We start from the raw sequence: 454,520 nt of genomic DNA, 5'->3' as shown, positions 1-454,520 counted from the left end.
GCGGCCCCCTCGGAATTCGTCGACCCTGTGATCGACACGCTGATCAGGAAGGGCATCCTCGCCGAGACCGCCGAGATTCCAGGCCGCATCCTGCCGGCGCGGGCACCCGAGTCGATGAGACTGTCCGAATTGTGGGCCACCCTGCGCAGCGGACATCCCGACACCTATCCATTGCGGACCAGCGGAACCCCCGCTATCCACCAGGCGGAGCAGGTATTGCGCCGTGTCGATGAAGCCGTCGATGCCCAACTCGACAACACGGATCTGCGCGCCTGGCTTCACGAGCCGGCCGGCAAAGGGTAGGCTGCGCGCCCGACACGGCGCTTCACTGCCGCCACCGCTGCCCCCGCTCAACAAGGAAGACGCTCGTCGTGGAAGCGATCTGGCTACCCCAATATCCGGAAGGCGTCCCTGCGCAGATCGATATTGCCCGCTATACCTCTCTGGTCGACATTCTGGAGCGCGCCATCGTCGCGCACCGGGATCGCATCGCCTTCGAGAACATCGGTGCCGCACTCAGCTATGGCGATGTCGACCGGCTCAGTCAGGATTTCGCTTCCTATCTGCAAAACCGCCTGGGACTCTCCAAGGGCGACCGCATCGCTCTGATGCTGCCCAATCTGCTGCAGTATCCGGTCGCCATGTTCGGTGCCTTGCGCGCGGGCATCGTCATCGTCAATCTGAACCCAATGGCCGCGGAGCGCGAGCTGCGTGAACAACTGGAGGACTCCGGCGCGCGCGTCGTCGTGGTGGCCGAGCCCTATGCGCATACCCTTTCGCGCGTGCTCGAGCACATTGACATCGAGCAGGTGATCACCACATCGATTGGCGACCTGCAGCCACTCGGCCGACGCATCATGGTCAACGCGCGGGTCCGCCATCTGATGCGCGCGGTGCCGGCGTGGCGCATCCGCGGCCATGTGCCCTTTCGAGTGGCGCTGGCAAGGGGCCACAGCCAACCCTTCAACCGCTGCGTACTGACCCATGCAGATCTCGCCTTCCTGCAATACACGGGCGGCACGACAGGCGCCCCGATGGGGGTGGAACTGAGCCACGGCAATATGGTGGCCAATGTCATGCAGGCGCGCGCCTGGATCGCACCCTGGGCCGAGGAAGGTCGGGAGCGCATCCTCACCGCCCTGCCCTTGCACCACATCTTCGCGCTCACGGCCAACTGCCTGGTGTTCTTCAGCCTCGGGGCGGAGAACGCGCTCATCGCCAATCCACGCGACCGCGCCGGTATGGTCAAGGAGATGGCACGACGGCGTTTCACCGCGATCACGGGTGTCAACACCCTGTTCAGCCGGCTGCTCAATACGCCGGGCTTTGGCGATATCGACTTCTCGGAACTGAAGTTCACGCTTGGCGGGGGCGCCGCGGTCCAAGCGGCCGTGGCCAACCAGTGGCAAAGCGTGACCGGCCGGGCCCTGACCGAAGCCTACGGACTGACCGAGGCCGCACCTGCAGTTGCCATGAACCCGCTCTCCGCTCCGGAGTACAACGGCAGCGTCGGCCTGCCATTGCCCTCGACGGAGGTGTCCATCCGTGAAGACAATGGCCGCGAAGTGGGCATCGACACGGCCGGCGAGCTGTGTGTGCGCGGACCGCAGGTCATGCGTGGCTATTGGCGACGCCCCGACGCCACGCGTGCCGCCTTCACCGAGGACGGATTCCTGCGCACTGGCGACATCGCAACCATCGATGCCGAGGGCTTCATCCGCATCATCGATCGCCTCAAGGACGTCATCATCGTTTCGGGGTTGAATGTCTATCCAAACGAGGTCGAGAGCGTGGTCATCCAGTGCGACGGGGTACGCGAGTGTGCCTGCGTCGGCGTCCCCCACGCCGATACCGACGAGGCAGTCAAGCTGTACGTGGTGCGCGCCGATGAAAGCCTGACGGCCGAGCGTATCCTGGCCTTCTGCGAGCAGCAGCTCAGCCGCTACAAGCTGCCGCGCAGCATCGTATTCGTGGAGGAACTGCCCAAATCCGACGTCGGCAAGGTTCTGCGCAAGCAGTTGCGCGAACACTGAGGCCGGAGGAACAAAGCCGTAGCCGCTGGACACGTCCTCAGGAGGAAGGGGCCTTATGTTATTGTGTAACGTTCATCGCTTGGCCTCCTCCCCGTGACCGCACCCAACGCCACCATGCCGCTGCGCAACGCTCCCATCGATCGGCTCGCCATCGCTCTGTCCGGAGTATGCGCGGTGCATTGCGTACTGGTGGTCGCCGCCATCACGGCGATCCCGATCTGGGGACTGGGCTGGCTGACGGCGCCGCATTTTCACGAGTGGTTTCTGGCAGCCGCGCTGGCACCCAGCGCCATTGCGCTGCTATCGGGTTATCGACGCCACCGCAGTGCGGTGGTGGTGGCGATGGGTGTCTTGGCATTGGCATTGATGGCACTGGCCATCGCGCTCAGCACCCTGGAGGCGGTGTCGCCCCGGGGAGAAAGCGTGGTCACGCTGAGCGGCGCCGGCCTGCTGGCTTTGGCCCATTGGCGCAACCTGCGACTCGGCCGCTGCGGACACGCGGCGCACTGACCGCAGCGACGCGAATGGCGGTCAGGAACCGCTTCCCGCCTTGCTGACCGACCCGCCGCGCTCTTCTTCCGGCAACGCGATATTCATCTCGAGCAGATCAACGCCCTGATCGTGCTGCACACGCACGTGCACGGCGTCGTCCGCCACCTCGGTGTAGCGCCGCACGACTGCCAGCAGATCCTCGCGCAGGCGTGGCAGCCAGTCAGGACCGGCGCCCCGTCCCTCGCGCTGGTGCATGACGACCAGTTTGAGCCGGTCGCGCGCCACATTGGCGCTGTTCTTGCGCTCGTTTCGAAACAGCTTCATCCAATCCATGCGCGACCTCAGGTTCCGAACAGACGGCCGAGAAAGCCCTTCTTCTCGACCTCCACGAAGCGGTGCGCGCGCTCTTCACCGAGGAAACGCGCCACCATGTCGGCATAGGCCGAGCCGGCGTCGGTGGCGGTATCCGCCACCACTGGCACGCCCTGGTTCGAGGAGTTCAGCACCGCCTGCGATTCGGGAATGATCCCGAGCAGCGGAATGGCAAGAATATCGGTGACATCCTCCACCGACAGCATCTCGCCCTTGGCCACGCGCGCCGGGTTGTAGCGCGTCAACACTAGGTGCTCGCGGACCGTACCGTTGCCCTGCTCCGCCTTGCGCGTCTTGGAGGACAGCAGGCCAAGCACCCGGTCGGAGTCCCGCACCGAGGACACTTCCGGATTGGTGACCACCAAAGCCTCGTCGGCAAAGTACATGGCGGCATAGGCGCCATGCTCGATGCCGGCGGGAGAATCACACACCACGTAATCGAATTCCTTGGCCAATTCTTCGAGCACGCGCTGCACGCCATCGATGGTCAAGGCTTCCTTGTCGCGGGTCTGGCTGGCGGCGAGGATGGCGAGATTGTCGTAACGCTTGTCGCGGATAAGCGCCTGGCGGAGGGTGGCCTCGCCCTGGATGACGTTGACGAAATCGAAGACCACGCGCCGCTCGACCCCCATGATGAGGTCGAGATTGCGCAAGCCGACATCGAAATCCACGACGGCCGTCTTGTAGCCGCGTACCGCAAGGCCGGTCGCGAAAGAGGCGCTGGTCGTGGTCTTGCCGACGCCCCCTTTCCCCGAGGTCACGACGATGATCTTTGCCAAGGCTGAGAGCCCCCCGAACGTGATGAGATGATGACGCGCCATGATAGCGGTGTCGCATCGGTCATGTGTGCAGCGCGGCATGCGCATTGGCGCGGCGTCCACGGGGGCCTGACGGGCGCGTCGCGTTGCCCCTCCGCGCCGAAGCCAGTAGCCTGAACCTGAAAGGCGCACTGCGCATCACTAATCGGGGACAGAACAGCTATGAACGCCAGGCACTCACTGTGGGCCGCGGCATTGATCGGCCTTTCCAGCGCGGCCCATTCCGCGGGCAACTACGCCGAAGTCGACCTCAACGTCACGACCTCGGACAACGATTTCGGGAACGGCGTGGAAGACCACTCGCAGGGCATGGGGGTGGCGGCGCGCGGCCGCGTCTTCATCGAGGGCGACTACTTTGTGCAGGGCGATGCCGAAGGGCACTTTACGGAGGGCTCGACCGGCGGCTCCAATTACGACCTCGACAGCCAGCTGTACCGCCTTGGGCTGGGCGCTCAGGACTATGCCGGCTCGCGCGACCTGCTGGCGGCCTTCTGGGTCGAAGTGGTCTACAGCCGTATCGACGTTGCCACGTCCGGGGGCAACGCGGACACGGACAATGTGGGCGGTGCCCTGCAGCTGCGTTTCGACCGTGCCTCGCGCGAGGGCCGCTTCCTGCCCTACCTGCAGCTGGGCTACGTCAGCACCGATGACTTCGACGGCGCCGAGGCGCGACTGGGCAGCCGGCTCAATCTCTTACCGGTCCAGCCCTATGCCGAAGTCCGCTACTTGGATCGCGACGGCGACGGCGGCGGTTTCGAACAGGTGTCCTTTGCCGCCGGAGCCCGCTTGGCCTTCTGAGTGAGGTCGCGGCAGTCGGCGCTCGCTAGTCCAGGCTGCTGAACTGCAGATCGTCACCGTCCAGCCACACCTGCACCGGTTTGCCGCTGAGCTCGCCGCGCATGCGCTCGGCAACATTATAGACGCCGGCACAGGCCACCAGTTCGGGCTCGAAACGCCGACAGAAAATGCGCGCCGTGGCATCGCCGCGGGCACCGGCGATGGCGCGGCCACGCAACGCGCCGTAGATGTGGATATGGCCATCGGCGATAACTTCCGCGCCCGGGCTGACCGTTCCGAGCACGATCAGGTCACCGCCCTCGGCATAGATCTGTTGCCCGGACCGCACCGGGCTCTGGACGACCCGTGACCGCCCTCCGGCCGTGACAGCAGCGGCAACCGCCTTGTCCTGCGCTTCTTGGACGGGGCGCTCCGCGTGGCTCGTGGTACGCGCACGGGTCGGCATAAGCGCATCCTCGGGCAGCACAGCCAGCCCGCATGCCGGGGCGGTGGGAGCAAGCTTGCCGTCGGCCACGCCGAGCACGCGCAGACCGTATTCCCGCGCCACTTCAAGCAGGCTGCTACAGGCGGTGTGATGGGCCGCATCCAGGATGATGGGCATGCTGCGCATGGCTTCGGGCAGTGCCTCCGCCCATGCACGGAACTCGGCCACCGTATCGGAGGCGCCACGGGCGCTCATGCGCACCCGCGTGATGGGCAGCATGACTCCCTTGACCTCGGTTGCAGGCGTACTGGCAGTTTCGTTCACAACGATTCGGCGTCGGACATAAGGGTGCGCATTATTGCGCATGCAGCCGAAAGGCTCTTTGTGGCCACGCCAGCTCGGAATGGCCCGCCTTTTGCAATGCCTTTCACGCCTCCCTCCTTCTCGAAGTGGTCCATGCCCTGTCGCGAACTGCCGTTGCCGCATTGCCTGCTCGACCATGCCTCCGCGCATGGCCTGAGCCGGCCAAGCACGGGAAAGCGGCCACGCGGATGGCCGCGACTGCAACCCTGCGGTGGCGGTGATCTCCCGCACGAATTGGTACTCCATCGCCATTCCCGCTTACAGTACGGTCTGGGCATCCGTTGTCCGAACGGCCTGCCTCCCACACCATCTGATCCGAGTCGTATTTCATGACGGAGCTCACCAATTGGGCACGCTATCGATCCAGCACCTATGACGAGTTGATCGGCCCGGACGGGAAACCCCGTCCGGCCGCACGTGCCCTCACGGCGTATCTGAGCGGCCTGACGGCGGCCGAACTGGCTGACCGTCGCCTTGCCGCCGAACTCGCCATCAAGTCGCTGGGGATCACCTTCACGGTGTACAGCGAGGGCCGCAACGTCGATCGCGCCTTCCCCTTCGATGTCATCCCGCGCACCATCGAGCGCAGCGAGTGGGATCGCACAGAGGCGGGCTTGAAGCAAAGGGTCACTGCCCTGAACTGCTTTATCGCCGACATCTACGGCAAACAGCACATCGTGCGCGACGGCATCTTCCCGGGGGAGCTGCTCGAGAAATCGGTCAATTTCCGACCGCAGTGTGTGGGCGTGCGACCGGCCGGGGACATCTGGGCGCACATCTGCGGCTCGGATCTGGTGCGCGACAGCGACGGCACGATCTATGTGCTGGAAGACAATCTGCGGGTGCCCTCCGGCGTGTCCTACATGCTGGAAAACCGCATGGTGAACAAGCGCGTCTTTCCGGAGATTTTCGAGTCGAGCACCATTCTCCCGGTTGACGCCTACCCAGCTGAGCTGTACGACATGCTCGCCAACCTGTCCCCCCGGCCGGCCGACCAGCCGGTCATCGGCCTGCTGACGCCGGGCATTTTCAACAGCGCCTATTTCGAGCACTGCTATCTCGCCCTGCAGATGGGGGTCGAGCTGGTCGAAGGACCGGATCTCTTCGTCGGCGACGACGACTGCTGCTACATGCGCACCATCTACGGCCCGCAGCGCGTGGATGTGCTCTATCGCCGCATCGACGACCTCTTCATCGACCCCGAAGTCTTTCATCCGGACTCCGTGCTGGGCGTGCCGGGTCTGATGCGCGCCTGGCGCGCCGGCAACGTGGCGCTGGCCAATGCGCCGGGTGCTGGCGTGGCCGACGACAAGGTGGTCTACGCCTACGTGCCAGAGATGATCCGCTACTACCTGCAACAGGACGCCATCCTCCCCAATGTGCCGAGCTATCTGTGCATGCGCGAGGACGACCGCCGCTACGTGCTAGATCACATCGACGAGTTGGTGATCAAGCCGGCCAATGAATCCGGCGGCTACGGCATGTTGATCGGCCCGCGCGCGACCAAAGCAGAGCGTGCGGCCTTCGCCGAACGCCTGCGCGCCGATCCGCGTAACTACATGGCCCAGCCGACGCTGGCCATTTCCACCGCCCCGACGCTGACCGATGACGGAATCGAACCCCGACACCTTGATCTGCGTCCCTTCATCCTGGCGCGAGAAGAGCCCTACGTCACCACGGGCGGCCTGACGCGGGTGGCCATGACCAAGGATTCGCTGGTGGTCAACTCTTCGCAGGGAGGAGGCGCGAAGGACACCTGGGTGGTCGATCTCGACGACGGAGGCAACTGATCATGCTGTCGCGTACCGCGGAAAACATCTATTGGTTCGGACGGCACCTGCAGCGCATCGAAAATACGGCCCGGCTGGTCAACGTCCATGCCTACCTGTCGTTGGATCTGCCGCGCCATGTTCCCCTTTCATGGGGCTCGCTGGTCGAGATTCTTGGTGCCTGGTCGCAGTTCTCAACGCGCTACAACCAGGGCAGCGAGGCAGAGGTCGCACATTTTCTGATTGCCGACGAGCAGTTCCCCGGCTCGCTGCGCTGCACGCTGTCGCTGGCGCGGGAAAACCTCCGCGCCACGCGCGAGACCATGCCGAACGATATCTGGGAGCGGGTCAACGAACTCTACGCGCTGGTCAGTGCGCGCGGCGAGTCGGTGACCTATCGCCGCATTCGCACGGATCTGCTTCGCGAAGTCATTGATCAATGCCTGACGACAGTGGGCATGCTGGTCAGCAACATGAGTCGCGGCGTGCCTTTCCAGTTTCTGCGGCTGGGATTGGCGCTGGAGCAGGCCGACATGACCACGCGCATCATTGATGTACGCTCTTCCGGCGCCGTCGGCGACGGTCAGCGCGATGAGTTGACGCCTTTTCGCACCATCCAGTGGATGAGCGTGCTCAAGAGTCTGCATGCCTACCAGATGTACCGGCGCCAACAGCGCACCCGCGTCAGCGCGCCACGCGTGCTCGCCTTCCTGCTGCACGACCGCAACTTCCCGCGCAGCGTGGCCTGTTGCCTGGGAGCAATGCAACAGACTCTGCCGCGGTTGCCCGAGGGACACCGCGTCACCGAGGCGGTGATGGCAGTCGACGCGCTTCTGGAGCGCAGCGACGTGGCCGGACTACTGGCCGACGAGGACAACACCGCGCTGGGTCAGCTCCTGGATGACATCCAGCTTGCGCTGGGCCAGGTGCACAACCGCATCGACCAGCATTTCTTCCAGCCGGACTGACCGCGGACAGGGGGCTCAGGATCCCAGCGTGTGAACCGTGGCGCTGGAGGACTGAGCCTGGGCGCCCACATCCGGGTGATTGCTGCCGAGCGGGCTGCCGGTTTCCCAGTCAAAGCGTGGCAGCTCGGCGAAGACCGCTTCCAGCTTCTTTTCCCAGCCTTCCTTGAGTTGTCGGTAATAGGGCGTGTCGGTATCCAGCCGCATCTGATGGCTGATGTTGAGTTGGCCTTCCGGCACCAGCGCAAGATCCACCGGGGGCCCCACCGACAGATTTGAACGCATGGTGGAATCCAGCGACACCAATGCGCAGCGCGCGGCATCCTCAAGCCGGACACCGGGACGGATGATGCGATCCAGGATCGGCTTGCCGTACTTGTGCTCGCCGATCTGCAGAAAGGGCGACTCCGGCGAGGCCGAGATGTAGTTGCCGAGCGGGTAGATCAGATACAACTGCGGCGCCTCGCCGGCGATCTGCCCGCCGAGAATGAAGGTGGTCTCGACAGTGGTCGTCGACGAGGGTGCGTCGCCTGCCACCTGCTTCTGGGCGCGCTGCGACAGACCGCCAATGTACTCGGCCACATCGAACATCGTGGGCAGATTGCGCAGAGAGGGCCCGGCCACATCGGTCTCGCAACCCCGCTTGATGGCGGTCAGCACGGTTTGTGTGGTGGCCAGGTTGCCCGCCGACATCAGCACGAAGACACGATCGCCCGGGAAGGCGAAGGTGTGCATCTTGTTGTAGGTCCGGACGTCGTCGACCCCCGCACTGGTGCGGGTGTCGGAGGCGAAGACCAGGCCTTCGTCCACTTTGATGGCTATGCAGTAGGTCATGGATGCGGCGACAAGGTCACCAGACAGTGCGGGCACCCATTGTACGGCCGCAGCATGAGCGCGCGGCAAAAAGCGCGCATGGCATGATGGCGCGGCCTCAACAAGACCCATCGCGCCATGCACCCCATTGAATTCTTTTTCGATCCCGTCAGTCCCTACAGCTATCTCGCTGCCACTCAACTGGACAGCCTGGCGGCGCGCTGCGGAACAACGGTGGTCTACAAGCCGATGCTGCTCGGTGCCGTGTTCAAGGCCACAGGCAATCGCATGCCGGCTGCGGTACCCGCCAAGGGCCGATACATGCTGACCGACCTGCAGCGGTGGGCCGCATTCCATCAGGTGCCCTTCCAGTTCCCCGCTGTCTTCCCCACCGACAGCAAGCTGGCCCAGCGCATTGCCTGCACGCTGCCCGAAGCCGAGCGGCCGCGCTGGACGCTTGCCGTGATGCGCGCCTACTGGGTCGATGGCCACGACATCGGTACCGAAGCCGGCGTACGCCATGCACTCGAGACCCTCAGCATGGACGCTCCTGCTGCCATTGAAGCTGCGCAGGGCGAAGACGCCAAGGCGGCCTTGAAGCAACTGACCGACGAAGCTGTGTCTCGCGGCGTCTTCGGCGCGCCCAGCTTCTTCTTTGGCGACGCCCTCTTCTGGGGATTCGATCGCCTGCCGCTGCTGGAGCACCACATCAAGCATTCAGCAGCTGCGTGAACACACACAACCGGAAGGTGCACTGCCGTGGCCTGGATTTTCAGGTTGCACACTGGGGGGAGGACGCGCCACCACGGCTCGTACTGCTGCACGGCTGGGGCGACTGTGGCGCCACCTTCGCGCCGTTGTGCGCGCATTGGGCGCGGCGCGCACCGGTGGCGGCACCGGATATGCGGGGATTCGGGCAAAGCGCGCACGCAGGGCCGCACTATTGGTTCGCCGATTATCTCGCCGACCTCGATGCCATCCTGGATGCGCTCAGCCCGACGCAGCCGCTGGCACTGATCGGTCACAGCATGGGGGCACAGATTGCGAGTCTCTACGCGGGGATTCGCCCCGAGCGGATCGCGCAGCTGGTCATTCTTGACGGGCTGTTCCTTCCCGACACGCCCAGCGATCAGGCGCCCAAACGCTATCGCGGTTGGCTACACCAGCTACAGGAACCCCCGCAGACGCGCGTCTATCCCGATTTTCACAGCCTCGCCACTCGCATCCAGAAGCAACACCCCAGACTGAGCGCAGAGCGCGCTCTGGACGTGGCACAGGCATGGGCCCGGGAAGTGGACGGGGGTGTACAACTGCGCATGGACCCGCGCCACCGCATGCGCGGTCCACTACTGTTTCGCGCCGCCGAGTCCAAGGCAGTGTGGCAACAGATCACGGCGCCGACCCTGTTCCTGGATGGCGCTCAGTCCGCCTTTGCACAGGCTATTGATGCATGCGAGCGCGATGACCGCCGCGCCTGTTTTCGACATCGTGACGAAAAGGTACTGGAGGAGGCGGGTCACATGCTCCATTTCGACGCCCCGGAGCAGACCGCAGCCTGTATCGATGGGTGGCTCGTCGCACAGGGATGGCCGGGTGGCGATATCCAGGACGCCACCACCCGGCCAAACGAACCCGCCTAGTTGCGTGCGATCAGCCAGTCACTGATCGCCGGCGACACCAGCTTCTGCGACTTGCCGCTAACGTAGATACCGATATGCCCACCGGGAAACTCGAGTTCCTGGTAGTCCTTGGTACCGACCTTGCTTGCCAGGGCCTTGGAGGCCGCGGGCGGCACCAGATGGTCATCGCGCGCGTAGATGTTGAGCACCGGCATAGTCAGACGATCCAGCCGGATCTGGACGCCGTCGATGGACAGCGCATCCTTGACCAGCTCGTTGTCCTGATGGAACTTGCGTACGAACTCGCCATAGCAGGCACCTGCCTGATCCGGACTGTCAAAGATCCACTGCTCCATGCGCATGAAGCTGCGTACCGCCTCCGGATCGTCGCCGATGTCGAGCAGCGCCAGATACTTCTGCACGTTGAGCTGGAAGGGCTTGAGTGACACGTAGGACACATTCAGCACATCGCCCGGGATATTGCCGAAGGCCTGCACGGCCTGGCCAACATCGGCGTGCATCGCCCACTTGGTGAGCAGATTATCCGGCGTCTGGAAATCCACCGGCGTCACCATCACCGTGAGATTGGCGACCTTGTCCGGGTTGGCGGCGGCGTAGCACAGGCTGAAGCAGCCACCTTGGCAGACACCCAGCAGATTGACGGCATCACTGCGCGTCAAACGACGCACTTCGTCGACGCAATCGTCGATATAGCCGAAGATGAAGTCCCCTAGAGACAGCACGCGATCGGCCGGATCCGGATAGCCCCAGTCGATCAGATAGATGTCATGACCGCGCTTGGTCAGCGAGCGGATCAAAGATTTCTCCGCTTCGATGTCCATCATGTGCGGCCGGTTGACGAGGGCGTAGCAGATCAGAATCGGCGGCGCCTTGCGGTTGCCTTCACCGGCGTAGCGGTACAGCCGCACCTTGTCCTGCTGGTAGACGCATTCGCGCGCCGTGGCACCGTTGGTTTCGTCCTGCAGGCCGCGCAGATTGGCCTGCAATGCGCCGAACTTCATCTGCCAGTTGGCCATTTCCTGCATGGCCTTCTGAGGGTCGATCGCCACGGGCATATTGGGCATGGAGAAGCCGGTCATGATTAATCCTCGTGTTGGGTATTGGTCGCGGCGTTCTTGCGGGCCGCGGAAGCACGCTTGCTGCTGGCCTTGCGTGCGCTCTTCTTGGTTGCAGCCTTCTTGGCCGCCGGAGCCGCTGGCGTGGCTCCACTGTGCGCTGCCGTCTCTTGCTGCCCCTCGACCAGCGCACGCAGCGCCGCAACTTCCCGCTTGAGGGCACGAATGTCCCGGCGTGCCTGCTGCAGACGCTCGTGGCTGGTCTGCATTTCGGCGCGCGTCGGCAGGCCAATGGTTTCGAGCTGGCTGTCAAGCCACTTGGAGCGTGCGATCTTGGCGCGCGACATTGCATCCGTGAAGCCGCCGAAGGCGCGGCTGAATGCGTCACTGTGCGCAATTTCGGCGAAAGCAAGCTCGCCTGCTTCGATCCACAGATCGATCATGCCGCGCAGCGAGGTCACAGGCTGCCCCGAGTGCGTGCGCTGCTCGATCAGCTGGGCCAGCGCCTTCTGGAACTGCTCGGGAAAGCCGGAAAGAGCCTCCTGCAGCTTGGCGATGGCCGGCCCCATCTGCGCGTGCACATCGGCCAGCTCCTGCATCTGCCGGGTTACTTCGCGCGACAGCCCCAGCGGGGCCATTTGCTCATCGAGCAGATTCTGTATGCCGGAATGCATGGCACCGCTGCCACGAGTGGCGCCAGCGGCGTTGCCGAACAGCTCGCTCCAACGTTCCCACTGTGTCGTCATCGAGTCGGACAGCGCGGTGGCAGCCTTCTGCCACTCGGCCGTTGCAGCGTCCTTGCCGTCGGGCATGGCCTGACGAATCTGCGCAAAGAACTGCTGCATCCAGGCCGTCGGGTCTTGTGCACTTGTTGCACCCCCCGTTTGCCAAGCCGACCAATCGAAGGGATTCTTGAGCGGACTGGACACGTTGGAGAAAAAGGGATTGTTGGCTGCGGCGCTAAAGGGCCAGCTCCAGTTGGGGTTCTGCATAACTACTCCTCAGGTTGCGGCGGGCCCAGCCCGTCAGGTTTTTGCACTGCAGAGATTACGCCCTTAGGAAAAGGAGCGCAAATCCAGGACCGCAAAGCTGCAACATTAAAAAACAGTGGGTTATATGTAATTGTAGGGTTTACACTTACTACTAATCGCCAGCGCAATTATTTTGCATTGCAAAAACTCTGGTGCTATAGTGGCCTCGCCATCCAGGCAAGACCCCTACAGGAGCTAACGATGAACTACCCCTTCAATGACATCACCGACGCCTTCGGTCGCATGGGCAAGGCCGCCCTCGAACCGGCCACCCTCGCCGGCGAGAAGCTGATCTCCACGACCGAAGCCATGGCCAAGGCCAACCAGGCGCAGGCGGTCGGTGCGATGCGCGCCGCCCACGACGCGGTTCCGGCCTTTGTCAACGCCGATTCCCCGAAGGCCGCCTACGAAGTCTTCGAACAGCTGGGCGAGAAGATGAACACCCTGGGTCAGAGCTACCTCGACGAGCTCACCCAGCTTGGTAACCAGCAATTCGGCGCCGCTGCTGCCGTTGCCGAGCAAGCCATGACGGCCGGCTCGACGATCTTCAGCGAAGGCCTCGACCTGGTCGTCGGTCTGACCGAGACCGTGCTGTCCACGGTGAGTGGCAAGGTTGCCGAAGCTCAGCAAGCCGCTGCATGAGGCGGTCCTAGTGGCCACTGTGGCGCATTCGCCGCAGTGGCCTTTTCTATTGATCACATGGGAGGAGACATTCAATGGAATGTGTAATCACCGCCGCGGCACGCACGCCGGTCGGCAGTTTCGGGGGCGGACTGGCATCGCTGCAGGCCACCACGCTGGGAACACAACTGGTCCGGGCTCTGCTGGCGCGCGCCGCCATTGACCCCGCCTCGATTGATGAAACCATTCTTGGCCAGGTCCTGGCAGCGGGCTGCGGGCAGAACCCGGCGCGCCAGACCGCCATCCATTCCGGCATTCCGCAAGAAGTGCCGGCAATGACGATCAACAAAGTGTGCGGCAGCGGCTTGAAAGCCGTGGCGCTGGCCGCGCAGAGCATCCGCGCCGGCGACGCGCACACGGTACTGGCTGGCGGTCAGGAAAGCATGTCCAATGCGCCGCACGTGCTCGATGGATCACGCGACGGCAAGCGTCTTGGCCATTGGAATCTGCGTGACAGCATGATCGTTGACGGGCTGTGGGACGCCTTCAATGACTTCCATATGGGCGAGACCGCCGAACGCCTCGCGGACAAGTACGCGATTTCCCGCGCCGAGCAGGACGCTTTCGCGGCAGAGTCCCACGCCAAGGCCGCCGCTGCCTGGGACAGTGGTGCCTTCGATGACGAAGTCGTTCCGGTGGAAGTGCCGCAGCGCAAAGGTCCGCCAAAAATGGTGGAACGTGACGAGGGCATCCGTGCCGACACCACGGCCGAAGGTCTGGCCAAGCTGCGCCCGGCATTCCGCGGCGAAGGCTCGGTAACCGCCGGTAACGCCTCCAGCCTGAACGATGGCGCCGCTGCTCTACTGGTGATGTCGGCCGAGCGCGCCCGCTCGCTGGGACTGGAGCCCCTGGTCACGATCCGCGCCGCAGGCAGTGCCGGTGTCGACCCCGCCACCATGGGCATCGGCCCGGTGCCCGCTACCCAACGCTGCCTGGAGCGCGCGGGCTGGACGATCAAGGATCTCGACCTGATCGAAGCCAACGAGGCTTTTGCTGCCCAGGCGCTGAGCGTCGGGCGCGAACTGCAGTGGGATCCCGCGCGCGTCAACGTCAACGGCGGAGCGATCGCCATTGGCCATCCGATCGGCGCATCGGGAGCCCGCGTGCTGGTCACTCTGATTCATGCCCTGCGTCGGCGGGGTGGCGGTCGCGGCCTCGCGACCCTGTGCATCGGTGGCGGTCAGGGCGTGGCCCTCGCCGTCGAAACCCCCTAAAGCGTCACCCCATAACAACGAAAGGAGTACCCCTCATGCAAGTCGATCTGAAAAACCGCGTCGCCCTCGTCACTGGCGGCAGCGGTGCCATTGGGCGCATCATCTGCGTCTACCTTGCCCGTGCCGGCGCGCGCGTGGTGGCGAGCTGCTCGCACATGGACGCACCCAGCGCCAAGGCGCTGCAGAAGGACGCACACGACAACGGCTGGAATATCGCGCTGCAACCCTTCGACGTGGCCAGCTTCAAGGAAACCCAGGAGGCGGTGGAGGCAATCACGGCGGAGCACGGTCCCATCAGCTTTCTGGTCAACGGCGCCGGCATCACGCGCGACGCCCCGCTCAAGCGCATGACGGAAGAGCAGTGGGATCTGGTCATGCGGGTCAATCTCGATAGCGTCTTCAACACCTGCCGCACGATTGCCCCGAGCATGGCGGAGAACGGATTCGGCCGCATCGTCAATCTGTCCTCCATCAACGGGCAGAAGGGCCAGTTCGGACAGTGCAATTACTCGGCGGCGAAGGCAGGCATGCACGGCTTCACGATGGCGCTGGCGCAGGAAGTGGCTGCCAAGGGAGTGACCGTCAACACCATCTCCCCCGGCTACATCGACAGCCCGATGATTCAAGCCGTACCCGAGGAGATCCGCGAAACCATCAAAAAGGACATCCCGGCCAAGCGCTTCGGTCAGCCCCGTGATATCGCCGCGGCAGTGACCTACCTCTGCTCGGAACAGGCCTCCTTCGTCACGGGTGCCAATCTGCCGGTCAACGGCGGTCACTTCATCCATTAGGGCCCCTTGTGGCCGGGCGGTGCAGGACAGCATCGACCGGCCACACGGCGTATCATCGTCGCATGACTGCCGCGCGCCTCATACGCAAGTATCCCAACCGTAGGCTCTACGACACCGCGCAGGCACGGTTCATCAACCTCGATGATCTCCGCCAGATGGTGGTGGACGGCGAGGAATTCGTCGTTCAGGACAAAACCAGCGGCCGGGACATCACGCGCAGCATGCTGCTGCAGATCATCGTCGAGGCCGAGGAATCGGGAGAGCCGCTGCTCAGTACGCGCATGCTGCGCAACATGATCCGCTTCTACGGCCACATCATGCAGTCTGCGTTCGGCCAGTATATCGAGGCAGCCACCGAACAATTCATGCAACAGCAGGATACGGTCGAACGGCAGTTCAAGCAGTTGATGAGCGGCGGCCCGATGGCTGCCATGAACGATCTGCTGCGTGCACAGATGGGCTTTTTCGGCAAGAAGGACAGCGGTTCCGGCGACAACAAGAAGTAACCACCTGTCATCGGCTAAGCTAGCGCCCCATTCGCAAGCATCGCTGAAGCCGCAAACATGAAAGTGCTGGTCATCGGGGGCGGCGGTCGTGAGCACGCCCTGGCGTGGAAACTGTCGCAATCGCCACGGGTGGACGAAGTCATCGTGGCACCGGGCAATGCCGGAACGGCGCGCGAGGCGGGCTGTCGCAATGCCGAGGTCGCGGCCGAGGACGTCGACGGTCTGCTGCGCTTGGCGCATGACGAGGCGGTGGATTTCACGGTGGTTGGACCCGAGGCACCGCTGGTGCAGGGGGTCGTCGACGCCTTTCAGGCGGCCGGCTTGGCCTGCTTCGGCCCGAACCGTTCGGCGGCGCGACTGGAAGCCTCGAAGGCCTACACCAAGGCCTTTCTCGAGCGACACGGGATCCCGACCGGCGCCTACGCAAGCTTCACCGACGCAGAGGAGGCCTGCGACTGGATTCGCGCACACGGTGCACCCATCGTCATCAAGGCCGATGGCCTGGCGGCCGGCAAGGGCGTCGTGGTCGCGCTGGATGAAGCCACGGCACTCAATGCGGTACACGACATGCTGGCGCTCGGTGATACGGACGCCCAGGTCGTGGTCGAGGAATTTCTGGAAGGCGAGGAAGCCAGTTACATCGTGGTGGCCGACGGTGAAGACTTCGTCGCCTTCCCCGCTTCGCAGGACCACAAGCGTGTCGGCGACGGCGATGCCGGCCCCAACACGGGTGGCATGGGCGCCTACTCACCGGCCCCCGTGGTCACCCCCGATGTGGCACAACGCGTCGAGGAAACGGTCATCCGCCCGACCCTGCGCGGCCTGGTCGCCGACGGCGTGCACTTCACCGGTTTCCTCTATGCCGGCCTGATGATCGGCCCGGACGGCGAAGCGCGTGTGTTGGAGTTCAATGTACGCATGGGGGACCCGGAGACGCAGCCGCTGCTCATGCGCCTTTCATCGGACCTGCTTGAACTGCTGGAAGCCGCCGTGGAGCACCGCCTCGACAAGGTGCAACCGAGCTGGGACCCGCGCGCGGCGTTGGGCGTCGTGCTCGCGGCCCAGGGCTACCCGGCCAGCACGCGCAAGGGTGACGTCATCCACGGCCTCGACCTGCCCTTCGGTTCGAACGTCAAGGTCTTCCACGCTGGCACCAGGCTGGGTGAGGACGGCGCGGTACAAACCCATGGCGGTCGCGTCCTATGTGTCTGCGCGCTCGGCGAGAGCACGGCGTCGGCGCAGACTGCCGCCTACGCGGCGGTGCGCCAAATCCGCTGGGAAGGCATGCACTTCCGCAGCGACATTGGGTGGCGCGCAATCAGCTGACCGCGGGCGCCCCAAGCATAGCGGCGGCAATGGTGAAATAGATCACCACCCCGGTGACGTCGGCGATCGACGCCACCAGGGGCGCGCTCGCGGTGGCCGGATCGACCTTGAGCCGCGACATGGCAAAGGGCAGCGACATGCCGATCAAGCTGCCGACCACGACGACAATAATCATCGTCATCGCCACCACCCAGGCGATATCGACCCCACCCCGCCAGGCCCCGATACCGGAAATGGCCACGGCCATGGTCAAACCAAGCAGGCTGGCCACCAGAAATTCGCGGCCGAGCATGCGGCCCCAGTCGCGCATCAGCACATCGCCGGTGGCCAGAGCGCGCACCATCAGGGTCGAGGCCTGCGAACCGGCATTGCCCGCACTGGCGATGAGCAGGGGCAGGAAGAACAGCAGCGACAGGTGGGTGGAGATCGTTTCCTCGAAGTGCGCGATACCGGCGCCGGAAAAGATATTGCCGAAGACAAGCACCACCAACCAGAACACGCGGCTGCGGTACAGGCTGGTAATGCTGGCGTCACGAATGCTGCCACCGAGGGCACCCGAGGAACCACCGGCCTTGTGAAAGCCCGTGGTTGCCGCCTCTTCCGCCACGTCCATGGCGTCGTCGTAGGTCACGATACCAATCAGCCGCTCCTCCGCGTCCACCACTGGGAGCGCGATAAGGTCGTACTTGGAAATCATGTGCGCCGCTTCGCGCTGCTCCTCGTCGGCGCGACAGTGAATCGGGTCGTGCTTCATGAATTGCTCGACTCGTGCATGCGGCGGCGCGATGATCAGATCACGGAGCGAAACGGTTCCGATCAACCGGCGCAGCTCATCGACCACGTAGGCCTGGTAGATCGTCTCCTTGTCGGGGGCGACGCGGCGGAGTTGCTCGACAGCCTGTCGCGCGGTCAGTTCCGGCGTCAGCGTGGCGTACTCGGAGGTCATGACCGAGCCCACCGTGCCTTCTTCATAGGCAGCAAGCTTGCGGATGTCCTCGCGTTCCACCTGCGCCAGCGCCGGCAGCAGCGTTTCCTGTGCATCCTGCGGCAGCTCGTTGTAGAGGTCCGCGCGCTCGTCGGAGGACATTTCCACGAACAGAGCCACCAGCTCCGGCCGGGTCATCAGCTGCACCACCTCGAGCTGGAACTCGGGTGGGAGGTAGCCAAAGATTTCGGCACGCTCGGTCGCCGCCACCTGCGCGATCAGTCGCCTGACCTGGATGGGCTCGAACTCCGCGAGCATCGCCGCCATGTCCGCCGGGTGCGTCTGTCGCACCAGCGTCGGCACAATCGTGTCGTCACCGTTCAGCGCGGCGCGCAAAGAAAACAGCATGTCTTCGCGTTCCATGGGCCACCTCAGGTTACGCGAGGCGACCGGATACCTGAACTAGTGTGCCGTCGGGTTCCAGCCGCCCTGCACGGGCTGTTGGGATGCGTTGGAGCGGAATATGGAAGCGATGATTTCCATGCGCTCAATGCGGAGTAAAGAGGCTGCGCCGAAGGCGAGCCTTGGGCACGCGGGCATCATAGACGCACGCCGGTCGATGTCAACCGCGCTTGGCGCCGGCACCCTCGATATGGGTGGCACCATCCCGCCAGGCCATCCAGGCCGACAGAGCGTGCTGCGCATAGTCGATACGCAGCTCCGTGGCCTTCGCATCCACCGACCTTTCCGGCGCACGCTGCACGGCGCCCTCATGCAGTCCACCGACCACACGCGCCCGAAGACTGTAGGCCACAGCGGCGGGCAGCATGCGCTCCAGGCTTCGCGTCACGGCATGCCCTGGCGGCAACAGTGAACGCACTGCCAGCAAGCCTTCGAGACGGGTGGTTGTGGGCGTGGTGCGTCCGCAGCGACTGAGCGCACCGCTGGACTGCCCCTCCGCCAGCATGGTCTCGACAATCATTACGGCATGTTCGAGGAGTGCTTTGCGCTCCATGGCAAAGGGCCACAGCGCCTCGGTGGCAAGCAAGGCCCAGTGATCCGGCTCACAGCGTCCGCTGGCGCGGCGCTTGCGCGCCAGATACAGCAGCGCGCGCTCCGCGGCATCGAGCCAATCCGGGTTCTCGTCCACCGCATACAGGCGCGTCAGCCCAAGTGCCGCCTCGCCAGGGTAGTAGAGGGATTCCCACTGCGTCATGCCTCCCTTGGAGGCGTGATACTTAGAGATGAAATGGCCATGCTCATCCTGCAGGCTGGCAATGAAGGCCCCAATGCCGGACAGGACCTTCACCGGAGGGCGCCAGACCTGGTTGGCATCCATGCCACACCACGCTGCCAAGGCCAGACCGGCGGCGCCCAACTTCGCCTCCAGCGGACGCCCCTCAGGGTCCCCCCACAAGGCAAAGCAGTCGGCCTGACCAGGCACCGTCCGGATGCAGGCAGTGGCCAGATAGCGCGATGCGGCATCGATGGTCGGGTCGACCGCAATGGTTGACGGTCGCTCACCGAACTGGGCCAGGGCGTACAACGCACCGGCGTGGCGGGCCACGTTGTAGCGTTGCATTGGCACGCCACGCGCGTCGTAGCCGTATTCGAAGCGCCCCGCGAAGCGACACTGCCGGATCAGCCATTGTGCCGCCCCATCGATGGCGACATTGAGGGCAGCGAGTTCGGGGGCGTATGCAGCGTCCGTGGTCACTACCGCACCTCAGAGACGATGCACACGCCCTTGCCTTCCCGATCCTGCGTGATCAGTTGCGCTTCATGGCATCGAAGAACTGCGAATTAGTCTTGGTCTGCTTCATGCGATCCAGGAGCAATTCCATGGCCGACATCTCGTCCATGTCGTGCAGCGCCTTGCGCAACAGCCAGATCTTCTGGAGATCACCGGGGTCGATCATCAACTCTTCGCGACGCGTGCCGGATCGATTGATGTTGACCGCCGGATAGACGCGCTTCTCGGCGAGGCGACGCTCCAGGTGGATCTCCATGTTGCCCGTGCCCTTGAACTCCTCGTAGATGACTTCGTCCATCTTCGAGCCGGTCTCGATGAGCGCGGTGGCCAGAATGGTGAGGCTGCCGCCTTCCTCGACGTTGCGGGCGGCACCGAAGAAGCGCTTCGGCTTCTGCAGTGCGTTGGCGTCCACACCACCGGTGAGCACCTTGCCGGAGCTTGGCGCCACCGTGTTGTAGGCGCGCGCCAGACGCGTGATGGAATCCAGCAGGATGACCACATCGCGCTTGTGTTCGACCAGGCGCTTGGCCTTCTCGATCACCATCTCCGCAACCTGGGTGTGACGCGAAGCGGCCTCATCGAAGGTGGAAGCAACCACTTCGCCGCGCACAGTGCGCTGCATGTCGGTGACTTCCTCGGGGCGCTCGTCGATCAGCAGCACGATGAGATAGACATCCGGGTAGTTCGCCATGATCGACTGCGCGACGTTCTGCAGCAGCATGGTCTTGCCCGCCTTTGGCGGCGAGACGATCAGCCCGCGCTGCCCCTTGCCGCATGGCGCGATGAGATCGAGGATGCGCGCCGTGATGTCTTCCGTGGTGCCGTTGCCGCGCTCCATGGTGAGACGCTCTTCCGGGAACAGCGGCGTCAGGTTCTCGAAGTTGACCTTGCGACGCGTCTTCTCCGGCGCTTCGTAGTTCAGCTCATTGATCTTGAGCAGCGCGAAGTAGCGTTCGTTCTCCTTGGGTGCGCGCACGCGGCCGGTGATGGTGTCACCGGTGCGCAGACCGAAGCGCTTGACCTGACTGGCAGAGACATAGACGTCATCCGGCCCGGCAAGGTAGGACGCATCCGGCGACCGCAGGAAGCCATAGCCTTGATCCACCAGCTCCAGCACGCCGGTATCGAAGATCTGCTCCCCGCGATCGGCGGCGGCATTGAGCAGGGCCGTGATGAGCTCGGGCTTCTTGCTGCGCGAGACGTTCTCCACCCCCTGCGCCGACGCCAGCTCCATGAGCGCGGTCGCGGTCATGGATTTCAACTCGGCGATGTTGACGCTGGAACTGCCTTCACCATCGGCATCGGGCTCATTGGCCGCCGCGGCGATATCGGCTTCGAGTTCCTCGTCGGAGGGGAGACCGGCGACCGAGGGGCCGCCACTGTTCGGATTCTTGTTGCGGGGCCGACGACGCGGGCGCGAGCGCTTCGGCCCCGGCTGGTTAGATGTGTTGCTCAACGAAGGCTGCCAGTTGTGCTTTGCCTACGGCGCCGGTCTGCGTTGCAGCCGCGTCGCCATTCTTGAAAAGGATGAGCGTCGGGATACCGCGCACCGAAAATCGCTGCGCAACGTCCTGATTCTCGTCGACGTTGAGCTTGACGACCTTCAGTTCGCCCTGTTTCTCATCGGCGACCTGCTCCAGTACCGGAGCGATCATGCGGCAGGGACCGCACCACTCCGCCCAGAAATCAACCAGGACGGGCTTGTCGGATTGCAAGACCTCGGCATCAAAATTGTCCGACGAAACGGACGTGACGTTGTCACTCATGGCTCGATGGGCTCCTCGTGGGAACGAAATGAAATGAGCATGCTCGCCGCACTGCGGATGCGCACCTCAGGCAGGTGCTGCAGTGGTAAATGCGCGCGGCGGGGAATCGGTTTCCATGCAATCAACAGCGCCGAAAGCGCCGTGTCGGAAACCGCTACCTGCATTGAATCTGAGGCGGGCCAAATTTGCAAGCCCTATTGGCGTTTTCGTTCGCAATTCCGGCATCTACGGTAGCGCAGGCGTATCCTTGGCATAGACAAAGACGATCAAGCAACCGAACACACGCACCGGGCGCGAGGCGCCCACGATATGACCGATACCGACTCCAAGACCGCGCTCGCCTTCAACGCGCTTCCCCTCGCCAAGACCCTGCAGGACAACCTGCGCCAGATCGGCTTTAGCCACTGCACCCCGATTCAGGCCAAGACCCTGCCGCTGGCACTCGACGGCAAGGATATTGCCGGCCAGGCACAGACCGGCACGGGCAAGACCATCGCCTTTCTGCTCGCCACGCTCGACCACCTCATCCGCACGGAGCCGAGCGGGCCCGACGGCCAGCCACGCGCGGTCATCCTGGCGCCCACACGCGAACTCGTCATCCAGATTCACAAGGACGCCGAGCCACTGGCGCGCGACACCGGCATCCGGCTGGGACTGGTCTATGGCGGCACCGGCTACGAAGCACAGCGCGAGCAGATCGCTCAGGGCGTGGATGTGTTGATCGGGACGCCGGGCCGACTGATCGACTATTTCAAGCAGAAGGTCTTCACGCTCAAGCACGCCCAGGTGGCCGTGCTCGACGAAGCCGACCGGATGTTCGACCTCGGCTTCATCAGTGACATCCGTTACATCCTGCGGCATTGCAAGCCGGCCGATCAGCGCCGCAACTACCTGTTCTCCGCCACACTGTCGCATCGCGTGCTCGAGCTGGCCTACGAGCACATGAACAACCCGACGCGGGTGGAGATCGAGCCCGAGCAGGTCACCGCCGATCGCGTCCGGCAATCTTTGGTACATGTCGCCAACGATGAGAAGCTGCCCATGCTGGTGGGTGTGCTGCGCCACACCGGCGCGACGCGGACCATGATTTTCGTGAACACCAAGCGCGCAGCCGACGTGGTCGAACGCACCCTGCGCGGAAACGACATCGAGGCGAGAACGCTATCCGGCGACGTACCGCAGAAAAAGCGCGAGCAATTGCTCGAAAGCTTCCGCAGCGGCGCCCTTGGGGTGCTGGTTGCCACCGATGTGGCGGCGCGTGGTCTGCACATCGATGGCGTGACGCACGTCATCAACTACGACCTGCCGCAGGACGCGCAGGACTATGTGCACCGCATTGGCCGTACCGCCCGCGCGGGGGCAGAAGGTGATGCTATCTCTCTGTGTTGCGAGGAATGGGTCTACTCCCTGCCCGAGATCGAGGCCTACACCGGCATGAAAATCCCGAACCTGCCAGATGCCGGTAGCTGGATGGCCACGGAGCTCAAGGCCGCCCTGCCCAAGCCCCCACGCAGTGCCGCAAAGAAAGGCTCAGGGGGCCACCGTCAACGTCGCGGCGGTGGCGGTGGCTCACGCGATCGGCGCGGGAACCGCGGTGGGCCCAAGGGCTGAGCGACGCTCCGGCTTAAAGGCGAACCAGCTGAAGTGCGCCGCCTTCTGGTGCCTGGCGTAGCGCACTTTCCGCCGCCGTTGCCCATTGCATGGCATCCACGGCGGCGCTTTCCACCACGGCAGCGGCCATCTTCGGCAGCCTCAGCCCGGCATCCTGCAGCGAGCCAATCAGACGCTGACAGAAGGCCTGCGCTGCCGCGCCGTCGGTGGCTGGCATGAGAAGGGCAACACGGCCAGCGGCATAGTGCGCCGGTGTGTCGGACTGCAAGCGGATGGTTGCCAGCAAGCGGTCGGCATAGGGCCGCACGCGATCGGCCTCCGAGAAGCCACCGCGGCCCTCGTCGACGTCGATCATCAAGAGCGTGGCGGGACTCTGCTGGCGCCGGCCGCGCCGTAACTCGCGGTGTAGGCGCTGCTGAAGGAAAGCCGCGCGGAACAGCCCAGTATCGGGATCGACGCGACGGGCTGGATGCTCGTCGGCAGTGGCATCGGCCCAACCGCCGCGCCCCCAGAGACCGACAGCCAGTGCCACAGCGAAGAGTGCGATCCAGGCCAGACCAAAAAGCAGGCCCTCGGGGGCGAAAGCGGTCGCCAGCGCACCCTCCGGGTGGATGATTGCGGCCTGGGCCATCGCGGCGACGAGCAGGTAGCCCGTGGCCATGTACACCGCAAAGCCCCAACCAGCCGGGCCAGGCAGCAGTACGAGCATCGCCACGATGCTCACCACCGGTAACGCACCCAGTGCCCCCGAGAAGGCACCGGCGATATGGAACAGGAAGAACAGATGCAGACCGAGCCAGATAAGGACCAGATATAACAGCCAGGCCACGCGATGCTCGGCATTTCGGGGCACACGTTCGAACCAGTCACGCTGTACCAGAAGTGCGGTCAGCACCAGAGTATTGACTGCGAAAACCGCCAGCAGCGTGTTGTAGGTCGTAGAGAAGCCGGCGACTTCCGGCCAATCCGCTTGAGGGTGCATGCGCAGTGCGGCTTCCACCCCCACGAAAACGACCAGCAAACCCCACGCGAACAGCACCAGAGCGCGGAGCAGATGGAGCCGATCCTCAAGCAGGATCGATGGGAGCTCGGCAAGCTTGGCCGTCATGATTTCAGCTCCCGTGGCTTCAGCGTCGCAGTCACACCCATGGCGAGGCCCTTCTCAATCATCATCCGAACACCCGGCGCTGCCACGTCCACGCCCGAAGAGCCAACCCAGACCGCGTCCAATGCCCCCCTCGCAGTCCGCGTCGTTGTCTGGACCTTTATCGTTGCCAGGCCCGTTGTCCGAACTGCGTCCATTGTTGTCACCGCCACCGCGGCCGTTGCCGTTGCCGTTTCCGCTCCCTGACGCGCCGGATCCGCTCGCGCTACCGCCAGCACCCTGACCAGAACCTTTGCCTGCGCCGGCACCAGCACTGGAACCCGCGCCTGAGCCGGAGCCAGAGCCAGAACCGGAACCGGAACCAGAACCTGACCCGGAGCCAGCGCCAGTGCCGGAGCCCAAGCCCGCCCCGGAACCCGAACCGCTGGCGCTGCCCCCACTGCCTTGACCGGCGCCACCGGAAGAACTGCCTCCGCCGCTACCGCTACCACTGCCACTGCCACCGCTCCCGGCCGAGCCAGAACCGCCGGATCCGCTCCCCGAACCGGCACCGCTACTGCTGCTGCCGCCTCCGCCTCCGCCACCGGAACTGCCACCGGATGCGCCACTGCCACCGCCGCCGGAACCACCAGCACTGCCCCCGCTCTTGCCGCCGCCACTGCTGCCGCTGCCAGACCCCGCCCCAGACCCACTGCCCGAGCCACCCGACCCAGCGCCGCCGGACCCGCTGCCGCCAGTGCCGCTGCCGTTACCGCTGCCATTGCCGCCACCGTTACCGCCACCGAGCGCCTGCACGCTACAGGCCTCCTCGGAATCGGTACAGCTGCGCGGGAGATAGTTGCGAGGGAGACTAGAGCGGCAGCACCAACGCACGCCTTGGCCACCCGAGACATTGGGAATCAGCGTCAGTGTTTCCCCAGCAATCGGTTGAGCACTGAAGGTTGCCTCGATGGCACCGCCGTCTCGGATTGCGACCGAACGCACATAGCGGCCCCGCAAGTCGGTCGGCGCAGGCAATCCGACCTCGGCGTTGCTGCTCGGAAATTGCCCAGATACGAGGAAGCCTTCGGCCACCACGGTCTTGGCGCTGGAAGCCAGCGAAAAGGCTTCCGCGACCTTGGAGCGGACCAGATAGTCCTGGTAGGTGGGTATGGCCACCGCGGCGAGGATGCCAATGACGGTGACCGCAATCATCAACTCCAACAGGGTAAAGCCAGCCGCCTTTCGATGGCGGCCGGCAGCGCCCTGAACCCCTGTCGACGCTGGCTGCATGCCGCACAACATACACAAGCGCACCGGTCATGCCCACGCCGGACCGATAATCGGTCTCGCGGCGCATTGCCTGCGGCCTAGAAGCGCCAGTCGATCCCGACCTGCGCGCTCAGCGGTTTGCCAGGCCGCGCGCCAAAGGGTCGGCGGGCGACGACATAGTCACGATCCAGCAAGTTATCGATCCGCGCCGTCAGCGCCACTGTGGATGTCAGATCGTAGCGCCCTGCCAGGTCCAGAACCGTGAAGCTGTCGCTGCCGGAGGCAGCCGGAATGGGACCACGGCCGGCGGTGTCCCGCATCTCGGACTGATACTGCAGCGAGGCAACAACCTCCCACTGCAACCCTGCCAACCCGCTCTGCACATTGAGTCGGTGCTCAGGAACATAAGGCAGCTCGAAGCCCGGCTCGACATCGCCGAATTGCGGATTGGAGGATTCAAAGGCCTCACGGAACTCACCCTGCGTGAAGGTGTAGGACACCTCCACCGGCACGAACAGCGTCTGCCCCACCGCGATGCGATGCCGGTAGGCCGTCTCCAGACCGTAGACGCGCACGCGACCGGCGTTGGTCTGCTCCCCGATCTGGGTATCGTCGCAGCCCGCCGAGAAGGTGCACTGCGCGGTGAGATTGCTGTAACGGCTGTAGAAGCCAATCGCCTCCATCCGTCCGACCGGGCTGCGCCAGCGCAGGCCGAATTCGGCATTGACGGCATCTTCCTCTTCGACACCGCTGTCGAGACTCGGCGATGGCGGCGAGAAGCCGCGGTGCACACCCGCCAGCCAAGCCAGCCGCTCCGTCTGCGCGAAATGCAGCCCGATGCCGGGCAGCACCACCAGAAAGTCTTCGCTGTTCGACTGCCCCACCAGACGATTGTCGAATTCCGTGCGGATAGCTTCCACGCGCAAGCCCGGAGTCAGCGTCAACCGCCCCCAGGCCATCTCGTCACGCGCATAGACCGCCAGCGCGGTGGCGCGACCGGTATTGTCGGCAGTGATGGCTGTCGGTACGTCGTTGCGCACCAGCGCGCCATCGCGCACATCGAAGGCATTCTCGTCGTGATCGCGGTGGATGCGATCCGAATGCAGCAGAAAACCGGTAGTGACACGGTGACTCAGCCGATCACTGTCGAAGCTGCGCGAGAAGCGGCCCTGCAGCCCGGAAGAGCGCATGCTGCGGTCATTGGTCCCGATCAGCAGATCATCGCCCGCAAAGTCCGGATTGGAATCAATGTCCCCGCGCACGACCTGCAGACGCTCGCGATTGCGCGGTGTGTCCGGGTTGCGAAGGATGTTGCGGATGTCCGTGTCGCGGACATTGTTGAACTTCAGCCAGGCGCGCTCGAAGTCATGGCTGTAGGCCGTCAGGCGCGCTTCCCCGCCCCACAGCGGGTGCTCGATATCCGCCCGGATGCCGTACCAGTCCCAGGTCATCTCATCGAGGCGGCTAGCCAGATAACGGCGGTCCGGCTGGGCGCGAAAATCCGATTCGGTCAGCCCGAGATAGGTCTCGTCGGAGGTCTCGTTGGCATAGCCCAGACGCAGTTCCGCGCGCCCCTGACCAAGGCGTCGGCCGATCTTGACCATCGCTTCGGTCTGATCAAAGCCCGTGTCACCGCCGCCATCGAGTTCCTTGAAGCCATCACTGCGGCGGTGCACCAGCTCGCCCTGCGCGCTCCAATCCGCGTTGATCGGTCCGCCGTAGCGCGTATGCAGGCGCCCGAAACCGTCACTGCCCGCCGCCATGCTGAGCAGTCCGCCCGCTTCATCGGCGATGGGTGCCGACAGCAGGTTGATGGCGCCACCAATGGTCTGTGGCCCGTACTGGATAGCGGCCGGCCCCTTGAACACCTCGACGCCCACCATGCGCAGCGTCTGTGGAAAGTAGTACGCCGCCGGTGCCGCGTAGGGCGCCGGCCCGAACAGCACGCCATCTTCCATCAGCGTGACCTTCTGACTGCGGTCCGAATTGGCGCCGCGCAGTCCAATGTTCGGACGCAAGCCGAAGCCGTCTTCCTCGCGGATGTAGAGCCCGGGAACCTCCTGCAGTACGCGATTGAGATCCCCGTAATGGAATTGCTCCAGGTCGCTCTCGTCGACCAGATGGGCCGACCCCACCGTGCGCACGAGCTCATCCGGGGTCCCGATGATTGTCACCGGCGCCATTTGCGTGGATTCGGGTGTACCGCTTGCATCGGTTTCAGGCGCCTGCGCGCGCAAAGCAGCGTGTGGGGCGATGGCGGTGCAGACAATGAGCGCGAGGGCGCCGCGAAGAGATGGCATCACTGAGAAACCTGATGGATGGTCGGGTCGCGCGACTGGCTCAGTCGTCGCAAAGATCATGGAGCAGAAAGCGCTGCCGCACTTCAGGCTGCAGCACGCTGCAATGAGGATCGGCACCGAACAGGCGGTACCGCCAGCGTCCGAACAGGCGATAGCCCGCATCGCGTACTGGCACCGGAATCCAGCGCAGCAGCATCAGCAGGCGCGGCCACCCTTGCAGATAGCGGCCCAGACGCCACAGTGCCGTGGAATGACTACTGAGCCGATCCCCTTCAAGCAGAAACATAGTATCGCGCACTTCCGGATCGATTCCCCGCGCTTGCAACAGCGCACGCGCTGGCTCTGACTGCAGCGCCGCGAAGCGCAGTCGGGGCGTGGCCTCATGGCGCAGCACGAAGGTAACCCAGCGGTTGCAGAAGCGACAGGCGCCGTCGAAGAGGAGGATGGGTGCGCGCGGCTCGCTCACGGGTGACGCGCAATCTCAAGCGGCCGATGCAGCGGCGGCACGGTCTCCGGTGGCGCAGTGATCCAATTGGCTCGGCCGATACCGTCCCGAACTTTCGCGAGGTCCACCTCGGGGTCGATCAGCGGACGCGCCCTGCGGCCGTTCAGCGCCACCATGGCATCGGCATAGACGGCCACCGGCCCGACCCCTTGCGCATTGAAGGAATCGCGGATGTGATGCGCGAGCTGCAGGATCAGATCGGGCTGGCCGACCATCTCCCGGTATTGCGCCTCGGTCAGATAATCATGCGGCGATACCTGCCGCCGGCGGCCATCGGCGGTGACTACGTGATAGGTGAGTGCGCCGGACTTCTCGCGCAGCATGACGCGCCATGAGAAGCGCATGCCCTGCTCGTTCCACAGCACCGTACCGGGGTAGGCCCAATGCCGCAGCGGCAGCAGGAATTGCACGCTGCAGAACACCAGCACCGCCACAGTGAACAGGGTCGTCAACGGCCGCCAGCGTGCCATCGGCGTAGAGGGGGTAGCGATCGGCGCGCTGAAGCGCGGTGGATGCGGTAGACGCCGCAGCAGCTTGCGCGGCCAGTCTGCATCGAAAAAGACCAGCACCGACAGCACCATGATGAAGGGGAACAGCCCGATGTTGAAGAACAGATGCGTCATCACGTGGAAGACAAGGATGACGGCAAAGGCATAGGGCCGTGACCAGCGCATCAGCATGAAGCCAATGATGGTGACGTCGAAGACAAAGGCAAACCACGAGAAGGCGTAGTGCACCCAGATATCGTCAAGCAGACCGCCGATGAGAGGCATGCCGGTGTGCGGCGGCAGCCAGATGTTCAGCGGCTGGGCGTGCAGCAGCCAGTCGGTCTCGAACTTGGCCCAGCCTGCGTAGAAATAGAGCAGACCGACCTGGAAGCGCAGCCACCAGGTTTGCCAGGTGGGCAGCGTCTCGGCGCGCAGCGAAGGCTTGCGCCACGCATCCACCGACCAGGCGCGATGCGGCGACAGGAAGCACAGGATGAGGGCCAGCAGGCTGACGAAGTAATAGTGGTTGAGGTAGGTCACCACATCCATCAGCTCGGCGTAGGTAAACAGACACCAGAAGCTGATGATCGCCACGCGATAGAAGGCGCCCAGCGCGACCATGGCCGCCGTGATGGCGATTCCGCTGTAGAGCGCGTACAGGCCCCACTCGGGCGGTACCGTCACCCACGAGAATCCCCAGTACTTGAAATGAAACTCAGGGGCGACGAAGAGCCGCTCGATCCAGCCATTCGCCATGAAGCGCAGCGCCCCCGCGCACATCAACAGCCCGAAGGCCATGCGGAACACGGCCAGGGCTGCGATGTCGCGGGGCTGCTGCAGCCAGTTCAGAAAGCGCTGCCGAGGGGCAGTCGCCTCCGTCGCGCGAGAACCCACGGCAAACACTTAGTCGTTGTCTCCAGCTGCCGCCTGCGGCGTGGCGAGGCTGAGTGCGTTGACAATGTCGGCACGGAAGATCGTCGTCACCGTCTTGACGCGACCCTGCAGGGCACAGGCGAGCGGCGCGGTCGCCGCCTGCGCCGGATCTTCCGCGGCGCCCGCCGCGCTGCTGCAGGCGTCGCTGCTGCCGATGGCTTCCACTGCGGCTTCGAATCCGCCCAACTCGTTCTCGACGCGATCGATTAGATCCAGCGCGGCCGTGAGTGCCGTGTTGAGATCCTGCACGAGGTCTTCGCGGCCGATGCTTTCGAGCAGGGTATTGATACCCATGTCGCCATCAACGCCCTGGAAGACATCGCGGAAGGTTTCGTAATTCGCGCGCAGCGCGTCGCCCGATGCCCGTGCGTTGGGGTACTCCACCCTCGACACGTCGGGGCCGGGGCAAGACAGGCCGCTGGCACCGATACCGGTCGGACAGGCGATCTTGCGGTCCTTGCTTTGCTTCTCGACATAGAACAGTGCCAGGGACAGTGCGTCGAGGGCGTCCTGTGGCCGGTTGTAGGTCATGCTGCCGTCGCCGGCATTGGCGAAAGTACCGCGGAAGTCGTCACCCGACGGCTCCCATTCCTGGCGCAGGAGGCTTGCCTGGTCCGCCGTGAACCGGGCGACCTTGGCCGCGTAGCTGGCGCGTGACGCCGCCAGATCCACGCCATCCGGTGGCGGGCAATCCGTGTTTTCCCCCTCGAAGAAGAGCAGGTATTCGAGTGCATCCATGCCCTTGGCACTCAAGCGCGTGCTGGCATCCACGTCTTCGTCCGCGAAGGCGGAGTTGTCGACGATGCAGTCATTGCTATCCGGGTAGGAATAGATCTGATCGCGAATATCCATGGCGCCGGGCTGCGGATCGCCGGTGCCGGACGTCGCCGCCGGACCGAGTTGCAGCACCTCGGCACGCTGCAGGCTGTCGGATGCTTCCAGCCAGGCGTTGCGTGCCGCCGTCAATGCCGCGTCGTCGGCGCCATCGGCACTAGCGTGCGCGTCCACCGCGGTAGCAAGGGCCGCCGCGTCGGCATCCAGATCACGCAGGGTGGGCAGGATGACGTTGTCGGCGATATCAGCCAGGACCATGCGCCGGGCGTCGTCACCCAGCGCCGGTCCGCCGCCATTGCCACCGCTACCGCCACCACCCCCACCCCCGCCGCCACATGCGGCGAGGGCGAGCGCGGCAGCAGCCGTCCAGGCTGCTGTCGTCTTTTGCATTACCAAACCTCCAGGTTGGCCTGGGCAAAGCCGTAGGCTTCACCCATGAGGGCACGGGCTTCCAGCAGATCGTCGCGATAGGCCTGCTCATTGGTGCAGATGCCGGCCTGGCACGGCGGGTTGTCGCGCAACAGCGTGTGCAGACGCTGGAAGCGGCTTTCGTCGCTGCCTTCCATAACGGGCTGCAGCAACGGCGAGTTTCGGTGGAACTGGAAGCCCAGCGCGAAGGCCTTCATCTCCGAGAAATGCTTGGCCAGATCGGAGAAGGAGAACTCGCGACTCGGGTCGTCGATGGCTGCCAGGTCGTTCAAGGTGTCATTGATGTAATGCACCACGGTGGCGGCGTAGGCGCCTTCCCATGCCGCAACGGCAGCGTCGCGCGCGGCCAGCAGCGCCTGCTGCTGCTCCGTCGTCATCTCGTTGAAGCCAACACCCGCGTCCGTAATAATCGCGCGACCGGTCTTGAAGGCTTCGAAGCCGGCGGTGGTGAAGTCGGTCGGCGCTTCGTCCGAGGCTCCGACGTCGCGCTTGGCAGCGTTGGTGGACGCACCGAAGTTGTGTTCGGCGTTGATGTCCATGACGCCATCACCGTTGTCGTCAACCACGCCTGTGCGATTGACCTCGTCACTGCGCTCTGCAAAGGCCCGCGCCGCGCCGAAGTAACCGTAACCCTCATCCCACTGGTGCTCGACGGCACTGTAGGGGGCGTCGCCGTCGCGCTCCGGCGAGGCCAGCAGGCCCTTGCCCGCAACATCATCGTCGAGATAGTCGTCCATGCCCTGCGACAAGGCGACGGCCCCGAGCAGGAATTTCTGCACGAACTGCGCAAGGTCGCGGCCGTCCGGCGTCACATAGGTGGGCTGACCAGCCGGGTTGGTTCCGGTGGCCGCCTGTTCGGAAGCTTCGCGGATGAGGGCACGGGCATAGTCCTCGGCATTGTTGAATCCGCTCACGCCTTCAAATTCGGTATTCCAGTCGCGGTGGTCCGTAACGGTGTCGTTGCCCGCCAGCTTCTCCACCAGATGCTTGGTGCCGCACAGGTCACCCAAGGTGGCCACGTCGGCAGGTACCGGCAGGTCGAGGTCGAGGATCTGCGCGGTATCCTGGTCGGCGATGGCGCCGACGATGGTGTCATCGAAATACGGCACGGATTGGCCGCGATATTCCTGACCACTGATCTCAGCGGCGTCGCGAACGGCATTGGTCAGCGCGGTGATCAGCACATGACGACAAATCTGGCCTTGATAGGCCACCGAACTCACGCCCGCCACAAAGTTGCTTTCGAAGGCGTAGCGGGCCGGTACCTCCACGCCCCCGTTGCCGCCACCGCTAACGACGTTATCTGACGCCCCATCACATGCCGCAAGGGCCACGGTTCCGATAAGGACCGCGCCGTGCATCCATTTCCGCATTGCTTTCCCCAGTTGATTTTCAAATGATGCGGGCTCGGTGCCCGCCGAAGCAAACGTGCATGCTAGGGCAGATAGGAATCATTCGCAAGTACGATCGCAATCTCTGTGCGGGCGATGCTGCGCGCGAGGCTACGCGCGAGCACTGCCCCAGGGTCTAGCCGTCGAGCAGCTCGGTGAGCACGCGCACCGCCGGAAAAGCCGTGTCCCGGCGCATGGGGCGCCCGCGGTCCGGCCAGGCGGCCGTCACGATATGACCCAGCCCGAAGGCATGACCCGCCTTCAAGACGGCCTCGGAGTCGTCGACCAATACCGCGCGTTGCGGGTCGAAGGGGTGGCGGGCGCTCAAGCCCTCCCAGAAACCGGGATGCTCCTTGGGTGCCGCCAGTTCATGCGAACTGACGATGCGATCGAAGTAGTGCGCAATCGGCGCGCGTTCGAGCTTGATGGCCAGCGTTTCAGGATGGGCGTTGGTGACCAGCCACAGGCGCTTATCACGCTGCTTGAGGCCATCGAGAAAGGCCGTGGTCTCGGGTAGCAGCCGGACATCCTTGGCGACTTCCCGTTTCAGGGCACCAACATCGACACCGGTCTGCCGATGCCAGAAGTCGATGCAATACCAGTCCAGTGTCCCCAGCGTGCGCTCGAAGTGTGGCGCCAATGCCTTGCGCGCGGCATCTTCGGTCACGCCATGGCGCTGCGCGTAGCGCTGCGGCAACAGGCGCTGCCAGAAGTGGTTGTCGAAGGCCAGATCGAGCAGGGTGCCGTCCATGTCGAGCAGCACGTCGTCGATGTCTGGCCACGGCAGACGAATGGACATGCCCCTATCATACGGCCTGTTTTGCTAGAGATTCGGAATGATCAGCGCAGCGCTACTGGATTCGGTGCTGGCCATCGCACAAGACGCCGGCCGCGCCATCCTGACCGTCTACAACACCGATTTCGCGGTGGACACCAAGGCGGATGATTCTCCCCTCACCCAGGCTGACCTGGCCGCGCACCAGATCATCATGGAGGGCCTGCGCACGCTCGACGACAGCATCCCGGTGCTGTCGGAGGAAGGCAGCGATGCCGAGCACCAGGACCGGCGTTCCTGGTCGCGCTTCTGGCTGGTCGACCCGCTCGACGGCACCAAGGAGTTCGTCAATCGCAACGGCGAATTCACGGTCAACATCGCCCTGATCGAGGACGGCGTACCAACCCTGGGTGTGGTGCACGCCCCTGCGCTCGGGACCAGTTATCTGGCCGCGAAGGGCATTGGCGCCTTCCGCGAGGATGCCGGCCAGCGCCATGCGATTCATACCCGCACTGCTCCGGAGCGCCCGGCCTTTGTGGTGAGTCGTTCGCATCGCGACGAGGCGCTGGCCGACCTGCTGCAGCGGCTGCCGCCGCACGAAGCCGTTAGCACCGGAAGCTCGCTCAAGTTCTGCCTGGTGGCCGAGGGCGCGGCGGATCTCTATCCGCGTACCGGGCCCACCAGCGAATGGGACACGGGTGCCGGCCAATGCGTTGCCGAAATTGCGGGTGCCCGCGTGGCCACACTGCCCGATCTGCAGCCCATGCGCTACAACGCGCGCGACACCCTGCTCAATCCCGGCTTTGTCGTCATCGGCGACCCTAACGCGCATTGGGTGGCAGCACTCCAGCAATGACGGCCGGCGGCGACGCACGCCCGGTTGGCATCTTCGATTCGGGCATCGGCGGGCTCTCCGTGTGGCACGCCCTTGTCGAGCAACTTCCCCTTGAGTCCACGGTCTATGTCGCCGACCAGGCGCACGTGCCCTACGGCCCGCGCCCGCCGGGCGAGATTCTTTCGTTGGCGCTGCGGGTCACGGCCTTCCTAACCGACGTCCACGACTGCAAGCTGATCGTGGTGGCATGCAATTCAGCTTCCGCCGCCGCGCTGCAGCATCTGCGCCGTGCCTACCCCGGAGTTCCCTTCGTCGGCATGGAGCCCGCCATCAAACCTGCGGCGGCCATGTCGCTCCGTCGCGTCGCCGGGGTCCTCGCCACGCCAGCCACGCTGTCGGGCGAACTGTACCGCGGCACCGTAGCCCGCCACGCGCAGGACATGCGCATCATTGCGGAAGGCTGCCCGGGTCTGGTCGACGCCATCGAAAGCTGTGCGGACACCGACACGCTGAATGCCATGCTCGAAAGCTTCGTTGCGCCCTCGCGCGCGGCCGGGGCCGACGTCATGGTGATGGCCTGCACGCACTATCCGTTGATCAAGTCGCTGATCGCCCCGCTGTGCGGCGCTCATATGCGTCTGATCGATCCCGCGCCGGCGGTAGCGCGTCAGACCGCGCGGTTGCTCGCGCAGCACGCCCTGGAAGCCCCCGCAGAGTGCCAGCCGCGGCACCAGTTCTTTACCACTGCGACCTCCGTCGACCGCTTCGAGACACCTGCTACGCATTGGCTGGGGCGCTCGATCCCCGCGCGCCAACTGACACTGGCGGCCGAGTCGATGACTACGCGCTGAGCTGAAACCGGGCGTCGACCGCCGCGAAATCTTCGGCTTGCGGATGGGCGACGGCACGCTCCACGGCTGCGTCGCGCACCAGTTGGCAGGTCTGCAGTCCGACTGCTGCCGCGGCGTCCAGCTCTGCGCCCACATCGGACAGGAAGAGGATATCGGCCGCCGGACAACCCACGGCATCCACGATGCACTGGTAGGAAGCGGACTCCTTCTTGCCACCGATCGTGGTGTCGAAATAGCCCGAGAACAGCGGGCACAGATCTCCGGCCAGCGAATGCCCGAAGATCAGTTTCTGCGCCGCTACCGAGCCGGAGGAATAGACGTAGAGCGCAAGCCCGGCCCGCGCCCAACGCCGCAGATACTCCGGCGTGTCGGGATAGACGTGACCGTGCAGGCTGCCATCGGCATAACCTTCGGCCCAAATGTTGCCCTGCAAGGCCTTCAGCGGTGTGGCCTTGCGATCCGCATCCATCCAGCGCAGCAGTTCTGCGCCCACGGCTTCGGGCGTGTCTGCACAGGCAGCCTCCCTGACCACTTCCTCCACGTGGACGCGTACTGCCGCATCGTGCCAATGCCCGCGCAGATACTCGACCATGCGCTCCCGCGCATAGGGGAACAGCGTGTCGTGCACGAAGGCGATCGAGCTGGTTGTGCCTTCGATGTCCGTCACGATGGCTTGCATGATAGTGCTCCCAAAGCCGTCCATGGCTGGCGGTCCCGGCCCGGCCTCCATGGCCGGGCGTTCGCGGGGTTCAGTGTCCGCCGGACACTGAACACATCCGGCTCACCCTTCGATGTCAGTCACAACGGCTCGGATCATGGCGCGTGCGCTCTTCGTCGGATGACCGCCTGGCCCGCAGCGATTCGACTCAGGCCGCGGATTCGATCTTGTCGAGACGCGGAAAGCGGTCGGCGATAGTGCTGCCCGTGAAGTTGGCCACCCAACCTTCCGGCGTGGTGAACAGGCGGATCGCCTTGAGGCAGGGCTCCGGCCCCATATCGAACCAGTGTGTCATGCCGGCCGGCACGGACAGCAGGTCACCGGCGCGGCAGAGCACGGCATAGATACGACCGTTGGCGTGCAGATAGAACAGCCCTTCGCCTTCGACGAAGAAGCGTACTTCGTGATCGTCGTGGGTGTGCTCATGCAGGAACTTGTCGCGCAGTGCGTCCTTTTGCGGGTGGTCCGCGGTCAGTGAGATCACATCCACTGAGCGGAAGCCGTGCTCCTTCATCAGGCGGTCGATCTGCTCGCGATAGGCCTCGATGATTTCGTCCTGCGACGCGTCCGCATCCAACGGCTGGGACGCGTCCCACTGCTCGTAAAGCACGCCAATGCGGTCCAGTTCGCGTGCCACGCTCGCGCGGTCGTAGACGGCGCGTTCGGCCTTGTGCGGATTGTGTTCGGAAAAGATTCGTAAGCTCGTCATTATTGTCTTGCCTCCCCCAGTTGCGACTGCCATTCGCAGTCAAACAGGAACTCAAGCGCCTCCACCCGGTAGCGGGCTTCGGCCACGCTGCTGCCCCAGGCGTAGAGACCGTGTCCACGGATCAAAAAACCGTGGCGCCCCCTGCCCTGATGCATGGCGTCCTCTATGACCGTCGAAAGACGTGTCATGTTCTGATCATTGTCGAAAATCGGGATTTCAACGCTGACCTCATGTGTGGAGATTCCGTCTAGAATCTTCAACAGCTCGTAGTCCCGGAGCATTACCCCGGCTTCAAGAGCGCGGGATAATACCGTGGCCGGCACAGAATGGGTATGCAGGACCGCTGCCGCCGTCGGGTCGACACGATAGATCGCGCAGTGCAGCAGCGTCTCGGCGGAGGCCCGCCGCGTTTCACCCTGCCCAGGCTGGCCCTGGTCATCCACCACCAGGAAATCCGAGGCGGACAGTTCGCCCTTGTGGCAACCGCTGGAGGTCATCAGCAGTTGGTTGGGGGCGAGCCGGGCCGAGAAGTTGCCGCCGCTGGCCGGAACCCAGCCACGCCGGTGCAGCAGGTGCCCGGCGCTGATCAGCTGGTCGGTGATGGCGGCAATATTCACGGTCGGCACGATATCGATGGATGATGGATTCGGGCGCGGAGCGTAGGCCGCTCGTGTTGCGCCTTCAAGACGCTGGCATCCGTGCCGACGGTTCCCGGCGGAGCCGTCGGCGTACCCACCCGAGACGCTATACAGGGCACGGCGGCCGACGCACGCTGGCCCGAGGAGTGCTCGCTGACGGCTGATAGGATCCCGCGAGCGCGGTCCGCCGAAAGCGTTGGGAGCAGGTCATGCGACGCGGTCAACTGTGACTTGGTGCAGCCAAGGCCCACCGTGTGGGTTGGACCTGCGCGACCCGGCATGACGAAAAAGCAACAATCAATATTCGGAGCAGCCGCGACGCGGCCTGGCGGCCAGTGGTGGCGGTACCCGACGGCCGCCGAGCGGCCTACTTGATCTTGGCTTCCTTGAACGCGACGTGCTTGCGCACGACCGGGTCGTACTTGCGGAACTCGAACTTGTCCGGCGTGTTCTTCTTGTTCTTGGTCGTCGTGTAGAAGAAGCCGGTGCCGGCGGTGGAGACGAGACGGATCTTCTCGCGATCCTTTTTGACCTTTCCTGCCATGGTTTACACCTTCATTCCGCGCGAGCGCATATCGCTCAGCACGCTTTCAATACCGTTTTTGTCGATGATGCGCATGCCCTTGCTGGACACACGCAGCTTGACGAAGCGCTTCTCGCTGTCGACCCAGAAACGGTGCGTGTGCAGATTGGGCAGGAAGCGCCTGCGCGTCTTGTTGTTGGCGTGCGACACATTGTTGCCCACCGACGGGCGCTTGCCGGTCACTTGGCAGACTCGGGACATGACGAACCTCGGATCAGGGCGGGCAAGCGAGGCCCGCTGGCGAAAGAGCGCGGCTTTATATCAAAAGCCCTCCACTTTGGCAAGACGACATGCGCCTAGAGCAGGCCGCGCTCGGCAAAGCTGACGCAGTGCTCGCCGACGATGACGTGGTCCAGGACACGGATGTCGACCGTGCGCAGTGCCGTGATCAGACGGTCGGTGAGTTCACGGTCAGCGGCGGAGGGTTCGGCGACCCCGCTCGGATGGTTATGCGCGAAGATCACCGCTGCTGCATTGCGACGCAGCGCCGCCTTGACGACCTCGCGCGGATAGACCGCCGCCGCATTGATGGTGCCCATGGCCAGAACCTCGAAGGCGAGCACCTGGTGCTGGTTGTCGAGCAGCAGCATGCCGAACAGCTCCCGGGCTTCGTCGCGCAGGCGTGCCTGCAGGAAGCGCCGGGTACTGCCGGGATCACGCAACACGCCCTCTCGACGCAGCTCCTCCGCCAGATGGCGGCGGGACAACTCGAGCACGGCCTGCAACTGGGCAAACTTGGCGCGACCCAGACCCTTGGCCGCACAGAAGCGCTCCACGTCGGCACTCAGCAGACTGCGCAAGCCACCGAAGGTGGACAGCAGTTCCCGCGCCAGATCGACGGCACTCAGCCCGGCGACCCCGGTTCGCAGAAAGACGGCCAGCAACTCGGCATCGCTGAGCGCGGCAGCCCCCCGGGCCAGCAGCTTTTCACGCGGTCGTTCGGTCTCGGGCCAGTCGCGGATGCTCATTTCATTTCCCCTGAGTAACTCAAAGGTAGCGACTCCCGCCGCCGGCGCCAAGCGGCCGGCCTTGCACGCCCTTGCGCTACCATGCGCGCATGCCTGACATCAGCCTCAGCCAACACCGCATTCTGCTCGGGGTGACCGGCGGCATTGCCGCCTACAAGTCCGCTGAGCTGGTCCGCCTGCTGCGCAAGGCCGGAGCCGAAGTGCAGGTTGTACTGACCGCGGGCGGCGCCCGCTTCATCACCCCCGTCACGCTGCAGGCCCTGTCCGGTCATCCGGTGCGCCAGAGCCTGTGGGATGAAGACGCCGAAGCCGCCATGGGCCATATCGAGCTGGCGCGCTGGCCGGATTGCGTCGTGGTCGCGCCAGCATCGGCCAATGCCATGGCGCGACTGGCCGCGGGCATGACCAGCGACCTGCTCTCCACACTGTGCCTGGCCTCGGATCGCCCGCTGCTGCTGGCACCCGCCATGAATCGGCTGATGTGGGCGCATCCCGCCACCCGCGACAACGTCGAGCGACTGCGTGCGCGCGGTGCACAGATCATCGGGCCGGCGGCTGGCGATCAGGCCTGTGGCGAGGTCGGCGACGGGCGCATGGTGGAGCCCTCGGAGTTGCTGTCCGCCATCGCACGGCAGCTCGGCGCCCTCGATCAGCCGCTGCAGGGACGCCGGGCGGTGATCACCGCTGGCCCGACGCGGGAGGCCATCGATCCCGTGCGGGTACTGTCCAATCGCTCTTCGGGGCGCATGGGCTTTGCGCTGGCCGATGCGCTGGCGCGCGCCGGGGCGCAGGTGACCCTGGTCGCCGGACCGGTGCATCTGGATACGCCGGACGGCGTGCAGCGCATTGATGTCGAGTCCGCCGCCGACATGGCCGAAGCGGCCAGCCGGCACGCGGCAGAGGCAGATCTGTTCATCGGCTGCGCCGCCGTGGCCGACTACCGGCCGGCACAGGCGGAATCGCAGAAGATCAAGAAGGACAACGCCACCCTGTCCATCGCCCTCGAACGCACGCAGGACATCCTGCAGCGCGTCCGCGGCGAGCAGCCCGATCTCTATATGGTGGGCTTTGCCGCCGAAACCGAGAACCTGGCCGAGAACGCCCGCGGCAAGCTGCAACGCAAGGGCCTGCAGCTCGTCGCCGGCAACCTGGTGGGCGACGGTCGCGCTTTCGATCAGGAAGACAATCACCTGATCCTGTTCTCGGCACAGGGCGAAACCGACCTCGGCAAGGGCAGCAAGCGCGACCTGGCCCGGCGCATGGTGGCGCACATCGCCCACAACCTCACCACACCCCCTACGGCATGACCGACATCGAACTGCGCGTCCTTGACCCACGCGCCACCCTGCCCGCACACGCCACCGAGGGATCGGCGGGCTGCGACCTGCGCGCCCTGCTCGACGAGGCACTGACGCTGCAGCCCGGCCAGACCGAGCTGCTGCGCACGGGCCTCGCGGTCCACATCGCCGACCCGGGTTTGGCCGCCTTGATCCTTCCGCGTTCGGGGCTCGGCCACAAGCACGGCATCGTGCTTGGAAACCTGGTGGGCCTGATCGACTCCGATTACCAGGGTGAGCTGATGATTTCCTGCTGGAATCGCGGCAACGCCGCGTTCACCATCGAGCCCTTCGAACGCGTGGCGCAGCTCGTCATCGTTCCTGTCGTGCAGGCGCGCTTCCGGACCGTCGACCAGTTTGGCGACAGCCTGCGCGGCGACGGCGGCTTTGGTTCCTCGGGGAGACAGTAATGGCACTGACACCGGACGCGGCCATGCAGGTCGCCCGCGTATTGACGGAAGCGCTGCCCTACATCCGGCGCTTTGCCGGCAAGACCGTGGTCGTCAAATATGGCGGCAACGCCATGGAGAACCCGGCCCAGGCCACCAGCTTTGCGCGCGACATCACGCTGATGAAGCTGGTCGGCATCCACCCGGTCGTGGTGCACGGCGGCGGTCCGCAGATCGGCCAGCACCTCGAACGCCTCGGCATTGCCTCGCGTTTCGTCAACGGTCTGCGCGTGACCGATGCCGAGACCATGGATGTGGTCGAGATGATGCTCGGTGGACGCGTCAACAAGGCCTTGGTGTCGGCCATCAACCAGCAAGGCGGCCGCGCCGTGGGCCTGACCGGCAAGGATGGCGGCCTGATCCGCGCCCGCAAGCTGGACTCCGACGGCGAAGACATCGGCCAGGTCGGCGAAGTCGCCTCCATCGATCCCGAGGTCATCACGCACCTGGAAGCTGGTGGCTTCATCCCCGTCATTGCTCCGGTGGGCGTAGGTGAGGACGGCGCGGCCTACAACATCAATGCCGACACCGTCGCCGGCAAGATCGCCAGCGTGCTCAAGGCCGAGAAGCTGATGTTGCTGTCCAATATCCGCGGTGTCCTCGACGCCGAGGGCAACCTGCTGACCGGGCTGGACACGCACGAAGTCGACGGCCTGATCAGCGACGGCACCATCCACGGCGGCATGCTGCCCAAGATCGGCTGCGCGCTCGACGCGGTGCGCAGTGGCGTGCGGGCTGTGCACATCGTCGACGGTCGCGTCGAGCACGCGGTCTTGCTCGAACTGTTCACCGACGAAGGCGTGGGAACGCTAATACGGGGGTGAGGCGCGACCGAAGTGCCAGTGGCACTTCGCAGCGCGCCGAACGCTCGGGCCAAGGAGGGCCCGAGCCGGGTCACTTGACGAGGACAGGATGTCCGAGTGTAGTGACTGCGGCGCCCGATGACGCAGGTAGCCTCAGTGCACCCGCCGCAAGCCGCTCACGCGGCTCCACCCTCATCCCACCCCTTCTCCCGCCAGCGGGAGAAGGGCTTCGTCTTTGCTTAGTGACTGCGGGTCCGCTGTCACCGAAGTGCCAGTGGCACTTCGCAGCGCGCCGAACGCTCGGGCCAAGGAGGGCCCGAGCCGGAGTCACTTGACGAAGACAGGATGTCCGAGTGTAGTGACTGCGGCAGCCAACGACGCAAGTAGCCTCAGGGCACCCGCCGCAAGCCGTTCACGCGGCTCCACCCTCATCCCAACCCTTCTCCCGCCAGCGGGAGAAGGGTTTCGTCTTTGCTTAGTGACTGCGGGTCCGCTGTCACCGAAGTGCCAGTGGCACTTCGCAGCGCGCCGAACGCTCGGGCCAAGGAGGGCCCGAGCCGGAGTCACTTGACGAAGACAGGATGTCCGAGTGTAGTGACTGCGGCGCCCGACGACGCAAGTAGCCTCGGTACCCCCGCCACAAGCCGCTTACGCGACTCCACCCTCATCCCAACCCTTCTCCCGCCAGCGGGAGAAGGGCTTCGTCTTTGCTTAGTGACTGCGGGTCCGCTGTCACCGAAGTGCCAGTGGCACTTCGCAGCGCGCCGAACGCTCGGGCCAAGGAGGGCCCGAGCCGGAGTCACTTGACGAAGACAGGATGTCCGAGTGTAGTGACTGCGGCGCCCGACGACGCAAGTAGCCTCGGTACCCCCGCCACAAGCCGCTTACGCGACTCCACCCTCATCCCAACCCTTCTCCCGCCAGCGGGAGAAGGGCTTCGTCTTTGCTTAGTGACTGCGACAGCCCCCGCTAGTATCCCGCCCCCTTTTGCGGCTTCTCTGCGAGATAGCCATCGATGGTGTCACGCACGAAAGCGGCATTCGCTTCCGAAGCGTAGTCCGCGCCATCGGCGATCTCGCTAGCGCGCCGGAACAGCGGCAGAAACAGCGATGCCTGGTCGGACTGCGCCTTCAGGTGCAGTGACTCGTTATCGGCCAGCAGGCGATCCCAATAGTCACGCACCTGCCCCCAGAAGGCGGCGGTCGCCTCCAGGTAGGCGTCACCCTCGGAAAAGTCGTAGTCCTTGATGCGGTCATAGCGCGCAATGCCGTACTCCGTGGCGAGGCGTTGCGTGATGCGATCGAGCGACGGCACCACCACTTTCTCGTTGCGCTGTTCGTGCACCCAGCCCGTCGGAAGGATGGTCTGGCGGTTGATCCCGACCAGGGCATCGTAGTCGTCACGTACCGAGTACTCACGCCGCGGCAGCGGGCGCCAGGTCTGTCCACCTTGCCAGGTGGAGTATTCGTCTTCGTGCTGCCATGCGCCCCAGGCCGCATAGCGCGGTGAGTCATCCACCTGCCAGACGGTCTGCAGCCATTGCCCGGCTCGCGCCTTCTTGCTGCGCTGTGTGCGCTGCCAGGTATTTGCACCGCGATAGGTATGGGCCTCAGGAGCCTCAAAGTGCCAGTCCTGGCGCCAGTGCTTGTTGATGAAGGGGCCGCGCACCTCGCCCTCGTCATCGATGATTGACATTACCAGCAGATGCTGCAGCGAGATGAAGTCGCCTTCGTCCGCAATCACGTAGACGTATTCCGTTCCCCAGCTCTGGTATGGCGCGGTCGGCGTGTAGTCTGCCGGATAGCCCACGACTTCCAGGAAGTCGAAACTGGCCCGGTAGCCCCCGGCCATGGCAAGGATGGCGCGCCGATCGCGCTCGAACTTGGACAGGTCTTCGGCCTGCAGCCGCTGGAAGGCCTCCGTCGTTTCGGTGACCCGCGTCACGGGCGGCCCTTGGGTAGTGCCGCCGCGCGGCTTGAGTGCATCCTCCGCCGCGTAGGGCCATGAGAAGGTATAGCGACCGCCATTGGCTTCCTCGGACGCCATCTGGGCTGACACGTTGCCGTGCACTGCGGCCAGTCCAATCAAGACGGCAAGAAGGCTGTGTTGCGCCACGCGCACCGCACGACACGATGTCATGGATCACCTGTTTGTTTACTGGGACTCAGGCTCGGAGAGTGGCGCCAAGGCAGGGTGTGCTGCAACTGCGTTCGCCCGCGTCAAGCCATTGCAGCTAAGCGCGGGGAATCACATACAGCAACACCGCAAAGTAGTGCAGCACGCTGCCTGCCAGGACGAACAGATGCCAGATCGCATGGTGATAGCGCAGCCGCTTCATGGCATAGAACACCACACCGCCGGTATAGGCCAGCCCGCCCGCCAGCAGCAGCCATAAGCCGGGCAGAGGCAATGCCTCGAGCATTGGCTGCGCGGCGACCACACCGCACCACCCCATGGCGACATAAATGATCAGCGACAGCGCCTCGAAGCGCCCGGTGTAGAACAGCTTGAAGGCCACACCCAGGGCGGCAAGCCCCCATACGATGCCGAACAGGGACCAGCCCCAAGGCCCGGCCAGGGTGATCAGGGTGAAGGGCGTATAGGTTCCGGCGATGAGCAGATAGATCGACGCATGATCGATCACGCGCAGCACGGACTTGGTCTGCGGCAAGGGGATGCTGTGATACAGCGTGGAGGCGGTGTACAGAAGAATCAGCGTGCTGCCGAAGACGGCCGCGGCCACGATTTCGGTCGGACCGCCGTGCAGGGCAGCAAAGGCCACCAGCACGCAGAGACCGACGATGGACGCCACCACCCCCAGGCCGTGCGTCACGCTGTGGGCAATCTCCTCGCCCAGGCTGTAGAGGCCGTGGTGGGAGTGCTCGGATCGGGAAGGCGAAGGCTCGTTCATGGCTCCATCATGCAGCACGCAGCCGCTGCACCGTCGCGACGTCCACGATCAGATGCCGTAGCGCGCCTGGTAATCGCGCATCTGCGCGAGTGCTTCGGGGGCGATGCCAGCATCACGCAGATGCGCCATGACCTCGTTGACGGTGACCAGCGGCACCACGCGCAGGCCGAGTTCCTGCTCGGCTTCCTGCACCGCCGAGGCAGCACCTGCCCCGCGCTCCTGGCGATCCAGCGCGATCATCGCGGCCACCGGCTCGGCGCCCTCGCTGCGCAGCAATTCCACCGACTGGCGCAGTGCCGTGCCCGCCGTCAGCACGTCATCCACGATGACCACCCGCTGGCCGCGCGGTGCCGCCCCCACCAACTGCCCCCCCTCGCCGTGGTCCTTCACTTCCTTGCGGTTGTAGGCGAACTGCAGATCCACGCCCTGCCCCGCCAGCGCGGTGGCCACGGTGGCCGCCAACGGAATGCCCTTGTAGGCCGGACCGAACAGCAGATCCGCCTCCAGGGCGGCGTCGCGATAGGCGGCGGCATAGGCTTCGGCCAGCCGCGCCAGTGCGCCGCCCGAGGCAATGGCACCGAGATTGAAGAAATAGGGGCTGATGCGCCCCGATTTCAGTGCAAATTCCCCGAAACGCAGGACCTCGGCGTCGAGCGCGAGGCGGATGAAATCGGTCTGGTAGGGCTTCATGCGGCCTTCCTGGCTGAGAGTGGATACACTGCCGGGCCGCATTTTCGCTAAAAAGTGCCGTGCGCATCGTCACCCTCAACTGCAACGGATTGCGCGCGAGTGCGCGCAAAGGTCTCTTCGACTGGCTGCCGGAATCCGGCACCGATGTTCTCTGCCTGCAGGAAACCCGCATCACGCAGGAACAGTTCGACGCCCAGCCCGAATTCCGCCCCGACGGCTGGCACATTGCGCTCAACCCGGCCAGCCGCGCCGGCTACAGCGGCGTCGGGCTGTACATGCGCAGCGCGCCGGACCAGGTCCTCGACCAACTGGGAGACGCCACCTTCGATGACGAGGGCCGCTACCTGGAAGCGCGCTACGGCAATCTGTCCGTGGTCAGCCTGTATCTGCCCTCCGGCTCCTCCAAGCAGGAACGGCAGGACGAGAAATACCGTGTGCTCGACTGGCTCACCCCCATCCTGCGCGACTGGCACGCCTCGGGGCGGGACTACATCGTCTGCGGCGACGTCAACATTGCCCACCGCGAGATCGATCTGAAGAACTGGCGCAGCAACCGCAAGAATTCCGGCTTTCTACCGGAGGAGCGCGCCTGGCTGGATACGGTCTTCGATGAATTGGGCTGGGTGGACGCCTTCCGCAGCCTCTATCCGGACGAGGCCGACGAGGGCTACACCTGGTGGTCACAGCGCGGTCGGGCACGCGAGAACAACGTCGGATGGCGCATCGACTACCAGATCTGCACCCCGGGCATCGCGGGTCTACTGCAGGCGATGCGGGTGTACAAGGACCAGAAGCTGTCCGACCACGCGCCACTGATCGGCGACTACGCGGCACCGGCGCTGCGGAGCGCTGCTTGAGGCAGCCCGGGACGGCAGGCTGGCGCGCAGCGCTCTCCGTCTATGCGCATCCGCGCGTCATCGGCATGGCCCTGCTGGGCTTTTCCGCAGGACTCCCGCTGCTACTGGTGGGCGGCACATTCTCCGCCTGGCTGAGCGATCTTGGCGTCTCGCGAACCGATATCGGCTTTCTGTCCTGGGTCGGACTCGCGCACAGCCTGAAGATCTTCTGGGCACCGCTGGTCGACCGTCTTCCTATCCCGCTGTTCACCCGTCTGCTGGGCAAGCGCCGCGGCTGGATGCTGCTCACCCAACTCGGTATCGCGGGCGCGTTGCTGGGCATGAGCCTGGTCGATCCGAGCAATGCGCTGGCGCTGGTGGCGGCACTGGCGGTACTGACCGCCTTTGCTTCGGCCACGCAGGACATCGCCATCGACGCCTACCGCATCGAGGCGGTGCCGGACACCATGCAGGGCGCGATGGCCTCGACCTATGTCTTCGGCTACCGCGTCGCGCTGCTGGCCGCAGGGGCCGGCGCCCTGCACCTGGCCGAGATCGGCGATTGGTCCCTCGCCTACGGCGGCATGGCGGCGCTCATGCTGGTCGGCATCGGCTGCACGCTGATCGTGCGCGAGCCCGAGGTCGCGCGCGACGCCAACAGCGAAGCGCTGGAGCAGCGGGTGGTCGACTTTCTCGACCGCACCCACCACACCGGCTGGCAACGCGATCTGCGCGCCTGGTTCATCGGCGCCGTGGTCTGCCCCTTTGCCGAGTTCTTTGCACGCTATCGCTGGCATGCCGCCGCCATCCTGGTGCTGATCGGGACCTTCCGTATCAGCGACATCTTCATGGGCGTCATGGCCAACCCCTTCTACCTCGACCTGGGCTTCAGCAAGGGGGAGATCGCCAATATCGCCGCCGCCTTCGGGCTGGCGGTCACGCTCAGCGGCGCCGCCATGGGGGGACTGCTGGTGGCCCGCTTCGGCATTCCGCGCGTTTTGCTCGGAGCTGCGGTGATGGCGCCGGTGACCAACTTGGTCTTCGTCTGGCTGGCCGGCCTTGGCCCCGAGCGCTATGGATTGATCGCGACCATCGTCGCCGACAACCTCACCGGCGGGGTGGCCATCGCCGTGTTCATTGCCTTCCTGTCATCCCTGACGCGGGTGGGTTACACCGCCACGCAGTACGCGCTGTTCAGTTCGTTGATGACCCTGCCGGGCCAGGTGGCGGGCGGCTTCAGCGGCGCGCTGGTCGACAGCATCGGCTACGCCGGGATGTTTCTGTGCTCCGCCGCCCTTGGACTGCCTGCGGTCGCCCTGGCTGCCTGGTACTGGCGACGCGAGCGGCAGGCTGTGGGCTAGTTCAATCGCTGATCGAGAATGTCGAGCGCGCTGTCCCAGCGCCCGGCGCGCGGCACATCCGATACGCCGTCGTCGACCTCCTCGCGGGTGCACCCCATGGCACCGGTCCAGTCCTCGGGCGGGGCGATCGGCTGCGCGCGCAGTTCCATCCAGGCGTCGAAGTCGAATTCCTCGAGCTCTCCGTCGAAGTGCTGCACCAGCACGACCTCGTTGTCGACATCGATTCCGATGACCTCAACCGGGCCCTGGCCCATCTCGTACCACTGACCAACCGCGAGATCGCGCATCCAGTCCGCCATACGTACCTCCACTCGACACGGCGAGAAGAGCGTGTCGATTTCTGTCGGTCTTTCCGTTATAGACCCGAGCTGGGCATGGCGCAACCGGGCTGCAGCAGAATGCAGACAAACGGCTGAATCCGCCGGGATTAGAGCCAGCGCGGCCCCGATACCCGGTTCACCCAGGCGTCACGGAGCCCCAAAACGCGGCGCGCCGTGCTCATGGACAGGGGTTCGGATAACGCTGATGAATGGCTTCGATACCCTTCAGTACCTTGGCGTCCAGCGACAGCTTGTGGCTGTCGATGTTGCGCTTGAGCTGCTCCATCGTGGTCGCGCCGATGATGTTGGAGGCGACGAAGCCACGCGAGTTGACGAAGGCCAGCGCCATCTGCGCCGGGTCCAGCCGATGCGCCTGCGCCAGTTCGACGTAGGCACGGGTGGCGGCCTCGGCGATCTCGCCGTTGTAGCGCGAAAACCGCTCGAACAGCGTGATGCGCGCCCCTTCCGGTCGCTGGCCGTCCAGGTACTTGCCAGACAGCACGCCAAAGGCCAGCGGGGAATAGGCGAGCAGGCCGACACCCTCGCGATAGGAGAACTCGGACAGGCCGATCTCGTAGCTGCGATTGAGCAGGTTGTACGGATTCTGGATCGACACCACGCGCGGCCAGCCGTGGATCTCCGCCAGCCGCAGGTATTCGGCCAGCCCCCAAGGGGTCTCATTGGAAATACCGATGTAGCGCACCTTGCCGGCCTCGACCAGCTCGGCCAGGGTGCCCAGCGTTTCGCTGATCTCGGCGACGTCTTCTTCCTCGCGGTGCTGATAGCCGAGCTTGCCGAAGAAGTTGGTGGCGCGATCGGGCCAGTGCACCTGATACAGGTCGAGATAGTCGGTCTGCAGGCGCTGCAGGCTGTCTTCGCAGGCTTCCACGATCTGCTGCCGGGTCAGGCGTGGGCCGCCGCGAATCCAGTGCATCTGGCTGCGCCCGGTGACCTTGCTCGCCAGCACGATATCCTCGCGCCCGCCGCGGCGTGCCAGCCAATTGCCGATGATGCTTTCCGTCGCGCCCTGGGTCTCGTCGCGCGGCGCCACCGGATACATCTCAGCGGTATCGATGAAGTTGATGCCCCTATCCAGCGCATAGTCAAGCTGCTCGAAGGCCTCGGCCTCGGTGTTCTGTTCGCCCCAGGTCATCGTACCGAGGCAGATATGGCTGACTTCCAGATCGCTATGTGCTAGCTGACGGTATTCCACGCGATGCTCCTAAGGCTTGTGCGCGGCGCGCGGCGAGCTGCTCCACCGCCGGCCGCAGGATGAGTTCGATGGCCAATGGCTGCTGGGGCCCCGGCACCACAATGGTGTCCGAGCGGGTGGCGAAGGCACCCGGAATGCGCGCAAGCCATTCGGCGAAGTCGGGCCGTGTACGACTGCCCTCGGCAAAGCGGACCACCACCACGCTTTCCTCGGCACTCGGAATATCGGCACGCATGAAGGGATTGGCCACATCCACCAGCGGTACCCGCTGGAAATTGATGTCGGTACGCGAGAACTGGGGGGAAATGTAGTTCACGTAATCCGGCATGCGGCGCAGGATCGTGCGCGTGACTTCCTCCGGGTCGTGCCCCCGCTCGCCGGTATCGCGGCGGATCTTCTGGATCCACTCAAGATTGACGATGGGCGCCACGCCGATCAGCAGGTCGACGTGCTGGGCAATGTTCAGCTCGTTGGTCACCACGCCGCCGTGCAGGCCCTCATAGACCAGCATGTCGCTGTCCGGCGGCAGCGGCTCCCAGGGCGTGAAGGTACCCACCGGCTGCCCGGCTTCAATGGCTTCCGCCTCGGTGTGCAGATAGCGGCGCGTCTTGCCGGTGCCGTTGCGGCCGTAGTTGGCGAACAGCGCCTCCAGCTTGTCGAGCAGGTTTGCCTGTGGCCCGAAGTGCGAGAAATTTTCACCACGAATGCGTGCCCGCGACACCGCCGCCTGCATGTGTTCGCGGTCATACGCGTGGAAGGCATCGCCTTCGACGAAGGCGATGTGCAGATCCAGCTGATGCGCGACGCGTTCGAACACCTGCATGAAGGTGCTCGTCCCGGCACCGCTCGACCCGGTGACGGCGATGACAGGATGGCGTTCAGACACGGCGATAGGCCAGATCGAAGACGCTGTGACCGCGCCGGAGGCCGCGTTCCTCGAAGCGCGTCGGCGGGCGCATGGCCGAGCGCGGCGCGTAGCCGCGTCCCGCCGGCGCCGCATTGCGCAACGCCGGAACCGCCTCAAGCACCTCAAGCATATGCTCGGCGTAGTCGGCCCAGTCGGTGGCCAGCAGCAGGTTGCCGCCAGGGGCGATGCGCTCGACCAGGGTGGCCACAAAGGCCGGCTGCACGAGACGGCGCTTGTGGTGACGCTTCTTGGGCCACGGGTCGGGGAACTCGATGATCGCGGTCTCGATGCTGGCCGACGGCATGGCCTCGATGAACTCGACCGCGTCGGTACAGGCCACGCGCAGATTGTCGATGCCGGCCTGCGCGGCACGCAGCATCAGACCGCCGACCCCGGGGCGATGGACTTCAATGCCCAGCACGTTACGCGCCGGATCCTGTTGCGCGCGCCACAGCGTCGCCTCGCCGCTACCGAAACCGATCTCCAGCGTCAGCGGTGCCGGCTGCACAAAGCGCGCCTGCACCTGCCCCGCGTCGCTCAGCTTTACACCGTAGCGCGGCCACAGACGCTCTAGCGCATCGGCCTGCGCGGGCGTCATGCGGCCCTCGCGCCTCACGAAGCTGCGCACGCGACGTAGCGGTGCCACGGCGTCCGGACGCTCCATGGTGTCGCCGGTAGCGGTGGTCACCGCACGACACCTTCGATGGGTGAAGACGCCGATGCAAAGCGCCGGCGTGGCATGCGGCCGGCGAGAAAGGCGGCGCGGCCAGCCTGCACACCCAGCTTCATGGCATGTGCCATGCCCAGCGGGTCCTTGGCCTCGGCGATGGCGGTATTCATCAGCACGCCGTCGCAGCCGAGTTCCATGGCCACCGCGGCATCGGAGGCCGTCCCGACGCCAGCGTCCACCAGAATCGGTACGTTGGCCTGTTCCAGGATAGTCATCAGGTTGTAGTGGTTCTGGATGCCAAGACCGGAACCGATGGGTGCCGCCAGCGGCATCACCGCCACGCAGCCTGCCTCTTCCAGCCGTCGGCACATGACCGGATCGTCACTGGTGTAGGCCATGACCTCGAAGCCCTCTGCTACCAGCGTTTCGGCCGCAGCCAGCGTCGCCGGTACGTCCGGATACAGCGTGGTCGGATCCCCGATCACCTCGAGCTTGACCAGGGTGTGCCCGTCCAGCAATTCGCGCGCCAGTCGACAGACCCGGACGGCCTCGTCGGCGGTATAGCACCCTGCCGTGTTGGGCAGGATGGTGAATTCGCTGGGCGGCACAGCGTCGAGCAGATTGGGCGCGTCGGCATCCTGACCAATGTTGGTCCGACGCAGTGCGACAGTCACGATCTCGGCGCCGGAGGCGTCGATGGCGGCTCGGGTCTGTGTCAGGTCCCGGTACTTGCCGGTGCCCACCAACAGACGTGATCCGAAGCTGCGGCCGGCCACGGTCCAGCGGTCCGCGCTCGCGGCCTCTTCGCCGCCGCCGATCGCGCGCACGACTTCGACGGTGTCGCCCGCCTGCAGTTGAACCTGTTGATAGGCGGTCCGCGCGACGATATCGCCGTTGTGTTCGACCACTACGCGCTGGGCACCCAAGCCGAGATCATCGAGCAGGGCAGCGATCGATTGGCCTTCGCGCACCTCGCGCGAATCGCCATTGAGGACTATTGCGACCATTGGCACGAAATCACTTGGTTTCCGGAAGACAGCGGCGCATCATAACTGAGCACCAGACGCTGCCCGCATGCCGTTGACGACGCAATGGTCATCAGGCACACGGTAGAATGCACAGCTGGTGACCGCGATTGGCGGGTGTAGTTCAATGGTAGAACCTCAGCTTCCCAAGCTGATGACGTGGGTTCGATTCCCATCACCCGCTCCAGCGCGCGCCAAGGTCTGGCGCCCCGCTATCCTGATCAGCAGCACACGCTCAACGTCGCGCGCGCCCCGACGGCTGCTTGTCGTCTCCACCCGTGGCACCCCCTTTTTCATAGAAGCGTCATTGGCGCTGGGCAGCATATTGACAATGCCCGGCGGTTATCCCTCCGAGCACGGGATCAGCTACGATGACCGCAGGAGAAAGGCAAGGCCATGGCGATACCGGCGATCCTCAAACTTGATGCCGGCGGTTTGCCGGTCGGTTGGATCAACTGGCAGACCGCCGCAACCTTGTACGCCCGCGAACGCGTTTGCTGGGAGGCGGGGCAGGAGCGTTTTGCCATCCGCGGCGGTGTCAACGCACTGGGCGTGCGTTCCTGCTTTGAGATCGGCTCCATCATTGCGGTTGCGGACCGCTCCCGGCGGTTCGAGAAAGGCGTGCCATTGCTCAACAACCGCACGCTCTTCCAGCGCGACGAAAATCTTTGTCTCTACTGCGGCAACCAGTTTCCTACCACGCAACTGACCCGCGACCACGTGGTGCCAGTGTCGCGCGGTGGCGCCAATGTCTGGGAGAACTGCGTCACAGCCTGTCGGAGATGTAATCAGGCAAAGGATGACCGTACACCCGAGCAGGCCGGCATGAAACTGCTCGCGATCCCGTTCACGCCCAATCTGGCGGAATATCTGATTCTGCAGAATCGCCGCATCCTGGCCGACCAGATGGAGTTCCTGCGCAGCTTCGCGCAGAGCGGCCAGCGCGAGCGGGCCTCGCGCCGGCCGTCCTGACCACGGCGCGTCAGTCGCGCACGCGGCGCAGTGATTCCAGATCGCGGTCGAAGGAGACCAGATCCTTCGGAATGATGGCGCCAATCTGATCCAGCGAGCGGCGATAGCCGTCCACCGCGGCGCCGCCCGCGAAGACCGGCGTTCCAGGCGCGAGCTGCGAGCGCAGCCGCAGCAGCTGTGCCGGCAGGCGCGGGTCATCCGCCGGATAACTGATCGACAGCGCCACCGCGCGAGCCCGCGTCACATCCGCGGCGAAGGCAATCTCGTCGGCCGGAAGGCTAGGCCCCAGAAACATGACGCGCCATCCCGCGCGGGCGGCGGTCACCGCCACCATCATGGCGCCGATTTCATGCGTCTGATGCGAGGGCGTGGTGACCAGCAGCACGGGCCCATCGCTCACCGTCATCGCCTGCGACAGCACATCGCCCAGGAAGGACCGCAGATGGGCCGACACAAAGTGCTCATGACAGGCCCGCATGCGCCCCATGCGCCAGCGATCTCCGATGGCCACCATCAATGGCTTGATGACTTCTTCCATGACCACGGGCGTGGAGTGCAGCGCCGTGGCGCGCTCCATGATCTGCACGAACTGCACACCGTCGAGCCGGGCGGTGGCATCCAGCGCCAGCTTCACCAGCGCCTCGGGAGTAGGTGCTTCCAGCTCGGGCGGCTGCACCACCGGCCGCGAAGTCGGAATGCCTTCATCCTTGAGCAGCTGGCTCAGTTTGTCGTCTTCAAGTCCTGCCACGTCACTGATCCGCCAGCCCGCCTCGGTAACTCGCCGCAGCAGACTGAGACGATTGACCTCTTCATCGGAATACAGCCGACGCGCCGTGCCCGAACGTTTCGGCGCCACCGCCTGATAGCGCTTTTCCCAGGCCCGGATGACGTGGGTGGACAGGCCGCTGCGACGGGCCGCCACCTGAATGGGGTGCTGAGACAAAACCTGATCCGTCTGATTCATTGCTGCCTCTTCATCGTTTATCTGCGTTCTAGTGCGGTAAATGTAGAGAGTTCGTGTTAGACATGTCGCACTTGTCTCAGCCTGTCTCAGTTTGTCTTATGACACAAGCAGAATACGCACGCGGGCAGGGGCGGACCTCTAGACTGTGCATCCCTCCAAGCGTCCTATACGTGTATGCGCCTTGTCTGGATTCTCGGCCTTGCAGGACTGATTCCCATGGCTGCGGGTGCCTTCGCCCCAGCGCTGCCTCCAGCCATGGCGGTCCCGCTTCAGGCAGCCGCGCTGAGCTACGGAGCGATCATTGCCGCCTTCATGGCCGGTACGCATTGGGGGCTGGCGCTGTATGCCCCCGGCGACGCCGCACCCGACGGACGTCTCCTGCTCGCCATTGTCGCGGCACTGGCGGCGTGGGGCATCACCTTCCTGTCCAAGACACCGGCGGGACTGGCGCTCACCGCCCTCTTCGCCGCCCTCTTTTGCATGGATGCCTGGATGGCACGCCGCGGACTGCACGCCATCGACTATTGGCGGCTGCGCCAGATCCTGAGTGCCGGGGCCGCGCTCAGCTACTTTGGAATCGCGGTGTCGCCCTGAGGAAAGCGGCCGGTGGTGGTGAGTACGGCCGCCGCCACCGCCTCGGCAGAACGAAAGGCGCATTCCACACCGTCGCCCAGGCAATAGTCACCGGCGAAGAAAATTGGCGCCTGTGGGCTGGCGAGATAGCCGGGACCTTCTAGCGGACGCGTGACACGCGCGTAGCGCCACCGGTGCGTGGCTACATGCATGGCATCGCGATGCCCCATTCCGACTATGCCCTGGAACGCGTCCCACAGGATGGACTGCACCCAGTCCGCCGACGCCTCAAGGTGGGCTGTACTCCACGCCGAATCGGCGTGCGCCACCCAGCACTCCCCGGTGTGCCCGCGACCCGGCTTGGTGGTTTCACGAATGACCTGAGCCAGTGGCTGCGGCACCGCCCCCACGGCCTTCGGCGGCCGGCGCAGACCGACCATCAGGGTCCAGCAGGGGGCATAGTGCACCTGGCGCAGTGACGCGATGCAGTCGGGTGCGGCTCTGTCTGCCAATTCCGCCGCCTGCGGCGCAGGCGCCGTGATCACCACGCGGTCGAAATGCCCCAGCGACTGATGCTGAGCATCCCACAGCTCGCCCTCGGAGGACACGGCAGCCACATGCGTGGCGCGACGCACCTCAAGCGGACGCGCCAGCCAGCGACCGATGGCCGACATGCCGCCCACGCCGGTCCAGTGCTGGATCCCGCCAAGCTCCACCGGCGCGCATACGTCACATTGATGCCATCGCGCCAGAGTGGCATTCCAGCCCGCATCATTCATTCGGAAGCCCGGCACGCCATGATCGAAGCAACCCGACGCATGCCGACGCGTGGCCATGCGCCCCCCGAAGCCACGCCCCTTGTCGAACAACACGACCGGCTCGCCCGCAGCCTGCAACAAGCGGCCGGCAACCAGGCCGCAGGGCCCGGCGCCAATGATTGCCGTGCTCATCGGGCTACATCATCCAGTGAATGAAGGGCACAGAGGCCAGCGACAGCACGATTCCATAACCCACCACGCGATTGGCAAGCACGGGGGCGAGGCCATACTGCTGCGCCAGAATGCCGGCCGTGATCATGGGTGCCATACCCGCCTGCATGACGGTGACCGCGGCCACTGTGGCATCGGGGGCGATCCAAAGGGTCACCGCGAGCACCATGAGCGGTGCCAGCACAAGCTTCCAGGCCAGCCCCCCGGCAACGCGCGAAGCATCCTCGCGACGCATGCGCAACTGCAGTTGCAGCCCCACCGAAAACAACGCCAGCGGCGTCAGCGTATCCCCGAGGCGACCAAGCACCCCGCGCACGGTTTCGCTGAGCTCGATGCCGCCGGCAACCAACAGGCCCGCGACGACGAGGGCGATAAAGGCGGGAAAGGTCACGACTCGACGCAGCATCTGACGCGGCGCCACGTGCGTTCCCGCGTACCACGCCGCAGCGAACAGCCCAAGCGTGGACAGCAGCAGGAAACTCCCCAGCTGATCGGCCACCACGGCGATACCGAGGCCCGTCTCGCCGCGCAAGGCCTCGATCAAGGGATAGCCGATGAAGGAGGTATTGCCGAGACCACAGGTGAGCACCAGCGCACCAATCTCCCCACGCTGCCAGCCCGCCACGCGCCCAAGGAGCGCGACGTACAGCCACGCGCCGCCAAAAACCAGCCACATGGCCACGGCAGGCCACAGCAGGCTTGCCGACCACTGCAACTGCGTGATCTGCACCAGCACCAGCGCCGGGAGTGCGATGTTCAGCACCCACCAGTTGAAAGCGGCAACCAGTCCCGCTGGATGGGGCAGGCGCGCCACCAGCACGCCCGCCGCCAGGCAGGCGGCAACCAGCAGCAGAGCACTCACCGTGCCGCGTCCAGCCAGGGGCCGAAAATGCGGTGCGCAGCGTGCTCCAGCGCCGCACCGTGTTGCGCGGTCTGCGCGCGCAGCTCGGCCGGCGACAGTCCCATGTGTCCGAGCTGGCTGCGATGGCCAATGAGCCATTGCTCCATTGCCCGCGGCGTGATTTCCAGATGGAACTGCAAGCCGAGAATGGCGTGATCGGCCATCGAAAAGGCCTGGTTGGGAACCTGTGGCGTTGCTGCCAGTCGTCGGGCATTGCGCGGCACATCAAAGGTATCGCCGTGCCAGTGCAATACCGGCAGATTCTGGAGCGGAGCCAGCGGCGCATCCGCGGCGATGCCCTCGAGCGCCCACCAGCCAACGTGCTGACGCCCGGTGGCGCGCACCTGCGCGCCCAGCGCGGCGGCCATGAGCTGCGCGCCGAGACAGATACCCAGCGTGGGCAGACCGTGCGACAGCCGACGGCGCAGGCCCGCAAGCTCCTCATTGATACAGGGATAGTCCGCCGCATCGTTGACCCCGATCGGCCCGCCAAGCACGACCACGGGGTCCACAGTGTCCCAGGCGAAGCCGTCTCTGGGCAGGTCGACGGCCTCGGTGTACTGCGCGTTGAAGCCGCGCGCATGCGCGAGTGCTTCGAGACTGCCGAGGTCCTCGAAGGCGACATGGCGGATGGCGTGCAGGCAGCGGGTCATGCGTCCTCGAAATCGGGTGGCAAAGAACAAAGCGGCATTTCAAAAGTCAGATGACGTACCGAAAGCGCGCGCCATGATAGCGACGCGCGGCCGTGCAGGCCCCACGGCGACTCGGCTTCAGGCTCGCATATCTGGCAAGGGTGCGCGATGCGACGCCACGACCTCGTCTAGACGGGGGATTGAATTGCGATCCATTCCCATACAATATAAGACTTAAGCATTACGCCGAAAATTATCCAATGAATAAGTTCTTAAACGCAGAAGTACTCGACGTCCGTCACTGGAACGACGGCCTGTTCAGTTTCACCACCACGCGTGATCCGAGCCTGCGTTTCGAAAACGGGCAATTTCTGATGGTCGGCCTGCCAGTCGACGGCAAGCCGCTGATGCGCGCCTACTCCGTCGCCAGCGCCAACTGGGAGGACACCCTGGAGTTCTTCAGCATCAAGGTGCCTGACGGCCCTCTGACCTCACGCCTGCAGCACCTGGAGCCCGGCGACGAAATCCTGCTCAGCAAAAAGCCCACCGGCACTCTGCTGATCGACGATCTGCACCCGGGTGAGAATCTGTATCTGCTTGCCACCGGTACCGGGCTCGCCCCCTTCCTGTCGATCATCAAGGACCCGCGCACCTACGAACGCTTCAACCATGTGGTGCTCTGCCATGGCGTGCGCCACGTCGCCGACCTGGCCTATCGCGACTACCTGGAGCACGACCTGCGCGAGCATGAGTTGCTGGGCGACATCATCCGCGAGCAGTTCCACTACTTCCCCACCGTGACCCGCGAAGCCTTCAAGCACGAAGGCCGCCTCACCCAGCATCTGACCGACGGGACCATTCAGCGCGAGTTGGGCCTATCGCCACTGGATCCGGAGAACGACCGCGCCATGATCTGCGGCGGCCCAAGCATGCTCGCCGAGTTCCGCGACATCCTGGACGAGCGCGGCTTCCAGCAGTCCAAGCACATCGGCGACGTCGGTCAGTACGTCTTCGAACGCGCTTTCGTGGAGCACTAGCTCCCAGCAAAAAGAAGACGCGGCAGCACGCGACCCGCAGCCAAAACTGCGGGTCTCTTTTTGCGCTTTGTTTGCATATGCGAACGATTCGCATTACTGTTCCGAGACCACCCAGGAACAGGTACCCCATGCATTTCCTCTGCCCCACGCACCGCAATGCATTGTTGAGCGAACCGGCCGAAACCATCACCGCCACCTGGTTCGACTGGATGGCCAGCGCCGGATCCCACTATGAACTCCGTCGCTGGCGCGAGGCCATTCCCTACGTGGGATGCGCCTTCGATCTGCTGGCGGCGGCGCTGCGCGAGGGCATCGTCGATCCGCGACTCGGTGTCACCAAGGTCACCCTCTCCGGCATCTATCTCGCGGAAAGCTTCACGCAGTACGGCGAGCACGAGAAGGCGCGCTTCGCGCTGGGCTGCACCGTCCGCCGGCTCGCCCCCGCCATGGACGGCCCGGCTGCGCAATGGGCGCAGCAGTGCCTGCAAACTCTGGTCGACACCCGGCAACACGGCGCCTTCTTTCGCCGCTTCATGAATCTGCCCTTCGACGAGCCACCCCTGCAGCGCGCCGTCCTCCACTAGCGCGTCGCGGCCTAGACATCTCGACTACGCCGTTGGGGCATGTCAGGCTAGCGCGGTGACGGCACGGCGCCGTCGCCACCGGCGGAGTCGCTGATGCAGTGTCCCTCCTGCGACCAGAACAATGCGGAAGACGCGCGCTACTGCCTGCAATGCGGCGGCGCTCTGCAAGCTGCCTGCCCGCAGTGCGGACACCACAACCCGCCGCAGGCGCGTTTCTGCAACCAGTGCGGCAACCGCCTGCAGACCACATCGGCCGACAAGGCGCACAGGGACTACACGCCGCGCCATCTGGCCGAACAGGTGCTGACCTCGCGCAGCGCGCTGGAGGGGGAACGCAAGACCGTTACCGTACTGTTTGCCGACCTGCGCGGCTCCACCGCCGCGGCGGAAGCGGTGGACGACGAGCAATGGCATCACATCCTCGACCGCTGCTTCGAACTGCTCGGCAGCGCGGTGCATCGCTACGAGGGCACGGTCAACCAATACACCGGCGACGGCATCATGGCGCTGTTCGGCGCACCCATCGCGCACGAGGACCATGCCCTGCGCGCCTGCCGCGCCGCCCTCGACATCCAGGCCGCCTTCCGCCGCTTTGCGGACGGTCTGCGCCTGTCCAGCGGCCTCAATCTCGGCCTGCGCATGGGCATGCATTCCGGCGCAGTGGTGGTCGGCAAGATTGGCGACGATCTGCGCATGGACTACACCGCCAAGGGGCAGACCGTGCACCTGGCCGCGCGCATGGAGCAGATTGCCGAGTCCGGTCGCATCTATCTGACCCGCGACACCGCACAGCAGGTCGAGGGCTATGTCCGGCTGCGCGATCTCGGCGCCATGACGGTCAAGGGGCTGAGTACACCCGTCGGCGTCTACGAGCTCGAAGGTCTGGGGCGGCTGCATTCCCGGCTGGAACGGGCGCGCCAGCGCGGCCTGTCGCGCTTCATTGGACGCCAGGCGGAGCGCCAACGCCTGGAACAGGCCTTGACCGACGCCCAGCGCGGCGATGGCGGCGTCGTTGCGGTCACCGGAGAAGCGGGCATTGGCAAGAGCCGACTCTGCTGGGAGCTTCAGGAAGATGCCGCCGCGCGCGACATCCCGGTCTACACCAGCGCCTGCGTGCCCTACGCCGCGGCCCTGCCGATGTACCCGGTGCTGGCCTTGCTGAGAAGCCTGTTCGGCATCGATGACAGCGACAGTCCGGCGGAGCAGCGGCGCAAGATCGCCGGCACCTACGCCATGCATGGGCACCAGTGCCGCGAGAGCATGCGCCTTCTGTTCGAACTGCTCGACGTCGCCGAGCGCGACGCCGCGCCCTCGACCATCCCGCCCGAACGCCGCCAGGAACACCTGCTGGCGCTGGCGCGTGCGCTGCTCACCGAAGGGACACAGACGCGCCTGCTGGTGGTCGAGGATGTGCACTGGGCCGATCGCGCCAGCCAGCAGTTCTTTGCGGAATTGGCGCAGGCCATCCCCAACAGCCCGACGCTGATGCTGCTCAACTACCGCGCCGGCGAAGGCGTCGACTGGCTCCCCTTCCCGCCGCGCGCGCAGCTTCATCTCGAGGCCCTGTCGGCGGAGGAAATGCACGCGCTGACCACTGAACTGCTGGGCGACACCGCCGAGCTGACCCCCATCGCCCAGCGCCTGGCCCAGCAGGCGGCGGGCAATCCTCTGTTTGTAGAAGAGGCGGCGCGCAGCCTCGTCGAGCAGGGCTATCTGGAGGGCGAGGCCGGTGCGTACCACCTGCGTGAAGCGGCCCCGGAAATCGTGATTCCGGATACCGTCCAGGCGTTGCTGGCGGCGCGCATCGACCGCCTGCCCGACACGGACAAGACCCTGCTTTCACACGCAGCCGTCATCGGCAAGGATTTCTGCAAGGAGCAGCTCGCCGAGTTGCTGGACTGGCCCGAAACGGCCATCGACCGTGCCATGGACCGTCTCGAGCAAGGCGGCTTCATGCGCGCCGGCAACGCGGACGACGAATGGCATTTCCGGCACCCCCTTACCCAGGAAGTGGCCTATCGCGCCCAGCTGCGCGAAAAGCGCAGCGCCATCCACGCGCGTCTGGCCAGTCTCATCGAAGCCAAAGTGGCGCCCGAGGGCATGGACGAACGCAGCCTGCTGCTGGCGCATCACTGGCACTGTGCCGAAGCGCCTCTGAAGGCGCTGCACTGGCAGATTCAAGCGGCGGTCTACGAGGGCACGGTGCGTGCCTCCAGCGACGCCATGACCCGCTATCGCAGGGCCGCAGAACAGGCCGACGCCATTGCGCCTGGAGCAGAACGCGACCGCCTTGCCGCCATCGCCCGCGCCGGTATCGTGCGCACGGCCTCCCTGCTGCGCATCCCGCCCGGCGAGAGTGCCAAGGCCTACGAGGAAGGCCTGGCACTGGCACGTCGTCACGACGATCAACCGGTACTCGCGGAGCTGCTGATTGCCGGCGCCAGCCTCGAACTGCAACAGGGCGATGCCGACGTCGCCGTGGCGCAGGCGCGACAGGCGCTGGAGATCGCCTTCCGCATGCAGCGAGCGGATCTGGTCGCTCGCTTTCGCATTCCGATCCTGCTGGCCTTCTTTGCGGCCGGGCGTCTGGAAGAAGCCATCAGCGTGCTCAACGAACCGGGCAAGCCACCTTGGTATGAGGGCCCCGTCCACGAGGGCAATTTCCTCTCGCGGGCCTTTCGGGCGCTCATCCTCATCAATCAAGGTGCGCTGGACGAAGCACAACGTGAACTACGGCAGGCCATTGCCGTCGAGGGTGAGACCGGGCATACCGTCAGCTGGATGCACGGCACCCTGGTTGAGATCGCGCGCATTACCGAACAGCCCGCAATGGCGATGCGCGAAGCACGCATCGCTGTGGAGCGCGCCGAACGCTTTGGCAGCCCCTTCTTCCTGGCCTTCGCCTACCGGGCATTGGGCGTGGCACTTGGCCTGCAGGGACAGTGGCAGGAGGCAGCCCAAACTCTTGAAGCGCATCGCGACAAGGTGGCTTCTGGCGAGGCTGCCCACCAGTTCGAGGCCCTGCATCTGGCCGATCTTGCCCAAGCCTATCTGCACCTTGAACGCGTGGAGGATGCACGTGCCACTGCCGAACAGGCGCTGTCTTCCGCGCAGCAGACGCACACGCGCACCTGGGAGTGTCGTGTACGCTGGATCTACGCGAAAATCCTGCTCGCCGTCGACGATCATGCCGGTGCGCAGCACCAACTGGATGCCCTCGACGCCCTCGTGGAGACGACCGGCGCCACGCTCTTCGTGCCGCTCAGCCAGTGCCTGCGCGCACAGTTGCCGGATGTGGACCCCACACAGCGCCACGCGTTGCTGCGCAGTGCGGTGGCGCAATTCCGTGCCTTTGGCGCAGAAGACCATGCCAACGTGCTGCAACGCGAGCTGGAGGACGTAGCGTCTCCGCTCGTCTCCTAGACACCCGCCGCCACACGGCGACGTGCCTCCTCAACCAGCCACCAGCGGTCCTGACCCCAGGTGACCAGCGGGCCATAGCGGAAACTGGGCACCCCCCAGAGGCCCGCCGCGAACAGCGCCTGCCGGTTCGCTTCCGCCTGCGTCAGGTCCATGCCGTCGTCGAGCTTGGCGCGTACTGTCGCCCAGTCCATGCCGGACGCCTCGCTCACCGCACGCAGACCGGCGTCGGTCGCCACATCCACCCCCTGCGACCAGATGGCCCGCGATGCCGACACCAGCAGCGCCAACTGCTGCGTGGTGCCGCCGGCCAGGGTGAAGCTGGTCAGGCAGCGCTCCGCCCCCGCCCCTACCGGGTCGGCCACCAGACCGAAGGGCAGGCCGCGGCGCTGCGCCTCGCGGTACGTGTCGCGCACGATGTACATCCGTTTGCGCGCGGGCACCTTGAGGCCCCGCATCACCATTGGCAGCACCGGCCGCACATGCATCGGCCCCGGCCAATCCGCCTGCGCCCGCTGCACATCCACCGCTGCCAGGTAGGAATAGGGACTGCGGAAGCTGTAGAAGAACTCCAGCGGTGCCTGTGCCGACAGGCCTTCCGGAAGGCGCGCGGCTTCCGGCTGGCAACGCAGCAGTGGGCTCTCGCCCTGCAGCAGGCCGGCTTCGCGCAACGCCGCCTCCAGATGCGCCATGCGGTCCACACCCCAGTACCAGACCCCATTGAACTGCCACATGCCAGGCAGGTAGTGCCCCAGGCGCGCGCGGCGACGGCCATTCTCCGCCAGTCGCTGGGCCACCGCGTCCGCATCCGGACTGGGATCCGGCACTGCGATGGCCTCGCCACGAAACAGCGCCTGCGCGATGCCGGGCTCCACCTCGGCGAAGCGGCCGGCCTCGGCGGCCTGCAGCAGCGTCGCTGCCGCTCTCTGACGCGAGGGTGCATCCGGCAGTACCGCCTGAGCCGGGAAGGACAACCCGTAGGCCGGCGCCACCATGCCAGCGTCGTCCAGCGCGCACTGCCGCTGCTTGTCGGCCTCGGGATAAAGCGCCTCCTCGGGCGCACCCACCACGCGAATCACCACCGGGCAGCGCAGCCGCTCGCCGAGCGCCGGCAACAATTGCGCGGCAAGATGGCTGTGCGGGTCACCTGGCTCATAGTAGAGCTCCAAGGTCGGCGGGCGCCCGCGCAGCGCGTCGAGACCGAAGCCGCGCGCACGCAGCCGGTGGATAGAATTCTGGTGGCGGATCAGCCAGTGCGCGACATGCGCCTTCAGCGGCGGCCGGGGTTGCTGGGCACTCATGCCGCACTCCCCTCGGCCAGCATGGGCAGGCAGCCCGTGGCCTCCAGCACCGGCGACCAATGCACCCGATCGGGTTCGGAGAGAGCGGCAAAGCCGGCACGCAGGCTGCGCAGGCATTTCACCTGATAGCCGAAGGGAGCCTGCTCGAATTGGCCACCGCGAATCGGTACCGTCACCGTCTCGCTGCCCTGTGCCATGGCGGCGTCATTGGCCACGAGAAAGGGCAGATAGTCGGTACCGACAAGCTCCAGCAGGCCGCGCAGCACGGCACTGGGCGCGTCTCCGGTGGGGTGCCATTGGCCCTCTACGCCAGAGGCGTCGTCCATCATCCGCAGCCAGACATCCAGTCGCGGCGCGCGCTGGCGCACGATGGCCTGCGGCGTTGGATCGGTGGCGAGCATCTTGAGCTGCCCGTAGAGCGCGAAATCGGCGAGCGAGGGCCGCGAGCCGAAGAGATAGGCCGCGCCGTGCAGTTGGCCTTCGAGCACGTCGAGCAAGGCCGCGAAGCTGGCTTCCAGCAGCGGGGCGTTATTTTCGGTGCAACCCACCATCGCCATGCGCCCGACCTGGCGCTGGCGGATGTATTCCATGGCCTGTGCGCGGCGCGTGTCACTGGCACCGGGTTGATGCTCGTCAACGATCCAGGCCTGTGCGAAATCGGCGTCCGCCGCGTAGAACCAGCGGTAGTGGAACATGATCTTGGTCAGCCATTCATCCGCGAAATCCTCGATGAGCTGGCAGACGAAGGCGTCGCCGGGATCGTCGGGGATGACCGATCGCGCGCTGTGTCGCGCCTCCAGGGCGTAGGCCAGCGGCGTCGAGTCGACCCGATACTCGGCACTGTCCGGAAAGCGCAGCATGGGCACGAGCTGCGGCTTGACGTGGGCGATCTCGGATTCGATGGCCGCAGTGCGCGGCACCCAGTCGTGCGGGATGCGGCGATAGCGCATCAGCGCACGCAGCTTGTTGGAGTACGGGGAGGGCGTGCTCCCGATCAGGCGATAGCGATTCTGCGTGGACATGGCGTGCCCCTCAGCGCGACGGTTGCAGATAGATCGGTGACGACCAGGCACGCTCGCGTGCCGGTGCCGTGCAATCGTCCTCGGCCGGCGTGCGCGTATCGCCGTAGCAGGGGTCCACCGCCTCGCAGGCGCCATCGGGCCCGTAGCGGCAACGCAGGCCACCGGCATTGATGGTGGCAGTGGGTGCCTGCAGCGCGCGCACGTAGTAGATCGTCTCGCGCCCCTCGGCCGCAAAGTCCGGGTCGGTGAACTGCACCGTGCATCCGCTGCCGCCAGCCGGACAGGGCAGGACTTTCCACGGATCCTCGATCAAGGTGTCGATGGCTTCGTCGGCCGCGATCTGGGGCCGGATACGGACCACCTCGATGCGCTCGACTGCTTTGCGCTGATCGGATGGGTGATAGCACTCGCCGCCGGAAAGCTGCTGCAGCCGGTCCGCGCCAAGCGCATCGATGGCCGACTGCGGACAGCCGTCGCGCTGCTCGAAGGCGCCCAATGCGCGCACTTCGAAGGTGGGCGACTGTGCGCTTTCAACGATGCTGCCCATGGGCACGCGTGCGCCGGCGTCGAGCAGGTCGAACCAGAGCAGCATGCGCTCGCCCGAGGTGGCGTAGACCTCGCGCCGTTCGATGGCGTCCCAGATCGCGCGCCGATCACGCCCCTGGCTGTGCACCGCCATCAGGCCGCCGGTGTAGAAGAAGGACGCCTGGCGCTCCGACTCGTTCACCTGCAGGAAGTTGTACGGACTGGCCCCGAGTTCGAAGGGCTCGGCACGGGCCGCATCGCCGTCGCGCTTGGCGGCGTCCGCGAAGAAGCGCTGCGCGAAACCACTCTGCGCGCCATAGACATCGGCAATGGCGCTGCGGTCGCGCTCCTTGAAGCCGTTGCCGGGGCGCGCGTTGTGGTTGTCACTGGAGCCGATGAAGCCGAAGCGCAGGCCGAAGGGCGCACCGTCGTCATCCGTCGCCTCGAAGTTGCGCTTGGCCAGAATGTACTGCACGGCCCCGCCCGGCCGGTGGTTCAACGGCGGCAGATAGCAATCGCGGCACTGCCCGGCGTCCAGCCAGTCTGCCACCTCGGCCCCCGGCACTACCAGATGCCCGGCCCGGCCGGCGGCGAGATAGGCCTGCTGTGCCTCGCGCACGCGCTGGTCGCAGTCGGCGCTGTCAGGATCGGCGCAGCGCGCCCGGATCAGCTCACCTGCCCGGTGGCAGCCCGGCAGGTAATCGGGCGTGGGCGGCGGGCACACCGGCGCGCCATCGGCATCACGCCGCATGGCGCGCCACGAGCGATAGGGCTCGGCATTGCCGTGCCCGGAAAAGACCTCGATCAGCCGTTGGTGCTGGGCGTCGGCCTGCTCCGGTACCACCTGCTTGTCCCAGTCCGCACCCGGCGGCGTATAGAAGCCCCACGTGGTCCCGTGCGGTACCGCCATGGCGGGATAGCCCCAGTCGCGCAGCTTGTCGAAGAGCTCGGCGGGTGTGGCAGCCAGTTCGATGCAGTCCGCCGGCAATTCGCGCACGGGCACCCCCGCCTCGCAGATTGGCACGCTGCGCAGCTCGGCCTGCTTGTGCTGCTGATCGAACTGGCGCTGACGTGAAGAGAAATCGGCCAGATAGGGCCCGACATACTTCTCGAAGGGATTCAGCGGATCGTTGCGCATGGCGCGGAAGGCCACGCTGTCGGAGGCAATGGGCCGCACCGGCGTACGCGCCGGATCGTCGTGCAGCAGAAAGACGTTGCGATGGCCGTAGTGGGTCTCCGCGGTATTGCCCATCTGGGTCCATTCCCAGCCGACGAAGGTCACCATATCGGGGTTGGTGGGGTCGCCCGCCGCCGCATTGCAGGCCCGCACGGTGTCAGTGATCATCTGCCAGTGGCGCGGCGTCAGGCTTTCGGCGTGATCGGTCAGCGCCCAGAAATCGAGATTGGCCACAAAGCGGGCGTAGTCGCAGGCATCGGCAGGCGGGTGCAGCCCGCTCCCCCCGAGCAAGGGAATACTCCACGCAAAGGCGTCCATCGAGAAGGTGGTGTGCGCATGCACATCGCCGAACAGGATCTGCTTGGGCGCTGCCACGCCCAGCGTCTGCGCCGCCTTGCGCTGGGTCAACTGGTCGTAGAGCACGCCTTCGCGTTGCGCCTGCGTAATGTTGCCGGCGCTCTCCGGCATACCCTGGCGATCGATGATCACGACCCCGATGATCAGCGCGACCAGTGCGAGCACCACCAGTACCTTTCGAAGCATCCGGCGCATGTCCCCTCCCGCTTTTTTACATTTTGTCTAATTGTAGACTAGCAACTACCGTGTTCCCTTCCTAGTCACGAGGCCTTCGCTTGCACGCACCGCATGCTTTTACTCCCTGGCTCATCGCGGGCCTGCTGATCGGTCTCGCGTTGGCCATGATGGGCCTGGTCGAGGTCCAGGCGCCAGCCCTGCAGTCTCAGCCCTCGCTGGTCGCCACCGTGGGCGAGGAAGGCATCACCCAAGACGAATACCGCGAGGCCCTGCAGGCCGTGGCCGCGGATCGTCGCGCACCGCTGGACGCGGCAACGCGTGCACACGTGCTCGACCAGCTCATCAACGAGCGGCTGCTCGCGCAATACGGCAAGGCGCTGGATCTGCCGCTGCGCGCCCCGCGTCTGCGTGATGCCCTGGTCGACGAAGTGCTTGCGATGATTCGCATGGAGGCCGAATCCGAGGCGCTGAATCCGGACGCGCTGCAGGCCTATCTCGACGCCCATGCGGAACGCTTCCGCGGCCCGGACCTGTTGCATGTGCGCGCCTGGTACGCCGCCGACGCCCAAGCGGCCCAGACCCTGGCCGAGACCCTGCGCGCGCCATCGGCACAGCCACCCACCGCGGACCGCGCCCCCCTGCCCGATGGCCTGGTGCCGACCGATACCCTGCGCGACTACCTCGGACCCGAGGCGGTGGCCGCCGTCGCAACGCTGGAAGCCGGCGAAGTCGCTGCGCCACTGGCAGCCGGTGGCCGCTTTCTTGTGCTGCGCTTGGAGACGCGCGAGCACGCCCGGACGCCGGCGCTGGCGCAGGTGGAGAACGCCGTGCGCAACGCGCTGCAGCGGGAACGCGCCGAAGCGCTGCTGGCACAGCGACTGGACGCATTGCGTGCGCGCTACGGCGTCGAGGTCAGTGATGCGCAGCCGTAGCCTCGGCTGGAGCGGCGCACTGATCGTGCTGCTGGCCTGGTGGAGTGCAGCCAGCGAAGCCCATACACGGAGCAGCTCGCACAGCTTCTGGCAATCCAGCGACGCCGGGGCCGTCGTGCGCATGGTGATTCCCCAGCAGGAGCTGACCCGACTGGGTCTGCATCCCTCCCACGCGGACTATCGCAGCGAAGCGGCGGCCCTGCTGCAGCGCGGCCTTCGCCTGCACGATGCGCAAGGGCCCTGCCGCGCCGAGGCGGCGCTGCTGCCAGAACTGCGCGCCGGCGACCTCATCCACCGCTGGCAGCTGCATTGCCGCGGCACGCCCAGCCATGTGGAGCTTCGCCTGTTCGCCGACAGCGACGTCGCGCACAGCCATGTCGCCAGCCTGCAGCGCGACGCCGACGCCCCGGATACTGCGGTACTCACGCGGGATGCCCACAGCTGGCATTGGCGTGCCGATCAGCGTGCCGATAGCGGCAACGCCCCCGAAGGCGTTTCCGCCTTCTTCGCGCTGGGCGTGATCCACATCCTCACCGGCTGGGATCATCTGGTCTTCCTGCTCGCCTTGATCGTGGCTGCGCGCCGCCTGCGCGAAGTGGTCATCCTCGCCACCGGTTTCACCGTCGGTCACAGCCTGACCCTGGCGCTGGCGGTTCTGGACATCGCCCGGCCCGACAGTGGCGCGGTGGAAGCCTTCATCGCGCTGTCCATCGTGCTGGTCGCACTCGACAGCGCGGTGCGTCAGGATGCTGGCGCGCGCCGCCTCGCGGTGCCCCTGGCTGCGGCATTGCTGCTGCTCGCGGCGCTGTCACCGGTGATGCCCTGGCTGGTGGTGGCGGGCATCGTGCTCGCCACGATCAGCTACATGGGCCTGGCGACACGCGATGCCGCCCAAGGCGCTGCGCTGCGGCTGACCCTGACTGCTGCCTTCGGCCTGTTCCATGGCTTCGGCTTCGCCGGCATTCTCAACGACATGGCGCTTCCGCCGGAGTCGCGCGTGCTGGCGCTGCTGGGCTTCAATCTCGGGGTGGAAACCGGGCAGCTTTTGCTGCTTGCCATCGCCTGGCCGCTGCTACGCGCAGCAAACCGCGTCCGGTTGCCACTGGCGCCGGCAATGACCGCCTCGGCTGCCGGCATGGGCGTCTACTGGTACGCCATGCGGCTGTTCGGCTGAGCGGTGCCGGCATCCGCTGCATCACGCCAACCCCTTGGCGATCAGCAGCAGCCCCGAGAATCCAAGACAGAGCATGACACCGCGCTGAAAAGTGGCCTCATCCAGCACCGCCTGGATGCGATGCCCGGCAAGAATGCCGGCCACCGCCACCGGCAATAGCACGGCACTGAGCAGCAGCGCGTCCAGCTCCCACAGGTCGACCGCCTGATAGGCGAAGACCTTGACGACATTGATGCTGGCAAAGAAGGCCGCCGCAGTGGACAGCCAGACCGCCCGTGCCAGTTGCCGGGTGGCCAGATACATGTTCAGCGGCGGACCGCCGGCGTGGATCAGCGTGCTGGTGACACCGGCGATGACCCCCATCACGGCACCCAGCCCGCGGCGCGCGGCGAGACGCGGCCGCCGCCACTGCACGGCGGCAAAGGCGATGCACATGCCGCCCAGCAGCAGCTGCAGCGGCGCCTCGGGCAGCGCGGTCAGCAGATAGCTGCCCAGCGCAATGCCGACGAGGGCAGCCGGCAGCAAGGCACGCAGTTCGCCGGGGCACAGGGTGCGGCGGTGATGCGTGATGATCTGCGCATCCATGACCAGCAAGAGCGGCAGCATCAGGGTGACGGCCAGGGCCGGTGAGACCACCAGCGCCAGCAAGGGCACCGCCACCACGCCGGCGCCACCGGCAAAGCCGCTCTTGGAGATGCCGGTCAGGAAGACGCCCACCACCGCCAAGAGCCAGAACAGGGCATCCCCCCAGAGCAGGTGGGTCATGGGGTGGCGCTCCCGCCGGCAGGCAGCAGCTGGGCCTCAGTCATCGTCGAGGGCCGCGAAGGCGCTGACGAGGTCGTCGATGAGGGTGCGCACGGAAGGCAGCAACCCCCGCCGGGCGGGAAACACGGCATGGATGATCTCCGCCTGTGGCGCCCACTCGGGCAGGACGCGCACCAGCGCGCCTTCGGCAAGCTCCTGACGCATCATCATCGTGGGCAGCTGCGCCACCCCCACGCCGGCCACGGCGGCGCGGCGCACGGCGAACATGTCGCGCGTCATCAGACGCGGCTGGTGTTCCACCAGTGCCTCGGCACCCTCCGGCCCGAGCAGACGCCAGCGGCATTCCGGAAGGGTGGTGCCCAGCCCGATGCTCGGCAGGCGATCGAGTTCCCCGGGGTGCGTCACGGTGGCATGCGCCGCGAGCAGCGCAGGGCTGGCCACCAGACACTGCCGACGCTCGCCCAGGACGCGCAACACCAGTTCGCTGTCCTCCAGCGGCGGCGGCCGGACCCGGATGGCGACATCCACGCCTTCGGCCAGTACGTCCACCCGACGGTTGGTGGCATCAAGCTGCATCGCCACCCGCGGATTGCGCGCCAGGTAGTCGGCGAGCATCGCGCCGATATTCATGTCGAGCATGGCCACCGGGCAGGTAATCCGCACCAGACCACAGGGCTCCGAACGGCTCTGTTCGATCAGCTCCTGTGCCGCTTCGGCCTCGATCAGCATGGCGCGGCAGCGCTGGTAGTAACTCTTGCCGAGTTCCGTGACCGTCACCCGGCGCGTGGAGCGGTGCAGCAGGCGCACCCCAAGCGCCGTTTCCAGTCGGGCGATGCGCCGACTCAGGGTGGATTTGGGCATGCCCAGGGCGGCGGCCGCCGGCGCGAAACCGCCGTGATCCACCACATGCACGAAGTAGGAGAGGTCGTTCAGATCCTGCACAGCTATTGTTCCATTATTGCAACGGTTAGTTGCATTTACCCCATCTAGCGCTTTCCGCGTTCCAAAAATAGCATGTTCTGCTGTCGCGGGCATGGGGCACGCGACGCAACCGGAGATCGATATGAAATCAATCATTGGCGTCTACAACGCGCCCGCACCGCACTGGGTGGGCGATGGTTTTCCGGTGCGGTCTCTGTTCACCTACGACACGCGCAGCGTGCCGGTGAGCCCCTTCCTCATGCTGGATTACGCCGGCCCGACCCATTTCGAGCCGAACACCGGCGAGCCCCGCGGCGTGGGGGCGCATCCGCATCGCGGCTTCGAGACGGTGACCATCGTCTACGCTGGCGAAGTGGCGCACCACGACTCCAGCGGCGGCGGTGGTGTCATCGGCCCCGGCGATGTGCAGTGGATGACGGCCGGCGACGGCATCGTGCACGAGGAATACCACTCGGAGGCCTACAGCGCCTCGGGCGGGCCCTTCGAGATGGTGCAGCTCTGGGTGAATCTGCCTGCGGCGCACAAGCGCGCCCCGGCGGCTTACCAGGCCCTGCGGGCGGCCGACATCCCGGTGGTCAAGCTTGCCGAGGACGCCGGTGAAATCCGCGTCATTGCCGGTGAGGTGGACGGCCAGCGCGGTGCCGCCCGCACCTTCTCGCCGGTCGACGTCTGGGATCTGCGCCTGAAGCGGGATCGGCGAGCGGCGCTGCAGGTTCCGGAGGTTCACACCCTGCTCATCGTGGCCCTGGACGGCACGCTGCAGGTCAATGACGACGCCATCGTGCGCGCGGGACAGATGGCCGCGCTGACTCAGGCCGGGCAGGACTTCACGCTGGAAGCCAATGCCGACGCCAAGGTGCTCGTGCTGAGCGGACAGCCACTCGATGAGCCCGTGGTCGGCTACGGCCCCTTCGTCATGAACAGTCAGGCCGAGATCCGCGAAGCCATCCACGACTTCAACAGCGGGCGTCTGGGACGGCCGCGTTGAAGCCTCCGGCGGCCGGCGGTACCGCCCGAAGCGGCGAACCGCCGGCACGCCGGTCTTTCACACCACCACAAAGGGGAAACATGAGCTACAAGCGATTGAACAAGGAAGATGCCGCAGTCCTGCTGGTTGACCATCAGGCCGGCCTGCTGTCACTGGTGCGCGATATCCAGCCGGACACCTTCAAGAACAACGTGCTCGCGCTGGCCGATCTGGCCAAGTACTTCCGGCTGCCCACCATTCTGACCACCAGCTTCGAGGACGGCCCGAACGGCCCCATTGTGCCGGAGCTCAAGGCGGCCTACCCGGATGCGCCCTTCATCGCCCGTCCTGGCCAGATCAACGCCTGGGACAACGAGGACTTCGTGCGGGCGGTGAAGGCCACCGGCAAGAAGCAGCTGATCATTGCCGGCGTGGTGACCGAAGTCTGCGTCGCCTTCCCCACCCTGTCCGCGCTGCAGGAAGGCTATGACGTCTTCATCGTCACCGACGCCTCCGGCACCTTCAATGCAATGACCCGCGATGCAGCTTGGAACCGCATGGCCGAGGCCGGCGCGCAGCTGATGACCTGGTTTGGCGTCGCCTGCGAACTGCACCGCGACTGGCGCAACGATGTCGAGGGCCTGGGCGCGCTGTTCTCGAACCACATCCCGGACTACCGCAACCTGATCACCTCCTACAGCAAGCTGACTGCCTAAGGTGATGCAGTAACCGATTGGGGCCGGCCATCCGGCCCCAATCTTCCTATCCAGGGCATGCTATGCGCCATGCCATCACCATGAGGGAATCCACGTGAGCAACGCCACCAAAGAACTGGAGCTGGAATGTGAGGTCGCGCAGGGCTGCGGCGCCATCGAGCGCATCATCCAGCCACGCGACAAGGATCTCGGCGGTTTCTCGGTGCGACGCGTGCTACCGACCGTGGGCCGCAAGCAGGTGGGGCCCTGGGTCTTCTTCGACCACATGGGCCCGGCCGACCTGCCCGCCGGCGCCGGCATCAATGTACGGCCGCATCCGCACGTCAATCTCGCAACGGTGACCTATCTGTTCGAGGGTGAAATGCTGCATCGCGACTCCCTCGGCAGCGAGCAGGTCATCCGCCCGGGCGACCTCAACCTCATGGTGGCCGGCCGCGGCATCGTACATTCCGAGCGTCAACGCCCGGAGGTCACGGCGCATCCGCAGCGCATCCACGGCCTGCAGCTGTGGCTGGCGCTACCGGAAGCCATGGAAGAGTGTGAGCCCGCCTTTCTGCACTATCCCTCCGAGGCGCTCCCGCGCACCGAGATCGACGGCGTCGCCCTGCGCGTCATGATGGGCGCCGCCTACGGGCTGCGTTCGCCGGTACGCGCCGATGCCGACACGCTCTACGTGGAGGCCGACCTGCAACCGGGCCAGCGTCTGCTGCTGCCCGAAGCCGAAGAGCGCGCCCTCTACGTTGCCAGCGGCCAGCTGAAGGCGCGGGACTCCATCCTGCCCGCCCACGCCATGGCCATCTTCGAAGCCCAGGCAGGCATCGAAGTGGAAGCCCTGGAGGCCAGCCGCATCGCCATCATCGGCGGCGAACGACTGGGTCCGCGCCATATGGAATGGAATTTTGTCTCCAGCCGGCGCGAACGCATCGAGCAGGCCAAGGCCGACTGGAAGGCGGGCCGATTCCCCAAGGTGCCGGGCGACGAGGCGGAGTTCATCCCGCTGCCGGAATAATCCGCCACGGCAAGCCGATGCGCGCTATTCAGTGGGCATGATTTCGCGCAGCGCGCGCCAGCCGCCATCGACATTGACCACGTGGGTGTAGCCCATCTGCTGCAGCGCGTCGGCGGCCAGCGCGGAGCGGTAGCCGCCGCCGCAATACAGATACAGGGGCTGGGTCTTGTCGGGGTGCTTGGCGACGATGTCGCGCTCGATGACGCCCTTGCCGATGTGCTCGGCGCCTTGTACATGGCCGGCGGCGTACTCGCTTTCCTCGCGCACGTCGATCAGTGCCGCGTCTGGCGCATCGGTCAGCCGCACAGCCAGTTCGCTGGCGTCGATTTCACGGATGCGCGCCCGTGCGGCATCGACCAGGGCGAGGAATTCCGGGCTGTGTTCCATTGATTCATCTTCTCCGTGAGCGCTGCCCGCCTGTGCCGGATGCTTATTCCGGCGGCATGAAGAGTCGCATGAAGCGTGCAAAGGCCACGCGCCCTCCGTCGCGGTACTCGAAGTCCTTGGCAATGGTCACCGCCGGATTGCGCTGCTGGGCGAGCATCTGCTTGAACACGAGGGAGTCCACGGCGACGTGGATGTCGAGGTCCTCCATCAGCGTGTCGCGCACCTCGGCGACGCCGCGCCGGACCCAGATGGTGAAGGTCTCGTCGGAGTCCGTGAAGCTGAAACCCACTTTCTGGTCGAGCTCCAGCGCTGCCGCGGCATCAAGATTGACCGGAATGGCGGCAAAAAAGCGCGACAGCGGGAAGCGGGCCAGCATCTCGTCGCCAGCGTTGCTGAGTACCGGAATCTCCAGGCCGCGCAGCTCCAGTGCACTCGTCAGATAGTAGTGGCGCGCATTGGGGTTGGCGGACTGTTCCCCGAGATGGGTCAGCGCGTCGATGCGGGCCTGCGTGATTGCACTGTCGTCGGGGTAGAGCCGCAGCGCGTGGTCCGACAGCTGTAGCACCCACTGGTGATCGCCGGCCTCGGCGGATGCCAGGACCTGGTCGCGCAGGGCGGCCTTGCCGCCGGCCAGGTCGGCCATGCGGGCGGCATGATCTCCGGGTGACAGCGGCTGGAGCTGCGATGGGTTGCCATCGAACCAGCCGAGATTGCCGGCGAAGACCGAACGCGCCGACCATTCCACTGTGCCGTAGAACTCTTGCAGATAGGGGGACTCGGCGAGATGCGGCGGCAGGGTCAGCTGTTCGGCGATCTCGTCGGGGGTGGCGCCCTGGTTCATCAGCCGCACGGTCTGGTCGTAGACGAAGCGGATGCCGTCGCGGTAGTCGGTCAGAGTCTGGTGAATCTGCTCCTTGCCGGACAGTGGCCGCGTATGGCTTGGCACCAAGTGCTCGATCGGCAGCGCGCGCATCTTGTCGATGCTCTCCGCCCAACCCTTGAGCGAGCGATACGGCGTGCCGCGGATGGTGTAGAGATTGGGGAAGGTCTTGTACAGATTATCCCCGGGTGCCAGCACGCCCAGATCGGGGAACCAGACGAAGAGCTGATCGTTGGTCTCGCCGGGGGCGTGGACGAGTTCGAAGCGCACACCCGCCACTTCCGCGCTCATGCGGTCCTCGAAGGTCTGCGTGGGCGGAAGGATGCCGAGCTCGCTGTCCGGGCCGATGCCCAGGAAGGGGCCGATGCCGTTGTTGATCACGACCCCGTCGTCGAGGTAATTGCCGAACATGCGCATCGAGCGTCGGGTGACGATGGGCCGGAACTCGGTGATGATCCGGTAGACGTAGTCCATGGTGTCGGCATGGGCGAAGACCTCGGGGGTCACGCCCTCGTCGACAAAGGCCTGGGCCCCGAAGACGTGGTCGGTGTGGTTATGCGTGTAAATGATGGCGCGCACCGGCTTGTCCACCACCGTGCGGAAGGCCTCGCGCACCTCGCGCCCCTCTTCCAGGGTTTCCATGGTGTCGATGATGATCACCCCATCGTCGCCCTCCACCATGATGGAGTTGGCCAGCCCGTAGCCGATGGCCATGTGCACGCCCTCGGTGACCTGCACCACGCCCTTCTCGAATTCGGTGCTGTGCGCGCGCAGCGACTCCACGCTCTGCACCGGCTCGGTAAAGCTCGGCGGCTCGCTGCCGCAGGCCGCTAGCAGTGCGGCCAGCACTACCGCCGCGCCCCGTGTGCCCATCCGCTTCATTGTTGTCGTCATAGTGGTCTCCCCGTGGTCTGTTATGCGCTCGCCCGGCGGTCTCAGCGGACCGCCTGGGCGGCGTGTTCGGCAATCAAGTCGGCAAAGCGCGGCATGAGGGCCGGAGGGAGATCGTGCCCCATGCCGTCGAAAGTCTCCAACCGCGCCTTGGGAATGCAGCGCGCGGTGTGGCGGCCGTGGGTCACGGGCACCAGCGGATCGTGCTCGCCGTGCAGCACCAAGGTGGGCGTACGCAGGCGTCGCAGCAGATCCACCCGACTGCCGGAGGCGAGGATGGCAAGCAGCTGCCGGGCCGTGCCAGCGGGATAGTAGGCACGCTCAGCGGCACGCTTGAGCTCGGCGTAGCGCTGGGCATCGTCCATGGCCAGATGCGGCTTGCTGCCGATGATGCGCATGGTCTCGGTCATGTGACGGGCGATGGTCTCCGGGTCCTGCGCCGGCGGGGGCTGCGACAGGCGCAGCGTGGCGCGCGGATCGCCGGGACGCAGCCAACGGTGGCCGCTAGAGGACATGATCGAGGTCAGGCTTGCCACACGATCGGCATGGCTGCCGGCCAGCGTCTGACCAATCATCGCCCCCATGGAGGCACCCACCACATGGGCGCGCTCGATCTGCAGCGCATCAAGCAGGCCCAGCGTGTCCTGCGCCATATCCTGCAGACGGTAAGGCGCCTGCACCGGCAGGCCAATCAGGGACTTGGAATAGGCGCGGCGGATATCTTCCGTGGGCTTGGCCCCTGACAAGCGGGTGGACAGACCAACATCGCGGTTGTCGAAGCGCACCACGCGGAAGCCGCGTTCCAGCAACTCGGCGATCAGTGGTTCCGGCCAGCCCAGCAGCTGGGTGCCCAGCCCCATGATCATCACCACCGTCGGGGCGGTGGCATCGCCGTAGTCTTCAAAGGCCAGTTCCAACCCGTTGGCGGGTGCGTGCCCGCTGCGCGGGGAAGGCAGTAACGACATGGTGTTCTCGTCTTGGTCGTAATTGGCGCGGCGCATTCGCTAAGTCAGCGCCACGGTGTGTGTTGATGATTTGGCCGCTGTCTGCGACGAAGGGCCATGCGCCTGCCGGGATCGGGTCGGAGGCGCGCTGCCGCAGCATGGGTGCAATCGACAGGCCGTCGTCCGCCCATTACCCTTGCCGCGATGAAGACCCCCAAGCACAGCGCCGAGGCCCGTGACAGCGCCTCCTCCGCTCAAGGCAAGCGGCAGTATCTGAGCCACGATAACCGGCGCGACATGCTGCTCGGGGTCGCCGCCGATCTGGTGGAGCACGACGGCTGGGCCGCCCTGTCGATGAGTGCGCTGGCCGAACGCGCGGGCACCAGCCGCCAGCTGGTCTATCACCATTTCTCGAATCTCGAGGCTCTGGTGGCGCAGACCGCATGGCACATCTTCAACGATGTCATGGAGGGGACGCGCGCCTCCATCGCCGCGCATCCGGACGGGTTGCAGGCGGCTGTGGTCAGCGCCGAGTCGGTCACCCTCGACATGCCGCCGGGGCGCGGCGACGCGCTTTGGGAATTGATGGCGGGCACGGCCGGCGATTCGCCGGAGCTGGACCGCATCCGCCGCAATATCCGCACGATGATCAGCAATGTCTGGATGGAGCCGACGCAGCAGCGACTGGACCTGGATACCGAAAGTGCGCGCGTGTTCAGCTGGATCATCGTCATGGGCTTCTGGGGCATGCGCCAGCTGGTGCGCGACGGCGCCATTTCGCGTGATCGCGGCGTGGCCGTGTTCAACGACATGATCCGCCGCATCGAGGCCGGTTCGCCGCCCCAAGACAAAGCCTGAACGCATTGGATGGCCTAGTCGCGCGGCTGACCCATCAGGGCAACGCGTAGCGATGGCCGGTAGTCACCGGCCGCCTTGGGCAAGGTGAAGTGCTCCCCCATGCCAGCGTCGATCACGCCGTCAGCGTGCAAGGCCCGCAGGCCGCCATGCGCCGCGAACAGGGCCTCCACCCGTGCTTGAGCGCCGGCATCCAAGGCAGCAAAGCGGCGCTGCAATTCCTGCCGGCACCATACCCGGTAGCGATGGGTGACCGTGCCCTTGAGCGCAAAGGCGGCACAGGCGACATCAAAGCGCTTCCTGCCGTCGCGATAGGCGCAGGCGTTGGCGTGCAGATAGGGTAGGTAGTCTTGGGCAATCCGCTGCCATAATCCGGCCCAATGCTGCGCTTCCGGCCACTGCCAGGCGGGCTCGTCGGCAAAGCGCTGCGGGGAACCGTTCCAGAGACGGGCAAGCCACTCATAGACCGCAGGCGCCCGGCGACGCATGTGCTCGGCCGGATCGGGGTCGTTGCCGAAGTGCCGGAACATCGAGGCGAAGTAGCCAAAATCCGCCGCGCACGGCCGCGCGCCAAGAAGATAGGCCTGCTGCGATAGCACCGCCTGCAGGGTGTCGAGTTCGTGCAGGTAGACCGCGCGCACCGCCTCAGCATTGCTTGCGTCCACACCGTCGTCCCACAACCAGGTCTGGCGCTGCCGATGCGCGAAGTAGCGCGCGAAGACGCCCTTGTGCACGGCGGGCAGATTCACGGTCTGGGCAATGCGCCAGCCGAGAGCGAGGCGCGTGGGAACCGGCTCCCAGCGCCACCACATTGCCGGGCGCCAGAGCCACTCGTCGGCATAGTCCTCGATCAGCGCTGCGACGAAGGCCAGCGCCGGATCGGCCGGTGCCAGCGCGGGCTCCGGATGCTGTTGCTCGAACCAGTCCAGCATGGGCGTGGTATCGAACAGCCAGCGGCCGTCCGCCATCTGCACCGCCGGCACCTTCTTGGCGCCGGTTGCGCGATGGATGCGATCCAGGGTGCGCGCATCCGCGTCCTGCGCGGCATAGGCGATGCCCTTGTTGCGCAGGTAGGCCTCCAGCTTGCCGCTGAAGTAGGAGATATCCATCTTGTAGACGGTATAGCGCGGCGCGGTCTCGTCCATGCGGGGCCTGGTGAGGGAAGCGGCCGTCAGCGGCGCTTGGGGCGCATCTGGTAGATCGCGCGGCTGAGTGCGACCACCTCGCCCTGGGCATCCTTCAGCTCGCCGCGCACCTCGAATTCTGACTTGCCTTCGGCCAGGGTCTCGGCCTCGATGCGCTCGGCCTCTTCCGCGCTCAGCGTTAGCTCGACGGAGACATCGCTCTTGGCGGCGCGTACGAACTGCATGTCGAGAGCGGTCACGATGGGAATGAAGCGGCGCATGCCGAAGGTGGCCAACATCAGCGGCCCGCCGGGGAATTCGGCCAGCGTGAACAGGGCACCGGCGTACATCGTGCCGATGTGATTGACGTTGCCGCGCAGCGGCATGCGGCACGCGACGCGCCCCGGCTCCAATGCCACCACCCGCGCGCCGGAGCGACGCACGAAGGGAATCACGAAACGCGACAGGTGCTTGACCAGCAAGGGCTGCAGGCGCTGATCGACGACGCGCTCCAGCTCCTCCACCGGTACGCCCCATTGCTGGGCGCGCGTCACGGCGGCGTGGGAGGCGGATTCGAAACGTTGCTTCAGGGACATGCGATCTTCCGGTGACAAAGGCCGTAGCCTAACGGCTGCGCGCGCTGCCGGTTGGCTCCGCCAGGCGTACGCGCAGGCCCGTGCGCTGCAGCGGCGGCCCCATGTCCGCCGCCAGCGCCTCGGCGGCTGCACCGCCGCCGATCGCGGTGCACAGCGTAGTGCGCTGTGCCTCGTCGAGCGCCAGATAGCCGCGCTGCACGCCCTGCATCATCCACAGCGTGTAGGGCATGGCCAGACGGTGGAAGCGGCCGTCGGCCATGGGAAAATCAATGGACTCGAGCGCGCGCGGCAGACGCGGCTTCTGCCCCGTACCGCCTTCCGCGTACCGTAGCACCGCATCGCGAATGCCAAGCACCATGGGCAGAAATTCGTCGCGTAGCGCGCGCAGGATCGGCTGCAGGGTCGGCGGCAGCGCAGCAATGTCGAACAGCGCCCCATCACCCTGCGCACCGGCATGGGTGCGCGCCACCCAGGCCTGCAGATGCGGACGCGGCGCGATCAGGGCACGTTGCGGCCAGGGGTCCCGGGCCAGATGCGCATAGAGCGGGCCGATGAGGGCGAAATCGGCCACGCAGGGGCGCCCGCCAAGCAGGAAATCGTGGCTGGCGAAATGCTGGTCGAGGGCGTCGAGCATGGCCTCGGTCCAGGCTTCCATCAGCGCAAACTGCTCGGGGACGACCCCGACGCCGGGCAGATAGCTCTTCAGCATGGTGGCCGGCCGGCGCGCCAGCCGACGCTGCACAAAGCCGGGTGCAAAGGGCAGCAATGCGCGCCCGGCCTCCTTCAGAAACAGCGCCTCGTTTTCGGGATATGACCATCGGTAGTGCATCGCGGGGGGAATCCACCACTCGTCCGCCCAGACTTCCAGCAACTGCGCGAGCACGCGCAGGGCCGCGGACTCGTGATAGACGGAAGGCGCGGGAAAGCGACCTTCCAGCGTCTCGATGATATGGGTGGTGTCCTGCAGCCATTCCCCCTCCGGCGTGACCACCACCGGCATGACCGGACTGCTCCCGGTCTTGCGCGGAATCCGCCGCATCAGGGTGTAGCCATCCACCACCCGCTCGCGGAAGGGAATCTGCTTGTAGCGCAGATAGGCGCGCGCCTTGCCGCTGAAATAGGACAGTTGCCAGCCGTACAGCAGATAGGGCTTGGTCATCGGGGTCTCAAAGAAATCGAATGGCAGGTGCTACCAGCGTAGGAGTTGCTCGATGTCGATGGCTGTGCTGTCGGCCGGCATGGACACCCACAGACCGTCCTCGCCCACCGTGACCGGACCCTCGAAGACGGCGTCCACCCCTTTCAGAAACTGCCGTTCGAGCAATACCACCGGCAATTGCGGAACGATGTGGGTGTAGAGCAGGTGCCCGACTTCGGCCTGCGCCGCGATGCGCGCCGCCTCCACCGGGCTGGTGTGGTAGTCGAGGATATCGCGCGTGATGGTCGCCAACTCCGTCTCGCCGGCCACCTCGGCGGCCTCGGTCAGGATGCCGACGAGATTCGAGGCCAGCGCCTCGTGCACCAGCAGATCCACGCCCTGGGCGTGGCGACGCACTACGTCCGAGGCCTTGGTGTCGCCGCTGATCACCGCGCTGCGTCCCTGGTAGTCGAAGCGGTAGCCCACCGACGGCTCCACTGGCGCGTGATCGACCGGGAAGGCGGTGACGGTCAGTCCTTCCTGCTGCAGCACCACGCGACCTTCCGCCGGCGGCAGCGCAAAGGGACGCGCACTGGCACCGGCGCCGCTGGGCGGCACAACCGCCTCTCCGTGGTGTGCAATGCGGTAACCGATATCGGTGCGGTAAGCCTGATTGAAGCCCTCGACGATGGGGGTGACCCCTGCGGGCGCGATCACCGGCAGTGGCGTGGAGTGGCTGCCTCCGGCCCAGCGCTGCAGCATCAGCTCTCCGATGCCATCGATATGGTCGGAATGGAAATGGGTGAGCAGCAAGGCATCCACCCGCCCGGGTGGAATGCCCATGGGGCCGAGATTGCGCATGCTGCCCGATCCGACGTCGACCATCAGCACCTGCTCGCCTGCGATCACCAATGCGCAGGGGCCGGCGCGGGTCGGGTCCGGCAGCGGCGAGCCGGAGCCGCAGAGCACCACGTGCAAGCCGTTGTCCATGCCTTCGAGATTGTCGGCCTGGATGCTCGCCAACGCCTGCTGAAAGACGATGCGTCGGACGATGCGGTCCTCGAAGCTCAGGAACAGCCCGACCAGCACGGCCAGCACCACCGCGACCACGACAAGCCCTTTCTTCCACATGCGGTTCTCCCCGCTCAGGCGGTGGCCGAGGCGCCACCGGCACGGCGCAGCACCATGCGCAGAATCCCGGGTGCAACTCGCTTGGTCCAGTAGCCGGAGGCTGCATCCTTGCCCACCACCACCAGGGCACGATCGCGCCGCACCGCGGCCAGGGTGGCTGCGGCGACGCGCTCGGGCGAGAGGTCATTGCGCTGGAACCACTGCCCGATCATCTTGCGCGTGCGCGGTGTATCCATACGCCCGAACAGCGTGATCTTGTCGGCGATCGGCGTCTGCACAAAGCCAGGGCAAACCGCCGTGACCCCAATGCCAAGGCCGGACAGCTCGGCGCGCAGGCTTTCGCTCAAGCCGGCCACCGCCGCCTTGGTCGCACCGTAGGCGGCCATGCCCGGAAAGCCCACCAGCCCCGCCGCCGAGGCGATGTTGACGATATGCCCGCCGCCACCCCCCGCCTTGGCACGGGCGCGCATCGCGGGCAGCAGGGCCTGCAACACCGCGACCAATCCGATGACATTGACATCATGCAGTCGACGCCACTCTTCCAGCGGAACATCCTCGAACAGCCCGGCACTGACCACACCGGCGCTGGTGATAATCAGATCGGCGGCCTTGCCCATGTCCGACACGGCCTGGGCGACACGGGCGAGGTCTTCCGTTCTGGTCACGTCAGCACTGCAGACCTGGACCTCCGCCGCACCCAGCTCGCGCAGACAGGAGGCCGCCTGCTCCAGCGCCGCCTGCTGACGGGCGACCAGCAGCAGCCGGGCGCCGTCGCGCGCCAGCGCCTCGGCCACGCTGTAGCCGATGCCGCTCGAGCCTCCGGTGATGACGCAGATCTTGTTATGGAATGTCTTCAGCATCTCCCCCAACTCCTCTTGGGCCGTGACTGTTCGCCCAGCGCTCCGCGGGCATCTCCCCCGGTGCGAGTGCCCTTGACGACGACATGCTGCGCGATTTATTTACAGGCTGTCAAATAATCACCTGCAGCCATCACCTCGATCCGCTGCCCCTCTGACGATCGAGATCGAGGCGTCTTTACAGGTCGTAAAATTTTCGGGATATTACGGACGCATAAGGCCGCCCGAAGAGGCTCGGCCAGCCATGCCCACAGGGCAGGAAAAGAGGAGACCAAGCGCATGGGGGAGAGTCGTAGCAGGGGTGGGTGGCAGTGGATGGCGGTTTTCGCAGCCTGCCTGGCACTGGGTACAACGCAGGGGCAGGCCGCGGACTTCCGTCTGGGTGAGGTCGATATCCGCATCAACCAGCGGGCCGCCGTGGGTGCCAGCTGGCGCCTGGAGGACCGCAACAACGCCTTGCTGGCCAAGCTCAACGTGCCCGGCCAGGAACGCCTGTGCGTGGAGGACGACTGCATGTCGCTGATGGGGGATCCCGCCCCGAATCAGCGCCTGGTGGACGCCCGCGGCGGCTACAACGTCAATGGCGACGACGGCAATCTCAACTACGCCCAGGGCGACATCGTCTACGCCACGGCGCAGTACCAGCCCGAGATCAGTGTGTTCTGGGGCGAGCTCAGTGCGAAGTTCACCGGCCTTGCCTACTACGACCCCTTCAACAGCGACTTTCTGACCTTTAACGAAAACACACTGTTCCAGCCTGAACGCGTCCCGCGCCGACCGGATCTGGAAGCGGACCTCGGCCGCCAGGCGCGGCTGCTGGAAGCCTTCGTCAGTGCACCCGTGCCGGGTTTCGATGGCCGGCTCCGATTGTCGGTGGGACAACAGATCCTGCGCTGGGGCGAATCCACCTTTCTGGTGTTCAGCAGCCTGAACCAGATCAATCCGCTCAGTGCGCGCCTGCTGCGCCAGCCCGGCGCACGCCTGAAGAATGCCTTCCTCCCGGTAGGGATGATCATTGCCGACTACGAGTTCTCGGCCAATGTCTCGGTCAACGCCTTCTACCAGTACGACTGGGCGCCCACCGAACCCGATGTGGCGGGCTCCTTCCTGTCGACCGCGGATATCGGCGCGGCCGGCGACGGCCCGACCAATCTGACCATCGGCATCGGCCAGTTTCCGGAAGACCCCAATCGCCAGTTCCAGCCGTCGGGTCTGTCCAGCCTGCTCAGTAGTGCCACGCGCACGGCCTATCTGCTCGACGAGCGCTTCGGCGAACCCCGCGACGAGGGCCAGTTCGGCCTGCGGCTGAACTACTACGCCGAATGGCTCAACGGTGGCTCGGAACTGAGCTTCTACGGCATGAACTACCACAGCCGGCTGCCATATCTGAGCGTGTTCGCCGCCGAACGCAGCTGTCTGCGCGATCGCGAGCAGATCGCCGCTGGGGACCTCGGCGCCGTACTTCCGCTGCTGCTGGATGCGCTGCCCGACCTGGGGGGTGCGCTCGACCCGGTCACGCAGCAGACCGCCTTTGCGCAGGCCCTGCTCGCCTGTGGCGGCTTCGCGGGGGATGCCAACATCATCAACGATACCGTGCTCGACACCATCGCCGCACAGATTCCCGGCGTCCCCGAAGTCGGGCAGGAGGCCCTGCCGGTGGACACCATCCGGCCCTTCCTGGATTACCCGGAAGACATCCAGCTCTACGGCTTCAGCGGCACCACCAATATCGGGGCTTGGTCCTTCGCCGGCGAGATCGCCTACAGCCCCAACCAGCCCGTCCAGGTCGCCACGCGCGACGTGCTGTTCGCCTCGCTGCAACCCGCGTTTCCCGACGAGGATGTCGGTATTCCCACGGGGGCGGAGAGCATCTTCACCGTGCCCGGGGCGCGTTCGGCGGCGCCGGACTTCCTGCAGACGCGCTTCCGGCGCGACCCGGTCTCCGCCGGCGAGCGCGTCACCGGCTACGAGCGGCTGTCCATCGGGCAGGCCAGCTTCACCGCGATTCGCGCGCTGTCGGCGAGCAACTGGATCGGCGCCGATCAGATTCTGGTGGCGGTAGAGGTCGGCGCGACCCAGATTTTCGACCTGCCAGCGCTGGAGCGGCTGCAGATCGAAGGCTCCGGCGCCACCAACACCCACTTCAGCCCGGGCGCGGACGGCAGCGGCAGCGGCGGCGAACCGGATACGCGCCGCGTCAATCCGGAGCAGGCGGACCCGGACATCTTTGCCGATGATTTCGCCTGGGGCTATCGCATCCTGCTGTTGCCGACCTATCACAACGCCGTGTTCGGCATGACCGTCATTCCGCGCGCCCTGTTCGAGCACGACGTGCAGGGCACCTCCGCCTTCCCTATCCAGAATTTCGTCGAAGGGCAGATCAAGCTCACGGCCGGCTTTCAGATGCGTCTGACGCGCAATCTCACCACCACCGTCGACTACACGATGTTCACCGGCGCCGGCGACCGCAATCTGCGCTCGGACCGCGACCACATCACCGCATCGCTGGCCTATGCCTTCTAGCGCGTCCCTTGGGCCACGCTGGCTGCGCGAGCCCCTGGTTGTCTTCGCACTGATCGGTGGCGCGCTGTTTGCCCTCGACCATGGACTCAGCGACGGCGATGCGGCGCGCGAGATCGTGGTCAGCGCGCAGCGCGTCGACGCCCTTCGTGCGGATTTCCAGACGCGCGAGCATCGCCCGCCCACGGCCGAGGAACTCGACCGCATGATCGCGCACTGGGTCGACAACGAGGCACTGTTCCGCCAGGCGCGCGCCCTCGGGCTGGACGAGGACGATCAGATCATCCGTCGTCAGCTCATCCGCAAGATGCGCTTCCTGCTGGAGGACACCCACCCACTGCCCGAGCCGACGCGGGAGGCGCTGCAGGCGCACCTGCAGGCGCACCCGGAGCGCTATGGCCAGCCGATGCGTATCAGCTTCGAGCACGTCTTCCTCACCCGCGGCGCACAGGCTCCCCAACGCGCCGAGGCGCTGCTGCACGAGCTGCGAGCAGCCGGGTCCGGCGCCGCGCTGCCGCCGGGCGACCCTTTCCCGGGCCCGGCGCAGATCAAGGCCGCCGATGCCACGGCAGTGCACAAGCGATTCGGCCGTGACTTCTTCGACGCCTTGCAGACCTTCCCGCTGCAGCAGTGGTCGGGGCCGATTGCCTCGCCAGCAGGGCTGCACCTGGTGCGCGTGCAGGCGGTCATCCCCTTCGTGCCGGCCACGGTGGACTCCGCCGGCGAGGCCCTGGTCAATGAAGTGCGCCATCTGCAGCGTGAACGGAAGAATGCCGACCTGCTCGAGCAGCTTCGCGCCCAATTCGTGGTGCGCCGCGCGCCCTCCACGTGATGAAGATCGCCGTCATTGCATGCGCATGCATCTGGGCGTGCCTGTTGGCCACGCCGGCAGCCGCGCACGAGCAACCCATGGCCTATATCGGTATCGAGGCCACGGGGCCGCAGACACTGCAGGTGCTCACCAAGGATGCGCGCCGCGGTGAACGCACGCTGCCGCCCCTGCAACTGTCATTGCAGCCAGAATGCGCGCCGCACGGACAGGCCGAAGTCACCGTCACTGAAGAAGCACTGATCCGTCGCTGGCAGCTGCAATGCAGCGCCGCCATGGAGGCGCATCGGCTGCACGTCGGCGGGATGAACAGCATTCGGCCGGAAGCGCTGGTGCATATTCGCATGGGCAACGATGCGCGCTATCAGCGCGCCAGCCGCGATGCGCCCGAGGTCGCACTGACTCTGACCGACAGCCGCGCACAGCCATCGGTGGCGACCTACTTCCTGCTCGGCGTGGAACACATCCTGGCCGGCCCGGATCATCTGCTCTTCGTGCTGGGTCTGGTGCTGGTGCTGTGGCGTGCCGGCCGCGGTGTCGGCGCGTGGATCGGCACCGTTACCGCCTTCACGCTGGCGCACAGCATCACGCTGTCATTGGCCACACTGGGTGAGCTGCGCCTGCCTTCCGCGCCGGTGGAAGCCGTGATTGCGCTGTCGATCCTACTGCTGGCGGTGGAACTCGCCCGTGCCGGTCCACCGGGAGCCGGCCGCGCGATGCCGCCCAGCTGGACCTTCCGCTTCCCCTGGGCGGTTGCCTTCGGATTCGGCTTGCTGCACGGCTTCGGCTTTGCCGGCGCGCTCGCGGATATCGGTCTGCCGCCGGCCGCCGAGGCCTGGGCGCTGGCCAGCTTCAATCTCGGGGTGGAAGCAGGGCAACTGCTGTTCATCGCCGCCCTGCTGTTGCTGCGTCCTCTGGGCCGCTGGCTGCCGGCCGCGCCGAGCGCGCAGCTCGCCACCCATGCCTTGGGCGGCATCGCCTGTTACTGGCTGCTGGGGCGCATCACCGCCCTTGGCGCCGCCTAGCATTGGAGCCTGCCATGGTCCGACCGCTTCAGATTCCCGCGCTGCTCTGTCTTGCCCTTTGGCTGGGCGGCTGTGGTACCAGCACAGCCCCGTCCAACGGCACAACCCCCGACGACGGTGGTGGCGACATCGGCGCCGGTCCCAGCGCACCCTGCGCGGACTTCCAACCCGGCTTTCACAACGCCTACTTCGGCGACCTGCACACCCATACCAATTTCTCGATCGACGCCTATTTCTTCCAGAGCATGAACGGGCCGCGCGAGGCGCTGCGCTTTGCCCAGGGCGACCCGGTCGGGCTGCCGGCCGGCGACGAGGACCCGCATACCCCGCGGCGCACGGTGCAGCTCGATCGCCCGCTGGACTTCGCAGCCATCACCGACCACGCCGAATCCATCGGCAACTTCCGCAATGTGTGCGAGGCGCGCGGCAACCTGGAACCGGGCACCAACCCGGCGTGCAATCTGCTGGGCCAGCAGATCCGCAACGATGTGCGCAGCTTCGTGGCGGGCGACACCTCCCCGGCCCTCGCCTTTCTTCAGGGCATCACCGGCGAACTGCCCACGACGCGGATCGCCTGGCAGGAGACCCAGCGCATCAACAACGAGGAATACAAGCCCTGCCGTTTCACGACGATGCACGCCTATGAGTACACGCCCAATGCCTTCGGCCAATCCGTGCATCGCAACATCTTCTTCCGCAATGACACGGTGCCTGCCGACACCTTTGGGGCCGTCGGCGCGCTGAGCGCGGCCCAGCCCGACAACACCAATATCGAATGGGAACTCTTCGACCATCTGCAGCAGGCCTGCGTGGAGATCGAGGGCTGCGATGTCTTCACCATCGCGCACAGCGCCAACACCGCCAATGGTCGCTTCTTCCGGCCGATCGATCCCGCCACCGGTCTGCCGCCGGCGCGCGACGACCAGCCGCTGACGGCGGTTGACGCCCGCCTGCGCGCGGAACTGGAACGCGGCTTCGAGATTAGTCAGCACAAGGGCCAATCCGAATGCGCCGTCGGACTCGGCGGCGGCCTGCTGCAGGGCGAGGAATCGAACTGCGATTTCGAGCTGTTCAAGCACGTCTGCACCGGCGACGCCGATGACCCGGCCGAATGCGCCGAGTACTGCACCGGCAGCGCCACCGACCCCGCTTTCTGCCAGCACCGCGACCCGCTCTATGCGGTCGATGTGTGCGACACCGTCACCACCAGTGGTTCGACGCCCGACGGCTGCACCGCACCGCAGGATTTCGTACGTGACGCCCTCACCCAAGGCCTGGCGATCCAGGATCGACTCGACGGCATCAACCCGTACCGCATGGGTATTTCGGCTTCCACCGACAACCACAACGGTACGCCCGGCAATGTGCGCGAGGCCGGCTTTTCCGGCCACGGCGGCGTGCTCGACGATGAGCCCGCCGAGCAGCTCGGAGAGTGGCAGTGCATCGAGGCGGGCGACTTCGACAACCCGGATCCCTCCGACCCTGACAATTGCCCTGGCCGGCTGTTCGCCGATGTGGCGCGTCCCTTCAATCCTGGCGGCCTGGCGGGCGTGTGGGCAGCGGAAAACAGGCGCGAGGCGATCTGGCAGGCGGTGCGCCGCGGCGAGACCTGGGGCACCTCCGGGCCACGCCTGCGCATGCGCATGCTGGCGAGCTGGCAGCCCTTTCCCGAGGATGTCATGCAGCGCCTCGCCGATGGCGAAGACCCGATGGCTGCCGCCGCACTCCCCGGTGTGGCGATGGGCGCCGACCTGCCGCCGCGCAGCGGTGACGCACCGTACATCGCGGCCTGGGTCATGCAGGACTCGGACGGTCATCCGCTGCAGGCGCTGCAGATCATCAAGGGTTGGGTGGATGCCGCTGGCGAGCGTCACATCCGCGTGTACACGGTGGCGCAGACCGACGACACACCGCGGCTACCCGCGCGCGACAGCTGTGCCGTCTACACTGGCCTGCATCCCTCGCAGCTGGGTACTGTCTGGCAGGACCCGGATTTCAACGCCAATCAGCACGCCTTCTACTACGTGCGCGCGCTGGAAGTGCCGAGCTGCCGCTACAACACGCATCTCTGCCTGACCAAGGATGTCGACTGCGCGCGCCTCGATCCGGCAAATGGCATCTTTCCGGAATCCACCGGCCTGCAGGGTTTCGAGGGCTGCTGCGCCATCCAGGAGACCGCCACCGCCGACGGCCCCCGCTTCAGCGGCACGCCGGTCTTCCAGACCATCGAGGAACGCGGCTGGACCTCCCCCGTCTGGTACACCGCCCCGCGCTAGTCGGGCTCAGGCTGGCGGCGCCAGGGCGTCAGCGATTTCGTCGAGCAGCGGAATCTGCTGCGGCGCGGCCGGGCCTTCCTCCGGCTCTGCCAGCGGACCATCCTCGCGCGGTGCGCAGTCGGCCGGTTGGCGGCGTGCGGCGGTGAGAATGCCGCCCAGCAGGTGCTGGCGAAAGTCGCCGTCGTCGTAAAGCCCGATGCTGTGACCGATGGCGCTATACCAGGCCATGCCACCGAGATTGTCGTGGCACCAGCTCATCGGATGGTCGTTCATCTGCCCGGTCTCCCCCAGCGGGAAGCCATCGCGACCCGGAAGATTGCTGGTATTCGGGTCCTGGTCGTAGCTGTCCTCGTCGATGTTCATCAGCACGCGCACCACACCGCGCGGATTGCTTTGGAAGGCGTAGAACTCATCCTCAAGCGTCCATTGCTCGGGCAGATGCGCGGTCGAAGGGTGCTCGGCTGCCTCGCGTCGCAGCACGCCCTGCTGCACGCCCGGGCCTTCCTCGGCGGTGACGGGGAACACCGGGTGATTCTTGAAATAGGCGCCCACCAGTTGGCCGTAAAAGGGCCAGTCGAACTCGGTATCCGAGGCGGAATGTACGCCGACATAGCCGCCACCGGCCGCGATGTAGTCCTCGAAGGCGCGCTGCTGCCCCTCGTCCAGGACATCGCCGGTGGTGTTGAGCCACATCACGGCGGCGAAACGCGCCAGATTCTCGGCATTGAATGCCGCGGGGTCCTCGGTATGTTCGACCTCGAAGCCGTGCATCACGCCGAGCTGCTCGACAGTTTCCACGCCGGTGGGAATGGAGGCATGGCGAAAACCTTCCGTGCGGGTGAAGACAAGCAGGCGGAAGCCGCCGTTTTCGATCGCCGTTTCGCCGGTGCTGTGCCCGCCGCCGCAGCCGGATAGCGGCACGACGAGGGCGAAAAGGATCGCCAGGCAGACAGATTTGCGGATCATGCGCGGGGTCTCCTATGCGCGCCCTTCGCCGATGGCCCGTGCGATGCGCAACGAGCTGGCGAGGACCGTCAGCGTCGGGTTGTAGCCGGGAAAGGTAGGGAACAGCGAACCGTCCACCACGTGGACATTCTCCACCTCGTGCAGCTTGCCCCAGGGATCGCAGACGCTGGTGGCGGGGTCGTCACCGAAACGCGCCGTGCCGGCATGGTGCGCGGTGATCGAAGGCTGATCGGACAGCAGCGGCTCCGGCAGCACCACGGCACCGGTGGCCCCCGGCGTCGCCTGCAGCATGGCCAGCAGGCGGGGCGCGGTGAGGGTGGCTGCGGCCCGGTCGTGGGCATGCGGTGCGTAGGTCACACGCGGCGCGGGCAGGCCGCGCCAGTCCTTGACGTCCGGATCAAGGTCGACACGATTGCGCGCCTGCGGCAGATCCTCGCCGACGAACTGAATGCCTGCCAGACGCCGCCGCACCAGACCGGTCTGCATCAAGGTCTTGTGCGCTGTGCCGAAGGGCGCACCAAGGCCGGCGTAAAGATTGGCCTCCTGCAGCAGCGGCAGCGAGCTGCCCACCTGAATCAGGCCACCCTTGATGTAGGGCAGACCGAAGGCCCTTGCCTCGGCGCCGGTGAAGGGACCGGTGAGATCGTCCACCTGCACTGTCGTGCTCTGCGCGCGCAGCGACTGGATGTCGCGCGCGAAAAGAGCGCCGCCGATGGTGAAGAAGTGAAACATGACATTGCGGCCAACCTGGTCCGAACCATTGCCCAGGCCCAGCGGATGGGCGCTGCTGGCGGACATCAGCAACAACCGGGCGGTCTGCACCGGGCTGGCGGCCAGCAGCACCTTGTCGGCGCTGATGCGCTTGGGCGCTCCGTCCGCATCGAAATAATGCACATCGCTGGCGCGCCGACCGTCCGGCGTGGTGGCAATGCGATGGACCAGGGCGCGCTCGATGACGCGCACGCGCCCACTGCGCACCGCCGGGTTGAGGTAGCTGACCATGGCGTCGCCACGGGCGTTGATCGGACAGCCGAAGGAAGAACACAGCCCGCAGGAGTTGCAGGCCGGACGGCCATCGAAAGGCACCGAATTGACTGCGGCCGGATAGGGATAGGGTTCCCAGCCGACATTGAGTGCGCCGCGCGCGAGCAGCCGGGCGGCGTAGCCCGTCGGGTTCGGCGGCATGATGAAGGGGCCGCTGCGCGGTGACTGTTCCAGCGTGCGTGCTGGCATCAGGCTGACATCGCCCTGCACGCCGATGGTGCGCTCAACCTCGTCGTAATAGGGGGCGAGGTCGTCGTAGCTGATCGGCCAGTCCGCGACCTGTGCCCCGTCGATGGGGCCCAGCTCGGACAGTTGCTTGAAGTCGCGCTTCCAGAAGCGCGGAAACTTGGCGTTGTAATGCAGCGATGTGCCACCCACGGCGGCACCGAGCGAGACGTGCGTGCCCTGCACGCTGCGGCGCGTGCCCTCACCGGCCTCGCCCCGCGTGCGGCCGGTGATCGGTTCGAGCAGCGGATGCGGGTAGCCGAAGCCACGGTTGGTCTTGATCTCGTCGCTGCTGTAGAGCGTGCCCAGATCACCGCTGTCGACTTCGCCGAAGCCGGGCCGCAGATTGCGGCCGCGCTCCAGCACGGTCACCGACCAGCCTTGCTGGGCAAGCTCATGGGCCGCAATGGCACCGGCCGGGCCCGATCCGATGACGATGGCCTCAGGCATGGTCGGCGCTCCAGGTCCAGATTGCGTCGGCCGGCGGCGTCGTCCAGGGCGCCAGGCAACGTTTCAGCGCGGTCAGCGAGCCACCGGCATCCAGAATGATGGCGGCCAGGCTTTCACTGGGCGCGACGACCAGTGGCAGCGTCACGACGTCCGCCACGCCAGTGTGGGACGCGCCCGCCCTGGCCGTTGCCGCTGTGCCCTCGGCACCGCGTCCGTAGGAAGGTGGCAGCAGGCTGTCGAAGGGTCCGGGTTGATCGGCATTGACCACGGCATCGTCGCTGTAGCCGCGTGGCTGCACATCGCCGTCGAAATCGGCGAGCGTCCAGCCGACCAGATCACGATTGCCGCCATATTCGGGCGGCCCATAGGTCCCGGCCAGGGTGTCGGGAAAGGCGACATCGACCAGCGCCTGCACGGTCGCGTCACTCGGGTCGAACAGGATCAGGTCGCGCAGCGGTGCAGGGAGATCGGCAAAGCCCTCATTGCCGGCAAGGGCGTCAACCTGTGCCAGCACCGTGTCCAGGCCAATGTCGGCGAGCTGCGCCGCGACGATGTCGCCCAGCGCGGCGGGCAGGATGCCGGTAGCGAGCTGCTGCGCGCGCACGTCCAGCCGCGCCAAGCCTTCGCGGTAGATCTGCTGCAATCCCTTGATAGGGCCATTGAACTCGCGCTCAGGCAGACCTTGCGAGCCTTCGATGACCAGGCGCCAGGCCAGAGCCTCGTAAGCATCGAGGGGAATGAAGCGTTCGAAATCGTTGTCGGCGGCACCGGCGCGGTCCGAGAAGGGGCCACCGGCATAGATCAGGGGCGGATCGGTGAGGAAGGCGGCAAGAAAGGCGTCGATGGCGTTTTCGGCCTCTGCCACCGCCGCACCCGGTGTGAGGTCCGCGGGAATCAAGCGGTCGACCAGCGCGCGCAAGGTGGCGCGCTCGGATGCGGTCAGGAAGCGCGCGAAGGGCGTCGCCTTTTCCGGTCCGCGCAATGCCGACCCACTGGCGGCGGCGGGTGCGGTCGAGGTGCCGCAGCCCGCCATCGGCAGCAGCCAGGCCTGCAGGCACACCACGCCGCCGCACTGCAATACGACGCGACGGGAAAGGCTGCGCGGTGTTTCGTCCCCAGGCGCGCCCGATTCGGGGTCTGTGCCCATGCTGTCTCCTCCTGTTGGCTTCGCTCTGTTTGCGCGTGATCTGCGCTTTTTCGTGGCGAATCCGTGCATCTTCGCGCAACGCTGCGCGTGACGCCAGCCGGCAGGAGCATGGCCGCTGGGTGATGACGCCCAGCGCGAGGGCTCAGAGCAGGCGCCAGAGGCGATCCTGCAGGGCCGTGTCGGAGGCGAAATCCCCCGTGAAATGACTGGTGACGGTGGACACGCCCACATCGCGTACCCCGCGCGTCGTCATGCATTGATGCGCGGCGTCAATCAGCACGCCCACACCGCGCGGCGCAAGAGCCTCATCGAGCACCTGCGCAATCTGCGCAGTCAGCGTCTCCTGCGTCTGCAGACGGCGCGCCAGGACGTGCACCACGCGCACCAGCTTGCTGATGCCGACAACGCGGCGATCCGGGAGATAGGCCACGTGGGCGGTGCCGATGATCGGCACGATGTGGTGCTCGCAATGCGATTCCAGGCGGATGTCGCGCAGCAGCACGATGCCCTGATAGTCGGCGACCTCTTCAAAGGTGCGTGACAGGGGCTGCCGCGGGTTTTCGCCGTAACCGCTGAAGAATTCCTCGTAGGCGCGCACGACGCGTTGGGGCGTATCGCGCAGGCCTTCACGCGATGGATCATCCCCGGCCCATCGAATGAGGGTGTCGACGGCGGCTTCGGCGGCCCCCCGCGTCGGCCGATGGCGCTCTGCGCCCTGCCGGGCTTCCGTGGTCAGTGCCCGCTCATCATCCATGGCGTGCATCTCCTGCATCGTGGGTTGGAAAGGCAGCGGCTCCTCGCCGATACAGCGGCGCCGCCGGGGCATTGCCAGCCCATGGCCGCAATGCGATCATTAGCAATGTTATAACATTTGGTGATTCGCATGACGCTACCGGTCACGGTGCTCTCGGGTTTTCTCGGAGCGGGCAAGACAACCACGCTCAATCACATTCTCAATAACCGGGATGGGCGGCGCGTAGCGGTCATCGTCAACGACATGTCGGACGTGAATATTGACGCCGACCTCGTCAGCCGCGACGTCCAGCTCCATCGCGCCGACGAGCGCCTGGTGGAGATGTCGAACGGCTGCATCTGCTGCACCTTGCGCGAGGATCTTCTGATCGAGGTGGCGAAGCTGGCGCGTGAAGACCGCTTCGACGCACTGGTGATCGAGTCCACCGGCATCTCGGAACCGCTCCCTGTGGCCGAGACCTTCACCTTTCGCGATGAGCACGGCAAGAGCCTGTCCGATCTGGCGCGCCTCGACACCATGGTGACCGTGGTCGACGCGGTCCATATCGCCGTCGACCTCGAACAGGCTGACGAACTCGACGAACGCGGCCAAAGCCTCGGCGAGGATGACAACCGCACCGTCGCCGATCTTCTGGTCGACCAGGTGGAATTCGCGGACATTCTCATCCTCAACAAGATCGAGCTGATCAGTCAGGCAGAGCGCGAACGGCTCACCGCGCTGCTCCTGCAGCTGAATCGCCACGCCGAGATCATCCCCGCCACCTTCGGTCAGCTTCCCCTCGACAAGCTGCTCAACACCGGGCGCTTCTCCTTCGAGCGCGCCGCCGCCGCGCCAGGCTGGCTGCAGGAACTGCGCGGCACGCATATTCCGGAAACCGAGGAGCACGGCATCGCGAGCATGGTTTACCGCGCCGATCGTCCGTTCCACCCGCAGCGCTTCTGGGACACGATCACCAAGCCGCAGTGGTCCGGCACCTTGCTGCGCTCCAAGGGCTTCTTCTGGCTGGCGACCCGCTTCGATATTGCCGGGCAGTGGTCACAGGCCGGCGGCATCATGCGCCACGGACCGGCGGGTAACTGGTGGGCCGCGGTGCCCGCGTCGCAATGGCCGGAGGATTCGGCCTGGCGCGAGCAGATGGCACAGCGAAGCAGCGAGGCCTTCGGCGACCGCCGACAGGAGCTGATCTTCATCGGCCAGGGCCTGGATCAGGCCGCCATTCGTAGCCAGCTCAATGCGGCACTGCTCAGCGATGAAGAGCTGGCTGGCGGGCCGCAAGCCTGGGCCCGCCTGCCGGACCCGTTCCCCGACTGGACCCAAGAGGAGGAAGCCGCCTGATGGAAACCCTCAGCCCCGCGCACGCGATGACCCAGTACGCCGGTGGCCCGAACGCTGCCGTACTCGCGGAGATCTACCAGCCCGGCGTCAATCTGGCGGTCTGGGAAGGGGGTCTCGATTGGCAGGCGCGGCTTGGCGCCGAAACGCTATGCCGGGCGCGACCGGGCTTTCTGTGCAACAGCCACGGCACGGCAGCAGCGGTCGATGCCGATGTGCGCCGTCGCTGGCCCACCGACCCCGCACTGAACCCACTGCTGGTGGCAGTAACTGACTGCGCCCGCATGTTCGCGGAACTGTTCGAGCCTCCCGCCATTGGGCTGCGCATCACGGCGCTGGACCGCGCGATGTGTCCCCGCTTCCACGTCGACCGCATTCCGGTACGCATGATCGCGACCTTCTGCGGCCCCGGCACCGAATGGCTACCCAAGCATGTCGTGGACCGCGACCACCTGGGTGCATCAGGCACTGCATCCAGTGCGCAGGCGGAACCGCAGCAACTGCGCGCCGGCGACGTCGCGCTGATGAAGGGAGAACACTGGCTGGGTAACGAAGGCAACGGCCTTGTGCACCGCTCACCGGCGGTCGACGGGCATACTGCGCGTCTGATCGCAACCATCGATTGGCTCGACTGAGACCGTACCCGCCCCCCTTTTTCCTTGGCGACGCACCCGACCATGGCTTCACGTCCACTTTCGATATCCGCATGGCTGCTGGCACTCGCCACCCTGCTGGCGGCCTGCTCCGGATCACGCACGGTGTCCATCGAAGATGGCTGGGTGGAAAGACCGTCGGAGGATGCACCCGCCGAGTTGCATCTGCGTCTTCGCAACGGCCTGCAGCAGAGCGTGCGGCTGGTGGGGGCGTCGGTGGCGGGCAGCGACAATGCGCGCCTGCTGAGCACCGCGCCGGAACAGCAGCTACCCGCCATTGCCCTCAGTGCCGGACAGACCCTGCGCATCCCCGATGATGGCTATCGCATTCTGATCGACGCCGCGCCGGTGCAGTGGGCGGAAGTCAAGAGCGTCAATCTGCAACTGGCGCTGGAACAGGCGGACGGCCAGTTGCTCACGCTGTCCTATGACCTACATGTGCACGACCACGGCGAGGATCACTATCACGATCACTGAGTCGCCGCGCCCCGTCGGCACCGGAGGTTGAGCCCATGCGCGCCCGCCACCAGGGCTACGCCGACGGTCAGCTGCAGCGGTTCAGGCCCTTCGCCCAGGAAACCCTTGTTGAGATACAGGCCGAAGCCAGCCAGCATCAGCAACAGCGGCAGGGCCTTGCGGTGATGCACGCAGACACCATGCCCAATGGCGAGAACGGCAATGGCCATGGACGCCATCAGGGCCCACTGCTCGACACGCGGGTCGGCAAGCAAGGCCATGCCCAGTAGCGGCCACACGGGCACTAGCAGACAATGCACGGCACACATCGACGTCAGCGATATGCCGCAGGCATCCAGCCAGGCGGTCCGGTGAGGAAGCTCTGTTTTCATATGTTATATCGTAACACTTCATGCCCCCACTGATCGAGGCGCAGCAGCTCCGCCATGGATTCGGGGGTCAAACCGTGCTGGCGCTCGATCGTCTGCATCTGGATGCCGGGCAGGCCCATTTGCTGCTGGGACCGTCCGGATGCGGCAAGACCACGCTGCTGCATATTCTCGCCGGCCTGCTGCTGCCCGATGCCGGATCGCTGCGCATTGCGGGACAGGATCTGCGCGCGCTGGGCCCGGCGGCGCGCGATCGCTTCCGCGGGCAGCACATCGGCCTGATCTTTCAGCGGCTCCATCTGGTGGGCGCCGTCAACGTGCTGCAGAACTTGATGCTTGCCCAGCACTTCGGGCGGCGGCCGGCGGACCGCCCGCGGGCGCTGGCGCTGCTCGACCAACTTGGCCTCGCACATCGCGCCCATGCCATGCCGGAGACCCTGTCGCAGGGAGAAGCACAGCGCGTGGCCATTGCGCGCGCGCTGATCAACCAACCCGCGATCCTGCTCGCAGATGAACCGACGTCCAGCCTCGATGACGACAATGCCCAGGAAGTCATCGCACTGCTGCGCGATGCCAGCGAACGCGAAGGCGCGGCCCTGCTTGTGGTGACCCACGATCAGCGACTGCGCGCGCATTTTCCGGACGCCACCCTGCTGACACGGCCGGAGCCCAGCGCATGACCCTGCTCTCTCTGGCATGGGCCAATCTGCTGCGCGACAAGCTCGCGGCCGCCCTCAACACGGCACTGATGGCCATCGGCATCGCCACCATCGTGCTGCTGCTGTTGTTCGGCCACCATCTGCAAGAGCGCATGCGCGGCGATGCGGCCGGCATCGATCTGGTGATCGGCGCCAAGGGCAGCCCGAGTCAATTGGTGCTGTCGGCGATCTACCACGCCGATATCCCTACCGGGAACATCCCACTGGCCGAAGCCCAGCGCTGGGCCGAGCACCCCATGGTGCGGACCGCCGTTCCCCAGGCCCTGGGCGATTCCTGGCGCGGCTTCCGCATTGTCGGCACCACCGCCGCCTACCCGGCGCTCTACGCCGCCGATGTGCGCGAAGGCCGGCTGTGGCAGGAACCCGGCGAAGCCACCATCGGCGCCGCAGTGGCCGCGAGTGGCCTGACCCTGGATGATCATTTCTCCGGCGTGCACGGCTTCTCGCCTGAGGGCCACGTGCACGGCGACAGCCGCTATCGCGTTGTCGGCGTGCTGGAGGCCACCGGCACCGTCATCGACCGCCTGATCCTGACCAGCGTGGAAAGCGTATGGGCCGTACACGGCACCGCCGACCCCACTGACCCGGAAATCACCACGCTGCTGATCGACTACGCCACCCCCTTTGCCGCCACCACCCTACCGCGGCTGGTCAACAGCCAGTCCCAGCTGCAGGCCGCGGCGCCAGCCGTGCAGACCAACCGCATGCTGCAGCTGCTCGGCGTGGGCATCGACGGCGTGCGCGCCTTCGCCTGGCTGCTCGTGGTCAGCGCGGGCCTGGGCGTGTTCATCGCGCTGTATCACGCACTGGAGGCGCGTCGCTACGAACTGGCGCTGCTGCGTTGCCTGGGCGCCACGCGTTGGGAGGTGCTGGTCAGCCTCGTAGTTGAGGGCGTGCTGTTGAGCCTCGCGGGGACGCTATTCGGCATCTTCGTCGGCCACCTCGTCGCTGAACTGGCTGGCCAGTGGCTGGGCTTCGCCGCCACCGAGGGCTTGACCGGCTGGCAATGGCTGCCGGCGGAGACCGCCTTGCTGCTGTATGGCACCGCCATAGGCGCATTGGCTGCGCTGGTCCCCGCCATCCGTGCCTATCGTCGCGACGTAACGACCGTGCTGAAGTCCGCATGAGCATCGCAGCGCGCATCGCACTGGCGTGCGGTCTTTGCGTACCTGCCCTGGCTTGCGCGCAGCACGGCAGTGGCACGGGCAATGGCGAACGCGCCGCCACGCCGTCGTCACCGCCGCCCGCCATCCGCGCCGAGCAGGCGGCAGCCCCATCCGGAGCGCGACTGCATCTGTACAGTGATGCCGCCTACCAGGTGGGCAAGGACCAATGGATGATCGACGTGGTCGTCCGCACCCCCACCTTCATCACAGCCCAGCTCACCGACACCACCGGTGCGCCGCTGCCGGATGTGACGGTCTCCGCCGCCACCCGCGACGGCAGCGCCCTGATCACCGCCCAGGCCACCAGAACCGACGCGCAGGGGGAGGCAAGCTTCGGCGTACGACCTTTCGAAGCCGGAGAAGAGGCGGTGACGGTGCGCGGCCGAGGACAGTCCGCGACAATGCTGCTCAACGTGATCGACGACGCCGCGCTGGACTGGGAAGGCCTGGACGACGCTGACGGCATCACCGCCTGGGAAACCCTGCTTTCCAGCCAGGTGCGCTATCGCGAGGACTACACCCTCGACGTCCGCTATTCCGAGCCGGCGCGCGCGCTGGATGGGGCGCAGATCACGCTGGTGGGATTCATGCTGCCTCTGGAGCCCAGCGACCGGCAGTCCCATTTTCTGCTGGTCTCGACACCGCCCTCCTGTTTTTTCCACGTGCCCGGCGGGCCTGCCGGCGCGGTCGAAGTGCACGCGGACACCGCCATTGCGGTGCGATGGGACCCCATCGTGCTGGCGGGCACCTTCCAGTTGATCGATGATCCCGAGGCCGGATTGATCTACCGCCTTGAGCATGCGCAACTCAAGAAGGTTCCTTCCCCATAGGGGGTAAACATCGCCCTCGCACACCCTCCTCATGCGTCTGTAGAGAATTCATGAAGCAACGTCTGCCCGCCCTCGTCTTGTTCTGCTGCCTCACCGCCTGCGGCTCCGCACCGGACAACGGCGAGACCCCATCGCCTTCCGTGCAGCCTGCGCCGGAGCGCACCCCCGCCACGCCGCAGACCGCGACCGCTCCGGGGAATGCGCTGACCGAGGCTGAAATGAACGCCATGGCACCGCCTGCCGACGCCCCCAATGCGGTGCGGTCGGTACCCGCGCCGGACGGGCCGATACTGACGCTGTACAACGAATCCGCCTACCAGACTGACGCCGACACCTGGATGGTGGATGTCCTCGCCGGCACCCCCGCCTACATCACGGCGCAGTTGCTCGACGCGGCCGGCGAACCAGTGGTGGGCAAGACCGTGTCGATCACCACGTCACGCGACAGCCCACTGATGACACTGGCCTCCTCCGAAACCGACGAGATCGGCGAAGTCACCTTTGGCGTGCGGCCCGACCAGGACGGCGAGGAGATCGTCACCGTCCGTGCCGGCGAGGAACAAGCCCAGATCACGCTCAATGTGATTGCCGACCGCGCCCGCCAGTGGCAGGGCCTGGACGCCATCGACGGCGTCGTGCGCTGGGAAACCCTGCTCGAGAGCCGGGTGCGCTACCGTCAGGACTACACCCTGGACGTGCAATTCTCCGACACCGTGCAGGGGCTGGAAGGCGAGGCCGTACAACTCGTAGGCTTCATGCTGCCGCTGGAGGCCACCGACGAGCAGTCACATTTCCTGCTGGTGTCGACGCCACCCTCCTGCTTCTTCCATGTGCCCGGCGGCCCGGCCGGCGCCGTCGAGGTCTTCGCCGAACGCGGCATCGAAGTGCAATGGGAGCCAATCATGCTCAGCGGTCGGTTCCAGCTGGTGCGGGAGGAAGGTGCCGGGCTGATCTATCGGCTGGAAGAGGCTGAGCTCCAGGCGCTGCAACTGCCCTAGCCATCTCCAGAGACCGAACGGCGGACCTATTCAAGCGCTTCGACCGCCGGCTTCTCGATTTGCGGAGGGTTCGAGCATCGGCAGGCAGGTCGCCCGCGCAACCCCTTGATCCCGGAGACAGCGCCAGGCCAGCGTTCCGTTTTCAGCCGGCGTGCGGGTCGACAACAACCACGCGGAAGCGATCGGGTTTGACGTCTGTCGGATTCGGGCCGATCTTCCTTCGGATGCGGGACTCCGTGACGTAGACGGTGTGGTCCGGCCCCACGGTCAGATTGACCGGCGATTCCAGCCGCCCGCGCAGAACCTCGATGGCACGCTGACCCGGTTCGGCCGGATCGGCAATGCGCAACAATCGTCCATCGCCGCTCAGAACGGCTCCTTCCGCCACCAGGAGTGCACCATCCTCGACAAGAACGAGACCATCGGGATTCTCCAGAGTCCGCGGCAATTCGACCGCGCGTAGCACGTCCTCGTCGAGGACAAGCACCTCCCCGGTTTCAAAATTGGTGACATAGATGCGGCCCTGTTGATCGACCGTCACCCCGGCCGCCCCGACGCGGCTCAGCGGTCTGAGGCGTTCGTCTTCGACCAGGGTCGCAAACTCGTCACGCATCCAATCGTATGCCAGAACGCGGCCATTCACGCTGTCGGTCACCAGCAGGCGGCCATCCGGCGCAATCTCGGTGTCATTGGCAAAGCCGTCGTCGGGCAACCGAAGAAAACGCACCACCTGCAACCGCTCATCATCCAGCGCGTACAGCCCGTGCTGCTGGTCGGCGTCCGCTTCGAGAAAGGCGGGTGAGGTCCCCCAGACCAGATTTCGCGCGGAGTCATGGGTCAGGCTTGTCACGGAAAAGATGCCCGGAGCCGCAATATCCATAATGCGCCAGCGCCCCGCCTCAAAGCGCGCAACGAGCGGTGCTGTGATGGCCCCCACCAGCAACCGGCCCTGGCCGTCGAATGCAACACCGTTCGGCCAGTCGAGGGAAGGCGGAAGCGCGAGGCTGCCCGCTTCGTCGATCCAGGGACGCCGGAGTGTTTCCGCGGCCGAACAGTGCATTGTCGGCCCTTTCGCATCTCTTTTGGATGGCACCTGCGCGACGATTGCGCCGGGCAGGAGCGCAGCAATCATCAGAGCCGCCACGAGTTGCCAACGTACGGGCCAGGAGGGCCAGCGCGGTTGTTCGCCGACCGCGAATCTCAGGTGACGCACCAGGATCTCCTCTCGTGTGGTTGGCGGCGACCAGACTAAAAAGATGCTGTTGATGAAATAAAGGTGCAAAATGGCATCATTCATTGCACTGTAAGCATCAATGGAGCCGTCCCTTTCGACGCACGCGCTGAGGGAATTTTGCGCTGTAGCGGCCAAACTAAATTTCGCGCGCGCTGCGGAGGGGCTACAGGTGCATCCATCCATCCTCAGCCGCCACATCAAGGCGCTCGAAGCATCGCTGGGCACGCCGCTGTTTCACCGACATACCCGGTCGGTCACATTGACCGAGGCGGGCGCGGCCTTGCTTCCGCTTGCGCAGGATCTGCTGTCACGGCTGAGCGACGCCGAAGCCATGGTGTCGCAGTTCTCCAGCGAGCCAACAGGCGTATTGCGGCTGTCTCTGCCCACATCCTTCGGACAGATCGCGATTGGCCCGTTGCTTGCAGCCTTCAGGCGCGCTCATCCCGGGATCGAACTCGAGATGCGCGTTTCCGACGACTATGTTGATCTCATCGGAGACCGTTTCGACGCCGCCGTCCGCATCGGGGAGCACGCGAGCGGGACGGGGCTCAGGACCCGGCGGCTTGCCGAAACCAACCGATATCTGTGCGCTGCGCCCACCTACCTGGCCGGAGCGCCCGAAATCCGAGGTCCACAGGACCTTACAGCGCACGCCCTGCTTCACTTCAGCCCGTTGGCCAACGGTCCGGTCTGGCGACTGACCGGGCCGTCCGGCGAGATCGTCGTGCCGGTCCGTCCGACGCTCGCCGCCGACAATGCCCTGATGCTGCGGCAGGCAGCGATCGACGGCGCGGGTATTGCACTCCTCGCAGGCTTCCTCGTCGACGACGCGCTGGCGCGCGGCGAGCTTGTCGAGGTGTTGCCGGAGCATCGGCCGCAACCGGCCATGATTTCGGTCGTCTTTCCGGACCGGCCGATCATGGCGCGCAAGACGCGCGTCTTCATCGACTTCCTCGTGGAACGCTGGGAGTATCGCCCGCTCTGGTACCAGACCGGGTGAACCGTCGGACATACGGGTTCAGTCAAGCGTGGCCGTCGGGGGCCTGTGCCCCAGGCCTCTTACGAGCGGGGGTGGGGAGACGCTGTGAGACGGCAGCCCGATTGTGCGTCCAAGTGGCACTGAGGCCATCAACCGATACGGTCGAACAGCGCTCCAATCAGACGTGCGCAGGAAACAACCCCGGCGTCGGCTGCCCTTGCTCGCACACACCCCGGACTGAAGCGATTCGACGGGTCGCGTGGGCTCGCACCGGAGCATCCGCAGCCTGCAGAGCGTGCCCGCCTGATCCCCAATGATTCGTGACCTGGTGGCCCAACATCCGCAACCGGACGGACGACACCGTGCGCCCAAAGCGCGTGGTACTGCCGGCTACTCGCTCGGCGGCCTGGCGCCGTTCAGTGCGCGTACGGCGCGAAAGCCGACGAAATCGCTGCGCGTGACGGGCGACACCCGGTAGCGGTTGGCGGCGCGGATATGGTCGACCAGATTGCGCCAGGCGCCACCACGCGCGACACGGCGCGGGCACGGTTCCGTTATCCGCACACTGCCATCGGCGGGCATGCCAGCCAGCGTATCGATGTAGCAGTCGCCCGTGTATTCCCAGACATTGCCCAGCATTTCGTGCAATCCAAAGGCATTGGGCCGGTAGCTTCCGATGGGTGCCGTGCGCGCGGCACCGTCGTCGCAATTGGCCCCACGCGTGGCCTTTGGCCAATCCCAACTGCGGGCGTAGGCATCGTCGGCGTGGTTGGCGTGGGCACAGATGCCTTCGAGCTCATCGCCGAAATAGAAGGCGCCCTCGCTACCCGCGCGCGCCGCGTATTCCCACTCGGCTTCGGTTGGCAGTCGGTAGTTGGCGTCGGTCTTGTCACTCAGCCACTCCAGATATTCGATGGCGTCAAACCAGCTGACGCAGACCACCGGATGCTGGGCGCTCTGCTCGAAGCCCGGATTGCGCCAGTTGACACCGGCCTCGTACTCCCAGGTGATCCGCTGCCCGCGCGCACCCACCGCACGCGCGCTCAGGCAGCCTTCGGCACCACCCAGATTGCGCTCGGCATCGGTTTCATAGCCGGTCGCGTCGACGAAGGCCGCGAACTGACCAACAGTGACCTCGTGGCGGCCAAAGGCCAGGGGTTGTGCAATGCTTACGCTTTGGCGCGGCCCTTCATCCGGATCCCTGCCGGCTTCCGACTCGGGGCTCCCCAGCCGCGCCTCTCCGGACGGGATCAACACCATCTCCGGACACTGCGGGCAGTCACGAAAGCCGGAAAACGCGGCAGCCGCGCCATTAGAATCCGCGCCTGTATGGGCGCCCTGCCCGTCTTCGGCGGCCAGGCCAGGGAAAGAGGCGACGGCCATGCCGGCGGCACAGACCAGGAGAAGCATCTTCATCGTGACAGGCTCGTGGGCCTCAGGGTGCGTGCTGCGAAGCATGTCCTCGTTCGCAGCGAAGGTGGCCAAAATGGTACGCCACCTTCGCCGCGTAGCGCCCGCTTCCGGTGGCGCGGGCCCGGCCGCCGACACCATGCGCTAGCCGAAGACCACCATGCACTGGGTGCCTCGCGCCACGGCATAGCCGTCCGGCGCGAACAGGGTCACCGTCTGCTGGGTATAGCCGTCGTGGGCGGCGTCGAGCTTGACGTCGATCAGCCAGTTGTCCAGCGACTGGTCATCGAAGGCATGGCCGGTGAAGTTGAGCATCCAGGTCATGGTGCTGGCAGGTGTGAAGGTGGACAGCCAGCTCAGCCCCACCGGAGGCGGAAAGTCGGACATGGTGAGCAGCTGGGCCAGACCGGTGTGCTCGGCGCTGTCGCGCAAGCTGATGCGATAGAGGTGTTCGGTGTCCGGCTTGCCGGCGCCCGGGAAATGGCCGCGCAGCAGGCGCGCCCGGAACTGCTGCAGGAAGTCCGGCATCATGCCCTTGATGAAGGGCATGTCGGTGCCCTTGGCTTCGTCAAAGGCTGGCGCCACGAAGTCGTGCGCCACCACCGATTCGCGCGCCTTGCCGAAGATGCCGACGAAGAGCGCAAGCACCTGGTCGCCCTCGATGATGCGCGCCTCGATCTGGCGAGTGCTGCCGCCCACGCGCAGCACGCGCGCGTGGATGGCGACCGGGCCAGCCGGAACCGGCGCACACAGGGTAGCCTGCAGCGTGCGGATGGGCAGTCCCTCGGCGAAAGGCCGCATGGCCTCGACGGCAAGCGCCGCCTGCACGCCGCCATAGAGGCTGCGGCCCTGCATCCAGGCGCTGCTCGGCTCGGCGCGCAGCCAGCCGTCCTCACTGCGGGTGCAGCCGGCAATCAGTGCGCTGATGTTCTGTAGTGCAGCCTCGCTGGCTGCCGTGGATGGCGTGTGGTCCTTCATCCTTTCATGTCCTCGGTGGCAGGCCGTGCACCAGCGTGATGAATTCTAGTTCGGTGCCGGCGCGGCGGTGCTCGGACAGCGCCTGATAGTCGGGATCGGCATACCAATCCTTTGCCGCTTGCTCGGAGGGAAACTGGAACATCACCACACGCCCCTGCCGCGGCTTGGGGCCTTCCAGCGTCTCGGTAGCGTCGTCATACGTTATGAAGCTGCCGCCGTACTTCTTCAGCAGTGGGAAGAAGCCCTTTTCGTAGAGGCGATAGGTGGCGGCATCGTGCACCTTGAAATTGGCAATGATGTAGACGGGAATATCGGACACGCGAGCTCCTTGCGGGATTTCAGAGGGTGGTGAGCCAGTCGCGGATGGCGCGACCGATCTCCTGGGGGGAATCTTCCTGGATGAAGTGCAGGCCGGGCACGGTGACCTCACGCTGATTCGGCCAGCTGCGACAGAAGTCGCGCGGGCGCCCGGTCAGAATGCTGCCTGGCTCGGCATTGATGAACAGCTTGGGCATGGGACTTTGCGCCATGAAGCGGCCGTAGTCCTCCACCAGACGCACCATGTGCTCCGGTTCGCCGTCGATGGGAATCTGACGGGGCCAGTTGAGCGTGGGCTGACGATCCTGTGGCGTGCGGAAGGGACGGCGGTACGCCTCCATCTCTTCCGCGCTCAGCGTGCGCATGATCGAACTCGGCAGCACGCCTTCGACGAACATGTTGCGCTCCAGGATCAGCGACTCGCCCTTGTCGGATCGGAAGCCCTTGAAGATGCCAACGGCATCCTCCGGCCAATCCGACCAGGACACCGGCATGACGATGGCCTCCATATAGGCAATGGCTTGGACCGCTTCGGGATGCTGCGCGGCCCAATGGAAACCCAGGCCACTGCCCCAGTCGTGCAGCACCAGGGTCACCTTGCGATCGGCGCCGAGATGGCGCAGCAGGCCATCGAGATAGTGATAGGCCACGTCGAAGCTGTAGCGATCCGGGCCTTCCTCAGCGGGCAGCTTCTCCGAATCGCCCTGGCCGATGAGGTCGGGCACGATGACGCGGCCCAGGCCGTCCAGCTCCGGCCACACATTGCGCCAGAGGTAGGAAGAGGTCGGGTTGCCGTGTAGTAGCACGATGGGGTCGCCACTGCCACGCTCGACATAGGCGATCTGGCGTCCGTCGACGGTGGCGTAGCGCTTCTCGATGGGTGGCGCGGTGGGCGCTTCAGTGGGCATGTGATGGGTCTCCCTGTGGTTGTGGTGGTGCAAGACCGATGAGGCCCAGACTGGTGGTCAGGATCTCCCACAGCGCCTCGCGCGGCATGCCTTGACGGCTGCGCACACGCAGGCCCTGATTGACAGTCATGACGTAGCGCGCCAGCGCAACGGCATCCAGCGGCGCCTTGAGTGTGCCCGCTGCCTCCGCCGCTTCGAAGGCCTGAGCAAAGCGCCTTTCGATGCACTCCAACTGCGCCGAGGCCCGCGCGCGCAAGGCCGGCTCACTGTCCGCGAGTTCGAGCGTGCTGTTGACCAGCAAGCAACCCTTGCGCAACTGCTCTTGCGGTACCTGCCGCAGGGTGGCGTGGAAGAAGCCCCAGATGATGTCGGTCGCGGGCGCCCCCGGCGGTGCATCCGCCAGACGTGCCGTCTGCTGGCCGAAGAGATCCAGGCACTCGATGAACAGATGCCGCTTGTCGCCGAAGCTGGCGTAGAGGCTGCTGCGGGCGATACCCATCTGCTCGAGCAAGGCCGGCATCGCCGTGGCGTGATATCCGCGCGTCCAGAACAGGCGCGTGGCGCTGCGCAGCGCACGGTCACGGTCAAAGGCCAAAGGTCGCGCCATGGGAAGTTCTTTATGGAACGTTCGGTCCACAATAATCCATCCAGCCCGACCGTGCCAGCGCGACGCGCTCCGCGGCACGAATGCGCTAGGCTCATGCGGCACTGTCATATCAACGAAACAAAGCGCTCGAACGAAGCGCGAAGGAGCAAGCAATGATGGGGAGACGGACATTCCGTATGGCGGCGGCTGCGCTGCTGACAACCACCATGATCGGTTGCGGCGGCAATGGTGGGTCCGCCAGCGATGACGGTTTCGATGCCACCGTGCGCACCACGACGGGAGGCATCCCGCACATCAAGGCCGCGGACTACGGCAGCCTGGGCTACGGCATCGGCTATGTGCAGGCACGCGACAACCTCTGCGTGCTGGCCGAGGAGTTCCTGACCATCAAGGGGCAGCGCGCCGAGTTTCTGGGACGCGACGGCAGCTACACCATCCATGCCAATGGCGCCACGGCAGGCAACGTGGATTCCGATTTCTTCTGGCGCTTTCTGATCAGCGATGAGCGCCTGCAGGAGCTGGCCGATGCCGCCCTTCCCGAGGCGGAGGCGGCGAGCCGCGGCTATGCCGCCGGCTTCTCGCGCTATGTGAAGGAGATCAAACGGGGCCAGCACGCCGGCCGCCACCAGAGCTGCCGCAACGCCGCCTGGGTCCGACCCATCGATCTGAGCGACATGTATCGGCGCTACATCCGCCTGGGCGTGCTGGCAAGCAGTTCGGTGTTCCCCACGGAAATCGCCAATGCGGCGCCCCCTGCCACGGGAACAGGGGGCGGCGCGCCGGACCCGCAGGATCTGCTCGACGCCCTTCCCGCGGACGCGCTGCCTTTCGAGCTGCCGGAGAACCTGGGCAGCAATATGTACGGCTTCGGCGCGGATGCCACCCAGAACGGGCAGTCGATGCTGTTCGGCAACCCGCATTTTCCATGGCGCGGAACCGAGCGTCTGTATCAGATGCAGCTCACGCTGACCGGCGATACGTCGGCCAACATCTTCGGCTCCTCGCTCTACGGCGTTCCGGCGGTCCTCATCGGCTTCAATGAGCATCTGGCCTGGAGCCACACGGTCTCCACCGCCTTCCGCTTCAGTTTCTATGAACTCAAGCTCAACCCCGCCGACCCCACGCAGTACCTCTTCGACGGCGAGTTCGTCGACATGGAAAGCGAGGACATCCGCATTCAGATCCAGGAAACAGATGGCTCGCTGACCGAGTCGACCCGCACGCTGTACCGCTCGCGCTTCGGCCCGATGCTGGAACTCTCGGTATCCGGGGTGCCGGTACTGTCCTGGAACGGCGTCACCGCCTATACGCTGCGCGATGCGAATCTGGAGAACACCCGGCTCATCGAGCAGTTCTTCCGCTGGAACCGCGCCGACAGCCTGGAGGAATTCATCGACTTGCACGGCGACGTGCTCGGTATTCCTTGGGTCAACACGGTGGCAGTCGGCCCGGGACAGGACCCGTACTACGGCGATGTGAGCGTGGTGCCCAATGTGCCCGACAGCAAGGTCCAGACCTGCCCTTCGCTGCTGACCCCCGTCTTTGCTCAGCTTCTGCCTGGTCTTCCTGTGCTCGACGGCTCGCGCTCTGAATGCGATTGGGACAGCGACGATGACGCCCCGGCAGACGGCATTTTCGGCCCATCGAACCTGCCCACGCAGCGGCGCAGCGACTATGTCACCAACTGCAATGACAGCTACTGGCTGACCAATCCGGCCGAACCGATCACCGGCTTCGCGCGCATCATCGGCGCCGAGGAGACCGAGCGCAGTCTGCGCACCCGCTTGTGCATCCTGCACGCCGAAGAGCGCATCGATGGCAGCGATGCGCAGACCATCGGCAACGTCGTCGACGGCCTGGAGGGCAACACCGGCTTCACCCTGGAACAGCTGCAGGACATTGCCCTGTCCAGCCATCTCTACTCGGCCCGGCTGGCGCGTGACACCGTGGTCGACCAGCTCTGCAATCCCACGGGTACCGTGTTGTCGTCGAATGGTCCGGTGGATGCCACCACAGCCTGTCAGACCCTGGCCGACTGGGATCTGGCGACCAATCTGGATTCCCGCGGCGGGCATCTGTGGCGCGAATTCTTCACCCGCGCCCAGCAGGCCAGTGTTCCGATCTGGCTGACACCCTTCGACGCCAATGACCCCGTCAACACACCGCGGGATCTGAACGTGCTGAACCCGCAGGTCCAGCTGGCCTTCGGCGATGCCATCAATGCCATCAATGCGGCGGGCTTCGCGCCGGATACGCCCATGGGCGATATCCAGTATTCCGGTATCCATCCGGATGAACGGATTCCGATCTTCGGCGGCCTGGGCAACCCGACTGGCTCCTTCACCGTGGTCGGCGATGCACCGCTGGACGAGACCGGGTACCCGGTGAAATTCGGCAACAGCTACATCCAGACCGTGACCTGGGAGCCGGGCTGCAGCAATGACTGCACCCCGATTGCGGAGGGTTTCGTGACCTACTCGCAGTCCACCGATCCGGCCAACCCGCACTACAAGGACCAGACCCGACGCTACTCGGCGAAGGACTGGGTGCGCTTTCCCTTCACGGAAGCGGAGATCGCGGCCGACCCGAACCTCACCGTCGAGCGGCTGAGCGAATAAGCCCACTCGCCCGTCTGGCGGCATCCCGCCGCCAGACGGACCAGAGGGGGCGGCCCGGGCCTACTCGAAACCGATGGCCTGATTCCAGGAGCCGCGATCCTGGTGCGGCATGGTCAGGCAGGGGCCGATGATGCCGCCGGTGAGAGAACACACCTCGTCGCGATGATGCACGCGGGTGTAACGCGCGATATCGGTCGTTTCGAATTGCGCCTGCAGGCGCTGATCGGCGGCGTCGATGGCAGCGATGAGGGTGGCTTCCGTGCCCTGACCGTTGGTGAAATCGAAGCGGGTGTTCAACGTCGACTGCGCCGGGTCCAGGATGCGGATGGCCAGGTTCAACAGAGGCGGCGCGTCATACTCGTGATTGCCCACCGCCGTCATGCGGGCCATCAGACTTTCCGGGAGGTCATCGGCGAAGAGTGCGTCGATGAGGGCACGGACCAGGGTGTCGAAGACCGTCGCGCCGGGGGTATCGGTGGCGTCTTCATCCTCGATGTCGATGTCTTCCCGATAGTGATTGCGGTCCCAAGCCAGTACGGTGTCGATCAGCGCGGTCTGACGGTCACTCAGCGTGGCGTCGGCGCGCAGGGCCTGCAGGATGGGGAGCACGGCTTCGGCGCGCGGGTCGCGAATGCCGGCCTCCTTGTCGAAGGCGAGGATGTCCTCGAAGCTGATCTGCCCGTCCGCCGCCGCCTGCTGCGTCCAGTTGGTGACGCGGTGTGCCGGTCCGGCGGGCAGTGACTGGGCATTGCCGCCCACGCCCTCACCCCAGCTAAAGGCCGGTTTCTCGTTCCAGTTGGCGATGTAGCCCTGCTTGGGATCGACCACGCGCGGCAGTTGTTCAAAAGCCATGAAGCCGTCGTGGTCGAAAGCCCCCGTGCCGGGCAGCGGGAAGCGCTGGTCACCTTCCGGTGCACGCAGCGGATGCAGGCCCGGGTGGTAATAGGCGACCTTGCCATCGGCATCGACGTACATGGTGTTCTCGTTCCAGGTCACTTCGCGCATGGCGGCATCGAATGCCTCAAAGGTATCGACCATGCCCCACTTCATGACGCCGTTGATGGTGTCGACCTCGCGATTCCACATGGCGTAGTTCAGCGTGCGCGCGAAGCGTCCATCTTCAGAGCGTGCCACCACCGGGCCGTGCACGGTGCGACAGACTTCCACCTCCACCGCGAAGAGGTCGGGACCAAGCGGCACCCCCTGCTGCGCCTGGCGGTAACGCACGGTCTCCATGCGGCAGGCCATGTCCTTGAACTCCCCGTTGTGCAGGTACTGCTTGGGGTTGTCCTCGGCCAAGGTCTCGATGAAGGAGTCGATGGTCTTGGAGTTGCCGGTGGTGACGCCGAAGGCCGTACGTTCGCCGTAGCCGATACCCACCACGGGAAGCAGCGGCGCCGTGGCGCCGCGCGCATCAATGCCTGCGCCGTGCACCTCGATCTCCATGAGCTGGCTCGGATAGGAGTAGCCGAGCTGAGGACCGTTGAACAGCAGTGGCCGGCCATTGGCACTGCGCTCGGGGGTGACCGCCAGCATGTAGGAGGCACCGCCGGATACATCGAACATCTGGCGAACGCGGCGCGCCAGCACCGTGCCGAGGCCATCGGGGCTCAGGTCGCCAACGGCATCGGGCAGTGCAGGCACCGGCGCGGCGCCGGTCCCCGGCCCTTCGGCGAGATCATCGGGCAGACCGAGCGCGAAATCCGCCATGGCGTTGAAGACGGTTTCGCGCTGATCGGTCGGCGTCGTGACGTTGCTGAAAGTGCCCTCTTCCAGCGGAACGGTGACGGCCGCCTTGCGATCGTCGAACCACAACACGTCGCGGAAAATGGCGCTCGCGGTCTCTGCACCGTGCTGCGCCGTGAGCGCCTTCAGTGCGCGCACATTGTCGAATTCATTGCCCCCCGCGGAGGCCACCGAACGGGTGATGAGTACGCCCGCGGCCATCACGTCGGTGACTGTCACCGGCTCGGGCAGCGTCTGCAGCAAGGCATATTCGGCCGGCAGCAACGTGGGATTGGCCCGTGCCTCGGCGATCCAGGCATTGGTGCCATCCACGAAGCCCTGCACCAGGGTGCGCACCGCTTCGCTCTGACGGTCGAACATGGCCTGGTATTCGGCCTCGGAGTAGGTCAGCACGCGGGTCTGGATGTCGTTGGGCACATCGCCGTTGCCGGTGAGTTCGGCCAGCGTGCCGCGCGCCAGGCGGCGGCCGGCGTCCTGCAGAAAGAGCCGATCCTGGGCCAGCGCATAGCCGGTGCCGAAGCCCACGTTCGCCATGCCGTCGGCATAGACGATGGGGATGCCGAACGCGTCACGGTAGATACGCACGCCCTCACGCGGCTGTTCGGGCGTCAACTCGGAAATATCTGCAAAACCGCCCGGCTTGAGCTGGAAGCTCCAGTACATCAGGCGCTGATCGTCGAGATGGGCACCGTAGTCTCCCGGCTGACCGCTTGCGGCACCCTGGACCTGGCCGGTCAGCGAAACGAAACCACTCTGGCCGGGCGGCAAGGCGTTGCGTACGCGCATGGGCTGACGCGGGACCACATCGCCGGTCTCTTCGTTGACCAGCCGATCCGGTGCGCTTTGGTTATCCGGCGCATCGGGAGCCTCAGAACGCCCGCAGGCGGACATTCCAAGAACAAGGACGGCGGCGATTGCCGCAGACAGGAAACGGGGCATGGGTAATCTCCTCCAGACGATAGCCGTGTGCGACGCGGTCTGTGGCCGGCTGCGACACGGGCACCGACCTTAGCGCACTTTTGGACGCCGCCCCGAGGGCGCGCGGCCCTACTCCACCGTGACGGACTTCGCCAGATTGCGCGGCTGGTCCACGTCCGTGCCCTTGAGCACGGCGACGTGATAGGCCAGGAGCTGCAGCGGGACGGTGTAGACCAGCGGATGGGCCAGCGGACCGGAAGCCGGGATGCTCAGCACGGAGGTGGTGTCGTCCTCGGAGAAGCCCGCCTGGATGTCGCCGAAGACGAACAACCGCCCGCCGCGGGCGCGGACTTCCTGCAGGTTGGAACGCAGCTTCTCCAGGAGCCCGGTGTCCGGCGCCACGGCGATGACCGGCATGTCTTCGTCGACCAATGCCAGCGGGCCGTGCTTGAGCTCGCCAGCGGCGTAGGCCTCGGCGTGGATGTAGGAGATTTCCTTGAGCTTCAGCGCGCCTTCCAGCGCCACCGGGAACATCGTGTTGCGCCCCAGGAACAGGGCGTGGTGCTTGTCGACCAGGCGCTCGGCCAATGCCCGCACTTCACTGTCGAGTTCCAGGACCTCCTCAATGATCCGTGGCACGGCGACCAACTGCGCCACATAGTCGGCCTCGACCTCTGCCGCCATGCCGAAGCGGCGCGCCATCAGCAGCATGACCAGAGCCAGGGCGGTGAGCTGCGTCGTAAAGGCCTTGGTGCTTGCCACCGAGCGTTCCGGGCCGGCATGCGTCATCAGCACCAGATCGGATTCCCGCACCAGGCTGGACTCCGGGGCATTGCAGATCGCGAGTGCGCCGGCCAGCGGGTACTGGCGCGCATGGCGCAGCGCTTCCAGCGTGTCGGCGGTTTCGCCCGATTGAGAGATCGTGATGATCAGAGTGCCGTCCTCGATCAGCGGCTCGCGATAACGGAATTCGCTGGCCAGCTCGACGCGGCAGGGCATGCGCGCGATCTGCTCGAACCAGTAGGCAGCCACCTGGCCCGCGTGGGCGGAGGTGCCGCAGGCGACGATATGGATGCGTTGCACCTTGGCCAGCACCCGGGCGGTATCGGGCCCGAGGATCGCATCGAGCACGCGGCCGTCGCCGATGCGGCCTTCGAGCGTCTGCGCGATGGCGGTGGGTTGCTCGTGGATCTCCTTGAGCATGAAGTGGCGATAGGCGCCCTTCTCCACCGCGGCGGCGGATTGGGTGGACTGCTGCACAGGGCGTTCCACCGCTACGCCACCGTTGAGCACGCGGTAGCTCTCCGGGCGCAGCTCGGCAATATCGCCTTCTTCGAGATAGACGAAGCGGCTGGTCACCGGCAGCAGCGCCAGTGCATCGGAGGCACAGAAATGCTCGCCGATACCCACGCCGATGGTCAGCGGTGAGCCCTTGCGGGCCACCGCCAGCGTGTCCGGATGCCGGGCACAGGTGACGGCCAGGGCGTAGGCCCCCTCCAGTTGCGCAACGACTGTCTGCAAACCCTCAATGAGCGTCGTCCCGTGCTCAAGCGCACGGTGCAACAGGTGCGCAACGACTTCGGTATCTGTATCGGAGACGAAGCGGTAGCCATCGGCCTCCAGCGCCGCCCGCAGCGCGGCGTGGTTCTCGATGATGCCGTTGTGCACCACCGCGACATCGCCCGAGATATGGGGGTGCGCGTTGTGTTCGGCGGGCACGCCGTGGGTGGCCCAGCGCGTATGGGCTATGCCGAAGTGGCCATCGTGGCCAACCGCTTCGGCGGCCTCCGCCAGCGCGGTCACCTTGCCCTGGGCACGGACCAGACGCAGGCTCCCTTCGCCATCCACCACCGCGAAGCCGGCGGAATCGTAGCCGCGGTACTCCAGGCGGCGAAGGCCCTCGATCAGGATGTCACGAACGTTGCGTTGGGCGCTTGCCCCGACAATGCCACACATGCTGTTCTCTCTCGTCCTGTCGCCGGTTTGCTCAGCGACCGCCTTGCGGCCCCTCGCTCGGGTCATTGGCAGACCGCTTCTGCGGGCGCTTCCAGCCACTCAATGACTTCTGCTCGCGGGCACGCGCCAGGGTCAGCGCGTCGGCCGGTGCATTCCTGGTGATCGTGGAGCCGGCCGCGATGGTGGCGCGATCGCCGATTTCCACCGGTGCCACCAGGGCGGTATTACTGCCGATGAAAGCGGCCTCACCAATGCGTGTGCGATGCTTGTTGGCCCCGTCGTAGTTGCAGGTGATGGTGCCCGCGCCGATATTGGCGCGCGCGCCGACACTGGCGTCGCCGAGATAGCTCAGATGGTTGGCCTTGGCGCCGGGCCCGAGGGAAGCGTTCTTGATCTCGACGAAGTTGCCGACCCGGGCGCCGTCCGCGCACTCCGTCCCCGGCCGCAGCCGTGCAAAGGGACCAATATCGCAATCGGCCCCCACCACAGCGGATTCCAGCACGCTGTGCGAATGGATGCGGCTGCCCGCACCGACTTCGACATTGCGCAGATGCACGAAGGGACCCACCTGCACGCCATCGGCGAGCACCACATGGCCCTCGATGATCACACCGGCATCGATGACCACGTCGCGGCCCGCTTCCAGCGTGCCGCGCAGATCAAAGCGCGCCGGATCGCGCAGACTGACGCCCGCGCGCATCACCGCCTCGGCCTGACGCGCCTGGAAACGGCGCTCGGCGCGCGCCAGTTGCACACGGTCGTTGACGCCTTCGACATCGGCGGCCTCCGCGGCCGTGGCAACCGCCAGCGGTGCTCCCTCTCCCGCGGCCAGGGCCACGAGATCGGTCAGGTAGTACTCGCCCTTGGCGTTGTCGTTATCGATGCGGGCCAGCCAATCGCGCAGCTTGCGCGCAGGGGCGCAGACGAAGCCGGTGTTGATCTCTCGGACCTGGCGCTGCTCGGCGGTCGCGTCCTTGTCCTCGACGACGGCCGCGAGTCGGCCGTCGACGGTGCGCAGCAAGCGGCCGTAGCCGCTGGGGTCTGCGAGTTCGGTGGCGAGCAGGGCGCCGGTGGTATCGCCCGCCTCCAGCAGTTGCGCCAGCGTCTCGGGCTGGACCAGCGGCACATCGCCGTACATGACGAGCACCTGTGCCGCATCGGGCACCGCCGGTATGGCCTGCGCCACGGCGTGGGCCGTACCGAGCTGCTCGTGCTGTTCGGCCCAGCACAGCGCCAGGCCTTCGGGCGGCTGGATTTCACGCTGCACGATGTCACCACCGTGGCCGATCACGACATGACAGGCCGCCGCCTTCAGGCGTGCGACAGTCGTCAGTACGTGCGCGAGCATGGGGCGTCCGGCGACGGGATGCAGCACCTTGGGCAATGCGCTTTGCATGCGCGTGCCCTGGCCCGCCGCAAGGACGATGACGTGTAGGGGGTTGCGACTATCCATGACCCGCCAGTGTAGGGGAGCGCGGGCTGAGGCGCCGCCAGCAGATGCTGGCGGCCTCGGGATTACTTGTGGGTGCTGCCCTTGAGCTTGCGTACGAACTCAAGTCGCGCGGCCGCGGCGGCCAGTTCGGCCTGGGCGCGTTCGAGATCGGATTCCGACTCCGCGCCTTCCATGGAGGCCTCGGCGGCCTTCTTAGCTTCGGCCGCGGCGGCTTCATCGGCATCTTCGCTGCGCAGCGCGGTGTCGGCGAGCACCGACACGCGATCCGGCTGCACCTCGAGGATGCCACCACCGACAAAGAAGGTCAGACGCTGGCCGTCAGTGGTCTCCACCCGCATTTCGCCCGGCTTGAGGGAGGTCAGCAGGGGGGCGTGGCGCGGCGCGATACCGACCTCACCCTGTGCCGCCGGTGCGACCACCATGACCGCCTTGCCGGAATGGATCTCGCCTTCGTTGGCGACGATGTCGAGCTGGAGTTCTGCCATGAGCTAATCGTCCGCGGATCAGGCCGCCTGGCCTTCGAGCTTCTTCGCCTTCTCGATCGCTTCGTCGATAGTGCCGACCATGTAGAAGGCCTGCTCGGGCAGGTGGTCGTATTCGCCGTCGACGATGCCACGGAAAGCGCGGATGGTTTCGGCGAGCGAGACGTACACGCCCGGCGAACCGGTGAAGACTTCGGCGACGTGGAAGGGCTGCGACAGGAAGCGCTGGATCTTACGAGCGCGCGACACAGCCAGCTTGTCGTCTTCGGACAGTTCGTCCATGCCGAGAATGGCGATGATGTCCTTCAGCTCCTTGTAGCGCTGCAGCACACCCTGCACGTCGCGGGTGCAGTTGTAGTGCTCCTCGCCGATGACATTCGGGTCGAGCTGGCGCGAGGTCGAGTCGAGCGGGTCCACCGCCGGGTAGATACCCAGGGAGGCGATGTCACGCGACAGCACGACGGTGGCGTCCAAGTGCGCGAAGGTCGTGGCCGGCGACGGGTCGGTGAGGTCGTCCGCGGGCACATACACGGCCTGGATGGAGGTGATGGAACCGGTCTTGGTGGAGGTGATGCGCTCCTGCAGAACGCCCATTTCCTCGGCCAGGGTCGGCTGGTAGCCCACCGCCGACGGCATACGGCCGAGCAGCGCGGACACCTCGGTACCGGCCAGCGTGTAGCGATAGATGTTGTCGATGAAGAGCAGCACGTCGCGGCCTTCGTCGCGGAAGTACTCGGCCATGGTCAGGCCGGTCAGTGCCACGCGCAGACGGTTGCCGGGCGGCTCGTTCATCTGGCCGTAGACCATCGCCACCTTGTCGATGACCTTCGACTCCTGCATTTCGTGATAGAAGTCGTTGCCTTCACGGGTACGCTCACCCACGCCGGCGAACACGGACAGACCCGAGTGCGCCTTGGCGATGTTGTTGATGAGCTCCATCATGTTCACGGTCTTGCCCACACCGGCACCGCCGAAGAGGCCGACCTTGCCGCCCTTGGCGAAGGGACAGAGCAGATCGATGACCTTGATGCCGGTTTCGAGCAGTTCGGTGGAACCGGACTGGTCTTCGTAGCTCGGCGGCGCGCGGTGGATGCCCCAGGTCTGCTCGGAACCGACATCGCCGGCTTCGTCGATGGGCTCGCCCAGCACGTTCATGATGCGGCCGAGGGTCTTCTCGCCGACCGGAACCGAGATGGCGCGGCCGGTGTTGCTGACAGCCAGACCCCGCTTAATGCCTTCACTGACGCCGAGCGCAATGGTGCGCACGATGCCGTCGCCAAGCTGCTGCTGGACCTCAAGGGTGAGGCCATTCTCGTCGACGACCAATGCGTCGAAGATGTTCGGGATAGCGTCTCGCGGAAATTCAACGTCGATAACCGCGCCGATGACCTGTACGACCTTTCCAGAGCTCATCTTGATTCGTCCTGTACGTAAAGTATTGCTATTTGGGTGTACGCGACCGAAGACTTATTCGATCGCCGCGGCGCCGCCGACGATCTCGGCGAGCTCCTTCGTGATGTTGGCCTGACGCGCCTTGTTGTAGGCGAGCTGCAGGTCGTCGATGATCTTGCCGGCGTTGTCCGAGGCGGCCTTCATCGCCACCATTCGGGCGGACTGTTCGCAGGCTGCGTTCTCGACCACCGCGGTGTAGACCAGCGACTCGACATAGCGCTGGACCACGGTATCCATCAGCTCGGGTGCCGAGGGCTCGTAGATGTAGTCCCAACCGAAGCCGCCTTCGGTGGTCATCTCGGCTTCCGGTGCCTTGGCCGGCAGCAGCTGCGCGATTTCCGCCTTTTGCGTCATGGTGTTCACGAACTTCGAGGACACCAGATAGACGCGGTCGGTCTCGCCCTGTTCGTAGGAGGTGGTGACCGCATTGATCACGCCCAGCATGTCCTGCATGGTCGGCTTGTCACCGAGACCGGTGGCCGACGCCAGCACCTTGCCGCCGAGCCGCCTGAAGTAGGCGAGGCCCTTGCTGCCGAGCAGCGCGAACTGTACCTCGACGCCTTCGTCGCGGTGTCGCTTCATCTCGGCCAACACCTTGCGGAAGATGTTGATGTTGAGGCCGCCACACAGACCGCGATCGGTGGTCACGAGCAGGTAGGTCACCCGCTTGACCGGACGCTCTGCCATCAGCGGATGGGTGTAGTCCGAGCTGGCCGCCGCGACGCGCTGCATGACTTCCGTCATCTTGTGCGCATAGGGGCGTGCCTGGGCCATGCGTTCCTGCGCCTTGCGCATTTTCGACATGGCCACTTTTTCCATCGCACGCGTGATCTTCTGCGTGTTCTGGACGCTCTTGATCTTGCCGCGGATTTCCTTGGCTGCTGACACTTAGCGGTCCTCCATTGGGCGGGGAAGCAACATCTCGATCCGGATCAGACCGCAGCCTGCTTGACGTAGGCGTCCATGGCGTCGGTCAGACGCTTCTTGAGATCGTCGTTCCAGTCACCCTTGTTCAGCTCGTCGACCAGGGCACCGTGTTCGCTGGACAGGAACTGGTGCAGACCGGCCTCCCAGGCCTGAATCTTCTCGACCGCGACCTTGTCCAGGTAGCCTTCTTCAATGGCGAACAGCGAGCTGGCCATCAGGCCCACGGACAGCGGTGAGTATTCCTTCTGCTTCATCAGCTCAGTGACGCGCTGACCGCGGTCGAGCTGGGCACGGGTCGCCGGATCGAGATCCGAGGCGAACTGCGCAAAGGCCGCGAGTTCGCGGTACTGCGCCAGGGCCAGACGGACACCGCCGCCGAGCTTCTTGATGATCTTGGTCTGCGCCGCACCACCCACGCGCGATACCGAGATACCGGCGTTCATGGCCGGGCGGATACCGGCGTTGAACAGGTCGGTCTCAAGGAAGATCTGACCGTCGGTAATGGAAATCACGTTGGTCGGAACGAAGGCGGAAACGTCACCGGCCTGGGTTTCGATGATCGGCAGCGCGGTCAGCGAGCCGGTCTGGCCCTTGACGCGGCCGTCGGTGATCTTCTCGACGTATTCCGCCGACACGCGCGCGGCGCGCTCAAGCAGACGGGAGTGCAGATAGAAGACGTCGCCCGGGAAGGCTTCACGGCCCGGCGGACGACGCAGCAGCAGGGAGACCTGACGATAGGCGACGGCCTGCTTGGAGAGGTCGTCGTAGATGATCAGGGCGTCCTGCCCGTTGTCCATGAAGTACTCGCCCATGGAGCAGCCGGCATAGGGCGCGATGAACTGCAGCGCCGGCGATTCGGCGGCGGCAGCCGAGACCACGATGGTGTGGTCCATGGCGCCGTGCTCTTCGAGCTTGCGTACCACGTTGGCAATCGTGCTGTTCTTCTGGCCGATGGCCACGTAGATGCACTTAATGCCCGAGTTCTTCTGGTTGATGATGGTGTCGACGGCCAGCGCGGTCTTGCCGGTCTGACGGTCACCAATGATCAGCTCGCGCTGACCGCGACCCACCGGGACCATGGAGTCGACGGCCTTGTAACCGGTCTGCACCGGCTGGTCGACCGACTTACGCCAGATCACGCCCGGCGCCACCTTCTCGACCGGCGCAGTCTGTTCGGCGTTGATCGGGCCCTTGCCGTCAATGGGGCGACCCAGCGCGTCGACAACGCGGCCGAGCAGCGCCTCACCCACCGGCACTTCCAGAATGCGCTGGGTGGCCTTGACGGTATCGCCTTCCTTGAGGTGCTTGTAGTCGCCCATGACCACGGCGCCCACCGAGTCCCGCTCGAGGTTCAGCGCCAGACCATAGGTGGATTCACCGTCGACGCCGGGGAACTCGAGCATTTCGCCGAGCAGGGCTTCGGACAGGCCGTGGATGCGAACAATGCCGTCCTGCAACGAAACGATCGTGCCGGTATTGCGCGCTTCCGCCGAGGCGTCGAAGTTCTCGATGCGCGACTTGATGAGGTCGCTGATCTCGGAAGGGTTGAGTTGCATGGTCTAAATATCCTCGGGTAAATGCAGTGGCAGCTTGCTTAGACAGTCACGGCGTCGCGGAGCTGTTCCAGCGCACCAGCGGCACTCGCATCGATTACATGGTCGCCCGCACGGATTCGTGCGCCGGCAATGAGCGCTTCGTCCACCGCCCAGTGCAACTCGGTCTTGCGACCGAAGTGCTTTTCAATGGCGGTGCGGAGGGCATCGCGCTGCGCGTCCTCCACCGCCGCGGCGGTGGTGATCGTCACATCGACGACATCCTCAGCCTCACGGCGTAAAGCGTCGAAGGTCGAGCGAATGGCCGGCAGGAGTGCCAGACGGCGATTCTCGGCAAGCAGGCGGATGAAGTTCTGCGCACTGCTGTCGTCGGCCTGCGCGGCCTCGGCCAGCACACTGGCCAGGCGCGTCTTGTCGACACCCGGCTGCGCGATCAGCTTCTGAACCTCTGCCATTTCTGACAGTACATCCAGCCGTGCCAGGAATTCCGCCCAGGCCTCGACACGCTCCGTCTGACGCGCAAGGTCAAAGGCAGCGCGGGCGTAGGGGCGGGCGGCAGTCGTCGTCTGGCTCATATCGACTCCTAGAGCTGCGCCGCGACGTCAGACAGGACTTCCGCGTGCTTGGACGCGTCGATCTCGCGCTTGACGATGCGCGCAGCGCCGAGGACGGCGAGGTCACCGACCTGCTTGCGCAGCGCTTCCTTGGCCTTCTCGATCTCGCGCTCGGCTTCCTGATGCGCTTCCGAACGGATGCGCTCCGCCTCGCTCTGCGCCTTCGCCTGCGCCTGCTCGACCACCTGGGCGGCCTGGCGGTTGGCGTTGGTCAGGATGTCCTGCGCCTGACTGCGGGCTTCCTGAAGCGTGCGTGCCTTCTCGGCCTCCGCTTCCTCGAGCGACTTATTGCCTTTGTCGGCGGCGGCCAGGCCATCGGCAATACGCGCTTCGCGCTCGCGCATGGCTTGCATGATCGGCGGCCACACGAACTTCATGGTGAACCAGACAAACACCGCAAAGGTGATGACCTGGACAATAAGGGTCGCGTTTACTCCCACGGCCTAAGCCTCCGTTTTGCTTGAATCAAAGTACGGCGTGCTTCCGCTAAAGGGTCTTATCCGCCGAGCTGGCCAAGCAGAGGGTTGGCAAACAGCATGAGGAGCGCCATGGCCACACCGATAATCGCAACCGCGTCGAGCAGACCGGCGATAATGAACATGCGCGTCTGCAGCATGCCGGCCATTTCCGGCTGACGGGCCGCGCCCTCGAGAAACTTGCCGCCGAGAAGGCCGAAGCCGATACCGGTACCGAGCGCCGCGAGGCCGAAGATGATGCCGATGGCGAGCGCGGTGTTGCCGATGATGAGTTCCATGAAAGCTCTCCAGAAGGGTTATGACGAAGTGGAACAAAAAGAAACAGGGGGGAGGAACGCTGCCTCCTAGTGATCCTCGTGACTCTCGTAGGCCATCCCCAGGTAGACGATGGTGAGGGTCATGAAGATGAACGCCTGCAACGGAATGACCAGGATGTGGAAAACCGCCCAGGCAAATTGGAGGAGCGCCTGTCCAAGGATGGACGCCCAACCACTCACGCTGGTCAGCGCCTCGGTCAACGAGGTGCCCAGCGTAAATAGCGCAATGAGGATGAAGATCAACTCGCCGGCATAGAGGTTGCCGAAGAGTCGCAGCGCCAGAGACAGCGGCTTGGCGAGCAGCTCCACCACATTGAGGATGATGTTGAACGGCATCAGCACCGGGCCGAAGGGGTGCGTCAGGAACTCCTTGATGAAGCCGCCCACACCCTTGCCCAGCACGCTGTAGACAAGGATCAGGACGAAGACACTGATCGACAGCGCGAAGGTCGCGCTCATATCCGCCGAAGGCACGACCTTGAGGTACTCCACCCCGAAGGCATAGAAGATCGTCGGCAGCAGATCGATGGGCACGATGTCCATGATGTTCCACAGCAACACCCAGACGAAGATGGTCAGCGCCAATGGCGCGATCAGCTTGGACTGTCCGTGGAAGGACTCCTTCACTGCCCCGTCCACGAAATTGACCAGCAACTCACAGAAGGAAAGCAGCCCGCTCGGCGTGTCGGTGGTGGCACGCAACGCCGCCTTGCGGAAGAAATAGAGGAAACCGACGCCAAGGACGATGGAGAAGAAGATCGTGTCCAGATTCAGCGTCCAAAAACCCTCGCCCACCGTCAAATGCGTGAGGTGGTGCGTGATGTATTCGGCTGAAGTTGGCGCATCTGATTTGGCTGCCATCGCTTGCGTCAAGCTCCCTGGTCCGTTTTTCGATTCGACTCGCTCCAGAGGAGCGCCCATAAATGCGCGAGTTGCAGCACGAAGAAGCTCGTGATGACCGGTACCACTCTCCCCGGCAACGCCGTCATCGCCATGGCGAGGAGAGCGACGACCAGCGCGATTTTCAGCACCTCCGCAGCCATGAAGCTGCGCAGCATGCCGCCCGGCTCCTGCGCCGGCCGCAAGAAGAGCCGCAACGCAAAGAAACCGTTACCCGCCGCCGCGATGGCAGCCCCGATCAGTGCCGCAACGCCGTCCTCGATTCCCCGCGCCAGCATCCAGCCGACAGCGATCACCATTCCGAGACCGAGTTGCACAGTGACCAGGCGCACCGGGATGGGCCATTGGCCCCATCGAGTTAAAGACATCATGTGTTCCGGCGCGGGCAAATCACGTAGTGCCGCGAAAACGCGGTGCGGAGTCTAAGGGTCGGCCGGGATCGGGTCAAGCAAAATGGTTTTGCACCGCAACAGTGCGCACAAAACTCAGGAATTTTTCGTGAACAGGGCCATAAGTGCGTCAAACTCGCTCTGATCGCGAAAAGCGATGGTGACCTGCCCGCGCCCCGACTCCTTGGCCTTGATGCTCACTGGCAAGCCCACGCCTTCGGACAGCGCGTTCTCGGCCCAGCGGTAGGAGGGCGCCGCAGGGCGCGGCGCAGGGGCCGGCGATTCAGGCGTCCCCGCCTTGCGCGCCAGGGCCTCGGTCTGGCGTACGGTCAGGCCCTGTGCCGCCACCCGCTGCGCCAAGGCCAACTGGGCCGCATCGGGGGCCTGCAACAGCGCTCTGGCGTGTCCGAAGCTGATCTGGCCTTCGCGCACCATCTGCTGGACTTCCCGCGGCAGATCGAAGAGCCGTAGCAGATTGCTGATGGCGGCGCGCGAGCGACCTACCGCCTCGGCCGCCTTGGCATGGGTCAGGCCGCACTCTTCGATGAGGCGATGAATCGCGTCGGCCTCTTCCAGCGGATTGAGGTCCGCGCGCTGGATATTCTCGACCAGCGCCACCGCCATCGCGCTCTGTTCGTCGATCTCGCGCACGATGACCGGCAGCTCGGGCAGCCCGGCCAGCTTGGCGGCGCGCCAGCGGCGCTCGCCGGCGATGATCTCGAAGCGCTTGCCACCAGCCGGCCGCACCAACAGGGGCTGGATGACACCCTGGCTGCGGATGGACTCCGCCAACGCCTGCAGCGCCTCTTCGTCGAAATACTGGCGCGGTTGATGCGGTCCCGGCTGGAGGCGGTCGACGGATACGGCCTGCAATGCGGCGCGTGCATCTTCCGACAGGGCATCGCTATCCTGATGGCCTTCCGGGGCACTGCCCAGCAGTGCATCCAGTCCGCGGCCGAGTCCGCGCTTCTTCGTGCTCATCGTTGCTGTGTGTTCCTGCTTAGGCCGCGCTGCGGCCCTGGCCGTGGCGGCGTACCAATTCACCGGCAAGCGCGAGGTAGGCGCGGGCGCCGGAGGACTGCGCATCGTAGACCATTGCCGGCAAACCGTGACTGGGCGCCTCGGCGAGTCGGACATTGCGCGGCACGATGGTGCGATAGACGCGGTCGCCAAAATGCTGAGTGAGCTGCGCCGACACATCGTTGGCCAGATTGTTGCGCGGATCGAACATCGTCCGCAGCAAGCCGTCGATGCCGAGCGACGGATTGATCACCTTGCGAATGCGCTCGATCGTGTCGAGCAGTGCCGTCAGGCCTTCCAGGGCGTAGTATTCGCACTGCATCGGCACCAGCACCCCATCCGCAGCCACCAGGGCGTTGACGGTGAGCTTGGAGAGCGCTGGCGGACAGTCGAGAAAGATATAGTCGTAGTCATCCTGCAGCTCGCTCAGGGCCGACTTCAAAGCGAAATCCCCCACCGCCTGGTCGCGCAGTCGGACTTCCGCCTCGGTGAGATCCCCGTTGGCGGGCAACAGATCCATGTTCAGGCGATCGAGATGCACGACCGCGCGCTTGGGCGGACAGGCCTCGAGCAGCACATCCCGGACGGTGACGGCGCAGTCGTCCTTGTCCACCCCGACCCCCATGGTGGCGTTGCCCTGGGCATCCAGATCCACGAGCAGCACGCGCCGCTTGGCCGAGGCCAGCGACGCCGCCACATTCACGGCGGTCGTGGTCTTGCCCACCCCCCCCTTCTGATTGGCGACGGCGAGGATGCGGGTCATGCCGACTCCGCGCGGGCCACGGGGGCGGCGCGTTCGATCACGACGAGGTGGCGGTCTTCCCGGAGACCGGGGACATGTAGGGCGTCAGCGCGGCTCACCTTGAAGCCCTCCGGTAGTTGCGCAAGCTCGGAATCCACTAGCTTACCCTTCATGGCCAGCCAACGACCATCACCGCCGGCCAGATGCGCGGTCATCTCGATAAAATCGTGCAACGACGCGAAGGCGCGACAGACCACCACATCGAAGGGTTCCGTCCCATCGAAAGCTTCGGCACGGACCTGATGCGCTTCGGCGTTGTCGAGGGACAGCGTTCGGATGGCGTGGCGCATGAAGCGCACCTTCTTGCCCACACTGTCGATCAGCGTGACGTGAATGTCGGGACGTGCCAGCGCCCACGGAATGCCGGGCAGACCGGCGCCCGCGCCGACATCGCAGACCCTCGCGCCTTGCGGCAGATCCCGCTCGCCCGGCAGCGCGGCCAGGGAATCCAGCACATGTCGCGTCACCATCTCGGCGGGATCGCGCACTGCCGTAAGGTTGTAGGCACGATTCCAGCGCAGCAATTCCTGCAGATAGGCCATCAGCGGGTCGGCCAACGCATCGTCGCCGAGCACCTCACGGAGCCCACTTTCGAGGCGCGGTCGAACAGAGGCCTGCTTGCGCGCCTCCCCCGGCGGAGCCTGTCTGCTCATGCGCCCCTCAAGCATCGCCGTGCCACGGCATCGCGCGGCGCCTCGGAGATCCACCCGATGCGCGACGGCAAGGCGACGCGGAAGCGAACGGCCTTTTCTTCCACCACGATGCGCTCTCCTTCGAAGATGACGGGAACGTCGCTGGATGGCGTCAGGCCACGCGTGAACCACCGCGATAGCCTCCCCGAACCCTGCCCCAACACTGGATGCGGCCCGACTGCCTAGGCGCAGCGTTGGGCGCCAGAGCAAAGGACACGTATCCCCCAGCCCGGAATTGTAGACCGATGGTCCTGCGATGTACCGGAAGCCGAGCCACGCTCGAGCGGCCGGTAGAGCCGGCGGTCATGCGGTGACAAAGCGCATCCGCAAGCCATTGAATCGAGGTTGGAAAGGAAATCACGCCCCTAAGGCGCTGCCTCGGGGATATACCCGTGGTGGGCAAAGAACTGCCGGTCTCCCGGGTGGAGCGGCCCGGAAGGCAGGCCGGCTGGCTGCAGGCCATCGGCCCATGCCTGCAGATCGGTGCGCAGGCGGTCGACTACGTCCGCATGTTCCGTTGCCAGATTCTCCCGCTCCAGCAACGGCGCACGCATGTCGAAGAGCAGCTCGGTGCCATCGCTGAGGACAATCAGCTTCCAGTCCGCTTCCCGCACCGCACTCTGGGTGAGGAAGCGCCAATACAGCCGTTCATGCACGGGCGTGGGGGGCGTCGATTGCAGCGCCGGGAGCAGATTCTTGCCATCCAGCCCCGGTGCCGGATCGGCCGATGCCGCAGCCCGCATGGTGGGCAACAGGTCCAAGGTGCTGACCATATGCGGGTAGCGCGCGCCCTCGGGCAGCGTGCCCGGCCAACTGAGGATGAAGGGCACGCGAATCCCGCCCTCGGTCAACATGCCCTTCTCTCCCGCGAGGGGCGTATTCACCGAGCCATTGGCCAGGTGATCGATGGTGGGGGCGCCGTTGTCGCCGGCGTAGATAATCAACGTGCGATCCGTCAGTTCGAGCCCCTCGAGCGTGTCCCGGATGGCCCCAACCCCGCGGTCCATGGCGTGGATCATCGCCAGTGCGGTGCGTCGCTTCTCCTCGGAGACACCCGCGAAAACATCGAGATCCTCTGCCGGCGCTTCCAGCGGAACATGGGGTGCGAAGTACGGAACGTAGAGGAAGAACGGTTGTTCGTGGTGCCGACGGATGAAGGCCTGACTCCACGCCGTCGCCAACTCGATGCGGTCCCGCTGGTCCTGGATGGGGTGTTCCGGATGCGGAACGACCTCTCCTTCCGCGGTATGACTCGCAATCCAGGTGTGGCGACGCCCTTCGAAGAATTCATCGAAACCGCGCGCGCCCGGCCTGTACAGACCTTCATCCGTGGAATCGGGAAGGTTCTGGCGGTTGTTCTGGTCCACGTCCAGATGCCATTTGCCAGCCATGCCCGTGCGATAGCCCAGCGCGCGCATGTGATCCGCCATCGTCTGCAGCTCCAGCGGCAATGGCCCCTGGCGATTGTTGTCCATGCCAAAGCGTGCCTGGAACACCCCCGTCATCAAACCCGCACGCGACGGCGAACACTGCGGCGCGGTGACATAGCCCTGCTCGAACAGCACGCCTTCCCGCGCCAACTGGTCCGTGTGGGGGGTCTGTACATCGGCCTCCTGGCCATGTATCCCCAGATCGGCAAAGCCATGGTCATCCGTGAAGAAGAGAATGACGTTGGGCGGGGTAGGCTGTGAAGGCGGCAGGGTCGCGCCGGGCTCCACATCAATAGAACCTTCGTTCCCTGGTATCGATGGATTGCCCGATGTGCGTGGACCGGCGTCCTCGCATCCCAGAAGCATGGCAACAGTCACCACGCAGATGACCACTTGTGCATAGAAGCTCATGTAGTTCGGCGGCGCGTCGGTCCGGCTTAGGGACGATCGCACACTAGCGTTCGGCCGGATTCTTGCTTCTTTGGCCGGATAGGTCATCGCATTTCACTCTCGGTTCTAGATGCAGAACACCTCTCGATCTGCACGCGAGGCCTGCTTGCCTCGATGATTCCTGAATGGCACGCGAAAAGCCACAGCGTAGGGGTCTAGCTTTGATTCCATTGACGATGAGGAAAACAGGCGTCAAGGACACACACCTCGCGCCCGCTAATTGTGCTGCAGGGCACAAATCATCTCGTCGCCGTTGGCGCGTAACACGATACGAACCTCCAGCATCGCGCGAGAACCTAGTCAGTGGACCGCTGCGTGGAGAGAAGTGGAAGCGAACTTGCGGCGTTTCGCGCTAGGGGTCTAAGCCCGTCAATCGGGCGACGGAAACCGAGCGCCTCCTTTCCAAGACCTTTATCAGTAGCAATAGGACACTGCCCCGCCTTCGCTCAGGGCATCGAATGACCTTAGCAACGTGCAGTGCGAAACAGGCGACGTGCAGCGCGATATCGCACCCCAAGAACCGCTGCCAGCGCCAGAAGCCAGATGCTGCCACCGCCGCCGCTCTCCGTACCGGCAACACCCGCGTTGCCTGAGGCGACCCCACCGCGACTGCGGCTGCAGGGCGCATCGCCAATGCGATCGACTCCGCCGGGACAGCCTTCCAGCCCGTATACGTGCGCTGCCGCGATATAGACCTCGGCGCCGGACCAGATGTGCGGAAAGCCCACCGAATGACGGTAGCTGCGCTCTCCGTCGCGGAAGATGCGCTCGCCGTAGTGCAGGACACCGGGTTCGGCGACGTCGTGCGTCAGCCACTTGATCCAGCCATCGAGCCGTGCGGCGCGACGCGGATTCTTCCAGTCCAGCCCCAGTGCCATGATCGACTCCATCGGGTACTGGAAGAAGCCACCGACCTCGGGTGCCTGAAAGCCGCTGCGGCGATCGAGTTGCTCAGCGAACTGCTGATAATGGCGCTGCAGCAATTCCGCCGTATCCGGGTTGTCCGCTTCGAGCACTTCCGAGGGCCAGGCGAGATAGATGCCGCCGCGGCCGCCCTGGCAGCCATCATCGTCGCAAAGATTGTCCAGCACGGCCGCCTTGAGCTCGTCGGCACGCGCCTGCCATTGGGGGTTGGGTGCACGCCCTAGCGCCTCGGCGGCACGGATCGCGGTCTGGTAGCCGAGATGGACCGCCGCCGCGCCCTGGGCGCCCTGGCTTGGCACGAGCACATCGTCCTCCGGTGCCGTGCATTGCAGGCCGTTGCGCGGGTCGTAGCACCGCAGCAGCGCGTTTGCGGTGTCTTCCATCGCGGGATAGACGGCTTCCAGATAGGCAATGTCACGCTCGCCGATGGCATAGGGCAGCCACAGGCTCCAGATCACCAGGCCCTGCGCGTCGATTTCGTAGGGGAAGACCGCGCCTGCTTCGGCGCCATCGGGGTAGTAGAAGGTATCCCAGGTGCCGTCAAGAATCGGTAGATCGCGGTAGATGCCGGTCAGAAATCGGCTGTTTGCCTTCGGTATATCGCTGTAGCCTGCAATCAGCAGCGCGTACTTGAAGAAGGCGCCGTCGCGCACCCAGTCCTGACGATAGGGCGTCTGCGGCGTGGTGGCGGCGAGAATCGCGCCGGTTTCGCGGTCGGCAGCGGTGCGGATGGTGATGAGGGCGCGCTTGGAGACGTCACGGGTGCGCTGATCCTGCGTCGCCGGCAGCCGGGCGCGGCTGATCCAATGCCTCCAATCCGCCTCGGAGGCCGCACGCATGGCCGTAAAGCCTTGCTGTCGCGCTTCGCGGATCAATCGCAAGGCGTCATTGGGCCGGTCGCTCGCCGCGATATACACGGTGTAGGAGCCGTCGGCATCCGGCGCCAGCCCTGCAAGGCCGCCCGCGGTCTTGCCCACGGCCATGGGTGCGCCGGAGAGTTGGCCGTCCTCGATATCGTAGAAGGGATCGATCAGCGGCGTGCCTTCGACTTCGCTGCGCAGCAGACCCAAGGTGTCGGTACCCGCCTGGAAGCTGCTCGGCATGCTCTGCCCGGCCACCGCAACGTAGACGCCGCGACCGAAGCTACCGGCGACGGCGTCCAGCGCATTTTCGGTATTAAGCTGCGAGGTTGCGATCCGCGTCAGCGACGTCGGATCGACCTGGAAGGGCCGAAAGTGCAATAGCGCACCGTCGGAGGCCGTGTAGACGGTGGCAAAGTCGGTTGCCGGATCGAGGAAGGCATCGGTCACCGACGGGACGCGCGGGATGCGCGACGTGGTCGGGTTCATATTGGCGTAGTAGTGGAAGCCTTGTTGCGGCGGCCGTGAGAAGGTGAAGTTGCGCGCCATCAGGTCCTTTTCGGGGTGCACGATGTCGGTGATCGTCACGCGCAGTCCGCTCTCGATGTTTTCCAGCTTCGTGATTAGCGTTTGGGTATTGCTGTTGGCGTAGCGTTGGTCGATGACCTCCCAGCCGTCGCTTCCGATCAGCCATTCGCCATCCACACCACCGAAGGAACCCGCATTGCGGAAGGCGCCCTTGTTGGGCAGTCCCTGCGAAAGATTCAGGTAGTTGATGTGGTCGTACAGGCCCGGCCCGGGCCAGCCAAGGCTGGTCAGCCGGCCGTCCCGGTTGATGCCGGCAGTGAGACCGCCCGTCCCCAGCGAGGCGTTGGCCGCGCGCGGGCCATAGGTTTCGTTTTCAGTCAGCTCGAAACCCTCTGGTGAGAGCAGCAGCGAGTCCCCCATAGGCGGGTTAGTCAGTTCCAAGCCGCCGGTGCCCAGGCGCACGCAGTTATCCAGCCCCAGCGATCCCAAGTCACCCAGCAGACACAACTCCAGACCACCGTCGCTTGCGTTGGGCTGCAGCACCAGATCGATACGCCCATCAGGAACCTCGATCGGCAAGGCTTGCGCGGATACCAGGCTGGCCTTCCCCACGCACAGTGCCGCGCCGATGCCGGCCAGGCCCCAGAAAATTGCTCGCATTTGTCTCCTCCGCGGTTTCTACCGCTTCATTCAACCTCAGAATTTACAGTGTAAATTACAAGGTGCGCTCTTTCCATGACAAAGCGCTTATGCAGAAACTCCATGGGAATGCACGATCAGGAGAGCGGCCACGCGGGGTGCAAGGTGCGGATAGCGCCACTCGAGAAAGCTGGCGCGCAGCGAAGCCATGCACGTCAGTGCCTGTCGATGACAGCCGCCGCGCTGATAGGCAGGCGCACAATGGAAGACAGGACACGGTCAGGGTCATCGCACTTCCCTGTCACCACGAGACACGGAGCAAGTGTCAGGCCACGGTGAGAAGGCCCTGTTCACAGATAGACGCGATAGGTCCCAGAAGCGTCGCCAAATAATGCTGCACGCACTCTTATTGGATAACGTGACTCTGTTGGCAGCCAAGAGGGCGCACCGAACTAGAATGTGAAGAGCTAACGACCCGACCGGCCTCTGCTGCATTGCCCAGCCCTGTCCCGCCCACTGTTCTGCTTGGACCTCGCAGCCTTATCTATGTGGGCCCCCTGGGGCGCGGGCTGCCGCATACCCATGCCGCCAACGTGGCACTGGTGGCCCTGGATCGGCCATTGCTGTTGCGGCTTTCCGGTGGTGACTGGATGGAGCACGGCAGTGCGTTGATTCCGGCCGGTACTCGGCACGAGCTGGACCCGCAGCAGGCACGCTGTGCCGTGATGTACGCAGACATCCATGCGCCCTGCTGGCAGGCCATGCAGCCAGGCCAGAATCCATTGTCCGAACTGCCGCTTGACGCCGCACTACGAAGCTCCCTGATCGAGGTCGCCGAGTGCGCGACCTGGACACCCGAGCTGGAGCACCAGCTCGGAACGCGCCTGATAGCGTCGCTGGGCACCCCGTCGACGGCGCGCAGTCGGCTGCAGATCGCGCTGGACGACTATCTGCAGCAGTCTCCCGACCTCACGCTCGATGGCTTGGCCGCCCGCATGCAGCTGTCCACCAGTCGAGTGCAGCACCTCTTCCTGAAGGAGCTGGGCGTGAGCTACAAGCGGGTGCAGCACTGGGTCCGATTTCGCGGTGCAATACAGGCCATGGGCCAATGGGGCACGCTCACCGACGCCGCCCTTGAGGGCGGATTCAGCGACTCCTCCCATTTCAGCAACGCCTTTCGCAGCATGTTCGGGGTAAGTGCGCGCGGAGCCGGCATCCTCCAGGGCAGCTTCCGGCTCTGGACCACGCCCTGGTAGCGCCGCAACAGATTTCTGCAAGTCGGCCATGAAGGGCTGCGGCAGTCTTGCCGCCGAACCCTCATGGAACCCATCGATGCTCCCGGACACCGTATTGCTGATTCTGTGCCTGTATGCCCTGCTCACCGCAGCTCTGGTGGCGGTGGTCTTTGCATACCGCAGCACACAGGTGATGTTCAGACGCACCCCGGCCAATGTCTGGCCGCGCAGCCAGCCCGCTGCTGAGCCGGCGCTGGTGCAGCGCGCCCACGACGCACACAAGAATTGCGTGGAGAGCTTTCCGCTCTGGCTGGTTGCGCTCCTGGTGCTGAGCCATGACCCGACCAGCCTGGAAGCCTGGGGCTGGCTTCTGCCCTGGCTCTTCGCCCTGCGGCTGGCGCAATCGCTGACCCACCTGCTGGGCACGCCGCCGGCCCTGGTATTCCTCCGCGGTCTGTTCTTCGCCGGGCAGCTGTTGGGGCTGGGTGCAATCATCGCGCTGGCGGTGTGGGCATGAGCATCAAAGCTGCCGCCATTGCGCTCGAAACCCGCGTCGGCGATGTGGCGCACAACCTGGCGCTGGTGGAGACGATGGTGGTGGAAGCGGCCGCCAAGGGTGCACGCATCGTGGCCCTGCCCGAATTCTTCACCAGCGCCATCACACCGGACGAGCGCTCCTACGCGGCTGTGCTGGGGGAAGACAATCGTGCGGTGAGGCTGCTGCAACACCTGGCGCACAAGCACAAAATCTGGATTGGCGGCTCTCTACTGCAGCAGGCGCAGGACCAGATCGTGAACCGCTATGTACTGGTGGAGCCCAGCCAGGCCACGCATTGCCACGACAAGGACCTTCCCACCATGTGGGAAAACGCCTTCTACGCCGGCGGGCACGACGACGGGGTATGGGAAACCGAGCTGGGCACGGCCGGCGCCGCCATGTGCTGGGAGCTGATCCGGCAGCAGAGCCTGCGCCGCATGGCCGGTCGGGTGCAGTGGGTGATCACCGGCACGCACTGGTGGACACTGCCGCACAACTGGCCCGGACTGGGCCCCGACAGCCTGCTGCTGCGCAGACTGGCCCGCCGGAACGCCCAGCTCAGCGAGTCGGCGCCGGCCGTCTTTGCGCGCCATCTGCAGGTACCGGTGATCCAGGCCAGCCATTGCGGCTACTTCGAAGGCCGCTTTCGACTGCTGGCCGGCCGCGATATTGCTCTGCGCTACCGCAGCCACTTTGTCGGCGCCACGCAAATCGTGAATGCCCAGGGTGAGGTGCTCGCCCTGCGCAGAACGCAGCAAGGCTCGGGCATCGTCTATGCCGATATCGACATTCCACGCGCCGCTCCCGTCCCGGCCGGGGTCGGGAGCGGGTTCTGGATTCCCCGGCTGCCCAAACTGATGCGCCTGTACTGGCACCAGCAGAACTGGGCCAATCGCCCCGTCTACCAACGTCGCGGTCGTCGACTCGGTCTGGAGGGCGCGGCCTGCCATGCCGCCCTGGATAGCCACCCCGCCGCGCAACCCAAGAGAACCTCCACATGAATCATCTTCCCAGCGCCGATCACTTCGCCCTGGTGTCAGCCGGTGTCTTTCTGCTCGTTGGCATGCTCACCGGCATCTGGAAGTACCGCCACATGATGCGCAGCGAGGACGCCCAAGCGCCGGTCTATGTGGATATCTGCCATCGCACCGCGCTGATGTATGCCTTTGCCTGCCTCGTGCTCCAGCAGCTCGCCCTGCATAGCCGCTGGTCCGCGGCCGTGAATCTGGCCGCCGTGGCGATTCCCATCCTGTGGTTTGCCACCGCCGTCTTTGCCTACGCGGTACACGGCTGGCTACAGGACACCGACAACCAATTGCGCCGTCCGCACAAGCTGGGCTCCATGACCGTTTCCGGCGCCCTTCTGGCCGTCTACATGACCCTGCTCATCGTGGGTGAAATTGGCGGGACGTTGGTTCTACTGCTGGGCGTTCTCTGAGGCGCCGCCCGCTTGCCGGTCGGCGCTGGCCTTGCTTGCGTTGCGGCGTCATGCGCACAGCGGCAATGTCTGTCTGCTGGCCGACTGGCAGCTGCTTCATCTGCGGACCGTGTCGGTCGATGCACTTGTTTCGGAATACCCCACGGCTCCCGAGCGACCGACGCACAAAAGAAAACCCGCCCGGTTGGCTCCGGGCGGGTTTCCATTTCAATCTGGCAGGCGAGCCGCCAGCGGAACTGCGATCAGTAAATCCCGCGCGTGTCCGGGGCGTCCAGCTTGCCTGCGTCCACGATCAGGTTGACCGTGGCCAGCTCGTCACCCTTGAGGCTGTCCATGCCGTTGACGGCCTCGATGAAACGGGCACGCTCGGCGTCGCTGACGAGCCCCTGGGTGTAGTCGGCCAGCTTGGCCTCGTAGTCCGGGCGCTGCCAGGGGGTGTCGCCGCCCGGGTGGGCATTGGCGCGGGTCTTCTCGTCCGCCACCTCTGAGCCATCGGCCAGGGTCACGATCATGCGGCCGCCATAGGCCTGCACGTTCGGGTCCTGGTCGTGGTAGAGGTCTTCCCAACGCTGATCGAACTGGGTTTCGATGCGCGCCATCAGCGTGCGCAGCTCATCCTTTTCGGCCTGGGTCATCTGATAGGCGCGATCCTTGTGGAACTCGCCGGTCTGGATGCAGCGCGCAATGGCGAACATGATGCTGTGGTCCAGCGTGCCACGCGGGGAATCGGGGTCGATCTTCTGCGGGTCCTTGGCGTCGGTGCCGATGACATGGTGCGTGTGATGGCTGGTTTCCAGCACGATCTTCTTGATCTGGTCCAGATCCACGCCGTCGCCCTTCTTCGGCAGCTTTTCACGCAGTTGCAGCGCGAGGTCGATGATCGCCTGGCCCTGATACTCGAAGGCGTGCTGCTTGGGGTAGGTCTTCAGGATGTTGCGGAGCGGATCGGCGCCCGGCGCCACCAGCGCCACCTTGTAGACGGCTTTTTCGTCATCGCGGCCATTGAGGAAGCGGCGGATGATGCTGTCGACGCCTTCGTAGACCGGGTTCGGCCCCTTGAGGCCGTGCATGGCGTGGTGCACGGCCTTGATGGAAATCTCCGCCGAGAAGCCCGGCACGAATTCCTTCTGCGCGCCAATGTCGCCCTTGCGCGACTGGCGCGAGGAAATGGCGTTGTGCACGGCAAAGTTGATGGCGTGATAGGCCTGCTCGGTGCTCAGGCCCAGCATGGAGGACAGACCCGCCGCCGTGCCCGCGGCGATGTGCGTCATGTGGTCGACCTTGTGCTTATGCAGGCAGATACCGGTGCCATCCCCCGTACCAACCAGCGCCACATGGACTTCGTAGGCCACGACGATGCCGCGCAGGATGTCGGCGCCGCTGACGCCCAGATGCTGACCGACGGCGATGATCGGCGAAATGTTGTCGTCCGGGTGGGAATACTCGGCCGCCAGGTAGCAATCGTCGTTGTCGAGGAAGCGCACGGCCACCGCATTGGCGAAGGCAGCCGGTACCGGCGCGAAGTGCTCCTTCAGACCCCAGATCGTGGCCTTGCCCGTGCCCTTGGATGCGAGTGCATCGGCGCGCGCCACCTTGACGGCGGTTTCGTTCGCGGCGCCCAGTGCAATGGCTGCGTTGTCGATGATCCGGTTCTTGGCCATCGCGATGGCGTCGGCATCCTGGGGGGCGTCCTTCGCGCGGGTGGCAAGCTCAGCCAGCTTCCAGGCCAGTTGCTGTTCGCGTGCCAGGTCTCCGCTGGTCTTTTCCGCCTGAACGGTGTGTATCGTTACGCTCATTCCAAGGTTTCCTTTCTCGTGATCTGGCTACCCGCCGGGGGGCGGCGCTTGTGTGGGGTTGTGGATTCTAAACGCTGCAGCGCTCTTACCAAGCCTAGCGCGCGCGCTGGCGCCTGCGATGCGCCAAAAGCAGTAGGCCCTCTGCGCAACAGAGGGCCTAGGGAGACAGCTGGATGGGGAGATGCAGTCGCATCTCCCCGGCACCACTCAGAAGCGATACTGCAGGTTGACCGACGCCATATCGACATCGGCATCGTCCAGCGCGAAGCGGTCGTACTCGACGCGCATCTGCAGCCCCGGCCCTTCGCCGAAGCGAATGCCGACGCCGTAGAAGGTGTCGTTGCCGTCCTCGCTGCTGCGCGACACGGTGGTCTCGCCACCGCCCAGAAAGCCGCTACTGGTGGTGGTGGCCCTGCGCTCGACATCCCACCAGAGCTGGCCGACCTTGCCGTAGGGGGCAACGCCATTGGCCAGCGGCAGGTGCACCAGGGCCGCGACGAAGCTGCCGTCGGCATCCAGCTCGAGCGAACCGTCCTCAACTTCACCAAAGTCGGTATAGCCACCCTCGACGCTGAACACGGGATTGAATTGGATACCGGCCTGGCCGCGCCAGGACCAGCGGTTGTCCTTCAATTCGTCCTCGCTGTCGGGAAAGTCCTCGTCGTTGATGCGGAAATAACCAACACCACCGCCGAGGTAGGCCCCAACTTCTTCGTTCTGGGCCAGCACAGTGCTCGGAATGGCGGTCAAGCCACCCGCAAGCGCCAAGCCGGAAAGATAGGTCGTGAACGTCTTCATTGATTCTCTCCATTGCAAATGAGTCATCGTCGCGACGGAGAGGAGGCTATGCATGCGCCATGAGTGAAGCCTGAACAGGCGTTCGGTTGCGGTGCCTGTGAAACGCGCATCGGGCATTCCTTCGAGCCGCCGCCGTGCATGCCGTCGCACTGTCGCACCTGCAACAGGAATTCGCGCCTGCCCCATACGAGCCTTCCTCTTGGACCTTTGCGAAGTCCTTCACCGGGCATCTGATGCGGCACAATCCAGCAATGGAATCCGCCCTCTCATTCGACACTCTCGGCGCGCTCGTTGGTGGTCTTGGGCTTTTCCTGCTCGCCGTTGGCATGATCTCGGATGGCCTCCGACTCGCTGCCGGCGACGCATTGAAGGAGCTGCTGGGCCGGTGGACCAGCACGCCACTGCGCGGCATTGCTTCGGGGGCGCTGATTACCGGGGTCGTGCAATCATCCAGCGCGGTCACCGTTGCCACGATCGGCTTCGTCAATGCCAATCTGCTCACCCTACATCAGGCATTGGGCGTGGTGTACGGCGCCAACATCGGCACGACGATGACAGGTTGGCTGGTGGCCGCCGTCGGATTCAAGATCAAGGTAGAAGCCTTCGCGCTGCCCTTGATCGGCATTGGCATGGCGCTGCGCCTGAGCGGCTCTCGATCGCGTCGCGGTGCCTTGGGCGAAGCGCTGGCCGGCTTCGGCCTGTTCTTCATCGGTATCGACTTCTTGCGCGGCGCCTTCGAAGGATTGGCACAGGTCGTTGATCTGAGTGCCATCCCGTCGGGCTCTGTGGTCGGTCTGCTGCTTTTCGTGGGGATCGGCTTCTTCATGACGCTGGTCACGCAATCCTCAAGTGCCGCCATTGCGATCACGTTGACGGCTGCCACGGGCGGGCTTGTCGATCTCGCGGCGGCGGCTGCGATGGTCATTGGCGCGAACGTGGGCACCACGTCAACGGCCGTACTGGCCACGTTGGGCGCCACGGCCAACGCGCGTCGCGTGGCAAGCGCACACGTCGTCTTCAATGTTCTCACCGGCGCCGTGGCCCTGGCGCTGTTGCCGATCATGCTGTGGCTGGTCAGCCAGACCAGCCGCCTCCTCGCTCTGGATGCCGCGCCTGCGGTTGCGCTGGCCGTCTTCCACACACTGTTCAACGTTCTCGGCGTTCTGCTGCTCTGGCCACTCACGGGGCGGCTCTCGCAGTGGTTGGGGCAACGCTTCGCCACCGCCGAAGAGCTACTGGGCAAGCCGCGTTATCTGGACGCCACAACAGCCGGGACGCCGGCCCTCGCGCTTGAGGCCATGCGACTGGAACTGCGAAGGATGATCGGGATGACCCGGGACGCCGCACTGCTGACGATGCAGAAGGAGGTGGACCGGGCTCGACTGGAGCGTCTGCAAGGGTCAATAGCGACCCTGCTGGACTGTGTGGAGACCGCGGTCTCCAAGCTCGAACTGCAGCGGCTGACGGCAGCGCTCGCGGTCGAATTGACCGATGTTCTGCGCGCCGCCCATGAACTGCGGGATGCCCTCGCACATACGCGTTCTGCGGCTCTCGTCACCTTGGCAGGCGACGATGGCTCCGTCGGCGCGTTTCAGCGCGCCAGCATCCAGGTACTGAGCGGGGTGAAATCAATGCCCGCCGCCCCAGACACGGAAATTGATTTGAAACCCTTGGCCCGACTGGCCCGCGAGGCACTGTTACAGGCGGCGGTCGCAGGTCGCATCACTACGGGCGAAGTCCACGCGAGGCTTGAACAGGTACGCGCCACTCGACAGATGATCGAACACCTGCGCAAGGCTGCCGACCGACTGGGCGAACGCACCCAAGCGGATGCTTTGGGCGCCACTGCCTGATCCGGACCGGCGTCGCGGCTAGGCAGCAGGCCCGGTCGCGGCCCCGTCGGCCCGATACGGCCGCTCGCGAAACCAGAGATTCGCGATCCACTTCTCCCCCGCCTCCAGCGGTTCGGAGGCGTGCAGCGACAGGGGATGCACCCGCCGCGAACCGGCTTCGCAGCTGTCGAACACCAGGACGTTGCCCAACTCGGGACGAATGGCGAGATCAAGGCGCGGGAAGCGCGTCCTGCCGCCGGCGTCCACGTTGTTGAGATAGAGGATGGCGGTACACAGACGCTGACCGCCGCGCGCGGTGTAGCGCTGACCGCGCTCGGTGCTGACATCGTAGGCGTCATAGTGGGCGCGATACTCGCCGCCCGGCGCGTAGTACACCACCTGCAGGGATTCTGCGTGGGCCAGCGGATGGCCCGCCAGCTCAGCCAACCGCTCGCACAGGGCGTGGACTACCGCGTCATGGTCGTGCTGAATCCAGGCATTCCAGGCCGTGCGCCCACTGCTCTTGCCAATGCCGCTGTCGAGACTGACGCCGGCTTCGCCGAGATCGTCGCGCGCCAACGCAATGACGTGGGCTGCTTCGTCGGGCGACAGGAAGTACTGCGCCATTTCGATGCGCGGATCGTCGCAAAGCTGACTGCGCGCTTCCGACCGTGCCATTGCGCCTGATGCCTCCGTGGTGACGGTTGCGGCAAGGCTAACGCCGTGCGCGAACCGTGTCAGTGGCTGTGACCTTACACTGCGCGCCATGCATCGTCTCGCCGAAGCCGAACAGGTCCTCACCACCCTGGGCTATGCCGGGTTCCGCCCCGGACAGCAAAAGGCCATCGACACCCTGCTGGAGCACGGACGCACCTTGCTGGTCGCGCCCACCGGTGGCGGTAAATCCCTCTGCTATCAGGTGCCCGCGCTGATGATGCCGGGTACGACCGTGGTCGTGTCACCGCTGGTGGCTCTGATGGCCGACCAGGTGGCGGCGCTGCAGGCGCGCGGCGTCGCCGCCACCTATCTCGCCGCCACCTTGTCGCCGGACGAACTGCAGCGCCGGCTGGAAGGCCTGTGGTCCGGCGCCTTCCGGCTGGTCTACATCGCCCCCGAGCGGCTGGCGGCGCCCGGTTTTCGCAACCGACTGGCACAGATCGACTGCCCGTTGATTGCCGTGGACGAGGCGCACTGCATCAGTGAATGGGGGCACGATTTCCGTCCCGAATACATGCAGATCGGCGATCTGGTCCGCGAACTCGCGCCGCCGCACGTGCTTGCCTGCACTGCCACCGCCACACCCGTGGTGCGCGACGAAATCGTCAACCGCCTCGGACTGGGAGCCGACACACCACAGCTCATCCATGGCTTCGCCCGCCCCAATCTGGCGCTGCGCGCCACCGAGGTGAACGGCCAGCGCGAGCGCCAGCGGGTGGTGGATGCCGCCCTCAAGGAGGCGCTGGGTGCGCCCGGGGGCAAGCGCGGCCTGGCCATTGTCTATACGCCGACACGCAAGCTGGCCGAGAGCGAAGCCGGCCGGCTTGCCGGCCTGGGTTGGCGCACCCGCAGCTACCATGCGGGGCTGCCAGCCGAGGACCGCCAGCTCGCGCAGGAGGATTTCGCCCAAGGGCACATCGACTTGATCTGCGCCACCAACGCCTTTGGCATGGGCATTGACCGCGCCGATGTCCGCGCCGTGGTGCACTTCGCGCCGCCTGGCTCCATCGAGGCCTACTATCAGGAAGTCGGTCGTGCTGGCCGCGACGGCAAGGATGCCATCGGCGTGCTGTGCTGGGCGCAATCCGATCTGCCACAGCGGCGACGCCTGCTCGAATCCCCCGGCGGTGAGCAGGCCTCAGACCAGGGCGAGATCGTCGAGCACAAATGGAATCTCTTTCTCGAGCTGATCCGCTGGGCCGAGGGCGGCTCCTGCCGCCACGACGCCATCCTTCGCTATTTCGGCGATGAAGCCGAAACCCTTGCCGGCTGCGGTCGCTGCGACGTCTGCCTGACGCTGGACGACGGCGGCACGGACGAAGACGCCACGCTGCTGGCGCAGCAGCTTCTGTCGGCCGTAGCGCGCGTCCATGGCCGGCTCGGCATGAAGATGGCCGTCGCCCTGCTGCGCGGTGAGCACGACGCCAAACTTGAGCGCATGGGGCTGACCCAGGTGCGCACTTATGGTCTGCTCGCCGAGCGCCCACGGGAGTGGATCCAGCGTGCGCTGGGGCGCTGCGTCACCGCCGGGTGGATCAGCTTCAGCGGTGACGACTATCCGGTCCTGCGCCTGACCGAGGAGGGCGGTGCCGTGATGCGTGGCGCCCAGCCCGCACGCTGGCTGCCACCAGCACAAGGCACGCCTTCACAGCGCCGCGCGCCCGGCGGGCGGCGTGCCCCTGCCGCCGCGGAAGCCAGCCTGGACGCCGCCAGCCAGGCGGCCTTCGACGCCCTGCGCGCAGCGCGGCTGGCCATCGCCCAGCAGGAAGGCGTGCCCGCCTACGTGGTGGCGCACGATCGCACGCTGCGCGCCATCGCCGAGCGACGACCGGACAGCCTTGACGCTCTGCGCGAGGTTCCTGGTCTGGGTGCTGCCAAGATCGCGCGCTACGGCGAGGCACTGCTCGATGCCCTCTCCGGTCATTGAAGTGCCGATCGCACCGCCGTCGCTGCCACCGCAACAGCGCTACCCTAACGCCCTCGTCCACCGCTCGACCGTCTCGACCATGACCGCCACGCCCGAAGGTTTTACGCGCATGTACTGCATCCCGCGCATCCTCGAAGATGAGGAGATGGACGGGCTGATCGCACTGGCGCGCAGTGAAGGATTGACCGCAGGGACGACCTCCGGTGGTGGCAATGACCCGCGCATCCGCCGTTCACAGGTGATGTGGCTGCGGCGCGCCGACGGCCATGGCTGGCTCTACGAGCGCATCTGGGCACAGATCGAGAAGATGAACCGCGAGGTATTCGGCTTCGATATCACCGATTTCAACGGCGCCATCCAATTGGCCCGCTATGACGCCAGCGATGAAGGCTTCTACAACTGGCATATGGACAACGGCGATAAGAATAGCGGTCGCAAGATCAGTTTCTCGGTGCAGCTCAGTCATGCAGATGACTACGAAGGCGGCAACCTGGAACTCTGGTACAAGATGCGCGGCATCGCCGCCTCGCGCGAACGCGGCGCCATCGTGGCCTTCCCGAGCTTCGTCATGCACCGCGTCACCCCAGTCACCCGGGGCGAACGCTTCAGTCTGGTGGCCTGGATCATCGGCCCGCGCTGGCGATAGCTCCCGGCGATGAGCGATTCCCGGAATCGGCGGCATCAGGCGCGCTTTCACAACCGTTACAGCCGCGCCCACCACGGCCCGAGCTGGGCCCTGCTCAAGTTTGTGGCCGAACTGGCCTTGCGCCCCTTCGAGCCGCCCGATGTCGCGCGCGTCACCCCCGAGGTCGATGCGCTGCGCCGCAACCGGAGCACAAGCACCGCGACCTGGATCGGCCACGCCAGCTTCCTGCTGCAGCAGGGCGGATACAACATCCTGACTGACCCGGTGCTCAGCGAGCGCGCCTCCCCCTTTGGCTTTGCCGGCCCCAAGCGGCTGCAGGCGCCGGGTCTGACGCTGGAGACGCTGCCGCCGATTGATCTGGTACTGCTGTCGCACGACCACTACGACCACTGCGATCTGCCCACACTGAAGGCGCTGCGCCAGCGCGACGATCCGCTCATCGTCGCGCCGTTGCGTCTGGGGCAGTGGCTTGGCCGGCGCGGTTTCGATCACTGGGTCGAACTCGACTGGTGGGAGCAGCACCGCCATCAGACGCTGCACATCCACGCCGTGCCGGTACAGCATTTCTCAGGGCGCGCCGCGCTGGATCGCAACCAGCGGCTGTGGGCCGGCTTCATCATCGAGAGCCCCGGATGGCGCTGCTTCTTCGCCGGTGACAGCGGCTATTCGCGCGACTTCGCGGATATCGGCTCGCGTTTCGCACCCATTGATCTGGCGCTCCTTCCCATCGGCGCCTACGAACCGCGTGCCTTCATGGCGCCGGTGCACGCCAACCCCGAGGAAGCCGTACGCATGCACCAGGAACTGGGGGCGCGGCGTTCGATCGGCATGCACTGGGGCACCTTCCGGCTGACCACGGAGCCCATGAACGAGCCACCTCAGCGACTGCGGCGCGCGGTGGCGGCCGCCGGGGTGCCGGAAGAAGCCTTCACCACCGTGGCCCTGGGCGAGACGCTGCGCCTCGACCAAGCGCCGACGGACACATCCTCTACAGCCCAAAGCGCCTGAGTTCCCGAAGGCGCGCTTCAGCGCGGCGCGCGAGCGCCAGGCTGCTGTGCCGCCAATTGCTCCAGCCGGTTCCGACGTTCGTCCCGGGGTGCGTCGGCCAGTGCTTCCACCGCGTCGTGGAATGCCGACCAGTCCTCCCCCATCTCCGCGAACAAGGCGGCAAAGGCCGGCACCCATTGGTGATAGAGACCAATGGTCAGCAGCTTGGCGTTGTTGATGGGTGCATCGAACCAATGGTCATAGCCACCCCAGCCGTCCCATTGCACATCGCGCAGCCTGCGATAGCGCGCGCGCATCGCGTCGATGATCTCGGTCTTGCGTGCTCGCATGGCTTCGGTGGACAGAGGCTGGCTATACAGTGATTCCAGCTGCCTACGGGTGTCTTCCACCAGGGCGACAAAGCCGCTGCGCCGCTGCCGCTGCACGCTGGCAGACGGCGGCGGCAGGCCACGCGACGCAGCCCACTGGCGCAGTCCCTCCTCGCCGACGAAGCTGGCGTAGGACTCGTTGAAGGCGGTGTCGCCCTTCACGAACAGGCGCTCGTGCGCCAGTTCGTGAAACAGGGTTTCGAGCAAGGTGTCGTCGTCCCAGTACATCATCGACCACAGCAATGGGTCGTCGAACCATCCCAGCGTTGAATAGGCCGGCACCCCGCCGATATGCGTGTCCATGCCTTGCGCCTCAAGCCGCTCGGCCTCGCGCTGTGCCGGTGCCTCGCGGTAATAGCCGCGGTAGGCAAAGCACCCATAGAGCCAGTTGCACCACCGATAGGCCTGCATCGAGAACTCGGGCGCGGCGAAGACATTCCACAGTACGTAGCGGCGGTCGAGTTCGACGTAGCTGCGATAGCTGCCGCTTTCCGGCAGCGCAAGCTGCGCCACGGCAAAACCGCGCGCCTGATCAACGCGCTGCAGTCGCCTGCGCAGGGTCTCGTCCGTGTCCGGGTCGGCAACGACCTCGGCAATCGGCGTGCGCGCCGCCAGCACTTCGGTCTGTCCCTTGATCAGATGCCCGTAGTAGGCCATCGAAGCGCAGCCGCTCAGCCAGAGGCCAAGGCCGGCGACAAGCAGTACGCGCACGCCCGGCAGACGCTCTATGCGGCCTCGCGGTCGAGCCACACTTCCAGCCCCTGGGCATTCAGCTCGATGTCGTGGGCCAGCAGCTCGCGTACCGTCTGTTCGCTGAGCGGTGCCGCATGGCGCTGCGCCGCGCCCACCGCGTGCGCCAAAAGGGCGTCGACGATGGCGTCGTGGCGGTGATGGCTGTCCTTGAGCGAGCGGGCGATGGTGACGTAGTCATCGATGGCGGTGCGCAGGTCATCCGCCAGGCGCTGCACATCCTCCACGCGACAGTAATGCGTCAGGTACATGCAGGCCGGATCGCGCGCCAGATAGGCATCCAGCGTGGTCTTCCAGGCGTCCGGGTCAAACTGCACCGGCGTCGTCGTGGGAATCACGAAGGCGCCATATTCGCTGTCGAATTCACGGTAGGACAGCCCGAAGGTATCTCCGGTGAACCAGCCACGCGTGGCGGCGTCCCACAGGCTGAAGTGGTGCCGCGCATGACCGGGACTGTCGAGGACTTCCAGAACACGGCTACCTATCGCAATCTGCTCACCGCTGTCGGCAATGCGCACCCGCTCTTCGGGCACCGGAACCAGCGCGCCATACATGCGTTCAGCCTCGTCGTCGCCATAGACCGCACATACCCCTTTCCACAACGCGCTGGGGTCCACCATGTGTCGCGCACCGCGCGGATGCATCACCAGCGTGGCTTCGGGCAGCTCCTGCATCAGCAGCCCGGCGCCGCCGGCGTGATCCAGGTGCACGTGGGTGGGGATAACGTAGCGCACCTGCGCACGCTGGATGCCGAGATGATCGAGCAGCGCCAGCAACTGCGGCACGCTGTGATTGGTGCCGCATTCGATGAAGGCATAGTGCGTGCCGTCGCCCACCAGATAGCAGGCGGCCAGCTGTTCGCGCAGCTGCTGGGTATCGATGCACCACAGGTGGTCGGACAGGGTGCGGTAGGGGGCGGGCTCGACCGGGGTCATCACAACATCATCCTTCTGGCGTCCATTTGAACAGGCTAGCACCAAGCACCAGCAGCGCGATGCTCATTGCGGCCAGCGTCAGCAGCGCCCCGCGAAGCTCCCACAAGCCCGCACCGTCGAGCATGATGGCGCGCGCGGCATCGAGGATATGCGTCAGGGGCAGCCATTGCGCGAGGCCCTGCAGCCATTGTGGCGCCTCGTCGATGGAATAGAAAACGCCCGAAAGGACCAGCATCGGCCACGAGAAGATGTTGAGCATGCCGCTGGCGAGCTCTTCGCTGGTCACCCGCGCTGCGATGATCAGCCCGAGCGCGATCATGACCACGCTACCCAGCACGGCCACCACCAGCAGATCCAGCGCGCTTCCGGCCATGCGGAATCCGATCAGCCACTGGCAGCCGAGGAACATGATGGAGGTCATCAGTAAGACCAGCCCCAGGCGGGAGACCAGCTGTGCGCAGATGAATTCCAGCGCCGTCAGCGGCGTCGCATTCAGCCGCTTGAGATAGCCGTTCTTGCGATAGCGCACGATGCCGTAGCCAACGCCCCACAGGGAGGAGAACATCACGTTCATGGCCAGGATGCCGGGCAGCACCCAATCGACATAGCGGATGGGATCGCCCGCCACCACGACGCGCTGCGGCGGCTCCGCGGTCAGGGTGGCGCGCAGCAGATGCTCGAGCAGCGCACCGGACTGTGCGTTGGGGTTGATCCAGTAGCGCACCGGCTGCGCCTCGACATCGAGCAGCATGTCGATGCGCTGGCGCGACACCCGCTGGATGGCCGTGTCCTGGGCCTGCACCTGCTCGGTGGCGACACCGGGCGTTTCCAGAAAGCCAGCCGTAGCCGGCGTGGGCTCGCCCATCACCGCGACGCGGAACAAAGGCTCCGGTTCGCCCGAGAAGATCATGGCGAAGCCGCCGACGAGCACGATCGGGAACAGCAGATTCCAGCTCAGCGCCGAGCGGTCACGCAGGAATTCGAGGGTGCGCGCGCGTGTGGTGGCGGTGAAGCGCTGCAGCGAGGCGGTCAGGCGATTCATGCGCGCAACGCCTTTCCGGTCAGGTGCAGGAACAGATCCTCCAGCGTACGCGGCCGCACCGACAGCTGCGCCAGCGGCACGCCCGCCTGCATGAGATGAGACAGCGTGGCGTTGACGTCATCGGTGACGACTTCCGCCCACTCGCCTTTGACGGTATGGGCGATGGCCTCGCCGGTACCGTTGAGTGCGCCGGCGGGCAATTCCAGCACCACCTCGCCAAAGTGCTGATCGAGCAGTGCGCGTGGGCTGCCTTCGGCAATGACGCGGCCGTGGTCCATGATGGCGAGGTGATCGCACAGGCGCTCCGCCTCGTCCATGTAGTGCGTGGTCAGCACCACCGTCTTGCCGGCGGCAATGACATCATCGATCAGCGACCAGAAATTGCGTCGCGCCTGTGGATCAAGGCCGGTGGTCGGTTCATCGAGAAACAGGATCTCGGGGTCGTTCACCAATGCAATGCCGAGCAGCACACGCTGCCGCTGACCACCCGACAGCCGTCGCGTGTCGCGGTCGAGGAAGGCGCCGAGATGACAGCGCTCGACCACGCTGTCGAGCGCGGCGCGGTGCCGGTACAGGCGCGAGAAGAAGCGCAGATTCTCGCGCACGGTGAGATTTTCCTGCAGCGCCGTGGCCTGGAACTGGATGCCGACCCGTTCGCGATAGCGCGCATCCAGCGGCGCACCGCGGTAGTGGATGCTGCCGCCACTCGGCCGCGAGATGCCTTCCAGCATTTCGATGGTGGTGGACTTGCCGGCGCCATTGGGCCCCAGCAATCCGAAGCAGCTGCCGCTGCGTACGCGCAGGCTGACGCCATCGACGGCGCGCACCTCGCCACCCCGGCTGGGGAAGGACTTGATCAGATTGTCGGCGCGCAGAATCTCCATAGCCGGCGCAGCCTACACCGCCGGCCGCAGCCCTGCGGCCAGCACGCCGCCTTGTTGAAGTCCGCCGCCGCGCCTACAGCGTCGACGCCCACCAGCCGAAGAGCACTAGGCCCAGCACCACACGGTAGTAGACGAAGGGCATGAAGCTGGCCCGCCGCACGAAGCGCATCAGCCAGAAGATGGCCAGATAGGCGGACAGCATGGCCAGCCCGGCCGCAGTGGCGGCATCCGCGGGATCGGCGTCGAAGCCCTCGGTCCCGCGCAGCAGCTCGATGGTACCCAGCAAGGTGGCGGCGGCCGTGGTGGGGATGGCCAGCAACAACGCAAAGCGCGCTGCCTCGGGTCGGGCCAGGCCGACCAGCAGAGCCGCGGTAATGGTGATGCCGGAGCGCGAGACACCGGGAATCAGCGCCAGCGTCTGCGCCAGACCGATGAGCAGGGCCATGGTCAGCGTCAGCGTGACCTCGGGCGCGTTGCCGCGCCCGCGCCAGTCGGCGTAGCCGAGCAGCAGACCGAAGACCAGCGTGGTGGTCGCGATCACTGGCAGGGCCCGCAGATCCTGGGCAATGAACTCGCGCAGCAGCAGCCCCGCAAATACCACCGGCAGTGTGGCCACCGCGACCTGCAACGCCAATGTCCGCTCGGCGCTCTGCCGCCCCGGCTGCAGCAGCTGCACCCCGCCGCGGAAAAGCTGGCCGGTCTCGTTGCGGAAATAGGCCATCACCGCCACCAGCGTGCCGGCGTGCAACGCGAGGTCAATTCCCAGACCCTGATCCTCGACCCCCAGCAGCATCGGAAAGAGCACCAGATGCGCCGAGGAACTGATCGGCAAGAACTCGGTGATGCCCTGAATCAGGGCGAGCAGAACGAGCAGCAACAGATCCACACTATCTCCCCATAGCGGCGCGGGCGGCGCCTCAATCCCCCGCGGGCGGCCTTCAGCCCGCCGCGTTCAGGCGCTGTTGAATCGTGTCGAGCAGGGCGTCGAAGGGCTGCACGAATTTGTCGATGCCTTCCGCTTCGAGTTGATCAGCCAGCACGTCGGTGTCGATATCGAGATCGGCCAGACGCTGCAGGATGTCGTGCGCGTCGTCGGCGCTCTCCCCGAGGGTATGTGCGCAATGGCCGTGATCGCGGAAGGCCGTCACGGTCTCCGGCGGCAGCGTGGTGACCGTGTCGGGCCCGATCAGCGGCTCGACGTATTTCACGTCCGAATAGGCCGGATCCTTGGCGCTGGTCGAGGCCCAAAGCAGGCGTTGCGGCCTGGCGCCGGCCTCGGCCAGCGCCTCCCAGCGCGCGCTGCGCCGCTGCGAGCAGAAGTGCGCATAGGCCAGGCGCGCGCAGGCGATGGCCGCCTGCCCGCGCAGGGCCTGCGCCGGCTCGGTGCCATAACGGTCAAGCCGGGCGTCGACCAGCGAGTCAATGCGCGACAGGAAGAAGCTCGCCACCGACGTCACCTTATCGATGGGCTTGCCTTTGGCGCGCCGCTGTTCCAGGCCCCGCATGAAGGCATCCAGCACCTCGGCATAGCGCGACACCGAGAACAGCAAGGTCACATTGACGCTGATGCCTTCGGCAATCAGCGTTTCGATGGCCGGTACGCCCTCCGGGGTACCGGGCACCTTGATCATGATGTTGGCCCGGTCCAGCCGCGACCAGAGCCGGCGTGCCTCGGCGAGGGTACCTTCGGTATTGCGCGCCAGGTGCGGCGAGACTTCGATGCTGACGCAGCCGTCGATACCGCCACTGGCGGAATGCACCGGAGCGAGCACATCGGCGGCACGCGCGATGTCCTGGAGCACCAGGGCCTCATAGGCCGTATCGCGATCTGCCCCCGCGCGCGCCAGTGTGCGCAGCTGCTCGTCATAGTCATCCGAACCGGCGATGGCTTTTTCGAAGATGGCCGGATTCGAGGTCATGCCACGCAGGCCGTCGTCGTCGATCAGGCGCTGCAGGGCGCCGTCGTGCAGCATCTGACGACGGATGTAGTCGAGCCAGAAGCTCTGGCCGTGGGCATGCAGGCGTGCCAGCGGATTCGGGACGGTTTCGGAGGGCATGGTTGGGTCGGTGACAGGAAGCATTCAGGGGTCGCGGCTTACCGCGCCGTTCAATGATGGCACAGGGACTGCACGGATCATGCCGACGCATGGACGCGACGCCGCATCCCTCTGGGTTTGGCGTCGACCAGGCCGGCGACGCGGTAAAGACTCACCGATAGAAGGCCGGTGCGCCTTCCGGTCGTCTGCGGAAGCGCTTGTAGCTCCACCAGTATTGCTCCGGACGCAGCCGCACGCAGCGCTCCAGACCCTCGTTCACCGCTGCGGTGGCGGTCTCGACATCCGCGCTGTAGACCCCCTCTGGGGCCGGCAGATAGTGCGCGACATAGCCGCGCGCCCAGGACAGCCGTTCCCCCACCAGTAACAACACTGGAGCACCGGATTCCTGCGCCATGCGCGCGATCAGCGTCGGCGTGTGCGCCGGCACGCCCATGAAGGGAACGAAGATGCCGCGCCCGGCGGGCGGGTCATGATCCGGCATGTAGTACACGCCATAGCCCTCCGCCAACAGTGGCAGGGAGGCGCGGCGCACGCCGGCTTCGGCGATCTGCATACGGCCGCCGAAGCGCTTGCGCCCCTTCAGCGAGAGTGCGTTGATCACGCCCTTCTGCGGCTTGTACAGGCCGTAGAAGGGGTAGCGCGCGGACATGGGAATGGCCACCGCCTCGAAGGCGCCCATATGCAGCGTCAGCAGGATCACGCCCCTACCGTGGGCGAAAGCCTCGTCCAGCAAGTGAAGATTCCGCCAGGCGCGCACGGAGCGCTTGACCGACGTCGCCGGTCCGAGCCAGTAGCGCGCCGTTTCGACATAGGTCATGAACTCGTGACGCAGCGAGATCCGCGCGATGCGCGCCTGTTCGCGCGCCGACAGCTCCGGCATGCAGGCAGCGATGTTGGCCAGCGCGACCCGCCGTCGCGAGGAACGGCCCAACCAGAGCAGCGCACCCACACTGCTGCCCAGGAGTTGCAGGACCGGCAATGGCAACCAGGCCAAGCCGTAGAAGAGTATGCGCATTGCCGCCGTCCTCGTGGAGCAGATGCGACGCGGTGCAGCCCAGAGGCGGTCAGCGCCGGCATCCAAAGCGCGCCACGCTAGCATCCTGCGGCGGCGCAGGTGCGCCGCAGGTGCTCGCCGTGCTGCGCTAACCCGGAATCGCGCGAAGCCGTCTGGCAATGGCGCCCGTCACGCCCGCCATCAGCGCCAGCAACAGACTCCACGGCGATACCGCGCCACCACCGTCGGTGGCATTCGTCGCAGCCACTCCGGCCGCCTGAGCGGCTTCGTTGCTGCACCCCGCCGCCACGTCCTCGCAGCGGGCCGGAGCCCCTCCCCGAGTCGGAAAGTCGCGCGCGGAGCGATAGTAGAAGCTGAACCGGTCGGCCCATTGCGCATCGTCGAGCAAGCGCGCGTCGGCGTCGGTGTGGCCGGGCTCTCCGGGGCGCTTCAGCCAGCGATCCAGCCAGGCCAGCGAGTAGTGCTCGGCCATGGGCAAACCCCATCCACCACTGCAACGGCCGCTGGCCGCATCCGGGCACCAGGAGGTCGATGGAAAGGTGGGGATATTCGACCATTCGAAGTGGGTGCTACCGCGAATAGTGAACTGCGATACGGGCACCCCGGCGGCCCGCCACCCCTCGAAACCGCCCTTGTGGCTTTCCGGGTCGGGCGGCTCGGTGTGGGGACCGCCGAAGATGCCGTACTCACTGGTCTGCCCCATGGCGGGGACGCGCGGCACCACTGCCGGCCGGCCCTCGCTGGCCGGCGCCGGCGTCGGCAGACCATCCCAGGCCACCACGGCATCCACCGGATTGCTGGCATCCAGCACGCCCGGCCATGGCTCGGCGCCCGGCGCGCCGTAGGATTGCACCACAGCCACGCCGGTCGCTCCCAACGAATGGCCGGCCAGACCCAGGCGATCGCGATCCTGGACCGCGAAATAGGGGTTGTGCGGCGTGGTCGGCGTCGGGTAGGTGCCCGCGCAGGCTTCGTTATGCGGATAGGGCCGCTGCGGCGTGGAGCGGAAGAAGTCGATGGCGTCCACCAGCCCGTTCCAAAACACGGTGCTGTTGGCATTGCTGCCCTGTTCGAAGTCCGGTGTCTGCTGATCGGAACGGCCCTGGCCGCGAGGATCAAAAGTCATGACGGTGTAGCCAGCGCGGACCAGACGTTGCGCAAACCACCAGTAGAGCGGCTCCGGCGCCTGGATCGAGCCGTTCTCGATCACCACGCTGGGCAGCCGCCCGGCCGTCTCCACCGGCTGCCAGACATGGCCGCTGATGCGCGCGCAGCCGCGGTCGTAGAACACCACGGGCTCGCGCAGGCCTTCGCTGCCGTAGAAGGCATCCACCCCGGGGTAGCGGAAGGGATCCCCGGCGCACTGCAGGGCGTAGCTGGCGCACAGGGGCGTGATTGGCGTATTCAGCGAGAACTGCGCCGCTGCAGCCGGATCCTCGGCGAGGGTCCGCAGCAGCGCATCCAACTCGGCCAGCGCCACCTGCGGCGCGTCCAGCTGGTTGAGCAGGTTTCGTACCGCCTCCGAACTGGCCAGCAGCCAGCTTGGGTCGGCGGCGGCGCGCGCGCTGAAATCCGCAATATTGGCCAGGCTCTGCTGCGTCAGCCGCGTCACGAAGGCCGACTGGCCGACCTGTTCAGTGGGGCCTTCCAGCGTGCGCGCGTAATTGTCCGCTTCGCGCTCGAACCATGCCTGCGAGGGGTATTCGGGTGAAGTGGGCGCCTGCTGCGCTCCGGCCAGGCCGCCCGCGCAGAGCGCGACGGCACCCAACCACCATGGGGCCATGCTTGTCATTGTGGGTCTCCTTCCTCAGACCCTCAGCATAGCGGCCCGGCTGCGTGGCCATGCATCGCAAATTTGAAGGAGGTCGGCAGAACGCACCCGCCCTTGGCAGGCGCATGCTCTGCACCGTCTGCGCCGCTGGCCGTCCCGCGTGGACTGCGGATCTTCAGGCGGCAAGATCCGCGCCCGCGGCCTCCATTTCCGCGCGCGCGGCTGCCCCGCCGGAATGGCTGACCGGCCGCGTGGCGTCGTTGATCAGATGGACATCGAAGCCGGCCGCACGGCCATCCAGCACGGTGGCACGCACGCAGACGTCCTCGGCCAGACCACCGACCCACAAGCGCTCCACGGCGCGCGCGAGCAGTTCCTGTGCCAGTCCGGTCTGCTCGAAGGCGGAATTCTGGTCCTGGTCGAAACGCGTGCCCTTGGTGACCTTGACGGTGCTCGCCGGCAGCTGCAGCTCCGGATGAAAGGCGGCGCCTTCCGTGTCCTGCACACAATGCGGCGGCCAGGGTCCGCCGCGCGTCTGAAAGCTGACGTGCTCCTGCGGATGCCAGTCGCGCGAAGCGAAGATCGGCACGCCACGCGCCTCGGCCGCCGCCATCCACGCGTTGAGCACGGGGACGACGCGATCGCCTTGTTCGATGGGCAGCGCCCCACCGGGACAGAAATCGTTCTGCACATCGACCACGATGAGGGCGTCGCCCTGTTGCAGCACCTTGGTGGGATCGGTCATGACAGACCTCCTGCTGCGGTGACTTTCCTACCGAATGGGACACCGCTGCCTAGGCGATGTTTCCTGCAATATCGCGACGGTAGGCCGCGAGTGCGGCGCTGACATGCACGGGATAAGGCGCTTCGGGCGGGGACAGCCCCCGCAGTGCGGAAGGCAGACGCGCCAGCGCCGCCTGCGTGTGCGTGCGCACGGTGTCCAGCGTCGGTGCCTCACCGAGCCGCCGGCCATCGTCCATGACGGTCGCGAGCAGGGGCCGTCCCGGCAAGGATTCGTGCGCGCGCGCAATGGTGTCGTGCGTGTCGCGGCCGCCCGAATCGGACCGGAAGATCTGCTTCGGACCCGGCAGCACCGTCTTGCCCGTGGACAGCTTCATGCGCCCCACCCCGGCGTAGGCGCACAGCTTGTAGACGATATCCAGATGCGGGGCATCCTCCGACACGCCCATGGATGTGCCGACGCCAAAGCCATCCAGAGCGGCCCCGGCACCCAGCAGGCGCGCGATCTCGTGCTCGTCCAGTCCACCGCTGGCCATGAGCTGGACGCTGTTCAGGCCCGCCGCATCGAGCCGATGCCGCACGCGTTGCGATTCCGCCACCAGATCGCCCGAGTCCAGACGCAGGGCGCGCACGCGGAAGTCGGTACCCATCGTGTGAGCGAGGTCGATGATGCAGTCGACGGCCGCATGAGTATCGTAGGTATCGACCAGCAGGACAGTCTCGGGGTAGGTCGCCAGAAAGGCTTCGAAGGCCGCACGCTCGCTGGCGTGGGCCTGCACATAGCTGTGCGCCATGGTGCCGGCCACGGGGATGCCGTAACGCTGACCGGCGCGCAGATTCGAGGTGGCGTCCACGCCTCCGACGTAAAAGGCGCGTGCGCCCTGCACCGCAGCGTCGATGCCATGCATGCGCCGTGCCGCAAAGTCCAGCACGCGTCGGCCCTGCGCGGCACGGACCACCCGCTCCGCCTTGGTGGCCAGCACGGTCTGCAACTGGATCTGGTTCATCACCAGGGTCTCCACCAGCTGGGCATCGGGCAGTGGTGCCTCGATCTCGAGGATCGGTTCATGGGCAAACACCGGTGTGCCCTCGGGTACGGCGCGGACGCGACCGCGGAAACGGAAATGGTGCAGCCAGTCCAGAAACGATTCCGAAAAGTGTCCAAGGCTGCGCAGATAAGCGATATCCGCATCGCCGAAGCGCAGCCGCTGCAGATGCTCCAGTACGGTATCCAGGCCGCAGGCGATCAGATAGTTGCGCTGTGGCGGGAGCTGGCGCACCGACAAGCTGAAGACCGCCTCCTGATTCATGCCCTCGGCGTGATAGGCCTGCAGCATGCTGAGTTCGTACAGGTCCGTGAACAGCCCGTCTCCGACCCACACCGCGCTGCTGTGTTCACCCTTCCTGCTGTCGGTTTCCGTCACCATGACTGGCTGGGGCTCCTTGCAGGCAACGACGGCAGCCATGCCCGCGCACGTGCAGTGTCTGCCCTACTGTGCGGTGCTCTGCAGGGCGCTTTCAAAGGCCGCAAGATCATCGGCGCCAAAAAGCACGAAGCGCAGCCGCTGCACCGAAGGCGCATCGCCGAGGCACTCGATCACCGCCCGCATCGCGATCTCGGCAGCCTCCGCAACGGGGTAGCCGAAGGCACCCGTGGACAAGGCCGGGAAAGCCACCGATTCCAGTGCCTTTTCCGCGGCGAGGGCCAGCGCGCGCCGATGGCATTCGGCCAGCAATGTGTCGGCCGGATAATCGCGTCCGTAAACCGGCCCGAGGCAATGGATCACAAAGCGGTTGGGCAGCGCAAAGGCCTCGGTGATCACCGCCTGACCGGGGGCGATTGGAGCGTAGGCACGGCAGGCGGCATCCAGATCGGGCCCGGCGGCGCGGTGGATGGCACCGGCCACACCACCCCCAGGACGCAGCTCGGCATTGGCCGCGTTGACCACCGCGTCCATGTCTGGCTGTTGGGTGATATCGCCGCGCACACATTCGATCGCGGCCCGCGCTGCTTGATGCTGCATGCCGGTGCTCCTCTGCTGATCGACCCTGACATGGTGCGAGTCGCACCTTCGGGACGCAAACCGCAGGCTCCCTCCGTTGCCATCGCGCTCAGCCGGACGCTGCGGTGGCCGCCTCCAGTGCGTCCATGACATGCGGCGCATAGCCCTCGGCACCCCATAGCTGGCGCCCTGAACTCTGTGAATGAATCGTCACGAAGTGCGCCGCGGGGTCCTGCGTCAGTGCGCGCACCTCGCGGCCTACGGCCTCCGGATCGGCGGCATCGAAGAGATAGCGGATCAGCGCGTCACTGCGCCATTCCACGGCATCGGTAGGCATGTGCCGCTTGAGAAAGAGGCGGTAGGTTGCAAACTCGGACCAACGCCGTACGGGCTGTGCGAGCAGCACCTGCCACCAGGGCTGGTCATAGCGCTTTTCCAACCAGCGCATCAGCGCGCGCAGACTCTCCGTATGCAGAACGAATGGGGTCTCGAAGGAAGTATCGAAGTAGTTCTGAGGATCGTAGGGCACGTCGAGCAGCGCATGCGCCTGACGATTCCAGTTGCCTCGCTTGCCGCCAAAGGCGCTCGCCGGCTGATCCGCCTGGTAGCAGAGCGCGCGCGCGTTCTCGGAAACAAAGTCGCTCGTGCTGGCGTGCGGCAGCACCACCACGTCGGAATCCATCACCACCACGGTATCGAAATCGCTCTGCGCGGCGAAGGCGAGTTTGGTGATCTGCTGGGTGTGCCATCCGGTGTAGTGCACCCACGACGGCCATCCCCCCGTGCGCAGCGCCAGGCTTCCGCTCAGGCGTGTGCCCGCGCGGCCCAGCGCCGATGCCCAGCGACGCGCCTGTTGGCGGCGTCTGTCCACGCCGCTGGGCAGAATGTCGCTGGAGGGCACCAGCCGCGTGGATGGCCCACCTGACCCCGCAAAGGCGTCCATGTCTTCGCTCTGTACCACCGCAAAATGCGGAAGCTCGGCGAGGGCGGACCGCGCCAGCGAGGCGCTGAGCACATCAAAATGCTGGCGATCTCCCGACCAGGTCGGCGTCAGCAGGCAGAGCGAGGGTGTGGAGGCCATGGCGTGCGGCGGCAGGAGGCATCAGATCAGGCCGGAGCCTGCCAGATTTCGTCGCGCACAGTCGGGTCCGACCGAACAACGCAGCCGCCAGGGTGGACCTTGCTGCCAACGTCGAGGTCGCTTTGCATCAAGCCCTACGGCGCAGCGCGCAGGCATCGCGCCCTTCAGGCTTGATGGATCCAAGCCTTCGTCACCGCCTCAGGGCTGGGCCTCTGCGTCCTCATTGACGCGCAGCGCATTGTGTACGGCGATGACGCCTTCGACGTCTGCCGCGACGCGCTCCGCCAGCTTGCGCTCGGCCTTGCTGCCTACGTCGCCGGTCAACGTGACCACGCCACGGGTGGATTCAACGCCGACGCGGAAGGGGCCGAGCGCCGATTCGGTGGTCAAGGCGGCTTTCACGCGCGCGGTCAGCGCGGTGTCGGACAGATAGTCGGCGGCCCGTTCGGCCGCGCCTTCCACCGACTGCTTGAAGCTGCCCTGCTCGGCCTCGCTCTGTTCCTGTTGCGCAAAGGCGGCGCCACCCATGCCCATCGCGCCGACCAGGATCATTACCGCTGCACGTTGTGCTCGCATTGTTCACCTCTCGTATGTCGTTGGTTCGAGGATAGGTGAGCACGGCGGCGATGAACACTGCGTGAAAGGCTACTGGTCGTCCCGGATGCGCGACAGCGCGCTGGCGATGACGCCGGTGAAGCCGGCCACCACCCCCAGGCCGATGATCATGATGAAGCCGGTAAAAATCCGGCCCATGGGGGTGATCGGATAGACATCCCCGTAGCCCACTGTGGTCAGGGTGACGATGGCCCACCAAAGGCTTTCCGGGATCGACCCGAAAGCCTCGGGCTGTGCCTCGTGCTCGAACTGGTAGATGCCCGCCGCGGCGATGAACAGCATGATCACCGCGGTGGTGCCGAAGACAATGAGCTCATGTTTGGAGGCGCGGAATGCCGCGGCAAAGCGGCCCAGCGAGCGGTTGAAGCGCAGCAACCGGAAAATGCGCAGAAAGCGCAAGGCGCGCACCCACTGCGATTCATTGAAGATGTAGTAAGGGAACACCGCCAGAAAGTCGACCACACCCCAGAAGCTCAAGATGTAGCGATGGGCGCTGGGTGCGCTTGCCACCCGCAGTAGATACTCGACGGTGAAAATCCCCATCGTCACCACCTCGATGACGAACAGCAGCTGCACGGCCCAGCCTGCCAGCCCCTGCAGTGATGCAATTGTTAGCGCCGTCAACGACAGCAGGATCAACACCTGCAGCACACTGTCGAAAATGCGCCCGGGGCGCGACTCGGGCTCGTGCAGCAGGCGCCTCAGCGCCAGTCGCGTGCGCTCCAGTCGCGAAGCTGTCATGGGTACCTCCCGGCCTTCTCGCCCCTTGCCATCATGCCTGCCGCCACCCCCGTGGCCTGCCGTTTACAAGCTTCCACAGTAGGCCATCTGCCCCTGTGGGGCCAGACGTGCGCAGCCTACGCCGAGGCTCAGCCCAGGCCAATCGATGGCAGAGGAAGGCCAGCCGATCGATGCAACCGGACTCAGGCAGCCGCTGCCCAGGCCGAAAGCCCGTGCCCGGCTTCGGAGACAGCGGCAGCAAAGCGCGCGCGCAGGCGACGAAAATGCGGGTCTTCCGGTGCTTTATGGCTCCCGGGAATCACATACGCATTGGCCAGCCAATGCAGAAAGGGTTGCCGCAGTGGCGCCGCAGGCGGCCGGCCCAGTGCCAGCGCATGCAGCCACTCCCGGACCCGCTCCGGGCTGCGCGAGCGCTCGGCCACGCCAGGGATTGCGTAACAGGCATCGCCCAGGCACAGCACGGGGCAGTCCAGCAGCAGCGCCTCGATGCCGACGCTGGAATTCAGCGTGACCACGCCTTCGGCGCCGCGAATCAGGTCTTCGGAGCTGTGGTTGTCAACAATGTGCAAGCGGGGGTGTGATGCCGCGTGGCGCCGCAGTTCGTTGTGCGCCTGCTTGCAGCTGGGATGGGGCTTGCATACCAGATGTAGCGGCTCGGGCACTTCGCGCAGACAGTTCTCCATCACCCAGTAGAACTGCGCCATGCTGCGAATCCAGGGGGAGTACAACAGCACCTGGCTGTCGAGCGCGACCTGAAAGGGCATGAAGACATAGCGCGCCGGCAACGGCTCCGCTTCCCCCTGCGGTGCCCGGCGTGGCACAAAGTGCCGTGGAAGCTCGGCGGGGGCTGTGTAGCGGGCATAGAACTGCGGGTCGCGCGGTACCGAGTTCTCGAAGTTGACGCCGCGCGTATCGGCGGTGGTGGTCGAAGGCAGCAATCCGGTCTCGAACAGCATGCAAGGGATGCCGAGCGCAGCGGCCGCCCTACGGACCGCGCGCGTGTCCACTCCTTGGCCACCCCACACCCCGACCACGTCGGGGCGCATGAGGCGCATGCGTTGGTGGACGGCGCCGTAGTGCCAGCGCGCAAACCGTCGCAGAACCTGCGTGTACTGGCGGAGGCGCGCCTCGGACAGATCGGGGCGAGCGGCCTTGCGCGCCGTACTGTAGGCCGTCATCCAGGCCAGTTCCGCTTCCGGCAGCGCGGGGGCACTAGACAGTCCGATGGGCGCCAGCGCCACCGTGTCCTCGTTCAGGCCATCGCGTATCGCACGAAAATAGCGTCTTGCCTTGGGGCTGTTATAGAAGAGCTGGATGCGCATGCCGGCAGTATGGAACGCGCGCGTGACGGCTTTTTCTCACCCCCATGACGTCCGGGTGAAGGCATCAGGAGACCGCCTGGTGCCGATCCTGCCAGCGACTGCGCCACCGGCGCAGCTGTGCCCGTAGTGGCCGGCGCCGACCGGCATCACGCCCTTTGTCCGCATGGCGGACCCGAAAGACGGGCGGCAGCTCAACGGCTTCCCCTGGGCTGCCCAACTGCCAACGAAAGGCGCGATCCTCATGGGCCTTGCACCACGACCGCGCTGGCTGCTGAAACGCCGCCAGGCTGGCGCAATAGCCCAGCGCGCGGGCGACCTCTCCGCGAGTGATCTGCATGGGGCCGGTGGCCCGTGTCAGCGAACGGCGGATACAGGCCACCGGAGTCAGCGGCTCCCGCGTTCGATCGCCCTCGATGGCGTGCAGCGCCGCCTGGTCGAGTACCGGCGTGACATATTCGGTGGCCGGATACACCAGGGCGGCGCAGCGGCCCTCGACCGCTGTCGCCAGGGCATCCAGCGCGCCCGGTCCGAACAGGACATCGCAGTCGGTGAACCAGATCCAGTCCGCTTGCGTGGCGCGCCCCGCCAGATTGCGCCCGATGCTGCGCCGGAACAGCTGACTGGGCGCCAGAGGCCAGGGCCGCAGTGACACATTGGGAATGGACTGGCGGCACCAGGCGGCGAGCAGCTCTGCAGTGGCGCCATCCTCTTCGGCATAGAACACCGTCATGGTGAGATGGAGCCGCTGCGGCGGATGGTTGGCCAGTGACGCGAGCTGACAGGCCAGCAGGCGGTGATAACGCCAACAATGACTGACGATCTCAAGCTGCTGGGCCACCGGCGCCGGCTTCAGGCGCGGTGGTGGCGTGCCGAACCATCGTGCCGGCACGGTTCCACTGGCGGCCAGACGATAGCCCTGCACAGCGGCCATCTGACGCAAACGGGCGAGCCCCTGCGGCGGCGCCATGGGAAGTCGGTCGTGCGCAACGGCGCGGGTCATGCGGTGGTCTCGCGGCGCCGTGTCAAACGGCAGTACGTGGCTTATAGCGCAGCGGGTTGACGCGCCGATGACGGCATCAGGCATCTCCGCGCGGCGGCAGTACCTCCCATTCCGGATCCTCGAATTCGCCGATCAGCGTGATGTCGCAGGTCCGCGCATGGCGCTCGAGGATTTCGCGGACGCGGGCATCGCGTCGATCGTCCTTGGCGTCGCGCGCGGCCTTGGAGTCCCAGTGCGCGATGGCAAGCACGGTATCCGGCTCGCCAATCTTGCGATGCAGATAGGTGCCGCGCGCCCCCGGGGTCTGCTGGATGATGCGACTGGCTTCCATCCAGGCATCGGCATACTGCTCGACGCTGTAACCGGGCTTGACGCGCACTTCGAAGATGAACTTCATGGCGGCTCCGCCGGGTGCGCTACGTGGCTGTCAGATGCCCATGCGGGAGAGGGTATCGATGAGCTGTCGCACAAAGCCCTCCGCAACCGGGTGACGATTGGCGAATTCGACTTCGGCAGCGCGCGCCCGTTCCATGATTGACTGCGCGTCCGGTGCATCCGAGTGCTCCGCCAGCAGCGCCTGAATGTCGGCCTCCAGCGCGCGTATGCGCTCGCGCGTTTCCGCGTCGGCACCGCGCTCGGAATCCTCGAGTTCCTCTCGCAGCTGACGCAGCAATTCCTGAACGCGATCCTGACTCATGCGGTGTTCTTCTCCGGCAATGGACAATCAGCGCGCAGCCACTCCGGCGCGCGCCAGTTCGGCTTCGATGGTGTAGAGGTCGGGAATCACTGCAACGGTATTTCCGAGCCGGACGCGACTGAGCACGAGATCGTCGCGATCGCCGCTGGCCAGTGGCTCGGGCCTAAGGGCAGCGGCTTCGACGTCGACCAGATGAGGATGACCGCGGCAGAGCAGCGCGATGACGGGGTTCTGCAGCAGCCGGCCGTAGGTCTGCACGAAGACCGGGCGGGCGCGCCTTGCCTCCGAGGACCCGCCGGCATTGAGCTGCTCGAAATCCAGCGCCGGCACTGCGATGCCGTCGTGATCGATGGTGCCGCGCAGCCAACGCGCGGGCTCTTCCCCCGCCGGTGCGTGATAGATGTTGCCCACCTCCAGCACTGCCACATTGGGAAGCAGCAGGTGGTCACCGTTCTCCTGGGTGAGCAGCACGGCGAAGATGCTCTGCGGCGTACCGCCACTGTCTCGCTGCGCGCTCATGCCTCGGCCTCGGCGCGAACCGCGCGGATTTCATTGAGCAAATCCGCCTCCTGGTAGGGCTTGATGAGGTAGCGCTGAACGCCGAAGGCTTTGGCGCGCTCACGGTGCTTATCGCCCGAGCGCGAGGTGATCATGATGATGGGTACCGCGCGCAGCGCGTCGGAGTTGCGCATATAGCTGGCCACCTCGAAGCCGTCGGCGCGCGGCATCTCGATATCAAGCAGCACGACCTGCGGCCGCGCCGTGGCGAGCTGTGCCATGGCATCCACGCCGTCGCGCGCGAGTTGCACCTCGTACCCATTGCGCAACAACAGGCGCTCGGCGACACGACGCATGGTGATCGAGTCGTCCACCACCATGACCAACGGTGTCGTGGACTGCGCCTCCGCCGTGTCGACCGGCGCCTCGCGGATGCGCTCCCGTCGGATGCGATCCTGGACCAGCGTCAGCAGATCCAGCAGCAGCACGATGCGGCCATCCGGCAGGACCGTGGCGCCGGTCATGCCCGGCAGCGCAGCCACGACGGGCCCAATGGTCTTCGACACCACTTCCCGGTTGCCGATGATGTGATCCATCACCAGGGCGAGGTGGTGCGAGCCATCGGTCACGCCCTCCGGCAGCCGCAGCAGTACTACCGGCAGCGCGCGTGCATCGCTGTCATTGGTACGAGGCAAGCCCAGGAAGTCGGCGGCGAAGCCAATGCGGTATTCGGCATCGCCGTACTGCATGACGCCTTCGCTGCCATCGGCAGGCATGGCCTGCGACCGGCTGACGCGTGCAATGCCCTCGATATTGGTCAGCGGCACGGCAAAGGTCTCGCCCCCCGCCTCGAACATCAGCGCCTGGGTCAGCCCGAGCGTGATCGGCAGGCGGATGATGAAGCGGGTCCCCTGCTCGGGCTCGGATTCGATTTCCAGCGAGCCACCCAGCTGGCGCACCTCGGCGGCGACTACATCCATGCCGACGCCGCGACCGGCGCTTTGCGTCAGCTTGGGAGCCGTCGAGAAACCAGGCTCAAGAATGAAAAGCGCGAGCTGCCGCTGGGTGAGCTGGGCATGGTCGTGCATCAGGCCGCGATCCACCGCCGCGCGCCGGATGGCCTCGAAGTCCAGGCCACCGCCATCGTCAGCCACCTCAAGACGCAACTGTTGGCCTTCGCGCGACAGCGTGACCGAAACCGTTCCCGTCGACGGCTTGCCGCGCTGCGTGCGCAGCGCCGGTGCCTCGATGCCATGCACCACGGCGTTGCGCAGGGTGTGCTCCAGCGGCGCCGTCATGCGCTCCAGCACATTGCGGTCGACCTCGATGGCTTCGCCTTCGAAATGCGCGCGGACCTCCTTGTCGCTTTCCTGCGCGGTCTGCCGGACCACACGCTGCAGGCGCTGCGTCTGGCGCGCGAAGGGCACCATCAGGGTGCCCATCAGGCCCTGCTGCAGATCGCTGTTGATGCGCTGCTGCTGCAGCAGGAGTGCTTCCGTCTCGCCGGAGTTGGCGCGCATCGACTCCTGCAGGACATCGATGTCGCCCACGGTCTCGGCCAGCGCACGCGACAGCTCCTGCATGCGCGAGTAACGGTCCATTTCCAGCGGATCGAAATCCTTGCCGTAGCGGTCGGGGACGGCCTCGCTGGCGCTGCCCTGCAGGCCACGGGCCTCGATCTGCGCTTCGGTCTCGCCATCGAGCTGACGCAGCTGGTCGCGCAGTCGGTTGACGGTTTCGACCACTTCCTCGAGCTGATGGGCGATGCCGGCGTTCTGCTCGTCGAGACGGGCGCGGAGCACGGAAATCTCCCCCGCCTTGTTGAGCAGGCTTTCCAGGTCGGGTACCGGCACTCGCGCGACTTCGCGCTTCAGGCCCAGCCGGTTCTCGTCTTCCTGGGGCGGCTGCCACAGCACGCGCGGATCCCAGCCGCTCTCTCCGTCGCCACCCGGCGCCGTGGGCTGCGCGCCGGAGATAGACGGCGCAGCATCTGCCATCGGCGCCAGGGACGCGTCGTCGGGGGCCGAGGAGGGCACGTCCGCGACCGCCGTCCACGTCTCTACCGTCTCGGGCACAGGCCCAGTCTCGTCCGGCTCGGGCGGCGCCCAGGGCTGCTGCAGTTGCGCGATGTCGGCGTCGTCGTAATAGGTGCTGTCGTCGGCAGTCTCGCCGCTCGACACCGGCTGCGTGCCGTCGTGGATAGCCTGCAGCTGATCGAGCCGCGTCTGCAGCTGCATGACGGTGCCGCTGTCGGCATCGAGATCGCCCTGGACGACCTCCTCGACCAGCGACTCCATTTCGTGCGCGGCCGCGCCCATTGCATTGGCACCGACAAGATAGGCGCTGCCCTTGAGCGTATGCAGCGCGCGGCGGAGGTCGATGACCGCTCCCGCTTCCGAGGCCGGAACGCCGGCGGCGATATCGCCTGACCAGCGCGACAGAGCCTGCGCAATCGTATCGAGCAGGTCCGTGGCCTCTTCGCGGAAGATGTCCTGCGATTCTTCATCGACGCCCTCGTCGGAGACCGCGTGCTCAGCGGCATCCGGCCCCGGCGGAAGTCGTTCGAAGGTCTCACCCGACCAGGCTGGCCACTGCGGCAGTGTCTGCAAGGCCTCCGACGATGGCGCCGGCGGCGCGTCGGCATCCTCCTCAGCGGTGACCTGGTCCGTTAATTCGGGGGCCGTGTCCTGCAGCGCGGGGTGGTCGGACACGGCGGCAGCAATGTCATCGAGGCTGCCTTCGGCCGCCTGTCCTGGTAGCGCATCGGCCTCGGAAGCGGTCGCTGCGTCCTCCGCAGGCGCTGGCGCGGTTCCCGCTGGCGCATCCCCCTCCAGATCCTCCAGCAGCGTGTGCAGGTCCGGTGTTCCACCCGCGCGCAGCGTCTCCACCGCCCGGTAGAGACCATCGCAGACATTGTGCAGCCGTGACCGCGTGCTGGTGTCGAGTTGCCCACCGTCGCTCTCGAGGCGGCTGGTCAGCGTCTCGCAGCGATGCGCGACGTCACCGAAGGCCTCGAAGCCGGCCATGCGGGCACTGCCCTTGAGCGTGTGCAGGGAACGCGCCAGATCACGCAGCGGCTCGATCGCATCCGGCTGGCGGTCCAGCTGATCGAGATCACTGTCGATGGCTTCGATCAGTTCCTGGGCTTCGCCGATAAAGAGTTCGCGCAGTTCGGCGGCATCCTCATCAGCATGGTTGTCGACCTGGATGTTGTCCGCTTCCGGCAATGCCTCGGCCGACACGGCCGATGCGGCACCGCCATCCCATCGCAGCGCGTTGATCTGCTCGGCCAGAGCGCTGCCATCGACATTGCCGCCCTGCTCACGGAAGGCATCGAGCAATTGAAAGAAGGCTTCCACGCGCGCATCGAGGGCATCGAAGACCGCCGCATCCGGCACGATGCCATCAGCTTCGGCCTGGGCCAGCTGCCGCTCGAAGGCCCGCGCCGGCGCGACGAGTGCCACGCTGCCCGCATTGGCCGCCGTGGCGGCGAGATTCCGCCAGCCATCGCGTAGCGCTGGCACGTGCTGACCTTCCGGATCATTTCGCCAGGCGCGCGTTCGGGAGTCGATGGCCTGCAGCGCATCCAGGGCTTCCATGCAGAAGGCATCGCTGATGGCCTGGTCTTCGGCCGCGGCCCGATCCTCTGCGGGCAGCGTGTCGTGCAGTTCCCGCAGCGCCTGCAGCCAGGCCTCTGTCTGCTCGGCATCGGGTTCGGCATTGCGCGCATCCACCCCTGCTCGCAGCGCATCAATGATCTCGGACAGGACGCGCTGTGCCTCACTGGGGAGCACGGCGCTGCCACGCTGCAGCGCATTGACGTACTGTTCAGCGGTGCCAGTGATACGACTGAAGCGCTCATGCCCGACCGCGGCTGCGGAACCGCGTAGTGTGTGGAAGGCGCGCGCGGCGTCGGCTTCCACAGGTTGACCACCTTCTGGCGACGCGCGCAGCCAACGGCTCAACAGGCCGAGCTGGGCCGCGGCGTCCTCATGGAAGGTGGCGAGCAGATCCTCCCGCTCGGCATCGGTGACGCCTCCGAGCCGCAGGCGCTCGGTGCGCTCGATGAGCGCGTCATGCGTGGCCTGATCGGCAATCGGACGTGATTCGGCAAAGGCTGCCACCATTTCCGGGACGAAGGCGATGGCCTCGCCGATGCAGGCCACGATGTCCGGCGAGACCGCGATTTCGCCATCGCGACAGGCGTTCAGAAGGCGTTCGCAGGCCCAGGCGAATTCACCCAGTGCAGTGGCCTCCACCATGCGACCGCTGCCCTTCAGGGTATGGAAACCGCGGCGGACTTCGAGCATGGCCTCGCTGTCGTCCGGGTTTCGCTGCCAGCGGGCGAAGGCGGCCTCGATGGTCTCCTGGACTTCGCGCGCCTCTTCAAGGAAGACCTCACGGATATCCGGATCCACCTCGTCGGCAGCCGGCACGTCGACGGTCACCCGCTCCTGCGAAGGCGGCGTCTCAGCATCCAGGACCGCTTCTTCAGCCTCATCGAATCCGGCGAGCAGGCCGCTGAGGGCATCGAGCAGATGCTGCCCAGGAGCGCTGCGCTCCATCAGGCGTTCGATGTAGAAATCCACGACCGCCACGGCGTCGGCGAAACGGTCCGCGCCTTCTTCACTGGCGCACAGTGTCTGCAATCCGCGCTCGCGGGCGATCTCGGCGAGGCGTGCGATACGCTCGGCAATGGCTTCGTGCTGGACCACCCGCAGGGCGGCTGCGACCTGCGCGATCTGCTGCGGCGCCTCATCGAGGCCCTCGGTACTGCCCTTGCGAATCAGCCCGTCAACCGCCGTCTTCACCCGCGACAGATTGACCTGCGCCTCGCGCAGCAGCGCCTGTGCGCTGTCCTGCAGGTCAGCAGCATTGGGAATCTCTTCGCCGAGGGCCACTGCATCTTCGCTGTCCGCCGCACGATTGATCTGTCGGAACAGTGCCTCGTCCAGACTGACCTCGATACGCAGCAGGGCGCTGGCGATGTCGATCCAGCCTTCATGGGTGGCGTCAGCATCTTCGGCAAGCAGCGTGGACAGCAGCGACATCTGATTGCGTGCCACGCGCGAAAGGGCGGGTAGGCCGAGCATGGACAGCGTATGAGCGATCTGGTCGAGCAGTGCGCGGGCGGCTTCCATATCCCCAGCGCCAGCGCGCACCCGTAGATCGATGTGGTCTTTGACCTTGCCCAGATCGCTACGCAGCTCCTTCGACAGCTGTTCGATCAGCGCCGTGTTGGTACCCCGCAAACGACTCTGGATGCGCGCGCTTTCCTGGCTCGTGGGCAGCTGCTCGCGGAGACCGAGGGCCTCATCGAGATCGCGCGCGCGGCTCCCGCCTGCAGAGGCGCGGGCAACGTAGAGCAGCAGCGAACGCGCCAGGCTCAGGGCTTCCGCAAAGGCTTGTCCGCCGCTGAGCGCGCGCACGCCGGCCGCGGTGCGGCCGAGCAGACGCTTGAGATCGATCGAGTCATCCAGACCACCAGCGAGTCCGCATTCGGCGACCGCAGCGACAGTGCGCCACAGCGCGTGCTGTTCGGCGTCACGGGTGCCACGGGCGAAGGCCTCGCTGAGCTTGCCGATGCGCGCCATGCCCTCGCGGGCATCGTGCCGCAGCCATTGCGCCAGCGCCTGCTGAAACACGGCTTCGTATTTCTGTGCGATGGCCTGCGCCGGAGGCGCACTGGCGTCGGGTTCGACCCATTCGGGCTGCAGACCCCGCGTCTCGAGCTGGCGCGCGAAGATCTCCGCTTCGGTCAGCACCGGCTGACCACGCGCGACGCGCAGCTCGTTGAGCAGCGGATGCAACACCAGCGGATGGTCGGGCAGGCCGCTGATCACCGCATCGGCATAGTCGTCAAGCTGCATGATCGCACTCATGACGGCGGTGCCGCAGGCTGAAATATCCTCGACATCACCGCGGCTGAGCGCATCCAGGGCGTCGGCTACCTCAGCGGCGGCGATGCTGATGCCAGCGCACTGCACGACGCGCGCGGAACTGCCCACTTCCTGCAGGGCGTGCACCGCTTCGCGCAGCGTCACGGCGTTGGTGCGCTCTTCGACGTACTGCTCGACCAGATGGCGCGCGCGGGTCAGATTCTGGCCGAACTGCGGGCGCACCCAGTGCATGCCGGCCACGAGATTGGGGCGCGCGTAGACCATGGTTACGCTGCCACCTGGGTCAGCAATTCGGCCGCCGCGAGGCGATGCAGACTGAGCACCCGCCACGACACGCCGTCCCGCACGAAAGCGCCCAGCAGCCAATCCCGCAGCGGCGGGTCGGTCGCGTCGGCCAGACCATGCTTCTGATCAGCCGGCACGAATTGCCGATGACCGAACACGGCGTCCACCACAAAGCCCATCGCCGCATCGGGCTGGTTGAACACGATGACCCGGGTCTCACGTGCGGGCGGTGTGGGCGGGTAGCCCGCCAGCCGGCGCAGATCGCATACCGTCAGCAGGTCGCCGCGCACATTGGCCACGCCCAGCAACCAGTCGGATGCACCGGGCACACGGGTCATGGTGGGCAGGGCGAGCACTTCGCCGGCTTCGCTGCGCGGAATGACAAAGGCGTCGTCTCCCAGGCGGAAGGCCAAGCCCGTCCAGAACTGTCCTTCGCCCGCCTCGAAGCGCGCCGCGCGCATCTGCTGGTCGAGCTGCGCGAGCAACGCAAAGGGTTGGTTCCGCAGTGCGCGCAGCGCGTCACTCACGCGCCACCTTCCTGTACCAGGTGTGCCTGCACGGCTGCCATCAACTCGTCCTTGGTGAAGGGCTTGGTGAGGTATTGGTCGGACCCCACAATGCGCCCCCGCGCACGGTCAAACAAACCGTCCTTCGACGACAGCATGATGACCGGCGTCCTGGAGAAGGAGGGGTTGCCCTTGATCAGCGCACAGGCCTGATAGCCATCCAGGCGCGGCATCATGATATCGATGAAGATCAGGTCGGGCGTGTGGTCGGCAATCTTTGCCAGCGCTTCAAAGCCATCCTGAGCCGTGATCACTTCATAACCGGCCCGCGACAGCAGCGTCTCGGCGGTGCGCCGGATCGTCTGACTGTCGTCAATGACCATTATCTTGCCTGTCACCGTCTGTCCCCCGACGCGGTTTTCGCTGCATTTGGTGTTGTCTTGGTTGTAGCACAAACGCGTTCGGTCGCATACCGCACTGCGCTACCATGCATCCCTTCCTGATAGCCGCAGGTCCGCATGACACGTGCCGTCCCCAATCTTGCCGTGGCCGCAGGGCCGGTCCTTGCGCTCGAATCGCGCTTCCTCGAGTCGCAAGCTGCCATCGAAAGCTGGCTGCGCCGACAGTGGGCGGACACCACTGCGCCCTTCTATTGCTCAGTCGATCTGCGCAATGCGGGCTTCAAGCTGGCACCGGTGGATACCAATCTGTTCCCGGCAGGCTTCAACAACCTGAGTGACGGCTTCGACAGCCTCTGCATTCAGGCGCTGCAGACCGCAGTTGAGCGCACCTGTCCCACCGCCGCCAATCTGGTGCTGGTGCCGGAAAACCACACGCGCAATCGCTTCTACATGGAGTCGGTGGCACGACTGAAGCGCCTGCTCGAACGCGCCGGCTTCATGGTGCGCATCGGCTCGGTCTCTCCCGAGGTGACCGCACCCACTCGCATCGAGCTCGACTCCGGCGGCGAATTGCTGCTCGAACCGCTGGAGCGCAACGGCGATCGGCTGCATATCGGCGGCTTTTCGCCATGCGCCGTGGTGCTCAACAACGATCTATCATCGGGTGTGCCCGAGATCCTGCGTGGCACCGCCCAGCCGCTGCTGCCGCCAGCCGAGGTGAGCTGGGCACAGCGCCTGAAATCGCAACACTTCGCGCACTATCGCGAAGTCACGCGTGAATTCGCCGACATGCTCGGCATCGACCCCTGGCTGATCACGCCGGCCTTCCGCAACTGCGGCAACATCAATTTCCTCAAGCGCGAGGGCGAAGACTGCCTGGCCGCCAATGTCGATGGCCTGCTGCAGGAGATTCGGAAGAAGTACGCCGAGTACGGGATCGAGCACGAACCCTTTGTGGTGGTCAAGGCGGATGCCGGCACCTACGGCATGGGCGTGATGACGGCCAAGCACCCTGATGAACTGCGCCAGCTCAACCGCAACATGCGCAAGAAGATGGCCTCGGCCAAGGGCGGCGGCGAAGTCACCGGTGCCATCATCCAGGAGGGCATCTACACCTTTGAAACCATCGGCGAGCCGCCCGCGGTCGCCGAGCCAGTGGTTTACATGATCGATCACTACGTCGTGGGCGGTTTCTACCGCGTCCACGCCGAACGTGGCATCGACGAAAACCTGAATGCCCCCGGCGCGCGCTTTCATCAACTGGCCTTCGAAGATGCCGGCGTGGCACCGGATAATCGGTGTGGCCCGGACGAAACGCCCAACCGCTTCTACGCCTACGGCGTGGTCGCGCGGCTGGCGATGCTGGCCGCCGCGCGCGAGATCCAGAGCACCCGCCAAGAGGCCGCCGCATGAGTCAGACCATCGCGGCGCGTACGCTGCTGGTGGTGATGGACCCGATCCAAGGCATCAAACCGGTCAAGGACACCACCCTCGCGCTGATGCTGGCCGCGCAGGAGGCCGGATGGCAGCTGGCCTGCGCCGATACCGACGCGCTGTCTGTGCGCGACGGCCAAGCGCGGGTGCGTGCTCGAAGCGTTGCGGTATGCGACAGCACCACCGACTGGTACCAACTGGGCGAAGCCTTCGAAACCGTGCTGACCGCTTTTCCCTTGATCCTGATGCGCAAGGATCCGCCCTTCGACCAGGAATATATCTACGCCACCTACTGGCTCGAATTGGCTGAAGTCGCCGGCGTGCGCGTGGTCAACGCGCCGCGCGCACTGCGCGATTGCAATGAAAAGGGCTTCATCACCCGCTTTCCCGAATGGATCGCCCCCACCCTGATCAGTCGGGATGCCAAAGCCCTGCGCGCCTTCCACGCCGAGCAGGGAGAGATCGTGCTCAAGCCACTGGATGGCATGGGCGGTCAGGGCGTTTTCGCCATTGGCGCCGACGGGCGCAACCTGGGCGCGGTCATCGATACCCTCAGCGACATGGGGCGACGCAGCATCATGGCGCAGCGCTATTTGCCCGCCATCCGCGACGGCGACAAGCGCATCCTGATGATCGACGGCGAGCCGGTGGACCACGTCCTGGCGCGCATCCCCGCCGAGGGCGAGACGCGCGGCAATCTGGCCGCTGGCGGCCGTGGCGTGGTGCAACCGTTGAATGCCCGCGACCGGACCATTGCGGAAGCCGTCGGCCCTCATCTGCGCGCGCGCGGCGTTCTGTTCGCCGGCCTGGACGTGATCGGCGACTGCCTCACCGAGATCAACATCACCAGCCCCACCTGCCTGCGCGAGATTCAGCGCGAAACGGGTCAGGATATCGCCGCGCGTGCCTTCGCCTGCATGAGCCAGGGGCTGTAGTCGTGCTGTTGCGGCGCATCCTGTTCGGCGGCGTGGCGCTGGTGCTGCTGACCTATCTGCTGTTCCGCCCGCCGCCACCTGGGGGAGAGGACCAGCAGCTCGTGCAGGAGCAGTTTGCTGCCATGGGGACCTGGTTCACGGTCTCCATCTGGCTGGACACGCCGGAGCAGCGCCCGGCGGCGCAGGAAGCCGTGCGCGGCGTCGAGCGCGCGCTCCACGCCTACACCCGGCGCTGGCAACCCGAGGGCGAGGGTGCCCTGGGCGCACTCAACGCACAGCTGGCTGAGGGTGCGGTCATTGACGTGCCTGAGGATATGCAACCGCTGTTCGCGCAGGCCGCCCAGTGGCGGGCGCGCAGCGGCGGTGCCTTCGACGCGCGCGTTGGTGCGCTGGTGGAGCTCTGGGGCTTCCACCTGGAAGAAGCCTTCCGCGACACGCCGCCGCCCGATGCCGCGATCCGCCGCATCCGCCAGCAACTGGCCGAGGCGCCTGTCTACGACGGACCACGCTACGGGCCGGCGCCCGGCGTGATCTGGAATTTCGGCGCTATCGCCAAGGGCGATGCGGTAGCCCAGGCCAGCGACCGCCTGAAGGCGGCCGGATTTGGCAATCACATCGTCAATGCCGGCGGCGACCTGGTGGTGCGCGGCAGCCGCAGCGACCGCGCCTGGCGTATCGCCGTACGCCACCCCCGGCCCAGCGCCACCCAGCAATTGCTGGCGGCGATCGAGGTCGAGGATGAGGCGGTGTTCACCAGCGGCGATTACGAACGCTGGTTCACGCATGAAGGCACGCGCTATCACCACATCCTGGACCCGGCCACCGGACAGCCGGCACGCGGCCTGCAATCGGTCACCGTTGTCACCGACTCCGGCGTGGATGCCGACGCCGCCAGCACCGCGCTGTTCGTTGCCGGCGACGAATGGCGGCAGATGGCACGCCAGCTCGGCATGGACACCGTCGTGGTGGTCTATGACGACGGAACCCTGGGCATGACCGAGGCGGCGCGTGCACGCTTCAACCGCATCGCCGACGCCGAGTTGCGCCCAGCGCCATGACGCGCGCCGACGGGGTCGTCATCCTGCTGCTGGCCGTGATCGTCGGCTGGGTCGCCATGGCGCAGTGGCAGGGCCGCACCACCGCCACTGCCGTCGCCATCTATCGCGGCGGCGAGCGCATCGCCGTTCACGATGTGCAACAGCGCCAGCGGGTGGCGGTGGAAGGCCGTATTGGGACCGCACATATCCACATCGAGGACGGACGCGCGCGCTTCGTGCACAGCCCCTGTCAACGCAAGGTCTGCATTCATATGGGCTGGCAGCAGTACGGCGGCGCCGTCGCCGCCTGCGTGCCCAACGGCCTGTCGCTGCAGATGCTGGGTGGCTCGGCCACCTTCGACGGCATTGCCAGCTGATACGCCCTACCGACCGGACGCCATGGACCGGCAGGTTGCCGGCCTGGCGGCCGTGGCCATCGCCATTCATGTGCTGGAGGCCGGCTTTCCGAGCCCAATCCCCGGCATCAAGCCCGGTCTGGCCAATGTGGTGACCCTGGTCGCCCTGCTGCGCCACGGGGTGGCCTGCGCCGCCTGGGTGGCGGGGCTGCGCGTGCTGGTCGGCTCGCTGCTGGTGGGCAGTTTCCTGACCCCGACCTTCTGGCTGTCCGCCACCGGTGCGGTCGCGGCCTTCGTGGTGCTGGCGGCCACCTATGCCGTGGGACGCGTGCTGCCAGCCCTGCGCCTGTCGGCCGTGGGCTTGTCCGTGCTGGCGGCCATGGCGCATATGACGGGTCAATTCATGGTCGCCTGGACCGTCTTTCTGCCGCACGCCGGCCTGACCGTGCTGCTGCCGGTGCTGCTCGCCGCCGCGCTGGTCTTCGGCCTGGTTTCGGGACTGGTGGCACTGCGCGTGTTGGACAGAATGCGACGGCTTGAGCATCCCCCCGAAGCGGGCGGATACTGAAGCCGTTCTGGGACGTACTCGCTATGGAGGCCACAATGGACGCGGAACACGACACCGCCGGCAACATGGGCTACTTGCGTAATCAGTTCCTCATCGCCATGCCCGGCCTGGGTGACGATGACCACTTCGGACAGACCGTCACCCTGCTGTGCGAGCACAACGACGAGGGGGCCCTGGGGCTGGTCGTGAATCGCCCGACTGACCTCAAGGTGACGGACATGCTGGCGCACCTGGGGCTTGATGCCTCCGAGCTGGGCGATCGCGACTCACCCGTGTTCTGGGGTGGCCCGGTGCAGCCGGAACGCGGTTTCGTTGTGCACGTCGAGTGCGGTGACTGGGAGTCGACCATGGCCATCGACGATGCCCTGTTCGTCACCACCTCGCGCGATATCCTCGACGCCATCGCCGCCGGCGAGGGCCCACGCCAGTACCTGGTCCTGCTCGGCTACGCGGGTTGGGATGCCGGCCAGCTCGAGAGTGAAATCCTGCACAACGCCTGGCTCAACACTCCGGTCGATCAGCAGATTCTGTTCCGTACCCCCACCACCGAGCGCTGGCGGGAAGCGACCCGGCTGCTTGGCGTCGACAGCACGCAACTGTCGGCCACGGCGGGGCATGCCTGACACCGTGGCCTCTTGAGCACCCTCCTGGGCTTCGACTTCGGCACCGAAAAGGTCGGCGTCGCGGTGGGCCAGCGCGTGACCTGCTCGGCGCGTCCGCTGACGCGCATCGGCCCGCGCGACTGGGAGGCGCTCGACGCGCTGATTGCCGAGTGGCAACCCGAAGCGCTGGTTGTGGGGCTGCCGCTGGCCGAAGACGGCTCCGAGCAGCCGCTGACCCGGCGCGTGCAGCGCTATGCGCGGGCGCTGGCGCAGCGCAGCCGCCTGCCCGTATACACTTGCGATGAGCGCTACTCATCCCTCGCGGCCGACAGCGCACTGAGTGGACGCCCCAAACCCAACGATAACGACGCCGAGGCGGCGCGCATCATCCTCGAACAATGGCTGAGTCAGGAAGCAACGACCGCGACCCAGACACCACCGCACGGCTGATCGCCGGCATGGCGCAGGCCATTGCCGCCGAGCTGCCCGCGCCGCCCACCAACTGCGTGCTGGTCGGCATCGAGCGGGGTGGGGTCGCCGTGGCCGAGGCGCTGCGCGCACAGCTGCCGGCACATGTCGGCTTCGGTACCGTGGATGTCAGCTTTCATCGCGACGACTATGCCCGCCGCGGGCTGCGCACGGCGCGCCCCTCCGATCTGCCGCACTCGCTGGAAGACGCCGTGGTGGTGCTGGTGGACGATGTCCTGCAGACCGGGCGCACCGCCCGCGCCGCCATGGAGGTGCTGTTCGAGCGCGGTCGGCCGGCGCGGGTACTGCTGGCCGCACTGGCCACACGCCCTGGCCGCCAGCTGCCGATCCAGCCTGATGTGGTGGGCGTGGCCTTGACCGTGCGCGGCGATACGCATGTCGCCGTGGAGGAATATCCGCTGCGCATCCGCATCGAGGAAGGGCCGCGATGAAGACCTCGGCCGAACTGCAACTCGACGACGATGGCCGCCTGCGCCACCTCCTCACCACCGAGGGCATGTCGCGCGAGCTGCTCACCGAGATTCTGGATACCGCCGCGCAATTCGCGCCGGTGGCGGGCGCGCCGGTCAAAAAGGTGCCGTTGCTGCGCGGGCGCACGGTGCTCAACCTCTTCTTCGAGGCATCGACACGCACGCGCACCACCTTCGAACTGGCGGCCACGCGACTGTCCGCCGACGTGCTCAACATCGACGCGCAGACCTCGAGCACGTCCAAGGGCGAGACCCTGTTCGACATGCAGCGCACCCTGGAAGCGATGCAGGTGGACATGTTCGTGATCCGTCACGGCTCCAGCGGCGCGGCGCACTTCTTTGCGCAGCATGCGGCTCCGGGCGTCTCCGTGCTCAATGCCGGGGACGGGCGTCACGCCCACCCGACGCAGGCCCTGCTCGACATGTACACCCTGCGCTGCCATCGGCCGGATATCTCGCAGCTATCCGTGGCCATCGTCGGCGATCTGATGCACTCGCGCGTGGCGCGCTCCGATATCCACGCCCTGCGTGCGCTCGGTGCGCGCGAAATCCGCGTCATCGCCCCGCGCACGCTGATGCCTTCAGGCATCGAGTCGCTGGGTGTCACCCCCTACACCGACATGGATCGGGGCCTGGATGGGGTCGATGTCGTCATGCTGCTGCGCCTGCAGCGCGAACGCATGCGCGGCTCCCTGCTCGCCTCGCCGGGAGAGTTCCATCGCGCCTTCGGACTCACCGCACGACGCTTGGAACAACTCGGCAGCGATGCGCTGGTCATGCATCCGGGTCCGATCAACCGCGGCGTGGAGCTGTCCGGCGACATCGCCTACAGCCCGCAGTCGCTGATTCTGCAACAGGTGGAGCACGGCATTGCCATCCGCATGGCAGTGATGGCCATGATCATCGGCCGGGGACCCGCGGCATGAGCGCAAGCATCCGCATCACCCATGCCCGCGCCATCGACGCCGAGGGCGAATACGAGCGCCTGAGCCTCGGTATCCGCGACGGGCGGATCGTGCATGCCGACGCCACACCCCCGGATGGGCTCTGGGACATCGACATCGACGCCGAGGGCCTGTTGCTGGCGCCTGCCTGGATCGAGTTGGCCGCGCGGCTGCGCGAGCCGGGTGCCACGCACAAGGCCGACATCACCTCGGAGCTGCGCGCTGCCGCCCGCTGCGGAATAGCCGCGGTGACCCTGCCGCCCGACACGCGGCCAGTGGTTGACCGCCCCGCTGTGGTGGACTGGATCCGCACGCGGGTCCACGGCACCGGCTCGCCAGTGAGGGTGCACGTACTGGGTGCGGCCACCGTCAATCTCGCCGGGACCGACATCAGCGAGATGGGTGCTCTCGCCAACGCTGGCTGCGCCGGCATCGCCCAATGCGGCGAAGCCCTGCGCGACACGGCAGTGATGCGGCGTGTGCTGGAATACGCCGCCAGCTTCGGTCTGACCTTGCACGTGCAGCCAGTGGACGCAGCGCTCGCCGGCGAAGGCTGCGCGCACGAAGGCGCCATGGCGACGCGCATGGGACTGCCGCCGGTGCCGGTGGCTGCCGAAACCTGCGCCGTGGGGCAATGGCTGTCCTTGGTCGAGGCCACCGGCGCGCGCGTGCATTTCGGACGCCTGTCGAGCGCGCGCGGCGCTGAGATGGTGGCGCAGGCGCGTGCTGCCGGACTGCCGGTCAGCGCCGATGTCGCCCTGCACCAGTTGCTGCTGACCGATACCGCACTGCGCGGCTTCGACACCGCCGCCCACGTGCAGCCACCGCTGCGCAGCGAGACCGACCGCGCCACGCTCTGCAGCCTGCTCGCGCAGGAGGGCATTGCCGCCCTTTGCTGCGACCACCAACCGCACGAATTTGACGCCAAGAATGCGCCCTTCGATCTGTCGGAGGCGGGCGCTTCCGGGCTGGATACGGCCTGGAGCATGGCGCTCAGCCTGATCGATGCATCGATCATCGATGGCCCGCAGTTGATCCGCGCCTGCCACAGCCAGCCGCTGGATATCCTCGGCCAGCCGGCGCAGGGGTTCGCCGTCGGGGCGCGCGCGGACGTGGTGCTTCTTGACCGGACGCAGCGCGCCACAGTCGAGCCACAGCACTTTGTCAGCCGCGGCAGGAACACACCATTGACCGGCCTGCCCACAGGGGGCAGCGTAGCCCTGAGTTGTGTGGCCGGGGTGATTGAGCAGGAGTCGCTGGACGCCCATCGCCTGCACCGTTAGGCTCGGGATTGGATCGGGGTTGTACTAGGGGAGAAAAATCAATGGCGCGTGTACTGGTAGTCGACGACTCGCCGACAGACCTTGCTGCGATCCGCAAGATGCTCGAGTCCGATGGGCATGAGGTGGTGGAACTTACCGAGGGCGGCAGCGCACTCGAAACCGTACGCAGCACCCAACCCGACTGCGTGTTGATGGATGTCGTGATGCCAGGCATGAACGGTTTCCAGGCCACCCGGGCCATCTCCAAGGACACCGCAACGCAGAACATCCCGATCATCGTGATCAGCAGCAAGAGCCAGGACACTGATCGGCTCTGGGCGCTGCGCCAGGGGGCCCGCGAGTACATCGTGAAGCCGATCAAGCAAGCGGATCTGCTCGCCAAGATCCGCGCCGTGCTGGAAGGCTGAGGCGCCCGTGGCCACTTCGACCGCACAACGCACCCTGCCCCGGCTTCAGGTCGGGCTGATCATCGTCGCCGCCGTGCTTATCGCCGGCGCCATCGCCAACTTCCTCTACGTTCAGCAGAGCGCGGAGCGCAACGCCGCGCTCGAATCGCTCGCCTTCGACCTGCGCAGCTTCTACGAAAACGTCACGCAGAGCGCGCGCGAGTCCTCGCAGGGTTTGGAGCCCGACCGCGCTGCACTGTTTGCCATGCAGGCCAACTACGAGAGTCTGTACGCCACCCTGACCGAAGGCGATCCGGTGCGCGGCATACCGGCCCTGCCCGGACGCTACGACGGGGCCATCGCCGATCTCGACCGTGCCTGGCAACAGCTGGCGCCGGTCATCGACAACATTCTCGCCGGACTGCCGGTCGCACAATCGGCCAAGGCCAATGCCGCTGCCATCAACGCCACGGTGGACGGTCTGCGTGAGGCCGCCGACAGCCTGGTTGCGGATGCGCCATCCAATGCACGCGCCTCTGCCGCACTCTTTCGGGCGCGCCTGGAACAGCTTCGCAGCGTCGCCAATCGCATGGTCTCGCTCAACGCCATCGCCACGCGCGAGGCGGAAGCGCTGGCCGACGTGATCGTTCAGCTCGAGGAGGAATTCGGGCGCGTGCAGCGTCTTGCCGGTGCCGCACTCAGCGGCCCGCTACAGGCGATAGGCGAAGCCCTCGGCCCAATGCGCGACAACGCTGAGGCGCTGGTCGAGGCCGCGCCGGCCTTGGATGCCTTCAACGACGCCAGCATCGATTTCTATCGCAGCGCTACCAGCATCGAAACCGCTGCGGGCGCCATCGAGAACATGCTGCTGCAGGACATCCGTGGCAATCGGCCGTCACCGCTGCCCAGCTATGCCATGGGTGCCGCCGCCCTGCTGGCACTGCTGGCCTTCACCGGGCTGTTCATCTTCCAGTTGCGTCGCGAGGCTCGCGCCGCGCAGGAACGCGACCGGCGCCAGCAGGACGCCATCCTGACCCTGCTCGACGACATCACCAATCTCGCTGATGGTGACCTGACCGTGGGCGTCACGGTGACCGAGGATTTCACCGGCGCCATCGCCGACTCGATCAACTTCACCGTGGAGAACATGCGCGGTCTGGTCGGCCAGATCAATGCCGCGTCTGCACAGATCGCCCAGGCGGCACAGAAGACGCAGACCTCCGTGCAGGAGATGAGCCGCTCCTCCGAGGAGCAGGCGCAGCAGACCGCCGACGCCACCAACACCATCACCAGCGTCTCGAAGTCCCTCGAAGAAACCGCGGAACGCGCAACCATGGCTTCGCGTCAGGCCGAAGAATCCGTGCGGGTGGCGCATACCGGCGCCGAAACGGTGGACCGCACCATCACCGGCATGAACACGCTGCGCGAACAGATTCAGGACACGTCGAAGCGGATGAAGCGCCTCGGCGAATCCTCGCAGGAGATCGGCAACATCACCGAATTGATCAACGATATCGCCGAGCAGACCAACACCCTGGCACTCAATGCCTCGATCCAGGCCGCCATGGCGGGCGAGGCGGGGCGCGGCTTCGCCGTCGTCGCCGACGAAGTGCAGCGACTGGCCGAGCGCGCCACCAACGCCACGCGCCAGATCGAGAATCTGGTCAAGACCATTCAGGCCGACACCAACGAGGCCATTGTCTCGATGGAGCGCTCGACCTCGAACGTGGTCTCGGGCGCGAGCACGGCCGAAGAGGCCGGCCAGGCGCTGTCGCAAATCGAGCAGGCGTCCACCCAGCTAGCCCAGCTCATTGACGAGATCGCCACCTCGGTCCGCAGCCGCGCCGGTGAAGGCACGGAGGTGGCCGGTACGATGCAGAAGATCCGCGAGGTTGCGGTCAAGACCGCCGGTTCGTCGCGTCAGACGGCACAGGATGTGGGCAAGCTGAACGAACTCAGTGCACGTCTGCGCGAGTCCGTCGCGGGCTTCACGCTGCCGACGGAGGAGGCCATCGCGGCTGATGATGAAGGTGCTGTAGAGGTCCAGCAGCAAAGCGCCTGAGCACGATACGGGGCTGTTCGCGCGAGTCCGTATAATGTGCGGCTCACTTGCAACCGGACCGGAGTATTGTCTCGATGAGTCTTGTGGCTGATCTCAATACCCTCCTCGGCCTGGACAGTGTCAGCTACAAGGTTGATCTCTCCAAGGAAGAGCTGTTTCACGAAGCCATCGCCAACGACCGCGGCCGTGTCACGCACGGCGGCCCCTCGGACGCGCAGAAGGCCTTTCCCACCAGCCTCGGCGTCAACGGCCCGCTGGTGTACTACACCGACCCTGACTGCACGGGCCGCCGCACCAAGGACACCTTCGCCGTGCAGTGGCCGGAAGTCGAGGACGAGATCTGGTTCAAGGCGGACCTGAGCCCCTACAAGCCGGACGACTACGAAGGACTGTTGAAGCGCGTGGTCGCGCACCTCAACGAAAAGAAGGCCGAACTCTACGTCAAGAACGTGTTCATGGGTTCGGACCCGGAATTCGCGGTGCCCTACCGCTTCGTGGGCGAATACGCCACGCATGCGATGTTCGTGCACAACATGTTCCCGAAGGACCTGCAGGGCGTGGCCGATGTGGACGCACGCCGCTGGACGATGCTCAACGTGCCGAGCTTCGAATGCGTTCCGGAACGCGATGGCAGCCGCTCGGAGGCCGCGGTCATCATTGATACCCGCAACCGCATCTGCCTGGTGGCGGGCCGTGCCGACTACTGCGGCGTCAACAAGAAGACCATCTTCACCGTCGGCAACTATCTGCTGCCGAAGGAAGGCCGACTGTCGATGCACTGCTCGGCCAATGTCGGCCCCAAGGACGACGCCGCCATCCTGTTCGGCCTGTCCGGCACGGGCAAGACCACGCTGTCGGCGGACCCGAATCGCCGCCTGATCGGTGACGACGAGACGATCTGGTCGGGCAACGGCCTATGCAATCTCGAGGATGGCTGCTATGCCAAGCTGATCGATCTCGACAAGCAGGCTGAGCCGGTCATCGCCGGGGCGCTGTCCAAGCCCGGGACGATCATCGAGAACGTGCCGCCGCTACCGGGCAAGACGATGGCGGAATGCCATCCCGACGAGCTGGATCTGAGCGACCGCTCGATCGCGGAGAACACCCGCTTCTCCTACCCGCTGTCGGCCAATCCCAACGTCATGCCCAATGGCCAGGGCCCGCACCCGCAGACCATCGTGCTGCTCACCGCCGATGCCTTCGGCGTGCTGCCGCCGATTTCCATGCTGGAGCCGGAAGACGTGATGTATCACTTCGTGTCCGGCTTCACTTCGCGCGTTGCCGGCACCGAGGTGGGCGTGACCGAGCCGCAGCCGACGTTCTCGGCATGCTTCGGCGGCCCCTTCATGGCGCAGAAGCCCAATGTCTACGCCAAGCTGCTCGCGGAGAAGATGCAGCAGAACAAGGCGCGCTGCGTGCTGCTCAACACCGGCTGGACCGGCGGTCCTTACGGGGTGGGTCAGCGCATCAGCATCAAGCTGACGCGCGCCCTGCTCAATGCTGCGCTGGAAGGCAAGCTCGACGACGTGCCTACCGAGACCCACGAGGTGCTCAAGCTGCGCATGCCCACGGAATGCCCCGGCGTTCCGAGCGAAATGCTCAACCCGCGCCAGACCTGGGACGACAAGGACGCCTACGACCGCGCCGCCATCAAGCTGCGCGACATGTTCCGCCAGAATTTCGAATCCAAGGGCTTTGCCGCCTTCGGCATCGAAGCGCGTATCTAGGCCGACCGGTCGACCGCACGCGGTACTCGAAAGCCCGGCCTTGCGCCGGGCTTTTTTGATCTTGCAGCCGAACCGTGCGCCGCGCACACTGGCGTTTCGACGGAATGCCGCGTCAGCCGCGGCTGCGCTGCCATGAAGGACGCCCCGTGAACCCCAGCACCATCCTCAAGACCTTTCTCAGTGGCCTGGCCATCTCGCTGCCCATCGTGGTGACCATCGCGGTCATCGTCTGGCTGTTTGTGGCCGCGGAGTCGGTCATGGGATCGGCACTGCAATTGCTGCTGCCGCAGGGGGCCTACGTCACCGGCATGGGTCTGGTCACGGGACTGGCGGTGATCTTCGGCGTCGGTCTGGCCACGCGCGTGCTGCTGTTCCAGTCGCTGGTCGATGCCTTCGAGAAACTGCTCAACCGCATCCCGCTGGTGAAGACGCTCTATGGCGCGGCACGTGACCTGATGGACCTGTTCTCGCGCCAGGGGCAGGACGCCAAATTCTCGAAGATGGTGGCCGTAGCCTGGCCGGGCGTGCCGCTGCGCCTGTTCGGCTTCATCACGGTGGAGGACTTCTCACGCCTCGATCTCGAGGTGGCCGAAGGCGAGGTCGCGGTCTATCTGCCGCTCAGCTATCAAATCGGAGGCTACATGGCGCTGATCCCCCGCCAGTATCTGGAGCCGGTGGATATGTCCCTGGAGGAAGGCATGCGCTTCGTGGTCACTGCCGGCATGTCCCGCCCGCAGGCGCACGGCGGCGCCAAAGCCGAGGATTCCGCCTCGTGACAGCGGCACCGCGCATCTTCTGCATCGGACGCAATTACGCCGCCCACATCGCAGAACTAGGCCACGTCGACGACGGTGAGTGTCTGGTGTTCATGAAGCCGGCCAGCTGCATCACGCCGGTGGGTAGCCCGATCATGCTGCCGCGTAACCGCGGCGAAGTGCACTTCGAGGCGGAGATGACAGTACGCCTCGGTCGGGACACCGAGGGTGGTCTGGACCCCGACGACGCCCTGGCCCACATTGACGCTATCGGGCTGGGGCTCGATCTGACGCTGCGCGAACTCCAGAACACGCTGCGCGCACGGGGCGCCCCCTGGGAATTGTGCAAGGCCTTTGACGGGGCGGCGCCACTCGGTCCGTGGCAGCCCTTCGAGGGCCAGGATCTGCAGGCCCTGCAGTTCACCTGCACGGTCAACGGCGAGCCTCGCCAGCACGCGGACACCGCGCAGATGCTGTTCCCAGTGACACGGCTGCTGCACATCCTGGCGCAGACCTGGACGCTGCGCGCCGGCGACATCGTCTATACCGGCACGCCCGCGGGCGTCGGTGCCCTGCAGCCCGGTGACACCATCACGATGTCAGGCGAATCCCTGGGCGAGGCGAGCTGGACCTGCTGCTAGCCGGTGCGTCGTGAATTTCCTTGCCCACCTGTATATCGCCGAGCAGCGCGCCGCCGATCCGGCCGGTGCGGTGCTGGGCGATGTCGTACGTGGCCGCGATCTCAGCCACCTGCCCGAAGCGGTGGCGCATTCGATCCGCCTGCATCGCCGTATTGATGCCGTCTGCGACCGCCATCCCAGCACGCGCCAGGCTCTGCAGCAGTTTCCGGTGGGGCCACGCCGCTATGCCGGGATCGTGCTCGATCTCTGTGCCGATCACCTGCTGGCGCGCGACTGGGCACAGTGGCATCGCGATCCTCTGACCGACTTCTGCCAGGCTCAGGCACAGGCCATTGCCGCAAACAGCGCAGCCTTTGCCGCTATCGGCCGTCCGCCACCACAACCGGAGCGCTTTGCCGCGATACTGGCCGACTGCGCGGCGCTTGAGGGGATTGACCGTGCCCTGCAGCGCATCAGCCAGCGCGCCCGCGACCCGAAACGCCTGCTTGCCGCCACGCGCCACTGGCGTCGCCATCTGGGCGCCCTGGAGGATGGCTTTGCGGCCCTGCTGCGCGACTGCATCGCCGCCTGAGCTCGGCCTGCCCTCGCCCCTCAGTAGCGGTAGCGCGGCGTGACATCAAGCTGCACGGGGCGGCCCACCGCCTCGGCGACATGGCCGCGCAGATCGCGCAAGGTCTCCGGCCCGGGCCACTGCGCAGCGTAGACGTCGGCACGCACGTGCAGGGTGCCGTCGATGTAGCGTACCTGCGTCGCCTCCAGCCGTACCGGACCCGATTCCAGCATAAAGGCCTGATCGCGCAAAGTATTCTCGGCCTGCCACACCACGTGCATGCGCATAAAGGACAGCGCCAGCGGGATCGCCACCACCACCGCCGCCAGCGTGGGGTAGATCAGGCCGTGTTTGGCACTGCGCACCGGCCCGTAGCCCAGCACCATGAAGGTGAACGCACCGGCGAGCGCGATGCCCACAAGGTTGGTCGCAAACAGCAGCGAGGCACCCAGCATGATGCGCGGATCCCACCAGCCGATGCCGATGCCGATCACCGCCAGCGGCGGCACCAGGGCCACGGCGATGGCGACGCCGGGCAGACTCCGCATGACGCTTTCGCGGGCATAGGCGTAGGCACCGGCCACGCCGGAGAAGACGGCCACGCCCAGATCCAGCAGGCTGGGTTCGAGCCGCGCCTCGATCTCCGGATTGACCATGCGCATCGGGATCAGGATCGCCACCAGGGCGGCAAAGGCCATGGACAGGCCCACCCCCGCGCCGATGGCCACCAGGGCCGGCTTGAGCAACTGCACGTCGCGGCGCAGTGCCGCCATCGACACACAGATGATAGGCGCCATCAGTGGCGCCAGCACCATCGCCCCGATGATCACGGCCGCGCTGTCCAGCAGCAGGCCGAGGGTACCGATCAGCGCCGAGAGAATGCTGAGCGTGAAATAGTCCGGCCCGATGCGTGCGCTGTCCTTGAGCAACAGGAAGAGATCTTTGAAATCCTCCTCCAGGGCATGGGTGAACAGGGGCAGCCGGTGACGGATCAGCGCCAGCCGTGCCTCGTTCTCGGGCAGGTTGCCGAGCTTGAGCGTGTCCTTCCCCGTCTCGTCCGGACCGGCCATGCCGTCGAAGCGCGCGCCCGCGTTGAGCCGCAACCCTTGAGGATTGACCGTGACTTCGATGCGCTTGCCTCGCCGGCGTGTACCGTCAATGCGGTACTCCAGTTCGCGATCCGATTCGATGACCAGCCGCTCGGTCTTCACATAGCTGAGCGCACCAGGCAGGCGCCCATTGCTCTTCCGGGCGAAGACGGTGGCCAGCAGGAAGCCGAGATAGCGCACGATGGAGGTCGGCGCCACCAGCAAGGCGGTGAGCCTGCCGTCGCGCGCGGAGAGCCCTTCGCCCACCAGTCGCCCGGCGACGTTTTCCACGTCGTTCTCCAACAGCACGATGCCGGTGACCGCACAGCGGCGCGGGTTGTCTTCCCGGTTGAGATGCAGGCGCACCATGCTGGGCGCGATCTGGAATACCCGCCGCGCCGCCGTCCAGAACAGCCGCGCCGCGATCGCCCAGCGGCGCCAGAGGCGGTCCTGCGCATGCACCACGGCGTGGCCCCGCCGATCGAGAAAGGGTACATCGCCAATGGCGGCCTGCCCCTGCACCAGCTCGCCGTTGCAGCGCAGGACATCGATGCCGGATGCAGGTGCGCGAAAGGCGAGCGCCAGGGCAGAGGCGGTGTCGCCAGGCAGATCGTAGAAGGACTGGCAGCGGGTCGGACGCCCCACCGGCACCAAGCCCAGACCGGCCTCATGGGCTTCGGCCGCGTCAATGGCCTTCAGCATAACGGCGTCGTCGCCGATGACCACCCAGTGGGTGGCGGTATTCAGGAAGCCCGGCACGTCGTCGAGCAGCGTCTCCAGTGCCACTTCCTGCACGTGGATGCCGTGCGCTTCGGCGAACTCCCAGGCACCTTCGCAGGCCTGGGCCACCGCGCTGTCACGTTCGCCTTCGGCCGAGGCGGTGACCAGCAGCGCGCATTCCACCAGCGGCGGTGGGGCGGCTTCCTGGGCGCCGCTCTTGGCCACTGGATCACTCTTCTTCTCGGGCATGCGCTGCGCCTTTCTTGAGGGGCGGAATCAGGGGTTACGCCACCGCCTAGATGGCGACGCCGGCGATCACATCGCGTGCCATCGCATCCGCCACCGCCGCGGGACCACGCGCCTGTGCATCGGCACTGTCCAGAATGCGCAACAGCACCTCGGGGATGCGCGCCAGATGCGCCTGCATGGCGTCGGGGTCATAGCGCGACTGTCGCTGGTAGTGAATGTCGATGATGCCGCCGGCGTTGACCACGTAATCCGGCGCATAGACCACACCGGCGGCGCGCAGGCGGTCGTCATCTTCGGCCGTCGCCAACTGGTTGTTGGCGGCGCCCACCACCAGGCGGGCGCGCAGCCGCGGGATCGTGGCCGCATTCAGCACGGCACCCAGTGCGCAGGGCGCGAAGATGTCGGCTGGCACGTCATAGATCGCCTCTGGTGCGACAATCTCGGCGCCGGTGGCCGCCGCGCAGGCCTCGGCGGTGGGCGCATGCGCGTCGCAAATCCAGACCCGCGCCCCCGCGTCGACCAGATACTGCACCAGCCGCGCCCCGACCTTGCCGCAGCCCTGCACCGCTACGCCCACATCGCGCAACGCGGCGCCACCGGTGCCGCCTTCGCTGCCCGCGAGCCGTTGCCACGCGGCGCGCAGGGCCATCCACACCCCGCGCGCCGTCGCCGGCGAGGGATCGCCGTCGACCGGCGAACCAGGCACAGGGACACCGGCGACGTGGCGCGTGGTCTCGGACATGCGCATGACATCTGCCACGCTGATGCCCGAATCCTCGGCGACGATATAGCAGCCGGCGGCGCGCTCGACCAGCCGGCCCATGGCGCGCATCAATGCATCGCTCTTGTGGGCACGCGGATCGCCGATGATCACGCTCTTGCCGCCGCCCTGGGGGAGGCCGGCCAGCGCCGCCTTGTAGCTCATACCCCGGCTGAGGCGCAGGGCATCGGTCAGCGCGGCATCGTCATCCGGGTAGGGAAACATGCGGCAACCGCCGAGCGACGGCCCCAGGCGCGTGCTGTGCACGGCGATCAAGGCGCGCAGACCGCTGTCCGCATCAAAGCCGAACAGCACGCTTTCGTGTTGGTCAAATTCCGGGTGGTCAAATAACGACATCGGTGGTGACCGCAGCCCTCTAGCAACGTTGTGCGAATCCTATTGTAGGCGTCAGCGCCGCCGGACCGGCTGGGCGATAATCGGCGCCTCCATTGTTCCGTCTTGCGCTTTCTTTACGAGGTCCCTCATGAGCAGCAGTGATCCCATCGTTATCGTCTCCGCCGCGCGCACGCCCATCGGCGGCATGCTCGGCGAACTCACCGCCATGGCCGGCCATCAGCTGGGTGCGGCTGCGGTGCGGGCTGCCGTCGAGCGCGCGGGCGTCGACGGGGCGGACATCGATGAGGCCATCCTCGGCTGCTGCCTGATCGCCGGCCAGGGGCAGGCGCCGGCGCGCCAGGCCGTGCGCGGCGCCCAACTGCCTGATAGCGTGGGCGCGACCCAGCTCAGCAAGATGTGTGGCTCCGGCCTGAAGGCCGTCATGCTGGCCGAGACCATGCTTACGGCCGGCACTGCCAAGGTGATGGTGGCGGGCGGCATGGAAAGCATGTCCAACGCGCCCTTCCTGCTCAGCAAGGCGCGCAGCGGCTATCGCTACGGCAACGACCGCATCTACGACCACATGGCACTCGATGGCCTGAATGACGCCTACGAGGCTGATCTGCCGATGGGCGTTTTCGCCGAGCGTACGGTCGAGGCCTACCAGTTCACGCGCGAAGCACAGGACGCCTTCGCCATTGAATCCCTGTCGCGTGCCAAGCGCGCCAACGAGGACGGCAGCTTTGCGGACGAGATCGCGCCGCTGGAAATTCCGGTACGCGGCGGCACGCAGACCATCGACAAGGACGAGCAACCCTTCAAGGGCCGCCCCGACAAGATTCCGCAACTCAAGCCCGCCTTCAAGAAGGACGGCACGGTGACCGCGGCCAATGCCAGTTCGATTTCGGACGGCGCCGCCGCGCTGGTGCTGATGCGCGCCTCCGAAGCCGAGCGCCGAGGCCTGCAGCCGGTTGCACGCATCGTCGGCCAGGCCAGCCACGCGCGCCTGCCGGCGGAGTTCACTGTCGCCCCGGTACATGCCATCAGCAAGCTGCTCGACGGCTGCGGCTGGAAAGCCGCCGATGTCGGCCTGTGGGAAATCAACGAGGCCTTCGCCTGCGTCACGATGGCGGCCATGCAGGAGCACAAGCTCGACCACGCGCGTGTCAACGTCAACGGCGGCGCCTGCGCCCTTGGCCACCCCATCGGTGCCTCCGGCGCCCGCATCCTGGTGACCCTGCTGCATGCCATGCATCGGCGCGGCGAACAGCGCGGTGTGGCCAGCCTGTGCATCGGCGGCGGCGAAGCCGTCGCGGTGGCGGTGGAGCGCGTCTAGGCGCTCCGCAGCGGCAGCGCGGCGCGGGGGGCAAGCATGAAGCGACCAGGAGCACCAACCCTGGTGGCCATTGCCGCCGCCGCGCTGCCGTTGATCAGCGTGCACGTGGCCTGGCTGTTGTCACTGCACTATCAGCTGATTCCCGCCTGCAACCCGTACTGGGAGGGCTGTACCTCGATCAGCGGCGCCTGCCGGCAGGAACCCGTCATTTTCTGGTTCCGCTTCACCATGCAGCCCTATGGCTGGCTGCTGATCGCCTTCTGGGCCTTCGCGGCCGTGTGGTGTGCGCACATCCATCCGGCAGCGCGCATCCGGCGCTGGGCGTTGCTTGGTTGTGGCGCCGTTGGCGCGGTGTTCTACACGCTGTACGCCACCTATCTGGGGGAATCCGGCGAGATTCCCTCTCTGCTGCGTCGCTACGGCATCAATCTCTATTTTTCGATGACCGTGCTGGCGCAGATGCTGCTGATTTCGGTTGCCGCCTCGGCGCGGGTACTGGGGGCGCGCATGCGTCAGGGCTTCGTCACCATCCTCGCGCTGCTGCTGCTGCTGGGACTGGCGTCTCTGCCGCTGCAGTTCATGGACATCACCGAAGCCGAGCAGGACGCCTGGCTCAACGTGCTGGAGTGGTGGTACGCCCTGCTGATGGTCGCCCTCTACCCGCTGACCGCCCTGGCCTTCGAGCGCACCGGCTTCCGGCTGCACAGCGTGTGGCAGCCGCGCTGAGCCCTCGCGAAGAGCGGCCTGCAGCCGCCAGCTAGTTGCCGGCCACCGTCATGCGGCCGATCAGCACGCTGCCGGTGCGTACGCCACCGCTGACGTCGACGTCCACGCCCACGGCCTGTACCTGATCGAGCATGTCGAGCATATTGCCCGCGACGGTGATTTCATCCACCGGCTCGGCGATCTCGCCGCCCCGCACCAGATAACCCGCCGCGCCGCGCGAGTAGTCACCGGTCACCGTATTGACGCCCTGGCCCATCAGCTCGGTGACCAGCAGGCCTTCGCCCATTTCGCGGGCAAGCCCGTCCAGACCGTGCTCGGTAGTCGGGCGGGCAACGAGGTTGAACACGCCACCGGCGTTGCCGGTGCTGCGCAGCCCTAGCCGACGCGCACTGTAGGTGGATAGCAAATAGCCCTGCAGTACACCTTCGTCGACCAATACGCGCTCCTGGGTGGCCACCCCTTCCTCGTCGAAGGCGGCACTGGCGATGGCCTGCCGGATGAAAGGCTGCTGCTCCAGATGCACGATGGGTGCGGCGATGCGGGTGCCGGCGCGGTCAAGCAGGAAGCTGGCGCGACGGTACAGGGCGCCACCACTGATGGCGCCGAGCAAAGAGCCCCACAGCCCGCGTGCCAACTCCGGCGGGAACAGCACCGGACATTGCCGGGTACTGATCTTGCTGGCCCCAAGGCGCGCCGCGGCACGCTCACCGGCGCGCCGCCCGACGACCTCGGCCGCCAGCAGGCCGGAGGGGACGCGGCCTGCGGTATACCAGTAGTCCCGCTGCATGTCGTCACCGCTGCGTGCAATCACGGCGCAGGACAGGCTGTGTCGGGTGCCGGCGCTGATGCCGAGAAAACCGTGGGTATTGCCCAGCACGGTGACACCACCGCCGGTATCCAGGGTGGCGCCCTCGCTTTGCACAATGCGCGCGTCCGCATCCAGCCCGGCCTGCTCGCAGGCGCGCGCCTGTTCCACGGCGCTGTCGGCGTCGACCATCCAGGGGTGGAACAGGTCCAGATCCGGCATTGCCGTTGCCATATCCGCGGCGTCCGGGAGTCCGTTGCAGCGGTCTTCACCACTGGCACGGGCGATGGCCACCGCGGCTTCCGCCGCGGCGCGGAGGCCATCGTCTGACCAATCGGCCGTGGTGGCGCTGCCCATGCGCTGGCCGCAATAGACCGTCAGGGCGAGGTCACGGTCGCGCTGGAACTGCAGCGACTCCACCTCATGATTGCGCACCGTGACGGTAAGCGCCCGCGACAGACTGGCCCCCGCTTCGGCCGTGTCGGCGCCCGCCGCGCGCGCAGCGTCAAGCGCACGCTGGACCATGGACTGCGCGGTCTGGGTATCCGCGACGCGCTCCTCGGCGGCGTCATGCACGACGGTTTCCTGTGTCATGCCGCGCAGTCTACGCAATGCCGGGCGGAGGCCGCCGCTGCTGTGGCAGTCATGCCTTGGCCTGCAGCGCGTCGAGCAGGCGCTGGTGGATACCACCGAAATCACCGTTGCTCATCACCAGCACGGCATCACCGCTCCGGGCCTCGGCCACAACCGCCTCGACCAGTGCATCCAGCTCCGTGGCCACGGTCAGACGGGCACCCAGTGACGCGAGTGCCTGACTGGCATCCCAGCCCAGGCCAGGCGGCGCGTAGACGAAACTGTGCGTCGCGGCCTGCAGCGAGGCTGCCAAGGCCTGCGCGTGGGTCCCCATGCGCATGGTGTTGGACCGCGGCTCGAGCACGGCGAGTACGCGGCCGGCATCGAGATCGCGTGCCGCATCGAGGGTCGCCTGAATGGCGGTGGGGTGATGCGCGAAGTCGTCGAAGACCTGCACGCCCGCGACGGTACCGCGCAACTCCATGCGGCGACGCACCCCGCGGAAGGTGGCCAGCGCCGCCAGCGCGTCCTCCGGGTCCACGCCAACATCCGTGGCCGCCGCCACCGCCGCCACCGCATTGCTGCGGTTGTGCGCGCCCGGTTGGGCCAGCGTCAGCGGCCCAATGCAGCGGGCCGCCTGCCAGAGCTGGCCGTCGTCATCGACGCGCCAGGGCTGGTCATCGCCAAAGGCAATGGTGGGTGTCCAGCAGCCGGCGGCAAGGACGCGGGCCAGATTGTCATCCGCCCCATTGACGATGATCTGGCCGTGCGCCGGCACCGTGCGCAGCAGGTGCTGGAACTGGCGCTCGATGGCGCGTAGATCGTCGAAGATATCGGCGTGATCGAATTCGAGATTGTTCAGCACCAGGGTCCGCGGCCGGTAGTGCACGAACTTGGAGCGCTTGTCGAAAAAGGCTGTGTCGTATTCATCCGCTTCGATCACGAAGCAGGGACCGCTGCCGAGGGCCGCCGACACGCCCAGATCGGCCGCGAATCCGCCCACCAGCCAGCCCGGATCCTGGCCCGTGGCGCGCAGGATATGGGTCAGCATGGCGGAGGTGGTGGTCTTGCCGTGGGTGCCGGCCACGGCCAGCACATGGCGGCCACGCAGAACATGCTCCGCCAGCCATTGTGGGCCCGATACCAGCGGCGCGTCGGTGGCCAGCAGATGCTCGACGAGGATGTTGCCCCGCGTCATGACGTTGCCGCAGATGATGGCGTCCGGCGCCGGCTCCAGGTGTTCGGGCGCGTAGCCGCGCATCACCTCGATGCCGAGTTGTTCGAGCTGGGTGGACATCGGCGGCCAGGCGTTGGCATCCGATCCGGTAACGCGATGACCGGCCTCGCGCGCAATGGCGGCGATGCCGGCCATGAAGGTGCCGCAGATGCCCAGAATATGGACGTGCACCGGCTAGCTGCCCTGCGGGACCAGCATGGTGCCGACGCCGCCGGCAATGATGTACACCACCGCCGCCATGCCGACGGCGGCCAGGATGGCCAAGCCACTGCGCGACTCCAGCGCGTTGCGGTAGATCCAGATGGACACCGCCAGGCTCCACAGCGACAGGCCGAGGGTCCCGATCAGCGACAGCGCCGGTACATCGATCTGGGCATCGGGGTTCTGCGCCGCCTGTTCCATGGCGGGCAGCATCGGGATCAGAAAGGGCACCAGCAACAGCGAGAAGATGGCATTAGTGACGAGCAGCGCGCTGACCGTCTGCGGCACCCGTTCCGGCTTCTTGCGCATCGTCAGCACCGCCGTGGTGAAGGACCACATCACCAGCACGGCCACGATGGCCTGCACGATGGCCGCAAACACCGGCAGCGACAACTGGAACTGCACGACGTGGACCGCCAGCGCCAGCATGATGGCGTGGGCCACAGCCTGGTTCGATGCGGGGTAGTCCTGGGGCCCGGCGCGGAACAGACAGATACGCCAGGAAGTAGCGATGACGGAGAAGAACATGGCGCCGGAGCAAGATGAACGATGCGAGTATTCTACGCACCATGACGCCCACGCTTATCGCTAATGACGCGGCATTACCGGCATTGCTCGATCGCCTGGCGCCCGCGCCCTGGGTTGCGGTCGATACCGAATTCGTGCGCGAGCGCACCTACTATGCCCAGCTCTGTCTGGTGCAGATCGGCGATGCCAATGAAGTGGCCTGCATCGATGCACTGGCGGTCGACCTCGCCCCGCTCTGGCAATTCCTGCTCGACCCGGCTCGCATCAAGGTGTTGCACTCGGCCTCGCAGGACATGGAAATCTTCGTCGAACACGCCGGCGACTGCCCTCGACCGCTGTTCGACACGCAGGTAGCCGCCGCCCTGCTGGGGCTGGGGGACCAGATCAGCTATGCCGCGCTGGTGGAGGCCCGGCTGGGTATCCACATCGACAAGTCCCAGTCACGTACCGACTGGTCCAAGCGCCCGCTGAGCGCGTCCCAGTTGAGCTATGCCGTCGACGATGTACGCCATCTGGCCGCCTTGTTCCCGGCATTACGCGAGGCCCTGGAGGCTGCGGAACGCGAGGATTGGCTGCGCGAGGACTGCGCGGCCATCACGCAGGCGGATCGCTACCGGCCCGATCCGGAACAGGCCTGGCAGCGACTCAAGGGACTGGGGCGACTCGACGCCGACGCCCAGCACGCCGCTGCCGCGCTGGCACGCTGGCGCGAGGAGCGCGCGCTGGCCAGCAACCGCCCGCGGCGCTGGATTCTGGCCGACGAGGTCCTGCTCGCCATCGCGGAACGGCGACCGCAGTCACTGGCGGAACTGGCCGAGTATGCCGATATTCCGGCGCGCAATCTGGAGCGGGACGGCAAGACCTGGATTGCCTGCATGCAGCAGGCGCCGACGGGCGCCCCGGCGCTGGTCGACGATTTTCGTCCGGACCCGGCGCATCGCGCCCTGGTCAAGCGGCTGGGCAACACCGTGCGCAGTCGGGCCGACAGTCTTGGCGTTCCGCCAAGCCTGCTGGCTGCCCGCGCCAGCCTGGAAATGCTGGCCCGGTTCGGCGCTAGTGCGGAGAACCCAGCGCTGCGCGGCTGGCGGCGTCCCGCTGTCGGGGAAGCCCTGCTGGCCGCCCTCGACAGCGAGTGACGAGGACGCTTCAGGCGTCGAGCGCCTCGACGATGCTGCTGTAGATCGCTTCGAGGTCACCGCTGCCCTTCACCGTGACCAGCAGGCCGCGCTCGCTGTAGTACTCGAGCAGCGGGTGCGTCTGGTCGCGGAAGACCTTCATGCGGTTGCGGATGGTGTCCTCGGTGTCGTCCGAGCGGCCGCGTTCAAGCAAGCGCTTGACGATCTCCTCCTCATCCACATCCAGATGCACTACCCGGTCGAGGGGCTTGCCGAGGTCGACCAACAGACTGTCGAGCGCCTCCGCCTGGGCACGGGTACGCGGGAAGCCATCGAGGATGTAGCCATTGGCCGTATCCGCTTCGTTGAGTCGCTCGCGGATCATGCCGATGACAACCTCGTCGGCCACCAGCTCGCCGGCATCCATGGCGGCCTTTGCCTTGAGGCCGAGGTCCGAGCCCGCCGCAACGGCCGCACGGAGCAGATCGCCCGTGGAAATCTGCGGAATGCCGCGGCGTTCCATCAGCATCTGGCCTTGCGTGCCCTTGCCGGAGCCGGGCGCACCCAGCAGAACGATTCGTTTGCTCATAGTTAATAAGGTCTGGGATTCAGGCGGGCGGCTGCCCTGAGAGACGACGTGGTCAAAGCCCCACCAGGTCGCGCGGCGCAACCGTAATGCGGCGTTGTGCGCAGGTCAATGTTGCACTGCGTTAGTGGGAGAAACTTTCTAGTACCATATCCGCGCCGCAATTTCAGTTCCATTTCGCCAAAAAGTTTTCGCATGCCCCAGCCACGTAACGCTTTTTACGCTCAATCCGGAGGCGTCACTGCCGTCATCAATGCTTCGGCAGCGGGTGTCATCGAAGCGGCGCGCGCGCATCCCGAGGCCATCGGCACGTTGTATGCCGGCTCCAACGGCATTCTCGGCGCGCTGCACGAGGAGCTGATCGATACCAGCCAGATGAGCGACGCCGACGTGGCGGCGCTGCGCCACACCCCGGCCGGGGTCTTCGGCTCCTGCCGCTACAAGCTCAAGGGCTTCGACCGCAATCAGGCCGAATACGAGCGTCTCATCGAAGTCTTCAAGGCCTTCGATATCGGCTACTTCTTTTATAACGGTGGCGGAGATTCGGCCGATACCTGCCTGAAGATCAGCCAGCTGGGCAGCCGCATGGGCTATCCCATCCAGGCCGTCCACGTACCGAAGACGATGGACAACGATCTGCCGCTGACCGACACCTGCCCCGGCTTCGGCTCGGTGGCCAAGTACACGGCCGTGTCAATTGCCGAGGCCAGCCTGGATATTGCCTCGATGGCGCGCAGCTCCACCAAGGTCTTCATCCTGGAAGTCATGGGACGCCATGCCGGCTGGACCGCCGCCGCCGGTGGACTCGCCGCGCAGCAACCAGGCGACGGGCCGCAGATCCTGCTCTTCCCCGAAGTCACCTTCGACCCCGAACGCTTCCTCGCCAAGGTCGAGGACACGGTAAAACGTTACGGCTGGTGCACCGTGGTGGCCTCCGAAGGCATCACCAATGCCGACGGCACCCTCTTCGCCGAGGCTGGGGGCACCGACGCCTTCGGCCACAAGCAGCTCGGGGGCGTGGCGGCGAGGCTGGCGGCGCTGGTGAAGGAGCGGCTGGGATACAAACACCATTTCGCGGTGGCGGATTACCTGATGCGCGCCGCGCGCCATATTGCCTCTGCCACGGACCTCGAACAGAGCTATGCCGTGGGTCGTGCTGCAGTGGAAAAGGCGGTGGCCGGCGCCAGTGGCATCATGGTGACCGTGCAGCGTGACAGTGACAGCCCTTACGCTTGGTCCGTGGGTGAGGCGCCTCTGGAGAAGGTCGCCAATACGGAACGCATGATGCCCCGGGAATTCATCAGCGACGATGGTTTCCACATCACCGAGGCCTGCCGTCGGTACATGCTGCCGCTGATTCAGGGCGAGGCGCCGCCGCCTTTCGAAAATGGGCTGCCGCGCTACCTGCGTTTCCGCCCGACGCTTGTTGCACCCAGAACTGAACGCATCTTCGAAGTCGCCTGATACCAGTCGCGAACGCACAGCACCCCAACCAGTCAGACCAGGGAGAACATCACATGAGCTTCAAGGACGTCGGTCCGGGCAAGAAGGCCCCGGACGAATTTCTCGTCATCATCGAAATTGCCGCCAACGCCGGACCGGTGAAGTACGAGGTGGACAAGGACACCGGCCTGCTCATCGTGGATCGCTTCATGAATGTGGCCATGCACTATCCGGCCAACTACGGCTATGTACCCGGCACGCTGTATGACGACGGCGATCCGGTTGACGTGCTGGTGCTGACGCCGCACGACATCGTGCCTGGGAGCGCCATCAAGTGCCGCGCCGTGGCCGTGCTAGATACCGAGGACGAATCCGGCCTGGACGCCAAGATTCTGGCCGTGCCCACGGACAAGGTGTCCACCAACTACTACCGCGACGTCAAGGATCTCTCCGATGTTCCGGAACGTCTGCAGAACGAGATCCGTCACTTCTTCGAGCGCTACAAGGATCTCGAGGAAGGCAAGTGGGTGAAGGTGTCCGGCTGGCGCGACGCCGCCGCCGCCCGCGCCGAGATCAGCAAGTCGATCGAGGCCTTCAACAAGGGTTAATCCCACCCACGGCAGGCTGCGGGGCGTTGTGTCTCGTCACAATAACCGGGAGTTCCCATGACCGAGATCAGTACGAGCGACCACCCGCAGCCGGCCGGCGGCCCCTACTACGGCGATTACGGCACCGAGAGCGAACGTAACGTCGTCATCGCCGCCTACATTCTGCATGCCCTAGGTGTGCTCACCGCCGGGGTCATCGCGGTCATCGCCGTCATCGTCGGCCACCTCAAGGTCAACGACACCCAGAGCGTCTTCATCCGCGAGCACCATCGCTGGCTGCTGCGCACCTTCTGGTGGGGCCTGTTCTGGTGGCTGGTGTGTGCCGCGCTCACCGTCATCTTCATCGGCCTGATCGGCTACGGCATCCTCGCCATCTGGTGGATCTACCGCATCGTCCGCGGCCTGCTCGCTTTCAGCGAGCGCAAGCCGCTCCCGCTGCCGAGATAGGCGTCCATGCGCGCGGTGACCGCGGGCTACCTGCTGGCCGGGGCGGCCGCGGCTGCGACGCTGTTCAGTCTTGGTTGGCTGATCCTGCTGTGCATTCCCCTGCTGTTGCTCTGGCATGGCCTGCGCTGTCTGACGGACCGCGATGCCCTCAGCCACTCGCACGAGGTCTTCCTGCTGAAGAACTACCTCTGGCACGGAAGTTTGTTGCTGCTGCTCTACGCGCTGCCGCTGGTGTGGCTGTTCTCGGCACTGGACCCGCAGTCCGAACTGGCCGCCGTGCTGGGTACGCGTGACCCGGAGGCCATCGTACTCTGGTTCAAGCTGTGGGCCGCCGATCAGCTGCGTGATCCGTCGCCGGTGTTCGCCGCCAATGTCGCGGGCGGCTTTCTCTGGCTGGCGACCCACGCCATCATCAGCGCGCTCATTGGCATCCTCATTCTGCTGCGGCTGATCCGTCGCTTCCTTCGCTGGAGCGAGCGCCAGCCGGCGCGATCTCCCGCATAAGCGCTTCAACCTGCGCGCGTTGCTCTGCCAGCGGTAGACGGCCGTCAACCACCAGGGTTTCGGCATCCACCGGCGCAAAACGCGACGCCACCTGGCGCACCAGGCGCGGCGTGCGCTCCTTGGAGGGGTGCACCCCTTGCGCCCGGATACGCGCCATGGCCTCGCGCACGCTGACGCGTACCTCGACGGGCATCCACGCTGCGCCAAAGGCATGTGCCAGACCGCGTGCGGTATTGCGGTCGGCCCGGTGGGCAAAGGTCATGCCATCGATGATCACCCCCTGTCCGCTCTCCAGCATGGCGCGCACTGCCAGCCACAGCGCAGCGGTTGCCGCGGGCTTCTCCTGCACGCCCATGACGTAGGGCGGGAACATGCCCGCACGGATGGCATCGCGATCGATGACAGCCAGCCCGGCATCCTGCGACAGGGCACGGGCCAGCGTGGACTTGCCGCAACCCGGCAAGCCGATCAGCGCCAGCACGACGAAGGGGGATTGACAGGTCGTCATCCCCGACTGCCACCCAGTGGCCACAGCCAGGCCGCACCGCGTACGCCGGAGGCGTCACCGTGCCGGGCGCGCACCAGCCGCGTCTCCACCGCGTCGGAGAAGACCCAGTCGCGCCAACGCAGCGGCACCTGCTCATAGACGCTGTCGATCTGCGACAGTCCGCCGCCCAGCACGATGACATCAGGATCCAGCACATTGATGATGGCGGCGAGGCTGCGCGCCAGACGATCCTCCCAACGTTCCAGCGTGGCCTGCGCCACGACATCGCCCGCGGCGGCCTGTCGGCAGATCGCCTGCACATCCTGCGCCTCGCCGCCGGCGCGACGATGGTCGAGCACCATGCCGGGACCGCAGCACCAGGTCTCAATGGAGCCATGGCGGCCATCCCAGCCCTTGGGCCCTGGCACCTCATCCCATTCCGGGCGCGGCCAGGGCAACGGGTTGTGCCCCCATTCGCCCGCAATGCCGTTCGGGCCGGCAAGCAGCCTCTGCCCGACCACCACCCCGCCGCCGACACCGGTCCCAAGGATGACGCCGAATACCGTGCCTGCGCCCGCGGCCGCCCCATCCATCGCTTCCGACAGCGCGAAGCAGTCGGCGTCGTTGGCAATGCGGACCTCGCGGCCGAGAGCTTGAGACAAGTCTTCACGCAGCGCCTCGCCGTTGAGACACAGGGAATTGGAATTCTTCATGCGTCCGGTCAACCGCGACACAGCGCCCGGCGTACCGGCGCCCACAGGCAATCCGCTGACATCCTGTTCGGCTTCGACGGCACGCACCATTTCCGCAACCTGCCGCACGATGGCGGGGTAGTCGCCCGCGGGAGTGGCCTCGCGGCGACGGCAACGAATGCTCCCACCACCATCCAGCAAGGCCACTTCGATCTTGGTTCCCCCGAGATCCACGCCGATGCGCAGATCCGTGGGCTTGGTCGCTTGCATACCCATGCACAAAGGATACCGGCATGCGCATCTCGCACGGCGCCGCGTGAAGGCATGGCCACTTGCGCAGGCCGTCGACACCGCTCGACCGCTACAGGCGTCGCACAGGCCGCACTGCCGCCTAGCATCGAGACAAACCCACAGCGCAGCCTTGGCTGTAAGGCGGTAGCGCATGATGCAGGCGGGCTTGCCAGCGCAACCTGTTGCATGGTCTTGCAAAGGGCGGTGTTTCCGTGCCGTCCACCACGCGCGGGCGTACGCAACGCGCTCCATGGAAATGTCCTCGTGAGCCGCCTGCGCGGTGGCTTTCGGATTCCGCGCCCTCGCGCCGGGCACCGGCCACGGCTGGACTACCAGCGCAACTTCCACCGCACACTCTATGCCCATCTGGCGTGGCCGATGCTGTGCGTCGTGCTTCTCTCTGCGTTGGGCCTTGTGCTGACCAGCGCGCCGCTGCACGCACTCTGGATCGGTGCCTGCCTGCTGGCGTTGAGTGGTGCCTTTCTATCGCCGTGGGCCGCATTCTCAGTGGGCGTGGGCGGAGCGCTCGCGCTGCTGCCAGTGGTGCTCCATATCCACGGCCTTGGTCTTGGCAGTTTCTGGGTCTACGGCGGCTACGCGCTATTGCCGCTGTGCCCTCTGGGACTGGCGATGACCCGCCTCTATCAGATGCGGGCCACGCGCCTGCATATCCTGCTGCAGTTGCCCCAGGTGCAGTCGGCCATGGATGTGTCCGACTGGAGCCTGCTGCCGACACCGCGCGCCATCGATCGCCGCATCCAGCAGCATCTGGCAGAACACCACCTCACCGGCCGCAAGGAACCGGCACTGGTCTACACCATTGCAATCTGCGCCCTGGTCGAAGGCGATACTGCACACGACACCAGCACCCTACAGAAGGCCGTGCTCGACCTCGCCAATGGCTTGCGCAAGACTCTGCGCACGGGCGACATGATCGGCGAAGACATGCGCGGTCACGGTCATCTCTACATTCTTGCCTTCCCGAACCCCTCGCACTCCGACAGCGAGCAGACCATCGCCCGGCGCCTCCGCCCGCTGCTAGATACCAGCCGGATTGGGCGCTGGCGCATGGCAGTTGCACGCGTGCCCGAAGACGGCTCCCAGTTGCAGCGGCTGCATTGGCACCCACTGGAGGCGCGACAGGCAGACGCCTAGTCCGCGGATGCAAGCAACAAGTGCGCGCGTCCGCTCGCTGTGAGGTGTTCGCGGTTGTCCTGCCAGGCATCGACGCGCACGGCGACCACGCGTCGCCCCTGGCGCAGTACCTGACATGCGGCGTACAGCGGTGCGGCGCGGGCCGAACGCAGATAGTCGAGCGAAAAGTCGATGGGCTTGGGCAGCCGCGATTGCGCTTCATCGACAAGGGTAACCACCAGCGCGGCGGCCTCTATCAGCGCGGCCACCGCACCGCCGTGGATGGCCGGCAGTCGCGGATTGCCCACCAGATCCTGCCGAAAGGGGAGCACGAACAGCGGCCCGACACCCTCGCCTGCTTCCACCCGGATACCGAGATGGGCGGTATAGGGAATGCGGTCGATCACCCCCTGATAGTCGCGCTGCTCGCGCAGGGCAGCCAGCGTGGTGGCCGACGCGCTCATCGGGCAGCGCCCGGCCGGGTCGCGCGGCGCATGAAGCTGGCCGTGACGCGCGCAGCATGTGCCCCTGCGTCTTCAGCGTGGATATCGCATTGCACGAAGCCCACATCCCCCGAGCAGCGATAGCAGTGCGCATCCACTACCAATGCCTCGGCCACCGAGACCGGGCGCAGATAGTCGATGCGTAGATCCAGGGTGGCGACGGACACCATCTCGTTGAGTGCCGAAACGAAGGCCACGCCACTGGCAGCGTCCGCCAAGGTGAGCAGCACGCTGGGAAAATACAGGCCGCGCTCGGGATCGCCTTGCAAGGCGGGTTTGCCAGGAAGGCGGCAGCGGGCGCGTCCACGCTGAAGATCCACCAGTGCGATGCCCAGGGCCTGATTGTGCGGAATGGCCTCAAGAAAGCGTTGCGCCATCGTCTGATAGGGGTTGTCTGTCATGCCGTGGCCGGAAGGCGCCCGAAAGCCCCATTATCGCAGGTCGAGCCGGCCACTTTGAGCGGCCACAGCCTGGCCGAGGCCCCTTGATGGGCCCGCTCCACCGCTTGCAAATGACCGGTAAGAAGCGTATGCAGGCCCTATGTTCCGGTGACATAGGAGATCGCCATGAATGCCACGACAACCGCGCATCGCAGCCAAGGCGGTACTGGCGTCGGACACGTATCGCCCATGCAACCGCTACGCTGGATTGCCCGCGCCTGGGACGATCTGACAGCCATGCCGGGCGCCAGTCTGCGCTATGGGGTGGTGGTCACCCTTGGCGGCTGGTTGATCTTCGCCTTCGGCGACCACCCCTTCTTCGTTGCCGCTGCGGTGACTGTCTTCCTGCTGGTCGGACCGATTCTATCCACCGGCCTGTGCGAACTCTCTCGACGCCGCTCGCAGGATGCCTACGCGGATTTTGAATCCTCGCTGGAGGCCCTTGGTCGCAATCGCGATGGCTTGCTGCACTTCGCCGGCACCCTGCTCGCCATCGGTGCGGTTTGGACGGTGCTGTCGACGCTGATGCTGGCGACCATGCTGGGCAATGCTGCGCCCTCGGTAGAGCTCGCCATGTGGCAGGACGTCTTCGCCATGCTGAGTGCTGAGCAATTACAGGCCTATACCCTCGTCGGCGGCGCCCTGGCGATGCTGGTCTTCGCCCTTTCCGTGGTCACCGTACCCATGCTGGTGGATCGCGGCGACATGACCGCGAAGACGGCAATGCGGCAGAGCGTGCGGGTGTTCTTCGCCAATCTGCCGTCCATGGTGGTATGGGCAGCCAGCATCGCGCTGCTCACCGCCATTGGATTCGCAACCATGCTGGTGGCCATGATCCTGATCTTCCCGCTGCTTGGCCACGCCAGCTGGCACGCCTATCAGGATCTCGCGGCTTCGCGCTGACTCAGCGCGCGGGCAACAGCCAAAAAAAACCGGCGGCAAATGCCGCCGGCAAGACCCCCAACGCGGACGTGCTACTGCGGTGCCTGTTGCTCCGCAGCAGCCTTGACTTGTACGACCTGCTGGAAAGTGGGCCGGTTGGTCCAGTGGATGGGATCCACCGGCAGGAAGGTCAGCGGCACATGTTCGACCGCGTCGCAATCCTCCACGACCCCGCAGCCGGAACCCTTGGCGTAGCTGTCGAGCTGTGAGCCATCCCAGTTGGCCTGGTTGGCAATACCACCCAGATCCGTGAGTGCCTGATCCAGCGCCGTCAGCACGGCGTTGCGACACGCCGACGCATCGTTGCTGCCCGCACACTGCAGGGCGCGATAAGGCGTATGCCCCGGCGCATCCAGTGCGGTCTGCAGCAGGCGCTTCATGTGCTCGTACCAGCCAGCCTGGAAGGCGGAGCCCTGCGCCCTGGGCGCGTCATAGCGGCCCTGCAGCACGGTCGGCAGGCCTTCGAACTGGGGCAGCATGGTCGGGATGAGGCGCTCGAACCAGGCATCCATCAGCACCACCGCGGCGCGGTGGTCGTAGACGCCGTCATTGTCCCGGTCGCGGCGATAGGCACCGAGGCCGTCACCTCCGTCGATCCAGCGGCGTGAACCTTCGGCCTGCCAATCGCGCATCAGGCTGATGACCTGCTGCTGTGCATCGCTGAGCGCGCCGGTTTCCATCAGTTGGAGCAGCAAGGGCAGCACGGTCTGGCCACGCAGGTCGGTGAAAGCGGCATCGGCCAGAATCTCGGTCATCGTGCCGATATCGTGCTTGCGGCCAGCGGCGCGGAAGGCATCCAGACGCTCGACCAGCATGTCGACGCGGTGGGTGGGGCCATAGCTGCCATTGGCATCCGAAGCCCACCATCCCTTGGCCGGCGCATTGTTCCATTGCGCGATATAGGGCTGGTTCTTGACCTGCGGGTGCTCCTCCATCGTCAGATAGCCGTCGAACTCGAAGAAGCCGTCGCGCAGGGGATCGTTCTGGGCGACGGGCGTGGCCGGGTTCGGGAAGCTGACGGCGCCGTTCGCCGCATCGCCGCCATAGGTGTCGAAGAAGCCGCCGTTGAAGGGCACGCTGGCGCTCTTGATCTGGCCTTCCCATTCAAAACGGCCGTCGCCCCAGGCGGGCAGTTCGGGGTGCTGTTCCGGGTGGCGCTTGGGGTAGAGGCCGCTGTGGAAGACGGCGGCGTCTTCGGCGTCCACGTACATCCAGTTGAAGGAGCCACTGACACTGTTGAATAGCTTCCGGAAGCTGTCGAAGTCCTCGACGATATTGGTGGTTGCCAGCGCGAAGGGCGGCGCCGTTTCCAGTTCGCCGAAGAAGGTCGAGCGCTGCAGCGACAAGCCGACCGGCGCGCCACGGACGGTAGCGGTCGCGAACATGGGGCCGTAATGGGTGCGCACGATGGACCGCTTGACACGCTGCGGCTGTGGCGGACCGCCCAGGGCCACCGAGGCCACCGTCGGCAGCGCGGTCCATTCGTCCTGGCGTCGATACAGGGCGCGACACTGCATGCCCTGACCGTCGCCGGCATCGACCAGATAGCCGTCGGCCATCAGATTGCCCTCGGCGTCGGTGTCGCGCGAGGCCGGGCTGCCGTCGAGATTGCAGAGCTTGGAGACGCGGACGTCGACCAGGTCGGAGTTGCCCGAGGTCGCGCTCCAGGCGTAGTCATCTCCGCGACCGATGTTGATGTAGGGCAGATCGCCGAAGACCACGCCGCGACCGTTGAAGTCCAGCGGCCCAGGGTTGTCGCCACCCGATCGGATGGCCACCTCCCACAGCAACTGCGGCGCGAAATAGCTGGTCTGCGGACCGAAGACCGCGATGGGAGCGCCATCACTGGTTTCCGAAGCCGGCACCACCACCCCATTCGACATGGTGCGTGGCAGCGGCAGGCCCGCCGCCGCCAGATGCTGGCGCGCCCCCTCGCCCGGATCGACCGCCGCGCGAAGTTGCTGGGGCGCGCGCCGCGAGGCGCCAGCGCGCAACGGCGGCGTGGTCGCCTGACGCCACATATCCTGTGTCGGTTGCAGGCGGGCCGTCGGGTTCAGCCCGAGCAGGCAGGCATCCAGCGCCGTGCTGTTGTCGATCAGGCAATCCAGCAGCGGACTCACGGTGGGCAGGTTGGGCAACAACGGCAGCGAACTGACGGCATCGCCGGTCAGCCCGCCCAGGACGTTTCCGGTAATGGTGCCGAGGGTCTCTCCGCCGCTGGCGTCGCCCACGAGGAAGGTGGGCCGCGTCTCGAAGCTCCCAGGGTCGAAGATGGCGGCGCCCTGCGGCAGCGCCTGCGGGCAGGCCTCGCTCACCGAGCCCGGGGACTGGGTCTCGAAACGCTCGGCATTAATGCTGTAGTGCGTGTCCGGATCGGTGGCGTGACGCAGGTCGCGCCAGAGCTTGCAGGCGGCCTCCGGAACCGCGGCGCTGTCGGGGCCAAAGCTGGCATCCAGCGCCTGAATCAATCGCAGGTTCTGGTGCTCGCCACCGCCACCGATGGCGAAGATCGACTGAATCAGCGTGGCCGACGCCACGATGTCGGTGCGCGTCCAATCCCGCGGCGGAAAGACGGGCGGTAGCGTCGGCAAGTCGCCGACCTGCAACGCCAGGCTCGCGTACTCGGGCGGAATCTCGTTGATGGCCGTGCTGTTCAGCGTGTCGAGATAGGCATTGATGCCATCGACCATGGCATCCACATCCTGGATGACAAGATCGCCCAGGGTGCCGTATTTGGCACGCGCGGACTCGACCATCGCTTCAAGCTCTTCCTCGTTGTAGCCGGCAAAGGCGGCCAGATCGGCATCGAAACCGAGCGTATCCGGCGCGGCACCGAGGAATTCGCTGAAACGCCCGCGACCGATGGCGCGCAGCGCATCATGCAGCCAGAGCCGATCCTGGGCGGAGGCAAAGCCAAAGCCATACATGGCATCGCGCCGGGTATCGCCATCGATGAAGGGAACGCCCCAGCCATCGCGTTCGATCGTCACATTGCCGCCGAAGGGCGTGGTCAGCGTCACGGTCTCGGTGACAGTGTCCGGCTCCAGCCCGGCAGGCTTGTAGTAGTTGCAGGCCTCGTCGGAACGCGTTTCGTGCGCGCTGATATCGAAGGGCGGCGTACAGGGCGCCGCCTTCAAGTTCTCCTCGGCGTAGGCGAGATTGCCGTAGAGCGCCAACTGGTCATTGAAATTGTCGGGATAGCTGACCACCGGACCGACCGGTGCGCCCACACCACCGGCGGAGTTGCCGTTGTTGCCCGGCGGCACAGCGTTGAGGAAGATGCTCCTGCCCGGTGTTTCCCGCTCGCCGGCAGACCCACCGCTCCCGGCCCCAGGATCGGTATCGGCCACATTCGGGGCGTCACTGGTTCCGCAGGCTGCCAACAGCAACAGGGCAGCCGCAGCGGGCAGGCTGCGGGCAAATCTGGGGATCATCGGTGCTCCTCTCTATGTTCTGTGTGCAACGCCCCGAGGGGCATCGGACAATATGACGCGCCTGTGACGCCGTGACCATCGTGAAAATGCACCAAGTGACCTGCCTGGCAGATCTCTCCGAAGCCGATGTGGTTGCCCTGTTGGCGACGCTGGGCGTCCGTTTGCAACGCATCGGCGACGACGAAGTCATCCCGGCGAGCTACTGGGGAGCGCCGGAAGCCGGTGTGATCGGCGACTGCCTGTATGCCCGCGGCGACACACCGGTGCATTCCATCCTGCACACGGCCTGTCATGTGCTGTGCATGTCCGAAGAAAGACGCGCCCGGCTGCACACCGACTGTGGCGGCACGGACCTGGAAGAAGCTGCCGTGTGCTACCTGCAGTGTCTGCTGGCCGATGCCATCCCGGGCTACGACCGGAATCGGCTGTTTGCCGACATGGACGCCTGGGGCTACAGCTTCCGGCTGGGCAGCGCCCAAGCATGGTTCAAGTACGACGCCGAGGACGCCAGGGCCCACCTCGCCGGACTGCAGCTCTCACCGGCGCTGCGCGCCCTCGTGAATCAAACCCGATCGGATTTGTTGACGGCGGCCGACTGATTCACGGCCACCGCGTTGACCTGCTCCAGGTAGTGTCGCGCATCGTTGCGCGTGCCGGACTTGAGCATGTAGAGCGCAGCGTCAGCCTCTTCGATCAGCAGTCCGGTGGAGGTCCATGCATCTTTGGCCGCATCAAAGGTGGTGACGCCGATGCTGACCGTCAGGCAGCCCAGCGGGGACCGCGCATGAGGAACAGCGCGCCCATGCAATTGCTTGCAGATGCGTCGCGCAACCTGCAATCCACCATGCGCCGGGGTGTTCTGGAGCAGCAGGGCGAACTCTTCACCCCCCAGCCGGGCTGCGACGTCGATATCACGATGAACCCCGTCCGCCAGCACCTGCGCAGCGTGCTTCAGGGCTTCATCGCCAGCCGAGTGCCCGTAATGATCGTTGTAGGACTTGAAGTGATCGATATCGGCGATGAGTAGCGACAGCGGCTGTTTCTCGCGTTGGGCCCGGCGCAGCTCATGTTCGAAGTGCTGCATGAAGAAGCGCCGATTACGCAGTCCGGTGAGCGGGTCGTGGTAGGCCAAATACTCGAGCTGCGCATGACTTTCTGCCAGTTCCTGCTGCGCGCGTACCCGCTCGTCGACATCCTCGATGGCGCCCACCACGCTATGCACCGTGCCATCCGGCGCGCGCTCCGCGTGACCGCGGACGTTAAACCACCGGTAGCGCCCGTTGGCGAGTTGCAGCCGTCCAGTTGCATCGAAGCGGTCGCCCTTTTGCAGATCCTGCGCGATCTTGGTGCCGTAGACTTCGCGTTCGTCGGGATGCACGAGCTCGATGAATTCTAGATCAAGCCCTTCACGATCAGGCGGGTAACCGAGCAGTTCGCGGAACCGAGGGGACGTCCAGCGAGTGACGACCCCATCCTCGAATCGCCAGCCCCAGGCACCGGCCTGGATGCTATAGAGCACGAGCTGCAGGGTCTGTTCGCTCATGCGCAGCATCTCGGCCTCGGCCGCATTGTGGCTGGAGCGCCTCGCTATGCGGCCATAGTCGGAGATGGTTCGCAACAGCAACAGGAAGAAGGCGTTGCCAAAGACGAGCCAGAGCAGCAGAGCCATCATCCCGTCGCGCGACAGATCGAAGCCGGTATGCCAGGCCACACCTGCCAACACCAGCACGGCCTGAACCGCAAAGACAAGCCAGCAACGACGCAGACCGACCTGAGTACGCAACAGCACCAGCCCGACGTAGACGAAGGGCGTGAAGCCATAGATGGGGCGGAACACACTCAGGCCGGGATCCTGTATCGGCGCGCCCCAGGAACTGAATACAACCGGGACGGCATAGCCCACGACCATTCCGGCCGACAAGCCATCGGAAAGCCACTCGCGATGGGCCGCCTGGACCGGGCGGAGCGCGGCCAGAAAAGCCGCAATGAAAGGTATGGTCATCGCGAACATCAGGAAGGCGGCCAGGCGCGCTTCCGGCCCATAGCTGGCCAGTACCAACACTCCCGAAATGGCACTGACGAGCATGAACAGGCTCGCCAATATCTGCACACGGCGCTGGACGCTTCCTGCCTCCGCCTCCGCAATCACCTTGCCATCCGACAATTCGGACATTGCTGCGCTCCATGCAACGTTTGGCTGGCAAGCGAGCGGATCACACTCGCCATTTGCTGCCACGAAGCCGATGGTACCGCTTGTGCGCGCACATCTCGCGCCGTTGCGGTACACAGTGGAACGATATGGCCCTGCCGGACGTGTAAGAGCTAGATTTCGACAGGAGCGCATTCATGTCAACCCGCCACAGCCCCACCCTTCTTGCCCTCGCACTCGGCAGCGTCGCGACCCTTGGCCTTGTCGGCTGCAGTGATAGCGGCGGCGGCTCGGGGAGCAACAGCACCGAGACACGCCGCGTGCAGCTGGAAGTCACCGACGCGCCGGTGGACGACCTCTCCGCGGTGACCGTGCAGTTCACCGGCGTGGTCTTCAACCCGGCTGACGACCTGGATGGTACCGACGACGACGCCACTGAAGAGGACAACGGGCCGCCGGAGAATGCCGGCAATGGCAACGGTGGCAATGCAGGCGCCGTGGACGACGATGATGACGACGCCGGCGAAGGCGACAACGACTTCATCCGCTTCACCTTCGATACGCCGCGTCAGATCGACTTACTGGCGCTCACCGGCGGCCGAACCGATATCCTGATTGACGAAGCCATCCCGACCGGCCGCTATGAATGGATCCGGCTCGAGGTGGACGCTGAGCGCGGCATGCTGGATTCCTTCGTGACGCGCAAGGACGGCGGCCAGGTCTCGCTGTTCATCCCCAGCGGTGCGCAGCGTGGCTTGCAGCTGAACGGCCCCTTCGAGATCAGCGCCAATCAGGGCGCGCGCTATGTCGTGGACTTCGACCTGCGCAAGTCCATCAAGAACCCCCAGGGCTTTTCGGACTACCTGATGCGGCCAACCCTGCGCATCGTGGAAGTCTCTGAGGCAGGCAGCATTGCCGGCAGCGTCGACAGCAGCCGTCTTGCCGCTGAGGAATGCACGGCCGATCCGGCGACCGGTGACGGCGCGGCGATCTATGTCTACGACGACACCAGCGCCGCGCCGGACGACCTGGGCTCGGCGAATGCACCGATGAGCACCGCGACGCTGACGCTGAACGAGTCCACGGGTGTCTTCGAATACACCGCGGCCTTCCTTGCGCCCGAGCGTTACCGGGCCGCATTCACCTGCCAGGCCGCCGGTGATGACAATGAAGCCGATGACGCCATTGTCTTCTCGGAACCCCAGAACGTTGCGGTCACGGCGGGTGCAACCGCGACAGCCGATTTCGGGCCCATCGCGTCGGAAGACGACGGCCAGGACACCGCTGAACCAACGGAAAGCGCTTCCACCAACTGATCGCGACACCGCCTGAATGGCAGCGAGCCCCGCAGCGCCTGGATGGGCTGCGGGGCTTTTTTCTTGCTTTCGGGTCGGGCGCGCGATGGCCGCGCGCAGTCGCTTACTTGCTGCCAGCCGTGGCCTGTGCAGCGACGGCGGCGGCGGCCTTCTTCGCGGCCTCCGGATCACCCAGATAGCGGTAGTCCTTCACCTCGAGCGCCGCATCCAGCTCGAACAGCAGCGGGATGCCGGTGGGGATGTTGACCTCGGTGATCTCGTCTTCGGGCACATCGAGCAGATACTTGTACAGGGCGCGCAGCGAGTTGCCATGCGCCGTGACCAGTACCGTCCTGCCGCTGGCGAGCTGGGGCGCGATATGGTCGTGCCAGTAGGGCAGCACGCGCTCCAGGGTGGTGGCCAGGGACTCGGTGGCGGGCAATACGCGTGCATCCAGGCCGTGGTAGCGCCGGTCGAAGCGCGGGTGCCCGGCGTCATCGTCGGCCATGGGCGGCGGCGGAATGTCGTAGCTGCGACGCCACACCTTGACCTGGTCCTCGCCGTGCTTGGCCGTGGTTTCGGCCTTGTCCAGCCCCTGCAGCGCGCCATAGTGGCGCTCGTTCAGACGCCAGCTCTTGTGAACCGGCAGCCATTGCTGCCCCATGGCATCCAGCGCGGTGTTGAGGGTGCGAATGGCGCGCAGCAGCAGGGAGGTATGCGCGACGTCGAACTGGAAGCCTTCCTGCGTCATGAGACGGCCAGCCTCTGCGGCCTCCTCGCGCCCCTTGTCGGTCAGGTCGACATCCACCCAGCCGGTAAAGCGGTTTTCCAGATTCCACTGGCTCTGCCCGTGGCGCAGTAGTACGAGTTGATGCGTCATTGTGGTGCCCTCGATATGTCCGGGATGTAGCCCAGGCCGAAGCCCAAAGCGGTCTCAACGTCCGCGTGCCGGCCTTGTCGGGGCGCAAGGATACTTGGCGCGGCCGCCCTTGTGGCCTTCAACCAGTCGACGTGCAGCGCCGTGGTGCGCTCAGCCTTCGCTGTGGCGGCGCTTGAGCCGCACATAATGCGCGGCTGAGTAGCGCAGGGATTCGCGCTCGGTATCGCTGATGGCGCGTACGGGCTGCGCCGGTGCGCCGCGATAGAGCCAGCCCGATGCCAACCGCTTTCCGGGCGGAACGAGGCTGCCTGCCGCCAGAAAGACTTCGTCTTCCAGCACCGCCTGGTCGAGCACCAGTGCGCCCATGCCAATGAGGCAGCGATCCCCGATCGTGCAGGCGTGCAGCGTCACGCCATGCCCCACTGTCACATCCTCGCCGATGACCAGCGGCACGCCGCCGGGGGTATAGGGCCCGTCATGGGTGACGTGCAGGGTGCTGTTGTCCTGGATGTTGCTGCGCGCGCCGATGGTGATGCTGTTGACGTCGCCACGCACGACGGCCATGGGCCAGATCGATACATCCGCTCCGAGTGTGACCTGGCCCAGTACCAGCGCCTGCGGGTCGACCCAGGCGCCCTCGCCGAGTTGCGGCCGGTGGCCCTCGAAGTCCCGGATCATTCCTTCAGCTCGACGTTGTCGTCACCAAGCGCGCGCGGCGCACTGCGCTCCATGGGAGCAGGCGTGCTCGGCGTCTGTTCCGGTGTACCCGTCTGTGTTTCCACGAATCGGGCGATCTGATCAAGGAGATCAATGGTGGTGCGGAAAGGACGCGCCAGCACCGCCACGGTACAGGCGTGACTACTCACCCCGGGGCTGCAGTTGATGGTCTCGTAGAACACCGTGGTCACCGGTGCCCCCTTGCCACGCAGCGCCTGCGCCAGGCTGTTGGCGTTGTTGATGGCGGTGGTGACGTCATCCTTGCTGTGAATGAGCAGGGTCGGCGGCGCCTCGGCATTGGCGAAGTTCACGGGTTGCGACATCGGATAGCGCGACGCCGGGCCGAAGATGTCCTGCAGGTCGGCGGCACGAATCGGCAGGAAATCATAGGCGCCGGCAAGACCGATGAAGCCGGCCAACGGCGCACGCATGCCGGCGCTGTCGAGGTAGCGGTCATCCAGTGCCAGCAGGGCCGCCATATGGGCGCCGGAGGAATGGCCCATCACGAAGAGCTGCTGCGGATTGCCGCCATAGCTGCTGATGTTGTCGTGCACCCAGGCGACCGCCTTGGCGGCATCGTCCATGAAACCGGCCATGCGCACATCAGGATACTTCCGGTAGTCCGCCACCACCGCGACGATGCCGCGTGAGCTGAGCGCCTCGCCGACGAACTTGTATTCGTCTTTGCTGCCCTGACTCCAGCGCCCGCCGTGAAAAAAGACCACCACCGGCGCGCGCTGATCGAGGTTCTTCGGGGCATAGATGTCCAGACGGCGCCCCTCGCCCGAGGCGTAGGCAATATTCGCGGCCGCTTCGTAACCGCGATCCGGTGTCACGGCATTGAGCAGCGACAGGCCGGAGCAGCCCGCGATCAGGGCGCTCAGCAGCAGGACGGTGAATAGGCGCATAGGAGGTCCGTGCACGGGAGGTGGGAAAACGCCAGAATCATACCTTCTGCAGCCGGGGGCGCGGGCGCATCGACCCGCTCGAAGATGCTGCGTTGTGATGGGGAACCGCGATGATCGGATGGATTGTCTTTGGCGTGGTGGCGGTGGTCCTGCTGGGCTACACGATCATCATCTACAACGGGCTGGTTCGGCTGAAGCACGCCGTGGCGCAGGCCTGGTCCAACATTGATGTGCTGCTGCGCCAGCGCCACGATGAGCTGCCCAAGCTGGTGGAAACCTGCCGCCAGTACATGCAGTTCGAGAAAGAGACCTTGCAGAAGGTCACCGAAGCCCGTGCCGCAGCCGACACGGCCCGCCAGCAGGGGGACGTCAAGGGTGTTGGCGGCGCCGAGACCATGCTGCGCGCCGGCCTGGGCAAAATCATGGCGACGGTCGAGGCCTATCCCGAACTCAAGGCCAACGAAAGCTTCAACAACCTGCTCAGTCGCATCAGCAATCTGGAAGACACCATTGCCGACCGCCGCGAGTTCTACAACGCGGCCGTGAACGCCAACAACGTCCGCATCGAGCAGTTCCCGGATGTGCTGGTGGCGCGCATGCTGGGCTTCGGCGCCAAGGATCTGCTGGTCTTCTCCGAAGAGGAGACCGCCGACGTCGACGTGCGCGGCCTCTTCAGCGGCTGATCGCGTCGTGGGTGGCCCTCTGACCGCGCTTGAGCAGTGGGCGCTGAGCGCGCCGGATGACACCTTCTGGTGGAGCATCGCACTGATCGCCGTGGTGGTCCTGATCGGCGGCATCACCGGCTTCGCCCATCTGCGGCGGGCGCGCATGATCGAGGACACCCCGACCCAGCGCATCCGTTCGGCAGCCCAGGGCTATGTCGAATTGGAGGGCAAGGCGCGCTGGATTCCGGGGCCGCAGATTCACTCGCCCCTGTCGCGCCAGCCCTGCGTCTGGTGGCGCTACAGCATCGAACGCCGGCAGGGCAGCGGGCGCGATGCGCGCTGGCACCGCATTGAATCCGGCACCAGCGACGACCTTTTTGCCCTTGATGACGGTACCGGCGTGTGCGTCATCGACCCGGAGGCGGCCCGCGTCTACGCCGATGTCCGGCGGAGCTGGCGCGGTGCCACCGAGCGCCCGATGCGCGTCCCGCAACCGCAACAGCATTGGTTTGATGTCATTGGCTTTTCCTTTGGCCGCTATCGCTACCGCGAGCAGCTCATCAGCCTGAATGCGCCACTGCACGCCATGGGGCGCTTCGACACGGCCCGTGCCATTCGCGAAGAAGACGACGAGCAGGATGTGCGCGAGCTGCTGGTCGCCTGGAAGCAGGATCGCGCCGCGCTGATGGCGCGCTTCGACGCAAACGGTGACGGCGAGATCGACATGCAGGAATGGGCGCGTGCACGCGAGGCCGCCCGCGCGCAGATTCGCCGCGAGCGTGCGCAGGAGCCGCCGCCGCAGGACGTCCACGTACTGCGCCGGCCAGCGGACCGTCGCCCCTTCGTGCTGTCCACCTGGCCACAGGCCAAGCTCGCGCGCTACAAGCGGATGATTGCCTTCCCGCTGCTCGTACTCTGTGCAGCGGCCTCGGTCCTGCTGATCCTGTCGCTGGTATTGCGTCTGAGCGCATGATGAGGTGCAGCGGCGGGTGGCCTATTGCGACCATCGCTTCCCGCAATCATGCAGCGTCCTACAATGCAGGCATGACAACCAACAACCCCCTGCTCGACCTCGCCGAAGGCCGCTGCGACCTCCCCGATTTCAGCGCCATCCGCCCCGAACACGCCGAAACGGCGCTGGATGCCATCCTGGCCGAGAACCGGGCGCGCATCGACGCGCTCATCGCCAGCAACGCCACCCATTGGCATGAACTCGCGGAGCCGCTGGAGGCCCTGGACGAGCGTGTACATCGCGTCTTCGGCCCGGTGGGTCATCTGTTCTCGGTCTGTTCCACCGAGGCCTGGCGCGCCGCCTACAACGCCTGCCTGCCCAAGCTCACCGACTACTCGCTGGAACTGTCGCAGTCCCGTCCGCTGTTCGAGGCCTGGCAGCGCCTGCGCAACAGCGAAGCCTTTGACGCCCTCACCGAGGCGCAGCAGGCGGCCGTCGAACATCATCTACGCGATTACCGGCTTGCGGGCGTCGCGCTGGACGAGCAGCCGCGGCAGCGCTATCGCGCCCTGGCCATGCAGCTGTCCGAATGGGGGACGCGCTTTGAGGAGCATCTGCTCGACACCAGCCAGGCCTGGTCACTGACCCTGCCCGACGCGCAGCGACTGAGTGGCATGAGCGAAGGCGCCATTGCCGCCGCCCGCCAGCGCGCCGAAGCCAAGGGCGAGGCCGGCTATCGACTGACGCTTGATTTCCCCAGCTTCAATACGGTCATCAGTCATGCCGATGATCGCGCGCTGCGCGAATGCCTGTACGAGGCGTGGAGCACGCGCGCCTCCGATGCCGGTCCGCACGACGCCCGCTTCGACAACAGCCCGCTGATGGAGCAGATTCTCGGCGCGCGCCACGAACAGGCGCAGTTGCTTGGCTACCCGAATTACGCCGCCCTTTCGCTGGCGCCCAAGATGGCCGATGACGCCGACACCGTGGAGCGCTTCCTGCTCGACCTGGCGCATCGGGCACGGCCACGCGCAGAACAGGAACTGGCCGAGCTCACCGCCTTTGCCCGCGAGCGCAACGGCATCGAACACCTGCAGCCCTGGGATCTTCCGTACTACAGCGAAAAACTGCGCGAGCAGCAGCTGGGCCTCTCGGACGAGATCCTCAAGCCCTACTTTCCACTCGACGCGGTGATTGCCGGACTGTTCGACCTGATCGAGACCCTGTACGGCGTGCGCGCCGAAGCCATTGACGACGTCAGGGTATGGCACGACAGCGTGACGGTCTATCGGCTGTTCGACGCCGATGGCGAGACCATCGGTCTGTTCTATCTGGATCCCTACGCGCGCGAACACAAGCGCGGTGGCGCCTGGATGAACGACGGCCGCTCGCGTCGCCGCAGCCCCGAGGGCCTGCAGACGCCGGTGGCCTATCTCGTCGGCAACTTCACACCGCCCCTGGCCGGACAGGCGCCGCAGCTCACCCATCAGGAAGTGCTCACCCTGTTCCACGAGGCCGGCCACGGCCTGCACCATCTGCTGACGCAGATCGATGTGGCGGCTGTCTCCGGCATCAACAACGTGGCCTGGGACGCCGTCGAGCTGCCCAGCCAGTTCATGGAGAACTTCTGCTACGACCGCCGCTTTGTGCAGCGCATGAGCCGACACGTCGACAGCGGCAAGCCCTTGCCGGACCACCTGCTCGAGAAGCTGCAGGCCGATCGCCAGTTCGGCGCCGGGCTGGCAACCTTGCGCCAGGTGGAGTTCGCGCTCTTCGACCTGCGCCTGCACCGCGACTTCGACCCCGCCCGCGGCGGCCGGGTGCTGGAGACACTGCAGGCAGTGCGCGACGAAGTCGCGGTGATCCAGCCGCCGACCTATAACCGCTTTCCAAACAGCTTCTCGCACATCTTTGCGGGCGGCTATGCCGCCGGCTACTACAGCTACAAGTGGGCCGAGGTGCTGTCAGCGGATGCCTTCGCTGCCTTCGAAGAGGCCGGCGTGCTCGATCCGGAGACCGGGCATCGCTTCCGCGACTGCATCCTCGCCCGCGGCGGTACCCGCGATGCCGGCAGCCTGTTCCGCGCCTTCCGCGGCCGCGACCCCGAGATCGACGCCCTGCTGCGTCAGGACGGTCTGCTCGACGCTGCCTGAGGAGGCCTGACAGCCTACCGACATAGAGAATCGCGAAGCGTTACCATTCGCGCCCTATTTCGCGTTGATGAATCGCCTGTGAAGCACGCCGCGTCCCCGCAGAGCCCCTCACCGCGACGGGAGGCGACAGTGCGCAGCCTGGCCGCACTGCCACTGGCGTGGCTCGCCGCCACCCTGAGCACGGCGGGGCTGACGAGCGTGCTGGTTGCCGGCGGCTTGCCGCGGGCGGAGACCACTGTCTGGCTGATGCTCGCAGGCCTGTTGCTCTGGCTCGCGCTGGCAATCCATGCAGTGGCGGCCCGCCGGCTGCTTCAGGCTTGGCTGCTCCCGACCAGCCTGGCGGCAGTTGGTGCGCTTTTGGTCTGGCAATTCGATGCAGGCGGCGCGCTATGACCCGTTCGCTGCGTCAGTCGCTCAATGTGCTGCACACCTGGGGCGGCCTCGTGGCTGGCTCGCTGATCTTCTTCGTTTTCTTCACCGGCTCACTGGTCGTCTTCGAGCAGAGCATCGACCGCTGGATGATGCCGGACACGCGGACCATCGCCAGCGGCGAGGATGTCGGCTTCGAGGGCGCCTTCCAGGCGCTGCAGTCGGCCCATGAACTAGGCCCTCACGGCGTATTTCTCTACCCACCGACACCCCGCCGGCCGGTCTATGCCGCCCATTATCACGATGCCGCCGGCGCCGACCAGCACGCCTTCATTAGCCGGGATGGTCAACCCATTGCCGACCCCGGCACCTTCGGCGCCAGCGAGTTCTTCTTTCCGCTGCACTATTCCCTGCACTTCGGTGCCTTTGGCATGGCCACTCTGGGCTACTGGCTGGTAGGTCTGGCCGGCATGATGGTGCTGGCCATGGTGGTTAGCGGGATCGTGGTCCATCGCCGCCTGCTGCGCGACTTCTTCAGCCTGCGACTGGAGCGCGCGCGCGGTCGGGCACTACTCGACGTACACAACATCAGCGGGGTCATGAGCCTGCCTTTTCTGGTGTTCATGGCCTTCAGCGGGGTGGCCATCTTCGTCTATACCTATATGCCGGTGAATGTGCTGGCGAGCTACTCCAACAGCGAGGACTTCTTCCACGACGTGTTGCCGCACGTCGACCGTAATGCGGCCGACATGCCCGCCGAGCGCGTATCCCTCGACCACATTGCGGCGCAGGCCCGCAGCATCTGGCAGGGCGGGGAGGTCATGGTGCTGGGTATTCACCTCGCGGGTGATGCCCATGCCTACGTGGCCGCCTATCGGGACACGCCCCGCGAGATCGCCTATCGCTACGAACAGCTTGATTTCGACGCCACCGATGGCACGTTGCTGCATCAGCAGCGCCTTGGCCCCGCCATGCAGACCTATCAGTTCCTGACCGGGCTGCATATCGTGGTGGCTGACAGTTGGGCGGTGCGCTGGCTGTACTTCCTGATGGGGGTTGCCGGCTGTGTGGTCATCGCTTCCGGCTTCCTGGTCTGGCTTGAGAAGCGTGCGCAGCGCACTGGACAGCGCGCATTTCGTTGCGCGCAAGCCATGGCAGGGGCCTCCACCGTCGGCCTGCTCATGGCCACCCTGGCCATGCTGGCCGCCAATCGCCTGCTGCCCGCTGGCCCGGCCGCGCGTGCCGAGTTCGAAGTAGGCATCTTCTTTACCGCCTGGATCGCCAGCCTGCTGCATGCCTGGCTACAACCTGGCCTTACTGGTCTTGGGCGACAACTGCTGGCCGTGGCCGCGCTGGCGTTGTCATTGCCTGTACTGAACGCCATCACTACTGGGGACGCGCTCCCCCTGACCATTGCGCGAGGCCAATGGCAGATTGCCGGCGTGGACCTGGTCATGCTGCTCACGGCCGTGACGGCGCTGTATGCAGTCCATGGCCTCCGCCGCGCCGAGCGGCGCCAGCGGGCAACATATCGCACCGTGGCGGCCTGACATGCTGCTGCTCAGCACCTTCCTTCTGCTGCTTTGCATGGCGCTGCTGGTGAGCACCGATCCCCGGCAGCGCCGACGCCGCCATCGAGCGGTCTTGCCTGTGGCTCAGCGTCGTCTGCGCCGTGGCCTGGGCCTGCTCTGTGGCAGCGCAGCCCTGCCGTTGGCCTTTGCCGGCCTTTCACCCGGCTACGCCACTCTCTTCTGGCTGTTGGGCATTGGGCTGGCCGGCATGGCCGTTGCGGTGCTCCATGGCCTGCACGTTGGCAGCAATGCCGCACCGTAGCGCCTTCTGCGCGCGGACAGCGCAGCTCCATCCACCCCGCTAAAATATGAGAATCGTACGCATTAGCGTTACGGTTCTTATAAGGCTCAACGAGCCACACAGACTGGGGATTCGACATGACCTTTCACAATCGCTGCCCGCGTACCGGGCTGTTCGCGGCTGTCTGCATGACCGCCACCGCCTGGACGCCGGCCATGGCGCAGGAAGCGCCGGCAGACGAAGCCACATTCGATCCGGTGGTCGTTTCGGCCACCCGCACCGAAAGCACGGTGTCGCAGACCGCGCGTTCGGTCACCATCATCGATGCCGAAACGATCCAGAGGCAGGCGAGCCTGGATCGCAACCTGAGCACGATCCTGGCGTCCGAGGTCCCCGGCCTTGGGCCCAGCACCCAAGCGGCAACGAATTTCGGCCAGACACTGCGTGGCCGCAACTTTCTGGTATTGATTGACGGCATTCCACAGTCCACGCCTCTGCGAGACGCCTCGCGCGACCTCAACACCATCTCCCCCGCTTCGATCGAACGCGTGGAAGTCGTACGCGGCGGTACGGCGGCTTACGGTTTCGGCGCAACCGGGGGACTGATCAACATCATCACCAAGAAGTCGGAAGACGCTCCCACCGCGGGCTACTCGGCGGTTGGCGTGCGCTACTCCACGGAAGAATTCGACGATTCCGGCATCTTTGAAACCGAACATGGCGTTTCCGGCACACGTGGCGCCTGGGACTATCTCTTCTCCGGCTCTCTTGTGGAGCGACAGGGGCTGTTCGATGCCGAAGGCCGCCGCATTCCGCCCGACCCGCTTGGCTCGCAGGGTGGCTTTGCCGACAGCACCGAATACAGTCTGCTCGGCAAGGTGGGCTACGCCATCGACGACCTGCAGCGTGTCCAGTTCATGGTCAACCACCTGGACAACGAGCAGGAATCTGACTTCACCTTCGACACCGAGTTGCGCGACGGAAGAACGCCGGCCATTCCGCTCAGCGAAGCGCCCGATGATGCGCGCTTCGTGAGATCGCCAGGTACGCGCAACACCGTCGCCAACATCAGCTACTCGCATGCCAATCTGGCGGGCAGCACGCTTCGGCTCAACAGCTACTACGGTGATCAGGAAATCGTCTTTGGCAAGTTCCCCGGCTTCTCGCAGGGCGGAATCGCCTCCGAGAAATTCGGTAGCCGGACTACCATCGATACACCACTGACGTTGCTTCCCGGCGCGCTTCATCTGATCTGGGGTGCGGACTACCTACGCGATGAAACCGACCCGGTGAGCTTCCAGGCTCCGGACGCAGTGCCGGCTATGGAACAGGACGCCTTTGCTGGATTCGCGGAAGTAGAGATTCCCCTAGGGGACGCCGGCCTGATTCGTGGCGGTCTTCGTCATGAAGTCATCTCGGTGGATACGGCAACGGTGGACAGCAACCGCAGCGGCAACCGCGTGGAAGCGGGCACCCTCGACTATGACGAAACCCTGTTCAACCTCGGCGGGGTACTCTATCTCAGCCCGCAGTTCGACCTGTTCGCCAGCTTCTCGCAGGGCTTCTCGCTGGCCGATATCGGGCGTGTGCTGGCCGATGCCGGCCCCTTCGAGGAACGCGTGACTTTCCAGGCCGAGGACTTCGAGTCGGAAGCACAAAAAACCGACAACTATGAGCTGGGGCTGCGCTGGTCTGATGGGCGCCTATCCACCTCGCTGGCCGTGTTCTACAGCCGGTCGGACAACGGCACAACCTTTGATGACGATGCGCAGATTCGCAAGTTTGCCGAAGACATTCACGGTGCCGAACTGACCTTTGACTACACGGTCAGCGACATGACCACCTTCGGCGGGACGGTGAGCCGCGCCAAGGGTGAACGGGAAAGCGCCGACGGCACCGAGGTCAAGCTCGATGGCACACGCATCGCACCGCTCAAGGTCACGGCCTACTTCAGCCACTCCCCACTGCCGGGCTGGGACAACCGCCTACAACTGACGCATATCGGTGACCGCGACGAATTCCCCAATGCGGACGGGCCTGAGAGCTTTGCCGGCTTCGGCGAGGGTGAAATCGACGGCTACACGCTGGTCGACCTGGTCAGCAGCTTCGCGGTCGGACCCGGCACGCTGCAGCTATCGGTCAGCAATCTGCTGAACAAGGACTACGTGCCGATGATCAATCAGGCCTTCAACATTCCGAGCGCCTTCTCCAGCGGTCCCGGACGCATGGTGGGCCTCAACTACCGCCTCGACTGGTGATGCACTGCCGTGGCGGCTGGCACCCTGGCAAGGGCGCCGCCGCCACGGCATCTTGCTTCAAAGCGACAGGCCGATGGCACCACGCAGGCGATGCGTCGCCAGCGAGCGCGGGGCCACCGCCTCGAGGTGCGCCAATATCGTAGCGGGAGGCAAAGGATCCCTACGCAGGCGCCACAGTGCCGGTAGCCGCGCCGCGTGGAACAGGCTTGCAGTCAGCGTCAGCCCCGCCACCACGATGGTCAGTGCCGGCAAAGCGCCGGGATCCTGCTCCAAACTCCGTAGCTGCGGCCACAGACTGGCCAGCAGGCCAAGCGACAATGCTGCCCAAGCCACAACGCGGGCGACCACAGCAACGGTCACCGTGCGCCACGCGCCGCCGGCTATACGCACCAGTTCGGCGGGGGAAAAGCTGTCCAACCGCCAGGCTGTGGCCTCGTCCACCGCTCGACGCGACGGTGGCGGCAGCAACGCGCCCGTGATCGGATCGACCACGGTTTCACCCCGGCTATGGGCGGCCACCGCGCGCTGCACGGCCGCGTGTCGCGCCTCGGACAGCGGATACCACCACATCAGGCCCAGCCCGATGGCATTGAGCACTGCAGGGACGAGGGCATGCAGCGTCTTGATGGCGAACACCACCTCGGGGCTCTGCGTGGCGGCATCCGGGACGTACCCCACACTGCCGAGTACGGCCAGCGGAAGGGCGGCGCCGGGAATCAGCGCGAACTTGGGGATGATGCTCCACAGTGCGGCGAACTGGGCTTCGCGGCGTTTGCCGGTCAGCAACTCGTCGTAGTCGACGACATCGGCGTGCATGGCCCCGCCGACGAACAGCCATACTGCGGATTGCAGGCCCACCATCATGTGAATGAACAGCACCAGACGTTCGTCGCCCGGCCCGGCAAAGAACAACGCGCTGCCGCCGACGACGGCAATGGCGCCGGCCGACAGCCAGACCACCCGCTTGCCCTGAGCATGCGCAACGATCAGCCAGATGGGGAGCGCTAGAAGGCCCGACAGCAGATAGGCCAGCAGGAAATAGCCCACCCACACGCCCTCCGCTTGCAGCACATGCTCGGTGTAGAAGGGCAGCATGGTTGCCGGAATGGCAAAGGGGATGGCCGTGATGATGTGCGAGGCGAAGGTGATGCGAAAGGCCGGATTGCGCAGCGCGCGGCGCACGCCCGGGACCAGGGGCACGCGGCCGCGTACTGCATCGACGCGGGGCTCGCGGATGACCAGCAGAAAGAGGAGATTGGCGGCGAGATAGGCGCCGCCGTACATCATTGACTGCCAGAACATCTGCTCGCGGCCGTCCTCAATGCCCATGCCAGACAGCACATTGGGCATGACCGCACCCACGATGGTGCCGATGGCTACGAAGCCGGCGATGGCGGCGAACAAGTCCTGTCGCTGCCCCTGATCCTGGGTCAGTTCCATGGCCAGGGCCTGCCGCGGCACCGCCGAGATGGTGAGGAAGAGAAAGGACAGCAGCAGCGCTGCCACCGCCCAGCCCGCCAGGCCGACCTCGGGGAGCGCCTCGGGCGGATTCAGCAGCAGAACGAACATGGCGGTGTTGCCCAGCACGCCGATGGCGATATAGGGCATGCGCCGGCCAAAGCGACTACGGGTGCGGTCCGACAGCCACCCCATCAAGGGGTCGGTGATGGCGTCGAAGGCGCGACCGGCGGCAATGGCCAGGGCCATCACGCCCGCTGGCAGGGCCACCACATCGACGTAGAACTTGGTGAGATAGACCGCTAGCAGCAAGGCCATGGCCGCGCTGACCGCCCCCTGCAGGCTGAAGGCAAAGCGGGTGGGGTCGGTCATGGCCGCGATGCCCCCATCATCGGCGCCAGGTCAGTCGCCAGCGGCCGGCGTTGCCTCGGGCGCGATGCGCGCCAGCAAGACCGCCCGGAAGTCCCGCAGCTTGTCGCGCACGGCTCGCGAGGCCTCGGGACCCAGGCGCAGCAGGATCTTCTGCCCGGAGGACAGCGCCTCCAGATCCGGGTCGGCAAATGCGTAGAGCACTTCCGGCTGCACCAGCAGATAGCGTTCCCGCGCGGGTGGTGCGGCCAGCAGGTGATCGATGATTGCGATCAGCCGGTCGTTGAAGTAGTCCTCCTCCTCGCCCAGGGCAGCGAAGGCCCGCTGCAGCAGCGGGTAGTAGCGCAGGTAGAGGTCCACCATGGTGTCGGTGTCCGGCGCAGTGAAAGCACGCACGTAGGGCGCGTAGCGTTGGGCGTTGGCGGGCAGCCATTCGAAGCGGTTATTGCCAACCGCCTCCACCAGCGGCCGGCCCGGCACGTGCTGCACCGGCCATTTGGTCACCGGCACGATCTGGCCGTCCAGGCTGTTGACCCAGACCACGAATCTCTGCACCAGCCGGCGCGGCACCAGGCGGCCTTCGATCGGGATGTCTCCGGTGAGTGCGCGCAGATCGGCGCGTACGGCCTCGTCGCTCTCATCCAGGGGCGGCAGGGATGAAGACTGGGCATCCGTGGCTTCCGCGCCGGCGGGTGCATCGCTCTCGGCGGCGCCGGCGTCTGCGCTTTCCGCGGCAGTGTCGCCTACCGGGTATTGGGGCGGCTCCGGCTCGGCGGCGGCTTTCTCGGTCTGCGCCGGGTCGCGATAGTCCACGGCGGTTTCCGGGCTGTCGCCGACGCCGTCCTCAGACTGACTCCACCACCAATAGCCGCCGGCCGCGGCAACGGCGATCAGCAACAGCGCTACGACAACGGAACGGTTCATGTGGAATCACCCTGTTGAAAGGCGCTTAGGCAGCGCGCTCGGCCTCTGGGTTTGCCAGAAGACGGTCGATGAGCTGGTCCTTGTCGGCCCAGATCTCACTCACCCAGGCGTGCACGCGTTGCCGGAAGGCGGCGTCGCCCGCGTAGTCGCCGTGATAGAAGTCCTTGGGTACCGGGATTTCGCGCACCCGCACGATGACCTTGCGCATCTTGCCGCCGAAAAAGGCCATGAATCCACAGGCGCCGTCGGGATAGACGATGGTGACATCGAGGATGGACGAGAGCTTCTCGCCCATGGCCTGCAGCGCGAAGATCAGGCCACCCGCCTTCGGGCGCAGCAGATGGCGATAGGAGGACGCCTGCCGACTGTGCTTCTCGGCGGTGAAGCGCGTGCCTTCCAGAAAGTTGAGAATCATGACCGGCTGGCCCTGGTAGCGGTCGCAGGCGCGCCGGGTCGCCTCGAAATCCTGGCTGGCGAGGGCAGGGTTGGCCTTGATGGCCTCGCGCGAGTGCCGCTTCATGAAGGGGTAGTCGAGTGCCCACCAGACCGGCCCCAATACCGGCACCCAGATGAGCTGCTGCTTGAGAAAGAACTTGAAGAAGGGCGCATTGCGGCCGAAGGCCTTCATCAGCACGTAGATGTCATTCCAGGTCTGATGATTGGAGGTCACCAGGTACTGCCCTTTCAGGTCGAGGCGCGAGACGCCCTCAATGTCCCACTCGGTTCCCAGCAGATGATCCCCGAGCCAGACGTTGCTGGCGGCCCAGCCCTGCGCGAAGTTCGCCATCGTGCGCGTCGACCACCGACTCCAGCTGCCCCAGGTCAGGAGCTTGACCAGAATCATGGTGTAGACCGGGATCGCCCACAGCAGCAGGTTGAGCACAAACAGCAGAAACATGATGGCCGCGCTCAGGGGACTCGGCAGAAATCGCAGCATGAGTGGGTTCGACTCCTTGTTGAAGTAATGGCCGGACAGGCCAGATTGACGGCAGTGGCCTCAGGGTTGACTAGCGGCGATGCGCTGGCCGCCGGCGTCATAGACGGCAACGGTATGGCTGGCGTCAATGCCCGGCGGCAGCGCCACCACCACACAGGGTGCCGTCGCCGCGTCACCCTGGAAAAGGCTCGCTTCCAGGCGCACGCGCTTGCCAATACGCTCCGCCTGACTGCGCACGGCAATGCCGCTGCCAAGACTCGATGCGGTCCCCAGTTCGATCACGACATAGGGTCGACCGGGACGGACATCGCGTACCAGACGGTCGCGCTGGCGTGATGCCGCCCAGGCGCGGGCGGCTTCGCCGCTCTCGAAGAGCTGGACCCGCGCACCCTCCTGGGGCGAGGCGCAATCGCGCAGCGCACCCACCTGGCGCACCTGCATCGCTTGCGGCTCGGGGTCTGACCAGAGCACCGGCACGCCGGAACATGCACTGAGCATAATGGGCAGTGCCAAGGCTGCCGATACGCGATGGCTGAATCCTTTGATGTTCCCTCTCCCGTCATCCAAGCACTTCATGATGCCAAAAGCCGCCGCCCGACTCCTAGCAGGTCGCGGCAATGGCGCCCCGTCAACCGATCGTTCAGCCGGATGAGGGCATCGATGTCGTGAACCGCCACAATGCGCGCCGCCGTTCTCAAACCCGCGTCATCTTTCGCCCATGCACATCGCCACCTGGAATCTGAACTCGCTTCGCGTACGGCTGCCGCACGTACTTGAATGGCTGGAAGGCCAGAGCGACACCGTCGTCGGCCTGCAGGAACTGAAGCTGGCGGACGAGGACTTTCCTTTCGAGGCACTGCGTGAGGCCGGCTGGTACGCCGTCTGCAACGGCCAGAAGACTTACAACGGTGTGGCGATTCTGGCGCGCAGCGAGCCCACGGCCCTGCAGCGTGACATGCCGGAGGTCGAGGATCCGCAGAAGCGGGTCATTGCCGCGACGGTCGACGGCATTCGCATCATCTGCGCCTATGTGCCCAATGGGCAGTCAGTCGATTCACAGAAATACCACTACAAGATCGAGTGGCTACAGCAGTTCCGCGACTTCGTCGCCGCCGAGGCGCGCGCCCACCCGGAAGTGGCGGTGGTCGGGGATTTCAATATCGCGCCCACGCCGGAAGACACCCATGACCCCGAGTCCTGGGAAGGCCGCATCCTGTGTTCCGGCCCGGAGCGCGCCGGTTTCGAGGCCCTGCTCGAACTCGGACTGACCGACAGCTTCACCAAGGTCCCCACGCCGGAGCAGCGCTACACCTGGTGGGACTACCGCGCCGCCGGCTTTCGCCGCAATCTTGGCCTGCGCATTGACCACGTCCTGCTCAGCCAGCCGCTGGCCGAGCGCGTGACCGGATGGGAGGTCGACCTCGCGCCGCGCCGGCTGGAGCGGCCTTCCGATCACGCGCCGGTGATTGCGCGCCTCGACTAGGGCCTGTGAACACGCAGTCAGTCGTGGCGAATCCGAAGGACGCGGCCCGTATGCGCGCCGTGATCGACCGAATGTGAAAAGGCCCTAGTCCTTGCGTGTCGCGCGCACGTTGGCGCTGCCGATGCCGCGCGGGTCGGAGGCGGCCTCTACGGTGTCGTAGCGGATATTCCAGTGAATCGCCTGCATATCGCCATAGCGCCGCGACGAGCTGTGCAATTCGTGGCCGCGCGCCTGCAGCGCCGCCTGCTGCGCTTCGGTGAGCGCCGCCGCTTCGAAATAGACCGCATCCGGCAGGAACTGGTGGTGAAAGCGCGGGGCCGTGACGGCCTGCTGCGCATTCAGCCCGTTCATGTGCGCCAGTGAGGACAGCAGCACCATCGTGATGATGCGGCTGCCACCCGGCGTGCCGGTAATGAAGACGCCGCGCGGCCCTTCCACGAAGGTGGGGCTCATGCTCGACAGCGGTCGCTTGTGCGGCTGGACCGCATTGGCCTCGGTGTGCACCAGCCCGTAGGCATTGGGCACCAGTGGCGCGGTCGCGAAATCGTCCATCTCATTGTTGAACAGCACGCCGGTGCCCGGTGCCATGTAACCGGAGCCGAACCAGGTATTGATCGACAGCGTCGCGGACACGCGGTTGCCGTCGCGGTCGAGGACCGAGAAATGCGTGGTGTTCTCGCCGCGCGCCCGCGCCGCCTGCAGCGAAGGCACTTCGAGATCGTCGCTGTCCAACGCCTTGGGACCGATGCGTGCGGCCAATTCCTGGGCATAGGCGTCGCTGGTCAGCCGCTCCACCGGTACGTCGACGAAGTCTGGATCACCCAGATAGATGGCACGGTCGCGGTAGGCCAGACGCATGGCCTCGATTAACTCGTGACGGGCCGCGATATCCCCCGCCGGCGGCCAGTCTCGCGCTTCGAGGATATTGAAGACCTGCGACAGCGTGACGCCGCCGGCGGACGGCAACGACGCCGTGGTGATCTCGTAGCCGCGGTACTGGATCTTGGTCGGCTCGCGTTCCTTGATGCGGTAACCCGCAAGGTCCTCAAGCGACCAGATGCCACCATCGCGATAGGCGCCCTGCTGCAGCTTCTTGGCCACCGGCCCTTCATAGAAGCCGGCGCGCCCCTTGCGCGCAATCTGCTCCAGCGTCTGCGCCAGATCTTCCTGCTTGAGCTGATCCCCCACCGAGGGCAGCGTGCCCCCCGGCAGGAACACGGCCTCGGCGGCCGGTGAGAAGCGATGCGCGGAGGCGGTGATGCGGCCGGCAAGCTTCTCATTGACCGGGAAACCCTCGCGTGCTGCCCGAATCGCCGGTGCCAGATTCTGCTCGATGCTGCGCACACCGAAGGATTTGGTGATGTGGTCGAGCGCGGCCGGAATGCCGGGAATGCCCGCCGCCAGTGGCCCGTCGCGCGACAGATCCTCCACCGGCTTGCCATCCGCATCCAGATACATGTCACCGGTGGCGGCCCCCGGCGCGGTCTCGCGGGCGTCGATCATCACGTCCAGGTCCGCGCCATTGCGATGCAGCAGGAAGAAGCCGCCGCCGCCAATGCCGGAGCCGTAGGGCTCCACCACCGCCAGGGTCGCCGCCACGGCGACCGCGGCGTCAAAGGCGTTGCCGCCGGCGGCGAGTACGTCCAGTCCGGCCTGGGTGGCAATCGGGTGGGCCGTGGCCACGGCTTCCGCAGGCGGGCGGTAGACCTCCACCGTGCGGGCCAGAACGGTCTGCGTGCTCAGGCAAAGGACAAGGGCAAAGGTGGCGCGCGCAATCACGGCTCGCATGAAGACTCCAGGAGATACATGGTGCGTTGGACTGGGGATCGCCGATACGGACATCGACGAGGGCTAGTTGCTGCTGTCCTGCGTGAGACGCCGGTACTTTGCCATGAGCTGGTCCTGCGTCTCCGGATGGTCCGGGTCAAGCGGGATGCAATCCACCGGGCAGAGCTGCTGACACTGCGGCTCATCGAAATGACCGACGCACTCGGTGCACAGCGCCGGGTCGATTTCATAGATTTCCTCGCCCTGATAGATCGCGCCGTTCGGGCACACGGGCTCGCAGACATCGCAATTGATGCAGGCGTCGGTGATCTTCAGTGCCATAGGTTCAGCTTTGCCGGCCGAAACGGGCGAGCAGCTCCGGCAGGACCGGCTTGGGAACGAATTTCTCCACCGGCGCGCCGAGGCCGGTCAGCTCGCGCACCAGCGACGAGGACAGATGCGCGTATTCCGGAGACGGCGCCAGCATGACGGTATCGAGTTGCGGGAAGAGATCGCGATTCATGATCGCCATTTGCTTCTCGTAGTCGACATCCGTGACCGTGCGCACGCCGCGCACCAGCACACTGACATTGTTCTCGCGGGCAAAGTCCACGATCAGACCATCGAAGGGCTTCACCGACACGTTGTGTAGACCCGCTTCCTCGACCGTGGCCTCGATCAGCGCCACGCGCTCGTCGATGGAAAAACGTGGATTCTTCGACGGGTTCAGGCCCACGGCCACGATCAGACGCTCGAACATGACCGCGGCGCGCGCGATGATGTCGGTGTGACCGAAAGTCACCGGATCGAATGTCCCGCTATAGGCTGCCGTCACTCCGGGCATGCCGTTCCTCCTTCCACGTCGGGATGGGTGCCGTCCGAAAAGCTTGCGAGGCCGTAGCTTACCGCAGCCGCCCTGGATGTCCGGTGCCACTGCAGCGCGACGCCGAAATCCGGCGTCTGCGCGCGCGGCCACTCGATGTAGAGGCGATGGTCCGCTGCAATGCAGCCGGCCAGCGGCGGCAACAGCCGCGACCACAGGTCGGCCGCATAGGGCGGGTCGACAAAGGCGATATCGAAGTGCTTCTGCCCAGATGCACCTTGTAGCCACTGCAGTGCATCCTGCTGCACGACGCGCGCACCCGCGCCGGCCTGCAGCAGGTCGAGGGCGGCCTGGATGGCCGCGATCTGGGCGCGCCCTGCGTCCACGAAGACCGCCTCGGCGGCGCCGCGCGACAGGGCTTCCAAGCCCATCGCGCCGCTGCCGGCGCAGAGATCGAGCACGCGCGCGCCGCGAATGCGCGGCGCCAGCCAGTCGAAGGTGGTCTGGCGCACACGGTCGGGCGTCGGGCGCACGGTGCTGTCGGCGAAACGGACGCGCCGCGAGCGCCAGGTACCGCCGATGATGCGCAGTTCGCCGCGCGGACGCCGCTGGGCCACGCCTTAGTCCGTCTGCGTACCACCGACAGTCAGGCCGCCGATGCGCAGCGTGGGCTGCCCCACCCCCACCGGCACGCCCTGGCCTTCCTTGCCGCAGACGCCGATGCCAGGATCCAGCATCAGATCATTGCCGAGCATGTCGACCTGGGACAGCGCATCCGGTCCATTGCCGATGAGGGTCGCGCCCTTGACCGGACGGGTCACCTTGCCGTTCTCGATGAGATAGGCCTCGGAGGTCGAGAACACGAAATTGCCGGAGGTGATGTCGACCTGTCCGCCGTTGAAGTTGACCGCATAGAGACCACGATCGACGGACGCGATAATCTCTTGCGGATCATGCGGCCCGGGCATGAGATAGGTGTTGGTCATGCGCGGCATGGGCAGATGCGCATAGGACTCCCGGCGCCCATTGCCGGTGGACTCCGCGCCCATCAGACGCGCGTTGATGGTGTCCTGCATGTAGCCGCGCAGCACGCCGTTCTCGATCAGGACGTTGCGTGCCGACGGTGTGCCTTCGTCATCCACGGTGAGCGAGCCACGCCGATGCGGAATGCAGCCCTCATCCACCACCGTGCACAGATCGGAGGCCACCTTCTGCCCCACCTTGCCGCTGTACACCGAACTGCCCTTGCGGTTGAAGTCGCCCTCCAGCCCATGACCCACGGCCTCGTGCAGCAGGATGCCGGGCCAGCCGGCACCGAGCACCACCGGCATGGTGCCAGCCGGTGCCGCATCGGCCTCCAGCAGCACACAGGCGATACGTACGGCTTCGCGGGCATAGGCCTCCGGCTTGTCGCCGTCCAGGAAGAAGGCGTAGCCGCTGCGGCCGCCGCCGCCGGCCGAGGCCTGCTCCCGCCGTCCCTGGTGCTCGACCGTGACATTGACATTGAGGCGCACCATCGGCCGGACATCGCTGGCGACCAGGCCGTCGCTGCGCGCGATCAGGACGGTCTTGCGGGCCCCGGTCAACGAGACCTGGACCTGCGCCACGCGCGGGTCGGCGGCACGTGCAGCCGCGTCGGCGCGCCGCAGCAGTTCCAGCTTGTCCTCGGTGGGCAGACTCTCGAGCGGGCTGTCGGCAGTGTAGATGGGGCGGACGCGGCGCGGCGCCAGAGCCGCCACGCGCCCGGCCTGGCCGTGATCGACGATGGCGCGCGCCTGGCCGGCGGCATTCATCAGCATGGGCGCGGTGATCTCGTCGCTGTAGGCGAGCCCTGCCTTCTCGCCGGCAATGGCGCGCACACCAACCCCGCGCTCGCTGCCATGGGTGCCGCGACGCACGATGCCGTCCTCGAACAGCCAGCTCTCGCTCTGGCCTTCCGAGAAATAGAGATCGGCGGCGTCCACCCCCGGCTTCATCAGTGCGCCCAGCGCACGCTCGATATCGACCATGCCAAGGCTGGCCGGTTCGAGAAGGCGGGATTCGGCGAATTGCAGGGGCTCTTGCATCATCAACTCTGTCGTGAGGCCGCCGGGTAGACAAGGCAGGCGGCAGAAGGTGCCATCAAGTGTAAATGCGACGATGCGCCAGTACCGGGAAACGTCGACGCTGCTCGGCCTGGGCGCCGAGGTCGAGTTCGGCAATGGCGAGTCCGGGCTGTTCCTCGCAGGCGGCCAGCCAGCGGCCCCAGGGGTCGATGATGGCGCTGTGGCCCCAGGTGCTGCGGCCGTCAGCGTGCGTACCGCACTGATTCGGCGCCAGCACGAAGCACTGATTCTCGATGGCGCGGGCGGTCAGCAGCGGCGCCCAGTGGGCCTGTCCAGTGGCATGGGTGAAGGCTGAGGGCACCGTCAGCCAGCAGGCCCCCTCCTGCGCGTGGCGGCGATACAGCTCGGGGAAGCGCAGGTCGTAGCACACCGACAAGCCGCCGCGCGCCGCTGCCGGGCCGTCGCTGACTACTGCGACGGGGGCGCCCGGCGCGATGGTTGCCGATTCGCGGTAGCTGCCTTCCGGCAGCGTGACGTCAAAGAGGTGCGCCTTGTCGTAGCGCGCGCGCACCCGGCCCTCCGCGTCGTAGACGATGGAGGCCGCGATGATGCGCTGCGGCTCGGCCGGCGCGCGCAGCGCAATGGTGCCAGCCACGATCCACAGGCGGTGATGCTGCGCCAACTGGGCGCAGCACCGCTGAATCGGCCCTTCGCCGGGGGCTTCGGCGATGGCCAGCTTGTCGCGTGCATGAGCGCCCATGAAGGCGAAATTTTCCGGCAGTACGAGCAGTCGCACGCCAGCGGCGGCGGCTTCCGCTGCCGCGCCGCGCACCGTCGCCAGGTTGGCGTCGACATCCGCGGCGCTGTTCATCTGCAGCACGGCAGCGGTCAGGCGGCTCATGGGCGGTTGTCCTCTTCGTTCGCAGTGGCAATGGCTTCGGGGACAATCTGGGGATCATCCCAGGGTCCGACAAGGCGGTAACTGATCCGCGTGACCTCGTCGATCGGTGTCTCGAAGACTTCGCGCGCCAGCAGCGCCAGACCGACGCCGAGCGGCCCGCCCAGCACCGCGCCGCCAATGGTCATGCCCCCCGAGATGTCGGGATAGATGCGGATACGCTGGTCGTAGTCCTGCGCGGCCAGCCCGATGCGGCCGTCGACTTCGACGCGCAGCGACGGGCCATCAACGATGAGGTCATCGGTGACGGCATTGCCGCCGCCCAGAGCGAAGCTGCCGGACAGCGTATCGAAGGCGAGCCCCGTGGCCGTGACATCACGGAAGTCGAGCCCGAAACGGCGCGGCAGGGCGAAGAAATTGAACAGGCCGAGGACTCGCCCGGCGCCGGGCTCAACGGCAGCGATGCTGCCGTTGGCGGCCCGCACGCGCAGCGTGCCCTCGGCCTTGGCGAGGCGCGCCATGCCATCCAACCGGTCCCATTGCAGTTCGGCATCGGCCCGAAACTGCTCGGCGCGCAGCGTGCGCGCATAGCCCAGCGCGGTGAGCAAAGGGTCAATGGCGCGCGTCTGCACTTCGGCGTCGAGGCGCATGCCGCGTGCCATTTCCCCCGACGCCGCTGCTTCGGCACCGTACCAATGCCCAGTGGCGCTCACGTTCAACCCGCCTTCGCTGAGGCGCAGCTTGGTCAGCGCCACGCCCTCCGGGCGCGGTTCCAGACGCAGGTCGAGGGCGCCAAGCTGAAAATCCTCGAACAGGATGTCGCCCACCAGCAGATCGAGCCCTGGCAGCCGCTCAGGACGCCAGACCGGAGCGGCCGCGGATGCAGCGACCTGAGGTTCTGCCGCCGAAGCGTCGGATGGCGTGGCGGCACGCGTGTCGATGCTGGCACGCGCCAGCTTGAGTCGTTCCATGCGCGCCTCGATCTGACCGCGGCCGCTGTCCTGGAAGAGCAAGGTTCCGCGGCTGCTGCCGTCCACATTCAGACGCCGCCGGTTGTCGTCCATTCCCAAGCGGAAGGCCAGATCGGGCAGGACGAAGGGGCCGACGCCCAGACGCGACACGGTCAGTCGCACCGAGGCCAATCCCCCGTCCTGTGCCTCCTGGGCAGATTCCTGCGCCTGCGCGGATGGCGTGCGCATAGCCTGGACCGGCGCAAACCATTCGAGCAGCGCCAGCTGCTGGGCATGACCGCTCAGATGCAGGCCCGGCGCATCGGCGGGCGGCGCACTACCCGGTCCTAGATGAACGCGGATCTGCTGTGGGTCGCGAGCAACGGTGAGTTTGCCCGGCCAGCGCAAAACCAGGGATTCCACCGCTCCCTGGGCGAGCTGCGCATCGATGCGAATGGCCTCACGGGCCTTTTCCGGCTGCATGGCCAGCGGCGGAGGCAATCGGGACCGCAGTGCCTCGCTACCGAGGCGCAGGCTGAGGGCATTCTGCCCATCGATGGCACGCAGGTTCAGGCGCACATCCAGGGGCAGTACACCCTCCAGATAAGGCTGCAACCAATCCGGCAGGAAGCGGGCCAGACCGTTGGGATCGCCGATATCGACCTGCGTCTGCGCCGACAGGCGCTGAATGCCTTCGTCGGTGTCCAGGCCGACGCGGACGGTACGACCATGCAGGCGCGCCTGCATGGCGTCGGCCGCGACGGCATGGTTGGCGAAGAACAGCGTGCCGCGGATGTCGCGCACGGTGGCATCGATGGCGTCGACGAAGAGATGGGCGCCGTCCAATGTCACCTCGCCGCGCGCGACTGCCGAATCGGGTTCGCGCAACGGAATGCTGAGATCAAGCTTCAGCCGCGCGCGCCCTTCCGGTTGGGTTTCTTCGAGCAGGCCGCGCAGATTGCCCGCGAGCGGCGTCGCGCGCAGCAGGGCATACCAGGCCGGGAGGCTGGCTTCGTGGGTGACGGCGGCCGTCAGTTCACCATCCCGGAAGCGCTCGATGGCGACCTGTGCGTCCCGCACGCGCATGCCTTCGATGCTGGCACGCTGGGCGTCGATGCGAAGCCCATCGCGCGCGATGGCAATCTCCGCCTGAATGTCCGACAGCACCGGCCAACGCCGCTGAAAGCGCATGCGCGCCGCCTCGACGCTCAGATTGATCGCGAATCGGGTGTCATCCGCCTTCCAGAAACCGTCTGCCAGCTGCGCCTCGAACTGCAGCCGTCCGGAGCGCACCGTACCGGCTTCGATGGCGCGCGCCAGGTAATCACGCAGAGCGGGCCGCCAGACCTGTGGCATGAAGGGCTTGGCGTCATTGACATCCTCTGCCGCCAGTCCGATATCCAGCACGAGTTCGGGAGACGCCCCCGCAGGCAGGCGCAGGCGCCCTCCGCCGTCGGCCTGCAGACTGCCCATTTGCAGGCGGAGGTCATCCAATGCGACCTGCCAGCCCGTGGCCTCATCCATCAGCGGCTGCCAATGCACGCTGCCGCTCGCCTGATCGAAGCGCAGCGGGGTGTAGAGGTGCTCGGGCAAGCGGATGGTCAGCGCGCCCGGGTCAACATCCAGGCGGCCACCATCGGCGTCCGCCTGCAGCTGCCCTTGAAGCCCTTCGAGGGCGTAGCCATCGCCCACGGCACCCAGGCCATGCACCTGTGCGCTGGCACTGGACAGTGCCCAGGAAGCAGCCTCGGCAGCACGCTCCAGCCGAAGACGAAAGCCGGACAGTTCACCGCTGAGACGCGGCGCGCTGCCTTGCGTCCATGCCCGCAGCCACGGCGAGATCAGGCGCCCCTGCAGCCGCTGCGCACTGACATTGAGACGTTGCCCGGCGTCGCTGAGGGCCACTTGCAGCTGCGCGGCCTGCTGCTGGCCGTTGCTTTCGATGGAAGGCACGCTCAGTTCGAGACCTTCGGCATGCACGCGCAGGTTGCCGTCCAGGCGCACATCGTCGAGCGGCTGGCCATGCGCCACTCGCAGATGGCGGCTGCGCCCCTGCATGTCGATCAGCCAGGGACCATCGCTCCGGCGGCCCTGACGTTGCACGTCCAGCCGCAACTGGGCGCCCACGAGCTCGGGCAAGCCCCGCAGGTCGGGCAGCACGCCACCGACCGAGGCGGCAAAGTCGTGGCTACCGGAGAAGGTGAGCTGCCAACTGTGCCGCCATTGCGCCGGCGCCTGCGCTGTGCCTCGCACGAAACCGTCCACCGTCAGGCGCCCGCTTCGGGCGCCGTCCAGCGCTTCTGCATGGACCCGCCAGCCACCGCGTTCGGTGCCCAACGTGGCCTGCTGCACGAAGACCGGCACGGCCTGGCTGCTGTCGAAGGCACGCAGCTGCACCTGGATCGCTTCGAGCTCAATCTGCTCGAAGCGAGCGATGAAGCGCAGAACGGTGTCCAGCTCGGGACGCACGCGCCGCTCGCGCAGACCGATGCGCCAGTGTCCGTCGGCATCCTCATTGATGCGGATGGACAGCCCCCGCACCTTCAGATTGCGCGGCACGATCTCGCCGCGCAGCAAGGGCATCCAGTCGACACCCAGTCGCATGCCGCCGATACGCAGCGGCGCAGTCCCGGACTCGACCATCAGCAGGCGGGCGTCGTGCAACTCCAGAGTGGGTTCCAAGCCCTCCCAGACCAGGCGCACGCTGCCAATGCGCGCCGGCGCACGCGTGGCTTCCGCAAGCAGTTTCTCGAGTGCGGGACGTTCGCTGGCCACCCAGGCGCTGGCACCAAAGTGCAGGGCCATCGAGGCGCCGGCACCAAACAGAATGGCGAGCAGCGCCGCCGTTCCGGTGTGTCCCCGCTGCCAGCGCCTTGGGCTCCAGCTACTGCGCTGCGTCATATGGGAACGACGTCGAAGCTTTCCTGCAGATACTGGGGCTCGGGCTGCAGGCGTACCGGCCGGGAGAGCTGTTCCTCCAGCTCCGCCAGCCCCACCGAAAGATCATCGCGCAGGCGTTCGATGACCGGCACCGCCGCCAGCACCAGAAAGGCCTGCGCCTCGAACTGGCGGGCCGAGCGCTGTACTTCCCGGAAGATCTCGTAGCACACCGTTTCCACGGTCTTGAGGTAACCGCGTCCTTCGCATGCGGGGCAGGGCTCACACAGGATGTGCCCCAGCGATTCGCGTGTGCGCTTGCGCGTCATCTCCACCAACCCCAGCGGCGACAGCGGGCAGACCACGCTGCGTGCCGGGTCGCGCGCCAGGCAGCGTTCGAGCAGGCGCGTGATCTGCTCGCGATGCTGCGGGTCGTGCATGTCGATGAAGTCGATGATGATGATGCCGCCCAGATTGCGCAGCCGTAGCTGGCGTGCAATTGCCTGCGCGGCTTCCAGATTGGTCTTGAGCGCGGTTTCCTCGAGGTTGCGGTGTCCAGTGTAGGCGCCGGTATTGACGTCGACCGTGGTCATCGCCTCGGTCTGGTCGATGACCAGGTGGCCACCGGATTTCAACGGCACACGGCGATCCAGGGCGCGATTGAGGTCGTCCTCGACGCCGAACAGGTCGAAGATGGGGGCGGCGCCGTCGTAGTGTTCGATGATGTCGACCGCATCCGGGATGAAGGTGCGCGCGAAGGTGCGCAGTCGCCCCCACTCCTCGGCACTGTCGACCCGCACTCTATCGACATCCACCCCGAGCAGATCACGCAGGATGCGCATCGACAGCGGCAGATCGCCATGCACCAGGCTACGCGACGGTGCCTCGTTGCCGGCGGCCTGAATGGACGTCCACAGGCGCTGCAGAAAGCGCAGATCGTTGCGCAGGGCCTCTTCCGTGGCGCCCTCGCCCGCGGTGCGCACGATCACGCCGAGATCTGGCGTCATCTCCGCCACCAGCGCGGTGACCACCTTGCGCAGACGCTCGCGCTCGGCGTCATCCTCGATCCGGGCCGAGACGCCGACATGCTGATCGTAGGGCAGCAGCACCAGATAGCGCGAAGGAATGGACGGCAGCGTCGTCAGGCGCGCGCCCTTGCTGCCCAGTGGATCCTTGAGCACCTGGACGAGAACGCGCTGCCCCTCGTGCAGCAGGCTGGAGATCAGCGGCAGGGCGCCATCGGCTGCTTCGTTGAGGCGCACCATGTCGGAGGCGTGCAGGAAGCCTGTGCGCTCCAGACCGATGTCCACGAAGGCGGCCTGCATGCCGGGCAGCACGCGCTGCACCTGGCCCACGTAGAGATTCCCGACCAGGCCATGGCGCAGCGCGCGCTGAACGTAGGCCTCCTGCACGACCCCGCTCTCCACCAGCGCGACGCGGGTTTCCTGCGGCGCGATGTTGACCAGGATCTCCGTGCTCACGCCGCAGCCACCGGCTGTGGCGTGACGCCGAAGCGGCGCAGCAGCTCCACCGTCTCGACCATCGGCAGCCCGATGACACCACTGATGCTGCCGTCAATGCGGCGTACCCAGCGCGCAGCGAAGCCCTGGATGGCGTATCCACCCGCCTTGTCGGCAGGTTCACCGCTGGCCCAATAGGCCTCGGCTTCCGCCGGCGCAATTTCGCCCATGTCGACCTGGGTCGTGGTCTGAATCACTTCCATCACCGTTTCATGCATCACTGCCACGGCACTGTGCACATGGTGGCTGCGTCCCGAGAGCGAGCGCAGCATGTCGAGGCCGTGTGCGCGGTCGCGCGGCTTGCCGAGGATGACGCCGTCGAGGGTGACATCGGTATCCGCTGCCAGCACCGTCATTCCAGGCCGCGCCAATGTGCGGGCCTTGGTCTCGGCCATGCGGCGCGCGAAGTCGGCGCCGGATTCCTGTGGCTGCGGCGTCTCGTCGATATCCGCGGCCGCCGTCTCGAAGGCGAAGCCGAGCTCTGCCAGCATGGCGCGACGGCGCGGCGACTGGGAGGCAAGCAACAGGGCGGGAGCGGCAGTGGACAACGCAGGCGGCCAGTGATCCAAGGGGCCTGCATTGTCACACCGCCGGGTCGGCCTGTCAGGTCTGCCCCATCAGCCGGCGTCTGCGGGCAGCTTGCCGGCTTCGTCACCCCACAGCTTCTTGAGACGCGCGTCCCGGCCACAGTTGAAGCGGTAGGCCTGATAGCGCAGCGGATTCTTGTCGGCGTAATCCTGGTGATAATCCTCGGCCGGGTAGAAGGTGGTGGCCTTCTCGACCTCGGTATGGACCGTGTCGAAGCGTTGCTGCATCGTCTCCAGGCTGTCGCGGGCAATGCGTTCCTGGGCGTCATTAAGGTAGTAGATGCCGCTGCGATACTGGCTGCCGCGGTCGCAGAACTGCCGATTGGCCACGGTGGGGTCGATATTGCGCCAATGAAATGCCACTAGGGCGCGGTAGCTGATCACGTCCGGGTCGTAGTGCACGCGCACAGCTTCGGTGTGCCCGGTATTGCCGCGACTGACCTCCTTGTAGCTCGGTGAGGCGACCTCGCCCCCCATGTACCCGGAGACCGCTTCAGCCACACCGTCCAGCTTTTCGAAATCGGCCTCGGTGCACCAGAAGCAGCCGCCCGCAAAATAGGCCGTCTCCAATTCGGCCTTGGCCGAGGGCACAAGGGCCTTGTCGTCCGCCTGCGCGCAGGCGGTGCCGAGCATCGTCACCAGCACCAGCCCCAGGACGCTACGCGGGCTCAACTGGAGGCCCCTTCAGGCAGTCGCGCCTCCGGCAGCGCCTCTTCCTCGGGCACGAAGCGCAGCGCCAGGCCGTTGTTGCAGTAGCGCAGGCCGGTGGGCTCCGGCCCGTCTTCGAAGACGTGGCCCTGATGGCCACCGCAGCGGGCGCAGTGATACTCCGTGCGCGGCAGGATCAGCTTGAAGTCGCGCTTCGTGTCGACAGCGTCGGGCAGCGTATCGAAGAAGCTGGGCCAACCGGTACCGCTGTCGTACTTCTGCGTGTGCTTGAACAGCGGCAGATAGCAGGCCGCGCAGACGAAGGTGCCCGCGCGCTTTTCATGGTTCAGTGGCGAGGTGCCTGCGCGCTCGGTGCCTTCCTCGAACAGGATGTGGTAGGCGTCCGCTTCCAGCACCTGCTTCCAGTAGTCCTTATGGGATGGCTTGTTCGCTCCGAGTCGCATGGAGATCGCTCCTAGTGGGATGGTGGACGCGACCGCGAGGCCGCCAAGAAGTGTGCGTCGTTGCATCGGCTGCTCCTGTTCGATACGACCCCCGCAGCGCATAGACCGGTGACCGCAGGCAGGGTTCCCGGATCAGAGCCGCGCCACGTGCACGATGAGGCACAGCCAACCGACCATCAGAGCGAGTCCGCCGATGGGCGTGACCGCGCCCCAGGCGCGGACACCCGACAGCGCCAGGATGTAGAGGCTGCCGGAGAAGACGGCCACGCCGAAGGCAAAGCCGATACCGGAGGCACTGAGCCAGGGGCCCGGTGCCTGGCGCGCCAACAGGCCCACCGCCAGCAGGGCTGCCACGTGATAGAACTGGTATTCCACCGCAGTGCGGAACACGGCCATCAGCTCCTCGCTCAGCCTGCCGCGCAGTGCATGCGCACCGAAGGCGCCAGCGGCTACGCCAAGTAACCCGAAGGCAGCGCCCAGACCCAGCCACAGCCCTGCCATCAGCTGCTGCTCCGCAGGAACAAGAGCGCCAGGCCGGCGCCAACCCATTCAATGGCGATGAAGATCAGCGCGAAGGTCGGCGGCATGCCATCCAGAAAGACCGAGAGCGTGCGTCCGATGGCCAGCCCTCCGAGGAAGACCAGTTGCACGGCAAGGGCATTGCGCCGCCAGGCGTGATGCAGCGCGCCCAGCGTGGTCAACACGCCGATACCGATATGCATGCCGCCGTAGTTGGCGCGGATTTCCCCGATCCAGCCGGGTGTCTGGTAATCCAGGCCATAGGGTGCAAGGTGCCCGAGCGGGTTGAGCAAGCCGTTGAGGCCCAGCGCGATGAAGCCGAGCCCCATGACAATCAAGAAAGCGCGCGAAGCCGTGATCATTTGGATTCCACCAGCGAGAATCGAATACCGATGGCATCCAGCCGCTGACGCAACGCGTCACCCATGGCGATGGCCGGCGTCGTCTGCCCGGCAACGTCGGGCAGATCGTCAAAGGCCATGCACAACACCGATTCTCCCAGCATGCGCGCGGTCTCGCCGTATCCTGGATCGCCTCCGGTGACATCGACGATGACCGAACGGCCGCCCCCTTCACCGAAGAAGCGCACGCGGAACCAGCCACGTCGGCGCTGCTCGTCGCTGGGGCCCTGGCCGGCGGGCTTGCGCCCCATCAGCCAGCGCCGTGCCGGCGGCAGCTGCGCCGCGGCCATCAGTGTGCTGACCCCGGCAAGCAGCTTGGCGACGTTGTACCACTCGCGAATCTGCACGTAGTGGCCGTAACGGAAGGTGGGGCCATAGACGGGAAGGGCGCGCGCCGAACGCATGACGATCTGCGGATCGACGCTGGGAAAGGGCAGCACCCAGGTATCCAGACGCTTGTCGAAGCGGGGTCGCATGACCTCGCCGCGCACGCTGCGTGCGGTCGTCACGGTTTCACGCCGCGCGCGCTCGCGATGCGCGGCGGCCGTCGCACGCAGTCGGGAAAAGGCCAGCAGTGCCGAATGGAAGGTACCCCCGGAAAAGGTACCTCCGGCACGCACGTAGCCTTCGATGCGCTTGGGCGCCTCGGCCGGCAACTGCTGGGCAGTGAACAGGGCACCGAGATCGTGCGGAATGCTGTCGAAGCCGCAGCAGTGCACGATCTTGGCGCCGCTCTGCTGGGCGGTCTTGTGGTGGCGCAGCCACATGGTATCGACGAACTCCGGCTCCCCGGTGAGGTCGAGGTAGTGCGTGCCTTCCGCCGCACAGGCCGCCACGACCGGCTCCCCGTGCAGCACGTAGGGCCCGACGGTGGTGGCCAGCACGCGGGTATCGCGCGCCAGCTGGCGCAAAGCCGCACTGTCCTTGATATCGACTGCCACGCAATCCACCGCCTCAGCCGTGGGGTTCACCCGCTCCAGGTGCGCACGCACGTCCTCCAGCTTGCGCATATCGCGTCCGGCGATGGCCCAGCGCGCCCCCTGCGGAGCGCGCTCGGCGAGATACTCCGCAGTGAGCCCACCGGTGTAGCCCGTCGCTCCGAGCAGCACGAAGTCATAGCGGCGGCGGCCGGTTGCGCGGGATGAGGCGGCAGCGCCTTTGCGGGCGGCTCGGCCACCGCTCGTCTTCTTGGCAGTCTTCTTCTTGGCCGCTGCCTTGGAGGCAGTGCGCTTCTTGGCCGCCGCACGCGCGCGGCCCGCGGCCTTCTTGCTCGCCTTGGTGGTCGCAGCCGCGGGCTGCGCCGGAGCGGATTCAGAGGGGTCGTTGTCCTGCATGGATATCGGTGTTGTTGAGGTTTCGAGGCCTGCAGTCTAGTCGCATCGCCCCACTACTGGCTGCTACCGCCCTGGGCACCGATGGGCGCTTCCACATCCACCGCGAGGGCTTCGCGCAGACGCTCCACGCGTTCCCTGTTGACGTCGAAGTCGTAGTAGCCGATGCGGCTCGAAGAGCGCACCTCGACCTTGCCCGGCTCGTTGCAGAACCAGAGCTCGACGTCGTCGGTGTACCCCATGACGGCGCTGGTGTAGGTGGCGTGCACATAGCAGGCGCTATTGGTGACGATCTCGGTTCGCGGCTGAGCGGTGATATGCGCTACCAACGTCTCTCGCGCCGCTGCCGCGCTGCCCGCGTAACGTAGTGGCTTCACCTTGCGTTCCGCGTCCGCGGCCTGTGACGAGACACAGCGTGGCGGGCCGGAACAATCGCCGAGTTCGCCGTGCTGCTGCATGAGGCGGCCACTGCCGGCGCTGCAGCCGGCGAGAACCAGAACAGCGAGCAGACTAAGTGCCGGGCCCGTGCGTGCGAATGAAAGTGACGATGGCGTTATCAAGCGTGATCTCCCGCGTGTGGGCCCGAGGGCCGAATGGATAGTGCCAGCGTTCCCGGTATACGAGTCGTTGTCCAGTGCGCGCTGGCGCCTTGATCGAATCGGGAGGCGGTGGTGCGGCAATATGACCGATCACTGTCCGCGTCTGGGGTGCACCACACGCCACCAGCAGACGGTAGGCCGACCACCCCGGCATGGGCTCTCCCGGTCGGCAGTTGCTGCGCCCCCCACCAGCCCCGAAGCCGTAGCCATCGCTGTCGATACGCACGAGCCGCTGTGCGCGGAAGCGCAGCACCCGCAGCAGGCGCGAGGCGCCGCGATCATAGAACCAGACCGCGCCCGGCATCGCCGGGGGCTCGCCCTGCCACGCTTCGACATGATCCGGCGGGCCACAAAGATTGCGCACCTGGGATGCGCTATCGCCTTCTTCGACAATGCCGCCGCTGCAGCGCAGGGTGGCAGTCGCCGGCGTGCTGACGACCAGGAGACAGAGGGCACTCAGGCACACTATGGACATCCGCCGGATGCCCCGTCGGAACTTGTCAAGCACCCTTGCGGTCGTTAGCCCCACGCCCGTGTCCATCACGGACCCGCCTCCAGATACCGTCTATGCGTTCAGTCTACCGCCTGATTCTGGCTCTGGCCTGCCTTCTCGTCGTGCCATTGGCGGCTGCGGAACCGGTGCGGACGCATCATGCGGAGGCCGATCTCCACGCCTACCGCAGCCATGCCGTGCCGGGCGAATCCCTCCCGCTTGCACTGCGGCTGCTGCCCGAGCCGGGATGGCATACCTACTGGCGCAACCCGGGCGACTCGGGATTGCCCACCACGCTGGACTGGGAGGCGCCGGAAGGCATCCGCTTCAGCGCGATCCGCTGGCCGCGGCCGGAAACCTACCGGCTCGCCAATATCGTCAACTATGGCTACGGCCAGGAAACCCTGCATATCGTGGATATGGAGGTCCCGGCCGACTGGCCCGTGGGCACGCCGATTCAACTGTCCGCCACGGCGAATTGGCTGATCTGCAGCGATATCTGCGTGCCCGAGTCCGCCACGCTGTCACTGACCGTGCCGACGGCCAGCGCGGCAGCATCTGTCGACGGCATCTGGTCGGACGCCTTCGACGCGGCCTTCGAGGCCATTCCGGTGGCGGCCGACTGGCCGAGCCGGGTCGAACACCGCGACGGTCGCGTCCATCTTCAGGTGCAACTGCCCGACGCGGTCACGGATGGGCGCTTCACGATCTTTCCGATCGAACGCGAGGTGGTCCACCACTCACGCGCACAGCGCATCGTCCGCATGGGCAATACGCTGTGGCTGGAGCAGCCCGAGCATCCCTTCTTCGAGCAACTGCCGCCTCAGTCGCAATGGGTCATCGTCGGAAATGGAGGCACGACCGACGGCAAGGCCTGGCGCATCACCGCCGAACAGGGCGCCGTGCCGGAGGCGCCGGAAACCGCGGTATCTGCCGCGTCGGGCAACTACAACGCCCCTTCTGCAGAGAATCCCGAAACAACGCCCGCAGCCGCTTCGACAGCGGGCCAGCAGCTATTGCTCGTACTGGCGGCCGCCTTCCTCGGCGGGCTCATCCTCAACCTCATGCCTTGTGTCTTCCCGGTCCTCGCCATCAAGGCGCTCGGGGTGATGCATGCCGCCGGCGAGACGCGTCGCCATCAGCGTGCCCATGGCCTTGTCTACACCGCGGGCGTGGTGGTCAGCTGTCTGGCGGCAGCCGGCCTGCTGCTGGCGCTGCGCGCCACCGGCGAAGCCCTTGGCTGGGGCTTTCAGCTGCAGTCTCCGGTCTTCGTGGGCGCACTTGCCTACCTGTTCTTTGCCTTCGGCCTGTCCCTGTCTGGCGTATTCACGGTCGGTACACGCATCATGGGGATCGGGCAATCGCTCACCGAGCGTCAGGGGCTCGGCGGCTCCTTCGCCACGGGCGTGCTGGCCGTGGTCGTCGCCAGTCCGTGCACGGCCCCGTTCATGGGCAGCGCCCTCGGCTACGCCGTCACGCAACCTCCGCTGGTCGCACTGGCCATCTTTGCCGCCCTCGGTCTGGGTCTGGCCAGCCCCTTCCTGATCATCGGCTTCGTTCCACAGTTGGCGCAGCGACTGCCGCGCCCGGGACCGTGGATGGAGCACTTCAAGCAGGCCATGGCCTTCCCGCTCTATCTGTCGGTGGTCTGGCTGCTCTGGGTACTCGCCCGACAGGCTGGCACCGAGGCATTGCTGCTGGTCATGATCGGCATGGTGCTGGTGGCCTTCGCTGCCTGGCTATGGCACCGGCAGCACCTCGTGCCACGCCTGCTGCGCATCGTCGCACTACTCATCGCCGTGGCCCTGCTGGCGGCTCCCAACATGCGCAGCGCTCCGGACGCCGTGGCGACCGATGATTCGGAGCAGACATGGTCACCCGAGCGGGTGTCCGAACTGCGCGCGCAGGGTCAGACGGTCTTCGTCAACTTCACCGCGGACTGGTGCATCACCTGCCTGGCCAACGAGCGCACAACGCTGGCCTCGCAGGCGGTGCGCGCGGCGCTGGCACGTGAGGAGGTGCACTATCTGAAAGCGGACTGGACGCGCAGCGACCCCCGCATCACGCGGGCCCTGGCCGAATTCGGACGCAATGGCGTCCCGCTGTACGTGGTGTACCGCCCTGGCAGCGCACCGGAAGTGCTGCCGCAGTTGCTGACCGTGGACCGCGTGCTGAAGGCGCTCGATGCGTCAGACAGCGAGACCTAGCGCAGCCGCAGCGGCTGGATCGCTTCCGGCAGCCCCTTGAGCGACAAGGGCGTATTGACGTGCTCGTAGTGCCGATCACCCTCACGCGCCACCCCATCAACCATATCCGGCGCAATCAGCGCCTCGCCGTCAGCGGCCTGCGCGCAGAGGCGGGCCGCCAGATTGACTGCCGTACCGACCGCCGTGTACTCGCGCCGCGCACCTTCCCCGATGACGCCGACGGTGACGGTACCGCTGGCCGCGCCTACACCAACGCCCAGGTCGAGCCCGCGCGCCCGCCACTCTGCGCTGAGCGCATCGCCCAGTGAACGAAGCGCGCGCGCCATGTCGATGGCATGGCGCCGGTGCTCCGGATCGGCAACCGGCGCACCCACCAGGATGAGCACGCCGTCTCCCGCCTGATCCTTGATCGTGCCGCCGTAGCGCGCGGCGACCTGCCCGACCGCGGCGTAGTACCGCCGCAGGACGGCGAGCACCGTTTCGGAATCGGTTTCCGCGGTCACGCTGGTGAATCCACGCAGATCGATGCAGACGGCGCTGATCTCCATCTTGGCGGCGGCCGTAGCGCCCTGCAGGCCGTGTCGACGCACCAGATCTGCAACCTGGGGCGACAGGAACTGGGCCATGAATTCGCCGCGTCTACCCTGCTCGACGTGGTAGCGCATGGCGCCGATCAGAAAGACGATCGCGCCCAGCAAGAGGGAGATCGGCGCCCATTGCGGAGAGAGTGCAAAGCTCGCGCCCAACAGGGGGATGGCCAGCAGCATGGCGAACACGCGCAACTGCTCCAGGGCATCTGGCCGCCGGTTCAACAGCAGCAGCAGGGACAGTGTGCCGGTGCTGCTGGTGACGATGACCGGTGTCGCAAAAGCCCAGAACCAGAGATTGTGCGCCGAGCCCTCCTGCGCCAGGGCGTTCAGGAAATGGGCATCGCGGGCCGCCGGCGCCAGCATGCCGAGCAGACCGTAGACCACCGCCGCGGCCTGCCCGAGACGGACCAGCACATCGCCGGTGCGGGTCCGCAGTTCGGCCGAAGGCAGAGTGGCGCGCACGCAGAAGATCCATTGCAGCAAGGCGATCATGGCCACGCTGTCCACTGCCACAAAACTGCGGAAGAGCCACATCGGCACCGCCACCCGCTGGGGCAGAACCGTATGGAGCAACAAGGTCAGCCCGATGGACGCAAAGGCCAGTGCGAGGGCGCGACTGCTTGGCGTTCTGCGATCGGCGATGAAGAAGGCAATGCCCATACCGGAACACACCAGTGCCACCAACAAATACGCCTGGAGATTGCCCTCGACCACCGCCGTCCTCCCGATTTGCGGTCACTATACGCCAGCGCCCGGTCGCTCCCGGGCAGTGCCAGGGTCCGACATCGACAGTGCGTTGTTCATCTGATTTTCATGAAACAGATAGGCCCTTTTCAGGCCCATGGTCGGAAAGTGCGATGTTCAAACACGTGTGAATAGGGAGCGACCATGCCTGACCGTACAACACTGGCCCGCTGTACCCTCGGCCTCGCCCTGCTGTTTCCGATCGCCGCTGCAGCGGAGGTGTGCAGCGGTTTCGGCCCGCAATCCCCCCGCGACATCGCCTCGCCCACCGGCGAGAACCCCCTCATCTTCGGTGAGGCACCCGCGCCCGCGGAACTGCATCTCTGCAATATCCACCTGCACGAGAATGCCGAGCACCGCGCGCCCGACTACGCCATTCTCAAGACCACCGACCGCGACGACGGCGTCGGGGCCGGCTATCAGTGCGGAATGGCCACCACCCTCACCAAAGCGGAACTCAAGGCCCCGAAGGTCAACCACTGCACCGACCTGCAGCCTGGCGATACGGTCGAGGTGCACTGGGTGTTCAGTTCCTGCCCCGCCACCCCCGGCAAGGGTCTCGGCGCCTGCCTGACCGAAAACTGCGTCAACCCAACCCTGCGCGTGGAAGCCCAGGTCTACACGCTTGTCAACGACCCGAATGCGCTGAACTTCATGGAAGCGGCTTATCAGGGGCACACGGTCAACGGCAAGCCGCAACCCAAATCACTGCCCATCGGAACGGGCACGCCCGTGGAATACCTCGGTTCGACGACTGGCCCGAGCTATGACGAGGCGACCTGTTCCCCGCTGCAGGTGCATTGGAGTGTCCGCCCGCAGTGCGCCAAGCTCGACATCAACAGCCTGAGTGCGTGGTGCAAGGACAACGTCTTCGAGGAGAAGGCGCCGCATGGCGTGCGCGAACTGGTCACCGAAGCCTCGTTGCTGTCCGAGATTCGCTAGGGCCTGTTCACACGCGGCCGGTCGTGGCGTTGGCCCCGGACATCGCGCCAGGCAAGGCGCTCGCCGCGATCAACTGAGTGTTAAAAGGCCCGAGACACACACCGTAGACAGCGCCGTTGTGCAACCGGGGCCGAGTTGGCCCCGGTTTTTTTGGTGACGGCGCGGGCTCAGCGATCCCGCTGAGCGGCAGCGCGCAGGCGCAACGCATTCAGCCGGATGAAACCTTCAGCGTCCTTCTGGTTGTAAGCCCCTTCATCGTCCTCGAAGGTGGACAGCTTGGCGTCGAACAGCGACGCGCTCGAGCTGCGCCCTTCGATGATGACATTGCCCTTGTACAGCTTGACGCGTACCCGCCCGCGCACATTGCGCTGCGAGGCATCGATGGCGGCCTGCAACATCTCGCGCTCCGGACTCCACCAGTAGCCGTTGTAGATCAGCTCGGCGTAGCGCGGCATCAGCTCATCCTTGAGATGGGCGGCTTCGCGGTCGAGTGTCAGCGATTCAATGGCGCGGTGCGCGCGCAGCAGGATGGTGCCGCCGGGCGTCTCATAGCAGCCGCGTGACTTGATGCCGACATAACGGTTCTCGACCAGATCCTGACGCCCGATGCCATGACGGCCACCCAGCGCGTTCAGCGCATCGAGTAGAGCGTAGGGGCTGAGGGTCTGCCCGTTCAGAGCCACCGGATCGCCACCTTCGAAGTCGATGGTGATGATTTCCGCGGCATCCGGGGCTGCCTCGGGCGACACGGTCCAGCGCCACATGTCCTCTTCGGGCGTCCAATCCGGATCCTCGAGGCCGCCCCCTTCGTAGGAAATGTGCAGTGCATTGGCATCCATCGAGTAGGGCGAGCCACCGCCCTTCTTCTTCTCGATCTCGATGCCGTGCTCAGCAGCGTAGGCCAGCAGGCGCTCGCGCGAATTCAGATCCCATTCGCGCCACGGCGCAATGATGCGCACATCCGGCGTCAGCGCGGCCACACCCAGCTCGAAACGCACCTGGTCGTTGCCCTTGCCGGTTGCGCCGTGGGCAATGGCCTCGCAGCCGGTCTCGCGCGCAATATCGGCCAGCCGCTTGGCGATGAGCGGACGCGCAATCGAGGTACCGAGCAGATATTCGCCCTCATAGATGGCATTGGCGCGAAACATCGGAAACACGTAGTCGCGCACGAACTCCTCGCGCAGATCGTCCACGTAGATTTCGCGCACACCCAGTGATTCCGCCTTGCCGCGTATATGCGACAGGTCTTCCTTCTGGCCGAGGTCCGCCGTAAAGGTCACGACCTCGCAGTGGTAGGTATCCGCCAGCCACTTGAGAATGACCGAGGTGTCCAGGCCGCCAGAGTAGGCCAGCGCAACCTTTGTGATGCCGCTCATGAGGATTCCGGGAATGCTGAGGAATCGGGAATTATAGGACGGGTGCTAGAGTCTCACTGTCCACCGCGTCCGTCCCCGCCCCATGCCGTCCAATGAAAACCGTGTGATCGCCAACCGCTTCCGCGGCTTTCTGCCGGTGGTGGTCGACGTCGAGACCGGTGGCTTCAACAAGGACACCGACGCGCTGCTGGAGATCGGGGCGGTCATCCTTGGCGTGGAGCAGGATGGGCGGGTAGTCCCGCGCGAGAGCCTCGCCACGCATGTCCAGCCCTTCGCCGGCGCAAATATCGAGCAGGCCGCGCTGGAAGTGAACGGCATCAAGGTCGACAACCCGCTGCGCATGGCCTTGGCCGAACGCGAAGCCCTCGACCGCATTTTCCGCCCGATTCGGCGCGCGGTCTCGGAGTGCGGCTGCCGGCGCGCGATTCTTGTCGGCCACAACGCGCACTTCGATCTCGGCTTCATGAATGCCGCCATCGCTCGCACCAACTACAAGCGCAGCCCCTTCCACCCCTTCTCGGTGTTCGACACCGTCACATTGGCCGGTGCCGCCTTGGGGCAGACCGTACTGGCACGGGCGCTGGAAGCCGCCGACCTGCCCTATGACGCCAATGAGGCGCACTCGGCCCTGTACGATGCCGAGCGCACAGCCGACCTGTTCTGCCTGCTGGTGAACCGCTTCAGCGCGGCCTTCGGTAGCAAGCAGGACGAGGATTAACCAACGCCCTGTGGCGCTGACTGGCGCGTCGATACTGCCCAGCTGACCGCGCAGTAAGCGTCACGCAATCTTCATGATCGCGTCACGTTGAAGCAACCAGGGGTTCATAGAGTGCGCACCATTCTCTTTAAGGTTGTGCGCTATGTCCGTGACCTGCTTCGCCCCGGACGCTTCGGGTTCCCGCTTTCACGTCGCGCTCGCGCGCGATGTCGACGACGTCACCGAAAGTCAGCAGTTGCGCTATCGCGTCTTCGCCGGTGAACTCGGCGCCGACATCGACGATGGCGGCAGCATGCTGGACCGGGACCGCTACGACGATTTCTGCCGCCACCTGCTGGTACGCGATACCCAGACCGGAGCGGTCGTCGCCAGTACGCGCTTGCTCAGCGATGAGCAGGCTGCGCGCGCCGGCGGCTTCTATTCCGCCAGCGAATTCGATCTGGAGATGATCCACAGCCTGCCAGGTCGCGTGCTCGAACTCGGCCGCACCTGTGTCGACGCGGACTACCGCAACGGCACGGTCATAGCGGCGCTGTGGCAGGGCGTGGCGCGCATCATCACGGGCGAAGGCTTCGACTATCTGTTCGGCTGCGCCAGCATTGGCCTCGACGATGGAGGCGCGCGCGCGCACTCGATGCTCGACACCATTCGTCGCCGCCACATGGCGGAAGCACGCCACCATGTGCGCCCATACCAGCCGCTACCCCGCGCCGATCAGCCGAAAAGCGATGTCGATGCCCTCAAGGTGCGCATGCCGCCCTTGCTCAAGGCCTACCTCAGCCTGGGCGCGAAGGCCTGCGGAGAGCCCTACTGGGATCGCGACTTCCAGTGTGCCGACGTCTTCATGCTGCTCAACGTCAGCGAGTTGAACCCCCGCTATGCGCGCCATTTCCTCAAGCGCGCCGAGGCCAGCAACGCGAAGCGCCTGGCCGCCTGACGCGTGAACGATACGGCACGCATTTCTGCGCCCCGGCGCTGGTGGCGGGGTGCGCGGGTCGTCCTGCTGCTGCTGCTTGCCTTCCTTCTTGCGCTCTTGGTCGGCCTCAGCTTCCGGCGTATCCGCCCTGAGCCTTTGGCGCAATGGTGGTATCGGCGGCTGCTCGGTGTGCTGCAGATCCATGTGCAATGGAAGGGCGAACGCGACCCTAGCGCTCGTCTGGTGGTGGCAAATCACGTCTCCTGGCTGGACATTGTCGTCATCGGGGCGCAGGTACCGGCACGCTTCATCGCCAAACGCGAGGTGCGTGACTGGCCCGTCATCGGTTGGCTGGCGCAGGCTGCTGGCGCCTTCTTCATCCGTCGGGGCAGCGGAAGCTCCAAGGCGCTGGTCGAACGGCTGCAGCCCCATATGCAGTCGGGCGGATCGGTGGTCCTGTTCCCCGAAGGAACCACCACGGACGGCTCCACGGTCCGCGTCTTCCATGCGCGCATTTTCGACGCGGCAGTGGCAAGCCAGTCTCCGGCGCAGCCACTGGCCTTGCGGTACGGCCGGGCGCCGGATGGAACCGCTGTCGCCCCCTTCATTGGGGACGATGATTTCTTCCCGCATCTGCTGCGCATTCTTGCCACCCCGGCACTGCAGGTGGAGGCGACGTTGCTGCCCGCAGTCGCCTGCGAAGGCGGGCGTGCTCCGATGAGCCGCCAGGCCCGGCAGGCGGTGCTGGCCGCGCTCGATCTGCGCGACGAAGCCGTGCAGGCGCGTACGGAAAGCATCCGGCGAAAGGCGACAGCGACAGTCCCAAGCCCCCTACAACATTCGGACACGGCGGCGGAAGACCTGCGGCAGGCGGGCCAGTCGCGGTAAACTCTGCGGTCCACGCACGATTGCGAGGCCTGCCGTGAGCTCCGCCGTAGACACCCCGCGTACACGCCGCCCCTCGATGGCGCCGGGTACCAAGATGGATGCCGCCGAAAAGATGGCGCGCATCCCCGTAAAGATCGAAGCGACCCAGCAGCGCGAGCGCAAGCCCTCCTGGATTCGTTCGCGCATGGGCAATGCCGCCGAAGTGGCGCGCATCAAATCGTTGCTGCGCGAGCAGAAACTGCACTCAGTGTGTGAAGAAGCCTCCTGCCCCAATCTGGGCGAATGCTTTTCGAAGGGCACGGCCACCTTCATGATCATGGGCGACATCTGCACGCGGCGCTGCCCCTTCTGCGATGTCTCGCATGGCCGACCCGATGCACTCGACCCCGACGAGCCGGCCCATCTGGCCGACACCATCGCCCGTCTGGGACTGAACTATGTGGTGATCACCAGCGTGGATCGCGACGATCTGCGCGATGGCGGGGCCGGGCACTTCGCCGCCTGCATCGACGAGATCCGGGCGCGTTCCCCCCAGGTGCGCATCGAAGTGCTGGTTCCGGACTTCCGCGGCCGCATGGACCCGGCGATGGCCATCTTCAACGACCATCCACCCGATGTCTTCAACCACAACCTCGAAACCGTGCCGCGACTCTATCGTCAGGCGCGACCCGGTTCCGATTACGAGTGGTCCCTCGACCTGCTCGAGCGCTTCAAGGCCGTGCATCCGGAAGTACCCACCAAATCCGGATTGATGCTGGGGCTGGGGGAAACCAACGAGGAAGTGGAGGCCGTCATGCGCGACCTGCGCGCCCACGGCGTGGACATGCTGACACTCGGGCAGTATCTGCAGCCGACCAAGCACCACCACCCGGTGGAGCGCTATGTGCACCCGGACGAATTCGCGCAGCTGAAAGCGACCGGAGAAGCGATGGGCTTCGCGCATGTCGCCAGCGGGCCCATGGTGCGCAGCTCCTATCACGCCGACGAGCAAGCCGAACCGTTGCTCGCCCAACGGGCGGCAGTCTAGGGCGCGGTCAGCGCGGCTTCCAGCGCGGCGCGGCGCTCCGGCGTGCCGACGTCGCACCACTTGCCGGGCAACATGGCCGCGGAGGCGCGGTCTGCATCCGCAGCCCGGCGCAGCCAGGGCGCGAGCGGAAAACTTCCTGCCGGCGCCGCTGCGAGCAGCGCGGGACGCAACTGCGCGATCCCGCTGTAAGTGTTGCGGCTGCCGGTGTTGCGCAGGCGGCCGCCCTCGAGCGCAAAGTCGCCCTCGACGTGATTCTCCGGATTGTCCACCAGCCACAGGTGGGCATCATCGTCGTCCACGAGTGCCTTCTGCAGCAGCAGTCGGTAATCCGCATCCGTCCAGACATCGCCATTGACCAGCAGGAAGGGTGCGTCGCCCAGCAAGGGCAGGGCGTGATGGATGCCACCCCCTGTCTCGAGGGCGGGCCATCCCTCCGGCGAATAGCGGATACGCAATCCCCATGCGGCGCCATCACCCAGGACGGCGGGAAGCTGCTCCCCGAGCCAACCGGTATTGATCACCACTTCGCGGCAGCCGGCCTGCGCCAGCTTGCGCAGGTGATGTGCAATCAAGGGCTCGCCCGCCACGGGCAGCAGCGGCTTGGGCGTATGGTCGGTTTCGGGGCGCAGACGATGGCCGCGCCCGGCGGCGAGGATCATCGCCTTCATGGCATCCGCGGCAGCACGTGGCGCTCCACGATCCGCGCCAGCGGAACAAGCTCCGGATAGGCCGGCGCCACGGCCATGACATAGCGCACGAAGCGCGGCGTATCGGCAAGATATTTCGGTTTGCCGTCGCGCAGCGTCAGCCGCGCAAAGATGCCGAGCACTTTGAGATGACGCTGCAGCCCCATCCAGTCGCAGTCGGTGATGAAGGCCTCGCGCGTCGACGGCACGGGCAGCGCCATATGGCATGCGGCCTCGTAGTAGCGCGTCAGCCCGTCCTGTACTGTCTCCTCCGGCCAGCTGGCGAAGGCGTCGCGATAGAGCGAAATGACGTCATAGCTCACCGGCCCGACGACCGCATCCTGGAAGTCGAGCACCCCCGCTACCTCGTCGTCTGTATCCATCAGATTGCGAGGCATGAAGTCGCGGTGCACGAAGACCTGCCCTTGCGCCAGTGCACGCTCTACCAGTGCATGCTCGACCTGCTGCAGGGCTTCCGCTTCCTCCGCATCCAGCCGCACCTGCAGGTGGCGCCCCAGATACCACTCGCCGAACAACGCAAGCTCGCGTGCGAGCAGCACACGGCTGTAGGCCGGCAGTGCGCCGCGTCTAGTTGCCTGCTGCCACGACAGCAAGGCCGACTGAGCACGTGCGAAATAGTCCTCGGCATTGTCCAGCGTCATCACGTCGAGGAAGGTGCGGGTCCCCAGATCACTGAGCAGCAGGAAACCTTGCGCCAGATCGGCTGCGTAAATCACGGGAACGCGCAGCCCGGCCTGACGCATCAGTTCCGCCACCTGCAGGAAGGGCGTGCTGTCCTCCTGCGCGGGCGGTGCATCCATGACGATGCGCGACTCGGCTGCCGTGTGCACCCGGAAATAGCGTCGGAAACTGGCGTCCGCCGATGCGGTTGCGACCGCGTTCACGGGGGCATCCATGCGCGTCGCGGCCCACTGCACAGCGGCACGCGCACGATCATCCGGCAGCGTATCCAGACCGGCTGGAGAGATGTCAGCTTGGCTCATGTGGCGAGCAAGCCTATGCGCACGCGGCCTCGCGCGCAATTGCCGCCGCCGTGGCGTGCGATACTCCGCGGCTCCGCTTTCCGAGCATCGACAGGGGTGCAATGCTGGGGTTACGACCACCCTTTCTGGCGGCAGCCTGCTGCCTCTGCTGGTCAGCTCAGGCCGTGGCCGCGGCGGGGCAGTGCGAACAGCCGCTGCCGGACGATGCGCCGGCTCTGGCAAGCAGCACGGAAGGCATTCAGCTCGATGCCGACTCGGCAGAGCTCATCCGCGACGGGCTTTCCACCCTGCGCGGTGATGTGCGTGTCACCGATGGGCGTCGCGCCTTCCAGGCGGAGCGACTGCGTTTCGACACCAGCCGGAAACTGGTGGAGATCGACAGCCGCAGCCAATTCCGCGAGGAGGATCTGTATGTCAGCAGTGAGGGCATGCGCTTCGACATTGAAGGCGGCACTGGCACCTTCGATCAGACCCAGATCATTCTGAGCGATTCGCGGGCGCGCGCCGGCGCGGCACGCATGACCCTGTCGGAGACAGGCACGGCCACGCTTTCGGGGGTGCGCTATACCACCTGCGCACCGGACAGCCAGGCCTGGTCCCTGCAGGCCGCGGAGATCGAGTTGGACCGCGCCTCGGGCCTGGGTACCGCCACCCACGCGCGCCTGCGCATCTTCGATGTACCCGTGCTGTACCTCCCCTGGCTGCAGTTCCCGCTGGACAATGCGCGCCGCACCGGCTGGCTCTATCCGAGCATCGGCACCTCCTCGCGCAACGGGGTGGACGTGACCTGGCCGCTCTACGTCAATCTGGCCCCCAACTACGATCTGCAGATTGATCCGCGCTGGCTGACCCGCAGGGGTCTGCAGATGGGCTCGACCTTCCGCTATCTGGGCAGCCAGCGAACGGCGTCGCTGGAATACGAATACCTGGGCAACGACAGCCGCACCGACGAGGATCGCGCCTATGGGCGACTCCGCCACCGCGGTCTCATCAACGACCGCCTGTCGCTGGATATCGACTATGCCGAGGTCAGCGATTCGGCCTACTTCGACGACCTCGGTTCCGAATTGAACGAAAGCGCCCTGACCTTTTTGCCGCGCGAGCTGCGCATGGTCTACAACGCGCCGGCCGAGTACACCGCGATGATGCGGATCTCGGACTACCAGACGCTCGACCCCAGCCTTGCGCGCCAGGAGCGCCCCTATCGACGACTGCCGCAGCTGCGCTTCACCGCGGTCACCCCCGGACGCCTGCTATATACCCGCGCCGGCCTCGACGCGCGCTATGTCAACTTCGATGCCGACGGACTGGTGGAGGGGCAGCGCTACCACCTCAACCCCTATCTGCGGACTTTCATCGATCGCAACGGCTGGTTTGCCGGCACGCGCGTGGAATGGCGCTACACCGACTACAACCTGCGCGACACAGAGCCCGGCCAGCCGGACCACATCACCCGCAGTCTGCCCAGCATCAGCGCCGAAACCGGATTGCGCTTCGATCGCCGCACCAAAGGGGGTAGTCGCCAGACACTGGAACCGCAGCTGTTCTATCTCTACACACCCTTTCGCGAGCAGGACCGCATTCCGGTCTTCGACAGCGGCGAAACTGACTTCGACATCATCCAGATCTTTGCCAACAACCGCTTCAGCGGCATCGACCGTATCGCCGACGCGAACCAGATGGCGGCCTCCGTCACGAGCCGCCTGCTCGATGCCGAGAGCGGCGACGTCCGCTGGAGCGCGACGGTGGGGCAGCTGGTCCGCTTCGAGCGATCGCGCGTCACCCTGGACGGCATCGGCGCAGCGCCCAGCGGCGTGACCGACGTGATCACCGCCTTCGATTACCGGCTGTCGCGACGCTTCTCGGCGGAAGTACTCTCGCTGTGGTCACCAGAGGACACGGCATTCAACCGCACCCTGTCGCGCCTGCGCTTCGACGATGGCGGTCGGCGCGCCAGCATTGCCTATCGCTACCGGCGGGATCAGCTTGAGCAGGCCGATCTGCAGGCGCGCTGGCCATTGGCCGCCGGTTTCGCGGTGACCGGTCGTTGGCGGACCTCGCTGCGCTTCGAGCAAAGCCTGGAAACGCTGGCCGGCATTGCCTACGAAAGCTGCTGCTGGAGTGCGCAACTCACCTATCGTCGCCATATCGCCACCAACGACGGCGAATTCGATAGTGGCGTCCTGCTGCAGTTCCAACTCAAGGGGCTGGGCGGCTTCGGCAGCGGCAATGGAGGGCGCAACAGCTACAGTGGATTCTAGGAGGAAGGGGCGAGGCCCATGCTATCGTTGCGGGTTCAGCCTCTTGCCCCTGCATTTCCATGCCATTGCGCCCTTTCCTGCTGGCCCTGTTCCCCGTTTTGATGGCTTTACAGGCTCATGCCGCCACCCCGATCGACCGCATTATTGTCGTGGTCAACGACGGCGTGATCCTGAAGAGCGAACTCGAATCCGCAATGGCGGATGCCCGCGACCAGCTCCGGCAGCGCGGCGTGCAGACCATCCCGCGCGCCGAACTGCGCGACCAGGTGCTAGAACGCCTGGTGCTCACCCGCATCCAGACCCAGCGCGCACGCGAGGCAGGCATCCGGGTCGATGACCGTGAGCTCAATGATGTCATCAGCGGCATCGCCCAACGCAATGGCATGACGCAGGCGGAGTTTGCGCGTCAGTTGCGCCAGGAAGGGCGCGACTATCTGGAGGTCCGCGAACGCATCCGCGACGAAATCATCACCCAGCGCCTGCGCCAGCGCGAGCTGCAGGCGCGCATCAATATCAGCGAGGACGATGTCGATGCCTATCTTGCCCAGGAAGACGATGTCGGCGATAGCGAAGTCCGCCTGTCGCACATCCTCATCTCGGTAGGGGACGGCGCCAGCCCGGAGGAACGCCAGGCCGCGCGCGACAAGGCCGAAGCCATTCGCAACCAGCTGCAGGAAGGCGCCGACTTCGCGGCACTTGCCGCCGCCCAGTCGGATGGCCAGCAGGCCCTCGAGGGCGGCGACCTCGGCTGGCGACGGCTGGCTGAATTACCGCCCGCCTTTGCCCGCGCCATCAGCTCCGTCGATATCGGTGGGCTCGCGCCCATCGTGGAAGCCACCAGCGGCTATCACATCCTTCGCGTCGAGGAACGTCGCGGCAACAGTGATCGCCAGATGGTGACTGAAACACGGGCGCGCCACATCCTCATTCAACCCGACGAGCTGATGGACGAGGAGGCGGCGCGCGAGCGCGCCTTCGAACTCAGTGAGCGGCTGAACGAAGGGGCCGATTTCGCGGAGCTGGCCCGTGAATTCTCCGACGACCCCGGTTCGAAGAACGACGGCGGCGATCTCGGCTGGCAGGCCCCCGGGCAGATGGTCGATGCCTTCCAGCGTCAGATCGATGCACTGGAGCCGGGTGAGCGCTCCCGTCCCTTCCGCAGCGAATTCGGCTGGCATATCGCCGAGGTCGTGGATCGTCGCGAGCGGGACGCCACCGAGGAGCTGCGCCGCCAACGCGCGCGCCAGGTCATTGGCGAACGACGCATGCAGGAGGAATACGAGATCTGGCTGCGTCGCCTGCGCGACGAGGCCTACATCGAGTATCGCCTGGGTGAAGACGAGGCCTGATTCCCGCGCGCCGCTGCTCGTCGTCACCCCCGGCGAGCCGGCCGGTATCGGCCCCGATCTGGTCATTGCCAGCGCACTCGCGCGGACCGGTCAGGAGCGGGCGCGGCTGGTGATTGCGAGCGACCCCGCCCTGCTGCAGACACGCGCCCGTCAGCTTGGCGTAGACATCACGGTGCGTTCTGTGCCCGCGGGTCAGGTGCCCAGCGCAGAGGATCTCGACCAAGCTCTCTGCGTCTGGCCGGTACCGGGTTATCAGCCAGTGCAGCCGGGCCGGCCCGCGGCCGGTAACGCGCGGCACGTGCTCGCGACACTGGATCTTGCGGTTGCCGCCTGCCGCGACGGAACCGCTGAGGCCATGGTGACAGGGCCGATTCAGAAATCCGCGATCATCGAGGGCGGCTATGCCGACTTCAGCGGCCATACCGAATACCTTGCTCACGTCACCGGCGCCCCCCTCCCTGTGATGATGCTGGTCGCCCCCCATGCACAGCCCGGACCGCTGCGCGTGGCACTGGTGACCACGCATCTTCCGCTACGCGCCGTACCCGAGGCGCTCACGCCGGCGCTGCTGAAACAGTCGCTGCAGGTTCTCCTCCACGATTTGCAAGCGAGCTTTGGCATCGCGCAGCCACGCGTGGCGGTGACCGGCCTCAATCCGCACGCCGGCGAGTCCGGCCATCTTGGCCGCGAGGAGATCGATTGCATTGCCCCGGTGATCCACGCGCTGCGCGCTGAGGGCGCGCAGGTCGAGGGTCCGCTGCCAGCAGATACGCTGTTCACGCCGCGGCACCTTCAGGCCTTCGACGCCGTACTGACCATGTACCACGACCAGGGCCTCCCGGTGCTGAAGTACGCCGGCTTCGGCACGGCCGTCAATCTCACACTGGGCTTGCCGATCCTGCGCGCGTCGGTGGACCACGGCACAGCGCTGGATCTGGCAGGCACAGGCACAGCCGATGGCGGGAGCTTTTCGGCGGCCATCGCCATGGCTGCCGAACTCTGCCACCGGCGCCGCGCATGATGACCATCGAGCGCGCGCGCGCCGACAAGCGCTTCGGCCAGAACTACCTGCACGATCGCCGCGTCGTAGATCGCATCATTCGCGCGATCGCACCTCGCGAAGGCGACTGCATCGTCGAGATCGGTCCAGGTGAGGGCGCCCTCACCGGCGCCCTCATCGATTCGGGCGCCACCGTCACGGCCATCGAGCTCGATGAGCGCCTGCTACTCGGGCTGCAGGCGCGCTTCGCAGATCGCTTCACCTTGCTGCATCAGGACGCGCTCCGCGTCGATCTGGATGCCTTGGCCCGCAACGGTGACCGGATTCGCCTGGTGGGCAACCTGCCGTACAACATTTCCACGCCCCTGCTCTTCCATGTGCTGCGGTTTGCCCACCGCATCGACGACATGCACTTCATGCTGCAGAAGGAAGTCGTTGACCGCATGGGGGCAGACGTAGGCTCCAAGCAGTACGGCCGCCTGACGGTCGCGCTTGCCGCCCACACCGCGGTGGAACCCTTGTTTGATGTGGCACCGGGTTCCTTCCGCCCCGCGCCGAAGGTCACCTCGACCGTGGTGCGCTTGCGCCCCAGACCGCCGAAGCCGCGGCTACTGGCACCGCAAGCCCTCGACCGTTTGCTGCGTGCCGGCTTCTCGCAACGGCGCAAGACCCTGGCCAATGCGCTCTCCGGGGTATGCCCCAAAACGCTGCTGAGTGACTGTGGTATCGATCCGCGGGCCCGTGCGGAGACGGTGACGCCTGCAGCCTGGATCGGCCTCGCCAATGCGCTGGGCACGCCGGCAGCCAGCGAGGACTTGGAGCGCCCGGCCACATCCGGCACTATCGGGAAGTCCTAAGCCGAGGAAGTCCCCATGGATGCCTATCGCCACGTACTGGCTGCCGTCGAAGCCCAGGAAACGGATGGCCCTCGCGTCTTGCACCATGCCTGGGATATCGCGCGCCGATTCGAAGCGCAGTTGTCGGTGGTCCACGTTGTGGAGTACATCCCGATCGACCCCGCCGGCGACGCCCTGCTTGCCACGCCCCTGGATCTGACGCAGGAGCGGCGAGAGCAAGCCGAAGCACGTCTGAAGCAGTGGTGCACGGACGCCAAGATCGTCACCGCCCATACCTGGGTGACCGTGGGCAGCACGACACAGGAAATCATCCGCGCACGCGAGGCGGTGGAGGCGGACCTGATTGTCATCGGGCACCGCTCCCGCCGTGGCTTGGCTGCGCTGTTCAGCTCGACCGACGATGGCGTGCTGCATCATGCGCACTGCGACGTCCTGGCCATGCATCTCGATTAGCCCGTGCGTCGCGGCCGCCCTCAGTTGGCCTGGCGATTTTCCCGTTGAGCAGGACCCTGACCACTGTCTGCACCGAAGTAGACGTGCACACGGTCACGGCCGGCCTTCTTGGCCAGATACATGGCGCGATCGGCCTGCGATAGCAAATCACCGGCTTCCACCGGATCTTCGGTGTCGCCCCGGAAGACGGCCACACCGAAGCTGGCAGTAATGCGGATCGAGCGGTCGCCCACGGAGAAGGGCTCGGACATGGCCTCTCTCACTCGCTCGACGAAGGCCTCGACCTGTGCGCGATCCCCCGCCTGTGGCCGTAGCACGACGAACTCATCCCCGGACAGGCGTGCCACGGTGACCCCTTCTCCACGCATGCCTTCGAGTCGCTGACCAATCGCGCGCAGCAAGGCATCGCCAGTCTCGTGACCATAGCGGTCATTGACGCGCTTGAAATGGTCGATATCCAGGAACAGCAGGGCCAAGTGGTCACCGGCCTGCACTGCTTCGCGCAGGGCGTCGCGCAGGGCATGCATGACCGCCGCGCGGTTGGCGAGACCCGTGAGTTCGTCCTGCCGCGCCTGGCGCGCAAGACGCGACTCGGCCGCCTCCTGCTCGCTGCAGTCGGTGGCCATGGCCATGAAGACGGGGGGCTCCTCGGAGCGGGAATAGCTCAGCCGGACCTCGACCGGATAGCTTGTGCCATCGCCGCGTCGATGGCGCGCGCGGTAGCGCACGTGCTCGGTCTGTCCGCTGCGCAGGTGGACGTAGTAGTCCTGCAGCGTGTCTGCATCGACGCCCTCGGTGATCATGACCGGCGTCATGCGCGCGAGTTGCTCGTCCTCCAGTCCGAGGTTGCGCTGGGCGGCGCGGTTCACCTCGGTGAAGTACAGCGATTGCGCATCGAAGACGTAGATTTCCTCCGCCGCGTAGTCGAACAGCCGGCCCATGCGCAGCGACAGATTGTCCTTGCGCAGCTGCTGGGTGAGATCGCGCAGCACCAGCACGAGATGCCCGTCGGATTCCTCTCCCAGAGGCTGTGCGAGCAGCTCCACCGGGAAGGTGGTGGCGTCCTGACGCCAGCCGACCACACGAGGCAGACGCGCTCCCGCCTGATTGTCGCTGTAGTCGCGGACATGGACTTCGGGCATGTTGAGAAAAGGCACTGGCATCAGCTTGGTGACCGTCGCCCCGATCAGCGCGCCGCGCTTGTAGCCGAACATGCGGGCAGCGCGCGCATTGGCAAAATTGATGACGCCCGCTGCGTCGGTGGTCAGCACACCCTCGTCCAGGTGGTCAACGATGTCCTGTGTGCGACGGGCGTCTGCGCGCAGGCGATCAACGTTTTCGCGACGGTCGCTGATATCGTGGAAGAACAGCACCGCACCATCAGACTTGCCGCCACCGCCTTCCAGCGCCGCAGCCTGCATTTCAATGGCGTGAATGGCGCCATCCCGTGCGCGCAGCCGGCATTCCTCGGCAAAGGTCTCGCAGTTCTCCCGCACGGCCGTTTCCGCCGGCGTGGTCAGGGGTTGATCGTCTTCCGCCAGGGGATGGAAGACGGAATACACCAGACGGCCGATGGCGTCTTCTCGCGACCAGCCGGTAAGCTGCTCCGCGACCTTGTTGATCTCGCGGATCCGGATATCGGCGTCCACGATGATGACGCCGCGCTGCAGGCGATTCAGTGCCTGTGCGGCACGGCCATCGAAGGATTGCTCTGGCGGTGGCCGGTCGGTGCGAGGGCTTTCTGCAGTCGCCGAACCGCCGCGCGCACGCTCGGCCAGGTGCGCGGCAGGTAACCGCACCGGACGCAGATACAGGGTGACACCCGAACCCAGCAGCACCATGCCACCGAGCAGGAGCATCCATCCCTGCCAGTAGAGTTGGGTAATGGCATCCGCGCGAGCGATGGCCACCCTATCGGGAGCGCTTACGTATTCCACGGAGGCGACGCTGCGACCATCGCGGCGTATATCGAAGCGGCGGCGCTCGCCCGACTGGTCCAGCATGAAGCTCCGCAGGCGGTCGATATAGAGCGGCGAGATCATGGGAATGGAGAAGCCTTCATAGGCGCTGGCCTCCGCCACGGTGGTACCGCCTGGCACCGAAATCGACAGATATCGCATCCCGATCGTGCCGCGATTCACCAGCGTGCGCACGAAACCCTGGAGATCTTCCGACCCTCTTTCGGCCAGTCGCGTTTCAATCGCCGCGCGCAGTTGCCGCTCGCTTTCATCGGCACCAATGCTGTCGCTCAGACGGCCGGACTGCAGCAATGCCACCACCCCTGCCACGATCAGCACCACCGCCACCGCCATCCATGCCAGCAGGGCACCGCGCCCCAGCGAAGCGGGCCGCGTGGACTGGGACAGGACGCTGAATGGCGAACGGCTCATGATGGCAGTGTAGCCCTCGAGAGCGCCGTGCGATAGTTCGTGCGCGCCGCCAGCTAGCGCGCCGCCGAGAAGATCTTCGGTCGCTGCACCGTCATCTCGGTCACGGTGACATCGGCACCGGCCAGGGAAACGCCCAGGCCTTCCAGTGCAGGGGTGAGTACCTCATCCACGGTATCGACAAGGGCCGTCACAAGGGTGCTCTGCAGCACCGGCCTTGCGGCGGCCAGCACGCTGTTGAGCACGGTCCCGGCGAGACCGACCGGAGGCGTGCCGGCGACCGAGAGTTCGATCTCTATGGCCTGATCCAGCAACTGCGACAGCGTGGCCGTCATCGGGGCCGCCACGCTGAAGGATTTTGGGAAGGGCTCTTGCACCCAGAACTCCTCGTCCGCGCCCGGCAAGGTGACCGGCGCTGCCAGCGCGATCCGGATCTCAATGACGGGATTGTCCTGAAGCAGATCGCACAGCGCGTTCTGCTGCGGGGAGAGAAGCCCCAGCAACCCGCAACTGAGGCCGGTGAGCTGCTGCAGCACGCCCGCCAGCGGGGCGGCGGAGTCCTCCAGCGAGGCCTGGAGCTGGGCCAGTGAGAGTGTGACCGTGATCGGTTCCAATCCGATGCTGGTGACGCTGGTGCGCGTGCGAATGCGTGCCTCCCGCAGGGGATTGCCAGCACTGGGGCAGCGCACACCAGTCACCGCTGCACGCGCGCTGGCCGCCTCTGCGAAGAGCTCAATGCTGGTCCCGGTGGGCAACAAGCCGGTCAGCGGCACCTGTGTGCTCACCCGCGCCTGCGCCGTACGGGCCTCGGTCAGTTCCTCGCCGTCCTCTCGAAATCCTGGGGGACCTTCCACCACCTGCGCCGCTTCGCGCAGGCGGACGGCGACCTCGCGGCCACCGCCGAGCTGGATCAAGGCTTCGAAGAAGCCATCGATCAGCACGGACTGGATGGCGGCTTCGACCAACGCGCCCGCGGACACCGTCACGCCATTGATCGCAGGCGCGATCTGACCCTCGAGATTGACGAGCTCGGCAGGGATCAGCGTCTGATTCAAGCCTTGCGCTGCCGCAGCGAGGGCACTCGTCACACTGGCGGCAACCAGTTCGTTGGCCGCCAAAAGGGCATCGCTGATGCCATCAAGAAAGGCCGGGAGCGTCGTTTCCTCCGCCAGCACTTCCGTGATCTCGGACAGCGAACCGGGCTCGAGCACATCAAGCAGATTGATCTCGGCATCGACCAAGGCGGCGTAATCCAGAGCCGTGATGCTGAGATTTCCGGGCAGGGCCTGCAACAGGGTGCCGGGAGCCTGCGGATTGATGCGCGCGCCGTAGCTGCCCAGGGACAAGGCCACATCGTTGCGGACCGAGGCGCTGGCGTCCGCAAACAACCGCCGCTCATCGGGCGCTTGCTGGGCCGCATCCGTATCCGTCTGGGGTGAACTCTCGACAAAAAGGGGTAGCAGTCGCGGCGGTGCCGGGCGCTGCAGGCCGACCTGCACGGCGAAGCTGCGGTTGTCCGCATCCGGATCGAAGAAGCGAAGCGCATCCGGTGTGCGATTGATGCCGCCCACGCGCACGGTGGTGAGGTTGCCCGCATCGAAGCCATTTCTTATCAGGCTATCGATGGCGACGGTGTTGGCGGTCGCGAGCGGGCTGTCCTGGATAGGGCCATAGCAACCGCTGGCCTTGCGACTGGCGTCAAGGGCCGCAAGATTGGCGGCGTTCTGCAGATCGCGCTGGGCGAAATAGAGCCGCCCGATATCGACCGTCAGCGCCATGGCCGCAAGCAGCGCGGTCAGCGCGATGGCCGCGAATACCGCTGCCGCGCCCCGTTGTCGATGCCGGTGCATCGTGAAAAGGTGCGCTAGCGCTGGCCTTCGGCGAAGCTCTGCCGCTCGAAGGACTCAGGAATTTCATTGTCGAAGCTCTTGCTGTAGCGCTTCCAGACACGGTCTGCGATTTCCGCACTGAAGCCCTCGGGCGGCCCGTCGGCCGCATCACCGCTGACCTGCAGCTGGACCCAGTCCCGGGTGTGCTGGCCAAAGCGCGCGGATTCTTCCTCGTCCTGTGTAACCGGCTGGGCGAAAAGTGGAGCGCTGATCGCGATCACAGCGCTCGCTGCAGTAAGACGAAGCCATGGTGTAGACAAACAGGGCATCTTTAACCTCCGGTTGATGGAAGGATGGTGGCACGCAGGCGTTCGGCCTGATCGCGCATTTGCGCCAATTCCCGATCGGTCATGCCCACCGATTCGGCCAACTGGCGCGCCGACTGCTCATCCCCCCGGATCAGCATCAGCAGCATGAGGTTGGTTCGCGCGCGCTGATTGCTCGGCTCCAGTTCCAGCGCCGTCGACAATTGCAGGCGGGCATCTTCGGGGCGCCCGGCGCGCAACAGTGCAAAGCCAAGATCGTTGCGCATCGCGACATTGGTCGGCCGTGCGCGCACGGCGAGGATGAAGTGCTCGATGGCCTTCTCGAGTTCGGCATCGCGGGCATCGATCAGCCCCAGCCCATGATGGGCTTCGGCGTCGTAGCGCGTACCGCGCAGGTTCAGGAAGATGGCCTTCGCCTGCCCATCCAGGCGCAGGCCATAGAGCGCTCGGGCCTCGTACAGCGAAAGGCGTGGGTCGTCGTCGCCCACGCTGCGCTGATGTTCCTCGATGTGCGCAAGGGCCGCGTAGTACTTCTCCTGCTGCAGAAGCTGGGCAATGAGATCGCGATAGACCGCGTCTTCCGCATCGGCGGGGCTGCGCAACTCGGTTTCGCGCTCCACTTCCCGGACAAAGCCGCTGCCACTGCAGGCGGCAAGCAATGCCGCCATCGCGACACAAATCGCGCTTCTACACACCGGACTAGCCCGCCACATTGCCAAGCGCCTTGATCACCGACACGAATGCCGGACCGGCGACGAAGATCAGCAGTGCCGGAAAGAAGAACAGCACCATGACCACTGTCATTCGGCCCGAGGTGGCATTGACCTTCTCGCGCATATCCATCGTGCGTCGCTCTTCGAGATTGGCCAGCGTTTCCATGAGTGGCTCGCGCACTTCACCACCATAGCGATCCACCTGGCGCAGCACGCCCAGCACATTGCCCAGATCCGAAACCTGAAGCGCCTGTTCAAGGTTGCGAAGAACCTCGGTCGAATCGCCACCGGCATCGAGTTGTCGCGTCACCACCGCGAATTCGCGGTTCAGCTCCGGGAGCGTTCCCCGTCCCTCACGCACCAGACTGGAAAGAGCCTGCCGGGTCGACAGGCCTGCTTCGAACAGCAGGACAAGCAGGTGGATGAACAGCGGGACTTCGCTCGCTATGCGCTCGCGTCGCGCCTCGGCGCGGCGGCGCAGATAAAAGCGCGGGGCGAGCAGGCCGATGATCACTGCCAGCAGAAAATACATCAAATAGTTCAGATGCGGTGCCTCGGCCGGCTTACCCAGCCAGAAAATGCCCGCAATCAGCGCCGCGCATACCGGTACCAGCAACTGCGCAAGATAGTAGAGGCTCTGTTGCTTGCTCTGACGCCAACCGGCCTGAACCAAGAGCCGCGGTGTCTCGTTGTCCGTGTCGACCAGCTTCTCGATGGCCCGCCCGCTGTCGGCCAGCTCGCTCAGAAAGCCCTCGGAGCGTGGATCCACATCACCGTGGCTCGGCTCATCGGCCACCAGTCGCCGGCGCAGGCGGCGTTCCTGGCGCGCCCGCAGGAGCAATAGCACTGTCAATCCGACGGCCAGAATGGCGATGAACAATGCAGCCGCGACAAGAACGGGGAGCAGGGCGGGGTTCATGCGTCACCCTCCTGCACCTTGGCCAGCATGCGCCAGATGACGAATACGCCCGCCGCCTGCAAGAGCGCCGAGCCAATCAGCATGTAGCGGCCACCGGTATCGGCCCACATGGTGGTGTAGTACTCGGGGTTGCGCGCCAGGATGTACAGCATCAGGCCCACGGGGATGACCGCGAGCACTACCGCCGAGAAGCGTGTTTCGGCGGTCAAGGCGCGCAACTCGCGCGCGGCCATATCGCGCGAACGGATCGCCTGCACCAGGCTGCGGAAGATCTCGCGCAGACTGCCGCCATACTTGCGGTTGATCGACGCCGCCATGGCCATGACGCGCAGGTCGCGGATGCGATGGATGTCGGCCATGTCGGTGAGTACGACTTCCACCGACGCCCCCAGTCGCACCTGTCGCCCGACGCTGACAAAGAGACCGCGCAGCGGGTCGTTGGACTCCTGGGCAGCGGAGATCAGTGCTTCCTCCAGGGAGTTGCCCGCCGACAGCACGCGCGAAACGCTCTCCAGGAAGTCCGGAAGCTGTTCGATGATGCGTGCCCGCTGACGGGCAGCCTGTCTGGAGAGTACGGCCCAGGTCACCACCAGAACGATCACGATGGCGACCAGACCAGCCAGAACCCCCATCAAGACCAGCGCGATCGGCACCAGGAGGGCGAAGGCGATCATCCAGCGGGCCACCATGGAGGGCTCGGTCTCGGCACCGGTGCGCCACACCAGATGACAGGCCCAACGCAGCACCGGATTGGAAATGGCCTCGTCTTCGCCGAATCCGCTGGAGGCAATCAGGGCATCGTCGCCGGCGCGAAGACGCATCAACACGTCTTCCTGCCGTTCGCGCGTGCGTGCCCGCGTCCAGAGCAGCATGGCGCCGAAAACGGCCACGACCGCCGCCAGGAAAAGGCCGATGGAGGCGAGCTGGCTCATGGCTGTTCCCGTAGATCGATAATGGCATCCGCTTCCTGATCGAAGCGGAACAGGTAACGCAACTGCACGTCGCCACCGCGCAGGCCCTGCACTTCGGCAATCGCCATCAGCTTGCGTGCCCCATGCGGCAGGCGGCTGACATGCACCAGCAACTCGACGCCGGAAACGATCTGCCCGCGCAGCGTGACCTCGCTACCCGAGTAACCTGCAAAGCCCGCGAGCATTTCCAGCCGGTGGATGGCGTCGTCGATGCCATTGGCGTGAATGGTCGTCATCGACCCGTCGTGCCCCGTGTTCATGGCCTGCAGCATGTCGAGCACCTCATCGCCGCGCACCTCGCCGACAATGATCCGATCCGGTCGCATGCGCAACGCGTTGCGTACCAGATCGCGGGCGGTGACGGCGCGGCTTCCCTCGAGGTTGGGGGGCCGCGTCTCGAGACGCACGACGTGCGGATGTTCGAGGCGCAGTTCGGCCGCATCCTCGACGGTCACGATACGTTCGACCTCGGGAATCCACTGTGACAGCAGATTGAGGAAGGTGGTCTTGCCCGAACCGGTACCGCCCAGAATGAGGGTGTTGGTGCGATGGCGTACCCGCTCGCTCAGATAGTCGACAACGGCGCGCGAGACGGTTCCGTACTCGATAAGGTCTTCGGCAGTGAGGGCGTTCTTGCGGAACTTGCGAATCGACAGGCAGGGACCATCAAGCGCAATGGGCGGAATGATGGCGTTGACACGGGAGCCGTCCGACAGGCGCGCATCCACCATCGGCGTCGATTCGTCCACGCGTCGTCCGAGTGGAGACAGAATCCGCTGGATCACGCGTAGCACGTGGGCGTCATTGGCAAAGCGAATTGCCACCGATTCCAGCACGCCATTGCGCTCGACAAAAACACGATTCGGGCCGTTGACGACGATATCGTTGATGGAATCGTCATCCACCAACTCCTGCAGAGGACCGAAACCCACCAATTCATCGCGCGCATCCCGGGCCAGCCATTCGGTCTCGCGCGCATTGACCGGCAGACGCTGATCGACCACATACCGCCGCACCTGGTCGGTGACGAAACGTTCCACGCGCTCCGACGACCAACTGTCGAAATCGAGATCCCGCTCCTCGATCAGCTGGATCAAATGGCGGTGCAGATTGCCCTTTAGCTCCTGGTACTGATCCGAGAGCCGGAAGTGGTCGGACCGGGCGCCTTCCTGCTTCATACCTTACCGAGCCAGCGCGCGAACAAGCCTCCCCTGCCTTCCGATGCGCTCATGCCACCGCCACCCCACAGCAGGTCGGCAAGCTCTTCAATCTCGCGGAGATAAGGGTCCTTGGGCGCAACCACGGACAAGGGCTCCCCGGAATTCATCGCCTGGACGCGGTTCAAGGGTTGGCCACTGAGGGTGCCGGCCAGCGGCAACTCCAGCAACTGCGCCAGATTCTCCCCCTCCAGCCCGAAGCGCCGCTGGTAGTTGTCCACCACCAGCCGCGTATGATTCAGCGCGCCATCGTGCATCCGCAATTCGCGCAGCAGATACTTGCTGTGGCGCGACTTGAGAATGGATTGATCGGTGATGAGCAGACTGCTCTCGCTCATGCCCAGAATGTCGCCAATGGTGTCCGTACCGATATGGCCATCCATGGACACCACGATGAAACCGAACAGGGTGCGCAGGACCTCCAGCAGCTTGACCAGTTCTTCGCCTTCCAGCCGCGGATAGCCGATGCGTTCCTCCGGCAGGGTCAGCACATACAGGCCGCTGCCGTGACGCGCGAAGGCAGTGTCCACGAGTGTCTGATCGCAGCGATAGACGTCCTGTACCGCATCCAGCAAGGTGTAGGAGGGGTGCAGATTGAGAAACACGGACGCCGCGCCGGGAGGTGCCGAAAGATCCACAAGCAGGCCGCGCTCTCCGTCAAGCTTGCGTTCGAGAAAGCGCAGGGCGAGGTGCTCGGCCGCAAAGGCTGTTCCTTCGTAGGCGGCCGCGGAAAACACGGTCACCACCTTGCCTTGCGCACCGTGCTGCGGCCTCGGTCCGCTGCCGAGCGAGCGTCGCAATACCTTGGAAAGCAGATTGGGCAGATACTCGTCATCGCGCTGAAGCACGAAGAAGTCCCGCGCGCCGCTACGCATGGCGGAGAGCACGATGTCCTGCGCACCGTCTGCCCCCATGCCGACCACCGGCACATCGGGGAAACGGTCAATAAAGGCTTCCACCAGCCGTGCCCGGGTGTCCTGATTGGCCGCGGAGAACTCGAAGCAGGCCACGTCGATGCGACCGATATTGCTGACCCGTTCGATCAGGTCCTCGGTGGTGCCTGCGCGCACCAATGTGAACTCCGCCGCGCTGCCCACCCCGTTCTGCAGCCAGTTGACGAAGACCGGATCATCCGCAATCACCACCCCCTGCGTCTTCATCGTCGCGCGCCTGTCAGCGTGAGAAGCCGAAGCTGGACTGGTCGAATTCCCCGGTTTCCTGGAAGAACAGCTGATCGAAGCGCGGGTCGTAACGATCCTCCTCGCTGCCCGGCAGTCTCGGCACCTGTGCATTGGCACCCAATGGGCGCACCAGATGCGGGGTCACGACCATGATGAGCTCGCGCTCTTCCTTGCGGCGCTCCGCAGACTTGAAGAAGCTGCCGAGGATGGGAACGTCGCCGAGCCAGGGCACCTTGTCGAGATCGTTGACCTGCGTCGAGCTGACCAAACCGGAAATCACGAAGCTCTCGCCGTCACCGAGTTCCACCGAGGTATCGGTGCGCCGCGTCACCAATGCCGGAACACTGGTCCCGCTGATCTGTATGCCGGCAGTGAAGTCGAGTTCGCTGACCTCGGGCGCTACTTTCAGCGCGATGCGATCCTTGGACAGTACGGTGGGCGTCAGATTGAGTCGTACGCCGAACTCCTTGAATTCCACGGTGATGCCGCCTGCCGTGGCACCGCCTTGAGAGACCGGTACCGGGAACTCTCCGCCAGCGAGAAAACTGGCGGTCTGCCCGCTGGTTGCCGTCAGGCTGGGCTCTGCCAATGTCCGCGCCATGCCCTTGGACTCCAGCACACTGAGCACGCCCAGCACATTGTTGGCGGCATCGCCCAACACCAGGTTGAAGGCATTCGACAGCGGAACGAACCCGGAATCGAGCGCAAATCCGTTCTGTGTGCTCGCCACCCCATTGAGGCCCCCAGGGGTCACCACGGAGGCCGTGGTATCGCCGATGCTGCGCGAGAAATTGAAGCCATAGCGCTGCGCCGTGCGGCGGCTGACTTCGGCGATCCGGATTTCGGTCAGCACCTGGGTTTCCAGTGTGACCTGACTGGTGTCATTCAGGGCTTCGTCGTCCGCCCCCTGGCCTGCCTGTGCACGTGCTCGCCGATGCGCAAGTACATTCGGTAACGGCCCCGAAAGGCCGACGCCGGGCCGGATTTCAGCAGCCGCCAGCGCTTCGTCGGGTGCGGTCCGCGCGGATGCGATGGGCACCACACGGAGCAACAGACGCTCAGGCTCGCGGCTGCCTTCCGACCAGATCAGCAGGCTGGTCTCTCCCAGCTTGCGGCCGGTCACGAGCAGCTCCTTGCGATTGATCACGTTGACCGCAGCGATTTCGGGATTCCCGACGGCCACGCGTACGACGGCGCGTTCTCGCCGGAGCAACTCATGGGTTCCGTTTTCGACTTCGAAGCCACTGCGTTGCGGCGGATCGCCGGCTGCCCATGTCGTCGCTGACAACAGCAACAGCAGCGTGGCGAAGAAAAGGTGCGCGGACGAAAGTCGGGTCATCATGCTCGTGCTCTTTGCGTGCACCGGCGGTTCCTGGCTGAACTGGCGCGTCATCAATCGTAAACCGTCTCGACATCGGCGCCGCGATAGACGTAGATGCGATGCCTTGGCTCACGCGATTGCTGGGCCTGCTGCTTTTTCTTGGGCACTTCCACGCTCGAGAGCTGTGCCGCTGTCAGCGGCTGGTCGCTGTTGTCCTCCGCATCCGCCCTTTCCACTGCGGTTTGCGCGGCGTCACTGCCAGACGAGGCTGCGCCTTCGCCAGCCTCCAGAAGGGCCTCGTCGGACAGCGCATCGAGTTGGGCGACTTCTGGCACCTGGCCGTGCATCGCAAGGCGGATCTCGCCCAGGTTGGAACCCAGCATCAGGCGGGTTGTCTTGTCATCCGGAACGGCCAGCACCACCGTGCGCTGCCGGCGACGTCGATCCTCTTCCTTGTCGTCCTCGACCCCCTCCGGGCGGTCGACGATGCGATCCTCCAGCGCGAGGACGCGAATTTCGCGTAGCAGGATTCGCGCCTGCACGGCTTCGATATCCGAGCCACCGCGCAGATAGACCAGGATGTCGACAATATCGCCGGGGCGCAGGAAGCCGCCCACCGCGATCACGTCGTTGACTTCCAGCGACATGGCCTTGTGGCCTTCGGGCACGATGCGCGCGAGTTCGTTGGCATCCTTGAAATGCCTTCCGGTCACGGGTGCGCCCGCATCGACATCCACCAGAGGAATCCGGTTGACGACGTCCTCAATGCTGTCGAACTGCCCCTCGGTTTTCACCGCCACAGGCGCGATGCGCACCTGCTCCGCCTGAATCGGCTGATAGGCCGCGAGCGGCGCCACCGCCACCACGGCTTCGGGGAAGCTTTCCTTCTCTTTCGCGGCCGCCGCGTCACCGGTTTCCGCACCGGCTGCTGGGGCGGTCGGCGCGGCCGTGTAGCTGCGCGTCATCTGGAAGGCGACCACAGCCAGGATGATGGCCAGCAAGACGGTCACCACCGCTGCGATTTTAAGCGCCGTACTGCTCATGCTTCCCCCTTGTGCCTGATGCGGCGAATACTAGAGTAACGCCACTGCCGACGCTTGCATGCGCGCTGGCAGGGGTGGCACATCGCCGACGAGTGGCAGGCTGATGACCGGAAAAATGGCGGGCGAAGTCGCGCTGACATCGAAATCGAGCACGACCCGAACGATGGGATTGCCATCGAGTTCCTCGATGGTCACGGTACCGAAGAGATCATCCTCCTGGTCTGCAAAGCGGGCCCTCTGGGACACCGGCATCCATGCCAGGGTGTTGCTGGCAGCATTGCGTGCCGTGGTCCGCACCAGGGTTTCGTAATCCGCCGCCTGAGGGTCCACGCGCACCGCGGACTCAGCCGCCGTCTTCGCGGCATAGTGGATGGACTCGTTGATTACGAAGACATAGCTGTAGACGATGGCGCCGTAGATCAGCAGAAACAGGATGGGGAACACAAAGGCGAACTCAACCACCGAAGCGCCCGACTGCCCCCGAAGGCTGGCAGCGCGCGGGGAGCGCCGCCTGCTGCTCACAGCATGCATACGCAGGTTCATGGCACGGCCATCGCAACGACTGCAGCGTGCCCGACAAGGATGCTGGGCGCCACCGGCTGTCGGGTACGTCTGCGTACACACCATGCCACGCCGCACCAGATAGCAAAGGCGATGGCCCACAGCAGGACCAGAGCGAACGCGCCGGGCCATGCCAGGGCCCATCCGATGGAGGCGAGCAGCTTCACATCACCCGCCCCCATCGCGCCCGACCAGTACCCCGGCAAGGTCGCCGCCGCCGCAATGCCCAAGCCTGCGACAGACTGCAGTGTGCTGGACAGGAGGCTATCGCTTCCTCCAGACCGAAGCAGCAGTGCAACGCTGCCACCTGCGATCAGCAAGAGCGGCAGAAGGTTTGGGATTCGCCGTTGCTGCCAATCACGCAAGGCGGCGATGGCCGTCACCGCAACGAGCAGGCATGCCAAGGCATATTCGACCGTCATGCGCGTACCCGCGTGAATGGCTGGACCGCTAGCCTGCGCTACCAATCGAGGTTGCTGCGCTCTGGAAGAGCGAATTGAGACCAGTACCGATCTGACCGAGCGCAATAATCAGGACAATGGCAATCAGACCCAGAATCAGCCCGTATTCAATAGCACTCGCACCTTCTTCATCAGAAAGGAAGGAACGGATCCAAGCGGAAAGGAAATCCAACATTTTCGGCCTCCAGGGCGACGTGAACGCGGCTAGGCCGCGGATGCAACAAACATTAGGCGCAGGGCGGTTCGGGTGTCAAAGCCGTATGTCCCGGCATTTTCTACCGCTTATCCTGATTCATCGTTTCGCCATGAAGGGAATCCAGCCGGTGACGTGTCACTTTACCGGCAATCCACCAGATGGGAAGCATGATGAGCCCGGCGGCATAGCCATCGACGGCGTAGTGCCAGCCGAGATGCACGCTCCCGACCAGGATGCAGAACAGGAAGAACGTGGCACACACAACAGCCCGCCGACTGCCAAGTCGACAAGCCAGCAGCACGAGCAGGACACACGTGCCGACATGCATGCTTGGCATCGCCGAGATGCCGCTGGTCATGCCGTTGGCGCCGCGCACATGATTCGCCCAGAGCAGTTCCTGGACGCCAAGCGCCCAGACGGGATATCGCAGCTGCTGCAGCTCTAGGCGCTGCATCAGGTCCGCATAGGGCGAGGCCAATCCGGTAACCCGTTCGAAATAACAGGGGCCGGCAGAAGAAAACGCAATGGCCAGGATCGTGCCGACGATGATCCAAGCCAGAAAGAAGCTCAGCAAATATTGCAGACGAAGTTGCGAATGCCCTCTGGAGACCGCAACCCAGATGACACTGAAGTGGATCACGACAAACCACAGGTGATAGATCAGATTGATGATCGAAGTGGCCAGCGCACTGGAAAAGACAGCGTGTGTATATCGCCACGGATGCGTCCCACCGTGCAGCCAACGATCCATCTGAGAGAAAGCTGGATCCCATGCAAAGGGCTGAAGCTGCGGAATCATCGCCTTCCAGGCCGAAAAGAAGGCCGTAAAGAACACCATCAGCAGCAACAGCCAAGCGATGGGCAATGATCGCTGCGGGTTCGCAATCACAAAGGCGATGTCCCGGCGCAGCGTGGCAAAAGGAGAGGCGGGACGCCGCACTGCAACAAGACACACCAAATAAAAGAGCACCGCGCCGCCCAGCACCGTGACTGCGGCCGTTGGCAGAGTGTTCAGGGCGGTCCATCGGAGGGCCTCACCCGGGCTATGCCCGGCAAGGGCCAGCAAGACAACCAGGCTGATCCCATAACTGCCGACCACCAGCAGCAAGAGGCGATCCCCTGCCACGGGGTCGCGCCGGATCATCCATCGCGCCTGGCTGGCTTTGGCAACCAGTACCGTCCAGGGATTCAGGCGCGGCATTGGCGGAGGCTGCCTGTACGCGATGAACGTGGCGTGCTCGGCCCCATCATCACGACCCGCTCTCGGCCCTGCCGACCGGCGTGACACCCTGAGCTGCGTCCACAGTGCCGCGATGCACTCTGCGTGCAATGACACCCGAAGCCTTCCAGATCAGCAGCGTCAACACCAGTGCAAGATACCCATCGATGGCGTAGTGCCAGGCGAGGTGGACGGAACCGATCAGGACGAAGAACAGGAAGATACCGGCGCACCACTTCGCCAGCCGGCCGTAGTGACGGGCGAGAAGAAAGACGAGCGCAGAAGTCGCCACGTGCAGGCTCGGCATTGCCGAGATCCCGCGCCCGACCGCCAGCGCGCCGGCTTCGTAGTCCCTCCACAGCATGCTCTGTACCTCAAGTGCCCAAACCGGCAAATGCGTATCGGCCCATCGCAGGTACTCCATCAAGGGTGCGTAGGGGTCAGGCTGGCCGACGATCAAGCCGTAGTAGCAGGGCCCTGCCGACGACAGCCCAGTGGCGAGCACATTCCCCAGCACCATCCACAGCAACACGAAGCACACCATGAACTGCGTCCGCAGCACCGGCTGCTGCAGGCTGAAGGCCTGCCAGATAAAGGCAAAGTAGATGACGAACAGCCACAGGTGGTACACGGCGTTGATGGCACTGGTCACCAGCGGCGTGCCGACCAGCGGCTGCAGCCAATGCCACGGCGGGCGGCCACCATGAAGGGCGGTGTCCCATTGGTGGAAGAGTGCGTCCCAGGAAAAGGGGGAAAGGGCCGGAATCATCACCTTCCATGACGAATACACACTGATCAGCACTGCCAGCAGCACCAGCGAAGGCAGTCCTGCGGCAAGCCGAGCGCGGAAGTGGAAGTGGCGCGCCTCGTACAAGGCAAAGGCCAACGGACGCTGGGGGCGCACGACCAGCGCAATCCGCAGCAACCAGGCGACGACAAAGCCTGTGGCGGCTGCCAACACCATCAGCACCATGCCTTCGCCGTACAGACTGATGCGTATCGCGCCTTCAAGTCCATGGAGCGCGGCCACGCCGAAGGCCACGGCGGCGTGTAGGGCGATGATCGCCGCCAAAAAGAGGTGTTCGCGCGACGCAGCGGTCAAGCGAAGGCGCACGGGCGAATGTGCCGGGGTCGTGGTCGGCGCTGACACCAGCAGGTGGTCATGAGATGGCGGCATGGGGTGGGAAAGCCAAGAATACGCGACCACAACGGCAAGTCTCGTTCCACACTTGCTGTTACATGGTGGCGACCGGTACATAAGGTCGAGGCCCCATGATCAGCGGCAATTGATAGGCTTGGGCGATGACGACGTGGATCATCGGCGACCTGCAAGGGTGCTACGACAGCTTGATGCGCTTGCTCGACCAGATTGCCTTCGAATCGCGCAGCGACGAACTCATTTTCGTGGGCGATCTGGTTAACCGCGGCCCTGGTTCCGAGGCCTGCCTGCGCTGGGTACAAGAGCAGTGCGAGCGCGGTTCGGCGCAGTGCGTACTTGGTAACCATGATCTCCATCTGCTCGCCGTGGCGGCTGGCAAGCGCAAGGCCAATGACGGCGATACCTTGGACGATATTCTGCGCGCACGAGACCGCACAAGCCTGCTCGACTGGCTCGCTCGCCAGCCTTTGCTTCTGAGGCGCGGCGATGACTGCATCGTCCACGCGGGCCTGCACCCGGACTGGGACCTGGACACCGCCACGCTTTGCGCACGGGAAGTGGAAGCCGAGCTGGCTGGCACGCAGCGCACGGCCTTTTTTGCCCGCATGTACGGCAATGAACCTTCCCGCTGGCGCGACTGCACTTCGGCGGAGGCGCGGCAGCGCTTTGCGGTCAACAGCTTCACGCGCATGCGCTTTGTCCATCGCAAGCAGCATGCGCTCATGCTGAAGGCCAAAGGCAGCGCCGAGTCCCCACCGGAGGGGTGCATTCCCTGGTTCGCCGCACCTCATCATCGCCCGGCACAGAGTCGGGTGTTCTTTGGCCATTGGTCGACACTGGGAACAGTGAAGTGGCCGCAGTACCGCGTGCTCGGCCTGGATACCGGCTGCGTCTGGGGCAATCGGCTCACCGCCTGCGATCTGCACTCGGAAAGCCTGCACTCGGTGCCGACGGCTCCCGGCGAGGGCCGCACACCGGAAGGCTAGCTTTTTTCTGCACCCCCTTCGACGCGCGGACGCCCGTTTGTCGGGCCGCTCTTCCGGCTCGTCCGGCGCGCATTGTGCTGAGGTGACGCACGGTTCAGGATGCAGGCTACCAATCTGGAATCACCGGAGAGTTCCGTGTTCGCGCGTAAGCAACGTCCGGCCATTGACGCCGGTGCAGGACCACAGCAAGGCAATTTTCTGATCGCGGTCGACGATGGCAGGCACGCGACGGCCGAGGATCAACGTGCGCTGCAGGCGGTATTGCCTGAGAACGCGCGCTGCACTTTGCGAGATAGCGCCGCCATCAAGGGGCGCGACCTCGCCAACGCGCAGTTCGTCCTTGCCTTGTTTGCCGACGCGCAAGCAATGGACCGGCTTGCCGATGCCGTGCAGCAGGTACGCGAGGGCGGCGGCACCACGACGCTGATCCTCGTGGTGCAACCCTCGGCATTGGCCGCGCTCGGGCGCTGGCTCAGCCAACGCGCCGAAAGCGAGCGGCTCGTGGGGACGCGCCTCATGGTCGCAAGCACGATCATTGAGGTCATCGAGCAGTTGCCGCGGCGCCTGATTCCCGTGCAGGAATGCAACGTCATCCGCATGCCGCAAAGTACCGAAATCGAGAACGCGCCGAAGAGCAGCTTCTTCACCTTCAGCCCGCAGATTCAGGATTTGATCCGACGCATCCGTGCCTTTGCCGACAACGGCATCACGCGCGCCTATCTTCTGGGCGGCCCCGGCAGCGGCAAGACTTCACTCGCTTACTACTATTACCTGAGCCGCCGCAAGGGACGCTTCGTATCCGTCAACCTGCTCGCCGAGGACACCGGCGACAAGTCCGCGGTCAAGTCCCTGCTCTGCGGACATGTGCCGGGCGCCTTTCCGGGCGCTGGCGCACGCGCGGGTGCCTTCGACATCGCGCAGGACGGCGTCTGCTTTCTTGACGAAAGCCACGGCGTGATGGGCGCAGTGATGGAAACGCTGATGGAGGCCCTCGACAACGGGCAGTACATGCCCTACGGCGCGGCGGCCAAGCGCCCCCTCAAGTGCGCCCTCATCTTTGCCACTAACCGAAGCTGGGAGCATCTGCTCAGTTCTGTGAACATCGACGAGTTCACGCGGCTGGGGGCGGCCACGCTGCAGGTTCCGGAGTTGTGCGAGCGCGAAGAGGACCTCATCGCGGTGACAGCCACCACGCTTGCCCGCCTGGCGTCTCCCTGCACCACCTGGGATCCGCCCACGGGCGTCGATCCGGCTGCTTGGCAGCGCATCCGTGATTGCCGCTGGCATGGCAACGTCCGCGCCCTCATCCGCACGCTGGAAGCGGCCTTTGTGGAAACCGCCACGGGGGCGACATCGCGCAACGATCTCATCGACGATGTGGCGATTGGCCGCGGCATCGCCCTATGGGAGCCGGCGGAACACCATAGCCACGCCATTTACGCCTCCAGCGTAGACGCGCCGCGATCAACTGAACGTTAACAGGCCTACACGGCGCCCCAAAGCAAAGGGCCATCGCACTGCGATGGCCCTTTGTGCATCAAGCCTGGACGATCGGTCTAGACAAGCCGTCCGCCCGACTCCTTGTCGGCGCGTTCGGCCTCCGCGTTCAGCGGCAGGACAAAACGGCATAGTGCCGGGCAGAGCAGCACCGCGCCCAGCATATTCGCCGAGAACATGAAGACGAGCAGCAGGCCCATGTCGCGCTGGAACTGCAGGTCCGAGAACAACCAGGTCGCGACACCGCCGGACAAGCAGACGCCGGTGAAGACAACGGCCTTGCCGGTCTGACGCAGTGTGTCCAGATAGGCCTGCCGCAGACTCTTGCCGTTCTGCTTCACCTCACGTTCGATGACGTCATAGATGTAGATGCCGTAGTCCACACCGATACCGACCGCCAGAGCGACCACGGGCAAGGTCGCCGTCTTCAGGCCGATTTCGAAAATCGCCATCAGCGCATTGGCCAGGAAGGTGACCATCAGTAGTGGCGTGACGACGGCCACCACGGCTGCCACCGTCTGATAGGACAGCAGCAGGAAGATGGTGATGGTGACGTAGACCCAGAAGATGGTCGCGAATTCCTTCTCGTGTACCACTTCATTGGTGGCGCCCATGACGCCGACGTTGCCTGACGCCAAGGCGAAATTGACCGGGCAGGTCTTGTTGTATTCGGCGTGTGCCTTTTCTGCCTGCTCGATCTGCTGGGTCAGCGCAGTGAAGCGGTCGGTCGCCTCGATGTCGACATCGCTCAGGCCCTGGGCGTGCATCTTGCTGCGGTATTGACGCAGCTCCTGCTGACGGCGACCGATTTCACGCCGCGCCTCGGTGCGCGCGTCGCAGTAAGCCATGTCGACATCGTGCTCCGCCACCTTGAAGTAGGTCTCCGCATTCTCCTGATCAAAGCGTTCCACCGCGTTAAGGACGCGTTCGATGGTTTCCGCCTTGTGATCCTCGGTGAAGATCAGCACTGCCATCGCGGAACAGTCCGGGTTGAGCAGACCGGAGGAGGTCGGCACCGGCGTAATGGCCTGCACCATGGTGTAGCGATTGCGCGGCAGCACGCTGTACATCGGATTGGCCTCGGAGAAGGCCGCATTCACCTGGCGCGCCACCTGCGGCAGCGAGACCGTGGACTGCACACCATCGACGTTGCGCATATGCCAGCCGAAGCGATCGATCTGCTCCATCACGTCGTACTGGATGCAGGCTTCGGGATCGGTTTCAGCCACCACGCGCAGGATGTCGGTTCCCATCTCGAAATTACGGGCAATGGCGCGGGAATCCTGGTTATAGCGCGAATCCGGACGCAGCTCGGGCACGCCCGCATCGGCGTCGCCGATGATGCGGTTCTGCTGCAGATAGATCGAGGCGCCCAGCACGACCGTCGCCAGAACCAGCAGGCCACCGGCCACCGGCGTGGTCGTGATGATGGTCATCGGGCGCCAGATCTTGTCGCTGGCCTCCATCTTGCGCTGGCGCTGGGCTGCGAAGCCTTCCTGATCCTTGATCGTCAGATAGGACAACCAGATCGGGAGCAACACCTTATTGGTGATGATTACCGCCATCATGCCGAAGGCGGCGTTCCACGACATCTCGCGCACGATGTCGATGGGCACGAACTGGATCGTGAGGAAGCCCGTCATGTCGGTGATCAGCGCGATCGTTCCGGGAATCGCAAGTCGGCGGAAGGTCTCCACCGAGGCGTCGTAGCCGTTCATCCCCTTAAGTACCTGGTCGGCCCAGGTATTGGTGTACTGCACGCCGTGCGAGGTACTGACCGCGAGGATGAGGAAGGGCACCAGGATGGCGAAAGGATCCAGCCCGAAACCGAAACTGTGCAGCAGGCCAAACTCCCAGATCACCGCGATGATCGATGACACCAGGGAGATTGTGGCCAGCATGGCGCTGCCGGTGTACCACCACAGCGCCAGCGCGGTACCGATCAGCGCGATCAGGAAGAAGCCGGCCACTTCCAGGGTCGCGTCAGTGACATTGCCGACGACCTTGGCGAAGCCAATGATGTGGACCTTGATTTCGTCGTCTTCGTACTTCTCGCGGATCTGCTCGAGGCTGTCGGCAACCTGCGAATAATTCAGCTTCTCGCCGGTGACCGGGTCGGTCTCGACCAGCTCGGCGTAGATCATCGCGCCAGTCTGATCCTTGGTCGTATAACGCCCGACGATGCCGGCACGTGCGACGTTGTTGCGCACGGTCTCGAACATCTCTTCAGTGGGCTGATAGTCAGCCGGAATGACGTTGCCGCCCTGGAAGCCGCCCTCCACCACTTCGAGGTAGCGCACATCGGGCGTGAACAGGGAGGACACGCGAGAGCGGTCGACGCCTTCGAGGAAGAAGACTTCGTCGGTCACTTCCTTCAGCCGACCGAGGAACTTCTCGTTATAGATGTCCTCGTCATTCTGCTGGATGAGCGCGACCAGAACCTGGTTGGCGCCACCGAACTGCTTCTCGTACTGCTTGTACACCTCCATGTAGGGGTGCTCGAGCGGAATCGACTTGTCGAAACCCGCATCCGGTCGAACCTGGGCCGTCTGATAGCCAAAGAATACGGTCAGGCCGATCAGCACCAGCAACAGCAGAAGGCGCTTGCCGTAGATCAGAGGGACCAGGAAGTCCAGAATTTTTTCGGTCGTCGGCGAACTCGGTTTTTCTGCGGCCATCGTTGAGGGTTCCCGTATCGTCGTTTAATTGCCTGCAGTGCGCGAAGCGCGACTCAGGGCAGCTGGGCGCTTTCGATCCCGCCTTCCCCGACGAGAATCAGCTCGCTATTGGGGCCGAGCTGCGCTGCTGACAGCGGCGACTCGGACTCGGTATTCTTGCGGGCCTTCACCGTCAGTTCGGGGGACAGGCGCAGTATTTCGCCATTCAAGCCCACAAGGACGTAGCCGCCGTCGGGGATATCCACGCCTCCAAACATCGAATTCGTCGTACCAGTCTCGATCTCGGTCCAACCCTTGCCAATCAGCGACTCGCCACCGCCGAGCACCGGATCGAAATCCGGATCGATATCGGGCACTTCCGACAGGTCGCGGGAGATATAGGCGGTGCCGCGCAGTCCATAGACCAGTACGCCACCGTCCTTCAGCGCCATGCCGCCAAAGAAGGAGCTGTCGTAGGGCGGTTGCAGACGGCGCCATTCGCCGTCCCAGCCATCGGCCACGGCGAGCATGCCGTACTCGCCCACGGCGAAGAGGCGGCCATCGCTGAGCGGGAAGATGCGATTGATGTGGAACTCGTCGTCACGAATAGCGGGCGCTTCGTAGTCTTCCCAGGTCTCACCACCATCTTCGGTCTTGAAGGCGAGGCCATAGGCGCCTACCGCAAGACCGCGTTCACGATCCAGGAAGAAGACATCGTGCAGCGGTTCCTCGAGGCCAGGTTCGAACTGCTGCAGCTCCCAATTCCGGCCGCCATCGGTCGTGTGCAGAATGACGGCATCGTGCCCCACGGCCCAGCCGTGGTCCTCGTCGACAAAGTAGAGCGAGGTCAATGCCGCCCGTGTAGGCATGGGGATCTGTACCCAATCCTTGCCGTCCGAGGAAACGAGCACATGGCCGCGATCGCCAACGGCGATATAGCGCGAGCCCGTCCAGGTGACATCCAGGGCAAGATCCTCATCCGCTCGCGGCATGATTTCCGCGTCGTAGGTCTGCGGTGGGAGGGCGTCAAAGTCCACTTTGCCCCCCATCTGCGCTGCGGCAGTGAGCGGTAGCGCACACGCGAAAACCACCCCAACAGCCGGTCGGAAGACCGGCTTCCAGAAATTGCTCGTCATATCTCGCACCCTGACGCAACGTCGCGCGTTGCGCATTGTTGTTCCAGTAACGACGATCAGAACTCGTAGCCGAGGAAGAACTGAACGTTATCGCGATCCCGCTGAAGATCTCGGCTACCACCACCGGTAAACCAAGTGTAGCGTACGTTCGCTTCGAACGCGTTCAGATAGTCGAAGGACAGACCAGCAATCACCTGCTGACGACCTTCAATGAAATTGCCGCCAATACCCGGGGTCGTACCTTCCACATCATGGAAAAAGGCCAGCAACGGGCTCACGTTCATCCCCAGGAAGAGGTTGTCATAACGCGGCAGGATGACGGCGCGATAGCCGTAGGAGACATCCGTGCCGAAGGTATCCAGATCCGCGATGGCGGTCGGGTTTTGGCGGCCGCGGCGCTCGAAGTTGTCCGGGTTGTTGGGATCACCTGGATCCTGCGGACGCTGATCGGCAGGCTGAATGCCTCGGCTGCCATCGGCACCGTGCGAGATGTGCGTGTCAGCCTGACCGCCGTTGAACTGGAGTTCATCCAGCTTCGGCATATCGATGACGTGCTGCAGCCCGACCTCCAGCAACAGGGTGACCTGGGTCGCGCCGATGGGGTTGCCGCTACCACCCACGAAGCGGATGAAGTTCAGGTTGAGCTGTCCGGTCTTCAGGTACTCGAAACCACGAACATATTGGTTGGCTTCGATCGGCTCGCCGCGGAACTGCGAGATGAAGTCCGGGACTGCGGTCCGCCGCCCAGGCAGGGTCGCAATGCCGAGATCGAGATCCTGTTCGGGGAAGGCGGGCTGCAGCGCAGCAAAGACCAGGTCGGTGGAATGGATCTGGGTCGGCAGGCGTGGACGGTAGGCGTACTCACCCGAGAAAGCGGTGCCGAAGATATTGGTGTTGAAGGAGATGCCGTAGAGCTTGATGTCCTCCGGGTATTCCAGGAAGACGCGGGCCGAGTCCAAAGGCAAGGCTTCCTGATCGGCTGGAGCAAAGGAGCCCAGGCCCTGCGAGGCGGCGAGGTTGTTGGCAATAGCCACCTCGTCGCAATCGGCCAGCAGCTGCACAAGGTTGGTCGCCGGATTGGCCGGCAATGAACCCACCACCGTATCCACCAGGCCTTGCAATGGGTCGGGCAGCTGCACACCACCAACCGACCCCCCGCTGCCAATACAGGTTGCATCTGCGGCCGTTGCGCTCACCACGGGGAAGCGGTTGTGATAGTTCGCAAAGTACAAGCCGATCTCGGTCCCGCCAATCAGGTCCGGGAAGAACTGACGGAGAGCGAAGCCGTACTGGCCGGTATCGCTGGGTTCGCGACGGTTTTCCTCAGCGTAGTCGCGCGGCACAAAGCGGGAGGAGGTGGAGCCGAGAATCGCCGCTGGATCCTCCGGGTTGCGGTAGGGCTCGTAGAGCTGCAGCGGATCCTCGGGTGACTTACCAAAGGCCAGCATCGCACCTCGGCCACCGTCACCCACAATGTCGCTTTGCGAGAAGAAGCTGCCTACTGGATCGACCACGACTGGGCGGAACTCATACTGATAGAAGGCCTCCAGCGACACATCGCCGAACAGCCGGGTCTGCACCTGTACCATGCCCTGCGGCCGCAACAGTTCCGCGATATCGAATCCGGGCACGCGCAACAAGGCCTGATTCGGCGGGTTGATGAAGTTCAGGCTGTTGGAGACCAGGAAGGCCGACTCGCCCCAGTTGATGACCTGGCGACCCACCTTCATTGTGAGATAGCGGTCTCCGATGAAGGGCAGGTCGAAAGAAACGAAGCCGTCCAGCAACTGTGTGCTGGCGCCTAAACGGCTTTTACCGGCATTGGCAAACGGGGTTCGGCGTGGAAGGTGAGTCGTATCGAAATTGGTCTCGTCGAGATCGACGTAGGTGTCATCGAAGAGCACCAGGGTGCGCGCGAAAAAGTCGAAATCGATACCCGCAACGGGCAGGGTAAAGCGGATGTCGGTCTGCAGCTTGGCGGCTGCGTTGACAATGTCGCCCTTATCGAAGTTGGTGTTGCCGTTATCCGCGTTGGGGCCAAAACTGCCGGGCTGTGCCAGGTAGCGCTGGTTGGCGTCGCCAAACTCCGGATCATCGATGGTCGCGCTACAGGTGTCGCCCATGAACATGCGGTCCGGGCTGTCGAAGTCGCCCTGGGTGCGGAACACACAGATCCCTGGGTTCAGGGTCGACTTGCTGACCAGCGACGGGTCACGACCCTGCGTACGCCAGCGCGCACCGACCGTGAAGAGATTGGACAGCGAGATTTCGGTGTAGTCGCCAATCGGCATTTCGATAGCCGCGGCCGGAGCGCTGACGCCAGCGGCCAGTGCTATCACACCCAGACGACAGAATACCGCGCGAACACCCTTGACTGATGCAGACATGCAATGTCTCCCCCGAGAACCTTGAACGGTGCCCAACATCCGTGTCGAGCATGGCCGCCATCCGTGCGTTGGCGGCACTTCATAGAATGTTCAAGGTTTTAGCAGAAGCCTCTGCACCACCGCAATAAGTTTCGCCTCGTGATTATTCATGAGGCGACACACGGCAGGATGCAGCACCTCAATGCGCACGCCAGATAAGGGCAGCCATGCGCCCGCATTTGCCATCGCGCCGATGTGAGAAGTAATGCTCCGGATCACTTGCCGTGCAGAGGCCGCTGTCATACACCGCCACGCCCTGCGCGCGCAGGCGGAGCGCGGCAAGCCGGCCCAGATCCGCCCGCCATTGGCCCCCGGCAAGTGCTTCGAAAGCCGCCTCGTCGTTCTGCCCCTGGAAGGCGGCACGGACGTCCTCGCGCACGACAAAGGCCTGTGGGCCGATGCGCGCGCCCAGCCAGGCGATGTAATCACGAGCATTGCCAGGCAATGCGGCCAACCCCGCCTCCAGCACGCCGGCAGCAAGGCCGCGCCAGCCCGCGTGCACGGCAGCCACCGCCGTGCCGTCGCGATGCGCCAGCAGCACAGGAAGACAGTCCGCCGCCATCACGACACAGGGAACTTGCGCCCGATCGGTCCAGGTGCCATCGGCTTCGGGTGTCGCTCCGGCGTCGAGGGTATGGGCCGCTTCGACATGGGTGCCGTGGACCTGCTTCAGCCACCGGGGCTCCGTGGGAACGGCCGCCGCATGCATCAGCCGCTTCCGGTTCTCCTGCACGCGGGTCGGGGCGTCCCCGCTGTGCAGCCCCAGGTTCAGGCTGGCGTAGGCCCCCTCGCTGACGCCGCCCAGTCGCGTTGACATGCAGGCGCGGACATTGCCGGGCGCCGGCCAGGCCGGCCAGAGCAGCAATGGATCATCAGCCATCATCAGGCTCAGGCGCCGCGATCCGGGGCGTGCTGCGCCAGGGCCTCGACGAGGACGCGGAAGTCCGCGGGAATGGGGGCAGCGAGATCAATCGGCGTCCCGTGTACGGGATGGGCAAATTGCAGACGCCGGGCATGCAGTGCCTGCCGCGGAAAAGTCTCGAGATGATCCCGCAACACCTGGGGAATGCCCTTGCCATGGCCACGGCGCCCACCGTAAGCGTCATCGCCGACGATGGGATGGTGGATATGACGCATATGGACGCGGATCTGGTGTGTGCGACCCGTTTCGAGCTGGACATCCAGCAGTGTGTGCCAGGCGAAGCGCTGCTGGATACGGTAGTGCGTCACGGCATTGCGCCCGGATTCATTCACTGCCATGCGGGTCCGCGAGCGCGGATCGCGGCCGATGGGGGCGTCCACCGTACCGCCGGAGACCAGGCGCCCCCAGACGATGGCCTCGTACCCGCGATGAATGTCCCGCGTCTGCATCATGCGCACCAGATGGGTGTGGGCGCGCAGACTGCGTGCCACCACCATGATGCCGCTGGTGTGTTTGTCGAGCCGGTGAATGATGCCGGCGCGCGGCAGGTCGACCGACTCCGGATAACGGTAGAGCAAGGCATTCTGCAGCGTACCGTCGGCGATGCCCGCCCCCGGATGAACCGTGAGCCCCGCGGGCTTGTTGATCACCGCCAGATCCGCATCCTCGTACAGCACGTCGAGAGCGATCGCCTGGGCGCGCTCACCATCCGACTCGTCGGCTAGAGGTTCCGGGTCGAGGTCGAGCCGATCCCCGGCTGCCACCGCGACGCGCGGCCGCGAGGCGACAGCACCATTGACGCGCAGCCGTCCGACCTGTATCCAGGCCTGCAGCCGAGCGCGGGAATAGTCTGGAAACAGCTGCGCGGCAACCGCGTCCAGGCGCTTGCCGGCTAGCGTTTCAGGCACTTCGGCTGCCTCCGATATACTGCCCGATTGCTCCACTAGAGCCTCTTCACTATGACCGTTGCGCGCTTGATATCGCACGCCAGACGCACGATCGCCGTATTGTGCACCAGCACCCTGCTCGCCGCCTGCGCGAGCGACGGGACGCCGCCGCCCATCGTCGACAACCCCTTCAGTGATTCCAACCGGCTCAGCCAGCGGGAACTACGGCTGGAGGCGGATGAACTCTATCGATCCGCGCGCGGCCGCCTCGACAGCGGCGACTATCTGGGTGCGCTGGAACAGTACGAGCAGTTGCGGGCCCGCTACCCCTTCTCCGACTTTGCCACGCAGGCACAGCTGGAAAGCGTGTTCGCGCACTACCGCAGCTTCCAACCGGAACAGGCCATCGCCGAAGCGGATCGCTTTCTGCGCGAGCACCCCCGCGACGACGCCGTGCCCTACATGCTCTATCTGCGCGGGATGATCAATTTCGAGCGCAACAAGAGTTTCTTCGACGGTTCGGATCTGGTCGACACCACCAAGCGCGATGTCGCCTCCCTGCGGCGCGCATTCGATGACTTTTCCCAGCTCATCGGCCGCTATCCCGACAGCCCCTTTGTGGCAGACGCACGCCAGCGCATGATCTACCTGCGCAACCGCATCGCCAGCAACGAAATGCACGTGGTGCGCTACTACTTCGACCGCGGTGCCTGGCTGGCCGCCGCCCGGCGCGCTGAGGACGTCATCGCCGAGTACCCCGGGGCGCCCGCCACCCTCGATGCAGTGGAGATGCTGGCGCGCTCCTATGGCGAATTGGGGCTGCGCGAACAGGCCGAGCAGGCGCGCAAGCTGCTGGCGCAAGTCGAGCCGGAACGCGCCAAGCGCGTGCCGGTGGAGCCAGAACAGCCCTGGTGGAAAATGCTGTGGCCATTCGGCGGCAAGACCCAGGCCTCCGGCGCCCCCGCGCCCGAGGCCATGCCGGCAGGCTGAAGCCTGCCTAGAGTGCGTCGTAGCGAGCCGTGATCGGAAAGCGCCGGTCACGGCCGAAAGCCACCGGCGTGACCTTGGGCCCTGGCGGCGCCTGCCGCCGCTTGTATTCGGCGCGACGCACCAGAGCGGTGATCTGCTCCACAACCTCGGGGTCAAAGCCGCGCGCAACGATATCGGCCGCGGCGCACTGCTCTTCGACATAGAGGCGCAGCACTTCGTCAAGCACGCTGTAAGGCGGGAGTGAGTCCTCGTCGGTCTGGTCGGCGCGGAGTTCGGCACTGGGCGGACGGTCGATCACGCGCTGCGGGATCACCTCCTGCTCGCGATTGCGCCAACGCGCCAGACGCCAGACATCCCCCTTGTAGACATCCTTGAGAGGCGCAAAGCCGCCACACATATCGCCGTAGAGCGTGGCGTATCCCACGGCCATTTCGGACTTGTTGCCGGTGGTCAACACCACGTTGCCGAACTTGTTAGAGAGTGCCATCAGCAAGGTGCCGCGAATGCGCGACTGCAGATTCTCCTCGGTGACATCCGCAGTGCGTCCGGCAAAGGACTCGGCCAGCATGTCGCTGTAAGCCGTGAATGCGGGCTCCACCGGGATGACCGAATGCCGCGTGCCGAGCCGGCGCGCCTGTTCGGCGGCGTCGTCGTTCGACATATCCGCGGTATAGCGCGAGGGCATGGCAACGGTGCGCACCCGTTCGGGCCCGAGCGCATCGCTGGCCAGCGCAGCCACCAGTGCCGAGTCGATCCCGCCGGACAACCCCACAATGGCACCAGGAAAGCCATTGCGGTCGACATAGTCGCGCACCGCGCGCACCAACCCCTGATAGAGCACGCCCAGCGACTCCTCGCCCTCGCAGATCGGCCCCTGGAGTTGACCTTCGGAGAAGTGAAGGGTGTAGAGCCCATCGGCGAAGGAGGGCGCCACGAAGCAGCTGTTGCCATGGGCGTCGATGGCCTGCGAGGCGCCGTCGAACAGCAGGTCATCCTGGCCACCCACCAGATTCGCGTAGACGATGGGCAGCCGTGTTTCCCGTCCGCGGCTGCGGATGATCTCCGCACGCTGCTGCGCCTTGCCGCGCGTATAGGGCGAGGCGTTGATGCTGATCAGCAGCTCGGCACCGTCAGCGAGCGCCTGCGCGCTCGGCTCCGGCACCCACAGGTCTTCGCACACCAGCAGGCCGATGCGGACCCCCTTGCAGTCGAAGCATAGCGAGCGGTCGCCCGCCGAGAAATGCCGCTTTTCGTCGAAGACACCGTAGTTCGGCAGCGCCTGCTTGTGCGTGGTCGCACACTGCACGCCGCCCTGCACCACACTGGCGCTGTTGCGGCAGACACCCTCTTCGTAGCTGGGGTGGCCGTAGACCACGGTGACCTCGCCAGGAACTGAGGCGGCGATGCGCGCCTGCGCATCGCGCACGGCGTCAGGGAGACCGGTACGCAACAGGAGGTCATCCGGTGGATAACCCACCAATGCGAGTTCGGGAAAGACCACGACGTCCGCCGCGTGCTCGGTACGTGCACGCGCAGCGTCGGCAATGATCGCATCGGCGTTGCCCGAAACGTCCCCAACACAGAAGGGGCGCTGGACAACGACGATGCGCAGACTGTTCGGCATCTGGCCGGGAATCCAGCGACGTCGCTAGGCGCCGAGCTCCTTGGCGATGGCGGCACCCAGATCGGCCGGCGAGCGCACCGTAGTGACACCCGCCGCTTCGAGGGCCGCAAACTTGTCGTCGGCTGTGCCCTTGCCACCAGACACAATGGCACCGGCGTGCCCCATGCGCTTGCCCGGCGGGGCCGTCACACCGGCGATGTAGGCAACCACCGGCTTGCTGATATGCGCCTTGATGTACTCGGCGGCTTCTTCCTCAGAGGTGCCACCAATCTCACCGACCATGATCACGGCCTCGGTCTGCGGATCCTCCTCGAAGAGCTTGATGCAATCGATGAATCCCATGCCGCGAACCGGGTCGCCGCCGATACCGACGCAGGTGGACTGCCCCAGACCATTCTGTGTGGTCTGCCAGACGGCTTCGTAGGTCAGCGTGCCGGAACGCGAGACGATACCGACCCGACCCGCCTTGTGGATGTGGCCCGGCATGATGCCGATCTTGCAGCTGTCCGGCGTGATGATGCCCGGGCAGTTGGGACCGATGAGGATGGCGTCCGGATAATTCTTGAGCGCGGCCTTGACGCGCACCATGTCGAGGACCGGAATGCCTTCGGTGATGCAGACGATCACCTTCACTCCGGCGTCTGCGGCCTCAAGGATGGCGTCGGCTGCACCGGCGGCCGGCACGTAGATCATCGACGCCTCGGCGCCGGTCTCGCGCACGGCGTCGTGGCAGGTGTTGAACACCGGCTTGTCGAGATGCTTGGTGCCGCCCTTGCCGGGGCTGACGCCGCCCACCAGATTGGTGCCGTAACTCAGGGACTGCTCGGCGTGAAAGGTGCCCTGCTTGCCAGTGAAACCCTGGCAGATCACGCGCGTCTTGCTATCTACGAGAATGCTCACGATTCAGCCTTCCTTGCGGGCAAGTGCAACGACCGTCTCGGCCGCTTCGGTGAGGTCATCGACCGGGGTGATCTTGAGTCCGCTGTTGCGCAGCAGCTCCTGCCCCTTTTCCATATTCGTACCCTGCAGGCGGGCGACCACCGGAACCTTGAGGCCGACCTGCTTGACGGCTTCGATGATGCCCTCGGCGATCAGGTCGCAGCGCACGATGCCGCCGAAGATATTGACCAGAATGGCCTTGACGTCGGAGGAGCTGGTGATCAGCTTGAAGGCGTTGGTGACGCGCTCGGCGGTAGCACCACCGCCCACGTCGAGGAAGTTGGCCGGCGCGCCGCCGTGCAACTGGATGATGTCCATCGTCGCCATGGCCAGACCGGCGCCGTTGACCATGCAGCCGATATTGCCGTCGAGAGGCACGTAGTTCAGATCGTGCTGCAGCGCGATACGCTCGCGCTCGTCTTCCTGGCTGAGATCGCGCATGGCGGCGATCTCCTTGTGGCGGAATAGCGCGTTATCGTCAAAATTCAGCTTCGCATCGAGGGCGCGCAGGTCACCCGTGCCGGTCACGATCAGCGGATTGATCTCGACCAGGCTGGCATCCAGCTCGGTGAACAGACGATAGAGACCATCGAGAATGCGCGTGAACTGGCCCACTTGCTCCTTGTTCAGATCCAGGAAGAAGCCCAGCTCGCGCGCCTGAAAGGCCTGCAGACCCGCCGCGGGATCCACGTACACCGAACGAATCCGCTCCGGCGTCTTGGCGGCCACTTCCTCGATGTCCATGCCGCCGTCAGGCGAGGCCATGAACACGATGCGCTCCGAGCCACGATCCACCAGGGCCGAGAGGTACAGCTCGCGCGCAATTTCGGAAGGCTCTTCCACCCAGACGCTACCGATTGGCAGGCCACCGGGCCCGGTCTGATGCGTGACCAGCCGCTCGCCGAGCATGGCGTTGGCTGCATCCGAGGCCGCATCCGGGTCGTCCACCAGCTTCACGCCGCCCGCCTTGCCACGGCCGCCGGCATGAACCTGTGCCTTGACGACAACGCGGCCACCAAGTTCCTTGGCAGCCTGGCGCACGGCATTCGGCTGATCGGCGAGCTTGCCCTTCGGAACAGGAATGCCGTAGCGCTCAAAGAGCTCCTTGGCCTGGTATTCGTGCAGATTCATGCAGTCTCCCTGCTGAGTGATCCCGATCGATCGCGCGCCCGAAGTTCCAGAGGATTGGCGCAGCGCGCACAATACCGGAATTCTCTGACCGCGTTCGTTCCATGCTACGTCTACTGCTACTGCTCGTCCTCGGCTATTTGGTGTACCGCGGGCTGCGTTCTCTGTTTCCGCCCGCGCGTCCCACCAACCCGGACGAGCGACCCCCCGAAGTATCGGACCTCAGGGCCTGTCGTGACTGCGGTACTTTCGTCGAATACAGCCAGCTCGATCCGCAATCGCGATGCCCGGCCTGCCATGCCTCCGGGCAGGATGACTGAGCACTCCGACGAAGAGTGGCGCGTACTGCGCGCGCTCTGCGTACACCGACTGATCATGGCGCCGATTCTGGCGGCCGTCTTCTTCAGCGGGCAGGCGCCGGATTTCCTGAGCATCGGCCGTCCTGGCCTGTTTCAGGCCATGACCTACGCCTGGTTCGCGGCCGGCAGTCTGTTGATGATCGCGCTGGTGAGCCGCACGCCGCCCTTCGAGCATCAGATCGTGCTGCACGGCATCAGCGATCTGACCGCCGTCAGTGGCCTGCTCTTCGCCAGCTCCGGCATCGGCAGCGGCCTCGGGATGCTGCTTCTGATCCCGGTGCTGGGCCTTGGCATGGTGCTACCGCCCCGTCTGGCCACGCTGGCGGCGGCCATCGGGACCGTGGCTCTGTTCGCGGTCGAACTCAGCCGCCAGTACCCCAACAACTGGACGGCCGGGCCGCTGACCGAGGCGGGTGTCCTCGGCGCGGCCATGTTCGTGATCGCGATCTCGGCCAGCACCGTGGCCGTGCGGGCCCGGCGCAGCGAGGCGCGTGCCGCGCAGGCCGGCAGTGCGCTCAGCGACCTGTCGCGCATCAACGACACCATCGTGGCCACCATGCGCTCGGGTGTCATGGTCGTGGACGAGGCGCTGCGCGTACGCACCCTGAACGAGGCGGCGCGCGATCTGCTGCGCACCCACGGCGGGGTCACCGGACAATCACTCGATCAGTTCGCCCCCGATATCGCCCAGGACATCGAACGCTGGCGCCAAGGCATGACCAGCGCCTCGGTGCGCATGGGCACACGCGACCTGGTTCTGCGCTATACGGCCCTGGGCCCGGGTGCGCAGTCGCCCGTACTGGTGCTCCTCGAGGATGCCCAACGCGCTCGCGACGAAGCGCAGAGGCTCAAGCTCGCCGCACTGGGTCGGCTGTCTGCCTCGATTGCCCATGAAATCCGCAATCCGCTGTCCGCCATCACACAGGCGGCCGAACTGCTGGATTCCGCCAAGGACGCCCAGGAAGCCGACGCCCTGCGCCGCGTCATTCGTCGCCACGCGAAGCGCATCGACGGCATCGTGCAGGATGTCAGCGACATCAGCCGCGGCCGCCCACCCGAACCGGACCACCGCCCCCTGGCCGAGCTTCTGGGCCTCGCCTACCGCCAATTTCAGGAGGGTGATCAGGCCAGTGCGCAGCAACTCACCCTGCATCTGGACACGGACGCGGTCAGCAGTCAGACCATCGTGCACTTCGACAGCGACCACTTCTGCCGCATCCTGCACAATCTGTGGCGCAACAGCGTAGAGCACGGTGCGCGCAGCGTCCGCATGCGCGCATTGCCCGCCACCGCGCGTATCCTTCTGCACATCCGCGACGATGGCAAAGGCATCGAGCCGGGCATGAGCGAAACGATCTTCGAGCCCTTCTACACCACCAGCACCAAGGGCACCGGCCTTGGCCTGTATCTGGCGCGCACCCTGTGCGAGGCCAACGGCGCACTGCTCTTCCTGCAGCCGCACGACGGCCCGGGTGCCCATTTCGTGCTGCAAATGCCCGCTTCCACCCGCGGCGTGGCGGCATGAGTCGCGCCCGCGTCCTGGTGGTGGACGACGAGCAGGACATCCGCGATCTGCTCGGCGTTGCACTGACACGCATGGGCCTCGAAGCGGTCCCCGCGGAAACCGTTGATCAGGCCCGGCGCCTGCTCGGTCAACACAATTTCCGCCTCTGTCTGACCGACATGCGGCTGCCCGATGGCAACGGCATCCAGCTGGTGGAAACCATCCAGCAACACCATCCGGGCTTGCCAGTGGCCGTCATCACCGCCTACGGCAACGCCCAGGCCGCAGTCGACAGCCTCAAGGCAGGCGCCTTCGATTTCGTCAGCAAGCCACTGCAACTAGACGATCTGCGTCGCCTGGTCGATGACGCCCTCAAGCTGCCCGGTGCGGGCAGCCCCGAGGCCAGCGACGACGGCGATTGCCTGATCGGGGATGCACCGGTCATGCAGCAGCTGCGCGGCCTCATCGGCCGCGTCGCGCGCAGTCAGGCGCCCTTGCACATCAGTGGCGAGTCCGGGACCGGCAAGGAGCGCGTCGCGCGCCTGGTCCACCAGCGCAGCGCGCGCAAGGATGGCCCCTTTGTACCGGTCAACTGCGGCGCCATTCCCTCGGAGCTGATGGAAAGCGAGCTCTTCGGCCATATCAAGGGGGCCTTTACCGGTGCCTTGCAGGACAACGAAGGGCTGTTTCGCGCCGCCGAGGGGGGCACCCTGTTTCTGGACGAGGTGGCGGAGCTACCGCTACCCATGCAGGTGAAACTGCTGCGCGCCATCCAGGAGCGCGTAGTCCGTCCGGTCGGTGCACGCGACGAGCAGCCGGTCAACGTGCGCATCATCTCGGCCACCAATCTCGATCTTGCCCAGTGCGTCAGCGACGGACGTTTCCGGCAGGATCTCTACTACCGGCTCAATGTCGTGGGCGTGCGCACGCCGCCCTTGCGGCAGCACCCGGAAGATATCCCGCAGCTGGCCGACTACATCCTCGAGCAGATCGCGCACCGGCATCAGCGCAGCGAGGTGCCTCTGCTGTCCGAATGCGCGTTGCGCCGGCTGGTGGCGCACCCGTTTCCGGGCAATGTCCGCGAACTCGAGAACATCCTGGAACGCGCCGTCACCTTGTGCGAAGACAGCACCATCACCGAGGAGGCGCTGCAACTCGAAGCGGTCGAAGCCGCCGGGGGAGGCGTGCCGACCTCGGCCAGCCCAGCGCCTGCCACCTCGCAACCGCCCGCAGCCCAGCCAACGACTGAAAGCACCACAGAACACGGGGACAGCCTCGAATCGCGGCTGCAGAGCGTGGAGCGCCAAGCCATCATCGAGGCACTGGAGGCCACCCGCTGGAACCGCACCCGTGCCGCCGAGAAGCTCGGTCTCACTTTCCGCCAGCTGCGCTACAAGATCCGCAAGCTCGGCATCGAGTAGTCCGTGGATCAGGTGGCAGCCAGCATGCGCTTCTGCTGCGGTCTCGCCATTCGAAGCGCGCTCCAGGCGAGCGCAAGATGCGCCGGACCCCAGAACAGCGCATGGTGCAGATTGTGCTGCCACAGCGGCGCGAGCAGCCCCACTGCGGCCACTGCCGGCAGCATCCACAACAGGGTGCGGTGACCGCGACCGAGCTCACGCCCGCGCGCAGCGGCCCAGACCGCGGGCAGCGCCAGCCATGCCAGCGGGTTGTAGAAGGCGGCACTGAGGTTGTACCAGCCCGCCCAATGCGCCGTGGCGGCCGTGATGAAGACCATGATCAGCCCGGCGGCCCCCGCGATCAGCAGTTGCAGACTGGCAAGACCGGCCCACGCCACCCGGCTGTAGCGCCGCGCCAACAGCAGAAGGCCGACCCATAGCAGCCCGGCGCCGAGGAACCAGCCTGCCAAGGGCGGAGGATCCTCGGGTGGCAGCACGGCACCGCGCCCCGGGTCGCGTGCCACCAGAATGCGCTCGCTCTTCACAATGGAGCGCGGCGCCAGCGCCTCGGTGGCGGGCAGTTGCACACTGCGCAGCGCCTGTTCGAGCACTTCCGGGACAAAACTTTCCTCCCACAGGCTGCGCGGGGCGTCAGCAGCGGGTCCGAGAATGAGGTCAAGACCCAGCATCAGCAGCGGGTCGGGCGCGGTCAGCCGCAGCACCTGCTCGCGCAGGGTCAGACGCGCCGGGACCTGCTGCAAGGGCTGCAACGCGCCACCGGTGATGCGGTCGAGGGCGTCGCGGATGCGCGTGGAGCAGGCTTCCAGGAAGTAGTCGTAGCGATAGTCCGCGTTCTCCGGTCGCGCGTTCCAGCGCAGAAAGGCTTCCAGCGCGCGTGCCTGTGCGGGGGAGAGGTCGAGAAGCTGCTCGCGCACCTCGCGCCCTTCGTAGTGATACTGGGAGAGGGTCTGGTCGAGCCGGCCGGTAGCCAGACGGTACTGCATGCGCCCGAAGATGAAATTCTGGAAGAAGTTCTCCTGCGCAAAGTCGAAATAGCCGTAGTTGTAGACCGTTCCGCCATACCCGCTGCGGTCACGCACCAGCAAGGCGTTATGCCCGAAACGCTGCCAGTAGATCGAGCCCGGCCCGAAGGTCAGCAGACTGATGCGCGGTGCGGATGCCGCGGCATCCTGCGCCCGCACCGCCGTACTGCCGACCGCCAGCAGCAGACCCAGTGCGATGCACGCGCCGAGCCAGCCGGCGCCCGGCCGGCGGCTCATTCGTCGTGGCTCAGCGTGACCTGCAGCACGTGCACGCGACGGGAATCGGCGCGCTGGACATTGAAGACGAACTTCTGGATGCGAAGACTCTCGCCGCGACGCGGCATGTGCCCGAAGTGATGCGCTACCAGCCCGCCCACGGTATCGAATTCCTCGTCCGAGAAATCAGCCTGAAAGTAGCCGTTGAAATCCTCGATGGGGGTCAGCCCCTGCACCAGAAAACGACGTTCGTCTTGCTTGAGAATCATCGCCCCCTCGGCCTCATCGTACTCATCGTCGATCTCGCCGACGATCTGCTCGATGACGTCCTCAATGGTGACGATGCCCGCTACCCCGCCATATTCGTCGACGACGATGGCCATGTGGTTCCGGCCGGATCGGAATTCCTGGAGCATGACGTTGACGCGCTTGGATTCCGGCACAAAGACGGCGGGCCGCAGCAACTGCGCGACCTCGAAACCCGGGGCGTCCGAGCGCGAAAAGCGCAACAGATCCTTCGCCAGCAGGATGCCGGTGATCTCGTCACGCGAATGCCCCACGACCGGAAAGCGGGAGTGGCCGGACTCGACCACGGCTTCCAGCACCTGGTCGAGATCCCAGTCGTCCTCGAGCACTACCATCTGCGCACGCGGAATCATGATGTCGCGCGCCTGCAGGTCGGCCGTTTCGAGCACGCCCTCGATCATGGGCAGGGCATCGACGTCGAGCAGCCCCTCGTTGGAAGCCTCACCGAGGAATTCGAGGATGTCCCCTCGATTGCGCGGTCCGCCGGCGATGGATTTACCGAGTCGGCGGAACCAGCCCGCCGATTCGTTCTGACGTTCGGCCGTCTGGCCGTTGGTACTGTCTGCTTCGTCGTTCATTGTTCGTGTTGGTCACGGCAATGCCGCGGCATGGGCAAGTCAGTATGGATCAGCAAAACCGAGTTTGGCGAGGATGCCCCGCTCCAGCGCCTCCATCGCCTCGGCCTCGTCGCTGTTCTGGTGATCGTATCCGCGCAGATGCAGCACGCCGTGTACCACCATGTGCGCCCAGTGGGCGCGCGGCGCCTTGCCCTGCACTTCGGCCTCGAGCTGTATCACCGGTGCGCACAGCACGATATCGCCCAGCTGCGGGAGCTCGGGCAGCGGCGATGCCGCCGGAAAGGAGAGCACGTTGGTCGGCTTGTCGCGCCCTCGGAATTGATGGTTGAGGGCACGCGACTCCTCGGCGTCGACCACGCGCAGACAGAGGGCACCGCGGGCGCCTGCGGCTTCGGCGAAGCAACGCAGACTGCGGGCGGAGGGAATGCCGCGTGGCGGCACCGCCCGCTGTACCGCGATGGCGTTCACGAGCCGGGCGAGGCTCCACGGTCATCGCCCTCCTCCTCATGCGCTTCATAGGCCTGGACGATGGCTTGCACCAGCGGATGGCGGACCACATCGGCGCGCCCGAAGAAGGTCATGCCGATGCCGGGTACGCCGTCGAGCACGCGCAGGGCGTGACGCAAGCCGGATTCCATATTGCGCGGCAGATCGATCTGAGTGACGTCACCAGTAACCACCGCCACCGACGAAAAGCCGATGCGCGTGAGGAACATCTTCATCTGCTCGCGGGTCGTGTTCTGCGCCTCGTCCAGAATGACGTAGGACTCGTTGAGCGTTCGCCCGCGCATGAAGGCCAGCGGCGCGATCTCGATGACCTGCTTGTCGATCAGGCGCGCCACGCGCTCGAAGCCCAGCATCTCGTAGAGGGCGTCGTAGAGTGGACGCAGGTAGGGATCGACCTTCTGCGACAGATCGCCGGGCAGAAAGCCAAGCTTCTCACCGGCTTCCACCGCCGGGCGGGTGAGCACGATGCGGCGCACGCGGTCGCGTTCCAGTGCATGCACCGCACTCGCCACCGCCAGATAGGTCTTGCCGGTGCCGGCGGGACCAATGCCGAAATTCACATCGTTGGTGGCGATGGCAGAGAGGTATTCACGCTGGCGCGCGGTGCGCCCGCGCACGATGCCCCGCCGCGTACGAATGACGACTTCACTGCCCGCCGGCTGCGCAGCCTCGGCGGCCTCGTCCTCGTCCTCGGCGTCGTCGCTGTCGACGAAGGCCGCATCGGCATCCGGTGCAGGACGCTGCGGCGCCTCAAGCGGCTTGGCATCGGCATCGAGCGCCTCGGCCAGCGCGAGATGGACGTTTTCGGTGGTCAGCGTCTGCGACTCGGTCTGGGCATACAACCGGCGCAGCACATCCTCGGCACGGGCAATGCCGTCATCCGGCCCAAGCAGGCGAAAGCGGCTGCCTCGGTTGCGGATCTCCACGCCCAGGCGCAATTCCACCTGCCGGATATGGGCATCGAAGGGGCCGCTGAGGCTTGCCAGTCGCTGCGCATCGTCCGGCGCCAATTCGATATCGAGACTGCGAAGGGGCGTGTTCAAGCCGGAGAAGCTGCCTCCGCCAGACGCCCGCGCAGGGAGTTATTGAGCGATTCGGTCACGGTCACGTCGACAAAGGTGCCCACCAGATGTTCCGGCGCGTCGAAGTTCACCCAACGGTTGTTGGACAGTCGCCCGGCCATCTGGCCATTGCCGCGGCGGCTGGGACGCTCGACCAGCACCTTGTGGGTCTGCCCGACCAGCGCGCGGCAGTACGCGTCCGAGAGCTGCTTGATGCGGCCCTGCAGGATGCGCAGACGCGCCTGCTTGACTTCCGTGGCCACGCCATCGCGCAGGTTGGAAGCCGGCGTGCCGGGCCGCGGGCTGTAGATGAAGGAGAAGGCGCTGTCGAAGCCTACTTCGGCGATCAGATTCATGGTGGCCTCGAAGTCCTCGTCGGTTTCGCTGGGAAAGCCGACGATGAAATCGGAGGACAGCGCGATATCCGGTCGCACCATGCGCAGGCGGCGGATCTTGTCGACATAGCCATCGATGGTGTGCGGCCGCTTCATGAGCTTGAGGATGCGCTCCGAACCCGATTGCACCGGTAGATGGAGATAGTTCGCCAGCTTCGGCTCGTCCGCGAAGGCTTCAATCAGACCGTCGTCGAATTCCATCGGATGCGAGGTGGTGAAGCGGATGCGTTCCACCCCTTCCAGACGGGCCACGTAGTGGATCAGCAGCGCCAGATCGCAGCTCCCGCCGTCGCGCAGGGCGCCACGATAGCCATTCACATTCTGTCCGAGCAGGGTGATTTCGCGCACGCCACGGTCGGCGAGCTGGGCGCATTCGACCAGCACATCATCGACCGGTCGCGAGACTTCTTCGCCGCGTGTGTAGGGCACCACGCAGAAGCTGCAGTACTTGCTGCAGCCCTCCATGATCGAGACGAAGGCCGTCGGGCCATCGGCCTGCGGTTCGGGCAGGCGGTCGAACTTCTCGATCTCCGGAAAGCTCACATCCACCGACGGTCTGCCCGTGGCCCTGGTCTGCTCCAGCAGCGAAGGCAGGCGGTGCAGGGTCTGCGGACCGAAGACCACATCCACCAGCGACTCGCGCGTGGCGATGGCCTCGCCCTCCTGGGAGGCGACGCAGCCGCCCACGGCAACCTGGCGCTCGGGCCGTGCAGCCTTCCATTCCCGCCAGCGGCCCAGCTCCGAAAACACCTTCTCCTGCGCCTTTTCGCGCACCGAGCAGGTGTTGAGCAGCAGCAGATCGGCCTCGTCGGGTTCCGTGGTGCGCACATAGCCGTCGGAGGCGGCGAGCACGTCGGCCATCTTGCGCGAGTCGTACTCGTTCATCTGGCAGCCGAAGGTCTTGATAAAGAGCTTCGGTGCCGGCTTCCCGGCCTGTGGGGGCGTGCGGTGCGAGTCGGTGTCAGGCGTCGTCGGGGTGGACATCGATGCGGGCGCGGGCCCGGATCCGTTAAGTGGCCAAAAATTGTACAGCAGAGCCGGCGGGCGCAACCAGCCGGGGGCTCAGATCCGGGCCAGCCAGTCGTCCACGCCCTGCTCGATCAATTCCAGCGCGTGCTCGAAGGCCTGGCGCGGCTGGCGGTAAGGATCCGGTACATCGGCTTCGCCGCGCCAGTGCAGCAGGCGAAAGCTGCGCCCGCGCATCTGCGGATGTTGATGGTGGATCCATGACAGATGACTGCCATCGAGTACCAGCAGCAGATCGGCGCGCTGCAGCACGCCGCCGGTCGCCTGCTGCGCACGGTGCGAGCCGATGTCCAGACCGCGTGCCTGCATCAGCTCCACTGCCATCGGGTCGGCCGGATGACCGATCAAAGCCCCCGTACCGGCGGAATAGACCTCGCTCAGGCGGTCGCCGGCGCGCTCGCGCAGCAGCACCTCTCCCATGGGACTGCGGCAGATATTGCCGGTACAGATGATACAGACGCGGGAGAACATCAGGGCAACAGGGCCACCTTGCCGGTCACGCGCCGGGCACGCATATCGGCCAATGCCTGGGCAGCGTCCTCCAGCGGGTAGGTCTTGGAAATGTGCGGACGCAGCTTGCCTTCGCTGAACCACTCGAAGAGCTGCTCAAAGTTCTCGAAATTGACCTTCGGCTCACGCGCCACGAAGGCGCCCCAGAACACACCCACGGCCGACGCCCCCTTGAGCAGCAGACGATTGGCCGCGATGTGCGGAATGTCGCCGGCAGCAAAGCCGATGACGAGATAGCGGCCGCGCCAGTTGATGCAGGACAGGCATTCCTGCCCGAGATCGCCGCCCACCGGGTCGAAGATGACATCGGCGCCCTGGCCATTGGTCAGCTTCTTGACGTTGTCCTTGAAGGAGCCATAGGAATAGTTGATGGCCTCGTCCGCACCGTAGTGCTTGGCCAGCGACAGCTTTTCCTGCGTGCCGGCCGCGGCGATCACCTTCGCGCCCATGATCTTGCCGAGCTGCACGGCGGCCAGACCCACACCACCGCCGGCGCCGAGTACCAGCAGGGTCTCGCCCGCCTGCAGCGCACCGCGTTGCCGCAGCGCATGCATGACCGTGCCGTAGACCAGCGGAAAGGCCGAGGCCTGGGTGTAGTTCATCTCGTTCGGAATCGGCATCACGGCTTCGCCGGCGGCGCAGGCCTGATCCGCAAAACCGCCCACCTGCACGAGCGCAGTGACGCGATCCCCCGGGCGCACATGGCGCACCTTCTCGCCAACCGAGAGTACTTCGCCGGCAACCTCGGCCCCCGGAATGAAGGGCGGCTCGGGACGCAGCTGATACTTGCCCTCGACAATCAGCGTATCGGGAAAGTTGACCCCGCAGGCGTGCACCTTGATACAGACCTCGTTGGCCTTGGGGGTGAGATCGTCCTTTTCTTCCACTACCAGGTTGTCGGGTGGTCCCAACGATTTACAGACGACGGCGCGCATCAGCCCTCCTCAAAGCCGCGCGGATGTGGGTGCGAGTGTAGCCGAGCGGCCACGGCGCCGCAGTGCAGGCACAACGCTACAATGCGAACCGTTTTTTGGCGCCGGATTCTCCCTTGGCTCACTACCCGCTGCACTTCCATATTCGACTGGCGGACCCCAAGGCCCATCGCCTGCGGGTGCAGTGCCGGATCGACGCACCGCAAGCAACGGGACAGATCCTGCGCCTGGCTTCGTGGACGCGCGGCAGCTACCTGATCCGCGATTTCTCACGCCACATCACCTGGATTCGCGCCGACTGCCGCGGCGCGCCGATCTGCTGGGAGCGGCTGGACAAGCGCAGCATCCGCTGCGAGCCCTGTGACGGTCCGCTGCGCATTGAATATGAGATCCATGCCTTCGACCCGAGCGTGCGCAAGGCCTACCTGGACGAGCGCCGCGCCTTCATCAACGGCACCTCCGTGTTCTGGCACGCCGAGCAACAGGACGGCCCCTGTGGGGTGACGCTGGAGGCCACGCCACTGGAGGACTGGTGCGTGGCCACGACCCTGCCGGCGGTCGACACCGACCGACGCGGCTTTGGCGATTACCGGGCCGAAGACTGGGAACAGCTGATCGACCACCCGATCACGGTCGGCCCGCTGCGTCACGTCCGCTTTGGCGTCGACGGCATCGACCATGAATTGGTGTTCACCGGCGACCCTCCCGCCGACCTAGACGAAAACCGACTGCGCGAAGACCTGACGCGCATCTGCGAGGCGCAGCGCGCCCTCTTCGGCAACGAGCCCGCCCTCAGTGGGTACCAGTTCCAGGCCGCGGTGACCGCCGACAGCTACGGCGGCCTCGAACATCGCGACTCCTGCGCCCTGGTCTGCGCGCGCGACGACCTGCCGCTACGCGACAGCGGTGAGCGCAGTACCCGCTACTGTGGCTTTCTCGGCCTGTGCAGCCACGAATACTTTCACCTGTGGAACGTCAAGCGCATCACGCCTGAAGCCTTTGCCAGCTCCGACCTGGGCAGCGAGGCCTATACGCGCGATCTTTGGGCCTATGAAGGGGTCACCAGCTACTACGACGATTACATGCTGCGCCGGGCTGGCTGCCTGAGCGTGCAGCAGTACCTGGACGCTGTGGGCGAGCAGATGACGCGCGTTGGTCGCACCGCCGGAAGACATGTACAGAGTCTGGCCGAATCCAGCTTCGAGGCCTGGACCAAGTTCTATCAACCCGACGAGAACCTGCCCAACGCCACGGTCAGCTATTACTCCAAGGGCGCACTGGCGGCCCTGGCCCTGGACCTGCGTCTACGCCTCGACAGCCGCATCTGCCTGGATGACGTCATGCGTGCACTCTGGCAGCGCTACGGCAAGCAGGCCATTGCGGCACCCGAGGGTGCGCTGGAGGCCGTGGCCTGTGAATTGGCCGGCCTGCCCGATCTCGCGCACGACTTCGACCAGTGGCTGCGTCAACCCGGCGACATCGCACTACCCGCCTTGCTGCAGCGCATGGGCCTGCGTTGCGAGGCCATCGTTGATGGCAAGCACATGGAACGCAACGCCCGTGTCGGACTGCGCATGCAACCACAGAGCACCGTGTTGGCCGGCGTACACGAGGGCAGCCCGGCGCAGCACGCAGGCCTCGGCGGCGGCGACGAGATCGTCGCCATCGATGGGGCGCGCGTGACCGCACACAACCTCGAACGCCGCCTGCTGCGCTTGAAGCCGCGGCGCAGTGCCACCGTGCACTACTTCCGCGACCACCAACTGTACGAGACCCTGGTCATGCCGGAAGTGCCCGTCGCTGATCGCTGGCAATTGCGACTGCGCGAGGATGCGGATAGCGACACCCGCGCCCTGCGCGCCGCATGGTTGGGTAGCGAGGCCGCATGAGCGCCTGGATGGCATTCGTCCTGACGGGACTGCTCGGCTATCTGTTGGGCACCATCGTGGGGGGCCCGCTGGTAGCCAGTCTGCGCGGCATCCGACTGCGTGAAAGCGGCTCGGGCAACATCGGTGCCACCAACGCCCTGCGCACCGGCGGCGTGCGCATGGCGCTGCCGGTGCTGTTGATCGATGTGCTCAAAGGGGTGGTGGCCGTCACATTGTTGCCGCTGTGGCTCGGCGCCTTTGCCGACCCGCAGCGCCTCGCCTTCGTGGCGGGGGTCGCCGCCGCCATCGGCCACTGCTACCCGGTATGGATGGGCTTTCATGGGGGCAAGGGCGTGGCCACATTGGCCGGTGTCTTCGCGGTGCTGTTGCCGGGCGTCTTCGCCCTCCTGCTTGCAGCCTTCGTGCTGGTCGTGCTGACCACCGGCTACGTGGGTGCGGCCAGCATGCTGGCCGCCTGTGCTGCTGTGGTGGTCGTCCTGGTTGCTCCGGCAACGGCCTTGCCTACCGGGAGCCTGCCCTTTGTGCTCGCCATGGCGGCCCTGGTGCTGTTCAAGCACCGCGACAATCTCAAACGCCTGCGTAACGGCACCGAAACCCGCATGGAGCGACTGGCCCTGATCCGCCAATGGATGCGCAAGCGCCAGAGCTGAGTGCGCTGCTGCGCACGCTGTCCGACGGCGAATGGCACTCCGGCGAGCGCCTCGCCACTGAGGCCGGTTGCACCCGCGCCGGGCTGGCCAAGCGGGTGGCGCGTCTGCGCGAACGCTACGCACTGAGCGTCGAAGCCCAGGCCGGTCGCGGCTACCGTCTGGCCACACCCATCGACCTGCTCGACGAGGCCGCGATTCGCGCACACCTCGACGCACCCATCAAGCGCGTGACCGTCCTGCCCAGCGTGGACTCCACCAACCGCTGGTTGCTGGATGCCCCGTCCACGGCAGACCCTCACCTGTGTGTAGCCGAACACCAGACTGCGGGCCGCGGACGACGCGGGCGCGCCTGGGCATCTCCCTTCGGACAGAGCCTCTATCTGTCGCTGTCGTGGCGCTTTGACCACCCGGCAGATGCCCTCGGCGCGCTGCCGCTTGCCATCGGCTGCGTCTGCTGTCAGACGCTGGAGGCGCTGGGCGCACAGGGGCTTGCCCTGAAGTGGCCCAACGACCTCATCACCGAACGCGGCAAGCTCGGCGGCCTGTTGATCGAGGCACGCGGCGAGATGGGCGGCAGCTTCCGCGTGGTCATGGGCCTGGGCCTGAACCTGCACCGGCACGCCGGGCTGGAGGGCCTGGATCAACCCGCCATCGCGCTCAGCGAATGCACGGAGACGGCCACACTGCCGGCGCGCAACATGCTCTGCGCCCGCCTGGCCACGGCCCTTGCCCACGGCTGTCAGCGCTTCAACAGCCAAGGACTGCCCGCCTTTCTGGCGGTCTTCGACGCCCACGACGCCCTGCGCGATCGTGCCATCGTGGTGCACGACGCAGCGCAATGGACGGGCATCGCCCGTGGCGTCGATCGAAACGGAGCGCTCCAGGTGGAGGACGAGAACGGCCAGCTCCAACGGGTGCACGCCGGCGACGTCTCGGTGCGCCGCGCATGAGCTTTGTGGATGTCGATATCGGCAATACCCGCCTGAAGTGGCGGCTACGCGGCAGCGATGCGGTTACGTATTGCATGCATGGCGGCGACCCGGCAACGGCTCTGGCACAGATGCTCTCCCACACGCAGGGCGCGCTGTACGTCGCCCACGTCTTCGGCGCCGATGTCGAGGAGGCGCTGCGCGCCGCGGCCGTGACCGGCGGCGCACGCGAGATCCGCTTCGCGCGGACCAAGGCCGAACACGACGGTCTGCGGCTGGCCTACGCCCAACCGCAGCGCATGGGGGTGGATCGCTTCCTGGCAATGGCCGCCCTCTGGCGCGAACGCCGCGCGGGCTTTATCGCGGTCAGCGCCGGCACCGCCCTGACGGTGGACATCGTCGATGACCGCGGACAGCATCTGGGCGGCTTCATTGCCCCCGGCCTGCACGCCATGCGCACGGCCGTGCTCGACCGCACGCAGTTCCCCCATGTCTTCGACGCGCCTGCCCACGACCAACCTGGCACGGATACGGAATCCTGCGTGGCTGAGGCTGCCCTGGCGGCGGCGCTCGGCTTGCTGGAACGGGTACAGACGCGCCATCGACTGCCCGGCTTCGTCGGTGGCGGCGATGCCACCACACTGCAGCCCTTCCTGGCATCGGATGCCTGGACCCTGCGCGAACATCTCGTGCTCGAAGGACTGGCTGCCCTGAACGATTGACCCCCTGCTGCGCTGCAGAAAAACCGGTAGCGGATACGAATGCTTCGCGTTAAAGTTAGCGCGACCGTTGATCTCCTCCGCGCGCGAAGACGCCGCGCCATCTCGGGACCCCCATGAATCGCCTATGCACCGGCGCATTGCTGTGTCTCCTCGCCCACGGCCCTCTGCACGCGCAGCAAACGAGCACGGCTGCGTCCACCGAAGCGGCCACGCCGCGACAGGGCGCCGATCAGCTCTCGCCGGTGGAGGTCATCGGCGTCGGCGAAGACCCCTTTGGCGCCGTGGTCGGCTATCGGGCGCAGCGCTCAGCCACGGCAACCCGTACCGATGCGCCGCTGGAACGCACGCCGGTGTCGATCCAGGTGCTTTCCGAGGACCTGTTGCGCGATACCGACACCCAGGACATCGCCACCGCCACGCGCTACGTTAGTGGCGTTGCCCCCAGCGAGGGCGTGACCCTGATCTCGGCCCGCGAGTCGGTGGTCGTGCGCGGCTTTCTGCAGTCGGACGTGTATTTCGACGGTTTCCGTCTGTCTGCCGCGCCGACTTTCGACCTGGCTGGTGTCGAACGGCTTGAGGTACTGAAGGGTCCAGCCTCGATCCTGTACGGACAGGTTGAGCCGGGCGGCATCCTCAATATCGTCAGCAAGCGCCCCCTCGACACCTTCGGCGGTCAGGTGGAGGGCGAGCAGGGCCGCTTCGACAGCGACCGGGTCACGGTGGATCTGCATGGCAGCCCTGACATTCCGGGGGTCTCGGGCCGCCTGGTGGGCGCGCGCGAGGTGGACGACAGCTTCCGCGATTTCGTCTTCGTCGAGCGCGATTTCGCGATGCCGACGGCAGCGGTCAAGCTGGGAGATCGTACCGAGCTGGCCATGACCTACATGCGCCAGGACGAGCGCCGCCCCTTCGACGAAGGCGTGGCCTTCAGTGTGGACGGCAAGCCCATCGCGGACATCAGCACCTACCTGGGCGAACCCGCCACGCGCGGCAGCGACTTCGATTCCGATCTGGCCACCGTGCGCCTCGAGTTTGCCGCCAGTGAGCAGGTCAACATTCGCGTCGGCATGCTGGATCAGCGCTTCCTGCACGATTTCGAAGCCTTCCGCCCCTTCCTCGAGCCGGGCGAGGAGCCACTTCCCATCCCCGTGCTCAATCAGCTGGCCGCGCTGAACGCGATTCCCGGCCTGGGCAATCTCCTCGCCGAGGTGACCGACCCGGTCGGCCCGACGGAAATGTCGCGCTTTTACGACCGCACCAGCATTCGCTTCGACGCGCGCCAGTACCGCGCCGATATCGAATGGGATACCGCCTTTCTCGGCCTGCGTCACGAATTCCTGCTGGGCGTGGACCATCGCGACGAGGATGGCTTTGTCGACGAATTCCGTGGTCTCGATCTGATCGGGCCGGATGGTCTGTTCCCGCAGAAGATCGACATCGTCAATCCCGAATACGGCGACGCCGTCCCCACCCAGCTCACGGCGGACGGCTTCTCGGACACGCGCCAGCAATTCACCGGCACCTTTCTGCAGAACCGGCTGCGCACCCCGGATGAACGTCTCAATATCCTGCTCGGCCTGCGCTACGACCAGGTCGACGCCGATGAACGCACGCTGCGCGCCGTGGATCAGCTGACCTCCGTGGCCAACCCCACGGCGCCACCGCCGACGCCTTCAGTTCGCTCGGTGGAAGACGATGCTTTCACCTACCGGGCCGCGGCGCTGTACGAATGGACCGGTTGGCTCTCGCCCTTCGCCAGTTTCAGCACCTCCTTCCGGCCCGCCTCGATTGCGCTGCAATCGCAGGCCGACGAGGAGCTGGACCCGGAGACCGGCGTGCAATACGAGATTGGCGGCAAGTTTCGTCTTTTCGATGACCGTCTCGGTGCCACGCTGGCGCTCTATCAGATCGACAAGGAGAACGTCGCCATCATCGATCGCAGCGTCGCGGGCGGCCGCGTCACCAACGGCGGCGAATTTCGCAGCCGTGGCGTCGAATTCGATCTCAGCGGCAACCCGATCCGCGGCCTCGACCTGCTGCTCAACTACGGCTTTACCGACAGTGAGACCATCCGCTCGGATGTCACGCCCAAAGGTGGCAGCGTGCGTGGCGTACCGCGTCATGCCGGCGGCCTGGTGATCACCTACCGCCTGCTCGACGGCGTGCTGCGCGGCCTTGGCGGCACCGTGAGCTATTTCGCCAGCGACGAGCGTCAGGGCGACAATCGCAACAGCTTCGTGCTGCCCAGCTACACGGTCACCGACGCTGCCCTGTTCTGGGGCTGGCGCTACAACCGCACGGTCATTACGCCACGGATCGGCATCGCCAACATCTTCGACGAGGAGTACTACGTCGCCGGCAACAGTCTGGCTTCGGTGGTTCCGGGGGCACCACGGACCTGGGTGGCCTCGCTGAGGGTGGATTTCTGATGCAGCGCCTGTCGCTGTGGGCCGCCGCCTTGATCTGCCTGCTGCTCAGCCTGACGGCAACGGCACAGCAGACAAGCGCTGCGCCAGACAGCGAGGACGCCGTCGACTTCGTGCGCGTCACGCCCGAGGCATCCGAATCCCGCCCCGCTGTCCAGCTTGAACAGGTGGTGGTGCGCGGCGAAAAGGTGGGGAGGACGGCCATGGATACCGTCAGTTCAGTGGCGGTGACCACCCGCGCCGAGATCGAGGCCTTCAGCGATCAGACCATTGACGATGTGCTGGCCCGCACCGCCAACGTGGTGGCCACGGACAACGGTCAGTTCAGCATTCGCGGCATCAACTCCAGCGGCCCCGACACCAACGAATTTGCCGAACCGGTTGCCAGCATCTACGTCGACGGCGTGGCACTGGATCGCATTGGTCAGCAATTCGGCGGCGCCGATCTGTACGACATCGAACAGATCGAGATCCTGCGCGGACCGCAATCCACGACCCAGGGGCGCAACGCCCTGGCCGGCGCCGTCGTCATTGAGACGCGCGCGCCGACCCTGATCTGGGATGCCGAGGCGCGCGCCCGCCTCAACCGCGAGGGCGATCATCAGCTCGCCTTCGCCGGTGGTGGTCCACTCGGGCCGGTGCCGTTCCGGCTGATTTATGACGACCGGGCGCAGGACGGTTTCGTCACCAACATCACCCGCGACGAAGCCGACTGGGCGCGTCAGGACAGCCAGCAGGGCCGTCTGCGCCTGGGTTGGCAGCCGCGCGCACTGCCGGCGCTGGGCACGGTCTTCACCGTCACACGCACCGAGCGCAGCGAAGGCCCAGACCGCAATTTCGAAGCCGACGGCGCCCGACCACGCACGGCCGAGGCCAATGAGCGCAGCGTGGATCGCATCGATCTCCGCACTGCCGCGCTCGACATCCACTACGACCTTGCGCCGCGCTGGTCGCTGCGCGCCACCAGCGCCTTTCTCGACAGCACCCAGGACAGCCGGCGCGACCGGGACTTCAGCGCCGCCGACGCCGGCCTGCTGACGGTACGCGGCTCCGGCGACACCCTGACGCAGGAAACCCGCCTCAACATGGACGGCTGGAGAGGCTTACGCGGTGTGATCGGCGTTTATGCCGGCCGCTTCGATGAGGTCTTCGACGCACGCAATACCGACGTCCCGGTGGCCCTGGACAGTCTCCTGCCCGCCGTTTCCGGGCTGCCGCTCTTCGTGCAGGCCGATATCGAGACCCGGGTCGATGAACGCGTCGAGAACATGGCCATCTTTGCCAATGTCGACTACGCCTGGAATGCCCGGCTGACCCTGACCGCCGGACTGCGTTTCGACCGGGAAAGCCGGCGCACGCAGGCCCCCTTCGAGACCACCCGCGCCGACCTGGTGGGCTGTACCCCCGAAGCACTCGATGCCCTATCCGCGCTCCTGCCCGGCATCGACCGATGCGCGCCGGGCATCGACGTCCGCCCGGTACTGGCGCAGACACCTTTCGTTCCGGGCGCCGGCGACGACGTCGCCGAAGCCACCTACAACGCCCTCCTACCGCGTCTGGGTGTCCGCTACGCCTTCACGCCCGACTTGGCCGCCTTCCTGACCTATACCGAGGGATACCGCGCCGGTGGCGCGGAGGTGTTGTTCACCACCGGCGACATCAATACCTTTGACCCCGAGTTCACGCGCAACTACGAGACCGGTCTGCGTGCCGCCTGGCTGGATGGCGCCCTGCGCACCGACCTGACCCTCTATTACATCGACTGGCAGGACCAGCAGGTGCAGCGCATCACCGAGGACGGCAGCGACAGCTTCACCGACAATGCGGCGCAATCGCGTGTTTATGGCGCGGAAGCCGATGTCGCCTGGCGTTTGACGCGCAGACTTCGGCTGGGCGCTGCGCTCGGCCTGACTGACACGCGCTTCGAGGACTTCCGTGACGGCCGCAATGATTTTTCGGGCAATGAATTCCCACGCGCCCCGCACTACAGCGGCAGCCTCAGCGCGCGCTGGAACACCACCCCGGGCAGCCTCGGCTGGTTCGCAGCCAGCAGCATCAACGTGAGCGATGGCTATTTCCTGCAGCCGGAGAATGACGCGCCATCGCGCTCGGATCGCTACGCCGTGCTGAACCTGCGTGTGGGCTACGCCCTGCGCAATGCCACGCTCAGCCTGGTGGCGAGCAATCTGACGGACCGACGCTTCGCCACCTTCCGCCAACGCCTTGAAGCCGAGAATCAGCTCGGCCGCGAGGACGATGGCTTCCTGGTGACCTACGGCGCCCCCCGCGTCATCGGCCTGCAGCTGGACATCCGCCTGTGATGGCGCTGCTCTCCACCGCAATCGGCTGCGTGGCGGGCGGACTCGCCTGTTGGCTCTGGTACGCCGCACATCCCAACCAGCGTCTGCGCGCACAGCCCGTAGCGCGCCCCTGGCGCTGGGTCGGCCATGGCCTCGCAGTGTGCAGCCTGGTGCTGCTCGCCGTCGGCCTGGGGATCGGCCCCGGCCTGATTGCGGGCGTCTGCCTGTTGCAGTTCGGCTGCATGAGCCTGCCCTATCTGAGCCTGCGCGGAGTCAGCGGCTGATGTGGGGACGACTGAGTGCTGGCGTACTGGCCGGATTCCCTCTCTCGGCGGCAATGAGCGGCTTGCTGGTAGCGCCGTTGCCGCTGGGTCTTGAGGCCAGCGCGGTACTGATCATCGTGCTGATACTGCCGGTGTGGATCGGGGTGATCTGTGCTGCTTTCATGGCACCCCCCGGATGGCGTGCCTGGGTCTGGCTGCTGGCATTGAATCTCTGCGCCTTCGGGCTGCTGTGGGGCACCCAGGTGGCAGGATGGTTGGAGATGCCGGCATGAAGATCCGGGCAGAGACCCTGCGCGTGTTCACCACGGTACACACCTGGTCGGGCCTGATCGCTGGAATGGCGCTGTTCATTGCCTTCTACGCCGGTGCCCTGGATATGTTTTACGGCAGCATCCAGCGCTGGTCGGACCCCGAACAGCGCTACGAACAACCGGTCGCGGACGACGCATTGCAGCGCCTGGTCAGCGATGCCTACGCGCGCTACCCGGAAGCCATCGGCGAACGCTTCTTCCTGCACCTGCCTGGACCGGGCGTGACGCAACCCATTCTCGAGTGGCGCGACGGCATTGGTCGGGAAGTCAACGCCTACACCATCACGAGCCCCGGTGCCGAGCCGGTCGAGCGCGACCACGAAGCACACACCCGGCTGGCCGACTTCGTCGACGAGCTGCACTTCACCCTGGGCCTGCCGGTGCAATTCGGCCGCTATCTGCTGGGCGTGATCTGCATCGTCTTTGGCGTGGCATTGGTGTCCGGCATCGTCATTCATCTGCCACGCCTGGTGCGCGACCTCTTTGCGCTGCGCCCCGGCCGGAACCGCAAGCGCTTCTGGCTGGATGCACACAACGTGGTGGGCATCCTTGGGCTACCCTTCCACTTGATGTTCATGATCACGAGCGCGCTGTTCACGATCAATATCGTGGCCATTCTGGGCGCGAATACCCTCGTCTATCACAACGCCCTGGGCCCCGCCATCGACGAGCTCACCGAGATCGCCCACCACCGCGAGGAAACTGGCGTCAAGGTACCGATGGTCTCCATCGACGCGCTGGTCGAAAAGGCGCGCACGGTGATTCCGGACCTGCAGCCTGACACCGTCATCGCCGAGCACTACGGGGACCAACACACCGACATCACGGTGCGCGGTGCGGTACCGCGCACCATGCTCCACGAAGCCTTGGTGATCTTTGACGGCGCGACGGGCGAGGTGCGCGGCTACGACCACCCCGCTGACTCCCGACCCAGCCAGATTGCAGTCAATAGCGTGCAATCGCTGCATTTCGGTGATTTTGGCGGCCCAGTAGTGCGTTGGCTGTACTTCTTCCTGGGCCTGTCCGGCGCCTGGCTGTTCTATACCGGCAATCTGCTGTGGATCGAATCGCGCCGGCGCCGGCGGCACGCGGAGCAGCCGCGTCATCACCGCTGGCTGGCCGGCGCCACCGTTGGCGTCTGTGTCGGCTGCATGCTGGGCTTGTCCGCTGCCTTCGTGGCCAACCGTTTGCTGCCAGTCGATCTGCCCATGCGCGCACTGTGGGAGACCCGTGTCTACTTCATCGCCTTCTTTGGCGCCATCGCGTGGGCGCTGTGGCGACCGCCGATCCGCGCCGCAACCGAGCTGCTGGCGGCCACCGCGCTGGCGACGGCGCTGATTCCCATCACCAATGGCATCACTACCGGGGACTGGCTGTGGCAGAGCGCGGCAAGTGGTCTGTGGCCCATTTTCGGCGTTGATGCCGTTGCTGCGGCGGGCGCCATCGCCTTCGCGCTGATGGCTTGGGCCAGCGCGCGGCGCGGCCGCCACGGGACCGAGAACAGCGTCTGGCACGCGACGGCTGCGGCCGATTCCCGCCATGCGGCGGAAGGCACGGCCTGAAGCGGATGTACCGGCGCGAGCGCGCTATGCTCCCGCCCCATGAGCCTGCTCCACTTGCCGCATGCGCGGCCGCACATCCTGCTGTTCGACTGGCACGCGACCCTGGTCGACACCCTCGACGCGATGTACCACGCCGTCGATGACGTGCTGCCGCGCCTGGATGAACTGGGCCTGGTCGAGCGCCTGGTCAAGCCAGAGGATTCCAAAACGGTCGAAGATGCGAAGCTCGTTAAATACGTCCGCAAGAACGCCAAGCTGCACCCGAAGATCCGGGCGGAGCGCAAAATTTCGCGCACGGACATCTTCGAGGTGCTGTTCGGTGCGGACCAGGAGGCCAAACGCATCGTGCACAAGGCCTTCGACGCCAGCTATGCCAAGGTCTTCGGGGAGGTGCACCCGCTCGAAGCCGACGCGCGTCAGCACCTGCAGGCGCTGCGCGACCTCGGCTTGCAGGTGGGCGTGCTGTCCAACCGCAGCCGGACCTTCATGGCGCACGAGCTCTTCGTCGTCGACGGCACTGGTTGGGTCGAGCTCTTCGACACGATGGTCTGTGGTGATGACGTCGAGCACCGCAAGCCAGCGCCCGATCTCATCCTCAAGGCGCTGGAAAACCTCGATGCACCAGCCACCACCAACTGCTGGTATGTTGGCGACAGCACCACTGACGTGATCTCAGCCGCCGAGGCCGGCGTGACGCCCATCTTCTACAACGGGGCGAACTGGAGCCAGGACTGGATCGACCACATCTTTCCGCAGACCACGCGTCACCCCCACGCACCGCACGGCGTGGTCAAGAACCTCCCGGAACTGGTCGAACTGGTCAAGACCTTGCTGGCGATCTAACGCCGCCACAGCGGGCATCGCCTCGATCGCCGGACGCTATTCAGCCGCCTGCGCAAAAGGCGGCGTAATCGGTGTAGCCCGGAAAGGCGCGGCCGGGGGCGCAATAGCGGCAGTCGGTGTCGATCGGGATCGACAGCATGCGAAAACGCATGCGCAGTGCATCGAAGCGCAACAGGCGACCGCGCAGTGATTCGCCGAAACCGGCAATGCACTTCATGGCCTCCAGCGCCTGCAACAGGCCGATCACGCCCGGTACCACGCCCAGAACCCCCGCTTCACTGCAGGGCGGAGCAGCACCCGCGGGCGGCGGCTCGGGAAAGAGACAGCGGTAGCACGGCTGCCCGCCGGCGCCAAACACAGCCACCTGCCCCTCGAAGCCCTGGACCGCACCGTAGACGTTGGGCAGGCCGAGCTTGATGCAGGCGTCGTTGACGAGATAGCGCGTCGGGAAGTTGTCCGAACCGTCGACGATCACGTCATAGTCGGCGAACAGCGCTTCCACCTGGCTGGCGTCGAGACGCAGCGCGTGTGCATGCACCCGCACCTTTGGATTCAGCGCGTTCAGGGTGGCCTGCGCCGATGCAGTCTTCGACTGGCCGACGCGGTCATCGCGGTGTAGCACCTGGCGATGCAGATTGCTGCGCTCCACGCTGTCGTCGTCGACCAGGCCCAGCGTACCCACCCCGGCCGCTGCCAGATACAGCGCCGCCGGCGACCCCAAGCCACCGGCACCGATGACCAGTACGCGTGCCTGCTGCAGCGCCGCCTGTCCCGCTTCGCCCAGCTCCGGCAGTGCGATCTGGCGCGCATAGCGGATGCGCGCGTCGGCATCGGCCATGGCCGGCAGGGTCCAGGCCAGGCCCTCGTCCTTCCAGCGCGTGAAGCCGCCCGCAACGGAACGCACGTCGCGGTAGCCCAGCCGACGAAGGTCGTCGGCCGCCAGTAGCGAGCGCGTGCCGGAGCCACACATCAGCAACACCGGCGTATCCATGTCGGGCACCGCCTCACCAATGCGCAGCTCCAGAAAGCTGCGCCCCAGTGCCAGCGCGCCTTCCGGCATCCCCTGCGCATGCTCTTCCGCCTCGCGCACATCGATCAGCGGGATGCCCTGGCGCAGCAGCGCCTGTGCCTGCCGGGGCGTGATCTCGGGGATGTCGGCGCGCAGCGCCGCCAGATGCTGTTCTACCGTCATCATCACTCCAGGCCCGTCCTGCCACACGCAGGGGCCAATCTGGGCCGGCACGCTAGCACAAGCGCGGCAGCCAGCAGCACTTGGCCGCGCGCGTGGTGCCTGGATGCTGCATACACCACTGCTGCGCACTGGCATCATTGCGGTCCTGCAAAAAACACCCGGGTCACACGCTTTCGATGGAAGACGATCTCCGCGCCCGCATCCACGCCACGCTCCGCGCATTCGACGACACCTTGCTCGGCGAGCACTTCGCCCTGGGCAGCCGCATCGAAAGCATTGAGATCGACGGCGATCGCGTACGCGTGGTGCTGGAGCTGGGCTTTCCGGCGGCGCGCTACAGCACCGCGCTGGCAGACGGGCTCAAGGCCGCCATTGGCGCCCTGCCCGGTGTCAGCGAGGCCAAGGTGGGCCTGACGCAGGCCATCCCCAGTCACACTGCGCAGCCGGGGCTGGATGCCTTCCGCGGCATCAAGAACATCGTTGCGGTCTCATCGGCCAAGGGCGGGGTAGGCAAGTCCACTGTCGCGGCCAATCTGGCGCTGGCACTGGCGTCGGAAGGCGCCGCGGTCGGCATGCTCGATGCCGACATCTACGGCCCCAGCCAGCCGCGCATGCTGGGTGTACGCGGCAAGCCCGAGACAAAGGACAACAAAACCTTCGAGCCCATGATGAGCCATGGCATCCAGTCGATGTCCATCGGCTACCTCATCGATGAAGAGCAACCGATGGTCTGGCGTGGCCCGATGGTGACCCAGGCGCTGCAGCAGCTGCTCAATGAAACCAATTGGCGGGCACTGGACTACCTCATCGTTGATATGCCGCCGGGTACGGGCGATACCCAGCTCACGCTCTCGCAGCGCGTGCCACTGGCGGGGGCGGTCATCGTCACCACACCGCAGGACATCGCCACACTCGACGCCCGCAAGGGGCTGCAGATGTTCAACAAGGTGAACGTTCCCGTGCTGGGTATCGTCGAGAACATGAGCCTGCACGTGTGCTCCCACTGCGGGCACGAAGAGCACATCTTCGGCAGCGGTGGTGGCGAGCGCGTTGCGCACGACTATCAGGTGCCGCTGCTCGGCGCGCTACCGCTGGACATCAGTATCCGCGAGAACGCCGACGCCGGTCACCCCAGCGTGGTGGCGGACCCCGAAGGCAGCATTGCGCAGCACTACCGGCAGATCGCCCTGCGCATGGGCGCGCGCCTCTCGGCCATCGCGGGCGGAGCGGGCAGCTTCATGCCCGAGATCGTTGATGAGGATTAGTGGGCTGCGTAGCGATCTCTGAGGCAGTCCCGCCGCACGGCACGTGCCTGCGTGCGGCGGCGCTGCCGATGCCGCCATTGCCCGTGCCACAAGGTGCTTGATCCCGATGCACTATGCCGTGCTGCTTCACCTGCATGTCACTGCCGTCGTGCTGAGCGGGGGGCTTTTTCTCATCCGCGGCAGTGCCATGCTGGCCGGCGCCGACTGGCATCAACGCGGCCTGTGGCGGGTCGTGCCGCATGTCGTCGACAGCGTGCTTCTGGCGGCGGCGGTCGGCCTGCTGGTAGTGCTGCATGGCCAACCACTGGGCCAGCCCTGGCTGTACGCCAAGCTGATCGCGCTGCCGGCCTACGTGATCGCCGGCAGTATTGCCCTCAAGCGCGGGCGCAGTACCGGTCAACGACGCACCGCCTTCGTGGCTGCACTACTGATCTTCACCTACATCGTGGGTGTCGCTCTCAGTCGATCCACAACATGGTGGGTGTCTACATAGTGGAAATCCCGGGGTCGCGGCCAAGGCGCCAGCGTATTAGTCTGGCCACAGATGACACGCCCGAGCGTGTCCGGCAGGAGGTGTGCCATTCCCGATACCAGCTTCAAGACCAGCTTCGACCAGGACGACTTCTACGACAGCGTTCTGCAGGAGAAGTACTGCAAGTCGGGAGAGCGTAGCCGGGAGGAGATCTTCCGGCGCGTAGCGGCCGGCCTTGCACACGTGGAACGCGAGCGCGCGGAAGCGGGGTCCACCGCCGACCGACGTCGTCTTGCCAAGACACTCGGCATCGACGATGCCACCCCAGGCGCCATCGAACAGGCCTTCTACACCCGCTTCCTGCACGCCCAGGAAGCCGGCTTCTATCCCGCCGGGCGCATCGCGAGTGCCTGCGGCACCGACATCCGCGCCACGCTGATCAACTGCTTCGTCCAGCCGGTCGGCGACTCGATCTCCGAGGACAGTGACGACAAGGTCGCGATCTACACCGCTCTGCGCGAAGCCGCCGAGACCATGCGCCGCGGTGGCGGCGTCGGCTACGATTTTTCGCGTATCCGCCCGCGCGGCGCCCAGGTCAAGGGCACGCACTCGCGCGCCAGTGGCCCACTGTCCTACATGCGCGTCTTCGACCGCAGTTGCGAGACCGTCGAATCCGCCGGTGCGCGCCGCGGCGCGCAGATGGGCGTCCTGCGTTGCGACCACCCGGACATCGAAGCCTTTGTCACCGCCAAGGACCTCAGCGCATTCAATGCGCTCATCGCGCGCCTGGATCTTGGCTGGGAAGAAGCCGAAGCCCTGCGCAACCGCGTGCGCAGCCTCTCCAACTTCAACCTCAGCGTCGCGGTCACGGATGCGCTGATGGCCGCGGTTGAAGCCGACGACGACTTTGAACTGGTCCATGCCGTTGAACCCAGCGATGCGCTGAAGGCCGACGGTGCCTACCGCCGCGACAGCGACGGCATGTGGGTCTACCGACGCCTGCCCGCCCGCGAGCTGTGGGACCGCATCATCCGCCAGACCTATGACACCGCTGAGCCCGGCGTGGTCTTCATCGACCGCATGAATGCGGACAACAATCTCTGGTACGCGGAAAGCATCGAGGCCACGAACCCGTGTCTCGCTGCCGATACCTGGATCACGACGGTCGATGGTCGCCGCCAGATCAAGGATCTCGTTGGAAGCCCGTTCGACGCGTTGGTGGACGGCTCAGCCTGTGCCTCCGGCCCGGAAGGTTTCTTTGCCACTGGTGAAAAACCGATATTGCGTATCCGCACGCGTCGAGGGTTCAGCCTTCGCGTGACGGATGACCATCTGCTGCAGGCGATCACTAGCAGCACGCGCTTCTCGCTGAATTGTGCATGGAAGGCGGCGGGAGACTTCAAGGTTGGCGACACCCTCGCGCTTTCGAATCAACGTGCGGCGTCCCATCGCCATGACGAGGGGCAACACCAGAAGGGCTACTTGATCGGGCTTCTCATTGGTGACGGCACGCTCAAGGCTGACAAGACGGTGCTATCTGTCTGGAAAGAGGCGAAGGTAGCGCATGGGCCGGAGATCGCTTCAGGTGCCGACGCCATCATGGCGGCGGCGGAGGCGGCAGCACGCTCGCAGTCGCCTCGTGCTGACTTTGCCGGCTGGTATCCCGCGAGGACAACGGGCGGCTTTACCGAATACCGCATGGCTACTTCAGGCATTGTGCGCACTGCGCGCGAACTCGGCCTGACCCCCGGCAACAAGCGCATTACACCAGCCATCGAGGCTATGGATTACAGCTTCGTCCGCGGCCTGCTGCGCGGACTCTTCGATGCAGATGGATCGGTACAGGGCAGCCAACAAAAAGGCGTATCGGTACGCCTGTCGCAAAGCAACATCGAATCGCTCGAGGCGGTTCAACGCATGCTGCTGAGCCTGGGCATCGCAGCGACCATCTATCGTGAACGGCGACCGGCAGGCGTAAGCCAATTGCCTGATGGACGTGGAGGTACAAAGGCGTACCACACCCGCGCACAGCATGAACTCTGCATCTCCGGCGACAACCTGCCAGTCTTTGCTGAGCGCGTTGGCTTCAGCGACACCACCAAGGCCCGGAAGTTGTCTGCAGCCATGGGAAGCTATCGACGCGCACTGAATCGGGAGCGTTTTGTCGACGAAGTGGTCGACATCATCGCCGAAGGCGTCGAAACGGTGTACGACGCCCAGATCCCCGGCAAGAGCCGTTTCGATGCAAACGGGCTCGTGGCCCACAACTGCGGCGAACAGCCGCTGCCCGACTACGGCTGCTGCTGCCTGGGCAGCATCAATCTATCCGCCTTTGTGCGCGACGCCTTTGGCGACGCACCCTACGTGGATTACGAGCTTCTGGGGGACACCGTACGCACCGCCGTGCGCATGCTGGACGATGTGCTCGATGCGACCTACTGGCCACTGCCCGCCCAGCGGGATGAAGCCATGCAGAAGCGGCGCATCGGCCTTGGTATGACTGGGCTGGGCACGGCCACCGCAATGATGAAGCAGGTGTACGGCAGCGATGAAGGGGTGAAGCTGGCTGATGCGCTGGCCGACTTCATCAAGCGTCACGCCTATATGGCGTCGGTCGAACTGGGCAAGGAGAAGGGCGCCTTCCCCGCCTTCGACGCCGAAAAATACCTGCAATCGGGCTTCATGCAACGCATGCCGACGGAGCTGCGCGAGGCCATCGCCCAGCACGGCATCCGCAACTCGCACGTGCTGTCCATTGCCCCCACCGGCACCATCTCGCTGGCCTTCGGGCGCAATGTGTCGAACGGTATCGAGCCCCCCTTTGCCTGGGCCTACACCCGCTACAAGCGTCAGCAGGACGGCGAGCGGCAAGCCTACGAGGTCCAGGACCGGGGCTATCGCCTGTTCCTCGAACAGGGCGGGGACCCAGAGCAACTGCCCGAGTATTTCGTCAACGCACAGACCCTGCCGGTGGCTGCCCATCTTGCTACGCAGGCGGCGGTACAGAAGCACGTCGACTCCTCGATTTCCAAGACCATCAACGTGCCGGCGGACTATGACTTCGAGACCTTCAAGCAGGTCTATGCCGATGCCTTTGCCGCTGGGTGCAAGGGCTGCACCACCTACCGGCCGAACGACAGCACCGGCGCCGTGCTGCGCGTGACCGCGCCGACGGCACGCCAGACACCGGCCTCCTTCGTCGACGAATCCGACCGGCGCATCCGCCTGGATCAGGTTCCCGCACCCGCATTGTCCAGCCTGCGCTGGCCCGGCCGACCGGAGATCGCCGAAGGCAATCCGTCCTGGACCTATTTCGTGGATGGCGATACCGCCCGTTTTGCCGTGGTCATCGGCCATACCGAGAATGGCTCGGCCTCGCCCTTCGAGGTATGGGTCAATGGCGTCGAACAGCCACCCGGTCTGGGTGCCACCGCCAAGCTGTTGTCGATGGATATGCGCAGCCAGGATCGCGGCTGGCTGGAGAAGAAGCTGGATGCGCTGCTGAAGACCCGCGGCGCGCCGATCCGCGCCGTCATGCCCGGCCAGGGCGAAGTCGTGATGGCCTCTGCCACGGCCGTGGTGGCACGGCTGGTCAAGCTGCGCTGCCAGCAGCTCGGCGCCTTCGAAGCAACCGGCCCCACACCGGTACTCGATGCGCTGATGTCCGACAAGGAGCCCAAGGCCGACACCGACGGCACGATGAGCTGGACGGTGGATGTGGCCAATGCCCAGACGGGGGACGATTTCGTGCTCGGGCTGAAGGAGCTCGTGATGCCGGACGGCAATCGTCGGCCCTACAGCGTGTGGCTGTCCGGCGACTATCCGCGTGATCTCGACGGACTCTGCAAGCTGCTGTCACTGGACATGCGGGTCATTGACCCGGCCTGGATCGGGGAAAAGCTGCGCAAGCTGCTCAACTATGCCGAGCCGCACGGTGATTTCCTGGCCCGCCGACCGGGCAGCAAGAAGATGCTGCGCTATCCCTCCACGGTGGCTTATATCGCCGCACTTATGCTGCACCGCTACGGCATGCTCGGCCTGCTCGACGAGGAGGGCCGCCCGCTCAACCCGATGGGCGTACTGGCGGCGCGTGACCCGGTGACGGATCCAACCACGTTGAAGGACCCCGCCAAGTCCAGACCACTACCGGGCGCCCCCTGTCCCGACTGCGGCACGCATGCGGTGATCAAGCGCGACGGCTGCGACGCTTGCACCGCTTGCGGCTGGGTGGGGGCCTGCGGCTAGGGCGCTGCCAGCTCTGCGCTACCAAGAGGACGCAGATCACAAACGATCGGCACATGATCAAACGCAGTGGTCTCGGTGGCGGTGCCGGCAAAACAATCGCCACGGAAGGCATCGCTGGCCACATGGTCGATGTTCAGCAGATTGGCGTAGGTGGGGGCCGCCAGCAGCCCCGTCTCGGAGATTTGCACGAAGGCACGCCCCTCGCCGACGTAGGTATTCCAGGTGCGGGCACTGGGATCGATCAATGCCAGGCGCCCGGGGTCGGTATTGAGGTCGCCCAGCACAATATTGCGCAGCCCGTTGGCGGCTGGCATGCCGGAGCCATCACGCAGGTCGACGAAGACCTGCTCGAATTGTTCCACCCGACAGTTCTGATCCTCCACGGTCGCACCCGACGTGCCATGGATGTTCACCACGGTCAGCGACTCGCCAGCGACGAGGTCAATGACGCCCCGCCCGATGCGCGTACCGCCGCCGCAATCTTCGGTGATACCGCCTGCGAGCCGGTCCGGGCAAAAGCGGTCTTGGCAACCGCGAAAACGGCCCACATCCCTTCGCACCGCAAGGCATTTGTCGGGTCGGCCTTGATGACAGGCCACCTGATAATCAGGGCCCAGCACGCGCGTGATGACCGTGTCATCCCCCGGCGCCCATTCCTCGCAGATGAACCCGGCGTGGTGGGCCTCAGGAATCTCCAGGCAGTTCGGAGCGTGAAAAATTTCCTGGATCGCCACGATGTCCGGCGCAAGCGCATCGAAGAAGGCGCGTACGTCGGCCATCAAGGCCAAATGCGCCAGGCCCGTGCCGTACCACTCGCTGGCCGTTTCTGCATCCTCGCAACTGTATTCGGAGTCTGGCGCGCGAGAACACTGCGGGGTCCCGGTATTGAAGGTCACTGCGCGCAACGGCTGCGCGGTGCGCGGTGCATCGCCCGGTGGGTCGCGTGCAGCGTCGCCACTGCAGCCAACGGCAAGCGTACCCGCCACGAGGAGCAAGGTGATGTGGGCGGACCGCCTGGTCACACGAGTCGTCACTGAAGCACATCCACAGCCAGGGATCAGGCTTCAGGATAGATCGCGCCGATGACAGTGCGGCTTCGCACGAAGATACGTGTCGTGCGCTGCCGATGCTTCGGGCTAGCGCAGGGGCTGTTCGGGGAGACCGCGCCTTGTGCGTGGAGCCCTAGGGCTCCACGCACAGTCAAGGTCCGCCCTTCTCAGAGAGGAGAAGTACTCATCAGGGCGAAAACGGCAGCGAGGAATGATGCACGTTGATCAGCGGCTGGCCATCTTTGCCCGGGATGTAGCCAAAGGTGTATTCGACCTTCACTTCCTGTCCTTCCGGGGTGGTGAAGTAATAGTTGCCCATCGCCACGGCGGAGTCGGAGTCGATGTACAGGCCTTCATTCTCGAAGCGCACCGCGGTCCACGGGTTGATGGCAAAGCCGCCGTCTTCCTTGATGTCACCACCGACGAAGTAGGAATGCGCCTCTTCGTAGGTATCGCGGAACTGCTCTTCCGCCGCCTTGGTGGGCTTGAACAGCACCGGCGCCTTGCCATATGCATATAAGGTGCGAATGTGCTCAGCGGCACGGGCGCTGTAGTCACCGCCTTCGGTCTTGGTCGCACCGATGGCGACAATGCCTTCCGCCCAGGCGGTCTGCGCGGCCTCGATCTCGGCGGGCGTAAAGGCCATATCCTTCTTAGCTGCACCCACCGTCATTACTGCCGCCAGCGCAACCGCACCGCCACCAACGGCCATCACAGTCATACGCTTGTTTTTCATTTCACACTCCTTTTGTTGGTCAGAAACGCAGTGATCCAGCACGCGTGCAGAATGCCCCCAGGACGGTGAGCAAATCCTGTGAGCCACATGAAAAGAAAATAAATTTCTGACGGAGGCGCCGCGCCGATGGGCACGCCCGCTGCATGGGCGCGCGGTATCGCTCCTAGGGCGCTCTTAGCGCCCTGGGCCCCTTCTTCCGAAAGGTGCAATCCCGCCGTCGAAGAGGCATGGTGACGAGTGGACCGGACGTACCCCGTGCCGGGCCAACGGGTGGAAGTGATGCCCACGTCATGCCAGCCGTGAAACACTCCCTTGAATTGCGCGTTGACCCGACGAGAAGGAGACAGCATGCCGGCACCGATTCCGATTGGAGAAGAAGCGCATCCTTACACCAAGCCGGTCATTCGGGACGCGCGAAAAGGGGTGGTATCCAAGCGCGCGCTCTGTCAGAGCTGCGACATGCAATGTGCGGTGGTGACTGAGTCCATCGACGGACAGGTCGTGCGCGTGCGCTCCTCGGATAACCCGATATTCCGAGACCACATTTGCATGAAAGGCATTGTCACGCCCAAGGGCTTCTCGCACCCGGACCGCGTGCTCTACCCGTTGAAACGCGTGGGCCCACGCGGTTCCAACCAATGGGAGCGCGTCAGTTGGGAAGAGGCGATGGAAGACATCGGTGCGCGTCTGTCCGCCGTCATCGAAGAGCACGGACCCGAGGCCTGGGCGGTGTCCACCAGTCAGTGGAACAGCGGAACGGACCACGGCCTCGGTCGCCGCATCATGAATCATGTGGGTTCGCCGAACTGGATCTCCGGAGTCTCGCTCTGTGCCGGCAATACGGCCGCGGTCAATCGCCTGACGTACGGCTGGTTCCCTTTAGGCGATTTCCACTCCACCAAATGCATTGTGCTGTTCGGCCACAACCCGCGCCGGCACAGCTGGGTGATGATCTACAACTACATCCGCCTGGCCCAGGCTCGCGGTGCCAAACTCATCGTGCTGGATCCGCGCGAGAGCAGCAGTGCCAAGCGCGCAGACATCTACCTGCCGCTCAAGGTGGGTAGTGACGCTGCCATGATGTTTGGCTGGCTGAAGGTCATCATCGATGAGGGGCTTTACGACAAGGCCTTCGTCGAGAAATGGTGCGAGGGCTTCGATGAACTGCGCGAGCGTGTCAACGAATTCCCACTCGAACGTGTTGCCAAGCTCACCGGCTGCGACCCCGAAATGATCGCCAAGGCGGCGCGCATGTACGCCACCGAGGGACCGTCGATTATCCCGTGGACGCCGATCACCGACATGCAGCGCAACTCGACGTCCGCCATCCGACTGCAGAGCATTCTGCGCGCCATCTGTGGCTATCTCGATGTGCGCGGTGGGGAAACCTTCCACGGTCTCGTATCCGGGGTCATCAACGATTCGCAGATCGAGATGCACCACGTCCTGCCACGCGAACAGCAAATGAAACAGCTCGGCAGCGACGCGCACCCGGTCTACACCTACCGTGGGCAGGAAGCCCTGCGCGGGCCCATGAAACGGGTCTGGGGGCACGAATACATCAATCAGGTCGTGGGTTGCTACATGGCCAACCCACCTGCCGTCTTCAAGGCGATGGCGGGTGAAGGGCCTTATGCGGTCAAGGCCTTCTTCGTCATCGGCAACAATCCGGTCATGAGTTACTCGAACATGAATCGGATCATCAAGGGCATGATGAATCAGGACCTCATTGTGGTTCAGGACCACTTCATGACCCCGAGTGCGCAGCTCGCCGATTACGTCCTGCCCGGCGACACCTGGCACGAGCGGCCTTGGCTGTCCGACTTGTTCGAGTGGATCAGCTTCGTGCGGCCTTCCGAACAGAGCATGGAACCGATGGGGGAGGCCAAGAGCACCTGGGAATTCTGGAAGCTGTTAGCCAACGCCCTCGGCAAGCCCGAGCTCGTTCCGTGGAAGGATATCTACGAGTTCTACGACTATCGGTTGAAAGGGCTGGGCAAGTCCTTCAAGGAATTCTGCGCAACGACGGATGTGCACTTCGAGCCGGTCAAGTACAAGAAATACGAACAGACCGGCTTTGCAACGCCTTCCGGCAAGGTGGAACTCAAATCCTCGATTCTTGAGAACCTCGGTTTCGACCCGCTGCCCTATTTCCGTGAAGATCCCGCCATGCCCGAGGACTATCCGCTGATGATGTTCACGGGCGTTCGCGAGGATCCGTACTTCCAAACCAGCGGCCGGCATATTCCCGAAATGCGCGCCAGAGTCCCCGAGCCGCGAGCCTATCTCAGCGAGAAGACCGCCAGAGACTGGGGCGTCGTGCACGATGAATGGGTTGATGTCGCGAATGAGCTGGCCTCGATCCGCATGCAGATCGAGATCAACCCCTCGATGCCGGATGATTTGCTACGCATCCCGCATGGATGGTGGAAACCGGAGATGGAACGCGGCGCCGGCAAACTCTCCGGTGCCATCCTGCACGCCGATGCCCAGCTTTGCCGGGACGACCCCGACTACTTCGACCAGGAGCAGGGCATCCCGCACCTGAAGGGCATTCCCTGCCGCATCAATAAGCTGACGACCGAACACGCCGAAGCGAAAGGAACCGCCGATGCTATTCCGGTTGCTTAATGCCTGGCGCGCGGACTTGGTAGGCAAGCTCATGATTGCGCTTGCCCATCGCGGCGCGCGCAACCGCACCGTCTTTGACCGGATCGCGCGTTCGATCGTGAGTCAGGTCTTCGTCGTGCCCAAGAAGGACGACTTCATGGCGGACGAATTCATCGACAACGATACCGGCTACGACCTCGAAGAACTCAGGCGCTATCAGCGGGGCGAGTAATCGAAGGTCCCGTATTGAAGCGCTCGATCACGGCAACACGCCGCGGCGGGCCTCACCCCATTGGTGCCGGCGGAGAGAATCGAACTCCCGACCTTCGCATTACAAGTGCGCTGCTCTACCTGCTGAGCTACGCCGGCGTGGGTTGCCAATACTAACTGCCGCGCAAACTTGGCCGCAGTCACTAAGCTCGGCTCCTGCCTCGCAAAGTGACCCGGGGCAGACCGTCCTGGTCTGCCCGCCGAAGCCCATGGCTTCGGCCCTGCTGAGCTACGCCGGCGTGGGTTGCCAATACTAACTGCCGCGCAAACTTGGCCGCAGTCACTAAGCTCGGCTCGGTTCTAGGCTCGACTCCTGTCTCGCCAAGCAACCCTGGCCGGGCCATCCTTGGCCCGCCCGCGCAACGCGCTGCGAATACCCACTGGGTATTCGGTCGCGTCACGCCCTCGCAAAGTGACCCGGGGCAGACCTTTCGCGCTGTGCGTCCTGCGCCGCGCGAAAGCCCTGGGTGTACTTTCTGTACACCCGCCGACCGCGTTGCGGCCGGCCCTGCTCTGCCCGCCGAAGCACATGGCTTCGGCCCAGCTGAGCTACGCCGGCAAGGGGCGCTATTGTAACGAAGCGGTGTCGGCGTACAGGTGTTCGCGCAGGAAGGCGAGGGTGCGGTCCAGTGCTTCGCGGGTGGGCTCGCCCTGCTTGTCGATGAGATGGTTGGTCAGCACGCTGTGCGGGGGCTTGGGTCCCTCGGGGTTGGCGTGCTTGTCGTCGATCTCGATGCCCTCGAAAGCATTCCCGAACTCGCGGCGCAGCCGCTCAAAGCGTTCTCCGGGACAGGCGGGGTCGCCTTTGAAGCGCAGGGCGAGGATAGCCGCTCCTTCATTGTCGATCTTGTCGTGCGCTGCGGCGATGGCGGCGTCCGAGGCATGCAGCCCTTGCCGACGCTCGGCACCGATGGGAAAGGGAAGGGAGGGCTGTGACAGCACGGGCGCGATCACGGGCGCGTCAAGCATCATCGCCAGCCCGAAATTGCCAGTGAGGCACATACCCATGGCGCCCACACCCGCACCGCCGTGCCGGTCGTGCAGATGACGCGCCAGCGCGCGCAGCCAATCGACGATGGGGCTTGACTCGCGGGATGCGAGCACACGGAAGGTCTTGGAGATGCAGACGCGCGAAAGAGTGCGCGCGGCGTAGGCAAGAGAGAAGTCCTTCATCGGCGTGCCGAAGAGCTGGGGCACATAGACGGTGAACCCGGCGTCGCGGACGCGACAAGCGAACTGATGAACTGCAGGTGTAATCCCGGGGACTTCAGTCATGACAATGACGACGGGGCCTTCTCCAGCCCGGAATACCGTGCGGGTTTCGCCCTCGTGGGTGAAGCGTTCTGTAGTGAAGCCCGGCAATGCCTCGTTGGACATGGCTGCCTCTCAATGGTCGATGTTGGACCGCAGCTTTGCACCGCCGGGCGGCGGACACAATGCCGATGCCTCAGCGGCGCACTTCCATTGACGAAGACAGCACGCGAGGGAGGGTGTCGCCTTGGGAGTGCGCCACGTCGCGCTCCCAAAGGAAGGCCTCCGGGTTCTGCCGGGCATCCAGCATGGCGTCGTGCGCCTGGGGGATGTAGCGCCAGCGCTCCGGCAGCAGGCGCAGCACCACCCGCAGCACGTGGACGTAGGCTGAAAACCATAGCGCGTCCCAGCGCGTCCACCGCAGCTGGAAACGGCTGCGGAAGCGCGGATTGGCCGTGCCCACCACCATGCGCCGTACTGCGGGCGCAACCGCCTTCAGCAGCAGGCGCCACATTGGCTTGGGGATGCGCGACCCCGGCGGGCGCGGGTAGTGGGAAAAGGCGCGCACATCCAGCAGATCACACGCGACATCACCCAGCTGCAGGCGCTCATCGATCATGCGGTGCAGATGCGACCAGTACGCGGCTTCGGTAGCCGGCAGATCCTGCTCGCGCAGGCCCAGGATCAACCCCATACGACGCCATTCCTGAAAGACCTCGCGTCGCGCATCTTCACTCAAAGGGGTTCCAAACAGAGCGTGCATACGCACGGTGGCGTCGAAGCCCGTCATATGCACCCAGCCATAGGCCTCCGGCTCGAGGGCGTGATAAGGCCTGCCGTGCCGGTCTACGCCTTTGATGGCGCGGTGGTAGGCGCGAAGTGCCGCCCCCTTGCGTACGGCAGTGTCAGGGCGTGCGTAGACCACCGGCCAGAGCATCCGGTGCGAGCGCTGGATACGCCCCCACGGGTCTGTCTTGTAGACCGAATGCTCACCCACGCCCGCGTCGATGGTGGGATGGGCGACCTGCATGACGAAGGCCTGCGGCAGCATGAGGTGGAACATGAGGGAACCGAAATCCGCCCAGGTATGCGAGTCCGGACCCAGCGGCCGTGGTACGGGCTGATCGTCGGATGCGGTCATGGCTGATGTGCTGTCAGCGGGGGACATCGCAGGGCTGTGCCTTGATTACGGATGGATGTGGATGACCTCGGACGCCAATCACGCCGCGCTGGGTCAGCTTAAACCAAGCAATTGCTCGGATATACTCGGGTTTGGCGCAAAAGGCGCGGCGGAGCGCTCGGCGGATGCAAGTCCCTGATTACGAACCGAAGAAGCAGCCCAACCAGGCGCGTTCCAGAGCCACCTTTCAGGCCATTCTGGACGCCGCGGCTCGGATTCTGATGACGGAGGGATACGCGGGGCTCACCACCAATCATATCGCGCACATCGCCGGGGTCGGCATCGCCAGTGTCTACGAATATTTCCCCGGCAAGGAGGCCATCGTGGCGACACTTGCTGTGCAGGAACTGGACGCCTTCGTGGAGCGTGTGGCGGCCCATCTTCCGCGCGTCGTGGCGATGGGCGGACAGGCAGGCCTGCATCACCTGCTCGCAACCACGGTGGAGGAGGTGCATGCCAAGGCGGCGCTCTATCGGGTGTTGTTGCGCGAAATTCCATTCGTGGCACGGCTGCCACGCATTCTGCAGTTGCAGGAAAAAGCCTTTTCGCACGCACGTGCAGCAAGTGCACAGGCACCGGAGGCGCGGCAGCTGCCCGACTTCGAACGGGACACCTGGTTGATCTGGCAAATGACCTACAACACCGCGCTCGAAATCGGCTTTGCTGATCTGGAAGAAAAGGAGCGCAGCCGCATGGTGGACGAATTCGTGCGCCTGGTCGGGTGCATGCTGTTCCCGTCAGGCGGCAGGTCGGCCGCGACATGAAGCGGCCGGGCGCACAGGCCCGGCCGCTTCATCCGGCTCGACGCCAGAGATCTATGCGTTGGCTGCCGGCGCCATATCCCGAACGTGGAGATCCATCTGCGGGAAGGGAATTTCAATGCCCTCGTCGTCCAGGGCAAGCTTGATGCGCTCGATGAGATCGCAGCGGGTTGCCCACCACTCCGAGGTATTGCAGTAGCCGCGCACCGCGAGATCCACCGCGTTGTCGCCGAGGTTGGTCACCAGCACTGAAGGCGCCGGTTCGGCTAGCAGCCGGGACTCCTCCTGCATGATGCCCATCAGGATGTCCTTGGCGCGCCGCAGATCCGCGGAATAGGCAATGTTGACCAGCAGATCCACGCGCCGTGTGGGCTTGGCACTGTAATTGGTGATGACGTTCGACCAGACCTGCGCATTCGGGATGGTCAATTCCTGATTGTCCGTGGATGCCAGCCGAGTCGCCACGATGGTGATCTCCTCTACGGTACCCATCTTGCCCGCCACCTCCACGAAGTGTCCCTTCTGGAAGGGGCGGAAGAGGATCAGCATCACGCCGGCGGCAAAGCTGGAGAGCTGCCCCTGCAGCGCAAGGCCCACGGCCAGAGCAGCACCGCCCAGCACCGCAGCGGCCGAGGTGGTGTCTACGCCGATGCGGCCGAGGGCGGAAATGACAACCACCGCCACACCCAATGCGAAGGCGATGTTGCCAATGAAGTTGCTCAGGGTTTCATCCACATTGCGGCGGCGCAGCGCCTTCTTCATCAGATCAACGATCCGTGCCACGACCCATTTGCCGATGAAGAAGATCAGCAGGGCGGCGATCACGTTGATCAGCAGGGGCAGTGCCGCATCCGCGAGTGCTACAGGGTCTGTGAGCTTTTCGAGACTGAGTGCCATGGCGCTTCCTTTTGATTGCCTGTGTGTGCCTTACGGCTGGGTTGGAATGCGTGCAGTGTAGTGGCTTTCGCGCGCGCCCCACCCCCGACGCCGCTGTAGCACGGTGTCACTGCCGTGATGGGGAAGGCACACTAACTCGCATGACAGACCACGCCTTCCCCCTGCGGCGCAAGGTAGACGACCTGCGCGGCGACACCCCTTTTGACGTGCTCATCATCGGCGGCGGCATCTATGGCGCTTGGGCCGCGCTGGATGCCGCACGCCGCGGCTTGCGGACCGCATTGATCGATGCCGAGGACTGGGCCTCGGGGACATCCTCGGCCTCCTCCAAGCTCATCCACGGCGGCTTGCGCTATCTGGAGAACTTCGAGTTCGGCCTGGTACGCCACGCCCTCACCGAGCGACGGGTACTGGCGCGCTTGGCCCCTCATATGGTGCGACCGGTGAACTTCGTGCTCCCGGTCTGGCAGGGTGCAAGGGTAGGCATGACCCGCCTGCGCGCCGGGCTCATGCTCTACGACACGCTGGCCTGGGGTCGCCAGCCGGTGCAGCGTCACAAGCGCTACAACCGTGAGCGCCTGTTGCATCGCTACCCCTTCCTGGCGGAGGCCGGCCTCCGCGGTGGCTTCCGCTACGGCGACTGCCAGGAGGACGATGCGCGCTTGACCATGCTGGTTGTTGCAGCAGCGCAGGCCGCAGGCGCGATCTGCGCCAACCACGTCCGCGCCGAGTCGCTGATCGAAGACAACGGCACAGTCGTCGGGGCAGAACTCAGCGACCAGATCGACCGCCAGCGCTGGTCAGTCCGCGCCCGACATACCGTGGCCACCGTCGGCCCCTGGCTGAAGGAGCTGGCTGGTGAGACGGCACCGGCCGTGCAGTTCGTGAAGGGCACCCATCTGGTGGTACCGGGCATCCCGCAGTGCCATGCGGCCTTTCTGTTAAATGCTCCTCAGGACGGACGCGTCTTCTTCGTCATCCCCTATTACAACCGGACCCTGGTCGGCACGACGGAGGTCAGCGTCGAGCGGCCGGCGGACGCCACGCCGAGCGACGAGGAAGCGCGCTACCTGCTGGCCGCCGCCCACGCCTGGATGCCGGGTCTGTCGTGGAGCGAGTCAGATGTCATCCAGCGCTTCGCCGGCATTCGCACGCTCCAGGCCCAGGACGCGAACAGCCTGTCGAGCGTCACGCGCGAATTCGAGATTCGCCAGCCCAGGCCGGGGCTCACCACCCCCATCGGCGGCAAGTACACCACTGCGCGCCTGGACGCTGCCGAAGTCATCGACCGCGTGGCGCACAGCCTTGGCTGCAAAGCCCCCTCCTCGACCGACCAGACGCCCCTTCCCGGAGCGCCCACGGCCGACAACCTGCTCGGCGCGTGGATCGAGGACGCGCAACGTCAGTTGATGGCGGCAGGTCTCGACGAAGAGTGCGCGCTGCAAGCCGCGCTCCGTCACGGCAAACGCTTCGAGCGTCTGCGCGAGCGGCTCCGCGAGGACACCACCCTTGCACAGCGCATTGATAGTGAATGCCCCTTTGCGCTCGTGGAGGCCGCCGTCGCCATTGATGAGGAAATGGCCATGACTCCGGATGACGTGCTGCGTCGCCGGCTTCCTCTCGATCTTGTCGGACGAGACCGCGCCGCCGCACGCGCGGCCATCGAGGGTCTCTTTCCACGCTGATCAGGCCCTCGCCTTACCTGCGTCGATTATTGGTCGATCAACGGTAGTCACAAGGGGGACATTTGGGCGTACGATCAACGCGTTGGCATAACAACGTTTTGTGCGTCGTGTCGATCACCTGAAATTGACGCGGTCGGTCTACAGCCAACGTCCGACCCAGACCCGCGCGCAAGACGAGAGTGCAGCATTCCGGATGCTGCACCGTGCGAGACGACGCAAGGAGGCTGGTATGCGCGCACAGCGCTTGGTGCCGATGGCATTGGCCGTCATGGCCCTTACTCTGGGGGGTTGCAGTCGGGTCGAGGAGAGCGAGGACGGCGGCATCCCGAAGGGGAATCTGGTGTCACTGTTCGAACCGACCACTGGGACGGTTCCATTTCCCTTTGACGGCTTGTTTGCCGGGTTTACCGACCCCACGGTCAATATTCCGAGCAACTCGCCACCCGCCTTGGCAGGCAATGAGATCGATGGCTGGTCCACGACCGGCAGCATCTTTACCGATTTCATCGGCTTCCTCGATTTCTCCACCACCGCCGAAGGCCTGCTCTTCGTGGCGTTGCCGGAAGGCGCCGCGCCACGCGTATTGGTGGAAGGCGAGGATTACCGCGTAGTCGACTACCCGGCGACAAGCCCCATTCCCGGCACGAATCCGCCCGTGGTACTGCCGATCAACAGCTATCGCACGCGCCTTCTGATAGAACCGTTGAAACCACTTGCTCCGGCCACGCAGCATGTCGTCGTCGCGACGGACGCATTGCGCGACGTCAATGGCGTAGCAGCGGTACCTTCAACGGAGTTCCGTATCGTCCGCAAACAGACCCCGGTCTCGGCGCAGGACACGCCCGAAGTCCAGGTACTCTCGGCCGCGCAGATTGCGACGCTGGAAAGCCTGCAGCAGCAGATCATCGGGCCGACGCTTGACGGCGTTACGGCAGTCACAGGCCTGAGCCGCGACGACATCGTGGTGGCATGGCCTTTCACCACGCAGTCCATCGGCGAGAGCCTGGAGCGCTTGGCCTCGCAAGCGGACGCACGTGCGGCAGCAGACGCGAGCACACCGCTCACGATTACCGCCGCACCAAGCGGGTTAACCCTGGCCGACATCGGAGCGCCGGATCTGGCGCAGATCTTCGTCGGCGCCGTAGATGTGCCGTATTACCTGCAAGCGCCGGGCAACGGCAACCCCGACAGCGTCGTGAACTCGGGCGTCTGGCAGGCAGACCCGACCGCACCTAATCTGGGAACGGCGGAAAACCCGACCACATTCCTGGGGCAGGTGCCCTGTGGGGCCTTTGCGGCCGGGGCAATGGGGTTCGAGCCCAGCACGAGCACGACACGCTGCTTCCCGCAGCCTGTTGAGCAATCCGTGGAAAGGCTGCCCATGCTGATCACGGTACCGAGCCAGGCACCGCGACCCGACGCAGGGTGGCCGGTAGTAATCTTCCAGCATGGCATCACCTCCGACCGCACCGCGATGCTGGCGTTGGCCCCCCGACTGTCCGCAGCTGGCTTCGTCACCGTTGCAATCGACCTCCCTCTGCACGGGATTCCGCCGGCCGACTGCAGCACCAGCGAGAATGCGCTGTGCCCAGCACGACAGCAGCTTCGTGGCGCGAACGCATTGTTCGGAGCACGTGAGCGCACCTTCGACGTCGACCAAGTTCCTCCCGAGGGCGTCGACGCCTCAGGTGCGAACTACATCAACCTGGCGAGCCTGCTGACCGCGCGCGACAACAACCGGCAAGCGGTCGCGGACCTGCTTCACCTGCGCGCCACACTGCCACGCCTGAATCTGGACCAGAGCCCCGGCGGCGACATTGATGGGAACCGGGTCTACTTCGTTGGCCATTCGCTTGGCGGCATTGTCGGCGCCACCTTTGTCGCGTTGGACGACAATGTGCGCGCTGCCACCCTGGCCAATCCCGGTGGAGGCATCGGCAAGCTGCTGGACGGGTCACGCTCAATCGGTCCGCAGATCAGTGGCGGACTCGCCGCTGCAGCCGGCGTCGAGGAAGGCACCGACAATTACGAATCCTTCCTGCGCTTCGCGCAGCAAGTTGTCGACACAACAGATCCGATCAACTTTGGCAGCGCATTGTCCGACCGCCGTGTGCACTTCATCGAAGTGGTCAATGACCTCGTCGTCCCCAACACCGTGCCCAGGAACCCCGCGCCTGGTGAAGAAGGACACGATCCCACGCTCGACCGCGTCGTCGTCGCGGGCCCGCTATCGGGCAGTACACCGTTGATCGAGAGCATCGGCCTCGACATCGTCACAGTCGACAACGTCGACGGCGACCCGATCATCCGCACCGGAGCGGAAGCGTCGGCCGCAGTGCGATTCACGGAAGGTGACCACAGCGTCGTTCTGACCCCGGCGAGCAGCCCCATCAATCAGGAGATGCAGAACGAGATCGTGAACTTCCTGGCCAGTGACGGCCAATGCCTGCCTATCCGCGGGAGCTGCCAATGAGCGTGCAAGAACCCATTCGCACCGCCACGCACGCCCACCGGCTCAAGGAGCACGACATGACTCACGTATCTACCCCTACTGCGCGGTTGTCCGCCCTGACGCTCGGTGTGGCGCTCGCAGCGGCTGCCGTGACCAATAGCGCGCACGCATGGAGCACCGAGGTAGGCGACGTCACCATGCGCCTGCAGAACCGGATGTCGGTTGGTATCGCCATTCGCACCGAAGATCCGGATCCCGATCTGCTGGCGATCGCCAACGGAGGAAGGGCCTTTTCCACCAACTACGACGACGCCAACAAGAATTTCGACGAGGCCTGGGAACCCTTCAGCGCGCCGGTGAAGCTGCTGTCCGACTTCACCGCACAGTGGGGGGAATACACACTGTTCGCCCGCGGCAATTTCGGCTTCGACGGCGTCCTGCATCGGCGCGGCAACTTCGACCCGGACGACTACGGCCCAGGCCGTGAAGCCAGCCTGGCCGAGCTGGAAGACAAGAACGACGCAGTGGCCACGGAAGTCGGCCGCTATGCGGAAGTGCTCGACCTGCACCTCTCCGCATCGCACGAGGTCTTCGGGCGCTACATCTCCTGGAAGCTGGGTCGCCAGATCATCAACTGGGGCGAGTCCACCTTCATCCAGAACGGGCTCAATGCCATCGTTGCGGCCAACGCCAATCGTGCCGGGGTACCGGGTGCCGAGCTGGAAGAAGTCTTCATCCCCTCCAACAACCTCTGGGTGGCGATGGACGTCAGTTCCAACATCACCGCCGAGGGCTGGTATCAGCTGGAATGGGAGCGCACCGAACCCTTCGTGTCCGGCACCTTCTTCTCGACCAATGACTTCGTCGCCCGAGGGGGTACCCGCGCCAATCTGGGCTTCGGTCGCGTGACCGAGAACAGCCCGGCCGGAACCCCCTGCGAAGAACCCACCACGCAGCCCAACTGCGTGGCTTTCGGTTCCAGCATCCCGAGTGCGGCTGACAGCCATCCGGATGACCACGGCCAGTTCGGTGGGGCACTGCGTATCTTCGTGCCCGCATTGGCAGGCGCGGATATCGGCATCTACGGCACGCAGTACCACAGCCGGCTGCCGCTGATCTCCGGCATCTCGCGTACCGACGGTACCGCGTCCTCGCAGACGGCCGCCTTCCGCGTGGAATATCCGGAGGACATCCAGATGTACGGCTCCTCCATCTCCATGCAGGGGCCCTTCGGCACCTCACTGCAGGCGGAATACAGCTACAAGATGGACCAGCCGCTGCAGCTCGACGACGTCGAATTGCTGCTCGCCGGCCTGGGCGCGCCCAACCAGATCGTGGACAACGTGCCCCTGCCGACCTCGCTCGGGAATCAGTACATCCGAGGCTGGCGCCGGCACGACGTGCAGCAGGGCATTCTGGCAATGACCAAGCTGTTCTCCCCGAACACGATTCCGGGGGCGGAATCCACCGTTGGCCTGTTGGAAGTCGGCTACACACGGGTGAATGGATTGCCCGACACGGACGAGCTGCGCTACGAGGCACCCGGCACACCGCTGCCCGGCGACGCCCGTGGCGCCATCGTGGGCAACCTCACGGATGCCAACGGTCGGCCGATCGTCGAGACGGGGCAGTTCGCCACCACCAGCTCCTGGGGCTACCGCATGGTGCTGGCAGCGACCTACAACAATGTCCTCAACCAGTACAACGTCACGACCACCCTGCGCTACGACCACGACGTCAACGGCATGACACCGCAGCCGCTGGGCAACTTCGTGGAAGGCCGCCAGCGTCTGGCAGCGGGCGTGACCTTCGACTATCTCGCGCGCTGGGAGTGGAACCTGGGCTACACCGCCTTCTTCGGTGGCGGCAGCCAGAACCTCATCTCCGATCGCGACTTCATCCAGACCTCTGTGGGATACGCCTTCTAGCGCTGCACTCCGTGAGGACTTGAAGCTGGGGTCGCGACATCGCCCCAGCTTTTTTTATGGACGATCGAGGCGCGCCAGCAGGTCTTCCTCCCCGCGCCCCTCCGGAGGCAGGCGCTCGGGTTCACCGACGAAACGCGGTTCCGTACGCAGCACAAAGAGATCGAGGATCGCCTTGACGCGGGCGAAGATCTCGCGCCAGGGGTGGCGGTACTGCGTGCCCGGCGCGATGTAGGCCACGGCCGGCACCTCCATCTTGCGCGCCAGAAACACGGCTCGATAGGTGTGGTACTTCTGCGTGACGAGCGTGTAACGCTCAAGGCCGAAGACCCGGTGCGCGCGCGCCACCGTATCGAAGGTGCGAAAGCCGGCGAAATCCATGGTCAGCGCATCCTGGGGGACACCGCGCTTCACCAGCTCCTGCCACATGCGCCGTGGCTCGTTGTAGGTGGCATCCGGATTGGCACCCGAGACGATGATGTGTCGAATCTTTCCGGCCTCGTAGAGCTTTGCGGCAGCTTCGATGCGGCCAAAGAAATCGTCGCTTCGCCCGCCGCCGCGCGTGTAGGGACTGGTGCCGAGCACAATACCCACACGATTCTCCGGCAGCAGACCGACGTTGTCATAGATGTACGAGTCGGTGCTGTTGATCACCCAGCGATTGCCCAGCAGCACGGTGAGGGCAAACAGGAAGAAGGCAATCGGAATCCAGCGGCGAAGCAGTCGTTTGGCGCGCAGTGTCACGGTTTAGATGAGTCGGAACAGCATGACCAGGAAGAGCACCAACTGGGCAGCGAAGAATCCGGCGCGAACCAGCACCAGCCAGTGATTCACACCGATGAGGTGCACCACCGACTGCGCCATGCGGGCGTAGAGCACCCAGGGCGCCAGCGGGTCGATGGCCGCGCCTTGGCCGGAGGCCACACCGGCGAGCACCAATGCCGCGAAGACCGGCAGATTCTCCAGCGTGTTGAGGTGCGCGTGGGCGGCGCGTTCCACCAGGCTCGGTTCGGATTCCTGCTGGCGGCCGCGCGTCCAGGAGTGTGCCGCCTTGCCTTGGGCCAGCACGGCGAAGACGCGATAGCCGACGGGAATGCAGACCAGCAGCAGGGCCCAGGCAGCGAACAGTGCAACCGCGGTGAGTGAAGGTGTCATCTCCGGTGTCTCCTTGGTTTGTATAGGCGATGCGTTGCAGCGCCACGCATCTTACTTGCTCAAACGACGCATGGCGGCGTCGAGGCCTTCCAAGGTCATCGGAAACATGCGGTCCGCGCCGATCAGCTGGCGCGTGATCTGTACCGAGTGGGAGTATTCCCACTGCGATTCCGGCTCGGGATTCAGCCAGATCAGGCGCTCGTAGACGTCCATCAGACGCTGCATCCAGACCGCCCCGGCTTCCTCGTTCCAGTGCTCCACGCTGCCGCCGGGGTGTGTGATCTCGTAGGGTGCCATCATGGCGTCTCCCACGAAGATCACTTTGTAGTCGGGCGGGAAGCGGTGCAGCACGTCGAAGGTCGAAAGACGTTCGTTATGGCGCCGCCGATTGTCCTTCCACACCGATTCATACAGGAAGTTGTGGAAATAGAAGTATTCGAGGTGCTTGAACTCGCTGCGCGCCGCGGAGAAGAGTTCTTCACAGACCCGCACGTGCGGGTCCATTGAGCCCCCGACGTCGAGAAAAAGCAGCACCTTCACGGCGTTATGCCGCTCCGGCACCATCTTGAGGTCCAGATAGCCGGCGTTGCGCGCCGTGCTGCGAATGGTGTCGTCGATATCGAGCTGGTCTGCGGCACCCTCGCGCGCAAAGCGGCGCAGACGGCGCAGTGCGACCTTGATATTGCGGGTACCCAGTTCGAGCTGGTCATCGAGATTCGCAAATTCGCGCTTTTCCCAGACCTTCGCCGCCTTCTTCTGGCCGCCCTCGCCGCCGATGCGGACGCCTTCCGGGTTGTAGCCACCGTGCCCGAAGGGCGAGGTACCGCCGGTCCCGATCCACTTGTTGCCACCCTCGTGGCGTTCGGTCTGTTCTTCCAGACGCTGCTTCAGGGTTTCGAGCAGCTTGTCCAGTCCACCCAGGGACTGAGCCTTTGCCATGTCCTCGGCAGTAAAGTGCTTCTCGGCCATCTTGCGCAGCCATTCCTCGGGAATGTTCCCGAACAGCTCCTCGCCGGCGGCTTGAACGCCTTCGAAATAGGCGGCAAAGGCGCGGTCGAAGCGGTCGAACTGGGATTCATCCTTGACCAGCGCGGCGCGCGAAAGATGGTAGAAATCGTCGACGTTGAATACGACGAGCCGCCGGGACATCGCCTCCAGCAGCATCAGAAACTCGGAGAGCGATGGCTTGAGTCCGGCGTCACGCATTGCGAAGAAGAAGCCAAAGAGCATGACGCATCCATGAGACAGAGCAGCGAGAGTGTATCGGCTCAGAACGACCGACCGCACGCACGCGCCGAACAGGCGCTGGCCGCCGCCGATGACACTATGGCCGGGCTGGTCGCGCGCTTCGGCCCCTGCACCCTCGGGCTGCGCCAGCGAGAGCCCTTTCCGACCCTGTGCAGCGCCATCATCGGGCAGCAGATCTCCGCGCGCGCCGCTGCCACGGTGGAGGCGCGGTTGGTGGACGCACTCGGCGGTGCGCTGGCGCCGGACCGCATCCGGGCCGCTCCGGACGCGGTGTTGCGCGCTGCCGGTCTCAGCGCCGCCAAGGCGCGCTACCTGCGCGCGCTTACTGAAGCCTCCGACGAGATCACCCGATCACATCTCGCACCGCTGGAGGACCGCGAGGTGGTGGCGACACTGACTCGCATTCACGGCGTGGGCCCGTGGACAGCGGAGATGTTCCTGATCTTCGTGCTGCATCGTCCCGATGTCTTTTCGATGGGAGATATCGGTTTGCGCAACGCGGTCAACCGACTCTATGCCGACGGCGAGAAGCTGGATGCCAAGGCGACACGCCGGATCACCGACCGCTGGAGCCCCTGGCGCTCGATCGGATCGTGGTACCTATGGCGGCTCACCGACGGTGAAGTCGGGACCTGGCAGTAGCCACTCCGGTTTGGCGTCGGTGGCAATGGACCGATAGCCTGAGCATCCCTTCTCGCAGCGTGCCCACCATGCCCCTTCGTAACGCCCCGTCCGCGACCAAGGCCAAGATCATCAACATCGCCCAGCGCCTGCGCGGCCGGGTTCCCCCCTTGGCGGAACATGCCCCTGCCACGGAGGCCGTGGACGCGCGCCTGCGCGCCGCACTCGGAGAACGCCAGGCCACCAATGATTCGACCGTGCTCTGGGTGCCCGCCAAGGGGCTGCGTTGGCAGACGACCGCGCTGGAGCTTCGCCGCGGAGATACGGTCACACTGATTGCTGACGGCGCCGTCCATATGTTGCGCGCGCTGCGCGTCAGCCTGGGGCCGCACGCCTGCTGCTGGTACCGCATTGGCGACGGCACCATCCAACGCGCGCCGGCGGCGGCGCACACCTTTACCGCTGACACGGACGGGCCACTCCGCCTGGCGGCTGCGCCACCAGGGGCCTTCGCCGATCGTGCCGGCCACATTGAGCCCTCACCGCTCAACCGCTTCACCACGGGCGGTTTGACGGTGGCAGCCATCCGTTGGCGCGAAGACCCCGAGCAGCAACTGCGTGCGGCCTGCGAGAGCGACCCGGCCCTCTTTGAGGCGGCACGACAGCGGCTGCAATCCCCCGCGCGCACACCGGACGGCTGGCACTACCTCTGGCGGCTGGGCGACGGCGAGTTGTACGCATCCCGCTCCCACGACGACGGGGCATGCGAGATCTGCTGCCACACGCGGGGCGACGTGGGGATTCTGCAGTATCCCGTTGATCAACCGCTTTCGCCTTCAACCCGCCTGCAGTGGTCGTGGCGCGCTGACCAGTTGCCTTCGCAGGTGGACGAGCACATCGACCTGACCCACGACTATCTTTCGATTGCGGTGGAATTCGACAACGGCCTCGATCTGACCTACATGTGGAGCGCGAGTCTGCCGCACGACACGGTCTTTCAATGCCCACTGCCCTGGTGGAAGGAGCGCGAGACACACTGGGTGATCCGCCGCGCGGGCGACGACCCCCTGCAGAGGTGGCTCGACGAATCACGCAACCTGGTGGACGACTACGAGGTCGCCATCGGTGGCCCGCGCCCGGAACGCGTCGTCGGCATCTGGCTGATTGCCAACTCGCTGTTCCAACGCGGTGAAGGCGCCTGCACCTACCGGGCCATCAGGCTCACCGAGGGAGACCGGACCGTCGTGGACGCGACCAGGCCCGGCTGAGCGTGGCGCATGCAGCTCCACGCGTGACCATCCTGGCGCCAAAAGACCGAAGCCAGCGTTCGGCAGCGCGCGTGATGACCGTCGCAGTAACCACCGCACTCAACGCAAAAGGCCCGGCATAAGCCGGGCCTTGCTGCAATGCCGCGTTCGCGCTCAGACCGGACAGAGCGCTTCCAGCTCCTCCGGCGTGAAGGTCTGTGACCCCGTCGGGGTATCGATCGTCACCGTGCCGTCGTCGTTGTAGGTCGCGGTCACCGTACCCTCCGTACTGTTGACCACGATCTGACCGGCGTGCGCCAGCCCGGTGTCGAGGTCGACAATGACCGGCGTCGGCGTACTGACGGTGCCGCTTCCTTCGCCGCAGTCGCCGGCGGTGACAAAGGGCCCTTCGGAAATCAGGCTCGCCTGGTCGCCCATGAAGTCCACGAAGGTGCGATAGGGCGTCGACGCATTCCCGAGCGTGCTGCGCACGGCAGGCAGGGCGGGGTCGGCCGTGTTCACGATATCCACCGTCTCACGGTAGAAGAACTCTGCCGTATCCGGCTCCTGGCCATCGAGAACGAACTCGAAATCGACCGTGCCGAGCTGCCCGATACGCACACGATCGGCTTCCGGCGCCACCACTTCGATGAAGAAGGGGGCATCCCCTTCACCCGACGTATTGGTGCCCGAAAAGCGTTCCGGCGGCGTGCCCCCCGTCGGCGGCGAATCGAAGGTGGTCTGGCTGACCAGCACCCCATCGAAGATCGCATCGCCGAGACGACAGTCGCTGTAGTCGAAACGTGTCGTGATCGTCGTGAAGTCACTGCTGAAGTCGGAATCACCGCTGGCGGACCCGGATTCGCAGGGCACCATGAAGGCCTGCTTCGTCGTCAGCGAGGCGGTCGTCGGCTCGTTGCTGCCGGCATCCTGCGCAGTGGCATTGGCATCCGCGAGACTCACCCCGAGCTTGGCGAGGGAAGTAATGACAGCAGCCGACTGGCGCTGGGGTGTATCGAGGGCGCCATCGCTGCCCCCATTGCCGCTGGCACCGTCGTCGGTGCCGCCGTCGCTATCGCTCCCGCTGTCATCGCCGGCCCCTCCATTACCGGCGCCGCCGCCATTGCCATCGTCGGGGGCAGAGCCACCGTTACCGCCGTTACCGCCGTTACCGCCATCGTCGGTCTGGTCCGGATCGGCAAACACATTGTCCCCACTGGCAAGCCGGTCCTGCACGCCATCGCAGGCCGCCAATCCGAACACTGCCACCAACAACACCAAGCGCCACTTCGCCATCGCTTCCCCCGATCATCATTAAAGAGACTGCAATCTTTCCTTCTCGATGCGCCTGGCGCAACGCGGGCTCCGTCACGTAAACACGGGACTGGGGCGGCTTGTTCGACAAGATCAACCGTACACAAAGGACACCGCATCACCTCCTTGTTTCGCAATGATCCCGTGTGAATCCGGGATCGATAGGAAATTTTTTCGTTCATATACATATGCTTGATAATATATTGTGAACATATGTTGACAGGGAACACTTGTTCACATTAACGTGCACATATGTTCACACCAGGGTTCCTGCGATGACCCCGATGCATTCACTTCCAAACACGATTCAGGCCCGCATCCAGCAGGCCTTGCGCTCCACGCTCGTGGAGCGTCTGACCACACCCCACGGCATCGACCGCTATCTCGAGGCATTCAACCCGAGCTGGTCCGTGTTCGAGACGCGGGCGCGCGTCACTGCAGTCCGTCGTCAGACCGAAGACACCGTAACCCTGAGCCTTCAGCCGAATGCTCAGTGGCAGGGCTTCCGCGCGGGTCAGTACGTGCGGCTCACCGCGCGCATCGACGGCAAGCGCTATACGCGCTGCTTTTCTCCAGCCAATTCGGTCCACGCCGCCGACGGTCGCATTGAGCTGACAGCGAAGATCAATCCCGACGGTGTACTGACGCGCCATCTGCGCGATCATGCCGCGCCCGGGATGGTGGTCACACTGTCCGAAGCCGACGGCAGCTTCGCGCTGCCGGAGCAGCGTCCGGAACGCGTCCTGCTGATCAGCGGCGGCAGCGGCATCACGCCGGTGATGTCAATGCTGCGCACCCTGTGCGACGAGGGCTATGCCGGCCGCATCACCTTCCTGCACTACGCCAACAGCGCGTCGGCACAGCTTTATGCCGACGAGCTTGGCGCCATTGCCGAGCGGCACGCCAACGTCGAATTGCTGCGCGCCTACGCCGACGGTGAAGGCGGCGAGCTCTCGGGCCTGTTCAGCCAGCAGCAGTTGGCCGAGGCCGTTCCGGACTACGCGGCGGCCGAAACCTTCCTGTGCGGCCCACCGGGTCTGATGGATCGGGTCGAAGCGGCCTGGAAGTCGGACGGCATTGCGGATCGCCTGCACATGGAGCGCTTCACGGCGGCCCCCATCGTGCTGCCGGAGGGCGAAGACGCCGAGGGCGAGGTGCGCTTTCTCAAAAGCGAGCGCCTGGCGCCCAACGACGGCGACACCCTGCTCAATCAGGCGGAAGCCGCGGGTCTGCGCCCGGACTCAGGCTGCCGCATGGGCATCTGCCATGCCTGCACCTGCACGAAGACCGCCGGCCGGGTCCGCGACCTGCGCAACGGCGCCATCAGCGATGCCGGTGAAGAGGAAATCCAGCTGTGCGTCAGCGTGCCGGTCGGCACGGTCGCACTGGACCTCTAACCGCCGCTGGCGCTCACCCCATTCCCTATCAAGAGGTTTTTCCCATGAGCAACTACAGCAAGCTGACGAAACAGGATTTCGAAGCGATCGGCGCCGAACTCGACGCCATCCGCGAACGCGTACTGGCCGACCTCGGCGAACGCGACGCCAACTACATTCACGGCCTGATCAAGCGGCAACGCCAGCTCGAAACCGCCGGCCGCGTGATGATGATGCTGCCGCCGACCTGGCTCGGTGGCATCGCCGCGCTGGCGAGTTCAAAGATCCTCGACAACATGGAGATCGGCCACAACGTCATGCACGGTCAGTACGACTGGATGGGCGACCCGGCCGTGCACTCCAAGCACTTTGACTGGGATACGGCAAACAGCGCCGAACAGTGGAAGCGCACGCACAACTACGAGCATCACACCTTTACCAACGTGCTCGGGCAGGACCACGACGTCGGTTATGGTCTGCTCCGGATGTCGGAAGACCAGCCTTGGGAGCCACGCTTCCTGTTCAACATCCCGCTGGCTGTGATCCTGCACACCTTCTTCCAGCACTTCGTGGCCATTCAGAACCTCAAGCTTGAGGATTTCCTGGTGTACAAGACGAAGTCGCGCGCCGAGCTGGCCGAAGAGTTCAAGCCGATGTGGAAGAAGATGCGCAAGCAGCTCGCCAAGGATTACGCCGTGTTCCCGGCGCTGGCGGGGCCGCTGGCACCGCTGGTCTTTGTCGGCAACGTGGCCTCCAATCTGGCGCGCAACGTCTGGGCCTGCGCCGTCATCTTCAACGGCCACTTTCCGGAACAGGTCGAACAGTTCGACGAAGCCGTGCTGGACAACGAAACGCGCGGCCACTGGTACGTTCGCCAGCTGCTCGGCTCGGCCAACTTCGAAGGCGGCAAGCTGATGCACGTCATGAGCGGCAACCTGAGTTTCCAGATCGAGCACCATCTGTTCCCGGATCTGCCCGCCCACCGCTACCAGGAAATCGCACCGGAAGTGCGTGCCATCTGCGAGAAGCACGGACTGCCTTACAACACCGGGCCGTTCTGGAAGCAGACGCTGTCCACCTGGAAGCGCATCGCCCGCCTGTCGCTGCCGAGCTTCGGCAAGCGCAAGTCGGCGGACAGCGATTCCCCGTCCAGCCCCATCCAGGCAGAAGCCCCGGCCCTGGCCGCCTGAATCGCAGCAGGCAATGTGGCCTTCCACGCCCGGTGGCTCCGCCACCGGGCGTTTTTTGTGGGCATACGCAAGCGGCTTTCATGGCGCCGTCATCGCCACGCCGTAGGCTGAACAATCGCTCCTGCCAGCTCGATCCTTCATGGCTGACGCCCGCTCCCCCACCGCCGCCGTTGATCTCTCCCGCCGCTCGCTATTGCGCAGCCTCTTCCTCGGTGCTGCCGCCGCACATACCAGCGCCTGGCTGCCGCAGCGCGCGCATGCCAACCCCCAGGCCACTGAACTGCAGTTGCCCGCCGGGGCGCTCGCCCACATCGGGCCCCTGGAGAAGAAGACCCTGACCGCAGGTACGCTGCCCGGCATTGATGAAGAACTGTTCGCCCCCGCTGGCTTCGACGTTCGTGTGGTGGCACGCCACGGCCTCAACCCACTGACCGGCCAAGCCGCCGGTGACGGAGGCTACAACTGGCACCGCGACCCCGATGGCGGCGCGGTCTTCCCCGCCAAGGAGGATGGTGGCTGGGTCTACGTGTCGAACTCGGAGGAGACGCCGGGCGGTGTGGGCGCGCTGCGTTTTGATGCAAGCGGCAACCTCATCGAGGCCTACCCCATTCTGGAAGGCACCGAGAACAACTGCGCCGGTGGCGCCACGCCGTGGGGCACCTGGCTCTCCTGCGAGGAGACGGGCGGCGGCGAAGTCTATGAGTGCGATCCCTTCGGCGCTCCAGAAACCGCCGTGCGCAAGGGCAGCCTTGGCGCCTTTCCGCACGAAGCCGCCGCCATCGACCCGCGCCACCACGCCTGCTATATGACGGAAGACGGTGGCAGCAACCGCTTCTGGCGCTTTGTTTCCGATGACGATGATCTGTCCGAAACGGCGGACGGCGTCATTCGCATGGGGCTGGAACGCGGCCGCCTCCAGGTGATGAATATCGCGGGTTTCGAGGACGGCGGCGAACCCAGCGAGACCGAGTTGCGCCTGCCGCGTCGAGTGATGTGGACCGATGTACCCACCTTGCCGGCACCGCGCATTGACCGTCCCCGCATTCCCACCGTGACCCGCCGTGGCACTTTCTTCGCGGCTGCCGAGGGCATCTGGTACTACGAGATTCCCGAGGCCCTGCGGACAATACCGGCACAGGGAACCGTGCCTACACGCGGCGTGATGTTCTTTGCCACCAAGCGCGACAACCGCGTGCACGCCTACGACATCGAGAACGAGCTGATCGAGCTGATCTACGATAACGAGAACATGCAGCTCGAAACCGGCTTCGACGACGTCGACAACGTCGTGGTCAGCCCGGCCGGCGATGTCCTGGTGGCCGAGGACGGGCAGCTCATGCGTCTAGTCGTCATCGTGCCGAACGGTGCTGCCAAGGTGCTCATGCAGATCCGCAAAGGTGGCTCCGAAATCACCGGGCCCGCTTTCACGCCGGACGGCTCGCGGCTGTACTTCAGCAGCCAGCGCGGGCCGAGCGGCGCCGACGGCAGCGATAACGGCGGTACGACCTACGAGATGCTGATTCCGCCCTCCTTCCGGCAGACCGGCAGTATCGACCCGGAACCTGCTCCCGCGCCAGCGCCTTCACCCGAGCCGGCGCCCGCGGACGACAGCGCCAGCACGGGCGACGGTGGCGGCAGCTTCGCCGTCGGTACCGCCGCGGTGGGTCTGGCCACGGCAGCGGCAGCGCGGCTTGCGCGCAGGCACCATGCGGGAGCGGACGCCCCTGACGACGAAGAGCGCAGCAACGACTAGCTTTGCGCCGGCGCGCTGACCATCCACGGAACGCCAAAGCGATCGCGCACGATCCCGAAGGCGGGCGACCAGAAGGTAGCCTGCAGCGCCATCTGGACGGTCCCGCCTTCGGCCAGGGCGTCGAAGGTAGAGCGCGCGGCCGCTGGATCGGCGGTCGGCAGTGAGAGTGCGAATCCAGCAAAGCCCTTGGCGCCGTCCTCCATGCTGTCCGAGGCCATGATGGAGCCACCGGCGACATGAAAGTGCGCATGCATGATCTTGTCAGCTTGTTCCGGTGGAAAGGCATCCGCCTCCGGACTCTCGCGGAAGCGCATGAGCATGGAGATCTCGGCATTCAGCACCTTGCGATAAAAGTGCAGGGCCTCCTCGCAGCAGCCGTCGAAAAAGAGGTACGGGTCAATCATGCCGATGCTCCGGGTTGGGTCTCGCGCCCTGTGTAGCACTGCAAGCGTTGCCCTTCCATGACCATGGCTTGAGACGCGACGGGGCAGGCCCGCGTGCGCGGGGTTGGCGTGTCGATCTCAGCGGCGTAGGGTGAGAAGCGGCGTAACCGGAAAGGAGACTCCCATGAAACACCGTCTGTACTTCCTGGTCCCCGACCTCGAACTCGCTGAGACCATCGTTGACGAGTTGCTGCTCAAGCGCATCGAGGAACGCCACATCCATGTGCTGGCGCGGGAGGGCACGCCCATGGGGCAACTGCCCGAGGCGGATCTGCGTCAGAAAACCGATCTTGTGGAATCGGCTGAGCACGGACTCGCCGCGGGTGGTGTCATTGGCATCCTCGCCGGCGTAGCTGCCGTGACCTTTCCGCCTGCGGGCCTCGCGCTGGGCGGCGGGATGGTCGCGGCGACCACCCTCGCCGGCGCCGGCTTCGGCGCCTGGGTATCGAGCATGATCGGCATCCGGCTACCGAACCGCGAAATCAAGCAGTATCAGGAGGCAATCGAGCGCGGCGAACTGCTGATGATGGTCGACGTCAACAAAGACTTCATGGAGGAGGTCGTCGAGATGGTGCGCAACCATCACCCGGAAGTCGAGATCGGCGCGGCCGAGCCGCACAAGCCAGTCTTCCCCTAAGGAAGCACGGCGTGGCTGAGGTCGGCGACGGTCTCAGCCGCGCACCGCGACCAGGACCGCGGCGAGGCCCAGCACCACTGCGGCCAAGCGTTGCACGAAGCCGACACCCCCACCGCGCAGTCGGTGCCGCAACCGATCCGCCAATGCGACATAAACGAGCTTGACGCCCCCGACCGCGATCAGGGCGATGACCATGAGGGCCGCCGTATCCAGTGCGGTCACGTACTCCAGCGAGACGAAGGCGGGCAGAAAGCCCAGATAGAAGAACACCGCCTTCTGATCCGCAAGCGTGATCATCAACCCCGCCGAGAAGCTGCCGAGCCGCGTGCTGTCATGCACAGGCGCACTCAGCTGCGCCGCGCGCGAAGCGCTCCGCCATAGCTGCACGGCCAGGACCACAAGATAGAGCGCAGCCGCCCAGCGGACCACGACGAAAAAGGGGCCCAGCCACTCGACCAGGACCGCCAGGCCGACCAGTGCAAGGGCAATGAAGACGAGGTCGCCGGCGACCACGCCCAGGGCCATCGCCGCGCCATGACCAAAGCCACTGCTAGCGGCGCGCGCCACCACCGCCATCACGCTGGTGCTGGGCACCGCCGCCAGCACCGCCATGGCCGCGGTGAGGGCCAGCGCATCGACCATCGACAGACTGAAGTTCAGTTCCAAGCGCGCCTCCAGCGCCCAAGCTGCAGGGGGGGGACAACCGCCCCCGTCAACGCTGCAGGAAGCCCTAGTGCTCCGTGGAGAAAAAGCGATGCAGTGCGGCTGCGCCGCTCTCGGGCACCTCGATCTGCCAGAAGTGGCCGGCGAAGGGCAGCAGCTCAGGGTTCGCCTCCGGGCCCACCAGGTCCCTGGCGAGATAGGCTGCCCAGGACGGTGGGAGAAAGCGGTCATCGGCTGCCCACAGCACATGTGCCGGCTTGTCCCAGGCACGCAGCACGTCGACGGCCTCCTGGGTATAGCGTGCCGACTGCGCCATGACATAGCGCTGCCAGTACTCCAGCGACGGGCCACCGACATCGAGGGCGCGAAACCAGTCCTCGCGCAGGGCGGGGGGAAAGGGCCCGCGGGTAATGGTCATCGGCAAGGCCAGACGCAGTGTCCACTGCATGATGCGCAGCTTGGCCAGCCAGGGCAGCGCACCCGAACGCGCCATTGCCGCCGACTGGTCGATCAGTGGCACGGGCCAATTGTCGTAGCAGACACAGTTGGTGAAGACGACCTTGTCGATGCGCGCCCCGTGTCGGCGCAGCATTTCCATGCCGTGCGCGCCGCCCTGGTCATGGAAGACGGCATAGCAGTGATCCACGCCCAGTGCGTCGAGCAGCTCCGCGAACATATCCGCCTGCCCAGGACTGGCGACTTCGATGCCGTCCGAGGCCGGCTCCGAGCATCCCAGGCCGAGGAGGTCGGGGACGATGCAGTCGTAGTGCGACCCAAGGTAACCGAGCAGGGGCTCCCACAGCCGGGCCGAGGTCGGCACGCCGTGCACCAACAGCAGTGGCGCACCGTTGCCGTGGCGCAGATAGCGCACCCGACCGCAATTCAAATCCACACTTTGGCGCTCCAGGGTGCCGTAGGAAAACAGGTGGGCTTCCTGGGTCAGCCGCTTCTGCGGGGCGCGGTTACGCGTGAACATGGTCGTCAATTCCGGAGGGGAGCGCGAGCCGCGAGCTTAACGTATCACCGGCTCGCGACAATGGAGGGTGATACCAAGAGCGCAGTCTGTGCTACCACTTCATCATCGGTGCCGGTCGCAGCGGATGGCGCAGGAACCAGGCACCGGCCCTGCGCGCGAGAAGGCGGTGAAAACCGCTGTTCGGGAAGCGGCTCTGCACCATTCGCACCGTCTCGCGCGGGATGCCGAAGCGCACGGCACCTCAGGAGAAGTCGACCAAATCGCCCTTCCGGAAGAGCTCCACCAGCGGATAGCGCTCGTCCTTGAAGGGGCGCAGCTTGTGGTGTTCGGTGATCATCAGGGCGACCTCGTCGCCCCAGTCATCGAGGCCCTTCTCGGCCAGATAGGCGCGGGCGGGGGGCACCGACGGTTCCAGATAATCCAGAGTTTGATGGGTCCAGAGGCCGATGTCGTGGAAGCAGCCGGCGATTTCCAGCTTCTGCCGTTCGACGACGCCGCAGGGGCTGATGGCCAGGCAGAAGTGCAGCATCCGCACCACATGATTGCGATACGCCGTCCAGTCCTCGCCGATGACCTCCCGCCAGGGTTCCAGCACGAGATCGACCAATGCGATATCCGGTTCTTCCATGACGCGCACCGTGGTTTCGAGACAGCGCGTAGCCTAGCCCTGATCGCATTGAGCGTCGACACCGCACGCGCGGCGCGCTAAGCGACGTCGACGCGCAACGCGTGCACATCGATAGCGATGAGGGTCGGCCCCGCCAACGGCCTGCCGCTCGGCGCGCGCGGCGTCACGCGTCGGCGGCTCGGGAAACGGAGACCACCCTGCGTCGCATGCGCTTCGATGACATGCGCTGCGCGCGCAAAGCCACCGATGATTTCCGCGGTGTAATCGTGCTGGCGCAGCAAACCGGTGTCTTGGTCGAAGTGAAAGCGCTGACGGCGGCAGTGCGTAGGCAGGCTGTCCGGGAAGAGCGCATCGAGCACCCCGGGGGCGGCCTCCTTCCAATGCACGGCATCGGACAGGAGCAGCGCCGGTAGTGTCAGGTAATTCCAGAAGGCGTAATTCGCAAAGTAGGCCATGTCCAGATCATCCCAGCGGACATGGCGTCGCATGGAGGGGAACGCACTGCGCGCCTGCACCCTTTCGGCCACCCGCTGTCCTTCCTGATCCTCCAGATAGACGCCGGGCCCGTCGAGTACGCCGGCAATATGTGGCTGCCGTCCGATCGGCTGCAGGCGGCTCCAGCAGTACGGTACCGCCACGCGCAGGGAGGCACGGCGGAAGAAAGGCCGTTGCTTTAACGTGAAAGCGAGCCCTCGTACACTGACGCTGGCCTCCAGCCACTGCGCCTGCCGCCACAGCGTGACACCACCGTAGGCCTCCAAGGCATGGGCCGCCGTCTTGCTGAGTTCGCTCATCCCGACTTCCTTGTTCGCACCGATGGCGTCCGCCGAACACTCTAGCGGGCCGCAGCGCCCGCGTCGTCGGTGGCGCGTACGGCGCGCAGCAGCTCCCTGAGCCAGTCGGCACTATCGCGTGGCGCCTCGTCGGTGCACTGCACGCGGTAGCGCTCGCCGCTCACGCTGCTCCTGCTGCCGGCCTGCTCGATGAAGTCCTCGGCCGTACCGGACCGCCCCATCCAGCGCGCGATGCGCAGCTTGCGCCTGAGGTGGGCGGCGGCGGCCTCGGCCGTATGCCACTCCCCGTTGCGGTAGAAGCGACAGTCAGATGCGGCCACATCTTCGATCAGTGCGCGAATCTCTTCCACCGGCGCTGCCGCCGAGGGTGGGACGATGAGAATCAGCGCCAACAGACCCCAACGGAGGCGACGCATACCGCGCCTTTCCCAGAAATGGCGTTACGAATTCCGCCGCGCCATGAAGGCGAGCCGCTCGAAGAGGTGCACGTCCTGCTCATTCTTGAGCAGCGCCCCGTACAGCGGCGGCAGGCTCTTCTTGACGCTGGCTTCGCGCAGCGTTTCCGGCGGGATGTCGTCCGCCAGCAGCAGCTTGAGCCAGTCGAGCATTTCCGAAGTACTGGGCTTCTTCTTCAGGCCGGGCAGTTCACGCAGCCCGAAGAAGACCTCCATCGCTTCCTTGAGCAGCTTCGGCTTCAGGTCGGGGAAATGCACATCCACGATCTGCTGCATCGTGTCCCGGTCGGGGAACTTGATGTAGTGGAAGAAGCAGCGGCGCAGGAAGGCGTCAGGCAGCTCCTTCTCATTGTTGGAGGTGATGATGATGATCGGCCGGTGCTTGGCGCGAATGGTCTTCTGCGTCTCGTAGACGTAGAACTCCATCTGGTCGAGTTCGCGCAGCAGATCGTTGGGGAATTCGATGTCGGCCTTGTCGATCTCATCGATCAGCAGGACGGGCTGCACATCCGACTCGAAGCATTCCCACAGCTTTCCCTTGACGATGTAGTTGGCAATGTCATGCACGCGGTCATCGCCGAGTTGCGAATCGCGCAGTCGGGATACTGCATCGTATTCGTACAGGCCCTGCTGCGCCTTCGTGGTGGACTTGATCGCCCAGTCGTAGATAGGCTTGTCCAAGGCGCGCGCCACTTCGATGGCCAACTGCGTCTTGCCGGTCCCCGGCTCGCCCTTCACGAGAAGCGGGCGTTCCAGCGTCACGGCCGCGTTGACGGCCATGGCGAGATCATCGGTCGATACGTAGTTTTCCGTCCCTTCGAAGCGCACGGCGCACCCTTGCATTGCTGTTTGGAAGAACGGCGTAGTGTACTGATGCAGGCGCGCCCGGGGGCGTTGCGGCAGACGCGTTCAGGCGACGCGTGCTGGGTGCACCCGAAGCGACAGGCGAAAACCGGGCCTGCCGACGGGATTGCCAGGGCCCGCTAGCCCTCGGCGCGCGCTTCCAGCACGGCCACGGCGGGCAGCGTCTTGCCCTCGAGAAATTCGAGGAAGGCGCCGCCACCGGTGGAGATATAGCTGATGCGGTCGGCCACGCCGAAGGTATCGATCGCAGCCAGCGTGTCGCCGCCGCCTGCCAGCGAAAAGGCTTCGCTCTCGGCGATGGCCTTGGCCAGCGCCTCGGTACCGTGCGAAAAGGCGTCGTACTCGAAGACGCCGACCGGCCCATTCCAGACGATGCTGGCGGCATTCTTGAGCATGGCGCCGCACTTGCGCGCGGTCTTGGGGCCGATGTCGAGGATCATTTCGTCGTCCATGATATCGCCGACGGCGCGTACTTCCGCGCGCGCTTCCGACGAGATCTCAGTGGCGACGATGACGTCCTCGGGCAGCGGGATGTCGCCGCCATTGGCCCGGATGCGCTCATGGATGTTGCGCGCGGTGTCGAGCATGTCCATCTCGCACAGCGACTTGCCCACGTTGTAGCCGGCCGCCGCCAGGAAGGTATTGGCGATGCCGCCGCCGACGATGAGCTGATCCGCCTTGTCTGCAAGATTGGTCAGCAGATCGAGCTTGGTGGATACCTTGGAGCCGCCCACGATGACGACCTGCGGTCGGCGCGGGCTGGCCACGGCTTTGCCCAGCGCTTCCAGCTCTGCCGCCAGCAAGGGGCCGGCACAGGCGACATCGGCAAAGCGCGCCACGCCGTGCGTGGACGCTTCGGCGCGGTGGGCCGTGCCAAAGGCGTCATTGACGTAGATGTCGCACAGCTTCGCCATACGTCGCGCCAGCGCCTCGTCGTCCTTCTTCTCGCCCTCGGCGAAGCGCGTGTTCTCGCCCAGCGCGATCTGCCCGGGCTCCAGATCGACCCCATCGATCCAGTTCGAGACCAGGGGCACGACGCGGTCCAGCGCCTCGGACAGCCAGGCGGCCACCAGGGTCAGCGAATTGTCGGGGTCAAGGCGGCCCGGCTTGGGCCGTCCGAGATGGGAGAGCACCAGCACCGAAGCGCCGGCATCCAGCGCCTGCTTCAGCGTCGGCAGCGACGCGCGCAAGCGCGCATCCGAGGTGATCCGGCCACCGGAAATCGGGACATTGAGATCCTGACGGATCAGTACCCGCTTTCCGGCCAGGTCCAGGTCGGTCATGCGCAGGATGGCCATGCTGCTCTCCCCTTGGTACGGCGCGGCTCAGCCGGCGGCGGCGAGGGCCACGGCGGTGTCGAGCATGCGGTTGGAGAAGCCCCACTCGTTGTCGTACCAGGCACAGACCTTGACGTTGCGGCCGATCACCTTGGTGAGCGTGGCGTCGTAGGTGCTGGAAGCCGGATCGTGGTTGAAGTCGATGGACACGAAGGGACCGTCGGACACGTTGAGAATGCCCTTCAGCGGCCCATTGGCGGCGTCACGCAGCAGCTTGTCGACTTCTTCCACGCTGGTATCACGCTTGGCGATGAAGCCGAGGTCCACCATCGAGACATTGATGGTGGGCACGCGCACGGCGTAGCCGTCGAGCTTGCCGTCGAGTTCCGGCATCACCAGGCCCACCGCGGCAGCAGCGCCGGTCTTGGTCGGGATCATGGAGTGGGTGGCCGAGCGCGCGCGACGCAGGTCCGAGTGGTAGACGTCGGTCAGGACCTGGTCATTGGTGTAGGCGTGGATGGTGGTCATCAGCCCGGATTCGATGCCGATGCCGTCGTGCAGCGGCTTGACCAGCGGTGCCAGACAGTTGGTCGTGCAGGAGGCGTTGGAGATGACCTTGTCGTCGGCGGTCAGCGTGTTGTGGTTGACACCGTAGACGATGGTCTTCAGGTCCTTGCCGGCCGGCGCGGAAATCACCACCTTCTTGGCACCGCCCTGCAGGTGCGCAGAAGCCTTGTCCTTGCTGGCGAAGAAGCCCGTGCACTCCAGCACGATGTCGACACCGAGTTCTCCCCAGGGAAGCTTGGCCGGATCGCGCTCGGCGAGCACCTTGATCTTCTTGCCGTTGACGACCATGAAATCGCCTTCCACCGACACCGTCCCGGGGAAGCGGCCGTGTGCGGTGTCCACCATCGTCAGATGCGCATTGGTCTCGGCCGAGCCGAGATCGTTGATGGCGACAATCTCGATGTCATCGCGTCCGCTTTCGAACAGCGCCCGCAGCGTGTTGCGTCCAATGCGCCCGTATCCGTTGATGCCAACCTTCACTGCCATGAATCTTCCCCGTGTTGTGGCGCGTCATCGGCACCGACGCGCGGTATGGATGATGGTGTCGTGTGTCTATCCGAGCAGTGCGCGCATGCGCTGCGCCACGGTATCCACGTCGAAACCAAAGAGAGCAAACACTTCGCTGGCGGGTGCGGATTCGCCAAAGCGATCCACGCCCAGTACGTCACCGTCCAGGCCGACCACGCCGCGCCAGTAGTGCGACACCCCGGCCTCCACGGCCAGGCGGCTGCGGATCGCCGCGGGCAGCACCTGCTCGCGATACTCGGCGTCCTGCGCCATGAAGCGCTCCACGCAGGGCATGGACACGACGCGGACGGCGCGGCCTTCGCCCGCCAGCATCTTGGCGGCACCCAGCGCCAGCGGCACTTCCGAACCGGTGGCGATGATCAGCCCCTCGGGTGTGCCTTCCGGCTCGTGCACGATGTAGCCACCGCGACGGATGGCCTCCACCTGATCCGCACTATGCGGCAGCGGATCGACGTTCTGGCGCGTGAACAGCAGCGCGCTGGGACCATCCTGGCGCTCGATGGCAGCCTGCCAGGCGACAGTGGATTCCAGCAGATCCGCCGGACGCCAGACATCGAGCTGCGGGATGAGCCGCAAAGCAGCGGTGTGCTCCACCGCCTGATGGGTCGGGCCGTCCTCGCCCAGACCGATGGAGTCGTGGGTGTAAACGAAGATGCTGCGCTGGCGCATCAGCGCTGCCATGCGCACCGCGTTGCGCGCATAGTCGGAGAAGGTCAGGAAGGTTCCGCCGTAGGGGATGAACCCCCCGTGCAGGGCCATGCCATTCATCATGGCGCTCATGCCGAATTCGCGGACGCCGTAATGGATATAGTTGCCATCCGGGTCCGTCGGGCGCAGGGCGCTGGACCCCTTCCATTGCGTGCCATTGGACGGCGTCAGATCCGCTGAGCCACCCAGCAGTTCCGGCATCTGCGGCCCGAGCACATCGAGGATGGCATTGGAGGCCTTGCGCGTGGCCAGCGGCTTGTCGGCCGCCAGGCCGCTTTCCACCAGCTGTTCGACGAGCTCACCCCAGTTGTCCGGCAGCGCGCCCTTCATGCGTCTTTCGAACTCGGCGGCATCCTCCGGGTGTTCGCGGCGGTAGGCTTCGAAGGCCGCCTGCCACTCGCGCTGGCGCTGTGCGCCGGCTTCGCGCGCATCCCAGGCGGCGTAGACATCGTCCGGGATCTCGAAGGGACCGTGCGCCCAGCCCAGTTCCGTGCGCGCGGCGCGGATCTCCTCGTCGCCGAGCGGCTCACCATGGGCCTTGGCGGTACCCTGACGGTTCGGGGCACCCCAGCCAATGATGGTCTTGCACTGGATCAGGGTGGGCTGGCCGGTGCCCTCGCGGGCGTTCTCGATGGCCGCCTGCACTTCCGCCTGGCTGTGCCCGTCGACATTGCGGATGACGCGCCAGCCATAGGCTTCGAAGCGGCCTACGGTGTCATCGCCAAACCAGTCGGCGCATTCGCCATCGATGGAAATGCCATTGTCGTCATAGAAGACGATCAGCTTGTCGAGCCCGAAGGAGCCGGCCAGGGAACAGGCTTCGTGGGAGATGCCCTCCATCAGGCAGCCGTCGCCGATGAAGCAGTAGGTGTAATGGTCCACCACGCGGTGCGAGCCGTGATTGAAGCGCCGCGCCAGCATGAATTCCGCCAGCGCCATGCCCACTGCATTGGCAAGCCCCTGGCCCAGGGGCCCGGTGGTCGTTTCCACGCCCGGTGTAATGCCGTTCTCGGGATGCCCCGGCGTTTTGGAGTGCAGTTGGCGGAAGTTACGCAGCTCGTCGAGTGACAGCGCGTAGCCGTTGAGATGCAACAGAGAGTACAGCAGCATCGAGCCGTGGCCGTTGGACACGACGAAGCGGTCGCGCGCCGGCCAGTGCGGATCTTCCGGATTGTGGCGCAGGAAATCCCGCCACAGCACGGTCGCGATGTCGGCCATGCCCATCGGCATGCCAGGGTGGCCGGAATTCGCTGCCTGCACGGCATCCATTGACAACGCCCGGATGGCGTTGGCCATTGTGTTCTGAAGACTGCTCAATTGACGTAAGTCCCCCGGTCGCACGTGGGGAGGTGCGACACGCGTTGCGTTAGGAATGCAGTCGAATATTGTCGCCTGCCCGGTAGGCTGGCGGCAAGCTTCCGCTTAGTGCGTGCCGTGCACCAGTCGCGCAAGCGCGCTGCGCGAGCTGACTTCCAGCTTGGCGTAGGCGCGATACAGGTGACTGGATACGGTGGTGGGCGCCAGGCCCAGTTCGCGCCCTGCCTCCTTGTGGGACAGGCCTCGACTGACCGCTTCCACCACTTCGCGCTCGCGCGTCGTGAGGCGGTCGAGGGGCGTTTCCTCCCAGATGCGCAGCAGGTGGATGTCGGACAGCGGCTCCACGGAGACGCGCAGCGCCTCCACCGAAAACTGGCCGCCGCGTCCGATCTCGCGCGCGATCAGTTCCGGCAGATGCATGCCCTCCCAGTCCGGGAAATGCTTGGCGAGCAGGGCAATGAAGTCGGGCTCGGCTTCGTGCAGCACGCCTTCGGCGTCCACCACCGCGGCCGGCCGGTGGGATTGCTCCGAGGCCGGACGCGCAATGTGCAGAAAGTAGTTGTGCGAGCAGGCATGCACCAGATGAAAGGCGACGGTGCGGAAGCGCTCGCGATCAGTATCGCTGAACGGGTGGCTGCGATCGAAGCGATACAGCGACAGCAGGGTATACAAGCCGCATCGCGGGTCCATGTGCCCCGAACTCAGGATGCGCTCGATGCCGTATGGGCGGAAGCACTTCCGGTACAGCTTGCTGCGATAGAAGGTGTCGTCATCGAGCACGTCTCGCATATCCACCGGCACGCCCTCGCTGGCCGCCAGTCGCGGATAGATCGGGTTGTGCTCCACCCAGCGCTCCAGGGCGCGGGAGTAACCGGCATCCACGCCAATCACCTTGACGTTGTGAAAGCGCGCGCGACCCGCGTGCCCCATGCCCCAGACCGCGGCATCGTGTGGCACGACCGCCTTGAGCTGCTGCAGCGCCCAGTGCTGAAAGCCTTCCGCTGGACGCTCCACCCCGGTGCGATAGAGGCGGCTGATCAGCCGCTGGACCGGATCCATCAGCATCGCATCCGGTGGATATTGCAGTGACTTGGGAGGCCTGTGCAGCCGAACAGACGCATCACGCCGCCGCGCGCCATTTGATATTGCAGCCCATGCTCGGCTGTTGTGGCTCGGGCGGGGCCTTGCCTTCGAGCATGGCCGCTAGCGCGGCACGCAGGTCGCGACCATCGTTGACCTCGCTGTTCCCCGGGGTCGCGCCATCGAGTCGCCCGCGGTAGTACAGCGCATGCGCGGCATCGAACAGGAAGAAATCCGGGGTACAGGCTGCCTGATAGGCACGCGCTACGGATTGGTCCGCGTCATATAAATAAGGAAAGGGGTATTCGTAGCGCCGAGCCTCCTCGGCCATCTTTTCGGGCGCGTCGTCGGGGTAATGCTCGGCGTCATTCGCCGAAATCGCCACCACCCCGACCCCCTGCGTCATCGCGTCGCGCCCGAGGCGGATCAGCTGGTCGCGGATGTGCTTCACGTAAGGGCAATGATTGCAGATGAACATGACGAGCAGGCCCTTGTCTCCGGCCAGTTCATCGCGCGTGCGTGTGCTTTGGCTCAGCGGCTCAGGGAGCGCGAAATCGGGTGCTTGCGTCCCCAGCGGCAGCATCGACGATGGCGTCAGTGCCATAAGGCGGCTCCTCCGAAGCGGATGGGTTTCTCGCGGAGTCTATCGCGCCGCGGGTTGGCAATACAGTGTGCGAATGAGTTAGGATATCCGCTTATCCGCATAAGCGAAAACTGCAGGAGAAGTGGAGTGACAGAGTATCTATTCACCTCGGAGTCCGTCTCCGAAGGCCATCCCGACAAAATGGCGGATCAGATTTCTGACGCGGTGGTGGACGCCATCCTCGCGCAGGACCCGCACGCCCGTATCGCGTGCGAGTCGCTGGTCAAGACCGGTATTGCCATGCTGGCAGGCGAGGTCACGACCACGGCCACCGTCGATTTCGAAGAGCTGGTACGCGAAGTCATCAATGGCATCGGTTACACCTCGTCGGCGGTCGGTTTCGACGGCACCACCTGTGGTGTCCTCAATGGTCTCGGCAAGCAGAGCCCGGACATCGCCCAGGGCGTTGACCGCGCCAAGCCGGAAGACCAGGGCGCGGGCGACCAGGGCCTGATGTTCGGCTACGCCTGCGACGAGACGCCGGAACTGATGCCGGCGCCGATCCAGTTCTCGCACCGCATGGTCGAGAAGCAGGCCGAACTGCGCAAGTCGGGCGAACTCGCCTGGCTGCGTCCCGACGCCAAGTCGCAGGTCAGCATCCGCTACGTTGACGGCAAGCCTTCGGGCATCGACGCCATCGTCCTGTCGACCCAGCACGATCCGGACATCTCCCAGAAGGACCTGAAGGAAGCGGTCATGGAGAAGATCGTCAAGGCCGTGCTGCCCGCCGACTGGATCAAGAGCGACACCAAGATCCACATCAACCCGACCGGCAACTTCGTGATCGGTGGCCCGGTGGGCGACTGTGGCCTGACTGGCCGCAAGATCATCGTCGACACCTACGGCGGCATGGCACGCCACGGCGGCGGCGCCTTCTCCGGCAAGGACCCGTCCAAGGTGGACCGTTCGGCCGCCTACGCTGGCCGCTATGTGGCCAAGAACATCGTGGCCGCTGGACTGGCCTCGAAGTGCGAGATTCAGATCAGCTACGCCATCGGCGTGGCCGAGCCGACCTCCGTGTACGTGACCACCTTTGGCACCGGCAAGATCGACGAACAGAAGATCGAACAACTGGTGCGCGAGCACTTCGATCTCCGCCCGTACGCCATTCAACGCATGCTCGACCTGTTGCACCCCATGTATCAGGCCACTGCATCCTACGGGCACTTCGGTCGCGAATCGAAGCAGGAGACCTACAAGTACACGGTCATCGAAAACGGCAAGGAAGTCGAAAAGACGACGACCTTCAACAGCTTCCCCTGGGAGCGCACGGACAAGGCAGAAGCGCTGCGTGCCGCAGCCGGCCTTTGATCCCCATTCTCACCCAATAGGAGTGACGTTATGAACGCATCCGTATCCCCCGTGAACAAGGAACAGTTCACCGATTACAAGATTGCCGATATCGGCCTCGCCGACCTCGGTCGCCAGCGCATCCGCATGGCCGAAGAGGAAATGCCGGGCCTGATGGCGATTCGCGAGAAGTACGCGCCGGAAAAGCCGCTTGACGGCGTGCGCGTGACCGGCAGTCTCCATATGACGAAGGAGACCGCGGTCCTGATCGAGACCCTTGCCAAGCTGGGCGCCAGCGTGCGCTGGGCCTCGTGCAACATCTTCTCCACCACCGACGACGCCGCTGCTGCCATCGCCGCTGCCGGTATCCCGGTCTTCGCCTGGAAGGGCGAGACGCTGATGGAATACTGGGAGTGCACGCTGGACGCGCTGACCCACCCGGGTCAGGAAGGTCCGCAGCTGATCGTCGACGACGGCGGTGACGCCACCCTGCTGATCCACAAGGGCGTGGCCATGGAGAATGGCGACACCTGGTGCGACAGCGAAGGCGGCAACGAAGAAGAAAAGTGCGTGAAGGCTATCCTTCGCCGCACGCGTGACGAGCGCCCCGGCTTCTGGAAGAAGGTCGCCGAAGGCCTGCGCGGCATCTCCGAGGAAACCACCACGGGCGTGCACCGTCTGTATCAGCTGGCCCAGTCGGGTGAGCTGCTGGTGCCCTGCATCAACGTCAACGACTCGGTCACCAAGTCGAAGTTTGACAACCTCTATGGCTGCCGCGAGTCGCTGGCTGACGGCATCAAGCGCGCCACCGACCTCATGATCGCGGGCAAGGTTGCCGTGGTCTGCGGTTATGGCGACGTCGGCAAGGGTTCGGCCCACTCGCTGCGTGGCCTCGGCGCCCGCGTGATCGTCACCGAAATCGACCCCATCAACGCCCTGCAGGCGGCGATGGAAGGCTTTGAGGTGAAGACGGTTGAAGACGTGCTGCACGAGGGTGACATCTACGTCACCACCACCGGCAACTTCGACGTCATCACGCTGGACCACATGCGCAAGATGAAGAACAACGCGCTGGTCTGCAACATCGGCCACTTCGACAACGAGATCCAGGTCGATGCGCTGAATGCTGCCAGTGACATCAAGCGCGAAACGGTCAAGCCGCAGGTCGACCGCTACACCTTCCCGGACGGCCGCGTGATGTACCTGCTGGCCGAAGGCCGCCTGATCAACCTCGGCTGCGCCAACGGTCACCCGGCCTACGTCATGTCGAACTCCTTCTCGAACCAGACCCTCGCCCAGATCGAGCTCTGGAACAACAAGGACAAGTACGAGAAGACGGTCTACCGCCTGCCGAAGAAGCTGGACGAAGAGGTTGCCGCGCTGCACCTCGGCCAGATCGGCGTGAAGCTGACCAAGCTGTCGCAGGCCCAGGCCGACTACATCGGCGTGCCGGTCGACGGCCCGTACAAGCCGGAGCACTACCGCTACTAAGGCGGTCAGCGTTCACCTTGTTGAACATGGGCGCGGCGCGCGCAGCGCCGCGCCCATTTTTTTGGATAAGCCATGCCAGACACCACCTACTCGTTTGAATTATTTCCGCCCAAGACGGATGCCGGCGCGGAAAAACTCAAGAAAACCGTCAACACACTGGCGGAACGCAATCCCGAATATTTCTCCGTGACCTTTGGCGCGGGCGGCTCCACCCAGGAAGGCACCTTCGAAACGGTGCAGATGGTGATGGAGACCACCGGCAAGGAAGCCGCGCCCCATCTGAGCTGCATCAGCTCCTCGCGCGACCGCATCCGCGATCAGCTCAAGCGCTACCGCGAGGCTGGCGTCAAGCGCATCGTCGCGCTGCGCGGCGATCTTCCGGCGACCGCCCATCACCGCGACGCGCCGGGCGACCTGCACTATGCCAATGAACTCGTCGAATTCATCCGCCAGGAGCACGGCGACCATTTCGAGCTCGAAGTCGGCGCCTATCCCGAGATGCATCCGCAGGCAGACAACGTCGACGACGACTTCGCCAATTTCAAGCGCAAGGTTGACGCCGGGGCCGACGCTGCCATCACGCAGTATTTCTTCAACATCGACGCCTTTGACGACTTCATGGACCGCTGCCAGGCGGCGGACATCAAGATTCCCGTCATCCCGGGCATCATGCCGATCGTCAACTTCGAACAGATCGTGCGCTTCTCGCGCGCCTGCGGCGCCGATGTCCCACGTTGGCTGTACTACGGGATGGAGCGCTACAAGGACGACAACGACGCGCTGCGCGCCTACGGGCACGACGTCGTCACCAAGCTGTGCCAGAAGCTGCTCGACCGCAAGGTGCCGTCGATCCACTTCTACACCCTGAACCAGGCCAACCCCACCAAGAACCTGCTGGACGCGCTCAAGCTCGGCTAGCGCCCAGCACGCGGCGAAGCAAGTGGACGGGAGGGCAGCGCCTCGTCATAATGAGAACAGTTCCTATTTCTGGTCTCTTCCGATGCGCAGCCTCTCCCTCCTGTTCGCCGCGGCGCTCCTTGCCGCCTGTTCCTCGCAGACCGAGGACGCCCCTTCCGAGGGCGAGGCTGCATCCACCGATGCCAAGCCGCTTGTGGTCTACTCCTCACGCAACGATCAGCTGATCCGTCCGCTGTTCGAACGCTACGAGGAAGAAACCGGCGAAACGATCCAGTACCTCACTGATTCTGACGGCGCTTTGATCGCGCGCCTGCAGGCCGAGGGCGAGCACACCCCCGCCGACCTGCTCATGACGGTGGACGCGGGCAACCTCTGGCGTGCTGCGGACCTGGGTCTGCTGCAGCCGATGGACTCCGAGATCGTGCGCAATGCCGTTCCGGCCAAGTACCGCGACAGCGAGGAACGCTGGACCGCGCTGTCGCTGCGCGCCCGCACCATGGTCTACAGCACCGAACGCGTCGACCCGGCATCGCTGTCCACCTACGCCGCGCTGGCCGATGCGCAGTGGAAGGACCGTCTCTGCCTGCGCACCTCGAAGAAGGTCTACAACCAGTCCCTGGTCGCCGCGATGATCACGCGCCTGGGCGAGGACAAGACCGAAGCAGTGGTGAGGGGCTGGGTGGAGAACCTCGCCGAGGCGCCGCACGCCAACGACACGGCGGTGGTGGAAGCCATCGTCGAGGGCAGCTGCGACGTGGGTGTGGTGAATACCTACTACTTCGGCCGCCTGCAGAAGCAGAATCCAGAGATTCCCGTGGCGCTGTTCTGGGCCAATCAGGCCGAGGGCGCCGGTGGCACGCACGTCAATGTCTCTGGCGCCGGCATCACGCGCCACGCCGCACACCCCGAACGCGCCCAGGCACTGATCGAATGGCTCGCCCAGGGCGAAGCCCAGCGGCTGTACGCTGAGCTGAACCTCGAGTTCCCGGCCAATCCAGCGATTGCGCCGGCCGAGCAGGTCCAGCAATGGGGTGATTTCCGCGCCGATGACATGCCCATCGAGCAGGCCGGCACGCTGCAGCGCGACGCCGTGAAGCTCATGGACCGTGCCGGCTACCGCTAGCGCAGCGCCACAGCGCCGCGTAGGCCGGCCGCGGGCATGGCAGCTCGCGGCGCTGTTGCTGTGCGTGCCCACGCTGGTGCCACTGGGCGCGGCCCTCTGGTCATGGACCGCCGTCGACACCGCGCTGCTCGAGCATCTGCGCAGCTACGTGCTGCCGGCGGCCGTTGCCAATACCGCCGTTCTGCTCGTGCTGGTACTGGTCGGGGTCCTGGTGGTCGGCGTGGTCTCCGCCGGGCTGGTGGCCTTGACCGACTTTCCGGGCCGCGCACTGTTCTCCTTTCTGCTGCTGTTGCCGCTCGCCCTGCCGGGCTACGTGGTGGCCATCGCCTTTCTCGGCCTGCTGGATCAGGGCGGCGGCTTTCTTCCCGGCCTGCCTGCGTGGATGCCGGAGGTGCGCAACCGTTACGGCCTCAGTATGGTGTTGACGGCCTCGCTCTATCCCTATGTCTTCCTGATCACGCGTGAGGCCTTTCAGTCTCAGGGACTGCGCGCCATCGAAGCCGCGCGCAGCGTGGGCCTGCGACCGCGTCAGGCCTTCGTGAAGGTGGCCTTGCCGATGGCCCTGCCCTGGATTGCGGCCGGCGCCAGCCTGGCGCTGATGGAAGTGCTCGCCGACTTCGGCACGGTGGCCGCCTTCAACCACGACACCCTGTCGGTGGCCATCTACAAAGCCTGGTACGGCCTGTTTTCGCCGCAGTCGGCCCTGCAGATCGCCAGCCTCATGCTGGTCTTCGTCGTGCTGCTCCTCACCCTGGAGTCCCAGGCGCGCCGACGCATGCGTTTCACGGCCATGGGCGTGGGCAGCGTACGCCGGCTGCCCCTGTCGCGGCGCGGTCGCTGGCTGGCAACGGCCTGGTGCACTGCGGTCTTCCTGCTTGCCTTCGGGCTGCCAGTGAGCTGGCTGCTCTGGGCCGGGCTGCAGCATCTCGATCTGATCGACGCGCGCTTCATCGAGTGGGCCAAGAACAGTGCGCTGCTCGCACTCATGGGGGCCGCCCTGGTGGTGGCCGCTGCAACCTTCCTCGCCACCTCGGTGCATTTCGCGCCCAGCCCCGCGCTGCGCGCGGCGCAACGCATCGCCACGCTGGGCTACGCCTTTCCGGGCGCCTTGCTGGCAGTCGGCATCTATGTCCCGCTGAGTCAGGCCTCGCAGAGCATCGGCGGGGGACTGGCCGCCAGCCTTGCGGGTGGCGGCGTGGCCCTGCTGCTTGCCGGCTACGCGGTTCGCTTCCTGGCAGTGGCGCATGCGCCGGTGGCCTCCAGCACCATGCGCCTGTCGCCGTCGATCCTCGACAGCGCACGGCTCAGCGGAATGCCGCAGCGGCGGATACTGGGCGCCGTCTACTGGCCCATGCTGCGGCGGAGCATGGCGGTTGGCGCGCTGCTGGTCTTCGTCGACATCATGAAGGAAATGCCGATCACGCTGATGATGCGACCGTTCGGCTGGGATACCCTGGCCACCCGCGTGTTCGAGTACACCAGCGAAGGACAGTGGGAGCAGGCCGCCGTGCCCGCGTTGCTGCTGATCGCGGTGGGCACGATTCCGGTGTGGCTGCTGCAGCGCCAGACCGGCCAAAAGAACGACACCCCGCATGCTTGAACTTCGAGACCTCAGCACCGCCTACGGCGACACGCCCGTGCTGGACGCCGTGTCCCTGGCCCTGCCACGAGGCGATACGGGCGCGCTGCTCGGGCCCAGTGGCTCCGGCAAGACCACGCTGCTGCGCATCCTGGCCGGCTTCGAGACACCCACCGGCGGCAGCGTGCGCTTCGACGGCGGCGTGCTGAACGACACGCACCACCATGTTCCGCCCGAGGCGCGCGATTTCGCGATGGTGTTTCAGGATCTGGCGCTGCTGCCGCACCTCAGCGCCGTCGACAACGTCCAGTTTGGTCTGCACCGCCTGAAGCGCTCGGAGGCTCGCCAGCGGGCACTGGAAGCACTCGACATGGTTGGTCTGACGCGCTTCGCGGAGCGCCGCCCACACGCACTCTCCGGCGGCCAGCTGCAACGCGTCGCCGTGGCGCGCGCACTGGCGGCACGCCCGCGCCTGTTGCTGCTCGACGAGCCGTTCTCCAGCCTGGATGAAGAGCTGCGCCTGCAGCTGCGCGAGGAATTGCGCGCCCTTCTCAATCAACTCGGCATCACGGCGCTGCTGGTGACGCACTCGCATCTTGAGGCCTTCGCCTTTGGCCAGTGGGTCGGCGTACTGCGCGATGGTGCCCTGCACCAGTGGGATACGCCCTATAACGTCTATCACCGACCCAGCACGCGCTTCGTCGCCGATTTCGTGGGTGAGGGGGTGTTCATCCGCGGCAGCGTGCGTGCGGACGGCAGCGAGGTGGAGACCGAGCTGGGCGCCCTCCCGCCCTCACCGGGACCGCAACCCAAGGGCCCCGAAGTCGATGTGCTGCTGCGCCCCGACGATGTCCTGCACGACGACCACAGCCCGTGGAAGGCGCGCATCGTGCACAAGAGCTTTCGGGGCGCCTCCTTCCTGTACGGCCTGGAGCTGTCCTCGGGCACGCGCTTGCTGTCGCTGGTGCCGTCGCATCACAATCACCGCCTCGGTGAGGCCATCGGCATCCGCCTGAATCTGGAACACGTCATGTGCTTTGCTCCGGACTCGGCGCGCGATGCACTAAGCGAATAGAGCACCGACCACCGCACTGCCCAGGACCCATGCCAACCAGGCCGCACCGGCAAGGGTCACTACCAGCAGAAGGACGCCGAGACGGCGCTGCCACGCCGGCTGCACCGGCTTGCCTTCCAGTGCATCGAGGTGGCGCTCAAGCAGGGCACAGTTGCGCGTGTTGGCACGCAGGAAGAAGTCGGCCGCATCCCCGGCCACCGGCACCAGTCCGACAAAGAGGTCCAGCACCGCGTAGCCGGCCATGCGCGCCAGGGTGCGCGGCGGCGCCTTCATGCGCACCGCCTGCCCGATGATGCCCAGTGTGACGACGAAGCCGGCCACGTCGCCCGCCACCGGTATCAGCGAGATGATCGGCTGCACACCGATGCGGATGCCGACAAAGGGAAGGCGGATACTGCTGTCGAGAAACCACGCTGCGCGCCGGGCAAAGCGACGGGCGGATGCGATCTGCTCAGGGCTGGGTTGACCCGGAGGTGTGGCGGCGGGAGAGGGCATGGCGATGCGGAGAGACAATGGAAGCGGTGGCTGCAAGGGCGCCCGCTTGCGCGCATCATACGGCTTGTCGTCATCCGCATCAGAACGCATACGACCAGGGGGAAGGATGATTCAAGCCGCGATGTTCTGGTTGTGCTGGCTGTTGAGCCGGCCCTTGATGTGGTGGCTGCACTTCAGAACGACGCCCGAGCATCTACCCGACGAACTGGATATCGAGACCGACAAGCCGGTCTGCTACGTCCTGCCCGAGCGCAGCTGGCTCGATCTTTTTGCGCTCCAGCGCATCTGCCAGATGCGCGGATTGCCTGTTCCCAAGCGCATCGGCATGAAACTGCCGACAGCCGAGACCGCCACCTTTCTGTATCTACCGATCCTGCTACGCCCCGAACGCGATACCGATGCGCTGGAAGCCTTGTTCGGCGAAGCCCAATCCTACCGTGGCTACGACGTGCAGCTGGTCCCGGTCTCGCTCTTCTGGGGGCGCCAGCCCGACAAGGAAACCTCGCTCTTCCGCATTCTGTTTTCCGACAGCGTCGGTGCCGGGCGGCTGCACAAGCTGTTCATCGCGCTGTTCAATGGACGCAACCTGCTGGCGCAGTTCTCACCGCGCGTCTCGCTGCGCGACTTCATGGCGGAAACGCCACGGCCGCGCCACACCATGCGCAAGCTGGCGCGCGTCTTCCACATTCACTTCCTGCGCATGCGCACGGCCACCCTCGGGCCGCGGCTGGTCCGCCGACCGGTGCTCATCGACGGCATCCTGCGCACCTCGGCGGTGCGCAATGCCATCGACAGCGAGATCGCCAGTTCGAAGAAGGATGCCGCCGCCGTGCGCAAGCGCGCCCGGCGCATCGCCCATGAGATTGCCGCCAATTACTCGACGACGACCCTTTCCTTCCTTGAGCGGCTGATGACGCCGGTATTCAACCGGATATTCCGCGGCATCGACGTCCGCAATCTGGAACGGGTACGCCAACTGGCGCAGACCCACGAGATCGTGTTCACCGCCTCGCATCGCAGCCACCTGGATTATCTGCTGATTTCCTATGTGCTCTACCGCGCCGGCATTGTGCCGCCGCACATTGCCGCAGGCGTCAATCTCAATTTCTGGCCCATCGGCGGCCTCCTGCGTCGCGGCGGCGCCTTCTACATTCGCCGAAGCTTCAAGGGTGACGCCCTCTACACCGCCATCTTCCGCGCCTATGTCGACATGCTGATCGCACGGGGCTATTCGATCAGCTTCTATCCGGAAGGCGGGCGCTCGCGGACCGGAAGACTGCTGCGCCCCAAGACCGGCCTGATGGCGATGATCACCGAATCCGCCTTGCGGCAGCGGGCGCGCAAGGTGGCCGTCGTCCCGATCTATGTCGGCTATGACCGCGTACCGGAGGGCGCGACCTACGCCCGCGAACTGCGCGGGGCGCAGAAACAGAAGGAGTCGGCGCAAGGCCTGCTGAAGGCCACCAAGGTCCTCACCAAGTCCTTCGGCAAGCCCTACCTCTCCTTCGGCGAACCGTTGCGGCTGCAGGAGTTCGCGGATCGACAGCTTCGCGGCTGGCGCGACGGCTTCGGCAGCAGTACAGTGCCGATACGCCCGGATGGCTTCAACGATCTGGTCTCGGCGCTGGCGCAGGAAATCATGCGGCGCATCAACCGCGCGGCAGTGGCCTCCCCGGTCGCGGTCACCTCAGTGGCGCTGCTGGCCGCCCCGCAGAAAGCGGTGGCAGAAAGCGATCTGCACGCGCAGGTGGCCCTGCTGCTACGCCTGTTGCAGGAGCACCCCTACGACGAGGAGGTGACCCTGCCGGTGACCGATGCGGCGCAGACTTTGGAGTGGGCGACGCCCATCGCGCGACTCTCCCGGATCCCGCATGACTGGGGCGACATTCTGCTCGCCGAGGGCAAGCAGGCCACTCTGCTGACCTACTACCGCAACAACATCCAGCACCTTTTTGCAGTGCCCTCGCTCATCGCCACCTTCTTCCGCACGCAGGCGGAGGCGCCCGAACAGAAGGTGCTTGATGCCGCCGAAGCCCTGTATCCCTTCCTGCGCACGGAATTCTTCCTGCGTTGGCCAGACGCGCAGAGCCGAAGGATTCTGGCCGAAACCATCCAGCGCATGGTGGAACTGGGCCTGCTCGAGCGTAACGGCGACGCCCTGGTACGACCCGACATCACTTCGGCGATGTTCCCGGCGCTTTCCATGCTTTCGCGCGTCATGGGCGAGACCCTGGAGCGCTACTGCATGACCGCGGTCATGCTCTCGGCAGAGGCGCGCAAGGGGCCGATCGAACGTAAGGAGTTCGAGGAAAACTGCCGCAGTCTGGCCGAGCGGATCGCGGTGCTGACCGGGCGCATGGCGCCTGAGTTCTTCGACCGGGCGCTGTTCCAGGGCTATCTCGACACCCTCATTGATCTCGCTCTGATCAGCGAAACGGAGGATGGCGCGATTCGGGTTGGCGACAACATCGATGAGCTGGCGCGCTCGGCGCTGGCACTGCTGAGCCCCGAAGCACAACAGACCATCCTGCAGCTGGCCGCGCATCGCCAGCCGCATACGACACCGCAGGAGCAATCCGTGTAGGCTGTCGCGCACTGGAAGTTACGGGCTTCCATTCCAAATCACATTCAAACCGGGAACGTCATCGATATGTGGAAGTTTCGACTGACCGCCATTGCGGCGGCCCTCGCCATCACCGCCTGCCAGGCGCAGACCGACAGCAGCTCCGACGCCAAGGAAGTCTCGCTGGACAGTGAATCCGCCAAGTTCAGTTATGCCGTGGGCGTCGACCTCGGCAATTCCCTTCAGGCCGTGAAGGACGATGTCGATCTGGACGCGCTGGAGCGCGGCATCCAGGAAGCCTTCGCTGGCGAAGAACTGGCGCTGGACGAGGCTGAGCGCACGGAAATCAAGAACGCCGTTGCCCAGCGTCTGCAGAAAGAACGCGCGGAAGAACAGGCCAAGGCCGGCGAAGAAGCTGCCAGCAAGGGCAAGGCCTTCCAGGAAGAGAACGCCGCACGCGAAGGCGTCGAAGTCACCGAATCCGGGCTGCAATTCGAATCGCTTGAGAAGGGTGAGGGCGCATCGCCGACGGCCGAAGATACCGTCACCGTGCACTATCGCGGCGAACTCATCGACGGCACCGAATTCGATAGCTCCTATCAGCGCGGCGAACCTGCCACCTTCCCGCTGGGCAACGTCATTCCTGGCTGGACGGAAGCGCTGCAGAAGATGCAGGAAGGCGGCAAGGCTCGCCTGGTGATTCCGCCGGATCTGGCCTACGGCAAGCAGGGTGCCGGCAACCGCATCGGCCCGAACGAAACCCTGGTCTTCGAGGTGGAACTGATCGAAGTTCAGGACGACGGTGCCGAAGAAGGCGATGCCGAGAGCGGGGAAGAGGACGCGGGCTAGGCTCTGGCTGTCCTGCGCAGCGCCATTGGGCGCTGCGCACCGTCAAGCCCCAGCCAGGTGCCGGGGCTTTTCTTTTTGGACAACCCGACGGCAATGGGCACACAGCCCCTACCATGCCGCCATGTCCAAGCTCTGCTGCCTGCTCGCCATCATTCTGCTGGGCCTTCATGGCTGCACGCCGGACCCAGGCGATGCATTGTTTGCGCGCTACCTAGAGGCGCTTGCCCACGCCACCGAATCGACGGGGGAGGCCGATGCAATCCAGCGCTCTGCGCTGCCCCCTCGCTATCCACGCGCGCGGCAACGTACTGCCGAGGTGCCCGAGGTGCGCGGGGGCGTATTGGAGCTTTTCAGTCTGTCGCGCTGCGACGTTACCCAGTTCATCGCACAGCGCAACAGCATTCTCGGGCGACACGCTGACAGTGCCAGCCATGTTGCCCTTGGCTCTGCCGTCATGGCGCGTCTGCAGGAATGTCGACGGGATCTGGAGGCAGAGGACGAGCTGCACGACCGGCTCGACACCCTGATCGAAGAAAAGCGCCCCGCGCTGCAGGCCCTGCGCTGGAACGCCAGTTTTGGCAGCGCGGCTTTTGCCCAGTGGTGGAGTCTGGCGACGCAGCCCGTTGTGCCGGAGGCGCAGACACACAACATCGCTGCGCCAGTAGACACACTGCTGCAGGCCATTTCAGCAGCGCGTGACGGCGAGGTCGCGCAGGCGCAGGCCGCCTTCTCGTCGGCCTACCAACGTTTCGAGCAGAGCAGGGGCGGCGGCGCCTGGCTGCTCGCAGCCCAGCGGGCCGTGTGGGCGCTGGAACGCGCCCAACCCATGCTGGTTGCGGCCACCGCGTCCGGCATCTGCCATGCAGAACGCGAGGGCGCCTGGGTGGACGCCGAGCAGCTCTATCGCACGCGAGTGGGACCGCATGTGCAGCTGCTCGCACGCGCCATGCGCGAGGCCAGCACACCACTTGAGCAGCTGTGGACGGCACAAAGTGCCGAGATGCTCAGCTTCTCTCAGTCGGTGGCCGATTTCCGCAACCAGGTGTGGCACGGGCCCGAGAGTCTGGCCCACACACTGGGCGACCTGCAGCGGCGCCATGACGCCCTCTGGCAGGCGCGCCGCACTGCCTGCGACGATTGATCAGACCAAGGGTGGCAGCAACGCGATGAAAGCGGCTCGTCAGATGGCGCGGCAGGGTGTATGTTGCTCGATGAATACCGCAGGGACTGCAGGCCATGAGCACCGATCCATCGGATGGATTCACTGGAAAGACCATTCGCCGCACCGTTGAACGGCGCTCCGGCAAGGACCGCCGGCAGAATACTGAGGACCGTCGGGGCAATATCCGCTTCGAACTCGACAAGGAGCCGCGCCGTTCCGGGGTCGATCGTCGCAAGGGCGGCACCAACTGGACGCAGGACCCCGACGTCAAGCGCAACAGGAAGGATTAGGCCCGTCCCCAGCGGCTGGCCGAATCGGTCTTACGCAAAAAAGAAGCCCCGGATCCCTGAAGGATCCGGGGCTTTTTCATGCCACCGACAAATCAGACCTTACTGCGTGGCCTGGCGAGAAACATTCGACGGCTGGAAGTAGTCGCGATCGAATTCACGCTCGACGTTCTCCGGGTGCTGGTTGTTGAAGGCCTGCCCCAGATAGCGACCATTCTGCAGGTCGTAGATTGTTTCGCCCATCGGCATCACGAAGGGCTTGTCATAGGCCAGCACGCTGTGTGCTTCCTGATAGCGCCACAGCTCATCGCGGCGATCGTAGATGTCCACCGCGCGGATCTGCCAGCCATCCTCGTCGACGTAGAACTTGCGCCGCTTGTAGATGTGCGTGGTACCCGGCTTGGTTTCGGCATCAACCACCCAGACGCGGCGCCGCTCGTAGCGGGTCAGATCCTGGTTGATGTGGCCTTCCTTGATGATGTCGCTGTACTTGTACTCGTCGCTGTGCAGCTCGTAGCTGTTCGCAGGCACCAGCATTTCCTGCTTGCCCACCAGCTTCCAGGTGTAGCGGTCCATGGCACCGTTGAAGGTGTCGGTCTGGTCGTTGGTGCGCAGACCGTCGGCAGCGGTACCGGGGTTGTCATAACCCACGTTCGGCGCACGGCGCAGACGGCGCTGGCCCGGGTTGTACTGCCAGGCACGGCGCGGTTCGGTGACCTGGTCCATTGTCTCGTGCACCAGGGTGATGGTACCGGCCAGGCGAGGCGGATCGGTGACCACCTGCAGGAAGTAGATGATGACGTTTTCCAGGTCTTCGATCTCGTTCTCGGGATCGTTGTACGGGAAGTACACGTCCTCGCGGATGGTGACCTGGTTGTAGCGCCCGCCCTGGGTGACGGCGAACTGATTGTTCCAGCGCTGCACCCAACGGCCCAGATAGCGCACCTTGTGATTCCAGATGACCTCATGCCCGTTTTCCGGGATGGGGAAGGGGTAGCCGTTGATGGCCCCCTGCAGGGCTTCACCATTGCCACCGAGCTCTGCTTCCACCGCATTCTTGCGGGTAGCTTCGTAAATCCATTCCGGATTGGCAAAGGTGCGCCGCGTCTCGTAGACCGGCATCTTGTAGGTCTCGGGGTGCAGCTTGAACATTGCCTTCTGCCCTTCGCTGAGCAGGTTGGCGTATTGCTCCATGTTTTCCGCCGTGACGGTGTAGACCGGCTTGTCATTGGGGAAGGGGTTGCAGTAGCGCGAGCCCTCGCCCTCGTAGCAGTCCGGGATCTGCGATTCCTTCAGGCCACCTTCCCAGGCCGGGATGGTGCCGTCAGCGTTGCCTGCGCGGGTCGCACCGACCGGCGTCAGCGAACCGCCCGCATCGAGTTCCGCTGCCTTTTCTTTCGATACGCCAGCGTGGGCCAGCATGGGGGTAATCAACACCATCGCCGACCAAAGCAGGCCGCGGCTCATTCGATTCATTCGGTGTCTCCTTTCTACGGTAGGGGCCAACAGTAATCTTCGCGCCATGCGTCTGTAAACGCGATAGTAATTCGAGCGGATGTGCGGTGCCTCTGGCTCGACAAGATTCAGGCCCCACTTGACCATACGCCACCGTATGCCTAGACTCCATACGAAAGCGTATGGGAACAGCTGTGCACGGACCATCTCCACAAACATCGGACCGCCAGAGCCTTACTGCCGACGACTGGGCATCCGCCGCCCTGGACGCCATGGCCGCAGGCGGGCTGAGTGCGGTTGCGATCGAGCCACTGGCACGCCAGCTCGGTGTCACCAAGGGCAGTTTCTATTGGCATTTCGCCAATCGCGACGCCCTGATCGAAGCCGCGCTGGAGCGCTGGGAGCGCGAGGAGACCGATGACATCATGGCGCGAGTCGGTGACGAGCGCGATCCCTACGAACGCATTGTCCGCGTGTTCAAGGCCGCCAACGCCAGCTATCGCTCGGGTCGCCTCTATCTCGCGCTGGCCGCGGCAAGCGATCGGCCCTCGATCCAACAGGTCGTCCGCCGTGTCTCGGAACGGCGATTGTCCTTTCTGCTGGACTGCTATCGCGCCCTGGGACTGTCGGAGGCGGATGCCCGACGCTGGTCGACCTTTGCCTACGCCACCTTCATGGGCAATCTTCAGATCCGCCGGGATGTCCCCGAGGCCATCCCCGAAAACCAACAATTCAATGACTATTTGCGTCTGATGATCCAGACGCTCATCCCCCGCGTTCGCGAGGAGACACCGCAAACCCCGGTCGCAGAGAACGATACGACGCTGCGTGCCGTGGGTTGATCATGGATTGATATCCGGAGTGTAATCATGACGAGCTTGATCATTGCTGTAATCGCCGTCGCTGCCGTCTGGGTGCTGGCTTACACCGGCGCGCCGCTGGTCGTGTGGACAGGTGTTCTCGCCGCCGCCTTTGTGGCAAGCGCCTTCACGGGCTTCTTTGGCCCCGTCGGTCTCAGTGTGCTGGGCGCCGTACTGGTCGGCTTTGCCTTCTTCACGCTGAAGCCGCTGCGCAAATCGCTGGTGACCGCACCGATCTTTGCCGGCTTCAAGAAGGTTCTGCCGGAAATGTCGGACACCGAGCGCGAGGCATTGGAAGCCGGTGACGTCTGGTGGGAAGCGGAAATGTTCCGCGGCCGCCCGGACTGGAACCAGCTGCACGAATTCCCTTGCACGCCGCTCACCGACGAGGAGCAGCGCTTCCTCGAAAACGAGGTCGAGACCTTGTGCAGCATGGTCGACGACTGGGAGATCGAGTTCGAATCGCGCGACATTCCCGAGCCGGTAATGGCCTACATCCGCGAGCAGGGCTTCCTCGCCATGCTCATTCCGAAGGAACACGGCGGCCTTGGCTTCTCGGCAGTGGCGCAGTCGGCAGTGGTCACGAAGATCGCGACCAAGTCGATCGCCGTGGCCGTGACGGTCATGGTGCCGAACTCCCTCGGCCCGGGCGAGTTGCTGGTGCACTACGGTACGCCCGAACAGCAGAAGAAGTGGCTGCCGCGCCTGGTCACGGGCGAGGAAATCCCCTGCTTCGGTCTGACCGGCCCGGAAGTGGGCTCGGATGCCACCGCCATGCCGGACAACGGCGTGGTCTGCTATGGCGAACACAACGGTGAGCGCACGCTCGGCATTCGTCTGAACTTCTCCAAGCGCTGGATCACGTTGGCCCCGATCGCCACGGTCGTGGGCCTGGCCTTCAAGCTGCAGGATCCGGATGGACTGCTCGGCGACAAGTCCAAGCAGGACTATGGCATTACCTGCGCGCTGATCCCGGCCGATCACCCCGGGGTTGAGATCGGCAAGCGCCACTACCCCGGCTCGGCCTTCATGAACGGCCCGATCTTTGGCCAGGACGTCTTCATCCCGATCGACTGGATCATCGGTGGCCCGCAGAAGGCGGGGGGCGGCTGGCGCATGCTGGTTGAGTGTCTGTCGGCGGGCCGAGGCATCTCGCTGCCCGCGCTGGCGGCTGCTGCCGGCCAGGCCGCCTACCGCATGACGGGTGCCTATGGCCGCGTGCGTCGCCAGTTCAAGCTCGCCATCGGCAAGTTCGAAGGCGTACAGGAAGCCAGCGGTCGCATTGGCGGTCTGACCTATACGCTGGAATCCATGCGTCTGCTGACGGCCTCGGGTGTGGATCACTGCGCCCCGTCGGTGGTCACCGCCATGGCGAAGTACCACATGACGGAGATGATGCGTCGCATCATCATCGATGCCATGGACATCCACAGCGGCCGTGGCGTGCAGCAGGGTCCGCGTAACTACCTGGCCTCCGCCTACAAGGCAGTGCCCATCGCCATCACGGTGGAAGGCGCCAACATCCTGACCCGCAATCTGATGATCTTTGGTCAGGGCGCCATCCGCTGCCATCCCCACGTCTTCCCGGAGATGGAAGCGGCGCGCAACAATGATCTGAACGCCTTCGACACCGAGCTGTGGTCGCACATCGGCTATTCGGTGAATCGTGGTGCGCGCGCGCTTACGCTGGGCCTGACGGGCGCCAAGCTGGCCAAGACCCCGGTCAACCACGCGCTCAAGGACTACTACCGTCAGCTAGAGCGCATGAGTGCCTCGCTGGCCTTTGTGTCCGACGTCACCATGGGCATGCTGGGCGGTGACCTGAAGCGCAAGGAACGACTGTCGGCACGGCTGGGCGATGTGCTGTCGCAGCTCTACATTGCCTCGGGTGTGCTGTGGTACTTCCGCCACCAGGGCGAGCGCGACGATCACGTGGCGCACGCACGCTGGGCGCTGGATAACTGCTTGGCCGAGATCGACAAGGCCTTCAACGGCTTCTTCGCCAACTTCCCCAACCGGGTGGCGGCACGCCTGATGCGCTTTGTGGTCTTCCCCTTCGGGCGCCCCTACCGCGAACCGTCCGATACGCTGACCGGCGAGTTGGCCGACAGCATGATGGAGCCGAGCCGTCTGCGCGACGAGCTGACGTCACTGGTCTACATCAATGGCGGACCGGAAGACGCCATCGGGCGCATGGAGCACACCTTCGATCTGTGTCTGCGTGCTGAAGCGCCGTATCTGAAGTACTTCAAGGCGCTGTCGGCCGGCAAGCTCACCGGCAACTCGCCGGCTGAGAAGCTGGATGACGCCGTCAAGCAGAACGTGCTCACGCCTGACGAGCGCGAGCTGGTGGCCGAGTACGATGCGGCACGCTACGACGCCATCCAGACCGACGCCTTCCCGAAGGACTATGTGGCGCAGTTTGCGGTCACGACGTCGCATACGGACGTTGAAGAGGATCAGCGTCAGGTCGCCTGACACCGCGCTGGCTTGAAAGCCACAAGGCCGGCCCGGAAACGGGCTGGCCTTTTTTGATGGCTGGCGGAAGAGCGCCAGCCGACTGCTACACTGCTACCAAAGGCATATGGGAATACCGCGATGAAAATGCTCACCGCCATCATCAAACCGTTCAAGCTCGATGCCGTGCGCGAAGCCCTCGCCGACATGGGCGTGCAGGGCATGACCGTCACCGAGGTTCGCGGCTTCGGTCGCCAGAAGGGCCATACCGAGCTCTACCGCGGCGCCGAGTACACCGTCGACCTGCTGCCCAAGATCAAGCTCGAAGTCGCGCTGCCCGAGGACATGGTCGAAGCGGCCATCGAAGCCATCCAGAATGCAGCCAAGACCGGCCAGATCGGCGACGGCAAGATCTTCATTTCCTCGTTGGAACAGACCGTTCGCATCCGCACTGGAGAAACCGGAGACGGCGCCGTCTGAGTCCAGCCGGCGCATGCCCTGGCGCGCGGTGCCTGGGTGGGCGCGGCAGCAACGATAGGGGGAACGGTCCTTGGACCCAGTCATCATCGGGGTGGCATTCATCGGGGGCTTTATCGCCCACGTTCTGCGCATGCCGCCGCTGCTTGGATTTCTGGCGGCCGGGTTCGCCCTCAACCTGTTTGGATTCGAGCCCTCAGAAGCCATCGCCAAGCTGGCCGATATCGGCGTCACGCTGCTGCTGTTCACCATCGGCCTGAAGCTCAATATCCGCACGCTGCTGGATCGCACGGTGTGGGGTTCGGCCACCGTGCATATGGCGCTCAGCACCAGCGCCATCGCGGTCTTCATCGTTGTGGTCAGCAAGCTGGTGGCGCTGCCGCTGCTCAGCCAGATAGAGGGCATGCAAGTCCTGTTGCTGGCCTTTGCGTTGTCCTTCTCGAGCACGGTCTTCGTGGTCAAGGCGCTGGAAGACCGCAGCGAGAGCAATTCCTTCTACGGACGCGTCGCCATCGGTGTCCTGATCATGCAGGACATCTTCGCGGTGGGTTTCATGGCGGCCTCCAGCGGACAGGCGCCCAGCCCCTGGGCACTGCTTCTTTTGCTGCTGATTCCGGCCGCGCCCCTGCTGCAGAAGCTCATGGAACGCGCCGGCCATGGCGAGGTACAGGTGTTGTTCGGCGTCACCTTCGCCTTGGTGGTGGGCTACGGGCTGTTTGAATTCCTGGGCATCAAGGGCGACTTCGGTGCACTGGTTGCGGGCATGCTGCTGGCGCCGCACACCGCCTCCGGTGCACTCGCGCGCGCCCTGTTCAACCTCAAGGACCTGTTCCTGATCTGCTTCTTCGTCAATCTCGGCCTGCAGGCCATGCCCACCTGGGAGTCGGTCGGCATCGCCGCCCTGCTGCTCATTGCCCTGTTGATCAAGAGCGCGGTCTATCTGTTCACCTTCGTGCTGTTCCGGATGCGCGCGCGCAGCAGCGTGCTGGCCACCCTGGGACTGTCGAATTTCTCCGAGTTCGGACTGATCGTCGCAGCAGTGGCAACCTCGCAGGGCTTGCTGGGTACGGAGTGGCTTACCGTGTTGTCGCTGGTGGTGGCGGCAAGCTTCGTGCTCAGTTCCCCGCTCAACAAGGGCGGGGAAGTGCTCTACCGCCGCTTCGGGCGGCTACTGAACCGCTTCGAGTCGAAGCACCTGCACGTCAAGGACCGGCCCATCGACCTGGGCGATGCCGAAGTGGTGATTCTGGGCATGGGCCGCATCGGCCGTGGTGCCTACGACCGCTTCGCCTACGCCTTCGGCCGACGCGTACTCGGCGTCGACAACATGACCAAACGCGTGCGCGAACTGCAGCAAAGCGGGTTCCATGTCATCGAAGGGGATGCCGCGGACTCGGACTTCTGGGACAAGCTGCTGGTCTCGCCCACGGTGGATCTTGTCGTGCTCGCCATGCCGCACCACGCCGGCAACCTGTTTGCCATCGAGCAGCTGCGCGACCGCGACTTCTCAGGCCATATCGCCGCCGTAGTCAATTACGAAGACGAAATCCAGCCGCTGCGCGATCGCGGTGCGGATTCGGTCTTCCACGTCTATTCGGAAGCCGGCGCCGGCCTCGCGGACCATGCCGCCGAAGAGATCGGCTTTGCCAACCAGCGGGTCGCCTAGGGCGGCAATTGGTTGTGTCGGCCGTCGCAGTGGGGGAATCGCCGACTTTGACCACAGCGGCACAACCAGACACGGGCGCCATCGCGCCGCACGCGGAATGTCGGGGAAGCCTCGCTGCGCCGGCATGCGTCGGGGCACAGCGGCCACGTCGTGCTGTCACCGCATCCGCAGGCGCGATGCGTACCGGCTGTCGGCTTGATGAGCAGCGGTTGGCGTGCGCCTTGGTGTGAATCGGACATGGGAGGCTAGACTACGGCCATGCCGCTCTCACGAACAACCTACCGCCGCCTCGTTCCCATGGTGCTGCTGGCCGCCCTGGGCGCCGCGACGCAGGCCACGGCCGGCGTCTATCGCTGGACCGACGCCAAGGGCCAGCTGCATTTTGGCGACCGACCCCCGCCCGGCGTCCAGGCCGAGCGCCTGCAGCCGGGCAGTCGGCTGGGCGAGATTCCGCCTGCATCCTCGAAGCGCGGCGATGCGCCGCAGCAACAGGCCGCGGCTGAAGCAGAGCCGCCACTGCGCGACCGTGACATTCCAAGCTGCGCCCAGGCGCGCGACACGCTCACTGGCTACCAGTCCGCCAGTCGCATCATCGAGACCGATCTGCTCGGCGAGGAACGCGAGCTGAGCGAGGCCCAGCGCACCCGCCTGATCGCCCGCCAGGAACGCATCGTCGAGCGCGCCTGCGACGAGTAGCGCAGCGCGGTCGTTCGCGGCGCTGTCAGAGTGCGTCCAGGACCTCGCGCACGTAGTTCGGCAAGGCAAAGGCGGCGCGATGCGTGCAGGCGTTGTAATAGCGCGTCTCGAGCGCAGCGATGGCGCGGTCGTCCAGGCGCTCCTCCAGGGTAGCCGCGGGCGTACAGGCCATGGTGGCGCTCCACCAGCCCGAGGGGTAGATCGGTTGCGGAAAGTGCAGCAGGTGCGTCTGCGCAAAGCCGGTCTCGCGCATGGCGCTGTGCATGTCGCGAATCAGGTCGAGATGCAGCAGCGGCGATTCGGACTGCTGCACCATGAGTCCGCCTTCTCCCAGCGCGCGTAGCACGTCAGCATAGAACTGCTTGCCGAACAGACCCTCGGCCGGACCCACCGGGTCGGTGGAGTCGATGATGACCACATCCAGACTGCCCGCTTCGGCGTCCTTCATCCACTGAATGCCATCGCCGAAGAAGAGTTCGGCGCGCGGATCGTCATTGCGCGCGCACAGCTCCGGAAAGTACTGCTCCGCCAGTCGGGTGACGCGCTCGTCGATCTCGATCTGCACTGCCGACTCGACTTCGCCATGCTTGAGCACCTCGTTCAGGGTGCCGCAATCGCCACCACCGATGATGGCAACGCGTTTCGGCGCCGGGTGGGCGTTCAGCACCGGGTGCGCCATCATCTCGTGATAGAGAAAATTGTCGCGCGTACTGACCATGGTGCAGCCGTCGATCACCATCAGATGGCCGAAGGTGTCCGTCTCGTAGATGTCGATGCGCTGGTACGGCGTCTGCTCGCCATGCACGTGCGCCCCCAGTCTGAGCGACAATGCGGTTCCGGTTTTTTCGTCCAGTTCCGAGAACCAGTTGTTCGCCAGCGTCATAACGGAATTCCCCCCAAAACGGCCGTCGAGTATAAGCAAAGGCTGCGGAACATCTCATGATGCATGATCGCCCCTGGCGCACGGCCGATGCCGCAGCGCTCTACAACATCCCGCAATGGAGCGAAGGCTACGTCGACGTGGGTGCCAACGGGCACCTGCACATGCGTCCGCGCGGCGCCGATGGCCCCGCCATCGACCTGGCGGAGCTGACGCGCCGCCTGCCGGAGGTCGGTCTTGAACTGCCGGTGCTGCTGCGCTTTCAGGACATCATTGCCGACCGCATCGATGCCCTCGTAGGCGCCTTCGACAGTGCGCGTGAGGCGCTCGACTACCAGGGGCGCTACCGCGCCGTCTATCCGATCAAGGTCAACCAGCAGCACAGCGTGGTGGAGCGCATCGTGCGCGCCGGCGGCAGCCGCATCGGTCTGGAGGCGGGCAGCAAGCCGGAACTGGCTGCGGTGCTCGGCATTGCCGCGCCCGGATCGGTCATCGTCTGCAACGGCTACAAGGACCGCACCTACATCCGCCGCGCCCTCATCGGCGAAAAGCTCGGGCATCAGGTCTACATCGTCATTGAGAAGCTGTCGGAACTCGCCATCGTGATGCGCGAGGCCGATGCGCTGGGCGTGGCGCCACGCATCGGCCTGCGCGTGCGCCTGGCGGCGATCAGTGCAGGCAAATGGCAGAACACCGGCGGCGAGCGCTCCAAGTTCGGTCTCTCCGCCGCGCAGGTGCTGAGCGCTTTGGACACACTGCGCGAAGCGCAGCGCCTGGATTGCGTGCAGATGCTGCACTTCCATCTGGGCTCGCAGGTCGCCAATGTCGGCGATATCCACCGCGGCATGCGCGAGGCCGCCCGCTTCTACACCGAGCTGCGCCAGCTCGGGGCCCCGGTGGCGGTCATGGATGTGGGCGGCGGCCTCGGCGTGGACTATGAGGGCACCCGCTCGCGCAGCGACTGCTCGATGAACTATTCGCAACGCGAGTACGCCACCGCCATCCTGCGCACCTTGAAGGATGCCTGCGCCCAGACCGGCGCCCCGGAACCCGACGTCATCTCCGAATCCGGACGCGCCCTGACGGCGCACCATGCCGTACTGATCACGGATGTGGTCGATGTCGAGGCCACACCCGAAATCAGCCCGCCCAAAGCCGATGCGGAAGAGCCGCACACCCTGCAGGAGCTCCACGGCCTGGCCGACGAACTGGACCACCGCCCGCCACTCGAGGTCTGGCACGACGCCGCCGCCTGGCTGGCCGATGTGCAGAGCCAATACACCCACGGCGTACTGGACCTGGCCGCGCGCGCCCGAGCCGAACAGCTCTACGCCGCCATCTGCTTCGGCGTGCGCGCCCGCCTGGACCCCACCATCCGCGCCCACCGCGACGCCCTGGACGAGCTCGAAGAGCGGCTGGCGCGCAAGTATTTCTGCAACTTTTCGGTATTCCAATCTCTGCCCGACATCTGGGCCATCGATCAGGTATTCCCGATTCTGCCTATCGCGCGCCTCGACGAGCCGCCCGATCAGCGCATCTCGGTCTGCGACCTGACATGCGACTCGGACGGCCGCATCGACCGCTACGTCGACCGTCGCGGTGTCGAGGCCACCATGGCCGCGCACAGTCTGCGGCCGGGCGAGCCCTACTGGCTGGCCTTCTTCATGGTGGGCGCCTACCAGGAAATCCTGGGGGACATGCACAACCTCTTCGGCGACACCAACGCCGTCAATGTGGTGCTGGATGACGCCAGTGCAGAAGGTTGGCGGCTGGAGTCGCCGGAGGAAGGCGACGCCGCCAGCGACCTGCTGCGCTACGTGCATTTCGCGCCCGAGGCGCTGACACGCACCTATCGCAGCAAGATCAACGCCCTCGGTCTGCCGCGCCGCGAAGGCGCCGCGCTGCTCGCCGAGCTGGAAGCGGGCCTGTCCGGATACACCTACCTCAGCGAGACCTGAGACCTCGCCTCAGGCCGCGCGCGACCAATCCGCCTTGCGGCCCGGACGCGCCTGACCGACGTCCGCGGTCTCGCGCAGGAAGCGCCCCAGCCCGCGCTGAAAGCGGATGGGGGCATCGAAGGGAATGGCGTGGCCGCACTGCTCGAAGCGTTCGATACGCGCATGCGGCACGAGGTCCTGGATGTGCAGCTGGCCCTCGGCCGGATACATGGCCGACTGCATGCCGACCATGGCCGTCAGCGGCGTATCGAGGGACTTCAGCGACTCCCGCCAATCGTAGTTGTCGTGCAGATAGGAACGCATGCAGTCGAGGTAGATGGTCCAGTTCCGGGTCGGCGCAACGGCCTGCACAAAGCGCTCATAGCGCGCCAGGCGCGTCGTGTGCTTCCAGCCGCGACGATGGAAGGCGCTGCCGTAGAAATCCGACAGCACATGCCAGAAGCGCTGGCGCAGCCGCACCGGAATGGCGCGGAAGGAGCGCCCGCGCCAAGGTTCGAGCTGCTCCATCACGGATGCCCATTCGGACAGACGCTGGTCCTGCTCATCGCCCATCAAGCCACATTGCCAGTCGCTGGCGTTGAGCACGCGCGGCGCCTGATCGATGTGCAGATAGGCGCGCACGCCTTCGAATCCATAGCGGCGGTGGTACTGCAATGCGGTGCAGGCCCCCATGGACAGTCCGCCCAGCCGGAAGTCGTGCAGCCCCAGCCCACGCACCAGGTCCGCGAGATCATTGGCATGCTGGTCGAGCAGCACCGGAGTGGCCAGGGCCAGTCCATGCGAGCGCCCAAAGCCGCGCAGATCGGGAAGGATGAAGCGGTAGCGATGCGCATGGCGCAGCGCAAAGGGGAGCCAGAGGGCCCCCTGCATGGCAAAGCCGTGCAGAAGCACTACCGGTTCGCCGCGTCCGACGTCGATATAGTGGAGTTTTGCGCCGTCGCGCATCTGCATTCTGGCCATGACTTGAGCATGCCCGTAAACAGGATTATTGCAAGCCGACGGCCCCACAATGCGGAGGACAGCAATGCGCGCGGGATTCATTGGTCTAGGCACCATGGGCAGCCCGATGGCGGGCCATCTGCAGGCAGCCGGTCTGCTCAGCGGCGTATGGAGCCACACCACCAGCAAGGCGGAAACGCATGGGCATAGCCTGGGCGTGCCCTGCGCGGCGACACCGGAGGCACTCTGGCAGGACGCCGACGCCGTGGTGCTCTGCGTGCGCGCCGACGCGGAAGTGCTCTCCGTCGTGGACGCGCTCTGCGTGGAGGCCGCCCGCGGAAAACTCGTGATTGATACCTCGACCGTGGCCGATGACACGGCACGCACTGCCGCCGAACGCCTGGCGGGCGTCGGGGCCCGCTTCATCGATGCCCCTATCACCGGCGGTGCCGAAGGTGCACGTCAGGCCCGGCTGACCTTCATGGTCGGTGGCGCCGAAGCGGATATCGCCGAGGCCGCCCCGCTGTTCGATGCCATGGGTGCTCGCACCGTGCATCTCGGCCCGGTGGGTGCCGGCCAGGCCTGCAAGGCGGTCAACCAGGTGATGGCGGCCGGCATCAACCAGGCGGTCTGCGAAGGCCTGGCCCTGGCCGAGGCTGCGGGCCTCGATCCAGCGCAGGTGGTCGACGTGGTAGGCAGTGGCGCCGCCGGCTCCTGGTTCGTGCAGAACCGCGGCAAGACCATGACTGCGGGACACTTCGAACCCGGCTTCCGCATGGCGCTGCACCTGAAGGATCTGCGCATCGCCCAGCACATGGCCACCGAGCGCGGTCTGCCGATGCCGGTGGTCGACCGCACTGCCGCCGACTACGCCCGCCTGGTAGCCGAAGGGCATGGCGATGACGACATCTCGGGACTCTATCGCGGCATCCGTCCGCGCCGCCGCGACACCGTGCACGCGCAGCCCCCGGAGGCTTACTGGTTCGAGGAAGGCTGCTGGATAAGCGAGTGGTGGAACCGCGATGACGACGACGCCATCTCCGTCGCGCAGGCGCGGGTACCCCACGGCGGTACCACCCGGCTGCACGCCTTGCAGGGCATCGTCGAACGCTACGTCATCCTCGAAGGCCAGGGTACGGCCGAGGTCGACGGCAAGACCTTCCAGCTACGGCCCGGCGATACGCTGATGATCCCACCTCAGAGCGCGCAGCGCATTCGCAACGAGGGCGACGCTGACCTGGTCTTTCTGGCCATCTGTACGCCGCCGTTCCGGGTGGATGCCTATTCGGACATCGCCGGCTGAAGACGGTGGGCCGTGGCCTCGCCGATGAGGGCGCCCCAACGGGTATAGCCGAGCGGCGAGGGATGGAAGCGGTCCGTGCAGAAATACTGATCGCCCCCCTCGAAAGGGATGGGTACATAGACGGCGTGGGGCGCCTTGGCTGCCACCAGGCCGATGATGCGGTCGAAGGCGCGGGCGCGTACCCCCAGCATGGTGCGCAGCGGCTGGGGAATGGCCGGAAAGGCGCCCATGGGCGGAACGGCGCTCACCGCAACAACTGCATGCGGCGCGCGCCGGCGAATGGACGCCATGAGCTTGGTGAGGTTGGTGTACCAGGTCTCCGGTGTGCAGCCGGACAGCACGTCATTGACGCCCAGCGCCACCACCACGACATCGCAATCGACCGCGATCAGCGGCACCTGCTTGTAGCGGGTCTGTCGCGCGGTCGCGCCATTGGCGCCACAGGCCTGCCACTCCACCGGGCGCGCGCTACGCGCGGCCAACGCCTTCGCACACTGCCCAGCGAGTGCACTGGCGTGATCGGGCGCCCCGACTCCGGCCACGGTGGATTCGCCCACCGCGGCCAGCTGCAGGGCCGGGCCTTCCCCGTCGATGCGCCCCTCACGCGGACCGGGCGCCTCTTCCAGGCGCGGCGTGTCGCGCCGCATGCGGGCGGCCTGCAAAGCAAACAGCGGCAGTCCCGCAATCAGCCCCGCGGTCCACAAGGCATAGCCGGTGTTGTCACGTATGCGTTTCATCACAGCCTCCTTACCGGACAGAAGCAGGTCTCGTGCCAAAGCGCGGGCGGCGCGCTCGCGTCGCAGCATGGCAGCATGGCCCGGAACCGAGTTGGAGACGCCATGACCCATCGCCTTATGCAAAGCGTCGTGCCGCCCGGCATTGGCGCAGGAGACGGGCCATGAGCGCGGAAGGGCTGTGCATCCGCGCCTACCGAGCCACCGACTGGGACGCACTCTGGCCCCTGCTGCAGGCCGAGTTCGCGACGGGGGAGAGCCACCCACAGGCCCCGGATATCAGTGAGGCCGCAGCCCACCAGAGCTGGATCGAGGCCCCTGAGGCGACCTTCGTGGCCGAGTGCGACGGCGCCTTGGTGGGCACCTATCTGATCAAGCCGAACCAGCCGGGGCTGGGCGCCCATGTGTGCAACTGTGGCTATATCGTGGCGCAGTCGGCACGGCACCAGGGGGTGGGCCGGGCGCTGTGCCTGCATTCCCTGGAGACGGCCCGCCGGCGTGGCTACCGCGCCATGCAGTACAACTTGGTGGTGGCCACCAACACGTCCGCGCTGCGGCTATGGCATTCCATGGGCTTTCAGACCGTCGGCCGCCTGCCGGAAGCCTTTCGCCACCCGCGCCATGGCTGGGTCGATGCCTTCGTGATGACCCGTGCGCTGAACAACGCCGGCGCATGAGGGCACCAGCGGCCTCGACGCCCGACAAAATGCTTTACATGGCGTAATTCTTGCTTCCAACGCGGGGACACACACCCGCGAGCGCATTATGAAAGCAGAAAGCATCGTCCTCGCCACGCTGGGCATCTGTCCCGCGGAGTCGCGGGCGCTGATCGCGGCCACACGGGTGCTCGAAGGCCGGCTTCCCGCGCTGGTGGACTGGTTCGATGCACCGGATCAGGCAGACGTCGTGGTGCGCAATCTGGACGCACCATCCGCCGATTGGCCCGCGCTGCGGGACGAAGCGGTGATCGTGCCGTACCGCGCCACCGGTGCCGTACCAGCCACCGGCATCTCGCGCCCCCTGCGCATGTCGGTGCTGCAGGAAGCCCTGAGCTGGGCACTGGAGCAGGCGCTTGCCCGGCGACAGCCTTCGCCGGAGCAGGTCGTGCGACGCGTCTACCGCGGTCGCGAAGAGGTCAGCAGCATAAAGCCACAAAACGAGGAACGCACCGCTTCTGCGCCGGCCTCGCCCGGTTTCGTGCGTGTCTATCGCGGGCGCACCATCAAGTAGCAGGCGCACGGCAAGGGCGTTGCCGAGTATGCTCCCCCGCGTGCACGCACCATTTTGGGGAGGAGTATGGTCGGCTTCGGGCGCGTTTCGCCTACCGCTCGTTTCACCGGCGCCACCTGGCGGCGCCACGGCCTGTCGCCTGAGGGGCTGCACCCGCGCAGCGAACGTTGGCTGGCGGAGGTTTTGCGCCTGGGCGCGCCCGTGGGCCGGCACTTGCTGCTCGACGATATGCTCCACGCGCGCCACTGCGCCATCGACCGGCTGCTGGAGCGTGCCATCGTCAGCGGTTCCATCACGCACGTAGTGGAACTTGCCGCAGGGCATTCGGCGCGAGGCTGGCGCATGAAGCAGCGCTTTGGCCCCGGCCTGCACTACATCGAGACGGACCTTCCCGCCATGGCCGAGGAAAAGGAAGCGCTGCTTTCGCGGGCTGGCCTGTTGAGTCCGCAGCACGAGGTGCGCGCCTTGGATGCCGGCGTCTCGGCCGGTGCCAACAGCTTGCCCGCCCTGCTGGATACGCTGCCGGCAGCGGCCGGCGTGGCGGTGATCAGCGAAGGTCTTCTGAACTACCTGCCGATGCAGGCTGTGGATCTGCTCTGGCAGAGTGCTGCCATGCGCATGCGCTCCTTCGCCCACTCGCTCTACCTGTCCGATTGCTATCTCGCCGAAGACAATGCCGACCTGATGACGCGCGCCTTCCTAGGCGCCCTGTCGCTGGCGGTGCGAGGCCCCGTCCGGCTGCATTTCGAGAATGCAGAGGGACTGGTTGCCCGCGCGCATCGGGATGGCTGGCGTCATGCGGAAGTCGTGCGTTGCAGCGAGCTGGGCCTGGACGGTGCGATGGCTGATCGAGCCGGTGCGCGCCGGGTTCGCATCGTGCGCGCCAGCGCCCACGCGCATTGCCCGGGCGCCTGAGATGCGTTTTCTGCGCCGTGCCCTGCTGTTCACCGTCGTGGTGCTGGTCGCCATCGTGGCGGGCGCCGCACTGTGGGCGCAGTGGCCTCGAACCCCACCCAGCGGCGAGGATGTAGCCGCGCCCGGCAGCGGCCCGGTCACAGTGACCTGGCTCGGCGTGTCGGCCGTGCTGCTGCGAGACGGCGACAGCGCGATCCTCATCGACCCCTTCTTTACACGCAAGCCGGCCAAACTGGGGCTACTCACCAATCGTCCGGTGCGCCCCGACGAGGCGCGCATCCGCGACTGGCTGGAGCGGCTGCAGATCGACCATCTCGACGCCGTTGTGGTGTCCCACGCCCACTACGACCATGCCCTCGACGCGGGCGTGGTGGCGCGGCTGACCGACGCACAACTGCTGGGCTCGCAGAGCACGGCACAGATCGGGCGTGGCGCCGGCCTCGATGATAAGCGAATCATCTTCGTGGAAGCCGGCACGCAGGTACAGGCCGGGCGATTCCGGCTGCGCTTCCTGGCCTCGCGCCATGCCGGCGCCACCGGCGGCAGGCCGCGCGGGACCATCGCCGAACCCTTGGTCCCGCCCGCCGGTCCGCTGGCCTACCGCATGGACCAGACCTGGTCGATCGTCGTCGACCACCCGCGCACGCGTCTGCTGCACCACGGCAGCGCCGGCTTTGAGCCGGGAGCCCTGGAGGGCGTCCGGGTCGACACCGTACTGCTGGGCGTGGCGCTGATCGACAACCTCCCGGCTTATCTCGACGCCGTGGTGGGCCAGGTTGCTCCGGCGCGCGTCTACGCCGTTCACTGGGACGATTTCACCCGGCCGCTGTCCGAGCCGCTGCGACCATTGCCGGTGGGGGTCGATCTGCCGGCTTTCTTTGCGCAGGCGCGAACGCGCTACCCGGCCGTCCGCTTCCAGACCCTGCCGTTGGGAGACGCGGTTGCCTTGCCTCGGGCGCAAGAAGCGCGCACGTCTTCCGCTTCGCCTGACGCATAATGCAGAGACTTTCAGCCCCCGCCGTGGACGCGCCTGCTCATGAAGACGATTCCCTCGCGATTGCTCGCCCCCTTGCTCGCCCTGCTGCTCGCCCTCAGCGCGGGTTGCGCCGGCATGAGTGAACAGGCCGAACTTCCGCCGCCGCACAGTGGCAACGTCCAGAATGTGGCGGAATTCCGCGAATTCCTGGATGCCTACCAGCCCACCGAGAAGCAGTTCCGGCAGGTGTATCCGGATATCACGCTGGTCATGCCGGGTGAGATCGCCACCAAGGAACTGCGCCTGAACAACAGCCGCTTCTTTGCCGAGCTCAATGACGAAGGGCGCATCGTCGACGGCCGCTTCCAGTAGCGCAGCCGCCGCGGCCTCCACGCGTCGCAGCAGCCTTGCGCCGGTGGTGCCGCCACAGGCGCGGCTGCTGGTGCTGGGTTCGATGCCGGGCGTAGCCTCGCTGCAGGCGCAGCGCTACTACGCCCATCCGCGCAACCTGTTCTGGCCGATGGTGGAGCGCTTCCTCGGCATCGCTGCAACGCAGCCCTACGAGCAGCGCCTGGCGGCCCTGCAGCAGCACGGCGTCGCCCTGTGGGACGTGCTTCAGCATTGCGAGCGCAAGGGCAGTCTGGACGGCGCCATCGTGCGCGCCAGTGAAGTCCCCAACGCGATCCCGAATTTGATCGCCACGCAGCCCGCATTGCGCGCCATCGTGCTCAACGGTCAGCGCGCCGCGACCAGCTTCCGGCGCCATTTGCAGGCAGAGTGCCTACAGCTGCGGCCCGCGCTTCACATTCATGCCCTGCCGTCGACCAGCCCGGCGAATCAGTCAATTCCCCTACAGGACCGCCAGCAGGCCTGGTCCGTATTGTCGGATTACGCCGGAACACCCACCCCTTGAGGAAGCTGCTAGACCGGGCGTGGTGGCACGACACCGCCAAAGGTCTGCATGGCAAAGGCCACACGCGCCGCCGCCGGTGCGCCCACGGGCGCCGCGCGGTCGACCTCGGCAACACGGTGACGCAGGCCGACGCGATTGGCGAGCTGAATGCTCAGGCCCGGCCGCGCGTTGAGCTCGAGCATCAAGGGGCCACGGTCCGCATCGAGCACGACGTCGACGCCGAGATAGCCCAGCCCCGTCAGTTCGTAGCAGCGCGCGGCGATTTCCAGCAGGCGCTCCCAGCTCGGTATCTGCAGACCGGCGATGACATTGTGTGAATCCGGATGCACATCCACCGGCTGGTTATGCCAGATACCCGTGGTCAGCGCGCCGGTTGCCATGTCCACGCCCGCGCCTACGGCACCCTGATGCAGATTCGCCTTGCCGTCGGATAGCCGGGTCGGCAGACGCACCATGGCGAGGATAGGCACGCCGCGATAGACCACGGTGCGGATATCCGGCACCCCCTGATGGGTGATCCGCTCGAACAGCGGGTCGAAGATGACCCGCTGTTCGATCATTGCCGTATCCGGCTGGCCACCAAGGCTGTACATCCCGGACAGGATATTGGACACATGATGCGTCAGGCCTTCGTGATCGATGAGGGCACCGCTGGATTTGCGAAACATCGCTCCAGAGCGGCCCAGGACTACCACGATGCCCTCGCCGCCGGAGCCGTGCGCTGGCTTGATGACGAAGCCGTCCAGTGCATCGAGGATCTGATGCATGTCGGAGGCGTCATGGTTGGTGCGTACCTGCGCATAGAGTTCGGGCACCGCAATACCTGCGCCCTGCGCCAGCTTCTTGGTCAGCAGCTTGTCGTCCACACGCGGATAGAAGCGGCGCGGGTTCTGCTCCGCGATCAGCGCCGCGTTGCGCCAGTTCATGCCGGCGATACCCGCCCGCCGCAGCGCCCGAGGCGAGGCGAACCATTTCATGGACCGGTATCCATATTGCGGAAGCGCACCAGTTCACTGACCCGATAGCCGGTATAGCGGCCCACCAGCAGCACCACCGCGAGCACGACCAGCAAGAGTTCCGGGAAGACGAGCATGAGGTGTTCCATGCCGGTCTTGAACATGAGCAGGTAACTCAGAATGGCCACCAGCATGCTGCCGAGGCCCTGTCGCAACGATTCCCCCGGACCGTGCTCCTCCCAGACAATGGACATGCGCTCGATGGTCATCGCCAGGATGACGATGGGGAACAGCGATACGGACAGTCCCGCCGGCAACCCGAGCTGGTTGCTGAGCACGCTCAGCATGGCAATGAGCAGGATCACCACAATGACCACTGCGGCCAGTCGCGGTACCAGCAGCAGCTTGAGCCGCTCCAGATAGAAGCGCACGGAGAGCCCCAGCGCCGTGACCAGCGTGAACAGCACCACGCCGCCAATCAGCTGGGTTTCGCGGAAGCTGATCGCAATCAGCACCGGCATGAAGGTCCCGAAGGTCTTCACGCCGACGATGTTGCGCAGCACCACAATGAGCAGAACGCCCAGCGGCAGCAAAAGCAGGATGCGGTAAAGATTCTGGGTCTGTACCGGCAGATTGAGCAGGGAGAAGGCCACCATAGCCGACTGCTCGCCCTGGGCGCCGTCCGCCGCAGCCTTGAGTGCGTCGAGCTGGCTCCGCTTGGAGGCAAAGCGCACGTTGACATTGCGCGCGCGCGTCACCTCGGCCGGGTCTCCCGCGCTTCGCCACCACTTCACGAAACCGTCGGGATAGCCCGTCTTGCCGGTGCTCGGATCGATGGGGACCCAGCGCTGCCCGTTGTGGACTTCCAGCCAGGCGGTTGGCTGCAGATCGCGGGCGCCGTCCTGCAGCGTGATGCCACGCACCATGCGCGCAGGGATGCGCGCGCCCTTGAGCATGTAGATGGCTGTGGCCACCCGATCCACATCGGAGCGCTTGCCTTCCAGCATGAGGCGGATGTTGTCGTTGGCCTCGGGATTGTTCAGCATCTGCATCAGCATCGCGGCGAAGGTGGCGACATCAGCGGACCGACTCCGCACCTCATCGAGCACTGAATTCACCGCCTGCAGATAGGGTTCCTCGTATTCGGGAACGGGTGGCGGCAAGGGCGCAGGCTCGTCCTCCATTGCAGCCTCCGGCTCGTCCTTGGGCATCAAGGTCGCACGGTAGAACAGCGCTTGGCGGCCACTCGGGCGGCGCTGGGTCCAGATCGCCGTGCGCTGACCGTCCACTTCCTCGACGGCAATGCCATAGCCCCGGGAGATGAAATTCTCCTCGAGCACACGATAGCCGGGAGGTGCCTCAGGCAGCTTGAGCTGTGCCTTGACCGCTCCGCCGATCGGCTCGAAGCCGAGTCGTGCCTCGATGATCCAGGCGTCCGTGGTCGCATCCGGCGACAGTGGGAAGCCCAGCGAATGGTGTTTGTACCAGGCCAGGGACAAGCCAATGACCGTGAGCGCGAGCGCGAGCAAGCCAACGTGCAGCCTCATGCGCCTCGCTCCGGCCATGCCCGCCTGTGCCGACGGGCCGCGTGTGTGTCGTTCATATTGTTGTGCATTGCCACAGGGCCCCCTCGCCCCTATTGGCTATCGCGAGCCTAGCGCATGGCGCCTTCCGGCCATAGCGCGCTGACCTTCACCAGATGGAAACCCGCGCCTCGGGGGCCAGGTAGAGCGCATCCTCGGGTGTCACGTCGAAGGCCTCATACCAGGCATCGATATTGCGCACAACGCCATTGGTGCGATAACGGTCCGGCGCGTGCGGGCCATTGTTGAGCCGGTTGATCAGTTCATCCTCGCGGTACTTACGTGCCCAGATCTGGCCCCAGCCGATGAAGAAGCGCTGCGACGCGCTCCAGCCGTCGATGCGGGCACGGCTCGGATTGGGCCGGGCAATGCCGATCTCACCGCTGTGCAGTTCCTCGCGCTGCGGTGACTGATGCGCATCCTCAAGCGCCATCTGCAGGGCGACGTAGGCGATGCTCAGCCCACCCAGATCCCCAATATTCTCGCCCAGCGACAGAGCACCGTTGACGCAGTGATCGGGCAGCGGGCAGAAGGCGTTGTACTGCTCGACGAGGGCCGCCGTACGCTGTTCGAAGCGCTCCCGATCCGCGTCGGTCCACCAGTTGCGCATCCGCCCCTCGCCGTCGAAGCGCGAACCTTGGTCATCGAAGCCGTGACCGATTTCGTGTCCGATGACGGCACCGATGGCGCCGTAATTGACCGCGTCGTCGGCTGCCGGATCGAAGAAAGGCGGCTGCAGAATCGCCGCCGGAAAGACGATCTCGTTACCGCCGGGGCTGTAGTAGGCATTGACCGTCTGCGGGGTCATGAACCACTCGTCCTCATCCACCGGTTGGCCGAGCTTGCCGTAGTGGAAGTCGAATTCGTGTCGCTGGATACGCATGACATTGCCCAGCAGATCGTCTTCCTCAATGGCGAGTGCGCTGTAGTCCCGCCAGTGCTCCGGATAGCCGATCTTGGTGGAGAACTGATCGAGCTTCTCCAGCGCCTCCTCGCGCGTACGCTCCCCCATCCAGGACAGCGACTGGATGCGACTGCGGTAGGCGCGGGTCAGATAATCGACCATGCGCTGCACACGCGCCCGGTAGGCCGCCGGAAAGTGCTCCGCGACGTAGCGCTTGCCGAGCGCCTCGCCCATGCCGCGTTCGACCAGCCCCAGCGCGCGCTTCCAGCGCGCCTTGGGCTGCTCGATGCCACTCAAGGCGGACTGATGGAAATCGAAGTGTTCGGCCACCAGCGGAGAACTCAGATAGGGCGCGTAGCTGGCCAGCACGTGGTAGGCAATCCAGGACTGCAGCTGGAACAAGGGCCGTTCCGCCAGAACGCGTGCCGTGGCGGTGAAGGCCTCGGGCTGGCGGATGATGACGCGCTCGGGGGTGATCGGACCCAGCGCCTCGAAGAAGGCCGTCCAATCGAAACCCGGCGCCAGTTCGGAGAGATCCGTCAGTGGGGAGGGATTGTAGGTCGCCTGCCGGTCGCGCGAGCGCACCCGCGTCCAGTGCGCTTCGGCCAGTGCGCTTTCCAGCGCCCAGACCGCCTCGGCGCGCCGCTCAGCCTGGTCCAGACCCGCCAAGGCCAGCATATCGGCAACATGCGCACGATAGGCCGGACGCAATTCGGCAAAGCGCGCCTTGTCGGAGAGGTAATAGGTTCGCTCCGGCATGCCAAGCCCCGCCTGGCTGACATAGAGCGCGTACTGCGACGGCATACGCGCATCGCGGAAGATGGAGAGCCCCACCGGCAGGTCGATGCCGATCTGCTGCAGTTCGGCAAATAGCGCGGGCAGGGCGGCCCGATCATCCACCTTCAGAATGCGCTCCAGCGTGGGCTGGATCGGTGTCACACCGCGTTCCTCGATCGTCGCCATATCCATGTAGCTGCGATAGAGGGCACTGATCTTGCGCGCCTCCTGGACTTCCGGATCCTCGCTGTCTCCAATGCAGGGTAGGCAGTCGATGAGGTCTCTCAACTGCTCCTGGGTACGCTCGTGGATGATGGTGAAGGTGCCGTAATTGGAGCGGTCGGGCGGGATGGCGGTGCGGTCCAGCCAGCGGCCATTGACGTAACGGTAGAAGTCATCGCCCGGGTCCACCATGGGCTGCATGCGGTCTTCGAGGACGCCCGCGTCGCGCGGGGCTGCGAAGGCCCCAGGCACGAGCAGCGTCAGCAACAAGCCTGCGGTACAGGCGCGAAGCGTATGCATCGTTGCATCCGTGAAGAATGAAAGAACGGCATGCTAGCAGGCTGAAAGCGGCACGAGGCTGAACGCTCTGGCGCGGCGCCTCAGGGAGTGGCAGCACCACCCGGCAGGCGAGGGCGTGTGGGGTCGATGTCGGGCAGCGTGATGTGCACCATCTGCCCCTGGCGCCCCTCGCTGGCGACCACGGCGAGGCTGCCATCGGAGCTCAGAATGATGGACTCCGCCTGCTCCATCATCGGCAACACGCGCCGTCCGGGATAGCGCCGCAGCGCCTCTTCCCAGCGTTCCCCCGGCGCACGGTCGTAGACGAAAACCGCGCCGTAGCTCAGCACGGCCATCCGCTGTCCATCCGGTGTGATGTCCAGGCCGGTGGGCAGATTGAAGCCCAGGGCCCGGCGTGGCCCCTCGAAGAAGGTCGACATCGGCGGAGGCGGCAGCTCGACGTCGCCCACGTACTCGGCCAGCACAGGATCGCCGTCCTCGGCGGCCGCCATGCCGTTGCAATCCGGCGGCGCCGGCAAGCGGTAGAGCGCCGGCGGCGTCTCGCGCTTGCTCAGCACGTAGATCTGGCGGTCGCGTTGATCAAAGGCCAAGCCTTCGGCGTCGCGCGGCCCGTCCGGATAGCGGAACACCAGGTGCCCGGCCACACGGGCCTCGCGTGCATCGACACCGGGCTCGGGAATGAACTCGATATGCACGCTGTCGCGGCGCGCCAGATTGTCGCCAATGTCGCCCACCAGCAGACAGCCACCGCGGGCAGTGGGCATGCGTGCGATATCCTCCCAATCCAGATTGCTGCTGCCCTTGATCACCACGCGCCCCAGCGCCTGCCCCTCCCGGCCGAGTCGAAAGAGCCGCGCGCGGTTGCCGTGATCGTTGTGCCCCCAGAAATCGCCGGTGGCTGCTGGTGCCAGACCGGAGATTTCCTTCAGTTCGGGATCATTGAGGGTATAGACGCCTTGCACGAAGCCGGCGGCATTGACCGTGCAGCCCGACAGCAGCACCGACAGTGCAACCACCGGCAACAGCGGCCATCGCCGCGAGCACAGGCAGACATCGCGCGGATGCGGTGCGCGCATCGGCAACCCTCATGAAAACAAAGGCCGCATAGTAGCGGCCGCCTCGCTCTGTGTGGCGGGCGCCTGTTGCTGAGCAGCTAGCGCGCCGCCACCAGTGCGGTGCGCGACAGCCGGCTCCGCGCCGCGCGCGACTTTCCGGCACTGACCGCCACTACGCTGCTGCCCAGTTCGTCGATATAGCGCTCGAGCGTGGAAATGGCCTCGGCGCGGCCATCAGAAGCGTACTCGGCGGTGCGGCTCGCAAATTGATCCTCGTGCGACAGCAGCCGGTCCACATGCGAAGGCGAGAGCTGGCTGGCGGCCACTCGCATGCCGATGCCCATGCGCTCCACCATGGTCGCATTCAGGCGTTGCTCGAAAGCATCCTCTGGCACAGCAAGAATGGGCTTGCCGAAATGCAGCGCCTCGCCAATAAGCTGATTGCCGGCGGTGGACAGCACGGCGCGGCAGGCCGCCAGATCGTGCGCGAACCATTCGTTGCTGGGCGCACAGAATTCCAGGTTCTCGCTCTGGCCCTTCCACGGCGTGCCATAGACCTTGACCGGCATGTCGAGCAGGCGCAGCGTGCGGTCGACATGGGCGCGGTACTGGTGGATGCCCTTGTTGAAGTAGACCAGCAGGAAGTCGCCACGCTTCGGTTTCAGTCCCTTCACCACATCGCGCAACATCGGGCCCACCACGCGGGCATCGTCGCGGTAGGGCTCGGCCGGATAGAAACTGGAGATCAGCACCCGATCCGGTTCGCCCATCAAGGTGCGATAGCCGATGGCGTCGCGCTGACCCGCGAGCCAGAGATCGGCCGGAAAATTCGGCTTGCACCAGGCGATGATGCCGACATGATCGAAGCTGATGCGCGGGATGCCGAGACGCGCGCCGGCGCGGTGCGTCCAGGCCTCGGAATCGGAGATGATCAGCTGGGTGCCGCGGCTGCGCATCTCGCGCTCCAGCGCTTCGGTGCCCGGCCCACCCAGCAGCAGATCGGCCATCGGCGCCAGGTTCTCGCTGAACGTGCGCGGCAGCGAGTGGCCGCCGCGATTGTTGTAGCGGTAGCCGATCGTCGGGATGCGCACGGTCGGGAAGAGCGGCGCCAGTACATCAAAGGCATCCCCCCCCGCGTACACGGTAACCTCGTGTTCTGCCATCAGCGCGGGCAAAACGCTCATGGTCCGCATGGCGTGCCCGCGTCCGTAGCCCATCACACCGTAAGCTATGCGCATTAGCGGTCTCCGGCTCATTGAAGCAGGGCGCAGCTTATGACGCATGCGTTGTCGCGCCGTGACAGTCCGGTGACTCTTGTATGACAGCCTACTTTCCGCAACGAGCCTGAATCATGCCCAAGCGTGGCCAGAAACTCTTCATTCGCCAAGCCGTTCCGGAAGACATTCCGGCCATCATCGCGCTGACCGCCAAGGTCTATGCCGAGATGGGGCCGTACAGCAAGGACGAGCTACGCGGACAGCTCAACCACTATCCGCCCGGCCACATGGTGGCGATCTACGAGGACCAGATCGTCGGCTACTCCGCGTCGCTGCGCGTGTCGGAGGAACGCGCACTGTCCAAGCACACCTGGCGGGAGATCACCGGCGGCGGCTTCGGCACCACCGACAACCCGAATGGTGATTGGCTCTACGCCTACGAAGTCTGCGTCGATCCCGACTACCGCGGATTGCGCATTGGCCATCGGCTGTATGCGGCACGCCGCAAGCTGTGCATCGACGAGATGCTGAAGGGCATTGCCTTCGGTGGACGCATCCCCGGCTACGGCCGGCGCCGGCGCCGTTTCGAGAGCGTGGAAGCCTATTGCGAAGCCGTGCGCGAACGCCAGATCCGCGATCCAGTGATGAGCTTCCAGCTGCAGCAAGGCTTCGAATGCGTGGGCGTGCTGCAGAATTACCTGCCCTCGGACACCGAATCCTGCGGCTTCGCCACGCACATGATCTGGCGCAACCGCGGTGCCGAGACGCAGACCACCAAGACGGTCTCCGCCCCGGACCGCCCGGCCTCGGTGGTGCGCATCGCCATCGTGCAGTACCTCCAGCGCGGCATCGAATCCTTCGATGAATTCGCCAAGATCGTGCGCCACTTCGTGGACGCGGTGGCCGACGTCAAATCGGATTTCGTGCTGTTCCCGGAGTACTTCGCCTTCCAGTTGCTATCCATCGAGGACCGCGAGATGTCGCCGCGCGACTCCATCCGGCGGCTGGCGGACTACAACGACGCGCTGGAGGAACTCTTCCAGGACCTGGCCATCCGCTACAACGTCAACATCATTGCGGGCAGCCACCCACAGTTCAGCTCCACCGGCGTACTGCAGAATGTCGCGCACGTCTTCCTGCGCGATGGCTCCGTGCACGAGCAGCCCAAGATTCAGCCCACCCCGGGCGAACGCTACTGGTGGCAGATCGAAGGCGGTGACGTGGTGCGTGCCATCGACACCGACTGCGGCACCATCGGCGTGCTGACCTGCTACGACAGCGAGTTCCCAGAGCTGGGGCGCCATCTGGTGAATCAGGGCGCAACCATGCTGTTCGTGCCCTTCTCCACCGAAGAGCGCAATGGCTATCTGCGCGTGCGCTACTCGGCGCACGCCCGCGCCGTCGAGAACCAGGTCTATGTGGCCATTGCAGGCAACGTCGGCAATTTGCCGCGGTTCCACAACATGGACATCCATTACGCCCAGAGCGCCATCATCACGCCCTGTGACTTTCCCTTCGCGCGCGATGGCGTAGCGGCAGACACCACCCCCAATGTCGAACAGCTGGCCTTCGCTGATCTGGATCTCGACGCGCTCTATCAGGCACGCCAGGCCGGCACCGTGCAGAACTGGAAGGACCGCCGCCACGACCTCTATGAAGTCCTGTGGCGCGGGCCTTCGGATGATGGCTGAGTGGTATCACTCCTGGATGGCGATACCGGCACGGCGGGCGCGCTGAATGGCCTCCAGCCGGGAACCGGCCCCGAGTTTGGAATAGATGTTCTTGAGGTGATATTTCACCGTATTCAAGGAAACATGCGCCTGGCGGCTGATGGTCTCGTTCGATGCTCCGGTTGCAAGCAGATGCAGTATCTCGGCCTCGCGCGCGGTCAAGGTGACCGGGACAGCCGGCTCGCTTTCCGATGCCTCCGCAACGGCCCTCAGCATGGTCAATGCAAGAGGAAGCAATTGCCGCAACTGCGCATGCCGACGATGGCAGGGGCGCGACGCCAGATAGTCCACGTGCTCCATCAATAGCGCAGCCATGTCGCCCTCCGCCTTGCACAGGCGGGTCATTTCCGCCTCTGGAACCATGTGGCGCAGAAGCGCGTCCAGCGCGGCGTGCGCGCTGTCCATATCGCCCTTTCGCCGCATCTCCAGCGCCTCGATGATGAGTGGGGCATCCGCCACACCCTGCGCGACATCCGACCCTCGGGAGCGCGGCGACGCGGCGTGTCGGGGCTCGGGATGACGGGACACCGCAGCCTGCGCCCCGGGTCCGGCGGACGGAGTCATCACGCTTGACGCATCCAGGAACACTGAGCAGCTGGCGATGGCGTGCGCATCGCTTACAAGGCCGACTCGGGCAGGTGAATGACCACCCCGTCGAGCGCCTCGGACATGGTGATCTGGCAGAGCAGTCGACTGTTCGGCTTCGGCTCGACGGCGCCTTCAATCATCATGTGCTCCTCCTCGCCCGGCACGCCGGAAGCGGCCAGCCAGGAAGGATCAACATAGGCGTGACAGGTGGCGCAACTGCAGCAACCACCACAGTCCCCGGCGATGCCAGGAAGCATGTGATCGACTGCGCATTGCATGAGGTTCTGCCCCTCGGCCGCCTCCAGGCACCGGCTTTGGCCGTCGGTTCCGACAAAAATCACCTTACCCATTGCCCGCTCCCCATGGTGTCCGGTCGAAGGTGCCGCCCGTCAGGGCTCAGCCACGCGCACCACAAGCTTGCCGAAGTTGCGCCCATGCAACAGACCGACGAAAGCCTCCGGTGCGGCTTCGAGGCCCGCGACAATGTCTTCCCGCACCGTGATCTGTCCGCTCGCCAGCCACTGCCCCATATCCTTGAGGAATGCACCGTAGTGCCGCTCGTACTCATCGAGAATGACGAAACCCTGCATCTTGATGCGCTGCACCAGCATCGCGCGCATGAGGCCAGGGAGCTGATTCGGCCCATCTGGCACGCCATCGGCGTCATACCAGGCAATGACGCCGCACAATGGAATACGCGCGCCTTCATTCAGCAGCGGCAGGACCGCATCGAAGACAGCGCCGCCGACGTTCTCGAAGTAAACATCAATGCCTTCCGGAGCAGCCGCGGTCAGTTGCCGCTGGAAATCATCGGAAGCGTGGTCAACGCACGCATCGAAGCCGAGCGATTCCACGGCGAAGCGGCATTTCTCGGCGCCTCCGGCCACGCCCACCGTACGGCATCCCTTGATCTTCGCAATCTGGCCCACTGCGGACCCGACCGCCCCCGTAGCCGCGGCGACCACTACCGTTTCTCCGGAGCGGGGTTGACCGATATTGAGCAGCCCGTGGTATGCCGTGAATCCCGGCATCCCGAGGATGCCGAGGGCGTAGGACGGATGTTCCAGCGCCTTGTCCAGAGGCATCACGCCGTCCCCATTGGACACCGCATAGTGCTGCCAACCGGTGAAGGCCAGGGCGAGATCGCCCGCTTCATAGCGGGGATGGCGAGATTGCACCACGCGACAGACGGTACCACCGCACATCGGCTCTCCAACCTGAACCGGCTCTGCGTAGGAGGGGCCATCGTTCATGCGCAAGCGCATGTACGGATCCAGTGACAGGAAGCAGGTTTCCAGAAGCATCTCGCCATCGCCGATATCTGGAACAGGCGCGTGCTCGACTCGGAAGTGCTCTGGACGAACCGCGCCTTGCGGTCGACGGGCGAGAACAACGCGGGTATTGGTACGTGCTGAGGCATTCATCGTAGGGACCGGTTGTCATAAGAGAAGGGCGCGCCCACACCAACTGCCGGATCGCAGTGCGCGCATCGGTGGTTGTGCTAGAGGCTCTCGAATTCCCTGAAATCAGGCACTTCGAGCTCAGCACGGAAGCGGCGCGGCTCGAAGGGCCATGCCGAAGGCACGCCATTGGGCGCGATGTACCAACTCGAACAGCCTTGTACCCAGGTCGTGCCTTCCATGGCCTCGCGCACGCGTGCGTTGAAGGCCTCGGCGGCCTGCGGCTTTGCTTGCATGGCCGGCGCGGAACCCTGCGCGAAGTGGGCGATGCACCCGAGGATGTAATCCACCTGGGTTTCCGCAATATCGATCGCGGAGTAATTGCCGATGGGGCTCTGGGGCCCAAGCGTAAGAAAGAAGTTGGGGAAACCGGGAATCGTGACCGTACGATGCGCATAGGGACCGCCCGCCCAGGCCTCATCCAGACTTTCTCCCGCTGCATTGGTCAGCTTCATGGGCCGTACGTAGGCGTGCGCATCGAATCCGGTGGCCAGCACCAGTACGTCGATCGCATGTCGCACACCGTCCTTGGTCACGACCGCGTCGGTCTCGATGTGGGCGATGTCCTCTACCACCAAGGAGACGTTGTCGCGCTGCATGGCGGGATAGAAACTGGTGGACATCACCATGCGTTTGCACAGCGGGGCATCGGTGGGCGTCAGCTTCGCCCGCAGCGCCTTGTCCTTCACGGTGCGCAGATTCCATCGGCACAGGCTGCTGAGCAGTGACCGCTGCCAGCCCGGCCGGATCACCGCCTTCGCGAAGGTGTGCTCATACAACCAGCGGTAGCTCTTGTGGAGCCCCTTGGCGAGGCGCGGGAACCGCCGCAACAGTCGCTTCTCGAGCTTGGTGTATTGCCGGTCCGGGAGCGGAAAGATCCACTGCGCACTGCGCTGGAACACTGTCAATTCCAGCGGGCGCTGCGCGAGCGCGGCAATGATCTGCACGCCCGTCGAACCGTTTCCAATGATTCCCACGCGCTTGCCGTCAAGGTCCACATCATGGTTCCAGCGCGCGGAGTGGAAGGCGGCGCCTGCGAAATCCTCGAGCCCCTTGATGGTGGGGTAGCGCGGGTGGTGCAAGAGGCCACAGCAGGCCACCACGATGTCGGCACTCAGTGCCTCCCCGTCGGCCGTACGCAAGGTCCAGCACTGGCCGTCATGGTGGGCATCCACCACCTCTTGGTTGAAGCGTATGGAGCGGCGGAGGTCATACTTCTCGGCAACAGAAACAAGGTAGTCCTGAATCTCTCCGCCCCCCGGGAGCCTGCTGCTCCATGAAGGGTTCGGTTCGAAGCTGTAGGTGTAGTAGTGGGACGCCACGTCGCAGGCAATGCCGGGGTAGGTGTTGTCCCGCCAGGTGCCGCCCAGTTCTGACCCCTTCTCGATGATCGAGAAATCAGTGAAGCCCTGTTCCTTGAGCTTGATGGCGACCAGAAGCCCGGACATTCCCGCGCCTATGATCAGTACGCGTGGCATGCGCTGGTGTTGAGCGTGACCTTCCATAAACCACCCCCTGGGTGTCTCGTTCAGAGCACTTCGAACACGTCGTAGAGCACTTCTCCGCCGCCGAAGCTCGCGATTTTCCCGATGGTGAGGAGATCGTTGAGCCAGCCGTATTTCTCGGACGCGGTCTCGAAGTAGGGCGCGCTGCGAAAGTAGATATCCGATCCCGGAATGGACTCGCCTGAGGCAATACGCTCGCTGAGCCCCGGATCCATACGCAGCACCCCGTTGTAGTGCGAATAGATGGGCATGCCGTCGTCCGCCATCATCAGCAGGCGTACGTCCAATTTCCAGTTGCCATTGGGCTGCACGCGCACCCAATCTCCACTCGGGTGCGCCAGCTGTGCCGTGATCCGCGGACTCTCGATGCTGGCTTCAAGCACGTTGAACACCATCAATGAATCCCCGACAACAACCGGCTGTTCAATGGCACCGCGCAAGCGCATGAGCCATCGGGTTTCAAGCGTCGGTTCGGCCATGAGAAATCTCCTCTAATGAAATGTGATGGGCAGCTTAGCCATGACTCGGAAGAAGGAGTGCGACCACTCGATATCGCCCTGACGGATATCCATCCCTGCCGTTCGCTGCGCGAATTCGGTCAGGGCATACCGCGCTTCCATGCGCGCCAGCTGGTTGCCCAGACAGAAGTGCACGCCACCGCCGAAAGCTTGGTGCGCCACATCCTGACGACCGATATCGAAGCGGTCCGGCTCCGGGAAGCGTGCCGGGTCGCGATTGGCCGATCCGAGCATCATCCAGAGCACGGCATCTGCCGGCAGCACACGGCCGCCGACCTCCCAGGGCTCGGCAAGGACACGCCAATTGAACAGAATCGGGGTGTCGTAGCGCAGGCATTCCTCAATGGCGTTACGAATCAGGACGGGCTCCTGACGGAGCCGCTCCATCTGATCGGGATGGTCGAGCAAGGCCCTCAGCCCATTGCTGATGAGGCCGATGGTCGTTTCGTAGCCTGCGATAATGATGCCGATCGCCTGTACAGCAAGCTCGACGTCGCCGAGGCTGTCATCTTGCTCTTCAGCCCGGATCAATGCGCTGACCAGATCCTCTCCAGGCTTGGCGCGCCGCTCGCGCACCAGCGCCTCGAAATAGTCAGCCATTGCAACACCGGCGTCGCGCGTCCTCTGCTGGACCTCAGGAGGCAGGAAGCGGGCGAAGAAGGCATTGGTTCTCGCCGCGGTCCACTCGTTGAACAACGGACGGTCGGCCAAAGGCACCCCCATGATGTGACACATCATGCGCGACGGCACAAGGCTGGCCATGTCCTCGACGATTTCCATGCCGCCTTGGGCCAGTGCCTGGTCCATAGCCTGAGTCACGGTTTGCTGTACCTCTGACTCCATTTGGCGGACCGTCTTGGCACCACCCAGCGACTGCATCGCCATATTCCGCAGTCGTCGGTGCGCCGGGCCATCCTTGTTCAGCATGAATTCCAGGAAGCTGCCCCTTTGATCCAAAGGATCAAAGTTGGGGGCGGTACCGTCGGAAAGGGTCTGGCTCGTCTTGGCATTCTTGAAAACATCCGCCACGTCCGCGTAGCGGCTGATCCGCCAGGTACCGACCGGAGTGAGATTCACCGGATCCGCCGTGCGCAGACGATGCAATGCGGGATAAGGGTTATCGCGGAAGTCGGGGGCGAAAGGGTCGGCGCCGCACCAATCACCCGCGTCCGGGACTGCGTTCTTCGTTGTTGTCGCCATGTCGTGTGCCTCCGTCTGATCGATCACCGCGCGGTCCAGCCGCCATCAATCGGGATGGCGGCCCCTGTGACAAAAGTGGATTGACCGGACAGGAGCCACAGCACGGCGCCCGCAATCTCCGTCGGGTCTGCGATACGCGCTTGCGGCGACATGCCGGCGAGCACTTCTTCCGTGATGCCGGCGGCCTCCAAGTGCTGGAGGATGCGGGTTCGAACTGCGCCGGGGCAGATGGCGTTCACCCGGACCCCGCCCTCTGCAGCCTCAACGGAGGCTGCTTTGGTCAGCCCGACCACTCCGTGCTTGCTCGCCGTATAGGCCGCCTGGCCGGCCAGGCCGACGAGGCCCGAAATTGAGGCGTTATTCACGATGGAGCCACTGCCTTGAGCAAGCATGTGGCGCAACTGATGCCGCATGCACAGCCACACACCCTTCAGATTGGCGGCCAGGGTCTGGTCGAAGTCATTTTCTTCAAGTTGCTCGAACGGAACCGTTGGCGCCCCAATGCCTGCATTGTTGAACGCGCCGTCGAGCCCTCCCAACCCGTCAATGGTCTGTGTGATCGCCTGTTGCACAGCGGCGTCTGAGCGCACGTCGACGACAAAGGAGAGGCATCGCTGATTTTTGCGGTCGAGCGTTTCAGCAAGCGCTCGCACCCCATCGGCATCCACATCCCACAGCGCCAGTTCCGCACCTGCGGCCGCGAGCGATCGCGCCGTTGCACTTCCAATCCCGGAGGACGCGCCAGTGATCACCACCCGCCGTCCTTCAAGCGGCTCAGCCATTTCCTCTCCTCCTACTCGCTCTTCACGAAGCGACCGCGAGGTTCGGGCCTCTTCGCGCGCCCTCTTCGGGGCATCAGGCCTCTGGGCAGCAGGCTGCAGGTTCCGGGGGTACCCTTTCCTACAACTTTGCGTTCTAGAGTATTTCATCTAGAGCGTATACTCTATTTTGGGGAGCGTCAACACGCCATGGCACTGCCAAGAAGCAAGCCGCAAAACGACAACCGGGAGCGCATTCTCGAGGCCGCGATCGCGCTCATGAACGAGCACGGCGGCGCCGTCGGAACGTCACAGATCGCGAATCATCTGGGGATCAGCCCAGGCAACCTCTACTACCACTTCCGCAATCGCGAAGCGATCATGCGGGAGTTGTTCCTGCGGCTCACTGACGAACTCACGCAAGTGCTCCGCACCGCGGAGCAGGACGACATCACCGCTGATTACCTCGCTTCGTGTTTCACCGGAGGGGCGAGGGTGCTCTGGCGCTATCGGTTTTTCTTTGCCGTGGATTTCATCCGCAGGGATGAAGCGCTTGCGGAGAGCTATCGCGCGCTCAGTCACAAGTGCAAGGCCTACATGCACATCATCATTCGCGGTGCCCTGCGACGCGCGCCTGGTCGCTGTTCCGCCACGCCAGATGAATGCGAGCGACTGGCCGAGAACATGTGGGTGCTCTGGATCAGCTGGCCGCGATACACCGAAATCGACGGCAATCACAGCACTGTCCGAGAGGCCGATATCTGGCGCGGCCTCGAACAGATTGCCTTCCTACTTTCGCCCTACTTGGCGGAAGACTACTTCGCGCAGATCGCTCGCCGCCTCAGGGAACACGCCTGAGCAGAGCTGCCTGCTCTCAGAGCAATCGCGGGTGGTTCAGACCAAGCCCATCTGATGCGCGGCATTGATGGCCTGGGCGCGGCTGGAGACGGCGAGCTTGGAGTAGATGTTCTTGAGGTGGAACTTGATCGTGTTCTCGGACACGAAGATGGCTTCGGCCATGGCGCGGTTGGAGGCGCCGTTGGCCAGCAGCGTGAGGATCTGCTGCTCGCGTTCGGTGAGCGGTTCGAGCGGCTGAAAGGCCTCGCCTTCGAGCGGCGCGCTCTGCGCGCGTTCGATGCCGGCACCACGTAGGATGCGGTGCATGAGATTGTGCAGCTGCTCGGCGCCGGGCGTGGTGGCATCGCAGCGCTCGGCAGCGGGGGCGATCACGCTCAGGCCGGTGCTGGCCCCGGACATGTCGCGCAATAGCTGGACGGCCTCGCGGCCTTCCTCGATGAAGGTGCGGATGAAGCCGCCCGGCGCGGCCAGGCTGAGTGCTTTCTGCATGGCCCGCCGCGCCGAGTTGTCCTCCCCCTGCGCACGGTAGGCCAATGCTTCGAGAATGCGCAGCTTGATCTGGCGGCGCACCCGGCGCCGGTCGGCCGCGTCGGTGAGGGCGCGGTGCAGGCTGTCCAGTGCCCGGTCGCTGCGGCCGTCGGCGATATCGAGCCGGGCCCAGCCAATGAGATCGCCCTCGGCCGCTTCCGAAAAAGGAATCCAGAGTGAGCGGTCCTGGCTTGGACGGGCTTCAATGCGGCTGGCAATGGATTTGGCCCGGTCGAGTTCTCCCGATGCCAGCGCCCGGCGCACCCGCTCCCAGTTGATGTTGCGCACCATGCGCGGCCAGTTGCTGGTGTAGGCAATGGATTCGAGCTCGTCGAGCTTCTCCTGCGCCTGTGCGAATTCGCCCTGCGCATCGTGAATCCGGGCCAGAGCGATATACGACAGTGCCATGTAATCCAGCAAGGCGGCATTGCGGATCACGCTTTGGTACTGCTCGAACTGGGCACGTGCCTCTTCAAGGGCGTCGACTTCGTAGAGGGCGTGCACGTGGCAGGCGACCAGCACGGCAGAGGTCACCGACTCGTCGAGGCTGATGCCGGGGTCGGTCATGCCCTGACGGAACTTCTCCAGCGCCTCCTGCAGATAACCCTGAACCAGAAGATTTGCGCCCGCCGTACTGACCGCATAACCCCAGCTGAAGGCGGCGCCGGCGCGTTCACTGTGCGCGCGGCCGAGCGAAAGATACTCGTGGGCGGCCTCGGGCTCACCGGCCGCAATCGCCAGGTACCCCTCCAGATTGGCGCCCGCACCCAGTTCGAATGCACGGAAGCCTGTGGCCGTGTCGTCGCGTACCTGCACCGTGCGAACGACCTCGCTGGCGCCGGCGATATCGTCCTGAATGATCAGGATCATCGAACGCACGACGGAACTGCGCGCGACCAGATCGGCATCTCCGGAAGCTGCAAAACGCTCCAGAATGGCCTGAATGGGCTCCAGCTTCTGGCGGCGCCGGAGGAAGGCCAATGCATAGGCCACCTTGACCACCAGATCCGGACGCTTCTCGATCTCGTCAATGGGGAGGCTGTCGTACCAGCGCTCCACTGTTACCAGATTGCCGTCCATGGTCAGCCGGGTAGCCCAGTGATCGAGGATTTCCGCGGCAAGCCCGACGTCACCACCGGCCAGGGCGTGGTACATCGCCGGGTCGTAGTCCGCCTGCTCGGCGAACCATTGGGCCGCGCGGGCGTGAATCTCGCTGGCGCGCTCCGGGTCGTGTTCGCTCAGCTGGCGGGCGAGAAAGCCGGAGAACAGCGTGTGGTACTTGAACCAGTAATCGTCCGCATCGAGGCTGCGCAGGAAAAGACCCGCCCGCTCCAGGTACTGCAACATGGCCTGGGAATCCGTGCGGCCGGTGACGGTGTCGCACAGCGGTGCACAGACGCGCTTGAGCAGGGCCGTTTCGCGCAGGAATTGCTGCACCTCGGCATCCTGCAGATCGAGCACATTGTCGGCCAGGTAGTCGGCCAGATCCCGTGGACGGAAGGTCGCGATATTGGTCAGCGATTCACGCACGCTGGGGCTGGCGAGCGACAGGCGATAGAGCTGCAAGGCGGCCGGCCAGCCTTCGCTGCGTTCATGAATCGACTCAAGCTCCTTGCGGCTGAGATTCAGGCCCTCCACACCGGCAAAGAACATCTCCGCTTCGGATAGCGAAAAACGCAGGTCCTGTGCGCGCAGCACTTCGGCGTGGCCATTCACGGTCAACCGCGCCATGCCGATTTCCGGCACGGTCCGCGAGCCGATGACGAAGACCGCATTCTCCGGCAGCCGCTCCAGCAAGGTTCGGAAAAAATCGAGGATGGAGCGGTTAGTCAGCACCTGGAATTCGTCGAGGAATACCACCACCCTGCGGTCGAGCTGCTCCAGCCGATCCACCACCCAGTCCGAACGCGGCGCGCGTCCCGCCTGCACCTTGGGCACCGCACCCCCACTGCCCTGGCTCGATGCCGACTGCGCCTCAAGTCGCTTGAGCAGACTCTGCAGATGGCCAAACAGCCGGCTGGTGTCGTTATCGCCCTCATCCAGCGACACCCAGCCGATGGCCGCGCCCTGCGCCTGCCAGTGCGCGCGCGCCTGCTGCATGAAAGTGGTCTTGCCATGCCCTGCCGGCGCCTGCAACAGCACCACCCGCGGCATCGGCTCGGAGAAGACCCGGGCCAGCAGGTCCGAACGCACCACGGCACCGGTCGGGTGAATCCCGACTGGGCGGGCAGGCAATACCGATGCGTCGGCAGCCACGTCGGATGGGTCAGAAATAGCCATAAATCATCGATCACCTGGCAGCGGTACTGGCGTTGACGCGAGCAGGCAAGCATGCGCCCAAGCGCGGCCCAACTCAACCAAGGCCACGGGGCGTTGTGCATCCCGCACCTTGCTCGCTGCAGTGCACACACACACTACCCGTTCGTGTGGTTTCGCATGCCTTGACGACGGCTAGACTCCAAGCTGCACAAAAGTGCACAACAAAAGAAAAACTAAGGATGGAGGAGACATGGGCCGGATGAGCGGAAAGCGCTGCATCGTCACGGGCGGTGCGCAGGGCATCGGCCGCGCCGCCGTCACCCGACTGGCGGCCGAGGGCGCGAATGTCCTGCTGACCGACGTGGATGCCGAGGCCGCACAGGCAGCCAGCGAAGCCATCGACGGGCAGGTACACGCGATGGCGCAGGACGTGACCGACGACGCATCCTGGCCACGCACCTTCGAGCACGCGCACAGCCTGTGGGGCGGCGTCGATGTGCTGGTCAACAACGCCGGCATTGTGCGGCCAGGCAGCATCGAGACACAGAGTGACGCCGAGTGGGACGCCATTCTCGCCACCAATCTGCGTGCGGTGATCAAGGGCATGCAGACTGCGATTGCCCACATGCAGAAGACCGGCGGCGGCGCCATCGTCAATGTCGCCAGCATCGAAGGCATGATCGGTGAACCGCTGGCCATGGCCTACAACGCTTCGAAGGGCGGGGTCCGCATCGCCTCCAAGTCGGCTGCCAAGCATTGCGCCGCCGAGGGCTATGGCATTCGCATCAATTGCATCTGCCCCGGCTTCACTGAAACCGTGCTGGTGTCCAACGCCATTGCAGCGATGGAAACCTCGGTGGCCGAGGCCTTCACCCAGAAGGTGCTGTCGTCCATCCCGATGGGGCGGCTGGCCCAGCCCGAAGAGATTGCCAACGGCATTCTCTTCCTCGCCTCGGATGAAGCCAGTTTCATGACCGGCGCTGATCTGGTCATCGACGGCGGCCAGACCGCCTGACGCCGCGCAGCCCCAAGAGGAGAGAACGACATGGCGAAGCACGAATTTCACGGCAAGGTGGTCTTCATCACCGGCGCCGGTAGCGGCATTGGCAAGGCCTGCGCCCAGACTTTCGCCGCCGCGGGCGCGACGGTCGTGGCGAGCGACCTGAAGCAGGAACAAGCTCAGGCCGTCGTGGACGCATTACCGAACGATGGGCGGCAGTCGCATCAGGCGCTGGCGCTGGACGTGCGCGAGAACGCACAGTGGCAGGCCGCGCTGGAGGCCACCATGGCGCAGCAGGGCCGGCTGGACTGCCTGGTGAACAACGCCGGCATCGAGATCATCAAGGCGATCACCGAACTCGACGTCGACGAGATCGACCAGCTATTGGCCATCAACGTGCGTGGCGTACTGCTTGGCTGCAAGCACGCCGTGCCCCACCTGGCCCCAACCAAGGGCAGCATCGTCAACCTGGCTTCGGTGGCCGGTCTCGTCGGATGGCCCTTGCTGTCCCTGTATTGCGCCTCCAAAGGCGCCGTTGTTCAGATCTCGCGCTCGCTGGCGCAGGAGCTGCGCGATACCGGCATCCGCGTCAATGCGCTCTGCCCAGCGGTGATCCAGACCGATATGGGCAGCCGCTTCCTGGACCGCTACGAGCAAGGCCACGGCATCCCGATGACCGATGCCATCAACGCGCGTCAGGGAAGGCTGGGAACGGTGGAGGAAGTCGCGGATTGCGCACTCTTCCTCGCCTCGGATGCCGCCAGTTTCGTCAACGGCGCCGCCATGCCCGTCGACAACGGACTCAGCGCCGGGTGAACGGCCGGCACCATCGAATGAATGCTGTGCGACCGGCGGGGGCCGCCTGCGGGCGCCTTCGCCGTGTCTCCCCCTTCTGTCCCCACGCGCCGCGTATCTCAGGCCCCACGCGGGACAGCTCTTTATTCCTACCATGGGTGTACGCCGTGAACGGCCGCACCCACAACAAGACCCGCAAGGAGACCCACCGATCATGAAGGCGATCCGTCTGCCCCAGCCCGCCAGCCTCGACACCCTCGAAGTGGTCGACATGCCCAAACCGGAGCCTGGTCCGGGCCAGATTCTCGTCCGGGCCCGCGCCAGTTCCCTGAACTTTCACGACTACCTCGTCGTCACCGGCGCGGCCCCCACCGAGGACGGCCGCATCCCGATGTCCGATGTCGCGGGTGAGGTCGAAGCCGTGGGCGAAGGCGTCACGCTGTTTGCACCGGGCGACCGCGTCATGAGCACCTTCTTCCCACTGTGGCAGTCCGGGCGCCCGGCCTTCGCCAAGTGCTGGGCGTGCATCCCCGGTGACACCGCCCAGGGCTATGCCGCCGAATACGTCTGCAACGCAGAGACCGCCTTCACGCCCATCCCGGACGGCTACAGCTTCGAAGAAGCCGCTACCCTGCCCTGTGCCGGGCTGACCGCCTGGCGCGCGCTCTTCGTCGAAGGCGGCCTGCAGCCCGGTGAAACGGTGCTGGTGCAGGGCACCGGTGGCGTGTCCATCTTCGCACTGCAGATGGCCAAGGCGGCAGGCGCCACCGTCATCGCCACCTCCTCCTCCGACGAGAAACTGGAGCGTCTGCGCGCGCTGGGTGCGGATCACACTGTCAACTACAAGAACACCCCGAAATGGGGCGAAGCCGTCGCCGCCCTGTGTCCCGCCGGCGGCGTCGATCATGTGGTGGATGTGGGCGGCCCCGGCAACCTAGCGAACTCCTTCGCCGCCAGCCGCGACGACGGCCATGTCTCCCTCATCGGCGTGCTGACCGGTATGAGCGGCGACATTCCCACCGCGGCCATGATGGTCAAGCAGATCCGCCTGAAAGGCATCACCGTAGGCAGCCGTGAGCATCAGCTCAATATGGTCGCCGGGCTGAATGCCACTGGCATCAAGCCGGTCATCGATTCCAGCTTCCCGCTGGAGAAGATTGCGGATGCCTTCCGCCATCAGGAATCGCAGAAGCACTTTGGGAAGATCTGCCTGACGTACTAGCCTTCCGTCCCAGCCCCCGTTGCGGCAATCCGCAGCGATGCCGCGCAGCGGCGAGCCAGTCCCTGTGCCCTTGGCGGGTGGCCGGATCGGGTGGCGCGCGCAGGGGGTGCGAGACAGGACGTCGAGCAAGCGCCGTCACGACAGGGACGTCGTGTCGGCGCGTACCCCGAGCACGACGCCTGATCCGGGCACCTGGGTCGGCGTAGCCGGCCCAGGCCACCCGTGGGCACCATGGCTTTGGTTCCTTTGGCCGTAACCAAAGGAACCCGCGCGTTCTCAGTGATCCACTCGACAGTGGATTGCTACAGAGCGCGGAATCTGTGGCAGTGAGGTCCAGATTCTGGGGTGGCTCAACGACCACCAGCGCTCAGAGTTCCGCACCTGTTATGGATAGCGCTCCGGTCTGATCACTCTGCCCGGTGCGGGTTACTTTTCTATTGTGCGATAGAAAAGTAACCAAAAGACCGCACCCCACACCCGCGCCGGCCCTGTCGGGCCGGGCCCCTCCGTAGCGCCTGTGCTCGGGGTCGGCCTGACACGACGTCCGTGTCGTGACAGGCCTTGGCTGGCCATCCGTGGCCAGCCACCCCCTGCGCGCAGGCGCTACTCCGGCGCGGGTGCAGGGGACTCCATACGGCTCGTCGCTCCGCGACATCGCAGCCGACGCGGCGATGCTGCGAAGCAGCGAGCCAGTCCCTGTGCCCTTGGCGGGTGGCCGGATTGGGCGGCGCGCGCAGGGGGTGCGAGACAGGACGTCGAGCAAGGGCTGGGGCGGCATGGACGCCGCCTCAGCCCGACCCCGAGCACGACGCTCGATCCGGGCACCTGGGTCGGCGTTAGCCGGCCCAGGCCACCCGTGGGCACTATGGCTTTGGTTCCTTTGGTCGTAACCAAAGGAACCCGCGCGTTCTCAGTGATTCATCCGTCAGTGAATTGCTTCAGAGCGCGGAACACTTGGCGATTCAGTTGCAGTGGCGGTTGCTCCATTAACCACCATCGCTCTTGGTTCCGCACCTGTGATGCTTTGAGCTCTGATCTGAGCACCCTGCCCGGTGCGGGTCCCTTTCTCTGCTTGCCCAGAGAAAGGAACCAAAGAGAAGGCACCCCACACCCGCGCCGACCCTGTCGGGCCGGGCCCCTACGTAGCGCCTGTGCTCGGGGTCGGCCTGACACGACGTCCCTGTCGTGACAGGCCTTGGCTGGCCGTCCCTGGCCAGCCACCCCCTGCGCGCAGGCGCTACTCCGGCGCGGGTGGAGGGGGAACGAAAAGGGCCCGCCAGAAGCGGGCCCCAAGGTCACAAAAGCAAAGAAGAACTATTCCCCAAGCGCAATCGCCACCGCCTTGGGCTCCAGGTAGTGCTCCAACACCTCATCACCGTTCTCACGTCCCCAGCCGGACTGCTTGAAGCCACCGAAGGGCAAGGAGGGATCGAAGGCGTTGTAGGTATTCACCCAGACGGTACCGGCACGCAGGCCGGCGGCCAGCCGGTGCGCCTTCTCGAGGTCACGCGTCCAGACACCGGCAGCGAGCCCGTAGATGCTGTCGTTGGCGCGCGCAAGGAGCTGTGCATCGGCCTCGTCGAAGCGGGTGACGCAGACCACCGGGCCGAAGATCTCTTCGCGGTAGACCTCCATCTTGTCGTCGACATCGGCCATCAGCGTCGGTGCAAAGAAGTGGCCCTTTTCGCCCACGCGCTGGCCGCCGGTGATGGCTTGGGCGCCGGCCTTCTTGCCGTTCTCGACATAGCCCTGGACGCGTTCGAGCTGCTTGGCGGATACGAGCGGACCCATCGCCGTGTCCGGGTCGAGGCCGGGCCCAAGCTTGATGCTCTTGGCGTAGTCGGTGAGCCCTTCCATGACCTTGTCATAGATGTCCGACTGCACGAACAGGCGCGAGCCCGCGGTACAGCACTGCCCGTGGTTGAAGAAGATGGCTTCGGCTGCGCCGGGAATCGCCCTTTCCAGATCCGCGTCGTTGAGGATGATGTTCGGCGACTTGCCGCCCAGCTCCAGCGACACGTTCTTGAGGTTGCCCTTGGCGGCATTGACGATGAGCTTGCCGACTTCGGTCGAACCGGTGAAGGCCACCTTGTCCACGTCCGGATGCCCCGCCACGGCGGCGCCAGCGGTCTCGCCATAGCCCGTGATGATGTTGACCACCCCATCGGGCACGCCCGCCTCCTGCATGAGTTGGCCCATGCGGATGGCGGACAACGGGGTGTCTTCCGCCACTTTCAGCACCACCACGTTGCCGGTGGCCAGGGCAGGCGCCAGCTTGAAGGCGGCCATCAGCAAGGGGAAGTTCCACGGAATGATCTGGCCGCAGACCCCCACCGGCTCGCGCCGGGTGTAGGCGTGCCAGCGCATGCCCGGCATGTAGGACACCGACGGCTCTACCGAGCGTCCGTAGAGCTTGGTGGCCCAGCCAGCGTGGTACTGGAAGACGTCCGCGGCAATCGGAATATCTGCCGCCTGCGCGATGGCAGCGGGCTTGCCGTTGTCGATGGACTCGATCTCCGCCAGCTCGGCGGCGTTTTCCAGCAGCAGTTCGCCGATGCGCCAGACAATGCGGGCGCGCTCCGCGGGCTGCATGCTGCGCCAGGGGCCCGACTCGAAGGCGGTACGCGCAGCGCGCACGGCCTTGTCGACATCGGCCTCACCGGCGGACGGTACGGCACCCAGCCGCTCACCGGTGGCGGGGTCGAAGACCTCAATGGTCTCGCCCGACTGGGCATCCACCCATTCGCCGCCGATCAGCATCTTCAGCGGTCCCTTGAGGAAGCTCGTCACCGCGGGTTGCACTTCGAAACCGGACATCATCTTGTTCATGCTTGTCTCCTCGTTGGCCAGTGCAGGCGCCGCGCACGACGCCCGAAAAAGGGGTCACTTGCTCTGTTTGGCGACGCTTTCCGCCGTGTTCTGGATGAAGGCCGCGATCTGCTCTGCCTCGCGTTCGGTCAACTTGCCCTTGAAGCTGGGCATGCCGCGGCTGGACCAGGCGCCTTCAATCAGCAGGGTGGGCAGCGACTCCAGGACGCTGGCGTCGACATAGCCGGGGTTGGGCAGGCTGCCGCCGTTGTTCACACCGGGAACGCCGTGGCAGAAGATGCAGCTGCTCACATAGAGCTGTGCACCCGGACCGACATCCTCCGCCTCGTAGTCGTAGCCGGACACCAGCGTGGTGCTGCGCACCTCCGATGCGCTGGGAATCTCCGGCATTTCCGCCTTGCCATCGAGTCGGAAGGTGTAGACACGGCCGGTACCCATGCGCTCGCTGTGGCGCTGCGCCAGGCCGTAGACCCCGCCCCAGCCCACCGCGATGCTGACGTACTGGGTGCCGTCGATCTCGTAGGTGGACGGCCCGGCGATCACGCCCGAACTGACCGGGGCCTGCCACAGCGCGTCGCCGGTCTTGGCGTCATAGGCGATGAAGCGGGCGTCCGCCGATCCCTGGAAGACCAGGCCGCCGGCGGTGGTGGTGGTGCCGCCATTCCACGGCGACAGATACTCCTGCCGCCACACCTCCTTCTGCGCGACCGGGTCCCACGCCAGCAGATGCCCGAAAGGCTTGGCTTCCGGCGTGATGGTGTTGACCAGGTGGCCGAGGTTCCAGCCGAGGTTGCTCATCGGATGCCCGGGCTGGTGCGTGTTCGGCTCGAAGCTGGGGTCGCTCTCCAGCGCCAGCGGCACACCCTGGGCCGGGATGTAGACCAGCCCGGTCTCCGGGTTGAAGGACATCGGGTGCCAATTGTGCGCACCGTAGGCGCTGGGCCGGGTTTCCCAGGCGGCGTCCTGCGCGCGTGCGCCTTCGGCGATGATCGGCCGGCCGTTCTCGTCATAGCCTTCGGCCCAGTTCACATCGACGAAGGGCTCGGCCGAAATGAAGCTTCCGTCGGTACGATCGATGACGAAGAAGAACCCATTCTTCGGCGCATGCATCAGCACCTTGCGCGGCTCGCCGTCGATCTCAAGATCGGCCAGGATGATGTGCTGCGCGGCGGTGAAGTCCCAGGTATCGCCCGGCACTTCCTGGTAGTGCCAGACGTATTCGCCGGTCTTGGCCTTGAGCGCGACGATGGACGACAGGAACAGGTTGTCGCCGCCCTTGGGGCTGCGCACATCGCGGTTCCAGGGATTGCCGTTGCCGACCCCGACGTAGAGCAGGCCAAGCTCCGGGTCGTAGGCCATGGAATCCCACATCGTGCCGCCACCACCGGTTTCCCGCCACGCGCCATCCGGATCCCAGGTCTTGGCGGCCATCTCCATGGAGGCATCGGCGAAGGGCGGTTCCGGGTCTTCCGGCACCGAGTACCAGCGCCATTCCTGCTCGCCGGTGTGCACGTTGTAGGCGGTCAGATAGCCACGTGTCTGCAGTTCGGCGCCACCGTTGCCGATGACCACCAGATCACCGAAGACGCGCGGCGCGCCGGTGATCGTCTGGAGCTTCTTCTCGCGCATGTGGCCAAAGGTGTCCTTGCGCCAGAGCACCTCGCCCGTGGCCGGATCGAGAGCCACCAGATAGCCGTCGAGCGTACCGACGAAGACCTTGCCCTTGGCCACCGCCACACCGCGATTGACCACGTCACAGCAGGCACGGGCGCCGTATTCGCGGGGCACCTGCGGGTCGTACTTCCAGAGCATTTCACCGGTGCGTGCGTCGAGGGCATGCACCACGCTCCAGGGCGCGGTCACATACATCGTGCCGCCCACCACCACCGGTGTGGCTTCCACGCCGCGGGTGGATCCCAGGTCGTAGCTCCACGCGAGGCCGAGGCGGTCGACATTGTCGACATTGATCTGCTGGAGTCGGCTGTAGCGCTGCTCGGAGAAGCCGTGGTTGTAGGTCAGCCATTCACGGCTATGCGCGGCATTGGCCATGATGGCAGCGTCGTCCACCCGCTCGACCGCGGCGCGGCGCTCGGCGACAGGGTCCGTGCCTTGATCGGCCGCAGCCTGCGAAGCGGGTGCGGCGGTCTCCGTCTTTGCGCTGTCGGCATCGGGACTGGAACAGGCAATGAGCGAACTGCACAAAGCGGCAAGCAACGCCGCTGGCATTCGGTAGCGCATGAGAGGCTCCTCAGATTTGTCGTTTTGATGTTGCTTCGCGACAACGGGCCCATCGGGCCCGCCGCCGCGGTGTGTGTTTATGTTTTGTGTACAGCGTCCATCCAGCCGTCGAAACGGCCATCCAGCACTAGGCTGTTTCCACCTCGCGAATCTCGTCGCGTACCACGCGCTTGAGTATCTTCCCGGCGCCGGAAATCGGAAGGGGTTCGTCACGGAAGGTCACATCGAGTGGCCGCTTGTAGTTCGCTAGTTTGGCGGCGCAGTGATCCAAAACCCCCTGCCGATCGAGAGGGCTGCCGGGTTTTTTGACGATGACCGCGTGCACGGCTTCGCCCCATTTTTCGTGCGGAATGCCCACCACGCAGCACTGGTCGACGCCGTCGAGGGCGTACAGCACCTGCTCGACTTCCACCGAATACACGTTTTCTCCACCGGTCACGATCATGTCCTTGATGCGATCGGTGACATAGACATAGCCGCGCTCGTCCATCACGCCAGCATCGCCGGTATGCAGCCAGCCGCCACGGAAGGTGTCGCGGTTCTCGTCGGGGCGATTGAGATAGCCCGGCGTGACCTGCGGGCCGCGCGCGACGATCTCTCCATGTGCCCCGGGGGGCAGCGGCTGATCATTGGCGTCGAAGATCGCGACCTCGCATCCCAGCATGGCGCGGCCCGCCGAGCGCGTGATGTCACCGGTGGGGTTGCGATGGTCGTCCCCGCTGAGCAGCGTCAGCACCGGCGAGGACTCGGTCTGTCCGTAGGCCTGGATCAGCTCGAGGGAGGGGCACTCCTTCATCACACGATCCAGCAGGGCCTGCGGCATGGGGGAGGCGCCATACAGCAGGCGGCGGAGCTTCTTGAGGCCGGCGCGGCCCGCTTCCTCGTTCATCATCATGCCGATCATCGTCGGCACCAGAATGGTCTGGTCGATGTCCTGGTCGAGGATGGCCTGGGCGCATGCCGAGGGCTCGAAGCGCGGAATGACGTGGTGCACACCGCCGAGGGCGGTTACCACATGGAAGAACAGCGCGTCGGCGATGTGGAACATCGGCGCCACATGCAGATGGCGCATGCGATGCGTCAGGCTGAGCTCCGCGGCGAAGGCGAGGCTGTGCAGCACGTGGTTGGAATGCGTGAGCTGCACGCCCTTGGAGCGGCCCGTCGTGCCACCGGTGTAGAAGATGCTGGCGACATCATCATCGGCGTGGCGCAGGGCGCTCACCGGCTCCGCCGACAGCAGGCTGTCCAGGGTCAGCGCGCCGTCGACGGATTGCGCCGCCGCATCCAGTGCGACCGGCCCGACGGCCTTGCGCACCTCGGCCGGCATCTTGGCGTAGCAGCCCGCGCCGAGCTGATCGATGAAGATCCATTGCGCACTGCTGTCCTGCAGTGCGAAGGCGACCTCGTCCGGCGTCCAGCGGGTATTGATGGGCACGGAGACCGCACCGAGCCACTGCGTGGCATAGGTGATCTCCATGTAGGCCACGGAGTTCTCGGCAAGGATGGCGACGCGGTCGCCGGGTGCGACGCCCTTTGCGGCGAGCCCCCCGGCCAGTGCGGTGATGCGGTCCCGAAAGGCACGCCAGCTCTGGCGAACCCCCGCCTCTTCGGTGGCGGTATCGTCGGGATAGCGGATGGCATTGCGTTCAATGAAGCTGCAGGTATGCATTGCGGTCTCCTTGGCGCGGCAGGTCTAGGAGGCGACCGGCTGGCGTGCGGCCAGCACCGGACGCAGCGCGTGCCCAACGGTGTCGAGAATTTCCGTGGCTTCGGGGATGGCGCCATCCATCAAGGGGAAGGCGTGAATTTGATCGTCGATATTGAGCACATCGACGGATACTCCGGCGGCCTTCAGCGCCTCGGCATAGGCGAGGCCTTCATCACGGAGCGGGTCGAAGCCGCAGACGAGCACCGTCGCGCTGGGCAGACCCGATAGATCGGAGGCCAGCAGCGGGGACGCCCGCTCGTCGCGGGCCGTGCGCGGACTGTCCAGATAGTGCTGTTTGAAATAACGCATTAGCTCGGTGGTCAGGAAGTATCCCTCGCCGCAGCGCTCGTAGCCCTCGGATTCCTGCGACAGGTCAGTCACCGGGTAGAACAGTAGCTGGTGGACGAGCTGGAGGTTGTCATCGTCGCGAACGGACAGCGCGGCCACAGTGGCCAGGTTGGCGCCGGCGGAATCGCCTGCCACGCTCAGGCTGTCGGGGCAGACACCCAGGGAGTCCGCATGGCCGTGTACCCAGCGTACGACCGCGGCAGCATCCTCCACCGCAGCAGGGAAGGGGTGCTCCGGTGCCAGACGGTAATCCACCGAGATCACGGCCGCATGCGACGCCACGCAGAGCCGGCGACAGAAGCGGTCATAAAGGTCCAGGTCGCCGAGCACGAAGCCGCCGCCATGGAAGAAAATGATGGCCGGCGAGGGCGTATCGGCACCGCCGTCGTTCCGGTAGATGCGCAACGGGATGTCCGCATGGGTGCAGCGCGCCGTGACGCGTTCGACTTCTTCTACCGGGGTGGGCGTGCCCTGCAGTGCCGCCAGGCCCTGCGCGATGGCGGCGCGCGCCTCCACCGGCTGCAGTGATTCCAACGGTGGCTGGCCGGCCTGTTCCATCAGCGCGAGCACTTGCGCAGCATTTGCGTTCAACGTTGCCATTGTCTTGGTCTCCTCCGATCGTCGATAGCGTCGAATTCTTCTTTCGGTGACAGCGCGACGACCCGCATTGGGCACGCGCGCCGCTCCCATTCAAGACGCTATGCGCAGGCGGAAGCGGGCTGCGCCACCCAATCGGGTAGTTGTGCGGCAAGAAGCACGCAAGCGCGCAGCAGAGGCTGGAGAAAGACGCAAGAAGAAGCAGCTTGAAGGGGCCCAAAACCTACCCGATCGGGGAGTTGTTTCACCCCAGGGGCTGACCAATACTCTTTTTCAGGTTCGCGGCGCGACCGGGCGCATGGCGCCCCTGGAATTGCGCCCGAACGCTAACAAGATGAGCCGTTTCGGGCGCGATTCCGCGCGTACCGGAACGCGACAAGACGACGATAAAAGCGCGATTGGAGGACAGACGATGGCGGACGGCATTCGAGACAACAACACGCGGGTAGACGCGGTCGTGATCGGCGCCGGTTTCGGTGGCCTGTACGCGACCTATCGCCTGCGCGAGCAGGGCATGAAGGTCCAGGCGTTCGAGGCCGGTGACGGCGTGGGTGGTACCTGGTACTGGAACCGCTACCCCGGTGCGCGCGTGGATTCACAATCCTACGTCTATCAGTACTGGTTCTCGGACGACATCCTCAACAAGTGGAACTGGAGCGAGCGCTTTCCCTCGCAACCCGAGGTCGAGCGCTATCTGAATTTCGTGGCCGACGAATGCGACCTGCGCAAGCACTACGCCTTCGAGACGCGCGTGACCGAGGCGACCTACCACAAGGAAACCGGCCGCTGGACCGTGGTCACCGACAAGGACGAGCGTTACGACACGCAGTTCCTTGTGGCCTGCACGGGTGGCCTGTCGGCGCCCTCCCTGCCGGACATCCCGGGCATCGACGACTTCCAGGGCGAGTTGCTCCATACCGCGCGCTGGCCGAAGGAAGGCATCGACGTCAGTGACAAGCGCGTGGGTGTCATCGGGACCGGCGCAACCGGTATTCAGGTCATCCAGTCGCTGGCGCCGCTGGCCAAGCACCTCACCGTCTTCCAGCGCACACCGACCTTCGCGATTCCGATGCGCAATCCGGAGTTCGACGACGCCAAGCGCGCCGAGCTCAAGGCCAAGTATCCGGAGCTGAAGCAACGCGTCTTTGACACCTTCACGGGCTTCGCCTTCGATTTCCAGGACAAGGACTGGTACTCGATGAGCGATGAAGAGCGCCGCGAGATGATGGAGGAGATCTGGAGGGACGGTTCGCTCAGCTTCTGGGTGGGCACCTGCAAGGAAGTGTTCTTCGATCCGGAGGTCAGCAAGCAGTTTGGCGAGTTCGTAGCCGAGAAGATCCGCGCCCGCGTCAACGACCCGGAGACCGCCGACAAGCTGATCCCCAAGGACCACGGCTTTGGCACCCGGCGCATTCCGCTGGAGACGAAGTACTTCGAGGCCTACAACCGCGACACCGTCGACCTCGTCGACATCCGCGCCAATCCGATCCAGAAGATCACCGCCCACGGTGTGCAGACCGCCGAAGGCGAGGTCCCGCTGGATACCCTGATCTTTGCCACCGGCTTCGACGCCGGCACCGGCGCCATGAACCGCATCGATATCCGTGGGCGCACCGGCGAGCTGCTGCGCGATCTCTGGGAGCGCAACGTCCGCACCACCATGGGGTTGCAGGTCCATGGCTTCCCGAACCTGTTTACCACCATGGCGCCGCTGGCGCCGGCATCTGCCTTCTGCAATGTGCCGACCTGCCTGCAGCACCAGGTGGACTGGATTTCCGAATGCATCCGCTACGTGCGCGAGCAGGGCAAGCAAGTGATCGAGCCGACCGAAGCGCTGGAGCAGCAGTGGGTACAGCATCACGACGAGTTGGCGGACCACACCATCGTCATGAGCACCGCGTCCTGGTACGTCAAGCGCAATGGCGACGGTACCCGGCGCATGCTGTCCTATCTGGGCGGCGTCAACACCTATCGGCAGACCTGCGACGACATCGCCGCCAAGAACTACGAGGGCTTCGCCATCAGCTGATCCCGGTGCGTTGACACCCCAATGCCGGCAGCGCCCTTATGGCCTGCCGGCTTTTTTGTGCGCGCAACGGCAGGACGTGCGCACCCTGGTCGCAGGGTGGCAGAGCACCCGCGTCCATTCTTGGCTTGAGAGAAAAGGCGCGGCGCCGAGGCGCCGCGCAGCGTCGTCGCCTTAGATGCGGCCCATGCGCAGGATGGCGTTGCGCGTCAGATACTGCTCGTACATGCCCGGTTCGTTGACGCGGGTGGTCACGCCGTCGCTGATCTCGCGGACCTGCTCCAGGCGCGTCATGCGCCGGGTCTGCACGTCGAAGGCATGCACATGTGTCCACGACCAGTACGGATGGTCTCCATCCATGAAGGCCTTGCCACCGGATTCGTAGAGCGAGTAGTTGCCGTCGAAGGAGCGGAACAGCTCGCCCTTGCGGTCATAGGTCACCATGCCGATGGGCATCATGTTGCGCGCGTCAAACCACACGCGCTTCTTGCTCACCGGTGCCCGCGTGAAGGCCACCGGTTCAGCCTCGGTCAGGATCGCCTCCGGCACCAGCTCCACCGTGGAATCCCAGAAGGTGTTGCCCTCCGGTCCGCCATGGGTTCCGTGTTCCCAGTTGGGATGGTCCGGATTCCAGCCATTGGAAACGCCGGCCAGCATCGGCCCACGGCCCACGATGCGGTAGTTGCCCCAGGTATGCAGCGGGTCGCCGGCCGCCCAGGCGTCGGACAGGTACAGGGTTGAACCAGGCACCAGCGGCTCGAAGCGTTGGTTGGTCGGGAACTGGCGAATGCGGCGGAAATGCGGCAGATAGCCGTACAGATCCGGGAAGGCATTCTGGTCGTAGGGCCAGATGTTGAGGAAGGAGGTCCCCCGCTCGCTGCGCGGGCTGAGGAAGAAGACACTTTGATAGCGCAGAAAATCCTCGTGCCCGTCCCAGTACGGTGTGGGCTCCAGCACCAGTCGCCCGACCGGCGCCAGCTCTGCCCAGCCGAGGTCGTACTGGTATTGCACCTGGCCTTCGGGCGACAGGGAGTACTGCCGGATGGCATAGACAGAGGCGTCGTGCCGCCCCCAGCTCATCGTCAGGCCGGCGAAGAGCTCGACCGCCTTGGTGGCATCCGGAAAGGGATGCCCGCCAATCCATGGGCGGCCGTCCTGGGTGACGACGTTGCCCTTCTCGTCGAAGCGCGCCTGGCCCCGATTGCGCACCGTGGCTTCCATGTATTCCCATGGACTGAGGCGCATGATGTCGGTGGTGGTGGGTGCCACGCGTAGCTGGCGCCCCATCTCGCGCACCTGCTCGTAGGTCACGGGCTCCAGCAGATCCTTGACGACGTCGACGTTGTCGGCCGTGATCAGATCACCGGGCTTGATCCGGCCCTTGGTGTAGGCCTCGATCGAGAGCAATTCGTCCGGGTAGGCGCGGTTGATTTCGCCGTTGGCGCCAATCGCCTCCCAGAGCGGCATGAGCATGCCGGCGCCGGCCGCATAGCCGGCGGTTCTGGCAAGGAAGTCCCGTCGGCGCATGGAAGGAATAACTGCCATTCGGGCTCCTGTGAATAAAGAGATCCCGGGGCACACTAGGCGCCCCGGGATAGGTGGCTAGGGTTTTCTCCTAGAACTGATAGGTCACACGCAATCCGATTTCATCTGCAAAGCCCAGTGTGCTGAGCAGGTTGTCGTTCGGATTCCCCGACAACTCTCCGTCGATGAAGTTGTAGAAGGCCTCTACACCGATGTTATTGCCGGGGTTCCAGCGCAGCATCGGCTGCATGAAGAGACCGCCCTGCGGGTCATACAGAGAAGCGAACTCAACGTCGAAGATGCGGTTCGGCAGCGGCTGCTGGAAGCCGAAGACGAGATAGGTCGCATTGTCGATCCCCGGCGGCAATCCGTTATCCGGCGTGGCGCCGTAGCCGGACAGGTGGCGACCCACCAGATCGCTGCGGTTCTTCCACAGCGCCTGGAACACCATGTAGGTGCCCGGGAAGCCCGGCGTGAATCGATGCCACTTGTCCATGATCAGCGCGACCGTGGTCTCATCCTGAATCAGCGGGTCCTGACGCAGCGCGATGTCGGTGAAGGCGCGCTTCGGCTGATAGCTGACTTCCAGGTTGATGATGATCTGGTTGAGGAAGTCGATATCGCTGGTCGTGACGTAGTTCAGGCCCAGGCCGAATACATTCTCCTGGTGATACTCACGTGCGATGTGGCCCCGCAGGCTGCCGCCGGCAGCAATGAAGAAGGTATCGAGCTGGTTTTCAGCCTGCTGCTGCGCATCGGCGTCGTTTGGGTCGATGGTGGAGGCGTTGAGCGCCTGCGCACAATCAAAGTCTGCGATGCTCGCGTTGAGACCCTCGATACCCGAGAGCCGGACTTGTGCGGCGTAGGTGAACCACTCTTCAGCCGAGTAGACACCGCCCGGCGCCACTTCGAAGGCGGTCTGAGCTAGCGCTTCACCCGTGGTACCGCCGCAGCCGTCACGCGGATTGAGCGCATAGGCAGCATTGACCAAAGCGCCCAGACCATCGCCTTCCAGGCTCTGATTGACGCCGCTCTTGGTCCAGCGGAAAGTGCCGTCCGGGTTCCAGCGCCGCACCGCAATGGCCTGCCAGCCCCAGCTGCCGTAGTCGGCGCGCAGGCGCAGACCGTAGCTGTACTTGTCGTCGAAGCCGCCTTCCTTGAACATGTCACGCACCGTGAACTGCACCGGGATGACATTGAAGGCGGTGTTCGGGTTGCCGAAGACCGTCGGCTGGAAACGGCCCACATAGGCATCGGCGATGATGCTGAAAGGCAACTGGTAGGTCAGACGCGCCGACAGCATCGGCACGCGCTTGTCGGAGAATTCCTCCAGCGAGCGGTCCAGAATGGAGTGGCGGCGCAGATCGAGGCCGTTCGGAACGTCGAGCACGCGGAAGAAGATGGCCTGGCCCCAGGCGATCTGCTGATTGCCCAGACGCAGCGTCATCGGACCGTTGGTGTATTCGAACAGCAGCGCCGGGAAATCGACGAAGTAGTTCTTGCCGGTGAACTCCAGCGGATTGCCATTGGTAAAACCACCACTGCCGTCTTCGACGCGATACTCGAAGTAATTCACATCGCCGTGATAGAGGGCTGGATCACCACCGGAAATGCCGCTCTGCACGTCTTCGACGCTGCGCGCATCGAAGTCGTTGTAGATGCCCGGATCGTAGAGCACGCGCGGCTTGGCGACGAAACGGAAGTTGCGCGAGAAGCGCAGATTCATTTCGCCTTCGGCGCGCAGAATCGTGTAGTTGGTGTCGTTGGTCTGACTGCGGATGATGTCGCCACGACGGACCTCGTCGTCGAATACGGCCAAGGGCAATGTGTTCCAGGTCCCCACCTCGCCCACATTGACCAGACCGCCGAGGCCGAGATTGTCGAGCTGGTTCTGGGTCAGATTGGGCGGCGCGAAGGCGTTGCGCTCAACCGTGCGGTCGTTGAACAGATTACCCGGCTGGTTGTTGGGGTTCTCGTCGGATGTCGTCTTGTACGTGCCCTCGGCGCGGATGAAACCGCTGAAGTCCACACCCACGTCGTCGAACATGTCCCCGAAAAAGCCCTGCGCCTGCAAGGGCGCGTGCATGGCAACCGCAACCCACCCTGCCAGAAGCGCCACACCTCGGTTGGTGATCTGCATTGTCTTCTCCTCCTGAAGTCCCTTTATTCGTGTTCTCAGCCGCTAGGGCTGCGCCTTCCTGGTATCCCCTGCCAACTCTTCGCCCACATCGATGGCCACGATGCGGCCGCTGTGTCCTGCCGCGAACACGCGCTCCTGTCCTGGGACGGTGCCCGATCCGCTGTACCAGCCGATGGCGAAGTCCGAGCCCTTGATGGGCGCCCAACTACGGCCGCCGTCTCTGCTGATGCGCATGTCGCGCATCGCGGTGGCCACATAGGTACCGCCGGAGGTGCGCGTCACGCTGAGCAGATTGGCGACCGTGCCCGCGTCCTTGCTCTTCCAGGTGGCGCCGTCGTCTTCGCTATACAGCACCTGGCCGACCTGGCCGACAGCGACCATGCGACCGTTGTCGCCGACGTGGATGTTGAACAGCGAGGCGTCTTCCTTCTGATTCACCGTGTCGCCCGCGTGCAGCACACGCCAGGTGGCACCAGCATCGGTGGAACGGAGCACGAGCCCCCACTCGCCAGCAATCGTGATGCGGCCGTCGTCCTCGACGGACACGCCGTAGAGATTCGGCCCCGTCTGGGTGATGCCTTCTTCGCTATCGGCGACGGCCATCCAGTCCGGTGCGGCGTTGGACCATTGCTTGCCGCCATCGCGGGAGACAAAAACACTACCGAAAGCGCCGACAGCGACCGCCAATCCATTCCGGTTGGCATCCACGTTCATCAGACGCTCAGGTGTGAATGTTTCGAGGGTCTGCCATTCGCCGGCCTCGTCCGCGATCATCACCAGGCCTTGCTGGCCTACGGCGACGGCGCGGCCGTTTTCCAAGGTCACGCCCAGCGCCGCAAGCGGGCTCTTCACCGAATCCGGTGACCACGTCTTGCCGCCGTCAGTGCTGCGATAGAGCAGCGCTCCGGACAACGGGCTGGCGCCTACCGCAACGCCCTTTTCCCCGTCGAAGTCGACGGCAAAGAAGGCATCGTGCGGGATGCCCGACCGCATGACTTCGATCGGGTATTGCTCGGCCGCCGCCGGTCCCGCCAGAAGGGCGAATACCAGGCCAGCAGCCAAGCCAGAATGCTTGAGTTTCTCGATCATCGAGTTCTTCATTCGCAGAAGGTGGAAAGAAGTCGGGCGGCGGCCGAAGCCGCCGCCCGATCTGGATCAGACCTGCCCGAGTCGGGTAATGGCCTGCTGCGTGAAGAAGCGATCGAAGGCCTCTTCTGGGTCGGCATCGAAGTGGCTCTTGTAGCCGCCGGTGACCTCGTCGACGTGGTCGATCAGGCTGATGCGGTTGCCCTGGATGTCGTGCGCCAGCACGTAGTTCCAGGTCCACACCGGAGACTTGCCGCTCGCTTCCATCATGGCGGCGTCACCGTCCGTCTGCTGACCAAAGCCCGCCTCGAAGGAGACCCAGGGCTTGCCGTTGCGGTCGTAACGCACGTAGGACAGGAACATGCCGTTGCGCACGTCCACCCAGATGCGCTTCTTGCCGACCGGCGCACGCGGGTATTCGGTCGGCTCGGCGTCGAGCACCAGCACTTCCGGAATCATCTCGAACTCGGTGTCGAAGAAGCTCTGGCCCTGCGGCCCACCGTGCACCGGCGTTTCCCGGTTGTTATCCGGGCGCCAGTTGCCCGATACCGCGCCCAGCCATGGCTTGCTGCCCACGACCTTGTAGTTGCCCCAGGTGAGCATCGGATCGCCCGCCGCCCAGGCGTCGGACAGAATCCAGGTCACACCCGGAATCAGTGGTTCGAAGCGCTGGTTGGTGGGGAACTGGCGCACGCGGCGGAACTGCGGCAGGTAGCCATACAGATCCGGGAACTTGCGCTGGTCGTAGTGCCAGTTGTTGAGGAAGGAGCTTCCCGCCACGTCGCGCGTCGAGGTGAAGAACACCGTCTGATAGCGCAGCATGCTCGGATCATCGCGGAAGATGGTGCCGTCCAGACGATTGGCGGCGGCCAACTCGCTCCAGATGAAGTCGTAGTTGTAGGCCACGTTGCCGTCCGGATTCAGGTCGCGCTCGCGGATGGCGTAGAGGGTGTAATCGTTGCGGCCCCAGCTCAGCGTCAGGTTGGCAATGGCCTGGTGGGCGTCCTTCGGATCAGGGAAGGGGTTACCGCCAATCCAGGGCTTGCCATCCTTGGTGCGGATGTTGCCGGCCTCATCAAAGGTCGCCTGCCCCTGATTGCGCAGGGTGGCTTCGAGGTACTCGGCGCCAAACAGCTTCGAGGTATCGGTGGTGGTCGGCCGGATCTTGATGCGGCGTCCCATGTTCTTGATCTGCTCGTAGGCGATCGGGTCGATCATGTCCTTGACGATGTCGACATTCTCGGCCGTGATGTAGTCGCCCGTCTTGATCTTGCCCTTGGTGTAGGCGTCGATCGAGAGCAGTTCCTCGGGGTAGGCCTTGGTGATATCGGCAGCGTTGCCGATCATCGGCCAGAGGGGTGCCAGAACACCCGCGGTGTAGGCGGCGGCGGCGGCATGAGCGGTTTTGCCCATGAGCTGACGGCGGCCATAGTTGAAGTCGTATTTCTTGATGCGCATGTCAATCCTCCTAGGTGCGACGGAAAACGTCTGCCCACGCGTAAGCGGCTAGGCCGTTGCGGGGTTGAGCGGTTGTGGCGGTTTCAGGAACACCAGGCTCCATCAAGCCACCAGTAAGACCCCCGCTTCTTGTTATATGTGCTTCTCGGGCTGCGGCTGCCATCAGAAAGCCTCCGCAGTTCGATTAGGTACGACGTGATCGCTCAAATCGATGCTTTCGCCGACCATCAAATCTTCGCGACCGACGAACTTGGGCTTGATAAGCCAGGTCAGCAGCGGCAGCACGACCAGGGCCAGGACCATGTTGATGAGCATGATCGACACAAGCAGCAGCCCCATGTCGGCCATGAACTTGATGGGCGACAGGAAGTACCACGGCAGGATGCCGATGAGCATGATCGAGGCAGTGAAGGTGATGGCCTTGCCGGTGGTGGTCAGCGAGGCGCGCAGCGTTTCGGCCCAGTCGCCCTTGTGCGCGGTGTATTCCTCGCAGATGCGCGACAGCAGGTAGATGCCGTAGTCGATGCCGACGCCCACACCGATGACCGCAACCATCATCGAGTTGATGTCCAGACCGATGCCGAGCAGATGCATGACCGAGGTCAGCAGCATGTTGGCGAAGTTCACCGGCACCAGCAGGATGAATCCCGCCACCAGCGACTTGTAGGCGAAGGACGCCACCAGCAGGATCACGAGATTGAGCAGGCCGAGCACCACCCAGTGATAGCGGCTAACCACATCATTGGTGGCGTGCTCCAGCGCGATCGTGCCCGAGCCCAGTCGTACGGTGAAGTTCTCGAACTGCGTACCGACCTTGTCGACCGCCTCGCGCGCACTGGCCAGTGCGGCGTCCAGGGTTTCCTGCTTGTTGTCGCGATACCACAGCGACACCGTGGAATCCTGGAACTCGAAGCCGACGATATGCGAGAAGTTCTTCGGGTTGGTACCGAAGGTGACGGCATTGGCCGCCGCGTTGGTGGCCTGCATGTTCATGTCCAGCGGCATCCACTTGGGATGGCCTCCGGAGAACAGCCGGTTGCCTTCCATCATGTAGTCGGCGAAGGACAGGGTCTGCCGCGGTGGCAGGGTGTCGTCCGACTCCATCAATGCCTGGATCTGCAGAGCGGCGGCGGCCGTTTCCGGCAGACGCGCGACGCGGTTGTTGGTATCGCGCTGATTGGCTTCCAGAATGATCTCCAGCGTGTTCACGCCGGGGAAGTTGTCGTTGATGTTGCGCACCGCGACGTTGTATTCCGAGTCCGGCCATAACAGGCCGCTGCCTTCCACCGGGTTGCCAATCTTGATCTGCAGTGCGGTGTAGGTGGAGGCCACCATCAGCGCACCCACCACGCAGGCGGTGACCACGCCGCGCTTGCCGTTGGTGATGGTGGACAGCGCGGACAGGCCGTTGCGGAACTTCGAGTGAATGCCGCCCTTGGTGGCGTCGTCGGCGGTCAGCTCATCGATGTTCTTCGGCGCCGGCAGGTAGGACAGCACCACGGAGATGAGGAAAACGCCGGTCGGGATGATGGCCAGCGACCAGAAGCCCACGAAGAGGGCAAAGCGCTCCATCGCCGGAATCGGCGCCACGGCAATGAGCAGAATGCCGGCGGTGTCGGTGATGATGCCCAGAATGCTGGGCGCCATCATCACGCTCATGGTGAGTTCGCAGGCCTTGCGACGGTCGCGCACCTGCGCATAGATCTCGTAATAGCGCTCGGTGAACTGCACGCAGTGCGAGAAAGATCGCGCCACAAGGAGCAGCGGCACCACCATCAGCAGCGGCTCGATGGGCGAGGACATCCAGCCCACCAGGCCAAGGCCCCAAATGGCCGCCACACCGCTGCAGAGAACAGGGGTGACCACGCCCACCGTGTTGCGCATGTAGATGATGAGCGCGAGGATCAAGGCGGCCAGCGTGACGCCGAAGATCCAGCGCATCTCCATCTGGTACTTGAAGACCCAGCCCGTCAACGCGGGCTGGCCCGCCAGATGCACGTCATGGTTTTCATCGCGAGCCGCTTCCACCAGCCCCTGCGCGTAGGAGAAAGCCTTGTCGTACTCGAGCAGGCGTTCGATGAAGGTGGCGTTGATGATGGTGGCCGTTTCGTCCTCGGACACCAGGAAGGTGCGCGCGTCCGGCGACTGCTCGATGCGGCGGCGAAAATCCTTCAGCTCCTCGGGCGTGGACGGCACGCTGTCGTCCATCAGCGGGCGCATGTCGATGCCGTAGGGCGTGGCCTCGGCGTAGCGCGCCTTCTCCGTGGTGATGGACAGAATCTGGTCGTGATCGACCCCGGGGGCGAGGTCGATGTCGCGCGTGAGGTCCCAGACTTTCTGCAGCGTGTCGGTGTTGTAGATGGTGCCGCCGTCAGTGCGCTGCACCATGATCGTCATGGTCAGCGGATCACCGAATCCGGGGTGGTCCTTGTACACCTGTACGAAGGGATCGTCCTTCGGCAGCAGGTCGGAAAACACCGTGCGGAATTCCACATTCCGCATGCCCACGGCGAAGAACACCGTGATCAACACGAAGACGACCGCCATGGCAGCGCGGTTGTCCATGACCCAGCGGGCGATACGCGCGCGAATCGAATCCATTGCCTAAATCCTGTCCCTAAGTCCGTTTATGAATCGGCCGCACGAGTGCGTACCGACGTCCATTGCGTGAAAAGCCATCGCGCCTAGCGCGGCGCTGGGCACGCTCCATGGACAGAGGGAATGCAGGCAGGGACGTGCCGCCGATCGGCAGTCCAGGTGAGGGGCACGCTGTTGGGGCCGTATCTCAATTCCACGTTGTCTCCTCGCTAGCTGTCGCCTGTGTTGGCGACTTCATTTGTCTGGGTGATGCGCAACGCACACCACCTGAGCCTCGTTGTGCGCTAACGCTAAGCCTGCGCATGTCCACTGGCACCACCCGAACGGGTAGTTGTGGAACTACGCACAGCAATTCCCAATAAATTGACGGCGTTGGACTACACGGCGCTGTGGCTGCGTCGCGGCGGATCAGGCCGGACGCAGCCGAAAGCCTTCGCGCGGAAAGTGCACGTGCAGCGTCCCCAGACCGTCCACCTCGCGGCGCAGCACCCAGCTACCCGCAGGCGCCCCCGCCAGCGTGCCGTGGGCGGGATCGGTGCCATAGTCGGCGGGGCGGATCGTGACCGCATCGCCGATTTCGCAGTCCGACGGCGGCGCCACCAACGGGCCAGGCTCGGCGGGGCTGTGCACCGCAGCTTCCTCCAGCGCATCGCGGATCGGCACATCGTGGTACTTGCCGTGGCCGATGGACGCCATGCGCGCCATCCAGTCCAGCAACCGTGGGGTATCGCGCAAAAAATCCGCGCGCAGCGTCTCGTGGCCGAAGCGCAGCACGTGGTACACCGAGAAATCCGCCAGCGTCGGTCCATCGCCAAAACGGAAGGGGCCTTCCAGTTCCTGCTCGAAGCGCTGCAGGAAGGCGTGCAGCTCACGCTTCGCCACCTTGGGCGGAATGCGTGGCACCTCCGCGCCGCGCATCATGCGCACGCGGTCCCACACCACCCGCAGAAGCTCCCCCCAGGTGGCGCCGTGATCGCGGCGCAGCGCGCGAATGGCGGAGCCACCCATCGAGGCCGTGATCACCACAAAGAACAGCCGCGAATCCGCGAAGGCAGAGAGCGCTTCCACCTCCTGGCGGCGCGCGTCGGGCAGCAGGTCATTCCGGCCTGACCACGCCATCAGCTGCGCCGACATCAGGCGCGTATCGCAGTAGATATCCGCGCCCTGCTGCAGCACCGGCATCTTGCGATAGCCCCCGGTCAGCAGCATCAGCTCGGGCCGCGGCAGGCGCATGCTGTGTTCCACCGAACCCCAGGCGATGTCGCAGTGCCCCAGCATCAGACGCATCTTCTCGGAAAAGGGGGACAGCCAGTAATGGTGCAGCAGGGGCGTCGGGCCGGACATGCGGGTTTCCTTAAGGAAGGGTGCGTGCAGAGTATCCGCAGTCGACGGCAGCGCGCATTGGACAAGGCTGCGAAGCCCCTCCGCCGCCGCGCATGCTGCACCCATGCCGAGCATCGCCACTCGCCGATACTTCACCGCCACGCTGTTGCTGAGCGCAAGCCTGTTCAGCGCGCCCAGCCGCGCCGATCTGCAATTTCATTGGCAGGACGGTTTCGATGCCGCCACGCAGGCGATGGTGCGCGACTGGCTCTCCGAAAGCTTTGCGGCCCTGGAAGCCCACGTGGGTACATTGCCACTGCCGGTGCACGTGCATATCCACCGCAAGGCCCCCGCCGACGAGCCCGTGCCCTGGGCGCAGACCCGGCGGGGTAAGCCGCAGGGTGCGGATTTCTACATTGACCCGCGCTTTTCGCTCCAGGCCTTTCGCAGTGACTGGACCGCCGCCCATGAATTCAGTCATTTGGTTCTGCCCTATCTCGGCAGCCGCCACGCCTGGTTCGCCGAAGGCTTTGCCAGCTACATGCAATACCAGGTGATGCAGACCAAAGGCGTGCTCAATGCCGCCGAAGTTGAAAGCCGCTACCAAAGCCAAATCGCGCGTGCCCAGCGCAACTACCGCCGGCACAACATCAGCTTCATCGAAGCCGTGCCGCAGCTCCGCGCCGAAGGCCGCTACCCGACCATGTACTGGGGCGGCGCGGTGTACTTCCGCCGCGTCGACGCCGCCCTGCGCGACCACGGCAGAAGCCTGCAAGGAGTACTCAGCCAATACTTGCAGTGCTGCCGCCGCAACCACGACGAACTCGACTCCCTCATCGACACCCTGGACACGCTCGCGGGGCGCCCGGTCTTCCGCCAGGAATACGCGCGGATGCGCCACACCCAAGGCTTTCCGAAAGACGTGCCACGCTAACGGGCACAAAGAGGCGCGCCCGCTGCGCCCGCCTGCGCTCTACCAGCGAAGAATGGGAATCGGGTTCAGCGGATGGCGCAGCATCCACTTGGCGGACACCTTGTAGACGTGGCCCGGATAGAACTTGCCCAGCGGAAAGCTGGCGTTGACTTCCTTGATGAAGCTTTTCGGCAGCCCGAAGCGCAAGAGATTGAAAGAGACGTCGCACCAGTCCGCGCGCCGGACGGGCTCCACCCACTCGGCGTGCGCCTTCCGATAGGGCCGCAGCTTGTGGTGCATCTCGATCATCAGCCGCATCTCGGGTTTCCACTCCGACCGACCGATCGCGTCCAGGTAGGCGTCCGCCTGATCCGCTGACGGCCGCAGGTAGTCCAGGTTGTCATTGGGCCACGCGGCAATGTCGTGGAATACGGCGGCGATTGCCAGCTTCTCATCCCGCTCCGGTTGCGCGGTCATCCATTGCCGGCCGAAGTTCAGAATGTGATAGGCATGCGCACGGTAGCCCTGAAAAACGGGCTCTTGATCGTCGCCCCCGAACACGACCCGACGCGCCTCCAGCAATTCATCAATGAGCGGAAAGTGATGAATGATCTCGCGGGGCCGCAGTGATTCCCGGTCGCACTCTGCGCCGTTCGCCGACGCGGCGGCCTTGCGAACGGCTTCCGGCGCGTGCGCAGCGCACCCATGGCCGCAATGACCGGATGCTTGCTGATCAGAGGAATGCGCATTTTCTGGGTGGGTGGTCATTCACCTTCTCCTCACAGAGGGGTTGGCCGCATCGGCGCTGCGGTCGGTTTGCTCACTTGCAATGCCGGCACGCTACAAGGGCGGGGCGGGGTAGCAAAGCTGTTAACCTGCAAAGTGGAATTGCACTTTTGCAACAGCGGGTGGTGGGCTTGCAACGAGGCTTCGACTGGAACGATATCCCCGTGCTGTTGGCCCTGGCACAGCGGAAGTCCATGCGCGGGGCCGCCGAGCAGCTTGGTGTGGATGTATCCACCATCAGCAGGCGTCTTGCCGCGGCAGAGTCACGCTTGCAGACCCGCCTGTTCATCCGCAGCCCCGAGGGCTACGAAGCCACGGACGCCGGGCGCATCTTCATGGAGAAGGCTGCCGCCATCGAAGGCGATGTGCGGGCGCTGATCGATGTCACACGCGCCGAGTCCGAGAGCCATGCGGGGGAAGTACGCATCACCTCGGTCGATATCCTGATCGACCACTGGCTAACCCCGCGTATTCCGCAGTTGCTCGAAAGCCATCCGGACATTGGCCTCCGCATGATTCCGGATAACCAGGTGCTGTCCTTCACGCACTCGGAGGCAGACCTCGCCCTGCGCATCGCGCGCCCCACCGCCGATGCCGCGATCCTGATGCGGCGTGTGGGCCATATCGGCATGGCCGTCTACGGTGCACGCCAATACAGCGACATTCCGAAAAGCCGTTGGGGGGATGTCCCCTGGTTGGCCTTCGACGACGACCTTGCCGAGGTTCAAGAAATGCAGTGGCTGAAACAGGTTGCGCCTAGCGCCAGCTATCGCTTCCGTTCCAGTTCGGCCTCGACCTTGCTAAGGGCCTGCCAGGCCGGGCTAGGCATCGGGCTCCTGCCGTGCTTTGCCGCAGAGGCGGCGGGGCTGTGCCGGCTAAGCGAAGGCGTGGAGCTACGCCGTGAGCTCTGGCTGCTTCGCCATCGGGACGCCACGCGGGTACCACGCTTCCGCGCCGTTGCCGATTGGATGGCCGACCTCGCCGAGGCGCAATCGGGGTGGCTTGGCGGCATAGGGGAAAAGAACGCCGTGTGAGTGCTCCGCCGGTGATTCAGTCGGCAGGGCACAACACGCGGCCCTCAGCGCGCTGCGTCCTCGGCACCCCGCCCCCTCAACCCCCAGATGGCAAGCCCTACCGCAACCAGCGATGTCAGGGCCACACTGATCAGCAGCGCAGTCACAACCGCCTCCGCGACGGCACCGGCCTCCGCGCCGGCAGAGGCCACCGGCGTCATCCGCCCGGCGCCGGTGAACGCCCCGATCAGGCAGCCCAGCCAGTTTGCATAGCTGGCGTACACCCAGGTCCAGTACATGACCTGGCATTGCCGTGCGGAAAGCTGGAACACCGGCCACACCGCCCCGATGCCGATCAGCAACACACCACCGAGTATGGCAATGGTGTGGGCGGACAAACCCAGCCTTGGAATCTCCACGGCCGGCAACAGGAAGCCCGTGAGCAGGGCCAGCAGAATCAGCACGAAGCCGTGGCGGATGATGGAACGGTTCATGTTCGGGTTGTCCTCCGGTCAGCGCGACGTGCAGCGAGCAAAGGGGCACACCACGGAGGCGAGGCTTTTCTCGCCTCACTTCGTGGCTGACGAGGCCTCACCCTACTCTGCACGGTGGAAGCCCCCGAAGACGCGTACGGGCGACCAGGCAGGCTGGATGGGTGGCAGGGCCGGCATCAAGCTGACGAACGCCTCGGCGCCATAAACGACGTCTCCGTCCAGGACGGTCAGCACGGCCTCGATCTCCGGAATCTCCTCTTCTTCCACGCCGAAGAAATCTTTCGACAGCACGACGAAGTCGGCAAAGCGGCCCGGTTCGAGCGTTCCTTTGACGTCCTCCTCCTGGCTGAACCATGCGGCGTCCACCGTGTACAGACGGAGTGCTTCCTCCCGGCTGAGCCGATTCTCTGGGGCGGCGAGCTGCGTGCCTCCTGCCGTTCGGCCCGTCGTGAGCCAGTAGAGCGCCACCCACGGGTTGTAACTCGCCACGCGTGTGCCGTCCGTCCCGGCTCCGAGCGGTATCTCCGCATCGAGGAGCATCCGCAGCGGTGGGGCATGCGCGGCGGTCTCTGCCCCGTAGCGCTTGGCGAAATACTCCCCGGCGTACGCCATCCGCGCTTGGACAGCCACACCGCCGCCAAGCGCGGCGATCCGAGCGACGTTCTCCTCCGAGATGGTTTCGGCGTGGTCGACGGCCCAGCGAATGCCGCCGCCCGCCTCGCCGAATCCGGGTCGCCCGGCTGCTCGCTCAGCCGCATGCACCTCCTCGAACACCTTGAGGATGCGCGAAATTGACTCGTCATACGTGGCATGAATGCGGAGCGGCCAACCCTCCCGCACCAGCTTCTTCGTCACGGCCTTGAGGTCCTCGTAGTAGTCGCGATCGCCGAGATCAGGCCGCGGCGCCATGAAGTTCTCGAAGTCGCCGGCCGACCACACCAGAAACTCCCCGCCTCCCTCAAGCTCGAAGCCGTGCTTGAGGTCCCCGGTCACACCCGGGGCTGCACTCCGGCCAGCGTCATACGCCTCGATCCAACGTTCGAAATCCTCGGCCTCCCGCCCCGGCCGCTGAGGGAAGAGGTAGTTCGAGATTCGCAACGGCATTTCCCCGGCCTCGGCCAGCCGAGCGGTACCCACGTAATCCTCCGGGAACTGGTGCCCGCCACCGCCCGCGTCGATCACGCTCGTAAGACCAAAGCGGTTGAGCTCGCGGTAGAAGTGCCGGGTTGAGAGTGCTTGGTGCTCCTCGCTCAGGGATGGGAGCGCTGCGATGGTGCCGTAGAGAAGAGCGGGGTGGGGTTCTGCGTGAATGATGGCTCCGCCCTCTTCGGTGAACTCGTAGCGCGTGCCCGGCGGGACCTCCGTAGCCTTGGAGAGGCCAAGCGCTTTGACACCAGCGGCGTTGAGGAAGCCCTGGCTGTAGAGATAGAGGACGTAGACAGGCACGTCAGGCGCGGCGGCGGTGAGCTCTGCTGGCGTCGGCATCCGGCGCTCTTCGAACTGGAACGGGCTCCACCCTCCGATAACACGGACCCACTCACCGTCGGGTGTGCGCTTGGCCTGCGTGCGAACCATCTCCAAACCACGTGCAAGCGAGGGCACTCCATCCCACCGGAGTTCGGCGGCGTAGAAACGGCCCCCACGCGTGGGGTGCATGTGACTGTCTACGAGGCCGGGGATGAGGCGGCGCCCGTTGGCGTCGAGCACGCGGGTATCCGGCCCGCCCAGCGCCAATATCTCTTCGCTGGAGCCGACGGCGAGGACCCGACCATCTCGGACCGCGATAGCCTCAGCTTCCGGTTGCTCATCCCACAGCGTCGTGACCTCCGCATTGTGAACGATGAGTTCCGCCAAGCGGGATCCATCCTGAGCCGCCGCCACAAAGGCCGGGAGGAGGAAGCATCCCAACACCACGGCACATTGCGATGCGGTCCCGCTTCCCAATAACCCAGACGAGGCCGTGCGTCGAAAGAAGAAAGTCGAGAGTAGGAGACGCATCATGGCGCGGGGCTCGTGAATGACCGAGACCTACGATAGTCGCAAAAGCTGCCGCCAGCGAGGCAGAGCGGCGCGAACACCCGAGCGCATCACAACGGGCTGGCGGAAGCGCGCACAATAGCCGCCAAGCGCAGTTGCCAGTTGCCAGTTGTCCCGCGCGCCGCTACGCTGCCGCGCCCCTCACCGCCCCTCCCAACGCCATGTCGCGCAAAAAGCCGGAAAAGAAAAAGAAGAGTCCCATCCGGCTGCCCGAAAGCGTGCCGAAGACCGGCGGCCGCCCGGACCTGCCGCGTGGAATCTCCAAGGCCATCGGCCGACCGATGAAAGACGCCGAGCGCCAGCTTGGCCGCTCACGCAAAGTGCATTAGCGGCGGCACCTAAGGACCGCATCGCAACGCGCAGAACGCACACGCAAGTGATGGCGAGCATTCCCGGCGCAGCCGGATGACATTCGACGCGCGACATAGGCAAAGCTTTGCCTGGGCGCATACGGGAGGGCAGATCTCGGTTGTATCGGGTTTGACTCATGACGTGCCCATGAACTGCTGCCTCGTATTACGGCGACAGACCATTCAATACACCCGATCAGCCAGGCCCTTTAGGTACGCGTTGGAAATTGGTGCGATTGGTAACGTGTCACCGCAACGCTAGTGCCAAAGCCGCGCAAATCGAGCCTGGCCCCTCTCATCGCGCCACCCCTATACCGCAGTGAACAAGAGATCGACTGCCGCCAGCAACTCGCCGCGATGTTTGGCGAGATTACCGCAGCGCGGAGCGAGCTCCCTTACGGGGACCGAAGCCATTTCCGTTGTGGACAGGAAATATTCCCGACCCTCGATGGTCAGCACCGGATTGAGTCGCTGCATGGTTGGCTCCCCCGAAGGTTCCGAGACCACCAATGGCGCCATGACTCGGGTGCTAAGCGAGCTGAGCATCTCGTGCTGAAGATCAACGATATACGGCGCCCACGCACTTGTTTGCGGGTTGGGGTTTGCGTAGTAATCGGACTGAGCCATGCCGATTTCAGAAGCTGCGATACGCAGCCAAGGCGGGGCCGCGTTCACTGATGCGTCGGTTGTAAGCCTCGATTGCATCACGATTTGCCTTCAACCACTCGAGCTGTTCCCGGCGACGGATTTCGTCCTCAAGGGACTGCTCCAGCGTCTGCGAGAGGTTGATCCCGAGGTTTCTCGCCTTTTCCTTGAGAGCAGTGCGGATACGCAGATTCACTGGAGATTTTTCTTCAGCTGCAACATCGGTGTTCATCACCTTTTCCCCCACGCAAATGCATGCGCCAACTCTATGCGCACAAACCATCAGTTTCGAGAAGCGTTGCGCGCTGCGGGCGCGTTCACTCCTGTCGAGCAGCAGCGGGCCCGTCAGACGCCTGCACTTCTTCGGAATTCGCTTGATCGGCGTGTTCGATAACCTGTCACCGTAATGTCGCGATAACGACGCGGCATCCCTAAGGCTCGCGTTCTGCCACCTCCGCATAGGGCTGGGGACGCCCCCGCATCAGCGTGCGTCACGCGGGACCGACTTCCGGCCAGCGACCATGCAGGGCCGGCGGATTTTTCCAGCGGTGTAGGAACGAGAAAACTAGGGTTGACCCCGATTGCAGAGCGGTCGATGCAAATAGTGCATTTAGTAACGTGACATCGTAATTCGCCAAGCTCCCAGCAAGTGATCGCGTCGCCGCCTGATGTTCGGTCAACGGATTAACTATGAGCATGGGTAATTCGCCTAACGCCTGTTCTCAGGTGCGTTTGAGGCGACGCCCGCTTTTGCGGTAGCAAAAGTGGGTGACGAGCCAAACGTAACCTGCAGCGATTTGTTAGCCCTATGCTGAATTTCGCGACCGAAAATCTTTACAGTTTGGTCTTTTCAGACAGTTCCGCAAGTTTGTCCGCCGATTCCTTAATGCGATCAACCACGGCGCGCATTGATGCACCACCATCCATATACAGCTGCATCGTTTCCGTCAAATGGAGTGTTCTCGCGACGTCCTTCAACTCCGACCTGACGTCAGTTCCAATTGGGTCAATGTTGTACCAACAGACGCGAGTCAGTGGACGGGCCAACTCAGAGGCCTGGCCCTGAAGTTCCTCAATGCGTCCCGATTCGACCATCTCACCAGCTCGTTCGTATAGATCCTGAAGCTTTAGCGCTGAAGTACGGATGAGTTCTCGAACTTGATTTAGCGCACCATCAGCGAGCGGCGCATCCGCGAAATAACTATCCATCATGCCCGTAGCCAACTCGGCGACATCAGTTACAGCTTGTTTCAAATCTGCACCCGAACCTAGGTAGAGCCTCATATTTGCTACTTCATCGAGCGCATTTGCGAGTTCTCTTAGGTCACTCTCAACCCCTTCCGTTTGAGCAATTTCGAGTACCGCCATCTCTCGTAGCTCCGATGCTGCATAGCCGAGGTCAGACCGCCACATATCCAACCAAGGATTGAATTGGCGTTCGTCGGCCTCATCCGTTACTACTAAGATGTCTGCTAACACTCTGGACAATCCGGAATAAAACTGTGACATCTCATCATCAGCGTCGTTTCCTGCGGGAGTTGGGGACGCCTGCAAGTGAGTGGCGACTCGCTCAATTACTTCGTGCGGTTCGGCCGGGCAGGCTTGGGTAAGATGCCTGATATATGGTGAATTGCTGCTGTAGTAAACCGGCTGGGCGCCTTTCGGAACAAGAATCACAAGAACCACCTTCTCACCTTCAACCGCAAATTTTGCGGTTGGCGTAATTGAAGGTTTTACAGTGCCTTTGGAAATTCCCTCTAGGCGCCTAATCATCTGATCACGCCCTTCAGATGTGCCACACTCCGGCAATCCAACTAATTCGCCTGAGTCATCAACGCCAACCAGGATGGTCCCGGTATTGGACGTTGCGAAAGCGGCGATTTCTTTCCCGAGGTCGCGTGTATTTGAAGGAAAATCGCGCTTGTATTCGAGTTCCTGACTCTCTCCGCGAGCTCTAAGAACCGGCAGGTCCTTCGACAAGACCTCATCTGCCCAATCAGGCACATTCATAGCTAGTTATTTCTCCAAAGGCCCAACGACGAGCATAAGCCGCGGCCGCGCCGGAACGCATCGGCGGCGTGGACCTCGGCTTGATGATTTGGTTAGACGGGTTTGACCGCACGCAGCCTCCTTTCCTCATCCTTCGCGAGCATTTCCTTTGCAATTTGAATTTGATCTTCCGTTGGTTTGGGCATTTCATCAAACACGCGCGACCATCGCGCGGCGATTGCGTTTAAAGACACTTCGTCCGTTCTTCCGCGATTGACCTGCGCCTTGATGATTGGAAACAGTTCGGGAGCAAGCTCTTTTCCTTCTAGAACCCTTTTGAATATCCAGAGGTAGCAATCAACAAGTTCGAGGCCCACGCAGTCCTTGCTCGACCGGAATGCAATCGGGGCAGTTGGTATCTTCGATAGGTCCATTGTGGGGAGACCGGGGCCACTTAGCCACGGCACCTCTCGCGCATTGGCGTAGAACTCAGCCAAACCTCGTTGGGCTTTGTTGAACTGGGATTGCTGATCTACGGTGATGCTGGCGAAAGCCTTTGGACTTTTTAGCCTCGATGCAATGCCGTGCATTACTGTTTGAAAGCCAATGATATTAGGCGTGACTGTAAGAACCTCTTTCGCCGACTTGCAGTTGTAGTGAAGCGCGCCTGGGTTGTCGATAGCCCACCTAAGTGAATCGCCGATTAGTTGACGCGACCGTGCGTCTGGGAGTGCTGAGAGCCGTGGGAGCAATGCTTGGCATACATACACTAATTCCGCTTCGGCCGTGGCGTCATTGGTTTCAATTCTGGCTTTCCATGCGCGTTTGGCGAGATCCTCATCGAATAAAGACGCCAGTTTCACGAGAAGCATGTAGCGCAGCGGCGTCCAATATCCAGTCCATGTCATTGCGGGATTCATGGCTTGATCAAAGACCTGATCAAAGAAGCAGATGATCGCATAGTCCGCCTTTGCGACGCGGTAAATGTCAAACCGTGGCTGGTACTTCTTCTGAATGGCCACCAGGCACTCACTGATCTGAACGAGACCTCCGAGGCCTAGCTCTGACGCATGGAGTCTTTCGACGCCCCTTCTCCTTCTAGCCGTCCGAACTATTGGTTCTGCCAATACATCGATGTTCGTCTTTGCGCTAAGAACGCCGTAGTAAAGAACTGGCTGGTTCTCGTCGAAAAGATTCACTCCTGTATGTCCACTCTCATCCACGAAGAAGAACATGGCCGTTGCCCCATCTAACTCATGGTTAGGCGCTTCTGTATTGCAGCAAGCTTCTCGTTCGGGATGAAGCATCACCGCGGCACTTTTTTCAGCCAGCTATCCCATGACTCAACGCGAATCGACGGAGAGTTCCCTCGCTCGTACTCGTGTCGTAATCGGCTTTCGTTCAGATCGTCGACGCTCCGGCCACCTATTACTACTGTATGAATGTTTACATCCTTGTCGGGGTCCACCCTCAGGCACCCATGGGGGCCGACGAGCGCGACCAACCCCTCGCCATTGCGCTCAGCAGCCTCTCGAAGCGTATGGACGTGCTTCCGGAAAGCCTCATAGTTTCTGGTAACGTAGCCGAGTCTCCTCCGGATCTGTTGAACGGCTTGATTCGTTTTGGCAGAGAAGTCTTGGTAGCTATTGCCGTTGATTAGCTTGTAGTCAGAGCCCTTTATTTCTATTAGGGTGACTTCCATCCTGGACCGCCCGGAGAGGACGGCGAAATCGACGTAACCGCCATCTAGTGGAAACTGGGCGATAGCGACGTACTCTTCTTTCGGCGCGGAGTAAAAGTCGCCCAGGAGGGATAGGTCAGACTCTATCAGCGACTGTAGGGCGCGCTCGCCCGCACCTCGGTTGACAGCGTCCCACAAGGCCGACATGGGCACCATTTGGCGAGCGATATCTTCTCTTCTGTTGATGACGTCGAAAGACTCGGGCAACGGCTCTCCGATATGAGGGTCCAGTTGATGGCGCATTCTCTGGACCGCATCGAAGATGTTCTTAACCTCAAGCGAAGGACACGAGAACTCCGACTCGTCGCAGTCAAGCGCAGCGAAAACTTCCTGGGCCTCCGCACGTTGCCACTCCGTTCTGGCGCCGTTGTTGCACCGAACCCAGTCAAACGTTTGCCCCCCGAGCCACTCATGGTCATAGTGCTCTAGGATCAAGGCACCATCACCGATGAAACCTCGGTCGACTAAGGCCTTGTGTATGTGCTCGACGGAGTTGGTAACTGACGAACCCGGGTTCATATCCGCGAGGTCGGTCAGTACTGAGACAACCTTCCGGTTGGCCCCTAAAAAGATTCGCACTCGACAAAGGGCGTCGTGTCTTCCCAACCCAGAAGTAGGGAACTGGAAAACGAAATCACTGATCTTCACGTCCTTCCCCCCGAAAGCCTAACAGTGAATACACCGCACGCTTAATGATTCAATCACGAAGCGCGCTTCAGAACTCCGGTACACCTTGGCGCTGGAAGGCGCAAGAAATTCCATAGAATCATGGTATTGAGCGTTCCCGGCTGGATTGGCTCTGTATTCGTGTGAGTGCTTCTTTTTGCGCGAAATCATCGCTCGCTCCTGGGCGGGTTGTTCTCCCCTCGGCCCATCCGTTCACAGCCTGCGCTGGTGTACACCGCGCTCCCCTCCATGCCGTGCGACCTGTCTCTTGATTGTCAAGTAGGAACGATGCCACAGGGCTTCGGTTCACGGGGAATTAGCTGGGGCGCACCGCATCAATTCGCGCAATAGCGCGTGGAAGCGTTTCGGGATTCATCTTCACCGGCTCCCCTCATTTTCCTGCCATTGGTTAGGAATATCATGTGATAAGGATTGTTGTTTGCGCTATCATGTGATCGCCACAACGGAGGTACCACATGGCCGCGAAATCAGCGACAAGTCCTGCGGAAGCCGGACACCGGGTCAGCCCTCAGGAAGCCAGCGTTGCCATCAAGGCCGCCTTGCGCATTGCGGCGTGCTGGCAGTTGTCGGACCGGGATCTGGGGGTTCTGTTGGGGGGGATTTCGGTGGCGAGTCTGCGGCGTTGGCGCAGCGCGCTGCGCGACGGTGGCACGCCGCGGGCAGACATCAACGTGGACACGCTGGACCGGGTGAGCTATCTGCTCGGCATCTACAAGGCATTGCATATGCTGTTCCCGGATGCCGCGCAGGCGGATGCCTGGGTCCATAAGCCGAATGACGGGCTGCCCTTTGGTGGGCGTTCTGCGATGGATGTGATGCTGCAGGGCTCCATGCGGGATCTGATGACGGTGCGCCGCTATCTGGATGCATGGCGCGGATAGATGACCTGCCGGTGGGACCACCGCGTTTCACCACGGCCTACCGCCTGGTGTCCAGCCGGTATCCGCCGGTGGGCATCTTTGATCAGCTGGTCGACGCTGACGAGCTCGACACGCTTCACGCCATCGAGGCAAGGACCAATGACCGGCTGAGCGATGATCTGGGGCTGCTGGGGCTGGTCGAGCCGGGCGACCGCATCGTTGGCCCCGGCACAACCCCGGTGATGGCGGCCTTCACGCATCCCAACCCCGAGGGGTCGCGCTTCAGCGACGGACGCTTCGGGGTCTACTACTGTGCGGCGAGCAGCCACACCGCGATCCGGGAAAGCGCGCATCATCGCGCCCGCTTTCTGCGGGCCACGAAGGAAGCCGGGTGCCAGGTGGAGATGCGGCAATACGTCGGCAAGATTCAGCGCCCGCTGCATGACGGCCTCGATGGGCGGCTGCCTGCGGAGGTGCTGGACCCCGAGAGCTATGCGGCTGGGCAAGCCTTGGGCGCCGCACTGCGGAAGGCCCAATCCTGGGGATTGAGCTATCCCTCCGTGCGCGATCCTGGCGGACAGTGTGCGGCCCTGTTCCGGCCGCCGGCGATGAGCGCCGTGCGCCAGTCCAAGCATTTCTCCTTCCACTTCGATGGGCAACGGATCGTGAGTGTGGTCGAGCTGGGCAAGCACACCCACCTTCCCTGACGTACAAGACCCGCTTCGTCCGTTCCACGCCGGCACGCTTTCGCCGTGGCAGGCATCTGTCGACGCGCCACCAGGCAACTGTTGTAATCCGGGCAGACCATTCTGAGGAGACGCCATGTCCATCGTGACTTCCCCCCCATTGCAGGGCGGCTACGGCTTGGCCGCGCGGATTGTGGCCGCCTTTGATCTGGCGGTAACGCTGCCGCTGGCGATTCCGGTGCTGGGTGCGGTCTGGATCAACGCCTTGATGGGCGGCTTCGGCTTCATGCCGCAGCATGCCGTGGTGCTGTCGCCACTGGGGCTGTTGTTTCTGCACCTGGCGGGCATTCTCGGCATGCTGTGGAACGCGGCGCGGCTGTGGCGGCCGCTGCCTTTGCTGCTGGCGATGGACTGCATCGGCCGGCTGGCGGTGGCGGTGCTGTTCCTGGGCTTTCTGATGGCCTATCCGATCAGCCCGATTTTCGGCCTGTTCGCCTTCACCGAAGCGCTGGGTGCGGTGATACAGGCGGCGGCGGTGGCACGTGGGCGGGAGCACGCTCCCGGCTAGCGCAAGCGACAAGGACCAACGGTCCCATAACGCCGTTCCAATGGCGTTGTTGGCGGCGGGTGCGATACCTACCATCGACGCACCAGTTGCCCGTTGTTGCATGACGACCGCTCTGGAATACCTATAACTACGTCTGGAGTCATTTGTCATGCCTGCTTTGTCTTTCCACCGCGGGCGCACCGCGGTTGCGCTGCTTGCTACCTACACCTTTCTCAGCGCCTGCGACGGTGTGACCGACCGCCAAGTGGGCGCGCCAGGCATCGATGCCGAACTGCGCGCGCTCATTGCCGCGCATGATCTGCAAGGTGACCCCAGCCTTGGCCGCGTGATCCCGGGTATCGAGGATCCGGTGGCGCAGTTGGGCATGGCGCTGTTCTTCACCAAGGGGCTCGGCGGCGATATGGATTCCGCCTGTGTGACCTGCCACCACCCGACGCTGGGCGGCGGCGATGATCTGGCGCTTCCCATCGGCGTGGGCGCCCTGGACGTCGATCTGCTCGGCCCGGGCCGGCGCCACCCGAGCAATGCGCCGACCGTACCGCGCAATGCACCCACCACGTTCAACATCGTGCTGTGGGATCAGTACCTGTTCCACGATGGGCGTGTGGAAAGCCTGGGCAAGGAAGCCGGGCAGGGCGGCCGCGCCAGCGCCATCCGCACGCCGGACAGCGCTTTCGACATGGCTGATGCACAGGCTGGCGTTGACCTGAGCGCCGCTCAGGCGCGTTTCCCGGTGACTTCGGTCGAGGAGATGCGCGGCGAGCATTTCGAAGCCGGCAACGGCAATGGGGCTGTGCGCGCGCATCTGGCGCAACGGCTCGGCAACTATGGGGCGGCCAGCGATGAGCTGCCCGGCAACGGCTGGTTGCAACGCTTCCAGACCGCCTTCAACAGCAGCGCGGATGCCGAAAGCCTGGTCCGTTACGACAATGTGGCCGAAGCGCTGGCCGCCTATCAGCGCTCGCAGCTATTCGTGGACACGCCCTGGAAAGCCTATGTGCAGGGCGATGCCTCTGCCCTCTCGCCGGCGCAGAAGCGCGGTGCGCTGGTCTTCTTCAACGGCGTCGAGGCGGGCGGTGCGAACTGCGCCAGCTGCCATAGCGGGGACTTCTTTACCGACGAGGACTTCCACAACCTCGCCATGCCGCAGATCGGCCCCGGCAAGGGCGACGGCCCGACGGGCGATAACGATTTCGGGCGCTTCCGCGAAAGCGGCGAAGAGGCCATGCGCTTCGCCTTCCGCACGCCGAGCCTGCTCAATGTGGAGGTAACCGGACCTTACGGGCACGCCGGTGCCTACGCCACGCTGCGCGAAGCGGTGGTGCACCACCTGGACCCTGAGGCGGCCATCGCGGCTTTCGACTGGGATCTGGCAAACGTGCCGCAGATCGCTGGCCAGGGCCGAATCCTGTACCCGAATGCGCAGGCCAACACCCAAGCGGCCCTGGACCAGCTGCGCGCGGACCGCAGCGCCGGACTGAACCGGATTGCGCCGGTAACGCTGAGCGAACAGGCCATCGACGATGTGGTGGCCTTCCTTACCGCGCTCACGGACCCATGCGTGGAAGACCGCGCCTGCCTGAGCCAGTGGATTCCCGCCGAGGACGACGTGGACCCGGATGGACTGCGGCTCTTTGCGGTGGATGCCAACGGCGATCCGCTTTGACATTGCAGCGGGTCTAGTAGCGGCTGATGGCACCGCGCACGTGGCGCCATCAGCGGGTACCCTCTGAACCCTAGGCGCTGCAACCGCGACAAGGGACAAGGGGACTCTGCATGAACACCGAGAAGGTCATCTTCGGTTTCTTCGTTTTGCTGGCGTTGACGCTGAACTTTGGCTTCGTGCTGGGGGATATCGACAACCCCGCGCACCATCACCCGTTTGAGCTGTTCGCCGCCTTGGTGGTGAGCCTGATCGCCACCGTGCTCAAGCTGGGCGACCGCACGCAGATCGGCGCTTTTCTGCTGGCCAGCAGTCTGGTGGCGGACCTGCAGTTGATTGCCGCCGCCATTGTCTGGGGGCTGGGCGTGCATGTGTGGGACAGCGGCGCCTCCCCGGAGCTGATCGCCAGCGTGGTGTCGCTGGCGGCGGGGGCCCTGCTGGCCAATATCGCGTCGGTGATCGTGCTGATCATCGAGAGCTTCACGCTGCGCCGCTAGGCAGCAACTGTGGAAGGGATCATCTGGATCGTGGTGCGGCGCATCCGCGCGCCGCTGATCCTGCTGATCGTCACCTACTCGATCTCCATCGCCGGGCTGGTGCTGATTCCGGGCATGGACGAGAACGGCGAACCTACGCGCCTGGATTTCCTGCACGCCTTCTATTTCGTGTCCTACATGGGCTCGACCATCGGCTTTGGCGAGATTCCACATCCCTTCACGCCGGCGCAGCGGCTGTGGGTGACGCTGTGCATCTTCCTCACGGTGATCGCCTGGCTCTACGCCATCGGCCGCATCATCTCGCTGATTCAGGAGCCGCGCTTTCGCAGTGCAATCGCGGAGGCCGGCTTTGTACGCGCCGTGCGCAAGATCACCGAACCTTTCTGGGTCATCTGCGGCTACGGCGAAACCGGCACGCTGCTGGTGCGCGCGCTGCACCGGCGCGGTATCCAGTGCGTGGTGATGGACCCGGAAGAAAGCGCCATCAACCAACTGCGCCTGGAGCCCTACGGCGCGAGCACGCCCGCCCTCTGTGGCAGCGCCACTGACACGCTGCAGTTGCTGGAAGCCGGCATGCGCCGACGCCTGTGCTACGGCGTGATCGCGATGACCGACGACAACGACGACAACATCCGCATCTCGGTGACGGCCAAGCTGATTCGTCCGGAACTGACGGTGATCGCGCGCGCCGGCACGCGCGAGGCGGCCGACAATCTGGCCTCCTTTGATACTGACCACGTCATTCACCCCTACACGGTGTTCAGCGAACACCTGGCGATGGTGCAGCAGCGCCCCAGCCTGCATCTGCTGCACGCCGCGCTGATCAGCCCACCGAATCGCCCCATCGAGGGCCCCACGCCGCCACCGCAAGGGCGCTGGATCGTCTGCGGTTACGGCCGCTTCGGGCGGGCAGCAACGGTGGCGCTGGAGGACTGCGGCAACGAGGTCACCGTCATCGAGCGCAATCCGGACAAGGCGCCGCCCGGCGCCATCGTCGGGCTGGGCACCGAATCCGGCCCGCTGTGCGAGGCCGGAGTCCGCGATGCGGTGGGCATTGTCTGCGGCACCGACTCGGACCCGAACACGCTGTCCGCGGTGCTGACGGCACGCGCGCTCAACCCGGATATCTACGTGATCGCGCGGCAGGACCGCCGTGCGGACAGCACGATCTACGGCGCCGCCAAGATCGACCTCATCATGGAGGTGAGCCGCTTGACGGTATGGCGCGTCCTGCCGCTGATCAAGGCGCCGCTGCTGGCCCGTTTTCTGGAGTACATGCGCACCATCGACGAGCATCGCGCCCAGTCGCTGATGGGCCGCCTGCGTGCGCTTACCGACGATGTCACACCCGAAACCTGGACCATTTCGCTCGATGCCACCAGCGCGCCCGCGCTGCTGGCGGCACTGCGGGACGGCGAGACGGTGACGCTTGGCACGCTGCTGCGCAATCCCTCGGACCGCAACACCAACCTGCACTGCATGCCTCTCATGCTGCACCGCGCGGAGGAGGATTTTCTGCAACCGCAGCGCGACCTGGCGCTGCAGCCGGGCGATGCCATTCTGCTGGCCGCGCGGCCGGGCACGCGCCGCTGCGTGGAGCGCGCGCTTTACGACGCCAAGGAACTGGCCTATCTGCTGCACGGCGTGGACCACCCGGACGGCTGGCTGTGGCGCTGGTGGTCGCAACGCCGCGCCCGCAAGGCGGGCGGCGAGGGCTGAGCGCCTAGCGCGCCTTGAAGATCATGCGGTGGTTGCGTACCGGGTAGTGACCGCCAATGCGCAGCGCCATGGGCTCGGCGCGCACCGGGTCGGCAGCCGTGCCGCCTTGCTGGGCATGCACATGCAGATGCGGGCGCGAGCTGTTGCCCGAATTGCCGACCAGCCCAAGCCGGTCGCCGGGAATCACCGCCACGCCGGGCGACACGCTGAGCGAGCCCGGCTGCAGGTGCGCCAGCACCACCGAGAAATCGCGGCAGCGCAGCAACACAAAATTGCCCAGCATGTGCTCGCGATCCATCCTCGGAACCGGCATGTCCGGCCGATCATTGGCGGTGGCGATGACCGTGCCGGCACAGGGCGCCAGTACCGGCGTGCCATAGATTGCGTAGGCCGATGGGTCCTCGGGCTGGGACCACAGCAGCATGCTGCGCACGGGATCAAGCGCGATCAGATCCACGGCATAGGACTGCCCACGCCAGGGCGCAAAGCGCTCGATCTCCGGGTCGAGGGTTTTCAGGTGGCCATTGAGCAGCGGCTGCGAACCACCATGCACCACCAGATACTGGCCGGCGCCCAGCGGCGGTGCGATATCCGCCACCGGCACACCCATGGGCGCGCGCCCTGCCTCCCAGGCCTGACCGGCGTAAAAGGCACCGAAAGTCCCCAGCAACAGGAACAGGCTGAAGCGCAGCCAGGCCAGCCCGCCGGAGGGAAGCCAGGGTGCCTTGTCGCGCCATAAGCGTCGCAGGGCGCGCGTCCAGGCCATGACCAGCCCGGCTCCGAGCACCCAGGGCGTCCACCATGGCGGTGCGGCCCACAGCGCGATCCACGCCATGGCCAGTAGCAGGGCGGCCGTGCCAAGGCCTTGTACCCACAGCGTCAATTGCGCTTTGGGTGGCAGCAACAGAATCCAGGCGATGAGCAGCAGCGGGAGCAGGAGCTGCGCGGAATTCAACAGTGGCGACATGGCGCGGATGATGGACGGAGATCGGCGGCCAGCATAACGAGCCCGCAGGAAGGTGACGCAACACGGTGGCGCTGGGCCGTGGTGCGCGCCGCGAAGCGCGGGCGCCTGCGGAGACGCCAAGCACGTACCATCCATCCACCGCATCCGGCGCACAGAAGGAAGAGAGCAGCATGCAGCAGGAGTTCTGGTTTGCCCGCTGGGAGAGGGACGAAATCGGCTTTCACCAGCCCGACGGCAATGCGCTGCTGCCGCGGCACTGGGAGCGCCTGGGGCTGACCTCGGAGGCACGCGTGCTGGTGCCGCTGTGCGGCAAGACGCCCGACCTCGCCTGGCTGGCGCGCCAGGGGCATGCGGTGGTGGGTGTGGAGCTGAGCGAGAAGGCCGCAACCGACTTCTTTCGCGAGCACGGCGTAACACCGCAACAGCGCCGCTGCGATGGATTCACGGTGCTGTCGGGTGCAGGGGTGGATATCTGGGTGGGAGATTTCTTCGCCATGCCGGATGCGGTGCTGGCCGAATGCAGCGGCCTGTATGACCGTGCCTCGCTGATCGCCTTGCCGCCGCCGATGCGCCATAGCTTTGCCGACCAGCTCACGCGCGCCATGCCGGCCGATGCGCGCGGACTGCTGATCAGCATCTGCTATCCGGAAGAGGAGATGGACGGCCCGCCCTTCAGCGTCACCGAAGACGAAATCGGGCAGCGCTTCGAACCAAGCTGGCAGGTCATTCCTCTCGAATGCAACGACGCGCTGGCGGGCAATCCCCAGTTGCAGGATCGCGGACTCAGCGCGCTGCTGGAATCCGCCTACTTTCTGCGCAAGCGCTAGGGCGTTCAGGGCCGCGGCGGGCGGTCCTCCAGCATTCCGGCGGGCGCCTGTCCGGGCGCCCACAGCGGCGCCTCACTCCAGCGCTGGCGCTGCTCGGGCGGCAGGCGGGTGGCGGTTTGCACCATCGCACCGTGCATCAATTGCTGCAGTGCCGCCGTGCCGGCGCGCTGGCGGGCCAGGGCCGCTTCCAGCGCCGCCGCGTCGAAAGGCTCGCGCGCCAGCGCGGCACGCACCGCCTGCCGCGCCTGGCGCACGTCCCGGAAGGCATCGAACAGCGGGCGCCGGCGCTCGCGCATGGCCTCGCGCAATGGCGCCCGTACTTCCGCCGGCAGGTGGCGCGCCATGTGGCGCAGCATGCCCCGCTCCATATGCTGCGGGGCCGCCACGCGCTGGCCGAGCACCCAGCCGGCTGCCAGCAGATTGACCGCCAGCGAGGCCAGGAGCGCCACGGCGAGGCCGAGTACCAGCGCTCTGGGAAGGGTGAGCATTTTTTTCATATGGGCTCCTTGCTCAATAGCTGCCGTAGGCCAGCAGGGTCCAGTCCACGGCCCATTCCGGCGCCATCACGCCGGAGACGCCGGCCACGAAACCGATCACGGCGGCGGTGCCGGACAGCGCCGCCCCGCGCCACACCCAGGGCGCGATCACGGCAGCGCTGGGCAGCGAGGCTGCGGGAGCGGGCCGCGGGTAGGCCTGCGGAATGCTCAACAGCCGGGCGTGCAGCGTGTCCGGCAAGGCCGGACCCGCGTCGCTCAGCGCTTGCTTCAGCGCCGCGTCACGCCGTTGCGCCTCGGCCAGCAGATCGCCCGCGCGGGCGTCGCGTTTCAGCAGGGCACGCATCTGCCAGCGCGCAGGCCATGGCCACTGCGCGCAGTCGCTGCCGTATCGGTCGAGGTGGTCACGCAGTTGCTGATGATTCATGGCTGGATATCCTCTCTCGCCGTGCCGGATGGGGGTGCAAGGGATTCACGCAGACGCCGGCGCGCCCGCAACAACACGGCCTCGAAGGCCTTCAACGACAGCGCCATGGCCTGCGCCGCCTCCTTCTGACGCAGGCCCTGGCCGTAGACCAGATGCATCGCGCTGCGCTGCTGCTCGGGCAGGCTGGCAATGGCCGCATCCAGACGCGCGCGCTCTTCGTCGCGCTCAATGCCGGCTTCCAGCGGCTCGGTGGCGGGGTCCGGCGTCTGCTCGGTCCAGGCTTGCTCGCGCGGTCGCACACGCTGCCGATAGTTCAGGGCGGCATTGCGCGTGACGCGAAACAGCCAGGTGGACAGCTTGGCGCGTTCGGCCTGCCAGGCGTCGGCCTGCTGCCAGAGTTTGACGAAGACCTCCTGGGTGACGTCCTCGGCCTCGGCGCGATCCGACAGCACGCTCTGCGCGAAGCGGAGCACGCGCGGCGCGTGCCGCTCCACGAGGATGGCAAAGGCGCGGCTGTCACCCCGCGCCGTTGCCGCCAGCAGGATGTCATCGCTGGCATGCGTCACCGGACCGCCTGACCGTCAGGGCGCAGCGATCCGGTGGGCTGGCTTGCTTGCGGCATGGCCCCGCGCTGCCGTACTAGGGCTGCTGCCCGCGCTGAGACTGCATGCGGGCGCGCAGGGCGTCGGCTTCCTCGCGGGTGACTCTGCCATCGCCGTCGCTGTCGGCGCGTTGCATCATGCCGCCGTGGGCCATGAATTCGTCGCGCGAGATCTGGCCATCGCTGTTGGCGTCCGCCTTGCTGAACATCATCTCGCCCCGCTGCTGGGCAAGGTCGCGGCGGGCGTCGATTTCCGCGCGCGTGATGACGCCATCGCCATCGCTGTCGAGGCGTTCGAAGGCCTTGGCGCGCGCAGCGGCCGCTTCCTCGCTGCTGATGGCGCCGTCGCCGTTGCGGTCGAGCTTGTCGAACATGGCGCCGGGCTGTGCCAGGGCGACGCTGGACAGGCCGAGCAAGGCCGCGGCGGCCAGCAACGGGGTGCGACGCAGGGCGGGCTGCAATCTGGGAATGCGTGGCATATCTGCTTCTCCGATTCGAGGGGGCACACCCGTGTGGTGCGCCTTCCCTTTTGATACACAGCCCGCCGGAAAATCCTGCAGCGGAGGAGCACGGCACAATGCCCGCCCCTGTGCTGTTGCGATGCTATGCCGAAAGCGCCCCCATCTGAAAACCGTCAAACGCCGGCGCCACCGCGCCCCGAGCCGCGTCCTCACACCATCAGCGCCGCTGGCGGTACGCGCACCGACCCCTACTACTGGCTGCGCGACGACGACCGCGCCGATCCCGACGTACTGGCGCATCTGGAAGCGGAGAATCGCTACTTCGAGGCAATGACCGCCGACCAGGCGACGACCCGGGAGCAGCTCTACGCCGAGATGCGCGCGCGCCTGCGCGAAGACGACGCCAGCCCGCCCGCCTTTGACAACGGCTACTGGTACTACAGCCGCTACGAACCGGGTCGCGACTACGCGATCCACGCCCGTCGCGCCGGCACGATGTACGAGCCCGAAGCAATTCTGCTCGACGGCAACGCGCGCGCCGAGGGCCTGGCCTACTACCAGCTCGGCAGCCTGGAGGTGTCGCCCGATAACCGCTGGCTGGCCTGGACCGAGGACACTGTCGGGCGCCGCCAGTATCAGCTCTATCTGCGCGATCTGGAGACCGGCGAATGCAGCGCGCCGCTGGCCAGCAATATCCAGCCGGATCTCGCCTGGGCCTCCGACAGCCGCACCCTGCTCTACATCCAGCAGGACGCAACCACGCTGCTGGGCAGCCAGGTTTTCGCGCTGCGCCGCGATGCGCCCGAGGCGCCGCCGCGCCTCATCTACGAGGAAGAGGACGACGCCTTCTTCATGGGTGTGGAGCGCAGCCGCTCGGGCCGTTACCTCTTCATCGTGCTGCAGAGCACGGAGACCTCCGAGTGGCGTGCCGCCCGCGCCGACAACGAGGCCCTCGCCTTCGCCCCCGTCATCCCGCGCAGCGCAGGCCATGAATACGACATCGAAGATATCGACGACGACGACATCCTGTTACGCAGCAACGAAAACGCACCCAATTTCCGGCTGCTGCGCGCGCCCATGACCGCGGCGGCAGACCGGAATGGCTGGCGCGAATGGCTGGCGCATCGCGAAGATGCGCTGGTGGACAGCTTCGAGGTCTTCGATGACTGGCTGGCGGTCAACGAACGCGTGGACGGGCTGCTGCGCCTGCGCCTGATGCCCTGGGCCGGCGGCGAGGAACGCATCATCCGCGGCGATGCGACACCTTCCGGCATCCATCTGATCGGCGCTGCCGAACCTTCCAGCCCCAACGTGCGCTATGTGGAGAGCAGCCTAACCACACCGCAGACGGTCTACGACCACGAGCTTGGCAGCGGCGCGCGCACGCTGGTCAAGCAGCAGCCGGTGGAAGGCGATTTCGATGCGGCTCACTACCGGTCAGACTACCGCTGGATCACCGTACGCGATGGCGCGCGCGTGCCGGTATCGCTGGTGCATCACCGCGACACGCCCCTCAACGGCACAGCGCCGATGCTGCTGACCGGCTACGGCGCCTACGGCCTGTGCCTGGACCTGGCCTTTTCCAGCCATCGCCTGTCGCTGCTTGACCGTGGCTGGGTGGTGGCCATTGCCCATATCCGTGGCGGTGAAGAGCTGGGGCGCGGCTGGTACGACGCCGGCCGGCTGCAGCACAAGCGCAACACCTTTCAGGACTTCATGGATGTGAGCGACGCACTGGCGGCCAACGGCGTCTGCGCGGCGGATCAGATCCATGCCACTGGCGGCTCCGCCGGCGGGCTGCTCATGGGCGTGATCGCCAACGAGCATGCGGCGCGCTATCGCACCATTTCGGCGCATGTGCCTTTCGTGGACATTCTCACCACGATGCTCGACCCCAGCATTCCGCTCACCACCAACGAGTACGACGAGTGGGGCAATCCGCAGCGGGTGGAGGATTACCGCGTCATTGAAGACTACGGCCCCTACGACAATGTTCGCGCGCAGGCCTACCCCGCCATGCTGGTGACCTCCGGCCTGTGGGATTCACAGGTGCAGTATTGGGAGCCGACCAAATGGGTGGCGAAGCTGCGCGATCACCAGCGCGGCGACGGGCCCATCTTGCTGCATACCGAAATGGAGGCTGGCCACGGCGGGCGCTCGGGTCGCTTCGAGCAGCTGCACGAGTACGCGCGCGACTACGCCTTCGTGCTGCATCAGGCGGCTGCAGCCCCGCGCGACGACGGCCAGTAGTCGGTCAACGGGCCGCGGCGGTAAAGCTGCGGCCCGTCTGCCAAGGGCTCAGAAATCAAAGAGTTCGCCGAGCAGCGAATGCTTCTTGCGCTTGCGGTAGTCGCCACCATGGCGGTAGTCCGTATCACTGCGATGCGAGGCGTCTCGACCACGGTCGTCGTGACCCGACGCGCCCCGCGAGGTTGGCGGTGGCGTATCCGCGGCGCGCTCGATGATCTTGTCCAGCTCGCCGCGGTCCAGCCAGACACCGCGGCACTTGGGGCAGTAATCGATTTCGACGCCGTTGCGCTCGGTCATGACCAGCATTTCCTCGTCAATCGGACACTTCATGGCAATGGACTCCGTGATCGCAGAAAAAAGGCCTGGGTTCGTCATGAACCCAGGCCTTGGACCACGGACGGGCGTCGCGCGTTGCGCGAAACCGCGTCGCCTCAGGGGGCGGCGGAGCGCGCCGGCGCCTCGCTGTTGGCGGCCTTGGGCACGCTGCGCTTGGGCTTGCGTACCGCCGTCGCCGGCTTGAACTCGAGCACACCATCGTTGATGCGGCCGTGGCGCAAGCGCGGCAGGTCGAAGTAGTAGTTCTGAAGTACACGCCAGGGGCCCTTGCTGCCCTGCTTGGGCAGGCGATCCACCGCACGCTGGATGTAGCCGGATTGCAGGTCGAGGAAGGCCTGATCGGTCTTGCAGCCTTCGTGGTCCCGCGGCGTGACCACACCCAGCTTGTGCGCATCCATGTAGTTGAGCAGACGGCAGACGAATTCGCTGGCGATATCGGCCTTCAGCGTCCACGAGGCATTGGTGTAGCCAAAGACCAGCGCAAAGTTCGGGACGCCCTCCATCATGACGCCCTTGTAGTTCAGCGCCTGGCCGGGGTCCTGGAACTGGCCGTCGACGTACATTTCCGCACCGCCCAGAATCTGCAGATCCAGGCCGGTGGCGCTGACGATGATGTCCGCCTCGATCTCCTTGCCCGACTGCAGGCGGATGCCGTTCTCGGTGAAGGTGTCGATGTGGTCGGTGACGATGGAGGCATTGCCGCCACGAAGCGCCTTGAACAGGTCGCCGTTGGGCACCACGCACAGGCGCTCGTCCCACGGGTTGTAGCTGGGCGTGAAGTCCTTGGGGTTGAAATCCTTGCCCATGTAGCGGCGCACGCCCATGCGCAGCGCACGTGCGACGACGCCCGGCCGCGAACGGCTCGCGGCAAAGATGGCGCGCTGGAGGGCGATATTGCGCGCGCGGCCCATGTGATAGACCAGCTTGTCCGGCAGGAAGCGGCGCAGCGTGCCCGACAGCTTGTCCTCTGACGGGATCGAAGCGATGTAGGTGGGCGAGCGCTGCAGCATGGTGACGTGCTTGGCCGTGCCCGCCATGGCCGGCACCATCGTGATGGCAGTGGCGCCACTGCCGATGATGACCACGTTCTTGCCGGCGTAATCCTTGTCTTCCGGCCACTTCTGCGGATGGATGATTTCGCCCTTGAAGCGCGATTCGCCCGGGAAGTCGGGGCGGTGGCCCTTGTCGTAGTTGTAGTAGCCGGTGCAGCCGAACAGGAAATTGGCGGTAAAGCGGTGCTTCTCGCCGCTGGCTTCCTCTACCGCGTGCGCAGTCCAGCAGGCATCGTCGCTCGACCATTCCACGCGTTCGATCTTCAGGCCGAAGTGGATGTCCTTCTCAACGTTGTATTCCTGTGCGGTTTCGCGGATGTAACTCCGGATGGAGGACCCGTCCGCCAGAATCTTGGTGCCATTCCACGGCTTGAAGTTGTAGCCGAAAGTGTACATGTCCGAATCGGAGCGGATGCCCGGATAGCGGAACAGATCCCAGGTGCCGCCGATGCGGCTGCGGCGTTCCACGATGGCGAAGCGCTTGCCGGGGCATTCGCGCTTGAGATGACAGGCGGCGCCGACGCCGGACAGGCCGGCGCCCAGGATCAATACGTCGAGGTGTTCGTGCTGCATGGTTTTCGTCCTCGTTCAGATGCGAAAAAGCGCTGCGACTGCTGGCGCCGTCCCCGCGAGGTGGGCGGGGGGCTCCTGCGCAGTGTTGATGTTCATGGGGCCGGAACGCAAACGCGATCCAACGGCAGTTCTTGGCCCACGCCACCACCGGAGCAGGCGCGCAGCCTATCAGGAATATCTCACACGATGCCACTGTTTGATGTCAACGTCGAGCAGGAAGCATCTCAGGCTATTGAAATCATGCTGTTTATTCAGGTTTCACCAACGCGCCCAGTGTTCCTCAACCACGCCGAAACCCTGGACGGACTGCAGCCCCTGGGCGGTCTGGACGGTGCCTTCGAAGCGGCCGCAGGGTTGCGTGAAACGGCTGGCGAGCAGTCCCACATGACGGTGCTCACCCCGTCGCGCCTCGGGCGTGAAGACGATATCCACCTGACCATCGAGGGAGCGGATCCGCCACGGCTGCATCAGCTGCGCCGGGTCGTAGTCAAAAACCATCTGCGACAGTGGCGTGACCTTGCCATCGCACCAGAGCGCGTTCTCGAAGCCGTTCAGAAAGTGCGCAACGCCATTGATGGCAATGTGTTCCCCACTGGCGCAACGGCCGTCCACGCTGAGCCAGTTCCACTGCGTTTCCCGCGGCGGATAGCCCAGCGAGAAATCCACGCTGGCGCCTGCCTCTGTTTGCAGCGTTTCGCCATCGACGCTGCCGCTGATATCGGCGTGCAGGCCAGCCACCTTGTAGGTGTGGTGAAAGGGCCGGCCCGGGCTTGCGCAGACGGCGGTCAGCCCCTCACTCCCGTCGTGGATGGTCAACGCCAGCTGCAGACGCCGTCCCTGAAAGGAGACATGCCAGCCATCTCCACTGCGCTGCACCGACCACTGCCGCCCGCCCGCGGACAGGTGCCAGGGCTGGCGCCAGTCCGGCGCGAAGTCGGCGGCGAAACCCATCGGCCGGGTGATGGCCTCTTCCACCAGGGTATCGGTCTGGCGGTCGTAGACGTATACGAAGGCCGTGGCAATCAGCCCGGCATCGGCCACCGCATACCCGACCATGGTGCGCTCGGAAAAGGCGCCGAAGTAGAGCCAGCCCTTGCGCTGCAGACGGCGGCGACCGCCCCGACCCCAGACTGCGGTGGACAGATCCTCGATGGCGCCCAGATAGCGCCCGTTGAGGGCGGCGCGACCGTTGCCCGCATGCAGGGCCGGCGGTGCTGCCGGAAGGTCATGGCGCGCGCTCACACCAGCGCGTAGCCCAATGAAGCCATGATGCCGAGGCCAAGCGCCCATTTGCCGGATTTGTAGAGTCGGCGATTGCGCCGCTTGAGCCCCTTCATGAAGGCCTTGTAGCGGACAACCGGCTGTGTCATGCGGTTCCCCAGGCCCGTGATGCTGGGGTCGACATTGTCGACATAGAACAGGCTGTTGAAGAAGCGGCCGAACAGGTAATAGGCCTTTTGCACGATGCGCGACTTGAGCGGACGGTCGATGTCGGTCATCAGAATGATGCGCGGGACTTCCGCATCGTTGTAGGCCGAGTGCAGATAGGTCTCGTCGAAGACGATGCTGTCGCCATCCTTCCAGTGATAGGGCCTGCCGTCGACCATCAGACCGCAGTTTTCGGAATTCGGTGTCGACAGTCCAAGGGAGTAGCGCAGCGTGAAGGCGAAGGGGTCGTGGTGCTGATTGAGCCGCTTGCCCGGCATCAGCATGGCGAACAGCGCCAGATTCATGCCCGGTACCTGCTCGATGAGGGCACGGGTCTTGGGCGCCAGCGCCCAGGCGGAGGGGATATCGTTGTCGTAGATCTTGAGATAGAAGCTCTTCCAGCGGTTGTCGCGGTAGAAGCTGCTGCCCGGCAGATCATCCTTGGTGGCAATGTGCCCCTGGCCGTAAAGGGCCAGCGCCTCGTCGCGGATCGTCTCCCAGTTGTCTTCCAGCAGTTTCAGCTGGGGAAACTGTTCCGCGCCCATGCGCGGCCCGTTGGGCACCTTCGACAGCGCGTAGGCCGGGAGGTTGAAAGGCACCATGAAGGTCGAGAAATCCGACAACTGGCGCACGAAGGGAAAGTGCGCGTGGCCGCGGTACCGGATGAAAGCGATGGAAGCGGCGTAGAGCAGCACCGCGAAATACAGGATTACCATAGTGTCCTCTCGCGCGGTGGCGCGCCGCCATGCGCGCTCCGCGTGTCATTCGACGGCGCAGCGGACTCACCCCTGTGACTGCGCCCTTTCTGGCGCGTAGTGTCCCATATTGGGGCAAATGTACGCGAATGTGTGCGCGCACCCGCCTCTTCAGGGTTGCAGTGCCCGCGCCCGGGCATCGTCGTTCCAATCCGGCGCCTGGGCGATGGCGTCAAGCACCGCGGTGACCTCGTCCACCACCGAGAAGATGCGCAGATGGTCCTCGCGCATGAAGGCCTCGTCGACACTGCGCCGGAGCTGCGCCAGCAGCGGATCGTAGTAGCCAAGCTGATTCACGATGACGATGGGCTGCAGATAGAGGCCAAGACGCTTGAGGGTGATCGCCTCGAGCAGTTCCTCGAAGGTGCCGCATCCTCCCGGCAGGGCCACCGCCGCATCCGAGCCCTGCAGCAGCAGGGCCTTGCGCTCGGCCATGTCGCGCGTCCAGGAGAAGCGCTCCACCTTGGGGTGTGCCCACTCCAGCGCCTTCATGAAGTCGGGCATGATGCCTTCGATATCGCCGCCCGCAGCGGCCGCACCATCGGCGAGGCGCCCCATCGAGCCCGTCGCGCCCCCGCCAAAGACCACGGTATGCCCAGCCGAGGCCAGCAGATGGCCCAGCGCAAAGGCGGCGTCACCGTATTCGGCGGGCGCCTGCGAGCTAGAAGCGCAATACACGCAGATTCTCATCGGTTGCTTGGGCCAACGAGCGGGGTGGGAGGCTGCGACGATACCGCATCCCCACCGCCGCCAGGGCCATGGCGAGCAAGAAGCTTGATGAGAAACTCCCACCCCCGCTGGAGCCCCCGGAATTACCGGATACCGGCGCCGACAGCCCTTCCTCGTTGCCTGTGTCCGCGTCATCCGGTGCTTCGTCCGGGGCGGGCTCGGATGGCGGTTCGGGCTCGGGTTCGGCCCGGGGCTCCGCGGCGTAGCGCAAGCGGTAATTGCCGGTGGCGGTATCCTGAAATCCGGTCACAAAGAGCACGTAGTCTCCCGCCGGCAGTTCCTGCTCGATGACGAAATTGGGGTCCGTGCTGTCGTTCTCGGCGTGATCGTCCCCCTCGGCGAGCAAGGCGCCGTCCGGGCTGCGAATCCGCCCGACCGTGTCGGTATCGCCCTCGGTGGCGAAGAAGACGGTGGCCGCGGACGCCAGCGTGAAGCCAAAGGCATCGGCGTCCCCCGGCACGTTGACGGCGGCATCGAGGCGCTCCTGGGTGTCGGTCAGGCTGAGGGGCGTGGCGGTCTGTGCGCTGTCGCCGTGCTGATCGGTGCCAGGATCGCCGGTCACTTCGATGGTGACGATGGCGCTATCGCTAGCGCCACTGTCGTCGACGATGGTGTAGCGCACGCTTTCCTGATCGCTGCGGCTCGGCTGGAGTGCGACCATGCTGCCGCCCGGCTCGTAGCGCAGCGCGCCATCGGATGCGATGCGCAGCGTCGACCCCTTGGCGGTGGTGATTGAGGTAGCCACCGCGGCCGCATCGCCGTCGATGGCCACGACCTGCAGCGGATCCCTGTCGGGGTCACTGTCGGCCGCCGATCCGATGCCGGCGATGACATTGCCGTTGCCGATCGCGCTGGAAGCAAGGCGCAGGAGATCATTGCGCGCCAGCGGTGGTTGATTCTGCGCCTCGGTCACCGTCAGCTCGAAGGCCGTGCGCGCGCTGAAGACACCGTCGCTGACGACAACTGTGATTGCTGCACGGCCGGGCATATTGCTGGGAGTGATCTCGACGCTGCGGTTGGCGCCGCTGCCGCTGATCACGATGCCACTGTCCGGAACTACGGCCACGTTGTCCGAGAAGGCGCGCAGGCTGAGATTGTCGGCCGGGGCGACGCGGCCATTGTCCGTGACCGTGAACCCGATCGCGCCGGTGGTGCGACCAGCCTCGGTGCTTTGATCGGCGATGGCGGATATCTCCGGCGGTGTGTCCGCGGCGTGCTGGTCCGGGCAACCGACACCAGGCTCGAGCCGCCAGCCGATGTCGCTCAGCAGGCAGCTGGTCAGATCCACCCCGGTATTCACTCGAATATCGCCCGTCGAGAAGGGCTCCATCAACAGACTGGGGGCGGGCGCGGTGTCCCAGTGCGCAATGGAAGAGCCGGGCTCCGCCGGGTTGGGCGTATAGATGAGCGGCCGCCCGGCGGCATCGGTGCCGTTGCCCGCGCCGAGGCCGCGCGCCCGCGCTCCGGAGAAGCTGGCATTGCCCGCATTCACCACGTCGCCCTCGTTGACCACCGACGCGGAACGCTGCGCGTTGGTCATCTCGTCCCAGAAAAGGCCGCGGTCGTTATCGAAGATGAGGCGGTCGAGCACCGTGAAGCCGGGCGCGGCGAGATTGGTTCCGTCGTTGGCGATCAGGGTGGAAAAGCCGAGGCCATGGCCGATTTCGTGCATGACCGTGTTGTAGAAATCGACCGCACGGCTGCCGCCCTGGTGGTCGAATCCGTAGTAGAAGCGCACACCGGTCAGGCAGTTGGGGTCGGTATCGACCGCGCCATTGAAGTTGGCGAAGATGTCGGCGAAGCCCGGGTCCAGATCCTCGCCCGCCAGCGCGTTGGCCAGCGCCACCGGGTAGAAGGTATTGGCCTGCGGGGCCCCGCGAAAGCCGGCGATGAAGTTTCCTGGGCCGGCGGCACCCAGGGTGCCGCTGCTGGGCGAGCACTCGGTTTCCGGCGCGGGAGCGAAGGAGGCCTCGACGATGATCTCGACGTCACTGGCAACAACCGACCCCCAGTGCTCCGCTGCCGCGCGGAATACATTAAGCCGGGCCTCGCCCAGGGTCGTGGCGTTGTTGCCGCCCTCGGGGGTGAAGGGGGTAGGGTCAAAGAAGCCTTCGCCCGGTGCGTCGGTGGGCACGATCGTGATGGTGGCTGCCTGGGCCGCGCTCATGCCCAGGCCCAGCACCACCAGGCCGCGCAGTGCGGCACTAATGGGCATGGCGGTCGCGTTCCTCAATGTGCAGCCGGCCCTCGTCGTCGACGTGGCCTTCGATGCTGTGGCGCGCCGGTTGTTTGGGGCGCAGCATGACGGTGCCGTCCGTGCGCTCCTCGCGGCGATAGGCCGGGTGCTCGGTCTCGCCGCTGGAAGCGGAACGCGCCGCCTTGGTATCGGGCGGCACCGTCAATGCGCCCGTTTCGGGATCGACATAGGCGCGCTGCGCAGAAGCCGACTCGGCACTAGGCTTCGCCGATGGCGCATCCGCCTGCTCCGCAGAGCACGCGACGAGCGAAAGGGGCAGCGCGAGAAGAAGGGGGGCGAGCCTGTACATGGGGAAGGACATGCAGCGAGATCCTCGGTGGTTGTGCCCGGTCCGACGCAATGAAGGGACGCCGAATGTGCCACGGGCGAACCGCCATTCATGTTTTGCGGGTTGCCAACGTCCCCCCGTGACCCGACGAGCGGTGTGGGGAGATGGAGGCTGCCGACCGCCTTCGAAGCCATCAGGCGGCCAGCGGAATCCAATTGCTGTGAAAGCCTAACGGGACGCGCACCGGGAGGTGCACGATGGCCTGCGCCTGTCGATCCACCGCTTGCGCGTCCAGGATGACGAGGCGGCTGCACTGCCGCCGCTGATCCTGGACATAGGCAAGCAGCCAACCCTCATCCTCAGCAGCATCGGAGTGAGCGGGCACGAAGATGGCCTCGCCCATCATCTGGCCCGGCCCGAAGTCGTGCGCGACCGTGGTGCCGCGCTCCAGATCGTGGCGCAGCAGGCGCGAGCCTTCGGTCGACATGGCAGCGCCCCCCACGGCGTAGGCGTAGCGATAGTGCTGGCCGGTGCGGCGTTCGTCGCAGCGTGGAAATTCCTGTGACTCAGAGGAGAACACCTGGCGCTGCACCGCGCCAAGGCCTGCCCCGAGTTGCCAACGTTCGAAGGCCACCGGCTGCGCCTCGGGCCCCTGCTGCGAGCGGTCGAACATGCGCGCGTGCGTGACGACGTCGACCGTGACGCTGCCATCCGCGTTGTCGAAGGCGTTGCAGGCGTGGAAGACATAGCAGGGCGCCACCGGGAACCATTGCACGCGATCCGAGCTGCCGTCGCGCGGCAGCAGCCCCACGCGGGCGCGATGATGCGGATTCCAGCGATAGGGCAATGCCGCGCCTGCCAGCAGGGCGCGGAAGGAGAAGGTGACGGGCAGATCGAAGATGACGACGTAGCGCCCCGTGATCGCACAGTCGTGGACCATCGGCCCGTGGGCGACCGGGATGGCAACGCGCCGGCGCAGGACGCCCTTGGCATCGATGCATTGATAGATCAGCCGCTTGCGCTGCAGCGCGTCGTAGCAGACCGCGTGCAGCTCCCCCGTCTTAGGATCGCGGTGCGGATGCGCCGTGAAGGGGAGGCGCTCGTCGCTGTTGAAGAGGGCGCGCCGCAGCGTATTGAGCTCGGCGTCGAGTTCGGCGGGCAGCGGCCCGGCCTCCACCGTCGCCCAGATACTGCCCGCATGCGCGAAGACATTGGTGTTGACGACATCGAAGATGCCGCGTCGCGGGCCGGGGACGCGGGCACGGCCAAGGTGGTCGTTAGCCGCATCCGTTCCTACCCAGCGGTTGCGGTACCAGCAGGCCTTGCCCGCCTGCAGGCGTACGCCGTGGACCATGCCATCGCCCACGAACCAGTGATGCGTGGCCGGGTTGGGCACCTGCAGCGGATTGGGGCCGATCTGGGCGAAAAGCCCATCGAGGGCATCGGGGATGGTGCCGCTGACGGCGAGTTCCGTCTCGGTGCGCTCTGCCTCCACCGGGGCATAGGGGCCTTCAAGATAGAAGTTGTCCTGCGCGTGTGCGGCACGCTTTTGCAGGAGGGCGGCCAACCGCGCCGCGCTGCTTTCCACGATGCGTCGATTCATCTTCGCCCCTCCACGGGAGAGGGGTCCATGCTCTGCGCAGCCGCGCGATCGTGCAAGCCGCGCGCGACTGCTTCCCGCGACGGCTAGAACAATTCGCTCAGATTCTCGAGGGCATCGATGACGATCCGCGAACCCGCCTGGATCAGCAACAGATCGTTGCCTACGCGCACGATGCGGTGATCCGCAGGAATCGTCCCGAGAATGTGACGGAGGTCCTCGCTGATGGGATAGGGACGCACGTCATCCGGCAGTCGCTGGCTGCGTTGCCACTTGCGCGCCTGGCCGGGGGGCAGGCAGCCATTCTGCTTCTTGGCAAGTCCCGGTGGGCAGAAACTGTTGCGGCCGCGTTCTTGGTAATAGTCGGCGATCAGGCTGCGACGGGTCGCATCGAAATAACCCCGGGCGGTGCTGGACGGGCCCGCCTGCTTGGCATTGGCTGACGGATGGCTGCCTTCGCTGAAGGGCGGTGCGTGCTTCTGACCGCTGTTGCCTGGATTAACGGGCTTGGCTGCCATTGCGCTCGTACCGAGGAGCAGCGCAGCAGCAAAGGCAATCGCGATGTTTTGGAGGGTGGCTCTCATGATCAGACTCCGCAGTGTCTCCAGGTGGGCTGCCCTTCTAACGGGTCGGGCCATGTTGTTGCTTGCGGACTGAACGAATACGGAATCGCTTTCAGACGGCCCACTACCGGTCGCGATAGCGCGACGTGCGGTAGTACTTCGGCCGCTGGTCAAGGCGGACATGGAGCCAGGGCACACCGTCGCCCGCTGTACTCACCCATAGCGGTCCGCCATGGCGTGCACACTGCACTTCGCGTCCAACACGCCGCCAAAAGGCATCGCGCTGCGCCTTTGGAGCTGCGCGTACAAAGGAAGCGAGGTGGGGATAGGCGGCATCATCGCCCACAGGCAGGGGCACGATCAGCTGCGCGTCACGCCCGAGATTCCAGAAAGTGGTGACCAAGGCTTCATCAAAGTCATCAAAGTAGTCACCAAAGGCTGAGGGGTCCGCCGGCCGCTGCAGCTCGGGCGCGTCGATCACCATGCACTCGAAGGCGGTGCTGGGCGTCAGTGTCTGCTGCAAAGGCGGGCATTCCCAGCGGAAGGCGGCGAAAGGCGCCACAGCCAGCCCGGCATTGAAGGCGGTGCGGCAATCGGCATCCTCCGCCAGCGCATCGAAGGCCGCCGCAAGATCAACGGGCGCGCCTCGATACAATAACCGCAGGCGCAGGGGCGCGCCGTCGCGCCCGGGCTGCGCCTGCAGCTGCCAATCCTGCCTTGGTGTGGTGTCCATCACGGCCCGCTGCGCGTTGAGGCCTGCACTATCGACAGCACCCAGTGGCGACGCAAGGGGCGGGTACGACGATGCGGGTCGCGCTAGATCAGCGCCTCGATGGCGAAACGGTGGTACTTGTGCGCATCCAGCACCCCGTGGCGGCGGAAGACGCGCATGGCGCGGTCGGTTTCCGCGGCGCTGGGCGCATAGGCGATCAGCAGCCCGTGGCCGTCCTCGGCGTGCTTCTCGTAGGTGATGGTGACTTTGTTTTCCGCTCCGGCGCCGGCCAGCAGACTGTTGGACTGCTCGACGATATCCTCGGCCTCGCGTACGAAGCGATCCGGATTGAGGGCTTCCACTTCGGTCTCGTCATAGCCCCCGGCAAGCAGGTCATCGCGCGCTGCCGCTGCCGCTGCCGGCTCGGCGAAGGCGCCGAGCACATAGTCACGCGGATAGAAGACGCCGCCGAGGCCGGTGAGCGAATGGCGCAGATTGTGACGTTCGTCGATATTCATGACGTGTCCTTACATCGAATGTGCAATTACCGTGCGGCACAAAGTCGACAAGGCCAAACCATGTCCATGTGTTGTTTGTTTGCTGTCTTCGACAGCGGCGACTGGCCTCAGCGATTGCGCCCGTACTGCTCATGGGAACTGACCCACTCGTCCGCCAGCACAGCGGCGCCTAGCGACAGTTCGCCGCACAGCACGGTGGCACCGATGATTTCGGCCAGCTTGCGCGCCTTGCCCTTGCCGAAGCAGCCCAGCACTTCCAGGCATTCACGCTGCGTCGGCAGGCCGGTACCACCGCCATGGGTGGCCACGATCAGGCTCGGCAGCGTGATGCTGTAGTAGAGGTCGCCCGAGGGGGTAAGCTCGCTGTGCACGATGGCTGCCTGGGACTCGGCCACATTGGCTTCGTCCTGCCCGGTGGCGATGAAGACGGCAGCGATGCCGTTGGCGGCATGGCTGCCGTTATTGCTGCTGCCCGCCATCTGCGCGCCGATGTTGGAGATGTGCCGTTGCACGAAGAACTGTTCGGCAGAGACGTGCATCTGCTCGCGCAGCAGGGCATCGGGAATCACACATTCCGCTACCACGCGCTTGCCGCGGCTATACAGCGTGTTGATCTGGCTGTGCTTCTTGTCGGTATCCATGTTGCCGGACAGCACCCAGCGTTCCATCGGGCCGGGATAGTGCTCCGCGATCCACAAACAGGCCGCCCGCGTGGCCCGACCGCACATGTTCTGACCGGCAGCGTCACCGGTGGAGTAGTTGAAGCGCAGATAGCGGAAACGGGCGGCGGCGAACTGTTGTACGAACTGCAGCTTGCCGACGCTGGTCGTCGCCTCGGCGGCGGCGCGGACGGCATCCAGATTGGCTTCCAGCCATGCGCCGAAATCGCGCGCTTCGCGGGCATTGGCAAAGATGAAGACCGGCGCCCGCTGCATGACGTCGTCGATGACCGAGACTGTGATGCCGCCCGCCTCGCGGGTCAGTCGCATGCCTCGGTTGTAGCTGCCCACCA

General features: G+C 65.3%; 415 protein-coding genes and 2 tRNA genes (2 of these 417 cut by a window edge). 169 read left to right on the top strand and 248 right to left on the bottom strand.

The features are described from left to right. From ACOOFO_RS04530 to ACOOFO_RS04520, 3 genes are all read left to right on the top strand, one after another. Nucleotides 1-303: the end of a YihY/virulence factor BrkB family protein gene (locus ACOOFO_RS04530; RefSeq protein WP_420428468.1), read on the top strand. Its footprint begins 1,035 nt before the window's first position; 303 of the gene's 1,338 nt are visible here — the last part of the coding sequence; its start codon lies beyond the left edge, outside the window; its stop codon occupies nucleotides 301-303. A gap of 68 nt (nucleotides 304-371) precedes the next feature. Further along, a complete protein-coding gene (locus ACOOFO_RS04525; RefSeq protein WP_420428467.1) occupies nucleotides 372-2,033 on the top strand; it encodes an AMP-binding protein in 1,662 nt (553 codons plus the stop codon). Nucleotides 2,034-2,126: 93 nt separating this feature from the next. Beyond that, the gene (locus ACOOFO_RS04520) at nucleotides 2,127-2,543 is read left to right on the top strand and encodes a MerC domain-containing protein (protein WP_420428466.1); all 417 of its coding nucleotides are present in this window, start codon (nucleotides 2,127-2,129) and stop codon (nucleotides 2,541-2,543) included. 21 nt (nucleotides 2,544-2,564) lie between these two features. On the opposite strand, the gene minE is transcribed toward ACOOFO_RS04520, so the two are convergent. Together minE and minD are read right to left on the bottom strand one after the other, a co-directional pair. After that, complete coding sequence (gene minE / locus ACOOFO_RS04515) at nucleotides 2,565-2,858, bottom strand: cell division topological specificity factor MinE (protein ID WP_420428465.1); 294 nt, start codon at nucleotides 2,856-2,858, stop codon at nucleotides 2,565-2,567. An 8-nt stretch (nucleotides 2,859-2,866) separates the two neighbouring features. Then, complete coding sequence (gene minD / locus ACOOFO_RS04510) at nucleotides 2,867-3,676, bottom strand: septum site-determining protein MinD (protein ID WP_420428464.1); 810 nt, start codon at nucleotides 3,674-3,676, stop codon at nucleotides 2,867-2,869. A gap of 201 nt (nucleotides 3,677-3,877) precedes the next feature. On the opposite strand from minD, the gene ACOOFO_RS04505 reads away from it, so the two are divergent. Continuing rightward, a complete protein-coding gene (locus ACOOFO_RS04505; RefSeq protein WP_420428463.1) occupies nucleotides 3,878-4,513 on the top strand; it encodes a hypothetical protein in 636 nt (211 codons plus the stop codon). Nucleotides 4,514-4,538: 25 nt separating this feature from the next. Here the strand turns inward: ACOOFO_RS04505 and minC are convergent, their stop codons facing one another. Then, nucleotides 4,539-5,303 (bottom strand): septum site-determining protein MinC, encoded by a 765-nt coding sequence (gene minC, locus ACOOFO_RS04500; protein WP_420428462.1) that lies wholly within the window; start codon nucleotides 5,301-5,303, stop codon nucleotides 4,539-4,541. Between the two features lie 326 nt (nucleotides 5,304-5,629). On the opposite strand from minC, the gene ACOOFO_RS04495 reads away from it, so the two are divergent. Beyond that, nucleotides 5,630-7,090 carry a circularly permuted type 2 ATP-grasp protein gene (locus tag ACOOFO_RS04495; protein WP_420428461.1) on the top strand — a complete coding sequence of 487 codons (1,461 nt, stop codon included), beginning with the start codon at nucleotides 5,630-5,632 and terminating at the stop codon, nucleotides 7,088-7,090. A gap of 2 nt (nucleotides 7,091-7,092) precedes the next feature. Continuing rightward, entirely contained in the window at nucleotides 7,093-8,037 is a 945-nt protein-coding gene (locus ACOOFO_RS04490; protein WP_420428460.1) for an alpha-E domain-containing protein, read from the top strand. A gap of 15 nt (nucleotides 8,038-8,052) precedes the next feature. On the opposite strand, the gene ACOOFO_RS04485 is transcribed toward ACOOFO_RS04490, so the two are convergent. Further along, nucleotides 8,053-8,868, bottom strand: a complete 816-nt coding sequence (locus tag ACOOFO_RS04485) for a peptidase (protein WP_420428459.1) — start codon at nucleotides 8,866-8,868, stop codon at nucleotides 8,053-8,055. Nucleotides 8,869-8,985: 117 nt separating this feature from the next. Between ACOOFO_RS04485 and ACOOFO_RS04480 the strand changes: the two genes are divergently transcribed. Beyond that, nucleotides 8,986-9,579 (top strand): 2-hydroxychromene-2-carboxylate isomerase, encoded by a 594-nt coding sequence (locus ACOOFO_RS04480; RefSeq protein WP_420428458.1) that lies wholly within the window; start codon nucleotides 8,986-8,988, stop codon nucleotides 9,577-9,579. Then, the gene (locus ACOOFO_RS04475; protein ID WP_420428457.1) at nucleotides 9,576-10,487 is read left to right on the top strand and encodes an alpha/beta fold hydrolase; all 912 of its coding nucleotides are present in this window, start codon (nucleotides 9,576-9,578) and stop codon (nucleotides 10,485-10,487) included. Before ACOOFO_RS04480 ends, ACOOFO_RS04475 begins: the two co-directional genes overlap by 4 nt. On the opposite strand, the gene phaC is transcribed toward ACOOFO_RS04475, so the two are convergent. Further along, nucleotides 10,484-11,566 (bottom strand): class III poly(R)-hydroxyalkanoic acid synthase subunit PhaC, encoded by a 1,083-nt coding sequence (gene phaC, locus ACOOFO_RS04470; protein ID WP_420428456.1) that lies wholly within the window; start codon nucleotides 11,564-11,566, stop codon nucleotides 10,484-10,486. The two genes, ACOOFO_RS04475 and phaC, sit on opposite strands and share 4 nt — an antisense overlap. Before the next feature lie 2 nt (nucleotides 11,567-11,568). Next, on the bottom strand, nucleotides 11,569-12,534 hold the full coding sequence (locus tag ACOOFO_RS04465; protein ID WP_420428455.1) for a poly(R)-hydroxyalkanoic acid synthase subunit PhaE: 966 nt from the start codon (nucleotides 12,532-12,534) through the stop codon (nucleotides 11,569-11,571). Between the two features lie 240 nt (nucleotides 12,535-12,774). Between ACOOFO_RS04465 and ACOOFO_RS04460 the strand changes: the two genes are divergently transcribed. From ACOOFO_RS04460 to purD, 5 genes are all read left to right on the top strand, one after another. Then, entirely contained in the window at nucleotides 12,775-13,215 is a 441-nt protein-coding gene (locus tag ACOOFO_RS04460) for a hypothetical protein (protein ID WP_420428454.1), read from the top strand. Between the two features lie 74 nt (nucleotides 13,216-13,289). Then, a complete protein-coding gene (locus tag ACOOFO_RS04455) occupies nucleotides 13,290-14,468 on the top strand; it encodes an acetyl-CoA C-acetyltransferase (RefSeq protein ID WP_420428453.1) in 1,179 nt (392 codons plus the stop codon). Nucleotides 14,469-14,503: 35 nt separating this feature from the next. Next, nucleotides 14,504-15,259, top strand: coding sequence for an acetoacetyl-CoA reductase (gene phbB / locus ACOOFO_RS04450; RefSeq protein ID WP_420428452.1), 756 nt, complete (start codon nucleotides 14,504-14,506; stop codon nucleotides 15,257-15,259). A 62-nt stretch (nucleotides 15,260-15,321) separates the two neighbouring features. Beyond that, entirely contained in the window at nucleotides 15,322-15,765 is a 444-nt protein-coding gene (gene phaR / locus ACOOFO_RS04445) for a polyhydroxyalkanoate synthesis repressor PhaR (RefSeq protein WP_420428451.1), read from the top strand. Nucleotides 15,766-15,822: 57 nt separating this feature from the next. Further along, entirely contained in the window at nucleotides 15,823-17,091 is a 1,269-nt protein-coding gene (gene purD / locus ACOOFO_RS04440) for a phosphoribosylamine--glycine ligase (RefSeq protein ID WP_420428450.1), read from the top strand. Here the strand turns inward: purD and mgtE are convergent. The 4 genes from mgtE to trxA form a co-directional block, all read right to left on the bottom strand. After that, a complete protein-coding gene (gene mgtE, locus ACOOFO_RS04435; RefSeq protein WP_420428449.1) occupies nucleotides 17,084-18,439 on the bottom strand; it encodes a magnesium transporter in 1,356 nt (451 codons plus the stop codon). The genes purD and mgtE overlap by 8 nt on opposite strands. A 199-nt stretch (nucleotides 18,440-18,638) precedes the next feature. Further along, nucleotides 18,639-19,733 carry a hypothetical protein gene (locus ACOOFO_RS04430; protein WP_420428448.1) on the bottom strand — a complete coding sequence of 365 codons (1,095 nt, stop codon included), beginning with the start codon at nucleotides 19,731-19,733 and terminating at the stop codon, nucleotides 18,639-18,641. A 52-nt stretch (nucleotides 19,734-19,785) separates the two neighbouring features. After that, on the bottom strand, nucleotides 19,786-21,096 hold the full coding sequence (gene rho, locus ACOOFO_RS04425; protein ID WP_350164157.1) for a transcription termination factor Rho: 1,311 nt from the start codon (nucleotides 21,094-21,096) through the stop codon (nucleotides 19,786-19,788). 112 nt (nucleotides 21,097-21,208) lie between these two features. After that, nucleotides 21,209-21,535: a thioredoxin TrxA gene (trxA, locus tag ACOOFO_RS04420; RefSeq protein ID WP_223056921.1), complete on the bottom strand. Its 327-nt coding sequence runs from the start codon at nucleotides 21,533-21,535 to the stop codon at nucleotides 21,209-21,211. Nucleotides 21,536-21,844: 309 nt separating this feature from the next. Here trxA and ACOOFO_RS04415 point away from each other — a divergent pair, with 309 nt between their 5' ends. Then, nucleotides 21,845-23,146: a DEAD/DEAH box helicase gene (locus ACOOFO_RS04415; protein WP_420428447.1), complete on the top strand. Its 1,302-nt coding sequence runs from the start codon at nucleotides 21,845-21,847 to the stop codon at nucleotides 23,144-23,146. Nucleotides 23,147-23,159: 13 nt separating this feature from the next. Here ACOOFO_RS04415 and ACOOFO_RS04410 read toward each other — a convergent pair whose 3' ends face one another. The 8 genes from ACOOFO_RS04410 to yrfG form a co-directional block, all read right to left on the bottom strand. After that, nucleotides 23,160-24,254, bottom strand: coding sequence for a diguanylate cyclase domain-containing protein (locus ACOOFO_RS04410; protein ID WP_420428446.1), 1,095 nt, complete (start codon nucleotides 24,252-24,254; stop codon nucleotides 23,160-23,162). A 54-nt stretch (nucleotides 24,255-24,308) separates the two neighbouring features. Further along, nucleotides 24,309-25,523, bottom strand: a complete 1,215-nt coding sequence (locus ACOOFO_RS04405) for a pilin (protein WP_420428445.1) — start codon at nucleotides 25,521-25,523, stop codon at nucleotides 24,309-24,311. A gap of 77 nt (nucleotides 25,524-25,600) precedes the next feature. Next, nucleotides 25,601-27,802: a TonB-dependent receptor family protein gene (locus tag ACOOFO_RS04400; RefSeq protein ID WP_420428444.1), complete on the bottom strand. Its 2,202-nt coding sequence runs from the start codon at nucleotides 27,800-27,802 to the stop codon at nucleotides 25,601-25,603. 40 nt (nucleotides 27,803-27,842) lie between these two features. Next, nucleotides 27,843-28,268, bottom strand: a complete 426-nt coding sequence (locus ACOOFO_RS04395) for a thiol-disulfide oxidoreductase DCC family protein (RefSeq protein ID WP_420428443.1) — start codon at nucleotides 28,266-28,268, stop codon at nucleotides 27,843-27,845. Then, nucleotides 28,265-29,689 (bottom strand): HTTM domain-containing protein, encoded by a 1,425-nt coding sequence (locus ACOOFO_RS04390; protein ID WP_420428442.1) that lies wholly within the window; start codon nucleotides 29,687-29,689, stop codon nucleotides 28,265-28,267. The genes ACOOFO_RS04395 and ACOOFO_RS04390 overlap by 4 nt, the downstream gene beginning before the upstream one ends. Before the next feature lie 9 nt (nucleotides 29,690-29,698). Further along, nucleotides 29,699-30,952 (bottom strand): imelysin family protein, encoded by a 1,254-nt coding sequence (locus ACOOFO_RS04385; protein ID WP_420428441.1) that lies wholly within the window; start codon nucleotides 30,950-30,952, stop codon nucleotides 29,699-29,701. Then, complete coding sequence (locus ACOOFO_RS04380; protein ID WP_420428440.1) at nucleotides 30,952-32,352, bottom strand: DUF4856 domain-containing protein; 1,401 nt, start codon at nucleotides 32,350-32,352, stop codon at nucleotides 30,952-30,954. Before ACOOFO_RS04380 ends, ACOOFO_RS04385 begins: the two co-directional genes overlap by 1 nt. A gap of 166 nt (nucleotides 32,353-32,518) precedes the next feature. Beyond that, on the bottom strand, nucleotides 32,519-33,181 hold the full coding sequence (gene yrfG, locus ACOOFO_RS04375; protein WP_420428439.1) for a GMP/IMP nucleotidase: 663 nt from the start codon (nucleotides 33,179-33,181) through the stop codon (nucleotides 32,519-32,521). A gap of 37 nt (nucleotides 33,182-33,218) precedes the next feature. On the opposite strand from yrfG, the gene cysQ reads away from it, so the two are divergent. Together cysQ and murI are read left to right on the top strand one after the other, a co-directional pair. Next, nucleotides 33,219-34,013 carry a 3'(2'),5'-bisphosphate nucleotidase CysQ gene (gene cysQ, locus ACOOFO_RS04370; RefSeq protein WP_420428438.1) on the top strand — a complete coding sequence of 265 codons (795 nt, stop codon included), beginning with the start codon at nucleotides 33,219-33,221 and terminating at the stop codon, nucleotides 34,011-34,013. Beyond that, nucleotides 34,010-34,843: a glutamate racemase gene (gene murI, locus ACOOFO_RS04365; RefSeq protein WP_420428437.1), complete on the top strand. Its 834-nt coding sequence runs from the start codon at nucleotides 34,010-34,012 to the stop codon at nucleotides 34,841-34,843. The genes cysQ and murI overlap by 4 nt, the downstream gene beginning before the upstream one ends. Here the strand turns inward: murI and mtnC are convergent. The 6 genes from mtnC to radC form a co-directional block, all read right to left on the bottom strand. Then, a complete protein-coding gene (gene mtnC, locus ACOOFO_RS04360) occupies nucleotides 34,833-35,525 on the bottom strand; it encodes an acireductone synthase (protein WP_420429641.1) in 693 nt (230 codons plus the stop codon). The two genes, murI and mtnC, sit on opposite strands and share 11 nt — an antisense overlap. Nucleotides 35,526-35,709: 184 nt before the next feature. Then, nucleotides 35,710-36,270, bottom strand: a complete 561-nt coding sequence (locus ACOOFO_RS04355) for a 1,2-dihydroxy-3-keto-5-methylthiopentene dioxygenase (RefSeq protein WP_420428436.1) — start codon at nucleotides 36,268-36,270, stop codon at nucleotides 35,710-35,712. Then, nucleotides 36,270-36,887, bottom strand: a complete 618-nt coding sequence (locus ACOOFO_RS04350; protein WP_420428435.1) for a methylthioribulose 1-phosphate dehydratase — start codon at nucleotides 36,885-36,887, stop codon at nucleotides 36,270-36,272. The genes ACOOFO_RS04355 and ACOOFO_RS04350 overlap by 1 nt, the downstream gene beginning before the upstream one ends. Nucleotides 36,888-37,275: 388 nt before the next feature. Further along, nucleotides 37,276-37,452, bottom strand: coding sequence for a 50S ribosomal protein L33 (gene rpmG, locus ACOOFO_RS04345; protein ID WP_223056932.1), 177 nt, complete (start codon nucleotides 37,450-37,452; stop codon nucleotides 37,276-37,278). A 3-nt stretch (nucleotides 37,453-37,455) separates the two neighbouring features. After that, a complete protein-coding gene (gene rpmB / locus ACOOFO_RS04340; RefSeq protein WP_223056933.1) occupies nucleotides 37,456-37,692 on the bottom strand; it encodes a 50S ribosomal protein L28 in 237 nt (78 codons plus the stop codon). Nucleotides 37,693-37,787: 95 nt separating this feature from the next. Further along, nucleotides 37,788-38,459: a RadC family protein gene (gene radC / locus ACOOFO_RS04335; protein WP_420428434.1), complete on the bottom strand. Its 672-nt coding sequence runs from the start codon at nucleotides 38,457-38,459 to the stop codon at nucleotides 37,788-37,790. Nucleotides 38,460-38,548: 89 nt separating this feature from the next. Here radC and coaBC point away from each other — a divergent pair, with 89 nt between their 5' ends. Genes coaBC through argB form a run of 3 tightly spaced genes read left to right on the top strand, consistent with a single transcriptional unit; the run spans nucleotide 38,549 to nucleotide 41,069 of the window. Further along, nucleotides 38,549-39,766 carry a bifunctional phosphopantothenoylcysteine decarboxylase/phosphopantothenate--cysteine ligase CoaBC gene (coaBC, locus tag ACOOFO_RS04330; RefSeq protein ID WP_420428433.1) on the top strand — a complete coding sequence of 406 codons (1,218 nt, stop codon included), beginning with the start codon at nucleotides 38,549-38,551 and terminating at the stop codon, nucleotides 39,764-39,766. Next, nucleotides 39,763-40,206, top strand: a complete 444-nt coding sequence (gene dut / locus ACOOFO_RS04325; RefSeq protein WP_420428432.1) for a dUTP diphosphatase — start codon at nucleotides 39,763-39,765, stop codon at nucleotides 40,204-40,206. The genes coaBC and dut overlap by 4 nt, the downstream gene beginning before the upstream one ends. Continuing rightward, a complete protein-coding gene (gene argB / locus ACOOFO_RS04320; RefSeq protein WP_420428431.1) occupies nucleotides 40,206-41,069 on the top strand; it encodes an acetylglutamate kinase in 864 nt (287 codons plus the stop codon). Before dut ends, argB begins: the two co-directional genes overlap by 1 nt. A gap of 948 nt (nucleotides 41,070-42,017) precedes the next feature. On the opposite strand, the gene ACOOFO_RS04315 is transcribed toward argB, so the two are convergent. From ACOOFO_RS04315 to pyrE, 3 genes are all read right to left on the bottom strand, one after another. Next, nucleotides 42,018-43,187: a DUF6607 family protein gene (locus ACOOFO_RS04315; RefSeq protein WP_420428430.1), complete on the bottom strand. Its 1,170-nt coding sequence runs from the start codon at nucleotides 43,185-43,187 to the stop codon at nucleotides 42,018-42,020. 94 nt (nucleotides 43,188-43,281) lie between these two features. Beyond that, complete coding sequence (gene trhA / locus ACOOFO_RS04310; RefSeq protein ID WP_420428429.1) at nucleotides 43,282-43,959, bottom strand: PAQR family membrane homeostasis protein TrhA; 678 nt, start codon at nucleotides 43,957-43,959, stop codon at nucleotides 43,282-43,284. 48 nt (nucleotides 43,960-44,007) lie between these two features. Continuing rightward, nucleotides 44,008-44,649, bottom strand: a complete 642-nt coding sequence (pyrE, locus tag ACOOFO_RS04305) for an orotate phosphoribosyltransferase (RefSeq protein ID WP_420428428.1) — start codon at nucleotides 44,647-44,649, stop codon at nucleotides 44,008-44,010. Between the two features lie 59 nt (nucleotides 44,650-44,708). Between pyrE and ACOOFO_RS04300 the strand changes: the two genes are divergently transcribed. Then, nucleotides 44,709-45,506 (top strand): exodeoxyribonuclease III, encoded by a 798-nt coding sequence (locus ACOOFO_RS04300; protein ID WP_420428427.1) that lies wholly within the window; start codon nucleotides 44,709-44,711, stop codon nucleotides 45,504-45,506. Then, nucleotides 45,503-46,846, top strand: a complete 1,344-nt coding sequence (locus ACOOFO_RS04295; protein ID WP_420428426.1) for an AmpG family muropeptide MFS transporter — start codon at nucleotides 45,503-45,505, stop codon at nucleotides 46,844-46,846. Before ACOOFO_RS04300 ends, ACOOFO_RS04295 begins: the two co-directional genes overlap by 4 nt. Here the strand turns inward: ACOOFO_RS04295 and ACOOFO_RS04290 are convergent. The 5 genes from ACOOFO_RS04290 to thiS all read right to left on the bottom strand — a co-directional run bounded on the left by ACOOFO_RS04290 (nucleotide 46,843) and on the right by thiS (nucleotide 50,963). Next, on the bottom strand, nucleotides 46,843-47,145 hold the full coding sequence (locus tag ACOOFO_RS04290) for a DUF6763 family protein (RefSeq protein ID WP_420428425.1): 303 nt from the start codon (nucleotides 47,143-47,145) through the stop codon (nucleotides 46,843-46,845). The two genes, ACOOFO_RS04295 and ACOOFO_RS04290, sit on opposite strands and share 4 nt — an antisense overlap. 199 nt (nucleotides 47,146-47,344) lie before the next feature. Further along, entirely contained in the window at nucleotides 47,345-48,379 is a 1,035-nt protein-coding gene (locus ACOOFO_RS04285) for an NADP(H)-dependent aldo-keto reductase (protein ID WP_420428424.1), read from the bottom strand. Beyond that, the gene (locus ACOOFO_RS04280; RefSeq protein ID WP_420428423.1) at nucleotides 48,354-49,265 is read right to left on the bottom strand and encodes a phosphoribulokinase; all 912 of its coding nucleotides are present in this window, start codon (nucleotides 49,263-49,265) and stop codon (nucleotides 48,354-48,356) included. Before ACOOFO_RS04280 ends, ACOOFO_RS04285 begins: the two co-directional genes overlap by 26 nt. Further along, nucleotides 49,258-49,974, bottom strand: a complete 717-nt coding sequence (trmB, locus tag ACOOFO_RS04275) for a tRNA (guanosine(46)-N7)-methyltransferase TrmB (RefSeq protein WP_420428422.1) — start codon at nucleotides 49,972-49,974, stop codon at nucleotides 49,258-49,260. The genes ACOOFO_RS04280 and trmB overlap by 8 nt, the downstream gene beginning before the upstream one ends. Beyond that, nucleotides 49,971-50,963 (bottom strand): sulfur carrier protein ThiS, encoded by a 993-nt coding sequence (gene thiS, locus ACOOFO_RS04270; RefSeq protein ID WP_420428421.1) that lies wholly within the window; start codon nucleotides 50,961-50,963, stop codon nucleotides 49,971-49,973. Before thiS ends, trmB begins: the two co-directional genes overlap by 4 nt. Nucleotides 50,964-51,094: 131 nt before the next feature. Here thiS and ACOOFO_RS04265 point away from each other — a divergent pair. Both ACOOFO_RS04265 and ACOOFO_RS04260 read left to right on the top strand, forming a co-directional pair. Continuing rightward, a tRNA-Gly gene (locus ACOOFO_RS04265) sits at nucleotides 51,095-51,168 on the top strand. A 209-nt stretch (nucleotides 51,169-51,377) separates the two neighbouring features. Continuing rightward, complete coding sequence (locus ACOOFO_RS04260) at nucleotides 51,378-51,953, top strand: HNH endonuclease (RefSeq protein ID WP_420428420.1); 576 nt, start codon at nucleotides 51,378-51,380, stop codon at nucleotides 51,951-51,953. Nucleotides 51,954-51,963: 10 nt separating this feature from the next. On the opposite strand, the gene ACOOFO_RS04255 is transcribed toward ACOOFO_RS04260, so the two are convergent. Then, nucleotides 51,964-52,917, bottom strand: coding sequence for a MerR family transcriptional regulator (locus ACOOFO_RS04255; RefSeq protein WP_420428419.1), 954 nt, complete (start codon nucleotides 52,915-52,917; stop codon nucleotides 51,964-51,966). A 174-nt stretch (nucleotides 52,918-53,091) separates the two neighbouring features. On the opposite strand from ACOOFO_RS04255, the gene ACOOFO_RS04250 reads away from it, so the two are divergent. After that, nucleotides 53,092-53,511 (top strand): DUF3429 domain-containing protein, encoded by a 420-nt coding sequence (locus ACOOFO_RS04250; RefSeq protein WP_420428418.1) that lies wholly within the window; start codon nucleotides 53,092-53,094, stop codon nucleotides 53,509-53,511. Here ACOOFO_RS04250 and ACOOFO_RS04245 read toward each other — a convergent pair. Genes ACOOFO_RS04245 through ACOOFO_RS04235 form a run of 3 tightly spaced genes read right to left on the bottom strand, consistent with a single transcriptional unit; the run spans nucleotide 53,484 to nucleotide 56,033 of the window. Next, on the bottom strand, nucleotides 53,484-54,440 hold the full coding sequence (locus ACOOFO_RS04245; protein ID WP_420428417.1) for an NAD(P)/FAD-dependent oxidoreductase: 957 nt from the start codon (nucleotides 54,438-54,440) through the stop codon (nucleotides 53,484-53,486). The two genes, ACOOFO_RS04250 and ACOOFO_RS04245, sit on opposite strands and share 28 nt — an antisense overlap. A gap of 4 nt (nucleotides 54,441-54,444) precedes the next feature. Further along, on the bottom strand, nucleotides 54,445-55,341 hold the full coding sequence (locus tag ACOOFO_RS04240; RefSeq protein ID WP_420428416.1) for an AEC family transporter: 897 nt from the start codon (nucleotides 55,339-55,341) through the stop codon (nucleotides 54,445-54,447). After that, the gene (locus tag ACOOFO_RS04235) at nucleotides 55,338-56,033 is read right to left on the bottom strand and encodes a glutamine amidotransferase (protein ID WP_420428415.1); all 696 of its coding nucleotides are present in this window, start codon (nucleotides 56,031-56,033) and stop codon (nucleotides 55,338-55,340) included. Before ACOOFO_RS04235 ends, ACOOFO_RS04240 begins: the two co-directional genes overlap by 4 nt. Before the next feature lie 239 nt (nucleotides 56,034-56,272). Between ACOOFO_RS04235 and ACOOFO_RS04230 the strand changes: the two genes are divergently transcribed. The 3 genes from ACOOFO_RS04230 to ACOOFO_RS04220 all read left to right on the top strand — a co-directional run bounded on the left by ACOOFO_RS04230 (nucleotide 56,273) and on the right by ACOOFO_RS04220 (nucleotide 61,056). Continuing rightward, complete coding sequence (locus tag ACOOFO_RS04230; protein WP_420428414.1) at nucleotides 56,273-57,049, top strand: ferredoxin--NADP reductase; 777 nt, start codon at nucleotides 56,273-56,275, stop codon at nucleotides 57,047-57,049. A 128-nt stretch (nucleotides 57,050-57,177) separates the two neighbouring features. Further along, nucleotides 57,178-57,633: a hypothetical protein gene (locus ACOOFO_RS04225; protein ID WP_420428413.1), complete on the top strand. Its 456-nt coding sequence runs from the start codon at nucleotides 57,178-57,180 to the stop codon at nucleotides 57,631-57,633. A gap of 93 nt (nucleotides 57,634-57,726) precedes the next feature. Beyond that, nucleotides 57,727-61,056 carry an ATP-binding protein gene (locus ACOOFO_RS04220; RefSeq protein ID WP_420428412.1) on the top strand — a complete coding sequence of 1,110 codons (3,330 nt, stop codon included), beginning with the start codon at nucleotides 57,727-57,729 and terminating at the stop codon, nucleotides 61,054-61,056. Here ACOOFO_RS04220 and ACOOFO_RS04215 read toward each other — a convergent pair. Genes ACOOFO_RS04215 through ACOOFO_RS04205 form a run of 3 tightly spaced genes read right to left on the bottom strand, consistent with a single transcriptional unit; the run spans nucleotide 61,053 to nucleotide 65,621 of the window. Next, complete coding sequence (locus ACOOFO_RS04215) at nucleotides 61,053-62,354, bottom strand: DsbA family protein (protein WP_420428411.1); 1,302 nt, start codon at nucleotides 62,352-62,354, stop codon at nucleotides 61,053-61,055. The two genes, ACOOFO_RS04220 and ACOOFO_RS04215, sit on opposite strands and share 4 nt — an antisense overlap. Beyond that, nucleotides 62,351-63,376 carry a glutathione S-transferase family protein gene (locus tag ACOOFO_RS04210; protein WP_420428410.1) on the bottom strand — a complete coding sequence of 342 codons (1,026 nt, stop codon included), beginning with the start codon at nucleotides 63,374-63,376 and terminating at the stop codon, nucleotides 62,351-62,353. Before ACOOFO_RS04210 ends, ACOOFO_RS04215 begins: the two co-directional genes overlap by 4 nt. A gap of 10 nt (nucleotides 63,377-63,386) precedes the next feature. Further along, on the bottom strand, nucleotides 63,387-65,621 hold the full coding sequence (locus ACOOFO_RS04205) for a DUF3604 domain-containing protein (RefSeq protein ID WP_420428409.1): 2,235 nt from the start codon (nucleotides 65,619-65,621) through the stop codon (nucleotides 63,387-63,389). 89 nt (nucleotides 65,622-65,710) lie between these two features. Here ACOOFO_RS04205 and ACOOFO_RS04200 point away from each other — a divergent pair, with 89 nt between their 5' ends. Then, nucleotides 65,711-66,544 (top strand): peptidylprolyl isomerase, encoded by an 834-nt coding sequence (locus ACOOFO_RS04200; RefSeq protein ID WP_420428408.1) that lies wholly within the window; start codon nucleotides 65,711-65,713, stop codon nucleotides 66,542-66,544. After that, nucleotides 66,531-67,718: a HupE/UreJ family protein gene (locus ACOOFO_RS04195; protein WP_420428407.1), complete on the top strand. Its 1,188-nt coding sequence runs from the start codon at nucleotides 66,531-66,533 to the stop codon at nucleotides 67,716-67,718. The genes ACOOFO_RS04200 and ACOOFO_RS04195 overlap by 14 nt, the downstream gene beginning before the upstream one ends. Nucleotides 67,719-67,739: 21 nt before the next feature. On the opposite strand, the gene ACOOFO_RS04190 is transcribed toward ACOOFO_RS04195, so the two are convergent. Then, a complete protein-coding gene (locus ACOOFO_RS04190) occupies nucleotides 67,740-68,483 on the bottom strand; it encodes a sulfite exporter TauE/SafE family protein (protein ID WP_420428406.1) in 744 nt (247 codons plus the stop codon). Nucleotides 68,484-68,519: 36 nt separating this feature from the next. Further along, nucleotides 68,520-69,425, bottom strand: a complete 906-nt coding sequence (locus ACOOFO_RS04185) for a LysR family transcriptional regulator (RefSeq protein ID WP_420428405.1) — start codon at nucleotides 69,423-69,425, stop codon at nucleotides 68,520-68,522. Between the two features lie 121 nt (nucleotides 69,426-69,546). On the opposite strand from ACOOFO_RS04185, the gene ACOOFO_RS04180 reads away from it, so the two are divergent. From ACOOFO_RS04180 to ACOOFO_RS04170, 3 genes are all read left to right on the top strand, one after another. Next, nucleotides 69,547-70,413: a pirin family protein gene (locus tag ACOOFO_RS04180; protein ID WP_420428404.1), complete on the top strand. Its 867-nt coding sequence runs from the start codon at nucleotides 69,547-69,549 to the stop codon at nucleotides 70,411-70,413. Between the two features lie 80 nt (nucleotides 70,414-70,493). Continuing rightward, nucleotides 70,494-71,108, top strand: coding sequence for an isochorismate family cysteine hydrolase YcaC (ycaC, locus tag ACOOFO_RS04175; RefSeq protein ID WP_420428403.1), 615 nt, complete (start codon nucleotides 70,494-70,496; stop codon nucleotides 71,106-71,108). 94 nt (nucleotides 71,109-71,202) lie between these two features. Continuing rightward, nucleotides 71,203-72,117 carry a pirin family protein gene (locus tag ACOOFO_RS04170; protein ID WP_420428402.1) on the top strand — a complete coding sequence of 305 codons (915 nt, stop codon included), beginning with the start codon at nucleotides 71,203-71,205 and terminating at the stop codon, nucleotides 72,115-72,117. Between the two features lie 24 nt (nucleotides 72,118-72,141). Here the strand turns inward: ACOOFO_RS04170 and ACOOFO_RS04165 are convergent, their stop codons facing one another. The 3 genes from ACOOFO_RS04165 to ACOOFO_RS04155 are packed head-to-tail and all read right to left on the bottom strand — an operon-like array spanning nucleotide 72,142 to nucleotide 75,240. Further along, nucleotides 72,142-72,504: a rhodanese-like domain-containing protein gene (locus ACOOFO_RS04165; protein WP_420428401.1), complete on the bottom strand. Its 363-nt coding sequence runs from the start codon at nucleotides 72,502-72,504 to the stop codon at nucleotides 72,142-72,144. A 43-nt stretch (nucleotides 72,505-72,547) separates the two neighbouring features. Further along, nucleotides 72,548-74,278: an alkyl sulfatase dimerization domain-containing protein gene (locus ACOOFO_RS04160; protein ID WP_420428400.1), complete on the bottom strand. Its 1,731-nt coding sequence runs from the start codon at nucleotides 74,276-74,278 to the stop codon at nucleotides 72,548-72,550. 41 nt (nucleotides 74,279-74,319) lie between these two features. Beyond that, nucleotides 74,320-75,240: an alpha/beta fold hydrolase gene (locus ACOOFO_RS04155; RefSeq protein ID WP_420428399.1), complete on the bottom strand. Its 921-nt coding sequence runs from the start codon at nucleotides 75,238-75,240 to the stop codon at nucleotides 74,320-74,322. Nucleotides 75,241-75,381: 141 nt separating this feature from the next. On the opposite strand from ACOOFO_RS04155, the gene ACOOFO_RS04150 reads away from it, so the two are divergent. Then, nucleotides 75,382-76,077 carry a TetR/AcrR family transcriptional regulator gene (locus tag ACOOFO_RS04150; RefSeq protein ID WP_420428398.1) on the top strand — a complete coding sequence of 232 codons (696 nt, stop codon included), beginning with the start codon at nucleotides 75,382-75,384 and terminating at the stop codon, nucleotides 76,075-76,077. A gap of 14 nt (nucleotides 76,078-76,091) precedes the next feature. On the opposite strand, the gene ACOOFO_RS04145 is transcribed toward ACOOFO_RS04150, so the two are convergent. The 5 genes from ACOOFO_RS04145 to ACOOFO_RS04125 are packed head-to-tail and all read right to left on the bottom strand — an operon-like array spanning nucleotide 76,092 to nucleotide 80,923. Continuing rightward, the gene (locus ACOOFO_RS04145; protein ID WP_420428397.1) at nucleotides 76,092-77,219 is read right to left on the bottom strand and encodes a glutathione S-transferase family protein; all 1,128 of its coding nucleotides are present in this window, start codon (nucleotides 77,217-77,219) and stop codon (nucleotides 76,092-76,094) included. Between the two features lie 26 nt (nucleotides 77,220-77,245). Further along, nucleotides 77,246-77,794 carry a PaaI family thioesterase gene (locus ACOOFO_RS04140; protein WP_420428396.1) on the bottom strand — a complete coding sequence of 183 codons (549 nt, stop codon included), beginning with the start codon at nucleotides 77,792-77,794 and terminating at the stop codon, nucleotides 77,246-77,248. A gap of 28 nt (nucleotides 77,795-77,822) precedes the next feature. Then, nucleotides 77,823-78,953, bottom strand: a complete 1,131-nt coding sequence (locus ACOOFO_RS04135; protein WP_420428395.1) for a glutathione S-transferase family protein — start codon at nucleotides 78,951-78,953, stop codon at nucleotides 77,823-77,825. A gap of 30 nt (nucleotides 78,954-78,983) precedes the next feature. Then, nucleotides 78,984-80,063: an MBL fold metallo-hydrolase gene (locus ACOOFO_RS04130; RefSeq protein ID WP_420428394.1), complete on the bottom strand. Its 1,080-nt coding sequence runs from the start codon at nucleotides 80,061-80,063 to the stop codon at nucleotides 78,984-78,986. A 14-nt stretch (nucleotides 80,064-80,077) separates the two neighbouring features. Next, nucleotides 80,078-80,923: an SDR family NAD(P)-dependent oxidoreductase gene (locus tag ACOOFO_RS04125; RefSeq protein WP_420428393.1), complete on the bottom strand. Its 846-nt coding sequence runs from the start codon at nucleotides 80,921-80,923 to the stop codon at nucleotides 80,078-80,080. A 312-nt stretch (nucleotides 80,924-81,235) separates the two neighbouring features. On the opposite strand from ACOOFO_RS04125, the gene ACOOFO_RS04120 reads away from it, so the two are divergent. Genes ACOOFO_RS04120 through ACOOFO_RS04105 form a run of 4 tightly spaced genes read left to right on the top strand, consistent with a single transcriptional unit; the run spans nucleotide 81,236 to nucleotide 87,570 of the window. Further along, nucleotides 81,236-83,443 (top strand): DUF1302 domain-containing protein, encoded by a 2,208-nt coding sequence (locus tag ACOOFO_RS04120; protein WP_420428392.1) that lies wholly within the window; start codon nucleotides 81,236-81,238, stop codon nucleotides 83,441-83,443. Then, entirely contained in the window at nucleotides 83,433-84,272 is an 840-nt protein-coding gene (locus ACOOFO_RS04115; RefSeq protein ID WP_420428391.1) for a peptidyl-prolyl cis-trans isomerase, read from the top strand. The genes ACOOFO_RS04120 and ACOOFO_RS04115 overlap by 11 nt, the downstream gene beginning before the upstream one ends. A gap of 44 nt (nucleotides 84,273-84,316) precedes the next feature. Further along, the gene (locus ACOOFO_RS04110; protein ID WP_420428390.1) at nucleotides 84,317-85,294 is read left to right on the top strand and encodes a HupE/UreJ family protein; all 978 of its coding nucleotides are present in this window, start codon (nucleotides 84,317-84,319) and stop codon (nucleotides 85,292-85,294) included. A gap of 14 nt (nucleotides 85,295-85,308) precedes the next feature. Further along, complete coding sequence (locus tag ACOOFO_RS04105; protein ID WP_420428389.1) at nucleotides 85,309-87,570, top strand: DUF3604 domain-containing protein; 2,262 nt, start codon at nucleotides 85,309-85,311, stop codon at nucleotides 87,568-87,570. A 6-nt stretch (nucleotides 87,571-87,576) separates the two neighbouring features. Here the strand turns inward: ACOOFO_RS04105 and ACOOFO_RS04100 are convergent, their stop codons facing one another. The 4 genes from ACOOFO_RS04100 to folE form a co-directional block, all read right to left on the bottom strand. Next, nucleotides 87,577-88,536, bottom strand: a complete 960-nt coding sequence (locus tag ACOOFO_RS04100; RefSeq protein ID WP_420428388.1) for a ThuA domain-containing protein — start codon at nucleotides 88,534-88,536, stop codon at nucleotides 87,577-87,579. Nucleotides 88,537-88,548: 12 nt separating this feature from the next. After that, nucleotides 88,549-90,255: a GMC family oxidoreductase gene (locus ACOOFO_RS04095; protein ID WP_420428387.1), complete on the bottom strand. Its 1,707-nt coding sequence runs from the start codon at nucleotides 90,253-90,255 to the stop codon at nucleotides 88,549-88,551. Further along, nucleotides 90,248-91,402 carry a gluconate 2-dehydrogenase subunit 3 family protein gene (locus ACOOFO_RS04090; protein ID WP_420428386.1) on the bottom strand — a complete coding sequence of 385 codons (1,155 nt, stop codon included), beginning with the start codon at nucleotides 91,400-91,402 and terminating at the stop codon, nucleotides 90,248-90,250. The genes ACOOFO_RS04095 and ACOOFO_RS04090 overlap by 8 nt, the downstream gene beginning before the upstream one ends. A gap of 142 nt (nucleotides 91,403-91,544) precedes the next feature. After that, complete coding sequence (gene folE / locus ACOOFO_RS04085; RefSeq protein WP_420428385.1) at nucleotides 91,545-92,156, bottom strand: GTP cyclohydrolase I FolE; 612 nt, start codon at nucleotides 92,154-92,156, stop codon at nucleotides 91,545-91,547. Nucleotides 92,157-92,279: 123 nt separating this feature from the next. Between folE and zigA the strand changes: the two genes are divergently transcribed. The 3 genes from zigA to ACOOFO_RS04070 are packed head-to-tail and all read left to right on the top strand — an operon-like array spanning nucleotide 92,280 to nucleotide 94,618. After that, nucleotides 92,280-93,491 (top strand): zinc metallochaperone GTPase ZigA, encoded by a 1,212-nt coding sequence (gene zigA, locus ACOOFO_RS04080; RefSeq protein ID WP_420429639.1) that lies wholly within the window; start codon nucleotides 92,280-92,282, stop codon nucleotides 93,489-93,491. Further along, nucleotides 93,491-94,123 (top strand): DUF1826 domain-containing protein, encoded by a 633-nt coding sequence (locus tag ACOOFO_RS04075; RefSeq protein WP_420428384.1) that lies wholly within the window; start codon nucleotides 93,491-93,493, stop codon nucleotides 94,121-94,123. Before zigA ends, ACOOFO_RS04075 begins: the two co-directional genes overlap by 1 nt. Nucleotides 94,124-94,165: 42 nt before the next feature. Further along, entirely contained in the window at nucleotides 94,166-94,618 is a 453-nt protein-coding gene (locus ACOOFO_RS04070) for a copper chaperone PCu(A)C (RefSeq protein WP_420428383.1), read from the top strand. Here the strand turns inward: ACOOFO_RS04070 and ACOOFO_RS04065 are convergent. Beyond that, entirely contained in the window at nucleotides 94,612-94,989 is a 378-nt protein-coding gene (locus tag ACOOFO_RS04065; RefSeq protein ID WP_420428382.1) for a MerC domain-containing protein, read from the bottom strand. The genes ACOOFO_RS04070 and ACOOFO_RS04065 overlap by 7 nt on opposite strands. A gap of 20 nt (nucleotides 94,990-95,009) precedes the next feature. Here ACOOFO_RS04065 and ACOOFO_RS04060 point away from each other — a divergent pair, with 20 nt between their 5' ends. From ACOOFO_RS04060 to ACOOFO_RS04045, 4 genes are read left to right on the top strand one after another with little or no spacing between them, the layout of a single operon-like run. Next, complete coding sequence (locus tag ACOOFO_RS04060) at nucleotides 95,010-95,666, top strand: ABC transporter ATP-binding protein (protein WP_420428381.1); 657 nt, start codon at nucleotides 95,010-95,012, stop codon at nucleotides 95,664-95,666. Beyond that, nucleotides 95,663-96,832: an ABC transporter permease gene (locus ACOOFO_RS04055; RefSeq protein ID WP_420428380.1), complete on the top strand. Its 1,170-nt coding sequence runs from the start codon at nucleotides 95,663-95,665 to the stop codon at nucleotides 96,830-96,832. The genes ACOOFO_RS04060 and ACOOFO_RS04055 overlap by 4 nt, the downstream gene beginning before the upstream one ends. Beyond that, nucleotides 96,829-97,701: an Ig-like domain-containing protein gene (locus ACOOFO_RS04050; RefSeq protein WP_420428379.1), complete on the top strand. Its 873-nt coding sequence runs from the start codon at nucleotides 96,829-96,831 to the stop codon at nucleotides 97,699-97,701. The genes ACOOFO_RS04055 and ACOOFO_RS04050 overlap by 4 nt, the downstream gene beginning before the upstream one ends. Nucleotides 97,702-97,751: 50 nt before the next feature. Beyond that, nucleotides 97,752-98,699 carry an Ig-like domain-containing protein gene (locus ACOOFO_RS04045; protein WP_420428378.1) on the top strand — a complete coding sequence of 316 codons (948 nt, stop codon included), beginning with the start codon at nucleotides 97,752-97,754 and terminating at the stop codon, nucleotides 98,697-98,699. Between the two features lie 142 nt (nucleotides 98,700-98,841). Here ACOOFO_RS04045 and ACOOFO_RS04040 read toward each other — a convergent pair whose 3' ends face one another. Continuing rightward, nucleotides 98,842-99,996 carry an SMP-30/gluconolactonase/LRE family protein gene (locus ACOOFO_RS04040; RefSeq protein ID WP_420428377.1) on the bottom strand — a complete coding sequence of 385 codons (1,155 nt, stop codon included), beginning with the start codon at nucleotides 99,994-99,996 and terminating at the stop codon, nucleotides 98,842-98,844. A 16-nt stretch (nucleotides 99,997-100,012) separates the two neighbouring features. Here ACOOFO_RS04040 and ACOOFO_RS04035 point away from each other — a divergent pair, with 16 nt between their 5' ends. Next, on the top strand, nucleotides 100,013-100,933 hold the full coding sequence (locus ACOOFO_RS04035) for a LysR substrate-binding domain-containing protein (protein WP_420428376.1): 921 nt from the start codon (nucleotides 100,013-100,015) through the stop codon (nucleotides 100,931-100,933). A gap of 369 nt (nucleotides 100,934-101,302) precedes the next feature. Here ACOOFO_RS04035 and ACOOFO_RS04030 read toward each other — a convergent pair whose 3' ends face one another. The 5 genes from ACOOFO_RS04030 to ACOOFO_RS04010 form a co-directional block, all read right to left on the bottom strand. Beyond that, nucleotides 101,303-102,328 (bottom strand): formylglycine-generating enzyme family protein, encoded by a 1,026-nt coding sequence (locus ACOOFO_RS04030; protein WP_420428375.1) that lies wholly within the window; start codon nucleotides 102,326-102,328, stop codon nucleotides 101,303-101,305. 138 nt (nucleotides 102,329-102,466) lie between these two features. Then, nucleotides 102,467-103,300: a thioesterase family protein gene (locus ACOOFO_RS04025; RefSeq protein ID WP_420428374.1), complete on the bottom strand. Its 834-nt coding sequence runs from the start codon at nucleotides 103,298-103,300 to the stop codon at nucleotides 102,467-102,469. Nucleotides 103,301-103,304: 4 nt separating this feature from the next. Continuing rightward, the gene (locus tag ACOOFO_RS04020; protein WP_420428373.1) at nucleotides 103,305-103,619 is read right to left on the bottom strand and encodes a DUF1330 domain-containing protein; all 315 of its coding nucleotides are present in this window, start codon (nucleotides 103,617-103,619) and stop codon (nucleotides 103,305-103,307) included. Nucleotides 103,620-103,638: 19 nt separating this feature from the next. Beyond that, nucleotides 103,639-104,526, bottom strand: coding sequence for a haloalkane dehalogenase (locus ACOOFO_RS04015; RefSeq protein ID WP_420428372.1), 888 nt, complete (start codon nucleotides 104,524-104,526; stop codon nucleotides 103,639-103,641). Then, nucleotides 104,516-105,133 (bottom strand): TetR/AcrR family transcriptional regulator, encoded by a 618-nt coding sequence (locus tag ACOOFO_RS04010; RefSeq protein ID WP_420428371.1) that lies wholly within the window; start codon nucleotides 105,131-105,133, stop codon nucleotides 104,516-104,518. Before ACOOFO_RS04010 ends, ACOOFO_RS04015 begins: the two co-directional genes overlap by 11 nt. 152 nt (nucleotides 105,134-105,285) lie before the next feature. Between ACOOFO_RS04010 and ACOOFO_RS04005 the strand changes: the two genes are divergently transcribed. Continuing rightward, a complete protein-coding gene (locus ACOOFO_RS04005) occupies nucleotides 105,286-107,751 on the top strand; it encodes a penicillin acylase family protein (protein ID WP_420428370.1) in 2,466 nt (821 codons plus the stop codon). Between the two features lie 60 nt (nucleotides 107,752-107,811). Here ACOOFO_RS04005 and ACOOFO_RS04000 read toward each other — a convergent pair whose 3' ends face one another. From ACOOFO_RS04000 to ACOOFO_RS03920, 17 genes are all read right to left on the bottom strand, one after another. Continuing rightward, entirely contained in the window at nucleotides 107,812-110,436 is a 2,625-nt protein-coding gene (locus tag ACOOFO_RS04000) for a penicillin acylase family protein (RefSeq protein WP_420428369.1), read from the bottom strand. Between the two features lie 108 nt (nucleotides 110,437-110,544). Then, nucleotides 110,545-112,371, bottom strand: coding sequence for a glutamine--fructose-6-phosphate transaminase (isomerizing) (gene glmS / locus ACOOFO_RS03995; protein WP_420428368.1), 1,827 nt, complete (start codon nucleotides 112,369-112,371; stop codon nucleotides 110,545-110,547). Between the two features lie 31 nt (nucleotides 112,372-112,402). Further along, entirely contained in the window at nucleotides 112,403-113,824 is a 1,422-nt protein-coding gene (glmU, locus tag ACOOFO_RS03990; RefSeq protein ID WP_420428367.1) for a bifunctional UDP-N-acetylglucosamine diphosphorylase/glucosamine-1-phosphate N-acetyltransferase GlmU, read from the bottom strand. Between the two features lie 62 nt (nucleotides 113,825-113,886). After that, nucleotides 113,887-114,309: a F0F1 ATP synthase subunit epsilon gene (locus ACOOFO_RS03985; protein ID WP_420428366.1), complete on the bottom strand. Its 423-nt coding sequence runs from the start codon at nucleotides 114,307-114,309 to the stop codon at nucleotides 113,887-113,889. 18 nt (nucleotides 114,310-114,327) lie between these two features. Next, nucleotides 114,328-115,719 (bottom strand): F0F1 ATP synthase subunit beta, encoded by a 1,392-nt coding sequence (gene atpD, locus ACOOFO_RS03980; protein WP_223056259.1) that lies wholly within the window; start codon nucleotides 115,717-115,719, stop codon nucleotides 114,328-114,330. Between the two features lie 54 nt (nucleotides 115,720-115,773). Further along, nucleotides 115,774-116,646 carry a F0F1 ATP synthase subunit gamma gene (atpG, locus tag ACOOFO_RS03975; protein WP_420428365.1) on the bottom strand — a complete coding sequence of 291 codons (873 nt, stop codon included), beginning with the start codon at nucleotides 116,644-116,646 and terminating at the stop codon, nucleotides 115,774-115,776. A gap of 44 nt (nucleotides 116,647-116,690) precedes the next feature. Then, nucleotides 116,691-118,241, bottom strand: coding sequence for a F0F1 ATP synthase subunit alpha (atpA, locus tag ACOOFO_RS03970; RefSeq protein ID WP_420428364.1), 1,551 nt, complete (start codon nucleotides 118,239-118,241; stop codon nucleotides 116,691-116,693). Nucleotides 118,242-118,279: 38 nt separating this feature from the next. After that, nucleotides 118,280-118,813, bottom strand: coding sequence for a F0F1 ATP synthase subunit delta (locus tag ACOOFO_RS03965; RefSeq protein ID WP_420428363.1), 534 nt, complete (start codon nucleotides 118,811-118,813; stop codon nucleotides 118,280-118,282). 8 nt (nucleotides 118,814-118,821) lie between these two features. Further along, entirely contained in the window at nucleotides 118,822-119,292 is a 471-nt protein-coding gene (locus ACOOFO_RS03960; RefSeq protein ID WP_420428362.1) for a F0F1 ATP synthase subunit B, read from the bottom strand. Nucleotides 119,293-119,348: 56 nt separating this feature from the next. After that, entirely contained in the window at nucleotides 119,349-119,606 is a 258-nt protein-coding gene (atpE, locus tag ACOOFO_RS03955; RefSeq protein ID WP_223056254.1) for a F0F1 ATP synthase subunit C, read from the bottom strand. Nucleotides 119,607-119,672: 66 nt separating this feature from the next. Beyond that, nucleotides 119,673-120,506: a F0F1 ATP synthase subunit A gene (atpB, locus tag ACOOFO_RS03950; RefSeq protein ID WP_420428361.1), complete on the bottom strand. Its 834-nt coding sequence runs from the start codon at nucleotides 120,504-120,506 to the stop codon at nucleotides 119,673-119,675. Nucleotides 120,507-120,514: 8 nt separating this feature from the next. Further along, entirely contained in the window at nucleotides 120,515-120,913 is a 399-nt protein-coding gene (locus ACOOFO_RS03945) for an ATP synthase subunit I (RefSeq protein WP_420429637.1), read from the bottom strand. 117 nt (nucleotides 120,914-121,030) lie between these two features. Further along, nucleotides 121,031-121,915, bottom strand: coding sequence for a ParB/RepB/Spo0J family partition protein (locus ACOOFO_RS03940; protein WP_420428360.1), 885 nt, complete (start codon nucleotides 121,913-121,915; stop codon nucleotides 121,031-121,033). 19 nt (nucleotides 121,916-121,934) lie between these two features. Beyond that, nucleotides 121,935-122,717 (bottom strand): ParA family protein, encoded by a 783-nt coding sequence (locus ACOOFO_RS03935; RefSeq protein WP_420428359.1) that lies wholly within the window; start codon nucleotides 122,715-122,717, stop codon nucleotides 121,935-121,937. Continuing rightward, nucleotides 122,714-123,409 carry a 16S rRNA (guanine(527)-N(7))-methyltransferase RsmG gene (rsmG, locus tag ACOOFO_RS03930; protein ID WP_420428358.1) on the bottom strand — a complete coding sequence of 232 codons (696 nt, stop codon included), beginning with the start codon at nucleotides 123,407-123,409 and terminating at the stop codon, nucleotides 122,714-122,716. The genes ACOOFO_RS03935 and rsmG overlap by 4 nt, the downstream gene beginning before the upstream one ends. Nucleotides 123,410-123,813: 404 nt before the next feature. Continuing rightward, the gene (locus tag ACOOFO_RS03925) at nucleotides 123,814-125,166 is read right to left on the bottom strand and encodes a sulfatase (protein WP_420428357.1); all 1,353 of its coding nucleotides are present in this window, start codon (nucleotides 125,164-125,166) and stop codon (nucleotides 123,814-123,816) included. A gap of 626 nt (nucleotides 125,167-125,792) precedes the next feature. After that, the gene (locus tag ACOOFO_RS03920; protein WP_420428356.1) at nucleotides 125,793-128,300 is read right to left on the bottom strand and encodes a hypothetical protein; all 2,508 of its coding nucleotides are present in this window, start codon (nucleotides 128,298-128,300) and stop codon (nucleotides 125,793-125,795) included. Nucleotides 128,301-128,827: 527 nt separating this feature from the next. Here ACOOFO_RS03920 and ACOOFO_RS03915 point away from each other — a divergent pair. The 4 genes from ACOOFO_RS03915 to ACOOFO_RS03900 all read left to right on the top strand — a co-directional run bounded on the left by ACOOFO_RS03915 (nucleotide 128,828) and on the right by ACOOFO_RS03900 (nucleotide 131,490). Then, on the top strand, nucleotides 128,828-129,535 hold the full coding sequence (locus ACOOFO_RS03915) for a helix-turn-helix domain-containing protein (protein WP_420428355.1): 708 nt from the start codon (nucleotides 128,828-128,830) through the stop codon (nucleotides 129,533-129,535). 76 nt (nucleotides 129,536-129,611) lie between these two features. Continuing rightward, a complete protein-coding gene (locus ACOOFO_RS03910) occupies nucleotides 129,612-130,031 on the top strand; it encodes an MAPEG family protein (RefSeq protein ID WP_420428354.1) in 420 nt (139 codons plus the stop codon). Next, entirely contained in the window at nucleotides 130,028-131,053 is a 1,026-nt protein-coding gene (locus ACOOFO_RS03905; protein ID WP_420428353.1) for a carbon-nitrogen hydrolase family protein, read from the top strand. The genes ACOOFO_RS03910 and ACOOFO_RS03905 overlap by 4 nt, the downstream gene beginning before the upstream one ends. After that, entirely contained in the window at nucleotides 131,050-131,490 is a 441-nt protein-coding gene (locus tag ACOOFO_RS03900) for a hypothetical protein (RefSeq protein ID WP_420428352.1), read from the top strand. Before ACOOFO_RS03905 ends, ACOOFO_RS03900 begins: the two co-directional genes overlap by 4 nt. Before the next feature lie 242 nt (nucleotides 131,491-131,732). On the opposite strand, the gene ACOOFO_RS03895 is transcribed toward ACOOFO_RS03900, so the two are convergent. Both ACOOFO_RS03895 and ACOOFO_RS03890 read right to left on the bottom strand, forming a co-directional pair. After that, entirely contained in the window at nucleotides 131,733-133,286 is a 1,554-nt protein-coding gene (locus ACOOFO_RS03895; protein ID WP_420428351.1) for an MmgE/PrpD family protein, read from the bottom strand. Nucleotides 133,287-133,493: 207 nt separating this feature from the next. Beyond that, a complete protein-coding gene (locus ACOOFO_RS03890) occupies nucleotides 133,494-134,084 on the bottom strand; it encodes a porin family protein (protein ID WP_420428350.1) in 591 nt (196 codons plus the stop codon). A gap of 251 nt (nucleotides 134,085-134,335) precedes the next feature. Between ACOOFO_RS03890 and ACOOFO_RS03885 the strand changes: the two genes are divergently transcribed. Continuing rightward, a complete protein-coding gene (locus ACOOFO_RS03885) occupies nucleotides 134,336-135,937 on the top strand; it encodes a Na/Pi symporter (RefSeq protein ID WP_420428349.1) in 1,602 nt (533 codons plus the stop codon). A gap of 18 nt (nucleotides 135,938-135,955) precedes the next feature. Here ACOOFO_RS03885 and ACOOFO_RS03880 read toward each other — a convergent pair whose 3' ends face one another. After that, nucleotides 135,956-136,594, bottom strand: coding sequence for a prolyl hydroxylase family protein (locus tag ACOOFO_RS03880; protein ID WP_420428348.1), 639 nt, complete (start codon nucleotides 136,592-136,594; stop codon nucleotides 135,956-135,958). A gap of 88 nt (nucleotides 136,595-136,682) precedes the next feature. Between ACOOFO_RS03880 and ACOOFO_RS03875 the strand changes: the two genes are divergently transcribed. The 3 genes from ACOOFO_RS03875 to ACOOFO_RS03865 are packed head-to-tail and all read left to right on the top strand — an operon-like array spanning nucleotide 136,683 to nucleotide 140,214. Next, entirely contained in the window at nucleotides 136,683-138,560 is a 1,878-nt protein-coding gene (locus tag ACOOFO_RS03875) for a RecQ family ATP-dependent DNA helicase (RefSeq protein WP_420428347.1), read from the top strand. Then, nucleotides 138,541-139,206, top strand: a complete 666-nt coding sequence (locus ACOOFO_RS03870; protein WP_420428346.1) for a 2OG-Fe(II) oxygenase — start codon at nucleotides 138,541-138,543, stop codon at nucleotides 139,204-139,206. Before ACOOFO_RS03875 ends, ACOOFO_RS03870 begins: the two co-directional genes overlap by 20 nt. 9 nt (nucleotides 139,207-139,215) lie before the next feature. Continuing rightward, on the top strand, nucleotides 139,216-140,214 hold the full coding sequence (locus ACOOFO_RS03865) for an MBL fold metallo-hydrolase (RefSeq protein ID WP_420428345.1): 999 nt from the start codon (nucleotides 139,216-139,218) through the stop codon (nucleotides 140,212-140,214). Nucleotides 140,215-140,231: 17 nt separating this feature from the next. On the opposite strand, the gene ACOOFO_RS03860 is transcribed toward ACOOFO_RS03865, so the two are convergent. The 22 genes from ACOOFO_RS03860 to ACOOFO_RS03755 all read right to left on the bottom strand — a co-directional run bounded on the left by ACOOFO_RS03860 (nucleotide 140,232) and on the right by ACOOFO_RS03755 (nucleotide 164,808). Continuing rightward, nucleotides 140,232-141,332, bottom strand: coding sequence for an aminopeptidase (locus tag ACOOFO_RS03860; protein WP_420428344.1), 1,101 nt, complete (start codon nucleotides 141,330-141,332; stop codon nucleotides 140,232-140,234). After that, a complete protein-coding gene (locus ACOOFO_RS03855) occupies nucleotides 141,308-142,267 on the bottom strand; it encodes an MBL fold metallo-hydrolase (RefSeq protein ID WP_420429635.1) in 960 nt (319 codons plus the stop codon). The genes ACOOFO_RS03860 and ACOOFO_RS03855 overlap by 25 nt, the downstream gene beginning before the upstream one ends. 7 nt (nucleotides 142,268-142,274) lie before the next feature. Then, nucleotides 142,275-143,309 carry an ABC transporter permease gene (locus ACOOFO_RS03850; RefSeq protein WP_420428343.1) on the bottom strand — a complete coding sequence of 345 codons (1,035 nt, stop codon included), beginning with the start codon at nucleotides 143,307-143,309 and terminating at the stop codon, nucleotides 142,275-142,277. Further along, nucleotides 143,306-144,193 carry an ABC transporter ATP-binding protein gene (locus ACOOFO_RS03845; RefSeq protein ID WP_420428342.1) on the bottom strand — a complete coding sequence of 296 codons (888 nt, stop codon included), beginning with the start codon at nucleotides 144,191-144,193 and terminating at the stop codon, nucleotides 143,306-143,308. Before ACOOFO_RS03845 ends, ACOOFO_RS03850 begins: the two co-directional genes overlap by 4 nt. Nucleotides 144,194-144,266: 73 nt before the next feature. Further along, entirely contained in the window at nucleotides 144,267-145,079 is an 813-nt protein-coding gene (locus tag ACOOFO_RS03840; protein ID WP_420428341.1) for an undecaprenyl-diphosphate phosphatase, read from the bottom strand. A 52-nt stretch (nucleotides 145,080-145,131) separates the two neighbouring features. After that, nucleotides 145,132-146,250 (bottom strand): transaldolase, encoded by a 1,119-nt coding sequence (gene tal, locus ACOOFO_RS03835; RefSeq protein WP_420428340.1) that lies wholly within the window; start codon nucleotides 146,248-146,250, stop codon nucleotides 145,132-145,134. Nucleotides 146,251-146,401: 151 nt separating this feature from the next. Further along, nucleotides 146,402-147,265 (bottom strand): lysophospholipid acyltransferase family protein, encoded by an 864-nt coding sequence (locus ACOOFO_RS03830; RefSeq protein WP_420428339.1) that lies wholly within the window; start codon nucleotides 147,263-147,265, stop codon nucleotides 146,402-146,404. A 127-nt stretch (nucleotides 147,266-147,392) separates the two neighbouring features. Then, complete coding sequence (locus tag ACOOFO_RS03825) at nucleotides 147,393-149,057, bottom strand: alpha/beta hydrolase family protein (protein WP_420428338.1); 1,665 nt, start codon at nucleotides 149,055-149,057, stop codon at nucleotides 147,393-147,395. Nucleotides 149,058-149,211: 154 nt separating this feature from the next. After that, nucleotides 149,212-149,781: an isochorismatase family protein gene (locus ACOOFO_RS03820; RefSeq protein ID WP_420428337.1), complete on the bottom strand. Its 570-nt coding sequence runs from the start codon at nucleotides 149,779-149,781 to the stop codon at nucleotides 149,212-149,214. Nucleotides 149,782-149,830: 49 nt separating this feature from the next. Further along, on the bottom strand, nucleotides 149,831-151,204 hold the full coding sequence (locus ACOOFO_RS03815) for a nicotinate phosphoribosyltransferase (protein WP_420428336.1): 1,374 nt from the start codon (nucleotides 151,202-151,204) through the stop codon (nucleotides 149,831-149,833). A gap of 63 nt (nucleotides 151,205-151,267) precedes the next feature. Then, on the bottom strand, nucleotides 151,268-151,801 hold the full coding sequence (locus ACOOFO_RS03810) for a macro domain-containing protein (protein WP_420428335.1): 534 nt from the start codon (nucleotides 151,799-151,801) through the stop codon (nucleotides 151,268-151,270). Between the two features lie 88 nt (nucleotides 151,802-151,889). Further along, nucleotides 151,890-152,861: a DUF6492 family protein gene (locus tag ACOOFO_RS03805; RefSeq protein ID WP_420428334.1), complete on the bottom strand. Its 972-nt coding sequence runs from the start codon at nucleotides 152,859-152,861 to the stop codon at nucleotides 151,890-151,892. Between the two features lie 198 nt (nucleotides 152,862-153,059). Continuing rightward, nucleotides 153,060-153,437, bottom strand: coding sequence for a BON domain-containing protein (locus ACOOFO_RS03800; protein WP_420428333.1), 378 nt, complete (start codon nucleotides 153,435-153,437; stop codon nucleotides 153,060-153,062). A 69-nt stretch (nucleotides 153,438-153,506) separates the two neighbouring features. Then, nucleotides 153,507-154,217 carry an ion transporter gene (locus ACOOFO_RS03795; protein WP_420428332.1) on the bottom strand — a complete coding sequence of 237 codons (711 nt, stop codon included), beginning with the start codon at nucleotides 154,215-154,217 and terminating at the stop codon, nucleotides 153,507-153,509. Nucleotides 154,218-154,399: 182 nt separating this feature from the next. Beyond that, nucleotides 154,400-155,539 (bottom strand): hypothetical protein, encoded by a 1,140-nt coding sequence (locus tag ACOOFO_RS03790; RefSeq protein WP_420428331.1) that lies wholly within the window; start codon nucleotides 155,537-155,539, stop codon nucleotides 154,400-154,402. A 64-nt stretch (nucleotides 155,540-155,603) separates the two neighbouring features. Further along, on the bottom strand, nucleotides 155,604-156,539 hold the full coding sequence (locus ACOOFO_RS03785; RefSeq protein ID WP_420428330.1) for a glycosyltransferase family 2 protein: 936 nt from the start codon (nucleotides 156,537-156,539) through the stop codon (nucleotides 155,604-155,606). A gap of 76 nt (nucleotides 156,540-156,615) precedes the next feature. Continuing rightward, a complete protein-coding gene (locus ACOOFO_RS03780) occupies nucleotides 156,616-156,936 on the bottom strand; it encodes an antibiotic biosynthesis monooxygenase family protein (protein ID WP_420428329.1) in 321 nt (106 codons plus the stop codon). 30 nt (nucleotides 156,937-156,966) lie between these two features. Continuing rightward, nucleotides 156,967-157,236, bottom strand: coding sequence for a DUF4404 family protein (locus ACOOFO_RS03775; RefSeq protein WP_420428328.1), 270 nt, complete (start codon nucleotides 157,234-157,236; stop codon nucleotides 156,967-156,969). A 27-nt stretch (nucleotides 157,237-157,263) separates the two neighbouring features. Further along, entirely contained in the window at nucleotides 157,264-157,755 is a 492-nt protein-coding gene (locus ACOOFO_RS03770; protein ID WP_420428327.1) for a chemotaxis protein CheW, read from the bottom strand. Continuing rightward, the gene (locus ACOOFO_RS03765; protein ID WP_420428326.1) at nucleotides 157,752-163,898 is read right to left on the bottom strand and encodes an Hpt domain-containing protein; all 6,147 of its coding nucleotides are present in this window, start codon (nucleotides 163,896-163,898) and stop codon (nucleotides 157,752-157,754) included. Before ACOOFO_RS03765 ends, ACOOFO_RS03770 begins: the two co-directional genes overlap by 4 nt. A gap of 2 nt (nucleotides 163,899-163,900) precedes the next feature. Continuing rightward, nucleotides 163,901-164,446, bottom strand: coding sequence for a chemotaxis protein CheW (locus tag ACOOFO_RS03760; RefSeq protein ID WP_420428325.1), 546 nt, complete (start codon nucleotides 164,444-164,446; stop codon nucleotides 163,901-163,903). Further along, nucleotides 164,443-164,808 (bottom strand): response regulator, encoded by a 366-nt coding sequence (locus tag ACOOFO_RS03755; protein WP_420429633.1) that lies wholly within the window; start codon nucleotides 164,806-164,808, stop codon nucleotides 164,443-164,445. The genes ACOOFO_RS03760 and ACOOFO_RS03755 overlap by 4 nt, the downstream gene beginning before the upstream one ends. Nucleotides 164,809-164,943: 135 nt before the next feature. Here ACOOFO_RS03755 and gshA point away from each other — a divergent pair, with 135 nt between their 5' ends. The 16 genes from gshA (at nucleotide 164,944) to ACOOFO_RS03675 (ending at nucleotide 179,086) form a co-directional block, all read left to right on the top strand. Continuing rightward, complete coding sequence (gene gshA / locus ACOOFO_RS03750; RefSeq protein WP_420428324.1) at nucleotides 164,944-166,239, top strand: glutamate--cysteine ligase; 1,296 nt, start codon at nucleotides 164,944-164,946, stop codon at nucleotides 166,237-166,239. Continuing rightward, a complete protein-coding gene (gshB, locus tag ACOOFO_RS03745; RefSeq protein ID WP_420428323.1) occupies nucleotides 166,236-167,195 on the top strand; it encodes a glutathione synthase in 960 nt (319 codons plus the stop codon). The genes gshA and gshB overlap by 4 nt, the downstream gene beginning before the upstream one ends. Nucleotides 167,196-167,197: 2 nt before the next feature. Beyond that, nucleotides 167,198-168,253 (top strand): FAD:protein FMN transferase, encoded by a 1,056-nt coding sequence (locus tag ACOOFO_RS03740; protein ID WP_420428322.1) that lies wholly within the window; start codon nucleotides 167,198-167,200, stop codon nucleotides 168,251-168,253. Beyond that, a complete protein-coding gene (locus tag ACOOFO_RS03735) occupies nucleotides 168,250-168,609 on the top strand; it encodes a NusG domain II-containing protein (RefSeq protein ID WP_420428321.1) in 360 nt (119 codons plus the stop codon). Before ACOOFO_RS03740 ends, ACOOFO_RS03735 begins: the two co-directional genes overlap by 4 nt. A gap of 22 nt (nucleotides 168,610-168,631) precedes the next feature. Then, entirely contained in the window at nucleotides 168,632-169,156 is a 525-nt protein-coding gene (locus tag ACOOFO_RS03730; RefSeq protein ID WP_420428320.1) for a Gx transporter family protein, read from the top strand. Nucleotides 169,157-169,191: 35 nt separating this feature from the next. After that, nucleotides 169,192-169,779: a YqgE/AlgH family protein gene (locus ACOOFO_RS03725; protein WP_420428319.1), complete on the top strand. Its 588-nt coding sequence runs from the start codon at nucleotides 169,192-169,194 to the stop codon at nucleotides 169,777-169,779. A gap of 12 nt (nucleotides 169,780-169,791) precedes the next feature. Continuing rightward, nucleotides 169,792-170,208 (top strand): Holliday junction resolvase RuvX, encoded by a 417-nt coding sequence (gene ruvX, locus ACOOFO_RS03720; protein WP_420428318.1) that lies wholly within the window; start codon nucleotides 169,792-169,794, stop codon nucleotides 170,206-170,208. Next, a complete protein-coding gene (pyrR, locus tag ACOOFO_RS03715) occupies nucleotides 170,157-170,678 on the top strand; it encodes a bifunctional pyr operon transcriptional regulator/uracil phosphoribosyltransferase PyrR (RefSeq protein WP_420428317.1) in 522 nt (173 codons plus the stop codon). Before ruvX ends, pyrR begins: the two co-directional genes overlap by 52 nt. Continuing rightward, entirely contained in the window at nucleotides 170,675-171,643 is a 969-nt protein-coding gene (locus ACOOFO_RS03710; protein WP_420428316.1) for an aspartate carbamoyltransferase catalytic subunit, read from the top strand. The genes pyrR and ACOOFO_RS03710 overlap by 4 nt, the downstream gene beginning before the upstream one ends. After that, nucleotides 171,640-172,944: a dihydroorotase gene (locus tag ACOOFO_RS03705; protein WP_420428315.1), complete on the top strand. Its 1,305-nt coding sequence runs from the start codon at nucleotides 171,640-171,642 to the stop codon at nucleotides 172,942-172,944. Before ACOOFO_RS03710 ends, ACOOFO_RS03705 begins: the two co-directional genes overlap by 4 nt. Nucleotides 172,945-172,985: 41 nt before the next feature. Continuing rightward, entirely contained in the window at nucleotides 172,986-173,351 is a 366-nt protein-coding gene (locus ACOOFO_RS03700; protein ID WP_420428314.1) for a response regulator, read from the top strand. Between the two features lie 7 nt (nucleotides 173,352-173,358). Continuing rightward, nucleotides 173,359-175,392 carry a methyl-accepting chemotaxis protein gene (locus ACOOFO_RS03695; RefSeq protein WP_420428313.1) on the top strand — a complete coding sequence of 678 codons (2,034 nt, stop codon included), beginning with the start codon at nucleotides 173,359-173,361 and terminating at the stop codon, nucleotides 175,390-175,392. 74 nt (nucleotides 175,393-175,466) lie between these two features. Further along, nucleotides 175,467-177,119, top strand: coding sequence for a phosphoenolpyruvate carboxykinase (ATP) (locus tag ACOOFO_RS03690; protein ID WP_420428312.1), 1,653 nt, complete (start codon nucleotides 175,467-175,469; stop codon nucleotides 177,117-177,119). A gap of 146 nt (nucleotides 177,120-177,265) precedes the next feature. Beyond that, a complete protein-coding gene (locus ACOOFO_RS03685) occupies nucleotides 177,266-177,895 on the top strand; it encodes a DUF502 domain-containing protein (RefSeq protein WP_420428311.1) in 630 nt (209 codons plus the stop codon). Continuing rightward, nucleotides 177,892-178,515: a fumarylacetoacetate hydrolase family protein gene (locus ACOOFO_RS03680; RefSeq protein ID WP_420428310.1), complete on the top strand. Its 624-nt coding sequence runs from the start codon at nucleotides 177,892-177,894 to the stop codon at nucleotides 178,513-178,515. Before ACOOFO_RS03685 ends, ACOOFO_RS03680 begins: the two co-directional genes overlap by 4 nt. Before the next feature lie 10 nt (nucleotides 178,516-178,525). Beyond that, nucleotides 178,526-179,086 carry an ACP phosphodiesterase gene (locus ACOOFO_RS03675; RefSeq protein WP_420428309.1) on the top strand — a complete coding sequence of 187 codons (561 nt, stop codon included), beginning with the start codon at nucleotides 178,526-178,528 and terminating at the stop codon, nucleotides 179,084-179,086. Between the two features lie 20 nt (nucleotides 179,087-179,106). Here ACOOFO_RS03675 and ACOOFO_RS03670 read toward each other — a convergent pair whose 3' ends face one another. Then, nucleotides 179,107-181,122, bottom strand: coding sequence for a DUF389 domain-containing protein (locus tag ACOOFO_RS03670; RefSeq protein ID WP_420428308.1), 2,016 nt, complete (start codon nucleotides 181,120-181,122; stop codon nucleotides 179,107-179,109). Between the two features lie 46 nt (nucleotides 181,123-181,168). Further along, nucleotides 181,169-182,239, bottom strand: a complete 1,071-nt coding sequence (locus ACOOFO_RS03665; RefSeq protein ID WP_420428307.1) for a Glu/Leu/Phe/Val family dehydrogenase — start codon at nucleotides 182,237-182,239, stop codon at nucleotides 181,169-181,171. Between the two features lie 127 nt (nucleotides 182,240-182,366). Here ACOOFO_RS03665 and ACOOFO_RS03660 point away from each other — a divergent pair, with 127 nt between their 5' ends. Beyond that, nucleotides 182,367-183,554 carry an acetyl-CoA C-acyltransferase gene (locus tag ACOOFO_RS03660; protein WP_420428306.1) on the top strand — a complete coding sequence of 396 codons (1,188 nt, stop codon included), beginning with the start codon at nucleotides 182,367-182,369 and terminating at the stop codon, nucleotides 183,552-183,554. A gap of 36 nt (nucleotides 183,555-183,590) precedes the next feature. Continuing rightward, a complete protein-coding gene (locus tag ACOOFO_RS03655) occupies nucleotides 183,591-184,280 on the top strand; it encodes a hypothetical protein (RefSeq protein ID WP_420428305.1) in 690 nt (229 codons plus the stop codon). A gap of 31 nt (nucleotides 184,281-184,311) precedes the next feature. Here ACOOFO_RS03655 and pmbA read toward each other — a convergent pair whose 3' ends face one another. The 3 genes from pmbA to ACOOFO_RS03640 are packed head-to-tail and all read right to left on the bottom strand — an operon-like array spanning nucleotide 184,312 to nucleotide 187,624. Beyond that, nucleotides 184,312-185,688 (bottom strand): metalloprotease PmbA, encoded by a 1,377-nt coding sequence (gene pmbA, locus ACOOFO_RS03650; protein WP_420429631.1) that lies wholly within the window; start codon nucleotides 185,686-185,688, stop codon nucleotides 184,312-184,314. Nucleotides 185,689-185,728: 40 nt separating this feature from the next. Continuing rightward, complete coding sequence (mpl, locus tag ACOOFO_RS03645; protein WP_420428304.1) at nucleotides 185,729-187,066, bottom strand: UDP-N-acetylmuramate:L-alanyl-gamma-D-glutamyl-meso-diaminopimelate ligase; 1,338 nt, start codon at nucleotides 187,064-187,066, stop codon at nucleotides 185,729-185,731. 3 nt (nucleotides 187,067-187,069) lie between these two features. Then, on the bottom strand, nucleotides 187,070-187,624 hold the full coding sequence (locus tag ACOOFO_RS03640; RefSeq protein ID WP_420428303.1) for a hypothetical protein: 555 nt from the start codon (nucleotides 187,622-187,624) through the stop codon (nucleotides 187,070-187,072). Between the two features lie 41 nt (nucleotides 187,625-187,665). Between ACOOFO_RS03640 and rnd the strand changes: the two genes are divergently transcribed. Then, complete coding sequence (gene rnd / locus ACOOFO_RS03635; protein ID WP_420428302.1) at nucleotides 187,666-188,760, top strand: ribonuclease D; 1,095 nt, start codon at nucleotides 187,666-187,668, stop codon at nucleotides 188,758-188,760. A 10-nt stretch (nucleotides 188,761-188,770) separates the two neighbouring features. Here rnd and ACOOFO_RS03630 read toward each other — a convergent pair whose 3' ends face one another. Then, nucleotides 188,771-189,328, bottom strand: a complete 558-nt coding sequence (locus tag ACOOFO_RS03630) for an adenylate kinase (protein WP_420428301.1) — start codon at nucleotides 189,326-189,328, stop codon at nucleotides 188,771-188,773. Nucleotides 189,329-189,520: 192 nt separating this feature from the next. Between ACOOFO_RS03630 and ACOOFO_RS03625 the strand changes: the two genes are divergently transcribed. From ACOOFO_RS03625 to ACOOFO_RS03610, 4 genes are read left to right on the top strand one after another with little or no spacing between them, the layout of a single operon-like run. Continuing rightward, the gene (locus ACOOFO_RS03625; protein WP_420428300.1) at nucleotides 189,521-190,789 is read left to right on the top strand and encodes a 6-phosphofructokinase; all 1,269 of its coding nucleotides are present in this window, start codon (nucleotides 189,521-189,523) and stop codon (nucleotides 190,787-190,789) included. Nucleotides 190,790-190,842: 53 nt separating this feature from the next. Continuing rightward, nucleotides 190,843-191,376 (top strand): inorganic diphosphatase, encoded by a 534-nt coding sequence (ppa, locus tag ACOOFO_RS03620; protein WP_420428299.1) that lies wholly within the window; start codon nucleotides 190,843-190,845, stop codon nucleotides 191,374-191,376. 57 nt (nucleotides 191,377-191,433) lie between these two features. Further along, nucleotides 191,434-191,823, top strand: a complete 390-nt coding sequence (locus ACOOFO_RS03615; protein WP_420428298.1) for a DUF4870 family protein — start codon at nucleotides 191,434-191,436, stop codon at nucleotides 191,821-191,823. Between the two features lie 6 nt (nucleotides 191,824-191,829). Then, nucleotides 191,830-192,327, top strand: a complete 498-nt coding sequence (locus ACOOFO_RS03610) for a hypothetical protein (RefSeq protein ID WP_420428297.1) — start codon at nucleotides 191,830-191,832, stop codon at nucleotides 192,325-192,327. Here the strand turns inward: ACOOFO_RS03610 and ACOOFO_RS03605 are convergent. Both ACOOFO_RS03605 and ACOOFO_RS03600 read right to left on the bottom strand, forming a co-directional pair. Continuing rightward, nucleotides 192,257-192,835 (bottom strand): AAA family ATPase, encoded by a 579-nt coding sequence (locus ACOOFO_RS03605; protein WP_420428296.1) that lies wholly within the window; start codon nucleotides 192,833-192,835, stop codon nucleotides 192,257-192,259. The genes ACOOFO_RS03610 and ACOOFO_RS03605 overlap by 71 nt on opposite strands. Continuing rightward, a complete protein-coding gene (locus tag ACOOFO_RS03600; RefSeq protein ID WP_420428295.1) occupies nucleotides 192,832-193,776 on the bottom strand; it encodes an ROK family protein in 945 nt (314 codons plus the stop codon). Before ACOOFO_RS03600 ends, ACOOFO_RS03605 begins: the two co-directional genes overlap by 4 nt. 285 nt (nucleotides 193,777-194,061) lie before the next feature. Here ACOOFO_RS03600 and ACOOFO_RS03595 point away from each other — a divergent pair, with 285 nt between their 5' ends. Continuing rightward, on the top strand, nucleotides 194,062-194,952 hold the full coding sequence (locus ACOOFO_RS03595) for a hypothetical protein (protein ID WP_420428294.1): 891 nt from the start codon (nucleotides 194,062-194,064) through the stop codon (nucleotides 194,950-194,952). Here the strand turns inward: ACOOFO_RS03595 and ACOOFO_RS03590 are convergent. Continuing rightward, complete coding sequence (locus tag ACOOFO_RS03590) at nucleotides 194,949-195,395, bottom strand: PaaI family thioesterase (protein WP_420428293.1); 447 nt, start codon at nucleotides 195,393-195,395, stop codon at nucleotides 194,949-194,951. The genes ACOOFO_RS03595 and ACOOFO_RS03590 overlap by 4 nt on opposite strands. Further along, nucleotides 195,392-195,835, bottom strand: coding sequence for a PaaI family thioesterase (locus tag ACOOFO_RS03585; RefSeq protein ID WP_420428292.1), 444 nt, complete (start codon nucleotides 195,833-195,835; stop codon nucleotides 195,392-195,394). Before ACOOFO_RS03585 ends, ACOOFO_RS03590 begins: the two co-directional genes overlap by 4 nt. 165 nt (nucleotides 195,836-196,000) lie before the next feature. On the opposite strand from ACOOFO_RS03585, the gene ACOOFO_RS03580 reads away from it, so the two are divergent. Further along, nucleotides 196,001-196,777: a DUF2189 domain-containing protein gene (locus tag ACOOFO_RS03580; RefSeq protein ID WP_420428291.1), complete on the top strand. Its 777-nt coding sequence runs from the start codon at nucleotides 196,001-196,003 to the stop codon at nucleotides 196,775-196,777. Nucleotides 196,778-196,848: 71 nt separating this feature from the next. Here ACOOFO_RS03580 and ACOOFO_RS03575 read toward each other — a convergent pair whose 3' ends face one another. Next, a complete protein-coding gene (locus ACOOFO_RS03575; RefSeq protein ID WP_420428290.1) occupies nucleotides 196,849-200,250 on the bottom strand; it encodes a penicillin acylase family protein in 3,402 nt (1,133 codons plus the stop codon). 86 nt (nucleotides 200,251-200,336) lie between these two features. Here ACOOFO_RS03575 and ACOOFO_RS03570 point away from each other — a divergent pair, with 86 nt between their 5' ends. Next, nucleotides 200,337-200,849 carry a hypothetical protein gene (locus ACOOFO_RS03570; RefSeq protein ID WP_420428289.1) on the top strand — a complete coding sequence of 171 codons (513 nt, stop codon included), beginning with the start codon at nucleotides 200,337-200,339 and terminating at the stop codon, nucleotides 200,847-200,849. Here ACOOFO_RS03570 and ACOOFO_RS03565 read toward each other — a convergent pair. Continuing rightward, complete coding sequence (locus ACOOFO_RS03565; RefSeq protein ID WP_420428288.1) at nucleotides 200,813-202,423, bottom strand: GGDEF domain-containing protein; 1,611 nt, start codon at nucleotides 202,421-202,423, stop codon at nucleotides 200,813-200,815. The genes ACOOFO_RS03570 and ACOOFO_RS03565 overlap by 37 nt on opposite strands. 173 nt (nucleotides 202,424-202,596) lie before the next feature. On the opposite strand from ACOOFO_RS03565, the gene ACOOFO_RS03560 reads away from it, so the two are divergent. Further along, complete coding sequence (locus ACOOFO_RS03560; RefSeq protein ID WP_420428287.1) at nucleotides 202,597-203,715, top strand: DUF4382 domain-containing protein; 1,119 nt, start codon at nucleotides 202,597-202,599, stop codon at nucleotides 203,713-203,715. A gap of 103 nt (nucleotides 203,716-203,818) precedes the next feature. Here the strand turns inward: ACOOFO_RS03560 and gpmA are convergent, their stop codons facing one another. The 3 genes from gpmA to ACOOFO_RS03545 form a co-directional block, all read right to left on the bottom strand. Further along, nucleotides 203,819-204,574 carry a 2,3-diphosphoglycerate-dependent phosphoglycerate mutase gene (gene gpmA, locus ACOOFO_RS03555; RefSeq protein ID WP_420428286.1) on the bottom strand — a complete coding sequence of 252 codons (756 nt, stop codon included), beginning with the start codon at nucleotides 204,572-204,574 and terminating at the stop codon, nucleotides 203,819-203,821. 150 nt (nucleotides 204,575-204,724) lie between these two features. Then, on the bottom strand, nucleotides 204,725-205,252 hold the full coding sequence (locus ACOOFO_RS03550) for a gamma carbonic anhydrase family protein (RefSeq protein WP_420428285.1): 528 nt from the start codon (nucleotides 205,250-205,252) through the stop codon (nucleotides 204,725-204,727). Further along, entirely contained in the window at nucleotides 205,249-206,199 is a 951-nt protein-coding gene (locus ACOOFO_RS03545; RefSeq protein WP_420428284.1) for an alpha/beta hydrolase, read from the bottom strand. The genes ACOOFO_RS03550 and ACOOFO_RS03545 overlap by 4 nt, the downstream gene beginning before the upstream one ends. A 110-nt stretch (nucleotides 206,200-206,309) precedes the next feature. On the opposite strand from ACOOFO_RS03545, the gene ACOOFO_RS03540 reads away from it, so the two are divergent. The 7 genes from ACOOFO_RS03540 to ACOOFO_RS03510 all read left to right on the top strand — a co-directional run bounded on the left by ACOOFO_RS03540 (nucleotide 206,310) and on the right by ACOOFO_RS03510 (nucleotide 214,408). Beyond that, nucleotides 206,310-206,882, top strand: coding sequence for a LemA family protein (locus ACOOFO_RS03540; protein WP_420428283.1), 573 nt, complete (start codon nucleotides 206,310-206,312; stop codon nucleotides 206,880-206,882). Between the two features lie 7 nt (nucleotides 206,883-206,889). Further along, the gene (locus ACOOFO_RS03535; RefSeq protein WP_420428282.1) at nucleotides 206,890-207,837 is read left to right on the top strand and encodes a GIDE domain-containing protein; all 948 of its coding nucleotides are present in this window, start codon (nucleotides 206,890-206,892) and stop codon (nucleotides 207,835-207,837) included. A gap of 71 nt (nucleotides 207,838-207,908) precedes the next feature. Then, complete coding sequence (locus tag ACOOFO_RS03530) at nucleotides 207,909-209,969, top strand: M3 family metallopeptidase (RefSeq protein ID WP_420428281.1); 2,061 nt, start codon at nucleotides 207,909-207,911, stop codon at nucleotides 209,967-209,969. 78 nt (nucleotides 209,970-210,047) lie between these two features. Then, complete coding sequence (locus ACOOFO_RS03525; protein WP_420428280.1) at nucleotides 210,048-210,362, top strand: hypothetical protein; 315 nt, start codon at nucleotides 210,048-210,050, stop codon at nucleotides 210,360-210,362. Next, complete coding sequence (locus ACOOFO_RS03520) at nucleotides 210,359-211,888, top strand: PepSY-associated TM helix domain-containing protein (protein ID WP_420428279.1); 1,530 nt, start codon at nucleotides 210,359-210,361, stop codon at nucleotides 211,886-211,888. Before ACOOFO_RS03525 ends, ACOOFO_RS03520 begins: the two co-directional genes overlap by 4 nt. Nucleotide 211,889: 1 nt before the next feature. Then, on the top strand, nucleotides 211,890-212,171 hold the full coding sequence (locus tag ACOOFO_RS03515) for a hypothetical protein (protein ID WP_420428278.1): 282 nt from the start codon (nucleotides 211,890-211,892) through the stop codon (nucleotides 212,169-212,171). A 116-nt stretch (nucleotides 212,172-212,287) separates the two neighbouring features. Beyond that, nucleotides 212,288-214,408 (top strand): TonB-dependent receptor, encoded by a 2,121-nt coding sequence (locus ACOOFO_RS03510; RefSeq protein ID WP_420428277.1) that lies wholly within the window; start codon nucleotides 212,288-212,290, stop codon nucleotides 214,406-214,408. 57 nt (nucleotides 214,409-214,465) lie between these two features. On the opposite strand, the gene ACOOFO_RS03505 is transcribed toward ACOOFO_RS03510, so the two are convergent. From ACOOFO_RS03505 to ACOOFO_RS03490, 4 genes are read right to left on the bottom strand one after another with little or no spacing between them, the layout of a single operon-like run. Next, a complete protein-coding gene (locus ACOOFO_RS03505; protein ID WP_420428276.1) occupies nucleotides 214,466-216,238 on the bottom strand; it encodes an MFS transporter in 1,773 nt (590 codons plus the stop codon). Nucleotides 216,239-216,268: 30 nt separating this feature from the next. Further along, nucleotides 216,269-217,159, bottom strand: coding sequence for a DUF3014 domain-containing protein (locus ACOOFO_RS03500; protein ID WP_420428275.1), 891 nt, complete (start codon nucleotides 217,157-217,159; stop codon nucleotides 216,269-216,271). 25 nt (nucleotides 217,160-217,184) lie between these two features. Beyond that, nucleotides 217,185-218,096, bottom strand: a complete 912-nt coding sequence (locus tag ACOOFO_RS03495) for an acyltransferase (RefSeq protein ID WP_420428274.1) — start codon at nucleotides 218,094-218,096, stop codon at nucleotides 217,185-217,187. A gap of 60 nt (nucleotides 218,097-218,156) precedes the next feature. After that, nucleotides 218,157-218,609, bottom strand: coding sequence for a hypothetical protein (locus ACOOFO_RS03490; RefSeq protein ID WP_420428273.1), 453 nt, complete (start codon nucleotides 218,607-218,609; stop codon nucleotides 218,157-218,159). A gap of 205 nt (nucleotides 218,610-218,814) precedes the next feature. Here ACOOFO_RS03490 and xth point away from each other — a divergent pair, with 205 nt between their 5' ends. Next, entirely contained in the window at nucleotides 218,815-219,579 is a 765-nt protein-coding gene (gene xth, locus ACOOFO_RS03485) for an exodeoxyribonuclease III (RefSeq protein WP_420428272.1), read from the top strand. Between the two features lie 84 nt (nucleotides 219,580-219,663). Here xth and ggt read toward each other — a convergent pair whose 3' ends face one another. The 16 genes from ggt to ACOOFO_RS03405 all read right to left on the bottom strand — a co-directional run bounded on the left by ggt (nucleotide 219,664) and on the right by ACOOFO_RS03405 (nucleotide 235,483). Further along, a complete protein-coding gene (ggt, locus tag ACOOFO_RS03480) occupies nucleotides 219,664-221,367 on the bottom strand; it encodes a gamma-glutamyltransferase (RefSeq protein ID WP_420428271.1) in 1,704 nt (567 codons plus the stop codon). 63 nt (nucleotides 221,368-221,430) lie between these two features. Next, entirely contained in the window at nucleotides 221,431-221,688 is a 258-nt protein-coding gene (locus tag ACOOFO_RS03475; RefSeq protein WP_420428270.1) for a YfhL family 4Fe-4S dicluster ferredoxin, read from the bottom strand. 4 nt (nucleotides 221,689-221,692) lie between these two features. Continuing rightward, a complete protein-coding gene (coaD, locus tag ACOOFO_RS03470; RefSeq protein ID WP_420428269.1) occupies nucleotides 221,693-222,190 on the bottom strand; it encodes a pantetheine-phosphate adenylyltransferase in 498 nt (165 codons plus the stop codon). Further along, nucleotides 222,178-222,786, bottom strand: coding sequence for a 16S rRNA (guanine(966)-N(2))-methyltransferase RsmD (gene rsmD / locus ACOOFO_RS03465; protein ID WP_420428268.1), 609 nt, complete (start codon nucleotides 222,784-222,786; stop codon nucleotides 222,178-222,180). Before rsmD ends, coaD begins: the two co-directional genes overlap by 13 nt. A gap of 3 nt (nucleotides 222,787-222,789) precedes the next feature. Continuing rightward, nucleotides 222,790-224,238, bottom strand: a complete 1,449-nt coding sequence (gene tldD, locus ACOOFO_RS03460) for a metalloprotease TldD (protein WP_420428267.1) — start codon at nucleotides 224,236-224,238, stop codon at nucleotides 222,790-222,792. Nucleotides 224,239-224,290: 52 nt separating this feature from the next. Then, nucleotides 224,291-225,115 (bottom strand): carbon-nitrogen hydrolase family protein, encoded by an 825-nt coding sequence (locus ACOOFO_RS03455; protein WP_420428266.1) that lies wholly within the window; start codon nucleotides 225,113-225,115, stop codon nucleotides 224,291-224,293. Then, nucleotides 225,112-228,963 carry a YhdP family protein gene (locus tag ACOOFO_RS03450; RefSeq protein ID WP_420428265.1) on the bottom strand — a complete coding sequence of 1,284 codons (3,852 nt, stop codon included), beginning with the start codon at nucleotides 228,961-228,963 and terminating at the stop codon, nucleotides 225,112-225,114. The genes ACOOFO_RS03455 and ACOOFO_RS03450 overlap by 4 nt, the downstream gene beginning before the upstream one ends. After that, the gene (gene rng / locus ACOOFO_RS03445; RefSeq protein WP_420428264.1) at nucleotides 228,960-230,420 is read right to left on the bottom strand and encodes a ribonuclease G; all 1,461 of its coding nucleotides are present in this window, start codon (nucleotides 230,418-230,420) and stop codon (nucleotides 228,960-228,962) included. Before rng ends, ACOOFO_RS03450 begins: the two co-directional genes overlap by 4 nt. Next, nucleotides 230,417-231,028 carry a Maf family protein gene (locus ACOOFO_RS03440; RefSeq protein ID WP_420428263.1) on the bottom strand — a complete coding sequence of 204 codons (612 nt, stop codon included), beginning with the start codon at nucleotides 231,026-231,028 and terminating at the stop codon, nucleotides 230,417-230,419. Before ACOOFO_RS03440 ends, rng begins: the two co-directional genes overlap by 4 nt. A gap of 48 nt (nucleotides 231,029-231,076) precedes the next feature. Beyond that, nucleotides 231,077-231,679 carry a peptide-methionine (S)-S-oxide reductase MsrA gene (gene msrA, locus ACOOFO_RS03435; RefSeq protein WP_420429629.1) on the bottom strand — a complete coding sequence of 201 codons (603 nt, stop codon included), beginning with the start codon at nucleotides 231,677-231,679 and terminating at the stop codon, nucleotides 231,077-231,079. A 35-nt stretch (nucleotides 231,680-231,714) separates the two neighbouring features. Next, nucleotides 231,715-232,224, bottom strand: coding sequence for a peptide-methionine (R)-S-oxide reductase MsrB (gene msrB, locus ACOOFO_RS03430; RefSeq protein ID WP_420428262.1), 510 nt, complete (start codon nucleotides 232,222-232,224; stop codon nucleotides 231,715-231,717). A gap of 66 nt (nucleotides 232,225-232,290) precedes the next feature. Further along, a complete protein-coding gene (locus ACOOFO_RS03425; protein ID WP_420428261.1) occupies nucleotides 232,291-232,659 on the bottom strand; it encodes a DUF423 domain-containing protein in 369 nt (122 codons plus the stop codon). Next, nucleotides 232,659-233,039: a DUF4345 domain-containing protein gene (locus ACOOFO_RS03420; RefSeq protein WP_420428260.1), complete on the bottom strand. Its 381-nt coding sequence runs from the start codon at nucleotides 233,037-233,039 to the stop codon at nucleotides 232,659-232,661. Before ACOOFO_RS03420 ends, ACOOFO_RS03425 begins: the two co-directional genes overlap by 1 nt. Further along, entirely contained in the window at nucleotides 233,036-234,412 is a 1,377-nt protein-coding gene (locus tag ACOOFO_RS03415) for a saccharopine dehydrogenase family protein (protein WP_420428259.1), read from the bottom strand. Before ACOOFO_RS03415 ends, ACOOFO_RS03420 begins: the two co-directional genes overlap by 4 nt. A gap of 53 nt (nucleotides 234,413-234,465) precedes the next feature. Continuing rightward, on the bottom strand, nucleotides 234,466-234,867 hold the full coding sequence (locus ACOOFO_RS03410) for a DUF1499 domain-containing protein (protein WP_420428258.1): 402 nt from the start codon (nucleotides 234,865-234,867) through the stop codon (nucleotides 234,466-234,468). Between the two features lie 52 nt (nucleotides 234,868-234,919). Next, the gene (locus tag ACOOFO_RS03405) at nucleotides 234,920-235,483 is read right to left on the bottom strand and encodes a DUF2845 domain-containing protein (RefSeq protein ID WP_420428257.1); all 564 of its coding nucleotides are present in this window, start codon (nucleotides 235,481-235,483) and stop codon (nucleotides 234,920-234,922) included. A 92-nt stretch (nucleotides 235,484-235,575) separates the two neighbouring features. Between ACOOFO_RS03405 and ACOOFO_RS03400 the strand changes: the two genes are divergently transcribed. Next, entirely contained in the window at nucleotides 235,576-237,708 is a 2,133-nt protein-coding gene (locus ACOOFO_RS03400) for a protein-disulfide reductase DsbD family protein (protein ID WP_420428256.1), read from the top strand. On the opposite strand, the gene ACOOFO_RS03395 is transcribed toward ACOOFO_RS03400, so the two are convergent. Next, nucleotides 237,705-239,012, bottom strand: coding sequence for an adenylate/guanylate cyclase domain-containing protein (locus tag ACOOFO_RS03395; protein ID WP_420428255.1), 1,308 nt, complete (start codon nucleotides 239,010-239,012; stop codon nucleotides 237,705-237,707). The genes ACOOFO_RS03400 and ACOOFO_RS03395 overlap by 4 nt on opposite strands. 174 nt (nucleotides 239,013-239,186) lie before the next feature. On the opposite strand from ACOOFO_RS03395, the gene ACOOFO_RS03390 reads away from it, so the two are divergent. Continuing rightward, nucleotides 239,187-239,984 carry a delta-class carbonic anhydrase gene (locus tag ACOOFO_RS03390; RefSeq protein WP_420428254.1) on the top strand — a complete coding sequence of 266 codons (798 nt, stop codon included), beginning with the start codon at nucleotides 239,187-239,189 and terminating at the stop codon, nucleotides 239,982-239,984. 167 nt (nucleotides 239,985-240,151) lie between these two features. Here the strand turns inward: ACOOFO_RS03390 and ACOOFO_RS03385 are convergent, their stop codons facing one another. Next, nucleotides 240,152-241,360 carry an argininosuccinate synthase gene (locus ACOOFO_RS03385; protein ID WP_420428253.1) on the bottom strand — a complete coding sequence of 403 codons (1,209 nt, stop codon included), beginning with the start codon at nucleotides 241,358-241,360 and terminating at the stop codon, nucleotides 240,152-240,154. A gap of 82 nt (nucleotides 241,361-241,442) precedes the next feature. Between ACOOFO_RS03385 and rnt the strand changes: the two genes are divergently transcribed. From rnt to lipA, 4 genes are all read left to right on the top strand, one after another. Then, entirely contained in the window at nucleotides 241,443-242,078 is a 636-nt protein-coding gene (gene rnt, locus ACOOFO_RS03380) for a ribonuclease T (protein ID WP_420428252.1), read from the top strand. Between the two features lie 142 nt (nucleotides 242,079-242,220). After that, complete coding sequence (locus ACOOFO_RS03375) at nucleotides 242,221-243,015, top strand: GNAT family N-acetyltransferase (protein WP_420428251.1); 795 nt, start codon at nucleotides 242,221-242,223, stop codon at nucleotides 243,013-243,015. Nucleotides 243,016-243,018: 3 nt separating this feature from the next. Continuing rightward, a complete protein-coding gene (locus ACOOFO_RS03370) occupies nucleotides 243,019-243,882 on the top strand; it encodes a lysophospholipid acyltransferase family protein (RefSeq protein WP_420428250.1) in 864 nt (287 codons plus the stop codon). 76 nt (nucleotides 243,883-243,958) lie between these two features. Then, nucleotides 243,959-244,909, top strand: a complete 951-nt coding sequence (gene lipA / locus ACOOFO_RS03365) for a lipoyl synthase (protein ID WP_420429627.1) — start codon at nucleotides 243,959-243,961, stop codon at nucleotides 244,907-244,909. Here lipA and murU read toward each other — a convergent pair. Together murU and ACOOFO_RS03355 are read right to left on the bottom strand one after the other, a co-directional pair. Next, nucleotides 244,906-245,577, bottom strand: a complete 672-nt coding sequence (gene murU, locus ACOOFO_RS03360; protein WP_420428249.1) for an N-acetylmuramate alpha-1-phosphate uridylyltransferase MurU — start codon at nucleotides 245,575-245,577, stop codon at nucleotides 244,906-244,908. The two genes, lipA and murU, sit on opposite strands and share 4 nt — an antisense overlap. Further along, the gene (locus tag ACOOFO_RS03355) at nucleotides 245,574-246,599 is read right to left on the bottom strand and encodes an aminoglycoside phosphotransferase family protein (protein ID WP_420428248.1); all 1,026 of its coding nucleotides are present in this window, start codon (nucleotides 246,597-246,599) and stop codon (nucleotides 245,574-245,576) included. The genes murU and ACOOFO_RS03355 overlap by 4 nt, the downstream gene beginning before the upstream one ends. A gap of 101 nt (nucleotides 246,600-246,700) precedes the next feature. Between ACOOFO_RS03355 and ACOOFO_RS03350 the strand changes: the two genes are divergently transcribed. Genes ACOOFO_RS03350 through ACOOFO_RS03330 form a run of 5 tightly spaced genes read left to right on the top strand, consistent with a single transcriptional unit; the run spans nucleotide 246,701 to nucleotide 252,519 of the window. Continuing rightward, nucleotides 246,701-248,860, top strand: a complete 2,160-nt coding sequence (locus tag ACOOFO_RS03350) for an LPS-assembly protein LptD (RefSeq protein WP_420428247.1) — start codon at nucleotides 246,701-246,703, stop codon at nucleotides 248,858-248,860. A 59-nt stretch (nucleotides 248,861-248,919) separates the two neighbouring features. Then, complete coding sequence (locus tag ACOOFO_RS03345; RefSeq protein WP_420428246.1) at nucleotides 248,920-250,209, top strand: peptidylprolyl isomerase; 1,290 nt, start codon at nucleotides 248,920-248,922, stop codon at nucleotides 250,207-250,209. Continuing rightward, nucleotides 250,193-251,230 (top strand): 4-hydroxythreonine-4-phosphate dehydrogenase PdxA, encoded by a 1,038-nt coding sequence (gene pdxA / locus ACOOFO_RS03340; RefSeq protein ID WP_420428245.1) that lies wholly within the window; start codon nucleotides 250,193-250,195, stop codon nucleotides 251,228-251,230. The genes ACOOFO_RS03345 and pdxA overlap by 17 nt, the downstream gene beginning before the upstream one ends. Further along, a complete protein-coding gene (gene rsmA, locus ACOOFO_RS03335) occupies nucleotides 251,227-252,066 on the top strand; it encodes a 16S rRNA (adenine(1518)-N(6)/adenine(1519)-N(6))-dimethyltransferase RsmA (RefSeq protein ID WP_420428244.1) in 840 nt (279 codons plus the stop codon). Before pdxA ends, rsmA begins: the two co-directional genes overlap by 4 nt. Before the next feature lie 15 nt (nucleotides 252,067-252,081). Beyond that, a complete protein-coding gene (locus ACOOFO_RS03330) occupies nucleotides 252,082-252,519 on the top strand; it encodes a universal stress protein (RefSeq protein ID WP_420428243.1) in 438 nt (145 codons plus the stop codon). Between the two features lie 20 nt (nucleotides 252,520-252,539). On the opposite strand, the gene ACOOFO_RS03325 is transcribed toward ACOOFO_RS03330, so the two are convergent. The 15 genes from ACOOFO_RS03325 to ACOOFO_RS03255 form a co-directional block, all read right to left on the bottom strand. Next, entirely contained in the window at nucleotides 252,540-254,909 is a 2,370-nt protein-coding gene (locus ACOOFO_RS03325; protein WP_420428242.1) for a diguanylate cyclase domain-containing protein, read from the bottom strand. 53 nt (nucleotides 254,910-254,962) lie between these two features. Beyond that, on the bottom strand, nucleotides 254,963-256,756 hold the full coding sequence (locus ACOOFO_RS03320) for a pilus assembly protein TadG-related protein (protein WP_420428241.1): 1,794 nt from the start codon (nucleotides 256,754-256,756) through the stop codon (nucleotides 254,963-254,965). Nucleotides 256,757-256,770: 14 nt separating this feature from the next. Further along, a complete protein-coding gene (locus ACOOFO_RS03315; RefSeq protein WP_420428240.1) occupies nucleotides 256,771-257,016 on the bottom strand; it encodes a DUF3613 domain-containing protein in 246 nt (81 codons plus the stop codon). Between the two features lie 50 nt (nucleotides 257,017-257,066). Next, the gene (locus ACOOFO_RS03310) at nucleotides 257,067-257,729 is read right to left on the bottom strand and encodes a hypothetical protein (protein WP_420428239.1); all 663 of its coding nucleotides are present in this window, start codon (nucleotides 257,727-257,729) and stop codon (nucleotides 257,067-257,069) included. 31 nt (nucleotides 257,730-257,760) lie between these two features. Next, nucleotides 257,761-258,693, bottom strand: a complete 933-nt coding sequence (locus tag ACOOFO_RS03305; RefSeq protein WP_420428238.1) for a type II secretion system F family protein — start codon at nucleotides 258,691-258,693, stop codon at nucleotides 257,761-257,763. Then, entirely contained in the window at nucleotides 258,690-259,625 is a 936-nt protein-coding gene (locus ACOOFO_RS03300; RefSeq protein WP_420428237.1) for a type II secretion system F family protein, read from the bottom strand. Before ACOOFO_RS03300 ends, ACOOFO_RS03305 begins: the two co-directional genes overlap by 4 nt. Beyond that, nucleotides 259,622-260,842, bottom strand: coding sequence for a CpaF family protein (locus tag ACOOFO_RS03295; protein WP_420428236.1), 1,221 nt, complete (start codon nucleotides 260,840-260,842; stop codon nucleotides 259,622-259,624). Before ACOOFO_RS03295 ends, ACOOFO_RS03300 begins: the two co-directional genes overlap by 4 nt. After that, nucleotides 260,839-262,041 carry an AAA family ATPase gene (locus ACOOFO_RS03290; protein ID WP_420428235.1) on the bottom strand — a complete coding sequence of 401 codons (1,203 nt, stop codon included), beginning with the start codon at nucleotides 262,039-262,041 and terminating at the stop codon, nucleotides 260,839-260,841. The genes ACOOFO_RS03295 and ACOOFO_RS03290 overlap by 4 nt, the downstream gene beginning before the upstream one ends. Before the next feature lie 13 nt (nucleotides 262,042-262,054). After that, the gene (locus ACOOFO_RS03285; RefSeq protein WP_420428234.1) at nucleotides 262,055-263,404 is read right to left on the bottom strand and encodes a type II and III secretion system protein family protein; all 1,350 of its coding nucleotides are present in this window, start codon (nucleotides 263,402-263,404) and stop codon (nucleotides 262,055-262,057) included. Nucleotides 263,405-263,454: 50 nt separating this feature from the next. Continuing rightward, nucleotides 263,455-264,426 carry a Flp pilus assembly protein CpaB gene (cpaB, locus tag ACOOFO_RS03280; RefSeq protein ID WP_420428233.1) on the bottom strand — a complete coding sequence of 324 codons (972 nt, stop codon included), beginning with the start codon at nucleotides 264,424-264,426 and terminating at the stop codon, nucleotides 263,455-263,457. Between the two features lie 30 nt (nucleotides 264,427-264,456). Continuing rightward, nucleotides 264,457-264,888, bottom strand: a complete 432-nt coding sequence (locus tag ACOOFO_RS03275) for a TadE/TadG family type IV pilus assembly protein (RefSeq protein ID WP_420428232.1) — start codon at nucleotides 264,886-264,888, stop codon at nucleotides 264,457-264,459. 77 nt (nucleotides 264,889-264,965) lie between these two features. After that, on the bottom strand, nucleotides 264,966-265,409 hold the full coding sequence (locus tag ACOOFO_RS03270) for a prepilin peptidase (RefSeq protein ID WP_420428231.1): 444 nt from the start codon (nucleotides 265,407-265,409) through the stop codon (nucleotides 264,966-264,968). A gap of 28 nt (nucleotides 265,410-265,437) precedes the next feature. Beyond that, on the bottom strand, nucleotides 265,438-265,623 hold the full coding sequence (locus tag ACOOFO_RS03265; protein WP_420428230.1) for a Flp family type IVb pilin: 186 nt from the start codon (nucleotides 265,621-265,623) through the stop codon (nucleotides 265,438-265,440). Nucleotides 265,624-265,723: 100 nt separating this feature from the next. After that, nucleotides 265,724-266,845: a phosphatase PAP2 family protein gene (locus ACOOFO_RS03260; protein WP_420428229.1), complete on the bottom strand. Its 1,122-nt coding sequence runs from the start codon at nucleotides 266,843-266,845 to the stop codon at nucleotides 265,724-265,726. Between the two features lie 49 nt (nucleotides 266,846-266,894). Further along, complete coding sequence (locus ACOOFO_RS03255) at nucleotides 266,895-267,965, bottom strand: phosphatase PAP2 family protein (RefSeq protein ID WP_420428228.1); 1,071 nt, start codon at nucleotides 267,963-267,965, stop codon at nucleotides 266,895-266,897. Nucleotides 267,966-268,165: 200 nt separating this feature from the next. Between ACOOFO_RS03255 and ACOOFO_RS03250 the strand changes: the two genes are divergently transcribed. After that, nucleotides 268,166-269,008 carry a symmetrical bis(5'-nucleosyl)-tetraphosphatase gene (locus ACOOFO_RS03250; RefSeq protein ID WP_420428227.1) on the top strand — a complete coding sequence of 281 codons (843 nt, stop codon included), beginning with the start codon at nucleotides 268,166-268,168 and terminating at the stop codon, nucleotides 269,006-269,008. A gap of 135 nt (nucleotides 269,009-269,143) precedes the next feature. After that, nucleotides 269,144-270,487, top strand: a complete 1,344-nt coding sequence (locus ACOOFO_RS03245; protein ID WP_420428226.1) for a sigma 54-interacting transcriptional regulator — start codon at nucleotides 269,144-269,146, stop codon at nucleotides 270,485-270,487. 77 nt (nucleotides 270,488-270,564) lie between these two features. On the opposite strand, the gene ACOOFO_RS03240 is transcribed toward ACOOFO_RS03245, so the two are convergent. The 5 genes from ACOOFO_RS03240 to rluD all read right to left on the bottom strand — a co-directional run bounded on the left by ACOOFO_RS03240 (nucleotide 270,565) and on the right by rluD (nucleotide 278,572). Then, the gene (locus ACOOFO_RS03240; protein WP_420428225.1) at nucleotides 270,565-273,183 is read right to left on the bottom strand and encodes an efflux RND transporter permease subunit; all 2,619 of its coding nucleotides are present in this window, start codon (nucleotides 273,181-273,183) and stop codon (nucleotides 270,565-270,567) included. 53 nt (nucleotides 273,184-273,236) lie between these two features. Beyond that, nucleotides 273,237-274,298 carry a WD40/YVTN/BNR-like repeat-containing protein gene (locus tag ACOOFO_RS03235; protein ID WP_420428224.1) on the bottom strand — a complete coding sequence of 354 codons (1,062 nt, stop codon included), beginning with the start codon at nucleotides 274,296-274,298 and terminating at the stop codon, nucleotides 273,237-273,239. Between the two features lie 56 nt (nucleotides 274,299-274,354). Then, nucleotides 274,355-276,685, bottom strand: a complete 2,331-nt coding sequence (locus ACOOFO_RS03230; protein ID WP_420428223.1) for a DUF1302 domain-containing protein — start codon at nucleotides 276,683-276,685, stop codon at nucleotides 274,355-274,357. A gap of 178 nt (nucleotides 276,686-276,863) precedes the next feature. Further along, complete coding sequence (gene pgeF, locus ACOOFO_RS03225) at nucleotides 276,864-277,604, bottom strand: peptidoglycan editing factor PgeF (protein WP_420429625.1); 741 nt, start codon at nucleotides 277,602-277,604, stop codon at nucleotides 276,864-276,866. Between the two features lie 8 nt (nucleotides 277,605-277,612). Next, nucleotides 277,613-278,572 (bottom strand): 23S rRNA pseudouridine(1911/1915/1917) synthase RluD, encoded by a 960-nt coding sequence (rluD, locus tag ACOOFO_RS03220; protein ID WP_420429623.1) that lies wholly within the window; start codon nucleotides 278,570-278,572, stop codon nucleotides 277,613-277,615. Between the two features lie 33 nt (nucleotides 278,573-278,605). Between rluD and ACOOFO_RS03215 the strand changes: the two genes are divergently transcribed. Then, nucleotides 278,606-279,523 carry an outer membrane protein assembly factor BamD gene (locus ACOOFO_RS03215; protein ID WP_420428222.1) on the top strand — a complete coding sequence of 306 codons (918 nt, stop codon included), beginning with the start codon at nucleotides 278,606-278,608 and terminating at the stop codon, nucleotides 279,521-279,523. 7 nt (nucleotides 279,524-279,530) lie between these two features. On the opposite strand, the gene ACOOFO_RS03210 is transcribed toward ACOOFO_RS03215, so the two are convergent. The 3 genes from ACOOFO_RS03210 to sucC are packed head-to-tail and all read right to left on the bottom strand — an operon-like array spanning nucleotide 279,531 to nucleotide 283,217. Beyond that, a complete protein-coding gene (locus tag ACOOFO_RS03210) occupies nucleotides 279,531-281,147 on the bottom strand; it encodes an NAD+ synthase (protein WP_420428221.1) in 1,617 nt (538 codons plus the stop codon). A gap of 24 nt (nucleotides 281,148-281,171) precedes the next feature. Beyond that, nucleotides 281,172-282,047: a succinate--CoA ligase subunit alpha gene (gene sucD, locus ACOOFO_RS03205; RefSeq protein ID WP_420428220.1), complete on the bottom strand. Its 876-nt coding sequence runs from the start codon at nucleotides 282,045-282,047 to the stop codon at nucleotides 281,172-281,174. Nucleotides 282,048-282,050: 3 nt separating this feature from the next. Beyond that, entirely contained in the window at nucleotides 282,051-283,217 is a 1,167-nt protein-coding gene (gene sucC / locus ACOOFO_RS03200; RefSeq protein ID WP_420428219.1) for an ADP-forming succinate--CoA ligase subunit beta, read from the bottom strand. Between the two features lie 309 nt (nucleotides 283,218-283,526). Here sucC and ACOOFO_RS03195 point away from each other — a divergent pair, with 309 nt between their 5' ends. After that, a complete protein-coding gene (locus ACOOFO_RS03195; RefSeq protein WP_420428218.1) occupies nucleotides 283,527-285,098 on the top strand; it encodes a sensor histidine kinase in 1,572 nt (523 codons plus the stop codon). Then, nucleotides 285,095-286,498, top strand: coding sequence for a sigma-54-dependent transcriptional regulator (locus tag ACOOFO_RS03190; RefSeq protein ID WP_420428217.1), 1,404 nt, complete (start codon nucleotides 285,095-285,097; stop codon nucleotides 286,496-286,498). The genes ACOOFO_RS03195 and ACOOFO_RS03190 overlap by 4 nt, the downstream gene beginning before the upstream one ends. Nucleotides 286,499-286,506: 8 nt before the next feature. Here ACOOFO_RS03190 and ACOOFO_RS03185 read toward each other — a convergent pair whose 3' ends face one another. The 7 genes from ACOOFO_RS03185 to ACOOFO_RS03155 form a co-directional block, all read right to left on the bottom strand. Then, a complete protein-coding gene (locus ACOOFO_RS03185; protein WP_420428216.1) occupies nucleotides 286,507-287,757 on the bottom strand; it encodes a DUF4105 domain-containing protein in 1,251 nt (416 codons plus the stop codon). After that, nucleotides 287,754-288,620: an HlyC/CorC family transporter gene (locus tag ACOOFO_RS03180; protein WP_420428215.1), complete on the bottom strand. Its 867-nt coding sequence runs from the start codon at nucleotides 288,618-288,620 to the stop codon at nucleotides 287,754-287,756. The genes ACOOFO_RS03185 and ACOOFO_RS03180 overlap by 4 nt, the downstream gene beginning before the upstream one ends. A gap of 39 nt (nucleotides 288,621-288,659) precedes the next feature. Then, nucleotides 288,660-289,088, bottom strand: a complete 429-nt coding sequence (ybeY, locus tag ACOOFO_RS03175; RefSeq protein ID WP_420428214.1) for an rRNA maturation RNase YbeY — start codon at nucleotides 289,086-289,088, stop codon at nucleotides 288,660-288,662. After that, the gene (locus tag ACOOFO_RS03170; RefSeq protein WP_420428213.1) at nucleotides 289,085-290,170 is read right to left on the bottom strand and encodes a PhoH family protein; all 1,086 of its coding nucleotides are present in this window, start codon (nucleotides 290,168-290,170) and stop codon (nucleotides 289,085-289,087) included. The genes ybeY and ACOOFO_RS03170 overlap by 4 nt, the downstream gene beginning before the upstream one ends. Then, on the bottom strand, nucleotides 290,167-291,567 hold the full coding sequence (miaB, locus tag ACOOFO_RS03165; protein WP_420428212.1) for a tRNA (N6-isopentenyl adenosine(37)-C2)-methylthiotransferase MiaB: 1,401 nt from the start codon (nucleotides 291,565-291,567) through the stop codon (nucleotides 290,167-290,169). The genes ACOOFO_RS03170 and miaB overlap by 4 nt, the downstream gene beginning before the upstream one ends. Before the next feature lie 78 nt (nucleotides 291,568-291,645). Further along, the gene (locus tag ACOOFO_RS03160) at nucleotides 291,646-292,080 is read right to left on the bottom strand and encodes a low molecular weight protein-tyrosine-phosphatase (protein ID WP_420428211.1); all 435 of its coding nucleotides are present in this window, start codon (nucleotides 292,078-292,080) and stop codon (nucleotides 291,646-291,648) included. Then, nucleotides 292,080-293,054, bottom strand: coding sequence for an NADPH:quinone oxidoreductase family protein (locus ACOOFO_RS03155; RefSeq protein WP_420428210.1), 975 nt, complete (start codon nucleotides 293,052-293,054; stop codon nucleotides 292,080-292,082). The genes ACOOFO_RS03160 and ACOOFO_RS03155 overlap by 1 nt, the downstream gene beginning before the upstream one ends. A 113-nt stretch (nucleotides 293,055-293,167) precedes the next feature. On the opposite strand from ACOOFO_RS03155, the gene ACOOFO_RS03150 reads away from it, so the two are divergent. The 10 genes from ACOOFO_RS03150 to ACOOFO_RS03105 all read left to right on the top strand — a co-directional run bounded on the left by ACOOFO_RS03150 (nucleotide 293,168) and on the right by ACOOFO_RS03105 (nucleotide 304,967). Beyond that, nucleotides 293,168-294,940: a M61 family metallopeptidase gene (locus ACOOFO_RS03150; RefSeq protein WP_420428209.1), complete on the top strand. Its 1,773-nt coding sequence runs from the start codon at nucleotides 293,168-293,170 to the stop codon at nucleotides 294,938-294,940. Nucleotides 294,941-294,948: 8 nt separating this feature from the next. Further along, nucleotides 294,949-295,590, top strand: a complete 642-nt coding sequence (gene plsY / locus ACOOFO_RS03145) for a glycerol-3-phosphate 1-O-acyltransferase PlsY (RefSeq protein ID WP_420428208.1) — start codon at nucleotides 294,949-294,951, stop codon at nucleotides 295,588-295,590. Then, nucleotides 295,566-296,540: a biotin--[acetyl-CoA-carboxylase] ligase gene (locus ACOOFO_RS03140; RefSeq protein ID WP_420428207.1), complete on the top strand. Its 975-nt coding sequence runs from the start codon at nucleotides 295,566-295,568 to the stop codon at nucleotides 296,538-296,540. The genes plsY and ACOOFO_RS03140 overlap by 25 nt, the downstream gene beginning before the upstream one ends. Further along, on the top strand, nucleotides 296,537-297,241 hold the full coding sequence (locus tag ACOOFO_RS03135; RefSeq protein ID WP_420428206.1) for a type III pantothenate kinase: 705 nt from the start codon (nucleotides 296,537-296,539) through the stop codon (nucleotides 297,239-297,241). Before ACOOFO_RS03140 ends, ACOOFO_RS03135 begins: the two co-directional genes overlap by 4 nt. 113 nt (nucleotides 297,242-297,354) lie before the next feature. Then, on the top strand, nucleotides 297,355-299,670 hold the full coding sequence (locus tag ACOOFO_RS03130; protein WP_420428205.1) for a TonB-dependent siderophore receptor: 2,316 nt from the start codon (nucleotides 297,355-297,357) through the stop codon (nucleotides 299,668-299,670). Then, nucleotides 299,670-301,988, top strand: coding sequence for a TonB-dependent receptor (locus ACOOFO_RS03125; protein WP_420428204.1), 2,319 nt, complete (start codon nucleotides 299,670-299,672; stop codon nucleotides 301,986-301,988). The genes ACOOFO_RS03130 and ACOOFO_RS03125 overlap by 1 nt, the downstream gene beginning before the upstream one ends. Beyond that, entirely contained in the window at nucleotides 301,988-302,251 is a 264-nt protein-coding gene (locus tag ACOOFO_RS03120) for a hypothetical protein (protein WP_420428203.1), read from the top strand. The genes ACOOFO_RS03125 and ACOOFO_RS03120 overlap by 1 nt, the downstream gene beginning before the upstream one ends. Beyond that, nucleotides 302,251-302,523, top strand: a complete 273-nt coding sequence (locus ACOOFO_RS03115) for a hypothetical protein (protein WP_420428202.1) — start codon at nucleotides 302,251-302,253, stop codon at nucleotides 302,521-302,523. The genes ACOOFO_RS03120 and ACOOFO_RS03115 overlap by 1 nt, the downstream gene beginning before the upstream one ends. Further along, nucleotides 302,520-304,124: a PepSY-associated TM helix domain-containing protein gene (locus ACOOFO_RS03110; RefSeq protein ID WP_420428201.1), complete on the top strand. Its 1,605-nt coding sequence runs from the start codon at nucleotides 302,520-302,522 to the stop codon at nucleotides 304,122-304,124. The genes ACOOFO_RS03115 and ACOOFO_RS03110 overlap by 4 nt, the downstream gene beginning before the upstream one ends. A gap of 39 nt (nucleotides 304,125-304,163) precedes the next feature. Further along, nucleotides 304,164-304,967 carry an HAD family hydrolase gene (locus tag ACOOFO_RS03105; RefSeq protein ID WP_420428200.1) on the top strand — a complete coding sequence of 268 codons (804 nt, stop codon included), beginning with the start codon at nucleotides 304,164-304,166 and terminating at the stop codon, nucleotides 304,965-304,967. Between the two features lie 40 nt (nucleotides 304,968-305,007). Here ACOOFO_RS03105 and moeB read toward each other — a convergent pair whose 3' ends face one another. After that, entirely contained in the window at nucleotides 305,008-306,159 is a 1,152-nt protein-coding gene (gene moeB / locus ACOOFO_RS03100) for a molybdopterin-synthase adenylyltransferase MoeB (RefSeq protein WP_420428199.1), read from the bottom strand. A gap of 176 nt (nucleotides 306,160-306,335) precedes the next feature. Between moeB and apbC the strand changes: the two genes are divergently transcribed. The 3 genes from apbC to ACOOFO_RS03085 all read left to right on the top strand — a co-directional run bounded on the left by apbC (nucleotide 306,336) and on the right by ACOOFO_RS03085 (nucleotide 312,141). Then, on the top strand, nucleotides 306,336-307,424 hold the full coding sequence (apbC, locus tag ACOOFO_RS03095) for an iron-sulfur cluster carrier protein ApbC (RefSeq protein ID WP_420428198.1): 1,089 nt from the start codon (nucleotides 306,336-306,338) through the stop codon (nucleotides 307,422-307,424). A gap of 106 nt (nucleotides 307,425-307,530) precedes the next feature. Further along, nucleotides 307,531-307,917 carry a SirB2 family protein gene (locus ACOOFO_RS03090; protein WP_420428197.1) on the top strand — a complete coding sequence of 129 codons (387 nt, stop codon included), beginning with the start codon at nucleotides 307,531-307,533 and terminating at the stop codon, nucleotides 307,915-307,917. A 51-nt stretch (nucleotides 307,918-307,968) separates the two neighbouring features. Further along, the gene (locus ACOOFO_RS03085) at nucleotides 307,969-312,141 is read left to right on the top strand and encodes an LAGLIDADG family homing endonuclease (RefSeq protein WP_420428196.1); all 4,173 of its coding nucleotides are present in this window, start codon (nucleotides 307,969-307,971) and stop codon (nucleotides 312,139-312,141) included. Here ACOOFO_RS03085 and ACOOFO_RS03080 read toward each other — a convergent pair. Then, nucleotides 312,138-313,175: a hypothetical protein gene (locus ACOOFO_RS03080; protein WP_420428195.1), complete on the bottom strand. Its 1,038-nt coding sequence runs from the start codon at nucleotides 313,173-313,175 to the stop codon at nucleotides 312,138-312,140. The two genes, ACOOFO_RS03085 and ACOOFO_RS03080, sit on opposite strands and share 4 nt — an antisense overlap. A 202-nt stretch (nucleotides 313,176-313,377) precedes the next feature. Continuing rightward, nucleotides 313,378-313,926 carry a phosphoribosyl-AMP cyclohydrolase gene (locus tag ACOOFO_RS03075; protein WP_420428194.1) on the bottom strand — a complete coding sequence of 183 codons (549 nt, stop codon included), beginning with the start codon at nucleotides 313,924-313,926 and terminating at the stop codon, nucleotides 313,378-313,380. Between the two features lie 348 nt (nucleotides 313,927-314,274). Between ACOOFO_RS03075 and ACOOFO_RS03070 the strand changes: the two genes are divergently transcribed. Next, nucleotides 314,275-316,557: a molybdopterin-containing oxidoreductase family protein gene (locus ACOOFO_RS03070; RefSeq protein WP_420428193.1), complete on the top strand. Its 2,283-nt coding sequence runs from the start codon at nucleotides 314,275-314,277 to the stop codon at nucleotides 316,555-316,557. Nucleotides 316,558-316,588: 31 nt separating this feature from the next. Beyond that, nucleotides 316,589-316,768 (top strand): hypothetical protein, encoded by a 180-nt coding sequence (locus ACOOFO_RS03065; protein WP_350165422.1) that lies wholly within the window; start codon nucleotides 316,589-316,591, stop codon nucleotides 316,766-316,768. Nucleotides 316,769-316,829: 61 nt separating this feature from the next. Here the strand turns inward: ACOOFO_RS03065 and ACOOFO_RS03060 are convergent. The 3 genes from ACOOFO_RS03060 to ACOOFO_RS03050 form a co-directional block, all read right to left on the bottom strand. Next, nucleotides 316,830-316,905 (bottom strand) — tRNA-Thr (locus ACOOFO_RS03060). Between the two features lie 468 nt (nucleotides 316,906-317,373). After that, entirely contained in the window at nucleotides 317,374-318,183 is an 810-nt protein-coding gene (locus ACOOFO_RS03055; protein ID WP_420428192.1) for a dienelactone hydrolase family protein, read from the bottom strand. Between the two features lie 70 nt (nucleotides 318,184-318,253). Beyond that, nucleotides 318,254-319,198, bottom strand: a complete 945-nt coding sequence (locus ACOOFO_RS03050; protein WP_420428191.1) for an oxygenase MpaB family protein — start codon at nucleotides 319,196-319,198, stop codon at nucleotides 318,254-318,256. A 164-nt stretch (nucleotides 319,199-319,362) separates the two neighbouring features. Here ACOOFO_RS03050 and ACOOFO_RS03045 point away from each other — a divergent pair, with 164 nt between their 5' ends. Further along, the gene (locus ACOOFO_RS03045) at nucleotides 319,363-320,001 is read left to right on the top strand and encodes a TetR/AcrR family transcriptional regulator (protein ID WP_420428190.1); all 639 of its coding nucleotides are present in this window, start codon (nucleotides 319,363-319,365) and stop codon (nucleotides 319,999-320,001) included. Between the two features lie 51 nt (nucleotides 320,002-320,052). Here the strand turns inward: ACOOFO_RS03045 and ACOOFO_RS03040 are convergent, their stop codons facing one another. After that, a complete protein-coding gene (locus ACOOFO_RS03040; protein ID WP_420428189.1) occupies nucleotides 320,053-320,895 on the bottom strand; it encodes a mechanosensitive ion channel family protein in 843 nt (280 codons plus the stop codon). Nucleotides 320,896-321,035: 140 nt separating this feature from the next. Between ACOOFO_RS03040 and ACOOFO_RS03035 the strand changes: the two genes are divergently transcribed. The 3 genes from ACOOFO_RS03035 (at nucleotide 321,036) to ACOOFO_RS03025 (ending at nucleotide 326,960) form a co-directional block, all read left to right on the top strand. After that, entirely contained in the window at nucleotides 321,036-322,580 is a 1,545-nt protein-coding gene (locus ACOOFO_RS03035) for an FAD-dependent oxidoreductase (RefSeq protein ID WP_420428188.1), read from the top strand. A gap of 229 nt (nucleotides 322,581-322,809) precedes the next feature. Further along, entirely contained in the window at nucleotides 322,810-325,053 is a 2,244-nt protein-coding gene (locus ACOOFO_RS03030) for a hypothetical protein (protein ID WP_420428187.1), read from the top strand. A gap of 56 nt (nucleotides 325,054-325,109) precedes the next feature. Continuing rightward, a complete protein-coding gene (locus ACOOFO_RS03025; RefSeq protein WP_420428186.1) occupies nucleotides 325,110-326,960 on the top strand; it encodes a DUF1302 domain-containing protein in 1,851 nt (616 codons plus the stop codon). A gap of 54 nt (nucleotides 326,961-327,014) precedes the next feature. Here ACOOFO_RS03025 and ACOOFO_RS03020 read toward each other — a convergent pair whose 3' ends face one another. The 3 genes from ACOOFO_RS03020 to ACOOFO_RS03010 are packed head-to-tail and all read right to left on the bottom strand — an operon-like array spanning nucleotide 327,015 to nucleotide 329,342. After that, nucleotides 327,015-327,701, bottom strand: coding sequence for a SanA/YdcF family protein (locus ACOOFO_RS03020; protein ID WP_420428185.1), 687 nt, complete (start codon nucleotides 327,699-327,701; stop codon nucleotides 327,015-327,017). 3 nt (nucleotides 327,702-327,704) lie between these two features. Beyond that, a complete protein-coding gene (locus ACOOFO_RS03015; protein ID WP_420428184.1) occupies nucleotides 327,705-328,112 on the bottom strand; it encodes an MAPEG family protein in 408 nt (135 codons plus the stop codon). A 51-nt stretch (nucleotides 328,113-328,163) separates the two neighbouring features. Beyond that, nucleotides 328,164-329,342, bottom strand: a complete 1,179-nt coding sequence (locus tag ACOOFO_RS03010; protein ID WP_420428183.1) for a vWA domain-containing protein — start codon at nucleotides 329,340-329,342, stop codon at nucleotides 328,164-328,166. A gap of 9 nt (nucleotides 329,343-329,351) precedes the next feature. On the opposite strand from ACOOFO_RS03010, the gene ACOOFO_RS03005 reads away from it, so the two are divergent. Both ACOOFO_RS03005 and ACOOFO_RS03000 read left to right on the top strand, forming a co-directional pair. Then, complete coding sequence (locus ACOOFO_RS03005) at nucleotides 329,352-330,002, top strand: DNA-3-methyladenine glycosylase family protein (RefSeq protein ID WP_420428182.1); 651 nt, start codon at nucleotides 329,352-329,354, stop codon at nucleotides 330,000-330,002. A gap of 68 nt (nucleotides 330,003-330,070) precedes the next feature. Further along, nucleotides 330,071-331,249 carry a DUF3047 domain-containing protein gene (locus ACOOFO_RS03000; protein ID WP_420428181.1) on the top strand — a complete coding sequence of 393 codons (1,179 nt, stop codon included), beginning with the start codon at nucleotides 330,071-330,073 and terminating at the stop codon, nucleotides 331,247-331,249. 153 nt (nucleotides 331,250-331,402) lie between these two features. On the opposite strand, the gene ACOOFO_RS02995 is transcribed toward ACOOFO_RS03000, so the two are convergent. Next, on the bottom strand, nucleotides 331,403-332,524 hold the full coding sequence (locus ACOOFO_RS02995; RefSeq protein ID WP_420428180.1) for a hypothetical protein: 1,122 nt from the start codon (nucleotides 332,522-332,524) through the stop codon (nucleotides 331,403-331,405). A 302-nt stretch (nucleotides 332,525-332,826) separates the two neighbouring features. On the opposite strand from ACOOFO_RS02995, the gene ACOOFO_RS02990 reads away from it, so the two are divergent. From ACOOFO_RS02990 to ACOOFO_RS02980, 3 genes are all read left to right on the top strand, one after another. Further along, a complete protein-coding gene (locus tag ACOOFO_RS02990; protein WP_420428179.1) occupies nucleotides 332,827-333,939 on the top strand; it encodes a ferredoxin reductase in 1,113 nt (370 codons plus the stop codon). Nucleotides 333,940-333,983: 44 nt separating this feature from the next. After that, nucleotides 333,984-335,108, top strand: coding sequence for a fatty acid desaturase family protein (locus ACOOFO_RS02985; RefSeq protein WP_420428178.1), 1,125 nt, complete (start codon nucleotides 333,984-333,986; stop codon nucleotides 335,106-335,108). Nucleotides 335,109-335,247: 139 nt separating this feature from the next. Next, entirely contained in the window at nucleotides 335,248-336,861 is a 1,614-nt protein-coding gene (locus ACOOFO_RS02980) for an alkaline phosphatase PhoX (protein WP_420428177.1), read from the top strand. Here the strand turns inward: ACOOFO_RS02980 and ACOOFO_RS02975 are convergent. After that, nucleotides 336,858-337,265, bottom strand: coding sequence for a VOC family protein (locus tag ACOOFO_RS02975; protein WP_420428176.1), 408 nt, complete (start codon nucleotides 337,263-337,265; stop codon nucleotides 336,858-336,860). The genes ACOOFO_RS02980 and ACOOFO_RS02975 overlap by 4 nt on opposite strands. Nucleotides 337,266-337,428: 163 nt before the next feature. Between ACOOFO_RS02975 and ACOOFO_RS02970 the strand changes: the two genes are divergently transcribed. Then, nucleotides 337,429-337,941 (top strand): DUF1269 domain-containing protein, encoded by a 513-nt coding sequence (locus ACOOFO_RS02970; RefSeq protein ID WP_420428175.1) that lies wholly within the window; start codon nucleotides 337,429-337,431, stop codon nucleotides 337,939-337,941. A 33-nt stretch (nucleotides 337,942-337,974) separates the two neighbouring features. Here ACOOFO_RS02970 and ACOOFO_RS02965 read toward each other — a convergent pair whose 3' ends face one another. The 11 genes from ACOOFO_RS02965 to ACOOFO_RS02915 all read right to left on the bottom strand — a co-directional run bounded on the left by ACOOFO_RS02965 (nucleotide 337,975) and on the right by ACOOFO_RS02915 (nucleotide 348,402). Then, a complete protein-coding gene (locus ACOOFO_RS02965) occupies nucleotides 337,975-338,607 on the bottom strand; it encodes a LysE family translocator (RefSeq protein ID WP_420428174.1) in 633 nt (210 codons plus the stop codon). A gap of 64 nt (nucleotides 338,608-338,671) precedes the next feature. Further along, nucleotides 338,672-339,580: an alpha/beta fold hydrolase gene (locus ACOOFO_RS02960; RefSeq protein WP_420428173.1), complete on the bottom strand. Its 909-nt coding sequence runs from the start codon at nucleotides 339,578-339,580 to the stop codon at nucleotides 338,672-338,674. A 241-nt stretch (nucleotides 339,581-339,821) separates the two neighbouring features. Next, complete coding sequence (locus tag ACOOFO_RS02955; RefSeq protein WP_420428172.1) at nucleotides 339,822-340,208, bottom strand: HD domain-containing protein; 387 nt, start codon at nucleotides 340,206-340,208, stop codon at nucleotides 339,822-339,824. A gap of 77 nt (nucleotides 340,209-340,285) precedes the next feature. Then, on the bottom strand, nucleotides 340,286-341,002 hold the full coding sequence (locus ACOOFO_RS02950) for a hypothetical protein (RefSeq protein ID WP_420428171.1): 717 nt from the start codon (nucleotides 341,000-341,002) through the stop codon (nucleotides 340,286-340,288). Nucleotides 341,003-341,043: 41 nt separating this feature from the next. Further along, nucleotides 341,044-341,418 (bottom strand): DUF5329 family protein, encoded by a 375-nt coding sequence (locus tag ACOOFO_RS02945; protein WP_420428170.1) that lies wholly within the window; start codon nucleotides 341,416-341,418, stop codon nucleotides 341,044-341,046. Between the two features lie 24 nt (nucleotides 341,419-341,442). Then, nucleotides 341,443-342,300 (bottom strand): AAA family ATPase, encoded by an 858-nt coding sequence (locus ACOOFO_RS02940; protein ID WP_420428169.1) that lies wholly within the window; start codon nucleotides 342,298-342,300, stop codon nucleotides 341,443-341,445. A gap of 140 nt (nucleotides 342,301-342,440) precedes the next feature. After that, entirely contained in the window at nucleotides 342,441-343,619 is a 1,179-nt protein-coding gene (locus tag ACOOFO_RS02935) for a phosphoglycerate kinase (protein WP_420428168.1), read from the bottom strand. A gap of 27 nt (nucleotides 343,620-343,646) precedes the next feature. After that, nucleotides 343,647-344,651, bottom strand: a complete 1,005-nt coding sequence (gene gap / locus ACOOFO_RS02930; protein WP_420428167.1) for a type I glyceraldehyde-3-phosphate dehydrogenase — start codon at nucleotides 344,649-344,651, stop codon at nucleotides 343,647-343,649. A 66-nt stretch (nucleotides 344,652-344,717) separates the two neighbouring features. After that, nucleotides 344,718-346,742 carry a transketolase gene (gene tkt, locus ACOOFO_RS02925; RefSeq protein ID WP_420428166.1) on the bottom strand — a complete coding sequence of 675 codons (2,025 nt, stop codon included), beginning with the start codon at nucleotides 346,740-346,742 and terminating at the stop codon, nucleotides 344,718-344,720. Between the two features lie 81 nt (nucleotides 346,743-346,823). After that, nucleotides 346,824-347,777, bottom strand: a complete 954-nt coding sequence (locus tag ACOOFO_RS02920; RefSeq protein WP_420428165.1) for a response regulator transcription factor — start codon at nucleotides 347,775-347,777, stop codon at nucleotides 346,824-346,826. 61 nt (nucleotides 347,778-347,838) lie between these two features. After that, nucleotides 347,839-348,402 (bottom strand): thioredoxin family protein, encoded by a 564-nt coding sequence (locus ACOOFO_RS02915; RefSeq protein WP_420428164.1) that lies wholly within the window; start codon nucleotides 348,400-348,402, stop codon nucleotides 347,839-347,841. Nucleotides 348,403-348,528: 126 nt separating this feature from the next. Here ACOOFO_RS02915 and metK point away from each other — a divergent pair, with 126 nt between their 5' ends. The 6 genes from metK to ACOOFO_RS02885 all read left to right on the top strand — a co-directional run bounded on the left by metK (nucleotide 348,529) and on the right by ACOOFO_RS02885 (nucleotide 355,917). Then, nucleotides 348,529-349,752, top strand: a complete 1,224-nt coding sequence (metK, locus tag ACOOFO_RS02910; protein ID WP_420428163.1) for a methionine adenosyltransferase — start codon at nucleotides 348,529-348,531, stop codon at nucleotides 349,750-349,752. A 30-nt stretch (nucleotides 349,753-349,782) separates the two neighbouring features. Continuing rightward, on the top strand, nucleotides 349,783-351,222 hold the full coding sequence (gene ahcY, locus ACOOFO_RS02905; protein WP_420428162.1) for an adenosylhomocysteinase: 1,440 nt from the start codon (nucleotides 349,783-349,785) through the stop codon (nucleotides 351,220-351,222). Between the two features lie 72 nt (nucleotides 351,223-351,294). After that, nucleotides 351,295-352,140: a methylenetetrahydrofolate reductase [NAD(P)H] gene (metF, locus tag ACOOFO_RS02900; RefSeq protein WP_420428161.1), complete on the top strand. Its 846-nt coding sequence runs from the start codon at nucleotides 351,295-351,297 to the stop codon at nucleotides 352,138-352,140. An 82-nt stretch (nucleotides 352,141-352,222) separates the two neighbouring features. Next, nucleotides 352,223-353,263, top strand: coding sequence for an extracellular solute-binding protein (locus ACOOFO_RS02895; protein WP_420428160.1), 1,041 nt, complete (start codon nucleotides 352,223-352,225; stop codon nucleotides 353,261-353,263). Next, entirely contained in the window at nucleotides 353,247-354,863 is a 1,617-nt protein-coding gene (locus ACOOFO_RS02890; RefSeq protein ID WP_420428159.1) for an ABC transporter permease, read from the top strand. The genes ACOOFO_RS02895 and ACOOFO_RS02890 overlap by 17 nt, the downstream gene beginning before the upstream one ends. Continuing rightward, nucleotides 354,856-355,917 carry an ABC transporter ATP-binding protein gene (locus ACOOFO_RS02885; RefSeq protein WP_420428158.1) on the top strand — a complete coding sequence of 354 codons (1,062 nt, stop codon included), beginning with the start codon at nucleotides 354,856-354,858 and terminating at the stop codon, nucleotides 355,915-355,917. Before ACOOFO_RS02890 ends, ACOOFO_RS02885 begins: the two co-directional genes overlap by 8 nt. Here the strand turns inward: ACOOFO_RS02885 and ACOOFO_RS02880 are convergent. Continuing rightward, on the bottom strand, nucleotides 355,906-356,412 hold the full coding sequence (locus ACOOFO_RS02880) for a DUF4112 domain-containing protein (protein WP_420428157.1): 507 nt from the start codon (nucleotides 356,410-356,412) through the stop codon (nucleotides 355,906-355,908). The two genes, ACOOFO_RS02885 and ACOOFO_RS02880, sit on opposite strands and share 12 nt — an antisense overlap. Before the next feature lie 106 nt (nucleotides 356,413-356,518). Between ACOOFO_RS02880 and plsB the strand changes: the two genes are divergently transcribed. The 4 genes from plsB to ACOOFO_RS02860 all read left to right on the top strand — a co-directional run bounded on the left by plsB (nucleotide 356,519) and on the right by ACOOFO_RS02860 (nucleotide 361,276). Next, nucleotides 356,519-358,996: a glycerol-3-phosphate 1-O-acyltransferase PlsB gene (gene plsB, locus ACOOFO_RS02875; protein ID WP_420428156.1), complete on the top strand. Its 2,478-nt coding sequence runs from the start codon at nucleotides 356,519-356,521 to the stop codon at nucleotides 358,994-358,996. Between the two features lie 66 nt (nucleotides 358,997-359,062). After that, the gene (locus ACOOFO_RS02870; RefSeq protein WP_420428155.1) at nucleotides 359,063-359,824 is read left to right on the top strand and encodes an FKBP-type peptidyl-prolyl cis-trans isomerase; all 762 of its coding nucleotides are present in this window, start codon (nucleotides 359,063-359,065) and stop codon (nucleotides 359,822-359,824) included. A gap of 121 nt (nucleotides 359,825-359,945) precedes the next feature. Continuing rightward, a complete protein-coding gene (locus ACOOFO_RS02865; RefSeq protein ID WP_420428154.1) occupies nucleotides 359,946-360,965 on the top strand; it encodes a DUF3080 family protein in 1,020 nt (339 codons plus the stop codon). 95 nt (nucleotides 360,966-361,060) lie between these two features. Further along, nucleotides 361,061-361,276, top strand: coding sequence for a hypothetical protein (locus ACOOFO_RS02860; RefSeq protein ID WP_420428153.1), 216 nt, complete (start codon nucleotides 361,061-361,063; stop codon nucleotides 361,274-361,276). A 99-nt stretch (nucleotides 361,277-361,375) separates the two neighbouring features. Here ACOOFO_RS02860 and ACOOFO_RS02855 read toward each other — a convergent pair whose 3' ends face one another. Further along, nucleotides 361,376-362,749, bottom strand: a complete 1,374-nt coding sequence (locus tag ACOOFO_RS02855) for a DUF1329 domain-containing protein (RefSeq protein WP_420428152.1) — start codon at nucleotides 362,747-362,749, stop codon at nucleotides 361,376-361,378. Nucleotides 362,750-362,922: 173 nt separating this feature from the next. On the opposite strand from ACOOFO_RS02855, the gene ACOOFO_RS02850 reads away from it, so the two are divergent. The 4 genes from ACOOFO_RS02850 to ACOOFO_RS02835 all read left to right on the top strand — a co-directional run bounded on the left by ACOOFO_RS02850 (nucleotide 362,923) and on the right by ACOOFO_RS02835 (nucleotide 368,188). Next, a complete protein-coding gene (locus tag ACOOFO_RS02850) occupies nucleotides 362,923-363,570 on the top strand; it encodes a TetR/AcrR family transcriptional regulator (RefSeq protein ID WP_420428151.1) in 648 nt (215 codons plus the stop codon). A 27-nt stretch (nucleotides 363,571-363,597) separates the two neighbouring features. Next, nucleotides 363,598-366,066: an acyl-CoA dehydrogenase gene (locus tag ACOOFO_RS02845; protein WP_420428150.1), complete on the top strand. Its 2,469-nt coding sequence runs from the start codon at nucleotides 363,598-363,600 to the stop codon at nucleotides 366,064-366,066. Between the two features lie 120 nt (nucleotides 366,067-366,186). Continuing rightward, nucleotides 366,187-366,525: a P-II family nitrogen regulator gene (locus tag ACOOFO_RS02840; RefSeq protein WP_420428149.1), complete on the top strand. Its 339-nt coding sequence runs from the start codon at nucleotides 366,187-366,189 to the stop codon at nucleotides 366,523-366,525. A gap of 70 nt (nucleotides 366,526-366,595) precedes the next feature. Then, a complete protein-coding gene (locus ACOOFO_RS02835; protein ID WP_420428148.1) occupies nucleotides 366,596-368,188 on the top strand; it encodes a cation:proton antiporter in 1,593 nt (530 codons plus the stop codon). On the opposite strand, the gene ACOOFO_RS02830 is transcribed toward ACOOFO_RS02835, so the two are convergent. Continuing rightward, on the bottom strand, nucleotides 368,185-368,427 hold the full coding sequence (locus ACOOFO_RS02830; RefSeq protein WP_420428147.1) for a CDGSH iron-sulfur domain-containing protein: 243 nt from the start codon (nucleotides 368,425-368,427) through the stop codon (nucleotides 368,185-368,187). The genes ACOOFO_RS02835 and ACOOFO_RS02830 overlap by 4 nt on opposite strands. A gap of 19 nt (nucleotides 368,428-368,446) precedes the next feature. Between ACOOFO_RS02830 and ACOOFO_RS02825 the strand changes: the two genes are divergently transcribed. Further along, on the top strand, nucleotides 368,447-368,884 hold the full coding sequence (locus ACOOFO_RS02825; RefSeq protein ID WP_420428146.1) for a DUF4124 domain-containing protein: 438 nt from the start codon (nucleotides 368,447-368,449) through the stop codon (nucleotides 368,882-368,884). 25 nt (nucleotides 368,885-368,909) lie between these two features. Here the strand turns inward: ACOOFO_RS02825 and speE are convergent, their stop codons facing one another. Beyond that, nucleotides 368,910-369,767, bottom strand: coding sequence for a polyamine aminopropyltransferase (gene speE, locus ACOOFO_RS02820; RefSeq protein ID WP_420428145.1), 858 nt, complete (start codon nucleotides 369,765-369,767; stop codon nucleotides 368,910-368,912). Nucleotides 369,768-369,826: 59 nt separating this feature from the next. Here speE and speA point away from each other — a divergent pair, with 59 nt between their 5' ends. Further along, complete coding sequence (speA, locus tag ACOOFO_RS02815; protein ID WP_420429621.1) at nucleotides 369,827-371,722, top strand: biosynthetic arginine decarboxylase; 1,896 nt, start codon at nucleotides 369,827-369,829, stop codon at nucleotides 371,720-371,722. A gap of 9 nt (nucleotides 371,723-371,731) precedes the next feature. Here speA and ACOOFO_RS02810 read toward each other — a convergent pair whose 3' ends face one another. Next, nucleotides 371,732-372,682, bottom strand: a complete 951-nt coding sequence (locus ACOOFO_RS02810; protein WP_420428144.1) for an alpha/beta fold hydrolase — start codon at nucleotides 372,680-372,682, stop codon at nucleotides 371,732-371,734. A gap of 64 nt (nucleotides 372,683-372,746) precedes the next feature. Between ACOOFO_RS02810 and ACOOFO_RS02805 the strand changes: the two genes are divergently transcribed. After that, nucleotides 372,747-373,964, top strand: coding sequence for an NAD(P)-binding domain-containing protein (locus tag ACOOFO_RS02805; RefSeq protein WP_420428143.1), 1,218 nt, complete (start codon nucleotides 372,747-372,749; stop codon nucleotides 373,962-373,964). Here the strand turns inward: ACOOFO_RS02805 and ACOOFO_RS02800 are convergent. Beyond that, nucleotides 373,943-374,701, bottom strand: a complete 759-nt coding sequence (locus ACOOFO_RS02800) for an SGNH/GDSL hydrolase family protein (protein ID WP_420428142.1) — start codon at nucleotides 374,699-374,701, stop codon at nucleotides 373,943-373,945. The two genes, ACOOFO_RS02805 and ACOOFO_RS02800, sit on opposite strands and share 22 nt — an antisense overlap. A 161-nt stretch (nucleotides 374,702-374,862) precedes the next feature. Between ACOOFO_RS02800 and ACOOFO_RS02795 the strand changes: the two genes are divergently transcribed. The 6 genes from ACOOFO_RS02795 (at nucleotide 374,863) to ACOOFO_RS02770 (ending at nucleotide 378,732) form a co-directional block, all read left to right on the top strand. Beyond that, the gene (locus tag ACOOFO_RS02795; RefSeq protein WP_420428141.1) at nucleotides 374,863-375,375 is read left to right on the top strand and encodes a GNAT family N-acetyltransferase; all 513 of its coding nucleotides are present in this window, start codon (nucleotides 374,863-374,865) and stop codon (nucleotides 375,373-375,375) included. An 88-nt stretch (nucleotides 375,376-375,463) separates the two neighbouring features. Beyond that, nucleotides 375,464-375,928 carry a hypothetical protein gene (locus ACOOFO_RS02790; RefSeq protein WP_420428140.1) on the top strand — a complete coding sequence of 155 codons (465 nt, stop codon included), beginning with the start codon at nucleotides 375,464-375,466 and terminating at the stop codon, nucleotides 375,926-375,928. A 66-nt stretch (nucleotides 375,929-375,994) separates the two neighbouring features. After that, entirely contained in the window at nucleotides 375,995-376,843 is an 849-nt protein-coding gene (locus ACOOFO_RS02785) for a class I SAM-dependent methyltransferase (RefSeq protein ID WP_420428139.1), read from the top strand. 1 nt (nucleotide 376,844) lies between these two features. Further along, nucleotides 376,845-377,840: an MBL fold metallo-hydrolase gene (locus ACOOFO_RS02780; RefSeq protein WP_420428138.1), complete on the top strand. Its 996-nt coding sequence runs from the start codon at nucleotides 376,845-376,847 to the stop codon at nucleotides 377,838-377,840. Between the two features lie 39 nt (nucleotides 377,841-377,879). Next, a complete protein-coding gene (locus tag ACOOFO_RS02775; protein WP_420428137.1) occupies nucleotides 377,880-378,191 on the top strand; it encodes a hypothetical protein in 312 nt (103 codons plus the stop codon). Then, nucleotides 378,154-378,732 carry a DNA-deoxyinosine glycosylase gene (locus ACOOFO_RS02770; RefSeq protein ID WP_420428136.1) on the top strand — a complete coding sequence of 193 codons (579 nt, stop codon included), beginning with the start codon at nucleotides 378,154-378,156 and terminating at the stop codon, nucleotides 378,730-378,732. The genes ACOOFO_RS02775 and ACOOFO_RS02770 overlap by 38 nt, the downstream gene beginning before the upstream one ends. Nucleotides 378,733-378,740: 8 nt before the next feature. Here ACOOFO_RS02770 and ACOOFO_RS02765 read toward each other — a convergent pair whose 3' ends face one another. The 5 genes from ACOOFO_RS02765 to ACOOFO_RS02745 form a co-directional block, all read right to left on the bottom strand. Then, complete coding sequence (locus ACOOFO_RS02765) at nucleotides 378,741-379,709, bottom strand: alpha-L-glutamate ligase-like protein (protein ID WP_420428135.1); 969 nt, start codon at nucleotides 379,707-379,709, stop codon at nucleotides 378,741-378,743. Next, nucleotides 379,706-381,235: a UUP1 family membrane protein gene (locus tag ACOOFO_RS02760; protein ID WP_420428134.1), complete on the bottom strand. Its 1,530-nt coding sequence runs from the start codon at nucleotides 381,233-381,235 to the stop codon at nucleotides 379,706-379,708. The genes ACOOFO_RS02765 and ACOOFO_RS02760 overlap by 4 nt, the downstream gene beginning before the upstream one ends. A 145-nt stretch (nucleotides 381,236-381,380) precedes the next feature. Continuing rightward, the gene (locus ACOOFO_RS02755; protein WP_420428133.1) at nucleotides 381,381-383,474 is read right to left on the bottom strand and encodes a M13 family metallopeptidase; all 2,094 of its coding nucleotides are present in this window, start codon (nucleotides 383,472-383,474) and stop codon (nucleotides 381,381-381,383) included. 80 nt (nucleotides 383,475-383,554) lie between these two features. Continuing rightward, entirely contained in the window at nucleotides 383,555-384,550 is a 996-nt protein-coding gene (locus ACOOFO_RS02750) for a hypothetical protein (RefSeq protein ID WP_420428132.1), read from the bottom strand. A gap of 77 nt (nucleotides 384,551-384,627) precedes the next feature. Further along, the gene (locus ACOOFO_RS02745; protein ID WP_420428131.1) at nucleotides 384,628-385,767 is read right to left on the bottom strand and encodes a glycosyltransferase family protein; all 1,140 of its coding nucleotides are present in this window, start codon (nucleotides 385,765-385,767) and stop codon (nucleotides 384,628-384,630) included. Nucleotides 385,768-385,880: 113 nt separating this feature from the next. Between ACOOFO_RS02745 and ACOOFO_RS02740 the strand changes: the two genes are divergently transcribed. Continuing rightward, complete coding sequence (locus tag ACOOFO_RS02740; protein WP_420428130.1) at nucleotides 385,881-387,437, top strand: GNAT family N-acetyltransferase; 1,557 nt, start codon at nucleotides 385,881-385,883, stop codon at nucleotides 387,435-387,437. A 6-nt stretch (nucleotides 387,438-387,443) separates the two neighbouring features. On the opposite strand, the gene ACOOFO_RS02735 is transcribed toward ACOOFO_RS02740, so the two are convergent. From ACOOFO_RS02735 to ACOOFO_RS02705, 7 genes are all read right to left on the bottom strand, one after another. Then, the gene (locus ACOOFO_RS02735; RefSeq protein WP_420429619.1) at nucleotides 387,444-388,040 is read right to left on the bottom strand and encodes a helix-turn-helix domain-containing protein; all 597 of its coding nucleotides are present in this window, start codon (nucleotides 388,038-388,040) and stop codon (nucleotides 387,444-387,446) included. Between the two features lie 53 nt (nucleotides 388,041-388,093). Beyond that, nucleotides 388,094-388,414 carry a hypothetical protein gene (locus ACOOFO_RS02730; RefSeq protein WP_420428129.1) on the bottom strand — a complete coding sequence of 107 codons (321 nt, stop codon included), beginning with the start codon at nucleotides 388,412-388,414 and terminating at the stop codon, nucleotides 388,094-388,096. 39 nt (nucleotides 388,415-388,453) lie between these two features. After that, the gene (locus tag ACOOFO_RS02725; RefSeq protein ID WP_420428128.1) at nucleotides 388,454-389,488 is read right to left on the bottom strand and encodes an NADP-dependent oxidoreductase; all 1,035 of its coding nucleotides are present in this window, start codon (nucleotides 389,486-389,488) and stop codon (nucleotides 388,454-388,456) included. Between the two features lie 77 nt (nucleotides 389,489-389,565). Next, on the bottom strand, nucleotides 389,566-391,002 hold the full coding sequence (locus ACOOFO_RS02720; protein ID WP_420429617.1) for a flavin-containing monooxygenase: 1,437 nt from the start codon (nucleotides 391,000-391,002) through the stop codon (nucleotides 389,566-389,568). A 50-nt stretch (nucleotides 391,003-391,052) separates the two neighbouring features. Further along, nucleotides 391,053-391,508: a DUF3237 domain-containing protein gene (locus ACOOFO_RS02715; protein ID WP_420428127.1), complete on the bottom strand. Its 456-nt coding sequence runs from the start codon at nucleotides 391,506-391,508 to the stop codon at nucleotides 391,053-391,055. 12 nt (nucleotides 391,509-391,520) lie between these two features. Next, nucleotides 391,521-392,747, bottom strand: a complete 1,227-nt coding sequence (locus ACOOFO_RS02710; protein WP_420428126.1) for a cytochrome P450 — start codon at nucleotides 392,745-392,747, stop codon at nucleotides 391,521-391,523. Nucleotides 392,748-392,770: 23 nt separating this feature from the next. Further along, the gene (locus ACOOFO_RS02705; protein WP_420428125.1) at nucleotides 392,771-393,529 is read right to left on the bottom strand and encodes an SDR family NAD(P)-dependent oxidoreductase; all 759 of its coding nucleotides are present in this window, start codon (nucleotides 393,527-393,529) and stop codon (nucleotides 392,771-392,773) included. Between the two features lie 186 nt (nucleotides 393,530-393,715). Between ACOOFO_RS02705 and ACOOFO_RS02700 the strand changes: the two genes are divergently transcribed. Next, nucleotides 393,716-394,363: a TetR/AcrR family transcriptional regulator gene (locus tag ACOOFO_RS02700; protein ID WP_420428124.1), complete on the top strand. Its 648-nt coding sequence runs from the start codon at nucleotides 393,716-393,718 to the stop codon at nucleotides 394,361-394,363. 36 nt (nucleotides 394,364-394,399) lie between these two features. Here the strand turns inward: ACOOFO_RS02700 and ACOOFO_RS02695 are convergent, their stop codons facing one another. Further along, a complete protein-coding gene (locus ACOOFO_RS02695; RefSeq protein WP_420428123.1) occupies nucleotides 394,400-397,171 on the bottom strand; it encodes a LuxR C-terminal-related transcriptional regulator in 2,772 nt (923 codons plus the stop codon). 238 nt (nucleotides 397,172-397,409) lie between these two features. Between ACOOFO_RS02695 and ACOOFO_RS02690 the strand changes: the two genes are divergently transcribed. From ACOOFO_RS02690 to ACOOFO_RS02680, 3 genes are all read left to right on the top strand, one after another. Continuing rightward, nucleotides 397,410-398,165 carry an SDR family NAD(P)-dependent oxidoreductase gene (locus ACOOFO_RS02690; protein ID WP_420428122.1) on the top strand — a complete coding sequence of 252 codons (756 nt, stop codon included), beginning with the start codon at nucleotides 397,410-397,412 and terminating at the stop codon, nucleotides 398,163-398,165. Nucleotides 398,166-398,195: 30 nt separating this feature from the next. After that, entirely contained in the window at nucleotides 398,196-398,966 is a 771-nt protein-coding gene (locus ACOOFO_RS02685; protein WP_420428121.1) for an SDR family NAD(P)-dependent oxidoreductase, read from the top strand. 193 nt (nucleotides 398,967-399,159) lie between these two features. Then, on the top strand, nucleotides 399,160-400,167 hold the full coding sequence (locus tag ACOOFO_RS02680) for a zinc-dependent alcohol dehydrogenase family protein (protein WP_420428120.1): 1,008 nt from the start codon (nucleotides 399,160-399,162) through the stop codon (nucleotides 400,165-400,167). A 1,314-nt stretch (nucleotides 400,168-401,481) separates the two neighbouring features. Here the strand turns inward: ACOOFO_RS02680 and ACOOFO_RS02675 are convergent. The 4 genes from ACOOFO_RS02675 to ACOOFO_RS02660 all read right to left on the bottom strand — a co-directional run bounded on the left by ACOOFO_RS02675 (nucleotide 401,482) and on the right by ACOOFO_RS02660 (nucleotide 407,890). Next, the gene (locus tag ACOOFO_RS02675; protein WP_420428119.1) at nucleotides 401,482-402,996 is read right to left on the bottom strand and encodes an aldehyde dehydrogenase family protein; all 1,515 of its coding nucleotides are present in this window, start codon (nucleotides 402,994-402,996) and stop codon (nucleotides 401,482-401,484) included. Nucleotides 402,997-403,050: 54 nt separating this feature from the next. Then, the gene (locus ACOOFO_RS02670; protein ID WP_420428118.1) at nucleotides 403,051-405,234 is read right to left on the bottom strand and encodes a PQQ-dependent dehydrogenase, methanol/ethanol family; all 2,184 of its coding nucleotides are present in this window, start codon (nucleotides 405,232-405,234) and stop codon (nucleotides 403,051-403,053) included. Between the two features lie 127 nt (nucleotides 405,235-405,361). Then, nucleotides 405,362-406,903, bottom strand: a complete 1,542-nt coding sequence (locus ACOOFO_RS02665; RefSeq protein ID WP_420428117.1) for an AMP-binding protein — start codon at nucleotides 406,901-406,903, stop codon at nucleotides 405,362-405,364. A gap of 24 nt (nucleotides 406,904-406,927) precedes the next feature. Further along, the gene (locus ACOOFO_RS02660; RefSeq protein WP_420428116.1) at nucleotides 406,928-407,890 is read right to left on the bottom strand and encodes an alpha/beta hydrolase; all 963 of its coding nucleotides are present in this window, start codon (nucleotides 407,888-407,890) and stop codon (nucleotides 406,928-406,930) included. Between the two features lie 409 nt (nucleotides 407,891-408,299). Here ACOOFO_RS02660 and ACOOFO_RS02655 point away from each other — a divergent pair, with 409 nt between their 5' ends. Then, nucleotides 408,300-409,916 (top strand): flavin-containing monooxygenase, encoded by a 1,617-nt coding sequence (locus ACOOFO_RS02655; RefSeq protein ID WP_420428115.1) that lies wholly within the window; start codon nucleotides 408,300-408,302, stop codon nucleotides 409,914-409,916. Nucleotides 409,917-410,087: 171 nt separating this feature from the next. On the opposite strand, the gene ACOOFO_RS02650 is transcribed toward ACOOFO_RS02655, so the two are convergent. The 6 genes from ACOOFO_RS02650 to ACOOFO_RS02625 all read right to left on the bottom strand — a co-directional run bounded on the left by ACOOFO_RS02650 (nucleotide 410,088) and on the right by ACOOFO_RS02625 (nucleotide 420,063). Further along, a complete protein-coding gene (locus ACOOFO_RS02650; RefSeq protein WP_420428114.1) occupies nucleotides 410,088-411,458 on the bottom strand; it encodes a DUF1329 domain-containing protein in 1,371 nt (456 codons plus the stop codon). Nucleotides 411,459-411,528: 70 nt separating this feature from the next. Further along, nucleotides 411,529-413,577 (bottom strand): DUF1302 family protein, encoded by a 2,049-nt coding sequence (locus ACOOFO_RS02645; protein ID WP_420428113.1) that lies wholly within the window; start codon nucleotides 413,575-413,577, stop codon nucleotides 411,529-411,531. 42 nt (nucleotides 413,578-413,619) lie between these two features. Further along, on the bottom strand, nucleotides 413,620-414,666 hold the full coding sequence (locus ACOOFO_RS02640; protein ID WP_420428112.1) for a WD40/YVTN/BNR-like repeat-containing protein: 1,047 nt from the start codon (nucleotides 414,664-414,666) through the stop codon (nucleotides 413,620-413,622). 66 nt (nucleotides 414,667-414,732) lie between these two features. Further along, complete coding sequence (locus ACOOFO_RS02635; protein ID WP_420428111.1) at nucleotides 414,733-416,121, bottom strand: DUF1329 domain-containing protein; 1,389 nt, start codon at nucleotides 416,119-416,121, stop codon at nucleotides 414,733-414,735. Nucleotides 416,122-416,283: 162 nt separating this feature from the next. Continuing rightward, nucleotides 416,284-418,722 (bottom strand): efflux RND transporter permease subunit, encoded by a 2,439-nt coding sequence (locus ACOOFO_RS02630; protein ID WP_420428110.1) that lies wholly within the window; start codon nucleotides 418,720-418,722, stop codon nucleotides 416,284-416,286. A 405-nt stretch (nucleotides 418,723-419,127) separates the two neighbouring features. Then, nucleotides 419,128-420,063 carry a glutathione S-transferase family protein gene (locus ACOOFO_RS02625; RefSeq protein ID WP_420428109.1) on the bottom strand — a complete coding sequence of 312 codons (936 nt, stop codon included), beginning with the start codon at nucleotides 420,061-420,063 and terminating at the stop codon, nucleotides 419,128-419,130. 103 nt (nucleotides 420,064-420,166) lie between these two features. On the opposite strand from ACOOFO_RS02625, the gene ACOOFO_RS02620 reads away from it, so the two are divergent. After that, complete coding sequence (locus ACOOFO_RS02620; protein ID WP_420428108.1) at nucleotides 420,167-420,976, top strand: hypothetical protein; 810 nt, start codon at nucleotides 420,167-420,169, stop codon at nucleotides 420,974-420,976. A 39-nt stretch (nucleotides 420,977-421,015) separates the two neighbouring features. On the opposite strand, the gene ACOOFO_RS02615 is transcribed toward ACOOFO_RS02620, so the two are convergent. Further along, on the bottom strand, nucleotides 421,016-421,723 hold the full coding sequence (locus ACOOFO_RS02615; protein ID WP_350164462.1) for a phosphohydrolase: 708 nt from the start codon (nucleotides 421,721-421,723) through the stop codon (nucleotides 421,016-421,018). A 143-nt stretch (nucleotides 421,724-421,866) separates the two neighbouring features. Here ACOOFO_RS02615 and ACOOFO_RS02610 point away from each other — a divergent pair, with 143 nt between their 5' ends. Then, nucleotides 421,867-422,775: a LysR family transcriptional regulator gene (locus ACOOFO_RS02610; RefSeq protein ID WP_420428107.1), complete on the top strand. Its 909-nt coding sequence runs from the start codon at nucleotides 421,867-421,869 to the stop codon at nucleotides 422,773-422,775. 44 nt (nucleotides 422,776-422,819) lie between these two features. Here ACOOFO_RS02610 and ACOOFO_RS02605 read toward each other — a convergent pair whose 3' ends face one another. The 7 genes from ACOOFO_RS02605 to ACOOFO_RS02575 all read right to left on the bottom strand — a co-directional run bounded on the left by ACOOFO_RS02605 (nucleotide 422,820) and on the right by ACOOFO_RS02575 (nucleotide 430,658). Continuing rightward, nucleotides 422,820-423,248: a hydrogenase gene (locus tag ACOOFO_RS02605; protein ID WP_420428106.1), complete on the bottom strand. Its 429-nt coding sequence runs from the start codon at nucleotides 423,246-423,248 to the stop codon at nucleotides 422,820-422,822. Between the two features lie 102 nt (nucleotides 423,249-423,350). Beyond that, a complete protein-coding gene (locus ACOOFO_RS02600; protein WP_420428105.1) occupies nucleotides 423,351-425,102 on the bottom strand; it encodes an amidohydrolase in 1,752 nt (583 codons plus the stop codon). 842 nt (nucleotides 425,103-425,944) lie between these two features. After that, a complete protein-coding gene (locus ACOOFO_RS02595) occupies nucleotides 425,945-426,262 on the bottom strand; it encodes a CcdB family protein (protein ID WP_420428104.1) in 318 nt (105 codons plus the stop codon). Between the two features lie 7 nt (nucleotides 426,263-426,269). Continuing rightward, nucleotides 426,270-426,512 carry a type II toxin-antitoxin system CcdA family antitoxin gene (locus tag ACOOFO_RS02590; protein ID WP_420428103.1) on the bottom strand — a complete coding sequence of 81 codons (243 nt, stop codon included), beginning with the start codon at nucleotides 426,510-426,512 and terminating at the stop codon, nucleotides 426,270-426,272. Between the two features lie 602 nt (nucleotides 426,513-427,114). Beyond that, a complete protein-coding gene (locus tag ACOOFO_RS02585) occupies nucleotides 427,115-428,290 on the bottom strand; it encodes a helix-turn-helix domain-containing protein (RefSeq protein ID WP_420428102.1) in 1,176 nt (391 codons plus the stop codon). 92 nt (nucleotides 428,291-428,382) lie between these two features. Beyond that, nucleotides 428,383-429,504 (bottom strand): DUF3800 domain-containing protein, encoded by a 1,122-nt coding sequence (locus ACOOFO_RS02580; RefSeq protein WP_420429615.1) that lies wholly within the window; start codon nucleotides 429,502-429,504, stop codon nucleotides 428,383-428,385. A gap of 71 nt (nucleotides 429,505-429,575) precedes the next feature. Continuing rightward, complete coding sequence (locus ACOOFO_RS02575; RefSeq protein ID WP_420428101.1) at nucleotides 429,576-430,658, bottom strand: Shedu immune nuclease family protein; 1,083 nt, start codon at nucleotides 430,656-430,658, stop codon at nucleotides 429,576-429,578. 494 nt (nucleotides 430,659-431,152) lie between these two features. Here ACOOFO_RS02575 and ACOOFO_RS02570 point away from each other — a divergent pair, with 494 nt between their 5' ends. The 6 genes from ACOOFO_RS02570 to ACOOFO_RS02545 all read left to right on the top strand — a co-directional run bounded on the left by ACOOFO_RS02570 (nucleotide 431,153) and on the right by ACOOFO_RS02545 (nucleotide 436,690). Further along, the gene (locus ACOOFO_RS02570) at nucleotides 431,153-431,578 is read left to right on the top strand and encodes an MbcA/ParS/Xre antitoxin family protein (protein WP_420428100.1); all 426 of its coding nucleotides are present in this window, start codon (nucleotides 431,153-431,155) and stop codon (nucleotides 431,576-431,578) included. Then, entirely contained in the window at nucleotides 431,566-432,264 is a 699-nt protein-coding gene (locus tag ACOOFO_RS02565) for an RES family NAD+ phosphorylase (protein WP_420428099.1), read from the top strand. The genes ACOOFO_RS02570 and ACOOFO_RS02565 overlap by 13 nt, the downstream gene beginning before the upstream one ends. A gap of 115 nt (nucleotides 432,265-432,379) precedes the next feature. Beyond that, nucleotides 432,380-432,811: a hypothetical protein gene (locus ACOOFO_RS02560; protein WP_420428098.1), complete on the top strand. Its 432-nt coding sequence runs from the start codon at nucleotides 432,380-432,382 to the stop codon at nucleotides 432,809-432,811. 148 nt (nucleotides 432,812-432,959) lie between these two features. Then, nucleotides 432,960-434,477, top strand: coding sequence for a cytochrome-c peroxidase (locus tag ACOOFO_RS02555; protein ID WP_420428097.1), 1,518 nt, complete (start codon nucleotides 432,960-432,962; stop codon nucleotides 434,475-434,477). A 110-nt stretch (nucleotides 434,478-434,587) separates the two neighbouring features. Next, nucleotides 434,588-434,971, top strand: coding sequence for a DUF6394 family protein (locus ACOOFO_RS02550; protein ID WP_420428096.1), 384 nt, complete (start codon nucleotides 434,588-434,590; stop codon nucleotides 434,969-434,971). Nucleotides 434,972-434,980: 9 nt separating this feature from the next. Continuing rightward, a complete protein-coding gene (locus ACOOFO_RS02545; RefSeq protein ID WP_420428095.1) occupies nucleotides 434,981-436,690 on the top strand; it encodes a potassium channel family protein in 1,710 nt (569 codons plus the stop codon). A 4-nt stretch (nucleotides 436,691-436,694) separates the two neighbouring features. Here the strand turns inward: ACOOFO_RS02545 and ACOOFO_RS02540 are convergent, their stop codons facing one another. Further along, on the bottom strand, nucleotides 436,695-437,657 hold the full coding sequence (locus ACOOFO_RS02540) for a peptidoglycan DD-metalloendopeptidase family protein (RefSeq protein WP_420428094.1): 963 nt from the start codon (nucleotides 437,655-437,657) through the stop codon (nucleotides 436,695-436,697). 170 nt (nucleotides 437,658-437,827) lie between these two features. Between ACOOFO_RS02540 and ACOOFO_RS02535 the strand changes: the two genes are divergently transcribed. Next, nucleotides 437,828-438,484: a thiopurine S-methyltransferase gene (locus ACOOFO_RS02535; protein WP_420428093.1), complete on the top strand. Its 657-nt coding sequence runs from the start codon at nucleotides 437,828-437,830 to the stop codon at nucleotides 438,482-438,484. Between the two features lie 5 nt (nucleotides 438,485-438,489). Here the strand turns inward: ACOOFO_RS02535 and ACOOFO_RS02530 are convergent, their stop codons facing one another. From ACOOFO_RS02530 to ACOOFO_RS02515, 4 genes are all read right to left on the bottom strand, one after another. Then, a complete protein-coding gene (locus ACOOFO_RS02530; protein ID WP_420428092.1) occupies nucleotides 438,490-438,981 on the bottom strand; it encodes a periplasmic heavy metal sensor in 492 nt (163 codons plus the stop codon). 13 nt (nucleotides 438,982-438,994) lie between these two features. Then, nucleotides 438,995-439,405, bottom strand: a complete 411-nt coding sequence (locus ACOOFO_RS02525; RefSeq protein WP_420428091.1) for a hypothetical protein — start codon at nucleotides 439,403-439,405, stop codon at nucleotides 438,995-438,997. Beyond that, a complete protein-coding gene (locus tag ACOOFO_RS02520) occupies nucleotides 439,402-439,971 on the bottom strand; it encodes a sigma-70 family RNA polymerase sigma factor (protein WP_420428090.1) in 570 nt (189 codons plus the stop codon). Before ACOOFO_RS02520 ends, ACOOFO_RS02525 begins: the two co-directional genes overlap by 4 nt. Nucleotides 439,972-440,044: 73 nt before the next feature. Beyond that, complete coding sequence (locus tag ACOOFO_RS02515; protein ID WP_420428089.1) at nucleotides 440,045-440,485, bottom strand: EF-hand domain-containing protein; 441 nt, start codon at nucleotides 440,483-440,485, stop codon at nucleotides 440,045-440,047. A gap of 126 nt (nucleotides 440,486-440,611) precedes the next feature. Here ACOOFO_RS02515 and ACOOFO_RS02510 point away from each other — a divergent pair, with 126 nt between their 5' ends. Beyond that, nucleotides 440,612-442,717: a S9 family peptidase gene (locus ACOOFO_RS02510; protein WP_420428088.1), complete on the top strand. Its 2,106-nt coding sequence runs from the start codon at nucleotides 440,612-440,614 to the stop codon at nucleotides 442,715-442,717. Between the two features lie 48 nt (nucleotides 442,718-442,765). Here the strand turns inward: ACOOFO_RS02510 and ACOOFO_RS02505 are convergent, their stop codons facing one another. The 12 genes from ACOOFO_RS02505 to ACOOFO_RS02450 all read right to left on the bottom strand — a co-directional run. Next, entirely contained in the window at nucleotides 442,766-443,047 is a 282-nt protein-coding gene (locus ACOOFO_RS02505) for a zf-TFIIB domain-containing protein (protein ID WP_420428087.1), read from the bottom strand. 101 nt (nucleotides 443,048-443,148) lie between these two features. Continuing rightward, the gene (locus tag ACOOFO_RS02500; protein ID WP_420428086.1) at nucleotides 443,149-444,678 is read right to left on the bottom strand and encodes a flavin-containing monooxygenase; all 1,530 of its coding nucleotides are present in this window, start codon (nucleotides 444,676-444,678) and stop codon (nucleotides 443,149-443,151) included. A gap of 258 nt (nucleotides 444,679-444,936) precedes the next feature. Next, entirely contained in the window at nucleotides 444,937-445,920 is a 984-nt protein-coding gene (locus ACOOFO_RS02495; RefSeq protein ID WP_420428085.1) for a DUF2804 domain-containing protein, read from the bottom strand. Continuing rightward, nucleotides 445,917-446,822, bottom strand: a complete 906-nt coding sequence (locus tag ACOOFO_RS02490) for an aspartyl/asparaginyl beta-hydroxylase domain-containing protein (protein ID WP_420428084.1) — start codon at nucleotides 446,820-446,822, stop codon at nucleotides 445,917-445,919. Before ACOOFO_RS02490 ends, ACOOFO_RS02495 begins: the two co-directional genes overlap by 4 nt. 150 nt (nucleotides 446,823-446,972) lie before the next feature. After that, complete coding sequence (locus tag ACOOFO_RS02485) at nucleotides 446,973-447,539, bottom strand: TIGR00730 family Rossman fold protein (protein WP_420428083.1); 567 nt, start codon at nucleotides 447,537-447,539, stop codon at nucleotides 446,973-446,975. Then, on the bottom strand, nucleotides 447,523-449,805 hold the full coding sequence (locus tag ACOOFO_RS02480; RefSeq protein ID WP_420428082.1) for an Ig-like domain-containing protein: 2,283 nt from the start codon (nucleotides 449,803-449,805) through the stop codon (nucleotides 447,523-447,525). The genes ACOOFO_RS02485 and ACOOFO_RS02480 overlap by 17 nt, the downstream gene beginning before the upstream one ends. Continuing rightward, nucleotides 449,795-450,148 (bottom strand): hypothetical protein, encoded by a 354-nt coding sequence (locus tag ACOOFO_RS02475; RefSeq protein ID WP_420428081.1) that lies wholly within the window; start codon nucleotides 450,146-450,148, stop codon nucleotides 449,795-449,797. Before ACOOFO_RS02475 ends, ACOOFO_RS02480 begins: the two co-directional genes overlap by 11 nt. 160 nt (nucleotides 450,149-450,308) lie before the next feature. Next, nucleotides 450,309-451,718, bottom strand: a complete 1,410-nt coding sequence (locus ACOOFO_RS02470; protein WP_420428080.1) for a carotenoid oxygenase family protein — start codon at nucleotides 451,716-451,718, stop codon at nucleotides 450,309-450,311. Nucleotides 451,719-451,801: 83 nt separating this feature from the next. After that, a complete protein-coding gene (locus ACOOFO_RS02465; protein WP_420428079.1) occupies nucleotides 451,802-452,299 on the bottom strand; it encodes a hypothetical protein in 498 nt (165 codons plus the stop codon). 103 nt (nucleotides 452,300-452,402) lie between these two features. Continuing rightward, on the bottom strand, nucleotides 452,403-453,011 hold the full coding sequence (locus ACOOFO_RS02460) for a DUF6940 family protein (RefSeq protein WP_420429613.1): 609 nt from the start codon (nucleotides 453,009-453,011) through the stop codon (nucleotides 452,403-452,405). Nucleotides 453,012-453,094: 83 nt separating this feature from the next. Further along, on the bottom strand, nucleotides 453,095-453,508 hold the full coding sequence (locus ACOOFO_RS02455; protein ID WP_420428078.1) for a hypothetical protein: 414 nt from the start codon (nucleotides 453,506-453,508) through the stop codon (nucleotides 453,095-453,097). Between the two features lie 107 nt (nucleotides 453,509-453,615). Next, on the bottom strand, nucleotides 453,616-454,520 hold the 3' portion of the coding sequence (locus tag ACOOFO_RS02450) for a hydroxymethylglutaryl-CoA reductase (protein ID WP_420428077.1). Its footprint extends 262 nt past the window's final position; 905 of the gene's 1,167 nt are visible here — the last part of the coding sequence; its start codon lies beyond the right edge, outside the window — the gene reads right to left on this strand; the stop codon is at nucleotides 453,616-453,618.

This window comes from Algiphilus sp., from assembly GCF_965216485.1.
Lineage (GTDB): Bacteria > Pseudomonadota > Gammaproteobacteria > Nevskiales > Nevskiaceae > Algiphilus.
The sequence above is the reverse complement of the archived record's forward strand: the minus strand, read 5'-3'. Positions and strand labels throughout refer to the sequence as shown.

Excerpts from the sequence above, each read along its gene's own strand:
- minE (WP_420428465.1), bottom strand. The coding sequence starts at position 2,858 with ATGGATTGGATGAAGCTGTTTCGAAACGAGCGCAAGAACAGCGCCAAT.
- ACOOFO_RS04505 (WP_420428463.1), top strand. The coding sequence starts at position 3,878 with ATGAACGCCAGGCACTCACTGTGGGCCGCGGCATTGATCGGCCTTTCC.
- minC (WP_420428462.1), bottom strand. The coding sequence starts at position 5,303 with ATGCGCAATAATGCGCACCCTTATGTCCGACGCCGAATCGTTGTGAAC.
- ACOOFO_RS04495 (WP_420428461.1), top strand. The coding sequence starts at position 5,630 with ATGACGGAGCTCACCAATTGGGCACGCTATCGATCCAGCACCTATGAC.
- ACOOFO_RS04490 (WP_420428460.1), top strand. The coding sequence starts at position 7,093 with ATGCTGTCGCGTACCGCGGAAAACATCTATTGGTTCGGACGGCACCTG.
- ACOOFO_RS04485 (WP_420428459.1), bottom strand. The coding sequence starts at position 8,868 with ATGACCTACTGCATAGCCATCAAAGTGGACGAAGGCCTGGTCTTCGCC.
- ACOOFO_RS04480 (WP_420428458.1), top strand. The coding sequence starts at position 8,986 with ATGCACCCCATTGAATTCTTTTTCGATCCCGTCAGTCCCTACAGCTAT.
- phaC (WP_420428456.1), bottom strand. The coding sequence starts at position 11,566 with ATGACCGGCTTCTCCATGCCCAATATGCCCGTGGCGATCGACCCTCAG.
- ACOOFO_RS04465 (WP_420428455.1), bottom strand. The coding sequence starts at position 12,534 with ATGCAGAACCCCAACTGGAGCTGGCCCTTTAGCGCCGCAGCCAACAAT.
- ACOOFO_RS04460 (WP_420428454.1), top strand. The coding sequence starts at position 12,775 with ATGAACTACCCCTTCAATGACATCACCGACGCCTTCGGTCGCATGGGC.
- ACOOFO_RS04455 (WP_420428453.1), top strand. The coding sequence starts at position 13,290 with ATGGAATGTGTAATCACCGCCGCGGCACGCACGCCGGTCGGCAGTTTC.
- phbB (WP_420428452.1), top strand. The coding sequence starts at position 14,504 with ATGCAAGTCGATCTGAAAAACCGCGTCGCCCTCGTCACTGGCGGCAGC.
- phaR (WP_420428451.1), top strand. The coding sequence starts at position 15,322 with ATGACTGCCGCGCGCCTCATACGCAAGTATCCCAACCGTAGGCTCTAC.
- purD (WP_420428450.1), top strand. The coding sequence starts at position 15,823 with ATGAAAGTGCTGGTCATCGGGGGCGGCGGTCGTGAGCACGCCCTGGCG.
- mgtE (WP_420428449.1), bottom strand. The coding sequence starts at position 18,439 with ATGGAACGCGAAGACATGCTGTTTTCTTTGCGCGCCGCGCTGAACGGT.
- trxA (WP_223056921.1), bottom strand. The coding sequence starts at position 21,535 with ATGAGTGACAACGTCACGTCCGTTTCGTCGGACAATTTTGATGCCGAG.
- ACOOFO_RS04415 (WP_420428447.1), top strand. The coding sequence starts at position 21,845 with ATGACCGATACCGACTCCAAGACCGCGCTCGCCTTCAACGCGCTTCCC.
- ACOOFO_RS04410 (WP_420428446.1), bottom strand. The coding sequence starts at position 24,254 with ATGACGGCCAAGCTTGCCGAGCTCCCATCGATCCTGCTTGAGGATCGG.
- ACOOFO_RS04405 (WP_420428445.1), bottom strand. The coding sequence starts at position 25,523 with ATGCAGCCAGCGTCGACAGGGGTTCAGGGCGCTGCCGGCCGCCATCGA.
- ACOOFO_RS04400 (WP_420428444.1), bottom strand. The coding sequence starts at position 27,802 with ATGCCATCTCTTCGCGGCGCCCTCGCGCTCATTGTCTGCACCGCCATC.
- ACOOFO_RS04385 (WP_420428441.1), bottom strand. The coding sequence starts at position 30,952 with ATGCAAAAGACGACAGCAGCCTGGACGGCTGCTGCCGCGCTCGCCCTC.
- ACOOFO_RS04380 (WP_420428440.1), bottom strand. The coding sequence starts at position 32,352 with ATGCACGGCGCGGTCCTTATCGGAACCGTGGCCCTTGCGGCATGTGAT.
- yrfG (WP_420428439.1), bottom strand. The coding sequence starts at position 33,181 with ATGTCCATTCGTCTGCCGTGGCCAGACATCGACGACGTGCTGCTCGAC.
- cysQ (WP_420428438.1), top strand. The coding sequence starts at position 33,219 with ATGATCAGCGCAGCGCTACTGGATTCGGTGCTGGCCATCGCACAAGAC.
- murI (WP_420428437.1), top strand. The coding sequence starts at position 34,010 with ATGACGGCCGGCGGCGACGCACGCCCGGTTGGCATCTTCGATTCGGGC.
- ACOOFO_RS04355 (WP_420428436.1), bottom strand. The coding sequence starts at position 36,270 with ATGACGAGCTTACGAATCTTTTCCGAACACAATCCGCACAAGGCCGAA.
- rpmG (WP_223056932.1), bottom strand. The coding sequence starts at position 37,452 with ATGGCAGGAAAGGTCAAAAAGGATCGCGAGAAGATCCGTCTCGTCTCC.
- rpmB (WP_223056933.1), bottom strand. The coding sequence starts at position 37,692 with ATGTCCCGAGTCTGCCAAGTGACCGGCAAGCGCCCGTCGGTGGGCAAC.
- radC (WP_420428434.1), bottom strand. The coding sequence starts at position 38,459 with ATGAGCATCCGCGACTGGCCCGAGACCGAACGACCGCGTGAAAAGCTG.
- coaBC (WP_420428433.1), top strand. The coding sequence starts at position 38,549 with ATGCCTGACATCAGCCTCAGCCAACACCGCATTCTGCTCGGGGTGACC.
- dut (WP_420428432.1), top strand. The coding sequence starts at position 39,763 with ATGACCGACATCGAACTGCGCGTCCTTGACCCACGCGCCACCCTGCCC.
- argB (WP_420428431.1), top strand. The coding sequence starts at position 40,206 with ATGGCACTGACACCGGACGCGGCCATGCAGGTCGCCCGCGTATTGACG.
- ACOOFO_RS04315 (WP_420428430.1), bottom strand. The coding sequence starts at position 43,187 with ATGACATCGTGTCGTGCGGTGCGCGTGGCGCAACACAGCCTTCTTGCC.
- trhA (WP_420428429.1), bottom strand. The coding sequence starts at position 43,959 with ATGAACGAGCCTTCGCCTTCCCGATCCGAGCACTCCCACCACGGCCTC.
- pyrE (WP_420428428.1), bottom strand. The coding sequence starts at position 44,649 with ATGAAGCCCTACCAGACCGATTTCATCCGCCTCGCGCTCGACGCCGAG.
- ACOOFO_RS04290 (WP_420428425.1), bottom strand. The coding sequence starts at position 47,145 with ATGGCGGACTGGATGCGCGATCTCGCGGTTGGTCAGTGGTACGAGATG.
- thiS (WP_420428421.1), bottom strand. The coding sequence starts at position 50,963 with ATGGTCGCAATAGTCCTCAATGGCGATTCGCGCGAGGTGCGCGAAGGC.
- ACOOFO_RS04260 (WP_420428420.1), top strand. The coding sequence starts at position 51,378 with ATGGCGATACCGGCGATCCTCAAACTTGATGCCGGCGGTTTGCCGGTC.
- ACOOFO_RS04255 (WP_420428419.1), bottom strand. The coding sequence starts at position 52,917 with ATGAATCAGACGGATCAGGTTTTGTCTCAGCACCCCATTCAGGTGGCG.
- ACOOFO_RS04250 (WP_420428418.1), top strand. The coding sequence starts at position 53,092 with ATGCGCCTTGTCTGGATTCTCGGCCTTGCAGGACTGATTCCCATGGCT.
- ACOOFO_RS04245 (WP_420428417.1), bottom strand. The coding sequence starts at position 54,440 with ATGAGCACGGCAATCATTGGCGCCGGGCCCTGCGGCCTGGTTGCCGGC.
- ACOOFO_RS04235 (WP_420428415.1), bottom strand. The coding sequence starts at position 56,033 with ATGACCCGCTGCCTGCACGCCATCCGCCATGTCGCCTTCGAGGACCTC.
- ACOOFO_RS04230 (WP_420428414.1), top strand. The coding sequence starts at position 56,273 with ATGAATAAGTTCTTAAACGCAGAAGTACTCGACGTCCGTCACTGGAAC.
- ACOOFO_RS04225 (WP_420428413.1), top strand. The coding sequence starts at position 57,178 with ATGCATTTCCTCTGCCCCACGCACCGCAATGCATTGTTGAGCGAACCG.
- ACOOFO_RS04220 (WP_420428412.1), top strand. The coding sequence starts at position 57,727 with ATGCAGTGTCCCTCCTGCGACCAGAACAATGCGGAAGACGCGCGCTAC.
- ACOOFO_RS04215 (WP_420428411.1), bottom strand. The coding sequence starts at position 62,354 with ATGAGTGCCCAGCAACCCCGGCCGCCGCTGAAGGCGCATGTCGCGCAC.
- ACOOFO_RS04210 (WP_420428410.1), bottom strand. The coding sequence starts at position 63,376 with ATGTCCACGCAGAATCGCTATCGCCTGATCGGGAGCACGCCCTCCCCG.
- ACOOFO_RS04205 (WP_420428409.1), bottom strand. The coding sequence starts at position 65,621 with ATGCTTCGAAAGGTACTGGTGGTGCTCGCACTGGTCGCGCTGATCATC.
- ACOOFO_RS04195 (WP_420428407.1), top strand. The coding sequence starts at position 66,531 with ATGCGCAGCCGTAGCCTCGGCTGGAGCGGCGCACTGATCGTGCTGCTG.
- ACOOFO_RS04190 (WP_420428406.1), bottom strand. The coding sequence starts at position 68,483 with ATGACCCACCTGCTCTGGGGGGATGCCCTGTTCTGGCTCTTGGCGGTG.
- ACOOFO_RS04180 (WP_420428404.1), top strand. The coding sequence starts at position 69,547 with ATGAAATCAATCATTGGCGTCTACAACGCGCCCGCACCGCACTGGGTG.
- ycaC (WP_420428403.1), top strand. The coding sequence starts at position 70,494 with ATGAGCTACAAGCGATTGAACAAGGAAGATGCCGCAGTCCTGCTGGTT.
- ACOOFO_RS04165 (WP_420428401.1), bottom strand. The coding sequence starts at position 72,504 with ATGGAACACAGCCCGGAATTCCTCGCCCTGGTCGATGCCGCACGGGCG.
- ACOOFO_RS04160 (WP_420428400.1), bottom strand. The coding sequence starts at position 74,278 with ATGACGACAACAATGAAGCGGATGGGCACACGGGGCGCGGCGGTAGTG.
- ACOOFO_RS04155 (WP_420428399.1), bottom strand. The coding sequence starts at position 75,240 with ATGTCGTTACTGCCTTCCCCGCGCAGCGGGCACGCACCCGCCAACGGG.
- ACOOFO_RS04145 (WP_420428397.1), bottom strand. The coding sequence starts at position 77,219 with ATGGACGAGACCGCGCCGCGCTATACCGTCTACAAGATGGATATCTCC.
- ACOOFO_RS04140 (WP_420428396.1), bottom strand. The coding sequence starts at position 77,794 with ATGTCCCTGAAGCAACGTTTCGAATCCGCCTCCCACGCCGCCGTGACG.
- ACOOFO_RS04135 (WP_420428395.1), bottom strand. The coding sequence starts at position 78,953 with ATGACCAAGCCCTATCTGCTGTACGGCTGGCAACTGTCCTATTTCAGC.
- ACOOFO_RS04130 (WP_420428394.1), bottom strand. The coding sequence starts at position 80,063 with ATGTGGAAGAAAGGGCTTGTCGTGGTCGCGGTGGTGCTGGCCGTGCTG.
- ACOOFO_RS04125 (WP_420428393.1), bottom strand. The coding sequence starts at position 80,923 with ATGCTGAAGACATTCCATAACAAGATCTGCGTCATCACCGGAGGCTCG.
- ACOOFO_RS04120 (WP_420428392.1), top strand. The coding sequence starts at position 81,236 with ATGGCGGTTTTCGCAGCCTGCCTGGCACTGGGTACAACGCAGGGGCAG.
- ACOOFO_RS04115 (WP_420428391.1), top strand. The coding sequence starts at position 83,433 with ATGCCTTCTAGCGCGTCCCTTGGGCCACGCTGGCTGCGCGAGCCCCTG.
- ACOOFO_RS04105 (WP_420428389.1), top strand. The coding sequence starts at position 85,309 with ATGGTCCGACCGCTTCAGATTCCCGCGCTGCTCTGTCTTGCCCTTTGG.
- ACOOFO_RS04100 (WP_420428388.1), bottom strand. The coding sequence starts at position 88,536 with ATGATCCGCAAATCTGTCTGCCTGGCGATCCTTTTCGCCCTCGTCGTG.
- ACOOFO_RS04095 (WP_420428387.1), bottom strand. The coding sequence starts at position 90,255 with ATGCCTGAGGCCATCGTCATCGGATCGGGCCCGGCCGGTGCCATTGCG.
- ACOOFO_RS04090 (WP_420428386.1), bottom strand. The coding sequence starts at position 91,402 with ATGGGCACAGACCCCGAATCGGGCGCGCCTGGGGACGAAACACCGCGC.
- folE (WP_420428385.1), bottom strand. The coding sequence starts at position 92,156 with ATGGATGATGAGCGGGCACTGACCACGGAAGCCCGGCAGGGCGCAGAG.
- ACOOFO_RS04075 (WP_420428384.1), top strand. The coding sequence starts at position 93,491 with ATGGAAACCCTCAGCCCCGCGCACGCGATGACCCAGTACGCCGGTGGC.
- ACOOFO_RS04070 (WP_420428383.1), top strand. The coding sequence starts at position 94,166 with ATGGCTTCACGTCCACTTTCGATATCCGCATGGCTGCTGGCACTCGCC.
- ACOOFO_RS04065 (WP_420428382.1), bottom strand. The coding sequence starts at position 94,989 with ATGAAAACAGAGCTTCCTCACCGGACCGCCTGGCTGGATGCCTGCGGC.
- ACOOFO_RS04060 (WP_420428381.1), top strand. The coding sequence starts at position 95,010 with ATGCCCCCACTGATCGAGGCGCAGCAGCTCCGCCATGGATTCGGGGGT.
- ACOOFO_RS04055 (WP_420428380.1), top strand. The coding sequence starts at position 95,663 with ATGACCCTGCTCTCTCTGGCATGGGCCAATCTGCTGCGCGACAAGCTC.
- ACOOFO_RS04050 (WP_420428379.1), top strand. The coding sequence starts at position 96,829 with ATGAGCATCGCAGCGCGCATCGCACTGGCGTGCGGTCTTTGCGTACCT.
- ACOOFO_RS04045 (WP_420428378.1), top strand. The coding sequence starts at position 97,752 with ATGAAGCAACGTCTGCCCGCCCTCGTCTTGTTCTGCTGCCTCACCGCC.
- ACOOFO_RS04040 (WP_420428377.1), bottom strand. The coding sequence starts at position 99,996 with ATGAATGATGCCATTTTGCACCTTTATTTCATCAACAGCATCTTTTTA.
- ACOOFO_RS04035 (WP_420428376.1), top strand. The coding sequence starts at position 100,013 with ATGGAGCCGTCCCTTTCGACGCACGCGCTGAGGGAATTTTGCGCTGTA.
- ACOOFO_RS04030 (WP_420428375.1), bottom strand. The coding sequence starts at position 102,328 with ATGAAGATGCTTCTCCTGGTCTGTGCCGCCGGCATGGCCGTCGCCTCT.
- ACOOFO_RS04025 (WP_420428374.1), bottom strand. The coding sequence starts at position 103,300 with ATGAAGGACCACACGCCATCCACGGCAGCCAGCGAGGCTGCACTACAG.
- ACOOFO_RS04015 (WP_420428372.1), bottom strand. The coding sequence starts at position 104,526 with ATGCCCACTGAAGCGCCCACCGCGCCACCCATCGAGAAGCGCTACGCC.
- ACOOFO_RS04010 (WP_420428371.1), bottom strand. The coding sequence starts at position 105,133 with ATGGCGCGACCTTTGGCCTTTGACCGTGACCGTGCGCTGCGCAGCGCC.
- ACOOFO_RS04005 (WP_420428370.1), top strand. The coding sequence starts at position 105,286 with ATGATGGGGAGACGGACATTCCGTATGGCGGCGGCTGCGCTGCTGACA.
- ACOOFO_RS04000 (WP_420428369.1), bottom strand. The coding sequence starts at position 110,436 with ATGCCCCGTTTCCTGTCTGCGGCAATCGCCGCCGTCCTTGTTCTTGGA.
- glmS (WP_420428368.1), bottom strand. The coding sequence starts at position 112,371 with ATGTGTGGCATTGTCGGGGCAAGCGCCCAACGCAACGTTCGTGACATC.
- glmU (WP_420428367.1), bottom strand. The coding sequence starts at position 113,824 with ATGGATAGTCGCAACCCCCTACACGTCATCGTCCTTGCGGCGGGCCAG.
- ACOOFO_RS03985 (WP_420428366.1), bottom strand. The coding sequence starts at position 114,309 with ATGGCAGAACTCCAGCTCGACATCGTCGCCAACGAAGGCGAGATCCAT.
- atpD (WP_223056259.1), bottom strand. The coding sequence starts at position 115,719 with ATGAGCTCTGGAAAGGTCGTACAGGTCATCGGCGCGGTTATCGACGTT.
- atpA (WP_420428364.1), bottom strand. The coding sequence starts at position 118,241 with ATGCAACTCAACCCTTCCGAGATCAGCGACCTCATCAAGTCGCGCATC.
- ACOOFO_RS03965 (WP_420428363.1), bottom strand. The coding sequence starts at position 118,813 with ATGAGCCAGACGACGACTGCCGCCCGCCCCTACGCCCGCGCTGCCTTT.
- atpE (WP_223056254.1), bottom strand. The coding sequence starts at position 119,606 with ATGGAACTCATCATCGGCAACACCGCGCTCGCCATCGGCATCATCTTC.
- atpB (WP_420428361.1), bottom strand. The coding sequence starts at position 120,506 with ATGGCAGCCAAATCAGATGCGCCAACTTCAGCCGAATACATCACGCAC.
- ACOOFO_RS03945 (WP_420429637.1), bottom strand. The coding sequence starts at position 120,913 with ATGTCTTTAACTCGATGGGGCCAATGGCCCATCCCGGTGCGCCTGGTC.
- ACOOFO_RS03940 (WP_420428360.1), bottom strand. The coding sequence starts at position 121,915 with ATGAGCACGAAGAAGCGCGGACTCGGCCGCGGACTGGATGCACTGCTG.
- ACOOFO_RS03935 (WP_420428359.1), bottom strand. The coding sequence starts at position 122,717 with ATGACCCGCATCCTCGCCGTCGCCAATCAGAAGGGGGGGGTGGGCAAG.
- rsmG (WP_420428358.1), bottom strand. The coding sequence starts at position 123,409 with ATGAGCAGACAGGCTCCGCCGGGGGAGGCGCGCAAGCAGGCCTCTGTT.
- ACOOFO_RS03920 (WP_420428356.1), bottom strand. The coding sequence starts at position 128,300 with ATGCGAGCAATTTTCTGGGGCCTGGCCGGCATCGGCGCGGCACTGTGC.
- ACOOFO_RS03910 (WP_420428354.1), top strand. The coding sequence starts at position 129,612 with ATGCTCCCGGACACCGTATTGCTGATTCTGTGCCTGTATGCCCTGCTC.
- ACOOFO_RS03905 (WP_420428353.1), top strand. The coding sequence starts at position 130,028 with ATGAGCATCAAAGCTGCCGCCATTGCGCTCGAAACCCGCGTCGGCGAT.
- ACOOFO_RS03900 (WP_420428352.1), top strand. The coding sequence starts at position 131,050 with ATGAATCATCTTCCCAGCGCCGATCACTTCGCCCTGGTGTCAGCCGGT.
- ACOOFO_RS03895 (WP_420428351.1), bottom strand. The coding sequence starts at position 133,286 with ATGAGCGTAACGATACACACCGTTCAGGCGGAAAAGACCAGCGGAGAC.
- ACOOFO_RS03890 (WP_420428350.1), bottom strand. The coding sequence starts at position 134,084 with ATGAAGACGTTCACGACCTATCTTTCCGGCTTGGCGCTTGCGGGTGGC.
- ACOOFO_RS03885 (WP_420428349.1), top strand. The coding sequence starts at position 134,336 with ATGGAATCCGCCCTCTCATTCGACACTCTCGGCGCGCTCGTTGGTGGT.
- ACOOFO_RS03880 (WP_420428348.1), bottom strand. The coding sequence starts at position 136,594 with ATGGCACGGTCGGAAGCGCGCAGTCAGCTTTGCGACGATCCGCGCATC.
- ACOOFO_RS03875 (WP_420428347.1), top strand. The coding sequence starts at position 136,683 with ATGCATCGTCTCGCCGAAGCCGAACAGGTCCTCACCACCCTGGGCTAT.
- ACOOFO_RS03870 (WP_420428346.1), top strand. The coding sequence starts at position 138,541 with ATGCCCTCTCCGGTCATTGAAGTGCCGATCGCACCGCCGTCGCTGCCA.
- ACOOFO_RS03865 (WP_420428345.1), top strand. The coding sequence starts at position 139,216 with ATGAGCGATTCCCGGAATCGGCGGCATCAGGCGCGCTTTCACAACCGT.
- ACOOFO_RS03855 (WP_420429635.1), bottom strand. The coding sequence starts at position 142,267 with ATGACCCCGGTCGAGCCCGCCCCCTACCGCACCCTGTCCGACCACCTG.
- ACOOFO_RS03850 (WP_420428343.1), bottom strand. The coding sequence starts at position 143,309 with ATGAATCGCCTGACCGCCTCGCTGCAGCGCTTCACCGCCACCACACGC.
- ACOOFO_RS03845 (WP_420428342.1), bottom strand. The coding sequence starts at position 144,193 with ATGGAGATTCTGCGCGCCGACAATCTGATCAAGTCCTTCCCCAGCCGG.
- tal (WP_420428340.1), bottom strand. The coding sequence starts at position 146,250 with ATGCCCTCCGAAACCGTCCCGAATCCGCTGGCACGCCTGCATGCCCAC.
- ACOOFO_RS03830 (WP_420428339.1), bottom strand. The coding sequence starts at position 147,265 with ATGCGCATACTCTTCTACGGCTTGGCCTGGTTGCCATTGCCGGTCCTG.
- ACOOFO_RS03825 (WP_420428338.1), bottom strand. The coding sequence starts at position 149,057 with ATGACAAGCATGGCCCCATGGTGGTTGGGTGCCGTCGCGCTCTGCGCG.
- ACOOFO_RS03820 (WP_420428337.1), bottom strand. The coding sequence starts at position 149,781 with ATGACCGATCCCACCAAGGTGCTGCAACAGGGCGACGCCCTCATCGTG.
- ACOOFO_RS03815 (WP_420428336.1), bottom strand. The coding sequence starts at position 151,204 with ATGGTGACGGAAACCGACAGCAGGAAGGGTGAACACAGCAGCGCGGTG.
- ACOOFO_RS03810 (WP_420428335.1), bottom strand. The coding sequence starts at position 151,801 with ATGCAGCATCAAGCAGCGCGGGCCGCGATCGAATGTGTGCGCGGCGAT.
- ACOOFO_RS03805 (WP_420428334.1), bottom strand. The coding sequence starts at position 152,861 with ATGGCCTCCACACCCTCGCTCTGCCTGCTGACGCCGACCTGGTCGGGA.
- ACOOFO_RS03800 (WP_420428333.1), bottom strand. The coding sequence starts at position 153,437 with ATGCGAGCACAACGTGCAGCGGTAATGATCCTGGTCGGCGCGATGGGC.
- ACOOFO_RS03795 (WP_420428332.1), bottom strand. The coding sequence starts at position 154,217 with ATGACAGCTTCGCGACTGGAGCGCACGCGACTGGCGCTGAGGCGCCTG.
- ACOOFO_RS03790 (WP_420428331.1), bottom strand. The coding sequence starts at position 155,539 with ATGCGCATCCAGCTCTTCTATAACAGCCCCAAGGCAAGACGCTATTTT.
- ACOOFO_RS03785 (WP_420428330.1), bottom strand. The coding sequence starts at position 156,539 with ATGACCCGCGCCGTTGCGCACGACCGACTTCCCATGGCGCCGCCGCAG.
- ACOOFO_RS03780 (WP_420428329.1), bottom strand. The coding sequence starts at position 156,936 with ATGAAGTTCATCTTCGAAGTGCGCGTCAAGCCCGGTTACAGCGTCGAG.
- ACOOFO_RS03775 (WP_420428328.1), bottom strand. The coding sequence starts at position 157,236 with ATGAGTCAGGATCGCGTTCAGGAATTGCTGCGTCAGCTGCGAGAGGAA.
- ACOOFO_RS03770 (WP_420428327.1), bottom strand. The coding sequence starts at position 157,755 with ATGAGCGCGCAGCGAGACAGTGGCGGTACGCCGCAGAGCATCTTCGCC.
- ACOOFO_RS03765 (WP_420428326.1), bottom strand. The coding sequence starts at position 163,898 with ATGGTCTACGCGCGCCCCAATCTCGTGGCCGGCATGCACTGGGTGCGC.
- ACOOFO_RS03755 (WP_420429633.1), bottom strand. The coding sequence starts at position 164,808 with ATGGTCATTGACGACAGTCAGACGATCCGGCGCACCGCCGAGACGCTG.
- gshA (WP_420428324.1), top strand. The coding sequence starts at position 164,944 with ATGACACGTGCCGTCCCCAATCTTGCCGTGGCCGCAGGGCCGGTCCTT.
- gshB (WP_420428323.1), top strand. The coding sequence starts at position 166,236 with ATGAGTCAGACCATCGCGGCGCGTACGCTGCTGGTGGTGATGGACCCG.
- ACOOFO_RS03735 (WP_420428321.1), top strand. The coding sequence starts at position 168,250 with ATGACGCGCGCCGACGGGGTCGTCATCCTGCTGCTGGCCGTGATCGTC.
- ACOOFO_RS03730 (WP_420428320.1), top strand. The coding sequence starts at position 168,632 with ATGGACCGGCAGGTTGCCGGCCTGGCGGCCGTGGCCATCGCCATTCAT.
- ACOOFO_RS03725 (WP_420428319.1), top strand. The coding sequence starts at position 169,192 with ATGGACGCGGAACACGACACCGCCGGCAACATGGGCTACTTGCGTAAT.
- pyrR (WP_420428317.1), top strand. The coding sequence starts at position 170,157 with ATGGCTGAGTCAGGAAGCAACGACCGCGACCCAGACACCACCGCACGG.
- ACOOFO_RS03710 (WP_420428316.1), top strand. The coding sequence starts at position 170,675 with ATGAAGACCTCGGCCGAACTGCAACTCGACGACGATGGCCGCCTGCGC.
- ACOOFO_RS03705 (WP_420428315.1), top strand. The coding sequence starts at position 171,640 with ATGAGCGCAAGCATCCGCATCACCCATGCCCGCGCCATCGACGCCGAG.
- ACOOFO_RS03700 (WP_420428314.1), top strand. The coding sequence starts at position 172,986 with ATGGCGCGTGTACTGGTAGTCGACGACTCGCCGACAGACCTTGCTGCG.
- ACOOFO_RS03690 (WP_420428312.1), top strand. The coding sequence starts at position 175,467 with ATGAGTCTTGTGGCTGATCTCAATACCCTCCTCGGCCTGGACAGTGTC.
- ACOOFO_RS03670 (WP_420428308.1), bottom strand. The coding sequence starts at position 181,122 with ATGCCCGAGAAGAAGAGTGATCCAGTGGCCAAGAGCGGCGCCCAGGAA.
- ACOOFO_RS03665 (WP_420428307.1), bottom strand. The coding sequence starts at position 182,239 with ATGTCGTTATTTGACCACCCGGAATTTGACCAACACGAAAGCGTGCTG.
- ACOOFO_RS03660 (WP_420428306.1), top strand. The coding sequence starts at position 182,367 with ATGAGCAGCAGTGATCCCATCGTTATCGTCTCCGCCGCGCGCACGCCC.
- ACOOFO_RS03655 (WP_420428305.1), top strand. The coding sequence starts at position 183,591 with ATGAAGCGACCAGGAGCACCAACCCTGGTGGCCATTGCCGCCGCCGCG.
- ACOOFO_RS03640 (WP_420428303.1), bottom strand. The coding sequence starts at position 187,624 with ATGTTCTTCTCCGTCATCGCTACTTCCTGGCGTATCTGTCTGTTCCGC.
- rnd (WP_420428302.1), top strand. The coding sequence starts at position 187,666 with ATGACGCCCACGCTTATCGCTAATGACGCGGCATTACCGGCATTGCTC.
- ACOOFO_RS03630 (WP_420428301.1), bottom strand. The coding sequence starts at position 189,328 with ATGAGCAAACGAATCGTTCTGCTGGGTGCGCCCGGCTCCGGCAAGGGC.
- ACOOFO_RS03625 (WP_420428300.1), top strand. The coding sequence starts at position 189,521 with ATGCCCCAGCCACGTAACGCTTTTTACGCTCAATCCGGAGGCGTCACT.
- ppa (WP_420428299.1), top strand. The coding sequence starts at position 190,843 with ATGAGCTTCAAGGACGTCGGTCCGGGCAAGAAGGCCCCGGACGAATTT.
- ACOOFO_RS03615 (WP_420428298.1), top strand. The coding sequence starts at position 191,434 with ATGACCGAGATCAGTACGAGCGACCACCCGCAGCCGGCCGGCGGCCCC.
- ACOOFO_RS03610 (WP_420428297.1), top strand. The coding sequence starts at position 191,830 with ATGCGCGCGGTGACCGCGGGCTACCTGCTGGCCGGGGCGGCCGCGGCT.
- ACOOFO_RS03605 (WP_420428296.1), bottom strand. The coding sequence starts at position 192,835 with ATGACGACCTGTCAATCCCCCTTCGTCGTGCTGGCGCTGATCGGCTTG.
- ACOOFO_RS03600 (WP_420428295.1), bottom strand. The coding sequence starts at position 193,776 with ATGCAAGCGACCAAGCCCACGGATCTGCGCATCGGCGTGGATCTCGGG.
- ACOOFO_RS03590 (WP_420428293.1), bottom strand. The coding sequence starts at position 195,395 with ATGAGCGCGTCGGCCACCACGCTGGCTGCCCTGCGCGAGCAGCGCGAC.
- ACOOFO_RS03585 (WP_420428292.1), bottom strand. The coding sequence starts at position 195,835 with ATGACAGACAACCCCTATCAGACGATGGCGCAACGCTTTCTTGAGGCC.
- ACOOFO_RS03580 (WP_420428291.1), top strand. The coding sequence starts at position 196,001 with ATGAATGCCACGACAACCGCGCATCGCAGCCAAGGCGGTACTGGCGTC.
- ACOOFO_RS03575 (WP_420428290.1), bottom strand. The coding sequence starts at position 200,250 with ATGATCCCCAGATTTGCCCGCAGCCTGCCCGCTGCGGCTGCCCTGTTG.
- ACOOFO_RS03570 (WP_420428289.1), top strand. The coding sequence starts at position 200,337 with ATGCACCAAGTGACCTGCCTGGCAGATCTCTCCGAAGCCGATGTGGTT.
- ACOOFO_RS03565 (WP_420428288.1), bottom strand. The coding sequence starts at position 202,423 with ATGTCCGAATTGTCGGATGGCAAGGTGATTGCGGAGGCGGAGGCAGGA.
- ACOOFO_RS03560 (WP_420428287.1), top strand. The coding sequence starts at position 202,597 with ATGTCAACCCGCCACAGCCCCACCCTTCTTGCCCTCGCACTCGGCAGC.
- gpmA (WP_420428286.1), bottom strand. The coding sequence starts at position 204,574 with ATGACGCATCAACTCGTACTACTGCGCCACGGGCAGAGCCAGTGGAAT.
- ACOOFO_RS03550 (WP_420428285.1), bottom strand. The coding sequence starts at position 205,252 with ATGATCCGGGACTTCGAGGGCCACCGGCCGCAACTCGGCGAGGGCGCC.
- ACOOFO_RS03545 (WP_420428284.1), bottom strand. The coding sequence starts at position 206,199 with ATGCGCCTATTCACCGTCCTGCTGCTGAGCGCCCTGATCGCGGGCTGC.
- ACOOFO_RS03540 (WP_420428283.1), top strand. The coding sequence starts at position 206,310 with ATGATCGGATGGATTGTCTTTGGCGTGGTGGCGGTGGTCCTGCTGGGC.
- ACOOFO_RS03530 (WP_420428281.1), top strand. The coding sequence starts at position 207,909 with ATGACAACCAACAACCCCCTGCTCGACCTCGCCGAAGGCCGCTGCGAC.
- ACOOFO_RS03520 (WP_420428279.1), top strand. The coding sequence starts at position 210,359 with ATGACCCGTTCGCTGCGTCAGTCGCTCAATGTGCTGCACACCTGGGGC.
- ACOOFO_RS03515 (WP_420428278.1), top strand. The coding sequence starts at position 211,890 with ATGCTGCTGCTCAGCACCTTCCTTCTGCTGCTTTGCATGGCGCTGCTG.
- ACOOFO_RS03510 (WP_420428277.1), top strand. The coding sequence starts at position 212,288 with ATGACCTTTCACAATCGCTGCCCGCGTACCGGGCTGTTCGCGGCTGTC.
- ACOOFO_RS03505 (WP_420428276.1), bottom strand. The coding sequence starts at position 216,238 with ATGACCGACCCCACCCGCTTTGCCTTCAGCCTGCAGGGGGCGGTCAGC.
- ACOOFO_RS03500 (WP_420428275.1), bottom strand. The coding sequence starts at position 217,159 with ATGAACCGTTCCGTTGTCGTAGCGCTGTTGCTGATCGCCGTTGCCGCG.
- ACOOFO_RS03495 (WP_420428274.1), bottom strand. The coding sequence starts at position 218,096 with ATGCTGCGATTTCTGCCGAGTCCCCTGAGCGCGGCCATCATGTTTCTG.
- xth (WP_420428272.1), top strand. The coding sequence starts at position 218,815 with ATGCACATCGCCACCTGGAATCTGAACTCGCTTCGCGTACGGCTGCCG.
- ggt (WP_420428271.1), bottom strand. The coding sequence starts at position 221,367 with ATGCGAGCCGTGATTGCGCGCGCCACCTTTGCCCTTGTCCTTTGCCTG.
- ACOOFO_RS03475 (WP_420428270.1), bottom strand. The coding sequence starts at position 221,688 with ATGGCACTGAAGATCACCGACGCCTGCATCAATTGCGATGTCTGCGAG.
- coaD (WP_420428269.1), bottom strand. The coding sequence starts at position 222,190 with ATGCCCGGAGTGACGGCAGCCTATAGCGGGACATTCGATCCGGTGACT.
- tldD (WP_420428267.1), bottom strand. The coding sequence starts at position 224,238 with ATGATGCAAGAGCCCCTGCAATTCGCCGAATCCCGCCTTCTCGAACCG.
- ACOOFO_RS03455 (WP_420428266.1), bottom strand. The coding sequence starts at position 225,115 with ATGAGCCGCCTGACCGCTGCCGTGCTGCAGATGAACAGCGCCGCGGAT.
- ACOOFO_RS03450 (WP_420428265.1), bottom strand. The coding sequence starts at position 228,963 with ATGACGCAGCGCAGTAGCTGGAGCCCAAGGCGCTGGCAGCGGGGACAC.
- msrA (WP_420429629.1), bottom strand. The coding sequence starts at position 231,679 with ATGCTCGGCACCGCCTGCGCGCAGGCGGACGACAAGGCCCTTGTGCCC.
- msrB (WP_420428262.1), bottom strand. The coding sequence starts at position 232,224 with ATGCAACGACGCACACTTCTTGGCGGCCTCGCGGTCGCGTCCACCATC.
- ACOOFO_RS03425 (WP_420428261.1), bottom strand. The coding sequence starts at position 232,659 with ATGGCAGGGCTGTGGCTGGGTCTGGGCGCTGCCTTCGGGTTACTTGGC.
- ACOOFO_RS03420 (WP_420428260.1), bottom strand. The coding sequence starts at position 233,039 with ATGATCACGGCTTCGCGCGCTTTCTTGATTGTCATGGGGCTCGGCTTC.
- ACOOFO_RS03415 (WP_420428259.1), bottom strand. The coding sequence starts at position 234,412 with ATGCAGGACAACGACCCCTCTGAATCCGCTCCGGCGCAGCCCGCGGCT.
- ACOOFO_RS03410 (WP_420428258.1), bottom strand. The coding sequence starts at position 234,867 with ATGCAGCAGCACGGCGAACTCGGCGATTGTTCCGGCCCGCCACGCTGT.
- ACOOFO_RS03405 (WP_420428257.1), bottom strand. The coding sequence starts at position 235,483 with ATGTCCATAGTGTGCCTGAGTGCCCTCTGTCTCCTGGTCGTCAGCACG.
- ACOOFO_RS03400 (WP_420428256.1), top strand. The coding sequence starts at position 235,576 with ATGCGTTCAGTCTACCGCCTGATTCTGGCTCTGGCCTGCCTTCTCGTC.
- ACOOFO_RS03390 (WP_420428254.1), top strand. The coding sequence starts at position 239,187 with ATGCCTGACCGTACAACACTGGCCCGCTGTACCCTCGGCCTCGCCCTG.
- ACOOFO_RS03385 (WP_420428253.1), bottom strand. The coding sequence starts at position 241,360 with ATGAGCGGCATCACAAAGGTTGCGCTGGCCTACTCTGGCGGCCTGGAC.
- rnt (WP_420428252.1), top strand. The coding sequence starts at position 241,443 with ATGCCGTCCAATGAAAACCGTGTGATCGCCAACCGCTTCCGCGGCTTT.
- ACOOFO_RS03375 (WP_420428251.1), top strand. The coding sequence starts at position 242,221 with ATGTCCGTGACCTGCTTCGCCCCGGACGCTTCGGGTTCCCGCTTTCAC.
- lipA (WP_420429627.1), top strand. The coding sequence starts at position 243,959 with ATGGCGCCGGGTACCAAGATGGATGCCGCCGAAAAGATGGCGCGCATC.
- murU (WP_420428249.1), bottom strand. The coding sequence starts at position 245,577 with ATGAAGGCGATGATCCTCGCCGCCGGGCGCGGCCATCGTCTGCGCCCC.
- ACOOFO_RS03355 (WP_420428248.1), bottom strand. The coding sequence starts at position 246,599 with ATGAGCCAAGCTGACATCTCTCCAGCCGGTCTGGATACGCTGCCGGAT.
- ACOOFO_RS03350 (WP_420428247.1), top strand. The coding sequence starts at position 246,701 with ATGCTGGGGTTACGACCACCCTTTCTGGCGGCAGCCTGCTGCCTCTGC.
- ACOOFO_RS03345 (WP_420428246.1), top strand. The coding sequence starts at position 248,920 with ATGCCATTGCGCCCTTTCCTGCTGGCCCTGTTCCCCGTTTTGATGGCT.
- rsmA (WP_420428244.1), top strand. The coding sequence starts at position 251,227 with ATGATGACCATCGAGCGCGCGCGCGCCGACAAGCGCTTCGGCCAGAAC.
- ACOOFO_RS03330 (WP_420428243.1), top strand. The coding sequence starts at position 252,082 with ATGGATGCCTATCGCCACGTACTGGCTGCCGTCGAAGCCCAGGAAACG.
- ACOOFO_RS03325 (WP_420428242.1), bottom strand. The coding sequence starts at position 254,909 with ATGAGCCGTTCGCCATTCAGCGTCCTGTCCCAGTCCACGCGGCCCGCT.
- ACOOFO_RS03320 (WP_420428241.1), bottom strand. The coding sequence starts at position 256,756 with ATGCACCGGCATCGACAACGGGGCGCGGCAGCGGTATTCGCGGCCATC.
- ACOOFO_RS03310 (WP_420428239.1), bottom strand. The coding sequence starts at position 257,729 with ATGGCGGCATTGCTTGCCGCCTGCAGTGGCAGCGGCTTTGTCCGGGAA.
- ACOOFO_RS03305 (WP_420428238.1), bottom strand. The coding sequence starts at position 258,693 with ATGAACCCCGCCCTGCTCCCCGTTCTTGTCGCGGCTGCATTGTTCATC.
- ACOOFO_RS03300 (WP_420428237.1), bottom strand. The coding sequence starts at position 259,625 with ATGAGCCAGCTCGCCTCCATCGGCCTTTTCCTGGCGGCGGTCGTGGCC.
- ACOOFO_RS03295 (WP_420428236.1), bottom strand. The coding sequence starts at position 260,842 with ATGAAGCAGGAAGGCGCCCGGTCCGACCACTTCCGGCTCTCGGATCAG.
- ACOOFO_RS03290 (WP_420428235.1), bottom strand. The coding sequence starts at position 262,041 with ATGAAGACGCAGGGGGTGGTGATTGCGGATGATCCGGTCTTCGTCAAC.
- ACOOFO_RS03285 (WP_420428234.1), bottom strand. The coding sequence starts at position 263,404 with ATGATGACCCGACTTTCGTCCGCGCACCTTTTCTTCGCCACGCTGCTG.
- cpaB (WP_420428233.1), bottom strand. The coding sequence starts at position 264,426 with ATGAGCAGTACGGCGCTTAAAATCGCAGCGGTGGTGACCGTCTTGCTG.
- ACOOFO_RS03270 (WP_420428231.1), bottom strand. The coding sequence starts at position 265,409 with ATGACGGTCGAATATGCCTTGGCATGCCTGCTCGTTGCGGTGACGGCC.
- ACOOFO_RS03265 (WP_420428230.1), bottom strand. The coding sequence starts at position 265,623 with ATGTTGGATTTCCTTTCCGCTTGGATCCGTTCCTTCCTTTCTGATGAA.
- ACOOFO_RS03260 (WP_420428229.1), bottom strand. The coding sequence starts at position 266,845 with ATGCCGCGCCTGAATCCCTGGACGGTACTGGTTGCCAAAGCCAGCCAG.
- ACOOFO_RS03250 (WP_420428227.1), top strand. The coding sequence starts at position 268,166 with ATGACGACGTGGATCATCGGCGACCTGCAAGGGTGCTACGACAGCTTG.
- ACOOFO_RS03240 (WP_420428225.1), bottom strand. The coding sequence starts at position 273,183 with ATGGCCGCAGAAAAACCGAGTTCGCCGACGACCGAAAAAATTCTGGAC.
- ACOOFO_RS03235 (WP_420428224.1), bottom strand. The coding sequence starts at position 274,298 with ATGACGAGCAATTTCTGGAAGCCGGTCTTCCGACCGGCTGTTGGGGTG.
- ACOOFO_RS03230 (WP_420428223.1), bottom strand. The coding sequence starts at position 276,685 with ATGTCTGCATCAGTCAAGGGTGTTCGCGCGGTATTCTGTCGTCTGGGT.
- pgeF (WP_420429625.1), bottom strand. The coding sequence starts at position 277,604 with ATGGCTGATGATCCATTGCTGCTCTGGCCGGCCTGGCCGGCGCCCGGC.
- ACOOFO_RS03215 (WP_420428222.1), top strand. The coding sequence starts at position 278,606 with ATGACCGTTGCGCGCTTGATATCGCACGCCAGACGCACGATCGCCGTA.
- ACOOFO_RS03210 (WP_420428221.1), bottom strand. The coding sequence starts at position 281,147 with ATGCCGAACAGTCTGCGCATCGTCGTTGTCCAGCGCCCCTTCTGTGTT.
- sucC (WP_420428219.1), bottom strand. The coding sequence starts at position 283,217 with ATGAATCTGCACGAATACCAGGCCAAGGAGCTCTTTGAGCGCTACGGC.
- ACOOFO_RS03195 (WP_420428218.1), top strand. The coding sequence starts at position 283,527 with ATGACTGAGCACTCCGACGAAGAGTGGCGCGTACTGCGCGCGCTCTGC.
- ACOOFO_RS03190 (WP_420428217.1), top strand. The coding sequence starts at position 285,095 with ATGAGTCGCGCCCGCGTCCTGGTGGTGGACGACGAGCAGGACATCCGC.
- ACOOFO_RS03185 (WP_420428216.1), bottom strand. The coding sequence starts at position 287,757 with ATGAGCCGCCGGCCGGGCGCCGGCTGGCTCGGCGCGTGCATCGCACTG.
- ACOOFO_RS03180 (WP_420428215.1), bottom strand. The coding sequence starts at position 288,620 with ATGAACGACGAAGCAGACAGTACCAACGGCCAGACGGCCGAACGTCAG.
- miaB (WP_420428212.1), bottom strand. The coding sequence starts at position 291,567 with ATGTCCACCCCGACGACGCCTGACACCGACTCGCACCGCACGCCCCCA.
- ACOOFO_RS03160 (WP_420428211.1), bottom strand. The coding sequence starts at position 292,080 with ATGTTCTCCCGCGTCTGTATCATCTGTACCGGCAATATCTGCCGCAGT.
- ACOOFO_RS03155 (WP_420428210.1), bottom strand. The coding sequence starts at position 293,054 with ATGCGCGCCGTCGTCTGTAAATCGTTGGGACCACCCGACAACCTGGTA.
- plsY (WP_420428208.1), top strand. The coding sequence starts at position 294,949 with ATGGCATTCGTCCTGACGGGACTGCTCGGCTATCTGTTGGGCACCATC.
- ACOOFO_RS03140 (WP_420428207.1), top strand. The coding sequence starts at position 295,566 with ATGGATGCGCAAGCGCCAGAGCTGAGTGCGCTGCTGCGCACGCTGTCC.
- ACOOFO_RS03135 (WP_420428206.1), top strand. The coding sequence starts at position 296,537 with ATGAGCTTTGTGGATGTCGATATCGGCAATACCCGCCTGAAGTGGCGG.
- ACOOFO_RS03130 (WP_420428205.1), top strand. The coding sequence starts at position 297,355 with ATGAATCGCCTATGCACCGGCGCATTGCTGTGTCTCCTCGCCCACGGC.
- ACOOFO_RS03125 (WP_420428204.1), top strand. The coding sequence starts at position 299,670 with ATGCAGCGCCTGTCGCTGTGGGCCGCCGCCTTGATCTGCCTGCTGCTC.
- ACOOFO_RS03120 (WP_420428203.1), top strand. The coding sequence starts at position 301,988 with ATGGCGCTGCTCTCCACCGCAATCGGCTGCGTGGCGGGCGGACTCGCC.
- ACOOFO_RS03115 (WP_420428202.1), top strand. The coding sequence starts at position 302,251 with ATGTGGGGACGACTGAGTGCTGGCGTACTGGCCGGATTCCCTCTCTCG.
- ACOOFO_RS03110 (WP_420428201.1), top strand. The coding sequence starts at position 302,520 with ATGAAGATCCGGGCAGAGACCCTGCGCGTGTTCACCACGGTACACACC.
- ACOOFO_RS03105 (WP_420428200.1), top strand. The coding sequence starts at position 304,164 with ATGAGCCTGCTCCACTTGCCGCATGCGCGGCCGCACATCCTGCTGTTC.
- moeB (WP_420428199.1), bottom strand. The coding sequence starts at position 306,159 with ATGACGGTAGAACAGCATCTGGCGGCGCTGCGCGCCGACATCCCCGAG.
- apbC (WP_420428198.1), top strand. The coding sequence starts at position 306,336 with ATGGAAGACGATCTCCGCGCCCGCATCCACGCCACGCTCCGCGCATTC.
- ACOOFO_RS03090 (WP_420428197.1), top strand. The coding sequence starts at position 307,531 with ATGCACTATGCCGTGCTGCTTCACCTGCATGTCACTGCCGTCGTGCTG.
- ACOOFO_RS03085 (WP_420428196.1), top strand. The coding sequence starts at position 307,969 with ATGACACGCCCGAGCGTGTCCGGCAGGAGGTGTGCCATTCCCGATACC.
- ACOOFO_RS03075 (WP_420428194.1), bottom strand. The coding sequence starts at position 313,926 with ATGAAAAACAAGCGTATGACTGTGATGGCCGTTGGTGGCGGTGCGGTT.
- ACOOFO_RS03070 (WP_420428193.1), top strand. The coding sequence starts at position 314,275 with ATGCCGGCACCGATTCCGATTGGAGAAGAAGCGCATCCTTACACCAAG.
- ACOOFO_RS03065 (WP_350165422.1), top strand. The coding sequence starts at position 316,589 with ATGATTGCGCTTGCCCATCGCGGCGCGCGCAACCGCACCGTCTTTGAC.
- ACOOFO_RS03055 (WP_420428192.1), bottom strand. The coding sequence starts at position 318,183 with ATGTCCAACGAGGCATTGCCGGGCTTCACTACAGAACGCTTCACCCAC.
- ACOOFO_RS03050 (WP_420428191.1), bottom strand. The coding sequence starts at position 319,198 with ATGACCGCATCCGACGATCAGCCCGTACCACGGCCGCTGGGTCCGGAC.
- ACOOFO_RS03045 (WP_420428190.1), top strand. The coding sequence starts at position 319,363 with ATGCAAGTCCCTGATTACGAACCGAAGAAGCAGCCCAACCAGGCGCGT.
- ACOOFO_RS03040 (WP_420428189.1), bottom strand. The coding sequence starts at position 320,895 with ATGGCACTCAGTCTCGAAAAGCTCACAGACCCTGTAGCACTCGCGGAT.
- ACOOFO_RS03035 (WP_420428188.1), top strand. The coding sequence starts at position 321,036 with ATGACAGACCACGCCTTCCCCCTGCGGCGCAAGGTAGACGACCTGCGC.
- ACOOFO_RS03030 (WP_420428187.1), top strand. The coding sequence starts at position 322,810 with ATGCGCGCACAGCGCTTGGTGCCGATGGCATTGGCCGTCATGGCCCTT.
- ACOOFO_RS03025 (WP_420428186.1), top strand. The coding sequence starts at position 325,110 with ATGACTCACGTATCTACCCCTACTGCGCGGTTGTCCGCCCTGACGCTC.
- ACOOFO_RS03015 (WP_420428184.1), bottom strand. The coding sequence starts at position 328,112 with ATGACACCTTCACTCACCGCGGTTGCACTGTTCGCTGCCTGGGCCCTG.
- ACOOFO_RS03010 (WP_420428183.1), bottom strand. The coding sequence starts at position 329,342 with ATGCTCTTTGGCTTCTTCTTCGCAATGCGTGACGCCGGACTCAAGCCA.
- ACOOFO_RS03005 (WP_420428182.1), top strand. The coding sequence starts at position 329,352 with ATGAGACAGAGCAGCGAGAGTGTATCGGCTCAGAACGACCGACCGCAC.
- ACOOFO_RS03000 (WP_420428181.1), top strand. The coding sequence starts at position 330,071 with ATGCCCCTTCGTAACGCCCCGTCCGCGACCAAGGCCAAGATCATCAAC.
- ACOOFO_RS02995 (WP_420428180.1), bottom strand. The coding sequence starts at position 332,524 with ATGGCGAAGTGGCGCTTGGTGTTGTTGGTGGCAGTGTTCGGATTGGCG.
- ACOOFO_RS02990 (WP_420428179.1), top strand. The coding sequence starts at position 332,827 with ATGCATTCACTTCCAAACACGATTCAGGCCCGCATCCAGCAGGCCTTG.
- ACOOFO_RS02985 (WP_420428178.1), top strand. The coding sequence starts at position 333,984 with ATGAGCAACTACAGCAAGCTGACGAAACAGGATTTCGAAGCGATCGGC.
- ACOOFO_RS02980 (WP_420428177.1), top strand. The coding sequence starts at position 335,248 with ATGGCTGACGCCCGCTCCCCCACCGCCGCCGTTGATCTCTCCCGCCGC.
- ACOOFO_RS02975 (WP_420428176.1), bottom strand. The coding sequence starts at position 337,265 with ATGATTGACCCGTACCTCTTTTTCGACGGCTGCTGCGAGGAGGCCCTG.
- ACOOFO_RS02970 (WP_420428175.1), top strand. The coding sequence starts at position 337,429 with ATGAAACACCGTCTGTACTTCCTGGTCCCCGACCTCGAACTCGCTGAG.
- ACOOFO_RS02960 (WP_420428173.1), bottom strand. The coding sequence starts at position 339,580 with ATGTTCACGCGTAACCGCGCCCCGCAGAAGCGGCTGACCCAGGAAGCC.
- ACOOFO_RS02955 (WP_420428172.1), bottom strand. The coding sequence starts at position 340,208 with ATGGAAGAACCGGATATCGCATTGGTCGATCTCGTGCTGGAACCCTGG.
- ACOOFO_RS02950 (WP_420428171.1), bottom strand. The coding sequence starts at position 341,002 with ATGAGCGAACTCAGCAAGACGGCGGCCCATGCCTTGGAGGCCTACGGT.
- ACOOFO_RS02945 (WP_420428170.1), bottom strand. The coding sequence starts at position 341,418 with ATGCGTCGCCTCCGTTGGGGTCTGTTGGCGCTGATTCTCATCGTCCCA.
- ACOOFO_RS02940 (WP_420428169.1), bottom strand. The coding sequence starts at position 342,300 with ATGCAAGGGTGCGCCGTGCGCTTCGAAGGGACGGAAAACTACGTATCG.
- ACOOFO_RS02935 (WP_420428168.1), bottom strand. The coding sequence starts at position 343,619 with ATGGCCATCCTGCGCATGACCGACCTGGACCTGGCCGGAAAGCGGGTA.
- gap (WP_420428167.1), bottom strand. The coding sequence starts at position 344,651 with ATGGCAGTGAAGGTTGGCATCAACGGATACGGGCGCATTGGACGCAAC.
- ACOOFO_RS02920 (WP_420428165.1), bottom strand. The coding sequence starts at position 347,777 with ATGGATCCGGTCCAGCGGCTGATCAGCCGCCTCTATCGCACCGGGGTG.
- ACOOFO_RS02915 (WP_420428164.1), bottom strand. The coding sequence starts at position 348,402 with ATGGCACTGACGCCATCGTCGATGCTGCCGCTGGGGACGCAAGCACCC.
- ahcY (WP_420428162.1), top strand. The coding sequence starts at position 349,783 with ATGAACGCATCCGTATCCCCCGTGAACAAGGAACAGTTCACCGATTAC.
- metF (WP_420428161.1), top strand. The coding sequence starts at position 351,295 with ATGCCAGACACCACCTACTCGTTTGAATTATTTCCGCCCAAGACGGAT.
- ACOOFO_RS02895 (WP_420428160.1), top strand. The coding sequence starts at position 352,223 with ATGCGCAGCCTCTCCCTCCTGTTCGCCGCGGCGCTCCTTGCCGCCTGT.
- ACOOFO_RS02885 (WP_420428158.1), top strand. The coding sequence starts at position 354,856 with ATGCTTGAACTTCGAGACCTCAGCACCGCCTACGGCGACACGCCCGTG.
- ACOOFO_RS02880 (WP_420428157.1), bottom strand. The coding sequence starts at position 356,412 with ATGCCCTCTCCCGCCGCCACACCTCCGGGTCAACCCAGCCCTGAGCAG.
- plsB (WP_420428156.1), top strand. The coding sequence starts at position 356,519 with ATGATTCAAGCCGCGATGTTCTGGTTGTGCTGGCTGTTGAGCCGGCCC.
- ACOOFO_RS02870 (WP_420428155.1), top strand. The coding sequence starts at position 359,063 with ATGTGGAAGTTTCGACTGACCGCCATTGCGGCGGCCCTCGCCATCACC.
- ACOOFO_RS02865 (WP_420428154.1), top strand. The coding sequence starts at position 359,946 with ATGTCCAAGCTCTGCTGCCTGCTCGCCATCATTCTGCTGGGCCTTCAT.
- ACOOFO_RS02860 (WP_420428153.1), top strand. The coding sequence starts at position 361,061 with ATGAGCACCGATCCATCGGATGGATTCACTGGAAAGACCATTCGCCGC.
- ACOOFO_RS02855 (WP_420428152.1), bottom strand. The coding sequence starts at position 362,749 with ATGAATCGAATGAGCCGCGGCCTGCTTTGGTCGGCGATGGTGTTGATT.
- ACOOFO_RS02845 (WP_420428150.1), top strand. The coding sequence starts at position 363,598 with ATGACGAGCTTGATCATTGCTGTAATCGCCGTCGCTGCCGTCTGGGTG.
- ACOOFO_RS02840 (WP_420428149.1), top strand. The coding sequence starts at position 366,187 with ATGAAAATGCTCACCGCCATCATCAAACCGTTCAAGCTCGATGCCGTG.
- ACOOFO_RS02830 (WP_420428147.1), bottom strand. The coding sequence starts at position 368,427 with ATGTCCGATTCACACCAAGGCGCACGCCAACCGCTGCTCATCAAGCCG.
- ACOOFO_RS02825 (WP_420428146.1), top strand. The coding sequence starts at position 368,447 with ATGCCGCTCTCACGAACAACCTACCGCCGCCTCGTTCCCATGGTGCTG.
- speE (WP_420428145.1), bottom strand. The coding sequence starts at position 369,767 with ATGACGCTGGCGAACAACTGGTTCTCGGAACTGGACGAAAAAACCGGA.
- speA (WP_420429621.1), top strand. The coding sequence starts at position 369,827 with ATGCATGATCGCCCCTGGCGCACGGCCGATGCCGCAGCGCTCTACAAC.
- ACOOFO_RS02810 (WP_420428144.1), bottom strand. The coding sequence starts at position 372,682 with ATGGCCAGAATGCAGATGCGCGACGGCGCAAAACTCCACTATATCGAC.
- ACOOFO_RS02805 (WP_420428143.1), top strand. The coding sequence starts at position 372,747 with ATGCGCGCGGGATTCATTGGTCTAGGCACCATGGGCAGCCCGATGGCG.
- ACOOFO_RS02800 (WP_420428142.1), bottom strand. The coding sequence starts at position 374,701 with ATGAAACGCATACGTGACAACACCGGCTATGCCTTGTGGACCGCGGGG.
- ACOOFO_RS02795 (WP_420428141.1), top strand. The coding sequence starts at position 374,863 with ATGAGCGCGGAAGGGCTGTGCATCCGCGCCTACCGAGCCACCGACTGG.
- ACOOFO_RS02790 (WP_420428140.1), top strand. The coding sequence starts at position 375,464 with ATGAAAGCAGAAAGCATCGTCCTCGCCACGCTGGGCATCTGTCCCGCG.
- ACOOFO_RS02785 (WP_420428139.1), top strand. The coding sequence starts at position 375,995 with ATGGTCGGCTTCGGGCGCGTTTCGCCTACCGCTCGTTTCACCGGCGCC.
- ACOOFO_RS02780 (WP_420428138.1), top strand. The coding sequence starts at position 376,845 with ATGCGTTTTCTGCGCCGTGCCCTGCTGTTCACCGTCGTGGTGCTGGTC.
- ACOOFO_RS02775 (WP_420428137.1), top strand. The coding sequence starts at position 377,880 with ATGAAGACGATTCCCTCGCGATTGCTCGCCCCCTTGCTCGCCCTGCTG.
- ACOOFO_RS02770 (WP_420428136.1), top strand. The coding sequence starts at position 378,154 with ATGACGAAGGGCGCATCGTCGACGGCCGCTTCCAGTAGCGCAGCCGCC.
- ACOOFO_RS02765 (WP_420428135.1), bottom strand. The coding sequence starts at position 379,709 with ATGAAATGGTTCGCCTCGCCTCGGGCGCTGCGGCGGGCGGGTATCGCC.
- ACOOFO_RS02760 (WP_420428134.1), bottom strand. The coding sequence starts at position 381,235 with ATGAGGCTGCACGTTGGCTTGCTCGCGCTCGCGCTCACGGTCATTGGC.
- ACOOFO_RS02755 (WP_420428133.1), bottom strand. The coding sequence starts at position 383,474 with ATGCATACGCTTCGCGCCTGTACCGCAGGCTTGTTGCTGACGCTGCTC.
- ACOOFO_RS02750 (WP_420428132.1), bottom strand. The coding sequence starts at position 384,550 with ATGCGCGCACCGCATCCGCGCGATGTCTGCCTGTGCTCGCGGCGATGG.
- ACOOFO_RS02745 (WP_420428131.1), bottom strand. The coding sequence starts at position 385,767 with ATGCGCATAGCTTACGGTGTGATGGGCTACGGACGCGGGCACGCCATG.
- ACOOFO_RS02740 (WP_420428130.1), top strand. The coding sequence starts at position 385,881 with ATGCCCAAGCGTGGCCAGAAACTCTTCATTCGCCAAGCCGTTCCGGAA.
- ACOOFO_RS02735 (WP_420429619.1), bottom strand. The coding sequence starts at position 388,040 with ATGACTCCGTCCGCCGGACCCGGGGCGCAGGCTGCGGTGTCCCGTCAT.
- ACOOFO_RS02730 (WP_420428129.1), bottom strand. The coding sequence starts at position 388,414 with ATGGGTAAGGTGATTTTTGTCGGAACCGACGGCCAAAGCCGGTGCCTG.
- ACOOFO_RS02725 (WP_420428128.1), bottom strand. The coding sequence starts at position 389,488 with ATGAATGCCTCAGCACGTACCAATACCCGCGTTGTTCTCGCCCGTCGA.
- ACOOFO_RS02720 (WP_420429617.1), bottom strand. The coding sequence starts at position 391,002 with ATGCCACGCGTACTGATCATAGGCGCGGGAATGTCCGGGCTTCTGGTC.
- ACOOFO_RS02715 (WP_420428127.1), bottom strand. The coding sequence starts at position 391,508 with ATGGCCGAACCGACGCTTGAAACCCGATGGCTCATGCGCTTGCGCGGT.
- ACOOFO_RS02710 (WP_420428126.1), bottom strand. The coding sequence starts at position 392,747 with ATGGCGACAACAACGAAGAACGCAGTCCCGGACGCGGGTGATTGGTGC.
- ACOOFO_RS02705 (WP_420428125.1), bottom strand. The coding sequence starts at position 393,529 with ATGGCTGAGCCGCTTGAAGGACGGCGGGTGGTGATCACTGGCGCGTCC.
- ACOOFO_RS02700 (WP_420428124.1), top strand. The coding sequence starts at position 393,716 with ATGGCACTGCCAAGAAGCAAGCCGCAAAACGACAACCGGGAGCGCATT.
- ACOOFO_RS02695 (WP_420428123.1), bottom strand. The coding sequence starts at position 397,171 with ATGGCTATTTCTGACCCATCCGACGTGGCTGCCGACGCATCGGTATTG.
- ACOOFO_RS02690 (WP_420428122.1), top strand. The coding sequence starts at position 397,410 with ATGAGCGGAAAGCGCTGCATCGTCACGGGCGGTGCGCAGGGCATCGGC.
- ACOOFO_RS02685 (WP_420428121.1), top strand. The coding sequence starts at position 398,196 with ATGGCGAAGCACGAATTTCACGGCAAGGTGGTCTTCATCACCGGCGCC.
- ACOOFO_RS02680 (WP_420428120.1), top strand. The coding sequence starts at position 399,160 with ATGAAGGCGATCCGTCTGCCCCAGCCCGCCAGCCTCGACACCCTCGAA.
- ACOOFO_RS02675 (WP_420428119.1), bottom strand. The coding sequence starts at position 402,996 with ATGAACAAGATGATGTCCGGTTTCGAAGTGCAACCCGCGGTGACGAGC.
- ACOOFO_RS02670 (WP_420428118.1), bottom strand. The coding sequence starts at position 405,234 with ATGCGCTACCGAATGCCAGCGGCGTTGCTTGCCGCTTTGTGCAGTTCG.
- ACOOFO_RS02665 (WP_420428117.1), bottom strand. The coding sequence starts at position 406,903 with ATGCATACCTGCAGCTTCATTGAACGCAATGCCATCCGCTATCCCGAC.
- ACOOFO_RS02660 (WP_420428116.1), bottom strand. The coding sequence starts at position 407,890 with ATGGCAACGTTGAACGCAAATGCTGCGCAAGTGCTCGCGCTGATGGAA.
- ACOOFO_RS02655 (WP_420428115.1), top strand. The coding sequence starts at position 408,300 with ATGGCGGACGGCATTCGAGACAACAACACGCGGGTAGACGCGGTCGTG.
- ACOOFO_RS02650 (WP_420428114.1), bottom strand. The coding sequence starts at position 411,458 with ATGGCAGTTATTCCTTCCATGCGCCGACGGGACTTCCTTGCCAGAACC.
- ACOOFO_RS02645 (WP_420428113.1), bottom strand. The coding sequence starts at position 413,577 with ATGCAGATCACCAACCGAGGTGTGGCGCTTCTGGCAGGGTGGGTTGCG.
- ACOOFO_RS02640 (WP_420428112.1), bottom strand. The coding sequence starts at position 414,666 with ATGATCGAGAAACTCAAGCATTCTGGCTTGGCTGCTGGCCTGGTATTC.
- ACOOFO_RS02635 (WP_420428111.1), bottom strand. The coding sequence starts at position 416,121 with ATGCGCATCAAGAAATACGACTTCAACTATGGCCGCCGTCAGCTCATG.
- ACOOFO_RS02630 (WP_420428110.1), bottom strand. The coding sequence starts at position 418,722 with ATGGATTCGATTCGCGCGCGTATCGCCCGCTGGGTCATGGACAACCGC.
- ACOOFO_RS02625 (WP_420428109.1), bottom strand. The coding sequence starts at position 420,063 with ATGTCCGGCCCGACGCCCCTGCTGCACCATTACTGGCTGTCCCCCTTT.
- ACOOFO_RS02620 (WP_420428108.1), top strand. The coding sequence starts at position 420,167 with ATGCCGAGCATCGCCACTCGCCGATACTTCACCGCCACGCTGTTGCTG.
- ACOOFO_RS02615 (WP_350164462.1), bottom strand. The coding sequence starts at position 421,723 with ATGACCACCCACCCAGAAAATGCGCATTCCTCTGATCAGCAAGCATCC.
- ACOOFO_RS02605 (WP_420428106.1), bottom strand. The coding sequence starts at position 423,248 with ATGAACCGTTCCATCATCCGCCACGGCTTCGTGCTGATTCTGCTGGCC.
- ACOOFO_RS02595 (WP_420428104.1), bottom strand. The coding sequence starts at position 426,262 with ATGGCTCAGTCCGATTACTACGCAAACCCCAACCCGCAAACAAGTGCG.
- ACOOFO_RS02590 (WP_420428103.1), bottom strand. The coding sequence starts at position 426,512 with ATGAACACCGATGTTGCAGCTGAAGAAAAATCTCCAGTGAATCTGCGT.
- ACOOFO_RS02585 (WP_420428102.1), bottom strand. The coding sequence starts at position 428,290 with ATGAATGTGCCTGATTGGGCAGATGAGGTCTTGTCGAAGGACCTGCCG.
- ACOOFO_RS02580 (WP_420429615.1), bottom strand. The coding sequence starts at position 429,504 with ATGTTCTTCTTCGTGGATGAGAGTGGACATACAGGAGTGAATCTTTTC.
- ACOOFO_RS02570 (WP_420428100.1), top strand. The coding sequence starts at position 431,153 with ATGGCCGCGAAATCAGCGACAAGTCCTGCGGAAGCCGGACACCGGGTC.
- ACOOFO_RS02565 (WP_420428099.1), top strand. The coding sequence starts at position 431,566 with ATGGCGCGGATAGATGACCTGCCGGTGGGACCACCGCGTTTCACCACG.
- ACOOFO_RS02560 (WP_420428098.1), top strand. The coding sequence starts at position 432,380 with ATGTCCATCGTGACTTCCCCCCCATTGCAGGGCGGCTACGGCTTGGCC.
- ACOOFO_RS02555 (WP_420428097.1), top strand. The coding sequence starts at position 432,960 with ATGCCTGCTTTGTCTTTCCACCGCGGGCGCACCGCGGTTGCGCTGCTT.
- ACOOFO_RS02550 (WP_420428096.1), top strand. The coding sequence starts at position 434,588 with ATGAACACCGAGAAGGTCATCTTCGGTTTCTTCGTTTTGCTGGCGTTG.
- ACOOFO_RS02540 (WP_420428094.1), bottom strand. The coding sequence starts at position 437,657 with ATGTCGCCACTGTTGAATTCCGCGCAGCTCCTGCTCCCGCTGCTGCTC.
- ACOOFO_RS02535 (WP_420428093.1), top strand. The coding sequence starts at position 437,828 with ATGCAGCAGGAGTTCTGGTTTGCCCGCTGGGAGAGGGACGAAATCGGC.
- ACOOFO_RS02530 (WP_420428092.1), bottom strand. The coding sequence starts at position 438,981 with ATGAAAAAAATGCTCACCCTTCCCAGAGCGCTGGTACTCGGCCTCGCC.
- ACOOFO_RS02525 (WP_420428091.1), bottom strand. The coding sequence starts at position 439,405 with ATGAATCATCAGCAACTGCGTGACCACCTCGACCGATACGGCAGCGAC.
- ACOOFO_RS02515 (WP_420428089.1), bottom strand. The coding sequence starts at position 440,485 with ATGCCACGCATTCCCAGATTGCAGCCCGCCCTGCGTCGCACCCCGTTG.
- ACOOFO_RS02510 (WP_420428088.1), top strand. The coding sequence starts at position 440,612 with ATGCCGAAAGCGCCCCCATCTGAAAACCGTCAAACGCCGGCGCCACCG.
- ACOOFO_RS02505 (WP_420428087.1), bottom strand. The coding sequence starts at position 443,047 with ATGAAGTGTCCGATTGACGAGGAAATGCTGGTCATGACCGAGCGCAAC.
- ACOOFO_RS02500 (WP_420428086.1), bottom strand. The coding sequence starts at position 444,678 with ATGCAGCACGAACACCTCGACGTATTGATCCTGGGCGCCGGCCTGTCC.
- ACOOFO_RS02490 (WP_420428084.1), bottom strand. The coding sequence starts at position 446,822 with ATGGTAATCCTGTATTTCGCGGTGCTGCTCTACGCCGCTTCCATCGCT.
- ACOOFO_RS02480 (WP_420428082.1), bottom strand. The coding sequence starts at position 449,805 with ATGCCCATTAGTGCCGCACTGCGCGGCCTGGTGGTGCTGGGCCTGGGC.
- ACOOFO_RS02475 (WP_420428081.1), bottom strand. The coding sequence starts at position 450,148 with ATGTCCTTCCCCATGTACAGGCTCGCCCCCCTTCTTCTCGCGCTGCCC.
- ACOOFO_RS02470 (WP_420428080.1), bottom strand. The coding sequence starts at position 451,718 with ATGAATCGACGCATCGTGGAAAGCAGCGCGGCGCGGTTGGCCGCCCTC.
- ACOOFO_RS02465 (WP_420428079.1), bottom strand. The coding sequence starts at position 452,299 with ATGAGAGCCACCCTCCAAAACATCGCGATTGCCTTTGCTGCTGCGCTG.
- ACOOFO_RS02460 (WP_420429613.1), bottom strand. The coding sequence starts at position 453,011 with ATGGACACCACACCAAGGCAGGATTGGCAGCTGCAGGCGCAGCCCGGG.
- ACOOFO_RS02455 (WP_420428078.1), bottom strand. The coding sequence starts at position 453,508 with ATGAATATCGACGAACGTCACAATCTGCGCCATTCGCTCACCGGCCTC.